Here is a 461373-nt window from a genome sequence, read left to right as displayed (position 1 = left end):
GAGTCTGCCCGGATCGGCAGAGCTAACGGAACTCTAGACGATCAATCCAGCCGGGCCCGAAAGACGGACCACCGGCAGGCACAACACCTCAACGATCAGAACGCATCAACGCCTCGCCACCGCCGGCCATCGACAACGTTGCCACGCGGTTTCGCCCCGAATGCTTGGCCTGATACAACGCCGCATCCGCCCGTTCGACAAACACGTCCATGCTGTCACGGCCCGAGGGTACGAACGAATAGCAACCCAGGCTGACCGTCACATAGCCATTTGGCGAACCGGTGTGAGTGATGTCCTTGTCGATGACGCTACGACGGATCTGCTCGGCAATCGTCATGGCGCCGTGAAGGTCGGTGTCAGGCAGCAGCACCGCAAACTCTTCGCCTCCGTAACGCACCGCCAGATCGGCCTTGCGATGGCAGCAACTCTTCAGCGCGCGCGCCACTTCGGCCAGGCAATGATCCCCCACCACATGGCCGTAGGTGTCGTTATAGCGCTTGAAGTAATCGATATCGAGCATGATCAGGCTCAAGGGGCTGGTCTGCCGGGCGCCGCGCCCGAACTCGATGTCCAGCGCCCGCTCGAACAATCGGCGGTTGGCCAGCCCGGTCAGGCTGTCATGGGTGGCGATCAGCTCCAGCGCTTCCTGGGCCCTGCGCAAATCCGACTCGACCCGCTCACCAACACGCACCTGATGAATGAACACCCAACCGAACAACCCCACGCCCAGCAACACCAGGGCAACGATGAGGCTGGAGCGAAACGCCGTGTCGTACCAGCCCGCGAGAATGGATTCGGTGGACGACGCAGCGGCGACCACCAGCGGATACCCCTCCAGCTGTCGGTAACCGTACAGGCGCGTTACACCGTCGATGATGGACGTGAACATCGCATTGCCGGAAGTGGCCAGCAGCAGGGACTTCCGGAATATCTCACTCTGGGCCAGCGACACGCCGATCTGCGCCTCGACAAAAGGTCGCCGCGCCAACAACGTGCCATCGGTCAGGCCGAGAAACATCGAGCCGTTGTCGTCGAGGTCGAAGCTTTTGAAGAACTGGTCGAAGTACGACATCTTGATGCCGGCCAGCAACACGCCCTGGAAATGCCCGTTCCTGTCGTTGATCCGCTTGGAGACCGGAATGATCCACTCGCCGTTTTCCCGGCTGCGGATGGCCGGGCCGATGTGCACCAGCGACGATGCGTTCTGCTGGTGATACTTGAAGTACTCACGGTCCGCGACCCCGGCCCCCCGGGGCAGGTTTTCAAACGAGGTCACGACCCACTGGCCCTTCTGGTCGAACAGCAGGATGCCGTGCAATTGATTCAGCGCCAGCACCCTCCGGGCAAAGGTCTGCTGCAAGCGTGGTCGTTGGGCCGGGCCGAAACCGTCGGCCTGAATCCAGTCGACCAGGCTGGTCAGCACCAGGTCGGCCTTCATGAAGGTGTCTTCGGCTTGCTGCGCCATGGCTCGCGTCAGGTTCGAAGACGCCACTTGCGCCAGGCTCAGGTCATGGCGACGGGACTGTTCCAGTTGCAGGTAGAGCAAACCGCACAGGCACAGGCACACCGTGGCAATGAACAACACCGCGGCCTTGCGCAGCGGGATGCGTTTCAATGCGACAACTGGGGTGTGGTCCGGGTGGCTAAAGCGTGTGGGCAAAAGTTAGTCCTGTCGGGGCAAGGCATGGGCAACGCCGCAAAAAGCCCTCAGTCTTTGTGGGGCGTAGTTTACGGGGTTATCCATGATAAATGGGCAGCCACTTGTCCAGCGGTATCCCACCCACCGGGCAGTGCGGCAAACATGACCCAGGGCAGCGCTGCCTGCGCGTCAACGAGCTAGGATTAAACAGACCTCAATACAGGGAATCGACATGAGCAAGGCAGACGAGCTCGCGGCAAAATTGAAACAGACCCGGCTGACCGGCACGGATCAAGCGATCGACGCCTGGCCGGGCCAGGTCTACGAGCTGTATCAACGGATCGAACAGTGGCTGTTGCCCCTGACCGAGGTTGGCCTGGTCCTGCGGCGCAATTCCACCCACGTTCACGAAAGTCACCCCGATGGCGACGCTTACGACTACGCCATCGACCAGTTGGTGATCACCGGCAACAAACACAGCCTCACCCTTGACCCGGTTGCGCGCTTCACGGCAGATGGCGAGGGGCGGGTCGAGATTCACTCCGCAGGCAACGAGTTCGCCCTGTTGCGCACCGTGGACGAACACGGCGAAACGCACTGGTGGCTACAAACGATCGAGCAGGCCACCGCGCAGCTGGATGCGGTGGCGCTGACGGAAACCGATCTGCTTGTCGTGGTGCAACAAGGGTTGGCGCTTTAAGGGATTGGCCGATCGGATGGCACACGAAACCTGTAGGAGCCAGCTTGCTGGCGATGGACTCAAGTGCGCCGCGTTTATCCAGTTAGCACGCTTTATCGTTAACGACCATCGCTGGCAAGCCAGCGCCTACAAAAGTCAGCGTTGATCTTCACCTGTAGGAGCCGGCTTGCTGGCGATGGACACAAGTGCGCCGCGTTTATCCAGTTAGCACGCTTTATCGTTAACGACCATCGCTGGCAAGCCAGCGCCTACAAAAGTCAGCGTTGATCTTCACCTGTAGGAGCCGGCTTGCTGGCGATGGACTCCAGTGCGCTGCGTTTATCCAGTTAGCACGCTTTATCGTTAACGACCATCGCTGGCAAGCCAGCGCCTACAAAAGTCAGCGTTGATCTTCACCTGTAGGAGCCGGCTTGCTGGCGATGGACACAAGTGCGCCGCGTTTATCCAGTTCACACGCGCTATCGTTAACGACCATCGCTGGCAAGCCAGCGCCTACAAAAGTCAGCGTTGATCTTCACCTGTAGGAGCCGGCTTGCTGGCGATGGACACAAGTGCGCCGCGTTTATCCAGTTAGCACGCTTTATCGTTAACGACCATCGCTGGCAAGCCAGCTCCTACAAAAGTCAGCGTTGATCTTCACCCGTAGGAGCCGGCTTGCTGGCGATGGACTCAAGTGCGCCGCGTTTATCCAGTTAGCACGCTTTATCGTTAACGACCATCGCTGGCAAGCCAGCTCCTACAAAAGTCAGCGTTGATCTTCACCTGTAGGAGCCAGCTTGCTGGCGATGGACTCCAGTGCGCTGCGTATATCCAGTTCACACGCGCTATCGTTAACGACCATCGCTGGCAAGCCAGCGCCTACAAAAGTCAGCGTTGATCTTCACCTGTAGGAGCCGGCTTGCTGGCGATGGACTCAAGTGCGCTGCGTTTATTCAGTTCACACGCGCTATCGTTAACGACCATCGCTGGCAAGCCAGCGCCTACAAAAGTCAGCGTTGATCTTCACCTGTAGGAGCCAGCTTGCTGGCGATGGACTCAAGTGCGCCGCGTTTATCCAGTTAGCACGCTTTATCGTTAACGACCATCGCTGGCAAGCCAGCGCCTACAAAAGTCAGCGTTGATCTTCACCTGTAGGAGCCGGCTTGCTGGCGATGGACACAAGTGCGCCGCGTTTATCCAGTTCACACGCGTTATCGTTAACGACCATCGCCAGCAAGCTGGCTCCTACAGGGGACCGTGTCTTTCCAAAACAGTCCCCCCAAAAAAGGGCGCTCCAGAGGCGCCCTTTTTCGGTCTTTCATTACTGTTGGTTCTGCCCCGTCACCACTAGCGGCACCTCTGCCCGACGCAAGTCCAGCGGGGGCAACTTGGTAGGCTGACTCAAGCCCTGCAGCACCTTGGCATCGTAATCGTAAATGTCGGGCTTGAACGTCACTCGCCCGTCAGTGCTCAGGTCCACGGTCCAGTAAGCCAACAGCACCGGCACTTTCACCGGCAGCAGGACGTTCTCGGTCCTGCCATTGGCCAACTGCTTCTGAATGCCGGCGCTGTTCCAGCGCACCGGGTCGTTGAACAGCAACTCGACCAGTTGCAGCGGGTTTTCCACGCGGATGCAACCTGAACTGGTGGCCCGTACCGTTTTCGCAAACAGTTCGCGGTGCGGCGTGTCATGCAGGTAAATCGCATAGTCGTTGGGGAAGCGGATCACCACCTGCCCCAGCGAACTGTCGGGCCCGGCATCCTGACGCAGGTGGATGCCTCGCGGATTGCTCCAGTCAACGTCCGACGGATTGAGCACATTGCCTTCGCGATCAAGCACGCGAATCCGGTTGGCCGCCAGATAGCCCGGATCGTTCTGGACTTTTGGAATCACGTCCTGCTTGAGGATGGTCGGCGGCACGGTCCAGGTCGGGTTGAACGTGATGTAGGTGATTTCGGCCTGGAACACCGGTGTACTGCGCACCGGCTTGCCGACCTGCACCCGCGAATGCCAGATCGGCAGGCCGTCGCGGTACATCGCCACCTTGTAGCCGGCGATATCGACGATCACGAACGTGCCCTGGAGTTTGTACAACAGCCAGCGGGCGCGCTCCATGTTGACCCGCACCTGATCGATCCGCGCCTCGACAGGCACGTTCAACGCCGCCAGCGTCGCCGCCCCGGCCACGCCATCGGTGCCCAGGTATTGCTCGACCTGATACTTCTTCACCGCGGCAATGACCTTGTCGTCGTAACCGGCCTTTTTCGACAGGTGCGCGTCCAGGTAACCGCCCGCCACCAGGCGTGCACGCAATTGTGCGACCGCCACCCCGTCCATGCCGGGCTTGAGTGATTGTCCTTCGGTGACTTTCGGCCAGCCGCCCGCATCACGGATCTGGCGCAAACGGGCCAGGCCCTCACGCAAATTGCGGTAAATCGCTTCTTGAGGAGGCGCATCGGCGAATGCTCGAGCCACGTCATGGGCATCGAGGGCGGCGAACAGGGCGCTCATGTCTTCGCGGGCAGCGCCGCCGGCCGGGTCGAAATTCCAGTGAATGTCCAGCCGCGACGGATCGACCTTGCCCCGCCGCAACTGCAGCAGTGCGGTGATGAATGTGCGGGTCGCCGCCATGTCGAACATCGCCCGCTGCGCCGTGGAAGGCATGGCGGCCACCAGCGATTCATGGGCCTGGGCCAGTTCGGAGATGCGAAAATCCGCCGGGTTCAGCCCGTCGATCCGGGTGTCTTCGAGGCTCTTGAGCAACTGGGCCACGTCACGATCATCCGTCCACGCGGCGCGATAGTTACGATGCATATAGAAATCCAGCACCACCCGGCTGACATCCACCCGTTGCTGGCGCCTGGCCGTGAGCAACGGCGGAAAGGCCGAGCGCAGCGGCTCCAGCGATGCCTGAATCGCCTGGCCGACCGCATCGTCGGGCGCCGCGGCATCTATTCCGCTGCTTGCCGCAGATACCGGCTCAATCGGCGACGTTTGCCCAACCGCCACACCGCTGATCAGAAAGCCCATAAAAAACATGCGGCTTATGACGAATGACCTTGTTAATTGCACCATGGATAATCCTTAATCCTCCGTTTCAAACGGCTAGCTTTCCGCTCACTGCTAGCTAGACTCGAAATTATCATGATGAGACCCGACTATGGCGCTAAACCGCTTTGGCCTTTTATTTGCCATTTTACTGACGTGCCTTTCAGTACCGTCAGCCTACGCCGATTCGCTTGAAAACGCGCTGGTCAAAGCAGCACCAGACGCCGATGCCAAAGTGATTGCCCTGGCCGTTCGCGCAACCCAATGCAGCCGTGCCCAAGGTATCGCCCCAGCCCAAAGACTGGCGGTGATCGATTATTCCCTGCCCTCGACCGAACAACGTCTGTGGGTCTTCGACCTTAAACGACGCAAGTTGCTGTTTCACGAACTGGTCGCCCATGGCCGCAACAGCGGCGAAAACATGGCGACGCTGTTCTCCAACCGCAACGAAAGCCACGCCACCAGCCTCGGCCTGTTCCGCACACAAGAGAGCTACAGCGGCCAGAACGGTTACTCGTTGCGCATGGAAGGCCTGGAGCCTGGCTTCAACGACAACGCCTATGACCGCGCCATCGTCATCCACGGCGCGCCCTATGTCAGCCCGGTGCTGGCCCGCGCCAATGGCCGGATCGGCCGCAGCCTGGGTTGCCCGGCGGTTCGGCCGGCGATTGCCCACCGCCTGATCGATTCGATGAAGGACGGGCAGTTGCTGTTTTCCTACTACCCGGACCAGCGCTGGTTGAAGTCGTCCTCCTACATCAACTGCGGCGGCGACACCGTGGCCTCAAGGGAAAAGTCCACTTCAAGCCAGAAAGCGACATCCAACCTGTCAAAACTGTAATCCCCGCCTCAGCCTGCTGAAAGGCACCGCCCGCTAGCCTCGTCGACACGTTCAACAGGCTGACGGCGGAACAGACGGCATGCACTCCCACACTTCAAGACGCACCTTCGTCAAAGGGCTGGCCATCGGCGGGCTCTTCGGCGGTCTCGGGTTATGGCGCACGCCGGCCTGGGCGATCAGCAGTCCCGGCGAACCGCAGGTGTTGGCCGGTAATGATTTCGACCTGTTCATCGGCCAATCCCCGGTCAACTTCACCGGCAGCCCACGCACCGCGATGACCATCAACGGCGGCATCCCCGGCCCGCTGCTGCGCTGGCGTGAAGGCGATACGGTGACGCTGCGGGTACGCAACAGACTCAAGGACAGTACCTCCATTCACTGGCACGGCATCTTGCTGCCGGCCAACATGGACGGCGTACCGGGCCTGAGCTTCAAGGGCATCGAGCCGGGCGGCCTGTACGTCTACCAGTTCACCGTGCGCCAGAACGGCACCTACTGGTATCACAGCCATTCGGGGTTCCAGGAACAATCCGGCGTGTATGGCCCGCTGATAATCGACGCCAAGGACCCGGAGCCGTTCCAGTACGACCGCGACTACGTGGTGATGCTCAGCGACTGGACCGACGAAGACCCGGTCGACCTGATGAAGACCCTGAAAAAGCAGTCCGATTACTACAACTTCAACAAACGCACCGTGGGCGACTTCATCCACGACGTCAGCGAAAAAGGCTGGGGGCCGACCGTCGCCGATCGCACGATGTGGGCCGAGATGAAGATGAACCCCACCGACCTCGCGGACGTCAGTGGCGCCACTTACACCTACCTGTTGAACGGCCAGGCGCCGGATTCGAATTGGACCGGGGTGTTCCGCCCAGGGGAAAAGCTGCGGCTGCGCTTCATCAACGGCTCGGCCATGACTTACTTCGACGTGCGCATCCCCGGCCTGAAAATGACCGTGGTCGCCGCCGACGGCCTCTACGTCAAACCGGTGAGCGTCGACGAGTTTCGCATTGCCGTGGCGGAAACCTTCGACGTGATCGTCGAGCCGAGCGAAGCGGCCTACACCCTGTTCGCCCAAGCGATGGATCGCACCGGCTACGCACGCGGCACCCTGGCGCTGAAAGCCGGGCTGGTTGCGCCGCTGCCACCACAGGACCCACGCCCCCTGGTGACCATGGACGACATGGGCATGGCCGGCATGGACCACGGCAGTATGGCGGGCATGGATCACAGCAACATGGCCATGGGCGACATGCCCGGCATGCAGTCCCACCCGGCCTCGGAAACCGACAACCCGCTGGTGGACATGCAAGCGATGTCCACCTCAGCGAAACTCGACGACCCCGGCATGGGCCTGCGCAACAACGGGCGCCGCGTGCTCACCTATTCCGACCTGCGCAGCACTTTCGAAGACCCGGACGGCCGCGAACCTGGCCGCACCCTCGAACTGCACCTGACCGGGCATATGGAAAAATTCGCCTGGTCATTCAACGGCGTGAAGTTCTCTGATGCAGAACCGCTGCGCCTCAAGTACGGCGAGCGGCTGCGGATTGTGCTGGTCAACGACACGATGATGATGCACCCCATCCACCTGCATGGAATGTGGAGCGACCTCGAAGACGAAAACGGCCAGTTCATGGTGCGCAAACACACCATCGACATGCCACCCGGTTCCCGGCGCAGCTATCGGGTCACTGCCGATGCGCTCGGCCGCTGGGCCTATCACTGCCATCTCCTGTACCACATGGAAATGGGCATGTTCCGTGAAGTTCGCGTGGAAGAATGAGGCGCACCCCATGATTCGATTCACCCCGTTTTTCTTAGCCCTCGCGACCTCGACGGCGATGGCCGCCAGCGATGACATGCAAGGCATGGATCACAGCCAGATGGACCACGGCCAGATGCAAGGCATGGACGAAGGCCAGATGCAGCCCGCCGCCCCCAGCGAAAGCCGCACGCCGATCCCGCTGCTGACCGATGCCGATCGCGCTGCGGTGTATGTCGATCCCGCCGGTCACCGCGTACATGACAGCACGCTCAATAGCTTTTTCCTCGCCGACAAACTCGAATGGCAAGACGCCGATGACGGCAGCACCCTGGCCTGGGATTTGTCCGGCTGGATCGGCGGTGACATTGATCGCCTGTGGCTGCGCTCCGAAGGCGAACGCAGCAACGGCGTGACCGAAGACGCGGAAATCCAGGCCTTGTGGGGCCACGCCATTTCCCCATGGTGGGACGTCGTCAGCGGCGTTCGCCAGGACTTCAAACCCGGAGCCCCGCAAACCTGGGCCGCGTTCGGCGTACAAGGCATGGCGCTGTACAACTTCGAGGCCGAAGCCACGGCCTTCATCGGCGAAGGCGGCCAGAGCGCCGTGCGGCTGGAGGGCGACTACGACATCCTGCTGACCAATCGGCTGATCCTGCAGCCGACCGTCGAACTCAACGCCTACGGCAAAAACGATGCGCAACGGGGCATCGGTTCGGGGCTGTCCAACACCGAAGCCGGCCTGCGCCTGCGCTACGAAATCCGCCGGGAATTCGCGCCCTACCTCGGCGTGACCTGGAACCGCACCTACGGCAACACCGCCGACTACGCCAACGACGAAGGCGAGGACCGCAGCGAAACCCGCCTGGTGCTCGGTGTCCGGCTGTGGTTCTGAACAGACTCACCTCAAACCAATAACAACCGCTTCAAGCGGTAAAGGACCGTGCATGCGCCTCATCAAACCCACCACTGCCGTCATCGTGCTGATCACTGGCCTGCTCATGAGCAGCCTCGCTCAAGCGCACCCCAAACTGCTCGCCTCCACCCCAACGGAAGGCGCGGAAGGTGCGCCTCCCGACAAGATCGAACTGCACTTTTCCGAAAACCTCGTCACCCAGTTTTCCGGGGCAAAACTGCTGATGACCGAAATGTCCGGCATGGTCCACGCCCCGATGCCGGTCAAGGCCAAAGTCGGCGGCGGCAGTGATCCGAAGACCATGTTCATCACTCCGACAGCGCCCTTGACTGCCGGCACCTACAAGGTCGAATGGCGCGCGGTGTCGTCGGACACCCACCCGATCACCGGCAACGTCACGTTCAAAGTGAAATGATCGATGAGCGACTCGGCCAACGTCGTGCTGCGGTTTGTGTTGTATGTGGATTTGATGCTGTTGTTTGGCGTGGCGCTGTTCGGGCTTTACAGTTTTAAAGGACAGGAAAGGCTATCCGGGAGGGTGTTGCCCTTGCGCCGATTGTTGACGGCAACAGCCGGCCTCGGCGCGCTGCTGTCCATCGCCGGCATGGTGCTGATGGTCCGCGCCATGAGCGGCGAATCAGACATAACCGAGCTGCGCCCTCACCTCGAGATGATGCTGTTCGAGACAGACGTCGGGATGGCCTGGGCCGTGCGGATGACTGCGTTAGCCGTCGCAGGTTTGGCGTTGATGTTTAACCCTCGCGCCCCCGGCATCAGCCTGGTGATCGCCGCCACTGCCGGCGGCATCGCCCTCGCCAGCCTGGCCTGGAGCGGGCATGGCGCCATGGACGAAGGCAGCCGTCGTTACTGGCACTTCACCGCAGACATCCTGCACTTGCTGGTGGCAGGCGCCTGGCTCGGCGCGTTGCTTGCGATTGGGTTGATGGCGCAAATCCGGGCGCTGCAAACCGAAGTGCACATTCGCTTGCTGGCCCGCGCCGTCAAGCGATTCGAACTTGTCGGTGCGCTGATCGTAGTGATCATCACCGTGACCGGGGTGGTGAACTACCTGTTCATCGTCGGGCCGCAGCTCGATGGCGTTCTACTCAGCCACTACGGAATGCTCCTGGCGATCAAAGTGCTGCTGTTTGCCGGGATGCTGGTGTTGGCGGCTTTGAACCGCTTTCAGCTTGGGCCCTTGCTGGAGCGGACATTGCGAGAGGGCCAACATCGCATGGCGGTCCATGCACTTCGGCGCAGTGTACTGGTGGAAATGGCCGCGGCGGTATTGATTGTGGCGGTGGTGGCGTGGCTGGGGACCTTGAGTCCGGAAGTGGAGTGAGCCGTTTCAGGGGGCGTTGATTTTTCACACCCATGAAAACTTCACTACACTGCCCCCTTCAAAACCACTCCAGCACAAAAGCCCGATACCAATGAAGAAAATCATAAGAGCAATGATGCTCGGCGGCTTGCTCGCACTCTCCCTTGGCGCCCAGGCAGAACCTTCGCATCTGGACAGCGTCATGCAACAGGGACAACTGCGCGTTTGCACCACCGGCGACTACAAGCCCTACACCTTCAAAGCTGAGGACGGCGAGCATTCCGGCATCGACATCGCCATGGCCCGCGCCCTGGCCGACAGCCTTGGCGTCAAGGTCGAGTGGGTGCCCACCACCTGGAAAACCCTGATGCCCGACATGCTCGCCGGCAAGTGCGACATCGCCATGGGCGGCATCTCGGTCACCCTGGAACGGCAGAAAAAAGCCTTCTTCAGCACCACCCTGGACGTCGATGGCAAAGTCCCCTTGGTGCGCTGCGAAGACCAGGCGCTGTACCAGACCCTCGAACAGATCAACCAGCCCTCGGTTCGCCTGGTCGAACCCGCCGGCGGCACCAACGAAGCGTTCGTCCACGCGTACCTGCCCCAGGCGCAATTGCAGCTGCGCGATAACCTGAGCATCTTCCAGGAACTGCTGGATAAAAAAGCTGATGTGATGATCACCGATGCGTCGGAGGCGTTGTATCAGCAGAAACTCAAACCGGGCCTGTGTGCCGTCAACCCGACGCACTACATGCAATACGGCGAAAAAGCCTACCTGCTTCCCCGCGACGACATCACCTGGAAGCTGTACGTCGATCAGTGGCTGCACCTTGCCAAAGTGACCGGCAATTACCAGAAGATTCTGCGGCAGTGGCTGGCGGTGCCTGAGGGCAAATAACGACGTGCCTGCCACTGGAATAGGTGACCGCCGTCAGGTCGTTTTCCCACAAGACCTGACGCGAGAACCGCATGCCAAGGCCCTTGGCCATACCTTGTTAATTCTCGTTACATGTTTGAAACTACTGTCGCACCGGTAGCAGGCCGGTCATTTGCAAGACGCGTTGACAAGCGCACCGAACGATCATTCGGTCGATGCCTCGACCGAGCAGAACCCTCAAAAAAGGACAGATAATGAGCAGCACGGATGAATTGCAAACCTACAACGTCAGTCCGAAATGGCAAGAACGTTTCGCTTTTTTTGATCAGTACGGCGGCCCCAAAAGCCCCGATTTCAAGTTGGGCTTCAAACAGTTGCCAGCGCGCAAGCGCCTCTTGATCAACCTGAACTTCATCGCGTTTTTTTTCGGGCCGATCTATTTTTTCGTACTTGGACTGTGGAAAAAGAACCTGGCGATCATCGCGATCATCGTTGCCCTATCCTTTGCCCTGGCATTGATTTTCACCCTGCTGGGTTATGAAGAAGCACCCAAGGCCTTCAACAGCGGCATGAACGTTGTCTTTGCACTCATGTACGGATTGAGCGCCAACTACGCCTACTACCTGAAACAGGTAAAAGGCTCGCAAGGCTGGAATCCTTTTGAAGGTTTGAGGCTCGTCTGAGTCTCGCCCAGATAGCAAAACGGTGGAAATCACTCCACCGTCTTGCGTCACCGATCAATCGTCGTGCAACAACCCCGAACCATACTCGCCAAAACTGTTGCCTAGCGCACTGCCGTGGAAATTCATCTTGCCGGCGTTGCTGTTGGTGGGCCCCGGGCCAAAGCCGGCGGGTTGTACCGAGTCGGCCGAATAATCGCGCTGAGTGCTTACACCCGAACAGGCGCTCAACAACAAAGCACCGGCAATCAGCGAGACTTTGACGAGGTTTACGATCATCTTTTTATTCCTGAGGGAGTGAGGCGCGGGGACATGACCTTTGGCTGTCATCCTATGCCTCGTCCGTGCCGGGCATCATGAAATGTTGCGCGGCGACAGCATCGGTTCAGGAACCCTGTGCGCCGGGGCTCCATAGAGCCCCGGCGATGCACCATCAGGCAATGATGTCCGTGTTAACGAGCGTCGCAACACCCACCAGGGAAATCTCGAACTCCGCCGCCGTGTCGGCATCGGTGCTGCCGAACAGGATGCCGCCAGCGAAGCGCACCTGCCCGGTCGCATTAGCGCTGAAGGCGTTCGCCCCGATAAAGCTGAAGGCATCATTGACGGCGGTGGCCACGTTGGCGTCCAGGGTCGACAGGTCGATTTTGTCGCCCTCGGCGGTTTTGAAATCCCCGATCACATCGCGCAATGTGCCCAGGCCCATTTCGCTCAAGGTGTCGAAGTCGAAACGGTCGGCTCCGATACCGCCAGTGAGCTGGTCAACCCCCGCCCCGCCGATCAGCAGGTCGTTACCGGCCCCCCCATTGAGCACATCATTGCCCGCGCCTCCGATGAGGGTGTTGGCGGTTGTATTGCCGGTCAGGGTGTCGTTGAAATTGCTGCCGGTCAGGTTTTCGAAGGCCAGCAGCGTATCGCTGCCTGAGCCACCGGTGGCCTGGGCAGTCGTTACAGCCAGACTGGCTACCACCGCACTCGCGGCAAAGGCATAAGACGCGGTGTCGACACCATCGCCGCCATTGAGGATGTTATTGCCGGCCCCGGCAAACAGCGTGTTGTTCAACGTATTGCCGGTACCGTTGGCGGCCGTTGTTGCCAGCAGGCGCAGGTTTTCCACGTTGGCGCCCAGCGTATACCCGGCCAGGGAACTGTAGACAGAATCCGTGCCGCCGGTGGCCGCGACCGCATTGGTTTCACTGACCACATCGGCGAGGTTATCGACAACATAAATGTCCGAGCCGTCGCCACCCGCCAGTGTGTCTACACCGGCACCGCCATCGAGGGTGTCATTGCCGGCACCGCCATTGAGGACATCATTGCCCGCGCCCCCACTGAGCGTATTGGCAGCCGCATTGCCGGTCAGGGTGTCGTTGAAGTTACTGCCGGTCAGGTTTTCGAAAGCCAGCAGCGTATCGCTGCCCGAGCCGCCAGTGGCCTGGGCGGTGCTGATAGCCAGACTGGCTACCACCGCACTCGCGGCAAAGGCATAGGACGCAGTGTCGATACCGTCGCCACCATTGAGGATGTTGTTGCCGGCCCCGGCAAACAGCGTGTTGTTCAAGGTATTGCCAGTGCCGTTGGCAGCGGTTGTGGCCATCAGGCGCAGGTTTTCAACGTTGGCGCCGAGGATATAGCCCGCCAGCGTGGTATAGACAGAATCCGTACCACCGGTAGCGGCAACCGCATTGCTTTCACTGACCACATCACCGACGTTATCGACAATGTAGATGTCCGAACCGTCACCACCGACCAGTGTGTCTACACCGGCGGCGCCATCAAGGGTGTCATTGCCGGCAGCGCCATTGAGGACATCGTTGCCCGCGCCGCCACTGAGGGTGTTGGCGGCGGCATTGCCGGTCAGGGTGTCATTGAGATTACTACCGGCCAGGTTTTCGAAGGCCAGCAGCGTATCGCTGCCTGAGCCGCCGGTGGCCTGGGCAGTAGTCACAGCCAGGCTGACCACCACCGCACTCGCGGCAAAGGCATAGGACGCGGTGTCGATACCGTCGCCGCCATTGAGGATGTTGTTGCCGGCCCCGGCAAAGATCGTGTTGTTCAAGGCATTGCCGGTACCGTTGGCGGCCGTGGTTGCCAGCAGGCGCAGGTTTTCCACGTTGGCGCCCAGAGTATAGGCGGCCAGGGAGCTGCTGACGGTATCCGTGCCACCAGTGGCAGCGACCGCATTGGTTTCACTGACCACATCACCGACATTATCGACAACGTAGGAGTCCGAACCATCACCACCGATCAGCGTGTCTGCGCCGGCACCGCCATTGAGGATGTCATTGCCCGCGCCCCCGTTGAGGGTGTTGGCGCCCGCATTGCCGGTCAGGACGTCGTTGAAGTTACTGCCGGTCAGGTTTTCGAAGGCCAGCAACGTATCGCTGCCGGAACCACCCGTGACCTGGGCGGTGGTGACAGCCAGGCTGACAGTCACCGCACTGGTGGCAAAGGCGTAGGACGCAGTATCGACGCCATCGCCGCCATTGAGAATATTGTTGCCGGCCCCGGCAAAGATCGTGTTGTTCAAGGCATTGCCGGTACCGTTGGCGGCCGTGGTTGCCAACAAGTGCAGGTTTTCCACGTTGGCGCCGAGGATGTTGGTCGCCAGGAGACTGTTGACCGTATCGATGCCACCGGTAGCCGCAATGGCATTGGTTTCGCTGACGACATCGAACAGGTTGTCGACGAAATAGGTGTCGGAGCCGTCGCCGCCGGTCATCCGGTCTGCGCCGCCCCCGCCGTTGAGGGTGTCGTTGCCAGCGTCGCCGTTGAGATGGTCGTTTGCACTGCCGCCGATAAGAGTGTCGTCACCCGCACCGGCATCGATGACCACGCTTCCGACACCCGCCCAGGTCAGCACGTTGGCCGCGGCATCGCCCGACAGGCCGGTCAGTTTGTTGCCGCTTGCATCGAATCGCTGGAGGTACGTGCCGAAACTTGCCCCGTCCTGGCCAATCGACTCCCAGACAACTACATAACCACCATCAGCCAGCGTGGTCATCCGCGAGATGACCTGGTCGCCCGCCACCGTCGTATTGACCCGGGTCTCCGCACCGACCGCAACGCCACTGGCATTGAAACGCTGAGTGAAAACGCCGGAGGCGTCACCTGGGCCGTTACCCACCCAAGTGACCACGTAGCCACCATCGAACATTGCCGAGACGTGAGCCTCTCCCTGAGAACCAGTGGTTGTGGTATTGACCCGGGTCTGGGCACCGATCTTGCCACCTGCGGAGTTATAGAGCTGGGAAAATACGTCTCTTTGTTCCACTCCGGTAACAGTATTAGGGTAAGACTCCCAGACGAGCAGGTAATTGCCGTTGGCCTGCACAGCAACCATATGCTCGGATTGGATTTCCGCAGAGGGTGTGTTGACCAGGGTTTCCACACCGACCTTGGCGCCAGCCGCGTTAAAGCGCTGGGTGAAGATGCCGTAGTCATCTCCCGGCCCACTCCCCTCCCACACCGCCAGGTAACCACCGTCGGGAACACCAAAAATCTGTGGAAAATCCTGAGGCCCCACGGTGGTGGTGTTGATGTGAACTTCCCCACCGACCTTCACCCCGCTGGCATTGAAGCGCTGCAGATAAGACCCGAAGTCGCCAGCGGTTTCCTCTGCCCCCCATGTCACCACATAACCACCGTCGGCCAGGGCGGTAATTTCAGGGGAATCGCGAGAGCCTGCCGTGGTTGTATTGACAACAGTTTCGCCACCGACCTTGGCCCCACTGGTGTTGTACTGCTGGGTAAAGATGCACTGCAGCCCCCCGGTATTGAGACCGGACCAGGTCACAACGTAACCGCCGTTCAACAACCCGACCACCGAAGGCTGACTCTGCTCGCCCGCAAGCGTGCTGTTGACCAGCGTCTCACCACCCACCTTGGCACCGCTGGCGTTATAGCGCTGGGTAAAGATTCCGGTGGCATCGCCAAGACCATTGCCATGCCAGGCGATGACAAAACCACCATCGATCAATCCATAGATATTCGGATCTTCCTGATCGCCTGCAGTAGTGGTGTTGATTAGAGTTTCACCAAAATTGGGCATGGCATACTCCTGCTGCGAAGGGACGAGGTGGGACGGGGAGAATTTGTCAGATGAGATTAGATGGGTGCCATCAAAACGCTAGCTCGTCTGTCGGACGTGTAGCCGTTTTATAGGCGATTCGGGGAGACGGATCACCAAAGGTGAAGGCTTCCATGCCCCCACCAGTGAAGTGCAGCAATTCAACTAGTCGTCAAACACCACAAGACGGATCAACGTTATCCAGCGCCCGATTCACCAACAACTCCCCCACCACCGCCAACTGCTGAATCGACAGCGCCAGACTGCGTGGCGAGCCTTCGAGCTTGCAGGCCAGATCGGTGGTGAGGACGTTCAGCGACGCGAGGGTTTCGCAGGCGTGGCACAGCAAAGTTTCGGTGTCGACGTCGGGGAGGATGGTAAAGACGTGACAGATGGGGTCAGCGTGATTGGGGTTGCGCAGGCGTTTACTGACGATGCGATGACTGGCTTCGGATAGCTGGGCGAGATCGAGAGAATCAGTTGCGGTTGAAGCAACCGGAGGATCAGGCGTGATTTTTTTCATGGTTGTCGTTCCTAGAATTGAATGAAGGAACTGCCAGCATCACTTCCACATGATGGGGTGGCAGCTGTGCGCAGGTGTGGAAGACCGGGGATCTAGGAACCCGGCGCACCCGAAAGTGCCCCGCGCACAGCCGCCATAATTTAACAGCAGACATGAAAAAAGCGCCTGCTTAAATTTTGGTGGCGCCTGTGCGCCTAGATCCTGTTAAGGGCTTCCACACCCTTGTCGCTGAACTGGCAGCGACGGGAAGAGGCTATCGGGACGATCTGCCGGGGACAATATGGGCGATGGGGACGCGTGTTGAGTGAAAGCTCCTACATTTTCTTACGACTTTAAACAGAGCTGATTGCCGGTATTCGGACTCCCGAGCCCCGTCATCCCAATCCTGATAAACTCCCCCTCCTCCCAGCCTCACCGATTCCAGATTCCCAATGTCCGCAGCCAACGCTACACCCGCCCCGCTCTCCCGCCGTTTTTCCGTCGCGCCGATGATGGATTGGACCGACCGCCACTGCCGCTTTTTCCTGCGCTTGCTGTCGAAAAACGCCCTGCTCTACACCGAAATGGTCACCACCGGTGCCCTGCTCAATGGTGATCACGAGCGTTTCCTGCGCCACAACGAGGCCGAGCATCCGTTGGCGTTGCAGCTTGGCGGCAGTGTGCCGCTGGACCTGGCTGCGTGCGCGCGCATGGCGCAGGAGCATGGTTACGACGAGGTGAACCTGAATGTCGGCTGCCCGAGTGATCGGGTGCAGAACAATATGATCGGCGCGTGCCTGATGGGGCATCCGCAATTGGTGGCCGATTGTGTGAAGGCGATGCGTGATGCGGTGTCGATTCCGGTGACGGTCAAGCATCGGATCGGGATCAATGGGCGGGACAGTTACGAGGAGTTGTGTGATTTCGTCGGCACGGTGCGGGATGCCGGCTGCACCAGTTTTACCGTGCATGCGCGGATTGCGATTCTGGAGGGGTTGTCGCCGAAGGAGAACCGCGACATTCCGCCCCTGCGTTATGACGTGGCGGCGCGGTTGAAGGCTGATTTTCCGGAGCTGGAGATCATTCTCAACGGCGGGATCAAGACGCTGGAGGCCTGCCACGAGCATTTGCAGACCTTCGACGGCGTGATGCTTGGCCGCGAGGCGTATCACAATCCTTATGTGATGGCCGAGGTGGATCAACAGCTGTTTGGCAGCACGGCACCGGTGATCAGCCGCGCCGAGGCGCTGGCGCAGTTGCGGCCTTATATTGCCGCGCATATCGATGCCGGTGGTTCGATGCATCACATCACGCGACATGTGTTGGGGCTGGGCACCGGGTTCCCGGGGGCGCGCAAGTTTCGGCAGTTGTTGTCGGTGGATATCCACAAGGCCAAGGAGCCCTTGGCCTTGCTGGATCAGGCAGCGCAGTTGCTTGAAGGGCGTTAAGCGCTGCAGCAAACATTCAAAGCGCTGCCGCTTCAGTCCAGTTGATCCAACCGAATCCCCATGTGGCCAGGATCAGCAAACCAAATGCAATTCGATACCAGGCGAATGCAGCGTAACTGTGGTTGGCGATGAATTTCAGCAAACCACGTACCGCGATCATGGCGAAGATGAACGCGGTCACGAAGCCCAGGGCAAACACCGGCAGATCGCTGGCCTGGAATAGATCCCGGTACTTATACCCGGAATAAACGGCGGCGCCGACCATGGTTGGCATGGCCAGAAAAAATGAAAACTCGGTTGCCGCCTTGCGCGACAGCCCAAACAACAGCCCCCCGATAATGGTCGATCCTGAGCGTGAAGTGCCGGGTATCATGGCCAGGCATTGCGCGAAACCGACCTTAAGGGCGTCGCTCCAGCGCATATCGTCAACATGGTCGACATACACTACATGTTCCCGTTTTTCGGCCCACAACATGATGATGCCGCCCACCACTAATGCCACTGCCACAGTGATCGGATTAAACAGATACTCATGGATCTTATCGGCGAACAATGCCCCCAAGACCACTGCCGGAAGAAAACCGATTAATAGATTCAAGGTGAAACGTTGTGCATTGCGTTGGGTCGGTAAGCCGGTAACGATATCGAGAATCTTGCGACGGAACTCCCAGACAACCGCCAGGATCGCGCCCAATTGAATGATGATGTTAAAGGCCATGGCTCGCTCGCCGCCGAAGCTGAGCAAGTCCGCGACAACTATCTGGTGCCCCGTACTTGATATAGGCAAAAATTCCGTCAGACCTTCGACCATCCCTAAAATCAACACTGATATGGTTGTCCAAAGATCCATCAATCCCCCCTCACCAACAAATACCAATGCGTCGACCCCGCTCTAATTCAACGCCAACACGAAAGTAAAGCGCATTAGGCCGATTAATAAAACCCAATGTTATGAAATGTCCATGACCGATACCACCAACACGAACGTTATACAACAGTTAATATTGGATAGTGCTGAGCCAAACAAAAGCAATAACTCGCATTTAAAACTACAAAGCCCTACAGCCTCATGACACCCAATCAAAAAAATCAAGTAGCGCGAACTTTAGCGACATGCACGGTCGTATTGATGCGAAAACGCGGGACCCTGAGGCAATAGATGGCATAGCGCCATGACCTGCCAGCCCACGAGATTGCCATAGACCACCAGACATCTCGAACCACAAGCGAGCAAACGATCACGTCAGAATGACCGGCAATGTTAAAAAAACGTAACGAGCGCTTGAAAAAACGGTGAAATGTTACCAATTGTCAGTCACAAACAAGAATGAGTGCTTTAACATTCAAATGCCAGCACCCATCCGAGTCAAAGCATGATGCTTACAGGGAAAATAACGACTACAGGCCACAGCGACGCGAAGGAGGAGACAGGTATTCTCACCATTGGGCGAACCCATACGCTAGCTGAGGGCTTTAGGGAATTAGTCGCAAGCCACGTAGGCAAGGATATTGCCGTCGATGCACTGTGCTATAGCAACTCATTCAAAAGAAACAACGATCCTGGTTCATACCGTGCAATTTTTATCGTAATCGACAGCCCTCAAGCGTTTGTTGAAAGCCTCACCGTCGTAGAAAATGTTCGCGCCGAAAATCTGGCGTCAATAATTTTTGTAGCCATCACCGGTAGAGGCACTTACAACAAGATGAAATATTATTTTGCCGGGGCCGACTACTGTATTAATTGCGACACTTTTGCAGACGAAAACACTGACCTACTGTCCGAGTTTTTTGACAGTCCCGAATGGCAAAAAAAGCATAATTTGTTTTTGGACCCCACTCGCATGTGCCTTATTGGCGACTATAAAAAACTGGATGTATCGTTTGCAGAAATGAAAATTCTTGAGGCTTTTTCTCAAACAAAAAACCAAATCTTGAGCCATGATGAAATCGCCAGGATCATGGGGCTGAATATAAATTTTTATGATCCAAGAGCCTTGGAAAAGTCGATCAGTCGCCTTCGCGGAAAAATAAAAGGCATATATGGCATCAACGCCATTCAAAGTATTCGTGGGCATGGATATCGTTTAATCAGGGGTCTGATCTCGACAACCTGATTCTTAGTGTAGAAGGGAGTTTCTGTATTATGAACGCAACAGGGAGCGTGCGACTCTACGGTCACGCAGAGCATTACCTGTCTCGACAATTGATCCTCACTCGGGATGACTGCCCGTTTGGCAGCGAGATCAGAATACATTTTGACGACTCCGCTTCCGCGCCCTCCGCGCCAGAGGCGCATCAGATGAGTGGGATCTACAGTGAAGTACTGATGCAAACCAGGCTGATTGCATTTTCGCTGAAAGATCACAACACCACTAACGGAAGTAAATACTTAAGCCGTAGATTTGTTTGCGTAAGACAGTCAGATCTTGCCAACTCTGCGCTCACAGAAGAGCTGATACAGTCCGGCGATGCTCTGCGCGAATATGGCCAGACACTGGTTATCGCGCTCAATGAACTCCCCCTCTCCGCAGTCAGCTTCGTAGAAAAAAAGAAAATCCTTCGCAACGTATATCTATTGAAAGACCATGGCGTAGAAATCGCGTTTGACGACTACAACATCGACAATCAAAGTATCGAAATCCTTACAACCCTGGATTTATTCGACTATATAAAAATTTCTATTTCCTCTCTAGACTTGAGCCTCAAGCTCAGTGGCAATCCAGAGTTATTCAATCGTCTCCACGAGCGTATGACCATGCTCACTCATAACACAAAAGTCGCTTTTATAGCAGACAGAGTCGAGCACGCTGCCAGTCATATACTGGCACGTGCGCTGCCCTTTGATTACTTCCAAGGGAGTTATTACTCCCCTGCCGACAACCTTTGAATCAACACCCAGACGTGCAACTCAGGAGAGAGCCATGGATAGCAGCACAAACCTCCCTAGAAAATACTTTGTCGTGGTTACTCACAACCCTGCACTAGAACTGGAGCTTGAGGCATTACTGTCCAGCAAGCGATATAACAGTTGCGGTACATCACAGGCAAAGATGTTTTTTGAAGGCGTTGCCCCACCCACTTCTGCCCCAAGGTTGATGGAGTTTATTTCCCCGCAGGTGGCCAAAATGGTTCCTCCGGTTATCAAGCATGATACTCAGCGCACCCTTTCGACATTCAAGTCCGAATGGCAAGTTGCCCAATCCGTAACGAAATTTACTCACTTCACATCAACTGCGGACAACGCCAGAGATGACACCAGGGAATACGTCTCCCAGACGGCCAAACCGCACACCCCACTGACTGAAACCTGGCGACTGAGCGATGGCGGCGGCGCGTTGACCAAGGATGGCGTGGAGATTGTCTTGACTGGCCTGGAGGCCACGCTGCTGAAAAAAATGCTGCACCATGAGGATCGCGTGGTCAGCAAGGAGGACCTTATCCGTAGCATTGGCAGAGAACCTGAACATTATCGGGGCCTCGAAATGTGTCTAAGCCGATTACAGGAAAAGTTTAAAAACGCTAGTAACGGCGAACGCCTCTTTCGTGCAGTAAGAAATCGTGGGTACTGCGTGATACAAAAAATCGTACGCGTAAAAATCTAGTCTAAGCCATTCAAATGTTCGCCGCGGCAGTGCAATACAACAATAAAAAGCACGCCATTTTATCTACCCGTATCTCCTTCACCACCCGCCCCTCTATAAAGCCGTGTTAACAAAGTTGAATCCAGACTATTTCTAACGCGCTTCTCGCCCAGACATATCAACAAGATATACAACCCACCCGTTAAAAGTCGTCAGACAGTGCTCGCGCTAATAAATTAATCTATCCATTGATGACGGCGCCGCCCTTTTTGGCGCTTCGTTCGTCAATGCAACGCCATCTAATATGAACAATAACTCTTACTGCATTGATTTTGGCTCTTGTCTGTCGAAACGCGAATGGACGTATTTTGGGGATATCGTATGGTTAACAATCTTCGTATCAATCGAAATACCACCCTCAAAGGATTGACCTTCTGGGGACAGTGGGCGCTTGGCCTAGGCTTTGTTGTTGCCCTATTATTGGTATTGGTTTATTACAAGACGGGGACGGTTGAGTTCTATTATCGAGTCTGTGCAACTCTTACTGTACTAGCATCGGTTCCAGCTTATTCCTGGTGCGGCGTTTATGCAAAGAAGGGCAATTACCTGGAGGGCCTGGTAAGACTTCTCATGGGTTGGTCAATGACACTGGCAGCGCTGGCTATTGTCGCCTTCCTCTGCAAGGCCAACGAACTGTTTTCTCGTCAAATCATTCTGGTATGGGCTATCTGCAGCTACATCGGGCAGGCGCTGTTGTACGTCCCGCTGCATGGTTTTTCGAAGTACTACCAACGGGCACTTCAGATTGAGCGCAGAACGCTGATTGTGGGTACTGGCGAGCTGGCGCTGGGGCTGGCTAATAAGCTTCGTACCCTCCATCACTTCCCATTGGTAGGCCTGGTAAGTTCCGACACCACTCCTTTGCTGGAGGCAGGTGCGCCACCGGTCGTAGGCCCGCAAGAGGAACTGCTCGAACTGATCAAGACCCATGACATCCGACGCCTGTACATCACGCTACCGCTGAGCGAAGCGGCACAAATCGAAGAAATGTATGTCGACTTGCTGGATGCCAACGTCGATGTTGTCTGGGTCCCGGACTTGAATAGCCTGACGCTGCTCAATCACTCGGTCAGTGATGTGGATGGCATGCCGGCAATCCATTTGATTGAATGCCCGCTGAGCAGCCAACCCACTGCCGCGCTGAGTAAAAGCCTGTTCGATAAAAGCGTGGCTCTGATGGCCATTGTCGCTCTAAGCCCGTTACTGCTGATCATTGGCCTGGCCGTCAAATTCACATCCCAGGGTCCGGTATTTTTCAAACAGGACCGCCACGGCTGGAACGGGAAGGTTATCAAGGTCTGGAAGTTTCGCTCGATGCGCGTGCACGACGATCATGAGGTCAAGCAAGCCAGTCGTAACGACTCGCGGATTACCCCGGTCGGGCGCTTTATCCGTCGCACTTCCATCGATGAGTTGCCGCAGTTGTTCAATGTCTTGCAAGGTCATATGGCGCTGGTCGGGCCACGCCCCCATGCCGTTGCGCACAATGACTACTACTCCGGCAAGATTCTCGCCTACATGGCGCGCCACCGAATCAAACCGGGGATCACGGGGCTGGCTCAAATCAACGGTTGCCGCGGCGAGACCGACACCATCGACAAGATGCAGAAGCGCGTCGAGATCGACCTTAAGTACATCAATAACTGGTCGTTGTGGCTGGATGTGAAAATCCTGATGAAGACGCCGTTCACCTTGCTGTCGAAAGACATTTATTGAGGGAGCACCTGCAGGCTAACCAGGAGAAGCAAGCCATTTGCGTACTGCGTTAGCCTCGTCACTCGTGGCTGGATCTTTCACCAGCCACGCCTGCAACTGCAGCGACAGGTTGTTCTGCTGTCGACTTTCCTGGCGATGTTCATCGCCAACTTCTTTTAAACCTCCGCTCGATACCGTACAGCCTGCTGAGCAGATTCAGGGCAATATCGGCATGCGCGGACTTATCATCAGGCAAGCGCAACGGCGGTAGTTGACCGCAAAAAAGTGGATATCGGGCAATCACGTGACGGCATAAATCTGTTCGCGAGCCGGAACGCCAGCTACGCCATAAAGATGCGGTCCTGACTGGGACCGCTACCTTCCAGGCGCTGCGAAAAAAGCTTAATGCCTACTGAGGGGGGAGCGAAGACGGGAGCAACTAATTTTGTTGCCAGAATGGTATCTGCTCGTTGATTGGCGGGCCGGGACCAACGCGCCGTGTCAATGCTTACTGATATTAACCAGGGGGATGCTGATTCTTTGCTCACGCTGCAGCAGCGTCATCAGGAGCAACACACGCTGCTCTCCCTCCATCGCCAGGAAGATCGCTTCCACATCGACAAAAGGCCCTTCATTGATACGTACCCGCTCGCCACAGGCAAACCGAGCCTCCACAGGGGCTCCGCTATCATGCTCATAAAGTCGGGCGATCAATTCATCACCTACGGGCAGCGGCTTGCCGCCAAAACTGACAATTCGCAATACACCGCGTGTAGAACGCAAAGGCGCCCAGCTCTCACCTGAGCCGAGCTGGATAAACAGATAACCTGGAAACAGCGATTCGCGCACAGTCCTCATGCGCCCCTGTAAATCACGCTCGCGCTGGTGTGTAGGGCGAAAACAGGTGTATCCCTGGTTAATCAGATTGATCTCTGCACGCTCGTCCTGGCTCGCCTTGCACTGAACCAAATACCATGCACTAGCGGTGAGACTCTCAGGCAAGGTCGCTTGAACAGCCGAAGCACTATGGATGGACACAATCAGCCCCTTCTGCGCCAATGCGGTCAAGTAGCTCCATGGATTTACCCCCGACCTTGCGACGGACTTCTCCCAAGGCTGGAAGCGCACCTGAAAAACGGAGTTGGACGATCATGAAAACCTGGCCCTTAAAACAACGCGAAACTTATTGGCAATAAACGAATGCCAGGGAAAGCTTTACCCAAGGCGATCGCCTACGCTTATCATCAAACTACACCTCACGGTATTTAACATAGCCAAACACTGAACAATACAAAAAAGTCGAAAAAGTTATAATTCGTCCGATAACACCAAGAAATGTTATTTAACGTGTTATTTAATATCGGGCTTTATATCTGGATATTTTTTTTACTGCATGGCATTCATTAGTGCGTGGCATTTAATGGTTGATGTTGCCGTGGGTTGCCAGTTATGATTTTTAGCGTAGCAACCCTAAAGCACGCTCCAAGTCCAGATTCCAGCAGACCCGAGTCTTCGCAGTGAAAAGTTTCACCCAGTACGGCAATTCCTCACGGAAAGAGGCACACACCCAATAGCTGCAAGCCGTCACAAAAGTGCCATTGAAGAAAAACAGAATTTCAGTCTTTCCAATTGCACCATCACCGCAAGTGTGGAATTTCCAGGGAGGTTGCCTTGTTTAACAAGATTCTCATCGTTTGCATTGGCAACATTTGCCGAAGCCCTACTGCAGAACATTTGTTGCGAGATGCACTGGGCCGGTCCGACATCGAAGTCAGCTCCGCGGGTCTTGGCGCGCTACAAGACCACCCTATAGAGCCAACCGCCCGGGTCGTACTGGAAGAGCATGGCCATCTGCCAAATGAGCACAAAGCCAATCAACTGACCCCCGCCACCATCAGCGAATCGGATCTGATCCTGGTGATGGAGCAGTCCCACATAGACCGTGTTCTCAAGATCGCGCCTGAAGCGCGAGGAAAGGTCTTCTTGCTGGGCAAGTGGCAGGACAACCGCGAAATCAGCGACCCCTACCGTCAAGGCAAACCTGCTTTTGTGCATGCATACGCGTTGATTGAAGAAGCAGTAACCGCCTGGGCACGGCGTCTCGCACGCTAAACCATTCCCCGAATACCTGTTAAAAAAGAACTCACTTATGCAGCAAACTCCAGCATTAACCTCACATGACGATGATGATATCGACTTGATGGGCCTACTCGGGACACTGGTCGATCATAAATGGTTGATTGCCGGGATCACTGTTGCCTCCATGGCCGTTGGCACGGCGTATGCCGTGTTGGCCAATCCTGTTTACCAGGCAACGGCCTTGATACAGGTGGAGGCAAAAAAAAATGACTTACTTGGCTTCTCCGACATCAACAGCATGTTGGGTAAAGAGTCACCTTCAACCACAGAAATTGAATTAATCAAATCGCGTGCCATCATCGGCAAGGTTGTCGACAATCTGTCGCTCGATATCACTGTCGAGCCGAACCGTTTTCCTATGATTGGCGACTTTATTGCTCGCCGGTTCAAGCCAGACGCTGTTAATACGGTCGCGGCGCCCTTGTTTGGCATGAACAGTTTTGCCTGGGGTGGCGAAACCCTGAAAATATTTCAGCTCGAGCTCCCACAAGAGCTTCTGAGTAAGACGCTCACGTTGGTCACCGGTGAAAACGATCACTTTACGTTGCTGGATGAAGACGACAATGTTCTGGTCCAAAGCCAAGTGGGCCAAGCCTATGACAAAGACGGCATTAAACTGCAGGTCGAAGTGTTGCAGGCGAATCCTGGTACAACGTTCAACATCGTGCGTGACCCACGCCTGACCAGTATTTTGAAGTACCAAAAGGTACTTGATGTCTCGGAGCGCGGTAAAGAATCCGGCATGATCGGACTGGCTCTTGAAAGCGAGGAACCGGCTGAAGCCATTCAAATCCTCAATGAAATCGCCAATCTCTATGTGCGGCAGAATGTCGAGCGGACATCGGCCGAAGCCGCTCAAAGCCTGGAGTTTCTAAAAGATCAACTGCCTCAGGTCCGCAAAGACCTGGAAAAAGCCGAAAACGCCCTGAACAAGTATCAAATTCGCAGTAAATCCATCGATATCAGCCTGGAAGCCAAAGCCATTCTCGACCAGATCGTGGCGCTGGATACCAGCATCTCCGAATTGAAATTGCAACAAGCGGAAATGGATCGCAAGTTTACCCGTCAGCATCCCGCCTATCGGGCCTTGCTCAGCCAATTAGGCGAGCTGACAGCCAAGCAGAATGGCTTGGCCAAAAAAGTCGAAGGCCTGCCTTCAACACAGCAAGAACTGCTTAGCCTCACCCGCGATGTAAAAGTTAGTACCGAAATTTATACCCAGCTCCTGAACAAATCCCAGGAGCTGGATGTAATGCGTGCCGGCACCGTGGGCAACGTGCGCTTGATCGATACCGCCGATGTGGATTTGCTTAAGCCGGTTAAACCCAAGAAACCCCTGATTGTTCTCATCGCCACCATGCTCGGGGCTTTCCTGGCAATTGCAGTGGTGCTTTTTCGCAAAGCCCTTAACCGCGGCGTGGAAAATCCGGATCAAATTGAACAACTGGGGTTGCCGGTGTATGCATCCATTCCTTTCAGCACGCTGCAAAAAACTGAAGAAAGCAAAACCCTCCGAAGTGGCCGAGGCCGCGCTAACAACGCCACCCCCATACTGGCCAGCAGTCACCCCACAGACCTGGCCATAGAAGGATTGCGCAGCCTGCGCACCAGTCTGCACTTCGCCATGCTCGAAGCCAGCAATAATCGCCTGATGATCTCCGGCCCGAGCCCTAAGGTTGGTAAAACATTCGTTTCTGCCAACCTCGCGGCAGTCATCGCTCAGACCGGCCAGCGTGTATTGCTGATCGACGTGGATATGCGCAAAGGCTATTTGCATAAAGTATTCGGAACCCCCGCTGAAAACGGGCTTTCAGATTTACTCGTCAAGCGCTGTGACCTGGCAACCGCGATCAATAAAACTGAATTCGAGCACCTTGACGTAATTGGCCGCGGACAAATACCGCCCAACCCTTCAGAACTGCTAATGCACGCGAACTTCAGTGACTTTCTGGACCAAGTCAGCGCCCAGTACGACCTGGTGATTCTGGATACCCCGCCGTTGCTCGCAGTGACGGATGCGGCGATTGTCGGCCGCCAGTCGGGCACCAGTCTGATTGTGACGCGCTTTGCACTAAACCCTGTTCGTGAAATTGAATTAACCATGCGTCGTTTTGCACAAAATGGCGTTGATTTGAAAGGGGCCATTTTCAATGGCGTTGAAAAACGCGCCTCGGCCAAATATGGCTATGCCGATTATGGTTATTACAACTACGAATATAAATCAGATAACGTTTAGTTAACTAACCGCTGCCGATACCACGCTACCGTCGAGCAGAAGTGCATGGCGGTAGCCATATCAACTCCACCTTGCTACCTGCAGCTGAAAAAAGATGCAGACACATTAATAAATAATGACGCTTTCAGGGACTGGCAATTAATCCTGGGGCGGTAGCGTGGTAAAAATTAAATTCGTGCTGCCCCACGTCGATGGTTATCCGTTAATTCGGCGTATTTCTTTTGGTCAACAAAGGTTGGGTCACCGTTGTTTTATACAACTTAGATCTGAAACGACATTTGTTAGTCCGTCCAAACATCCCTCTACCTTCAGCTACGAACATAGCAATGGATCGCCCTATGAAGACCCTATGCATTTTTGGTACCCGTCCCGAAGCCATTAAAATGGCTCCACTTGCGTTGGCACTGGCGGCAGATGAACGCTTTGAGGCGAAAGTCTGCGTCACCGGCCAACACCGTGAAATGCTCGATCAAGTGCTTGGGTTGTTTGCCATTGAGCCGGACTTCGACCTGAACATCATGAAACCCGGCCAGGACCTGACCGATGTGACCAGCGCGATCCTGCAAGGGCTGAAGAAAGTCCTGGCGGAATTCAAACCCGATATTGTGTTGGTTCATGGTGATACCGCCACCACTTTTGCTGCCAGCCTCGCGGCTTACTACCAGCAGATTCCGGTTGCGCACGTCGAAGCCGGTTTGCGCACGGGTAACCTCTACTCTCCGTGGCCGGAAGAAGGCAATCGTAAGCTCACTGGGGCCTTGGCCAACCTACACCTCGCGCCAACCGAAACGTCACAAGCCAATCTGCTGCGCGAAGGCGTCAATCCAGCCACGATCGTCGTCACCGGCAACACAGTGATCGATGCCCTGCTGGATGTCGTCAAACGTCTCGATCAGGACCAGGCACTGCTTGCCCAAGCTTCTGCACCGGCGGCCTTTCTGGACCCCGCTCGAAAACTGATCCTCGTTACAGGCCATCGCCGGGAAAGTTTTGGTGACGGCTTCGAACGCATTTGTCAGGCCTTGATGGAGGTTGCCCAGCAACATCCAGAGGTTGATATCGTCTATCCCGTGCACCTCAATCCCAATGTGCGCGAGCCGGTCAATCGACTCCTGACCGGCATTGACAACATCTACCTGATCGACCCCTTGGACTACCTGCCTTTCGTCCACATGATGAGCCGTGCGCACATCATCTTGACCGACTCCGGAGGCATCCAGGAGGAAGCGCCGTCACTGGGCAAACCCGTGCTGGTGATGCGCGATACCACAGAACGGCCAGAGGCTGTTGCCGCAGGCACAGTGAAACTGGTCGGCACCGAAACCGCGGATATCGCCCGCGAGTTGAACCGCTTGCTGATCGATGCGGCCGCCTACCAAACAATGAGTCGCGCCCATAACCCTTACGGCGACGGTAAAGCCTGCCAGCGCATCATCGAGGCGCTGCTCGCTCGTTAACCCCCTCCCTTGCTTAACAGCCGTGGCTTTGCCCGGCTGTTAGCTCGCTTAAACAACGTATCTACACATCACCATTCAAGGACGCACCATGCCTTTCAACACCATCTCCGTCGTTGGTCTCGGGTATATCGGCTTGCCCACTGCGGCCGTCTTCGCTTCGCGCAAAAAACAAGTGATCGGCGTCGACGTTAATCAAAATGCGGTCGATATCATCAATCGCGGGCAGATTCATATCGTTGAACCAGACCTGGACATGGTTGTGCATGCGGCCGTAACTGAAGGCTACTTGCGCGCCACCACCCGGCCGGAACCCGCCGATGCTTTTTTGATTGCCGTGCCCACACCGTTCAAGGGTGACCATGAACCGGACCTGGGCTACATCGAATCGGCCAGTAAAAGCATTGCCCCGGTGTTGAAGAAAGGCGATCTGGTCATTCTGGAGTCGACCTCCCCGGTTGGCGCCACCGAACAGATGGCCGCCTGGCTCGCCGAAGCTCGTCCAGACCTGAGTTTTCCGCAAACCCACGGTGAAAGCTCCGACATCCGCATTGCCCACTGTCCGGAACGTGTACTGCCCGGCCATGTGCTGCACGAGTTGGTACAGAACGACCGTGTTATCGGTGGCATGACACCGAAATGCTCCGCATTGGCCATCAGCCTTTACAAAATCTTCGTCCAGGGCGAATGCATCGTCACCAACGCCCGCACTGCGGAAATGTGCAAACTCACCGAGAACAGCTCTCGCGATGTGAACATCGCCTTCGCCAATGAACTCTCGATTATTTGCGACAAGCTGGATATCAACGTCTGGGAACTGATCCGCTTGGCCAACCGCCACCCAAGGGTCAATATCCTTCAACCAGGCCCCGGGGTCGGCGGACACTGCATTGCAGTCGATCCGTGGTTTATCGTTAGCAAAACCCCAGATGAAGCTCGCTTAATTCGGACTGCTCGGGAAGTGAATGACAGCAAACCAGAGTGGGTACTAGATAAAGTTAAGATTGCTGTCGCAGAGTTACTTCAGAAAAACCCATTAAAAACTGCCTACGAAGTTACAATTGCGTGTTTTGGCTTAGCCTTCAAACCCGATATTGACGACTTGCGCGAGAGTCCGGCAGTTTCAATCACACTGAATATCGCTGCTTGCCACCCTGGGCGAGTGTTGGCGGTCGAGCCGCACATTGAAAAACTCCCTGCGAAATTGACTAACCAGCTAACGTTGAGCAGCATTGATCATGCACTACCTGAAGCAGATATTATTGTCCTGCTCGTAGACCATAAATTCTTTAAAGAGATCAGTCTAGAGCAACTAGAAGGTCGCAAAATTATTGACACCCGAGGCATCTGGAACAGCTAATTCTCTCTGAATTAATTTCTTATTGACGCTGCCTTTGCATACAACAAAGGCAGCTTCCTTCCAATCCATAAAAGACAAAATAGAGCTAAGCACACCACAATGCACTACCTGAGCTTTCCACCCAACAAAAACTCTACTTTGCAAACCAGGAATGCTCTTAATGAAGGTTAGCAAAGGAACATCTTTGAGCATCATTAGCACATCTTTGCTATTTTTTATTAATGAGATGGCCCTTCTATCTATTATTGCTTCAGCCCTATACTTAAAATTCAAGAAAAAGCCATTTGAGTGCTTACTCGTAATTTGCTTTTATCTGACTTTTCAATGGACCTGGAGTGCGATCAGCGCAAACACTGGCGTAAGTAATCTCGAGCCAGCACATGTCAAAACCATAGCAGGATCAATCTTTCTAGCGATTATTCTTACCAAATATATATCTAAGCCTACAAAATTTCAAATACTATGCATTGCAGGTATCTTTCTATTACTAATGAAAGGTACATTGTTTGCCGCAAACAAAATGGTCGCAATAAAATATTTAATCAACATGTACACCCCAATGATCATCACGATTATCAGTATGGGTAACATTTCTTTCAGTAAAAACAGAGAAAAAATCTCTAGCAAAATAGAAACCTATATTGCTTTAATCTTGATTGCTTCGCTAATTGGTGCATTGGCGCATGTAGTATCAGGCTACGACACCCTAATTTCGTTAACGTCTTCTCTAGCAGACAATAGACAGGACACCGATAGCATCATGCAAGAAGTCGATGGAGAGTTTAAATATTTCACGGCTGGAGCCGCAACAAAAATAGCAGGAATTCCTGTAATTAGAAATCCCGGGTTAATTATCGACTCCATCCTCGCAGGTTATACTCTTGCCTTCGTAATTGTTTATATTATTTATTTCGTACGCCGAAACAAAGCTATACTTCTTGGCGCATCGTGCTTTTTACTATTTATCACATTTTCAAAAGGCGCCTGGGCTATACCGATCATTACAATATTCATAACCGAAGCAAACAAATTTCTTTGGAAGAAATCAGTAAAACTTAGATTCATCACTAACATACTATTAATCTCGGTTATTTCGCTCGGCACGATAATTTCCGCCTCGCGGGGAACCGGCGATAGTTCATTCATTCATTTCATGGGGCTTTCCCAAGTATTTGTGTTCTACCCATCTATTGCAGGGAATGATTTAGGTAGCGGAGGAAACTATGCTGATTCTGAATTCACAGAAAAACTAAAAACCGGAGCAGAAAGCACAATCGGCGTTATCTATTATCATACTGGCGCAGCAGGACTTGCACTATTCATAGCATTAAACGCCTCAATACTTATGTCTTTACTAAAGAAAAACAATCGGAAGCATAGTATCCTAATAGGCATGCTTGCAGCTCAGCTTATTTTGTGTTTCCTTCAAGAAAACACATACAACCTAGCATATAGCTTCCCGCGAATACTGATTTTCATCGCAATCATTTTTGAAATCAATAGAACCAATACCCATGCAAATCAAAAAAATAATTCCCTTAGCCATAATGGCGCTGGGTGCAGGATCAATCTTCCTATCCATACTATTACTTAAACACCATCTTTCACCTGAAGATTACGGACGTTATTCAGGACTTATAACGCTCACAATGATCACATCAGCAATAGGACTGCTTTCTTATGAACAATCTACGCTCAGACTAGCAAGCATCTCGGCGCGAAACACCTTACTTCTACCCTCCAACACGGTGGTGACTGCTCTGTTAATCGCAGCATCCACATCGGCGGCATCTTCTTTCTTTTACACTCATTTTTTTGATTACAACAGTTCTCCTTGGAAAATATTCATCATTTGCTTCTCTCTATCCGTGGCTTTATTCGCCTCATCACTTCATCGTTTGTGCTCAAACTTCACGAACAGCCAAGTCACATTGCACAGCTGGAAAATAATATTCCTAGCAATCATCGTGACAGTCCTTTACCTCAAAGGAAGTGTGAATTACGAATCGATTGAAACAACACTTCTACTAGCGTGCCTACTAGGACTTTCATCAGCTGCCTTTTCGATACGAGGTAGAATTGATTCTTCTGCACTGCAAATAAACACCATACCTTTTACTGCCAGCTTTTTTGGTTCAACCGCTATAATAGTGGCAATCAATAGTTTTGATAAATTTGCTGTAGGCAAGCTGATTGGCAAAGAAGAACTTGGGAATTATTTCTACACAGCTACAATTTATACCTATCCATTTTTAATTATCTCATCCTTCATAGGGCTCACACAGTTAATTTCATTTAAAGCCAAATTTAACATCAGCGATCTAAAGAAACAGATCAGACAAGTACTAATTCTGACACCTCTATCGCTATTGGCTTACTCTGGAGTATCAGCATACGTTAACTCACTTATCAGCCCAACAGAAAACCAAGACTATGCTTTAATAGCTATATTCTTAGGGATTTCAATGATCCGAATTGCTTATGCTGTGATTTCATCCGCAATGGGGGCTACAGGGTTGAGCAAGACCATATTCATTGCAAACCTTTACTTCATTATTCTCTCAACACCATTTTTAATATTACTGTCGCAGTTTCCAGCAAGCACATATACAATTGCCACAACCGTCCTCGGACTCTTACTAATCAGATCACTCCTTTACTTTATATTTTTAGCCAGGCAAGAGCATGAAAAAACTACTAGCACAATTGAGCTTCGAAGCTAAGCAATGGTTTATCTTACTTACTAAATACGCACCCGGTAAGTTTGGGTGCCACATTCGAAACTTAACATGGGGGTATAAGACTGGAAAATTTTCTACAATCTGGGACGGAACCCATATAAATCACCCAGAAAAATTGAAAGTTGGCAATAATGTTTCGATCAATAGGGGTTGTACAATTCATGCAGGCGGTGAAATTGATATAGGAGACAATGTTTTAATTGGACCTAATGTCGTCATATACTCGCAAAACCACAAATTTCGCTCTTTAAGCAAAAATATTGCTGAACAGGGCTACTCCTATAAAAAAGTCACTATCGAAGACGATGTATGGATTGCTTCTGGCGCAATTATATTGCCAGGCTCTCATATTTCGAAAGGTGCAATTATTGGTGCGGGCGCGGTTGTTCGAGGCAGCATTCCCAGCCTTGCCATCGTAACCGGCAATCCCGGCACTATCACTGGAACTCGGACACAAATGGATTAAAAATATAAATCACCGACACTATTGCAGGGACATCGATGACATTTATTTCATTTTTCCAACAATCGATTAATCTGAAACTTTTCCTTTTCTGGCCCGACATGTGTCGACTTACTCATCCTTAGTTTGTTGCGAAACTACTCCTATACCGGTACGAGCGGGCATTTGCATGCAGACGCGCGATGCAACTGCGTAGTTATTAACCCAGCTAGCGACCTACAACAGTGATTGCACAATTTCGAAAAAAAACCATCTGATTGGTAGGGCCGTTTTTTACTTCCCCCACTGACCTAGGCGTATTACTCGCTCGCCTTTACACCCCATACACCGCTGAGATTAACTATGCAAAGAATTGAAGTTTTGGACTGTCCCATGGATGTCGCTTCCATGGACAACACCGTCGAGACAATTCGTAGCGCGATTGCTGCCGGCCAGTTCACCCAGCACGTGGTAGTGAATGTCGCCAAGCTTGTAAACATGCGTGAAGACCCTCAGTTGAGCGAATCCGTTCGTTCTTGTGACATTATTAATATCGACGGTATGGGTGTGGTGTTGGGAGCCCGCTTTCTCGGCCACTCAGTCCCCGAACGCGTCGCGGGTGTCGACCTGTTTCATGAACTGCTGGAGATGAGCGCGGCCAACCACTTTTCAGTGTTCTTGTTAGGCGCCAAGGACGACGTCGTTTCCACCGCCGCGAGCAAGGTGAAGGCGCTTTACCCTGGGCTGAAAGTCGCCGGGTATCACCATGGGTATTTCTGGGACGACGAAGCCACACTGGTCGAGAAGGTTCGGGCTTCAGGTGCGCAGCTGCTTTTCGTCGCCATCACCTCGCCGATGAAAGAAAACTTTATCAACCGCTGGCGCGATCAGTTGGGGGTCACCTTTGTCATGGGGGTGGGCGGAACGTTCGATGTGGTCGCGGGAAAGGTAAAACGTGCGCCGCAATGGATGCAGAATTACGGGCTGGAATGGCTGTACCGTGTCATCCAGGAACCCGGCAGGATGTGGAAGCGCTACTTGACCACCAACAGCAAGTTCGCCTGGTTGCTCATCAAAGAAAAGTTTAAGCGGTCTTGAATATCATCGCCGTACTCGTGGCGTGGCCGAGCAATGTTATAAATAGTGAGCACGCGTTATAAAACGTCAGACCTATCAGGCGTCCTACACAGGTATTCTTAAGGCAATTATCGCAAGATAAATCTCACTGAGGAATGAGCCAGAGGTCCACGCTCATCGAGTTCGAATCAATACTATCCTTAACGTTAATGGACGCTCTGAGTTTTTGGCCTTGCACGCTCGCTTCTTAGTTTCACCGCCAATACCGACGATGCATCAAAAAGGAATCTACCATGACCAAACTACTTGCTTCAGCTCTAATGCTTTCTTTAAGTACCTCCGTTTTGGCCGCTGAGCCTCCCGCAGCGTCTTCTGCTCCAGGCACGCCTGCAAACACGTCTTTGAATCAGCCCACCCCTCTCATCGGCAACATGAGCACAGAGAGTGTTATCGGCCTCGGCGCCACGGTTGTAGCCGGCGTCGCGGCGCTGTCATCCAGTGGCGGAAGCAACAATGGCGGGGGCACGACCGGCACTACCGGCACGACCGGCACCACCGGTACACGCTAAGCGTACCGCGAGGTCGATAGCCTTCTACCACCCGGAGCAATCCGGGTGGTTCCGTTCTGATGTGTTTCCTCCACAAGTGTCCTCAATCATGATTCGTAGTTTGTCGCTCGCTGTGCTTGCGGGTATAGCCCTGCAAGGCTGTATGTTCTCACCCGGTCAACACCTGGATACCAGTCAGGTCGGCCGTGATGGCTCACCGGAAAGTAGTCGGATCGAGTTGATTCCGATAACGCCCAAACTGATTGCCCAGAACGCGGCGACAAATGTGCAAACCTCGGTGCATGCCGAGTTGTTGGCGTTCAGGCCGGGGGCTTACCGGATTGGCGCCAATGATGTGTTGTACATCACTGTGTGGGACCATCCTGAGTTGACTGCGCCATCGGGTGCGCAACAGCAAATTGATGCGAACGGTCGCCTGGTACGCCCGGACGGCACCATGTTCTACCCCTACATCGGTAATATTCATGCTGCCGGCAAAACCATTGAGGAGCTACGCGGTTTTATTGCCGAGCGCCTGACCCAATTCGTCGACAGTCCCCAGGTTGACTTGAGTGTTTTGCGGTTTGCCAGTCAAAAAGTCGTTATTTCCGGTGCTATTTTAAAAGCCGGTCAACTACCCATTACCACTTCGCCGCTCAGTGTCGTCGAAGCCATGGGCACTGCTACCGTCGATCCATTGAATGCCGACCTTGCCGGCCTGACGCTGACCCGGGACGGACGTGAGTATCCGCTGGACCTGGACTCGCTCAACAGCAAAGGCTCGCAGTTGCATAACGTCTATTTGAAAGACGGCGATCAGTTGTACCTTCCCTACAACGACCGGAAAAAGATCTACGTCATGGGTGAGGTCAACCAGCCTCGGGCGCTCACGTTCAAAATCAATCGGATGAATCTGGCGGATGCGGTCGGAACGGTCGGTGGACTGAACCAGGCCACCTCCAATGGCAATGCGCTGTATGTCATTCGAGGTGCTGAGAACCTTGAAACCGAGCCGGCAAAAGTCTTTCAACTGGACGCCGAATCGCCTACCGCTTTTGCTCTCGCCAGCCGCTTCGATCTGCACCCCCAGGACATTGTCTACGTCGGCCCTGCAGGCGTGACCCGCTGGAACCGCTTGATCAGTCAGTTGCTGCCCTCGGCTCTTGTCCTGGGTACCGGAGCAGCGGCTCAAAACAATCTCAGTGAAGCCAGCAGTCGATAAGGTTTGAGCCGCTTTGAAAACTTTGCGTAACAGCTCATGCCTGGCGGTGGGTTTACTGCTGTGTGGCTGCAATCCGTTGATGCAGGCGTCCCTAGATACCTTTAAAGCCTCCACCCTGGGCGTCCAACCGCTGGAAGTGACTGCGGCGCAAGTGGAGGCCGTGCCCTATGCGCAGATCAAGGTCACCACGCACGCCAGCGAAGGTGTGCTGGCGAAGCTTCGCCAGCAGGGTGACCTGGAGTTCTGGGTCGCCTCCGGCAAGCAAGTGTTGTTGATGCGCGATGGCCTGGTCGTTCGCACCGTCGGCCTGAGCATCAATCTCGATGGCACGCGCTTCGACGGTGAGTCGCCGTTCAAGCGTGGCTTGCAGCGATTGCCCGACGGTTACAGCAGTACCCGCTGGATTGATGTCTATCAGGGTCCGTGGGTCGGACTGGCGGTCAACAGTCGCTTCAGTCGACAGGCCATCGAAACCGTCACCATTCTGGACAAGGACTATGCGCTGCTGCGCATTGACGAACGCGTCGACATCCCCGAGCTGGGTTTCAAGGCCACTAACCATTTTTGGGTCAGGCCTGACGACGGCTTGATCCTGCAGAGTGAACAACATCTCACGCCGGAACTTTTCTTGAAGATCGTGCAATTGCGCCCTGACTGGGAGACGGCTCGGTGAGATATTCGAAAACGCTGTCGGCTTGCCTGTTGCTGGCAAGTTCTGCGATGACTCAGGCCGCTGTCACAGTCACGGGTGATGTACTGAACGCCGGATCCTTCACGCTCGTGCCAGGCACGCGCTTGCTCGATGCCGTCAGCCAGGGACACCCGAACGCCGAAAGTTACTGGCTGGCCGCCGCCTGGTTGCACCAACCACTGATGATGCAGCAAACCCGCCTTAAAGCCGGTGTGCTGTTCGATCTGAAAATGCTTCAACGTGGGGCCTTGCTTGAAGAAAAAAGCAGCCTGGCGGCCCTGGCTGCGCGCCTGTTTGAAGAGGTCAGCCGACTGCCCGTTACCGGCCGAAAAGTCGCGGTACTCGACCCCGTGGCGCTGGAGGTTGGGTTCGCCCGCAATTACTCGCTCAGTGACGGCGACCGGCTGATTTACCCTCTACGCCCGACGACGGTCACTGTCCTGGGCGCAGTTGAACAGCCCTGCACGCTGCCCTATCGCGCCCTGCAGCCAGCCCAGGAATATCTCAAAAACTGTCTGCCGGTGACCGACGCAGATGCCGATTACCTGTGGTTGATTCAGCCCGATGGCCAGGTCAGGCGAGTCGGCAACGCCGCCTGGAACCGCGAAGACGGGGTGTTTGCCGCCGCAGGCAGCACAATTCTGGTGCCCGTGCGAAACGATGATCCGGATCTGCCTACACCCGATTTGAACGAGCAGCTGGCCCAGTTTCTCGCCACCCAACCGTTGCCCGAGGTGGCCCCTTGAAGTTACGTTTTGCCGCCGTAGTGTTGTTGCCCTACAGTCTGGCTCATGGCGAGCCACGTTTTACCCAGAATGATTTCGGTGGCGTGGGTTTGTTGCAAACCCCCACCGCACGGATGGCACCCGCCGGCGAATTCAGCCTGAACGCCAACCGGACAGACCCATATTCTCGCTATAGCATTTCAATACAGCCCCTTGATTGGCTGGAAGGCAGTTTCCGTTATACCGCTATCAGCGACCGTAAATACGGGGCCGAGGCATTCAGCGGCGACCAGAGCTATAAAGACAAGGCGGTCGATGTCAAAGCCCGCCTCTGGCAAGAAAGCCACTGGTTGCCCGAAGTCGCGCTCGGTTTTCGCGATGTTGGGGGCACCGGCCTGTTTTCCAGCGAATACTTTGTGGCGAACAAACGTTACTACAATCTGGATTTCAGCTTGGGCATTGCCTGGGGCTATATCGGTAACCGGGGGGATTTCGAAAATCCGCTGGGGTACCTTGATGAGCGCTTTGATACACGCCCGGTAAACACAGGCGCGGACGCGGGCGACGTCAATACCAACTCGTATTTTCGAGGCTCGCCCGCGTTGTTTGGCGGTGTGTCCTATCAGACGCCCTGGTCGCCCTTGAGCTTGAAACTCGAGTTCGACGGTAACGACTACGAGCACGAGCCGCTGGACAATAGCCTGAAGCAGGACTCGCCCATCAACATCGGGGCGGTCTACAAGCTAAGTGACTCTGTCGATTTGACGGCAGGTTGGGAGCGCGGCAACACCGCGTTGTTCGGCATCACTTTTCATACCAATTTCGCCAGCCGCAAGGCGCCGGCCAAACGCTACGACCCCGCTGTCGAAGCGCTGCCGGCACGCGCGCCAACCACGCCGCTCGATCAGGTCGACTGGGCGGGGGTTTCCAAACGACTGGAAAATAACGCAGGTTATAAGGTCGAGCGTATTGCTCAGCGCGATTCCGAACTGATTGTGTATGGCGAGCAGTCACGCTATTTCTACTCAGCCAAAGGCGTGGGCCGGGCCAGCCGGATTCTGGACAACAGCGCGGATGACGAAATCGACTGGTTCACACTGGTGAACAAGCGTTACGACATGCCCGTGGACGAAACCAGCGTGCCGCGCGAAACCTTCCGGGCCGTGGTGAACAACCAACAAGACCTTGCAGACCTGCACCGCACCACCGAATTGAACCGGGCCACGCCACACATTGAAAACACGCTGTACACCCAGGCCCTCGAGCCTTTTACCTATGGTTTCGGCTTGGGTTACAAGCAAAACGTTGGTGGTCCTGACGGTTTGTTGTACCAGTTGACCGCTGATGTGGACGCTGAATACCGCTTTACCCGCAGCACATGGACGAGCGGGGTCATCAGCACCAACCTCCTGAACAACTTTGATAAGTTCACGTACGACGCGCCGAGCAATCTGCCCCGAGTGCGCACCGACTTGCGCAAGTACGTCATCACCTCTGATGTAACAATGCCGACATTTCAGCTCAACCATGCCAAGCAACTGGATCAAGACTTGTTCGGCATGGTGTATGGCGGTTATCTGGAGTCAATGTTCGCCGGGGTCGGAGGTGAATTGCTGTACCGCCCCATGGGCGAGCGCTGGGCCCTGGGTGCTGATTTGAACTTTGTGCGCCAGCGTGACTTTGACCAGGGTTTTGGTCTGCGCGATTACAACACCGTGACCGGTCACATCACCACCTATACCGAACTGCCGTTCGATTTGCAGGCGGCGGTCAGTGTTGGACGGTACCTGGCGCGCGATTGGGGTGCCACGTTTGATGTGTCGCATGAGTTCAGTAACGGCGTGAAGTTCGGTGGCTGGGTCACCCGCACTACGGCCTCGAAAGAAGAGTTCGGCGAGGGCAGTTTCGACAAAGGTATCTATATCTCGGTCCCCTTCGACGAGTTGATGAGCGTTTCCACGATGCGTCGCGCCAATCTGGTCTGGGCTCCGTTGACCCGCGATGGTGGCGCGCGTCTTAACCGCCAATATTCGCTGTACACCATGACCAATGGCCGCGACAAAGATGCGTTCTATAAAAACTTTGAGAAAATCACCGAATGAGTTCGTTACTCCTGGGTGTCACACAACTTTCCCAAAGGATACGCAGTCTTTTTTTCATCAGCGTTAGTGTGGTCTTGCTGGCCGCTGCTTTGCGTGCGCAACCGATTCCCGAAGCCTTTGCCCAAGAAGACAAGCTGCATCACCTGGTTGGTTTTTTCGTGTTGTCTTTTAGTTGCCGACTGGCCTTCCTGCGGGTCAAGGCGCGCTGGATCGCCTTGGGCTGTCTGCTGACGGGGATCCTGATCGAATATGCACAAGGAATGATGCCGCTGCGCACGGCATCACCTTACGACGCCTTGGCCAATGCTGTCGGTGTGTTGATCGGCTTGATTGCGTGGCGTTGGATGCAGCCAGTCAAACAGTCCGCTGAGTTCCCGGACACTTAAGACTATGACTTGATCCGTGAGCATAGCGACAACACGCGTGCAAACATCAATGCACTGAATCAACGCAACCCATTTCTATTATGCGATTTTCTATAAGAAAGGCCTGTAAACGGTATTTTTTAGCTCTTGGGTGCCGCGTTTTTTGAGCGGCCATAAACCTTTTTTAAGGCAGACCACTATGAACGCTTCCAGATCACCGATCGACTCCGTCTATAAATCGCTGGACCCTTTTGCACCGGGCAATATGGTTTTTGGACAGAAGCTCACCGAGGCCGACAGTGGATTGATTGCCTGGTTGCGGACATACGAAAGTGCCCCCTCCACTACCCCCCCACAGCCAAAGTTGTTGGTGGAGCGCATCGGGCTGTTTCCTTCCTCAGGTGATATTCGGCGCATGGTCGGCAATCCCATTGAGCTACTCGAGCACTTGCGGGCCCTGTATGCCGGTGAAGCACTGGATGTGGATGACAGTGACGGCCTGAGCCTGACGTTCACTGAATGGCGCTTCAAGATCTGCCCATCGGAGAGCGAAATTCTGTTGAAGGTTGAGAGTCGAGGCGATGTTGCGCTGATGCAGAAAAAAACTGCAGAACTGCTGGATCGGATCGAAGAAAAAAATAGTAGTCAATCCTGGTGACGCCACTTCACCAGAACTCGAATCATAACTTACAACCTTGACGATCCGCCGGGAGTGCGCCAGTGAGGCTGCATGAATGCCTTTTCTGCCCCCGAAAGAGTTACTGCGAAAGAGTTCAAGAGCCTCTCGGCTGTATATTTTGGAATGCTCGTACTCAGCATGATAATCGCGAGCCCTAGCATGAGGGCCGTCCGGGGAATTTTGCGTATTTCCTTTCTCTCCAGCCTGAAAAGAAATACGCACGCCGCCGCTGACCCCACAACCGCCCCGGCAATCGCTTCCGGCAGAGGATGAATCGTCTGACCGACATACTCGACGCTGAACCACCAGGTCGACAGCAGCCCTGCACCCAGTGCTAGCCATCGGAGCCGATGATCCAGTTGGCGCAATAGCAAACTCAGTACAACGGTTGAGACCAGGCAGGCATTCATTGCGTGGCCGCTGATGACTGCGATATCCAGGCTTTCCAAACCGATTCCCCAGCCCTTGAACAGCACTTTGCTCAAGCCAACGACAAAATAGGCTACTGACAGTACGCCTAGCCATAAGAGCGCAAGTTTTCTTGATGCTGTGCACCACAGCCAACCGCCTACGACCAGGGCTGCTGGTAACATGACAGTAATGCCGGCGTATTGAGTGATGTACAGTTTTGATTCCAATCGGCTTCTCACGCCTCATGCAGCTTTCTAGTGTTCTGGACATTGAGCGTGTGCTCAATAGATAAGATATTCAGCGGTCCAAAAAACACTTCAGGCGATTCTCTACGACAACCACCGAATAGCTCGCGATGCGCATTGCCAGTCCGTCCTCTATCAGGGCTTCCAGCAAGGCAACTTGTGCCGCGAAGCGCAGGTCGAGGTTGAGTTTTCGAGAGGCGTGCATCTGATCGATCAGAACATGCGTGACTTGATAAGGGGTGTTGACTCTCAGACGCCCCAACCAGACGGGGATTTTTTTTGCGTTTTTAGATTGTCTGATACCCCGCACGCAGGTCGCCTTGTCCGAAGCGGTGCTTTTCGAAACCTCCACGATTTCTTCAAACACGCCGGTCAATTTTTTTAGTGCGTAGCCAAGCATCAAATCATCAAACACATCCAAAAAACATATTCCTCTTCACGCAGTGAACGTTATGCTACAAACGCACATTCGCTACAAACACACATTCGCTACAAACACACATTCTTGATTATCACACTACACCTTATTCTATATATGTACTGGACGTATTCTAACGATCAAGACCTCTGCCAGATAACATCACACCTGTTAGCACCAAGACTAACTTTCCAAGGTGTTAATTGACTTTTTATAACAATTATTCAGCGCGCAATCGAACTATATAAACTTCAACATTATCGGTAGTTACACATAAGGTGCCGCGAGAGTTATCAGAGGATTCAGGAGCCAGAAGATCTGGTTGCAAGGCGTTAACCGTCAGATCAGTTGAACCTGTGAGCCCGCTTGGCATCAAATTCATCGATACCATGCCCCACCTTTCAAACACCTGTTTTCAGGTTGTTGCCGCAGGGGCCGCCGATACACGTACGCACCCTTGAGTGGCTGTCAGCGCTCGGGTAATGTCATCAGACCCATAGGACAGAGCACGCCCATGACTTCCAAGCTGGAACAACTCAAACAGATGACCACCGTGGTTGCCGACACCGGCGACTTCGAAGCAATCGCTCGCGTTAAACCGGTGGACGCCACCACCAACCCTTCCCTGCTGCTCAAGGCCGCGGCCATTCCCGCTTATGCCGAGCTGCTGAACGCCAGCGTCAACGACTGCAAGGGCGATGTGGGCCTGGCCAGCGACCGTTTTGGCGTGGCCGTGGGGCAAGAAATCCTCAAAGTGATCCCGGGCCGTATTTCCACCGAAGTGGATGCGCGCCTGTCGTTCGATACCGACGCCATGTTGAAGCGTGCGCATCGCTTGATCGAGCTGTACGACAAGGCCGGCATTGGCCGCGAGCGCGTGCTGATCAAGATCGCGTCCACCTGGGAAGGCATCCGCGCTGCCGAGATCCTGGAAAAGGAAGGCATCCAGACCAACCTGACCCTGCTGTTCTCCTTCGCCCAGGCCGCAGCCTGTGCCGAAGCCGGGGTGTTCCTGATTTCGCCGTTCGTGGGCCGTATCTACGACTGGTACAAGAAAGCCAACGGCAACGACTACATCGGCGCGGATGATCCGGGCGTGCAGTCGGTGACGCGCATCTACAACTACTACAAGGCCAATGACTACAAGACCGTGGTCATGGGGGCGAGCTTCCGCAATCTGGGCCAGATCGAGCAACTGGCCGGCTGCGACCGCCTGACCATCAGCCCGGACCTTATCGACAAACTGGCAGCGGATACCGGCAAGCTGGAGCGCAAACTGGCGCCGGGCCATGCCGGTGAAGCGCGCCTGAGCCTCAACGAATCGCAGTTCCGTTGGCAGTCCAACGAAGATGCGATGGCGACCGAGAAACTGGCTGAAGGCATTCGTCAGTTCGCCCGGGATCAGGAGAAGCTTGAGGCGTTGTTGCAGGCCAAGCTGTGATCTGAGCGGGTGTAATGCAAAAAGGGCGAACCCTGGTGGGTTCGCCCTTTTTTGTGTGCGTTTGGTGGATCTGGTTTCGCTTTGGCGGGTAATTGATTGTCAGGACGCCATCGCTGGCAAGCCAGCTCCTACAGGGGACAGGTTGCCAGTGAGGGCGTTTTACGGATCAATGCCGTTCGAGGGCATTCACCAAGTCATGGAAGGCTTCACGGTTGGTGTCGTTCAGGCCCATGAGGATCTTGTGCGCTTCGAGCACTTTGATCCGCACCACTTCTTCTGACTGATCCTGGTCTGGCAGGTCGTCCAGGCATTCCGGGCATGGCACCGGTTTGTCGACGATGTTGAAGACCTGCTCGAAGCCCATGGACTGCAGCAGCCGCGTGATGTCTTCGTGGGTGGTGACGACAGTCGGCAGCAGGCCGACCTTCTGCCGCGACAGGATCGACAGCTTGGCCAGCAGGCCGAGTGTGGTGCTGTCGATGCTGCGGGTTTCGGTCAGATCGATCACGATCGCGTTGAAATTCAACGCGCTGAAGATCCGCTCAATAGTCGCATCCAACGCCGAACACAGGGTCAGGCGAACTTCACCGACGAACTTCAGGACGAACGTGCCATCCTGCTCGGCGAACTGGATTCTACCGGTACTCATCAAAGATTCCTGCTCAACACCAACAGGGCGATATCATCCGGCATCTCCCCTAGCGTGGCCAATCCAAAAACCTGCCGCAGCCCATCCAGGGTGCCGCCCGCAGCCTTGACCCGTTGGGGCAACGCCGCTTCTTTTTCTTTGAGTGTGGGTTCTGGCAAAAGATCCAGAATGCCATCAGACATCAGCGTCAGGCTGAACGTCGGCGGCAGTTCCAGCACGTGGTCTTCGTAGGTGGCTTCGTTGAAGAGGCCCACAGGCAGACCACGCCCTTCCAGATAACGAACACTGTCTGGCGTGTACAACACTGGCAACGGCAAATGACCGCCGATGCTATAGGTCAACAAACCGGTCTCCTCGTCGATGACTCCACCGACCATTGTGACGTGTTTACCCAGCTTACAACTGATCAGGCCCCGGTTGATATGACCAAGAACCTCTGAAGGCTTGAATTCCGGCAAAGTGCCGCTGCGCTTGGATTCGAACAGCAGGCGCGTGGTCATGAACTTCAACAGCACCGTGACGAAGGCTGAAGAGGCGCCATGACCGGAAACGTCCGCCAGGTAGAACGCTACCCGACGCTCGTCGACGCGAAAGTAGTCGACGAAATCACCCGACAGGTACAGCGACGGGATGATCTGGTGAGCAAATTTGAACTCGTCGATGGTCCAGGGACTGACCGGCAGCATGTTCATCTGCACCTGGCGACCGGCGTTCTGGTCTTCCTGGAGCAGGTTCAGGCTGGCCTCGAGCTCGCGGTTGGCCTTTTCCAGCTTCTCGCGGTAGCGCTGGTTCTCCAGCAGCAGGCGCGCACGATCCAGGGCCCGGCGCACGGAGTGCTCGAGCACAGCCAGATCTTCGAGAGGCTTGATCAGGTAGTCCGCCGCGCCCAGGCGCAGGGCTTCGACCGCGTCGTTCATCACGCCCGCACCCGACACCACGATCACCGGCGTTTGCGGCGACAGCTCGGTCACCTGGCGGATGAGTTCGAGTCCGCCCATCTGCGGCATGCGCAGATCGCAGATGACCAAGTCGGGCTTGTCTTGCTCGAATACCTGAAGACCCTGCTGGCCATTGCTGGCCTGCAAGACGCTGAAACCACTGTCTTCCAAATAGGCGGCGAGGCTCGCGCGCACTACTTCGTCATCATCGATTATCAGCAGCGTGGCACTGGTTTTTGGCATGTGGGCAAACGGCGCCAGAATTAGGTTGGCGTAGCAGGCGGGGGATTTAGACCCGGCACTCACTACTGGATTCGCTTTCTAGCCTCTCTGTCGCACCGCTTTCGGGCATTTGCCCTACACACGTGTTCACCAGAGGTGCCCTTCTAAGGCGCAGACGGTACTCCCATCCGCGGGGCGTTTCAAGCTCACGCCGATGGTCGCTTGACGACTTTACTTGTCAAATCACCGAGAGTTATAAGAACAGTCAAAACCGAAACCCAATGGAAGGATCTAAGCCATGAGCCAAACCGGTCGGGACTACAGCGAAAAGCGTGATTTCATCCGCATGCGCCCCTGAAAGGCCTTGAGGCCGACACCGAAGTGGCTTGAGTGGAGGAACAGGACCGCGGCAGACAAAAAAGGCGGCCTTGATGGCCGCCTTCTCAATTTGTCGATCGACGTTAAAAATCGTCTTCAACCTGGCCGTCTTTCACCTTGAATTCACGGTTCTGCAGGTACGCATTACGGATGAAGGTGTACTTGTCGCCAGTGATCAGCTTCTCGCTCGACAGCAGGTTGGCACGGGTATCGATGATGTCCAGGGCGTAGAACGAGTTACGCACAGGCACGTCGTTTACGTAGCGATAAGCGCCGGTATAGCTGTCGACGTACTTGGAAGGCGCGTCACGCAAGGTGCTTGGACCCAGCAGTGGCAGCATCACGTAGGGGCCGCTGCCGACACCCCAGTAACCCAGCGTCTGGCCGAAGTCTTCGTCATTGCGCTGCAGACCCATTTTGGTACCGACATCAATCACGCCCAGCAAGCCGAAGGTGGTGTTGAAAATGATGCGTGCGGTATCAACGCCTGCGGCGCGAGGCTTGGCCTGCAGGATATCGTTGGCCAGGTTGCGCACATCGCCGATGTTCTGGAAAAAGTTGTGGACGCCGTCCTCGACAAACTGCGGCGCTATGTACTGGTAGCCCTGGGCCAAGGGCTTCAGCGCGTAGGTGTCGATCACGTCGTTGAACCTGTAGATCGGGCGGTTGACGCTTTCCCAAGGATCATCTTCCGAGGCTGCCTGGGCAACGAACGGAACCAGCATCACACTGGCGCATACACAAATCCTGGCTAGATGATTGCTCCAGCGCATAGAAAAAACTCCTTGGTTTGTACCGGCTCGGGCGCCTGGCCCGGGCAATAAGTAAGCAAGTATAAGACGTAAACGCCGTTTAACGCACTTTGCACGAAACCCGCGCCACAGGAAGCGTGCCAATTGTGAGCGATTCATATCCATGTCACTCAACTGTCACCGTCGCCCGCTAGCCTTAAGGCTATTTCAGGGACGTCCATATGCCGCTCGCCGAAGCCTTGCCGCAAACCGCACCCAGCCTGACTGCCGTACTGTTCGGCCTCAGTGGCTGCCTGGTGGATTTCGGCGCACACACGCACCGGCACGCCAGCCACACGGCCGAACACGCCGAGGCCACGCCCGGTGCACTGGATAGCCTGCGCAGCTTGCAGCGCCAGCAAATACCCTGCGCCTGGCTCGATGAACTGCCCCCTGCCCTCAGCCAATCCCTGGCCGCTGCGCTGCCGGAATGGATCAAACCCTCGCAACATCCAGCAACAAACAATCCATGGCCCGCCCCAAATGCCTGCTGGCAAGCCTTGATGACCCTGAACGTCGAACGACTCGACGGTTGTGTGCTGGTGAGCGGTGAGCCCCGCCTGCTGCAAGCGGGGCTCAATGCCGGGTTGTGGACCATCGGCCTGGCATCCTGCGGCTCGCTGTGCGGATTGACGCCCCGGCAATGGCAAACGTTGACCCAGCAGGAGCGCGACATCAAACGCGCGAGGGCCACGATGCAATTGTTCGGCCTGGGCGTGCATTCGGTGATCGATCACCTCGGTGAACTCGACACCTGCCTGGCCGATATCAGCTTGCGTCGGCTCAAGGGCGAAAAGCCCTGATCGAGATCATGCACGTTGTGCGCGAGTGGATTAATCTAAAGGTCAGGCATCGACCTTTGGCCTTTCGCCGTGGTCTATGCCAGTGCCTATCGATTAAAGAAGGAAGAACGCCATGCCTGCCCGCGAACTGCAAGAACAGCTCAATACCCTGCGCGAGCAATTGGAACAGAATCCTCCGCTGTCTGAAGCAGAGCGCGCCGAACTGCACGAGCTCATGCAACAGATTGAACTGAAGCTTGAGCTTGAAACCAAAACCCAGGACTCCAGCCTTGCCGATGGTGTGAACCTGGCCGTTGAGCGCTTTGAAGTCGATCACCCCGCCATCGCTGGCACCTTGCGCAACATCGTGAACGCCTTGGTCAGCATGGGTGTCTGACGCCCCTGCCCTGAATGCAAAAAAGCCCTGCTGGCGATAGCAGGGCTTTTTCGTTTCTACGACTGGCAATGCAAATCCCCCTGTGGGAGCGGGCTTGCGCGAAGGCAGTGGGTCAGTCAATGAAGTGGTCGACTGACACACTGCCTTCGCGAGCAAGCCCGCTGCCACATTGGATCTTTACTGACGGACCAGGCGATGGTTCGGTAGTTGCACCTCTTCAGTACTGCGATACGGGTTGATGTCCAGCCCGCCACGCCGCACATAACGCGCATACACCGTCAGTTTCTCCGGCTTCAACAACCGCTGCAGGTCAAGGAAGATCCGCTCCACACACTGCTCATGGAAGTCCGAATGCTGACGGAAGCTGACGATGTACTCGAGCAGGCTCGCGTGATCCAGCGCCGCACCACGGTACTCCACCGCCACGCTGCCCCAGTCCGGCTGGCTGGTGACCGGGCAGTTGGACTTGAGCAAATGGCTGTGCACGCTCTCCTCGACAATGCGCGAATCATCGCAACGTAGCAGTTCCGGCCGCGGGTGCTCGTAGTTGCTGACGCTGATATCCAGTTCATCGATGCACACGCCCGGCAAGGCCACGACGCCTTCACTCTCGACATCCTTGAGACTGCGAATGCGCACGCCCACCGGCTTGCCGGCAGCCGTCGACAAATCCTTGGCCAGCGTCGCCTCAAGGCTCGCGGTGTCGGTAAACGGCGTCTGGTTCAGGGAGTTGAGGTACAACTTGAACGACTTCGATTCGATGATGTTCGGTGAATCCGCCGGAATGCTGAATTCGCCAATCGCCACCACGGGCTTGCCCGACGGCAGCAGCCAGGACAGCTCGAAGCAGTTCCAGAAGTCCACGCCTTTGTACGGCAGGGTTTGCGCCGTCAGGCCCAGCTCCGCCCACTTCGCGGTGCGCGGGATCGGGAACAGCAAGGACGGCGTGTAGGTGGCGATGTATTCGCTGGACTTGCCCAGCGGCGAGTGTTCGGCTGCGGGATGCATGGCGGAAACCTGACTGAAGAATCAGCAGATTCTATCAGCCTTTGCTCGCGCCTTTGAGTGCTTACTGACTGACAGTCAGTTTGCCAACCATGCCGGCCTGGTAATGGCCGGGGATATTGCAGGCAAATTCCAGGTTGGTGGCCTTGCTGAAGGTCCAGGTCAACTCGCCGGTCTTGCCCGGCTCCACCAGCACGCTGTTGGGGTCGTCGTGCTTCATGCCGTGGTCCATTTTACTGTGATCCATGCCGGCCATGTTGCCGTGGTCCATGGCCTTCATGCCGGTGGGCGTCAGCATGCCGTCCTGCTGCATCTGCAACATTTCCTGCTGGTGCCTGGCGTGCATCGCCGCATCCCCCAGGTTGAACTCATGCAACAACTGGCCTTTATTGACCAGCACGAAGCGCACGGTCTCCCCGGCCTTGATATCGATGGCTTTCGGCGTGAAGGACATGTCTCCCATGACCACCTCGACACTGCGGGTCGCCTGGGCCGCCGGGGCTGGCTGGCCGAAATCGTAGGTATGCCCGGCGTCCGCCCACACCGGTGAACTCAGTGCCAGCAAACAGAGGATTTGCGTCACGGATTTGCGTAAAAACATCGTCGTACTCCAACAAGGTAAGGCTCAGCATGCGTAAAACTCTAAACTGCCAGCACTGCCCGTAACCTGACAGCCAGATTACAACTTTGTCAGGTTGACCTGTATGAACGCTGCCCACGGTATAAAGCGTTCGTACCATTTGCCCAGAGTCGCCCATGAAACTGCTGATCGTCGAAGACCAACCGAAAACCGGCCATTACCTGCGCCAGGGCCTGGCCGAGGCCGGGTTCAACACGGAACTGGTGGCCGACGGCAACACCGGTCAGCAATTGGCCCTCAGCGGCGATTATGCCCTGCTGATTCTCGATGTGATGCTGCCCGGCCGTGATGGCTGGCAGATTCTGCAAGCGGTACGCAGCGCCGGCCTGGACACGCCTGTACTGTTCCTGACCGCCCGTGACGCCGTGGAGGACAGGGTTCACGGCCTCGAACTGGGCGCCGATGACTATCTGGTCAAGCCATTTGCCTTTTCCGAACTGCTGGCCCGGGTCCGCAGCCTATTGCGTCGCGGCAGCACCACGCCCCAGGAAACCAGCCTGCAACTGGCCGATTTGCGCCTGGACCTGATCCGGCGCCGGGTCGAACGCAGTGGCCAGCGTATCGACCTGACCGCCAAGGAGTTCGCCCTGCTGGAAATGCTCCTGCGCCGCCAGGGCGAAGTCCTGCCCAAGTCGCTGATTGCATCCCAGGTCTGGGACATGAATTTCGACAGCGACACCAATGTCATCGAGGTGGCGATCCGTCGCCTGCGCCTGAAAATCGACGATGAATTCCCCAACAAGCTGATTCACACCGTGCGCGGCATGGGCTACGTCCTTGAAGAGCGCCCCGCCTGATGCGCCGACTGTCCTTGAGCAGCCGCCTGGCGCTGCTGTTTGCGGCGTGCACCGCCGTGGTGTCGTTGTTCGCCGGGGTGCTGTTCAGCCGCGCCAGCGAAGCGCACTTCGTTGAGCTCGACCAGCAACTGCTGGACGGCAAGCTGATTGGCTTGCGCCGGGCCCTGCACGACTATCAGTCGAGTGACAGCGAAACGAAGCTGGCCGAAGAACTGAGCCGGCAGGCTGACCTGTCCCTGCGCATCACTGGCAGCGACGGCCAGCGCCGGTACGACAGTTCGACCAACATTCCGCAGGCGTTACCGAGCCAGCCCGGATTGTCGACGGTGAGCCACGAAGGCACCGATTACCGCGTACTGAATGCGCTGCTTTTCGTGGACAAACCCGAGTCGCCGCAACTGACCCTGCTGCTGGATATCACTCACCACCAGCACTTCCTGCAACGCATGCAGCATTTGATCTGGCTGACCGTCGGCCTGTCCGCCCTGGCCACCGCGCTGCTGGGCGCCTGGGCGGCACGCAGCGGCTTGCGCCCGTTGCGGCGCATCAGCGCGGTGGCCAGCGGTGTTTCCGCGCAATCGCTGAACTCGCGGTTGCCTGAAGAAAACATGCCGCCGGAGCTGGCGGAAATGGCCCACAACTTCAACGCCATGCTCGGACGCCTCGACGACTCGTTTCAGCGCCTGTCCGCGTTCTCCGCTGACATTGCCCATGAACTGCGCACGCCACTGTCGAACCTGCTGACCCACACCCAGGTCACCCTCACCCGCCCTCGCCCCCTCGAGGACTATCGCGAGGCGCTGCACAGCAACCTCGAAGAGCTGCAATGGATGGCGCAACTGGTCAACGACATGCTCTATCTGGCCAAGGCTGACCACGGCTTGCTGATTCCCAAACGCGAAGCGCTGGAACTGGCGGAGGAAGCGGATCTGCTGCTGGAGTTCTTTGCGCCATTGGCCGAAGACGCGCAGGTAAAACTGAGTCGTGACGGCAATGCCCGTATCGAAGGTGACCGCAGCATGTTGCGGCGGGCGTTGTCGAACCTGCTGGACAACGCGCTGCGGTTCACGCCGACCGGGGGCGAGGTTCGGGTGCGAATCGTCGATCAGCCAAAAGAGTTGCGTCTGACCGTTGAAAATACGGGCCAACAGATTGCCGGAGATCTATTGCCGCGCCTGTTTGACCGGTTTTACCGGGCCGATCCAGCACGTCGTGAAGGCAGCAGTGAGCATGCGGGATTGGGACTGGCGATCACCCAGTCGATCATCCGAGCCCATGGCGGGCAGATTCATTGTGAATCGGAGAAGGGGTGGACCAGGTTTGTGATTGAGTTGCCAAAAGAAGATTGAGGCCAGTAGTTCCGGCCCCTTCGCGAGCAAGCCCGCTCCCACATTTGGAATGCATTCCCTTGTGGGAGCGGGCTTGCTCGCGAAAGCGGTGTAACGGCTTACGAATAGCGCAACGCATGAGCCGGCTCGATCTTCGCCGCCCGCCATGCCGGGTAAACGGTAGCCAGGAAGCTCAAGACGAAGCCCGCCGTGCAGATCAACGCCACGTCCCCGCCTTGCAGCTCGGACGGCAGGTTGCTGACGAAATACACGTCGGAACTGAAGATGTGCTGCCCGCTGACCCGCTCGATCCAGCCTACGATCTGGCTGACGTTCAGCGCGGCAATCACGCCCAACACACCGCCAATCAAGGTGCCGACGATACCGATCACCGTGCCCTGCACCACGAAGATCGCCATGATCTGCCGTGGTGTGGCGCCGATGGTGCGCAGGATCGCGATATCCGCGCCCTTGTCGTTCACCACCATGATCAGGGTCGCAATGATGTTGAACGCCGCCACTGCGACGATCATCAGCAACAGCAGGCCGATCATGGTTTTTTCCATCTTCATCGCACTGAACAGGCTGCCCTGGGTGTGGGTCCAGTCGTCAGCCTTGTAGGCGGCGCCCAGGCCCGTGGCGATGTCGCTCGACACTTGCGGCGCGGCATACAGGTCCTTCACCGCCAGGCGCACGCTCTGCACCTGGTTCGGTTCCCAGTGCTGCATCTGCGCGGCATCGGCCATGTGGATCAGCGCCATGGTGCCGTCCAGTTCGGCACCGACCTTGAACACGCCGACCACGTTCAGTCGTTGCATGCGCGGGGTAATGCCCCCCGGCGCATTGCTGACTTCCGGCACGATCAGGGTGATCTTGTCGCCGACGTTCAAGCGGAAGCGGCGTGCCGTGATCTCGCCGATCACCACGCCGAATTCGCCCGGCTTCAGGGCCTCGAGACTGCCCTGGACGATGTGCTTGGCGACGATCGACACCTGGCCTTCCAGCGCCGGGTCGACACCGCTGACCTGGATGGGCTGCATCGTGCCCTTGTAGGACAGCATGCCTTCCATCTCGGTGAATGGCACCGCCGCCGTCACTTCCGGGTTTTTCATCGCGGCATCCGCTACGGGCTTCCAGTCATCAATCGGGTTGACGCCGACGATGGTGGCGTGCGGCACCATGCCGAGGATCCGCGAGCTCATTTCGCGCTGGAAGCCGTTCATCACCGACAACACCACGATCATCGCCAGCACGCCCAGGGCGAGGCCGATCATCGAGGTCATCGAGATGAAGGAGACAAAGCGATTGCGGCGCTTGGCGCGGGTATAGCGCGTGCCGATAAAGATCGATAACGGTCTGAACATTCGCTGGTGCACCGTATAAAAATAAAAGACCCGACGCCTTTCCGGGCATCGGGTTTCAGCCAATCAGATGGGCGTGAGGCAACCTTCCTGCAGGTGCAGGACGCGATCCATCTGGCGGGCCAGGTTCATGTCGTGGGTCACCACCAGGAACGCCGTGCGCATCGAGGTGCTGAGCTCCAGCATCAAGTCCTGGATGCCCTGGGCGGTGTGGGAATCGAGGTTGCCGGTCGGTTCGTCGAGCATCACCAGGCCCGGATTGTTCACCAGGGCGCGGGCGATGGCCACGCGCTGACGCTCACCACCGGACAATTCGGCCGGTTTGTGCTCCAGGCGATGGCCCAGCCCTACCCGCTCCAGCAACGCCGTGGCACGCTGGCGTGCTTCCGGGATCGCGGTCTTGCCGATCAGCAGCGGCATGCAGACGTTTTCCAGGGCGGTGAATTCCGCCAGCAGGTGGTGGAACTGGTACACGAAGCCGAGGGCGCGATTGCGCAGCAGGCCGCGCTTCTTCTCGCTCAGCGCCGACAGCTCTTCACCGTCGAGCCAGACGCTGCCCGTGGTCGGCGTATCGAGGCCGCCCAGCAGATTGAGCAAGGTACTTTTGCCCGAGCCCGACTTGCCGACGATCGCCACACGCTCACCCGGGTGCAACTCCAGTTGCAGGCCGGCCAACACTTCCACCGATTCCGGGCCTTCCTCGTAGGATTTGCCCAAGCTGCGGCAGCTCAAGATTGCTTTATCACTCATGCCCGACTCACTCATAACGTAGCGCCTCCGCAGGCTGGGTGCGCGCGGCACGCCAGGCTGGATACAGGGTGGCGAGGAAACTCAGGACCAACGCCGCGGAGCAGACCATCACCACGTCCTGGCTCTGCACCTGCGACGGCAGGTAATCGATGAAGTACACGTCGGCGTTGAGGAACTTGTGCCCGATCAAGCCTTCGAGGGCCGAGATCGCGGCACTGACATTCAGCGCGGCGAAGATCCCGACCACGGCACCGATCGCGGTACCGACTACGCCAATGACGGTGCCTTGCACCATGAACGTGCGCATGATCGTGCCCGGCGTGGCGCCCAGCGTGCGCAGGATCGCGATGTCGCCCTTCTTGTCGTTCACCACCATCACCAGCGTGGAAATGATGTTGAATGCCGCAACGGCGACGATCAGCAGCAACAACAGGCCGATCATGGCTTTTTCCATGCGGATCGCCTGGTACAGGTTGCCGTGGGTACGGGTCCAGTCGCGGGCGTAGAAGCGGTCTTCGCCGAGATCGCGGGCGATGCTCCACGCAGTGCGTGGCGCCTGGAACAGATCGTCGAACTTCAGGCGCAGGCCCTGCACCTGATCCGGTTTCCAGCGGTGCAGCCGGGCCAGATCCTGCAGGTTGGTGACGCCCAGGTAGCCATCGAGCTCACCGGCGCCGACATGGAAGATGCCGACCACGGTAAAGCGCTTCATGCGCGGGAACATCCCGGCCGGGGTCACGGTGACTTCCGGCGCGACGAAGGTCAGCTTGTCGCCGATCGCGGCGCCGAGCTTGGCCGCGGCCTTGTCGCCGATGACGATGCCGAACTCGCCCGGCACCAGGTCGTCGAGTTTGCCCTGGGTCATGAAGTGATCAATGATCGACACCTGGCGTTCTTGCGCCGGGTCGATGGCATTGAGCAGGACTTTCGAGACCTTGCCGTTATTGGTCAGCAAACCCTGCATTTGCGTAAACGGCGCCACCGCCGTCACCTGCGGGTTCTGCTTGACCTTGGCCGCCAGGCTTTGCCAATCGCTGATCGGCTCGCCGGACTCGATGGTCGCGTGGGGCACCATGCCCAGCACGCGGGTGCGCATCTCATGATCGAAGCCGTTCATCACCGACAGCACCACGATCATCACGACCACGCCAAGGGCGAGCCCGATCATCGAAGTCAGGGAAATGAATGACACAAAATGATTGCGACGCTTTGCACGGGTGTAACGCGTGCCGATAAATACGAAGAGAGGTCTGAACATGTCGGGGCTTGTTCGGAGGGAAAAGGAACGTCCTTGTGGCGGGGGTCGATAACCAGCTTTACACTCAGACCACCGCCGCTACCATGGGTTCGCCATGTCGACATTAGATGAAGAAGATCGCCGCGAATACTACCGTATCGAGGATACGATCGCACTGGAAATTCGGCCCCTGTCCGCTACCGAAGCCTCAGGCCAGGAAGTGTTGCAGGATGCTTCCCCGCTCTTCAACTTGCTCAGCGAACTGCACCTGAGCGAATTCGAGTCGCAACACCTGTTGCGCCAGATCAGCGAACGCGACCGGAACATCGCGGCGTTCCTCAAATCCCAGAACAAACGCATCGACTTGCTGAGCCAGGTGATCGCCATCACCGTGCTCGGGCAGATCGGCGAACCGCAGCCGGTGATCATTTCCGAAGGCGGCATCGACTTTCAGCATCCCTCGCCCATTGCCACCGGCGCACGCCTGTCGGTCAAGCTGGTGCTGATGCCGCAAGCCCTGGGCCTGCTGCTGCGCGCCCGCGTCACCCATTGCGACCGCAAGGGCGATGGTTATGACGTTGGCACCGAGTTCGAACACCTGACCGATGCCCAGCGCCAACTGTTGGCCCGCCACATCTTGCAAAAGCAGGCCCAGGAACGACGCCTGGCCCGCGAACAACTCGAATCAGGCAATTAAATTAAGGAAGAACCGTGACCCTCATCTACGGCCATCGCGGCGCCAAGGGCGAAGCACCGGAAAACACCCTGACCAGCTTTCAGGAATGTCTCAAGCACGGCGTACGTCGTTGCGAACTGGACCTGCACCTGTCCAGCGACGGCGAGCTGATGGTCATCCACGACCCGACCCTCAAACGCACCACTGACCGTCGCGGCAAGGTCGTCGAGCACACGGCGGCCGAGCTTGTGACCTATGACGCACGCAAGGGCGGCCCCGGCTGGATCAAGCCCTGCCCGATCCCGACGCTGGAAGAACTGTTCGAAAAGTGCGACTTCGATCACTGGCAGCTGGAAGTCAAGAGCGCATCACGAATGCGTGCCGCGACCACCGTGCTGGCGATTCGCGAGATGGCGCAGCGCCATGGCCTGATGGACAAGGTGACCATCACCTCGAGCTCCCGTGAAGTGCTCAAGGCGGCGCTGGAGCTGGTGCCGGACGTATCCCGCGGGCTGGTGGCCGAGTACGCCTGGCTCGACCCGCTGAAGGTCGCGGCGAGCTATGGCTGTGAGATTCTGGCGCTGAACTGGACCCTGTGCACGCCGGAACGCCTGCAAAAAGCGCAGCGTCAGGGGCTGCATGTGTCGGTGTGGACCGTCAACGAGCCTGCGCTGATGCGCAGACTCGCCGACTTCGGCGTTGACAGCCTGATTACAGACTTTCCCGGTTTGGCCACTGCCACGCTCGAGAATTGCTGAAATCGGTCTCCCCGGCCGGCTCAGGCCACCGGCCGGAGCCGCTCAAAAAAGCCGGTTGAGGCCGTCGTATGCGGCTACCCGATAGGCTTCGGCCATGGTCGGGTAGTTGAACGTGGTGTTGACGAAGTACTTCAGCGTGTTCAGTTCGCCCGGCTGGTTCATGATCGCCTGACCGATGTGCACGATCTCCGACGCCTGATAACCGAAGCAGTGAACGCCCAGCACTTCCAGGGTTTCACGGTGGAACAGGATCTTCAGCATGCCTTGCGGCTCGCCGGCGATCTGCGCGCGCGCCATGCTCTTGAAGAACGCCTTGCCGACTTCGTACGGCACCTTGGCCTGGGTCAGTTCCTGCTCGTTCTTGCCGATCGAGCTGATCTCCGGAATGGTGTAGATGCCGGTCGGCACATCATTCACAAAGCGCCAGCTACCGTTATCGACGATGCTGCCAGCGGCGGAACGGCCCTGGTCGTGGGCGGCACTGGCCAGGCTCGGCCAGCCGATCACGTCACCGGCGCCGTAGATGTTCGGCACGCAGGTGCGGTACGCCTCGTCGACTTCGATCTGACCACGGCTGTTGACCTTCACGCCGATGTTTTCCAGACCCAACTGATCGGTGTTGCCGGTACGACCGTTGCACCAGAGCAAGGCGTCGGCCTTGATCTTCTTGCCGGACTTGAGGTGCAGTATCACACCGTTGTCCACGCCTTCGACGCGGTCGTAGTCTTCGTTGTGGCGAACCGTGATGTTGTTGTTGCTGAAGTGGTAACTCAGGGCCTGGGAAATTTCCGAGTCGAGGAAACTCAGCAACTGGCCACGGTTGTCCACCAGTTCGACCAGTACACCCAGACCGCTGAAGATCGAGGCGTATTCGCAACCGATCACGCCGGCGCCGTAAACGATGAGTTTGCGCGGGGTGTGGCCGAGGCTGAGGATGGTGTCGCTATCGTAGATACGCGGGTGGTGGAAATCGATGTCCGCCGGGCGATAAGGACGCGAACCGGTAGCAATGATGATGTGCTTGGCCACCAGCTTTTCGACCACGCCGTTGGCGCAGACCACTTCGATGGTTTGCTCGTCGGCGAAACTGCCGGTGCCGAAGAACACGTCGACGCGGTTACGCGCGTAGTAGCCGGTACGCGAAGCGACTTGCTTGGAGATGACTTTCTCGGCGCTTTTCAACACGTCCGGGAACGAGAACCAGCGCGGCTCACCAATGGCCCGGAACATCGGGTTGGTGTTGAACTGCATGATCTGCCGCACCGAGTGACGCAGTGCCTTGGACGGGATGGTGCCCAAGTGAGTGCAGTTGCCGCCGACCTGGCGACGGCTATCGACCATCGCGACCTTGCGCCCTGCCTTGGCGGCGTTCATTGCCGCGCCTTCCCCCGCCGGGCCGGAACCCAACACCACCACGTCGTAGTTGTAGACAGCCATGCGTACTCCTCAGAACAGGCCGCGGCACCCTCGGCACCTGCGGCTAAATCACGCCAATGTGTGGCATGAAGGAACAATTTGGGGCCAGTGCAGAACCCGGACACAGTCTATAGAAGCGTCAACGCCGCGCACATTAACCCTTGGTCGCGTCGTAGGCTACTTTTGCCAGCGCTACAACGCCAGTTTTCAATGCTCAAATCGCCGAAATCATTCGGTTTTTTTACCACTGAGGCGTTCAAAAGCGTGACTGCTGCGTGTGACGAAACCTGTATCGGCACGAATCACAAAAAATGCGCCGATATCGTGTTTTTCTGCGTAGTCCCAACCGCGCTCCGGGCCGAGAATCAGCAACAGCGTCGATAAGCCATCGGCCATCAACGCTGAAGGATGAATCACCGTGACGGACGCCAGGTCATGTGAGACCGGCGCACCGGTGCGGGCATCGAAGGTGTGGGAAAAGCGCCGACCGCCCTGCTCGAAGTAATTCCGGTAGTCGCCGGAAGTGGACAGGCCATAGCCATCGACAACAATGACGCGCTCGGCCACCTGCCGGTCATCCCGCGGTTCTTCCAGGGCGATGCGCCATGGCGACCCGTCAGGCTTCCTGCCGGCCGCCTTGAGCTCACCCGTGACTTCGGCGAGATAGTCGTGGATGCCCATCGCCTCGAGCCGTGCGGCAATCGTGTCCACCACATAACCGGCGGCAATGCTGTTGAAGTCGACCTCGACGGCAGCGTCCTTGCATAACCGGTCGCCCTCGATGCGCAAGTGCTGGTGACCGACGCGCTGGCGGACTTCGGCGAGGGCTTCGGCGCTCGGGACTTTCTCTTCCCGGGCCTGCGGACCGAACCCCCAGAGATTCAACAACGGCTCCACCGTCAGATCGTAGGAACCGTCGCTTTGCACTGACAGTTGCTCGCCCACGCGGACCAGTTCGAGGATCGACGCCGGCATTGCCTGACAGCGGTTGGCCGGCAATGCATTGAAGCGCTCGATGTCCGAGTCGCTGCGGTAGGTCGACATTTGCCGGTCAATATCAGCGAGGATCTGCTCGACCTGAACGCGGACTGCGTCCGGCGCCGCAAGGCCGGCATGGCGCACATACTTGATCGAAAAAGTGCTGCCCATGGTCGGACCGCCGAAGCTTTCGAGGGCGTCTTCGTTGCCGCAACCGGACACCAGGCCGAACAACACAAAGCACCCTATCCGCCAGATCAACAAATCCTGCATCCCCTGAAGAACACCCTGACACACCATGAAGGTTCGCCATTATGCGATAGAAACTGTGGGAGCGGGCTTGCTCGCGAAGAGGCCGGCACATTCAACAGAGATGGCGACTGATCCAGCGCTTTCGCGAGCAAGCCCGCTCCCACAATTTTGATCTTCAGTGACCGCCACAATCCCTGCGGGAACAGGCTTGCCCGCGAAGAGGCCAGCACAAACAAAAACGCCCCGACCAAGGCCGGGGCGTTTCATGTGCAGCTAAAGACTTAGCGCGGGAATGCTGGCGGGTTTACACCGGCCATGTCTTCCATCACGCGAACCACCTGGCAGCTGTAACCGAACTCGTTGTCGTACCAAACGTACAGTACAACGCGGTTATCCTGGGTGATGGTCGCTTCAGCGTCCACAACGCCTGCGTGGCGCGAGCCAACGAAGTCGGTGGAAACCACTTCCTGGGAGCTCACGTAGTCGATCTGCTTGTGCAGGTCCGAGTGCATGGCCATCTGGCGCAGGTACTCGTTGATTTCTTCGCGAGTGGTGGCCTTTTCCAGGTTCAGGTTCAGGATGGCCATCGACACGTTCGGCGTAGGAACGCGAATCGCGTTGCCGGTCAGCTTGCCCTTGAGCACTGGCAGTGCCTTGGCGGCTGCAGTGGCGGCACCGGTCTCGGTGATGACCATGTTCAGCGGCGCGGCGCGGCCACGACGGCTGCCCTTGTGGAAGTTGTCGATCAGGTTCTGGTCGTTGGTGAACGAGTGAACGGTTTCGACGTGGCCGTTGACGATGCCGTACTTGTCGTTGACTGCCTTGAGCACCGGCACGATGGCGTTGGTGGTGCAGGAAGCCGCCGAGATGATCTTGTCGTCAGGGGTGATATCGCCATGGTTGATGCCGTGCACGATGTTCTTCAGCGCGCCCTTGCCAGGTGCGGTGAGGATCACGCGGGCAGCGCCCGGGCAGGCCAGGTGCTGGCCCAGGCCGTCGGCGTCACGCCATACACCGGTGTTGTCGACGATCAGAGCGTTTTCAATGCCGTACTGGGTGTAGTCGACTTCGGCCGGGCTCTTGGCGTAGATAACCTGGATCAGGTTGCCGTTGGCGGTGATGGTGTTGTTGGCTTCATCGATGGTGATGGTGCCATCGAACGGACCATGGACCGAGTCACGACGCAGCAGGCTGGCACGCTTGACCAGGTCGTTCTCGGCGCCCTTGCGGACAACGATGGCGCGCAGGCGCAGGCCGTCGCCACCACCGGTTTTCTCGATCAGGATGCGCGCCAGCAGACGGCCGATACGACCGAAGCCGTAGAGGACAACGTCGGTGCCTTTGCGGGCGGAAGCGTTCTGCTGGCCAACCACGTCGGCCAGTTCTTCACGGACGAACTGCTCGGCAGTACGGCCATTGCCTTCGGCCTTGAATTTGGCCGCCAGCTTGCCCAGGTCCACCGAAGCGGCGCCGAGCTTGAGTTCGCTCATCGCCTTGATCAGCGGGAATGTTTCGTGGACGGACAGCTCGCTTTCGTCGGACTGACGGTGACGAGCAAAGCGGTGAGCTTTGAGAATCGCAATGACTGAACGATTGATCAGGCTGCGGCCATAGATCGAGCTCACCACGTTGTTATTGCGGTAGAGCTGACCGATAAGCGGAATCATCGCTTCTGCGAGTGCTTCACGGTCGATCCATTCACCAAGACACTGGTCGGGCTTCTGAGTCACGGGAACCTTCCACATGTAGGGGCAGAAAAAAGGGGCTACATTATGCCGCCGAGTGACAGCGGTAGCAATGCGCGCCCGTCGTGCTTTACGTAACAAATCGTCGTTCAAAAAAATTACGCCTCGCGCCAGCCCAATAAAACCGGGGCTTGCAGCGCAGTCAATTTTTTGGAGGTCGCGCCACCTTATCCGTAACCCTCCGTAACACTCGTTGTGTTTGTCACTACATATTCAGTAATTCGCGGCAAAAAACCGCCGAATTTTGTCTTTACCACTACATTTCGCCAAACCAGCGCTTTAGACGCAGTCAGCAACTGACAGGCGGCATCGTAGACCGCTACAATTACCGACTTTGTCGCAACGCTTGGAGCTCAACCTTCCGTGCCCGTTCTGCGTCTACCGCTTCTCCCTGCCGTGGCAGGTAAACAGCACTGGGGCAACCTGCCCGGTGCCGCCCTGAGCCTGGCCATCGCCGAGGCTGCCAGCGCTGCCAAGCGCTTTACCCTGCTGCTGACTGCCGACAGCCAAAGTGCCGAACGGCTGGAACAGGAGTTGGGTTTCTTCGCCCCGGATTTGCCCGTACTGCACTTTCCCGACTGGGAAACCCTGCCTTACGACCTGTTCTCACCGCACCAGGACATCATTTCCCAGCGCATCGCCAGCCTGTACCGGCTGCCGGAACTGAGTCATGGCGTGCTGGTGGTGCCGATCACCACTGCCCTGCACCGCCTCGCGCCGACCAAATTCCTGCTCGGCAGCAGCCTGGTGCTGGATATCGGCCAGAAACTCGACGTCGAGCAAATGCGCACCCGGCTTGAAGCCACGGGTTATCGCTACGTCGATACGGTGTATGAACACGGTGAGTTCACGGTTCGCGGCTCGCTGATCGACCTGTTCCCGATGGGCAGCAAGCTGCCGTATCGCATCGATCTGTTCGACGACGAAATCGAGACCCTGCGCACCTTCGACCCGGAGAACCAGCGCTCGATCGACAAGGTCGATTCGGTCAAGTTGTTGCCGGCCAAGGAGTTCCCGCTGCAGAAGGAAGCGATCACGCGTTTCAAGGCGCGCTTCCGCGAGCGCTTTGACGTCGACTTCCGCCGCTGCCCGATCTTCCAGGACTTGAGCAGCGGGATTACCCCGGCCGGCATCGAGTACTACCTGCCGCTGTTCTTCGAAGAAACCTCGACCCTGTTCGATTACTTGCCCCAGGACACACAAGTGTTTTCCCTGCCGGGCATCGAACAGGCGGCGGAAAACTTCTGGAACGACGTGCGCAATCGCTATGAAGAACGCCGCGTCGATCCGTCCCGTCCTTTATTGCCGCCCGCCGAGTTGTTCCTGCCGGTGGAAGATTGCTTTGCGCGCCTGAAGAACTGGCCGCGTGTGGTGGCCAGTCAACAGGACGTGGAAAGCGGTAGCGGTCGCGAGCGATTCCCCGCTCGGGAGCTGCCGAACCTGGCCATCGAAGCCAAGGCCACGCAACCGCTGGCGGCGCTGGCCGAGTTCCTTGACCAGTTCCCCGGCCGCGTGCTGTTTACCGCCGAATCGGCAGGCCGCCGCGAAGTGCTGCTGGAGCTGCTGGAACGCTTGAAGCTGCGACCGAAAACCGTCGACAGCTGGCCGGACTTTGTCGCCGGCAAGGAGCGCCTGGCGATCACTATCGCCCCGCTCGATGAAGGCCTTCAGCTCGACGACCCGGCCCTGGCCCTGGTTGCCGAAAGCCCGTTGTTCGGCCAGCGCGTGATGCAGCGCCGGCGCCGGGAAAAACGTGCCGATGCCAACAACGATGCCGTCATCAAGAACCTCACCGAGTTGCGCGAAGGCGCGCCGGTGGTGCACATCGACCACGGCGTCGGCCGCTACCTGGGCCTGACGATCCTCGAGATCGACAGTCAGGCCGCTGAATTCCTGACACTGGAATACGCCGAGAACGCCAAGCTCTACGTGCCGGTGGCCAACCTGCACCTGATCGCCCGCTACACCGGCAGCGACGATGCCCTGGCCCCGCTGCACCGCCTTGGTTCCGAGACCTGGCAGAAAGCCAAGCGCAAGGCCGCCGAACAGGTGCGCGACGTGGCCGCCGAGTTGCTCGACATCTATGCCCGCCGTGCCGCCCGTGAAGGCTACGCCTTTGCCGATCCGAAAGCCGACTACGCCACCTTCAGCGCCGGTTTCCCGTTCGAAGAAACCCCGGACCAGCAAACCACCATCGAAGCGGTGCGCGAAGACATGCTCGCGCCGAAGCCGATGGACCGCCTGGTGTGCGGCGACGTTGGCTTCGGCAAGACCGAAGTGGCCATGCGCGCCGCGTTCATTGCCGTGCACGGCGGTCGCCAGGTGGCGATCCTGGTGCCGACCACCCTGCTCGCCCAGCAGCATTACAACAGCTTCCGCGACCGCTTCGCCGACTGGCCGGTGACCGTGGAAGTGATGAGCCGCTTCAAGTCCGCCAAGGAAGTGAATGCGGCGGTCGCTGATCTCGCAGAGGGCAAGATCGACATCGTCATCGGCACGCACAAGCTGCTGCAGGACGACGTGAAGATCAAAAACCTCGGACTGGTGATCATCGACGAAGAACACCGCTTCGGTGTGCGTCAGAAAGAACAGCTCAAGGCCCTGCGCAGCGAAGTCGACATCCTCACCCTGACCGCCACGCCGATTCCGCGCACACTGAACATGGCGGTGTCGGGCATGCGTGATCTGTCGATCATCGCCACCCCGCCGGCCCGTCGCCTGTCGGTACGCACCTTCGTCATGGAGCAGAACAAGAGCACGGTCAAAGAGGCCCTGCTGCGTGAGCTGCTGCGTGGCGGCCAGGTCTATTACCTGCACAACGATGTGAAGACCATCGAGAAATGCGCCGCCGACCTCGCCGAGCTGGTGCCGGAAGCACGGATCGGCATCGGTCACGGGCAGATGCGCGAACGCGATCTCGAACAGGTGATGAGCGACTTCTACCACAAGCGCTTCAACGTGCTGATCGCCTCGACCATCATCGAGACCGGTATCGACGTGCCGAGCGCCAACACCATCATCATCGAGCGCGCCGACAAGTTCGGCCTGGCGCAGTTGCACCAGTTGCGCGGCCGGGTCGGACGCAGCCACCACCAGGCCTACGCCTACCTGCTGACGCCACCACGCCAGCAAATCACCCCGGACGCGGAAAAGCGCCTGGAAGCGATCGCCAATACCCAGGACCTCGGCGCGGGCTTCGTACTCGCGACCAACGACCTGGAAATCCGTGGCGCCGGTGAACTGCTTGGCGATGGCCAGAGCGGGCAGATCCAGGCGGTCGGCTTCACGCTGTACATGGAGATGCTCGAGCGCGCGGTGAAGTCGATCCGCAAGGGCGAGCAACCGAACCTCGATCAACCGCTCGGCGGCGGACCGGAAGTCAACTTGCGCGTACCGGCGTTGATTCCCGAGGACTATCTGCCGGATGTCCACGCCCGCCTGATTCTCTACAAGCGCATTGCCTCGGCCACCGATGAGGACGGCCTCAAGGATTTGCAGGTGGAGATGATCGATCGTTTCGGCCTGTTACCGGAACCGACCAAGAACCTGATCCGCATCACTGCGTTGAAATTGCAGGCCGAGCAACTGGGCATCAAGAAGGTCGATGGCGGCCCGCAAGGCGGTCGCATCGAGTTCGCCGCACAGACGCCGGTCGACCCGCTGACCCTGATCAAGCTGATCCAGAGCCAGCCAAAACGCTACAAATTCGAAGGCGCCACGATGTTCAAGTTCATGGTTCCGATGGAGCGCCCGGAAGAGCGCTTTAATACTGTAGAGGCGCTGTTCGAGCGCCTCGTTCCGAAAACTGCTTGAAGGACGCCGCATGCGCCTGTTTCGCTCCCTGACCTTGCTGACCCTGCTCATTCCAGCGCTGGTCGCACCCACGGCATTTGCCGATGACCTGTATCAGGTCGAAATGATTCTGGTCCGTCAAAATGCGGTGCCGGCGATTGTCAGCCGCGCCGCGCCGGAAGACTGGGCTGCCGGCGCCCAACCCGTCAGCCCCGATAGCCTGCGTACGCCAAGCCTGAATGGCGAAGTGGAAAAACTCACCGCCAGCGCCGACTATACGGTGTTGCTGCACAAGGCCTGGCAACAGCCCCTCGGTGAAGCCGCCAGCAAAGTGGCGGTCAGCGATGGCAAGGAACAATATGGTCAGTTCCCGATCGAGGGCACGCTGAACATGAAACTGGGACGCTTTACCGACGTTGACGCCGATTTCTGGGTCAATCAGATCGATGCCAATGGCATGGTGACCGCCAGCGAGCGCCTGAAACAGGAAAGCCACACCAAGAACGGCCAGTTGAACTTCCTCGACAACGGCCACCTCGGCCTGTTGATCAAGATCACTTCACTGACCGCCCCCGCCCCCCGAGCAGCTCCCGAAGAAATTCCGGACTGATTCCCCATGTCCGCGACCCTGAGCAAACCCCTGGCACCGTCCTGGGTCAGCCGATTCAAGGAACAGAGCCTGGAGCGTGGCCGCCGCTACGCATTGGAGAATCGTGTCAGGATCGTCGAGGCCGGCGATGCCACGATCATCGCCGCTTGCGAAGGCTCTGGCGGTAACGTTTACCGTCAGACCATTCGCCTGCGCGAGTCAGCCAAGGGCACGCTGCTGATGGTCGACGCCACATGCTCCTGCCCCGTCCACAGCAACTGCAAACATTGCGCAGCGGTGCTCCTGCAAGTGCAGGAAACCCTCGACTACCCTGCTGCCGCCAAAGACGCCGAACTCCTGGAAAAACTCCAGGCCGTCCTGGAAAACCGCAGCCCGAAAGCTCCGCCGCAAGTGCTGGTGGACAATGTGCAACCGGTACCGCGCCTGTGGCTGGCCAGCATCGAGTTCAGCGCATTCGAGCCGCGCAACGGTCGAATGCAGCGCTACATCCAGCATCGGGCGGCGCTGTCCTTCAGTTACCTGGACGAATACGTTAGCGGGCAGAAAAATTCCGACATCCTGATTCGCCAGGAAACCCAGACACTGCGGATAAAACGCCACCCTGAGGTGGAACAGTCCTACCGGGAACAGTTGCGAATCCTCGGTTTCAAAATCGCCACCCGGCAAAGCAAGGCCCTGCCGGAAAGTGCCGGCGAGCTGTTCGAAATGGTCAATGACAGCGCCTGGCTGACCTTTACCCTCAATGAACTGCCGAAGTTGCGCACCCAGGGTTGGGAATTGCAGATCGACGAGGAATTCGGTTTCGACCTGACGGCGGTCGACGACTGGTACGCCACGGTCGAACAGACTCCAGAGCGCGACTGGTTCGATCTGGAACTGGGGATTATCGTCAACGGCGAACGCCTGAGCCTGTTGCCGATCCTGCTCAACCTGATGCGCTCGCACACCGAAATCCTCAACCCGGAACGCCTCGCCCGACGCCGCGACGACGAGTTGATCCTGGTCAACATCCCCAATCGCCCGAACTCCGAGTACGGCCCGCTGCAAGTCGCCCTGCCCTTCGGCCGCTTGAAGCCGGTGCTGGCCACCCTCGGCGAGTTCTACCTGCAGGAACCCGGCGACACCACGCTGCGCCTGAGCAAGGCCGATGCCACGCGCCTGAACCCACTGGAAGACATGCCACTGCTCTGGGAGGGCGGCGAACAGATCCGCACCTTTGCCCAGCGCCTGCGCGACATCAAGGACCACACGGCCACCGCCCCGGAAGGCCTGAATGCGACGCTGCGGCCATATCAGCTCGAAGGCCTGAGCTGGATGCAATCGCTGCGGCAGCTGGAAGTGGGTGGAATTCTCGCGGACGACATGGGCCTGGGCAAAACCCTGCAGACACTGGCCCACGTACTCAGCGAGAAAAACGCCGGCCGCCTCGATCGGCCGTGCATGGTCGTGATGCCGACCAGCCTGATCCCCAACTGGCTCGACGAAGCGGCGCACTTTACGCCGCAGCTCAAGGTGCTGGCGCTATACGGTGCCGGCCGCAAAAAGCACTTCGACAAGCTGGCTGACTACGATCTGATCCTGACCACCTATGCCCTGCTGCCCAAGGATGTCGAACGCCTGGCGGCGCAGCCCTTGCACATACTGGTGCTGGATGAAGCGCAATACATCAAGAACCCGACCAGCAAGGCCGCCCAGGCTGCCCGCGAACTGAATGCCCGGCAGCGCCTGTGCCTGAGCGGCACGCCGCTGGAAAACCACCTCGGTGAGCTGTGGTCGCTGTTTCACTTCCTCCTGCCCGGCTGGCTCGGCGACGTCAAAAGCTTCAATCGCGATTACCGCGTGCCGATTGAAAAACGCACCAGCGAGGTCAGGCTCCAGCACCTCAACGGCCGGATCAAACCGTTCCTGCTGCGCCGCACCAAGGAACAGGTGGCCACCGAGTTGCCACCGAAAACCGAAATCATCCACTGGGTCGAGCTCAACGAGGCCCAGCGCGACGTGTACGAAACCATGCGCCTGGCCATGGACAAGAAGGTCCGCGACGAGATCACCCGCAAAGGCGTGGCCCGCAGCCAGATCATCATTCTCGAAGCGCTGCTCAAGCTGCGCCAGGTGTGCTGCGACTTGCGCCTGGTCAACGAGGCAACCCTGCCCAGCCGTGGCAGCACATCAGGCAAGCTCGACAGCCTGATGGAAATGCTCGAAGAGCTGTTTGAAGAAGGTCGGCGGATCCTGCTGTTCTCGCAGTTCACCTCAATGCTGTCGTTGATCGAAGACGAACTGAACAAACGCGGCGTGGCCTACGCCCTACTGACCGGCCAGACCCGCGACCGCCGCACGCCAGTGAAGGAATTCCAGAGCGGCAAGCGTCAGATATTTCTGATCAGCCTGAAGGCCGGCGGCGTTGGCCTGAACCTGACCGAAGCGGACACGGTGATTCACTACGACCCATGGTGGAACCCGGCGACGGAAAACCAGGCGACCGACCGGGCGTATCGCATCGGCCAGGAGAAGCCGGTGTTCGTTTACAAGTTGATTGCGCGCGGCACTGTGGAAGAAAAGATTCAGCACCTGCAAAAGGAAAAATCCGACCTCGCGGCCGGCGTGCTGGATGGGCGCAAGGCCGGGGACTGGAAACTGCAAAGCGATGATATCGAGGCACTGTTTGCGCCGCTGCCGGAGAACCTGGAGAAGCGCTGAAATCTTCGGCGCCTGAACCGGCCCCTTCGCGAGCAAGCCCGCTCCCACATTTGATTTGTGTTTAACCTCAACAGTGGGGGCAACACAAAACACTGTGGGAGCGGGCTTGCTCGCGAAGGGAGCGACTCGGTGCCTGGGCTAACTCAGCCCTTGAGCACCCGCGCCAACGTCGATTTCACCTTGCCCATGCCGTCATGCAACGCCTGCTCGATCTCGGCCATGGTGATCACTGCCGTCGACTTGCCCGCTGCCGGGTTCACCACCAGCGCCAGACAGGCGTAATCCAGCTCCAGCTCGCGGGCCAATGCCGCTTCCGGCATGCCGGTCATGCCAACGATGTCGCAGCCGTCGCGCTCCAGCCGGGCGATTTCCGCAACCGTCTCCAGACGCGGCCCTTGAGTGCAGGCATACACGCCATGACTGCTGTAGCCCACGCCTTCAGCCGCCAATGCCGCAATCAACTGCTGGCGCAGCGGCTCGCTGTAGGGGTAGCTGAAGTCGATATGGGTGACGTGTTCCAGGTCATCGGCAAAGTAGGTGTGCTCACGACCACTGGTGTAGTCGATCAACTGATGCGGCACGCAGAAATGGCCGGTGCCCATGGCCGCATGGATGCCGCCCACGGCGTTGACCGCCAGGATGGCTTCAGCACCTGCCTGCTTCAGCGCCCAGAGGTTGGCGCGGTAGTTGACCTGATGCGGCGGAAAACGATGCGGATGGCCGTGACGTGCGAGGAACAGCACTTCCTTGCCGGCATACTCGCCGATCTGCACTTCGGCCGAAGGTGCGCCATACGGCGTGTCCACTGCCAGTGACTGGCGAATGCTCAGGCCTTCGAGTTGAGTCAGGCCAGTGCCACCGATAATCGCGTAAACCGTCATAACGAACAGTCCTTAATCAATCAATTGAGCTTCTTTGAGCGCACCGACAGCGGCCAGCCAGCGTGGGTCCTGACGGTATTCGGTGCCGGCGGACGACTGGCCGCGCATCCGCGCGATACGCTCGGATGGCTTGACCTTCAGACGCTGGGCAGCGCTCAGGGCCAGTTCGGCGGCCGCACGGTCGTTGCACACCAGGCCCATGTCGCAACCGGCAGTCAGTGCAGCTTCAATTCGGCTGGCAGCATCGCCGACCACGTGAGCGCCCGCCATGGACAGGTCGTCACTGAAAATCACGCCATCGAACTGCAACTCGCCGCGCAGGATGTCCTGCAACCAGCGGCGGGAGAAACCGGCCGGCTGGGAATCGACCTGTGGATAAATAACGTGGGCCGGCATGACCGCAGCCAGCTGCTTGCTCAACTTGGCAAATGGCACCAGGTCGTTGGCGCGGATCTCGTCGAGGCTGCGCTCATCATTCGGGATCGCGACGTGGGAATCCGCTTCAGCCCAGCCGTGACCAGGAAAATGCTTGCCGGTGGCCGCCATGCCTGCGCTGTTCATGCCGCGGATGAATGCACCCGCGAGCAAGGCAGCACGCTCGGGATCGCCCTCGAACGAACGGGTGCCGACAACGGCGCTGCGCTGGTAATCGAGGTCGAGCACCGGGGCAAAGCTCAGGTCCAGGCCAACGGCCAGCACTTCGGTGGCCATGATCCAGCCGCACTGCTCGGCCAGGTATTCAGCGTTCGGGTTGTCGGCAATGGCGCGCATGGCGGGCAAGCGCACGAAACCCTGGCGCAGGCGTTGCACGCGGCCGCCCTCCTGGTCCACAGCCAGCAACAAATCGGGACGGATGGCGCGAATGGCCGCACTCAGCTCGCGCACCTGCCGTGGATGCTCGATATTGCGAGCAAAGATGATCAGGCCACCCACTTCGGGTTGGCGCAACAATTGTCGATCCTCAGCCGTCAGCCAGGTACCGGCGACATCCACCATCAACGAGCCTTGCAAGCCAGCAGTCATAAGAATTCCTTGATAACAGAAAACCCGGCCCACACGAATTCGCCGCCAAGGGCATGGCCCGGCAGATTGGCGAGTTCAATGGGGAACGGGTTCAGAACGAGAGTCGGCATGGGCGGCTAGCTTAACGGATGTCAGCTGCCGCGCCCACCCGTGAGCGGTCAAACCTTGGCGGCAACCGGTGTCGATTTGCTACGCGGACGCAACTGGGCCGTGGCCATCGCTGGGTCAGTCACACCGGATTCGGCACGCATGCCAGCAGCCAGGAATGGCACCATCAGACGCATGACCTGCTCGATCGAGGTGTTCACGCCGAAGTCGGTTTCAGCAATCGCGCGCAAGGCCTTGATACCGGACATGCTGAACGCCGCAGCACCGAGCATGAAGTGCACGCGCCAGAACAGCTCGATGGGCGGAATGCGCGGCGCCGCTTCGTTGACCAGCATCATGTAGCGGCGGAACACCTTGCCGTACATGTCTTCCAGATAACGACGCAAATGCCCCTGGCTCTGACTGAACGCCAGCCCCAGCAAACGCATGAAGATAGACAGGTCGTTGCCACTGCGCGGCTGCACCACCAGGGCCTGCTCGACGAGGATTTCCAGCAACTCTTCGAGTGTCGGCCTGACTTCAGGCTTGGCCTGGCGCCGCTCCAGCTCTTTATCGAGACTGAGGCAGAACGGTCCGAGGAACCGCGAGAAAACCGCCTGGATCAACGCCTTCTTCGAACCGAAGTGATAGTTCACCGCCGCCAGATTGACACCCGCCTTGCTGGTGATCAGGCGCAACGAGGTTTCGGCGAAACCTTTTTCCGCGAACAACTGCTCGGCTGCATCAAGAATGCGTTCAACGGTTTCCGACTGGGCCATGGCTACTCCGCCTGACAAACACTTGTTTGAAACATACGTTTCAGCCTGTGCCTTGTCAAGTCTGGCAGTTCGTTTCGGGAATGGTCGGTCAGACATTTAACCACACAACGGCGAAGCTTCAATCCACTGACTGATCGACCGTCCGGCGGCCACTGAAAAATGGAGCATTGCCAAGACCGCTCCACTGTATATAATCCCAGTCACTGTATAAAAAAACAGAGCGATCAATATGCTAAAGCTGACGCCACGCCAAGCCGAGATTCTGGCCTTCATCAAACGCTGCCTGGAAGACAACGGCTACCCGCCGACCCGTGCGGAAATCGCTCAGGAACTGGGTTTCAAGTCGCCCAACGCGGCGGAAGAACACCTCAAGGCCCTGGCCCGCAAGGGTGCAATCGAGATGACGCCTGGCGCCTCCCGCGGCATTCGCATCCCCGGCTTCGAAGCCAAGGCCGACGACTCCACCCTGCCGATCATTGGCCGGGTCGCAGCCGGCGCGCCGATTCTTGCGCAGCAACACATCGAAGAGTCCTGCAACATCAACCCTGCCTTCTTCCATCCGCGCGCCGACTACCTGCTGCGCGTCCACGGGATGAGCATGAAGGATGTCGGCATTTTCGACGGCGACCTGCTGGCGGTCCACACCACCCGCGAAGCCCGTAACGGCCAGATCGTGGTGGCGCGAATCGGCGACGAAGTGACCGTCAAGCGTTTCAAGCGTGACGGCAGCAAAGTCTGGCTGATCGCCGAGAACCCCGAGTTCGCCCCTATCGAAGTGAACCTTCAAGACCAGGAACTGGTGATCGAAGGCTTGAGTGTCGGCGTTATTCGCCGCTAAAGGAGGCACCATGCAGTTCCCACAGACATCACCACAGCAAACCCAACTGCCGTTGTTCGAAGCGTTCATGGCTCAGCCATTGGCGCCGATTCTGAAAGACGTAGTCGAGTCCCCCTGGAGCGCCGAACCCGACGTTTTCAGCGAGCTGTCACTGCGTGGTGCAGCCGGGAACTGCCTGAGCCTCCTGGCACCGATCCTCAGGGAATTGAGCCAGGACCAGGACGCACGCTGGCTGACACTGATCGCGCCGCCCGCCAGCCTGACCCAAGCCTGGTTGCGAGATGCCGGCCTCAACCGTGAACGCATTCTGCTGCTGCAACCAAGAGGCACCCAGAGCGCACAGCAACTGACCTGCGAAGCCTTGCGACTGGGTCGCAGCCACACGGTGGTCAGCTGGATCAACCCGCTGAGCAGCCAATCGCGGCAACAACTGATCAGCGCCGCCCGGACCGGGGACGCTCAGAGCTTGAATATTCGTTTGGGCTAACTGACAGACAGGGCGCGAGCTTCATCCCGCGAGGCTTCTCCAAGGGCAGAGAAGCCGATGTGTAGCGATACCAGGAAGCGACGAACGGGGCTCAATGAAGAACCCGTGTCCCCTCATCCTTGTCGAATTCGCCTTCAACCAGGCGACCCGCCATCTGAACACCGACGCTCAACATCGCCTTGGCGACTTCCACGTGCTGCCCTTGCAGGAACGCTTTGGCGTCCTCGGAGAAATTCAAAGTAACCAGAGAACCCTCGTCCTCGGCCCTGCGCAGCTCGATTCGGCCGTCTGGTAACTCGACAATTTCTAGAAAGGACGTTGGCATAAAGGACTGTTCTCCACGAAAGGCAGGGATTATATAGGCATCGTTCGGGCTTCGCTTGGGATCTTGACCAGATGTCATCACCCAACTGCTTGTGTCAGCACTCGTTCAACCCTTCACGAAACCGGATCGCCAATCCTTTCAGGTTCTGACGCCAACTCTCCAGTTCCTCCCGGCTCAACTCCTCCGGCGCGTCCTCTTCATCCAGATTGACAGCCTGAATCAGTGGCCGGGTCACGTCCCCTTTCGGCTTGTGCGGCGCGCGTGGCGGCTGAAACAGCGCAGCATGGGCGGCCAGCAGCTTGGCCAACCAGGTTTCCGGGTTATTGGCCAGTTCGACCAGCTCAGCCATTTCCGGAATGGCGATGGTTTCCAGCACTTCGCGCGTCAGCAACAGCTCTGCACGAGGCGCATTGGCCTGCGGCAGGCGATAGAAGCCGGCGATTTCATGGCATAGGCCCAACAATGCACCGTACAGGTGAAACAGTGCGGATTCGCGTCCGGCCTGGATCAGCGCCAGCGAATTCATCGCCCGACCCTCTTCCGTGCGAGCCAGTGCTTCCAGTGACAGGCCGGCGAAATAGATCTTCTGATTGGTACGGGTATAGAGTTCGTGGGCCATGACGGCAGCCTCCACAACGAATAAGGGCTTCATGCAGGTCATGTAGGAGCGAGCTTGCTCGCGATGGTCGTCAACGATGACGCGGGCCTTCAGAATACCCACGTTGCTCTCACGTCCTTCGCGAGCAAGCTCGCTCCTACAGGGGTCTTGCTATCTTACGCCTTCGCAGCTGGACGCTTGTCTTCGACTTTCCACTTACCGCCGTCGTAGAACGCTTTCCAGCCAGTCGGCTTACCGTCGACCTCGGTCTGCACGTACTGCTCCTTGGTCTTGCGGCTGTAACGGATCACGGCTGGCAGACCATCCGGATCTTTCTTCGGCGCTTCGCAGAGGAAGTGATACTTCGGATCGATCTCATCCTTGTGCGGGATGATTTCCAGCACCAGCGGAGCACGGGTCTCGCGGTTTTTCGGGAACTGGCTGGCCGCCAGGAACAGGCCGGATGCACCATCGCGCAGGATGTAGGTGTCGTTGACCTTTTCGCACTTCAGCTCAGGCATCTTCACCGGATCCATCTTCGGCGGTGCCGCGTCACCGCTTTTCAGCAGTTTACGAGTGTTCTTGCACGTCGCGTTGGTGCAGCCGAAGAACTTGCCGAAGCGACCAGTCTTGAGTTGCATCTCGCTGCCACACTTGTCGCATTCCAGGCTCGGACCTTCATAGCCCTTGATGCGATAAGTGCCCTCTTCGATTTCGTAGCCATCGCAATCGGGGTTGTTACCGCAGATGTGCAGTTTGCGCTTCTCATCGAGCAGGTAGGCATCCATCGCCGTGCTGCAGATCGGGCAGCGATGCTTGCCACGCAGTACCAGCGATTCCGATTCACCCTCGTCGTCCGCAGCGATTTCATCGCCCGGCACCAGGTTGACGGTGGCCTTGCAGCGCTCTTTCGGCGGCAGGCTGTAGCCCGAGCAACCGAGGAACACGCCGGTCGAGGCAGTACGGATCTGCATCGGACGGCCGCAGGTGATGCACGGGATGTCGGTCATCACCGGCTGGTTGGCACGCATGCCGTTTTCCGGGCTTTCGGCTACTTCGAGTTTCTTCTTGAAGTCGCCGTAGAACTCGTCGAGCACGTTTTTCCAGTCGCGCTCGCCCTGGGCCACGTCATCGAGATGCTCTTCCATACCGGCGGTGAAGCCGTAGTCCATCAGGTTGGAGAAGCTTTCGGCCAGACGCTCGGTGACGATGTCGCCCATCTTTTCCGAATAGAAACGACGGTTGTGCAGCGCCACGTAGCCGCGGTCCTGGATGGTCGAAATGATCGCCGCGTAGGTCGAAGGACGACCGATGCCGCGTTTTTCCATTTCCTTTACCAGGCTGGCTTCCGAGTAACGCGCCGGCGGCTTGGTGAAGTGCTGGGTCGGATCAAGCTTGATCAGCTTCATCGCGTCGCCCTGGGCCATGTCCGGTAGCACATCGTCGTCGCCTGGCTTGGCGATTTGCGGCATGACCCGGGTGTAACCGTCGAACTTCAGGATGCGGCCCTTGGCACGCAGCTCGAAGTCGCCAGCGCCCACGGTGACGGTAGTCGACAGGTATTGCGCCGGCAGCATCTGGCAAGCGAGGAACTGGCGCCAGATGAGCTCGTAGAGGCGCTCAGCGTCACGCTCCATGCCCGACAGCTTGCTTGGCTCGGTATTGGCGTCGGACGGACGAATCGCTTCGTGAGCCTCTTGTGCGCCTTCCTTGCTGCTGTAGACGTTCGGGGTTTCCGGCAGGTACTTCTTGCCGAATTCGCCTTCAATATAAGTACGCGCCATCGCCACGGCATCAACCGAGAGGTTGGTCGAGTCGGTACGCATGTAGGTGATGTAACCGGCTTCGTACAAACGCTGGGCCATCATCATGGTCTTCTTCACGCCGAAGCCCAGGCGGTTGCTCGCGGCCTGCTGCAGGGTGGAAGTGATGAACGGCGCCGACGGCTTGCTGCTGGTCGGTTTGTCTTCGCGCTTGACGATGCTGTAGCTGGAAGCCTTGAGCTTCTCCAGCGCGGCCATGGCCTGGGTTTCGTTGAGCGGCTTGAAGGCTTCGCCCTTTTCACGAGCCACGTCGAAACGCACGGTCGCGCCTTTGGCGGTACCGAGGTCGGCGTGCACTTCCCAGTACTCTTCCGGGATGAACGCGCGGATTTCACGCTCGCGCTCGACCACCAGCTTCACGGCAACTGACTGCACGCGACCGGCGGACAAACCGCGAGCGATCTTGGCCCACAACAGCGGCGAAACCATGTAGCCCACGACGCGGTCGAGGAAGCGACGCGCCTGCTGGGCGTTGACGCGATCGATATCGAGCTCGCCTGGTTTCGAGAAGGCTTCCTGAATCGCCTTCTTGGTGATTTCGTTGAACACCACGCGCTTGTAGCGGGTGTCGTCACCACCGATGGCTTCGCGCAGGTGCCAGGCAATGGCTTCCCCCTCGCGGTCCAAGTCGGTTGCGAGATAGATGGTGTCAGCATCCTTGGCGAGCCGGCGCAGCTCTTCGATGACTTTTTCCTTGCCCGGGAGGATCTCGTACTTGGCTTTCCAACCATGATCCGGATCGACACCCATGCGCGCGACCAGCTGCTTGCGCGCTTTTTCTTTCGGCGACAGTGCCGGCACTTCACCCGCAGCAGCCTTGCCGCGCTTGGCGGCTGGCTCTTTGCTGGCGCTAGCCGAACCGCTGGTGGGCAGGTCTCGGATATGGCCGATACTCGACTTCACCACGTATTCGTTGCCCAAATACTTGTTGATGGTCTTGGCCTTAGCCGGGGATTCCACAATGACCAGCGATTTGCCCATGGATCAGAAAATTCCTGAATTCGAGAAGTGAAAGGCGATTGGCGCCTGACGCGGCACCGCTATATATAGTGGCAACAAGGTGAGGTCAAGCGCAGGGTTTTGCGCGAACTCAGCTTATGGCTTGGTAAAAAGGCTTTCTTCGGCCTGCACCAAAGCAAAGCGTGGCACCTGTTCGCCGTCAACTTCGACGGACTCCAGGAACATGCTCAAGGGACGCACCCAAAAGCCGTAATCGCCATACAGGGCTTGATAGAAGACCACTTCTTCTTCGGTTTCCGAATGCCGCGCAACACTGAATACGCGGTACTGCGGACCTTTGTAATGTTGGTAGAGCCCAGGTTGTATCGGCATGCTTTGGCCCTCACTCAAATTCTTTCAAAATAAAAACAAAAATAAATCCGGAAAAACAAAAACCGGGGCACTTGGCCCCGGCTTCCATCAACGAGACGCTTAAACGCGTTCGAAGACGGTGGAGATGCCCTGGCCGAGACCAATGCACATGGTGGCCACCCCGAAGGTGCCGCCATTTTGCTTCATCACATTGAGCAAAGTGCCGGAGATACGCGCACCGGAGCAACCGAACGGGTGGCCCAGGGCGATCGCGCCGCCGTGCAGGTTAACCTTCTCGTTCATCTTGTCGAGCACTTTCAAATCTTTCAGCACTGGCAGGGCCTGTGCGGCGAAAGCTTCGTTGAGCTCGAAGAAGTCGATGTCGGAGATGCCAAGACCCGCGCGCTTCAGTGCTTTTTGTGTGGCCGGTACTGGACCATAGCCCATGATTGCCGGATCCACACCTGCCACTGCCATCGAACGAATCACCGCCATAGGCTGGATACCCAGGTCCTGTGCACGCTGCGCCGACATCACGATCATGCACGAAGCACCATCGGTGATCTGCGACGAGGTACCGGCTGTCACGGTGCCGCCCTTCGGATTGAACGCTGGCTTGAGAGCCGCCAGGCTTTCCAGGGTGGTTTCCGGACGAATGGTTTCGTCGTAGTCGAAGGTTTTCAGGAAACCGTTCTCGTCGTAGCCCTGCATCGGGATGATTTCGTCCTTGAACTTACCTTCCACGGTCGCCTTGTGGGCGAGTTGGTGGGAGCGCACGCCGAAAGCGTCCTGTTGCTCGCGAGTGATGCCGTGCATCTTGCCCAGCATTTCCGCGGTCAGGCCCATCATGCCCGAGGCTTTCGCCGCGTACAGCGACATGTGCGGGTTCGGATCGACACCGTGCATCATGCTCACGTGACCCATATGCTCGACGCCACCAACCACGAATACGTCACCGTTGCCGGTCATGATCGCTTGCGCGGCAGTGTGCAGCGCGCTCATCGACGAGCCACACAGGCGGCTGACGGTCTGGCCGGCCGACGTGTGCGGGATCTGGGTCATCAGCGACGCCATGCGCGCGATGTTCCAGCCCTGCTCCAGGGTCTGGTTGACGCAGCCCCAGATCACGTCTTCGACTTCGCTCGGGTCGACCTTGACGTTACGTTCCAGCAGTTTGCTGATCAGGTGCGCCGACATGTCTTCGGCGCGGGTGTTGCGGTGCATGCCGCCCTTGGAGCGGCCCATCGGAGTACGACCGAAGTCGACAATCACGACGTCTCTAGGATTCAAGCTCATAAGTTCACTCTCACTCTAGTTGGGGGCGCTTAACCGAAGAAGCTCTGGCCGTTCTTGGCCATTTCGCGCAGCTTCGCGGTCGGGTGGTACAGCGCGCCCAAATCAGCGTACTGGTCAGCCAGGGCAACGAACTCTGCCACACCGATCGAGTCGATGTAACGCAGCGCACCGCCACGGAATGGAGGGAAACCAATACCGTAGACCAGACCCATGTCGGCTTCGGCAGCGGTTTCGACAATGCCGTCTTCCAGGCAACGCACGGTTTCCAGGCACAGCGGGATCATCATCCAGTTGATGATGTCTTCGTCGGTGACTTCGCGCTGCTCGTAAACGATCGGCTTGAGCACTTCGAGCACCGAAGGATCGGCCACTTTCTTCTGCTTGCCTTTCTTGTCGGTTTCGTAGGCATAGAAGCCCTTGCCGTTCTTCTGGCCCAGGCGCTTGGCTTCGTAGAGCACGTCGACGGCCGAGCGACGGTCGTCCTTCATGCGGTCCGGGAAGCCTTCAGCCATCACGTCACGACCGTGGTGGCCGGTGTCGATGCCGACCACGTCCATCAGGTACGCCGGCCCCATTGGCCAGCCGAATTTTTCCATGATCTTGTCGATGCGGACGAAGTCCACACCGGCGCTGACCAGCTTGGCGAAACCGCCAAAGTACGGGAACAGCACGCGGTTGACCAGGAAGCCTGGGCAGTCGTTGACGACGATCGGGTTCTTGCCCATTTTCTTGGCGTAGGCAACGGTGGTGGCAACAGCCAGCTCGCTGGACTTCTCGCCACGGATCACTTCCACCAGCGGCATCATGTGCACCGGGTTGAAGAAGTGCATGCCGACGAAGTTTTCCGGACGCTTGAGGGCCTTGGCCAGCAAGGTGATGGAAATGGTCGAGGTATTGGACGCCAGGATGGTGTCCTCCTTGACCTTATCTTCCACTTCAGCCAGTACCGCTTGCTTGACCTTCGGGTTCTCGACGACCGCTTCCACCACCAGGTCCACGTGACCGAAGTCACCGTACGACAGGGTAGGACGAATGCCGTTGAGCACTTCAGCCATCTTCGCGGCGGTCATGCGACCTTTATCAACGCGGCCAACCAGCAGTTTGGCGGCTTCGGCCAGACCCTGCTCGATACCGTGCTCGTTGATGTCCTTCATCAGGATCGGCGTGCCTTTGGAAGCCGACTGATAGGCGATACCGCCACCCATGATGCCGGCGCCCAGTACGGCGGCCTGCTTCACGTCCTTGGCGATTTCGTCGTAGGCCTTGGCCTTTTTCTTCAGCTCCTGATCGTTCAGGAACAGACCGATCAAGCTCTGCGCGGCAGAGGTCTTGGCCAGCTTGACGAAACCGGCGGCTTCGATTTCCAGCGCCTTGTCGCGACCGAAGTTCGCAGCTTTCTGGATGGTCTTGATCGCTTCAACCGGCGCCGGGTAGTTCGGGCCGGCCTGGCCAGCCACGAAACCCTTGGCGGTTTCGAACGACATCATTTGTTCGATGGCGTTGAGCTTGAGTTTTTCCAGCTTCGGCTGACGCTTGGCCTTGTAGTCAAATTCGCCGCTGATGGCGCCCTTGATCAGGCTCAGTGCAGCTTCGGCCAGTTTGTCCGGGGCAACCACGGCGTCGACGGCACCGACTTTCAGCGCGTCTTCAGCACGGTTTTCCTTACCGGCGGCGATCCACTCGATGGCGTTGTCGGCCCCGATCAGGCGCGGCAGGCGTACGGTGCCGCCGAAACCTGGGTAGATGCCCAGCTTGACTTCTGGCAGGCCGATTTTGGCAGTGGCCGACATGACTCGGAAGTCTGCGGCCAGGCACATTTCGAAACCACCACCCAGTGCGATGCCGTTGATCGCAGCTACAGTCGGGACGTTGAGGTCTTCGAAATCGCTGAAAATCTTGTTGGCTTCGAGGTTGCCAGCAACAAGTTCTGCATCCGGCAGCTTGAAGTTGTCGACAAATTCGGTGATGTCGGCGCCGACGATGAACACGTCCTTGCCACTGCTGACGATCACGCCCTTGATCGAAGCATCTGCCTTGATGGTGTCTACGGCCTGACGCAGTTCGTTCAGGGTTAGACGGTTGAACTTGTTGACGGACTCACCCTTGAGGTCGAACTTCAGTTCGACGATGCCACTTTCAAGAGCCTTAACCGTGATGGCTTTACCTTCGTAAATCATCAACTGATCTCCACGATATGGAAGCTGAACAGTACACGTCGGACGCAGGCGAATGGCATGGCAGGGACGTTAATCGTCGATGCTACGCCTATCCACCCGGCACACCCGCCAACGCGATAGTCGGGATTCTGTAGGAGCGGTCTGAAATACAAACGCTCAATTCATACGCCCGTTTGATTTGGGTACGTCACCTTCACGGAATTTCCGACAATTGTCAATCGCCTGAAACACGGGTTGAAACGCGACTTTCCGGTCATATCCGTACTGCGAAGACCTTAAACACGCCGAAGCATGCGAGGTCATTCATAGAATCAATTATTAGAAATGTCGCCCTAAATCGCTGCAGCCCGTGTTTAACGAGCTACGCTGGCGGAACCAAGGGGAAAATTGCGAACGCTTTTGGCGAATGCCCAGCGTAAGATCAGCCCACACCGTTTTACCGGCCTGCCTGGCCATCCCGCCCGATGATCTTGTCGGGCTTTTTATTGCCTGCATGAAAACCTGTAGGAGTGAGCTTGCTCGCGATGAACCTGAGGACGCCGCGGAGTGTCAGGTTGCCAGCGTCATCGTTGACGACCATCGCGAGCAAGCTCGCTCCTACAGGGGATCGGGTTCAGGCCAGCGCCTTGAGGGTGACATCGATGTGTTGCAAAACCTCGGCCTCGCCCTTCTCGCCCCAATACAAGGCGATCATTTGCTTGTCGGCCTCAACCTTGTAGACATTGTCCGGCAATTTTTCGAAATGATTGAGCAGCACCTGATCTTCACAGATTTCCTGCCACTGGTTCACCCAGATACCCGGTGATTTTTGCCAGTAACTCCAGCACGCCGGCTGATTGCCACGTCGCGGGCGATGGTACTGGGCGCAGGGACTCGGCGGCTCCTGGCTCAGCCAGTGCGGCCATTCCTGGGGCGCCAGTTGCATGGCCAGGCCGATGCGTCGGGCCTCCATCCGCAAGGCTATGCGCCCGCTCTGAACTCGCGACGGGCGCAACCATGCCAGCGGGCTGAGTACCACCAACAGGATTGACACCACTATCCAGACCGTCATATCTGTACTCCCGATTCTTGATGAGCCCATTGTGTCACTTTGGAACCAATGCGCTTGAAACCAGCCATACTTACCAATATTGCAATCCTCAGGAGGAGCACCTCATGCCCTACAACCATATTCTGGTCGCTGTAGATCTGACCGAAGAGTGCGACCCTGTGATTCACCGCGCTCGCGAACTGTCGGTGAGCAACGGTGCGAAATTGTCGCTGGTGCACATTGTCGAGCCGATGGCGATGGCCTTCGGCGGCGACGTGCCAATGGACCTGTCACAACTGCAACAACAGCAGTTCGATCAGGCCAAGGAGCGCCTTGATCGCTTGATCCTGAAATACCCGGAGCTCTCCAAGGAATACAGCCACCTGACCTACGGCCAGCCACGCCAGGAGATCCACCACCTGGCCAAGGAGCAAACCTGCGACCTGATCGTGGTGGGCAGCCATGGCCGGCACGGCCTGGCACTGCTGCTGGGCTCTACCGCCAATGACGTGCTGCATGGTGCGCCTTGCGATGTGCTTGCGGTGCGCCTGCAAACCAAAAGCTGACATTACAAAGTCACTGTAGGAGCGAGCTTGCTCGCGATGGTCGTCAACGAAGACGATGTAAGCCTGACACCCCGCGATGCACTCAGGTTCATTGCGAGCAAGCTCGCTCCTACAGGGAATCCATTTCAACCAGCAGATCGCATTGCATACGAAAAACCCGGCGCTCATCACTGAGCGCCGGGCTTTTTTATCGCACGATCAATCAGGCATCCAGTTCGGCCCAACGCTCGACCATGACGTCGAGTTCAGCCTGCAACTGCGACAGCTGGGCGATCACCGCAGCGGTTTCGGCAGCAGGACGCAGGTAGAAACCGGCATCCGCCATCTGCGCTTCAACAGCAGCGATCTGCTGCTCCATGGCTTCAATCTGCCCCGGCAACGCTTCCAGCTCGCGCTGCAACTTGTAGCTGAGCTTTTTCTTCGCCGCCGGTGCTTCGACGACTGCCGCAACCGGCGCAGGCTCGGCCTTCACCACCGCGGAGTTCAGGTCAGCCTTGCCGGACTTGCTCTCGGTCACGCCCAGCAGGCGCGGCGAGCCGCCCTGACGCAGCCAGTCCTGATAGCCACCGACGTACTCGCGAACCTTGCCTTCACCTTCGAAGACCAGGGTGCTGGTGACCACGTTGTCGAGGAATGCCCGGTCGTGGCTGACCATCAGTACGGTGCCGTTGAAGGTCAGCAGGACCTCTTCGAGCAGTTCGAGGGTTTCGACGTCGAGGTCGTTGGTCGGTTCGTCGAGTACCAGCAGGTTCGCCGGTTTGCTGAACAGCTTGGCCAGCAACAGACGGGCACGCTCGCCACCGGACAGTGCCTTGACCGGCGTGCGCGCACGCTGCGGGCTGAACAGGAAGTCGCCGAGGTAGCTCAGCACGTGGCGGCTCTGGCCGTCGATATCGATGAAGTCGCGACCTTCGGCGACGTTGTCGATCACGGTCTTTTCCAGGTCCAGCTGATGGCGCAACTGGTCGAAGTAGGCGACATCGATCCGCGTGCCCTCTTCCACTTTGCCGCTGGTCGGCTGCAAGCCGCTGAGCATCAGCTTCAACAGCGTGGTCTTGCCGGTACCGTTGGCACCCAGCAGACCGATACGGTCGCCGCGCTGCAGCACCATGGAGAAGTCCTTGATCAGGAACGGCCCGCCCGGGTGAGCGAAACTCACGTCCTCGAGCACCATCACCTGCTTGCCGGACTTGTCGGCGGTATCCAGCTGGATATTGGCCTTGCCGGTGCGCTCGCGACGCTCGCTACGCTCGACGCGCAAGGCTTTCAGTGCGCGTACGCGGCCTTCGTTACGGGTACGGCGGGCCTTGATGCCCTGGCGAATCCACACTTCTTCCTGGGCCAGGCGTTTGTCGAACAGCGCGTTGGCAGTGGCTTCGGCAGCGAGTTCAGCTTCCTTGTGCACGAGGAAACTGGCGTAGTCGCCGTTCCAGTCGATCAGGCCGCCGCGATCCAGTTCGAGGATGCGGGTGGCCAGGTTCTGCAGGAAAGAGCGGTCGTGCGTGATGAACAGCACGGCGCCCTGGAAATCCTTCAGCGCTTCTTCAAGCCAGGCGATGGCACCGATGTCCAGGTGGTTGGTTGGTTCGTCGAGCAGCAGCAGGTCCGGCTCGGACACCAGGGCCTGGGCCAGCAGGACGCGCCGACGCCAGCCGCCGGACAATTCGGCGAGGGTCTTGTCGGCCGGCAGTTGCAGGCGGCTGAGGGTGCTGTCGACCAGGGTCTGCAAGCGCCAGCCGTCACGGGCTTCGAGGTCGTGCTGGACGTGCATCAGTTTGTCCAGGTCGGCATCGGTGACGCAGTTCTGGCTCAGGTGGTGATATTGGGCGAGCAATGCACCGACACCGTCCAGGCCTTCGGCCACTACGTCGAACACGGTCCGCTCGTCGGCTACCGGCAATTCTTGCGGCAATTCGCCGATCTTGAGCCCGGGTGCGCGCCAAACGGAGCCGTCATCGGGCTTCTGGTCGCCCTTGACGAGCTTCATCATGCTGGACTTGCCAGTGCCATTGCGGCCGATGATGCACACCCGCTCACCACGGGCGATCTGCCAGGACACCTTGTCCAACAACGGCATAGCGCCGAAAGCAAGGGACACATCGCTGAATTTGAGCAGGGTCATGAGCTTCTCCAAAAACCGGGCGCGCATTCTACCTGACTTGAGGCTTCAGAAGGCCGGCAATTTCACTGTCGTAGCACTCTGAATGACAAATGTTGCGAACTGAAGCGGGAAGACCCGCAAAGCTTTCGCCGGCTGCTGGCAAAAGGCTAAGCTACAGACAATTCAGTGCGGGCCCTGGCCCGCACTTGTCATGATTTCTCTGCACGGATGTCTCATGCGCAGTCGCCTTTTCAATCTTTTGTCTGCTTTTTTACTGTCTGCCGCTGCCGTTCAATCCGCCCAGGCGGTGGACCTGTCCACCCAACGCCAGTATTACGATGAAGCCAAACGCGCCTTGGCCAAGGGCGACAGTGGCCCGTATTTCCGTTACAGCCAGGCCCTCGCCGATTATCCGCTGGAACCTTACCTGGCTTACGACGAGCTGACCGCGCGCCTGAAAACCGCGAGCAACGCCGAAATCGAGAAATTCCTCGCCGAACACGGCGACCTGCCCCAGGCCAACTGGATGAAACTGCGCTGGTTGCGCTGGCTGGCGGATCGGGGCGACTGGGCGACCTTCGTCAAGTATTACGACCCGAAAATGAACTTCACCGAACTGGATTGCCTGAATGCGCAGTACCAGATCAGCCACAACCTCAAGTCCGAAGGTTACGCCAACACCGAAAAGCTCTGGCTGACAGGCAAATCCCAACCCGACGCCTGTGACGCCCTGTTCGGCATGTGGGCCGCCGATGGCCAGTTGACCGAGCAAAAACGCTGGGAGCGCGCCAAACTCGCCGCCCAGGCGCGCAATTACCCGCTGGCCAACAGCCTGGTCAACGGCATGACCACTCTCGCCCCTCGCGGTCGCTTGCTGGTGGACGTCGCGCAGAAACCGGAACTGCTCAACCAGCCGTCACGCTTCACCCCGGCCGATGAAGCCATGTCCGACGTGGTCAGCCTGGGCCTGCGCCGCCTGGCTCGCCAGGACCCGGACAAGGCCATGGACCTGCTCGACGGTTATGCCAACAGCATGCACTTCTCCCGGGATGAAAAAGTGGCGATCGCCCGGGAAATCGGCCTGACCCTCGCACGACGTTTCGACGGTCGCGCACTGGATGTCATGACCAAATACGACCCCGAACTGCGCGACAACACCGTTTCCGAATGGCGCTTGCGCCTGCTCCTGCGCCTGGCACGCTGGGACGATGCCTATCAGTTGACCCGCCGCCTGCCCCAGGACCTGGCCACCACCAACCGCTGGCGCTACTGGCAGGCCCGCAGCCTGGAACTGGCGCAACCGCAGAATCCGGAAGCGCAGACACTCTACAAAAGCCTCGCCCGCGAACGCGACTTCTATGGTTTCCTCGCCGCCGACCGCTCGCAGTCGCCCTACTCGCTGCTCAACAAACCGCTGGCGCTCAGCCAGGCCACCATCAACAAGGTGCGCAACACGCCCGGCGTGCGCCGCGCCCTGGAACTGCACGCCCGTGGGCAGATCGTCGATGGCCGGCGCGAGTGGTACTACGTCAGCCGCCACTTCAGCCGCGACGAAATGGTCGCCCAGGCCAAACTGGCCTACGACCTGAAATGGTACTTCCCGGCGATCCGCACCATCAGTCAGGCGCAGTATTGGGATGACCTGGACATCCGCTTCCCGATGGCTCACCGCGAGACCCTGGTCCGTGAAGCGAAGAACCGCGGCCTGCATCCGAGCTGGGCGTTCGCCATCACCCGCCAGGAAAGCGCATTCATGGACGACGCACGCTCAGGGGTCGGCGCTTCGGGCCTGATGCAACTGATGCCCGCCACCGCCAAGGAAACCGCACGCAAGTTCAGCATCCCCTATAGCTCGCCACAACAGCTGCTGGATCCGGACAAGAACATCCAGCTCGGTGCCGCCTACCTGAGCCAGGTGCACAGCCAGTTCAACGGCAACCGCGTCCTCGCCTCCGCCGCCTACAACGCCGGCCCCGGCCGCGTCCGCCAATGGCTGCGCGGCGCGGACCACCTGAGTTTCGACGTGTGGGTGGAAAGCATCCCGTTCGACGAAACCCGCCAGTACGTGCAAAACGTGCTGTCATATTCGGTGATCTACGGCCAGAAGCTCAATTCGCCACAACCGATCGTGGATTGGCATGAGCGGTACTTCGACGATCAATGATTCAAATCGATCCACAAAAAAAGCCCGCATCACAGATGCGGGCTTTTTTAATGCTCAGAATTTCTTTGCCGGCTTGAGCCGTGCGAAGACCTGTTTTCCAAGCTGGGTCAGGCGATACTTTTGTGCCGGACTGCTTGGCGATTCGGGATGGGTCATTTCTATCCATGCGACCGCTAATGCAGGCCTGAGATAGTTAGCCCGAAAGGTCGCCTTGTGCACCAATCCGATCTCAGCCATCAATTCGCTGATCTTTCGCGGACCATTAAGATGCAGTATGGAAAGCAACTTCTCTACTGGGTCGCTTACTAGGTCGGTTACTGGGTCGATTTCTGGCTCACCCCGTACTGCCTCCGATAGTGCAACGCTCATGGCTTGCAACATGAACTCTACGAAAGGCGTTGATTCGACCAAATGATCAGCCACCGACAATGCAGCGTAGTATGCCTCCTGCTGATCCCGAATCACCGCCTCAACCGGTAAGTAAGATAATACCGGGCGCCACTGACTGAGAATCAGGGTTTGCCAAAGGCGTCCCATGCGTCCGTTACCGTCAGCGAAGGGATGGATGAATTCGAATTCATAATGAAAGACGCAGCTGGTAATCAGCGGATGCCAGTCCGAGGCACCAAGCCACGCCAGCAAGTCATCAATCAAGTGCACAACGCGACTCGGTGGCGGCGCCATATGGATCAACTTGTCGCCACGATAGATACCCACACCGGCTCGACGAAACTGCCCGCATTCATCAATCAATCCGCCCATCAGCAGTTCATGGGCGCGCAGCAAATCGGTCCGGCTGCTCGGCTGCCAATCAGGCATGGCTTCGTATGCAGCAAACGCATTTCGAACTTCCTGGATTTCCCGAGGCAACCCCAGCACACGCTGCCCTGCCAGAACGGCGGTCACTTGCTCGATGCTCAGCGTATTGTTTTCGATCGCCAAAGAAGCCTGAATCGTTCGAATCCGATTGCCACGACGTAACTGAGGTGTCTGCAGGCGTTCGTCCATCGCCGTAAGCTGACCGATCTGTTCGCTGATATCGGCGATCAGCGACAACATTTTCGTCGTCAAGGTCAACGGTGGTTGATAACGGCTCATATCCTCATCCGGGCTCATGACAGTGGACGACATAATGCCCGAACCGGGCAACATTCATCATGTAGTCATTCACGCCGCTTCATTCCCATCACTGAACTGCAACGCCGCCAACCGCGCATACAACGCATTGCTGGCGATCAGTTCCTGATGCGTGCCCACCGCCACCAGCTTCCCTTGATCCATCACGGCGATCCGGTCGGCGTTTTTCACCGTGGCCAGGCGATGGGCGATGACCAGGGTGGTACGGTTTTTCATCAGGCTCGGCAGTGCCTGCTGGATCAGGTGTTCACTCTGGGCGTCGAGGGCGCTGGTGGCTTCGTCGAGGAGCAGGATCGGCGCGTCCACCAGAAGCGCCCGGGCGATGGCCAGGCGCTGGCGCTGGCCACCGGACAAACCGAGACCGCCGTCCCCCAGATGCGTCTGGTAACCGTTGGGCATGGCTTCGATGAAGTCATGGGCATAAGCGATCTTTGCCGCTTCCTGTACCTCGGCCAGGGTCGCCTGCGGATTGCCGTAGCGGATGTTTTCTTCGATGCTGCCGAAAAACAGCGCCGGTGTTTGCGAGACCAGGGCGAAGCAGCGGCGCAGGTCCAGCGGGTCGAGCTGAGTCAATGGCACGCCATCGAGCAGGATGTGCCCCTCGGCCGGGTCATAAAAACGCAGCAGCAAGTCATACACCGTCGATTTGCCGGCCCCTGATGGCCCGACCAGCGCCAGGGTCTCACCGGCATTGACGGTCAGGCTCAAGCCGTCGACGGCATAACTTTCCGGTCGCGACGGGTAGGAAAAACGCACATTTTGCAGTTGCAGGTGGCCGTCGACCCGGTCCGGCAATGTCACCGTGCCGGTCACCGGCGGCAGGATGATGTTTTCCGAACGCAGCAACTCGGCAATCCGCTCGGCCGCGCCGGCTGCCCGCTGCAATTCGCCGATCACTTCGCTCAACGTGCCGAACGCACTGCCGACGATCAGGCTGTAGAACACGAATGCCGCCAACTCGCCGGCGGAAATTCGCCCGGCGATGACGTCCATGCCGCCAACCCAGAGCATCACCCCGACCGCGCCCAATACCAGCACTATCACCAGGGTAATCAGCCAGGCCCGCTGGAAGATGCGTTTGCGCGCAGTGTTGAATGCCTCCTCCACCGTCACGGCAAACCGTTGCTCGTCCTGGGCCTGATGGTTGTAGGCCTGCACGGTCTTGATCTGCCCCAGGGTTTCCGACACATAGCTGCCGATATCGGCAATCCGGTCCTGACTCAGGCGCGAGAGGTTACGCACCCGGCGTCCGAAGATCAGGATCGGTGCGATCACCAAGGGCAAGGCCACCACCACGATACTGGTGAGCTTGGGGTTGGTGATGAACAACAGGACAATCCCGCCGATCACCATCAACAGATTGCGCAGGAACAACGACAGGGAAGATCCGATGACCGATTGCAGCAGCGTGGTATCGGCGGTCAGGCGGGACTGGATTTCCGAGCTGCGATTGTCTTCGTAAAACCCCGGGTGCAGGTAAATCAGATGATTGAACACCTGGCGCCGGATATCCGCCACGCAGCGCTCGCCGATCCACGACACCAGGTAAAACCGTGCAAACGTACCGATCGCCAGCCCCACCACCAGCAACATGAACAGCGCGATGGACTGATTGAGCAGGTGCGGTGACTGGGTCATGAACCCCTTGTCCACCAGCAGGCGGATGCCCTGCCCCATCGACAAGGTGATGCCCGCGGTGACGATCAGCGCCAGCAAGGCGCCAAAGGCCTGCCAGCGATACGGAGCGATGAAACGAATGGCCAGGCGAACAGCACGGCGGTGACGGGCAGAGAGCATCGCAATTTTCCAGGACAAAGCAGTCATTAGGGTCAGCCTATACCGCTCAATGGGGTGGCTCGCTGCAAATCACAATGAGTCAGGTTAATTATGTCCACCAACACTAGAGGCTAGACGCTATTGGTCTAAAGTTCGGGTAGCCACGCGAAGGCATTTCTGCTGGACTGGATGTGTCCCCCGGAAAGATCGCAGGGAGTTGTCATAGCCCGGTCACCTGGCGGTTCTACAGTAAGCACACAACCTGATGAGGAGACAGGCCATGTCCTTGCAACACAGCAGCGATGACAAGATTCAAGTGATCCGCACGCAACCAGACCAGTCTCTGGGTTGCTCGATTATTGACGAGCAGGGTCGCGAGGTACCGATCACTGAAGAGATGATCCAGAAAGCTTGCAGCGAACTGGAAAAGCGATTGGTCAAGCCTGCCGAACAAGAGTGATATAGCCACCGTCTTCTTGACCCGGCCCATTGTTGGCCGGGTTTTTTATGCCTGTTTTTCCAATTCGGAACCGTGGCGCGCCCTTCGCGAGCAAGCCCGCTCCCACACTGGATCTTCATGCACCACAAATCCCCTGTGGGAGCGGGCTTGCTCGCGAAGGGGCCACCAGGGTCTATCAGATGGCCGTCGCCCCCAACGCCGCCACAATCCTCTGCAACTCAGGCGCATCCCCCTCGATCCGCACCTGCAGCCCGTCGATCTCCCGGCGCGACGGATATTGCTTGCGCAGCACATCGAATGCCGCACGCTGCTCGCTGACACTGCCGACCAGGCTGCGACGGAAATCCGCATCGTCACGACGCGGGTCATACACGCCACGACACAGCATCGCCAACGCCCAGGCCGGGTCGCTTTGCGCATTGAGGGTCACGTGCGACAGCCACGGTGCCGGCAGCAAATCGCTCAGGCTGACGCGGGCCGGTTGCCCGAGGAAATCGCAATACGCCTGATAAATCTGCGCGGTCCCGCGCTGCTTGCCGTCGAGGCTGTAACCGGCAATGTGCGGCGTTGCCAGCACGCACAGCTCGGCCAGCGCTACGTCGACTTCAGGCTCGCCTTCCCAGACATCGAGCACCGCTTGCAGGTCTTCGCGCTCCAGCAGCACATCGCGCAGCGCCGCGTTGTTGACCACCGGCCCGCGACTGGCATTGATCAGCCAGGCACCGGGCTTGAGCTGATTCAGACGTTTTTCATCGAACAAATGCCAGGTCGATTGTTGACCCTGCTTGGTCAACGGCGTGTGCAGGCTGATGACGTCGCATTGCTCGACGATCTGTTCAAGGCTGACGTAGTCCCCGCCTTCAGCGGCTTGTCGTGGTGGATCGCACACCAGCACCTTCCAGCCCAGCCCTTGCAGGACCTTGATCAGCCGTCCGCCCACCTCGCCGGCGCCGACCACGCCGTAGGTACGCCGGGTCAGGTCGACACCTTCGATTTCGGCCAGGGTCAACAGGCTGCCGAGCACATAGTCGACCACGCCGCGGGCATTGCAGCCCGGTGCGCTGGACCAGGTGATGCCGACCTGCTGAAAGTAATCCAGGTCCAGATGATCGGTGCCGATGGTGCAGGTTCCGACAAAGCGCACCTTGCTGCCTTCGAGCAGCGCGCGATTGACGTTGGTCACCGAACGCACCAACAGCACATCGGCCTGCTCGACCATGGCACGGTCGATGGCGCGTCCCGGCACCCGGCGGATTTCACCGAAGCCTTCAAAGAACGCATCGAGCAGGGGGATATTTTCGTCGGCAACAATCAGCATGGCAGGCTCCTTTGGCGGATCGGCAGTGTAGGCGTAGATGGCCGTTGTGAGCCAGTAAGCATTGCGCGTCCCTTGTGGCGAGGGGGCTTGCCCCCGTTCGGCTGCGAAGCAGTCGCAAACTCAGTCTGCACGGTGCGCCTGGAAGAATGCGGTGGACGATTTGGGGCCGCTGCGCGGCCCAACGGGGGCAAGCCCCCTCGCCACAATAATGATCGGCACACAATCGGGTGGATGATTACAAATCCACAACACGGGTCTTTTCCTGACTGGCGCGTCAACGCGTAGAATGCGCGCCTGTGCTTCAACACCTTTTGGACGTTTCGCCATTGAATCCTGTAATCGAGAATACCGTCGCCACTGCTCCTGCGCGGACAACACCCGTACGCCTGGAACTCAAGGGCCTGCTCGGCCTGGCCCTGCCCATCATGATCGCGCAACTGGCCACCACGGCCATGGGCTTCGTCGATGCGGTGATGGCCGGGCGCGTCAGTCCAAGGGACCTGGCCTCGGTCGCCCTGGGCAACTCGATCTGGATTCCGGTCTACCTGTTGATGTCTGGCGTCCTGCTGGCAACCACACCCAAGGTCGCGCAACGCTTTGGCGCCGGGCAGTTTGACGAAATCGGCCCGCTGGTACGCCAGGCGCTGTGGCTGGCACTGTGTGTCGGGTTGATCGGCAGTGGCCTGCTGCTCAGCGCCGAGCCGATCCTGCACTGGATGAAAGTCGATCCGCAATTGATCGAGCCGAGCATGGGTTACCTGCACGGGATCGCCTTCGGTTTTCCGGGCATGGCTTTTTATTACGTACTGCGCTGCTATAGCGATGGCATGGGTCGAACCCGTCCGAGCATGGTCATTGGCTTGTGTGGCCTGCTGCTGAACATCCCGCTGAACTACACGTTGATCTACGGCCATTTCGGCGCACCGGCCCTGGGCGGCGTCGGTTGCGGCTGGGCCAGCGGCATCGTGATGTGGTTCATGGCGCTGAGCATGGCCGGCTGGACGTTCTGGGCCCCCTTCTATGCCCGCACCCGTGTACTGGTGCGCTTCGACCGGCCGAAATGGGCCGTGATCAAGCGTCTGGTCAGCATTGGCCTGCCGATCGGTATCGCCGTCTTCGCCGAGTCCAGCATCTTCGCGGTCATTGCCCTGCTGATCGGCAGTCTCGGCTCTACCGTGGTGGCCGGGCATCAAATCGCCCTGAATATCAGCTCGCTGCTGTTCATGATTCCTTACTCGCTGGGCATGGCGGTAACGGTGCGGGTCGGTCAGGCACTGGGGGCCGGCAATCCCTGGCAGGCGCGCTTCGCGGCGAAAGTCGGACTCGGCGCGGCACTGGTGTTCGCCGCGTTCTCGGCGAGCCTGATCCTGCTGCTGCGCGAACAAATCGCCTCGATCTACACGCCTGACCAGGCCGTGATCCAGATTGCGTCGATGCTGATTGTGTATGCCGCGCTGTATCAGTTTTCCGATGCCATCCAGGTGATCTGCGCAGGCGCGTTGCGTGGCTACCAGGACACCCGGGTGACGATGATCCTGACCTTGTTCGCCTATTGGGGCATCGGCCTGCCAGTCGGTTACTTGCTGGGACTGACCGACTGGTTCGGTCCGGCCAGTGGCCCGAGCGGGCTGTGGGAAGGGCTGATTGCCGGTTTGAGCTGTGCGGCGCTGATGCTGTCGATCCGCCTGACGCTCAGTGCGCGCCGGCGGATTCGTAACAGCCGCCCGGCGGGTTGACTGCACAAAAAAAAGACCTGCTTTTGCAGGTCTTTTTTTTGGGCGTTTACGGTTTGCAGGTCACTTCGTTTTCGACCAGGACGCGGTTTCTTGTAGGAGCTGGCTTGCCAGCGATGCTCGTTAACGATAACGCGTGTAAACCGGATAAACGCGGCGCACTTGAGTCCATCGCCGGCAAGCCGGCTCCTACAGGTATTGCGGTGTATCCCGGGGTGGGATCAGCCGGACTTCTTGCGAATCCAGTAGAGGTAGGTGCCCGCCTCTTCGTGCTGCGCCACCAGTTCGTGGTCAAGAAACACGCAGAATTTGGGAATGTCACGACGGGTCGACGGGTCGGTGGCGATCACCTTGAGCAGGCCGCCGGGCACCAGGTCACGAATGTGCTGGTGCAGCATCATCACCGGCTCCGGGCAGTTGAGGCCGGTGGCGTCGAGGGTGCCGTCTACCGGCGTATCAAGCATTTCACTCATGATTAACTCCTGAAACTGGCCGGCATTGTCGCGCATTGCCGGGTGTTCGGTCACCTGTGGCATATCGCCGCCGTTGCGGGATTGGCACTGACCTATGGGAGCGGGCTTGCTCGCGAAAGCGGTGTGTCAGCAACGTTGATGTCGACTGACAGGACGCCTTCGCGAGCAAGCCCGCTCCCACATTGGGCCGCGTGTATCAGCGGGATTTCGGCTTCTTCACGTCCAACCGACGCAAATGGCAGGTCACTTCCTCGCGGTCGTGGTACAGCTGCTTGCAGCCGATCTCGACCTTGATGCCCCGCGCCTTGAAGCCATCGGCAATGCGCTCGAGCAAACGCTTCACCTCGGCATAGCGCTGCTTCATCGGCAGCTTGAGGTTGACCACCGCCTCGCGGCAATGGCCGTCGCCGATCCACTCTTCCAGCATCGCGGCGTTGCGTGCCGGCTTTTCGACGATGTCGCAAACCATCCAGTCCACCGGTTGCTTGGGCTTGAAGGTGAAACCGTCAGCCATCAAGTGCTGCACCAGCCCCGTGTCCATCAGGCTTTCGGCCATCGGGCCGTTGTCGATGGCGGTCACCAGCATGCCGCGATTGACCAGTTGCCAGGTCCAGCCACCAGGAGCGGCTCCCAGGTCAACGCCAGTCATGTCGCCGTGCAAACGCTCGTCCCACTGGTCACGCGGGATGAAGTGGTGCCAGGCCTCTTCCAGCTTGAGGGTCGAGCGGCTCGGCGCCTCGCGGGGGAATTTCAAACGCGGAATGCCCATCGGCCACATCGCCGAGTTGTTCGACTCGGCCAGGCCCATGAACACTTCGCGACCGCTCTTGAAGGTCAGCAACAGACGCGGCTTGTGCGCATCTTCCACCAGCTTGCCGGCGGCCATCAGCGCCTTGCGCAGGTGCACTTCGAATTTCTTGCAGAAGTTCGACAGTTCCTTGCCGTCGTTGGTGTCGACCATTTCCAGCCACAGGCTGCCGCACAGCGGAAAGTCCGCCATATGATCGAGGATCACGCTGATGCGGTCGGTTTCCGGCAGATCGATGAAAATCCCCCGGGCCCACTGGCGCGGGAAGATCAGCTCGGCGAAACGCTGCCCGCGCATCAGGCGCTCGGCGCCGTCTTCTTCGGTGCAGACGAATTCGGCGCAGGCAGTTGCCGCCTTGGCCTTGGCATATCCGGCCACGTTCAAGCGCGCGGCGAGGTCGGAAATCTCGGAACAGACTTCGCCTTCGAAGCCCGGCCGGCAATGCATGAATAGGGTGTTCATTCTTACTCCTGGGCAATGGCGAGGAATTTCGGCCACTGCGCGATGCCCAGGCTTGCGTTGAAGCAAAGCCTGTCACGAAAACCCGCGCATGATAGCCGAGTTCGGAACCTGGGGTCTGTCCATAGAGTCCAGTTATTAGCCAGCTACCGAAAACAGGGCTAGGTTTAATGCTCTGCCCGTCCCCTCAGTCCGTAGCCGTGCGGACTCAAAGGAGTGATCGTAATGCCGTCCCTCGATAGCCTGAAAACGCTCAAGACCCTGCAAGTCGGTAACAAGACCTACCACTACTTCAGCCTGCCCGATGCCGCCAGGAGCCTGGGTGAGCTGGACAAGTTGCCGATGTCGTTGAAAGTCCTGCTGGAAAACCTGCTGCGCTGGGAAGATGAAAAAACCGTCACCGGCGCCGACCTCAAGGCAATTGCCGCGTGGCTCAAGGAGCGTCGCTCCGACCGCGAAATCCAGTACCGCCCCGCACGGGTGCTGATGCAGGACTTCACCGGCGTACCGGCGGTGGTCGACCTGGCTGCCATGCGCGCAGCGATGGCCAAGGCCGGCGGCGATCCGCAGCGGATCAACCCGCTGTCGCCGGTGGACCTGGTGATCGACCACTCGGTGATGGTCGACAAGTTCGCCAGCAGCAGCGCCTTCGAGCAGAACGTCGACATTGAGATGCAGCGCAATGGCGAGCGTTATGCGTTCCTGCGCTGGGGCCAGAGTGCCTTCGACAACTTCAGCGTGGTGCCGCCGGGCACCGGGATCTGCCACCAGGTGAATCTGGAATACCTCGGCCGCACGGTCTGGACCAAGGACGAGGACGGCCGCACCTATGCCTTCCCCGACACCCTGGTCGGCACCGACTCCCACACCACCATGATCAACGGCCTCGGCGTGCTCGGTTGGGGCGTCGGCGGTATCGAGGCGGAAGCGGCGATGCTCGGGCAACCGGTGTCGATGCTGATTCCGGAAGTGATCGGTTTCAAACTCACCGGCAAGCTCAGGGAAGGCATCACCGCCACCGACCTGGTGCTGACCGTGACCCAGATGCTGCGCAAGAAAGGCGTGGTGGGCAAGTTCGTCGAATTTTACGGCGACGGCCTCGCCGACCTGCCGCTGGCCGACCGCGCGACCATCGCCAACATGGCCCCGGAATACGGCGCCACCTGCGGTTTCTTCCCGGTGGACGACGTCACCCTGGAATACTTGCGCCTCTCAGGCCGGCCCCTCGAAACGGTGCAACTGGTCGAGGCCTACAGCAAGGCCCAGGGCCTGTGGCGCCTGCCCGGCCAGGAACCGGTGTTCACCGACAGCCTGGCGCTGGACATGGGCAGCGTCGAAGCCAGCCTCGCCGGACCAAAACGTCCACAGGACCGGGTTTCGCTGCCAAACGTCGCGCAAGCGTTCAGTGACTTCATCGACCTGCAGTTCAAACCCACCAGCAAGGAAGAAGGTCGCCTGGAAAGTGAAGGCGGTGGCGGTGTCGCCGTCGGCAATGCCGATATGGCCGGCGAAGCGGATTACGAATACGAAGGCCAGACCTATCGCCTGAAAAACGGCGCTGTGGTCATCGCCGCGATCACCTCCTGCACCAACACCTCCAACCCCAGCGTGATGATGGCGGCCGGGCTGGTGGCGAAGAAGGCCGTGGAAAAAGGCCTGAAACGCAAACCCTGGGTGAAGAGCTCGCTGGCCCCCGGCTCGAAAGTGGTCACCGACTACTATAAGGCGGCCGGCCTGACCCAATACCTCGACGAATTGGGGTTTGCCCTGGTCGGCTACGGCTGCACCACCTGCATCGGCAACTCCGGACCGCTGCCGGAGCCCATCGAGAAAGCCGTCCAGCAAGCCGACCTCACCGTGGCTTCGGTGCTCTCGGGCAATCGCAACTTCGAAGGCCGGGTGCATCCCCTGGTGAAAACCAATTGGCTGGCCTCCCCGCCGCTGGTGGTGGCCTACGCGCTGGCCGGCACGGTGCGCACTGATCTCAGTCGCGAGCCGTTGGGCGAGGACAAGGATGGCAAACCGGTATACCTGCGCGACATCTGGCCAAGCAGCAAGGAAATTGCCGAGGCGGTCAATCAGGTCAACACCGCCATGTTCCACAAGGAATACGCCGAAGTGTTTGCCGGTGACGAACAATGGCAGGCGATCAAGGTCCCGCAGGCGGCGACCTATGTCTGGCAGGACGATTCGACCTACATCCAGCACCCACCGTTCTTCGACGGCATCGGCGGCCCGCCGCCCGTGGTCAAGGATGTCTGCGCAGCGAACATTCTCGCGTTGCTCGGCGACTCGGTGACCACCGACCACATCTCCCCGGCCGGTAACATCAAGGCCGACAGCCCGGCCGGGCAATACCTGCGAGACAAAGGCGTGGAGCCGCGGGACTTCAACTCCTACGGTTCGCGACGGGGCAACCATGAAGTGATGATGCGCGGCACCTTCGCCAATATCCGCATACGCAACGAAATGCTCGGCGGCGAAGAAGGCGGCAACACCCGCTACATTCCCACCGGGGAGAAAATGCCGATCTACGACGCCGCCATGCGCTATCAGGCTTCGGGCACGCCGCTGGTGGTGATCGCCGGCCAGGAATACGGCACCGGATCGAGCCGCGACTGGGCGGCCAAAGGCACCAATCTGCTGGGGGTCAAAGCGGTCATCGCCGAAAGCTTCGAACGCATCCACCGCTCCAACCTGGTGGGCATGGGCGTGCTGCCGTTGCAATTCAAGCTGGATCAGAACCGCAAGAGCCTGAACCTGGGCGGCAGCGAAACCCTGGACATCCTCGGCTTGACCGGCGTCGAATTATCTCCACGGATGAACCTGACGCTGGTGATCACCCGCGAAGACGGCAGCCGCGAGAAAATCGAGGTGTTGTGCCGGATCGATACGCTCAATGAGGTGGAGTACTTCAAGGCGGGAGGGATTCTGCATTACGTGTTGCGGCAGATGATTGCCTCTTGATCTAGCGCTGAAAAAGACACCGCCTTCGGGCGGTGTTTTTGTTTGGGTCACGCTTATAATCGCAGCCCTCGGGACACCCCAATCCGTGGCGAGGGAGCTTGCTCCCGCTCGACTGCCAAGCAGTCGCCAGCCCTGCAGATGCACTTCATCTGGCACACCGGGTTGATGTTGCTGGGGCCGCTTCGCAGCCCAGCGGGAGCAAGCTCCCTCGCCACAAAAGCTATTCATCTCTAAGGACTTCACATGCTTGCCCTGCCATGGACGTTTCTGGCCCTGCTTTCCTTCGGCTACGGCCTGGCGCTGACCTACGGCCACCTTGGCTGGCTCTCGGCAATCCCGGTGTTCCTGTTGCTGGTCGCAGGTGTCGCCGTCCGCCAACACTACATCCCTTTTGCCCGCTACCTTGGCCATGGCCTGTTCATCGTCCTGGCCTTGGCCTTGGCGACGCATTGGCTACCCGGCTTCTATAACGGTCGCGTTATCGATCCCCAGCGTTTTACCGATGATGCCGTGTCATTCGCCATGCACCTGAACCTGGACAAACCGCTGATCGGCTTCTGGTTGTTGCTGGTTTGCCCGTGGATTGCCGGCCGCCGTTCACTTCGGCTATCGCTGTATGCCACCGCACTGGCACTGCCCCTGAGCACCGTGCTGGCGTTGGGCGGCGCGCTGTTGCTGGGCGTCATCGCCTGGGCGCCGAAATGGCCGGATCAAGCCTGGTTGTGGCTACTGAACAATCTGCTGCTGGTGACCCTGGTCGAGGAAGCGCTGTTCCGCGGCTACATCCAGGGTGGCCTGAGCCGTTGCCTGAAAAACCTGCGCCATGGCGAAAACCTGGCCCTGCTCCTGGCTTCGTTGATCTTCGGCCTGGCGCATGTCGGGGCAGGATGGCAATGGGTCTTGCTGGCCAGCCTGGCCGGGATCGGCTATGGCCTGGCCTACCGTTTCGGCGGACTGGCTGCTGCCGTTGCCTGCCACTTCGGCCTGAACCTGCTGCACTTCGGCCTGTTCACCTATCCGATGCTCGTCGGCTGACGCAAGGGTCATTTTGCGACGCATCGCTGATTATCGAAAAATAATCTCAACAATCCGCCGATCTTGCCGATACAGCACTTGAAAGCCTTGCGGATTAAAAAAGCCATGCGTAACAACCAGCCAATTACACAACGCGAGCGGACCTTCCCGGCTCAGCAACGGTTGATTTCCACCACCGATGCCAAGGGCATGATCACCTACTGCAACGACGCCTTCGTCGAGATCAGCGGGTTTTCCCGAGAGGAGTTGATCCGTGCACCGCACAACCTGGTCCGTCACCCCGACGTCCCGGCCGCGGTGTTCGCACACATGTGGGCCACGCTGAAACAAGGCTTGCCATGGATGGGCATTGTCAAGAATCGCTGCAAGACCGGTGATCATTACTGGGTGAACGCCTATGTGACACCGATCTTCGAAGGCAAACAGGTGACCGGTTACGAGTCGGTGCGGGTCAAGCCCACCGCCGAACAGATCCGCCGCGCCGAAGCGCTCTACCAACGCATCAACCAGGGCAAGTCGGCCATTCCCTCTTCGGATAAATGGTTGCCGATCCTGCAGGACTGGTTGCCGTTCATTCTGGTCAGCCAGTTGAGCTTCATGATCGGTGCATCGCTGAACTCCCATTGGGGTTTTGCCCTGGCGGCCGGTCTTTCGGTGCCACTGGGCCTTATGGGCCTGCGGTGGCAACAGCGTGGCCTCAAGCGCTTGCTGCGCCTGGCCGAGCAGACCACGTCCGACCCGTTGATCGCACAGATGTACACCGACAGTCGCGGCGACCAGGCGCGCCTGGAGATGTCGATCCTCAGTCAGGAAGCGCGCCTGAAAACCTGCCTGACGCGTCTGCAGGACACGGCCGAACACCTGACCGATCAGGCCCGGCAATCCGATGCCCTGGCGCACAACAGCTCCAGCGGCCTGGAACGTCAACGGGTCGAGACCGAGCAAGTGGCCACTGCGGTCAACCAGATGGCCGCGACTACCCAGGAAGTCGCCAGCCACGTACAACGCACCGCCGACGCCACCCAGGAAGCCAATCGCCTGACCGGTCGTGGTCGCGACATCGCCGGGGAAACCCGCGAAGCCATCCAGCGCCTGTCGGTGGTGGTCGGTGAAACCGGCGTGACCGTGACCCAACTGGCCAAGGACAGCAACGAAATCGGTGGTGTGGTCGACGTGATCAAAGGCATCGCCGACCAGACCAACCTGCTGGCGTTGAACGCCGCCATCGAAGCGGCCCGGGCCGGCGAGATGGGTCGTGGTTTTGCGGTGGTGGCCGACGAAGTCCGTCAGCTGGCGCAACGCACCAGCGAGTCCACCGGGCAGATCCATGCGCTGATCGCCAAGCTCCAGCAAACCGCCGGCACCGCCGTGCAGACCATGGAAGCCGGGCATCGTCAGGCCGAAGAAGGTGTAGCGCGGGTACTGGAAGCGGACCAGGCTCTGGTGGGGATCAGCGAAGCGGTGGCCAACATCACCGACATGACCACCCAGATCGCTGCCGCGACCGAAGAGCAAAGTGCCGTGGCTGAAGAAATCAGCCGCAACATCAGCAACATTTCCCAGTTGGCGGACCAGACTTCGGAACAGGCGCAGAACTCGGCGTTGCTCAGTGAAGAGCTGACCAAGACTGCCAATACCCAGTATTCGTTGGTGGAGCGGTTCAACCGCTGATAGAGGCTGGAATGACAAAAACCCGGACAGCGAAAGCTTCCGGGTTTTTATTGTCTCGTCGGAAATGATGTTGCCCGTCCTGGCCTCTTCGCGAGCAAGCCCGCTCCCACAATTGAAATGCATTCCAAATGTGGGAGCGGGCTTGCTCGCGAAGAGGGCCTGACTGGCACTGCAAATCTCATTGCAGAAATGCGGTTACCTTCCCAGCCGCAGCCGCCAAATGCTGCTCATGGCTAAACCCCGAAGCCTTCAACGGTTTCAAATCATGATCCCCCGCCGCCAGCCAGAACACCTCGATACTCGGTGACAGCACATAACCCTCGACCGCCTCACGATTACCCAGCGCATCGCGCTCGCCCTGCACAATCAACGTGCGGGTTTTCAAAGAAGCCAGATGTTCGACCCGTGGCTTCTCCGGCTTGCCCACTGCATAGAACGGATAACCCAGGCACACCAGCGCATCCGCGCCCAACTCATCAGCCAGCAGACTGGCCATGCGCCCACCCATGGACTTGCCGCCGATGGCCAGCGGCCCAGTGACATGACGTCGCACCTGGGCATACACCTCACGCCAGCATTCCAGCAGTTTCGGTGCCGGGTTCGGCGGGCGCTTGCCACCATCGATGCGCCGCTGTGCCATGTAGGGAAATTCGAAACGCAACACGTTGACGCCTTGCGCGGCGAGGCGTGCAGCCATGCCGCTCATCCAGTCGCTGTCCATCGGTGCGCCGGCGCCATGGGCGAGGATCAGCGTCGCCGCAGCCTTGCCGCTGGCGGCATTCCACAACCATCCATGATCCCGCACGCACTGCGCCCATTGATCCCCGTCAATACCGGCCTTGTGCTGTTTGTCCATGCTTGCCTCGCTTTTAGTCTGCCTATAACTCCAGGCGAAGGATGCGCTGCCGCACTCACTTCGGCTGAACCGTGGATGGGGAACCATGAACACTTCTATCAGTACCGCCTACAACTACAAGGTGGTCCGCCAATTCGCCATTATGACGGTGGTGTGGGGCATCGTCGGCATGGGGCTCGGGGTTTTTCTCGCGGCCCAGTTGGTCTGGCCCGAACTCAACTTCAATTTGCCGTGGACCAGCTTCGGTCGCTTGCGCCCGTTGCACACCAACGCGGTGATCTTCGCCTTTGGCGGCTGCGCCCTGTTCGCCAGTTCTTTCTACTCGGTGCAACGCACCTGCCAGACACAATTGTTTGCGCCAAAAATCGCCGCGTTCTGTTTCTGGGGCTGGCAACTGGTGATCCTGCTGGCGGCCATCAGCCTGCCGCTGGGCTACACCAGTTCCAAGGAATACGCCGAGCTGGAATGGCCGATCGATATCCTGATCACCATCGTCTGGGTTGCCTACGCCATCGTGTTCTTCGGCACGATCATGCAGCGCAAGACCAAGCACATCTATGTCGGTAACTGGTTCTTCGGTGCGTTCATCATCACCGTGGCGATCCTGCACATCGTCAACAACCTGGAATTGCCGGTCAGCTTCACCAAGTCCTACTCGCTGTACTCCGGTGCCACCGACGCCATGGTGCAATGGTGGTACGGGCACAACGCCGTGGGCTTTTTCCTCACCGCCGGTTTCCTCGGCATGATGTATTACTTCGTGCCGAAACAGGCCGAGCGTCCGGTCTACTCCTATCGCCTGTCGATCGTGCACTTCTGGGCGCTGATCACTTTGTACATCTGGGCCGGCCCGCACCACTTGCACTACACCGCGCTGCCGGACTGGGCGCAGTCGCTGGGCATGGTGATGTCGTTGATCCTGCTGGCGCCAAGCTGGGGCGGGATGATCAACGGCATGATGACCCTGTCGGGCGCCTGGCATAAGTTGCGCAGCGACCCGATCCTGCGCTTCCTCGTGGTGTCCCTGGCGTTCTACGGCATGTCGACCTTCGAAGGACCGATGATGGCGATCAAGACAGTCAACGCCCTCTCCCACTACACCGACTGGACCATCGGCCACGTACACGCAGGCGCCTTGGGCTGGGTGGCGATGATCTCCATCGGCGCGCTGTACCACATGATTCCGAAAGTCTTCGGACGCGAGCAGATGCACAGCATCGGCCTGATCAACGCGCACTTCTGGCTCGCCACCATCGGCACCGTTCTGTACATCGCCTCGATGTGGGTCAACGGTATCGCCCAGGGCCTGATGTGGCGTGCGGTGAACGAAGACGGCACGCTGACCTACTCCTTCGTCGAGACCCTGGTGGCCAGCCACCCTGGCTTCGTCGTGCGGCTGGTGGGTGGTGCGATCTTCCTCAGCGGCATGTTCCTGATGGCCTACAACACCTGGCGCACCGTGCGGGCCTCGCAGCCTGCCGACGTCGCCGCTGCCGCGCAGATGGCCTGAGGAGTCCGCCATGAAACACGAAACTATCGAGAAAAACGTCGGCCTGTTGCTGCTGCTGATGATCCTGGCCGTGAGCATCGGAGGCCTGACCCAGATCGTCCCGCTGTTCTTCCAGGACGTGACCAACAAACCGGTGGAAGGCATGAAGCCCTACACCGCACTGCAACTGGAAGGTCGCGACATCTATATCCGCGAAGGCTGTGTCGGGTGTCACTCGCAGATGATCCGCCCGTTCCGCGCCGAAACCGAACGTTACGGTCACTACTCTGTGGCCGGCGAAAGCGTCTGGGATCACCCGTTCCTGTGGGGCTCGAAGCGCACCGGGCCGGACCTGGCGCGGGTCGGCGCGCGCTACTCGGATGACTGGCACCGCGCGCACTTGTACAACCCGCGCAACGTCGTGCCGGAGTCGAAGATGCCGGCCTACCCGTGGCTGGTGGCCAATCAGCTCGACAGCAGTCATACCGAAACCAAGATCAAGGCCATGCGCACCCTGGGCGTGCCGTACACCGACGAAGACATCGCCGGTGCCGTCGCTTCGCTCAAGGGCAAGAGCGAGATGGACGCGCTGGTCGCCTACCTGCAAGTGCTCGGCACTGCCATCAAGAGCAAGAGGTGAGCAATGTTTGAATTGAGCACTGGAATGATCCGCGGTCTCGGCACCGTCGTGGTGTTCGTGGCCTTCGTCGGCTTGACCCTGTGGGTATTCAACAGCAAGCGCAGCCCGGAATTCGCCGAAGCGCGCCTGCTGCCCTTCGCCGACGAGCCACAACCCGACACCACCGAAGAATCAGCAACAAGGAGTACCCGGCCATGACCACCTTCTGGAGTACGTGGATCTGCGTACTGACCATCGGCAGCCTGATCGGCCTGACCTGGCTGCTGATCGGCACCCGCAAGGGCGAAACCAAAGGCAGCGTCGACCAGACCATGGGCCACAGCTTCGACGGCATCGAGGAGTACGACAACCCGCTGCCGCAATGGTGGTTCATGCTGTTCGCCGGCACGCTGGTGTTTGCCGTCGGCTACCTGATTCTTTACCCGGGCCTGGGCAACTGGAAAGGCATCCTGCCCGGCTACGAGAACGGCTGGACCGGCGTGCACGAATGGGAAAAGGAGATGGCCAAGGCTGACGCGAAGTTCGGACCGATCTTCGCCAAATTCGCAGCGATGCCAGTAGAAGAAGTGGCCAAGGACCCGCAGGCACTGAAAATGGGCGGCCGCCTGTTTGCCTCCAACTGCTCGGTGTGCCACGGCTCGGACGCCAAGGGTGCATTCGGCTTCCCCAACCTGAGCGACAGCGACTGGCGCTGGGGCGGCGCGGCCGAAACGATCAAGGCCACCATCATGGGCGGCCGGATGGCGATGATGCCAGCCTGGGGCGAAGTCCTGGGCGAAGCCGGTGTGAAGAACGTCGCCGCTTATGTGCGCCATGATCTGGCCGGCCTGCCGCTGCCTGCCGACAGCAAAGCCGACCTTCCGGCCGGACAGCAAGCGTTCAGCACTACTTGCGTCGCCTGTCACGGAGCTAATGGCCAGGGCACCGAAGCCATGGGCGCGCCGAACCTCACGCACCCGGCCGGGTTCATTTACGGCACCAGCCTGACGCAGCTTGAACAAACGATTCGCCATGGTCGCCAGGGCCATATGCCGGCGCAAAACGAACTGCTCGGCAACGACAAGGTGCAATTGCTGGCCGCGTATGTGTACAGCCTGTCCCACGGTTTGAATACCGAGCGCCTGCAGGCTGAAGACAACCGCAAGTAAATCCCGACCGCTCTGCTGCCGCATTCTCCCGGATGCGGCAGTTCCCTGCCCCTTTGCGACCCATTGTCGCACCCTCGCATAGACTTTCTTTCGGATCACCGAATTCGGGTCTAAGCTTCCCCCGATGCGGACTGGCCGGTGCCGGTTCCAGGTCGACCCTGAACGATGTGTTCGACAAATCTGCCCGATGACAGGCCGCAAAGGCTGGTAGATACCGGCTGTCGCGCCAGTTGCCTTCGGTCAGCCAAAGGTTGCGTTTGAACACACCCCGTTACATCCGACCTGACCCCCTCGCCTGATCAGTCCGCCAGGACATTTTGCCCACGGGCAAATTTGTCCTTACGCGGTGCATGGAAAGGCCGCAGAATCAGCATTTGAAAGCATTGACCCAGGTCATGGCGCGTTGCAATGACCCCTTGCTTTCTCCATACTTGCGGCCGATTTTTAATCCTAATAAAACACCCAAACCGTGGAACCTTAGAATGAGCACAGCAATCAGTCCGACTGCTTATAACTATAAGGTAGTCCGCCAGTTCGCCATCATGACGGTGGTCTGGGGGATCCTTGGCATGGGGCTCGGTGTCTTCATCGCCTCGCAACTGGTCTGGCCGGAGTTGAACTTCGGTCTGCCATGGACGAGCTTTGGACGCCTGCGCCCGCTGCACACCAACCTGGTGATTTTCGCCTTCGGTGGATGTGCACTGTTTGCCACTTCTTATTACGTCGTGCAGCGAACCTGCCAAACGCGACTGATTTCCGACAGCCTCGCCGCCTTCCACTTCTGGGGATGGCAAGCGGTGATCATCGGCGCCATCGTTACCTTGCCGCTGGGTTACACCACCACCAAGGAATACGCGGAACTGGAATGGCCCCTGGCTATTCTGCTGGCCATTGTCTGGGTCACCTACGGTCTGGTGTTCTTCGGCACCATCGTCAAGCGCAAGACCAAGCACATCTATGTGGGTAACTGGTTCTACGGCGCGTTCATCGTCGTGACCGCGATGCTGCACATCGTCAACCACATGTCGCTGCCGGTCAGCCTGTTCAAGTCCTATTCGGCCTACTCGGGTGCGACGGACGCGATGATCCAGTGGTGGTACGGCCACAACGCCGTGGGCTTCTTCCTGACCACCGGTTTCCTGGGGATGATGTACTACTTCGTGCCGAAACAGGCCGAGCGCCCGATCTACTCCTATCGCCTGTCGATCGTGCACTTCTGGGCACTGATCACCCTGTACATCTGGGCCGGTCCGCACCACCTGCACTACACCGCACTGCCGGACTGGGCTCAGTCCCTGGGCATGGCGATGTCGATCATCCTGCTGGCTCCGAGCTGGGGCGGCATGATCAACGGCATGATGACCCTGTCGGGCGCCTGGCATAAGTTGCGCACCGACCCGATCCTGCGCTTCCTGGTGGTCTCCCTGGCGTTCTACGGCATGTCGACCTTCGAAGGCCCGATGATGGCCATCAAGACCGTGAACTCCCTGTCGCACTACACCGACTGGACCATCGGCCACGTACACGCCGGCGCTCTGGGCTGGGTAGCAATGATCTCGATCGGCGCGATCTACCACATGATCCCGAAACTGTTCGGTCGTGCGCAGATGCACAGCACCGGCCTGATCAACACCCACTTCTGGCTCGCAACCATCGGTACCGTGCTCTACATCGCTTCGATGTGGGTCAACGGCATCACCCAGGGCCTGATGTGGCGTGCAATCAACGATGACGGCACCCTCACCTACTCGTTCGTCGAAGCGCTGCAAGCCAGCCACCCAGGCTTCATCGTTCGCGCCCTGGGCGGTGCGTTCTTCGCCTCCGGCATGCTGTTCATGGCCTACAACGTCTTCCGTACCGTACGCGCCTCGAACCCGGCTGAAGCCAAAGCCGCCGAACAGATCGCCGTAGTTGGAGCTCACTGATGAAGCATGAAGCAGTCGAGAAGAACATTGGCCTGCTGGCCTTCTTCATGGTCATCGCCGTCAGTGTCGGCGGCCTGACCCAGATCGTTCCGCTGTTTTTCCAGGACGTCACCAACAAGCCGGTCGAGGGCATGAAGCCCCGCACCGCCCTTGAACTGGAAGGCCGGGACGTTTATATCGCCAACGGTTGTGTCGGCTGCCACTCGCAGATGATCCGTCCGTTCCGTGCTGAAACCGAACGCTACGGCCACTACTCGGTCGCCGGTGAAAGCGTCTGGGACCACCCGTTCCTGTGGGGTTCCAAGCGTACCGGTCCGGACCTGGCCCGTGTCGGCGGTCGTTACTCCGATGACTGGCAGCGTGCGCACTTGTACAACCCGCGCAACGTAGTGCCCGAGTCGAAAATGCCGGCCTACCCGTTCCTCGTGGAAAACAAGCTCGACGGCAAGGACACTGCGAAGAAAATGGAAGTCTTGCGCACGCTCGGCGTCCCTTACACCGACGAAGACATCGCCGGTGCAAAAGACGCAGTGAAGGGCAAAACCGAAATGGACGCGCTGGTGGCCTATCTGCAAGGCCTGGGCACCATCATCAAAAGCAAACGGTGAATTAGATGGATATCGGGATGATTCGTGGCCTGGGCACCGTTGTCGTGATGGTGGCCTTCATTGGACTGGCACTGTGGGTGTTCAGCCCCAAGCGCAAGTCGGAGTTTGAAGACGCGACCTTGCTGCCTTTCGCGGATGATCCCGAAGCCATCAAGCACGTCGAGCAAGCTTCTAGGAGTAACAAAGAATGACTACATTCTGGAGTCTGTACGTCACAGTCCTCAGTCTCGGTACGATCTTCGCCCTGACCTGGCTGCTGCTGTCGACCCGCAAGGGCCAGCGCAGCGAACAGACGGACGAGACGGTCGGGCACTCCTTCGACGGGATCGAGGAGTACGACAACCCGCTGCCGAAATGGTGGTTCATGCTGTTCGTGGGCACCATCATCTTCGCACTGGGCTACCTGGCGCTGTATCCGGGCCTGGGTAACTGGAAAGGCCTGCTGCCGGGTTACGGCTACCTCGACAACGAGAAGCAGACCCCGTTCGCCAACGGCCAGACCGGCTGGACCGGCGTTCACGAGTGGGAAAAGGAAATGGCCAAGTCGGACGCCAAGTTCGGTCCGATCTTCGCCAAGTTCGCTGCCATGCCCATCGAAGAAGTGGCCAAGGACCCGCAAGCCCTGAAAATGGGTGGTCGCCTGTTCGCTTCCAACTGCTCGGTTTGCCACGGTTCCGACGCCAAGGGCGCCTATGGTTTCCCTAACCTGACCGACGCCGACTGGCGCTGGGGCGGCGAGCCGGAAACCATCAAGACCACCATCATGGGCGGCCGTCACGCGGTGATGCCGGCGTGGGCTGAAGTGATCGGCGAGCAAGGCGTGGCCGACGTGGCCGCGTTTGTCCTGACCAACCTCGATGGCCGCAAGCTGCCGGAAGGCACCAAGGCCGACCCGGTTGCCGGGCAGAAACTGTTCGCCACCAACTGCGTGGCGTGCCACGGTCCGGAAGGCAAAGGTACGCCAGCGATGGGCGCACCTAACCTGACTCACCCGGCCGCGTTCATCTACGGTTCGAGCTTTGCTCAACTGCAGCAGACCATCCGTTACGGCCGTCAGGGCCAGATGCCTGCGCAAGAGCAAATGCAGGGTAACGACAAGGTTCACCTGCTGGCCGCTTACGTCTACAGCCTGTCTCACGGCGAAAAAGCTGCGGAAGCCGAGGCTCAGTAAGACCTGCGCTTTCGGTAACAACAAAGGCCGCGCCAGTGAATCTGGCGCGGCCTTTTTGTTGGCTTTCTCTGGTTGGGAGATCATTTCATTTTCGACCAGGACTCGGCCTCTGTAGGAGCTGGCTTGCCAGCGATGGTCGTTAACGATAACGCGTGTGACCGGATAAACGCGGCGCACTTGAGTCCATCGCCGGCAAGCCGGCTCCTACAGGTATTGCGTTATCGGTGTTTCCCGGGATTGCGTGAAGAACCTTTTTCATGGGCGGCTGGCAAAAATCGATTTCACGGGCACCGTCTGGATCAACTGACGCGCCTGCCAATCGTTGTTCTTCACCAGGCTGACATGCAGTTGCTTGCGATCCTCGGAAAAACTGGCAACCAGGTAAGTCTCCTGAGAAGCGCCACCGCTGAGAAACATCGGCACACCGTTCAGGTTGGAGGCTTGGCCTCCGTCCTGATGGTAGTGACCCGCGAAGATGGCCGTGACCTCATACCTGGCGACCATTTCCCGGAAGCGTTTGACTTGCTCCCAATCCCCCATCATTCCGTCCGGCTTATGCATGTTGATGATGATCGCGTAGCCCTGAGCCCGGGCAGCCTTGAGATCTTTCTCCAACCAGTCGAGCGAACTGGTGATTTCGAATGTCGTCGGATTCAACACATGAGATATGCGGGTTCTGTAAGTCGGCTCATTATTCAACTGAACCATATGAACCTCGCCTATATTTTTTGAGTAAGCGAGACTGCCCGAATACAACCTGTAGAGCGCTTCTCCGGTTATACGCAGATCAATCTCGTCGACTTTACCCAAGTGGTGCTCCTTGAACTCCACGATACTGCCAGCAGCGCAGCTATTACTAAAACAATCATCAACATTATTCTGATAGTCGTGATTACCCAGACCATAAAGGTAATCACCTGCAAAGTATTTATTCAATGTCGACTCAAGGTAGGAGCGCTGCCATCCATGACCAAACGCTGTCATGTCGCCATTGATCATCAAGGGCACTTGTGACGGCGCGCCATGTTTCATACGGAAGTCGGCAATGCTCGCAAACTGGCTATCGAGCAGCCATCTGGAACGTTTTTCAAAGTCTGCAGCGGACTCGGGCTCGCCACTATCGGACTTCTCTGTCCATGGATATTGCGGATCAGAGGCAAAAACCATATGAAGCGGCATTCCTTCCACCGCCTGCACAACACTGGATGCCGAGAACAACAGCAGGCAGGCAAAAAACTTGATACTTGCATGAGTAAACATAGCGTCGAATTCCATCCATAGAATTAATAACACGCGAACAAAAAATCATCCGCAGTGGACTTTTAAATTATTCGACAAGAAACAAAACTTCAAAGATTCAGACGAATACAACCAAGTAAAGATATTTCCCGCGCGTCCCGCACCCTGGCAATCGCCGATCCGCCGCTCACACTAAGCGCAACCACACACTGCGCGTCCACTTGAGCGATATCGCTCGCCCTACCTGAAAACCGTCCATACTTCACAAGTCAATTGACTCAGATCACGTTTTGTTACATTCGCTACACCATCCGGGATTTTTACCCAACGCGACCAAAGGTCGCACCCGCAGGCTAGAGCGACAGGCGTATCATTGCGCCACTGCAACACCCCTTTTTGACCGCGGTCGGCATGTACTGACCGAGGCACTTTTCCACTGCCGTGGGATGCAATGATGAGCAACCAGATTCCGGTACACGACGTCACTCCACCCGCCAAGAACGCGAACAACAGCGTCGACCTCTACGCCTCCAGGGAAAAAATCTATACCCGCGCCTTCACCGGCCTGTTTCGCAACCTGCGGATGGCCGGCGGCGCCGTGCTGTTCCTGCTGTATTTCGGCACGGTGTGGCTGAACTGGGGCGGCCATCAGGCCGTGTGGTGGAACGTGCCTGAGCGCAAGTTCTTCATTTTCGGCGCCACCTTCTGGCCCCAGGACTTCATTCTGCTGTCCGGCATGTTGATCATCGCCGCGTTCGGCCTGTTCTTCATCACCGTGTACGCCGGACGGGTCTGGTGCGGCTATACCTGCCCGCAAAGCGTCTGGACCTGGATCTTCATGTGGTGCGAAAAAGTCACCGAAGGTGATCGCAACCAACGTATCAAGCTCGACAAGGCGCCGATGAGCGCCAACAAGTTCCTGCGAAAATTCAGCAAGCACAGCCTGTGGCTGTTGATCGGCTTCGTCACCGGCATGACCTTCGTCGGCTACTTCTCGCCGATCCGCGAACTGGTTTTCGACTTCTTCACCGGCCAGGCGGATGGCTGGTCGTATTTCTGGGTCGGGTTCTTCACCCTCGCCACTTACGGCAACGCCGGCTGGCTGCGTGAACAGGTGTGCATCTACATGTGCCCGTACGCACGCTTCCAGAGCGTGATGTTCGACAAGGACACCCTGATCGTTTCCTACGACCCGCGCCGTGGTGAAGGCCGTGGCCCGCGCAAGAAAGGTGTCGACTACAAGGCCCAGGGCCTGGGTGACTGCATCGACTGCACCATGTGCGTCCAGGTCTGCCCGACCGGTATCGACATCCGCGACGGCCTGCAAATCGAATGCATCGGTTGCGCCGCCTGCATCGATGCCTGCGACGCCATCATGGACAAGATGGAATACCCGCGCGGGCTGATCAGCTACACCACCGAGCACAACCTGTCGGGGCAGAAAACCCATAAACTGCGTCCGCGCCTGATCGGCTATGCGGTGGTGCTGCTGGCGATGATCAGCTTGCTGGTGACCGCGTTCTTCATGCGTTCGCTGGTGGGTTTCGATGTCAGCAAGGACCGTGTGCTGTACCGCGAGAACGCCGAAGGCCGGATCGAAAACGTCTACAGCCTGAAAATCATGAACAAGGACCAGCGCGACCATACCTACCTGCTCGAAGCCTCCGGCCTGCCGGATCTCAAATTGCAGGGTCGGCGAGAGATCAAGGTCGCGGCCGGCGAGATCGTCAGCCAGCCGGCCGAGCTGTCCGTCGCACCGGAAAAACTGCCGTCGAGCACCAACGAGGTGAAATTCATCCTCAAGGATGCAGACGACGACAGCATCCACATTGAAGCCAAGAGCCGGTTCATCGGCCCACAAAATCGTTGAGAGAACTGAACATGCCCGCTGCAAATGCCGCAAGTCCCTGGTACAAGCACCTCTGGCCGTGGATCATCATCGGGATCCTGGCTTGCTCGGTGACGCTGACCTTGTCCATGGTGACCATCGCGGTGAAGAACCCGGACAACCTGGTCAACGACAACTACTACGAAGCCGGCAAAGGCATCAACCGTTCCCTCGACCGTGAGCTGTTGGCGCAGAACCTGAAAATGCGCGCCAGCGTTCATCTCGATGACGTGACCGGCGAAGTCGACTTGCGCCTGAGCGGCGACAGCCAGCCCCAGACCCTGGAACTGAACCTGATCTCACCGACCCAGCCGGAGAAGGACCGCAAGATCACCCTGACCCGCAGCGACACCGAACAGGGCCGCTACATCGGCCAATTGAGCGACAAGATCGAAGGCCGGCGTTTTGTCGAGTTGCTCGGCACCCAGGACGAGCACATCTGGCGCATGTTCGAAGAGGAACTGGTCAGCCATGACAAGGACCTGCTGCTGGGTGACGAACCGTTGCAAGGCGCGGAAGACCTGAAAAAGTAAACATGCCATCGACTGTGGCGAGGGAGCTTGCTCCCGCTGGGGTGCGAAGCGCCCCTAAAACCTGCAACTGCGCTTCTTCAGGCACAGCGAGTCCGCAGCACTACGACTGCTTCGCAGCCGAACGGGAGCAAGCTCCCTCGCCACAAAGGCTTTCATGGCTACAGAAATGACCACCCCACTCCCCTGCTACCACTGCGCCCTGCCCGTCCCGGCCGGCAGCCGCTTCACCGCCGCCGTGCTCGGGGAGTCCCGCGAGTTCTGCTGCCCGGGTTGCCAGGCCGTGGCCGAGGCCATCGTCGCCGGCGGCCTGGAAAGCTATTACCAGCACCGCAGCGAAGCCTCGGCCAACCCCGAAGCGCTACCGGTGCAACTGGTGGACGAACTGGCGCTGTACGACCGTGCCGATGTGCAGCAATCCTTCGTTCGCCATGAAGGCGAACTCGCCGAAACCACCCTTTTGATGGAAGGCATCAGCTGCGCGGCTTGCGGCTGGTTGATCGAAAAACACCTGCGCACCTTGCCGGCGGTAGCCGAAGCTCGCCTGAACCTGTCCAACCATCGCCTGCACGTGCGCTGGAGCGACGCGCAACTCCCCCTGAGTCAGGTCCTCAGCGAACTGCGCCAGATCGGTTATGCCGCACACCCCTATCAGGCCGACCGCGCCAGCGAACAACTGGCCAGCGAAAACCGCCTGGCCCTGCGCCAGCTCGGCGTGGCCGGGCTGCTCTGGTTCCAGGCGATGATGGCAACCATGGCCACCTGGCCTGAATTCAACATCGACCTTAGCCCCGAAATGCACACCATCCTGCGCTGGGTCGCGCTGTTCCTCACCACCCCGATCGTGTTCTACAGCTGCGCGCCGTTTTTCAAAGGTGCCATGCGCGATCTGCGCACCCGCCACCTGACCATGGACGTTTCGGTATCGCTGGCCATTGGCAGCGCCTACATCGCCGGGATCTGGACGTCGATCACCGGGGTCGGCGAACTGTATTTCGATGCCGTCGGCATGTTTGCCCTGTTTCTGCTCGCCGGGCGTTATCTGGAACGGCGCGCCCGCGAGCGCACGGCTGCCGCCACCGCGCAGCTGGTAAACCTGTTGCCCGCCTCGTGCCTGCGATTGATGCCTGACGGCCAGAGTGAACGCATTTTGCTCAGCGAACTGCGTGTCGGCGATCAGGTGCTGGTTCATCCCGGCGCCATTCTTCCGGCTGACGGAAAAATTCTCGACGGTCAGTCGAGTGTCGACGAGTCACTGCTGACCGGCGAATACTTGCCGCAACCCCGCTCCCTCGGCGACGCAGTCACCGCCGGCACCCTGAACGTCGAAGGCGCGCTGACCGTCGAGGTTCAGGCCCTGGGCCAGAACACTCGCCTCTCGGCCATCGTTCGCCTGCTCGATCGTGCCCAGGCCGAAAAGCCGCGACTGGCGGAAATCGCCGACCGCGCCGCGCAATGGTTCCTGCTGTTGTCGCTGATCGCTGCCGCCGCCATTGGCCTGCTGTGGTGGGAGCTGGACTCATCGCGGGCCTTCTGGATTGTGCTGGCGATGCTCGTGGCGACCTGCCCGTGCGCGTTGTCACTGGCCACACCGACTGCCCTCACCGCCGCCACCGGTACGCTGCACAAACTTGGCCTGCTGTTGACTCGCGGCCATGTGCTCGAAGGCCTCAACCAGATCGACACGGTGATTTTCGACAAGACCGGCACCCTCACCGAAGGACGCCTGGCGCTGCGCTCGATCCGCCCTCTCGGCGCCCTCGACAGCGATCAATGCCTGGGCCTCGCCGCCGCCCTGGAAAATCGCTCCGAACACCCGATCGCCCGTGCTTTCGGACGCGCGCCGATGGCTGCCGAAGAAGTCCACAGCACCCCGGGCCTTGGCCTGGAGGGGCTGGTCGAAGGGCGTCGCCTGCGCATCGGCCAGCCAGGATTCGTTTGCGAGCTCAGCGGCGCCGTGGTGCCGTCGATGCCCGAAGAAGCCGGCCAATGGCTGCTGCTGGGTGACAGCCAGGGACCCTTGGCCTGGTTCGTCCTCGATGATCGTCTGCGTGCCGACGCGCCCGCGCTGCTGGACGCGTGCAAGGCACGTGGCTGGCGCACGCTGTTGTTGTCCGGCGACAGCTCGCCGATGGTCGCCAGCGTGGCGGCGGAGCTGGGCATCGATGAAGCCCGTGGCGGCTTGCGTCCGGACGATAAACTGCAGGTCCTGCAACAGTTGCATAAAGAAGGCCGCAAGGTGTTGATGCTGGGTGACGGGGTCAATGACGTGCCGGTGCTGGCGGCTGCCGATATCAGCGTCGCCATGGGTTCGGCCACCGACCTGGCGAAGACCAGTGCCGATGCCGTGTTACTGTCCAACCGCCTCGACGCGCTGGTGCAAGCCTTCAGCCTGGCGCGGCGCACCCGCCGGGTCATTATCGAGAACCTGTTGTGGGCAGGGTTGTACAATGGCCTCATGCTGCCCTTCGCCGCCCTCGGCTGGATCACTCCAGTCTGGGCGGCGGTGGGCATGTCGATCAGTTCGTTGACCGTGGTGTTGAACGCGCTGCGCCTGACTCGCATGCCGAGCGCGCCCGCCGCCAGCACCACGCCAGAAACCCGCCCGCTGCCGGCCTGAGCCGCGCGGGCATGGAGTCCAGATGCCAGCTCTTTACGTGATGATTCCCGCTGCGCTGCTGATCGTGGCCATCGCCGTCTATATCTTTTTCTGGGCGGTCGACAGCGGGCAGTACGACGACCTCGATGGCCCGGCCCACAGCATCCTGTTCGACGACCAGGACCCGAACCACACCGCTGCCGTCGATGAAGCCAGCGGCCAACCGGCCAAACCGCAAGACAAGGCTCCGCCCCATGTTTGAGCTGGCGCCACTGCTGGTGTCGGCAGTCATCCTCGGCTTGCTTGGCGGCGGCCATTGCCTGGGCATGTGCGGCGGCTTGATGGGCGCGCTGACCCTGGCGATTCCCAAGGAACAACGCAGCCGCCGCTTTCGCCTGCTGCTGGCTTACAACCTGGGCCGGATTCTGAGCTATGCCTGCGCCGGACTGCTGATCGGCCTGGCCGGCTGGGCCGTGGCCAGCAGCCCGGCAGCGATGTTCCTGCGCATTCTCGCCGGATTGCTGCTGATTGCCATGGGCCTGTACCTGGCCGGCTGGTGGAGCGGCCTGACCCGTATCGAAAGCCTCGGCCGAGGCCTGTGGCGGCATATCCAGCCAGTCGCCAACCGCTTGCTGCCGGTGTCGAGCGTTCCGCGTGCGCTGCTGCTGGGCGCGCTTTGGGGCTGGCTGCCGTGCGGCCTGGTCTACAGCACCTTGTTATGGTCGGCCAGTCAGGGCAATGCGCTGGACAGCGCATTGTTGATGCTCGCGTTCGGGCTCGGCACCTGGCCGGTGCTGCTCGCGACTGGCCTTGCCGCCGAGCGCATCACCGCACTGTTGCGCAAACGCAGCGTGCGGATGGCGGGCGGATTGCTGGTGATGCTGTTCGGCATCTGGACCCTGCCGGGGCCGCATCAGCATTGGTTGATGGGGCACTAGATCCTGCGGCAAGGGGGCTTGCTCCCGTTCGGCGGCGAAGCCGTCGCAAACCGGCCAATCCTTTCACACTGACTCACCGCATTCTCTGATTTTGGGGCCGCTTCGCAGCCCGACGGGGGCAAGCCCCCTCGCCACAAAAAAGCTTCAAACTCCCAGTTGATGCAAATCAAGATGCCCCGCCCCGCCCTCGCATAAAGTGGCTGACACTGCCAGCCAATCCGGGGGAATGCCCGCATGATGCTCGACGCCATTCGTTGGGACACCGATCTGATCCGCCGTTATGACCTGGCGGGACCGCGCTACACCTCGTACCCGACCGCCGTGCAATTCAACAGCCAGGTCGGCACTTTCGACCTGTTTCATGCCCTGCGCGACAGCCGCAAGGCCCAACGCCCGTTGTCGCTGTATGTGCACGTGCCGTTCTGCGCGAACATTTGCTATTACTGCGCCTGCAACAAGGTCATCACCAAGGATCGCGGCCGCGCACAGCCGTACTTGCAGCGCCTGGAACAGGAAATCCAGTTGATCGCCTGTCACCTCGACCCCGCGCAGAAAGTCGAGCAATTGCACTTCGGTGGTGGCACGCCGACCTTTCTCAGCCACGACGAACTGCGCCAGTTGATGGCGCATTTGCGCAAACACTTCAATTTGCTGGACGACGACTCCGGCGACTACGGTATCGAGATCGACCCCCGTGAGGCCGACTGGTCGACCATGGGCCTGCTGCGCGAATTGGGTTTCAATCGGGTCAGCATCGGTCTGCAAGACCTCGACCCGGCGGTGCAACGCGCGGTCAATCGCCTGCAAAGCCTGGAAGAAACCCGCGCGGTAATCGACGCCGCCCGCACCTTGCAGTTTCGCTCGATCAATATCGACCTGATCTACGGCCTGCCGAGACAGACGCCGGAGAACTTCGCCCACACGGTCGATGAAGTCATCCGCCTGCAACCGGACCGGTTATCGGTGTTCAACTACGCCCACCTGCCGGAACGCTTCATGCCGCAACGGCGCATCAACAGCAATGAGCTGCCGACGCCCGCGCAGAAGCTGGAAATGCTGCAGCGCACCATCGAGCAACTGATCAGCGCCGGCTACCGCTACATCGGCATGGATCACTTCGCCCTGCCCGACGATGAACTGGCGATTGCCCAGGAAGAGTCGACCCTGCAACGCAATTTCCAGGGCTACACCACCCACGGTCATTGCGATCTGATCGGTCTCGGCGTCTCGGCGATCAGCCAGATCGGCGACCTGTACTGCCAGAACAGTAGCGACCTGAGCGAGTATCAAAACGTCCTTGCATCCATGCAACTGGCCACCAGCCGCGGCCTGCTGTGCAATGCCGATGACCGTCTGCGGCGCGCGGTCATCCAGCAATTGATCTGCAATTTCAGCCTCGAGTTCGCTGACATCGAACAGGCCTTCAACATCGATTTCCAGGGCTACTTCGGCGATCTTTGGCCGCAACTGCAAGACATGGCCAAAGACGGGCTGATCAAGCTCGATCGCGACAGGATCACTATCCTGCCCGCCGGGCGGCTGTTGGCGCGCTCGGTGTGCATGGTCTTCGACGCGTACCTGGAACAACACAGCCGGCAACGGTTTTCACGGGTGATCTAGAGCGCTGCGACAAAAGCGCCACAGGCTGGCCTCAATGTCCTCGGGTGGGTTACCCTTACGTCTTATGTGTGATTTCCCACAAGGATTGAAGAAATGTCCGAGCCAGTAAAACTGCGCGCTCATAATCAAGCCCATTGCAAGGATTGCAGCCTGGCCCCTCTTTGCCTGCCACTTTCGCTGAATCTGGAAGACATGGATGCGCTGGACGAAATCGTCAAGCGCGGCCGGCCGCTGAAAAAAGGCGAATTCCTGTTTCGCCAGGGCGATACCTTCGATTCTGTCTACGCAGTGCGTTCTGGCGCCCTCAAGACCTTCAGCCTGAGCGACACCGGCGAAGAACAGCTCACCGGTTTCCACCTGCCGAGCGAACTGGTCGGCCTGTCGGGCATGGACACCGAAAAGCACCCGGTGTCGGCGCAAGCCCTGGAAACCACTTCGGTGTGTGAAATCCCCTTTGAACGCCTCGACGAACTGGCCCTGCAACTGCCGCAGTTGCGCCGTCAGTTGATGCGCGTGATGAGCCGCGAAATCCGTGACGATCAGCAGATGATGCTGCTGTTGTCGAAGAAGACCGCCGACGAACGCATCGCCACCTTCCTGGTCAACCTTTCGGCACGTTTCCGCGCCCGGGGTTTTTCCGCCAATCAGTTCCGCCTGAGCATGTCGCGCAACGAGATCGGCAACTACCTGGGCCTGGCGGTGGAAACCGTGTCCCGCGTGTTCACTCGCTTCCAGCAAAACGAACTGATCGCGGCGGAAGGCAAGGAAATCCGGATTATCGACCCGATCCAGCTGTGCGCCCTGGCCGGCGGTTCGCTGGAAAGCTGATACAAATCGTTGCGGCTGAGCGAAACGGTTCAGCCGCCGGTATAATGCGTCGTTTGCAGCCTTGCCAGGACACCACGACGATGGTCTTCGACTCCTTCGACATCAAATCCCTCATCCGCCCTGTCATCGACTTCCCGAAACCGGGTGTGATCTTTCGCGACATCACCCCGCTGTTCCAGTCGCCCACAGCCCTGCGCCTGGTGATGGACAGCTTCGCCCACCGTTACGTCGAGGCTGACTTCACCCATATCGGCGCGATGGACGCCCGTGGTTTCCTGATCGGTTCGGTACTGGCCTATCAGTTGAACAAGCCGCTGGTGCTGTTCCGCAAGCAAGGCAAGTTGCCGGCTGACGTGCTGGCCGAGGGCTATGCGACCGAGTACGGCGAAGCCTTCCTGGAAGTGCACGCCGACAGCCTGTGCGAGGGGGATTCGGTGGTGATGTTCGATGACCTGATCGCGACCGGCGGCACCCTGATTGCCGCCGCCAACCTGATCCGCCGCATGGGCGCCCGGGTGCATGAAGCGGCGGCGATCATCGATCTGCCTGAACTGGGCGGCTCGCAGCGCCTGGAAGACATGGGCATTCCTACGTTTTGCCTGACGCAGTTTGCCCTGACTGACAAGTAAGCGGCGCCTGTACTGACGCTTTCGCGAGCAAGCCCGCTCCCACAATGAATCGCATTCTTCCTGACAGAATGCAGTCAACTGTGGGAGCGGGCTTGCTCGCGAATGGCATCGGTCGCTACACCGCCAAACTCAAAGCCCCATCTGCTTGCTGATGATCTCGTTCATCACTTCCCGCGTCCCACCGCCAATCGACAGAATCCGGTTGTCGCGGTACAGCCGCTCCACCAGGCTTTCACGCATGTAACCCAGCCCGCCGAGTATCTGCACCGCATCGTTGACGATCCGGTCTGCGGTATCCGTCGCAAAATTCTTGGCCATGGAAATCTCCTTGATCACGCTCTGCCCCGCCGCCATTTTCGCCGCCTGGCGGTAAGTGAACTCCCGAGACACTTCCAGCGCTGTCGCCATCTCGGCGAGGCGATGCTTGATCACCTGAAACTTGCCGATCGGTTTGCCGAAGGCTTCGCGCTGGCGCGCCCACTTGAGGCTCTCCTCCAGCGCAAGTTGTGCGGTCATGTTGGCCATCAACGCCAGGGCCAGGCGTTCACTCTGGAAATTGCCCATGATGCAGGCAAAACCCATGTTCTCGGCGCCGATCAGATTGCCTGCGGGCACCCGGCAATCATCGAAGAACAGTTCGGCCGTGTCTGACGCCCACCAGCCCATTTTCTTCAGTTGCCGTCCTACGGTGAAACCCGGCGTGCCCTTTTCGATCAGTAACAGGCTGATGCCGGAGAACCCCGGCTCACCGGTACGCACAGCGACGGTATAGAAATCCGCGCGCACGCCGCTGGTAATAAAGGTCTTGCTGCCGCTGACCCGGTAAAAGTCGCCGTCGCGCACAGCTCGTGTTTGCAGGTTGGCGACGTCGGAGCCGCCACCGGGCTCGGTGACGGCCAGGGCGCTGATCTTCTCTCCCGACAGCACCTGCGGCACGACACGATCCCGTATTTCGGGACGGGCCCACTTGAGAATGGGCGGCAAGCCGATATCCAGCGAGCCCAGGCCGGCCACCAGCCCGCCTGACCCGCAGCGCATCAACTCTTCACTGGCGGCCACCTTGGCGAACAGATCCCCTTCGTGACTGCCTCCGTAAGCCTGTGGATAACCGATGCCGAGAATCCCCGCCGCGCCGGCCTTGAGGTAGAGCTCGCGAGGAAAACTTTCGGCTTCTTCCCACAACTCGATATCAGGAAGAATCTCGCGCTCGACGAAACGCCTGACGCTGTCGCGGACCAATTGGTGGTCGGGGTCGAAGTATTCCTGAAAGGCAGACATCGGCGAGCTCCACTGAAGGGGTCAGCGAAGTTAACCGAGCGCTTGCTTGGTTTTCAACAGGATTGTGTGAATCAGCGAAACCGAGGCGCGCCCTTCGCGAGCAAGCCCGCTCCCACAGGGGATTGCATTCCAAATGTGGGAGCGGGCTTGCTCGCGAAGACGTCGGCCCAGACGACACAAATTACAGAGTGATCGGCTTACGCCCGGCAAACGAATGCGCCAGTGTCCCGCCATCCACCAGTTCCAGCTCACCACCCAGCGGCACGCCGTGGGCGATGCGCGAGGCGATCAGGCCTTTGCTGCTGAGCAATTGGGCGATGTAGTGCGCCGTGGCTTCACCTTCCACGGTCGGGTTGGTGGCCAGGATGACTTCGGCGAAGGTGCCGGCCTCTTCGATCCGCGCCATCAATTGCGGGATGCCGATGGCTTCCGGCCCCAGGCCATCGAGCGGCGACAGATGCCCCTTGAGCACGAAATAGCGCCCGCGGAACCCGGTCTGCTCCACAGCATAAACGTCCATCGGGCCTTCCACCACGCAGAGCAAGGTGTCGTCGCGGCGGGTATCGGCGCATTGCGGGCACAGATCATCTTCCGTCAGCGTACGACACAAACGGCAGTGACCGACCCCTTCCATGGCCTGGCTCAGGGCCAGCGCCAGTCTCGAGCCGCCGCTGCGGTCACGCTCGAGCAACTGCAACGCCATGCGCTGGGCGGTTTTCTGACCCACGCCAGGCAAAATTCGCAGGGCGTCGATCAGTTGGCGAATCAAAGGGCTGAAGCTCATGGTGGAAAAGTCCGACAAAACAACGAGACGCGGTTTATACCCGCGCCTCGGTTGAGCGTCAAATTGCAGCGTGAATTACTCAGTCACGGGAAACCCGCACCACCAACTTGCCGAAGTTACGCCCCTCCAGCAGGCCGATGAACGCATCAGGCGCCTGTTCCAGGCCATCGACCACATCTTCGCGAAACTTCACCTTGCCATCGCGCACCCAGGGCGCCATGGCACTGAGGAATTCCGGCTGGCGATCACCATAGTCATCGAACACGATGAAGCCCTGGATGCGCACCCGCTTGGTCAACAGGGTGCGCTGCAACAGGGGCAGGCGATCCGGTCCACTCGGCGCTTCATGGGCGTTATAGGAGGCAATCAGGCCGCAGAGTGGAATCCGTGCCTTCGGATTGAGCAACGGCACCACGGTGTCGAACACCTTGCCGCCGACGTTTTCATAATAAATGTCGATGCCCTTGGGACAGGCCTGCGCCAGCTCGTCAGCAAAATCCGCGCTCTTGTGGTCGATACAGGTGTCGAAGCCCAGCTCCTCTACCACATAACGGCATTTGTCCGCGCCGCCGGCCACGCCGACCACGCGCAGCCCCTTGATCTTCGCCACCTGGCCGACTACCGAACCCACTGCGCCGGACGCGGCCGCCACCACCAGGGTTTCGCCGGCCTTGGGCTGGCCGATGTCCATCAGGCCCATGTACGCGGTCATGCCCGGCATCCCCAGGACTCCGAGGGCCATCGACGCACTGGGCAATCCCGACGGCACCGGGATGATGCTGCGCCCGTCATTGATGCTGTGGCTTTGCCAACCGGTGGCGCCGACCACCAGATCACCTTCCTGGAACTTCGGATTGAGCGACCGCTCGACTCGGCTGACCGCGCCCCCGGTCATGACTTCACCGATTTCCACCGGTGCGGCGTAGGACGGCGCATCACTCATGCGCCCGCGCATGTAGGGATCCAGCGACAGGAAAACGGTCTTGAGCAGCACCTGGCCGTCGGCCAGATCCGGCAGCGCCACCCGCTCCATGCGGAAGTTTTCCGGCGTTGGCGCGCCTACCGGGCGAGAAGCCAGGACAATGCGTTGATTGAGGGTCATGGGGTCGGACATGGCAGCGTCTCCTTTGATCGATGGGGTTCGGTGATATAGGGAGCAGACCTTTGTGGTGGTATGGCGTTCGATGTTTATTCAGTTGGACCGAGGCGACATTATCGCTGGCAAGCCAGCTCCTACAGGGTTCTATGTCGCCCGAAAACCCTCTGAAGGAGCTGGCTTGCCAGCGAAGACTATTTCACAGGCACTACATGCCTGCCTGCCAGAAACAAAAATGCCAGGCGCTATGCCTGGCTTTTTTTGTAGCTCATCTGCCGCCTGAAGGCGAATCAGAATGGCAGTTTCATGCCCGGCGGCAGTTGCATGCCGGCGGTCATGCTACCCATCTTGTCCTGGCTGTTGGCTTCGATCTTGCGCACGGCATCGTTGACGGCGGAGGCGATGACCGCTTCGAGCATTTCCTTGTCGTCTTCGCTCATGCCTTCGACCAGGCTTGGGTCGATGGTCACGCTCTTGACGTCATGACGACCGGTCATCACCACGGTGACCATATCGCCACCGGCTTTACCGGTGACTTCGGCGTTGGCCAGTTCTTCCTGCATCTTGGCCATTTTTTCCTGCATCTGCTGCGCCTGCTTCATCAGGCCGGCCATGCCACCTTTCATCATGGTAATCACCTCAAAAGTACTTGGATCAAAACAGCGCTCGGCCCATGTGGCCGAACGCCTTCAGTTATTAGCCCTGAGTGACCAGGGCGTCGACAGGTTCAATAGTATCGTTACGGACCACCGCACCGAACTGTTGCATCATTTGCTGGATGAACGGATCGCCGTGGATCGACTCCTCCGCCTCGCGCTGACGGTTGGCGCGGCGGCGTGAAGCCGCCTGTGCCGGGGTTTCCTGCTCGGGCTTGATCAGCTCGATGCTCAGGGTCAGCGTGCGCTGGTGATACTGGTTCAGCGCATCGTTGAGCCGCCGCTGCTGAGTGGCGTTGAACAAGGCACTGTGGGCCGGGTCCAGGTGCATCAGCCAATTGTCGCCATCCACCGCGATCAGCGTGCAGTTGGCGGCGATGCTGCCGGTCATGCCGGAGATCGGCAATTTCGGGAACATCTCCAGCCATTGCAGGGCCAGGCCGGTGGCCGGCATTGCCGCAGGTTCCGGCTCGGGCTCGGGCGCCGGGTCGGCGGCGTGCTCGCTGGCCAGTTCGTCGAGGTAACTGTAGGCCGAATCCATGTCCGGCTCGATGTAATCCTCGTCCAGCGGCGGCTCGTCATCCAGGTCCATGCCCGGCGTCGCGGCATCGACCTCGGCCACCGAAGGTTCCGGGATCGGCGCGGCGGCCCATTCCGGGGCGTCCGGCACCACGCTGTCCGGCGTCGGCAACGGCATCGGCGGTAACTCGGGTTGTTCGCTGGCGGTTTCCAGCACTGGCTCCACCGCCGGATGCTGAACGGGCGCGGGCTCGACCGGGTCGTTCCACGGCAGGTCGACAACGTCTTCGACCAAGACCGCTTCAACCAAAGGCGCAGGTTCTGGCACAACGACCGGCGCAACCGGTTCCGGTGCAGGCGCTGGAGCCGCTACTGGCGCAGCCGCTATCGGTGCAACGGCCGCTGCGACTACCGGCGCAACAACTGGCGCGGCAGCCACTGAGTTTGCGGAATCAACTGTGGCCTGGCTGATCCCCACTGGCTTTAGCGGTTGCCTCGGGGCATCCGCGGTGTCTGCGGGCCGGAACGCCAGCATCCGCAGCAAGACCATTTCAAAACCACCCCGGGGATCCGGCGCCAGCGGCAGGTCGCGGCGGCCGATCAGGCCCATCTGGTAGTAGAACTGCACGTCTTCGGCCGGCAAGGCCTGGGCCAGCGCCAGCACGCGATCACGGTCGCCGTGACCGTTGTCGACACCTTCCGGCAAAGCCTGGGCGATGGCAACGCGGTGCAGCACATTGAGAATTTCCGAAAGCACGCCGTTCCAGTCCGGGCCTTGTTCGGCCAGGTGGCGGACGGCTTCGAGCAACGCCTTGGCATCGCCTTCGATCAGCGCATGCAGGACGTCGTAGACCTGCCCGTGATCGAGGGTCCCGAGCATTGCCCGCACGTCGGCGGCCATGACCTTGCCTTCACCGAAGGCAATCGCCTGGTCGGTCAGGCTCATGGCGTCACGCATCGACCCGTCGGCGGCACGCCCCAGCAACCACAGTGCATCGTCTTCGAACGGCACGTTCTCGACACCCAGCACGTGGGTCAAGTGCTCGACCACGCGCTCCGGCGTCATGTTCTTCAGGGAGAACTGCAGGCACCGCGACAGAATCGTTGCAGGAAGTTTCTGCGGATCGGTGGTGGCCAGGATGAACTTGACGTAGGGTGGCGGCTCCTCGAGGGTTTTGAGCAGCGCGTTGAAGGAATGGCTGGAGAGCATGTGCACTTCGTCGATCAGGTAGACCTTGAAGCGCCCGCGGCTCGGGGCGTACTGCACGTTGTCGAGCAGCTCGCGAGTGTCTTCGACCTTGGTGCGGCTCGCGGCGTCGATCTCGATCAGGTCGACAAAGCGGCCTTCGTCGATTTCACGGCACACCGAGCACTCGCCACAGGGGGTCGAAGTGATACCTGTTTCACAGTTCAGGCATTTGGCAATGATCCGCGCGATGGTGGTCTTGCCGACCCCACGGGTACCGGTGAACAGGTAGGCGTGGTGCAGCCGCTGGCTGTCCAAGGCATTGATCAGAGCCTTGAGCACATGGGTCTGGCCGACCATTTCGCGGAACGAGCGCGGACGCCATTTACGTGCAAGAACCTGATAACTCATCGAAAACCGTCGCAGCGAAGGAAGCAGAAGCGGCTAATGCTAGCGGAGCAAGGCACAAATTGCATCCGGTGCGCTCGTGTATTGTGGCTAAGCTGCACATCGGGGGCTAATAACGGAGTGTTTATGCGGCTGGCCTTGGGGGCATTGCTGTTGATAAGCCTGGATGGCGTAGCCGCTGATGCGCCGTTGCGCTTTGCGATAACCGACAGCTGGACCATGCCCATGGTGCAACTGGAACGGGGCAAACCGACCCAGGGCATCCTGTATGACGTGATGCTCAGCCTTGCGACCCAGGTTGGCGTTCCGGCCGAATTCCATGTGCTGCCCCGCGCACGGGTGCAAAACGCCATGGAACACGGCGAGGTCGATGTCCGCTGCTATGCCGCACAATCGTGGCTGCCCCACCAGACCGGCGACTTCCTCTGGAGCATCCCGCTCTTTACCCAGCCCGACCTGCTGATCAGCCGGCATGCGCGCCCCGCTGCGATCAATCCGGCGGATTTGTCGCACCAGTCCATCGGCACCGTGCTGGGCTATAGCTACCCGACCCTGCAACCGCTGTTCGAAACCGAACAGTTGCATCGCGACGACGCACGCAATCAGGAACAGGTGCTGGAAAAACTCCTCGCCGGCCGCAACCATTACGCCGTCAGCAATCAATGGACCCTGGACTGGTTCAATCAACGCCTGCTGCCGGCGCAACAGCTGCGCAGCGTGGCGGTGCTTCAGGAACAGGATGTCGGCTGCTACGTGCGCAACGACCCGCAAGTGCCGGTACAGCGCATTCTGCGCACCCTGGCACAGATGAAAACGTCCGGGGAGATCGATGCGATTGTTCGGCTGTATATCGGTGGCGAACCTGCGGCTGCCGACAATTCGGAAACGACAAAAAACCGCCCCGGACAAAATCCTGGCAGCTAGCGAAAGTCTGTTTTCAGAAAGATAACGCGAGAGAACACCCGCGTGGCGTTAAGGTGGTAACCCTACCAGCCACACCCCGGCACACAATGTTCCCGCTGTGGCTGCTGCCTTCCGGCTCTGACCAGGTTCACGGGTAATCGTTGCGGGGGGACCGATAGGGTCACCATAACGACGCTCACCAGTCGGCGAGCCGCGCCATTGTACCTATCTGAGACGAAGTTACAACCGTTGGTTTCGGATTAAAAACATGAGGGGGTTCAAGCACTTGCTATTGCGCCTGGAGCACCTCGTCCGCCCTGCCGCCCTCCTGCTGGATCACCAGGTGAATAAAGTGCAGCCTGGCAATGACGGCTGGCGGCAGGACGAACGGATAGAAATCGGGCTGCCCCATGCTGCGTGACAGCTCATTGAGCATGCCGGCCAGTTCGATCCACGCATTGACGAACGACAGAAACGTCGCGCCACCGGGATGCTGTGGATCGTAGAGGGTATCCAACGGAAACGGCTGATAGTCGAAATCCATTTCCCGCGCACTCATGCCAAAACCCAGCGCGGTATCCACGGCGTCCATCATGTGCAGGTAATGCGCCCAGGTTTCCGCCCAGTCTTCCCACGGGTGCATGGTCGCGTAGGCGCTGACGTAATGCTGCTGCCAGTCGAGCGGTGCGCCCTGCTGATAATGCCGCTCGAGGGCTTCGGCATAGCTGGCGCGTTCATCGCCGAACAATTGGCGAAAGGGTTCCAGCCATTGGCTGTTGGCGATCAATCGGTCCCAGTAGTAATGCCCGACCTCATGACGAAAATGCCCGAGCAACGTGCGATAGGGTTCGTGCATTTGCACCCGCACCTGTTCGCGGTGCGCGTCGTCGGCTTCCTTGATATCGAGGGTGATCAGGCCATTGGCGTGGCCCGTGGTGGGCGGCTTGCCTTCGAGGTCGACGCCGATGAAATCAAACGCAAGGCCCTTATCTTCATCGACGCTTTTTGGAATCACTTGCAACCCCAGGCTGACCAGTTGCGCGACCAGACGCCGCTTGGCGGTTTCCACCTTGCGCCAGCGCTCATGGTTGTCGGCTATCGACAGATCAGGAATGGTGCGATTGAGGCTGCAGGCAATGCACAAGACGTCATGGTCGTTGGCAGGCAGTAACCAATTGCAGGCCGCCGGGGAGTCGAGGTTGGCGCAGCGTCGAAACAGGCCGGCCCCGGGATCGTCATCCAGCAACCAGGTGCCCGTTTGCACACCCGGTTGCAGCGAGGACAAGCGACTCTGCTGCGGCTGATAACCCAACGCCGCCGAACAGGCCAGGCACTGGCTGTTGCGAAAGAACAGCGACTGCCCGCAACGACAGGACCAGACCTTGCTGTTGCGCGAATTCTCATCCATGAACGGCGCGGCGATGCGCGAGCTGAGCTGTTCGAAGAAGCGGTACATGGCGATCTCTCCCTGGGGCTTGCCAAGACTAGATCATTCCCGAGAGCTGATCGTTCCCGCTTTCTGTGCTGCTTAAATCGCCTTCGCGAGCAAGCCCGCTCCCACATTCGATCGGATTCCTACAGGAAGAACTCGGTTAAATGTGGGAGCGGGCTTGCTCGCGAATGGCTTCACACCGAAATATCGTGCTTGCGCAGGAACTCGACAAACGCCTCCTCATCCAGCACTTTCAACCCCAGCTCATTGGCCTTGGTCAACTTCGAACCGGCACCCGGCCCTGCAACTACGCAATGGGTCTTGGCCGACACGGAGCCCGCCACCTTGGCACCCAGGCTTTCGAGCTTGTCCTTGGCCACATCTCGGCTCATCAGTTCCAGCGAGCCGGTCAGCACCCAGGTCTGCCCGGCCAGCGGCAAGCCTTCGACGACCTTCTTCTCGCTCTGCCAGTGCATGCCGAAATCGGCCAGTTGCTTCTCGGCCGCTTCGGCCAATTGGCGATTGGCCTCGATCGCAAAGAACTCGCGCACGGAATTGGCCTGCTTCTCCGGCAGCGCCTGACGCATGTCCAGCCAGTCAGCACCGATCACTGCCCGCAGCGAGCCGAATTTGTCCGCCAGTTTTTGCGCCCCGCCCGGCCCGACCAAGGGGATATGCAGCTTGTCGAGAAAACCACCCAGCGTGGTGCTCGCCGAAAACTCCGCGCCCAACTCGCCCTGATCCTGAATCTGCAAACCATGCCTGAGCAAATCAGCGATCACCTGCTGGTTATGCGCATCCTCGAAGAAGCTGTGGATCTCGTGCGCGACCTCCAGCCCGACATCCGGCAAGTACGTCAGCACCTGCGGCAAGGCCTGCTGCACACGCTCCAGCGAACCCAGGGAGCGCGCCAGCACCTTGGCCGTCTCCTCGCCGACATCGGGAATCCCGAGGGCGTAGATGAACCGCGCCAGTCCCGGTTTTTTGCTGTCTTCAATGGCGCCGAGCAGGTTCTTGCTCGACAGTTCGGCAAAGCCTTCAAGGTCGACGATCTGCTCGAACGTCAGGGCGTACAGATCGGCCGGCGAGCTCACCAGGCCTTCGTCGACCAGTTGCTCGACGCTCTTCTCGCCCAGGCCTTCGATGTCCATGGCGCGACGGGAAACGAAGTGGATGATTGCCTGCTTGAGCTGCGCGCCACAGGCCAGGCGGCCGACGCAGCGGTACACCGCGCCTTCGCTGACCGTCTCGCGGCCCTTGCTGCGCTTGATCAGTTGCGTGCGCTCGACATGGGACCCGCACACCGGGCACTGCTCGGGAATCTGCACCGGCCGGGCGTTTTCCGGACGACGCTCCATGACCACCTGCACCACCTGCGGAATCACGTCACCGGCACGGCGAATGATCACGGTATCGCCGATCATCAGGCCCAGGCGCGCGACTTCGTCCATGTTGTGCAGCGTGGCGTTGGCCACCGTGACACCTGCAACCTTGACCGGCTTCAGGCGCGCCACCGGCGTCACCGCACCGGTGCGGCCGACCTGGAATTCCACATCGAGCAGTTCGGTGAGCTCTTCCATCGCCGGAAACTTGTGGGCGATGGCCCAGCGCGGCTCGCGGGCGCGAAAGCCCAGCTCACGCTGGGAGGCAATACTGTTGACCTTGAACACCACGCCGTCGATTTCATACGGCAGCGCGTTGCGGCGCTCACCGATGTCGCGGTAGTAATCCAGGCACTCGGCGATACCCTGCGCCAGTTTCAGCTCGTGGCTGATCGGCATGCCCCAGGCCTTGAGTTGCTGCAAGTTGCCGATGTGCGTATCGGCAATCTCCGCCGACACCTGGCCGATGCCGTAGCAGCAGAATTCCAGAGGACGGTTGGCGGTGATCTTCGAATCCAGCTGGCGCAAACTGCCTGCCGCGGCGTTGCGCGGGTTGGCGAAGGTCTTGCCGCCGACTTCCAGTTGCGTGGCGTTGAGCCGCTCGAAACCGGCCTTGGACATGAACACTTCGCCACGCACTTCCAGGGTCGCCGGCCAACCGCTGCCGTGCAGCTTGAGCGGGATGTTGCGCACGGTGCGCACGTTGACGCTGATGTCTTCGCCAGTCGTACCGTCGCCACGGGTGGCGCCGCGCACCAGCACGCCATCCTGATACAGCAGGCTGACGGCCAGGCCATCGAGCTTGGGCTCACAGCTGTACTCGACTGTCGCGCCGCCACCGAACAGGTCGCCCGCCGGCAAATCCAGGCCTTCGGTCACCCGGCGGTCGAACTCGCGCATGTCGGTTTCTTCGAAGGCGTTGCCGAGGCTGAGCATCGGCACTTCGTGACGCACCTGGGTAAACGCCGACAGCGCCGCGCTGCCCACTCGCTGAGTCGGCGAGTCGCTGGTGATCAGTTCGGGATTGGCCGCCTCCAGCGCCTTGAGCTCGTTGAACAAGCGGTCGTATTCGGCGTCCGGAATGCTCGGCTCGTCGAGCACGTGGTAGCGATAGTTGTGCTGATCCAGCTCAGCGCGCAGCTCTAAAATGCGGTTCTTGGCGGCGGTCATGGATGTTCTCTCATAAAGCAAAAGAGCAGCCTAGGCTGCTCAATTTGTAGATGCGGCGCAGATTCATTGTAGGAGGCCGGCTTGCCGGCGATGGCGATTTCAAGTCCGCATCGCCAGCAAGCCGGCTCCTACAGTGTGTGGCAGTCATGTCCACACATTTCAAAAATCAACGCTTCTGAGTCAGGGCGCGGCGTTCGAATTCGACGATGCGCTGACGGTAATGCTCAATCGTTTGTGCGGTGAGTACGCTGCGCTGGTCGTCCTTCAGTTCGCCGTTGAGCTCCTGGGACAGTTTGCGCGCTGCCGCCACCATCACGTCGAACGCTTGCTTCGGATGGCGAGGGCCTGGCAGACCCAGGAAGAAGCTCACCGCCGGGGTGCTGAAGTGATCGATGTCGTCCAGGTCGAAAACGCCGGGCTTGACGGCGTTGGCCATGGAGAACAGCACTTCACCGTTGCCCGCCATGCTTTCGTGACGGTGGAAAATATCCATCTCGCCGAAACGCAGGCCGCTTTCCAGAATGTTCTGCAACAGCGCCGGGCCCTTGAAGCCGGCCGCGTCGCGGCAGATCACGCTGATCACCAGCACTTCTTCAGCTTGCGGCTGCTCTTTGTCGCCCAGCGATGGCGAGGACTTGGTGTCATCCGGGAAGTCGTCGTCGCGGCTGCTGAAGCTCGGGCCACCATCCAGATCCAGGCTGAGATTCATGTCGCCCTGGGAAGGCTCGCTGTGGCCACGCTTGCCGCGCTTGGAGCCCGACTCGCGAGGCTCACGGGCCGGCATGCTCACCGACGGCAGATCCTGCTCGTCCAGTTGCGGCTCTTTATGGTTGTCCAGCACTCGCGGCGGGCCCAGCAGCTCGGCGCTGCTGTCCTCGTCCGGCAGGTTGGACAGACTTCGGTCAAGACGGAACTTCAGTTTTCCCTTGCCGCCGCGCATACGGCGCCAGCCATCAAAAAGAATACCGGCAATGACAATAATGCCGATGACGATCAGCCACTCGCGCAGACCGATTTCCATGTAATCCCGTGCCTCTATAAAAAATGCTGAAAAATAAGGGGTTTACAACCTGCAAACCGCTTTAAAACGTGGCGCCAACTCTATGTTCTGACAGGCGTTTTGCCCACGTATACGAAAAATTGACATTAAACTAGCACGACCAAAGGCAACTTTACACCGTCTACCACGTTGGCTAGCGCGAATATGTCGATTGGCCAGCAAGTCGAAGTCAGCAAAAGAGTCCTACAACCCGTAAACACCCCTTCCCACGATCACGACTCAGGCATCCACCATCGCCATTGCCTCCTCCACATCCACTGCCACCAGACGTGAACAACCGGGTTCGTGCATCGTCACACCCATCAGTTGATCAGCCATTTCCATGGCGATCTTGTTGTGGGTGATATAGATGAACTGCACTGTCTGCGACATCTCTTTTACCAACCGCGCGTAGCGTCCAACGTTAGCGTCATCCAATGGCGCGTCAACTTCATCGAGCATGCAGAACGGCGCCGGATTCAACTTGAAGATCGCAAAAACCAGGGCCAATGCGGTCAGGGCTTTTTCGCCACCAGAGAGCAAATGGATGGTGCTGTTCTTCTTTCCTGGCGGCTGCGCCATGATCGTTACCCCTGTATCGAGTAGATCTTCGCCCGTCAGTTCCAAATACGCGCGGCCTCCACCGAAAACTTTTGGGAAAAGCGCCTGTAAACCGCCATTGATCTGATCAAAGGTATCCTTGAAGCGGTTACGGGTTTCCTTGTCGATCTTGCGAATCACGTTCTCGAGGGTTTCGAGCGCTTCGACCAGGTCGTCGTTCTGCGCATCCAGATAACGTTTACGCTCCGATTGTTGCTGGTACTCATCGATGGCTGCGAGGTTGATCGCGCCCAGGCGCTGAATTCGCGCGGCGATGCGCTCGAGTTCTTCCTCGGCGTCCTTCTCGTTGGCCTCGGCGGTCAACGTCGCGAGTACGCCATGGAGATCGTAGCCGTCTTCCAGCAACTGGTCCTGCAAAGTCTTGCGGCGCACGGTCAGGGCTTGCCATTCCATGCGCTGGGTTTCGAGCTGGCCGCGAATCAACTGCGATTGCTGTTCGGCCTGGCTGCGGCGCTTCTCGGCGTCGCGCAATTCGCGATCGGCATCTTCGAGGGCGATCTGCGCGGTCTTGAGCTCCTCGTCGACAGTCATACGCTTGTCGAGCAACTCTTCGAGTTTCAAACGCAGCTCTTCCAGTGGCGCTTCGCCCTCCTCCAGATTGAGGCTCAATTGCTCGCGTTTTTCGGTCAGGCGTTCGGACTGCATTTCCAGACGCTCCAGCGCCTGGCGCGTGGAATCGTGCTGCGCCTTGAGCGAGCCCAGACGCACCGCCAACTGGTGGGCGTGATCCTTGTGTTGCCGGGCTTCCTGACGCACCCGGTCCAGGCGTTCACGCAAACTGTCGCGCTGGGCCAACAGCAACTCACGCTGCTCGGTGTCCAGCGCCATGCTGTCGAGGGCTTCCTGCAATTGCAGGCGCGCTTCGCCGATGTTTTCGTGCTCCAGGGCTCGCTGTTCGTCCAGCTCGGTGAGCTCTTCGTCGAGACGGGTGCGGCGCAGGGTCAATTGCTCGGCCTTGGCTTTACCGGCGGACAACTGGGCTTTCAGTTCACCCTGCTGACGCGCTTCGTCTTGCAGCAAACGGCGCAGATGCTCACGGCCGTTTTCCTGCTGACGCTGCTGCGCCCGCAGGTTCTGTAATTGGGTTTCCAGGGTTTCGACAGCGGCTTCGCGCTCTTCGCGCTCAAGGCCCAGTTGCTGGATTTCCTGACCACGGGCGAGCACACCGCTTTCGGCTTCGCTGGCCCGACGCACACGCAAGAAGTGCCGGCCGACCCAGTAACCATCACGGCTGATCAGGCTCTGCCCGGCAGCCAATTGACTGCGCAAGGCCAGGGCCTGTTCGAGGCTGTCGACCGGTTTGACCTGCCCCAGCCATGGCGACAGATCGATCTGCGCCTCGACCTTGTCCAGCAAGCTGCCCGGCATTCGCACACCATCGCTGGCCGGGCTGAGCAAGCGCAAGTCGCCCTGGGTAAACCCGGACAAATCGAAATCGTTGAAATCGTCCACCAGCACCGCTTGCAGGTCGGCGCCGAGCACGGTTTCCACCGCCAGCTCCCAACCGGCCTCAACCTTCAGGCCTTCGGCCAGGCGCGGGCGATTCGCAAGATTCTGTTCGCGCAGCCATTCGGCGGTGCCGGTGCCCGGATCGAGCGCGGCTTGCTGCAAGGCTTCGAGCGATGCCAGGCGACCGTTGAGGCGCTGTAAATCACCCTGGGCCTGCTGTTGCGCCGTCAACGTTTGCTGCAGTTGCTGGCGCAGTTGCTCAAGCTTTTCGACCTGGGCTTCTTCGCTGGTCTGCAAGTCCTCAAGGGTCGCCTCGGATTCCGCGAGCTGCTCGCTGAGCTCCATGATCGCCGCGTCTTCCGGGTCCGCCGAGAGCAAGGCGCGTTCTTCGCCAAGACGCTTCTGGCGATCGGCCAGGCGCTCCAGGCTGGTTTCCAGCTGCTGGATCCGCGACTGCTGCACTTCGGCCTGACGGCGCGGCTCGGCGGCGGTGAGGTTGAACGTATCCCACTGCTCCTGCCAGCCGTGCATGGTGGTTTCGGATTCTTCCAGGGCGGCAGCGGCCTCTTCGGCGGCGGCGCTGGTGACTTCCTGCTCCGGGGTGAGCATGTCCAGCTCTTCGCCCAGGGTCAGCAGCAGCGTGCGGTCGTGACCCAGGTGGGATTCGGTTTCCAGGCGAGCGCGCTCGGCCTCCTTCAAATCGTCCTGCAACTGGCGCAAGCGCTGCTGGCCGTGCTGGATGCTCTGCTCGACCCGGGCGATGTCGCCGCCGACCGAGTAGAAGCGTCCTTGCACCAGGTTGAAGCGCTCCGACAGGTCGTGATGCCCGTCACGCAGGCGCTCGATGCTCGCGTCGGCGTTGCGTTGTTCAGCCACCAGGGCTTCGAAAGAAACCTCCTGGTTGCCGATGATCGCTTCACGCTGGCCGACCTGATCGTTCAGCGCCTGCCAGCGCAGGGCCGACAGCTGGGCCTTGAGCTGACGCTCCTCGCCCTTGAATTCCTGATACTTCTTGGCGGCCTCGGCCTGGCGGTGCAAGCGTTCCAGCTGACGCTCAAGCTCTTCACGCAGGTCGGTCAGGCGCTCAAGGTTTTCGTGGGTGCGGCGGATACGGTTTTCCGTCTCGCGCCGGCGCTCCTTGTACTTGGAGATGCCCGCGGCTTCTTCGATGAAGTTACGCAGGTCTTCGGGCTTGGACTCGATCAGCTTGGAGATCATCCCCTGTTCGATGATCGAGTAGCTGCGCGGGCCGAGACCGGTGCCGAGGAAGATATCGGTGATGTCGCGACGCCGGCATTTGGTGCCGTTGAGGTAATAGGTGGTCTGGCTGTCGCGGGTCACTTTGCGGCGAATGGAGATTTCCGCATAAGCAGCATATTCACCAAGCAGTGTGCCGTCGGAGTTATCGAACACCAGCTCGATACTCGCCTGGCTCACTGGCTTGCGGCTGGTCGAGCCGTTGAAGATGACGTCGGTCATCGACTCGCCACGCAGGTTCTTCGCCGAACTCTCGCCCATCACCCAGCGCACGGCGTCGATGATGTTCGATTTGCCGCAACCATTGGGCCCGACCACCGCCGCCATGTTACTGGGGAAGTTCACCGTGGTCGGGTCGACGAAGGACTTGAACCCCGCCAGCTTGATGCACTTGAGCCGCAAGATCAGGCGTCCGTCAGAGCGGAGATCACCAGATCGCAACTGCGCTGGGCGTAAGCCGTCAGCACCACGCGAATCTGCGCGAAGTCACGGGCGATCACGGCGGCAAGCAGGCGTTCGAACAGCTCCAGGTACTCGCTCATCGACGCCTTGCGCTGGTCCAGGGCAAGGAAATAGGCACGGCTCATGGCCGGCTGCAGATTCTCGACGGTTTCCTGCAAGTACGGGTTGTTGGCGAACGAGTACGTGGCGCGCATCACGCTGAAACTGTCGTCGACGAAGGCATGGATGTCCTGGCGCTCGTAGCTGGCCGCCAGGCGCTGCTGAATCTGCACGAACGGCGCCAGATCGGCCTGGACTTTCCAGCCATTGGCCACGGCATTGGCGAGCAGGATGTACATTTCGCTCATCAGCGTGCACAGGCTCTGCACCTTGTGCGGGGTGAGTTCCGTCACATGAGCGCCACGGCGCGGCAGGATCGCGATCAGGTGCCGACGCTCGAGGATCAGCAAAGCCTCGCGGACCGAACCACGGCTGACATTGAGGGCCAGCGTGACCTTCTGTTCCTGGATGCGCTCCCCGGGCTTCATTTCGCCGCGAATGATGCGTTCGGCGAGGTGGTGAGCGATTTGCTCGGCGAGGCTGTCCGGCGCCTTGAACGTCATGGTTGTCCTTCAAACTCTTCGATCTGTACAAGCGGCGCAGTGTAGCGCAATTGCCGCATCAGGGCGGAGTGCCCGCCCTGAGGTTTTTTGGCACGATTCAAGCAAATTCAAGCAAAAAGGCAGGCTAACGAACCAGCGACAATAATTAACCAACAGGTAGTTGATCGACAAAATGCATTTTCCTGACCTTTAAGTCAGAAAATCATTGACCGAAAAGTCAGACCTGCTAAATTCGGTCCTATCGGTTAACAACAATAATGAGTCTGCGAGGCCTTCCGTGATCCAGTTTTTACTAAACCAGGAACTCCGTAGCGAGCACGCCCTGGACCCGAACCTGACCGTGCTCAATTATCTGCGCGACCATGTGGGCAAGCCCGGCACCAAAGAAGGCTGCGCCAGCGGTGACTGCGGCGCCTGCACCGTGGTGGTTGGCGAATTGCAGACCGATGATGACGGTCGCGAACACATTCGTTATCGCAGCCTCAACTCGTGCCTGACCTTCGTGTCGTCCCTGCACGGCAAGCAATTGATCAGCGTTGAAGACCTCAAGCACAAAGGTGAACTGCACAGCGTGCAGAAAGCCATGGTCGAGTGCCACGGCTCGCAATGCGGCTTCTGCACTCCCGGTTTCGTGATGTCGCTGTTTGCCCTGCAAAAGAACAGCGACGCACCGGATCATGCCAAGGCCCACGAAGCACTCGCCGGCAACCTCTGCCGCTGCACTGGCTACCGGCCGATCCTGGAAGCCGCCGAGCAGTCCTGCTGTGGCAAACAACCGGATCAGTTCGATGCCCGTGAAGCCGAGACCATCGCGCGCCTGAAAGCCATTGCCCCGACCGATATCGGCGAACTCAACAGCGGCGACAAACGCTGCCTGGTGCCGCTGACCGTGGCCGACCTGGCCGACCTCTACGACGCTTATCCACAGGCCCGCCTGCTGGCCGGCGGTACCGACCTGGCGTTGGAAGTGACGCAGTTCCACCGCACCTTGCCGGTGATGATCTACGTCGGCAACGTCGCCGAGATGAAACGCATCGACCGTTTTGACGATCGCCTGGAAATCGGCGCCGCCACCTCCCTTTCCGACTGCTACGAGGCCTTGAACGCCGAGTATCCGGATTTCGGTGAATTGCTGCACCGCTTCGCCTCCTTGCAGATCCGCAACCAGGGCACCCTCGGCGGCAACATCGGCAACGCCTCGCCGATCGGTGACTCGCCGCCGCTGCTGATCGCACTGGGCGCGCAAATCGTCCTGTGCAAAGGCGAAACCCGCCGCACCATGGCCCTGGAAGATTACTTCATCGATTACCGCGTCACTGCGCGCCAGGAAAGCGAGTTCATCGAGAAGATCATCGTGCCGCGCGCCTGCGTCGAAAAACTGTTCCGCGCCTACAAGGTGTCCAAGCGCCTGGACGATGACATCTCTGCTGTCTGTGCCGCCTTCAACATTCGCCTGGAAAACGGCGTAGTGGCTGAAGCCCGCGTCGCCTTCGGTGGCATGGCGGCCATCCCGAAACGTGCCGCTGCCTGCGAAGCCGCGCTGCTCGGCTCGCCATTCAACAACGCCAGCGTTGAGCGCGCCTGCGCTGCCCTGGGCGAAGACTTCACGCCGCTCTCGGATTTCCGCGCCAGCAAGGAATATCGCCTGCTCAGCGCGCAGAACCTGCTGCGCAAATACTTCATCGAACTGCAAACACCGCACATCGAGACTCGGGTGACCGCTTATGTCTAATCATCATGCCGTAGAGAAGACCCAAGCCGAATTGGCTGAACTGTTCGCCAAGGACCTGACCACCGGTGTCGGCCGCAGCGTCAAGCACGACAGCGCCGCCAAGCATGTGGCCGGTGAAGCGCAGTACATCGACGATCGCCTGGAGTTTCCGAACCAGTTGCACGTCTATGCACGCATGTCGGACCGTGCCCACGCCCGCATCATCAGCATCGACACCGCGCCGTGCTACGCCTTCGAAGGCGTGCGCATCGCCATCACCCACGAAGACGTGCCGGGCCTGAAAGACATCGGCCCACTGATGCCCGGCGATCCGCTGCTGGCCATCGATACTGTGCAATTCGTCGGTCAACCGGTGGTCGCCGTCGCCGCGAAAGACCTGGAAACCGCACGCAAGGCCGCGATGGCCGCGATCATCGAATACGAAGACCTGGAACCTGTGCTGGACGTGGTCGAAGCGCTGCGCAAACGCCACTTCGTACTCGACAGCCATACCCATAAGCGTGGCGATTCAGTCTCGGCGCTGGCCACCGCCGAGCACCGCATACAGGGCACGCTGCACATCGGCGGCCAGGAACACTTCTACCTGGAAACCCAGATCTCTTCGGTGATGCCGACCGAAGATGGCGGCATGATCGTCTACTGCTCGACCCAGAACCCTACCGAAGTGCAGAAGCTGGTAGCCGAAGTACTGGACGTGTCGATGAACAAGATCGTCGTCGACATGCGCCGCATGGGCGGTGGTTTCGGCGGCAAGGAAACCCAGGCGGCCAGCCCGGCGTGCCTGTGCGCGGTGATCGCGCACCTCACCGGCCAGCCGACCAAGATGCGCCTGCCGCGCGTCGAAGACATGCTGATGACCGGCAAGCGTCACCCATTCTACGTCGAGTACGACGTGGGCTTCGACAGCACCGGCCGCCTGCACGGCATCAACCTGGAACTGGCCGGCAACTGCGGTTGCTCGCCTGACCTGTCGGCGTCGATCGTCGACCGGGCGATGTTCCACTCGGACAACTCGTACTACCTGGGTGACGCGACCATCAACGGTCACCGCTGCAAGACCAACACCGCGTCGAACACCGCCTACCGTGGTTTCGGCGGCCCGCAGGGCATGGTCGCCATCGAAGAAGTGATGGACGCCATCTCTCGCCACCTGGCCCTGGATCCTTTGGCGGTGCGCAAGGCCAACTACTACGGCAAGACCGAGCGCAACGTCACCCACTACTACCAGACCGTCGAGCACAACATGCTCGAAGAGATGACCGCGGAGCTTGAAGAAAGCAGCCAGTACGCCGAGCGTCGCGAAGCGATTCGTCGCTACAACGCCAACAGCCCGATCCTGAAAAAAGGCCTGGCGCTGACCCCGGTGAAATTCGGTATTTCCTTCACTGCCAGCTTCCTCAACCAGGCGGGTGCCCTGGTGCACGTCTACACCGACGGCAGCATCCACCTGAACCACGGCGGCACCGAAATGGGCCAGGGCCTGAACACCAAGGTCGCGCAGGTCGTGGCTGAAGTGTTCCAGGTGGAAATGGACCGCGTGCAGATCACCGCGACCAACACCGACAAGGTACCGAACACCTCGCCGACCGCCGCTTCCAGCGGTGCCGACCTGAACGGTAAAGCCGCGCAGAACGCCGCCGAAACCATCAAGCAACGCCTGGTGGAGTTCGCTGCCCGCCAGTACAAGGTCAGCGAAGAAGATGTGGAATTCCACAACGGCCACGTGCGGGTCCGCGATCACATCCTGACCTTCGAAGCGCTGATCCAGCAGGCGTACTTCGCCCAGGTGTCGCTGTCGAGCACCGGGTTCTACAAGACTCCGAAAATCTACTACGACCGCAGCCAGGCTCGTGGTCGTCCGTTCTACTACTTCGCCTTTGGCGCGGCGTGCTGCGAAGTGCTGGTCGACACCCTGACCGGCGAATACAAGATGCTGCGCACCGACATCCTCCACGACGTCGGCGCCTCGCTGAACCCGGCCATCGACATCGGTCAGGTCGAGGGTGGTTTCATCCAGGGCATGGGTTGGCTGACCATGGAAGAGCTGGTGTGGAACAACAAGGGCAAGCTGATGACCAACGGCCCGGCCAGCTACAAGATCCCGGCCGTGGCGGACATGCCGCTGGACCTGCGGGTGAAGCTGGTGGAAAACCGCAAGAACCCGGAAGACACAGTGTTCCACTCCAAGGCCGTGGGCGAGCCGCCGTTCATGCTCGGCATCGCCTCGTGGTGTGCGATCAAGGACGCCGTGGCGAGCCTGGGCGATTACAAACATCAACCGAAAATCGACGCACCGGCGACCCCGGAGCGCGTGTTGTGGGGCTGTGAGCAGATGCGCCAGTTGAAGGCGGCGAAAGCGGCCGAAGCTGAAGTCGAGTTGGCTCCGCTCTAGGACCGAGGTGACTGGATCGCCAGCAAGCCGGCTCCTACAGACAGGCGGTGCGTCGCGATTTTGCGACCGACACGAAACCTGTAGGAGCCGGCTTGCTGGCGAAGACGACCGAACAGACAACGACGATGTCGAGGTGAACATGTACAACTGGATCGACGCCCTCGCCGACCTGCAAAACCGCGGTGAACCCTGCGTACTGGTCACCATCATCGAAGAGCTCGGCTCGACGCCGCGCAACGCTGGCTCGAAGATGGTCATCAGCGCGAACCAGGCCTTCGACACCATCGGTGGCGGGCACCTGGAATACAAGGCCATGCAGATCGCCCGCGAGATGCTGGTTAGCGGCAAGCAGGACACCCATCTTGAGCGTTTCAGCCTCGGCGCCAGCCTCGGCCAATGCTGCGGTGGTGCAACCGTTTTGCTGTTCGAACCGATGGGCCAGGTGCAGGCGCAGATCGCCGTGTTCGGTGCCGGCCACGTAGGCCGCGCCTTGGTGCCGCTGCTGGCCAGCCTGCCTTGCCGGGTGCGCTGGATCGATTCGCGGGAAGATGAATTCCCCGAGCAGATTCCCCACGGCGTGCGCAAAATCGTTTCCGAAGAACCTGTGGATGAAATCGATGATCTGCCTGCCGGCAGCTATTGCATCGTGATGACCCACAACCACCAGCTCGACCTCGAACTCACCGCTGCGATCCTCAAGCGCAACGACTTCGCCTACTTCGGCCTGATCGGTTCGAAGACCAAACGCGTGAAGTTCGAACACCGCCTGCGCGACCGTGGTTTCGACAGCAGCGTCGTGCAACGCATGCGCTGCCCGATGGGCATCGGCGAAGTCAAAGGCAAGTTGCCTGTGGAAATCGCCATCTCCATCGCCGGCGAAATCATCGCCACCTACAACGCCAATTTCGGCCAGCAAACGTCCAGCGCCGAACCGATTGCCAAACTGCTGCCCGCTTCACGCCGCAGCCACGCTTCGAAGCAAGCCGCCTCGAACTGACAAGCCAGACATTGAGAACTCACATGCCTTTGACTCGCAAAGCCTACCGCGCCGCCATCCTGCACAGCATCGCCGACCCTGCCATCGTTGGTATCGAAGCCTCCTACGAGTATTTCGAAGACGGCTTGCTGGTTGTGGATAACGGCCAGATCAGCGCCCTCGGCCACGCCAGCGAACTGCTGCCGACCCTGCCGGCCGATATCGAAATCACCCACTACCAGGACGCGCTGATCACCCCTGGCTTCATCGACACCCACATCCACCTGCCGCAAACCGGCATGGTCGGCGCCTACGGCGAGCAATTGCTGGACTGGCTCAACACCTACACCTTTCCGTGCGAAAGCCAGTTCGCCGACAAGGCCCACGCCGACCAGGTCGCGGATATTTTCATCAAGGAACTGCTGCGCAACGGCACCACCACGGCGCTGGTATTCGGCAGCGTACACCCGCAATCGGTGAACTCGTTCTTCGAAGCGGCCGAGCAGCTCGACCTGCGCATGATCGCCGGCAAGGTGATGATGGACCGCAATGCCCCGGACTATCTGACCGACACCGCTGAATCCAGCTACGTCGACAGCAAGGCGCTGATCGAACGCTGGCACGGCAAGGGTCGCCTGCACTACGCGGTCACCCCACGCTTCGCACCGACCAGCACCCCGGAACAGCTGACCCTGGCCGGCCAGTTGCTGACCGAATACCCGGATCTGTACATGCAGACCCACATCAGCGAAAACCTCAAGGAAATCGAGTGGGTCAAGGAACTGTTCCCGGAGCGCAAGGGTTACCTGGACGTCTACGATCACTACCAGTTGCTCGGCGAGCGCTCGGTGTTCGCCCACGGCGTGCATCTGTGTGATGACGAGTGCGCGCGGCTGGCGGAAACCGGTTCGGCCATCTCGTTCTGCCCGACCTCGAACTTCTTCCTCGGCAGCGGCCTGTTCAACCTGCCGATGGCCGAGAAGCACAAGCTCAACGTCGGCATCGGCACCGACGTGGGCGGCGGCACCAGTTTCTCGCTGCTGCAAACCCTCAACGAAGCCTACAAGGTCATGCAGCTGCAAGGTGCGCGCCTGAGCCCGTTCAAGTCGCTGTACCTGGCCACCCTCGGCGGCGCCCGCGCGCTGCGTCTGGAAGACAAGATCGGCACCCTGCTACCGGGCACCGACGCCGACTTCCTGGTGCTGGACTACAACGCCACGCCGCTGCTGAGCTATCGCTTGCAGCAGGCCAACAACATTGCCGAGACGTTGTTTGTGTTGATGACGCTGGGGGATGACCGGACTGTGCTGCAGACTTATGCGGCGGGGAATCTGGTGCATCAGCGCTAAGATTTTTCCGGGCATAAAAAATCCCCCGCAATCGTTAGATTCCGGGGGATTTTTTATGCCCTGTAGGAGCGAGCTTGCTCGCGATGAACCCAAGGGCACCACTGGGTATCAGGCTTCCCGCGTAATCGTTAACGACCATCGCGAGCAAGCTCGCTCCTACAGCTTCGCGGTGGAACGCCCAGGCTTCTTGGTCTGCAACAAATGCGAGAACACCGCATGCAGATCATCCGACGCACTTTCCTCATCAAGGTTGAGCTTGCTGTCGATGTGATCCATGTGATGCATCATCAGGTTGACCGCCAGCTCAGCGTCGCGCTTCTCGATGGCGTCGATCAACTGGGTGTGCTCGTCGTAGGAGCAATGGGAACGGTTGCCGCTTTCGTACTGGGCGATGATCAGCGATGTCTGGGACACCAGGCTGCGCTGGAAGCTGATCAACGGCGCGTTTTTCGCCGCTTCGGCCAGTTTCAGGTGGAATTCGCCCGACAGGCGGATGCCGGCACCACGGTCGCCACGGGAAAAGCTGTCGCGCTCGTCGTTGACCATCTGGCGCAATTCGGCAATCTGCTCGGCGGTCGCGTGCTGAACGGCCAGTTCAGTGATCGCGCGCTCCACCAGACGGCGGGCCATGAACACCTGACGGGCTTCTTCGACGCTCGGGCTGGCGACCACGGCGCCGCGATTCGGACGCAGCAACACCACGCCTTCATGGGCCAGGCGCGACAAGGCGCGGCGAATGATGGTACGGCTGACCCCGAAAATCTCCCCCAGCGCTTCTTCGCTCAACTTGGTGCCGGGCGCCAGACGCTGCTCGAGGATGGCCTCGAAGATATGCGCGTAGACAATATCGTCCTGGGTACCGCTGCGGCCGGCTTTACCAGCTCGCGGTTGTTTCTTTAGGGGTTGCAACTGTTCGTTCATGGGCACTCGAGTCGGAAGAACTGCGGCGAATTGACCGTGACTGTAATACGGCACAGTGGGTCGCTGGCAAGTATCGCGTAAAAAACACTGCGATTGTACACAATGGAGGGTGGCAACACGACTGTACGGCTGAATGTTGCCTCGGCTGTATCGCAACGACCCATTACGTTTGAGTTTAGGCTTTAACGCAGAATCCGCAGCGTTTGCATCACTGTAGGAGCCGGCTTGCCGGCGATTCGGTCTTGAGGCTTGCGCCAGGCTCAAGGGCGCCATCGCTGGCAAGCCAGCTCCTACAGAAGGTTGTGTTGCTGCGGACATCTTCATCCGTAAAAGGAACACCACCGTCATGAACGACGCCACGCACACGCTGCTCCGCCCGTTGGCCGACACCTCGCCCTCGGCCATCGTCGCCGGGTTCATTGCCATGATGACCGGCTACACCAGTTCCCTGGTGTTGATGTTCCAGGCCGGGCAAGCGGCGGGCCTGAGCAGCGGGCAGATTTCTTCGTGGATCTGGGCGATCTCCATCGGCATGGCGGTGTGCTCCATTGGCCTGTCCCTGCGTTATCGCACGCCGATCACCATTGCCTGGTCGACCCCCGGCGCCGCGCTGCTGATCACCAGCCTGGGCGGCGTGAGCTACGGCGAAGCCATTGGCGCCTACATTACCTGCGCAGTGCTGGTGACGATTTGCGGGCTGACCGGCAGCTTCGAACGGCTGGTGAAAAAGATCCCTGCCTCCCTGGCCGCCGCCCTGCTGGCGGGGATCCTGTTCAAGATCGGCAGCGAGATTTTCGTCGCCGCGCAACACCGCACCGCCCTGGTACTGGCAATGTTCGTCACTTATCTGCTGGTCAAGCGCCTGTCGCCGCGTTATGCGGTGTTGGCGGCATTACTGATTGGCACCGCTTTGTCAGGCTTCATGGGGCTGCTGGACTTCAGCGGTTTTCACCTGGAGGTGGCTACACCGGTGTGGACCACGCCGCACTTCTCCCTGGCCGCAACCATCAGCATCGGCATCCCGCTGTTTGTCGTCGCCATGACCTCACAGAACATGCCTGGCATCGCCGTACTGCGCGCCGACGGTTACACGGTGCCCGCCTCTCCGCTGATCACCACCACCGGCATCGCCAGTTTGCTGCTGGCACCGTTCGGCTCCCACGGGATCAACCTGGCGGCGATCAGCGCGGCAATCTGCACCGGGCCGCACGCCCATGAGGATCGCAACAAACGCTACACCGCGGCGGTCTGGTGCGGGATTTTCTACGGGATCGCCGGGGTGTTCGGCGCGACGCTCGCGGCATTGTTTGCCGCGCTGCCCAAGGAACTGGTGCTGTCGATCGCGGCGCTGGCGCTGTTCGGCTCGATCATCAACGGCTTGAGCATCGCCATGAGCGAAGTGAAGGAACGTGAAGCGGCGCTGATCACCTTCATGGTCACGGCATCGGGGCTGACGCTGTTTTCCATCGGTTCGGCGTTCTGGGGGATTGTCGCGGGGGTGGTGACGCTGGTGATCCTGAACTGTGGGAGCGAGCCTGCTCGCGATGGTCGTCAACGATAACGCTGGGAACATGACACCCCGCGGTGCTCTCAGGTTCATCGCGAGCAAGCTCGCTCCTACAAAAAAAGCATAAAAAAACGGCGACCCTTGGGTCGCCGTTTTTTAGAACATCAAGCTACCGGATTGATCGGCTTTTCCGGGTACCAGACGTCCAGCAGCGGGCTGACTTCAACGCTGGTCAGCTCGGTGCGGCCTTTGAGCCAGGCTTCAACGGCAGCGCGCTGTTCAGCGCTGACCGAGCCACGCTTCTGCAGGCAAACCAGACCGTAGTCGTCGCCGCCAACATAACCCAGGCCGTTGGCTTCCATGGCTTCTTTGAGGAACGCGTCGAGGAAAGCATCAATGGCTTCATCAGCCAAATCTTCTTTGAAATCCAGGTTCAGTTCGAAACCCAGCTCTTGAAATTCATCGACGCACAGTTTTTTGCGCAGACGCTGGGAACGGTTAGTCGCCATTGGAACAATCCTCTTAAGTAATAACGGGCGGCACTTTAGCAGTTTAAGCCGCCGATTGCCTGACTCTCTGGGCCACCACGCCTACCGTCGGTAAAAAAATAGCCGTTCAGACAGCCCGCGCACGGCACAACTCGTGACACCTTGGGGCATAATGCCGACACTTTCATGACCATTGAGGGAATTTATCTCCATGCCCTCATCTTTTTTCCCCTCGGCTGTAGGGTTTTATTTCAGATGATCAAATCTTTGCGTCCATTGCTGTTGGCCGGTTTTCTTCTCCCCCTGGCCCTTCCCGTTTGCGCCGCCCCCATCAATACCGCGTTGTCGCCCAACGTTGAAAAAGCCCTGAAAGCCAGCAAGTTGCAGGACAACGCCCTGTCGCTGGTGATGATCCCGCTCACCGGTCCCGGCACCCCGACGGTGTTCAACGCCGACGTCTCGGTCAACCCGGCGTCGACCATGAAACTGGTCACCACCTACGCGGCCCTGGAAATGCTCGGCCCGAACCACCAGTGGAAAACCGAGTTCTACACCGACGGCACCTTGAGTGGCGGCATCCTCAACGGCAACCTCTACCTCAAGGGTGGCGGCGATCCGAAGCTGAACATGGAAAAACTCTGGCTGTTGATGCGCGACTTGCGTGCCAACGGCGTCACCCAGGTCACCGGCGACCTGGTGCTGGATAAAACCTTCTTCGTGCAACCGCAACTGCCGGAGTTCAATGACGACGGCAATGACGAGAACAAGCCGTTCCTGGTCAAACCCGACTCGCTGCTGGTCAACCTCAAGGCGCTGCGCTTCGTCGCGCGCAATGACTCAGGCAAGGTACTGGTCTCGGTGGAGCCGCCGATTGCGAGCATCCGCATCGACAATCAGGTCAAGGCCCTCAACTCCAAGCAATGCACCGGTGGCGTGCGCTACAACCCGGTGGCTCAGGCCGATGGCACTGTGACCGTTACCGTCGGCGGTCAACTGGGTGAAGGCTGTAGCTCGCAGACTTACCTGTCGCTGCTCGACCACGCGACCTACACCGCCGGCGCCGTCCGCGCGATCTGGAAGGAACTGGGTGGCAGCATCCAGGGCAAGGATGTGCTGGCGCCTACACCGAAAGACGCCAAGGTCCTGGCCCGGGCGTTCTCGCCGGACCTGGCGGAAATCATCCGCGACATCAACAAGTACAGTAACAACACCATGGCCCAGCAGTTGTTCCTGAGCCTCGGCCAACGCTTCCGTACCGATGCCGATGGTGACGACGCCAAGGCCGCCCAGCGTGTCGTGCGCCAGTGGCTGGCTAAAAAGGGCATCACCGCGCCGCACCTGGTGATGGAGAACGGCTCCGGCCTGTCCCGTGCCGAGCGCGTCAGCGCCCGGGAAATGGCCTCGATGCTCGAAGCGGCCTGGCACAGCCCGTATTCTGCCGAATACATCAGCTCGATGCCGATTGCCGGCACCGACGGCACCATGCGCAAACGCCTGAAGACCACTGCCATGCGCGGTGAAGCCCACGTCAAGACCGGCACCCTGAACACCGTGCGGGCGATTGCCGGTTTCAGTCGCGACGTTAACGGTAATACCTGGGCAGTGGTGGCAATCCTCAACGACAAGGCCCCGTTCGGCGCTTCTTCGGTGCTTGATCAGGTGCTGCTGGACCTGTACCGCCAACCGAAAGTGCCGCAGACGGCTTCGGTGTTGTAACCGGCCCCTGAGAACCACGGAGATCTACTGTGGGAGCGGGCTTGCTCGCGAAGACGGCAGCACATCCAACAATGATGTGACTGACAAACCGCTTTCGCGAGCAAGCCCGCTCCCACAGGGTCAGCGTACAACCCGGGTTAGATCATTTCCTCTTCGACCCGGTCCCTTCCCGCCTGTTTCGCCGCATACACCCCCGAATCCGCGCGCAACAGCAAGGCATCGGCGCCCTCTCCGATCCGCCAACTGGCAATCCCGAAACTGGCGGTGACCGTACCGACACCTTCGATGGGTGAACTGCGCAGGCCTTGCCACAATTGCTGGGCCAACACATAGGCATGTTCGCCACTGATATCCGGGCACAGCACCATGAACTCTTCACCGCCCAGGCGGCAGAACACATCGGTGCGACGCAGCCGGTGGCCGATCCGTTCGCAGACCGCCTGCAACACCCGATCACCGATGGCATGACCATGCAGGTCATTGATCCGCTTGAAGTGGTCGATATCGAGCATGATCACCGACAGATCCCCACCGCCACGCTCCACCCGGGCCATTTCGGTGGTCAGGCGTTCCTGGAAATAACGCCGGTTGTGGATGCCGGTCAGCGAATCGGTGACCGACAACGCGCGCAACTCTTCTTCCACCCGTTTCATATCGGTAATGTCCGAGATGTAGCCGTGCCACAGCACACCGCCACCGGGCAGTTCCTCCGGAGTGGCTTCGCCGCGAACCCAACGCAAACCACGTTGCGGCAGCTGCACGCGGTACTCCTCGCGCCAGGGGCTGAGGGTGTCGGCCGAGGCGCGGATCGAGGCGCGGACACGGGTGGTGTCCTGAGGGTGAATGCGGGTGAAGATCGACTCGGCATTGAGCAGCAGCACATCGGGCTCCAGCTCATAGATCTCGCGAATGCCGTCGCTGGCGTAGATCACGCTGAAACGCCCGTCGAACTCCATCTTGAACTGGTAGATGCCACCGGGCACGTGGGCGCTGAGTTTCTTCAACAGCAGGTCCCGCGCTGCGAGCGCTTCGTGGACCCGTTTGCGTTCGGTGATGTCGATGCACACCGCCAGGTGCCCGACCCACAGGCCTTGCTCGTCGAGCACCGGTGTGGCGAGCATGTTGACCATCAAATGGCTGCCATCGCCGCGCACCAGCGTCCACTCCCGCGCCTCGTGGCCGCCCTCCACGCCGCCTTCGACCAGCATCGCCTGGCAGGTCGGCACCGGTTTGCCATAACGTGCGCTCAACTCCGCCGAGCGAGCGACCAATTCCCGGGGCAGGTGCAGGTTCTCCAGGGTCATATGGCCGACCACTTCGGCACTGATATAGCCGAGCATCTGCTCGGCACCGGCATTGAAGGTGCTGATGACGCCGCGCAGGTCGGTGGCGATGATCGCGACCTGGGTGGCGGCATTGAGCACGCCTCGCAACTGACCATGGGTGCCACGCAGTTCCTGCTCTCGATCGCGCAGCTCCTGGGTGCGTTGCTCGACCAGCCTCAACGCCCGCTGCCGCTGACTGACCAACACATACAGCAAGGCACTGAGCATCACGCTGAGCAATCCACCCAACACCACCAGGCTGGTTACCGAGGAATGGTTGGCCTGCACGAACGCATCGCTGGGCTGGATATCGACCTGATAGTCATGGTCGGCCATGCGCAACAGGCGCGTGGCGGACAATTCGCTGATGGCCGGCGGGTTGGGCGACTCGAACAGCACCTCGTGCTGGTCGTCGGTCGACAAATCGAGGATGCGCACCGAGAGATAGTCATGGCTCGCTTCCGGCAGTCCGTCCGCCAGCAACTGGCGCATGCTGATCACCGCCATGACATAACCGTAGGGCTTCGCGGCTGCGTGGTCCTGACTGTTGCGCTTGGTGACCGGCGCGACCAGCAACACGCCTCGCGCATAGGCCGGCTCGATACTCACCAGGTGCATTGGTTGTGATACCGCCATGCCGCCATGCCGATCAGCCCGTTCGAGCGTGGCACGCCGCAGCGGTTGGGCCAGCAAGTCGTAACCGAGGGGAGAACCGAGTTTGCTTTGCGTCTGGCTATACAGCACCGCTACGTACTCATCTCGCTCGCCGGCCAGTTGCAATTGGCCGGCGGCATTGAGCTCTCTCAGGGTGAAAGTGCTCAAGCCTTCGTCACTCGCTCGACGCTCGAACGCCGCCCGCTCGTCACGAGTGACCCGCTGGGCATAGGAGTACGCCTGGGTACGCAGCAGCAAAGGTTGGGTATAGCCGTCGAACTCCGCCCGGGACACCGAATCGGAGTTGGCGAAAAAACGGCGCAAGCCATCGAGGCGCTGCACCTGATCTTCAAAACGCTCTTCGATACGGCTGTAACGCTCACTGGCCAGCAGTTGAAAGCGTTGCCGCAATTGATGGTGAAACAGATTCAGCGTCGACCACGCCAGCAAGCCCGTGAGCACCCCACCGACAAGCAATACCAGCAACGCGACCAGCCAGGCCGAGACATCTTCGCTGATAAAACCCAGGATCTTGGGGCGCACGGCGTGCAACGACATAGAACGCAAACTCAAAACGCCAGGTGCGGGGAACCCCTTTGGCCATGAGTTGAGTTATAGCTATTAGCCACTAATTTGACCAGCACTGTAGGAGCGAGCTTGCTCGCGATGGTCTCAAGAACGCCGCGTGCATTCAGAAAGCTCGCGTTATCGTTATCGACCATCGCGAGCAAGCTCGCTCCTACAGGTATCCACGTATCAACGGGCCGTGATTTTCCAGGCACGATGAATCTTGGCGTTACGGGCAAAATCCGGATCGATGGTCTGGGCGGTGATCTCTTCGACCGCATAGCGCTCGCCGAGATTGGCCTCCAGTTCGAACTTGCGGAAGTTGTTGGAGAAGTACAACACACCACCTGGCGCCAGACGCGCCATGGCCAGGTCGATCAGTTGCACCTGATCGCGCTGCACGTCGAACACGCCTTCCATACGCTTGGAGTTGGAGAACGTCGGCGGGTCGATGAAGATCAGGTCGTACTCGTCACGACTGGCTTCCAGCCACGCCATCACATCGCCCTGCTCCAGGCGGTTCTTGTCGGAAAAACCGTTCAGCGACAGGTTGCGACGCGCCCAGTCCAGATAGGTTTTCGACAGGTCGACACTGGTAGTGCTGCGCGCACCGCCCTTGGCCGCATGCACACTGGCCGTCGCGGTGTAGCAGTACAGATTGAGGAAGCGCTTGCCGGCCGCCTCTTTCTGGATACGCATGCGCATTGGCCGATGGTCGAGGAACAGGCCGGTGTCGAGGTAGTCGGTGAGGTTCACCAGCAGCTTGATCCCGCCTTCGTTGACCTCGACGAACTTGCCCTGCGCCGCCTGGCGCTCGTACTGCTTGGTGCCGCTCTGACGCTCGCGGCGCTTGACCACCACGCGGCTCTTGTCGATGTTCAACGCCTGCGGAATCGCCGCCAGGGCATCGAACATGCGCGCCGAGGCTTTTTCCGGGTCGATGGATTTCGGCGCGGCGTACTCCTGGACGTGGACCCAGTCGTGATACAGGTCGATGGCCATGGAGTATTCCGGCATGTCGGCATCATAGACGCGGTAGCAGTCGATGCCTTCACGCTTGACCCACTTGCCCAGGGCCTTGAGGTTCTTTTGCAGGCGGTTGGCGAACATCTGCCCGCCTTCGCTCAGGCGCGGTTGCTCGACCACCGGAGCGGGTGCCGGCGTCGGCTTGATCGGGTTGCCGTTCTTGTTGAACTTGCGTTCCTGCGGCTCGTCCGGCGTCTGATCGTAGGCGGCTTGTTCACGCTCGACCTGGCGTTGCTCCGGGGTACGGCGCTCGCCAGTGACGAACTGGTCCGGCAGCACCTTGATCAGCAACAGCTTGCACGGCAAGGCGCCGTTCCAGAACGAATACTGTTTGTGGCTGCGGATGCCCATGCGCTTGCCCAGGTCCGGCGCGCCGGTGAACACCGCCGCTTCCCAGTTCAGGCAGGCCTGACGCAGGCGTTCGCCGAGGTTCTGGTAGAGGTAGAGCAGGCTCGCCTCGTCACCCAGACGCTCGCCGTACGGAGGGTTGCAGATCACCAGGCCTTTCTGGTTCTGGTCCGGGCGCGGTTCGAACGTCGCGACTTCGCCCTGGTAGATCTTGATCCACTCGCTCAGGCCGGCACGCTCGACGTTGTTGCGGCCCGGTTGAATCAGCCGTGGATCGGCTTCGTAGCCGCGAATCCACAACGGTGGCTTGGCCAGGCCGGCCGCCGCGCGCTCAGAGGCTTCTTCGTGGAGTTTTTTCCACAGCGCCGGCACGTGACCGAGCCAGGCGGTGAAGCCCCACTGCTCGCGACGCAGGTTCGGCGCGATGTCGGCGGCGATCATTGCCGCTTCGACCAGGAAGGTCCCGACACCGCACATCGGGTCGGCCAGTGCACCGCCTTCGGCCGCGATACGTGGCCAGCCGGAACGGATCAGGATGGCGGCCGCGAGGTTTTCCTTCAGCGGTGCCGCACCTTGCTGCAGGCGATAGCCGCGCTGGTGCAGGCTGTGGCCGGAGAGGTCGAGGGACAGAATGGCTTCGCCACGGTCCAGGCGCAGGTGAATGCGCAGGTCCGGGTTGAGCTTGTCGATGGACGGACGGTCGCCTTGCGGGGTGCGCAGTTTGTCGACGATGGCGTCCTTGACCTTCAGCGCGCCGAAATGGGTGTTGTCGATGCCCGAGCCATGGCCGCTGAATTCGACGGCCAGGGTGCCGTCATTGAGCATGTGGTCTTGCCACTCGATGTCCAGCACGCCGTGGTACAGGTCTTCGGCGTCCTTCATCTGGAAACGCTTGAGCACCAGCAGCACGCGGTTGGCCAAGCGCGACCACAGGCACAGGCGATAAGCGGTTTCCATGGTGGCCATGCCGCGCACGGCAGAGGTGTGTTCCCGTGCTTCCTCAAGGCCAAGCCCGATGGCTTCCTCGATGAGCAGGCCTTCAAGGCCTTTTGGGCAAGTGAGGAAGAGTTCGAAACGATCGGACATGGGAATTCCAGAACCTTTAGCTGAGTGACCGGGCAACGCATTGCCGGTCCGGTTTTCAATCAGGCGCTTTTCTCGAAGAGCGCCCGCGTGGCACGAAAGTGTGCCGCTCCACCCCTGCTGCCCGGGTTAAATGAGCTTAGATGCAAGGACAGATAAAAAAGTTGATGCAACAAAATGTCATAAGTCGACCCTTCGTCGAATAGTGCTTCCCGGCAACGGGAGCCATTCTCAGTAAAGGATTAAGCCCATCATCCAGCGCAGGGCTGATCATACCGGGGTTTGGCCAATAAATACGCTAAAAACACGCTGTTACTTATGGCCTTAGCACATGAATAGTTACGTGCTTATGACAAAACGATCATTCCCTCGATGTGACGCATTGGTTAGAACTCAATACAGGTTGGCGCCGCAATGACGCCAACACCTTGGCTCGTCACGCCGGCAACGAGCCCCAACGGCAGAGTTTTTCTGCCAGACCTCGATAGAGGTCGACGCGATAAATACAGTCAACAAGTGAGGGCTACACCCTATGAGAAGACTTAAGCGTGATCCGTTGGAAAGAGCATTTTTGCGCGGATATCAATATGGCGTTGGTGGCAAATCCCGTGAGCTTTGCCCATTTACTCTACCGTCGGTACGTCAAGCCTGGATCAACGGCTGGCGAGAAGGACGCGGCGACAACTGGGACGGTATGACCGGCACTGCGGGAATCCACAGACTCAACGAACTTCACGCCGTCGGCTAATTACAGGGCACAACACTCCGACACGACAATTTGACTTTGTACTGAATTAACCATGCGTGTCCCATCCGGACCGCGGGCTCCGGCCCAGGGGCTCCTTCAAGGAGCCCTTTTTTATGCCTGCTCAATTTCAGCGGCAAACCTTTGTGGCGAGGGGGCTTGCCCCCGTTGGGCTGCGAAGCGGCCCCAAAACCAAACAGCTCGGTGTGTCAGGTAAAACAGTGTGCAACGATTTACGACTGCTTCGCAGCCGGACGGGGGCAAGCCCCCTCACCACAAAAGCCCCCCACAAAAGCCCCCCCACAACAGTCTTCAGCGCAGCGCTGCGATGGCGTCTACCGACTCACGAATCAGCGCCGGGCCCTTGTAGATGAAGCCCGAATAGATCTGCACCAGGCTCGCGCCTGCGGTGATTTTCTCCGCCGCGTGCTTGCCTTCGGTAATGCCGCCGGCAGCGATGATCGGCAGGCGACCACCCAGCTCCGATGCCAGTACTGTCACGGTATGGGTGCTCTTGTCGCGAACCGGTGCGCCGGACAGGCCACCGGCCTCGTCGCCATGCTCCATGCCTTCGACGCCTACGCGGCTCAGGGTGGTGTTGGTGGCGATGACCGCATCCATGCCGGTTTCGATCAGCGCTTGCGCGACCTGTGCGGTTTCTTCGTCGCTCATGTCCGGCGCGATCTTGATCGCCAGCGGTACATGCTTGCCATGACGCAAGGCCAGTTCCGCGCGGCGCTCGGCCAGATCGGCCAGCAACTGCTTGAGCGAATCACCGAATTGCAGGCTGCGCAGGCCCGGCGTGTTCGGCGAACTGACGTTGACCGTCACATAGCTGGCGTGGGCGTAGACCTTGTCCAGGCAGATCAGGTAGTCATCCACGGCGCGTTCGACCGGTGTATCGAAGTTCTTGCCGATGTTGATGCCCAGCACGCCCTTGTACTTGGCCGCCGCCACGCGGGCCAGCAGGTGATCGACGCCGAGGTTGTTGAAGCCCATGCGATTGATGATCGCCTCGGCTTCCGGCAAACGGAACAAACGTGGCTTCGGGTTGCCCGGCTGCGGACGCGGGGTGATGGTGCCGATTTCGACAAAACCGAAACCCAGTTGGGCGAAACCATCGATGGCCGCACCGTTCTTGTCCAGCCCGGCGGCCAGCCCCACCGGATTCGGGAAGTCCAGGCCCATGACATTCACCGGCACCTTCGCCGGGGCCTTGCACAGCAAGCCGTTGAGCCCAAGACGCCCACCCGCGCCGATCAGGTCCAGGGACAGATCGTGGGAGGTTTCCGGGGAGAGTTTGAACAACAGCTGACGGGCCAGGGTGTACATGGGCGGGTTTGACTCGATTGACGGCGAATTGAGCCGGCGATTATAGCCGGGCCAGTACGTTGCGGGCGAGAAACCCGGTTAATTAGAACGCATTTTTGCGGCTAACCGTCGCAGGTACCGCGCGCGAAGCGTTATTTGATAGTCCCAGCAGCGCAAGAGGCTGAATGATCGCAAGCAAGCCCCTCCGTCATACAGAGCGAAACATGCCTATATCATCAGTCGGATCAACAACCTCATTTCCAACCCAATCTGCTGCAAACGCGACCGTATCCCCCTCTCAAACCATTCGTCGGGATCACACGAGCATAGACATGGAAGGTTGCTCACAGGACATCGCCAAGGGGATCACCGAACATTCAAACGCCCCTTACGAGCGCACAGTTCCATTGCAAATGAATGACGTAGTAATCGCAATGGAGAACCTCACCCAAGAACTCAAAGTCGTTATTGCAGAAGAACTAGAGAACACCCCTGCCCAGGCTCAAGAGTTTGTGCACAACGTCGTATCGCTGATGGATGGTGACCCCGATGGTGTCAATCGGGCAAAAGGCCACATCGCCCTGCATATCGATGATTCGTCACCGTTCGAAGGCTCAATGCATCAGCAGGGGACCAGCATCGCTCTACAACGCGCCCAAACCATCGTTGACTCCCTTGGCGAATTGCTGGGCAAACTGGGTCGCAACGAATTCGAAGGAGATCTCGGACGCCTGGCCAGCAACCTGACGATTAGCGGCCTTCGAACCGGGCTCATCGTGGGTACCCTGACAACGATCCGCCAACTGATCGGATTTGCCCTGGAAAAATGCCTGCAGTCCAACGCCGCCTCCCCGCTGACACGCAACGTCATAGGCGGAGTTTCTCTGATGATCGGTCCGGCGCTGAACATCCTTGGCGCGCTTCGGGATGAATGCAACGGCACGGCAAACACGCAAACGCGACTGTCACGACTGGTCACTTTGTCGTTATCGTTGGCCGCATTCACAGTTGCACTGGTCACGCCGCAGGCGCTTCCCGCCCTCGCCTCATTCGGCCCGCAGATGGCTTTCTTCACCTTGGCCCGCGACCTCACACAGGTGTTTGTTCCTTTGAACGACAACGCGCAAATCAATCCGCCGGGCACGGCAGCCAATGCAGGCCTGTACGGAGCCTTACAGTTTCTTCTCGGTACAGCCATGGATCAGACAGCGCCCAACTCAGGCGCCGGATATGCCATGTCGGCCGGTAGCGGGCCATCTTCTGCCGATGACGGGTTCGCAGCGCAACTGATGAACTGGATGCAACACGCGAGTGACACATTAAACACAACCCCGGAGACCCGGGCAGCAGAGATCCTTGAATCCCTTGTTCCAGTTCTAGGGCACGATATTTTGCGGGGTGTCTACAATGCGGGTGTTGAAATCATAAGCGACGTGGCAGGTGGCGAAATAATGCACGGGTTCCAGGGCGAAGGAGCGCCTGATGGCTTTCGAATGACTTTCGCCCCGCGTGTCCCCTCCTTCTCACAAGTAGCCGATCAATTTCTGACTACCTCAGCAATGCGAACCTCGTTCGGCGGAGCGATCATGGCTGCGGCGATTTCTGCCGGGACTTACTTTGGCAGTCTAGGTTTGTCCGCTTCAGCGGTAAATCACGCGGTCAATGCTGTGGTAGCCGCCGTCGCCATCGCCGGCTTACCAGGTTTTTTCTACTCTCATCAGGGCAATAGTCCAGTGGACAATACAACCATTTAACCCATTCGGTGCGTTCCGTCATTTCCGGCGGGACGCACCCTGACCTCACCACTCACTCTTCTCCCAAGCCTCATCCCCCATCGGTTGAAACACATCACGCAGCACGCCCTTGACGAAGACGTCCATGCTGAACGCGAGGCCATTGGCACCTGTGATTTCCTTATAAAGCTGCGACTTTTCCAGCCCGTCGTCCTTCAATCGGAACAGCACCTGCAGCGTGATCGCCATCAACGCCTTCGCAGAGGGGTACGCGGGGGATTCGCCATCTGCACTTCGAAGCGAACGGAGAAACCCATGGATGGCCTTTTCTCCCTGCCCCTCCATGGCTGACAGCAACTCATACAAACGCTCGAATTCGGGGTCCGGGCGCTGGTTGTCAGGCACCTGCTGGCTGGCCGCAAGCACGCGTGACTCAAGCGACTCGACCGTTGCGTGCGCCCCGCTCTCAACCGTGTGCAGGCTCGAACCGCTTTCAATCTTCAAGGCGAACCTCGGTCGGGGCAGTTTCAGTGCAACCGGCCGAGCGTTCGGCAAAGGTTGAATACAGATCCGTGAGCGCCTGCATGGCAGCCCGGTCCAGAGCGCGAACCGACTCCGGCAGATTCGCGACACACGCCAGCAAGCGCGGTTCCAGTCGTTGCCGCGTCGTTTCCAGATCGAATTCCAGCAGTTGATCCGCAAGCCGCGCCACGTAGCGCTCTTGCGGGTGATAGTCGAGGACCAGTTCGCCGGACCAGAGCCTGCTCAAGCGCTCGCGCAGTTCATTGCCCTGCGCCCGGCAATGCATCGGCAGCAGCACTTGCAACACCGCGCCCGAGCCGGTCGGTTGTGCCGTCAGCCAACGCTCGAACATTTCGTCCAGCCATTCGGGACGCTGCAACGCGTCCGCGAGCAAGTCGCGAGCGGCCTGAGCAAGGTCGCTGCGCAATTGCTGCCCCAACGCCTGGGATTCAAGCAAGCCCTTGGCCAGATGCTCGGTCGCAAGCAAGATGCCCGCGGCATAGCCTTCCTGAAAGGCATGGGCATGCACCGCTTCGGCGTCACGCCGAGCCTGCTCTACACAATCACGGGCCCAGCGCTGAGCCTGTTGCTGCAAAGCTCGACGCCGACGCGCGGCGGCGATGTCTTCGCGAGACACAAGTGCATCGCTCGCCTCGGGAAGGTCAGTCAGGGTTCGGATAGAGTCGAGCATGTTGCACCGCCAAAAAGAAAAGAGCTGTATCGGGTTGCGTGACCGGCCATTGCCGGTGCAGGCGAACAACCGGTTCGGAAAATTGCAGGGTCAGGCGTTCGAGCAAGACTGGCGGCACCTGCTCGTACCAACTCCATAACGCGTTGAGGCCGGCGGCTTCGACCTGTTCTATCGAAACAGGCGAGCGCCCGACCGGCAGGGCGCATCGAACACCCAGGCTGTAACCGGCGAACCGACGCAGAGGCAATGGCAGGCAAAGCAACGTCGCGCCTCGCGCCAGATCGGGCATCAAGCGATAAGCGCCCATCAGCCTGGCGATGTAGGGCAACTGGCGCCAATGGCGAACCCATTGCTGCGCCACGGCCGTCAACGGCGTCGCAGGCGATGCCCGGCGTTTTTCCAGACCTTCGAGCAGTATTCGGTTGAGCAGACCTCGTGCCTCAGGCCCGGCAAATTCCTCCGGCAAAGGCAGGCGCTGCGGATGCAGATAACTCAGGGGCTCGGCGAGAATCTCCGATAAACCTTCAGCGCGCGACATTACGCTGCCCTGCGCTTGATTGGCGGTAGGCCCAGGCTGCGCCACCGGCCAATAGCAATCCGGTCACCGCGGACAACCACCAGATCCAGGGCGAAGGCCCTTGCGTGGCGGCCACGGACGGCGCGATATGCTGGGTCGGCGAGCGCCTGGACAGTACCACCGAGATGTTCTCGTACTCGACCGCCGCAAAACTGTTCTTGAGAAAACGCTTGATATCGGTGATCAGCAATTGCGGGTCGACGTCGAGCTCATGGATCGCCACTGCCGAGAGGTGGACAGGTGGCGTCTTGCGCCCGCCTTCGCCGGCCTCCAGGTCGTAACTGACATGCACTCGCGCCGACACCACGCCTTCGAGCACACCCAGCGACTGTTCGATTCGCTGCTCCAGCGCCGAATAAAGCCGGGCTTTTTCAGCGCGGGGCGAGGCCACCAGCGAGTCGGCGGGAAACATCTCCGCCACTTGCAGGCGCGGCCGCGAAGGCAGGGAATAGAGGTTGAGCAAATCGACCGCCGCGGAAAAATCGACCTGATTGATTTTCACCGCATAGCCGGTTTTGCCAGCATCGACTTTCACCGCCGCAATGTTGTTGCGCTGCAGCACCGAAAGCACTTCATTGGCCTGCTGCTGATCCAGCCCTTCGAGCAGATTGGGTTGGCGACACCCCGCTAGTACCAGGCACAACAGCATCAGCAAAACGCCTGGCTTCATGAGGCACGCAGCAGGGTTTCGGCAGTGCCTACCGCTTTGCGGACCAATACGTTAAGCAAGTTGATATCCACGTTGTATTGCCCGGTCAGCTCCTGCAAATGGGTCAGTACCTCGGGATTGGTGATATCCGGGCGCTGCAGCATCTGATTGATCGCTGAAACGTCCTGCTCGCTATTGACCGCGGAGCCGGCAAACGCTTCGATCAATCGGGACTCAAGGGATACGACCGGGCCTTCGTGGGGGCCGCGCAATTCCGTAAAGACTGTCCGATCGATGTCAGACAGAGAAATGTTTTGAATAGCCATGCCATGCACTCGTGAAAATGGCCATTGGCACGTACCAATGGCCGGTCAAAAAGGAAGAGTCAGCGAGCTGCCTGGATGATCGCCATGTCGATATCCTTGAAGCCCTTGATCGTGTTGGTCTGAGCGTTTCGAAATACCGTGTAGGACGAAAACGCGGCCTGATAAGCCGCCAGCAGACCAGGGTCCGATGCATCCAGCTTCAAGTCATCCAGCGCTTTGTCGAGCGCGGTCTTGAGGGAGGCGGCACCGTTTTCAAACGCTTCGGCCTGACGCCCGAGAAAGTCATCGGCAAAGTCGATGGGGATAGCAATGTCGGCCATGAGTCACCTTTTAGTGTTGTGTAGGAAAATGCCAGGATGACGAGGTCATCTTGATGTAGCCCTGCGGGCCGGTCTGGAACGACTTGTCCTTGAACAAGTCGTCCTTGAGCTCGACGGTGAAGTGCACGTAGCGATCACCCCACTGCCGGTAAAAGCTGTCGATGTAGCGGCGGGCGTTCGCCAGTTCGGAGTCCTGCAAATTGCCTGCAACGGCAAAGGTGACACTGTCCTCGTGCTCAATGCGGCTGAAGGCCAGTGACAGGCGCTGCAAACCTTCTTGCGCCAGATCGACGAGCAGGTTGTCATCCTGCGTTTGCACCGTTATGTCCCGGGCATAAGGCGCGGCCGAGAGCAGTGCATCGAGCAGTTCTGCCTGTTTTTGAGGGGTGAGCAGATTGCGTTGTGTGCTCAGCAACAGTCGCGGTACCGATGGATCCTTCAGATCAATGGAGTGCCAGGCCAGTTGTGGATCATGGTCAACCAGCAAATGCTCCAACCGACGACGCTCCTGGTCCATCACCAGCACTTTGCCGCTCAGCGTGTTGTGGCGCACCAGCACTTGCCGACTCCAGCCCGCATCGCGTTCGGAAGCCACGAACACATAGATCGCATTGTCACGACCGCTCAACACCTTGGCTTCGTGACTGGCTCCGCTGATCAACGCGCGAACATCGGTTTCAGGTGTGGGTCCAGGCACCGACCAGATGCCGACCGCGGTGACCAGGGCAGCCAGCGCCAGACCGCTGGCGCCCCATGCAGACCAAGGGGCGCGCCACCACACGACAGCGGCGGCGTCAGCGGTAGTGTCAGGTTGCAGCCCGAGAAGTTCAGGTGCCCAGGATTGGTCTCCAGGCCGCAAGGCGATTTGCAGGGCGCCGATCTGCACCCGGGTGTGGAAAGCACAGTGGCGTACTTCCGTGGACTCATCGAGCACCCGCAGCGGCAGGCCTTGCGGCGTGACTTGATCGGCCAACACCTCAAAATTACATCCCCCCGATTCCAGGGGAACGAAGATGGCATCGGCCGGGACGCTGGCAGTCAGTCCCCCCTCTCCCAGCAGATCCACTGTCCCTACCACGAACAGGGTTGTGCTTTCGCCGAGGGGGAATTCGCAACCTTGCAGCGCGCCATTGAGTATCCGTAGAACGCAAGGTTGTGGGTCGGGGGCTGACAGAACTGTCACCGTTCAAGCTCCAGGGCTATGAAATGAACGGGCATGGTAGAAAGGCTGGCTGCAGGCTTCATGATCGAATTCTGCCGATCACGCCCTGCGCAGGATCAGAATCTTGCGCCAACGCTCATCGCACCCTCATTGTCGAGCCTGGGAAAACTCCTGATAACGCTGCCAGACCTTGCGCGCATAGCGCAGGCGCGCGGCTTGCCGTTGAGGAGAATTGCCGGCGTTATAGGCACCCACTGCCGTCCAGTTGTAGCCGTAACGCGAGATAAATTCGGCAAGCACCGACGCACCGACTTCAACTGACAGACAAGGATCATCCAGCAGGCGCTGCTCAGTGATGCCCTGAGCGCTCAAACGGGGCAGATGATAGCTATTGATCTGCATTAACCCGATATCTCGCGAACCGTCCTTGTTGTAGTTAATCGCGTTCGGATTCTGTCCTGATTCGACATCGGCAATCGCTCGAAGCAGTTCGGCTTCGATCGCATGTCGGGTCCCCGCCTGGCTCCAGCACCAGGCTTGCGCCTGGCTCGCGCCAAGGCACACCAGCACCGTTAGCCACTTGATTCTGCGCGGCGTCATGCCAGATGCCGCTCGCTGACCAGCGTCGGTTGCTCGTGGTCAGGATGATCCTGCGACGATGCCTGGTAGCCCACATCAGGTTCTCGTTGCAAAGAACTCCAGAGCGGCGCGACCACTGGACTACTTGTCAAACCGGACCAACGGGTTGGCGACATGTCATCAACGGATCGCAGCCTGGCCAGAGCCAACCAGTTCGCATACAGGTCGCGGGCATTGAATGGATTGACGCCGAACAGCACATTCCAGGCAGCCAGGCCCTGTTCACCGATTGCGCTTTCGCAGAGCCCGGCCTGTTCGAGCTCACCCCAGGCTGCCGCGTGCTGGTCAAAATAAGCCAATACCACGGCATACAGAATCACCAGCAACGAATTGCCCGAGGCGCCTTGTTGCAGGGCTCGACGAGCCATCTGCAAGGCCGACTCGGGACTTGCGGCAAGCGCAATGCGCATACGCAAGACCTGCGCCCTTACGCAATCAGGATCATGGCGCAGAGCATTGTCGATGTTTTGCGCAGCCTGCTCGTTGCGCCGCCAGAACCAGTGATGCCAGGCATGCAAGTAATGAACGTCAGCCTGATCGGCATTCAGCAGACAGCGTCGGAAAAGCACCTGGGCTGCCTGTTCGCTGCCGCGCAGACTGGTGAGCAAAGCCAGGCGAGCCAATGCAGGGATGTTGCCAGGGTCCAATGCCAGGGCATTGGAAATCGCCGATTGTGCCTCATCGATTGCCCGGCCCTGATCACAGGATCCGATCATTGCCTGCCCCAGCCACGCATCCGCCAGGCCATACCAGGACAGCGTGTGCCCGGTATCGAGTTTCAGGCACTGGCGAAACTGTACCAGCGCATCGCGCAGACTCTGCGGGGTGTGCTGCTGCACGCTGCACAAACCACGTAGGTACGCCACCGCGGCCGGGTATGACGCGCAGGCATCACCGACCAGGCTCAAACCTGGAATGCGCTGCGCAACCAGGCACGTCAATGCCCCAAGCGATGCTCCGGGATCACGGGCATCCAGTGTCTGCCCATGCAGCAGAACGTGATCGCGGCCACGGATCAACTCGACCGACCATTGCTGCTGATCGCTCGGGCCGCTGCAGCGCCCGCTCAAGCAGTAGTCCGCAGACAACTGCCCGATCAGCGACCGCATATCGACCGGTTGTGCATAGGTCGCCATCAATCCCGAGGGGATGACGTGCAACACCTCGCCGAACGCCAACGTCAACTGACGGATCATCACATCCTGCAAATCCAGCGCTGCCGTCTCCTCCAGATTGCGAAACGGCAGGACAGCCAGCGAAGGCGCCACGGCCCTCGCCTGACCCGGGGTGTCGAGTTCGACAACCGCACAGGTAAATCGATAACCCTGGCCGTACACGGTCGCAATGAAATCCTTGTTTTCCCTGAGCAGCTTGCGCAATGCATAAATGCAGCGGGTCAACGATTCTTCGGCTGCATCCATCTCGGGCCATACCTGGTCCAGCAAATAATCCTTGCTGACGACCGCCCCCGCCGACTTCAGCAGCAGGCGCAGTACGTTCAACTCTTTGGGCGGGACGTGAACCCCCTCTCCATCCCGCATCAGCGTTCCATCGCCTTGCAATAACCAGTGGTCAAAAACGAATGACTTGACCGGCGATTGATCAGTTGCACTGTCCATATTCTGAAATTTCTCTATAGAAAGTTACTCAAGCGCAATCAAGCCTGTGGGTAATCAGGCTCGAGATGACAAGCCGCGTGACTATAGGAAGTTGAGAAGGAGGATTCCGTAGGACTAGTAATTCTATGACGTAGGAAAACACGACATAAGCAGTAGGCTTTATTTAAAAATTATGCATTTTCTTACCAAACAACAAATGTCACCGACCGTTCGCCACTCCGCCACATCAGCATCTGGCAGATCGATACCAAACTCGTCATTGATGGACATGACAATCTCTACAACACCCACGGAATCAACACACAAATCTTCCACCAGTCGTGAATCCGGGTTGATCGTCCGTCGATCAACCCGCAAATAGCCTGACAGCAACTTTATAATCTGATGTTCAAGATCATCACTCATGGAACCCGACATTGCTCCCTCCAACAAAAAATCGGGCACAACGCCAGGCTGAACAAGCCCGGCGCATGCCCGCATCAAGAACATTTTTTTACTTTTACTGATAAGCGGCAGCTTCGCTTCAAAAATTCAACATGGCCTTCAACATATCTGCGTACTGATTCAGATGTGAAGACAAGGTTTTATTGAAGTTATCATGATAAGAGTTGGCGTTTGAATACTTCTGGGTAAAGGACTGCAACGTGTTTTTCATGCGCTCTTCCTGGGCATTGAAGCCGGTTTGCCAGGCCTGGAATTTTGCGGTGTCCCACATAACCACTCCATTTGGCAGTTCTTTTTTCATCGACGCCAGCGGCCCGGTATCGATGATTACACAATAAGTGCCATCGGCATTTTGATGGAGACAACTTTCGGGCAGGCCCAATGCTTTGCGCCAACTCTCGGCCTCTTCCCTGCTGGCGCCACCCTTGCCGGGTTCTGGAAACAGTACGGCGGCAGGGTTGGGTGGCGAGTACTTCGCGAGCAGGGAATCCAACAGAACTCTCAATCCTATTGCATCCAGTCTGACCTCTTTACCGTCGTTCGCGCCGTTGATGTACTCGCCCATTCTCGCGAGAATTTCGGTATTGAAGTCGGAAAAGAAGTTCGAATAGGCCGCGATGATGTGTTCATAACCGGCCAGGTAACCGTTCTTGATCAGGTCAATCAGCTCGAGCAGCTTGTCAAAAAACTCATTTGAAGAATTAATTCTCAGATCGAACTCGTCAGCGATCTCATCCGGCACCGACATTTGTCTCAGCTCATCGTGAATACGATCTTTCTCATCGTAGAGTTGCTGACGCTGTTCCATTGGCAGCGTTTCGAGGCAATGATTGAACACCGTTCCACTCTGCCGCATCTGGTGTGTCCACATCAGCGATCGAATACGTTTGGCGTGGACTTGCTCGGCAAACTCAGCAGACGAGAAATATTGCGCCAAGATCTCGGCAGGCGACCCTTGAAGCTCCCTTGGAACTCCCGCCGGGCACTTGAGCATGTTTTCCAGGTTACGATTCAGCGCCTTTACCGAAACTTCGAGCAACTGTGTAAGGGAAAATCCGGCATGGACCTCGACAGGCATTTCGGCAGGTAGCGGCGCATCAACGATGGCATTGGAGTCAGCGGGCAAACTGTTTCCTGGATGTGAGGACTCTGCAATTCTCATATTGTTTTCCTCACTTAGGCCATTTTCATAACATCAGCACGCGATTGGAAAAGCTGCATCACGATGTCCATGATTTTTTGCAGGAGTGCAGCATCAGCCGAGTCTTTCTGGCCGACTTCGTCACTCAAACTCTTCTGGGTATTTTGTGCACTTTGCTGCAGGACTTCTTTCTCCCGCGCTGTGTGTTCGGCCATACGAACCAGGTTGGACACGACCTGACTCAGGTTCATCGACATGGCGCTGAGCGAGCGGCCGATTTCCAGTTTTTTCTCAATGCCCTTGCTGCCCATCTGGCTCAGCCAGTCGGAGGTTTGCCCAACCTTCTGCGCCTTGAGGATTTCCCCGTCAAACCACGCCTGCTCCTGAGGCGACAGTGTGGAACCCTTGGGTTTGATATCGACTGAAGTCGTGCGGCCGAAGTCATCGAAGGTTTTTATCTTGTAGTTGGTTTGCGGGTCCCATTCATTACGGGAACGATGCTGCTCGAGGTCGCTCTTGATATTGCTGGCATCCAGGGCGTTGCGTTTATGCAGATTGATATCCGTATGTTTAAGCCCCAGCCCCTGGAACGCCTTGAACATGGCGAAACCGGCGATTGCTCCGGACACTACGGCAGCAGTAACGGCACTGTAGAAGGCCGCATTGCCGGACTCCACAATGGCTGCGCCCTGGGACTTCGCCGCCTCCGCCGCCATGACGCCAAAATGCCCGCGCAATTGTGCGTTGACGACCCTGGCGACGTTCAGCGCAATAATCGCAGCGATCAATACGTTGGCATGTTTTTCCCAAGCGCCTGGATCGAACATCAGATCCTCGCGTACTTCATCGGGGAGCATCATCAACGCCGAGGTGAAATCCTGCCAGTCCGCTTCACTGGGCTGGTAGGCGTCGATTGCACTTTCGAGTTGCGCAGCCGCAGGGGCTGGGGAGTTTTTGCTCTGGAGTACTTGCTTTGCGGCGAGCAGATCGATTGCCGATCCAGAAAGACGCTTGCCTTTAAGATCCTTGGAAAATTGATCCTGAGCGATCAACTCGCTCAGCCCTGCATCGTTGAGCGGGTTCAACAGCGTAGGTATGGTTCTGGTCGTGGGATAAATCGTGGTCACGGCATATTCCTTTTATCAATGGGCTCAAACGTGCCGGGACATTTGCAGGCTGACGGAATGACTGCGTTGCATGTCGGCAAACACCTGTTCGATTTGTCGGGTACGGACCTGCATCGCCTGGCCGTAGTCTTCCACCAGGCGGGTGAGGTAGGCGGTGATCTCTTCGCTGATTGCCATACGTACCCGCACGTCAGCCAGGTGCACGGCGGCCTGGGCCTGGTGATCGCCGCTGGCGATCTGCAAACCGCCCTGCACGGCCACATTGCCGAACTCAGTGACGGCCTGCGCAATCTGCAGATTGGCTCCGTAACGAGCCAGGGACACGGCATCGGCGCCATTGGTGATGAAGCCGCGCAACTGGGTCAGCATCTGGGTCAGTGAGTTACCAGCCGATGAGGCCGCCTGCTTGAACACCTGCATCGCGGCAGGCGCGACACCACTGATTGCCGAGGCCAGTTTCGACGCGATGGCGCCGATCATGGGCCCGATCACCTGTGCCCCGACCACGGCCACCAACGCAACGGCAGCCAGCGTTGCCGCGATCCCCTGGATCATGCCGACGATTTGCGCGATGTCTTTGGCGGTCTCAGGGTCGACACCAAATGCCACCAGCAATTTTGTATAGAGCTCGGTGAACAGCTTGATCGCTTCCTGCATCACAGTGGTCAGTGGCTTCATGGCTTCGGCCATGAACGACATACCGGTCGCCGCCTCAACCGCGGCGTCGGAAATCATGATCGCCGCACCAATCACACCCACCGCGATCAGCACCGGGTTGGCGGTCAACACGCCGGCGACGATGGTCGCGACGGTCAAGATCGCACCGACGATTTTGCCAATGCAACCCATGGTTTTCTGCAACGCCTCGGCCTTGCGGACTTCTTCCAGATACTTTTCCGACTCGAGCTTCATGTGCTCCTGAAGCTTGGCTTGCAGCTCCAGGAACAGCTCTTGATTGATCTCTTCCTTGTTCTGCGCGGCATCACCCAGCAATTCAATGATCTTCAAGCGGTTCAGCAATGCCAGTGCGCTGCTGCTCAGCGCCTTTTCGTTGGACTCCTTCACCGAGGGTCCACCGAGCCCGGCTTCCTGTACTTTCACGGCCACCGCGGCCAGCGTTTTGGCGCAGGCGTTGGCGAGCTCGATCAGTTTCAGGTGGGCGTCGGTCGCCTTTTGCAGTGTCTGGGTATGGCCCGCCAGCTCACCTTTGAGTTTGTCGCGTAGCGCCAGCTCACTCGCATACTCTGGTGACTCCGGATCCAGCCCCGCCAGCCGTGCTTCACTCTCATCCAGCAATCCCTGGACATGCCGAACCCGTTCCTGCAACTGATCGAGGTGCTCCTGGCTGCTCCCGATCTCGCCCTCGGCAACCTCCAGCGCCTCGACGGCTGCGGCGTAATCAGCCGCCAGTTTTTCATGCCCCTGCTGCCTGGCACCGGCCATGCTTTGCAGCATCGCCAGGCGATTTTTCAGTTTGTTGACGTCGACCTCGCCGAGCATCTCGCTGATCATCGCCATCAACAGGGTGAACAGGTCACCATTGGTTTCCTGTTTGTTGCCGTCCGCGCGCGGTGGTGGCGCATGCAGCACGGGCCTGCCAGCACTGGCGACGGATGGGCCGGATTGACTTTCGTAGCTCACCGACGTCAGGCGCGCCAATGCCTCTTGGCCGGCCTTTTGAAAGTCAGCCGTCCTGGCGGCCTGGCTGGCCGCCTTGCCATATTTCTCAAAGGCCTCGTCTCGACCTGTCGAGCCCGAAAATATCGGGTTGAAGGTGCTTCTGATTTCACTCATGTTCTGTCTCCGAACAATCCTTTTCAATGTGACTCAAGGTGTCGAGATACACCTGAGCCTGCTTGTGCAGATCGTCTTCCGTGGCTTGTTCAAGCACATATTCGAAACACAACCTGGCCTTGCCGATTTTGCCCAGCGCCAGGTGGCACTGGCCGGTGTACAACATGGGCCGGTAATCGTTCTTGCCTTGGGCGAAGGCGATCGCATACAGGTCGATCGCTTTCTGGTGGTTCTGCTTGAGTTGGTGTACGGCGGCCAACCCCATCCAGTAATGGCTGTTGTTCAAGTCGTAGATGCACAGGAAGTGGAAGAACTTTTCGGCATCGTCCAGCCGCCCCTGCTCGTAAAACTGGAACGCGAAGGCATAGAGACTGCCCATGTGCTCGTCACTGATGCCTTGTACGTCTTTCAACGCCACGCCACCGAGCACTGCATCCACGACTTCGAGGGCCAGTTGTTCATCTTGTTGTTTGTCGCGACTCATCAGCCACACTCCTGAATAACGTCAGCGCTGCTGACGACTGCATTGAGCCAAAGCGCTGGTGAGCACGCTGCCAAATTGCGCTCATGCCAGCGCTCGACGCCCAGCACAGATCTCAGGTCTTGGTCTTAACTGGAAAGATAATTCCTTTCACCTTAAACCCAAATCGCACTTAACAACTCAATTCAGAATATAAAAATCTGACTAACATATTTATAGCGCAAAGGCATTACCTTCTATCCATTGGAGTTTGCCATGGCATAAGTTGCACTAAATTGTTGCTCTTCCGTCTCGAAATTCACATAACCCTCAGGCAACGTCATATGCGACTCCACCGCCTCCCAAAATACTTTATTTTCGGGATCTGCTTTTCCCCAAATAGCTTCCGCCAATGAAAAAGCATCATTACGCACCAAGTCCGCCTGTTCTTGCGCCTGATGCACAAAAGTATCGACATGATGACGTAATGCATTCGGGCCGGTCAGATCAATAGTGCTTCTGTTAGGTCGGCTAAAGTAACGGCCACCATCAAATTCGTTACCCTTTAGGCATTGATATTTTTCACCAATTTTTTGAATAAATTCCGCCAGCATTTCACTTTTAGCATGACTAGCCAGTAATGCATTGGAAAAATAAGGCATGACATTACCATCTGCATCTTTCTTATTTACCCTTAATCCAACCAACATGAGGCCGGGATGAGATTCCAAAGAGCCGGCAAGTGATTGCAAACACTCTAGATCGATATCAACATAAACCCCACCATAGTTGTACAAAATTTCATAGCGTGCGATATCTGAAGCGGCTGGGTAAGCACCATTACGACCAACAACCTCATGATTGTAGGCACTTCTGTTCTGTAACTGAATATCACTGGGATTGCTCAAATCACGAATACGAATATTTTTAGCGTCAGAAAACAAATCTTGTAATTTATTTAGCGAAGAAATGTCACGCGACTTAGTTCCAGCCAAGCAGTCCCAAGACCTTATTGTTTGATCAAGAACCAGGCGATCTGCAAGCAGAAACTTTTCATCATTATCTTGTGTAAGTCTGCGAAACGACTCCAACACCTCACTTGCATTGATAGCGGTGACTTCATTTTTATTTGACAGTAGCTTCTGCCTGAACGGCTCATTGCACTTGGCAGACAGTTCAATATTTATATCTTTAAGCGCTTGTCTTTTCGCCGATTCATTTTGAAATGTCACCGGCTTACCCAATGTGCTATTGAGTTGACTGAACAGTCCACGAAACAGCTTTTCTGCCTGATACTGCCGGGGATCAGAAAACAACCCCCCGATTTTTCCCCTTATAGCCTTGTGAGTCGAAAAAGCATCAAACTGCAAAGAGTCGACCCATAGGTTAACAGTACTCCCAGGATTTTTTTCCGCCCACTGCCGTAGATACTCCTGTTGCTGTCTGCCAGGTTGAGAACCTACCCAAACCATATGAATTTCAGAGGGGATATTTTTAAAATCACTCTTTAAATAAAGCTCTGAAAACGCTTTAGCATTACCGACTATATCAGTACAAGGCACAAATTGTTGAGAAGTCAAAGAATAGTCTACATTCACATTCATCTCTCCACACCAGATTAAAAAACACTTTTCTCGCAGTGCTGCTCAATGTGACTCAAGGTGTCGAGATACACCTGAGCCTGCTTGTGCAGATCGTCTTCCGTGGCTTGTTCAAGCACATATTCGAAACACAACCTGGCCTTGCCGATCTTGCCCAGCGCCAGGTGGCACTGGCCGGTGTACAACATGGGCCGGTAATCGTTCTTGCCTTGGGCGAAGGCGATCGCATACAGGTCGATCGCTTTCTGGTGGTTCTGCTTGAGTTGGTGTACGGCGGCCAACCCCATCCAGTAATGGCTGTTGTTCAAGTCGTAGATGCACAGGAAGTGGAAGAACTTTTCGGCATCGTCCAGCCGCCCCTGCTCGTAAAACTGGAACGCGAAGGCATAGAGACTGCCCATGTGCTCGTCACTGATGCCTTGTACGTCTTTCAACGCCACGCCACCGAGCACTGCATCCACGACTTCGAGGGCCAGTTGTTCATCTTGTTGTTTGTCGCGACTCATCAGCCACACTCCTGAATAACGTCAGCGCTGCTGACGACTGCATTGAGCCAAAGCACTGGTGAACACGCTGCCAAATTGCGCTCATGCCAACGTTTGGAGGAAAAAGAAAAAAGGGGAAATCAGGCCTGCTCGACCTGTTCGAGCCAGATCAACAGACGCAGGACTTCCTCAATTTCCTGTACTTGAAGGAAGCTGTAGCGCTGGTGGGTTTTGAATATCCGCCGGGCCAATGCGATGTCATTGATCACCGGCACCCCGACTTCCCTGGCATAGGCGCGAACGGCCAGGGCGCGTTGGTTGGTTTCCATCAGGGAGATGAACGGCAGCACAGTAATTTCCGGGCGGAAGTACACACCGATGGCAATGTGCGTCGGGTTGGCGATGATCATCCGCGAGCTGCGCACATCGGATTTGACCTGCTCGGACAGGAGTTCCCTGTGCAGGTCGCGACGACGGCCCTTGATTTCCGGATTGCCATCCTGCTCCTTGTGTTCGCGCTTGACTGCGTCCTTGTCCATCATTTGATCTTTCATGAACAAAAAGTACTCACTCAACGCATCCAGCACGACGATCAGCAGCACGCATCCCAGGAACGCCAACACCAGCACCAGCAACAAATGCCCCCAGATCGCGAACAGCTCCGGTGCCTGGGTGAACAGTTGGGCAAACAACAGTTGCCGCTGCGTGACCCAGACGATCCATAGCGCCATGGCAAAGCTGCCCAGGTACAGCAACGCCTTGACCGTGTCCTTGACGGTGCGCAGGCTGAACAGTTTTTTGAAGCCATTGATCGGGTTCAGCGCACCGAGATTGAGCTTCAAGGCCTCGCTGGCCAGCGCAAAGCCGCTTTGCAACAGCGCAGGCAATGCGCTGCTCAACACGCACACCAGCAGCAAAGGCAGCAACGCCTTGAGCCCGACCAGCACCAGCATCGCCGAGTACGCTTGCATGTCCATGTCAAAGTCACTGGCAATGATGCGTCGATAGACCTCCATGACCTCGAACAATGAGCTGTTGAACACCATGTAAGTGATGCCGCAGAGGGTCAGGCAGGTGACCACCAGATCCTTGGCCTTGAACGTCTGCCCTTTGCGTGACGCATCGCGCAGTCGCTTGGCGGTGGGTTTCTCAGTTTTCGAGGCGCTGGACGACATCGGCGGCCTCCCCGTCGTTGCCCAGATAGCGCTCCAGCCCATGGGATTTCATGCCCATGCGCAGCACTTCATCCGGCAGGTGCACGCCGAAATACAGCATCAGTACCACCAACGCCACCAGGCTCTTGACCGTCAGCGACACCGAGAATGCATTCATTTGCGGCGCGTACCGCGAGAGCAGGCCAAGCAGCGCTTCGCTGATCAACAGCGTGGCCACCACCGGCGCGCTGATCACCAGTGTCTTGCTCACTAGAGCATCGAGCAGGCTCAGGACTGATGGCAGGTACATTTCGCAACCACTGGCCGGCGCGCAAATACGGTAGCTGTGGCCAACGGTTTCGAGCATCAGCAACATGCCGCCGCCTTCGAGATAAACCACCGCGGCGAACAACTGGAGGAAATTCGCCAGCTCCGACGTATCGACGCCGTTCGCCGGGTCCACGGTGCTGCTGAGCATTGCCCCGCGCTGGTTGTCGATCAGGTTACCCATGGCGTGCAATACCCAGAACGGCCAGCACAGCAGGCATCCCAGCAGCACGCCAATACCGGCTTCACGCAACACCAGTCCAAAGAACGCCAACCCGTCGAGGTCAGGCAGCGGCACGCCGACATAAGTCCAGAAACCCAACGCCACCAACACAATGACAGTCTGGCGTGGCACGCCCGTGAGCACGCCACTGTTGAGAAACGGCATCATGAAAAAAATCGGCGCGAGGCGTGCAAACCCCAGGATGGCGGCGGCGAACCCAGTGTAAAGGTCGAAAAACAGCATCACCGACATCGCGCTAAGCCAATGCCAGACGGATGACTTCCCGACTGAAATCGAGCAAGGTTTCGCCATACCAGCCCGAAAGCAGGAACAGGCACGCGGCGACAGCCAACAGCTTGAAACCGAACGGCAGTGTCTGCTCCTGTAATTGGGTCACGGTCTGGATCAAACCGACCACCAGGCCGACCACCGTGGCGACAATGATCGGCCAGGCCACCATCAACAGGATCAGGTACAGGGTTTTATTGCCGGCATAGACCAGGTCGTTCATGAGCCCGCGCCTATGCCAGCAAGGTCAGGTATTGCTTGACCAGCCCGGTGGACAGCAGCGCCCAGCCGTCCAGTGCAACAAACAACACCAACTTGATCGGTACCGAAATGATCACCGGGCTCATCATCATCATGCCCAGCGCCAGCAGGATGCTTGAGATCACCAGATCGACGATGACGAACGGCAAATACAGGTAGAAGCCGATCTTGAAGGCGCTTTTGATTTCACTCAAAGCGTAGGCCGGCAGCAGGGAAAACAGCGACGGCGTGAGTTCTTCATCGGCGGGCAGACCGCTGTCGGACTCACTCTGCACCGCCTGCGCCCGCTCGAAGAACAGCGCCAGTTCCGGGTCGGTGTATTTGCGCAGGTAATCCTTGTATCCGCCCAAGCCGTTCTCGGCGAAATTCACGACTGACTCGATGTCGGTAAAGGCCACCTGCTCTTCCTTGTAATAGCCATAGCCTTGTTTCATCACCGGTGTCATCACGAAAATCGCCAGCATCAAGGCAATCGCATTGAGGGCCATGTTCGAGGGCACCTGCTGCAAGCCCAAGGCGTTACGCACGATGACAAAGACAATGGAAAACTTTATGTAGCAGGTGCCGGCCGCCACCAGAAACGGCAGCAGTGAAGCGAACGCCAGTAACGCGATCAGCGAGACATCATTCATCGCGGCATTCCGTCCGGTGAGCCGTCGCGATAGACCTCGAGCAACTCCACACCCAACTGCTCTTCCAGTTGCACCAGTTCGCCACGGGCCACCGGCTTGCCATTGGCGCGTACTTCGATGTGACGCGCTGCATCGTCCGCCAGCGGGATCAGTTGTCCCCCGACGATCCGCGACAGCGTGGCCAGGTCGATTTCCTGGGTCGCGAGCACGAATTGCAGGCGCACCGGCAGAGCGTCGAGGTCAAAATCGGCATCGGAATCCGTCGAGCCTTCGACGTCGGTCACGGTCGATTGCATGTGTATCCCCTGTTCAGTAAAGGTGAAAACGCCGAGGCATTGATGCCCCAGGCAGCATCGTTGCGAACGCTGAATGATTCGCAGGACATCGCCCGCCTTCAGCCGTACCCCATGCCTGAGGTGACTCGACCCCAGCATCAGCTCCAGGTGTAGCGGCAAATCGCTCAGCCATGAGTCGGCGGCCAGGGGCTGGCTGGCGGTCGGTGCCGGTGGCAATCGGGTCAGCCACAGGCGCCCACGAGACGTGTCGAGCCAAGGCAGTTCTTGCGGCGGCAATTGCCCGGGAAGGACCCCATCGACGTCGGAAATTTGCTGGTAGTGCAAGTCGTCTACCTCCAGCAGCAAGGGTTGCGGCACCGCGCGGAACAGCTCGGCGATGTTCATCAGCGAACACTCGACCGTCAGTAACGCCCGCAAACCCGGGAGTGATCGATGCAACCAGTCGTGGGCATCGATCAAACCCTGCCATTCCCCGTCCTTGCCAGATGCGCGAAAACACAGGTAGCCCGATTGCCTTGGCGGATGGCTTGAACCGGCGTCGATATCCGCGCTCCGCCAGCGTCGTATCGCTTGCGCGGCGGCATGCGCCTGGGCGTTGATCCGGCGCAACCTCAGTGCACTCATGCGCCCTGCCCGTCTTCGGTCTGCTCGTCGTCCGGCGGCTGCCGCGAGCCCTGGCGCTGCTGTTCGCCGTCGCTATCGGTCAGGCGCCAAGCGGGTTCGCGGACGTGTTCCAGCGACACCTTGAGTTGTTCGAAAACCTGGGCATTGCTCGGGCTCAGTTGCAGGTTGCGGGTGGGCTCATCGGCCACGCGGCTGATCGTCACTTGCCCGCTGACGGTGCCTTTATTGAACGGAACCTGCAGCAAACCACGGTCGGCAATCGACAAGGTTTCGATGATCGGGTCGAGGGCATGCGGCGATGGCGGCTTCACGGGCGCCGAGACCGCGGGTGATGCAACTGTCGGCACATGGCGCGCGGTCAGGAGGCTCGATAAGGCTTCGGGCCTTTGCCCTTCGAACTCAGGTATCGGCGGTGCACCTGGACTGGCGGCACGATCGACCGGGAGCGGCTCGACGATGTTTGATGGGGGTTGGATCGGCCCTGACTCAACAATGGTCGGAGTCGATAGGGGCTGGATTGGCCTTGATCCAACAATGGTCGGAGTCGCCAGGTTTACCGGTGCCGACGCGACAATTCTGTCGACAACAGGCGCAACGTCAGCCAGGGGTGACAACAACCGAGGCTGCACAGGTTTACTCAACAGCGGCTGCGCTTGTGGATGAGACACCGGTGTGAGCGGCCGTACTTCGTCGAGTTCAGCAGCGAGCTTTTCCGGGAGCGTGACCATCGCCTGCAAAGTGATTGCGCGACCCGTGTCCATCAGGGGCCGATGCCGCAGGATCAACGGCGCCATCAGCTCCAGAACACCTTGTGGCAGATCATCCTCCTGCACTGGCACCAGCCTGTCGTGCAACTCATCCATCGGCTGTTCGGTGACGGCGTCCAAGGGTTGAACCGGCAAGGGTGAAATTACAGATGCATTGCTCATCGCGAAACTCCGTTCATTTCTTCGACTTCTCTTTCATCCCGGCGCACCTGCTCCAGCCGTTGCCTGCGTAACAGCTGCTGAACAGTCCCTTCGTACTTGTCGTGCTTGCGCTGCGCGAGCCGCAGTTGCTCGCGCTGTTCCAGCAACACTTGCTCAATCTCCCGGCACTGCTGATCGACCCGGTCACGCTCGAGGCGCAACAGATTGATCTGCCGCCGAATGACCGCTTGCCTTCGCAACAGCGCCAACAGTTGCCCGTGATCGAGCACACAGTCATTGGCGCGATGGCTGGCCAACAAACTGTGTAGCGCCGCTTCTTGTCCGTCGAAAGCAGCCCGCTCCTGCACCAGCGGCTGCAGTTGTTGCCGGGTACGCGCTATCAAGAGTTCAGCGCGTTGCCGACGGAACTGGCTGAGCGCCAACAGGCGAAGACGATCGGCTAATGGATTCATGCCATGAGCCCCTGTAATTGGCCCAGGGCCTCGTCCGGTTCACAGCATTCGTCCGTGGGCTGGCGCAACCACTGGTGGAGGGCCGCGCGGCGTTGCAGCGCCTGGTCATTGGCGGGGTCCGCGCCTGGGCTGTACTCGCCCATGTCGAGAAAAACCTGCAGCTGCTCAAGCCGCGTCAGCGTATCCCGGGTCGCCGCTGCCAGTTGCTGCACCTGCGGCGGGGTGACTTGCGTCGCCACGCGACTGACGCTGCGCAACACATCGATTGCCGGGTAGTGCCCCTTGGCCGCCAAGGTTCGACTGAGGTAGATGTGTCCGTCGAGAATCGAACGAATCTCCTCGGCGATCGGGTCCGGCTCGTCGTCACTTTCCAGCAGCACCGTGTACCAGGCGGTAATGCTGCCGGAAGCGGTCACACCCGGTCGTTCCAGCAGGCGCGGCAAGGCATCGAACACCGAGGCCGGATAGCCCCGTCGCGCCGGTGCTTCACCCGCAGCCAGGGCCAGGTCGCGACGGGCCCTGGCATAGCGCGTCAATGAGTCCAGCAACAGCACCACACGCTGGCCTTGGTCACGGAAATACTCGGCGATGGCGGTGGCCTGGAGCGCCGAGTTACAGCGGTCCACCGAGGAAAAATCCGACGTGGCGTACACCACCACGCAGCGTGAGCGTATTTCAGACTGACGCAGATGCTCGATGAATTCGGTCACTTCGCGGCCGCGCTCGCCGATCAGGCCGATGACAAAAACATCCGCATCAGTGTGATTGATCAGCATATTGATCAGGGTGGTTTTGCCGGAGCCTGCGGCGGCGAAAATGCCGATGCGTTGACCGACACCACAGGTCAACAGACCATCGATCACTCGAATACCCGTGTGCAGCGGCTCCGCCACCGGGCGCCGCTGCTGGTACGACGGCGGGTCGGCATCCACCGGATAGTCCCGCAGAGCAACCGCCGTCGATGGCGCCAGACGCTCGACGATCGTGCCCTGGGGGTCGACCACGCTGCCGAGCAAGGCGTCACTGCAGGCCAGTTGCAGGGTCGAACCCGTGGGCACAATCATCGATTCCCTGGACAAGCCTTTCGCATCACCGAGCAGGCTGAGCAGAACAGCGTCGGGTTTGAAGCCGATGACCTGCGCCCGGGCCACGACCTGAGGCTGGCGCCAATGCCGCCGTACTTCACAGACCTCGCCCACTACCACATCGCCCAAAGCGGCTTCGATCAAGGGACCGCTCAAGCGCAAGGGATGGGCCGCATGCCTTTCCAGCCGGGTGTTCATCGACGTAAAAGTTCGCACAGCGTTTCGGTCGCCTGCACAAAAGCATCCAGGGCTTGCGCGAAGTGTTCAGCATCACCGAGGGCATGGGCATTGGCCATCAACCGCAGTTCGAGCCGTTCCTGAACGACGCACAGGTGCAATTGCCCGGTGCGGGAAAAAGGATTGCCCTCAAGCAAGAACTGCATCAAGTCGAAGGCACATTGGTTCATTGCACTCGGGTTCGCTTCTGCGACCGTCGACCAGACCCAGACATCGCCATCGACCATCGCCACGTTGATATCGGGCAGGTTCTTCATCTGCATTTCAATCGTGCTGTGACTGTCAAAATGCCCTATCTGGCTGTCCTTGCAGCCACTATGACGTAGTGCTTCGCGCAACAAATCGGCTAAATCCATAGACATCATTTACGGGGTTTCCTTACAGGGTTTTGATCACATTGACGGAGACGGTCTCGCAGACTTCGCCGAACGACATCACGTCCAGCTCGCGACAGCGTCCCTCGATAAGTTTCTTGATGTAGCGCCGGACATCGACCGAACACAGCAGCACCATGTCCTTTTGAGCAATGTGCACACTGTCCAGGGCGACGCTCAGGCGATCCATCAGCTCTTCGGATTCGGCCGGCTCGAGGTTGATGAAACTGCCCGCCGAGGTTTGCCGAATCCCGCGCCGCACCACCTCTTCGAACTCGGCCGACAACAGCAACACCCGCAAGTCATTACCCTGGGCAAACTTGTTGCTGATGTAGCGGGCCAGCGAGCCACGAACGTGCTCGACCAGCGCCAGCGCATCTTTTTCCCGGGACGCCCAATGGGCCAGGGACTCAAGAATGAGCTTCATGTTGCGCACGGAAATGCGCTCGCCGATCAGGCGCTGCAGCACTTCGGTGATCTTCTGCACGGTGACGTGGCGATAGACTTCCTTGAGCAGATCAGGGCAGCGGGTTTCCATTTCGTCGAGCAGTTGCTTGGTTTCCTGCACGCCGAAAAACTCCTGGATGTTGCGCGCCAGCAAGGTGACCAGGCAGCGGTAGCATTCCTCGTCCGCCGGGCGCAGGTGATAGCCCAATTGCTGCACCCGTTCCTGGTCGGTGGCGTTGACCCACACCCCGCCCAGGCGATTGCTGTCACTGCCGCGCACCAGGGCAAAGCCCATGGCTTCCAGTTCCGGCGAGTAGTCGAGCAACCGCCAGTGATCGAAATGGATATCGAATTGCTCGGCACGCACTTCGTTGATCAGCACTGCCACTTGATGCGCCGGCAAGGCTTCGCTGGCGCGCAATTGCGGCTCGGGAATGCGCAGCCCGTAATCAACGAAAAACTGGCTGCGAAAACGCGCCGCCCAACGGGCCCTGGTCAACTCGTCGAGGCGCGCGGTGGGCACCAACAACATCAGCGGGATGGTTTCGGTGGCGATATTATCGATGTCCTCGAGCAGGCCCGAGCCGGTCTGCAACGCCTCACCCTGCGTCGCCGATGGCCGGCTGTCACCCTGGCCCTCGGCCCTGGAGGCCTGGCGTCGGCGTACGAACAGCAGCAGTGCCAGGGCCGCGGCGATGGGCAGGAAGGTCAGCAGCGGAAAACCGGGTAACAGGCCGACGCCCACCGCCAGCAGCGCCGTCACCCCCAGCACGAACGGATTACCCAGCATCTGGGCGAGCATGTTGCGCCCCAGGTTGGCATCATCGCCGTTGACGCGGGTGACGATGAAGCCGGCGCCGATGGCGATCAGCAACGCCGGAATCTGCGCCACCAGACCATCGCCAATGGTCAGTAGGGTGTAGGTCGACAACGCTGTGGACAGGTCCATGCCCATCTGCCCGACGCCAATGGCCATGCCGCCGATGAAGTTGACGAAGATAATGATGATGCCGGCGATGGCGTCGCCCTTGATGAACTTCATCGCGCCGTCGAACGAGCCGTACAACTGGCTTTCGCGCTCCAGCACGCTGCGCTTTTCCTTGGCTTCCTCGGCCGTCATGGCGCCAGCCTTGAGGTCGCCGTCGATGCTCATCTGCTTGCCGGGCATGCCGTCCAGCGAGAAGCGCGCCGCAACTTCGGCCACCCGCTCCGAGCCCTTGGTGATCACGATGAACTGGACAATCGTGACAATGGAAAAGATCACGAAGCCTACCACCAGGCTTTCACCGATCACGAACTCACCGAAGGAGGCGATGATCTCCCCCGCATCAGCCTGGCTGAGGATCAGCCGGCTGGTGCTGATCGACAGCGCCAGGCGAAACAGGGTGGTCAACAGCAGCAACGCCGGAAAGGTCGAGAAACTGAGGATGCGCTCGATGTAGAACGACCCCAGGAACACCAGCAGCGAAATCACGATGTTCAGGCCGATGAGAAAATCCACCAGCGCCGTCGGTAGCGGAATGATCAGCATGGCGATGATCATCACCATCAGCGACAGGATCAGCAGCTCCGGGCGAGCGCTGACGTTGCGCAAAAACACATTGAGCATGGCGGGTCAGTTCCGGGAAAAAGTCATGAGCAGCCGCCGGGACGACGCCGCTCAATACATTCGAGGGCATAGGCAATATCAGCCAGGCGCGTGAACTGCTCTGCCAGGCGCAGCGGCGCCTGTTCATCGACAAACAGCGGTGCCGGTAATTGCAGGCTGAGCCGGCGCACCTTGTGCAGCACCGTCGAACGCTCATGGTGCGCACTCAACAGCACGCGCTCACCCAGGACGCCTAGCAACAGCTGGTCGAGATCATCGGGGTAGGTCAGCACTCCGAACAGGAACACCAGCCAGTCGGGCTCATCGGGGTTGTGCCGGCAGATCAGTGCATCCCCGAGTAGGCCACGGATAAACAGGTCGTCGGCTGAACGCAGGCGCTTGAGGTCGTTCACCCGGGCCAGCAGTTGACCGAACTCCACGTGCGAACAACTGGGATCCTGGGCGCTGATGTCGGTAAGCAATGCCGCTTCAATGAAGGCCAGCACAGCGCTGCGTTGCGCCGGACCGTACAACGCGATCCAGTCCTGATAACAACTGACCGGCCCGCTGTCGGACTCGATGAAATCCCGGTAGGTCTCGCGCAACAAGCCTGCGCGCACCGCCATGCTCGTACCGGACATTCTGGCCTTGAGGGCGGAATTGATCCCGGCACTCATGCGCTTGGGGGAGCCTTGGGCAACCACCGTCTGCAACAACATTTCAAGCCGCTGACGAGTCCGCGCCTCGAGTTTTTTCCGACGCAGCAGTTCGCGCAGCACCAATGCCAGGTCGCTATCGTCGGGAAACAGGCTACGTACCATCTGCAGCAACCAGCTGGTGGACTTGTCCGCCAGCCGCGCCAGGCTCAACACCTGCCGCGCCTTGGGCACGGTATCGTCCTCCAGGACTCTTTCGAAGGAGTCAGTCAATGCATCGGACTTGAGTTCGAACTGCCGCCGGCCACGGAACTGGGTCAAGGCTGCGGACATTTCATCGCTGATCTGCACAAAGCGCCGCGCCACGTCGACCGTTGTGCCGTCGTCAAGATCAAGCTCTGCCTCGACCTGCGGTTGCGGATGCTGGGCGGCCTTCTCGGCATTCAAGCGTGCCTGGGCCGCTCGCCCACCCGTGGAAATCGGTGGCAGGATCATTTTTCTGCCGCCCGGAAAAAGGATCGACGCACCCGTTCATGCTGCTGCGGACTCAGCAATCGTGCATCCGGCTCCACCGTGGCGGGTTCAAGGACGTCGAGAATTTCCTTGGGCTGAATCAGGAACACCCGCACCGTATTGGCCGAGCGGTTCTGCCGATAGCTGAACAATCGGCCGATCCACGGAATCGAACCCAGCAGCGGAATCCGTCCGACTTGCTCGCTGTGGTCATCGCGGGTGAAACCGCCGACCAACAGGCTCTTGCCCTGGGGCACCCGCGCCACCGTACTGATCCGTGTGCGCCCGACCGTCGGCAAACTGCCAGGTTGCTTGTCCCGGTCAAGGTTTTCTACTTCGTTGCCGTCTTCGATATTGAGTGACATTTCAATTTCGTCCGACTGGGCGAAACGAGGCAGGACGCTGACGAGCGTGCCATAGGTCACGTGCTGCAGATCGACACTGCGCTCACCCACCAGCGGGGCATAAAAGGTGCGGTTATTGTCGAAGATCGCCGGCACGTTCTCTTGTGTCAGGATCACCGGACGCGAGACCACATTCGCCCGGTTGGTGCGCTCCAGGGCCATGACCTGGGCAACGAACGAAACGCCATCGAGGGTGGTCGCCGAGCCAGCGTTGAGCGATACGGTGAATGTCCCACTGGACTTCAACGCACCCTGCCAGTTGATGCCCAGCTGATTGAGTTCATCCTTGTGCAAATCAATGATCCACAACGACAACTCCACGTGTCGTTTCGGCGTGTCCAGTGCACTCACGAGATTCTCGATAAAGCGCACCTGCTCCGGCAAACCCTTGACCAACAGGCTGTTGGTGTCCGGATAGGCCACCACGCGAATGTTTCCGGCGGCCATCTCCCGGGCAATGATCCGCGGCGCGGTCGGGTCCTGATCGGGGGATGTGCTCGCCAGGCCTTCCAGGGGAAACGCCGGCATCGCCCCCTGCGCTCGCTGTGTCGGGGCTTGCGCCACGGTCGGCTCGACCTCGCGCTTCTCGCCGCGCAACAGATCCTCGATCACGGTTGCCAGCCCGGGGATGGTCACCTTGTCATCGCGCAACTCGTATTTACGGTCGCTGACAAAGGTGTTGCGCACCTGGATAACGCCGATCTGCTGCCTGCCCAGCAACAGTTCCGAGCGCTGGTTATCCATCAGACCGGCCGCTTGCACCACCAGATCGACATACATCGGCGGCCCCGACACATGGAATGTACGCAAGCCGTCATGGCGCAATGGATAACGGCTATCGAGCAGCCCGGACCGTTCGAGAAACGCCTGAAGCCTGGCCACGGTCAGGATCTGCAGCGAAAGCATCGCGCTTTTCACTTCCGCCGCGTCATACAGATAGATCGCCTGGCCATCGCTGTACCAGATCAAACCCATCTGTGCGCTGACCCGCTCGAAGGTCCGTTGTGGCGAGCGCAGATCAAAGCTGCCGGAGATCCGCTTGGCCGAAGCGGCCTTGCTGATGATCACCGGCTTGCCCAACGGCCCGGACAACTCGGAAAAAAACGTGCGCACACTCTGTTCGCGAGCCACGTATTCGTCGGCATTCGCCCGCACAGTACAGGGTACCAGCAGCAACATGGCCGCGAGCCAAAAGGGCAAGACATACAAGGATTGAATAGCGCGATTCATCGGTTCACTTGCCTGGAAGGTAGGTAATGTCGGCCAGGCTGCTGGGGGTGAAACCCACCAGTTCGCGAACTTCCTTGGAGAAATGCGAAGAGGAGGCAAAACCGAACTCCAGCGCCAGATCCGTCAGGGAACAGTCCTGCAGACTCATGTTCAAAAGCGCCTGGGCCGTCCGCCAACCGCGCAACGCAGGCTTGGCCGCCGTACCGAGCGCCTGCCGGCACAATCGACGAAAATGCGACACCGACACCCCATAACGCTGCGCCAGATGGGTCAGTTTTTCGCTGTGGGTGCCCTGCTCCAGTAGAAAACGCACAAGCCCGTAACTTTCAGTCTGTCGCAACACACTGGCAAAGGCCTGATAGGCCGCACCGCCAGCCATCGCCTGTTCGAGGTACCAGCGCTCTAGCGCCTGTTCCGACTGAACCTGTAGAAAAGGCACTGGCAATGCCGCCCAAGGCACCTGACGGCCTCGCCGGGTGATCGGCGCATGACCAAGATCGATGAACACCTGCAGTTTCACCAACGGTGCCTGGGCAATTGGCAGGGTCGGCATACTGCCGTTGACCTCAAATCCGCTGGTCACTGCAATCAGCCCTTCCCAGCCCATCGGCAGGCAGCAGGCCGAGACGCACCGCGCCGGGGCCAGACAAACGGCGGATTGGTCGACACGCAGATGCAGCATCTGCTCGCAAGAGCGGGTATGAGTGGAACGTGTGGCGTGTAGTGATTCGATGGGCACGCCAACCTCCTTTGCGGCCTGACGATGTGGGCCGGCAGGATGTAGGACGGGGCGTGTCGAATCCTGATGCAAATATGATGAAATCCGGGCTGGCATATGCCTTGCAGCCGTTCACGTATCAGCACGCAAACCAACGGCGGAATGCGTGCCAGGACAATGGCGTCGTTACCCGGCCTTGCGCGTGCAGGATCTGGAACGACGCTTTTTTTGCAAGGTGTGAAATCGATGAACGAACCGTCTATCGGCCCTCTGGCCTGGGTCAATGGCAGCGATGCCCCGGAAAAAACCGAAATCAATCTGGGTTTCATGGCCTTGAGCGACTGCGCCTCGGTAGTGGTCGCCGCCACCCAGGGCTTCGCCCAACCCTATGGCCTGACCCTGAACCTCAAGCGTCAATCGTCCTGGGCCAATCTGCGGGACAATCTGGTCAGCGGCGAACTCGATGCCGCCCACAGCCTCTATGGCCTGATTTACGCGGTTCACCTGGGCATCGGTGGCGTCGCCGCGACCGACATGGCCGTGTTGATGGGCCTGAATCAGAACGGCCAGAGCATCAACCTGTCCCGTGGCTTGCAAGCACTGGGGGTGACCAGTCCTGAGGCACTGGATCGGCACGTGCACCAAACTCGCCCAAAACTCACCTTCGCTCAGACTTTTCCTACCGGCACCCACGCCATGTGGCTGTATTACTGGCTCGCCGCCCAGGGCATTCACCCGCTGCTGGATGTCGACAGCGTGGTGGTGCCGCCACCGCAAATGGTTGCGCACCTGCGGGCCGGGCGTATCGACGGGTTCTGCGTCGGCGAACCCTGGTCCGCCAGCGCGGTGCAGCAGGAGCTGGGTTTTACCCTGGCGACGACCCAGACCCTCTGGCCCGATCATCCGGAAAAGGTCCTCGGCTGCACCCGCGCGTTCGTCGAGCAATACCCCAATACCGCCCGGGCATTGGTGATGGCGATTCTGGAGGCCAGCCGCTTCATCGAAGAAAGCACCGAGAACCGCCGCAGCACCGCACAATTGCTCAGTGCCGTGCAGTACCTTGACGCGCCACTGGACTGCATCGAACCGCGCCTGCTGGGCGAATACGCCGACGGCCTTGGCCATCGCTGGCAAGACCCGCACGCGCTGCGCTTGCACGGGAATGGCGAGGTCAACCTGCCGTACCTGTCCGACGGCATGTGGTTCATGACCCAGTTCCGCCGTTGGGGCCTGTTGCGCGAGGACCCTGACTACCTCGCGGTGGCCCGACAGGTGCAGCAACTGGACCTCTACCGTGAGGCGGCCAGCGCCGTCGGTGTCACTTCGTCAGCGGAAGAAATGCGCAGCAGCCAGTTGATCGACGGCAAAATCTGGGACGGCTCGGACCCGGCCGGTTATGCCCGCAGCTTCAAACTGCACGCCATGAGCGACAGCTCGCACCGATCCGCCAGCCGCTGACAGGAGACGACGAACATGTTGCGAATCCTGCTGATCAACGACACCGCGAAAAAAGTCGGGCGCCTGAAGGCCGCCCTGACCGAGGCCGGATTCGAAGTGATCGATGAGTCCGGCTTGACCATCGACCTGCCCGAACGCGTCGAAACGGTGCGTCCGGATGTGATTCTGATCGATACCGAGTCACCGGGGCGCGATGTCATGGAGCAAGTGGTGCTGGTGACACGCGACCAACCACGACCGATTGTGATGTTTACCGACGAACATGACCCCGATGTGATGCGCCAGGCGATCAAGTCCGGGGTCAGTGCCTACATCGTCGAAGGCATTCACGCACAACGCCTGCAGCCGATTCTCGATGTGGCCATGGCACGCTTCGAGAGCGACCAGGCCTTGCGTGCCCAACTGCATGCCCGCGACCAGCAATTGGCCGAGCGCAAGCGCATCGAGCTGGCCAAGGGGCTGCTGATGAAAATGAAGGACTGCAACGAGGAAGAGGCCTACACCCTGATGCGCCGCCAGGCAATGAGCCGGCAACAGAAGCTGATTCAAGTGGCGGAGCAGATTATCGCCATGAGTGAGTTGCTCGGGTGAAACCCTGTGGTGAATGTTCTATCGCCTTCGCGAGCAAGCCCGCTCCCACATTTGATCGCGGTCGAATGTGGGAGCGGGCTTGCTCGCGAATGGCAGCGACTCGATTTCGAGTGTTGGCACAGATCTCGCTAAGTAATCACCACAGGTAACCAACGGCGGTTGCCCCACCTACGACAAAGACGTCGCTCACCTCATTTGCCCCTGGCGAATCGGGTAGCGGCGTTTTTTCGTTTTGGCCCCACAGCACGGGGCCGGTGGTGCGGCCGTAGCGGCGCCCCACCTGCAAGCTCATGACTCCTTCCGAGACTCTTCACAGCTGAGGTGCGCGATGAATTCAAGCTTCTGGAAATCCGGCCATACCCCCACTTTGTTCGCAGCCTTCCTCTATTTCGACCTGAGCTTCATGGTCTGGTATCTGCTCGGCCCCTTGGCGGTACAGATCGCCGCCGACCTGCACCTGACGACGCAGCAACGCGGGCTGGTGGTCGCCACGCCGATTCTCGCCGGGGCGGTGTTGCGCTTCGTGATGGGGATGCTGGCTGATCGGCTGTCGCCGAAAACCGCCGGCCTGATCGGTCAGGTCATCGTCATCTGTGCGCTATTCGGCGCCTGGAAACTCGGGATCCACAGCTACGAGCAAGCATTGCTGTTGGGTCTGTTCCTCGGCATGGCCGGCGCTTCGTTCGCCGTCGCCCTACCCCTGGCCTCGCAGTGGTATCCACCGCAGCATCAAGGCAAGGCCATGGGCATCGCCGGCGCGGGGAACTCGGGCACGGTGCTCGCCGCCTTGATCGCCCCGGTGCTGGCGGCGGCGTTTGGCTGGAGCAACGTGTTCGGCTTCGCCCTGATTCCGTTGATCCTGACCCTGGTCGTCTTCGCCTGGCTGGCCCGTAATGCCCCCGAGCGGCCAAAAGCCAAATCCATGGCCGACTACTTCAAGGCCCTGGGCGATCGTGACAGCTGGTGGTTCATGTTTTTCTACAGCGTGACGTTCGGCGGTTTCATCGGCCTGGCCAGCGCCCTGCCCGGTTACTTCAACGACCAGTACGGCTTGAGCCCGGTGACTGCCGGCTACTACACCGCCGCCTGCGTGTTCGGCGGCAGCCTGATGCGTCCCCTGGGTGGCGCCCTGGCCGACCGGTTCGGCGGCATTCGGACCCTGCTGGCGATGTACACCGTCGCGGCGATCTGCATTACCGCGGTCGGTTTCAACCTGCCGAATTCCTACGCAGCCCTGGCACTTTTCGTCTGCACCATGCTCGGTCTGGGGGCAGGCAATGGCGCGGTATTCCAATTGGTGCCGCAGCGCTTTCGCCGGGAAATCGGCGTGATGACCGGCCTGATCGGCATGGCCGGCGGCATCGGCGGGTTTGCCCTCGCGGCCGGCATGGGCGCGATCAAGCAAAGCACCGGCAACTATCAACTGGCGCTGTGGTTGTTCGCCAGCCTCGGCGTACTGGCCTGGTTCGGTCTGCACGGTGTAAAACGTCGCTGGCGGACCACCTGGGGTTCGGCCGCCGTGACGGCTGCGCGGGTCTGACGCCTCGATGAGCCTGCAACTGAGTTTCGCCGAAGCCAGCGCCATCGGTCCGCGCGAGGAAAACCAGGATGCCCTGCGCCTGGTCACGCCGGCCCCGGCGCTGGCGGCGAGCAAAGGTTATCTGTTCGCCATCGCCGACGGTGTCAGCCAGTGCGCCGATGGCGGCCTGGCGGCCCGCTCGACGCTGCAGGCCCTGGCGCTGGATTACTACGCCACGCCGGAAACCTGGGGCGTCGCGCAGGCACTCGATCGCCTGTTGCTGGCGCAGAACCGCTGGTTGCAGGCCAATGGCGGCGGCCAACCACTGCTGACCACCCTCAGTGCGCTGGTCCTGCGCGGCCGACGTTTTACCCTGGCGCATGTCGGCGATTGTCGGGTGTATCGCTGGCACGCCGATCGATTGCAGCGAATCAGCGAAGATCACGTCTGGGACCAGCCGGGCATGCAGCATGTGCTGAAACGGGCGCTGGGTCTCGATCAACATTTGGTGCTGGATTTTCTCGACGGCGAGTTGCGCCCCGATGAAAGCTTCGTCCTGCTCAGCGACGGCGTCTGGGCGGTCCTGGGCGATACCGCGATTGCCGCGATCCTGCGGGATCAACCGGACTTGCACAGCGCCGCGCAAACCCTGGTCAATGCCGCGCACCTGGCAGGCAGCCAGGACAACGCCAGTGCCTTGCTGGTGCGGGTTGATGCCCTGGGTGAAGCGAGCATTGGCGATGCGTTGATGCACTTGCAGCAATGGCCATTGCCGCCAGCCCTGAAGCCGGGTCAGGCGTTCGAAGGCTGGCAGGTCGAGGGGATCGTCACGCAGAGCCAGCAATCGCTGCTTTATCGCGTGCGCGACAGTCAGCAACAGCCCTGGCTGCTGAAAACCCTGCCGGGGCGCCTGCACGACGATCACCAGGCCGGGCAAGCGTTACTGTCGGAAGAGTGGTTTCTCAAACGCGTGGCCGGTCGACATTTTCCTGAAGTCCATGCCGCCAGTCAGCGTCAGCATTTGTACTACGTGATGCGTGAATATTCGGGCGCTACCCTGGCGCAACAGCATGAGCAAAGCGGACCGTTGCCGCTGCCCCATTGGCAAGACATCGCTGAACGCTTGCTGCGGGCGGTCGGTCTGTTGCACCGACGGCAGATCCTGCATCGCGATATCAAACCGGAGAACCTGCTGCTGGGGGACGATGGTGAGTTGCGCCTGCTGGATTTCGGCCTCGCCTACTGCCCCGGTCTCTCGCAAGACCTGCCCTGGGCACTGCCGGGCACACCGAGCTACATCGCCCCCGAAGCCTTTCGCGGAGAAATGCCGACACCACGCCAGGACTTGTACGCCGTCGGTGTGACCCTGTATTTCCTCCTCACCGGGCACTATCCCTATGGCGAAATCGAAGCGTTCCAGCGCCCGAGGTTTGGTCTCCCGGTCAACGCCAGCCGCTACCGGCCCGACCTGCCGGACTGGATCGCCCATAGCCTGGAGCGCGCCGTGGCAGCGGCCCCCGACCAGCGTTTCGAAACGGCGGAAGAATGGTTGCTGCTGATCGAACAGGGCGAACGGCGCAGCTTGAGTGTGCGCCCCAAGCCGTTGCTGGAGCGCGAGCCGCTGAAAGTCTGGCGGACCTTGGCGCTGGTTTCGTTGCTGCTCAACCTTGTGCTGCTGGTGGTTGCGCTCCATTAGCGGGCAACGCGCTTTGAATCGGTGCGTTCCCTCACGGTTCTGCCCTTGCGAACGGGATAAAAGCCAACAAACAAGGGACCTGAGCGACTTGGCACAACCGCTGCATTACCTCTTGCAACAGACATAAAGCGCGGGCTTCAACGACGAAGGCTGCACTTCCCGAGAGAACGGGACCAGGACAAAGGCGTCCTCGCTAGGCAACTAGCGGGACGCCTTTTTTTGTTTGCGCAAAATTTGTCGAGCATGGCCTGAACCCTGATGAGGCCGGCCTGAGCTCCCCGGAGAACCTGATGAAAAAATTAAAACTGGTGATGATCGGCAACGGCATGGCCGGGGTCCGGACCCTGGAAGAGCTGCTCAAGCTGAGCACAGAGCTGTACGACATCACGGTCTTCGGTGCCGAACCCCACACCAACTACAACCGCATCCTGTTGTCGCCGGTGCTGGCGGGCGAACAAACCTTCGAAGAGATCGTGCTCAACGACCTGGACTGGTACCTGGAAAACAACATCAAGCTGCTGCTCAACCGCAAAGTGGTGGAGATCGACCGGGTCAAGCGCCGGGTCATTGCCGAAGACGGCAGCGCAGCCGAATACGATCGCCTGCTGATCGCCACCGGCTCGACGCCCTTCATCCTGCCCATTCCCGGCAACACCCTTGAGGGCGTGATCGGCTACCGCGACATCGCCGACACCCAGGCCATGATCGACACCGCGAAAACCCATCGGCACGCCGTGGTGATCGGGGGCGGCCTGCTCGGCCTGGAGGCCGCCAACGGCCTGATGCTGCGGGGCATGCACGTCACCGTGGTGCATATCGGCGAGTGGTTGCTGGAGCGGCAACTGGACAAGACCAGCGGCCAGCTACTGCAAACCGCCCTGGAGTCTCGCGGCCTGCACTTTCGCCTGAGCGAGCAGACCCAGGCCTTGCACGACGCGGGCAACGGCCGGGTCGGTTCGGTGCAATTCAAGAACGGCGACATCATCCCCGCCGACCTGGTAGTGATGGCCGCTGGCATTCGCCCCAATACCGCACTGGCGGAGAAATCCGGTCTTCCGTGCAGCCGCGGGATTCTGGTCAACGACACAATGCAGACCTACGACCCACGGATCTATGCCATCGGCGAGTGCGCCAGCCATCGCGGCATTGCCTATGGCTTGGTGGCGCCGTTGTTCGAACAGGCCAAGGTCTGCGCCAACCACCTCGCCCAACTGGGTTTTGCCACCTACAAGGGCTCGGTGACCTCGACCAAGCTGAAGGTCACCGGCATCGACCTGTTTTCCGCCGGCGACTTCATGGGCGGCGAAGGTACCGAGACCATCACCCTCTCGGACCCGATTGGCGGGGTCTACAAGAAACTGGTGATCAAGGATGACGTGCTGGTCGGCGCCTGCCTGTACGGCGATACGGCAGACGGCGGCTGGTATTTCCGGCAGATCCGTGAGAATCACGCCATCGGCGAGATCCGCGATCATCTGATGTTCGGCGAAGGCGCCCTCGGAGACGTAGGACACCAAGGCCAGGACAAAGCCATGAGCATGGCCGACACGGCCGAAGTCTGCGGCTGCAACGGCGTGTGCAAGGGCACCATCGTCAAGGCCATTCAGGAACACGGGCTGTTCAGTGTCGACGACGTCAAGAAACACACCAAGGCTGCCAGCTCCTGCGGCTCCTGCGCCGGCCTCGTCGAACAGATCCTGATCAACACCGTGGGCGGTGCGGCGGACGTCAAACCGAAAAGCGAAAAGGCCATCTGCGGCTGCAGCGACCTCAACCACGGGCAAATCCGCCAGGCCATCCGCGAGCAGCACCTGCTGACCATCGCCGGCACCATGAGCTACCTGAACTGGCGCACCCCCAACGGCTGCGCCACCTGCCGCCCGGCGCTCAACTACTACCTGATTTCCACCTGGCCCGGGGAAGCCAGGGACGATCCGCAATCGCGCCTGATCAACGAAAGGGCTCACGCCAACATTCAGAAAGACGGCACCTACTCTGTAGTCCCGCGGATGTGGGGCGGCGTGACCAATCCTTCGGAACTGCGGCGCATTGCCGACGTTGCCGACAAATACAACGTGCCGATGGTCAAGGTCACCGGTGGCCAGCGCATCGACTTGCTGGGCATCCGCAAGCAAGACCTGCCGGGGGTATGGAAAGACCTGGACATGCCGTCCGGCCACGCCTACGGCAAATCCATTCGCACCGTGAAAACCTGCGTCGGCAGCGAGTTCTGCCGCTTTGGCACGCAGAACTCCACACAACTGGGCATCGAACTGGAACATGACCTGTTCAACATGTGGTCACCGCACAAGGTGAAACTGGCTGTCTCCGGTTGCCCGCGCAATTGCTCGGAAGCCGGCATCAAGGATGTGGGAATTATCGGCGTGGACTCCGGCTGGGAGATGTACATCGGTGGCAACGGCGGGATCAAGACCGAAGTCGCGGAATTCTTCGTCAAACTGAAAACCGCCGAAGAAGTCCGCGAATACAACGGTGCATTCCTGCAGCTCTATCGCGAAGAAGCCTTCTACCTCGAACGCACCGTGCACTACCTGCAACGGGTCGGCATGGAACACATCAAGAAAGCCGTGCTTGAGGACCCGGAGCGTCGCAAGGTACTCAACGATCGCCTGCAATTCTCCCTGTCGTTCGAACAGGACCCGTGGAAGGAGCGCCTGGAACAGCCCCAGCTGAAAAAAGAATTCGACGTCATCCCCGTGAAAAACCTGGAGGTGCTGGCATGAACTGGCTGGATATCTGCGCACTGGAAGAGATCAACGCCCTGGGCTCGCGGATCATCGCCGGGCCAAAGGGAGACATCGCGATTTTTCGTACCAGCGACGACGAAGTGTTCGCCCTTGACGACCGCTGCCCGCACAAGGGTGGCCCGTTGTCCCAAGGTCTGGTCTACGGCAAGCGGGTGGCCTGCCCGTTGCACAACTGGCAAATCGACCTGCAAAACGGCGAAGCCCTGGCCCCGGACATCGGCTGCGCCCACCACCATCCGGCCCGGGTGGAAAATGGCCGGGTGATGCTGGCCCTGCGGGATGCAGGATGATGGACCGCCAGATCACTGCGTCCACCTGCTGTTACTGCGGGGTCGGCTGCGGCGTGCTGATCGAGCACGACGGTTCACGCATCCTCGGCGTCAGCGGCGACCCGACGCACCCGGCCAATTTCGGCAAACTGTGCAGCAAGGGTTCGACCCTGCACCTGACCGGCGACTTGACGGCGCGGGCGCTGTACCCCGAACTGCGCCTCGGCAAAGGCCTGGCCCGCCACCGCACCGACTGGGATACCGCCCTCGATCACGCCACCAGCGTGTTTGCCGCGACCATTGCCGAACATGGGCCGGACAGCGTAGCGTTCTACATTTCCGGGCAACTGTTGACCGAGGACTACTACGCCTTCAACAAGCTGGCACGTGCCTTGGTAGGCACCAACAACATCGACAGCAATTCGCGCCTGTGCATGTCCTCGGCGGTGGTCGGCTACAAGCGCAGCCTGGGTGCCGACGCGCCGCCCTGCAGCTACGAAGACCTGGAATTGAGCGATTGCGTGATGATCGTCGGCAGCAACATGGCCTACGCCCATCCGGTGCTGTTCCGGCGGCTGGAAGAAGCCAAGTCCCATCGGCCGCAGATGAAGGTCATCGTCATTGACCCGCGTCGTACAGACACTTGCGATCTGGCTGACCTGCACCTGGCGATTTTGCCGGGCACCGATGTCGCCTTGTTCCATGGGATTTTGCATCTGCTGCTGTGGGAAGACTGGATCGATCGTGACTTCATCCGGGACCACACTCAAGGCCTGGCCGAGCTGAAAAGCCTGGTGCGTGACTACACGCCGCAAATGGTTTCGCAGCTCTGCGGCATCAGCGTCGGGCAATTGCAGCAGTGCGCCGAGTGGATCGGCACTTCACCCAGCTTTCTGTCGCTGTGGTGCATGGGCTTGAACCAGTCCACCGCCGGCAGCGCGAAAAACAGTGCCTTGATCAATCTGCACTTGGCCACCGGGCAGATCGGTCGTCCCGGTGCCGGACCTTTCTCCCTCACCGGTCAGCCAAATGCCATGGGTGGGCGGGAAACCGGCAGTTTGTCCAACCTGCTGCCCGGCCATCGCGATGCGACCAATGCGCAGCACCGTGCACAAGTGGCGTCCTACTGGGGCGTCGAACAACTGCCGGAAAATCCCGGGCTCACCGCGATCGAGCTGTTCGAGCAAGTGCGCAGCGGCAAGATCAAGGCATTGTGGATTGCCTGCACCAACCCCGCGCAATCCATGCCGGACCAGACGACAGTGCGCGAAGCGCTGCAGGCCTGCCCCTTCGTGGTGTTGCAGGAAGCCTTTCGCACCACTGAAACCGCGAAGTTCGCCGACCTACTGCTGCCCGCCGCCAGCTGGGGGGAAAAGGAAGGTTGCGTCACCAACTCCGAACGGCGCATTTCCCACGTACGCCAGGCAATCGTCGCACCGGGTGAGGCGCGGCCGGACTGGACAATTACGGTAGATTTCGCACAACGCCTGGAAAAATATCTGCGCCCCGGCCAAACCAGCCTGTTTGATTTTGATAATCCCGCCCAGGTCTTTGACGAATACAAACTGCTGACTCGCGGACGTGATCTGGACCTGTCCGGTATCAGCCATGCGTTGATCGATCGTCTCGGTCCGCAGCAGTGGCCCTTCCCTGCCGGAGCCGTAGAGGGCATGGCACGCCTTTACGTCGACGGGGTATTTGCCACTGCCAATGGTCGCGCGCAGTTCGTGGCCGACCCATACCACGCCGCCAAAGAGCAACGCGATGCACGCTTCCCGCTGACCCTGATCACCGGCCGCCTGCGCGATCAATGGCACGGCATGAGCCGCACCGGCACCGCCGCGCAGCTGTTCGGTCATGTCGGTGAAGCGCAGGTGAGCCTGCACCCGGACGAACTGCGCCGCCATCGCTTGCAGCCTGGGGATCTGGTCAGCCTGAAAAGCCGGCGCGGTGCGGTCATCGTTGCGGTCGCCAGCGATGACAGCGTGCGTCCTGGCCAGGCCTTTTTGCCGATGCATTGGGGCGATCGCTTTCTCAAGGGCGGAGTGAACAGCCTCACCTTGTCCGCATTCGATCCTTTGTCGAAACAGCCCGAACTCAAACACAGCGGCGTTCGCCTGGATCCGGTCGATTTGCCCTGGAAACTGTTCGCACTGATCGAGGGCGATGTTCAACGGCATTTCGAGACGCTACGACCGCTCTGCGAGGCGTTTTCCTACGTCAGCCTTAGCCTGGTTGGCCGTGAGCGCCCTGCTCTGCTGGTACGGGCGGCCAATGCTTCAGCACCGTCGGCAGAGCTGCTAAGCGAAATCGATAAAAGCCTGGCGCTCGATGACGGCCCGGTGCTGGCTTACGACGACCCTCGCCGAGCCATTGGCAAGCGCGTGCGGATCGAAAATGGCCGGATCACTGCCATTCGACTGGCCGGTGAAACCCTTGCCCAACACTGGTTGCAGGGGCTGTGGCTTGAAGGTCGCGCGGACCAGCAACTGCGGCGCTGGCTGCTTGCGCCGCTGAGCGCACCACCGGGCAATCTCGACGCGCCCGTCAACGCGAACAAGATCCTGTGCAATTGCAAGAACGTCGGCCAAAACGCGATCTGCGCCGGCATCAGTCGTGGCCTGGACTTGCAGGGACTCAAGCAAGAACTGGGTTGCGGCACGCAATGCGGGTCCTGCGTTCCGGAAATCAAACGCTTGCTGGCTGCCACGGCGCGGCCAATCACCGTCTTCTCGTGAGGAAAACACTATGAGTGCAAAAGTCTGGCTGGTAGGTGCGGGCCCGGGTGATCCGGAGTTGCTCACGTTGAAAGCGGTACGCGCCTTGCGCGAAGCCGATGTGGTGTTGATCGATGACCTGGTCAATGTCGCGGTACTCGAGCATTGCCCTCGGGCGCGGATCATCCCGGTGGGCAAGCGTGGTGGCTGCCGCTCCACCCCGCAAGCGTTCATCCATCGCCTGATGCTTCGTTATGCCCGCCAGGGTAAATGCGTGGCGCGGCTCAAGGGTGGCGATCCGTGCATTTTCGGCCGTGGAGGTGAAGAGGCGCAGTGGTTGCGTGAGCGTGGAGTCGAAGCCGAGTTGGTCAATGGCATCACTGCCGGACTGGCGGGGGCAACGCAATGTGATATCCCGCTGACCTTGCGCGGTGTGGCCCGCGGCGTGACCCTGGTCACCGCACACACCCAGGACGACAGCCAGTTGAACTGGCAGGCGCTGGCCCAAGGCGGAACGACGCTGGTGATTTACATGGGAGTGGCCAAGCTCGGTGAAATCCGCGAACAGCTATTGGCTGGCGGCATGGCAACGGACACACCCGTGGCCATGATTGAAAACGCGTCCTTGCCTCATCAGCGGGAATGTCGGAGTACTCTCACAGCGATGGACGAAGCTGCCTGCAGATTTCAGCTGAAAAGCCCTGCCATCCTGGTGATCGGCGCGGTAGCGGCCTGCGCAACTCAATCCCTGTGGGAGTGTGATTTGCCTGTGATGGCGGCAGATCAGTCAGCGTAGCTTCACCTGTTTCACCAAATCGCAGACAAAGAAAAGCCCGGCCTAAGCCGGGCTTTTCTCAGAGCGGCGAGCTAATTACTTAGCTTGAGCTTCAACCTGCGCTTCTACGCGACGGTTAACAGCGCGGCCAGCGTCAGTTTTGTTGTCGGCAACTGGGCGGGATTCGCCGTAGCCAACAGACTGAACGCGGGACGATTCAACACCGTACTGGTTGGTCAGAACTTGTTTAACGGCGTTTGCACGACGCTCGGACAGTTTCTGGTTGTAAGCGTCAGGACCGACGGAGTCAGTGTGACCTTCAACAGTAGTGGTGGTGGATGGGTACTGCTTCATGAAGTCAGCCAGGTTCTTGATGTCGCCGTAGCTGTTTGGCTTGACTACCGACTTGTCGAAGTCGAACTTCACGTCCAGCTCTACACGTACGACTTCAGCAACAGCTGGGCAGCCATCAGCGTCAACAGTTACGTTGGCTGGGGTGTCCGGGCACTTGTCAACGTTGTCGCAAACGCCATCGTTGTCGCTGTCGGAGCAAACTTCTGGAGCTGGAGCTGCAGCAACAGGCTTGTTGCCGCCACCGAAGTTAACACCCAGGCCTACGGACGGGATGTAGTCCCACTTGCCGTTGTCCAGCTTGTAGTCAGCTTCAACGCCAGCACGAGCGTAGACGTTTTCCAGGAAGTAGTACTTCAGGCCAGCGCCTGCAGTCAGGAAAGTCGACTGGTCACGACCGGTGTGGCCGTCAGCGGCTACGTTGGTCATGCTGCCGTGCTTAACACCACCTTGAACGTAAGGACGCAGAGCGTCGCCAGCGTTGTTGAAGTGGTACTGAGCGTTCAGACCGAACTGGTCGCCCTCGATTTTCTGATGGCCAGTACCGTTGTTCGAACGGGTGTGGTCGTCATTGTTGTAGGTCAAGTTCAACGATACGTCGTCGGTCAAGAAGTAACCGATGGAGGCGCCAGGAGTGTAGCCGTCTTCAACGTTCTTAACGCTGTCGTTGTACTTCTTCCCGTAGTTGAGCTCGCCTTCAACTGCGCCTTGGCCTTGTGCCAATGCGCCGAACGAAGTAGCGGCAATAAGAGTACCAATGGCCAAGCCCAAGGTGTTTTTCAGTTTCATCCGTTAAATCCCCATCTGGTGATTGTGAAGCAGTCCCGCAAACCGGGGGACAACTCGGCGGCAAGTCTAACAGAACTTGCCTACACGTAAGAGATATTTGCGCTGAACTAAGTTTCAGCAATGCCTGCAAATTTCTCACGCAATTTATCTAGAGCGCGTTTGTACCGCATTTTTGTTGCACTCAAACCCATATGCATGATGTCTGCGATCTCCTGAAACTCCAGCTCTGCGACAAATCGTAGCACCAGAATCTCCCGGTCGATCGGATTCACATACACCAGCCAGCGATCAAGTCCACCTTTTTCCTCAGGTTTCGGCGTCTTTTCTTCGGACGCTTCCTCGAGGGGGTCAAGACTCAATGCGTCCATCAAGCGACGCTTTCGCCGTTCCTTCCGATACTGCGTGATGCACTCGTTGTACGTGATGCTATATAGCCATGTCTTGAACTTCGATTTCCCCTCGAAGTTCTTCAGGCCATACAGCACCTTCAACATGACCTCCTGACAGACATCGTCTGCATCACGATCGTTCCCGAGATATCTTGCACACACATTAAATAATGTCCGCTGGTAACGCCGCATCAGTTCTTCATAGGCGCGTGTTACGTGAAACAGCTCGGAATGCGAGCGCGCGACCAACTCCTCATCAGAGAGCTCGCGGGGGTCGTAGCGCATGGATAGCGATTGGGCTTTATTCAAAACAAGTCGGGCCGACAGTCAGGTCAATGTCCGCCGCAGCCAGCGTCAGCAGGCGTTTTGCGGCGGCATACATTAGCAGGGTTTGCCGGGTTAGCGGCTACTCACATGCTGCTCAAGGAGGATCCGATTGGAAAGAGAGACTAGCTCACCCTCATCGGTCAGCAATGTGGTTTTAACCGTGCCGATCTCTTCGATCTGGCCTTCGACCTCGCCAACACGCACTTGTTGCCCAACCTGGTACAGCTCACGCACGTAGATTCCCGCAAGAATCTGGCCGGCAATTTCCCGGCTTCCCAAACCCATCGCCAGCGCTACCGCCAGACCAACGGTTATCAACACGATCACGATCACATGGTTCAGCAGGTCAGTCTTGACCTCCAACTGGCTGATCGCCACCGAAATACTGATGATGATCACCAGGCCCTGGGCAATTCGTCCAAGTCCCGAAGCATAGTCCAGACCTACGCCTTCTGCCGCCCCGCGCACCAGCCCATTGGCCAGTTGCGCCAGCAAAACACCCACCAGCAACACCAGCGCGGCGCCAAATACCTTCGGCAAATACAACGCAAGCATATCCAGCGTAGCTGATACTCGCTCAAGTCCAAGGGATTCTGCGGCAGAAACCAGAAAAATAAGCAGAACGAACCAATAGACGATCTTGCCGATCAGGGTCGAGATAGGAACTTGCAATCCAGCGCGGGACATCAGCTTGGTCAGGCCAGTGCCGCCCATCAAGCGGTCGAGGCCCAATTTGGCGAGCAGTTTGGAGAGCAAGGTGTCCAGCAGTTTGGCCACGACAAAACCCAACAGCAGCACAACCAGTGCGCCGAACAGGTTCGGAATGAAGTTCGCAACCTTGGTCCACAACGCAGTCATTGCAGTGACGAGGCTCTGAGTCCAGAGATCAAGTTCCATATTCAATCAGCCTTATCAGCAGTGCGGGCAGCGGATTTACGAAGACGGGATACCGGCGCGACATGGGCCGATCCGTTATTAAGGGCAATCATCAGTGCGGGCAACCAACGCCCCAGCAGGCTGAACAAATCACCTGCGCCGACCTGGCGGTTGGCGGTTTTCAGTACACGCCCCAGGCACGCATCGTCGTCCCGGGTGGACGGCGAGGCATTGAGCATATCGCGTAAAGACTGTTCAAACGGATCGTGCATACGCACCTCTCGTGATGTCTGTGGGAGACGCGGTCAGTTTTGGTCGGGTCACATGGTTGCCCTCAGACCCAGCGCAAACGTCGGAACAACCACCACTGCCCCAGCGCCACCGAGACCATCATCAGGCAGGCGATCAGAAAGCCATAAGGGCTGGCAGAGAACGGAATTCCACCGACGTTTATCCCCAAAAGCCCGGTCAGAAAACTCATCGGCAAAAATATCCCGGTGATGATCCCGAAGCGATACATCGTGCGATTCATGCGCACGCTCAAGCGACGGTCTTCAGCTTCCAGGACCAGCCCCACCCGCTCCCGGGTCAATTCCAGCTCTTCGAGATAACGGGTCAGGCTGTTGTTCAATTCGTTCCAGTAATCCCCATCGTCCTCGACGAACCAGGGCAACTTGATCCGCGTCAGCTGCCCGAAAATGTCCCGCTGCGGAGCAAGAAAGCGCTTCAACGCAGCCGCCCGGCGACGAATCTGCAAAACCGATCCGTGCTCAGGAGTATACCGTTCGTCGGCATCCAGCTTTTCTTCTTCCTCATCGACCACTTCCGAGAGACAGCTGACCAGATCCTGCACCTTGTTGGTGAGGTACTGCGCCATGCAAAGAATGAGTTCGGAGGCGGTTTTCGGCCCTTTGCCATCGGCCAGTTGCACCAGCAGTTCTTCAGTGGCGCGCAACGGACGCAAACGCAGGGAAATGACACGCTGTGCGGAACCGAAGATCCGTACCGACACCATGTCCTCAGGCTCGGCACCCGGATTAAGGTTTACCCCACGCAAAAATAGCAGCAGTTCGCTGTCCGAAAGCTGTAAAAGCCGCGGACGGGTGTTTTCTTCGAGCAGGAGGTCACAGCTGAATTCGCTCAGACCGCTGGATTTGCGTAACCAGGTGTGGGTTTGCGGATGACTGCGATCCCAGTGCAACCACAGGCTTTCATGGGCCTGCAGTTGCAAGTCGTCAAGTTCAGTCCGGGCAATCGAACGCGCGCCGCCTCTACCGTCAAGCACCAGGGCATGCACCAGCCCCCATTGCGCGTTTTCTTCCTCGAACATCCGCACTCCTTTAGTCGGCCAGCGCTTTATTCAGGCATTTTCAGCGGGCTTGGCGAGATGATCACGCCGTTGTTGTCCGCATAGATGTAATGACCCGGATGGAAGGTCACGCCAGCGAAGGTCACGGCAACGTTGAGATCGCCGATACCGCGCTTGTCGGTTTTCATCGGGTGGCTGGCCAGCGCCTGAACCCCCAGGTCGGTTTGCGCGATGACGTCGACGTCACGGATGCAACCGTAGATCACCAGGCCTTCCCAGCCATTTTTGGCCGCTTTCTCGGCGAGCATGTCACCCAGCAGCGCGCGGCGCAGGGAACCACCGCCATCGACCACCAGAACCTTGCCATCGCCCTTGAGCTCGACTTGCTCCTTGACCAGCGAGTTGTCTTCGAAGCACTTGATGGTCACGATTTCGCCACCGAAGGAATCACGGCCGCCGAAATTGCTGAACATCGGTTCCAGCACCTGCACCAGTTCCGGATAGGCATCGCACAGGTCAGGCGTGAGGTAATGGATCATCGAGAAACTCCTGTAAAGAGGAAGACAGCACGAACATCAGTGATGACTCGGTCACGCAAAATGACCGGAACAGCTCAATGCGTCATATCTTAGCCGCAAGCTGATCAGAGCGAAATGCCCTTGTTAGAGCATCAGGCTCAAACCGCCGCGGCCAAATCCCGTTGATCGCCCAACAGTGATGCCTGTTGATCCGCCAGCCAGCGGGTCACCAGCGGCCAGACTTCGGCCTGGGCAGGCTTGCTGACGAGCATTTCAACGTGACCGAAATTGTCGCCGAAGCCCTGCTCGCGCCCCAGATTGATGAATTGCTTGTGCTCGGAACCGAACTGCTCGAACAGTTTGCGGCACGCCCACGCAGGATCCTGATGATCACCCGCCGCGCTCACGGCAAGCACCGGCAACTTGACCTCGGCCAAACCGGCCCACCAGTTTTTATCGGCATCGCCAAATCGCCCGAACAGACCGAACCAGCGCATGCTTTCCAGGGCCAGGCCGATTGGCTCGTCCTCCGGGCCGCGCTTGAGCCTTGAGCCGGACAACTGGGCAAACCGCTTGAGAATGAAGCGACCGCCCCACTCCACCGGCGGAATCTTCAAAGGCCAGTAGGTGCGACTGACCTGGGTACCGAAAAACGCCGCCGAGGCCACCACCGGCTCACCGATGTACTCGCCACCCAGCGCCGCCGCCAATGTAATACCGCCCAGCGAGTGACCGATCCAGTGCGGAACCTGCCCGCTCTGCTCACGCACGAACGCGCCAATGGCCGGCAGGTCATAGCGAGCGTAGTCGGCCACGCGGTTCTTGCGGTAGTCGTGGTTACGCTGGGACAAGCCGTGACCGCGCATTTCCGGAATCCAGACATCGAACCCCAGGCGGGCCAGATAAGCGCCCAACCCCAAGCCCTTGGGAGAAAACCAGAACCGGCGATTGGAGAAGCTGCCGTGCAGCAGGATCACCGGCACGCCACGGGAAGACGACTCATCGGCCATGCCGAGACGCGTCACCGCCAACTCGACGGTGAAGTCGGGGCTGTTGCCGGGTTTCAAACGATACACATCTTCGCTCAGATCGCCGCGCCGTTCGGCGCTGATCAGGGCGACAGGAAATAGGTTGCTGCTGCTTTGCATAATCTCTTGCACAAAAAAGGGCGGCATCCAGATGGAGCCCGCCCTGCTTGAATCTCAAAAAGACCACTCCCCTGTAGGAGCGAGCTTGCTCGCGAAGCACTTCAGGACACCGCGTTTATGCAGAATAAACGCGTTATCGTTGACGTCCATCGCGAGCGGGCTCGCTCCTGCAGGGGGAGCGGTCCGTTTTTACAGGATCAGGCCGAAGCTTGACCTTCTGCCAGGAAGAACCAGGTTTCCAGTACGGAGTCCGGGTTCAACGAAACACTTTCGATACCCTGTTCCATCAGCCATTTGGCCAGGTCCGGGTGGTCCGAAGGACCCTGGCCGCAGATGCCGATGTATTTGCCGGCCTTGTTGCAGGCGGCAATGGCGTTGGCCAGCAGCTTCTTGACCGCCGGATTACGCTCATCGAACAGGTGCGCGATGATCCCGGAGTCACGGTCCAGGCCCAGGGTCAGCTGAGTCAGGTCGTTGGAGCCGATGGAGAAACCGTCGAAGAATTCCAGGAATTCTTCCGCCAGGATGGCGTTGGACGGCAGTTCGCACATCATGATCACGCGCAGGCCGTTCTGGCCACGGGCCAGGCCGTTTTCTGCCAGCAGGTCGACCACCTGGCTCGCTTCGCCCAGGGTACGGACGAACGGCACCATGATTTCAACGTTGGTCAGGCCCATCTCGTTGCGCACACGCTTGAGGGCGCGGCATTCGAGTTCGAAGCAATCACGGAACGATTCGCTGATGTAGCGCGACGCACCGCGGAAGCCCAGCATCGGGTTTTCTTCTTCCGGCTCGTAGAGCTTGCCGCCGATCAGGTTGGCGTATTCGTTGGACTTGAAGTCCGACAGACGCACGATGACCTTTTTCGGCCAGAACGCTGCAGCCAGGGTGCTGATGCCTTCGACGAGTTTCTCGACGTAGAAACCGACAGGATCGTCGTAACCGGCAATGCGCTTGTCGACGCTTTCCTTGATTTCCAGCGGCAAGCCGTCGTAGTTCAGCAGTGCCTTAGGGTGCACGCCGATCATGCGGTTGATGATGAACTCCAGGCGGGCCAGGCCCACACCGGCGTTCGGCAGTTGCGCGAAGTCAAAGGCGCGGTCCGGGTTGCCGACGTTCATCATGATCTTGAACGGCAGGTCCGGCATGGCGTCGACGGAGTTTTTCTTGATATCGAAGCCCAGTTCGCCTTCGAAGATGAAACCGGTGTCGCCTTCAGCGCAGGAAACGGTCACGCCCTGGCCGTCTTTCAACAGCTGGGTGGCGTTGCCGCAACCTACTACCGCTGGAATACCCAGTTCACGGGCGATGATCGCCGCGTGGCAGGTACGGCCGCCACGGTTGGTGACGATGGCGCTGGCGCGTTTCATGACCGGTTCCCAGTCCGGGTCGGTCATGTCGGAAACCAGTACGTCGCCTGGCTGGACCTTGTCCATCTCGGACACGTCCTTGATGATGCGCACCTTGCCGGCGCCGATGCGCTGGCCGATAGCGCGACCTTCCACCAGCACGGTGCCGGTCTCTTTCAACAGGTAACGTTCCATGACGTTGGCCTGGGTGCGGCTCTTCACGGTTTCCGGACGGGCCTGAACGATGTACAGCTTGCCGTCGTCACCGTCCTTGGCCCACTCGATGTCCATCGGGCACTTGTAGTGCTTCTCGATGATCATCGCCTGCTTGGCCAGCTCGCTGACTTCAGCGTCGGTCAGGCAGAAACGTGCGCGCTCAGCCTTGTCCACATCGACGGTCTTGACCGAACGACCGGCCTTGGCCTCGTCGCCGTAGATCATCTTGATGGCCTTGCTGCCCAGGTTGCGGCGCAGGATCGCAGGCCGACCGGCGGCCAGCGTGCCTTTGTGGACGTAGAACTCATCCGGGTTCACCGCGCCTTGTACGACGGTTTCACCCAGGCCGTAGGCGCCGGTGATGAACACCACGTCACGGAAACCCGATTCGGTATCGAGGGTGAACATCACGCCGGCAGTGCCGGTTTCCGAACGGACCATGCGCTGCACGCCAGCGGACAGGGCAACCAACTTGTGGTCGAAGCCCTGGTGCACGCGATAGGAAATGGCGCGGTCGTTGAACAGAGAGGCGAACACCTCTTTGGCCGCGCGAATGACGTTTTCGACACCACGGATGTTCAGGAAGGTTTCCTGCTGGCCGGCGAAGGAAGCGTCCGGCAAGTCTTCGGCGGTGGCGGAAGAACGCACGGCCACGGCCACGTCAGGGTTGCCGGCGGACAGCGCGGCGAACGCGGTACGGATTTCGGCATTCAATTTTTCAGGGAACTCGGCTTCCATGATCCACTGACGGATCTGGGCACCGGTCTTGGCCAGGGCATTCACGTCATCGACGTCGAGAGCATCGAGCGCGTCGTGAATCTGCTGATTCAGGCCGCTCAGTTCCAGGAAATCACGATACGCCTGAGCGGTCGTGGCGAAGCCACCGGGCACCGATACACCGGCACCTGCAAGGTTGCTGATCATCTCGCCCAGGGATGCGTTCTTGCCCCCCACGTGCTCAACGTCGTCTTTGCCGAGCTTGTCGAGGGAAACTACGTACTCTACCAAGGTGATCTCTCCACTAACTGTGTTGGATAAGCTCAGAAACCGGCTGCTTAAGTGAGCATTTGCCGGCTATATGGCCTGGACCTGGAAAATAAGTGAGAATGCGGGCCATTGGCGGCCGGCAAATCGCGCCTATCATATCCAAGATTCGTCACTAGCTTAAGGCCCAAGGTGCAAATGAAACGATCTGCTTTCTTTATCTCCGATGGTACCGGCATTACCGCCGAAACCCTGGGTCAAAGCCTTCTGGCGCAGTTCGAAAACATTACCTTCAGCAAAGTCACGCGGCCGTACATCGACAACGTGGACAAAGCGCGGGCCATGGTACAACAAATCAACAAAGCCGCCGAAACCGACGGCTTCCGTCCGATTATCTTCGACACCATCGTCAATCAGGACATTCGTGAGATTCTCGCTACCTCGAATGGTTTCATGATCGACATTTTCTCGACGTTCCTGGCACCGCTTGAACAGGAACTGACCGAGCATTCTTCCTACACCGTGGGCAAATCCCATTCCATCGGTGCCAATACCAATTACATGGAGCGTATCGAGGCCGTTAACTTCGCCCTCGACAACGACGACGGTGCCCGCACGCACTATTACGACAAGGCCGACCTGATACTAGTGGGCGTGTCGCGATGTGGTAAGACGCCGACGTGCCTGTACATGGCGATGCAATTCGGTATCCGCGCAGCCAACTACCCGCTGACCGAAGACGACATGGAGCGTCTGCAACTGCCGCCCGCCCTGCGCGCCCACCAGCACAAACTGTTCGGCCTGACCATCGACCCGGACCGCCTCACCGCGATCCGCAACGAGCGCAAGCCCAACAGCCGCTATTCGAGCTACGCCCAGTGCGAGTTCGAAGTGCGCGAGGTGGAGAACCTGTTCCGCCGCGAAAACATTCCGAACATCAATTCCACGCATTTCTCCGTGGAAGAAATCTCCGCGAAGATACTCGTGGAGAAAGGTGTGGAGCGGCGTTTCAAATAGTTCTGCGGCGTCTGACCTGGCGCCTTCGCGGGCAAGCTCGCTCCCACACTGGATTTGTGTCGCACACAAATACCGTGTTCACCGAAGATCAACTGTGGGAGCGGGCTTGCTCGCGAAGGCGGAGTGTCAGTCGACATCAAGATTGCCTGACACACCGCTTTCGCGAGCAAGCCCGCTCCCACATTGATTCAGTGCGGAGTCAGAACGAATCCCCCGGCACCCGCACAAACCCTTCCATCAACACCCGCGCACTGCGACTCATGATCGCCTTGTTCACGGTCCATTCGCCGTTGACCTGGCTGGCCTCGGCGCCGACGCGCAAGGTGCCGGACGGGTGGCCGAAGCGCACTGCGTTGCGTTCGGTGCCACCCGCTGCGAGGTTAACCAGAGTGCCGGTGATCGCTGCCGCCGTGCCGATTGCGACTGCCGCCGTGCCCATCATCGCGTGGTGCAGCTTGCCCATGGACAGCGCACGCACCAGCAGGTCGACATCGCCTGCCGCAACGGCTTTGCCGCTGGACGAAACGTAGTCCGCCGGCTTGGCCACGAAGGCGACTTTCGGCGTGTGTTGGCGCTTGGCCGCTTCGTCGACGTTGGCAATCAGGCCCATGCGCAGTGCGCCATAAGCACGAATGGTTTCGAACATCTGCAAGGCTTTCGGGTCGCCGTTGATCGCGCCCTGTAACTCGGTGCCCTTGTAGCCAATGTCTTCGGCATTGATAAAAATTGTCGGGATGCCAGCGTTGATCATGGTCGCCTTGAAGGTCCCGACGCCGGGTACTTCCAGGTCATCCACCAGGTTTCCGGTAGGGAACATCGAACCGCCGCCACCCTCTTCTTCCGCCGCCGGATCGAGAAACTCGATCTGCACCTCTGCGGCCGGGAAGGTCACGCCGTCGAGTTCGAAATCACCGGTCTCCTGCACTTCACCATTGGTGATCGGCACGTGGGCGATGATGGTCTTGCCGATATTGGCCTGCCACACGCGAACCACGGCCACGCCGTTGTGCGGGATGCGGCTGGCGTCGACCAGACCGTTGCTGACCGCGAACGAACCGACGGCCGCCGACAGGTTGCCGCAGTTGCCGCTCCAGTCCACGAATGGCTTGTCGATGGAGACTTGACCGAACAGGTAATCAACGTCGTGATCGGCCTTGATGCTTTTCGACAGGATCACGGTTTTGCTGGTGCTGGAGGTCGCGCCGCCCATGCCGTCGATTTGCTTGTCATACGGATCGGGGCTGCCGATCACGCGCAGCAGCAACGCGTCGCGGGCCGGGCCTGGGACCTGTGCGGCTTCAGGCAAATCCTTCAGGCTGAAAAACACACCTTTACTGGTGCCGCCGCGCATGTAGGTCGCGGGAATCTTGATCTGAGCTGCGTGAGCCATGGTGCTGCTTACTCCTGATCTGAAAACAGACACGGGACTCAAGGTCCCGTGTCTGCAAAGCGTGTGTTAGACGGCGACCGCCGATTCTTCGAGGAAGTCCTGGGCGAAGCGTTGCAACACGCCGCCGGCCTCGTAGATCGACACTTCTTCGGCGGTGTCGAGGCGGCAGGTCACCGGCACATCGACGCGTTCGCCGTTCTTGCGATGGATCACCAGTGTCAGCTCGGCACGCGGGGTGCGCTCGCCAATCACGTCGTAGGTTTCGCTGCCGTCGATGGCCAGGGTATGGCGGTTGGTGCCCGCTTTGAATTCCAGCGGCAACACGCCCATGCCCACCAGGTTGGTGCGGTGAATGCGCTCGAAACCTTCGGCGGCAATCGCTTCCACACCCGCCAGGCGCACGCCCTTGGCCGCCCAGTCGCGGGACGAACCCTGACCGTAATCGGCACCTGCGATGATGATCAGCGGCTGCTTGCGATCCATGTAGGTCTCGATCGCTTCCCACATGCGCATCACTTTGCCTTCCGGCTCGACACGGGCCAGCGAACCCTGCTTGACCTTGCCGTTTTCCTGAACCATTTCGTTGAACAGTTTCGGGTTGGCGAAGGTCGCGCGCTGCGCGGTCAGGTGGTCACCACGGTGCGTCGCGTAAGAGTTGAAGTCCTCTTCCGGCAGGCCCATTTTCGCCAGGTATTCGCCAGCGGCGCTGTCCATCATGATCGCGTTGGACGGCGACAGGTGATCGGTGGTGATGTTGTCCGGCAGCACGGCGAGCGGACGCATACCCTTGAGCGGACGTGCTCCGGCCAACGCACCTTCCCAGTACGGCGGACGGCGGATGTAGGTGCTCATTTCGCGCCACTCGTACAGCGGCGCGACTTTCGGACCGGTGTCTTCGTGGATGGCGAACATCGGGATGTAGACCTGACGGAATTGCTCAGGCTTCACCGAAGCTTTCACCACGGCGTCGATTTCTTCGTCGCTCGGCCAGATGTCCTTCAGGCGGATTTCCTTGCCATCGACCACGCCCAGCACGTCTTTTTCGATGTCGAAACGGATGGTGCCGGCGATGGCGTAAGCGACCACCAGTGGCGGCGATGCGAGGAAGGCCTGCTTGGCGTACGGGTGAATCCGGCCGTCGAAGTTACGGTTGCCGGACAACACCGCAGTGGCGTACAGGTCGCGGTCGATGATCTCTTGCTGGATCACCGGGTCCAGTGCGCCGGACATGCCGTTGCAGGTGGTGCAGGCGAAGGCGACGACGCCGAAACCGAGCTTGTCCAGCTCATCGGTCAAGCCGGCTTCATCGAGGTACAGCGCCACGGTTTTCGAACCTGGTGCCAGGGACGACTTGACCCATGGCTTGCGGGTCAGGCCGAGCTTGTTGGCGTTGCGCGCCAGCAGGCCGGCGGCGATCACGTTGCGCGGGTTGCTGGTGTTGGTGCAGCTGGTGATGGCGGCAATGATCACCGCGCCATCCGGCATTTGGCCCGGCACATCGTCCCATTGGCCGGAAATGCCTTTGGCTGCCAGATCGGAAACCGCTACACGGGCGTGCGGGTTGCTCGGGCCGGCCATGTTGCGCACGACCGAGGACAGGTCGAAGGTCAGGCCGCGCTCGTATTGCGCGCCTTTAAGGCTGTCAGCCCACAGGCCGACCTGCTTGGCGTAGTTCTCGACCAACTGCACCTGCTCGTCTTCACGGCCGGTGAGCTTGAGGTAGTCGATGGTCTGCTGGTCGATGTAGAACATTGCCGCGGTGGCGCCGTATTCCGGAGCCATGTTGGAAATGGTCGCGCGGTCGCCGAGGGTCAGCCTTGATGCGCCTTCGCCGAAGAACTCCAGCCATGCGCCAACCACTTTTTGCTTGCGCAGGAACTCGGTCAGCGCCAGCACCATGTCGGTGGCGGTGATGCCCGGTTGCAACTTGCCAGTCAGTTCGACGCCAACGCTTTCCGGCAGACGCATCCACGATGCGCGGCCGAGCATCACGCTTTCGGCTTCAAGGCCACCGACACCGATGGCGATCACGCCCAGTGCATCGACGTGCGGAGTGTGGCTGTCGGTGCCGACGCAAGTGTCGGGGAACGCCACGCCGTCACGCACCTGGATCACCGGAGACATTTTCTCCAGGTTGATCTGGTGCATGATGCCGTTGCCCGGCGGGATCACGTCAACGTTCTTGAACGCCTTCTTGGTCCAGTTGATGAAGTGGAAGCGATCTTCGTTGCGACGGTCTTCGATGGCGCGGTTCTTTTCGAACGCCTGCGGATCGAAGCCACCACGCTCGACAGCCAGGGAGTGGTCGACGATCAACTGCGTCGGCACCACCGGGTTGACTTGCGCAGGGTCACCGCCTTGCAGGGCGATGGCGTCACGCAGGCCGGCGAGGTCGACCAGCGCGGTCTGGCCAAGAATGTCGTGGCACACCACGCGGGCCGGGAACCACGGGAAATCGAGGTCGCGCTTGCGTTCGATGAATTGCTTGAGGGATTCGGTGAGCGTGGCCGGGTCGCAGCGACGCACAAGGTTTTCCGCCAGCACACGGGAGGTGTACGGCAGGGTGTCGTAGGCGCCAGGCTGGATCGCCTCGACCGCTGCGCGGACATCGAAGTAATCCAGGTGGCTGCCGGGCAGCGGTTTACGGAATTGTGTGTTCATCGTCAGGACTCGGTCACGGTAGTTACAAAAGGCGGGGCCTGGCACCGGTACTGAACTGGACTCGGTCAAATGTGGGAGCGGGCTTGCTCGCGAAAGCGGTGTATCAGTCAACATCAATGTTGGATGTCAGTCCGTCTTCGCGAGCAAGCCCGCTCCCACAGTAGTTCCCGGTTCAGTCAGTAACCCGTGCGGTAGCCTCCACCATTCAGCGTTGTTCGATTGGTACGAACTTGCGCTGTTCAACGCCGGTGTACTCGGCGCTTGGACGGATGATGCGGTTGTTGGCGCGCTGCTCGTACACGTGTGCAGCCCAGCCGGTCAGGCGCGAGCAAACGAAAATCGGTGTGAACAACTTGGTCGGAATGCCCATGAAGTGGTACGCCGAGGCATGGTAGAAGTCGGCGTTCGGGAACAGTTTCTTCTGTTCCCACATGGTCTTGTCGATGGCTTCGGACACTGGGAACAACACCTTGTCGCCCACTTCGTCAGCGAGTTTTTTCGACCAGCCCTTGATCACTTCATTGCGCGGATCGTTGTCCTTATAGATCGCGTGGCCGAAGCCCATGATCTTGTCCTTGCGCTCGAGCATGCCGAGGGTGCCCTTGATCGCGTCTTCCGGCGAAGAGAAACGCTCGATCATTTCCATCGCCGCTTCGTTGGCGCCGCCGTGCAGCGGGCCGCGCAGCGAGCCGATGGCCGCAGTGATGCACGAATACAGGTCGGACAGGGTCGACGCACAGACACGTGCGGTGAAGGTCGATGCGTTGAACTCGTGCTCTGCGTAGAGGATCAGCGAAACGTTCATCACCTTGACGTGCAGCTCGCTCGGTTTCTTGCCGTGCAGCAGGTGCAGGAAGTGGCCGCCGATGGACTGCTCGTCGCTCACGCAATCGATGCGCTTGCCTTCGTGGCTGAAGCGATACCAGTAGGTCATGATCGCCGGGAATGCCGCCAGCAGGCGGTCGGTCTTGTCGTGTTGCTCGGAGAAATCGTTCTCCGGCTCCAGGTTACCCAGGAACGAGCAGCCAGTGCGCATCACGTCCATCGGGTGGGCGTCGGCGGGGATGCGTTCCAGCACTTCTTTCAGCGCTTGCGGCAGGTCACGCAGCTTGCTCAGCTTGGTGATGTAGGCGTTCAGTTGCGCTTTGCTCGGCAGTTCGCCGTACAGCAGCAGGTAAGCGACTTCTTCAAACTGTGCGTCAGCCGCCAGTTCACGAACGTCATAACCACGATAGGTCAGACCGGCACCCGACTGGCCCACGGTGGACAGTGCGGTTTGCCCGGCAACCTGGCCACGGAGCCCGGCGCCACTGAGTACTTTTGCTTCGGCCATTTGTGCTGTCTCCAATTTTTCTTGAATTTGTCAGAGAAACTTATCTCGCTTCCTGTAGGAGCAAGCTTGCTCGCGATGGTGGACGCTGCACTGCGGGGCATCAGGCTACCCGCGTTATCGTTGACGTCCATCGCGAGCAGGCTCGCTCCTACAGGTACACGGTGTTTACTTCTTCGCGGCAAACAACGCATCGAGCTTCTGCTCGAAGGTGTGGTAGTCGATGCGATCGTAAAGCTCCATGCGGGTCTGCATGGTGTCGATGACGTTCGCCTGCGTGCCATCGCGGCGCAGTGCGGTGTAGACGTTTTCCGCCGCCTTGTTCATGGCGCGGAAGGCCGACAGCGGGTACAGCACCAGCGACACGTCGACAGCGGCGAGTTGCTCGGTGGTGTACAGCGGGGTCGCGCCGAACTCGGTGATGTTGGCCAGGATCGGCGCTTTCACACGACTGGCGAACAGCTTGTACATGTCCAGTTCGGTGATGGCTTCCGGGAAGATCATGTCGGCGCCCGCCTCGATGCACGCGGCGGCGCGATCCAGGGCAGATTCCAGACCTTCCACCGCCAGGGCGTCGGTACGGGCCATGATCACGAAGCTGTCGTCGGTACGGGCATCGACGGCGGCCTTGATGCGGTCGACCATTTCCTGCTGGGTCACGATCTCTTTATTAGGACGGTGGCCGCAGCGCTTGGCGCCAACCTGGTCTTCGATGTGAATCGCCGCCGCGCCGAACTTGATCATCGACTTCACGGTACGGGCCACGTTGAACGCCGAGGAACCGAAACCGGTGTCCACGTCCACCAACAGCGGCAGGTCGCAGACGTCAGTGATACGGCGCACGTCAGTCAGCACGTCATCCAGGCCGGTGATGCCCAGGTCAGGCAGGCCCAGGGAGCCGGCAGCCACCCCGCCACCCGACAGGTAGATCGCCTTGAAACCGGCGCGCTTGGCCAGCAGCGCGTGGTTGGCGTTGATCGCGCCGACCACTTGCAATGGATGCTCGCTGGCGACCGCATCGCGGAAACGCTGGCCTGGAGTGCTCTTGTTCAAACTCATGACTCACCTCGTTTGGCTGTCGGGTTAGCGCCGTCCTGGTAATGACGGGCGATGTTGCGTTTGGAGGCGCCGATGTGACGGCGCATCAACAACTCGGCCAGCTCACCGTCACGGTCGGCGATGGCATCGAGAATGCGGTGGTGCTCGGCGAACGCCTGGTGCGGGCGATTGGGCGTGGTGGAAAACTGGATGCGGTACATGCGCACCAGTTGATACAGCTCGCCACAGAGCATTTGGGTCAGCGTGCGGTTGCCGCTGCCCTGGATGATTCGGTAATGGAAGTCGAAATCGCCTTCCTGCTGGTAGTAGCCGACACCTGCCTGGAACGCCGCATCGCGCTCGTGGGTTTCCAGGACTCGACGCAGCTCATCGATTTCTTCGAGACTCATGCGCTCGGCGGCCAGGCGACAGGCCATGCCTTCCAGGGATTCGCGGATTTCGTAGAGTTCAACCAGTTCGGCGTGATTGAGCGACACCACCCGCGCGCCGACATGCGGCACGCGCACCAGCAGGCGCTGGCCTTCCAGCCGGTGGATGGCCTCGCGCAACGGGCCACGGCTGATGCCGTAGGTGCGCGCCAGTTCCGGTTCGGAGATTTTGCTGCCCGGCGCGATCTCGCCTTTGACGATAGCCGCCTGAATGCGGCGGAAGACGTTCTCGGAAAGCGTCTCCGTATCGTCTTGCGTAGAAACCGGGGGATCGAGTTGATCCAGCATATTGTCGACACCTTGTGAGCCAATGCCGCAAAAACTAACGAATACCGGCGACGCAGTCAAAGGATAAATAGATATTGTCGACAATCTTCTGATAACCGGTTGCACCATAACGAAGCAACCCGTCTATTTATAGCCACCGGCCAGCGCTGGCGCCATCAAACCACCGTGCTAGAATGCCGCCCGCATTTGTTTGTCACATCTGCACTGTCTGTCACAAAACCCTGATAGGCATACGAGGGAGCTTGCGCAGCAATGCCAGGGCCTTGAATCAAGTCGGACCGCTGCGCACCAGGATTTATGAGACTCAAGCCCTTCCCTACCTTTCTTTATTTCTTATGCCTGCCCGGCTTCGCAATGGCCGGGGAAAAGACCGTGTATGGCCTGAATGAGTACGCCTCGCTCAATGGCATCGATCTGGAAGTGGCGGCCAAACTCGACACTGGGGCGAAAACCGCTTCCCTGAGTGCACGGGATATCAAACGCTTCAAACGCAACGGCGAGTCGTGGGTGCGCTTTTACCTGGCCATCGACGCCGCCCATTCGCACCCGATCGAACGCCCACTGGCCCGTGTCAGCAAGATCAAGCGCCGGGCCGGCGACTACGACCCGGAGGAAGGCAAGAAGTACACCGCCCGCCCCGTGATCGAACTGGACATCTGCATGGGCTCGGCCCTGCGCAGCATCGAAGTGAACCTGACCGACCGCAGCGCTTTCCAATACCCGCTCCTGATTGGCTCCGAAGCACTCAAACGCTTCGATGCACTGGTTGACCCCAGCCTTAAATATGCTGCCGGCAAACCCGCCTGCACCACCGACGCTTATACCGCCGAGTAATTTAAATGCGCTCTCTTACCCTTCATCTGAAACTGCTGATCGCCATCCTGGTGGTGCTGGGCATTTCAGTTACGGCCTATCAGATCTTCGTACTGGGCATCCCGGTGACCGAAGACGCCACTGACGACCTGTGGAACATCGACGCCAAGGTCGAGTTCGTCGCCAGCGCCAAGGATCCGGTCAAGATCCAGATGTTCGTGCCGCCGCTGAGCCGCGACTTCGTCAGCCTCAACGAGAGCTTCATCTCCAATAATTACGGCGTGGCCGTGAACCGGGTCGACGGCAACCGCAAGGTCACCTGGTCGGCGCGCCGGGCCAAAGGCAATCAGACGCTTTACTACCGCCTCGTGCTGACCAAGCGTTACTCCGGCGAGAAAGCCAAGATCAAAGGCCCGACCTTCCGTGACAGCGTCGCCATCGAAGGGCCGGAAAAGATCGCCGCCGAAGCCCTGCTCGCCCCCATTCGCCAGCACTCGGCCGACGTCGAAACCTTCGTCGGCGAAGCGATCAAGCGGGTCAACAATCTCAACGACGACAACGTGAAACTGTTGCTGGCCGGTGATCCATCCACCGCGCACAAGGCGAAAATCGTCGAGTTGCTGCTGTCCATCGCCCACGTGCCGATCGAGAAGGTCCACACCATCCGCCTGGTGGCCGACCAGCCGCAAGTACCGGAACTGTGGCTGCGCAGTTTCAATGGCACCGACTGGCTGTACTTCAACCCGGAAACCGGTGAACAGGGCCTGCCGACCGACCGCCTGCTGTGGTGGACCGGCGACGAAAACCTGATCACCGTCGATGGCGGCAAGAAAGCCAACGTGACCTTCAGCCTGAACAACAGCGAAATGAACGCCATTCGCCTGGCCAAGCTGACCGACGAAAACACCGACGCCAACTTCCTCGAGTACTCGCTGTACGGCCTGCCGCTGCAAACCCAGCAGACCTTCATGATCATGGTGATGATCCCGATCGGCGTGCTGGTGATCCTGATCCTGCGCAACCTGATCGGCATCCAGACCCTCGGCACCTTCACCCCGGTGCTGATCGCCCTGGCCTTCCGCGAAACCCAGCTCGGCTTCGGCATCGTGCTGTTTACCATCATCACGGCGCTGGGCCTGTCGCTACGGTCCTACCTCGAACACCTGAAGCTGCAAATGCTGCCGAGGCTGTCGGTGGTACTGACGTTCGTGGTGGTGCTGATCGCGGCGATCAGCCTGTTCAGCCACAAACTCGGCCTGGAGCGAGGCTTGTCGGTGGCGCTGTTCCCGATGGTGATCCTGACCATGACCATCGAACGCCTGTCGATTACCTGGGAAGAGCGCGGCGGCGGCCATGCCATGAAAGTGGCCATCGGCACGCTGTTCGCCGCGTCCCTGGCGCACCTGATCATGACCGTTCCGGAACTGGTGTACTTCGTGTTCACTTTCCCGGCAATCCTGCTGATCCTGGTGGGCTTCATGCTGGCCATGGGTCGTTATCGCGGATATCGCCTGACCGAACTGGTGCGCTTCAAGGCTTTCCTGAAGAAGGCTGACGCCTGATGTTCGGCCTCTGGAAGACCTGGAAGGCCCTGGAAGCCCGGGGCATCATGGGGATCAATCGGCGCAATGCAGACTACGTGCTCAAGTACAACAAACGCAGCCTGTACCCGATCGTCGATGACAAGATCCTCACCAAGGAGCGCGCCATCGCCGCCGGCATCCATGTGCCCGAGTTGTATGGCGTGATCTCCACCGAGAAGGAAATCGACAATCTCGACGAGATCATCGGCGGACGCAACGATTTCGTGATCAAACCGGCCCAGGGCGCCGGTGGCGACGGCATCCTGGTGATTGCCGACCGTTTCGAGGGACGGTACCGCACGGTGTCCGGCAAGATCATCAGCCACGAAGAAATCGAACACCAGGTTTCCAGCATCCTGACCGGCCTGTACTCCCTGGGCGGTCACCGCGACCGCGCGCTGATTGAATACCGCGTGATTCCGGACCAGATCTTCAAGAGCATCAGTTACGAAGGCGTGCCGGACATCCGCATCATTGTCTTGATGGGCTACCCGGTCATGGCCATGTTGCGCCTGCCGACGCGCCAGTCCAACGGCAAGGCCAACCTGCACCAGGGCGCCATCGGTGTCGGTGTCGACCTGGCCACCGGCCTGACCCTGCGCGGCACCTGGCTGAACAACATCATCAACAAACACCCGGACACCACCAACGCGGTGGATGGCGTGCAACTGCCCTACTGGGACGGTTTCATGAAACTCGCCGCGGGCTGTTATGAGTTGTGCGGGTTGGGCTACATCGGTGTCGACATGGTCCTGGACCAGGAAAAAGGCCCGCTGATTCTGGAGCTCAACGCCCGGCCGGGGTTGAATATTCAGATTGCCAACGATTGCGGGCTGACGTTGCGAACGCATGCGGTGGAAGCACGACTGGAAGACCTAAAGGCTCGTGGCGTGACTGAAACGGTCGAAGAGCGCGTGGCGTTTGTGCAGGAGATGTTCGGGCATATTCCTACGGTTGAGATTTGATCCCTTGTGGCGAGGGGGCTTGCCCCCGTTCGGCGGCGCAGCCGTCGCAACCCCGGCTGACTTGGTCTACCTGACAAACCAGAGGGCCGCTGCGCAGCCCAACGGGGGCAAGCCCCCTCGCCACATGAATGTGCGGCCACATGCTTCTTTCCGACATCCCTCTAGGACCAAATCCTGCAGAGGACTACAATCGCCACCCCGCCTCGATGGCTGATTTCCCCCGCCCATGCTGACTTGTTCCGTACACCCGCTGCCCTATCGTGCCAACCCCGCCCAATACTTCGCGGCGATTCGCCATGCCCCCGGTGCCGTGCTGCTCGACAGCGGCCGCCCCAGCGCCGACCGGGGCCGTTATGACCTGCTCAGCGCCTGGCCGCTGGAACAGCTGACGGTAGCGCTCGACGAAAGTGGCGAAGATTTCCTGCAACGCTTGCGCGATAACCTGACACGCCTGGGTGAAGCCTCTCTGCCAGCACCTTATGAGTTGCCGTTTGCCGGCGGGTTGATCGGCTACCTGAGTTACGATTTCGGCCGCCATCTGGAGCGCCTGCCGAGCCAGTCCCGGGACGACCTGCAACTGCCTGACGCGCGTTTCGGCCTGTATGGCTGGGCATTGATCAGCGATCACCTTGCGCTGACCAGCCAACTGGTGTTCCACCCGGCACTGCCCGCCAGCGAACGCCAGCGCCTGATCGACCTGTTCAGCCAGCCGGTAGCGGAAGTGGTCGGCCCCTTCAAACTGCTCACCCCGATGACCGCCGACTTGAGCGCTGACGAGTATCAACAGGCCATCGAACGCATCCAGCAGTACATTCAGGCCGGCGACTGTTACCAGGTCAACTTCGCCCAACGGTTTCGCGCGCCCTGCCAGGGTGATTCGTGGGCCGCTTACTGCGCATTGCGCGCAGCGTGCCCGACGCCTTTTTCCGGTTTCCAGAGCTTGCCTGACGGCAACGCTGTACTCAGCCTCTCACCGGAACGCTTCGTCAAAGTCAGCCAAGGTCATGTGGAGACCCGCCCGATCAAGGGCACTCGACCTCGTGGCCTGACGCCCGGGCAAGACGCCGCGAACGCCGCCGAGCTGCTGGCCAGCCCCAAGGACCGCGCGGAAAACCTGATGATCGTCGACCTGCTGCGCAATGACCTCGGCCGCACCTGCCGCACAGGTTCGGTACGGGTGCCGGAATTGTTCAGCCTGGAAAGCTATCCGAACGTGCATCACCTGGTGAGCAGCGTCACCGGCGAACTCGCGGATGACCGCGACGCCCTGGACCTGATCGCCGGCAGCTTCCCCGGCGGCTCGATTACCGGCGCGCCAAAGATTCGGGCGATGCAGATCATCGACGAACTGGAGCCGACCCGACGTGGGCTGTATTGCGGTTCATTGGTGTACCTGGACGTGCGCGGCGAGATGGACAGCTCGATCGCAATTCGCAGCTTGCTGGTCAAGGATGGCCAGGTCTGTTGCTGGGGCGGCGGCGGGATTGTTGCGGATTCCGAGTGGCAGGCCGAGTATCAGGAGTCGATCACCAAAGTGAAGGTGCTGCTCGATACCCTGCAAAACCTCTGACACAGCGCTTTTGTGGCGAGGGGGCTTGCCCCCGTTCGGCTGCGCAGCAGTCGCAAACCGTTACACGCGCTCTATTTGAGGATGCGCAGTGTCAGGTTTTGGGGTCGCTTCGCGACCCAACGGGGGCAAGCCCCCTCGCCACAGGGGATCGGGTTACAGGCTCAAGGTCCGGTTCGAAGCCTTGATGAACTCCTGCTTCAGCTCCTCAAACGTGTGCACCGCCGGGAACTGCGGGAACTCGGCAATCACGTTATCCGGTGCATGGAACAGAATCCCGGCATCGGCCTCGCCCAGCATCGTGGTGTCGTTGTAGGAATCCCCCGCCGCGATCACCCGGTAGTAGAGGCTCTTGAAGGCCAGGACCGACTGACGCTTGGGATCTTTCTGACGCAGCTGGTAGCCCGTGACTCGCCCGCTGTCGTCGGTAATCAGGCGATGGCAGAGCAAAGTCGGGAAGCCCAGTTGGCGCATCAACGGCTGGGAGAACTCATAGAAAGTGTCCGACAGGATCACCACCTGGAAGCGCTCGCGCAGCCAGTCGACGAACTCGATCGCACCGTCCAGCGGCTTGAGCGTAGCGATCACTTCCTGGATGTCGGAGAGCTTCAGGCCGTGCTCGTCGAGAATCCGCAGGCGCTGCTTCATCAGCACGTCGTAGTCGGGAATGTCCCGGGTGGTGGCCCTGAGGGATTCGATCCCGGTTTTTTCAGCGAAGGCGATCCAGATTTCCGGGACCAGCACACCTTCAAGATCCAGACAGGCAATTTCCACAAGACACTCCCATTTGTATTGATTATTGAGTCGAGCGAGCAAAAAGACTGCCGAACTCTAGCGACTCGGGCCTGCCTGCGCAACGCAGAGGATGCCCCGGCCCGTGCAGCTTTTTGTTACCATCGGCCCATATAGAGCGCCCAGCGCCACCGACCTGTAGGAAGCCGCCCTGATGAGCCCAACGTTCGACGTCGTGGAACTCGCCACGACCCATGCCAACAAATCCGCCCAGGACATCCTGAAACTCGCGTTTGCCGAGTTCGGCGATGACCTGTGGATATCTTTCAGCGGCGCCGAGGATGTGGTGCTGGTGGACATGGCCTGGAAGCTGAACAAGAACGTCAAGGTGTTCAGCCTCGACACCGGCCGCCTGCACCCCGAGACCTACCGCTTTATCGATCAGGTGCGCGAGCACTACAAGATCGACATCGAACTGGTGTCGCCGGACCACACCAAGCTCGAACCCTTCGTGAAGGAAAAAGGCCTGTTCAGCTTCTACAAGGACGGCCATGGCGAATGCTGCGGCATCCGCAAGATCGAGCCGCTGCGTCGCAAGCTGTCCGGCGTAAAAGCCTGGGCCACCGGCCAGCGCCGGGACCAGAGCCCCGGCACCCGCAGCGCTGTGGCGGTGATGGAGATCGACACCGCGTTCTCCACCCCGGAACGCACCCTGTACAAGTTCAACCCGCTGGCGCAAATGACCAGCGAAGAGATCTGGGGCTACATCCGCATGCTCGAACTGCCGTACAACAGCCTGCATGAACGCGGCTTCATCAGCATCGGTTGCGAACCCTGCACCCGCCCGGTACTGCCGAACCAGCATGAGCGTGAAGGCCGCTGGTGGTGGGAAGAAGCGACGCAGAAAGAATGCGGGTTGCATGCGGGGAATATCATCAGCAAATCGAAAGCCTAAGCCCACTGTAGGAGCGAGCCTGCTCGCGATGAACCCGAGAACGCAGCGGGGTCTCTGGCACCCCGCGTTATCGTTGACGACCATCGCGAGCAGGCTCGCTCCTACAGTGTCATCTGCAGCCTCAAAAATTTTGTACACAGGAATGTCACCATCGGTGCCATTTATGTGTGCACTTTTTGTTTCTACGCCCCCAAAAGTTACATCCCTCCGACTGCCTTGCCCCCGCACTCCCTCCTGAATTCCCGCTACAAAATAAATACCTGTTCAATCGGTCAATTTATATTGTCTTTTTTTCAATAACTTGGCGCAAAGCCATAACAAAACGAAATGAGTAGCGCTTTTCATAGAACGTCCGACTGGCATGGATCTAGCTTAAGTGCATACATGTTTTGTATACAATTATCTCAAAACATACACACACTTTAGATCCGCAAGCCTGAAGCGCCCTATCCCGTACAGGCTGCAGATGCCCCGTAACCAATGATATTCGCCGCCCGCGACGAAGATTTGTCGAGCCAACGCTCATGCACAGTCATCGCGATGTCGAGCATCAGGAGCCTGCCGGAATGCGTACTAGTCTCTCCAATAACAATATCGCGCTGGATCTACCCTCCTCCCATTCCACCCACACCGCCGACAATCAGGCGCATCACGCCCCCGTGGTGCTCAGTCCCAGGTTGCACAACAAGGACCTGGCACCGACCAAGTCCGAAGGTCGGCGCTGGGGCCGCTACAGCATCTTTGCCCTGTGGACCAACGACGTTCACAACATTGCCAACTACTCGTTCGCCATCGGTCTGTACGCTTTGGGCCTGGGTGGCTGAGTACCTGACCTTCCGCCGCGCCGGGCTGATCAGCGCGACCATCGCCGTGCTGATCCTGCCGTGGAACCTCTACAACAGCCCGCTGGTGATCGTGTACTTCCTGTCCGGCCTCGGTGCGCTGCTCGGCCCGTTGTACGGCGTGATCATGGTCGACTACTGGCTGGTACGAAAAGGCCAGGTCAACGTGCCGCAGTTGTACAGCGAAGACCCCAACGGCGCGTACTACTACAGCCGCGGCGTCAATTTGCGCGCGGTGGCGGCGTTCATTCCTGCAGCGTTGATCGCCATCGTCCTGGCCCTGGTGCCAGGTTTTCACAGCGTCTCGCCGTTCTCCTGGCTGATGGGTGCCGGCATCGCCGGGATGCTCTACCTGATCATCGCCAAACGCCAACCGCACTACGCCGATGTCAGCGGCGAAGCCATCGCGGTCGACAACGTCAGTCATTAATCCTGTCGCGGCCCGGCGTTGTCGGGCCGCAGAACCCTCTGCAATAAGGACTCCCCATGCGCATTCTCGTGGTCAACGTCAACACCACCGAATCCATCACCCAGGCCATCGCCCGCTCGGCGCAGGCCGTCGCATCGCCCGGCACGGAAATCGTCGGCCTCACCCCGCACTTCGGCGCCGACTCCATCGAGGGCAATTTCGAAAGTTACCTGGCGGCGATCGCGGTCATGGACCGGGTAATGTCCTACGACCAGCCTTTCGACGCGGTGATCCAGGCCGGCTACGGCGAGCACGGCCGTGAAGGTTTGCAAGAACTGCTCAACGTGCCGGTGGTGGACATCACCGATGCCGCCGCCAGCACGGCGATGTTTCTCGGCCACGCCTATTCCGTGGTCACCACCCTCGACCGCACCGTGCCGCTGATCGAAGATCGCCTCAAGCTCTCCGGCCTCTGGGACCGTTGCGCCTCGGTACGGGCCAGTGGTTTGGCGGTGCTGGAGCTGGAGCACGAACCGCAGCGCGCACTGGAAGCCATCGTGCATCAGGCCGAACTGGCAGTGAGCCAGGACAAGGCCGAAGTGATTTGCCTGGGCTGCGGCGGCATGGCCGGGCTGGACGAGCAGATTCGCCGACGTACTGGCGTACCGGTGGTGGATGGCGTGACGGCGGCAGTGACCATTGCCGAATCGCTGGTGCGGTTGGGCCTGTCGACCTCGAAGGTGCGGACCTATGCGACGCCACGGCCGAAAAACATCATTGGCTGGCCGGCGCGGTTTGCCCGGTAGATTGCGGCGCCCCCTTCGCGAGCAAGCCCGCACACACTGGATCTCCAGTGAATACAATTTTTGCATTCGCAACAGATCAAATGTGGGAGCGGGCTTGCTCGCGAAGAAGGCAACTCGGCCTGGAGCCTGACTCAAACCGCACTGAACCTCTGCCCCAACCCCCGCTCGGCAAACTGCTCAATGACGAATTCGACAAACGCCCGGGTCTTGCCGGGCAGCAGTTTGTGTTCGGCGTAATAGATAGAGGTGTAGCCGTCGTCGATGTACCAGTCCGGCAAAACCCGCTGCAACCTGCCCGACTCCAGATAGCCCGAGGCAAACGGCATGCTCACCAGCGCAATGCCCAGCCCCTGCGCGGCCGTGACGCAGGCGGCCTCGGAATCGCTCATGGTCATCCGCGCCTTGAGCGTCAACGGGCTGTGTTGCTGATTGCGATGGGTCAACTGCCAGGAGCGCACCCGACCGGTCTGCGGCGAACGGATTAGAATCCCGTCATGGTGCTTGAGGTCGTCCGGCTCGCTGATTGCCGCATGTGTCTCCAGATAGTCCTTCGTCGCCACCAATACCCGATGCGCGGGACTCAGCCGGCGCGCCACCACGCCCTGGGGCAGTTCAAAGCCACCGCCGATTGCCGCGTCAAAACCCTGCCCGATCAGATCGACCTGGCGGTTGTCGAAGTGCCAGTCCGGGTTGATCGCCGGAAATCGCCGCAGAAACTCGCCGAGCATCGGCACAATGTACAGGCAGCCGAATACCGTCCCCATGCTGACTTTCAAGGTGCCCGCTGGCTGCCCTCCGGCACTGGCAAGATTGGCCACGGCATTCTGGATCGTGTGCAGGCTGCCGCTGACTTCGCCAAGAAACAACTGGCCGGCCTCCGTCAGCGTCAGGCTGCGCGTGCTGCGCTGGAACAGTCTGACGCCCAGCCGCGCTTCGAGCTTGGCGACGCTCTTGCCCACCGCCGCCGGTGTCAGGCTCAAGCGCCGCGCAGCTTCAGCGAAGCTGCCAACCTCGGCGCTGCGCACAAAGCATTCGATACTGCTGAAGGTTTCCATAAGCGCAACTATAAACTTTTGGTTTACACAGACTATCGCAATTATGGTCTACACAGCACTTAATCCTGAATCGATACTAGGCTCCATCAACCGGGACATCTCGCCTCGGAACTTGGAGACCGACATGACTACTCAGAACCTCAGCGGCAAAGTGGCATTGATTCAAGGTGGTTCCCGCGGTATCGGTGCAGCCATCGTCAAGCGCCTGGCCGCTGAAGGCGCGACCGTTGCCTTCACTTATGTCAGTTCGACGGCCAAGGCTGAAGAACTGCAAGACAGTATTACCGCCAAGGGCGGCAAGGCCCTGGCCATCAAGGCCGACAGCGCCGACGCCGACGCCATCCGCGGTGCCGTGTCCGCCACGGTAGAAGCCTTCGGTCGCCTGGATATCCTGGTCAACAATGCCGGCGTACTGGCGGTCGCACCGCTGGCCGAATTCAAACTCGAAGACTTCGACCAGACCCTGGCCATCAACGTGCGCAGCGTGTTCATCGCCACCCAGGCCGCCGCCAGACACATGACCGAAGGCGGTCGCATCATCAACATCGGCAGCACCAACGCCGACCGCATGCCCTTTGCCGGTGGCGGCCCGTACGCCATGAGCAAGTCGGCACTGGTCGGCCTGACCAAAGGCCTGGCCCGTGATCTCGGCCCGCAAGGCATCACCATCAACAACGTGCAACCGGGCCCGGTCGACACCGACATGAACCCGGCCCACGGTGACTTTGCGGAAAGCCTGATCCCGCTGATGGCCGTGGGCCGATACGGCAAGGCCGAAGAGATCGCCAGCTTCGTTGCCTACCTCGTCAGTCCCGAAGCCGGCTACATCACCGGGGCCAGCCTGACCATCGACGGTGGTTTCGGCGCTTGATGCCTGTCAGCCAACTGCAATAACTGTGGGAGCGGGCTTGCTCGCGAAGACGCTGTGTCAGGCAACATTGATGTCGTCTGATTCAGCGCTTTCGCGAGCAAGCCCACATTTTTTATCTGGTGTCAGGTCCATTCAAGCGCCGGCAACCCAAAAGCACCCGGCTCGAACGCCTTCAACGTACGAAGAATGCCATCAGCGTGTGCGTACCTGGCGTCGGCCATTGCCGCATCCGGAATCGCAATCGCCGTCATCCCCGCCGCTTTCGCCGCGGTGACGCCGAAGGGCGAATCCTCGAACACCAGGCAATCCTCGGGCGCGACGCCCAGGCGCCGTGCCGCCGTCAGGAAAATATCCGGTGCCGGTTTTGCCGCGCCCACCTCCGGGTCATCGGCGGTGACGATGAAGTCGAACAAGGCGAACCAGTCGCGGTGCAAGGTGGTCTTCTGGCCGAACGACTGGCTTGAAGAACTGGTGCCGACGGCAATGGGAATATTGTTGGCCTTCAGATGCCGTACCAGCTCCTGTGCGCCAGGCATCGCTTGCGCTGTCGGAAAACGCTCGCGCATCAGCGGCTCGCGGATCACCAGGAATTCTTCGGCGGTAATCGGCAGGTCCAGCGCTTCAACCACATAGCACGCCAGATCACCTGCACCGCGACCAATGATGTTCTGCTTGATACTCCAGTCGAACGTTCGGCCGTAACGCGCGGCGATGATGGACGTGACTTCGGTGTAGATGCCCTCCGTATCCAGCAACAAGCCGTCCATATCGAATATCACGGCCTTGATCGGGCCGAATGCTTTCAGTGGTGCATTCATCGCATCTGATCCGTTTTCCGAGGCATCCCGAGCGGCGCAGGTGAGGCTCGCTCCCGAATGGATTAAAGGATTCAGCAGCATAACGAGCGCTGCTGGCCTGGAGCAACGATGAAATCCCGATTCGCGCTGAATGGCTCTGCATGATTTAACGAATCGCCCTACACCAAACACCAACTTTCCCGACTGCTTTTATTGAAGATCCTCCGCACAGTCTCACGTCCTACATTCCGCCAAGCGAAAGTCTGCAGATGTTCGATCCCCAAAAGGTATTGGCATGCCCCACCTGCGGCCCCCTGAATCGGCTGCATCGGTTCGAAGTCGTCGCCAATGCCGACACCATCGAGCGCTCCGCCCCCCAACACTGCCCAGTGTCGATGGTCACCGGCGAAGTACTGCTGACCCTCACGGACGGCACCCTCGACGGGATCCTGTCATTCGACTTCACCCGCCTCTATCGCACCAGAGCCGTCGAACTCGACAACGGCCTCGGATTTGGCTGGAGCCATTCGCTGTCCCAACACCTGGAACTCCACGGCGAACAGGTGCTGTGGATCGACCCTGAAAATCGCCGCACGTCTTTTCCATGGCCGAGGGCGGCGCGCCCGGTGATCCGCCACAGCCTGTCGCGGGCGGCAATTTACCTTGGCGAGGAGCCGGACGAACTGATTCTCGTCCTGGCCGGCGACGCGGCGCGTTTTTATCATTTCCGCGATGGCCGGCTCAGTGTGATCAGCGACGCCTACGGCAACCGCCTGACGGTACAGCGCGACAGCGTTGACCGGATTCAACGCCTGGACAATGGCGCCGGCCGCGCCTTGCTGCTGCGTTATGACCTCAAGCATCTGTTGGCCGTCGACTATCAGGTGTTTCAGCGCAGCGACTGCGGGGCGAATACCTGGCACACCGAACAGACACTGGTCAGCTACCGCTACGACGCCCGCCAGCGCTTGATCGAGGTCACCAACGCCGCGGGGGAAAGCGAGCGCTATGACTACGACGAGCAGCACGTCATCCTGCAACGGCAACTGGCCGGCGGCGCGAGCTTCTTCTGGGCGTGGGAACGCTGCGGCAAGAGCGCCCGTTGCGTCCATCACTGGGCCTCGTTTGCGCAGATCGAAGCGCGCTACGCCTGGGACGATCAAGGCTGCGTGACGGTGCGCAACGCCGACGGTAGCGAAGAGGTTTACGTTCATCACGACCGCACACGGCTGGTGCGCCAGATCGGGCTGGACGGCGGTGAACGGCATAAGGCCTACGACGATCAGGGCCGTCTGATCGCCGAGCAGGACGCCCTCGGCACCGTCACCGAATATCATTATGACGAACTCGGCCAACTGATCATGCTGCTAGCGCCGGATCAGGCGCCCATGTTCTACGAGTATCGCCACGGTTTCCTGCACAGCTGCACCCGCGCTCAGGCGACGTGGCGCTACCAGCGCAATGCCCAGGGTGACATCACTGCCGTCACCGATCCCGACGGGCAGATCACCCGCTATTTCTACGATTCGCCGGGGCGCTTGCTGACGATCCGGTTCCCCGACCAAAGCGGTCACCGATTTGTCTGGAACGCCTTGGGGCAATTGCTGGAAGAGACGCTGCCGGATGCTGCTCAGCGCGTTTTTTCCTACGACGCGTTGGGGCAGCGGATTACTCGGCAGGACGAACACGGCGCCATCACCCGATATGAGTGGGATGCCCTGGGTCGACTGACCCGGACCACGCTGCCCACCGGTGCGTACCGTGCCTATCGCTACAACGCCCACGGCCGGGTCACTGCCTACACCGATGAACTGGGACGGGTAACCCGTTACGAATACGCCGACGACCTGCATTTGATCAGCCGTCGGATCAACCCCGACGGCAGCATGCTGAAGTACCGCTACGACCATGGGCAGTTATTGCTCACAGAGATCGAAAACGAGGTCGGCGACACTTACCAGCTGGACTACACCCCGGGTGGATTGATCAGACAGGAAACCGGCCTCGATGGCCGTCGTACCGCCTACAACTACAACCTCAATGGCCAGTTGCTGGAGAAAACCGAGTTTGGTGACGACGGTTCGCAACTGGTTACCGGTTATCAACGTGACAGCGCCGGGCGGTTACTGGTCAAAACCTTGCCCGACGGGATCAAGGTCGAGTACTGCTACGACGGCCTCGGACGGCTGGTCAGCGTTAACGACGGCCAGGACCACCCGCTGGCGTTCGAATACGACCGCCAGGACCGGTTGATCACCGAGCATCAAGGCTGGGCTACCCTGCGTTACGACTACGACGCCTGCGGTCGGCTCAAGCGCCTGCGCCTGCCGGACGCCTGTGTCCTCGACTACCACCATGCCAAGGGGGGCGCCCTCACTGCCATCGACCTGAACGGCACGCGCCTGACCAGCCATCGTGTTGTCGGCGGGCGCGAACAGCAACGCCAACAGGGTCTGCTGCTCAGCGATTATGCCTACGACGAGCAAGGCCGTTTACAGGCCCATATCGTCAGCCAAAAGCAACGACCTCTGTACCGTCGCCAGTATGCCTACAGCGCCAAGGGCAACCTCCTGCAGATCATCGACAGCCGCCACGGCCCAAGCCGCTATCAATACGATGCACTCGACCGCCTGACCGACGTACGTCACGCCCGTGACCAGTGCGCAGAGAACTTCGCTCACGACCCGACCGGCAACCTGCTGATCCACAATCGCCCCGGCCCGTGTGTGCTCCAGGGCAACCGCCTGCACCGCTGTGACGACAACCACTACGACTACGACGCCTTCGGCAACCTGATTCGCGAACGCCGCGGTACGCCGCCCCAGGACACCGAATACTCCTACGACAGCCAGCACCGTCTTATCGGCGTCAGCACCACGGACGGTAAAAGTGTCAGCTACCGCTACGACGCCTTCGGCAGGCGCACCAGCAAAACCGTAGACGACCACACCACGCAATTCTTCTGGCAAGGCGACCAGCTCATCGCCGAAAGCAGTCCCCGGCACTACCGCAGCTATGTCTACGAACCTGGCAGCTTTCGCCCGCTGGCGCTGCTCGATGGCAAAGGCCGGGCAGACGCCTGCCCGTTCTACTACCAACTCGACCACCTCGGCACCCCACAGGAGCTGACCAGCTACAGCGGCGCCATCGTCTGGTCGGCCAAATACAACGCCCACGGCAAACTACGCCAACTGAGCCACGGCAACGGCGAACGACTCGAACAGCCGCTACGGTTCCAAGGGCAATACTTCGACGCTGAGAGCGACCTGCACTACAACCGGCATCGCTACTACCATCCGGACATTGGTCGTTATCTGACACCAAATCCGCTCAGGTTGGCCGCTGGGCTGACCCCGTATCAGTACACCCGAAACCCGACGGGGTGGGTGAATCCATTGGGGTTGAGCGGCAGTTTCTCGCCGGCCAACGAGCCGGGATGCTCGGTGACGGATTCGCAGAGAATGGCAACAGTTGATGAAGGCGAGCCTGACGCACCCTCTCCAAAACACCGATACAAGCACTTGTAATAATGGAGGACCCTGGAAACTTCTGGAGGCGGATATGCCCCCCTTCGGATCGACTCCTTAAAGAAGTAATCGGGACTTGGGTTTTCTCACTATCGCGGCGAAATAGCCGGCTCACCCGAGTCATCACCGCCCGCATCGTCTCGATCTTCCGAGTCTGCCTCAATGTTGTCGTCGCTCGGAACCTGCTCCACGCCGGCATCATCATCGTCCGGCGGTCGTTGGTCGCGGCTCAAGGAGTCAGTAGGAGATGGCAGCGGATACTCCGGTGTTTCATCAACGTCGAAGATTTTCGGATCAGTGTTCATTTCGCACCTCCGCAGTGACCTGAAGTGCAGGCCACGGCCTATCGAGGACTGGGCGATGGACGCGCTCGATCAAGTAGACAGCCGGTCAATGCTGCAACACGGCTCGATCAGTCTTCGTCCTCTTCCTCATCTTCAAACTCAATATTCCCGACACCGCCCGCATCATCAGCATCGTTAAGCGGCACCGTCGCATCATCCATCAACGATCCCGGGTCTTCATTGCCGGGATCGTTGATATACGTCTGTCCGCCCGGGCCTTTTTCTTCCTTGCCTGCGGTTTTCATGGCATGCCTCGCTTAACTAGTGATGCTTATTGTGGTGCTTATTCGAATGTTTATGACCGCCACCGGAATGGGAATGGCCGCTGTCACTCCCCAGGTTATTGCCGACCGCACCGCCCGCCGCACCGCCAAGACCTGCGCCGATGGCCGATCCGGTCGAACCGCCAAGACTGTTGCCGACCACCGAACCACCCGCGGCGCCCAAACCACCGCCAACCGCCGCCTCGGTGCGGCTGTTTTTGGGCGCGGCAATGGCACCGCCGGCCGCTCCGCCGACGCCCGCACCGATCGCTGCGCCAGTACTGCCGCCCACCTGGCCACCGACAACGTTGCCCAGCACCCCGCCAAGACCACCGCCTACAGCGGCATCTCCGTTACCTCCGGCCAGCACCGCCTGAGAGACCAGCAATCCAAAAACAATCGCAGGCAACATCAAGCGTCGAGCACTCTGGCTTGCGTTTTTTTTGCCGTTGGTTTTCGGGTTCATGGCACGCCTCACATTCTTCTAGGGTATGGAAGATTTGAGCCGCTACGGCGTAAATCGTTCAGATACAAAAAAGCCCGGCATCAAGCCGGGCTCTTTTCAAATCAGGATCAGGATCAGTGACGCTTGTGACCATGGGCCAGGTTGCTGCCCACGCCGCCGCCCAATGCACCGCCCAGGCCTGCACCGATGGTGGCACCGGACTTGCCACCAAGGCTGTTACCGATCACCGAACCACCGGCTGCACCGACACCGCCACCGATAGCAGCGCTGGTGCGATGACCTTTTTTGGCGGCAACTGCGCTGCCCGCCGCGCCAGCCACGCCCGCACCAATCGCTGCACCAGTGCTGCCGCCCATTTTCTGGCCGACCACGTTACCCAATGCGCCACCCAGGCCACCGCCCAGTGCGGCAGTGCCGTCACCCGCCATTGCACCTTGAGCGACCATAAGCCCCAGAACCAGAGCGGGCAGTGTTAAACGCATGACAAAAACCTCAAAAATAGGGGTACACAAAAAGGGGGCGCGATTGAATGCTTTTGCGCGGACAAAGTCCAGCGCGCTGGTCCAACTTCGCGATTGGCGACGGTTGGACAGCATTTTTGGAAAAGGTTTTATCGCGGACAAAAAAAAGCCCGCAGGGGAAACGGGCCAGGTGTTGCTTTCTAACGGATGAGTCGAGACTACGTAGGGTGTTGTGAAAAGTTTGTGAACGATCACCACCTTAAAAAACTTGTCATAAATCCCTTTCAGTCATGAAAAACCCCGCTCAATGACGGGGTCTGTCGGTAGTGGATTACTTCCTGGCCGGTGCTGTCACCTTGGGCAGGAATTTGCCCTTCAGTACCCGGCACGCCCTGGTCTTGATCTTGTCGACCTCGGTCTGGTCCTCGCCGAAACTGGCCACATACTGGGTCTGGCCACACCGCACGGAATTGTTGATCGGAAACTCTGCGCCATCGTCCTCGATATACGGATCAGCCATCTCTTCACCCCCGTTCAAAAATGCGATATCGACACCGGCAAGCCCTTTGCCTGAAAGAATATCGATCGCCAAGGTTTTCTAGACTAGTCGGTCACTAATGGACCTGCCGTTCTGATTCTCCCGTGACCGACGAATGGCTTCACACCTTTCACCTCAACTTGACCGCCGTCCCGGTCACAAACACCACGACCATCCCGCCTTTGCCGGCTGGCATGCTGATCTCATAATCAAGCCCAACCACCGCATCCGCCGCAAGCGCCCGTGCCCGCTCCTTGATCTCATCGGTGGCCTGAATGCGTGCTTCCTTCAACGCTCGCTCGAGTGTCTGGGAACGCCCGCCGAAAAAGTCGCGCATACCGGCAAACACATCGCGGACAACGTTGATCCCTTGCACCGACTCGGCGCTGACGATGTCCAGGTAGGCGGTAATTTGCCGGCCTTCGATGGAGTGGGTTGTCGTTGTGATCATTGCTGTCTATTCCTGTTCAGATATTCAGCCAGCGCATCAAACGCCGGCAAAGTGACGGGATCATTGGCCGAGTTGCTGGCCACCGGATGGGATGCGTAGCGGACGATGACCATTTCGGCCCTCGGGTCGACATAGATGCGCTGCCCATGGACCCCACGCGCCATGAACGCCCCGCCCTCCTTGTCCGTCACCCACCACATCGAGCGGTAACTCCAGTCTTTGAGCAATGTGTATCCCGCGCTGGCGAACACCTGTTTATCAGCGCCGCCACGGATATCATCGACCACTGCCTGTGGCACGATCTGCTGACCATTGAACCGACCACCGTTACGCAACATCTCGCCAAACCGCGCCAGGTCCCGCAACCCCGTGTTCAGGCCACCACCGGCGAACGGCGTGCCAATGGAATCCACGGTGAAATAGGCGTCCTGTTCGGCGCCCAGGCGGCTCCAGATTTTCTCCGACAGCAGTTGCGCAACGTTGCGACCGGTGGCGCGCGCGATGACCCAGCCCAACACGTCGGTATTGACGGTTTTGTAGGCAAACGCTTTGCCGTGCTCACCTTGCGGTTGCACCGTCTGCAGAAACTCGTAGTAACTGCGAGGGCCTTCATAACCCTTGGGTTTGGGCAGCGGACTGCCTGCCCTGGCATGGGCCCAGACCTCGGCATCCGGGTCCGCGTAGTCCTCGCTGTACTTGAGGCCCGTGGTCATGTCGAGCACCTGGCGTACCGTGGCGCCACCAAACGCAGAATCCGCCAGCTCCGGTACATATTCGGCAACGCGCTTGCCAGCATCGAGCTGCCCCTGCGCCACCAACAGGGCGCCCAGCGTGCCGACCACGGACTTGGTCACCGACATCGCAGCATGCTGGCCGTCCGGTTTCAACACGCCGAAGTAGCGCTCGTAGACAACTTTTCCGCGATGCATGACCACAATGCCATCGGTGTAGGTCGCCGCGAGGGATTGCTCCCAGGTCATCGGCGCAGTGGCGCCGAGCGGGACGAAACTGATCCCGTCGATCTCTTTGCGCAGCGCCATCTCCAGTGGAGCCGGAGCACCCAGGCCGTGTGAAACGTTGATCGTCGGCATCAGCTGCCGAAAGTTCGAAACACTCCAGCGCATTGCCGGGAACCGGAAATAGCTGCCGTCTTCAAAACGCACGGTGCGATCAGCGGGGGGTGGAGAGCCGACCATCCAGCCCAGCCTGGCGGGGTCGCTGGCTTGAGCGTCGGGAAAGTTTGCGGGAGCGGATGCGAGAGCCAGTGGTGACATGGCAACAATCGACACAGCCGCGATGAACTTGGCTGCACCGCGAAAGCTGGCGCGAGGACGGAACATGAGGTCGATTCCATTCGAGGAGATTGAGCAGTCTAACAGCCGGATCGGCCTGGTCACCGCTAGCGCGGAAAGCCCCTTGTTTGCCCCACCTGAAATTCAAACCCCAATCACCAGACCAGCCGGTGCAACCGCTCCGTCCATAGCTTCGCGTTTAAAACGCCTCTGGCAGGCCCTAAAGCGCCCTCCTACCTGTAGCAATTCCTCCCCCACCCGCACCAATGCCAGAGCTGCACTTTTCCACTGCTATGCTAATAAGATCTGTTTCCTGCACTGGGGGCGAGCAGCATGGCAGCAGAAGACAAGAATTCCCCGTTCATGTTCAAGGCTATGGCCTACCTGGCTGGAGGCCTCCTTGTTGCTTGGGCTGCCACAAAACTGCTCGACACCTACTTCCACCTGACGTTACTGGCAGATACCAAGGACTGGCTGCTACGTGCCTGGAACTGGCTTTCGTTGGAAACGCCAATGCCGAACTGGTTGCTGCTGATGATTATCGCGGTGTTAATCAGCACTATGTCTATAGCGATTTACTACTTCCGCAGCACTGACGGAGCTAACACCGAGCTACATGAGATAGAGCGAAAAATCTACAAAAACAACAACCCTCAGTTTCCGCAATTGACAGATAACCAAACGCTGCTGATGGAGGCTTTGGCCTATCATGCAAACTTCAGGAAAATTGCAAATCTAGACTCAATTTGCAAGCTTGTCTCACTCAGCAAGCTGGAAGTTGAAGATGGCCTGAAACAACTCCAGGTTAAACATCTTGTGAAGCAAAACGTCACACGGGGTACGTTCGGCGCCACCACTTTTGAACTTACCTTGGCAGGCAAGGACTATGCGCAAGAGCGACTTGAGCTAACGTAGTAGAGAACCGTCAAGGCCCGGGCGACGGTACGTTGACGCACTTCAATTGGATTTCACAGGTACATCGGTAAAGTTATAGATGCCCTTAGAAAGATTCACGTGGATTTTAGAACAGGTATCCGGATTTTTTCGGATGTAGACAACGTCATTTTCCAGTGGCCCGCAGGTCGCGACCTTCGACGCGTCAGCGAGAACCGCATACCGTATTAAAGGATCAACTTGTGATGAAGCGAGCATGCCGACTCCCATCAGGGCCCCGATGAAGAAGATCTTCAGCCCTGGTACGTGCTCTTCGGAAGACTCGCATATCCGCACACCAAACAACTCTTTTATCTGCCAACAAACGAGCATGCAAATGCTGATGAAAAGCAGTGATACCGGGATAGATAAAATGAAGCCGCCGATGGTCGAGGCGTACCTGATATTTTCGACTTCAATGCCAGTGGTAGCGTTGATGGTTTTTTCTGCCACGATTTTGCAAATGTAAAAAATGAATGCGGTGAAGACCAGTGAGCTTGGCCATTTTCTTGCAAAAGCACTGATACTCTTGCGATTGCGAACAGCAAAATACCCACCACATGAAAATACAGTGGTAAAGATGAATACTGTCAGTGTTTCATGCTCAATGAACTGCGCGAGCCACACCGCAAAAATCAACAGAGCAGCTTTGATAAGGTTCTTTAGTTCAATTCTCATTCTTGCGACAAGCCCTATTCAATACTGCAGTCAGGTTCCGCAGTCACACCTAACCAGATACCGCAATCAACCAGCAATAGGAAAGCGGCGTTTTCGTGTCTGAGGTTCAGATTCTGTTCGGGGCGGGTACAAGAATATCCGGTGGCCCCTGCTGAAGTTGTAGGCAAACTCCGAGAGTTGCGTAAGACGGTACGCTTACTGCGTTTTTGGCTGGTTACCACCCTGCCAGCCTTAATTTAGGCGGGATACTTTCCAAGCGTCGCTGCACATTCAGCAACCGGGCTTGTTAAGCCGAGAAGAGCCAAAAAGTCCCCGGTATTCCCATATCGCCCTTTTTCAGACGCCAAAAACCACAAACCCCCGACTTTCTCTAGGAAAATCAGGGGTTTGTGTTTACAGAATGTGGCGGTGAAGGAGAGATTCGAACTCTCGATACAGTTTCCTGTATACACACTTTCCAGGCGTGCTCCTTAAGCCACTCGGACACTTCACCGTATCTCTTCAAACATGTTCTGTCTGTCGAGGCGCGCTAATGTAGTCGAAAGCTTTTCCGATGGCAAACATTTTTTTCAGAATTTTCATGCGGTTAACGCGATTCAGCGTTTGCCGTCGTTCCGGGCCATGGCAAACCGGCCAATCTCCGGCTTCGTGACCTCTTCTATATAGAGGGGAATGCGCGGCAGGCGCGGCGGGTTACGCCTGGCGGGCGGGCAAAGGGTGACTGGCGGGTCAGTCACGGCGCTTTACCTGGCCTACGGCGGTGGGTAACGTCTGCCCAACTTTATTGAAAGGAATAGCGTCATGAGTGAGTTGATCTCTTACCATCTCGAAGACGGTATCGCGACCCTGACCTTGAGCAATGGCAAGGTCAATGCCATCTCCCCGGATGTGATTGCCGCGTTCAACACTGCGCTGGATCAGGCCGTGGCTGATCGTGCGGTGGTGATCATTACCGGCCAGCCGGGCATTCTCTCCGGCGGTTATGACCTGAAGGTGATGACATCCGGCCCTAGAGAGGCGGTGGCGCTGGTGACTTCCGGCTCGACCCTGGCTCGTCGCCTGCTGTCGCACCCCTTCCCGGTGATTGTGGCGTGCCCGGGGCATGCGGTGGCCAAGGGTGCGTTCCTGCTGTTGTCGGCGGACTATCGCATCGGCGTAGACGGCGCGTTCAGCATTGGCCTTAACGAAGTGCAGATCGGCATGACCATGCACCACGCGGGCATCGAGATCGCACGTGATCGCCTGAACAAGGTGGCGCTGCAGCGTTCGGTGGTCAACGGCGAGATGTTCAATCCACAAGGCGCCGTGGCTGCCGGTTTCCTTGATGTGGTGGTGTCGGCCGAGGAACTGCAGGGCGCGGCCCTGGCGGCGGCCCGTCAGTTGAAGAAGATCAACATGACCGCACACAAGAACACCAAGTTGAAGGTACGCAAAGCGCTGCTGGAGGCACTGGACAACGCGATCATCCAGGACCAGGAACATCTGGGTTAAGCCCGGACCTGCTGCATCAAAAAGCCCGACCGCCGTGTCGGGCTTTTTCATACATCGGTTTGTTAAACGTCTGTAACCGCTCTAGACAGCATCTTACCGATTAGTCGGAAACATCAGCACAAACATCGGCTATCTCCCTCTTCCCGGGCAGCAATTGCCGAAAACAGTGCACATCCGTACACTGCGCCACCTTTTGTCCCGGTGGGGCCTGTAAATGCTGTTTTTGTTGCGTATGTCATTGATGGGTCTGCACTTTATCGTGGCGGGTGTGCTGGGTGTGATTCTTGGCCTGTGCCGACCATTCAACCCGGACAACAGCCGCCTGTGCGCACGCCTGTACGCATGGCCGGCCATGTGTATCTTGCGTTTGCGGGTGAAGGCCGAAGTCGGGCCGTTGATGGATAAACCTGACAGCTGCGTGATCATCGCCAATCACCAGTCCAACTACGACCTGTTTGTGTTTGGCAACGTGGTGCCCCGCCGTACCGTGTGCATCGGCAAGAAAAGCCTGAAATGGGTGCCACTGTTCGGGCAGTTGTTCTGGCTGGCCGGCAATGTGCTGATCGACCGTGGCAATGCGCAAAAGGCGCGCAAGTCGATGTTGACCACCACCCACACCCTGCAGAACAAGGACACCTCGATCTGGGTCTTCCCGGAGGGCACGCGCAACCTGGGTGAAGACTTGCTGCCGTTCAAGAAAGGCGCCTTCCAGATGGCCATCGCCGCCGGGGTGCCGATCGTTCCGGTGTGTGTCAGCAGTTACGTCAAACACATGCGATTGAACCGCTGGCGCAGCGGGAAAATTCTGATTCGCTCGTTGCCGGCGATTCCTACCGTTGGATTGAGCCTGGACGACATGCCCATGCTGATTGCCCAGTGCCGCGAGCAGATGCGTGAATGCATCGATTCGATGGACCGGCAACTGCAAGCCGCCTGAACTGGAAAACCCGCCCGATGCGGGTTTTCTTTTGCCTGCGAATCTTTACCGGCGAACTCGGCAGATTTAACTGACTCTCAAACACTTGCGAGGCTAAGCTGATCAACACTGCCATTGCATTTGTTGCCAATTGAAAGCTGCCAAAGAAGTGAACCACCATCATGGGTAGAGTTGTTGCTGCTGCGGTTTATAGCGCCGGTAAGAAAGTCACCAATATCACCCTCGACGAAGGCGCAGCCTGGGCGGCAAAGCCCGGGCACTTTGTCTGGATCGGCCTCGAGGAGCCGAACGCCGAGGAACTCTACAACCTGCAACGCCAGTTCAACCTGCACGAACTGGCCATTGAAGACGCCCTGGAAAAGCACAGCCGGCCGAAGCTGGAAACCTTCGGCGATGCGCTGTTCATCGTGACGTATTCGCCCATCAGGGAAGACGACAAGCTCAAGTTCATCGAGACCCATATTTTTGCCGGTAACGGTTACATCATTACCGCACGCAATGGTCATTCGGCGTCCTACGCCTACGTCCGCCAGCGTTGTGAGGCACGTCCGCTGTTGCTTGAGCACGGGGAAGATTTCGTACTCTATGCCATCCTCGATTTCGTCATTGAAAACTACCAGCCGATGGGCGAAGCGATCCACGCCGAGATCGATGAACTGGAACGCAACGTGATGTGCAGCGCGCTGAATGAGCGCGATATTCAAAAGCTTCACAGTCTGCGTCGCGATGTCTTGCGCTTGCGCCGGTTTGCCGCGCCGATGGTGGAAATCGGTGAAGAACTGCAAAAGTTGAGCTTCCCGTTCATCGACAAAAACATGCGCCCGTACTTTCGCGACGTGCAAATCCATGTAACGCGGCAGATGGAAGACCTGACGACCCTGGCGGATATTGCCAGCCAGACGATTGAGGTCGGCGTCCTGTTGGAGGCTTCACGCCAGAGTGTGGTGCAGCGCAAGTTTGCAGCCTGGGCGGCGATTCTGGCCTTCCCGACGGCAGTGGCGGGGATTTACGGGATGAACTTCCAGAACATGCCGGAATTGAGCTGGCACTACGGGTATTTCGGGGTGCTGGGGTTTATTACGGTGGGCTGCGTGGGGTTGTGGGCAAGTTTCAAGAAGTCGGGGTGGTTGTAGGACTGCGTTTCCACGGTGCAATCCGGTTGCCCCATTCGCGAGCAAGCCCGCTCCCACAGTGGATCTCTGCAACACCAAAGATCCACTGTGGGAGCGGGCTTGCTCGCGAAGCTTCTAGCTTTTAAACCGCTTTGGCTTCTGGCTTGTGCGCAACAAACCGCATCATCCACTCGGCAACCGTCGCGCCGTGGTGCTCGTGCTCAAGGCTCGAAATGCCTTTTGAGTAAATGTGTTCGCCCAGAGCCTCCTGACGAATCTCCAGCAGGGCGCGGGAGTAGTCGTGGATGAATTCCGGATGCCCCTGGAAGCACAGCACCTGATCATTGATGTGGTAGGCGGCATATGGGCAGAAATCGCTGGATGCGATGACCGTGGCGTTCTCCGGCAGCGACGTGACCTGATCCTGGTGGCTGATCAGCAGTGTCAGTTCCTCGCGCACCGGGTTCATCCACGGAGCCTTGGCGGCCAGCTTGTAGTTGTGGGTGCCGACACCCCAGCCCTGGGTTGCACGCTCGCTCTTGCCACCGAGCAGCAGCGCCAGCAACTGATGACCGAAGCAGACGCCCAACAGCTTGTCGCCGCGCTCGTAGCGAGTCAGCAGATATTTCCTGAGGGTTTCGATCCACGGGTCGGTGCCGAAGGAGTCGGCCTTGCTGCCCGTCACCAGGTAAGCGTCGAATGTCAGGTCGTCGCTTGGGTATTCACCCTGCACCACGTTGTAGACCGTGAACTCGGCGGCAATCGGTTGCTGCGAAAACAGGTGTTTGAACATCTGCCCGTAGCCCTGATATTGGTCAACCAATTCCGGACGCAGGTGGTCGGTTTCCAGAATGCAGATGCGTAACGACATAAAAAATACCTGACACGTGATGGGAATAATGCACACCCCAGAGCCTGCCTTGAAACACGGTGACAAGGCAAGCCCCGAAATGTGTCATCGGGCCCTTAGAACGCCTCCCCTTTGGCCGCCTTCTCCAGCAGCAATGCGGGCGGCGCGAACCGCTCGCCATACTGCTTGGCCAGATATTCGGCGCGGGCAACAAAGTCCCGCACGCCGTACTGGTTGATGAACTGCAGCGCACCGCCGGTCCAGGCGGCGAAACCGATGCCGAAGATTGAGCCAATGTTGGCATCCGCCGTCGAGGTCAACACGCCCTCTTCCACACAGCGCACGGTTTCGATGGCCTGCACGAACAGCAGGCGATCACGTACATCCCTCGGCGAAATCTGCCCGTCGACTTTTTCGAAACGCGTCTTCAACTCAGGCCACAGATGTTTCTGGGCGCCCGCCGGGTACTCGTAGAAACCGCCACCGGCAGCCTTGCCCGGACGCTTGTATTCGTTGAGCAGCAAGTCAATCACGGCGAATGCCGGATGTTCTATCAGCGGTTTGCCTTCTGCGTGCAGGTCCTTGGCGGTTTGCAGGCGGATATGGCTCATCAGGCTGAGGGAAACTTCGTCAGAGATCGCCAGCGGTCCTACAGGCATGCCGGCCTTGCGCGCTTCAGTCTCGATCATCGCCGCGTTCACGCCTTCGCCCAGCATGGCGATGCCTTCATTGGTAAAGGTACCGAACACCCTTGAGGTGAAGAAACCACGGCTGTCGTTGACCACAATCGGGGTTTTCTTGATTTGCAGGACGAAATCGAACCCGCGGGCCAGGGTTTCATCGCTGGTATTGGCGCCCTTGATGATCTCCACCAGCGGCATTTTTTCCACGGGGCTGAAGAAATGCAGGCCGATGAACTTGCTCTGGTCGGGCACGGCGCAAGCCAGGCCGCTGATCGGCAAGGTCGAGGTGTTGGAGGCGATCACCGCGTGCGCGCCGACGACTTTCTGGGCGGCCAGCGAGACCTTGGCCTTCAACTCACGATCTTCGAACACGGCCTCGATGATCAGGTCGCAACCGGCGAGATCGGCATCGCTTTCGCTGGGTTGAATGCGTGACAGCACGGTGTCGCGTTGCTCGATGCTCATTTGTCCGCGAGCGACTTTCTTGTCCAGCAGCGCCGCCGAATGCGCCTTGCCCTTCTGCGCCGCGGCGAGGTTGATGTCCTTGAGCACCACCTCGATACCGGCCGATGCGCTGACAAATGCAATACCGGCGCCCATCATCCCGGCACCGAGCACGCCGACCTTGCGGGTGACATAAGGCGCAAACCCTTTAGGCCGCGAGCCACCGGCATTGATTTCGTTGAGCTGGAACCAGAACGTGCCAATCAGGTTCTTCGAGACCTGGCCGGTGGTCAGTTCGGTGAAATAACGGGTTTCGATCAGGTGCGCCGTGTCGAAATCCACCTGGGCGCCCTCGACCGCCGCACAGAGGATTTTCTCCGGCGCGGGCATCGTGCCCTGGGTTTTGCTGCGCAGGATCGACGGCGCAATCGCCAGCATCTGCGCGACTTTCGGGCTTGACGGTGTGCCGCCCGGAATCTGGTAGCCCTTCACATCCCAGCGCTGCACCACCACCGGGTTGGCGTGAATCCACGCCCGCGCCTTGGCCAGCAGGTCTTCGTGATCGGTCGCCAATTCGTCGATCAACCCAGCCTGCAACGCCTGTTGCGGACGAACTTTCTTGCCTTCGAGCAAATACGGCAGGGCCTTTTCGATCCCGAGCATGCGCACCATGCGCACCACGCCACCGCCGCCCGGCAGCAGGCCGAGGGTGACTTCCGGCAGGCCGAGTTGCACCGATGGATTGTCCAGTGCCACGCGATGATGGCAGGCCAGGCAGATTTCCCAGCCGCCGCCGAGTGCCGCGCCGTTGATCGCCGCGACCACAGGCTTGCCGAGGGTTTCCAGGGTGCGCAACTGCCCCTTGAGGGTCAGCACCATGTCGTAGAAGGCTTTGGCTTCAGGCTTGCCGACCTTGATCAGTTCATTGAGGTCGCCGCCGGCAAAGAAGGTTTTCTTGGCCGAGGTAATGATCACCCCGGCGATGCTGTCTTTATCGGCCACCAGGCGCGCAACACAGTCAGCCATGGCCTCGCGGTACACCGCGTTCATGGTGTTGGCGCTCTGGCCCGGCATGTCGATGGTCAGGACAACGATCTGGTCCTGGCCTTTTTCGTAACGAATGGCTTCGCTCATATCTAGGTTCCTTGAAGTCCGGACTCAGAGGCGTTCGATGATGGTGGCAATACCCATGCCGCCGCCGACACACAGGGTCGCGAGACCGTAGCGCAGGTGTCGGGCCTCCAGTTCATCGAGCAGCGTGCCGAGAATGGCGCAACCGGTGGCGCCCAGCGGATGGCCCATGGCGATGGAACCGCCGTTGACATTGACCTTGTCCGGATCGATGGCCATGTCCTTGATGAATTTCAACACCACCGAAGCGAACGCCTCGTTGACCTCGAACAGATCGATGTCTTCGACCCGCAGCCCGGCCTTGGCCAACGCCTTGCGGGTCGCCGGCGCGGGGCCGGTGAGCATGATGGTCGGGTCGGTGCTGGTGACCGCCGTGGCGACAATCCGCGCCCGTGGCTGCAAGCCCAGCGCCCGCCCCTTGGCTTCGGAGCCGATGAGCATCAGCGCCGCGCCATCGACAATCCCGGAACTGTTGCCGGGTGTGTGCACATGATTGATCCGCTCCACATGGCTGTAGACCCGCAGTGCGGTGGCATCGAAGCCCATCTGCCCCATCATCTCGAAACTCGGTTTGAGCTTGCCCAGGCCTTCCAGGGTTGATTCGGCGCGGATGAACTCATCGTGATCGAGCAGGATGATGCCGTTCTGGTCCTGCACCGGCACCAGCGACTTGTTGAACGAGCCGTCGGCCCGTGCCCGCGCAGCCTTTTGCTGGGAATGCAGCGCGTAGGCATCGACATCCTGGCGGCTGAAGCCTTCAAGGGTGGCGATCAGGTCGGCGCCCACGCCCTGTGGTGTGAAGTGACTGTGCAGATTGGTCGCCGGATCCAGCGCCCAGGCACCGCCGTCGCTGCCCATCGGCACCCGGGACATCGACTCGACGCCACCGACCACCACCAGGTCTTCGAAGCCTGAGCGCACCTTCATCGCGCCGAGGTTGACTGCCTCAAGCCCCGAAGCGCAGAAACGGTTGATCTGTACGCCCGCCACACTGACATCCCAGTCGGCCACCTGAGCGGCCGTCTTGGCGATGTCAGAACCTTGATCGCCGATCGGCGTCACGCAGCCGAGCACCACGTCATCGACCTGGCTGGTGTCCAGCGCCGTGCGCTGTTGCAGCGCGGTCAGCAACCCGGCAACCAGGTTCACCGGTTTGACACTGTGCAAGGCGCCATCGGCCTTGCCTTTGCCACGGGGCGTGCGTAACGCGTCGAAAATCAATGCTTGGGTCATGACATCCTCGAACCGCAGTGCAGGTGGGTAAATACCGAGTGCCCACTGTTGGCCCGAGCCGGGTTTGATTCAATGACCGCAGCGCTCACAGACGTTGACGCACACGCTCAGACGGACGGTAGTCAGCTACCGGTTTAACCGTTTCAGGACACCAAGCTGTCTAGCCAAAGGGCGGCAAAGAAGCTGGCAATAGGCCTCATGCCTTTTTTAAAGCAAATCGCAAGGACACCATACTAAATGGATCTAAACCAAGCGCAGCGCGGGCTCTAAGGTGAACTTGTACGAAGTTGTCGTCGGGTTTTGCCGAGGCGCTCGTCACTACAGGAAGTGCAACGCGCTGCCGACATGGAGCTATGCAGGCAGGCATCAGGAAATAACAATAAAGGCGGTCAAGCCATGTTCAAACAATCGAAAGTACGTCAAGCCGGGCTCATCCTTTTTGCCACCACGCTGTTGTTGATATTGCCGAACCTGACCAAGGTCATCGGCTAGTCGCGTCTAAAAGATACGGCGTCACAGTTTTTTCAATTGCCACTATCAAAATGTGACTGGCCCGCTACCCGGGCCAGCGTGGCTGTGCCAACCTTGATGGCACTTCCACGACATGGACGGCAATCACTTGAAAATGCTCATTCTGCTCGGGGCCCTGCTGTTCGGCTCGCCCCTGTATGCCGCACAGCTGAACCTGGAGCTGGGCGCGAACAATCGCACCTGGCAGACCGAGGAATTGCTCAAGCACCCTCAGGCTCAAACCATCAGCATCAGCAACGACGTTTCCTACAAACGGGACATGAGCTACCGCGCCGTGCCGCTGTCCGCACTGCTGACCGGTATAAAGCCTGACGACCACCTGCAAGCCGTGGCCCTGGATGGCTTTGCCGCCGAAATGAGCGCTGCGCCGCTGCTCAATACCCAGGGCGCACGGGCGTGGCTGGCGATTGAAGACCCGGCCAAACCCTGGCCACCGCTGTCCGCAGACAAGCCGGGGGCCGGGCCGTTCTATCTGGTCTGGACCAACCCGCAGGCCGGCAACATCAGCCCTGAACAATGGCCGTTCCAGGTAGCGAGCATCAAGCGCCTGGCGCCCGTGGCCGAACGCTTTCCCGCCCTGCTGCCCGATCCGGCCCTGAAGGCGGATGATCCAGTGAACAAGGGTTTTGCCTTGTTCCAGAAGAATTGCCTGGCCTGTCATCGACTCAATGGCGCCGGGGACGCGCAGTTCGGGCCGGACCTGAATATTCCGTACAACCCGACCGAGTATTTCGGCGCGGACTTCCTCAAACGCTACATCCGCGACCCACAGAGTTTGCGTCAGTGGCCACAGGCGAAAATGCCCGGGTTTTCAGCCGAAGTGTTGCCAGATGGGGATCTGGGGATGCTGGTGGGGTATTTGCAGCATATGGTTGGGCGCAAGGTTAAGCCCTGAGACTTGTGCTGCATGGACTGGCCTCTTCGCGAGCAAGCCCGCTCCCACATTGGAATTGCTGTGCATGCCGCAGATCAAATGTGGGAGCGGGCTTGCTCGCGAAGCGGTATCCCCGATTCTACTGTTGCTGCACCAAGATCACCGGCGCCGGTGTCGGTGAAACCCGCACCTTGGCATGCATCTGCTCACACCCGCCGCCCCGACGCATTCCGCGCACCGGGCAGGCATCCAGGTAATCCAGGCCCACCGCCAGTTTCAGGTGACGTTCCGGCCGGGCCAGTTCGTTGGTCACGTCAAAGCTGTACCAGGCATCATCCAGCCAGGCTTCGGCCCAAGCGTGGCTGGCCAGGTGTTCGCAGTTTTCGCTGTACAGATAACCCGACACATAACGCGCGGGAATGCCCAGGCTGCGGGTGCAGGCGAGAAACGCGTGGGTGTGGTCCTGGCACACGCCGGAACGTCCGGCAAAGGCCTGGGCCGCGCTGGTGTCCACTTCCGTGGAGCCCGGCGTATAGGTCATGTGCTGGTTGAGACCATGCATCAGATCGATCAGCGCCGTGCGGTCGCGGCGTTGCTTGCACGCCTTCTCGGCGAATGCACGCAGGCCGGCGTCTGCTTCGGTCAGGCGAGTGAAACGCAGAAACGGCAGTGCCGACTGGCTCTCGTGTTCGGCCTCGCGCAATTCGTCGATATCCACCTGGCCACGGGCGCCGATGATGATTGCTTCGTGCGGCTCGTCCATGGTCAGCACGTGCAGGATGTTGCCAAACGGATCGAGTTGCGCGCGCACCGGGCGCGGCAAGTCGAGCTGCCAGCTGAGCACGTGCTGGCGCTCGCTGTCGTGAGGAGTCAGTCGCAGGTACTGGATGCTCGCCCGCACCTTGTCTTCGTAGTGATAGGTGGTTTCGTGGCTAATGGAAAGTCTCATGCGGCCTCCAGATAAGAACTGTGAATCGCGTTACCCAACTGACGCACCAGCGGGATGAACTCGGTCAGCCAGGCGTGCAGGCCTTCTTCGAGAATTTCATGGATGCCGGTGTAGCGCAGGCGCGCGTCCATTTCTGCCGCCAGGCGCTGTGCGGGACGACCGTTGGCTCCCGGCAATTGCGCGAGAATCTGGTCGATCTCTTCGGTGCAGGCACGCAAGGATCGCGGTACATCGGCCCGCAACAACAGCAATTCGGCGACATGCCGGGCACCAGGGGCATCGCGGTAGATTTCCGTGTAGGCCTCGAACGACGACAACGCCCGCAACAACGCGCTCCATTGGTAATACGCGTGAGCGGTGCCATCGCTGACCGCCTCGGCCTGATCGCCGGCCATTTCGTAGCGGGCATCGAGCAAACGCAAAGTGTTGTCCGCCCGCTCGATAAAGGTCCCCAGACGAATGAAGCGAAACGCATCGTTACGCATGATGGTGCCGTAGGACGCGCCCCGGAACAGGTGGGAACGTTCCTTGATCCACTCGCAGAAACGGCTCATGCCGTAGCGACTCAAGCCCTGTTCGGCAATGCCGCGAATCTCCAGCCAGGTGGCATTGATGTTTTCCCACATGTCGGCGGTGATGCGCCCACGCACCGCATGGGCGCTGGCCCGCGCGGCCCCGAGGCAGCTGTAGATGCTCGCCGGGTTGGCCGCATCCAGGGCGAAGAAATGCAGTAGCCGTTCGGCATGCAACTCGCCGTGGCGCTCCAGGTAATCGTCGAGGGTGCCGGTGATCAACAGCGGCATGGCCAGCTCGTGCAAACCGTCGCCACGGCCATCCTGCGGCATCAACGACAGCGAATAACTGATGTCGAGCATCCGTGCGAGGTTTTCCGCCCGCTCCAGGTAACGCGACATCCAATACAAATCCGAGGCAGTTCTACTTAACATGGCAGGCTTCCTTTAATCCTCGACCACCCAGGTGTCCTTGGTTCCGCCACCCTGGGAGGAGTTGACCACCAGGGAGCCTTCGCGCAGGGCGACACGGGTCAAACCGCCGGGCACAACCCGGGTTTCACGACCCGACAGGACAAACGGCCGCAAGTCGATGTGGCGTGGCGCGATGCCGTTTTCGACAAAAGTCGGACAAGTCGACAGCGACAGCGTCGGTTGCGCGATATACGCATGGGGCTTGGCGATGATGCGCGCGCGAAAGGCTTCGATTTCCGCCGCCGTCGCCGCCGGCCCCACCAGCATTCCGTACCCGCCGGAGCCTTGGGTTTCCTTGACCACCAGTTCGGGAAGATTGGCCAGCACGTGGGAAAGTTCAGACGGATTACGGCACTGCCAGGTCGGCACGTTCTTCAGGATTGGTTCTTCATCGAGGTAGAAACGGATCATGTCGGTAACGAACGGGTACACCGACTTGTCGTCCGCCACCCCTGTGCCGATCGCATTGGCCAGCACCACGTTGCCGGAACGGTAGGACGACAGCAGCCCCGGCACGCCGAGCAGCGATTCCGGATTGAACGCCAGCGGATCGAGGAAGGCGTCGTCGAGGCGACGATAAATCACGTCGACCGCTTTTGGCCCGTCAGTGGTGCGCATGTAGACCTTGTCGTCACGCACGAACAAGTCCGCGCCTTCCACCAGTTCCACACCCATTTCCCGTGCGAGAAACGCATGCTCGAAGAACGCACTGTTGAATCGGCCAGGCGTCAGCACCACCACGCTCGGGTTATCGATCGGGCTGGAGCTTTTCAGGGTGTCGAGCAGCAGGTTCGGGTAATGGTCGATAGGCGCAATGCGTTGCGCCGCGAACAGTTCGGGGAACAGGCGCATCATCATCTTGCGGTCTTCGAGCATGTAGCTGACGCCGCTGGGCGTACGCAGATTGTCTTCGAGCACGTAATAGGTGCCATCGCCGTCACGCACCAGATCGACGCCGGAGATGTGCGAATAGATATCGCGGTGCAGATCCAGCCCTTGCATCGCCAACTGATACTGCTCGTTGGCCAGCACCTGTTCGGCCGGAATGATGCCGGCCTTGATGATGCGCTGCTCATGGTAGAGGTCGGCGAGGAACATGTTCAACGCCTTGACCCGCTGGATGCAGCCGCGCTCGACAATCCGCCATTCGCTGGCGGGGATGCTGCGGGGGATGGTGTCGAAGGGAATCAGGCGCTCTGTGCCCTGCTCGTCCCCGTAGAGCGTGAAGGTAATCCCGGCGCGATGAAACAACAGATCGGCCTCGCGTCGCCGTTGTGCCAGAAGCTCGTCAGGCGTCTCGGCCAGCCAACGGGCAAACTCCCGATAATGCGGGCGGACCTGGCCGCCGGCATCGTACATCTCATCAAAACAGGTGCGGATCATGCCGTACTCCTTGTCACTCGGACGTCCAGACCTTCGCAAGGCCCGTGCCATCGGCATAAACGCTTATATTTCAATCGGTTGGATAATCAATGCGCAGGCGCCGCACCAATCCTGTGCGACAAATGCCCCAACCTGATTGCCCCCGCTTCATTGCAAGGCGTGATAGACGCCTGTCACCAGCATAGTCCGTAGGAGCCGGCTTGCTGGCGAAGGGCCGTTAAGTCATGTGTTGTTCTTCGAGGACGCCATCGCTGGCAAGCCAGCTCCTACCAGGTCGTGTTGAATTAATTGGCGGTAATAATGAAAACGGCCAACCCGAGGGTCAGCCGTCAACGCTGTTTGTCACTGATCATAATGTTATGCGAGTCGCCCTCGTACCTCCTGTTTCACACCCCAGCCTTCGATGATTCCGCCCAGCGGCTCAACGACAGCCTCGAAACCCTGTTCGAAATCGCCGATGTCGTCGTAGGTGGCATACATGACTTTGCATAATTCCAGCGCCCAGGCACCGTCGTCACGCACACTGACTTGGGCATCCAGGGATTCACCACGGTGGAAATGACCTGCCGCCCTGCGCGCCCGCTCCTCGTCCGGGAAAATGGCGTAGAACTCGATGGGATGAAAACGTGAAAAGTCAAAACCGCCTTCTTTCATGCGGCGCAGAACGCTGCTGCTGATGTCTTCTTGATAGGCTGTGCTCATGAAACGTCCTCCTCAAAACGATGGATAGACTTTCCGTACTCCCTCACCCGCAACCGAACAGCGCGAGCGACGGCAACCGATGTGCCGGCGGGAAACAAGCATGGAGCTGACAAGACCAGACCTTAGCGATCCATTCGCTGATCTCGCTTGCAGAGTAGCCCCAAGATAGAGCCTCTGCCAAGGTCTGGATGTGAATGCGACAGCTGTCGTTCAGATTGGAGTAATGCCGAGGATTTGAATGCTGTTCTGGGACTTGAGTTCTTTGACGCTCGCGTCGCTGGTCCGCCCCTCCAAATCGTTCAGATCCAGTTCGGCGGCGACAGGAAGAAGCCGGGCCTTGATGAGCTTGGCAGCCTGCTCTTTATCTGGGCACTCGTCGCACTCAAAGACTTCGTTGATGGTCTCGCCATGATCATCCACGAAAGTGATTCTCCACTTTTGCATTGGTGCCTCCTCGATAAAACCCATGGATGGGCTTACCTCTATCTCGACCTTGTTAGCTGGCTAATTGTTCCGCCTGTTCCGCCACAATTCATGTGGGAGCGGGCTTGCTCGCGAAGAGGGTGTGTCAGTTGACAGAATTACTGACTGATACACCGCTTTCGCGAGCAAGCCCGCTCCCACAGGTTTTGTGTTTCAACCCATCAGTCGTTGCTTGGCTTGTTCACTGCCTGCAACACGTATTGCGGCAAGGCGAACGCACCGATGTGGATTTCTGGATTGTAGTAGCGGGTGATGATGCCGCTGCCCGTGAAACGCTGTTGCAGGGTTTCGCGGGACAACTTGCGATAAGCGGTATTGGTCGCGCCCCAGGCAAAGGTCATCGAGCCGCCGATGTAGGTCGGCACGGCGGCCTGGTAGAAGTGCCAGTCCGGGAACAGGCTGCGCAGGCGACCGGCGGTGGTCTTCACTTCTTCGATCTGCATGAACGGCGTGCCGTTCTGGGTCACCAGGATGCCGCCTTCGTTCAGGCAGCGGCGGCAGGCCTGGTAGAAGTTTTCCGAGAACAGCACTTCGCCCGGCCCGATCGGGTCGGTGGAGTCGGAAATGATCACGTCGAATTTTTCAGTGGTGGTGGCGACGAAACGCATGCCGTCGTCGATCACCAGGTTCAGGCGTGGATCATCGAATGCGCCCTTGGAGTGGTTCGGCAGGAATTCCTTGCACATGTCGACCACGGTGCCGTCGATTTCGACCATGGTGATGTGCTCGACACTGCGGTGCTTGGCCACTTCACGCAACATGCCGCCGTCACCGCCGCCGATGATCAACACGCGCTTGGCGGTGCCATGGGCGAGGATCGGCACGTGGGTGAGCATTTCGTGATAGATGAATTCGTCGGCTTCGGTGGTCTGGATCACGCCGTCCAGCGCCATCACCCGGCCCATGCGCGGGTTTTCGAAGATCACCAGGTGCTGGTGTTCGGTGCGCACTTCGTGCAGCAGTTTTTCCATGCGAAAACGCTGGCCATAGCCTTCGTAGAGGGTTTCCAGGTAGTCGCTGGCGGGGATGTTGCTCATGGGAAGTGCTCCGATGAATGCGGGTGGCAACGGACGGTTACCCGCCCATGATGGCCATTCGAATGTCTCGATTGACCGGGAAAGGCGCGCATTCTACGTCGCGGAACATGACAGGTCGAATGTGGGAGCGGGCTTGCTCGCGAAGGCGTGGTGTCAGTCGCTATCAAGGTTGACTGATCCACCGCTTTCGCGAGCAAGCCCGCTCCCACAGGGTCAGGGTTGTTAGTGGGAAATCCGTCAGAGTTTGACATTGCCCCGCGGCCCGGCGATGGCCCAGATGATCAGTCCCAGCACTGGCAACAGCGCGATCAACAGTACCCAGAGGACTTTGGCCCCGGTCCCGACGCTGCTTTTGAATACGTTGATGATGGCCCAGATATCCAGGGCAAAAATGATCAAGGCAACCAGACTGTTGAACGTGGAACCCATGGTGACGCTCCTGAAGAGTGATTTGCCCTCTTAGGATAGACGGTCGTCGCGAGGGTTCCCTTTTATTGACAGTATTTGGCTATCAGACGTGGATCGCTACTTTCAGGGCTTCCAGGGATGGCGCGGCGGCGATGCCGACTTCTGCGCACAATTGCAGCACGCGTGGCACGTCATTGCCGTAGACCAGGACCACCTGCAACTCGTCATCGAGCAACTGGCTGAAGTTCATCAGCGTGTAGCCGCCGTTTTCCTTGCTCAGGCTGCTCATCTGCACCTGGATGCGGTTGAGCGCGGTCAGGGCTTCGGTCTTGGCCAGTTGCTTGGGCTTGAGATTGAACTCCACGCCCGGGCCGAACGAGGCAACGACCTGAGCGAACAGGTCCATGTAGGTGTCAGCCTGGAACAGTACCGTTTCCGGCAGGCTGCCGACTACCACCCACTCCCCGAGCGGGATCGGGAAAGTGTCATCGTAGTTGATGTCCGCGTTGGCGCTCAGAAAAGCCTGCGGATCGGCGTAGGCCTGGGCTGCTTCATCCGCGACCTTGAGGATTTCGTCATCGCCCATGCACCCGGAGCTGATTTTGCTGATGAGTTCGACGAGTGCGGCTTTCATGGGGCGGATCCTGTAGCGAGGGGAGTTTTGAGGGCGCGAAGGATAGCGCATTACTGAGTGAAATGCGGACCTGTGGCGAGGGGGCTTGCCCCCGTTCGGCTGCGCAGCAGTCGTAAACCCGGCAGACGCGGTTTATCTGAATTCCGCCATTGGGGCCGCTTCGCGACCCAACGGGGGCAAGCCCCCTCGCCACAAAAGCACCCACACCACAGGATGACGCATCAGCCCAGCAGTTTTTCCAGCTGCGCAACGGTATCGGAAGCCCCCATGGTCTTGGCCGCGTCCAGCGCGGTGATGCCATTGGCGTCCTTGGCTTTCGGGTCGGCGCCCTTGCTGATCAGGTAATCGACCACTTCGACGCGGTTGAACATCGCCGCCATCATCAGCGCCGTGCGGCCATCGAAGGACGAACCTTCAACCTGCGCGCCACCCTCGACCAAGGCCTTGATCACCGCCAGGTCGCCCTTGAAGGCGGCGCCGGCAATCGGGCTCTGACCGTTGTCGTTGCGGATCTCCGGGTCGGCCTTGTGCTCCAGCAGGACTTTTACCGTGTCCACATGACCGTGGTACGCGGCCAGCATCAACAAGGTATCGCCCTTGTGGTTACGCAGGTTCGGCGGCAAACCCTTGGTCAGCAGCGCGGCCATCATTGCCGCATCGCCCTCCCGTGCCTTGTTGAATACCTGTTCGGCAAATTCGGCGGCTTCTTCGGGGGTCATCTGGCGGCTTTTGTCTGACATTGGGCACTCCCTTTTCTGTCATTCGTAAAAGCCGACAGTTTCCCGAGCGCCCCCCGCACTGTCACTTGTTTTTTCTCATGGGCCGCCATAGCCAGATTCAATAGCGGTACTTGCCACCGTGAATATCAGTCAACAATTGTTCCGTGACCTGCACGTAAGTCTGGGTCCCCGGCAGCCAGGCATAGATCGGGTCATCTCCCGTTCTACCCGGGTCGAAAGCTTCGTCCTTGAGTCGGGTCTTCTGATATTTGAACGTCCCGGTGGTTTCCATTTTCACTTTCACCCGCAGGAACAACGGCACCGCATAGGCCGGCATTTGCTCACGGGCGAAGGCCAGCAGTTCGCTGAAATCCAGGGTGGCCAAGGACTCGGCGGGGGTGATCGCCGCCATGCCGGCGCGGCCATTGGTATTGCGGATTTCAACGCCATAGGCCACGGCTTCGGAAATATGCGGGTGTTGCAGGAGGATGTTTTCGACCTCGGTGGTCGAGACGTTTTCGCCTTTCCAGCGGTAGGTGTCACCCAGGCGGTCGACAAATTGCGCATGCCCAAAGCCGATGTTGCGCAACAGGTCGCCGGTGTTGAAGTAACGGTCACCTTTCTGGAAGACATCGTGGAGCACGACCTTGGCGGTTTTCTGCGGATCGGTGTAGCCGTCCAGCGGTGCCTTGTCGTCGATTTTTGCCAGCAACAACCCCTGCTCGCCCTTGGCGACCTTGCGCATTAGGCCATTGGCCTCGCGGATCGGTGCACCGCTGTCGTGGTCGTACGCCACCAGCTCCCAGGACATCAGGGAAAAACCGATGGTGTTGTTGAAATTCAGAATGTTGGTGAACCCGATATTGCCGTCGCTGGCGGCGTACAGCTCACAGATGTGATTCACCGCAAAGCGGGTCTTGAACTCGTTCCAGGCACCGGGACGCAGGCCATTGCCGATCATCTTCTTCACGTCGTGCTGGCTGTCATCGGCGCTCGGCGATTGATCGACCAGGTAGCGGCACAGTTCGCCGACATAACCGATGGTGGTCGCCCGGTACTTGCGCACGTCGTTCCAAAATTGACTGGCGCTGAATTTGCGGCGGATGGCGAACCCGCTGGCACCACTGACGGCCGAACCCCAGCACACGCACAGGCCCGTGGCGTGGTACAGCGGCAAGGTGCAATAGACGACATCGTCCGGGCGCATGTCCAGGGCGATCATGCCGAAACTCGCAGAGCTGCGCATCCAGCGGCCATGCTTGAACACACCCGCCTTGGGCAGCCCGGTGGTGCCTGAGGTGTAAATATAGAAGCAGGGATCATCGAAGAAAATCTGCTGGCTGCTGGCCGGGTTGTCAGTGGCGTCGTCAAGACTGACAGTCATCAGGTTGATAAAACCTTCAGGCGCGATACCCGGTTGGCGCGAAGTGTCCTGATCGGCGACGAACCAGGTGCGCGCAGTCTTGATTGCCACTCGGTCACACACCTCCAGGTACGCCGGGACCAACTCCTCACCGACAATGATCGCCACCGGCGCCACCAGATTCACGCTGTGCACCAGGGTGTCGCGGGTCTGCGAGGTATTGAGCAACGCACTGATCGCACCGACCTTGGCCACTGCCAGAATCGTCACCAGCAGTTCGGGGCGGTTCTCGATGAAGACCGCTACCACGTCACCCTTGCCGATGCCTTGGTCGATCAGGTGATGGGCGATGCGGTTGGCCCATTGGTTGACCTCGGAGTAACTGAGCGTTACGTCACCTTGCAACAGCGCCGGGCCATCCGGATTGCGCAATGTGGCTTGCTCGAAACTCCAGCCCAAACCACACGGTTGGGTCGGGTCCTTGACGTTGGCGACCTTCATGCCCTTCACCACCCGGGGGATGGCTTTGGCGATGGAAGGCAGCTTGCGGAGCATCATGCCCCAGGTAATCGTGTCGTGCGACGTGCGGCTCATGATGATCCCGTTCGATCTTTTTTTATTGTCGGGCGGCGGTGACTGAACCCGAAAATACGTCAACGGTTCTTGAGCTGTACACGCGGTTTTTGAAATGTTTTGTATCCGCGATCTTGATCCGCGGCAGCGTTGCGCGAAGGTGATCCCGTGCACGCCCATTGGTTCCATCGAGTCGCCAACCTACCTGCAAAATGCAGGATGCACGATGGCCATTCATGCAGATTGCACGAAAGCAAAAATCACCAATAATCGTAACTTATTGATTTTAATAAATATTATTTAACCAACAATACTGGCACAAAGGCTGCAACCGTCTCTCCATGCTTGCCATTCAAGTCATCACGGAGCCGAACGACATGAGCCTCATTCAGGAAAAATTTTCGTCCTTGTTCTCCAACTTCGCAGTCACTACCCGGGACCGTCCTGATGGCGGGATTCTGCTGACCTTGCACAGCGCCGACGGCAGAGAATTCAAACGCTCGATCTCTTACCAGCAATTGCACAATGGCGACCAACTGACGTGGGTCATCAGTGCGATTCGCCGCGACCTTGCCGAACAAGCCAGTGAATTGCCGCAGATTTCCCTGCTGCAAAGCCAGCAACGGTTCGCGCTGCCGACCTATCATTCGCTGTAAAAAAATGTGGGAGCGGGCTTGCTCGCGAAGAGGGAGTGTCAGTCAACATCAACGTTGAATGACACTCCCTCTTCGCGAGCAAGCCCGCTCCCACCGTTTGTATGGTGTTTAGAATGTAGAGGGTTCTATCCGCGCAAAGCTGTCCACGGTGACATGCCCCGCCAATTCGCCGCCTTCACGGGCCAGGCCGCACGTGGCCATCCCTGCTGCACGCGCAGCATCCAGCTCTTCGACAATGTCAGACAGAAACAGAATCTGCCCCGCCTTGATGTTGATCGCTTGCGTGATGTTGGCGTAGGACTGCGCTTCCCGTTTGGGCCCCGACGTCGTGTCGAAGTAACCGCTGAACAACGGCGTCAAATCCCCCGCTTCCGAGCAACCGAAGATCAACTGCTGCGCCTGGATCGAGCCCGAGGAATAAACGAACAGTTGATAGCCGCTCTGGTGCCAGCGCTTGAGCGCTTCAACGGCGTCCGGGTACACATGCCCCTTCAACTGCCCGGCCTGATAGCCCTGCTCCCAAACCATTCCCTGCAACGCTTTCAACGGCGTGGCCTTGCGGTCTTCGGCAATCCAGCCCAGCAGGATCTCGACAACGCGCTCGACGTCCGCACCCGGCTCGTTGCTGTCCCGGCGCACGGCGTCCAGCTGTGCGGCCACGTCTGCGCGCCCGGCCTGTTCACGAACGAAGTCCGGCAGATGCCTGGCCGCGTAAGGAAACAGCACGTCGAAGACAAAACTCACCGCGCTGGTGGTGCCTTCGATGTCGGTGAGAATCGCTTTGATCGGCATCGACTCAGTCCTCAAGACACGGGAATTGGCTGGCGATGTCTTCGCCGGTGAAATTGGCCACCCAGCCTTCCGGGTTATTGAACAGGCGGATCGCGACAAAATGCGGGTGCTCGCCCATGTCGAACCAGTGTTTGGTACCGGCCGGCACCGAGATCAGATCGTTCTTCTCGCAGAGCACCGCGTAGACGTAATCGTCGATGTGCAGGGTGAACAAACCACGCCCGGCGACGAAAAATCGTACTTCATCTTCGCCGTGGCGGTGTTCGTTGAGGAACTTGGCGCGCAGCTCGGCTTTTTGCGGGTGATCGCTGTTGAGGCTGATCACGTCGACGGTGATGTAACCGCGCTCGGTCATCAACTGGTCGATTTGCGCCTGGTAGGCGCCAATCACTTCTTCCTGAGTGGCACCCGGCTGGATTTTCGCCGCCGCTTGCCAGCGGTCGAAACGCACGCCCTGCTCGGCCAGGGTCGAGGCGATGTCTTCGAAATGGGTCAGCACCTTGTTGGGAATCTCAGGGCTGGAGACGTGATAAACGGACAGGCTGCTCATCAGGGCAACTCCTTAACGGTTCATGCTTTAAAGAGCGAGCGCATCTTCAACTCGCACTCGAACAAAAATTCAAAGGCCTCGATCTGCCGCAGGGCATCACTCATGCGCGCGCCCCAGGTGTACAGGCCATGGCCGCGGATCAGGTAGCCGACGCAATCGGGATGGGCGTCAAGCCAAGGCTGCACCTTGGCGGCCAGGCGCGCAATGTCCTGGTCGTTGTCGAAAATCGGCACGCGCACCCGGGATTCGTGGGTCGTCACACCGCTGAAGGCCTTTTGCAGTTCGTAGTCTTCGAACTCGATGAAGTCTTGCGGCGTCAGGCGCGACAGCACGGTGGCATTCACCGAATGGGTGTGCAGCACCGCGCCGATCTCGGGGCGCCAGCTGTAGAGCTGAGTGTGCAACAGGGTTTCGGCGGACGGTTTCTTGCCCGGCTCCAGGCTGTTGCCTGACAGGTCGGTGGCCAGCACGTCGTCCAGGCCCAGTTGCCCCTTGTGCTTGCCGGACACGGTCAGCAAGGCTTCGGTCGGCGACAGGCGGGTCGAGTAATTGCTGCTGGTGGCCGGCGACCAACCGCGGCCGTACAGAAAACGCCCGGCGTCGATGATTTCCTGGGCGAGTTGTTCACGGGTAAGGCTCATGGCCTGTCCTCTTGCATACATGTGGCAATGATAACGGCAGCCGCGACGGCTGCGAGGCTGGCAATACTAAAGGTCAAGGCGGCGCCGAGGGCATTCCAGCTGTAGCCGGAATACAACGCGCCCAACGCACCGCCGGTGCCGGCCAATGCGGCATACAGCGCCTGGCCCTGGCCTTGCTGGCGCGCACCGAAACTACGTTGCACGAATGAAATGGCAGCGGCGTGAAAGCTGCCGAATGTCGCCGCGTGCAGCACCTGGGCAAACAACAAGACCCAAAGGAATTCGGCCAACGACCCGAGCAGCAACCAGCGTAGCGCCGCCAACAGAAAACTCGCCATCAGCACCCGGCGCAGGGAAAACCGCGCGAGGATCTTGCTCATGGCCAAAAACATCAAGACTTCAGCGACCACGCCAACCGCCCAGAGCATGCCGATCACGCCACGGCTGTAACCCAGACGCTCAAGATGCAGGGTCAAGAACGTGTAGTAAGGCCCATGGCTCATCTGCATCAGCGCCACGCACGCGTAAAACGCCAATACGCCGGGGTTGCGCAATTGCTTGAAAAATCCCTCCCCCGCCACCCGGTTGCCCGGCGCCGGTTGGGCGTTGGGCACCCACAGGCTGCTGAGCACGATACCGGCCAGGATCAGCACCAGCGCCACCGGGTAGATATCCAGGCTCAGCCATTCGAACAGCCGACCCAGCGCGACCACGGTGATGATGAAACCGATCGAGCCCCACAGGCGGATTTGGCTGTAGCGCGAGGTCTGGCCCTGCAAGTGCGCCAGGGTGATGACTTCGAACTGCGGCAACACTGCGTGCCAGAAGAACGCATGCAAGGCCATGACCATCGCCAGCCAGGCGTAGGTCTTGCTGACGAAGATCAGCGAAAAGGTCAGCAGCGTGCACACCGCGCCGAAGCGCACGATGGCCAGGCGGCGGCCGGTGTAATCGCCCAGCCAGCCCCAGATATTCGGCGCCACGCAGCGCATCAGCATCGGGATCGCCACCAGTTCGCCGATGCGCGCGGGACTAAAGCCCAGGTGATCGAAGTACAGCGCCAGAAAAGGCGCTGTCGAACCGAGCAAGGCGAAATAGAACAGATAGAAACTGGAGAGCCGCCAGTACGGGAGCGCCGCAACCGCCATCAGACGGCTGCGACCAGTAAGTCAGCCATTTACAGCTGACCCAGCACCGGCGTGCTCACACGCACATCGGCGTTCTGCCCACGGTGACGCAGCAGGTGATCCATCAGCACGATGGCCATCATTGCCTCGGCAATCGGCGTGGCGCGGATGCCGACGCACGGATCGTGACGGCCCTTGGTGATCACTTCCACCGGGTTGCCATGAATATCGATGGAACGGCCCGGCGTGGTGATGCTCGACGTCGGCTTCAGCGCCAGGTGCGCAACGATGGGTTGACCGGAGGAGATACCGCCGAGAATGCCGCCGGCGTTGTTGCTGAGGAAACCTTGCGGGGTCATTTCATCGCGATGCTCGGTACCGCGCTGGGCAACGCTGGCGAAACCGGCGCCGATTTCCACGCCCTTGACCGCGTTGATGCTCATCAGCGCATGGGCCAACTCGGCGTCGAGTCGGTCGAAAATCGGCTCGCCCAGGCCCGGCATCACGCCTTCGGCGACCACGGTGATTTTCGCGCCGACCGAATCCTGGTCGCGGCGCAACTGATCCATATAGGCTTCCAGTTCCGGCACTTTGTCCGGGTCCGGGCTGAAGAAGGCGTTCTGCTCCACCGACTCCCAAGTCTTGAACGGGATTTCAATCGGCCCCAGCTGGCTCATGTAGCCGCGAATCACGATGCCCTGGCTGGCCAGGTATTTTTTCGCAATCGCACCGGCCGCGACGCGCATCGCGGTTTCGCGGGCCGAGCTGCGACCGCCGCCACGGTAGTCGCGCTCGCCGTACTTGTGGTGGTAGGTGTAGTCGGCGTGGGCCGGGCGGAACAGATCCTTGATCGCCGAGTAGTCCTTGGACTTCTGGTCGGTGTTGCGGATCAGCAGGCCGATGGCGCAACCGGTGGTGCGGCCTTCGAACACGCCGGAGAGGATTTCGACTTCGTCGGCTTCCTGGCGCTGGGTGGTGTGGCGGCTGGTGCCGGGCTTGCGGCGGTCCAGGTCACGCTGCAGATCCTCCAGGGATATCTCCAGCCCCGGCGGGCAGCCATCGACAATGGCGACCAACGCCGGACCATGGCTTTCGCCCGCGGTGGTGACAGTGAACAGCTTGCCGTAGGTATTGCCGGACATGCAGGGCGCTCCGTGAAATCGAACCTGAATACGTAATGCGCGCCAGTATACGCAGGCTACCCAAGTAGTTCATCCTCGAACCTTATGGGTGCCTGTGAGTCCAACCGGCATCTTCTTGATAATGGCGCGATGATGCTGCGAGTTCTAGCCTTGAGCCTTACCCTGATTTCCGGCTTCGCCCAGGCGACTGTCCTGCAACGGCCGATGACGCTGGACACCGGCACTGGCGAGCTTTTCGGCTCGCTGTTACTGCCAAAATCCGACAATCCGGTGCCGGTTGTCCTGATCATTTCCGGCTCCGGCCCTACGGATCGCGACGGCAACAATACCGATGGCGGGCGCAATGACAGCCTCAAGCGCCTCGCCTGGGTGCTGGCCAAACACAACATCGCCAGCGTGCGTTACGACAAACGTGGCGTGGCCGCGAGCCTGGCCGCGACCCCGGACGAGCGCAACCTGACGGTAGACGCCTATGTGTCCGATGCGCAAGCCTGGGGCCGCAAGCTCAAGACCGATCCGCGTTTCGGCAAGCTGATTGTGCTGGGTCACAGCGAAGGCGCCTTGATCGCCAGTCTCGCGGCGCCGGGCATCGATGCCGACGCGGTGATTTCTGTCTCCGGCAGCGCCAGGCCGGTCGATCAGGTCATCCGCCAGCAACTGGGCAATCGCCTGCCGCCACCGCTGATGCTGCGCAGCAATGAATTGCTCGACAGCCTCAAGGCCGGGAAACCCGACGATAATGTGCCGCCACCCTTGCAGGCGATTTTCCGCCCGAGCGTGCAGCCTTACCTGATTTCCCTGTTCCGCCAGGACCCGGCCGCGGCGTTCGCCAAGCTGAAGATGCCGGCGCTGATCATCCAGGGCAGCAACGACATCCAGGTCGGCGTCAATGACGCAAGATTGCTCAAGGCGGCCAAACCGGACGCCGAACTGGCGCTGATCGAGGGCATGAACCACGTCATGCGCATCGTGCCCAACGACGTCAAGCGCCAGTTGGCTTCCTATAAAGACCCGCAATTGCCCCTGGCGGCGGAACTGGGCACGCGGATCCTCGGGTTTATTGACGGACTTCGCACCAGTTAAGCGCTGTTTGCCCTCCAGTCTTGAAGAAAACGGCCGATAAGCCTTTGTCGCCAACACATTGGTTGGCGACAAGTTGAGCTTGGACAGGATCTCGCCGTTATGACTGACACCCAGACTTCACCCGACACCACCGCTGAAACAGACGCACCGCCAGCGGTCGAGCTGCCCTGGGCGGACGTCCACGTCGAGCACCACAAGATGCTCCGTCTGGCGCCGCTGAAGACTGACCGCAATACCGGCGGCCGCCCGTTGCGCTTTGTCGAATTGGGCTATGCCGAACGCAACGACAAGGCGCGCAGCCTGATGCGCATGAGCATCACCCTGCCCGGCCAGCGCGTACGCAAGGAACAGAATTTTCTGGATGTATGGGTCGATCACGCCGAAAAACGCGTGCATTTCGAACCGGAAAGCGGTCTGCAGATTGAACCGCTGAACCGTGGTATCGGCCGCTACCTGGCTGCCCAGGGCATCAACTGGGCGAAGAAACGCTGGCCGACCTACACCGTCGACGGCTTTGACCTGAACAACAAGGATGCACTGAACGAAGACACCCGCCTGCGCCGCGATCATTTTTTGCGCGTGCACGGTTTCGACGTGGTGTACGCCGATGCCCAGCATTTGAAAGGCAGCGTCAAGCCGGTCAAGGTCGGCGACCTCTTGGGTGACTGGAACAGCGAAAAACTGCAGGTCGTGGAAATTCTCGAGGCCGCACAAATGCTCCAGCAAGCCGAGCAGAACCTGGCCGAGCAGGAAGTCAAACTCAAGAACCACGAAGAAAAAGTCAGCAAATACAAACGCGAAGATGCCGGGTTGCGCTTCACCATTACGTGTCTGGTGGCGTTTGCGGTGTTTCAGGCAGGGTTGCTGATCTGGATTGCCACGCACCGGTGATGTGTAGGTAGTGACTCATCTGTGGCGAGGGAGCTTGCTCCCGCTGGGGTGCGAAGCAGCCCCTTTCGGCGACCGCTTCGCGCTCGAGCGGGAGCAAGCTCCCTCGCCACAATGATTGGGGTCAGACGCGGGAAGCGAACAGCGCCTGGTGCTCCTGGCACTGCTGTGCGCTGAGCATGAACACGCCATGCCCGCCACGCTCGAACTCCAGCCAGGCGAAGTCGACTTCCGGGTACAACGCCTGGACGTGCACCTGGCTGTTGCCTACCTCGACAATCAGCAAGCCCTTCTCGGTCAGATGATCCGCCGCTTCGGCAAGCATGCGCCGCACCAGGTTCAAACCGTCATCACCGCAGGCCAGGCCCAGTTCCGGTTCGTGCTGGTACTCGTCCGGCATGTCGGCGAAATCTTCCGCATCGACGTAGGGCGGGTTCGACACGATCAGGTCGAAACGCTGGCCAGGCAAACCATCGAAACCATCACCCTGCACCGTGTAGACGCGCTCATCGACACCGTGACGCTCAATGTTCTGGTTGGCCACTTCCAACGCTTCGAACGACAGATCGGCCAATACCACTTCGGCGTTCTGGAACTCGTAGGCGCAGGCGATACCGATGCAACCGGAGCCGGTGCACAGGTCGAGAATCCGCGCCGGCTCGTTAGCCAGCCACGGGGTAAAACGATTTTCGATCAGCTCGCCAATCGGCGAACGCGGGATCAGCACACGTTCATCGACGATGAACGACATACCGCAGAACCAGGCTTCACCCAGCAGGTAAGCGGTCGGCACGCGCTCTTCGATGCGGCGCTTGAGCAGCAGCTGCACGTGGACCAGCTCGTCTTCTTCCAGATTGCAGTCGAGGTAGCTGTCGGCAATTTCCCACGGCAGGTGCAGCGCACCCAACACCAGTTGACGGGCTTCGTCCCAGGCATTGTCCGTCCCATGGCCGAAAAACAGATCCTCCCCATGGAAGCGGCTGACGGCCCAACGGATATGGTCACGCAGGGTACGAAGGCGGGAAGTGATCACGACGGCAAACTCCAGAAAAATCGACGGACGATTCTACCAGTCAAACAGCGTCACGACGACGCGGGAAAACTTCCGAATCGAATGTAGGAGTTATCCATTTTTTCGCAACGCTATTGAACAAAACGCGACTATTGACAAGGCTACAGGCCAGCAACGGCGGCACCTACGATCGTAGCGATTCACAGAACCGCTCAGCCAGAGGACAATGTCGCAAAAGCCCCACTCCAAGGAGCCCCAGAATGTCCGTTCCAAAAACGATGTTTCAACTCAGCGGCCGCGGTTATCCGGCAGCCAAACTGAGCCACGCGACCCTTATCATCATCGATGCCCAGAAAGAATACCTGAGCGGGCCACTGGCCCTCAGCGGCATGGATGAGGCCGTCGCGAACATCAAGCAATTGCTCGCCGCTGCCCGTGCCGCCGGCCGGCCGATCGTGCATGTCCGCCATCTCGGCACCCTCGGCGGCATGTTCAACCCGCAAGGCGTCGGCGGTGAGTTCATTCCGGGCCTGGAACCGCAGAGCGACGAAACCATCATCGGTAAATTGCTGCCAAGCGCGTTCCACGGCACCGAACTGGCCAAACGCCTGGAGGACCTCGGCGCCCTCGACCTGATCGTCTGCGGCTTCATGAGTCACTCCAGCGTCAGCACCACCGTGCGCGCAGCGAAGAACCTTGGCTTTCGCTGCACACTCATTGAAGACGCCTGCGCCACTCGCGATTTGCCTTACAAGGGTGGCGTCCTGAGCGCCGAGCATGTTCATCAGACCGAAATGGCGATCATGGGCGACAACTTCGCCACCCTCGCCTTGACCCACGAACTGGTCTGATCGGCGCCCATGAGCGGTCAAAAACGCCGCTCATCCGCAAAAGCCTCTCATTAGCCGTAATTGTCTTAGCCTCAGGAACATCCCGGTCAACTCCCGGTCGAAGGGCCGATACCCATTGAGGAAGGTCGGAATGAAGTTATCCGATGGTTTTGACGCTCGCCGCTTGCGGCCCAAAGGCCAACGCAACTGGCGTTTTAGAATCGGCGCAGCGTTCGCTGCGTTGCTGGCAATGAGTGGAGTGCTGCTCGCCATGGCCGGTGCCGCTGCCCTGTTCGGCCATGCACCTGCCCTGGGCGAGTTGAACACCAACCGGGCCGGGGCGGCAGTGATCCTGGCGATTGGCCTGTTCGTGCTGTACCTGGGCGTGTGGCTGTGGCGTCGTTGCCGGCGCCGCTCGCGGCAATCGCGGGAGCTGGCCATGTCCCCGCACTTGATGAAAAAACACGACTGAGAGCAAGGTCGAGACCGAGCGCCGTGCGTTTTGTCGCGCCCGATTCGCTTCGAGTTGGGTAAACTGGCCGCCCTTCGCGGAGGCTGACATGCAAGACGACGATTTTTCCCTGTTCAAAAGCGCGATCCAAGGCGTCAAGCCGATCAAGCACGATCGCGCCGAAACCGGCAAACCCAAGGCAGACCGCGCGCAGATTGCCAAGCTGCGCCAGGCTGCCACTGTGCGCACCGAATCCACCACGGTCGACGGGCTGTCCGATCAGTTCGTCATCGACGTCGGCCCTGAAGACGAGCTGATGTGGGCGCGTGACGGCGTGCAGGAAAGCCAGATGCGCAAGCTCAAGATCGGACAGATTCCGTTCGAAGGCAGCCTCGACCTGCACGGCATGAGCGTGGAAAAAGCCCGGGAAACCCTCTGGGCTTTCCTGGCCGAAGCGACCAAATTCGAAATCCGCTGCGTGCGCGTCACCCATGGCAAGGCTGTTCGCCTGGACGGCAAGCGGCCGATGATCAAAAGCCACGTCAACACCTGGCTGCGCCAGCATCCACAGGTGCTCGGCTTCACCTCGTGCCAGGCGAAACATGGCGGTGCCGGCGCGGTTTATGTGATGCTCAAACGCACCATGATGGAAGGTCGCGACGAGTAAAGCTGACGCGCCACGCTTGCAGCGTCGTGTCCGCCACCGTACCCTTGCCCTTTGCGTAAAATCCCACAGGTAGTTTCATGTCCCTGGAACAGAATTACACCGCGATCCTTGGCCAACTGGGCGAGGACGTCTCCCGCGAGGGCCTGCTCGACACGCCCAAGCGTGCCGCCAAAGCCATGCAGTACCTCTGCCGCGGCTATGAACAGACACTGGAAGAGGTCACCAACGGTGCCCTGTTCAGCTCCGACAACAGCGAAATGGTGCTGGTCAAGGACATCGAGTTGTACTCGCTGTGCGAACACCACCTGCTGCCGTTCATCGGCAAGGCGCATGTTGCCTACATCCCGAGCGGCAAGGTCCTGGGCCTGTCGAAGGTGGCGCGGATCGTCGACATGTACGCCCGCCGCCTGCAGATCCAGGAAAACCTCAGCCGCCAGATCGCCGATGCGGTCCAGCAGGTCACTGGCGCCCTGGGCGTTGCAGTGGTGATCGAGGCCAAGCACATGTGCATGATGATGCGCGGTGTGGAAAAGCAGAATTCTTCGATGATCACCTCGGTGATGCTCGGTGAGTTCCGCGAGAACGCCGCCACTCGCAGCGAATTCCTCAGCCTCATCAAGTAATTCGCGGCACGAAGAAAACCGGCGTTCATCGCCGGTTTTTTTTCGTCCGTAAAAAATCAGGTAAGCTGCGCGCCTTTCTTCTTGCACCGTGAGGCTTTCAACGTGTTCGTAAAAGCGCTTCGTGTCGGCCTTGGCCAACTGATCATCTTCATCGACTTCATCACCCGCCCAGGCAAAAAGAAGCGCCCCGCCGCTGCTCAGGCCCAGGTCGAATCCGCCGCCAAGGGCCTGACCCTGTATCAATTCCACGCCTGCCCGTTCTGCGTGAAGACTCGCCGTACCCTGCGCCGCCTGAATGTGCCGGTGGCCTTGCGCGATGCGAAAAACAACGAACAGGATCGCCAGACCTTGCTGGAGCAAGGCGGCAAGATCAAGGTGCCGTGCCTGCGTATTGAAGAGAATGGCCAGACCACCTGGATGTATGAGTCCAAGGTGATCATTGATTATCTGGATAAGCGTTTCGCTGCAGCCTGAGGTTTTGTGGTGTCCTTGCGGACGCCATCGCCAGCAAGCCGACTCCTACAAAGTGGCGGCGTACACAAGATTCGTGACCGCCGCCCCACCCCTGTAGGAGCCGGCTTGCTGGCGATCAGGCCGCCACCGCAGTCTGCGCCTTACGCACCACCCCCGCCAATCGCTTCAAACCTTCATCCAATCGCGCCGGATCGATGTGGCTGAAATTCAGCCGCAGATAGCCCGGATGATTATCCGGCTCAGGGAAAAACGGCTCGCCCGGCATGAACGCCACGTCGTTGGCCAAAGCAGCATCGAGCAAGGTGCGGGTGTCCTGCGGTTGCTTGAGTTTCAGCCAGAAAAACAGCCCGCCCTGCGGCATGTTCCAGTCAGCCAGATCTGAAAAGTGTGTTTCCAGTGCAACTTGAAACGCATTACGCCGCTCCCGATAGAACCCGCGCAACTCACTCAAGTGCTGCTGATATTTCTCACTGCCAATCCATTGCAATGCCTGCCACTGACCAACCCGATTGGTGTGCAGATCCGCCGACTGCTTGAGTTTCAACAGATGAGGAAACAGGTCCGGGCTGGCGATCAGATAGCCAACGCGCAAACCCGGCAACAGGGTTTTCGACACGGTCCCGGTGTAGATCCAGCTGGCTTTTTTCAAGCGTCCGGCAATCGGCGTGGCGCTGCCGCCATCGAAGCTCAGTTCGCGATAAGGCTCGTCCTCGATCAGGGTGACGCCGAACTCGTCGAGCAGCGCTGCCACCGCGTCGCGCTTGGCTTCGCTGTAACGCACCGCCGAAGGATTCTGGAAAGTCGGGATCAGGTAGATGAACGCCGGGCGGTGTTGTTCCAGGCGAGCGCGCAACTGCACCAGGTTCGGACCGTCAGCCTCCAGCGGCACGGTCAGGCAATCGGCCCCAAACAGCTGGAATATTTGCAGTGCCGCCAGATAAGTCGGCGCCTCAAGCAGGATCTCGGTGCCTTTGTCGATGTACAGCTTGGCAGCCAGGTCCAGGGTTTGTTGGGATCCGCTGACCACCAGCACCTGACTGGCCTCACAGGCCACTCCCAACGCCCGCGCTTCGGCGGCCAGCGCTTCACGCAGCGCCGGCTCGCCTTCGCTCATGCCGTATTGGCCGATGGACACCGGCATGTCGGCCCAATCGACCTTGGGCAGCATGGCTTCAGCCGGCAGACCTCCGGCGAACGACATCACTTGCGGACGCTGCGCCGCAGCGAGGATTTCACGGATCAAAGAACTTTTAAGGCGTGAGACACGTTCGGAAAAAGCCATGGGGATCACCGGTAGCGAGGCATGAGGAAAATGAGTCAAACTTATTGACCGAAATTACGCTTCCTCGAATGGATACGTCAATATGCTTGACCTTAAAAACCCGCTATCCCAGCAACAAGCCATGGAAGCGTTTTTCTTCGGCTACCAGGCCTTCACCGCCAAGGCCGATGAAATGCTCGAACGTCGCGGCCTGAGCCGGGTCCATCAACGCATCGTGTTTTTCATCGCCCGCTATCCGAACCTGAGTGTCAAGGAACTGCTGGCCTTGCTCGGCGTGAGCAAGCAGGCGCTGAACATGCCGCTGCGGCAATTGTTGGAGATGCACCTGGTCGAGAGCGTCGCGTCCGAAACTGACAAGCGCAAGCGGTTGCTGGAATTGACTGCCGAAGGTGCCCGGTTTGAACAAGCGTTGCGGCGCGAGCAGGTGAAATTGCTCGAGCGGGTGTTTGGCGAGGCTGGGGAACAGGCCGTGAATGGGTGGTTGGCGGTGAATCTGGCATTGGGGAAAAATCATTCAGCGGCTGAATGAATGTTTTCCTTTTAGACATGCGTCGGTGATCTGGCCCCTTCGCGAGCAAGCCCGCTCCCACATTTGAAACCCGTTCGAAGGTGGGAGCGGGCTTGCTCGCGAAGGCGTCGGAACAGGCGATATATCCCTAAAGCCAAATATTTCGTCGACAAAACCAAAAACATTATTTGCTTTCTTTGTATACAAAAGCATAATCCACTTCGTGCGAGTTCCTGACCAAGCGGTCAACAAATTCGCAAGCACCTCAAAGGGCCGCTGCCACCCCTCTCGGATCCGGCCCTGGAAATAAAAATAAAACTCTTGAGGAGTACTCGCTGTGGAAAGCCGCAAATCCGAAGCATCGACGCTGGATCTCTCGCCGCCACTACGCAATGGCTTGCTGGAGCGTCTGTTCAAACTCAGCTTGCATGGCACCACGGTGAAGACCGAGTTGATTGCCGGTCTGACTACCTTCATCACGATGGCCTACATCATCTTCGTCAACCCCAACATCATGGCTGACGCCGGGATCGATCATGGCGCGGCATTCGTCGCTACCTGTATCGCTGCGGCCTTGGGTTGCCTATTGATGGGCCTGTACGCCAACTGGCCGGTCGGCCTGGCACCGGGCATGGGGCTGAACGCCTTCTTCACCTACACCGTGGTCGGCACCATGGGCTACAACTGGGAAACCGCCCTCGGCGCGGTGTTCGTTTCCGGTGTGCTGTTCATGATCCTGACCTTCTCGCGAATCCGCGAATGGTTGCTCAACAGCATCCCGGTCAGCCTGCGCTTCGCCATGGGCGCCGGCGTGGGTCTGTTCCTGGGGCTGATTGGCCTGAAAACCGCGGGTATCGTCGTCGATAGCCCGGCCACCCTGATCAAGCTCGGTTCCCTGCGCGAGCCTGGCCCACTGCTCGCCGCCGTGTGTTTCCTGATGATCGCCATCCTCAGCTACCACAAGGTCTTCGGCGCAATCCTCATCAGCATCATCACCGTGACCCTCGCCGGTTGGGGCTTGGGCCTGGTGCATTACGAAGGGATCATGTCGGCCCCGCCAAGCCTGGCTCCGACCTGGATGGCCATGAACGTCGCCGGCGTGTTCAACGTCAGCATGATCAGCGTGGTCCTGGCGTTCCTTTTCGTGCACATGTTCGACACCGCCGGCACCCTGATGGGCGTTGCCCAGCGCGCCAACCTGGTCGGCGCTGACGGCAAGATCGAAAACCTCTCCCGCGCGATGAAAGCCGACAGTGCTTCCAGCGTATTCGGTGCGGTGGTGGGTGTTCCGCCAGTGACAAGCTATGTGGAAAGTGCTGCCGGTGTGGCCGCTGGTGGTCGGACTGGTCTTACCGCAGTCACCGTTGGTGTGCTATTTATAGCCGCAATGTTTTTCGCACCACTGGCCGGCATGATTCCCGCCTATGCCACCGCTGGCGCACTGATTTATGTGGCAATGCTGATGATGGGCGGCATGGCCCACATCGAATGGGACGAAGCCACCGACAGTATTCCGGCCATCGTTACCGCGATCATGATGCCGTTGACCTTCTCGGTCGCTGACGGCATCGCGCTGGGCTTCATCACCTACGTGGCGTTGAAGGCCGGCACCGGCAAGTACAAGGAAATTTCCGTGAGTCTGTGGGTGCTCTGCGCGATCTTCATCGCCAAGTTCATCTTCTTGTAAACCTTACGCGGGACCCGCTTGAAAACAGCCTCACCCCGTCGGGTGGGGCTTTTGTGCAAATGGAGGAAAGTGATGAGTCTGGAAACCTGGCTGCTGTTCAGCGGCGCTGCGCTGATTGTGATCCTGATCCCGGGGCCACTGTCTTTGTTGATGATCAGCAACAGTCTGAATTACGGCCTGCGCCGCTCATACCCGGCTTTTCTTGGCGGCGTATCGGCCTCGATCTGCCTGCTGAGTGCTTCGGCGCTGGGCCTGGGTGCGTTGTTGCTGGCTTCCGAACAGCTGTTCAGCGCCTTGAAGATCCTTGGCGCGCTGTACCTGTTCTACCTCGCCTGGCAAAGCTGGCAGCAATCGCGCCTGCCATCCCACGGCGCTGAAGTGCCACAGGCTGCGCCGGTGCCGCGCTTTCGTGCGCTGTTTGGTCGAGCGTTCATGCTCGGCGCGAGCAACCCGAAAGACATTCTGTTCTTTGCCGCGTTCCTGCCGCAGTTCTTGAGTGCCGAACAGCCGTTCCTGCCGCAACTGCTGGTGATGATTGCGACCTGGACCGTGCTCGACCTACTGTGCAAATTGGCCTATGGCCTCGGCGCCCATGGTGCGGCGCGGTATCTGCGCAGCGGCAAGGGCCAGAGCTGGTTTAACCGGATCAGTGCCGGGTTGTTTGGTGGTGCGGGTGCAGCGTCCCTGCTGAGCCGCTAACAGTTGTAGGAGCGAGCTTGCTCGCGATGGACATCAACGATGACGCGGGACATCTGAATGCCCGCGTTGTCTGGGCCTCCATCGCGAGCAAGCTCACTCCTACAGGCGAAAAAAAGCCCGCAGTGTGAGCGGGCGAAAGACCAAAGAAGCTATATGCGCAGTCGCTTCCAGGGTGCTGCAGCTGCTTGGGGGATCAGCTGCCGCGGTACGTGGAATAGCTGTAAGGCGAAATCAACAACGGCACATGGTAGTGATCCTGCTCGGCGGAGATGCCAAAACGCAGCACCACGACATCGAGGAAAGCAGGCTCCGGCAGCTTGACGCCACGAGCGCGGTAGTAATCGCCGGCATGAAACTGAACCTGATAGACCCCGGTGCGGTAGTCATCGCCTTGCAGCAGCGGTGCATCGACACGGCCATCGCTGTTGGTGACTGCAGTGGCGACCAATTCCAGCTGCGAACCTTCAACGCGGTACAACTCGACCTTGATCGAGCTGCCCGGGCAACCGTGTGCTGCGTCCAAAACGTGAGTAGTCAAACGTCCCATTGATTCTGCGCGCCTGCCTGCGTGGAGCAGTCAGACTTCGCGCCTCCCGAAGTCAGTTGAAAAGGAGACCGCACCGATTCGGAGCACGAAAAGCTGCGGCGAGCGACTGATTAAGACATTTTTCAAAAAAATTGTACACAATAAAAACGACATTTTTCGCATTGCCCTCGCCATCCGCATATTTACCGTCGATTTCCCGCCAAACCGCACAGCCCATGAACCCTTCAGCGAATTACTGACCAGTCAGGCAGATTTCTTGCAGGCTCACGCCAATAGCAGTAAAAGATGACAGTCGGTGAAAAATGCGAAAATTCAGGCTTACAAAGTGAATATAAAGTTGTATACAATCAGCCCATCGCTGTGACGCCAGCCTGCCAACCAATCTTCGGCTGCGTCACACCAACCGTCATCATCGAACAAGAAGGAAGCCTGCAGTGAGCGCTGACTACCCACGCGACCTGGTCGGTTACGGCAGTAACCCTCCGCACCCACACTGGCCGGGCAATGCCCGAATCGCCCTGTCGTTCGTACTCAATTACGAAGAAGGCGGCGAGCGCAACATCCTGCACGGCGACAAAGAGTCCGAAGCCTTCCTCTCGGAAATGGTTTCCGCCCAGCCGCTGCAAGGCGCGCGTAACATGAGCATGGAATCCCTTTACGAGTATGGCAGCCGTGCCGGCGTGTGGCGGATCCTCAAGCTGTTCAAGGAATTCGACATTCCGCTGACCATCTTCGCCGTGGCCATGGCCGCCCAGCGTCACCCGGACGTGATCCGCGCCATGGTCGATGCCGGCCACGAGATCTGCAGCCACGGCTATCGCTGGATCGACTACCAGTACATGGACGAAGCCCAGGAACGCGAGCACATGCTCGAAGCGATCCGCATCCTCACCGAAATCACCGGCGAACGCCCGCTGGGCTGGTACACCGGCCGCACCGGCCCGAACACCCGTCGCCTGGTGATGGAAGAAGGCGGTTTCCTCTACGACTGCGATACCTACGACGACGACCTGCCCTACTGGGAACCGAACAACCCGACCGGCAAGCCGCACCTGGTGATCCCGTACACCCTGGACACCAACGACATGCGCTTCACCCAGGTCCAGGGTTTCAACAAGGGCGACGACTTCTTCGAATACCTCAAGGATGCGTTCGACGTGCTCTACGCCGAGGGCGCCGAAGCACCGAAGATGCTGTCGATCGGCCTGCATTGCCGCCTGATCGGCCGTCCGGCGCGTCTGGCTTCGCTCAAGCGCTTTATCGAATACGCTAAAAGTCATGAACAGGTGTGGTTCAGCCGTCGCGTCGACATCGCGCGCCACTGGCAAGAAACCCACCCGTACACAGGGGCTGCCAAATGAGCACCTTTCAAACCGTCAAGCCATCGAGCCTGAGCCGCGACGCCTTCGTCGCCGCTTTCGCCGACATCTACGAACATTCGCCATGGGTGGCCGAGAAGGCCTTCGACCTGGGCCAGGACGCTTCGATCGACGAGATCGAAACCCTGCACCAGCGCATGAGCGACATCCTGTTGAGCGCCGATCACGAAAGCCAGCTGGCTTTGATCAATGCTCACCCGGACCTGGCCGGCAAAGCCGCCGTCCAGGGCCAGTTGACCGAAGCCAGCACCAATGAACAGGCTGGCGCCGGTATTCACCAATGCACGGCCGAAGAGTTCCAGCGCTTCACCGAGCTGAACGACGCTTACAAAGCCAAGTTCAAGTTTCCCTTCATCATGGCGGTAAAAGGCAGCAACCGGCATCAGATCCTCGCAGCGTTCGAAACGCGCATCCACAACTCGGTCGACACCGAATTCAAGTGCGCGCTGGCGGAGATCAACAAGATCGCCCTGTTCCGATTACTGACCCTATAGCGATCCTGGCCCGAGCACGTTCAAGAACGCCGAACCCGCCCAGGGCCCCGAGAGCATCCCAAGCCACTTATTTAAAGGCAGACAAGAAGAATGAAAGCTTACGCCGTACCTTTCGAGAAGTTCGTCAACCTGGCCGATGCCCGCCTGGGCACCAAAATCATCTCGGTCACCGATGACTGGTTCGCAGACGCCAATCGTCTGTTCCAACCGACCCCGGCCGTATGGAAGGAGGGCGTGTTCGATGACAACGGCAAGTGGATGGACGGCTGGGAATCGCGCCGCAAGCGCTTCGAAGGCTTCGACAGCGCCGTGATCCGCCTGGGCGTACCGGGTTCGATCAAGGGCGTCGACATCGACACTTCATTCTTCACCGGCAACTTCCCGCCGTCGGCATCCCTGGAAGCCTGCTTCCTGGCCGAAGGCGAGCCGACCGAAAACACCCAGTGGGTTGAAGTACTGTCCGCCGTCGAGCTGCAAGGCAACAGCCACCACTACCACGAAATCAACAACGACCAGGCCTTCAGCCACCTGCGCTTCAACATCTACCCGGATGGCGGCGTGGCCCGTCTGCGCGTGTACGGTGTGCCGTTCCGCGACTGGTCGGCTACCGGCGACAACGAGCAAGTCGACCTGGCCTCCGCCCTCAACGGTGGCCGCGCCCTTGCCTGCTCCGACGAACACTTCGGCCGCATGAGCAACATCCTCAACCCGGGCCGTGGCATCAACATGGGCGACGGTTGGGAAACCGCGCGTCGTCGTACCCCGGGCAATGACTGGGTGATCGTCGCGCTGGGTCATGCCGGCGAAGTCGAGAAAGTCATCGTCGACACCCTGCACTTCAAGGGCAACTACCCGGACACTTGCTCGATCCAGGGCGCGTTCGTGAAGGGCGGTACCGACAGCCAGATCGAAACCCAGTCGCTGTTCTGGCGCGAACTGCTGCCAGCACAAAAACTGGAAATGCACGCCGAACACACCTTCGCCGAGCAGATCAAGGCACTGGGCCCGATCACCCACATCCGCCTGAACGTGTTCCCGGATGGTGGTGTGAGCCGCCTGCGCGTTTTGGGCAAGGTCGCTAAATAAGCACCGATGAAAACCCTGTAGGAGCCGGCTTGCTGGCGATGGCGTCAGCGAGGTCGCTATCGCCAGCAAGCCGGCTCCTACAAGAGCAACACCCCAACACATTTGAGATTAAGAAGAACAGCATGCGCACACTGACGATTGAACCGCTGACCAAAGAAGCCTTCGCCCCTTTCGGTGACGTGATCGAAACCGACGGCAGCGATCACTTCATGATCAACAACGGTTCGACCATGCGCTTCCACAAACTGGCTGCGGTCGAAACTGCAACGCCAGAGGACAACGCGATCATCAGCATCTTCCGCGCCGACGCGCAGGACATGCCGCTGACCGTCAGCATGCTGGAGCGCCATCCGCTGGGCAGCCAGGCTTTCATTCCGCTGCTCGGCAACCCCTTTCTGATCGTGGTCGCGCCACTTGGCGATGAACCTGTATCAGGCTTGGTCCGCGCCTTCGTCACCAACGGCAGGCAGGGCATTAATTACCATCGCGGCGTTTGGCACCACCCGGTGCTGACGATCGAAAAGCGGGATGACTTCCTGGTGGTTGATCGCAGTGGCACAGGCAATAACTGCGATGAGCATTTTTTCAAAGAGGATGAGCGTTTGATCCTCGCCCCCCACCAATAAGAGAAGGTCTGATCACTCGACAACAGAGTGACAGGCGAGAGGTAAAGACTGTGGAAGCACATCTGTTGGAATGGCTGAACCTGAGCGTGCGCTGGGTTCATATGATTACTGGCGTGGCCTGGATCGGTGCGTCGTTCTATTTCGTCTGGCTGGAAAACAACCTCAATCGGGTCAACCCGAAAAGCGGTCTGGCCGGTGATTTGTGGGCGATCCACGGCGGCGGTATCTACCACCTGGAAAAATACAAACTGGCTCCACCGACCATGCCGGACAACCTGCACTGGTTCAAATGGGAAGCCTACTTCACCTGGATGTCGGGTATCGCGCTGCTGTGCGTGGTGTTCTACTCCAACCCGACGCTCTACCTGCTGGCTCCGGGCAGCACCCTGAGCGGTCCTGAAGGCGTGGCCATCGGTATTGGCTCGCTGTTCATCGGCTGGTTCGTCTACTCCTTCCTGTGTGACTCAGCCCTGGGCAAACGCCCTGCCCTGCTCGGCGGCATCCTGTTCGTCCTGATCATCGGCGCGGCGTATGGCTTCAGCAAGGTGTTCAGCGGTCGGGGTGCGTACCTGCACGTCGGCGCGATCATCGGCACCATCATGGTCGGCAACGTGTTCCGCATCATCATGCCGGCGCAACGCGCACTGGTGGCGGCGATCGCCGAGAACCGCACGCCGGACCCGGCACTGCCGGCCAAGGGCCTGCTGCGTTCGCGTCACAACAACTACTTCACCTTGCCAGTGCTGTTCATCATGATCAGCAACCACTTCCCTAGCACCTACGGCAGCCAGTACAACTGGTTGATCCTGGCCGGGATCGCGGTACTGGCGGTGTTGGTGCGTCACTACTTCAACACCCGTCACGACAGCCACAAGTTTGCCTGGACGCTTCCAGTCGCAGCCGTCGGCATGATCAGCCTGGCCTACGTCACCGGCCCTGCGCCGCTGAACAGCCCGGAAGTGGCCAAGGCCCCCGCGAAGATCGAATACCAGCCGCTGCCGGAAACAGCAGTGGGCGGTGGTCTGAAACCGGCTGAAGCCAAACCTGCAGAAACGCCAGCCGCCGCTCCGGCGCAAGCGTCCAACGCAGGCCCTGGCTTTGACAAAGTGCACAGCGTGATTCAGGAGCGTTGCGCGGTTTGCCACTCGGCCAAGCCAACCAGCCCGCTGTTCAGTGCGGCCCCTGCCGGTGTGATGTTCGACACCCCCGAGCAGATCCGCCAGAACGCACCGCGGATTCAGGCACAAGCCGTCACCAGCCAGATCATGCCACTGGGCAACATCACACAGATGACCCAGCAGGAACGTGACCTGATCGGTGCCTGGATTGTGCAGGGAGCCCAGACCAATTAATCGTTGAAAAGAATCGCCAGCAAGCCGGCTCCTACGGATTTATGTCGTTCACAAATGATGCGACCGACCCAAAACCTGTAGGAGCCGGCTTGCTGGCGATCAACCGCGCAGCGGTTGCCTGATACGAAAAATCACAAGAATAAAAAGATCCGAGGTGTTGCATGTCCGAGCTCTCCAAAGCGCGCATCCCCGACGCACCCGCCATTCAGCGTTTACCCCTCTTGCAACTGATCCTGGTCGGTTTGCAACATGTTCTGCTGATGTACGGTGGTGCCATCGCGGTACCGCTGATCATCGGACAGGCCGCTGGCCTGAGTCGTGAAGAAATCGCCTTCCTGATTAACGCCGACCTGCTGGTCGCCGGCATCGCCACCATCGTCCAGTCACTCGGCATCGGCCCCATGGGCATTCGCATGCCGGTGATGATGGGTGCCAGTTTCGCTGCCGTCGGCAGCATGGTCGCCATGGCCGGCATGCCCGGTATCGGCCTGCAAGGGATCTTCGGCGCGACCATCGCCGCCGGGTTCTTCGGCATGCTCATCGCCCCGTTCATGTCCAAGGTCGTGCGCTTCTTCCCACCTCTGGTGACCGGCACGGTCATCACCTCGATCGGTTTGTCGCTGTTCCCCGTGGCCGTCAACTGGGCCGGCGGCGGTGCTGGCGCCACTCAATTCGGTTCACCGATCTACCTGACCATCGCCGCACTGGTATTGGGCACCATCTTGCTGGTGCACCGCTTCATGCGCGGCTTCTGGGTCAATATTTCCGTGCTGATCGGCATGTGCCTGGGCTACGTGCTCTGCGGCCTGCTCGGCATGGTCGACCTCAGCGGCATGGCTCAGGCGCCATGGCTGCAATTCGTCACCCCGCTGCACTTCGGCATGCCGAAATTCGAACTCGCGCCAATCCTGTCGATGTGCCTGGTGGTGGTGATCATTTTCGTCGAGTCCACCGGGATGTTCCTCGCCCTGGGCAAGATCACCGGTCAGGAAGTCTGCCCACGGATGCTGCGTCGCGGCTTGCTGTGCGACGCCGGCGCCTCGTTCTTCGCCGGGTTCTTCAACACCTTCACCCACTCCTCCTTCGCCCAGAACATCGGCCTGGTGCAGATGACCGGCGTGCGCTGCCGCTCGGTGACCATCGTTGCCGGCGGCTTGCTGATCGTCCTGAGCCTGCTGCCCAAGGCCGCGTTCCTGGTGGCCTCGATTCCGCCAGCGGTACTGGGCGGCGCGGCCATCGCGATGTTCGGCATGGTCGCCGCCACCGGGATCAAGATTCTCCAGGAAGCCGACATCGGTGACCGTCGCAACCAGTTACTGGTGGCGGTGAGCATTGGTATGGGCCTGATCCCGGTGGTGCGCCCGGAGTTTTTCGCCCACCTGCCCGTGTGGATGAGCCCGATCACCCACAGCGGCATCGCCATGGCCACCCTCAGCGCGCTGACGCTGAACCTGCTGTTCAACATCCTTGGCGGCGCTGAACGCGCGGCCATCAACGACTGCCAGGCTCACACGCATTGATGGACCTGTGAAAGGGCTTTTGTGGCGAGGGGGCTTGCCCCCGTTCGGCTGCGAAGCAGCCGTAAATTCAATCAATTCGATCTGTCTGAAGGGACGTCAGGGGCCGCTCCGCGCCCCAACGGGGGCAAGCCCCCTCGCCACAGAAAAATAAAAACAAGAGGGAGCAACAGATGATTCGGACACAAACCAACTTGCTGTTGAGTGGCGGCCTGCTGGCCGCAAGTCAAGCCATGGCCGGCGATTTACTGCTGTGGCAGACCAACAGCCTGAGTTACCTGTACGGCAAGGATTTCGTGGTCAACCCGCACATCCAGCAGACGATCACCTTCGAACACGCCGACCGCTGGAAGTACGGCGACAATTTCATGTTCATCGACAGCACCTACTACAACGGCGAGAAAGACCGCAACAAAGGCGTCCACGCCTACTACGGCGAGTTCAGCCCACGCCTCTCCCTCGGCAAGATCCTCGACCGCCGTTTCGAATTCGGCCCGATCAAGGACGTGCTGCTGGCCATGACCTACGAGAACGGCGAGGACGACACCGAGGCCTACCTGATCGGCCCCGGTTTCGATCTCTCGGTGCCAGGCTTCAACTTTTTCACCTTGAACTTCTATTACCGCCAGACCGAAGGCTCGCGTCCTGGCGATGATGTCTGGCAGATCACGCCGGCCTGGTCCTACACCCTGCCATTGGGCAACTCGAACCTGTTGATCGACGGCTACATCGACTGGGTGGTGGATAACGACCAGAACGCCCATGGCACCTATCACGCCAACCTGCACTTCAACCCGCAGGTCAAATACGACTTGGGCAAGGCCCTGGGCTGGCGGGAGAAACAGGTGTACGCCGGCATCGAATACAGCTACTGGAAAGACAAGTACGGCATCGAAAACAGCGGCAAGTTCGACACCAATGAAAACACCACCAGCCTGCTGGTGAAGGTGCATTTCTGATGCTGCCCCGCAACCGTGCCCCACACCTGTCGTCGGTGCGCCGTTGCGGAGCACTTGAGACCTGGCCGAGGAGTCAGTATTCTCCGCGGCCGCCCGAATCCGGTTTAAAAAAAAGCCCGGATGTAAAACCTGACCAGCAGGCCAACTTATCCCGGCTCTGGCAGGCACCAAGGCACTCCAAAACCCCTCTCAATCGACCGCTCTTGAGCTGCCGAACGGGAGTTTTTTTGCTTTTTGAAAGCCTTGGCCCAGCTATTGCTAACAGCACTAAAGCTGACCGAATGGATGATTTTTTACCGCTTCAGAAACAGGCGCCACACCAGAGCGCCGATCTTAAAAAAATAACGTGGAACCACCTACTTTTTGGGAGCAACCGAATGAAACGTACGTGCACTAGCCTGATGCTGGCGGGATCGATGCTGGCCGGGGGCCAGGCCATGGCTGGCGATTTGCTGCAGTGGCAGAACAACAGCCTGAGCTACCTGTATGGCAAGGACTTCCAGGTCAACCCGCGCATCCAGCAGACGGTGACCTTCGAACACGCCGATGGCTGGAAGTACGGCGACAACTTCTTCTTCATCGACAAGATCTTCTACAACGGCAAGGAAGACGCCTTCGCGGGCAAGAACAGCCACTACGGCGAGCTCAGCCCGCGCCTGTCGTTCAACAAGATCTTCGACCAGAAGTTCGAATTAGGCCCGATCAAGGACGTCCTGCTGGCCATGACCTACGAGTTCGGTGAAGACGACACCGAGTCGTACCTGATCGGCCCAGGCTTCGACCTGGCCATCCCGGGCTTCGACTACTTCCAGTTGAACTTCTATAACCGCCACACCGAAGGCGACCGCCCGGGCGACAACATCTGGCAGGTCACGCCGGTCTGGTCCTACACCATCCCGGTGGGCGGCTCGGATGTGCTGATCGACGGCTTCATGGACTGGGTCGTCGACAACGACGTGAACAAAAAAGGCGAATACCACGCCAACCTGCACTTCAATCCGCAGGTCAAATACGACCTGGGCAAGGCGCTGAACCTGGGTGCCAAGCAGCTGTACGTCGGTGTCGAGTATGACTACTGGAAAAACAAGTACGGCATTGAAGACAGCCAGGGCTTTAAAACTGATCAGAGCGTGACCAGTTTCCTGGTCAAGGTTCACTTCTGATCATGTAGGAGCGAGCTTGCTCGCGATGGACCAGAGAGCGCCACGGGGTGTCAGGCTCCCAGCGTCATCGTTAACGTCCATCGCGAGCAAGCTCGCTCCTACAGACCGCCTATCTCAAGCCGAAACCACAGGTTCCTCCAACCCGAGAAACCGGCACAACTCCCCGCGCTTGGCCAACGCATCGCGTCGCCCCAACTCGATCAATTCGCTGCAATACCCCGACTCGAACAGCAGATAGCTCAACACCCCCGCCCCGCTGGTCTTGGTCGCACCCGGCCCGCGCAAAAACAGGCGCAATGCCGCCGGCAGCTCCTGGCGATGGCGCGCGGCAATCTCGTCGATCGGCTGGCTTGGTGAAATCACCAGTACATCCACTGGCGCCACGCCCAATGCCCGGGTCGGCGTGCCGTCGGGCATCAGGTGACTGAACTGGTTCAGGCGCTGCAACAGTTCGATGTCGCTTTCCAGGCTGTCAATGAACGTACTGTTGAGCATGTGCCCGCCGATCTGCGCCAGGGTCGGCTGCTGACCGGTGTAGCTGCGCTGCAAGGGTTGTTGCGGGTCGAATCCACGGGGGTTGCCGCTGACGCCCACCACCAGCACCCGACTGGCGCCCAGATGCAGCGCCGGACTGATCGGAGCCGATTGGCGCACCGCGCCATCACCGAAATACTCTTCGCCGATTTTCACCGGGGCGAACAGCAGCGGAATCGCCGAACTGGCGAGCAAATGTTCAACGGACAAACGGGCGGGAACGCCGATGCGGCGATGGCGCAACCAGGCGTCGATCTTGCCGCCGCCCTGATAGAAGGTGACCGCCTGGCCGGACTCATAGCCGAATGCCGTGACCGCCACCGCATGCAATTGCTTCTGTGCGATCGCTTCGGCGATGCCACCCATGTGCAGCTTGTCGTTGAGCAAATCGCGCAATGGAGAACTGTTGAGCAGCGCCACCGGCATGTGCCTGCCGATGCCGAGCAGACTGTGGCTGACAAAGCGGCTGGCCTGGCGGATCACCCCGGGCCAGTCGCTGCGCAACACCAGATGACTGCGAAAGCCCTGCCAGAAGGCCGTCAGGCGTTCGATGGCGTTACGAAAGTCCATTGCCCCGCTGGCGAGGCTGACGGCGTTGATCGCGCCCGCCGAAGTGCCGACGATCACCGGAAACGGATTGCTCGCCCCCGGCGGCAGCAATTCGGCAATCGCCGCCAAAACCCCGACCTGATAGGCCGCCCGAGCCCCGCCACCGGAAAGAATCAACCCTGTAACCGGTTCGCTTGGATTCATTCGCAACTCTCCATGGTGCTTGACGGGATTTCGTTGTTTCGCCCCATTCCCCTGTATCGGGATTCAACGACGTTTGGCGTACAGCTTCGGCTCGCCCGGCGGGCGGCTCTTGAAGCGGCGGTGGGCCCACAGGTATTGCTCGGGATACTCGCGCAGCACGCTTTCGATCCATTGGTTGATGCGAATGCAGTCGTCTTCCTCGGTTTCACCGGGGAAGCCTTCGAGCGGCGCATGGATTACCAGGCGATACCCGCTGCCGTCCGCCAGACGCTCCTGGGTGAACGGCACCACCAGCGCCTTGCCCAGCCGTGCAAACTTGCTCGTGGCGGTGACGGTCGCGGCCTGGATGCCGAACAGCGGCACGAAAATACTCTGCTTGGCGCCGTAGTCCTGATCCGGTGCGTACCAGATCGCCCGGCCCGAACGCAGCAACTTGAGCATGCCGCGCACGTCTTCGCGCTCTACCGCCAGCGAGTCGAGGTTATGTCGCTCGCGGCCCTGGCGCTGGATGTAGTCGAACAGCGGATTCTTGTGCTCGCGGTACATGCCGTCGATGGTGTGCTGCTGGCCGAGCAATGCCGCACCGATTTCCAGTGTCGTGAAATGCAGCGCCATCAGGATCACGCCCTTGCCTTCACGCTGGGCCTGCTGCAGATATTCCAGCCCTTCAACGTGAGCGAGAGTTGCCAGGCGTTTGCGCGACCACCACCAGCTCATCGCCATCTCGAAAAACGCGATGCCGGTGGAGGCGAAGTTTTCCTTGAGCAGGCGTTTGCGTTCGGCGGCGGTCTTTTCAGGAAAACACAGCTCCAGGTTGCGCTTGGCAATGCGCCGTCTGTCGCCGGCCACACGATACATCAAAGAACCCAGGACACGACCGATCCACAGCAGGGCCGGATACGGCAACTGGACGATCAGCCACAACAGCCCCAGACCACACCACAGCGGCCAGAAACGTGGAGATAGAAATGCTTTTCGAAAACGCGGGCGGTCCATTAATGCTTCCGGAATGACAATGGCCGCGCATTCTACATCGTTCGACCCGGCTTGCGGCCTGCGGGCGTTCTCGTTATAAGTCTCGGCACTTTTAGTGACAAGTCGTTGTATGCCGACCATGAGCCAAACCGAACCGCTAGACCAAGATCCCGTGTTCCAGTTGAAGGGCAGCATGCTGGCCATTACGGTGCTGGAACTGGCCCGTAACGACCTCGAAAGCCTTGATCGGCAACTGGCCGCCAAGGTCGCCCAGGCGCCCAACTTCTTCAGCAACGCGCCGCTGGTACTGGCCCTGGACAAACTCCCGGCCAACGAAGGCGCGGTCGATCTGCCCGGCCTGATGCGCGTGTGCCGCCAGCACGGCCTGCGCACCCTGGCGATCCGCGCCAGCCGCATCGAAGACATCGCCGCCGCCATTGCGGTCGACTTGCCGGTGCTGCCACCGTCCGGTGCCCGCGAGCGTCCACTGGACCTGACCGAAGGCGAACCGAAGAAAAAACCGGAAAAACCGCCCGAGCCAACCATCAAGCCGACGAAAATCATCACTTCGCCAGTACGCGGTGGCCAGCAGATTTATGCCCAGGGCTGCGATCTGGTGGTGATCTCCTCGGTCAGCCCGGGGGCGGAACTTCTCGCCGATGGCAACATCCATGTATACGGCCCGATGCGTGGTCGCGTGTTGGCCGGCGTCAAGGGCGACACCAAGGCGCGGATTTTCTGTCAGCAAATGAGTGCTGAACTGATTTCCATCGCCGGACATTACAAGGTTTCCGAAGATCTGCGCCGCGACCCGCTATGGGGTTCGGGTGTGCAGGTCAGCCTGTCCGGCGACGTGTTGAACATCATTCGGCTTTAACGGATACTGCCGCATTTTCCAAGCATCTCTAAAACGTAGCGAAAACGGCTCAAACGAAGTAGGAAAAAGGCCGAGAGCAGTGTTTACCTGGGGTAAACGCCGCTCAAAACCGAATTCCAGCCAAGGCTGTCCGACTGCAGTAGTTTTCAGGAGATGTTTTTCAGGGGCTGGAAAGTCCTTCTTCCTTAGGGGTGAAACACCTTGGCCAAGATTCTCGTGGTTACATCCGGCAAGGGTGGTGTGGGTAAGACCACCACCAGCGCCGCTATCGGTACCGGCCTCGCTCTGCGCGGCCACAAAACAGTGATCGTCGACTTCGACGTGGGCTTGCGTAACCTCGACCTGATCATGGGTTGCGAGCGCCGCGTGGTGTATGACTTCGTCAACGTGGTCAACGGCGAAGCCAACCTGCAACAGGCCCTGATCAAAGACAAGCGCCTGGAAAACCTCTACGTACTGGCCGCCAGCCAGACCCGCGACAAAGACGCGCTCACCGTCGAAGGCGTGGAAAAAGTCCTGATGCAACTCAAGGAAGACTTTGAGTTCGTGGTTTGCGACTCTCCGGCAGGTATCGAGAAAGGCGCCCACCTGGCCATGTACTTCGCCGATGAAGCGATCGTCGTGACCAACCCGGAAGTCTCCTCGGTACGTGACTCCGATCGCATGCTCGGCCTTCTGGCCAGCAAGTCCCGTCGTGCCGAACGCGGCGAAGACCCGATCAAGGAACACCTGCTGATTACCCGTTATCACCCGGAACGTGTGAGCAAAGGCGAAATGCTCGGCGTAGAAGACGTCAAGGAAATCCTTTCGGTGGCCCTGCTCGGCGTGATCCCTGAATCCCAGGCGGTGCTCAAGGCATCCAACCAGGGTGTTCCGGTGATTCTCGACGACCAGAGCGATGCCGGCCAGGCCTACAGCGATACCGTTGACCGCCTGCTGGGCAAGACCGTGGATCATCGATTCCTCGATGTACAGAAGAAGGGATTCTTCGAGCGCCTGTTTGGAGGCAACTAAGCAATGAACCTTTTTGACTTCTTTCGTGCCAACAAAAAGCAAAGCACCGCGTCGGTAGCGAAAGAGCGTCTACAGATCATCGTGGCGCACGAACGCGGCCAACGCAGCACCCCGGACTACCTGCCAGCCTTGCAGAAGGAACTGGTCGAGGTGATCCGCAAGTACGTCAATATCGGGTCCGATGACGTGCATGTCGCACTGGAAAGCCAGGGCAGCTGCTCGATTCTGGAACTCAATATCACCCTGCCTGATCGCTGAGTCGATCCGCCAGGAGCCACGGCGGCTCGATCATTCGAAACGCACTCCCTGTAGGAGCTGGCTTGCCAGCGATAGCTTCAACGCGTTGTAACAGTCAGACCGCGTTGCCTGCATCGCCAGCAAGCCGGCCCCTGCAATGAGGGGCGTGAGAATGATCGAGCCGCCGTTGGCGTTTGTTACGAGGCTGTTTTAATGCCGTTGTCCAACATCCACATCATCCATCAGGATGCCGCCGTACTGGTGGTGAACAAACCGACCCTGTTGCTCTCCGTCCCTGGCCGGGCCGATGACAACAAGGACTGCCTGATTACCCGCCTGCAGGAAAACGGCTACCCGGAAGCGCGAATCGTCCACCGCCTGGACTGGGAAACTTCCGGCATCATCCTGCTGGCCCGCGATCCGGACACTCATCGCGAGCTGTCCCGGCAATTTCACGACCGGGAAACCGAAAAGGCCTACACCGCCCTGTGCTGGGGCCAGCCGGAACTGGACAGCGGCAGCATCGACCTGCCCTTGCGCTACGACCCGCCGACCAAGCCACGGCATGTGGTCGATCACGAATTCGGCAAGCACGCGCTGACCTTCTGGCAAGTGCTCGAACGTTGCGGCGACTGGTGCCGTGTGGAACTGACACCGATCACCGGCCGTTCCCACCAGTTGCGCGTGCACATGCTCTCGATTGGTCATCCATTGTTGGGCGACGGGCTCTACGCTCACGAGCAGGCGCTGGCCGCCTGGCCGCGCCTGTGCCTGCACGCGAGCATGCTCAGCTTTACCCATCCGCAGACCGGCGAACGCCTGCGCTTCGAGTGCCCGGCACCGTTCTGAGGTCCCTACATCCCCCTGTAGGAGCTGGCTTGCCAGCGATGAGCCCGAGAACGCCGCGGGGCGCCAGGCTCCCCGCGTTATCGTTGACGACCATCGCGAGCAGGCTCGCTCCTACAGGTTCGATACCGGGGCCTCCCCACCAGCAGTCCCACGCCAATTCCCGGGCCAATACGTTAAACTGGCGCCATTGCTGTCTGGAGCTACTTTATGCGCGAAGAGTTGAACCAAGGCCTGATCGATTTCCTCAAGGCCTCCCCTACCCCGTTCCATGCCACCGCCAGCCTCGTTCAGCGCCTGGAAGCGGCGGGCTATCAGCGCCTCGACGAGCGCGAGCCGTGGAATACCGAAGCCAACGGTCGCTACTACGTCACCCGCAACGACTCTTCGATTGTCGCGATCAAGATGGGTCGCCATTCACCGTTGCATGGCGGCATTCGCCTGGTCGGCGCCCACACCGACAGCCCGTGCTTGCGGGTCAAGCCGCAACCGGAACTGCAACGCCAGGGTTTCTGGCAACTGGGCGTCGAAGTCTATGGCGGCGCGCTGCTGGCGCCGTGGTTCGACCGTGACCTGTCCCTGGCGGGCCGCGTAACCTTCCGTCGTGATGGTAAGGTCGAGAGCCAGTTGATTGACTTCAAGGCACCGGTCGCGATCATTCCGAACCTGGCGATTCACCTCAACCGTGAAGCCAACATGGGCTGGGCCATCAACGCCCAGACCGAACTGCCGCCGATCCTCGCGCAATTTGCCGGTGACGAGCGCGTGGACTTCCGCGCCGTACTCACCGACCAATTGGCCCGCGAACACGGCCTGAACGCCGACGTGGTGCTCGATTACGAGCTGAGTTTCTACGACACCCAAAGCGCTGCGGTCATCGGCCTGCATGGCGACTTCATCGCCGGCGCGCGCCTGGACAACCTGCTGTCGTGCTATGCCGGCCTGCAAGCGCTGCTGACGGCCGACACCGACGAAACCTGCGTGCTGGTCTGCAACGACCACGAAGAAGTCGGTTCCTGCTCGGCTTGCGGTGCTGACGGCCCGATGCTTGAGCAAACCTTGCGCCGTCTGTTGCCTGAAGGTGATGAATTCGTACGCACCATTCAGAAATCCCTGCTGGTTTCGGCGGACAACGCCCACGGCGTGCATCCGAACTACGCCGACAAGCACGACGCCAACCACGGTCCGAAACTCAACGCCGGCCCGGTGATCAAGGTCAACAGCAACCAGCGCTACGCCACCAACAGCGAAACCGCCGGGTTCTTCCGTCACCTGTGCATGGCTGAAGAGGTGCCGGTGCAGAGTTTCGTGGTGCGCAGCGACATGGGCTGTGGTTCGACCATCGGCCCGATCACCGCCAGCCACCTGGGCGTACGCACCGTGGACATCGGCTTGCCGACGTTCGCCATGCACTCGATCCGCGAACTGTGCGGCAGCCATGACCTGGCGCACCTGGTCAAGGTGTTGAGCGCGTTCTACGCCTGCCGCGAGTTGCCGTAAATCCGATGCAATGAGGGACATGTGGCGAGGGGGCTTGCCCCCGTAAGACCGCGAAGCGGTCGCAAATTCTGCTGATGCAGTCCGTCTGACAGAAATGCTTGGGGCTGCTGCGCAGCCCAACGGGGGCAAGCCCCCTCGCCACAAAAGCTCGTTGCCCATACAGCATTGATACACATCACACCGGCCGCATCAAAAGCGACCTAGACTTCAAGTACCCCTCGACAAGGCTGTCTCCATGATTTCGATGTCTACCTTTCACGCCATGCTGATCCCGATTCTCGCCGGGATGCTCCTGCTGGCCGTCGGCTTCAACTTTCGCGATAAAAATGCCGGTGTGTTCGCCATGTGGATCGGCATGCTGACCATTCTCGCGACCGTGGTGATCAAGATCCTCGCCAAACTCAACGAATAATTCATCACCCTTGGCTCGCATTGATTTTGACGGGCTCGTACACTCGGTCGATCCGCTCCTTGTGAGGTTGACCGCCTAGTGCTCGCTCGTCTTTTTGCCCTCCCGTGTATTTTCCTGGTCTGCCTGATGATGCTCCTGTCAGTGGCGCCTGCCCAGGCGGCCGGCCTGCCAGGCCTTCTCAGTGGCCAGACCAAGGCGCAACCCGAAGCACAGGAACCGCTGGGGCAATCCCTGGACGAAGTGATCAAGTCACTGGAGAACGATCAGCAACGCACCAAGCTGCTGGCCGACCTGAAAAAGCTCCGCGACGCCACCAAAAAGGCCCAGCCAATTACCGAAGAAGGCGTGCTGGGCTTGATTGGTGGAACCCTGGCCACCCTCGAGAAGAAATTTTCCGGCGACGACAGTCCGCTCACGCGCTGGTCCAGCGAGTTCGATCAGGCCCAGGAAGAGTTAACGGCCCTGGCGCTGCCGGCCAATGAATGGCTGCCCATGCTGTTCGCCTTCGCCATGATCCTGATGGTCTGGAGCCTCCTGGCCGCCGCCCTGATCTGGATCAGCCACCGCGTGCGGATGCGTTTCGGCCTGACCGAAGAACTGCCGCAGCACCCTCGGGCCCTGGACATGTTGCGCTTTGCCTTGCGCAAGCTCGGGCCATGGCTGATCGCCCTGGTGATCACGGTCTACATGAGTTACGCCCTGCCCTCGTCCCTGGGCAAAAGCCTGGCCATGGTGCTGGCCTATGCACTGGTGGTCGGCACCTGCTTCTCGGCCATCTGCGTGATTGCCTTTTCCCTACTCGACGGCCCACACCGCCACCGCGCCTTGTACATCCTGCGGCACCAGGCGTTTCGGCCACTGTGGCTGATCGGTAGCTTCGCCGCGTTTGGCGAAGCGCTGAGCGATCCGCAATTGGTCAACAGCCTCGGCAGCCATCTGGCCCATACCGCCGCGACCGTCGCCAATGTCCTGGCAGCGCTCTCAACGGGGCGGTTCATCCTGCGTTTCCGCCGGCCGATCGCCCACCTGATCCGCAATCAACCGCTGTCCCGGCGCCTGACCCGCCGCGCCCTCAACGACACCCTGTCGATTCTCGGCACCTTCTGGTACGTGCCGGCGCTGGTGCTGGTGGCTATTTCCCTGTTCGCGACGTTCATTTCCGCCGGCGACACCAGCACCGCCCTGCGCCAGTCGCTGATCTGTACCGTCTTGCTGGTGTTGTGCATGGTCATCAACGGCCTGGTACGCCGCCACGCCCTCAAACCCCAGCGCGGCATCCGGCGTTATGCCGTGTATTCGGAACGACTGAAAAACTTCTTCTACACCATCGTCCACTTGATGGTGTGGCTGGCTTTCATCGAGCTTGGCTTGCGTGTCTGGGGCATGTCGTTGATCCGCTTTACCGAAGGCGACGGCCACGAAGTCAGCGTCAAGCTGTTCAGCCTTGCCGGCACGCTGCTGTTCGCCTGGCTGATCTGGATTCTCAGCGATACCGCCGTGCACCACGCCCTGACCCGCTCGCGCAAAGGCCTGGCCAATGCCCGCGCACAGACGATGATGCCGCTGATCCGCAATGTGCTGTTCATCGCGATTTTTATCATCGCGCTCATTGTCGCCCTGGCGAACATGGGCATGAACGTCACGCCACTGCTGGCCGGTGCCGGCGTGATCGGCCTGGCCATCGGCTTTGGTGCGCAGTCATTGGTCGCCGACCTGATTACCGGGCTGTTCATCATCATCGAAGACTCCCTGGCCATCGACGACTACGTGGATGTCGGCGGCCACCTCGGTACGGTCGAGGGCTTGACCATCCGTACCGTGCGCCTGCGGGACATCGACGGCATCGTCCACACCATCCCGTTCAGCGAAATCAAGAGCATCAAGAACTACTCCCGGGAATTCGGCTACGCGATCTTCCGGGTCGCGGTGCCCGCCAGCATGGACATCGACAACGCCATCAAACTGATGCGCGAAGTTGCCCAGAAAATGCGCACCGATCCGCTGCAACGGCGCAATATCTGGTCACCGCTGGAGTTCCAGGGAGTGGAAAGTTTCGAGTCGGGCAACGCAATCCTTCGCGCCCGCTTCAAGACCGCGCCAATCAAGCAGTGGGAAGTGTCGCGAGCGTTCAACCTGTCGCTCAAGCGGCACATGGATGAAGCCGGACTGGATCTGGCGACACCGCGGATGAGTATCCAGGTGATCACCGCTGGTGGTGGCCCACAGAATGAGGGGCCCGTGTAGGAGCGAGCTTGCTCGCGAAGGTCATGAACGATAACGCGTAAATTCAGATGCCCAGCGGTGCATATGGGTTTTTCGCGAGCAAGCTCGCTCCTACAGGAAGGTCGGACGCTAGACCACATCCACACTCACATGAATCGCATCATGCCGCCAGAACTCCAGGTCGCAGTCGATCAACCGTTCATGCTGGTCATAGTTGACCCGGGCAATCCGCAAGCCCGGGCTGCCCACCGACACCTTCAACGCCGCCGCCGCATCCACCGACAACGCCGTGGGCACAATCTCGAAACGCACCCGCCCGTAGTGCAAATCGTAATGCCGCGCATACAGCTCGGTGATCGACTGATTCAAATCGAAATCAAGGATCCCTGGAAAGTACTGCGGGTTCAGATAGTGCTCCACATACAGCACCAGTCGCCCGTCGATGCGCCGTGAGCGGCAGATCTGGATCACGCTCGACAACGCCGGCAATTGCAGCCAGGCACAGACCGCCGCCGATGCCGGTTGCAATCGCGCCGAAATCACCTCGGTGGACGGCTCCCGCCCCTGGGCGCTGACCATCGCGTGAAAGTGGCTGCGCTGCATCAAGTTGTAGGCCAGGCGTGGCGGCGAGACGAACCAGCCGCGACGCTCCTCGCGGTAGATCTGCCCCTGTGACTCCAGCTGCAACAACGCCTCACGCAAAGTGATTCGTGTGGTGCCGAACAACTCACTGAGCTTGCGCTCGGCCGGCAATTTGCTGCCGGGAGCCAACAGTCCGTGATCGATCTGTTCCTGAAGCACCTGGCCGATGGCGGTCACCGCTTTTGTTGCCTCGTCACGCATCAATGTTTCCTATCTGGACTAGACCAGCACCAATTCAGGGCGGAACCGCAGCGTAAACCGGTTCACTCAATAGCCTGCAAGCGTAGGCAGTGCAGATGACCGAGGTGTGACAAAGGCGCCCAACGGTCGCCGCTCTCGCCCTCCAACGACTTGCAATTCATCGGCCATCTCCCTTGCCAGCTGGGGCCTTGACCATGGTCTACGCTTAGCAGGCCACTGGCGATACCGCCGAACAATTAGTCATTCCGGGCGACGAACGACATCAAAGTGTCATCCAGCCCCCTTAAATTGGCTCAGGTATTGCTGACCTAGACCAACACAAACCGCAATCGCAGCGTTGAACACGACCCAAGGAGCTTCGGAATGAAACAGTTTTTCCTGGCATCACTGTTAGGCTCGACCATTGCAATGTGCACCGCCGCCATGGCGGCCGACACCGATCTGAAAACCCTGGAAGCCGCTGCGAAAGCGGAAGGCGCCGTCAACAGCGTCGGCATGCCCGATGACTGGGCCAACTGGGCCGGCACCTGGAAAGACCTGAGCGACAAGTACGGCCTCAAGCACATCGACACCGACATGAGCTCGGCCCAGGAGATCGCCAAGTTCGCCGCGGAAAAAGACAACGCCAGCGCCGACATCGGCGACGTCGGTGCCGCTTTCGGCCCGATCGCGGTCAAGCAAGGCGTGGTCCAGCCTTACAAGCCCTCCACCTGGGACCAGGTTCCAGCCTGGGCCAAGGACAAGGACGGCAACTGGGCGCTGGCCTACACCGGCACCATCGCTTTCATCGTCAACAAGAAGTTGCTGCACGGTTCCGAAGTGCCGACCAAATGGGCTGACCTCAAGACCGGCAAGTACAAGGTTTCCATCGGTGACGTAAGCACTGCTGCCCAGGCTGCGAACGGCGTACTGGCCGCGGCACTGGCCAATGGTGGCGACGAGAAGAACCTCAAGCCTGCTCTGGATCTGTTCGCCGACATCGCCAAGCAGGGCCGCCTGTCGATGTCCAACCCGGTCATTGGTGCCATGGAAAAAGGCGAGATCGAAGTCGGCGTGGTCTGGGACTTCAACGGCCTGAGCTACAAGGCCAAGATGGCCAATCCGGATGACTACGTGGTGCTGATCCCGTCCGACGGCTCGGTAATTTCCGGCTACACCACCATCATCAACAAGTACGCGAAAAACCCGAACGCCGCCAAGCTGACCCGCGAATACATCTTCAGCGACGCCGGCCAGATCAACCTGGCCAAGGGCAACGCCCGTCCGATCCGCGCCGAACACCTGACCCTGCCGGCCGAGGTGCAGGCCAAGCTGCTGCCTAATGAGCAGTACAAGAAAGTGACGCCGATCAAGGACGCGGATGCGTGGGAAAAAACCTCCAAGGCCCTTCCTCAGAAGTGGCAGGAAGAAGTCATCATCAATATGCAGTAATGCTGCATCCGTAGGAGCCGGCTTGCCGGCGATCCGGGCCACCGCGGTCTGTTTGACCACAGCGGTGATCCAATCGCCAGCAAGCCGGCTCCTACAGGACTGAGAGAACCCACGGAGTTTGCCCCTATGAAGCACAACGTCATCCTTGTCGTGCTCGACGGCCTCAACTACGAGGTTGCCCGCCACGCCATGGGGCACCTTCAGGCTTACGTCGGTGCAGGACGTGCCGCACTCTACAAACTGGAGTGCGAGTTGCCGGCCCTGTCCCGTCCGCTGTACGAATGCATCCTGACCGGCGTCGCGCCCATCGACAGCGGGATTGTCCACAACAACGTCTCGCGCCTGTCCAACCAGCGCAGCATCTATCACTACGCCACCGACGCAGGTCTTGTCACTGCGGCGGCGGCCTATCACTGGGTCAGCGAGCTGTACAACCGCTCACCCTTCGTGGCGGCCCGGGATCGTCACACCGATGACCCGCAACTGCCGATCCAGCACGGGCATTTCTACTGGAACGACCACTATCCGGATTCGCATCTGTTCGCCGACGCCGAAAACCTGCGTTTGCGCCATGCGCCGAACTTCCTGTTGATCCACCCGATGAACATCGACGACGCCGGGCACAAGCACGGCCTCGACACCCCGCAATACCGCAACAGCGCCCGCTCGGCCGACATCATCCTGGCCGACTACCTGCAAGGCTGGCTCGATGCCGGTTATCAGGTGCTGGTCACCGCCGACCACGGCATGAACAACGACCGCTCCCACAACGGCCTGCTGCAAGAAGAACGCGAAGTGCCGTTGTTCGTTCTCGGTGACGCATTCAGCTTCGACGCCGACGCCGCGCCGAAACAGACCGAGATCTGCGGCACCGTCTGCGCGTTGCTGGGCGTGCCCCACGACAAACCGGTCTGCCGGGAGTTGCTCAAGTGAATGCCATGACCCGCAGTAAATGGCTCGCTGCCCTGTGCCTGGTCCCGTTCGCGCTGTTCTTCATCGTGTTCGAAATCGCACCGCTGACCTGGGTGATGATCAACAGCCTGCAATCGGAAGAGTTCGGCTGGGGCCTGGCCAATTTCAGCAAGATCTTCAGCTCGAAGTTTTACCTGCAAGCGATCCAGTACAGCCTCGAGATCAGTTTCTGGTCCAGCGTGTTCGGCATCGTCATCGCGGTACTCGGCGCTTACTCCCTGCGTCAGGTCGATTCGAAGCTGCGCAACTTCGTCAACGCCTTCGCCAACATGACCAGCAACTTTTCCGGCGTGCCTTTGGCCTTTGCCTTCATCATTTTGCTGGGTTTCAACGGCAGCTTCACCATCATGCTCAAGCAGGCCGGGATCATTCAGGACTTCAACCTGTATTCGAAAACCGGGCTGATCATTCTCTACACCTACTTCCAGATTCCCCTCGGCGTGCTGCTGCTGTACCCGGCCTTCGATGCCTTGCGCGAAGACTGGCGCGAGTCCGCCGAGCTGCTCGGCGCCAATGGTTGGCAGTTCTGGCGGCACATCGGTCTGCCGGTACTGACCCCGGCGCTGCTCGGCACCTTCGTGATCCTGCTGGCCAACGCCCTCGGCGCCTACGCCACGGTGTACGCCCTGACCACCGGCAACTTCAACGTGCTGACGATCCGGATCGCAGCGATGGTCTCGGGCGACATTTCCCTGGACCCGAATCTGGCCAGTGCCCTGGCCGTGGTACTGGTGGCGTTGATGACGCTGGTGACCATCGTGCATCAACTGCTGTTGAAGAGGAGCTACCATGTCTCGCGCTGAACTGGGGCCCGCTGGCATCTACCATCGTGTGGTGGTTTACCTGCTGTTTGCCATAATGTTGCTGCCGCTGCTCGGCACCTTTATCTACTCGATTTCCAGCAGTTGGTCGGCAACCATTCTGCCCAGCGGTTTCAGTATCAAATGGTACGCGCAGCTGTGGAGCGATCCGCGCTTCCTGAGCGCTTTCGGCCAATCGCTGTTGGTGTGTGTCGGCGCATTGATCCTGGCGGTGGTGCTGATTCTGCCGCTGCTGTTCGTGGTGCATTACCACTTCCCGAAACTCGACGCGTTGATGAACATCCTGATCCTGCTGCCCTTCGCCGTGCCACCGGTGGTGTCGTCGGTGGGGCTGCTGCAGCTCTATGGTTCCGGACCGTTCGCCATGGTCGGTACGCCGTGGATCCTGATCGGTTGCTACTTCACCGTGGCGCTGCCGTTCATGTACCGGGCGATCACCAACAACCTGCAAGCGATCAACCTGCGCGACCTGATGGACGCCGCCCAGTTGCTCGGCGCCAGCACCTTTCAAGCCGCCTTCCTGGTGGTGCTGCCGAACCTGCGCAAGGGCCTGATGGTGGCATTGCTGCTGTCGTTCTCGTTCCTGTTCGGTGAGTTCGTGTTCGCCAACATCCTGGTCGGCACCCGCTACGAAACCCTGCAGGTCTACCTCAACAACATGCGCAACAGCAGCGGTCATTTCACCAGTGCGCTGGTGATTTCCTACTTCTTGTTTGTGCTGGTCCTGACCTGGGCTGCCAACATCTTGAACAAGGACAAAAGCCAATGAGCTTCGTCAGCGTCCAACACCTTAAAAAAGACTATGCGGGCACCACGGTGTTCACGGACATCAATTGCGAAATCCAGAAGGGTGAGTTCGTCACCCTGCTCGGCCCGTCCGGTTGCGGCAAATCGACCCTGCTGCGCTGCATCGCCGGCCTGACCTCGGTGGATGGCGGCAAGATCCTCCTCGACGGCCAGGACATCGTGCCCCTGAGCCCGCAGAAACGTCGAATCGGCATGGTGTTCCAGAGCTATGCCCTGTTCCCCAACATGAGCGTGGAACAGAACGTCGCCTTCGGCTTGCGCATGCAGAAAGTCAACGCCGACGACAGCCAGAAGCGTGTCGCCGAAGTGCTGAAACTGGTGGAGCTGCAAGACTTCGCCGCCCGTTATCCACATCAGCTGTCCGGTGGCCAATGCCAACGCGTCGCCCTCGCCCGCTCCCTGGTCACGCGGCCACGCCTGTTGCTGCTGGATGAACCGCTGTCGGCGCTGGACGCGCGGATCCGCAAGCATCTGCGCGAGCAGATCCGTCAGATCCAGCGCGAACTGGGCTTGACCACGATTTTCGTCACACACGATCAGGAAGAAGCCCTGACCATGTCTGACCGGATTTTCCTCATGAATCAGGGAAAAATCGTACAAAGCGGCGACGCCGAAACCCTCTACACTGCGCCGGTGGATGTGTTCGCTGCCGGGTTCATCGGCAACTACAACCTGCTGGACGCCGACAGCGCCTCGAAGCTGCTGCAGCGGCCCATCAGCAAGCGCATCGCCATTCGCCCCGAGGCCATCGAGCTGAGCCTCAACGGCGAACTGGACGCGCAGGTACGCAGCCACAGCCTGTTAGGCAACGTAATCCGCTACCGGGTCGAAGCCCGGGGCGTGGAATTGGTGGTGGATGTGCTGAACCGCTCGGCGGCCGACCTGCATCCCGATGGGCAGCGCCTGGCGCTTTCCATCGATCCGACGGCCCTGTGTGAGGTAGCCTGATGCCTTTGCTTATGCTGAAGAGAGAACTGCACTGATGGCCCTGGCAATTTTTGATCTGGACGAAACCCTGATCCACGGCGACTGCGCCACCCTTTGGAGCGAGCAGATGGGCCGCCTGGGCTGGGTCGACGCCGAGTCGTTCATGCGGCAGAACAATGAACTGATGGACGCCTACAGCCACGGCAAGCTGCGCATGGAGGACTACATGACCTTCAGCCTCGAGCCGATGATCGGCCGTACGCCAGAAGAGGTCGACCATCTGGTCGGACCGTGGGTGGAAGACCACATCGAGCCAATCATTTTCAGTGACGCCACCCAAACCATCGCGGCTCATCGCAAGGCTGGCGACCGGATTCTGGTGATCTCTGCCTCGGGCACCCATTTGGTCGGCCCCATCGCCGCGCGCCTGGGCATCGACGAAATTCTGGGCATCGAACTGGAAGTGGCGCACGGTGTTTACACCGGCCATACCGTCGGCACCCTGACCTACCGCGAAGGCAAGATCACCCGCTTGTTGGAGTGGCTGGATGCAGAGGAGGAAAACCTCGAAGGCGCGAGCTTCTATTCCGACTCACGCAACGATCTGCCGCTGTTGCTCAAGGTGGATTTCCCGCATGTGGTGAACCCGGATCCGGTGTTGCTTGAGCACGCCGAAAAGGCAGGCTGGCCGATCCATCTCTGGAAGTAATCGAAGTCCCCTGTGGGAGCGGGCTTGCTCGCGAAAGCGGTGTGTCATTCAACGATGTATTGACAGACACGACGCCTTCGCGAGCAAGCCCGCTCCCACAGGTGCCGTGTTGTCAGCTCAGACTCTCGTCAATCACCAACACCACCTTCCCCGCCACGGTATTGCTCGCCAGCTCGGCAAACGCGGCCTCCGCATCCTTGATCGGGAATGTCCTGGCCAGTTGCGGGCTCAAGCGCCCCTCGGCAAACAACGGCCACACGTGCTGGCTTAGATCACTGAACAGATCGGCCTTGAACTGATCATCACGGCTGCGCAGGGTCGAGCCCAGCAACTGCACGCGCTTGGCCAGTACCTGGGCCAGATCGAGCTTGGCCTCGCGGCCGCCCATCAGGCCGATCAGCACCCAGCGGCCATCCTGGGCCAGCAGCTTGAGGTTCAATGCCGAGTAATTGCCGCCCACCGGATCGAGAATCACGTCGAACGGCCCCAGGTCCCGCAAGCTTTCCAGATTACCGTCACGCACCACGCCGCCCTGGGCACCCAGCGCTTCGCAGTACGCCAGCCGCTCGGCGGAACCGACACTGACCCAGCACGGATTGCCGAAGGCCTTGCACAGCTGAATGGCCGCTGAACCGATTCCACTTGCTCCCGCGTGCAGCAGAACCTTCTGACCCGGCTTGAGCGCAGCCAGTTGAAACAAATTCAACCAGACTGTTGCATAAACTTCGGGCAATGCCGCCGCTTCGACCAGTGACACTCCGTCGGGAACCGGCAGCACATGCCGCCCGTCGACAACCACCTCTTCGGCCATCCCGCCCCCGGCCAGCAAGGCGCAAACCCGATCGCCAACCTGCCAGGAGGACCCGGCGCCGACCTCGCTGATCACCCCCGAGCACTCTAGACCGAGCACTTGGCTGGCCCCTGGTGGTGGCGGGTATAGACCGGCTTTCTGCAACAAATCGGCGCGATTGAGGCCCGATGCCGCCACTCGTATACGAACTTGTCCTACATCGCACGCAGGACTCGGTTCATCAACCCACACCACTTGACCGTCAACGCCTTGCAATGCTTTCACAGTGCCTCCATAGTGAGTCTGGACTGAGCCCGAAGCTATAGCGTCGGGCTTTTTGCATTATGCGACCGGTTCCCAAAGATCCGGCGACTTCAAAGACGGCCTAATATGCGTTATCAATTGTCCCCGCGTCGAATCAGCATGAAGCATCTGTTCCCCAGCACTGCCCTCGCCCTATTCATCGGTATCGGCTTGCTGCCGATGTCGAGCAATACATTCGCAGCCAATAGCTGGGACAAGCTTCAACCCGATCGTGACGAAGTGATCGCCAGCCTGAACGTCGTGGAGTTGCTCAAGCGCCACCACTACAGCAAGCCGCCACTCGATGACGCGCGCTCGGTGATCATCTACGACAGCTACCTCAAGCTGCTGGATCCGTCGCGCAGCTACTTCATGGCCAGCGACATTGCCGAATTCGACAAGTGGAAGACGCAGTTCGACGACTTCCTCAAGAGCGGCGACCTGAACGCCGGGTTCACCATCTACAAACGCTACCTGGATCGCGTCAAGGCGCGCCTGGACTTCGCCCTTGCCGAACTGAACAAAGGCGTCGACAAGATCGACTTCACCACCAAGGAAACCTTGCTGATCGACCGCAAGGACGCCCCTTGGCTCAAGTCCACTGCAGAACTCGACGACCTGTGGCGCAAACGCGTCAAGGATGAAGTGCTGCGGATGAAGATCGCCGGCAAAGAACCCAAGCAGATCCAGGAAACCCTGACCAAGCGCTACAAGAACCAGTTGGCGCGCCTGGACCAGACCCGCGCGGAAGACATCTTCCAGGCGTACATCAACACCTTCGCCATGTCCTACGACCCGCACACAAACTATCTGTCGCCGGATAACGCGGAGAACTTCGACATCAACATGAGCCTGTCCCTCGAGGGCATCGGTGCCGTGTTGCAGAGCGATAACGACCAGGTGAAAGTCGTGCGCCTGGTGCCGGCAGGTCCGGCGGACAAGACCAAGCAGGTTGCTCCGGCCGACAAGATCATCGGCGTTGCCCAGGGCAACAAAGAGATGGTCGACGTGGTGGGCTGGCGCCTGGACGAAGTGGTCAAGCTGATTCGTGGTCCGAAGGGCACCGTGGTGCGCCTGGAAGTCATCCCGGCCAGCAATGCGCCGAACGACCAGACCACCAAGATCGTGCCGATCACCCGTGAAGCGGTGAAGCTCGAAGACCAGGCCGTGAAGAAGTCGGTCTTGAACCTGAAGCAGGACGGCAAGGACTACAAACTCGGCGTCATCGAGATCCCGGCGTTCTATCTGGACTTCAAGGCCTTCCGTGCCGGCGACCCGGATTACAAGAGCACCACCCGCGACGTCAAGAAACTGCTGACTGAACTGCAGAAAGAGAAAGTCGACGGCGTGGTCATCGACCTGCGCAACAACGGCGGCGGCTCCTTGCAGGAAGCCACCGAGCTGACCAGCCTGTTCATCGACAAAGGCCCGACCGTGCTTGTGCGTAACGCCGATGGCCGGGTCGATGTCCTGGAAGATGAAAACCCGGGCGCGTTCTACAAAGGCCCGATGGCGTTGCTGGTCAACCGCTTGTCCGCCTCGGCTTCGGAGATTTTTGCCGGCGCCATGCAGGACTACCACCGCGCACTGATCATTGGCGGCCAGACCTTCGGCAAAGGCACCGTGCAGACCATTCAGCCGCTCAACCATGGCGAACTGAAACTGACCCTGGCCAAGTTCTACCGGGTTTCCGGGCAGAGCACCCAGCATCAGGGCGTCCTGCCGGACATCGACTACCCGTCGATCATCGACACCAAGGAAATCGGTGAAAGCGCCCTGCCGGAAGCCATGCCGTGGGACACCATCAAGGCGGCAATCAAGCCTGCGGTGGATCCGTTCAAGCCGTACATCTCGCAGCTCAAGTCCGAGCATGACCTGCGCACGGCCAAGGATGCGGAGTTCGTGTTCATCCGCGACAAGCTGGCCCTGGCGCAGAAACTGATGGCCGAGAAAACCGTCAGCCTCAACGAAGCCGAACGTCGCGCACAACACGCCGACATCGAAGCCAAGCAGCTGACAATGGAAAACATCCGTCGCAAGGCCAAGGGCGAAGAACCGCTCAAAGAGCTGAAGAAAGAAGACGAGGACGCCATTGCCGCCGAGGATGACAAGACCAAACCGGAAGACGATGCCTACCTGAGCGAAACCGGACGGATTCTGCTGGACTACCTGAAACTCAACACGGCCGTGGCCAAGCACTGAGTTTTCACACGCAACTGATGGCAATTTAATACTGACGCTCCCCGGAGCGTCATCAAACAGTCATCATTCTGTCGTGAAATAAAGGACCGGGCGTGCTCTTTTACCAAGGGCACGCCCGGTCCTTTTTTTATCGCCAGAGATCGCCATGACCACAACCGAACAGCTGAGTGCCTTGAGCTCAATCCTGACTCAAAGCGGTTTACACAGCCTGTTCCAACCCATCATCAGTCTCTCTGAACGGCGAATTCTCGGCTACGAAGCCCTCAGCCGTGGCCCCTCCAACAGCCCACTGCACTCCCCTGTCGCCCTGTTCGCCGTCGCCCGCCAGGCCGGACGCCTGAGCGAGCTGGAAATTGCCTGCCGCGAAAGCGCTTGCCGACGCTTCAAGGAGCAACAACTGCCTGGGCTGTTGTTCCTTAACGTATCTCCGGAATCCCTGCTCGAAGCGGCGCATCAACCGGGGCGCACCCTGCAATTGCTGCAAGACTTCGGCATTGCGCCGAGTCAGGTCGTCATCGAACTCACGGAACAAACGCCGACGGATGATTTCCAACTGCTGCAAACCGCCCTGCATCACTATCGGGCGATGGGGTTTTCGATTGCGCTGGACGATCTGGGCGCGGGCTATTCGAGTTTGCGCTTGTGGTCGGAACTGCGGCCGGACTATGTGAAAATCGACCGGCATTTCATTGATGGCATTCATCAGGATGCGCTCAAGCGCGAGTTCGTCGGCTCGATCCTGCAAATCGCCAAGGCATCGCGGGCACAAGTCATCGCCGAAGGCATCGAGCTAGCCGAAGAACTCACGGTGCTGACCGATATGGGCGTGGACCTGGTGCAGGGCTACCTGCTTTGCCGCCCCCACGAACACCCGCCACGGGATGCCCGGGCATTGATGCCCCGACACGACAGCACCGCCGTTGTACTGAGCGAAGACGGCAGCGACCTCAGCGCCCTGCTCAACGAGCAACCCGCAGTGAACCGGGACACCCCGACCGCCACGGTGCTCGAGGCCTTTCGCCGCCAGGCCAACCTGAATTCGCTGGCGGTCCTGGATGGACAGGGTCAGCCCTGCGGCATTGTCCATCGGCACTCGCTCTCCGACGCCCTGCTCAAGCCCTTTGCCACCGACCTGTTCGCCCGCAAGCCCATCAGCCGCTTGATGAACGATGACTTCCTCGCCGTCGAGCTGAGCCAGTCGCTGCAACAGGTCAGCCGCCTGATCACCAGCCGTGCCCGCCAGCGCATCGAAGAAGATTTCATCATCACCCTCAATGGCGGCTACCTCGGGCTGGGCCGGGTGATAGACGTGCTCAAACTGATAACCGAACTGAAGATACAGCAGGCCCGCTACGCCAACCCGCTCACCTTGCTGCCAGGCAACGTACCCATTCAGCAATGCCTGACGCGGCTGCTGCAACAGCAACGGGAATCGGTGATCTGCTACGTCGACATCGATAGCTTCAAACCCTTCAACGACATCTACGGCTACGGCCGCGGCGACGAAGTCCTGTTGTGCCTGGCGCAATGCCTGAACGACCGCGTCGACCCGGCCCGCGACTTCGTCGGCCATATCGGCGGTGATGATTTCCTGCTGGTACTCGGCCCGGAAGATTGGCGCAAACGTTTGAACCAGTTGCTCGACGACTTCCAGAGCCAGTGTCGACGCTTCTACCGCAGCGAGCACCTGGAAGCCGGCTACTTCATCGCACCGAACCGCCAGGGTGTACGGCAGGAGTTTGCACTGTTGTCGCTGTCGATCGGCGTGGTGCATTTGCATCCACAGGCCTGTGGACAACTCGATGCGAGCCAGTTGGCCGAGATGGCCTCACAGGCCAAGCACCATGCGAAGAGTGTGCAAGGGTATAGCGTGCATGTGATTGATAGCCTGGTGGTGCCGGAGCCCGAAGCGGTTTGGCTGACAGGGCAGCGTTGATTGACAGGACGCCATCGCAGGCAATCACGACCAGGCACAAATCCCGGGAGCATCCAATAAACCTGTGGGAGCGGGCTTGCTCGCGAAGAGGCCGGCACAGCCAACATTTACTTCGCCTGACACACCGCCATCACTGGCAAGCCAGCTCCTACAGGGATTCAAGAGGCCTGGTCCGCAACCGTCGCCCAATCACGTCGAGCATCTCACAACCATCACCCTGCAGCCTTGGGGTTACAGGTCAGGCTCGCGAGACATCAGCTCTTGCAACTTGATCGGTGCCAACGGATGCCCGGCCTTCGCTGCGATCCCCCAGAATCGCGCCGCTTCAACCGGATCCGGTGCCTTGCTCGCCGTCCCTGCCAGGCTGATCACGCCCACTTGATACGCCGCCTTGCCATCGCCTGCCAAGGCCGCCAGGCGCAACAAACGCACGCCCTCCTCACGAGCACCAAGGCCGACGCCGCGAAACGTCAGGATGTGCCCATAGAAGCTCTGGGCGCCGACATCGCCCAGGTTGGCCATGCGCGCGAACTGGCCTTCGAGCCAGTGCCAGCCACGTGGCTGACGGACAAACCACGACCAGTGAAACAGCCGGCGCGCGAGCCAGTAGCCGGCCCGCGCCTTGAGTTGTAAAAACACTCAGGCCTCGGCCGATTCCGGGTATTCGTATTCGAACACCCGCACCACTTCCGAGGCGTGCCAGGACGCGGCGGCGACGCCATCCGAAGGCCCCGAGAAACGCCCCAGGCGCTCGACACACTCAAAGAATCCGGTGCGCGGCAAACGGCTGGCGCCCTGGCTGATCACCAATGAACTGCGCAATGGCTGCTCCGCCTTGGCATCCAGTGCGGCCAGATGCTCAAGGGCCGCCGTCAGGGTCAGCATGGCCGGGGTCGGCAACTGCAAACGCTCCAGCAATGCCCGATACGTCAACAGATGGCGCTGGCGGCGCGCCTGATCCAGTTCGCCCAACAATCCGTCCCAATGTTGACGACTGATGCGTACGCTCACGATTCTTCCCTCCACCCAGGCACCGTCAATTCCCACGCCAGGCTGCGGCGAATCGCGGCGTCGGGCAGACGCTCGCCACTTTCGATCATGGCCAGGTAAGACGGGCTGATGCCTACCGTGCGGGCCAGCGCCTCGATGGCGATGCCCTTCCCTTCGCGCAAACTGCGTAGTTGATCCAGACCAGGAAGAATCGCGTCTGGTGTTGCGGCTTGAAGCTTCGTGGCCTGCGGCGACGCTTGCTCCTTGATGCCTGCTGCTTTGAGTAACGCCTGATACTGAGCCCATGGCAGAACCGCGTATTCGGGCTCGCCTTCGCGTGTAATTATCTGAATATCCATGACTACCCCGTAGGACAACAACACTTAGCGAGTCGGCACTTTTCCCTAGAAGTGTAATCCTAACAGCGGCCAAGGTCGCGGGGGGCATCTATCTGTGAACAGGTCGAAATCGACTCAGTGTTTTTTCGGGCCTTGAAGTTGAAGTTGCTCGGGGCTATCAGGCAGACGCTCGACCACCGCGAGCTTCTCCGGTACTTGCCGTTTTCGCCAGGCGCGGAAGGCATTGAGTTCGTCGTCTAGCACTTTCATCAGCCACGCCAGTACCGCGATGTCATCGAACATGCCGAAAACCGGAATGAAATCCGGGATCGCATCCACCGGGCTGAGGAAATACATCAGGCCCGCGACAACCGAAATCAGCGCCTTGGGGCTGATGGCTCGATACTCACCACGCCAGTACGCCAGGCAAAGTGCCTGCAACAGCTTCAAGTCATCCTTGATCTTGCCCAGTCGATAGCCCTGGCTCGCGCCTTTGCTGGCGACCGCGAACAACAGGGTCGGCAATCGACCGCGTGCCAGCAGGCGTCCGGCCAGTGGCAGGAAACGAGCGAAATTCCAGGGTACTTTCATCAATTCCTCCCGTTGAAATGTTATCCACACAAATTGTGGATAACCTTGTGAACAGAGCTGCTTTTCACCGCTGAAAGCCCCGTTTTACAAGGCCTGCGTTCAGATCGGGCGTTTTTTACTCATCAAAAAAAACCCATAATTTCATTGACTTGGCGGCCTTGTGCGTCTACCGCCGAGGCTACTATGGCTAAGACTGCGGGCCAGAGCGTCTGTTCGTTTTGTTTACCCGTACCGCACGCCAGATGCAACAACGCCCCGCATGAGCGAGGCGTTGTTATCGAAGCAGGCGCTGATTACTTGGCAGCGGCGTCTTCTTTTGCCGGATCCTTGATGGCCAGCAGTTCCAGGTCGAATACCAGCACCGAGTTGGCTGGAATCGCCGGGCTCGGGCTTTGAGCGCCGTAAGCCAGGTCAGCAGGGATGTACAGCTTGTACTTCTCGCCAACGTGCATCAGTTGCAGGCCTTCGACCCAACCCGGGATCACACCGCTGACCGGCAGATCGATCGGGCTACCGCGCTCGACGGAGCTGTCGAATACGGTGCCATTGGTGAGCTTGCCGGTGTAGTGAACGGTCACTACGTCAGACGGCTTTGGCTGAGGGCCATCGGCCTTCTGTACAACTTCGTACTGCAAGCCCGAAGCGGTGGTAGTCACGCCGGCTTTCTTGGCGTTTTCCTCGAGGAACTTCTTGCCGGCAGCGGCCGACTCTTCGCTCATCTTGGCCATGCGCTCTTCGGCACGCTTTTGCAGTGCGGCGAACGCTTCAACCAACTCTTCGTCCTTGAGCTTCTGTTCTTTCTTGCCGACGGCGTCTTCGATGCCCTGGGCTACAGCTTTGGAATCCAGGTCATCCATGCCTTCTTGAGCCAGGCTCTTGCCCATGTTCAGGCCAATGCCGTAGGAAGCTTTTTGCGCCGGAGTTTTCAGCTCTACGCTGGTCTGCGAATCACAACCCGCGAGTACCAGGCTAACCAGGGCCACCGCCGCCGCCAACCGATGCTGTTTCATGCTATTTCCTTGTTCATGCGCCTAAAGGGCAATCGAGTAAAGCCGCGAGCTTATCAGGCCGCCACGACCAATGGCTACCGGCATGAGAGCCGGAATCAATTGATAAGTTCAGGTGTTTAAACGCATTTCACAATTCGGCTGATGAAGCTTCTTTCATCTTGTTCCGATGCAGACTGATTCCTGAACCTACAATATCTGGCGTAATGGCCTCTTGCCGCACCTCGGGCACTCGGGCATAACGGAATGATAATTCGACAAGGATGTTTATCTTGCGCCTCTTCATTCGCTTGCTGGTTCTCATCGCAGTACTGCTCGGGCTGGTCATGGCCGTGGTGCTTTACTACGTCGCCAACCCGAAATTGCCGGTCTGGGCGCCGGCACAACAGGTGCATTACCTGGAGCAATGGAGCGCGGCCGACCGCGAAACCTACTACTTCACCCCTCAGGGCACTCAAGTCAAAGGCTTGCGTTACGACTGGTTCACCGCCCTTGAACTGCCCTTCTCGCAGCAACGCTTCGCCGCCCCCGAATACCTCGCCCGCTTCGGTTTTCTGGTGGACCCTGGCCAGAAACCGACAGCGAACAACCCCGGCAACCTTCCGGTCGGCTTCACCCGGCATCAGAATGCGGGAAGCCCGGATATGTTTCTGGATATCACCTGCGCGGCCTGCCACACCGGCGAACTTCGCTTCAAGGGCCAGGCCGTGCGCATCGACGGCGGCTCGGCGCAGCATGTCCTGCCGTCCAGTGTTCCTACACTCAAAGGGGGCAGTTTCGGACAAGCGCTGGTAGCCAGCCTGGCCTCGACCTACTACAACCCGTGGAAGTTCGAACGTTTCGCACGCAATGTGCTGGGCAAGGACTACGACGCCCGTCACCAACAGCTACGCAAAGAACTCAAGTCTTCACTGGATACGTTCATCAAGGTGGCCTGGAACGACACCCATCGCGGGCTTTATCCGACCGAGGAAGGCCCGGGGCGCACAGATGCCTTCGGGCGCATTGCCAACGCCAGCTTCGGTGACGCGATCTCCCCCGACAACTACCGCGTGGCCAATGCCCCGGTCGATTATCCGCAGCTGTGGGACATGTGGACGTTCGAATGGGTGCAGTGGAATGGCTCGGCGAAACAACCGATGGCGCGCAACATCGGCGAGGCCCTTGGTGTCGGTGCCACGCTGAACTTCTTCGACAAGAACGGCCAGCCGCTGATGGGCGATGCCCGTTACCCCTCCAGCGTCCGTGTGCGCGACCTGCACCTGATCGAAGAAACCCTGCAACGCCTCGCGCCTCCGGCCTGGCCGGAAGATCTGTTGGGCGCGGTCGACAAGACGCTGGCAGCAAAGGGTCGCGTCTTGTTCGCGGAAAACTGCGCGGGATGTCATGTACCGCGCACCACCCAGGGCGAGGGGCGGTATGTCCAGCACTTGAAAATGATTCCGGTGGAATACATTGGCACCGACCCCGGCGCGGCCAACAACATCGCCGACCACCGCTTCGACCTGACAGCGCTGCAATGGAAGCAGGCGGAACTGGAAAAACTTGATGTAGAACCAAAACCAACCGAACCACTGGACCTGAGCAAAATGTCCGTGGCCAAGGGGCTGGCCTATGTCACCGCCTATGTCCAGGACCGCGCCTATCAAGACGCCAAGGTCACCCCTGCCGAGCGTCCGCAAATGGACGGTTTCGGCCTGCCAATCGGTGTGCGTGAGTTACGGGCATACAAGGCCAGGCCATTGGCGGGTGTATGGGCGACGGCACCGTTTCTGCACAACGGTTCGGTTCCGAGCATCTATCAATTGCTGTCGCCTCAGGATGAGCGTGCGACCACATTCTACAAAGGCACTTTCGAATACGACCCGGGACACCTGGGTTATCGCACCGAAGCCTTCGACAATGCCTTTGTGTTCGACACGCGAATCACCGGCAACCACAACAGCGGTCATGAATTCCGTGCCGGCAAACTCGGCGATGGCGTGATCGGCCGCTGGTTGCAGCCGCAAGAACGCTGGGCACTGCTGGAATACCTGAAAGTGCTGGGCGGCCCGCTGGAAGCGCAATTGCCATGATCACAGACCCAGTCAAAAGGACTCTCCCATGCTGATTACACTCTGGCTACGACTGGGCGCCTTCCTCGGCACGTTATTGCTGTGGTTACTCGGTCTCGGCGTGCTTGGCTGGGCATTGGCCACCGCCTGGTTTGCCTGGCAGCAGCGCGGACCGGTCTCGGCACAGGAGCTGATTCCCGACGGTGAAGCCGCGATGACCCAGGACATCATCCAGACCGCCGTGCGCATCGTCGATCAGCACCGCGAAAGCACCCGCTACCTGCGCGATGCCCACGCCAAGGCCCACGGCTGCGTGAAGGCCGAGGTTCAGGTGCTGCCGGAACTCGCCAGCGAACTGCGCCAGGGGGTGTTCAGCGAGCCGGGCAAAACCTGGCAAGCGACGATGCGCCTGTCCAATGGCAATGCCTACCCGCAGTTCGACAGCATTCGAGACGCCCGGGGCATGGCGATCAAACTGTTCGATGTGCCGGGCAAGCAGTTGTTGAGTGATCAACAGGCGCGAGGCGAACAGGACTTTGTGATGTTCAGCCATCCGAACTTCTTTGTAAGCAATGTCGCCGAGTACCGTCAGAACGTCGCCGCTCAAGCCGACGGTAAAAAGATGATGGCCTTCTTCCCCAGCTGGGATCCGCGCGCCTGGCAGGTTCGCCACTTGTTTATCGCCCTGGCGACACTGTCCCCTGCCCCGCCAAGCCCAACCCGGACGACCTACTTTTCGGTTTCGCCCTACAAATTCGGTGCAGCCAATGCGAAGTTCCGGGTCGCCCCTGACCCGGACAGTTGCCCGGCCTACAACCTGCCGGAACAAAATCGCAAGTTGCCGAACTTTCTGCGCAATGCGCTGAACCAGCAGCTTTCGACCGATCGGGTGCCCGCGTGCTTCGTCTTGCAAATCCAGCGACAGGACGTCAACAAGTACATGCCGATTGAAGACACCAGTATTGAGTGGCGCGAAAGCGATGCGCCCTTCGAGACGGTGGCGCGAATCAAGATTGCGGCGCAGGACTTCGATACACCGGCGCTGAACCTGCAATGCGACAACCAGTCGTTCAATCCCTGGTTCGGCATTGAGGCGCACCGCCCCATCGGCGGGATCAATCGCCTGCGCAAAGCCGTGTACGAAGCCGTCAGCGACTACCGTCACAGCCGCAATGCCGGACTGTAGGAGCGAGCCTGCTCGCGAAAAACCATAGGCGCCGCTGGGTATCTGAAGTCACGCGTTATCGTTCACGACCTGCGCGAGCCAGCTCGCTCCTGCAGAGAGCGGGGAAAGCCAAATCCCAGACAGCAAAAAGCCCGCACTAGGCGGGCTTTCTGTGGAATCTGACGTTCAGTGTTCCAGATTCCGAATATGGCGCAGCGGACGGGACTCGAACCCGCGACCCCCGGCGTGACAGGCCGGTATTCTAACCGACTGAACTACCGCTGCGCGAAACGCTTGAAACGAATGGTGGGTGATGACGGGATCGAACCGCCGACATTCTGCTTGTAAGGCAGACGCTCTCCCAGCTGAGCTAATCACCCTTCGCTTCGTTACGGGACGCATTATGCCACAAGTTTTCGTAAAGTGTTGATTTAATTGAAGTTTTTTCAAATAAATCCGAAAACCGGTAAAACGACACATCCCGCGGGTACAACCGTACAAACTTTGAGGCAGAAAAAAACCCGCGTTTGCGGGTTCTTCCGTGGTGACCTGGCGTTCAGTGATCCAGGTTACCGAATATGGCGCAGCGGACGGGACTCGAACCCGCGACCCCCGGCGTGACAGGCCGGTATTCTAACCGACTGAACTACCGCTGCGCTAAACACTTGAAACGAATGGTGGGTGATGACGGGATCGAACCGCCGACATTCTGCTTGTAAGGCAGACGCTCTCCCAGCTGAGCTAATCACCCTTCGCTTCGGTGTGGCGCGCATTCTACGGAGCGACCTAACCTCTGGCAAGCACTTTTTAAAATAATTTTCTCAGCCCTTCCAAAGGCTTAGAGAAAGGTTGGCCTATGGCACGGCGAAGACAATAATGCCCCCCTTTGTATAAAGGAGAGACTCACCCCATGTGGTTCAAAAACCTGCTTATCTATCGCCTGACCCAAGATCTGCCTGTTGATGCCGAGGCGTTGGAAACTGCACTGGCCACCAAACTGGCGCGCCCATGTGCAAGCCAGGAGTTGACCACCTACGGTTTCGTCGCGCCGTTCGGCAAAGGCGAAGATGCGCCACTGGTACACGTCAGCGGTGACTTCCTGCTGGTGTCCGCCCGCAAGGAAGAACGCATTCTGCCGGGCAGCGTCGTACGTGACGCGGTCAAGGAAAAGGTCGAAGAGATCGAAGCCGAGCAAATGCGCAAGGTCTATAAGAAGGAACGCGATCAGATCAAGGATGAAATCATCCAGGCCTTCCTGCCCCGCGCCTTTATCCGCCGCTCGTCGACCTTCGCCGCCATCGCGCCGAAACAGGGCCTGATCCTGGTCAACTCGGCCAGCCCGAAACGCGCCGAAGACCTGCTGTCGACCTTGCGCGAAGTGATCGGCACCCTGCCGGTGCGTCCACTGACCGTGAAGATGTCCCCGACCGCGACCATGACCGAGTGGGTCACCACCCAGAAAGCCGCGGACGATTTCTTTGTGCTGGACGAGTGCGAACTGCGCGACACCCACGAAGACGGCGGCATCGTGCGTTGCAAGCGCCAGGACCTGACCAGCGAAGAAATCCAGCTGCACCTGAGCACCGGCAAGGTGGTCACGCAACTGTCCCTGGCCTGGCAGGACAAACTGTCGTTCGTCCTCGACGACAAGATGGTGGTCAAGCGCCTGAAGTTCGAAGACCTGCTGCAGGACCAGGCGGAACAGGACGGCGGCGAAGAAGCCCTGGGCCAACTGGACGCCAGCTTCACCCTGATGATGCTGACCTTCGGCGACTTCCTGCCGGCGCTGGTTGAAGCGCTGGGTGGCGAAGAGACGCCGCAGGGGATTTAAAAGCGTGTGATCTCAAACTGTGGGAGCGGGCTTGCTCGCGAAGGCGGAGTGTCAGTCGACATATGAACTGACTGATACTCCGCCTTCGCGAGCAAGCCCGCTCCCACATTTGGTTTTGTGGTGCTACTTAATAAAAAGGATCAAGCCATGCGCGCACTGGCTGCATTGAGTCGTTTTGTCGGCAACACCTTCGCCTACTGGGTACTGATTTTCGCTGTCGTGGCGTTTCTGCAGCCGGCATGGTTCCTCGGCCTCAAAGGCGCCATCGTGCCCCTGCTGGGGCTGGTGATGTTCGGTATGGGCCTGACCCTCAAACTCGAAGACTTCGCCGAAGTCGCTCGCCATCCATGGCGCGTGGCCCTGGGCGTGGTTGCACATTTCGTGATCATGCCGGGCGTGGCGTGGTTGCTCTGCCAGGCATTTCACTTGCCGCCGGAAATTGCCGTCGGCGTGATTCTGGTCGGTTGCTGCCCAAGCGGCACCTCGTCGAACGTGATGACCTGGCTGGCCCGCGGCGACCTGGCGCTGTCGGTGGCCATCGCCGCCGTCACCACCCTCCTCGCCCCGCTGCTGACGCCGGCGCTGATCTGGCTGCTGGCCTCGGCCTGGTTGCCGGTGTCGTTCATGGAGCTGTTCTGGTCGATCCTGCAAGTGGTGCTGTTGCCGATCGTGCTGGGCGTGGTTGCCCAACGGGTGCTCGGCGACAAGGTTCGCCACGCCGTGGACGTGTTGCCGCTGGTCTCGGTAGTGAGCATCGTGATCATCGTCACCGCCGTGGTTGCCGCCAGCCAGGCGAAGATTGCCGAATCCGGCCTGTTGATCATGGCCGTGGTCATGCTGCACAACAGCTTCGGCTACCTGCTGGGGTACTTCACCGGGCGCCTGTTCAAGCTCCCTTTGGCCCAGCGCAAGTCCCTGGCCCTGGAAGTTGGCATGCAGAACTCCGGATTGGGCGCGGCCCTGGCCAGCGCGCACTTCTCGCCACTGGCGGCGGTGCCCAGCGCGCTGTTCAGCGTCTGGCACAACATTTCCGGGGCATTGCTTTCGACGTATTTCCGTCGCATGAGCGAGAAACAGGATCGGGAAATGGCGGCCCAGCAAGTCAGCGACTGATTCGAAACTTGATCCCCAGGTTAATGCTGGGCACTATATTGCGCATCGCGAGGACGACCTCGCGGCTCGATCGAGTCATTAATCAGGGGACGACCCCGTCAGACGATGGAGGTCTTCATGTCCTGGATCATTCTGTTTTTCGCCGGCCTGTTCGAAGTGGGCTGGGCCGTCGGCCTCAAGTACACCGACGGCTTCACCCGCCCGCTCCCCACTGTCTTGACCGTTGCGGCCATGGCGATCAGCCTTGGCCTGCTCGGCCTTGCCATGAAGGAATTGCCGCTGGGTACGGCCTATGCGATCTGGACCGGTGTCGGCGCCGTTGGCACGGTGATCGCCGGGATCATTCTGTTCGGCGAGTCCATGGCGCTGGTGCGGTTGGCGAGTGTGGCGTTGATCATTTTCGGGCTCGTTGGCCTGAAGGTCAGCGCTTAGGCCGCTGACGCCATCGCTGGCAAGCCAGCTCCTACAGGTTTCGTGCACTCCCACACATGTGGAGTACACCATCAATTCCTGTGGGAGCGGGCTTGCTCGCGAAGAGGCCAGCACAGCCTCCGGCTATCTGACTGCCCCGCGCAACTCCCCCACCAACGCCTGCAACTTCGCCGGCTCCGCCACCTCAACCGCCACCGCCGGCCCCGCCACCAGGGTCACCCGCGACCACAACCGGCGAAACAGCCCCTTGCCCGGATCGCGACTGAAGAAACTCCCCCACAACCCTTGCAAGGCCAGCGGGATCACCGGCACCGGCGTCTCTTCGAGAATCCGCGTCAAGCCGCCCTTGAACTCATTCATCTCGCCATCGGCGGTCAACTTACCCTCGGGGAAGATGCACACCAGCTCACCCTCCTTCAGATACCGGGCAATGCGTGTGAAGGCCTTTTCGTAGATCTGGATATCTTCATGACGCCCCGCGATAGGAATCGTCCCCGCGGTACGGAAGATGAAGTTCAGCACCGGCAGATTGTAGATCTTGTAATACATCACAAAGCGAATCGGCCTACGCACCGCGCCGCCAATCAGCAAGGCGTCGACGAACGATACGTGGTTGCACACCAGCAGCGCCGCGCCTTCATCGGGGATCAGATCCAGGTTGCGGTGCTCGACGCGGTACATGGAATGGCTGAGCAGCCAGATCATGAAACGCATGGTGAACTCGGGGACGATCTTGAAGATGTAGGCGTTGACGCCGATGTTCAGCAACGACACCACCAGGAACAGCTGCGGGATCGACAGCTTGGCCACGCTCAGCAAGACGATCGAGACAATCGCCGATACCACCATGAACAACGCGTTGAGGATGTTGTTGGCGGCAATCACCCGCGCCCGTTCGTTCTCCGCGGTTCGTGACTGGATCAGCGCGTACAGCGGCACGATGTAGAAACCGCCGAAGACGCCCAGGCCGAGGATGTCGAACAACACCAGCCAGGTATGGCCGAAACCGAGAATCTCAATCCAGCCATGGCCGGCGGCGCTGTCCGGAATACCGCCGGAATGCCACCACAGCAGCAGGCCGAAAACGGTCAGGCCAAACGAGCCGAACGGCACCAGGCCAATCTCGACCTTGCGTCCGGAGAGCTTCTCGCAAAGCATCGAACCCAACGCGATGCCGACCGAGAACACCGTCAGAATCAGCGTCACCACGGTTTCGTCGCCGTGCATCCATTCCTTGGCATAGGCCGGGATCTGCGTCAGGTAAATCGCCCCGACAAACCAGAACCACGAGTTGCCGACAATCGAGCGCGACACCGCCGGCGTTTGCCCCAGGCCCAGTTTCAACGTGGCCCAGGACTGGCTGAAGATGTTCCAGTTCAGGCGCATTTGCGGCGTGGCGGCCGCTGCGCGAGGAATGCTGCGGCTGGCCAGGTAGCCGAGTACGGCAATGCCGATGATTGCCGTGGACACCACCGGCGCGTAATGCGCCGAAGACATCATGACCCCGGCGCCAATGGTGCCGGCGAGGATCGCCAGGAACGTGCCCATTTCCACCAGGCCGTTGCCGCCCACCAGCTCATCTTCATGCAGCGCTTGCGGCATGATCGAGTACTTCACCGGCCCCAACAGCGCCGAATGGGTGCCCATGGCGAACAGCGCCACCAGCATCAACGAGAGGTGATCGAACATGAAGCCGACGGCGCCGATCGCCATGATGGCGATTTCCCCCAGCTTGATCAGGCGGATCAACGCGTCCTTGGCGAACTTTTCCCCGAATTGCCCGGCCAGCGCCGAGAACAGGAAAAACGGCAGGATGAACAGCAGCGCGCACAGGTTGACCCAGATCGAGCGGTCACCTTCGATGCTCAGCTTGTACAGAATGGCGAGGATCAACGACTGCTTGAATACGTTGTCGTTGAACGCCCCGAGGGACTGGGTGATGAAGAACGGCAGGAAGCGCCGGGTGCGCAGCAAGGTGAACTGTGAGGGGTGACTCATCTTCCATGTTTCCCTGAATGAGGTAACGAGTGGCCGGGATTCCTTTATTGGAATATCAAAAATCGATCCAGGCCACACATTACCCAATCTTTGCCGGTTATTTCTTCAATCCGGCAATGCACGGCGAGACAAACAGCTCACCACGCCAGGCGCCCAGCACCGTGCGCTTGCCGACGATCAGCCACATCGCGGCCAGCAACGCCACCAGCACGCAGCCAAACACGCTGAAAAACGTCAGGTTCAAGGTACTGGCCAGTTTCAACGTCGCCAGGGAATAGACGCCCAACGGGAAGGTGAAGCCCCACCAGCCGAGGTTGAAGGGAATGCCGGCACGCAGGTAGCGCCCGGTGATCAGCAGCGCCATCAGCATCCACCACAGGCCGAAGCCCCACAGGGTGATGCCGGCCACCAGGCCCAATCCCGCAGCGATCTCACCGACTCCCGGCATACCGTTGGCCGCGAAAATGAGTGGTGCATCGCCGCCGAGCACCAGCATGCCCAATGCACCTGTGCCGATCGGGCCAAGAGCCAGCCAGCTTGAGGCGGCCATGTTTTCGTGGGGCAGCTTATGCAGGGCCATGCGCAACAAGAGAATGGTCAGGATGCTGAAAGCCACCGGCAGGGAAAAGGCCCAGAGCACGTAGCTGGTCACCAGCACCACCAGTTGCGAGTGGGCGTCGGCCAGGTGCGGCGCCAGCAAACCACCGCTGGCTGCCGCGACTTCTGCCGCGACCACCGGCAACAGCCAGACGGCGGTCATCTGGTCGATGCTGTGCTCCTGACGGGTGAACATCATGTAGGGAATCAGCACGCCGCAGGCCAGCGACATGGCCACATCCAGCCACCACAACATCTCGGCGATGTGGATCATACCGTCGCCCCAGCGCGGCAGACCGAACACCAGGAAGCCGTTGATGATGGTCGCCAGGCCCATGGGGATGGTGCCGAAAAACATCGAGACCGTGGAGTGGCCGAAGATCCGTCGTGCCTCGTCGAAAAACAGCAGCCAACGCGCCGCGTACAGCGCCGTAAACAGCAGAAACAGGGCGATGTTGAACAGCCAAAGGGCTTCGGCGAACGCGTGCAACGCGGGCATGGCGACCGGCAATTGTGCCAGCGCCAACGCCAGCACGCCGGTGCCCATGGTGGCCGCGAACCAGTTGGGGGTGAACTGGCGGATCACCTCGCGGGGATGCTGCAAGTGACTGAAAGGTTTGATTCCGGGCTTGATGCTATTGGCGCATGTCATGGCGAACTCCTGTCCTCTCGTGAGGTGGAGCCCATGTTAGATCCGAATCGAATATCTATATAACGGGTAATATCTCTATATCTTATCGATATAACCTATATAGAGTCAGACACTGCCTTCCGATTCGACCACCAATATCCGCGCCGGCCCTACAGGATGCGCCACATGCTCGGTGCCCACCGAGGCATAAAAAATGTCGCCGACCTCCAGCAAGACATCCCGCTCCACCCCCAATTCGCGATAACGCATCTGCACCTGGCCATCCAGTACGACAAACACTTCTTCGCCATCGTTTGTGTGCCATTTGTAGGGTTGATCGGTCCAGTGCAGCCGCGTGGTGATGCCGTTCATGTTGGCGATGTCCAGCGCGGCCCAGGCACGCTCGCCCGTGAACGACTTACTGCGGATGATCTTCATGGTCCGGTCCTTCGATTGAGCAGAGTGAGCGCCAAGGCTAACTCAATTTTACAAGTTGGCCTCGCAGGCCTTGGCCGAACGTGATCGCAATAAACTCGCCATTGCGCTGAGGGCCAGCACAATCAATACCGCGCCATAACCATCGGTCGTTGCCACCAGACCAAAATTCCGCGCCAGATTGCCGGCCAGCAGTGCCGGCAGGCAGAACGCCAGGTAACTGAGCACGTAATACGCCGACATCAGACCCGCGCGCTCATGGGGCAAAGCCAGCGGCACCAGACTGCGCACCGCCCCGAGGAAACCGGCGCCGAAGCCGCAACCGGCGACCAGCGTGCCGAGGAAAAACAACGGCAAACTGGCGCTATGCACGCCCAGTAAAATCAGGACGACTCCCACCGGCAGCGCACAGGCGCCCAGTTGCAGCGCCTTGGTCGCAGCCTGATTGCGCAGCGTGTAAATCATCAGGGCACCGGTCACCGTCAATGCGGCGACGGTCGCCCCGCCAATCAGGTTCGACGTTGAACCGGTCGCCGTGCGCACCAATGAAGGTGCCAGCGACGCGTAAAATCCGCCCAGCGCCCAAGTCGCCGTGTTGAGCGGCAACACCCGCCATAACGTCACCCGCGCCTGGACCGGCACATGCAGGGTGGGTCGCAATGATGCCCAGGCCCCAGACTGGCGCGTGACGCTCTCCGGTAGACGCCAGACCCATACGGCCTGCATCGCGAACAGCACAAGTAACAACCAATAGGTCAAGTGCAACGGCGCCGGAGCAAACTCGGCCAGCAAACCACAGCCCAGTCCACCCAGGGCCATGCCGAGCAACGGCGCGACGCTATTGACCAACGGCCCTTGCTGTCGGTCGGTGTCGAGCAGCGTTGCACTCAAGACCGCAGTCGCCATGCCCGTCGCGAAGCCTTGCAGTACCCGGGCACTGATCAACCAGGCGACGCTATCGGCGTAGATAAACAGCAGCATCGCCAGGATGTTCAGCACCACCGCGGTAAAAATCACCGGCTTGCGCCCCAGGTAATCCGACAGCGAGCCGACCGTCAGCAACGCGGCCAGCAGGCTGAGGGCGTATACGGCGAAAATCAGGGTCAGCATCGCTGCCGAAAACTGCATCTGCTCCTGGTACAGGTGATACAGCGGCGTCGGCGCAGTGGAGGCGGCGAGGAAACTGAGCAGCGTAATCGCCAGAAACCACAGGCTGGCACGGTTTGAATGAGAACTGGACATGGGCACACTCCGCAAAAGCTAACTTTTTGCTTTTGCGGAGTGTGCTGCTGGATTTCTCTTAAAGCAAATTCTTTGTGTTAAGGTCCAAAGCATGGCTTTTACAGGAATCACAGGATGACAGCTCCGACCTTACGCCCAGGCGGGCGCAGTGCGCGGGTACAAGAGTCGATTCATGCGGCCGTGCGCCAGCTCCTCGAGGAGCAGGACCGCGCCAGCGTGACCGTGCCGCAAATCGCTGCGCGCGCGGGCGTCACGCCGTCAACCATCTATCGACGCTGGGGTGATGTGTCGGCGCTGCTGGCCGACGTCGCCCTCGCCCGCATGCAGCCCGACAACCAGCCGATCAATACCGGTAGCCTGCACGGCGATATTCGGGCCTGGGCGGAACAGTACCTGGACGAAATGAGCTCCGAGCCTGGCCGCAACATGCTGTACGACGTGCAGGCGGCGTTGAAGCCGAGTTACTGCGCGACCATCATTGGCGGGCAGTTGCAGACAATCCTCGACCGTTATCCCAACGAACCCGTACGGGGTGTCGATCGAATGATCAACCTGATCGCGGCGCCCATCGTGTTCCGCATCCTGTTTTCCGAGGCGCCGCTTGAGGTTGAAGAGCTGCATCGGTTGATCGAGATTGCATTGAGTCAGTAATACCGCCATTCGCGAGCAAGCCCGCTCCCACATTCGACTGTGTTCCTACAGATAAACACGGTCGAATGTGGGAGCGGGCTTGCTCGCGAAAGGTCCCTCCCAAACACTGAAGATCCATCTGACATCTCCCTGCGACACCCCGCCACGCCACGACCTTGGTCGACACTGACTAACGCTGGCGGTCGTGCGAGACTGTCTGTCCGGGCGGGAGGCTCGGATGTCTTTTGTCTGGAGTCCCCATGTCGCTGTCCACCGGGCTGATCGCCGCCGTCGCCCTGGCCTATATGGCCATCATGTTCGCCATCGCCTTCTATGGCGACCGTCGCAGTGCGCCCTTGCCGCCGCGAGTGCGAGCCTGGGTGTACAGCCTGTCGCTGGCGGTCTATTGCACCAGCTGGACCTTCTTCGGCGCCGTGGGCCAGGCCGCCGAACAGCTCTGGTCGTTTCTGCCGATCTACCTCGGGCCGATCCTGTTGCTGGTTGGCGCACCGTGGGTCCTGCAAAAAATGGTGATGATCAGTAAACAGGAGAACATCACCTCGATCGCCGACTTCATCGCCGCACGCTATGGCAAATCCCAGTCACTGGCGGTGGTGGTGGCGCTGATCTGCCTGGTCGGCGTGCTGCCCTATATCGCATTGCAGCTCAAAGGCATCGTGCTCGGCGTGAACCTGCTGATCGGCGCCGGCGCCGACGCCATGGGCACCCGCGCCCAGGACACCGCGCTGATCGTGTCGCTGGTGCTGGCGCTGTTCACCATTGTCTTCGGTACCCGCAACCTCGACGCCACGGAGCACCACCGTGGCATGGTGCTGGCGATTGCCTTCGAATCACTGGTCAAACTGTTCGCGTTTCTCGCCGTCGGCGCTTTCGTGACCTACGGCCTGTACGACGGTTTCGACGACCTGTTCGACCAGGCCATGCTGGCGCCGCGGCTCGAACAGTACTGGAAGGAAACCATCAACTGGCCGTCGATGGTGGTACAGACCGGTGTGGCGATGATGGCGATCATTTGCTTGCCGCGGCAGTTCCACGTGACCGTTGTCGAGAACATCGATCCCCAGGATCTGCGCCTGGCCAAATGGGTTTTCCCGGCCTACCTCGCCCTCGCGGCATTGTTTGTCGTGCCGATCGCCCTGGCCGGCCAGATGCTGCTGCCCAGTTCGGTGTTGCCTGACTCGTTCGTCATCAGCCTGCCCCTGGCCCAGGCGCATCCGGCGCTGGCCCTGCTGGCGTTTATCGGTGGCGCATCGGCGGCCACCGGCATGGTGATCGTGGCCAGCGTGGCGCTGTCGACCATGGTCTCCAACGATATGCTGTTGCCCTGGTTGCTGCGTCGCAACAACGCCGAGCGCCCGTTCGAAGTGTTCCGCCAGTGGATGCTGTCGGTGCGCCGCGTCAGCATCGTGGTCATTCTGCTGCTGGCCTATGTCAGCTATCGCCTGCTGGGCTCGACCGCCAGCCTGGCGACCATCGGCCAGATTGCCTTCGCCGCCGTGACCCAACTGGCCCCCGCCATGCTCGGGGCGCTGTACTGGAAGCAGGCCAACCGTCGCGGCGTTTTCGCAGGCCTCGCCGCGGGCACGTTCCTGTGGTTCTACACCTTGATCCTGCCGATTGCCGCCCTGAGCCTCGGCCTGTCCTTGAGCACATTCCCGGGCCTGGCCTGGCTGCACAGCAATCCACTGAACCTGCCGATCACCCCGCTGACCCAAGGCGTGGTGCTGTCGCTGGCCGGCAACTTCACGCTGTTCGCCTGGGTCTCGGTGCTGTCGCGTACCCGGGTTTCCGAGCACTGGCAGGCGGGCCGCTTCATCGGCCAGGAAATCAGTGCCCGCCCCAGCGCACGCTCGATGCTTTCAGTGCAGATCGACGACCTGCTGCAACTGGCAGCGCGCTTCGTCGGCGAAGAACGCGCCCGTCAAAGCTTCATCCGCTTTGCCTATCGCCAGGGCAAAGGCTTCAATCCGAACCAGAACGCCGACAGTGAATGGATCGCCCATACCGAACGCTTGCTGGCGGGTGTGCTCGGTGCCTCTTCAACCCGCGCGGTGGTAAAAGCCGCCATTGAAGGCCGGGAGATGCAACTGGAGGACGTCGTGCGCATCGCCGACGAAGCCTCGGAGGTGTTGCAGTTCAACCGTGCCTTGCTGCAAGGCGCCATCGAGAACATCACCCAGGGCATCAGCGTGGTCGACCAGTCGCTGAAACTGGTGGCCTGGAACCGTCGCTATCTGGATTTGTTCAACTACCCGGATGACCTGATCAGAGTCGGCCGGCCCATCGCCGACATCATTCGCCACAATGCCGAGCGCGGCCTGTGCGGTCCCGGCGAAGCCGAAGTGCACGTTGCGCGCCGCCTGCACTGGATGCGCCAGGGCCGCGCACATACCTCCGAGCGCCTGTTCCCCAATGGCCGGGTGATCGAGCTGATCGGCAACCCGATGCCGGGCGGTGGCTTCGTCATGAGTTTCACCGACATTACCGCCTTCCGCGAAGCCGAGCAGGCGCTGACCGAGGCCAACGAAGGCCTGGAGCAACGGGTCACCGAACGCACCCACGAATTGTCGCAGCTCAACGTCGCCCTGACTGAAGCCAAGGGCACTGCCGAGGCGGCCAACCAGTCCAAGACCCGTTTCCTCGCGGCCGTCAGCCATGACTTGATGCAACCTTTGAATGCGGCGCGGCTGTTCTCCGCCGCCCTCTCCCATCAGGACGATGGTTTGTCCGGCGAAGCGCAGAAACTGGTCGGGCACCTGGACAGCTCGCTGCGCTCTGCCGAGGATTTGATCAGCGACCTGCTGGACATTTCCCGCCTGGAGAACGGCAAGATCAACCCGAATCGCCAGCCGTTCGCGATCAACGAACTGTTCGACACCCTCGGCACCGAGTTCAAGGTGTTGGCGCAAGAACAAAAACTGGAGTTCCGCGTGCGTGGCAGCGCGCTGCGGGTCGACAGCGACGTCAAACTGCTGCGACGGATTTTGCAGAACTTCCTGACCAATGCTTTCCGCTACGGCAAAGGGCCGGTGCTACTGGGGGTTCGCCGGCACAAGGAACAACTGAGCCTGGAAGTCTGGGATCGCGGGCCGGGTATTCCGGAAGATAAACAGCAGGTGATTTTCGAAGAGTTCAAGCGCCTCGACAGCCACCAGACACGGGCCGAAAAAGGCCTCGGCCTGGGACTGGCTATTGCCGACGGACTTTGTCGCGTGCTCGGTCATACCTTGCGTGTACGCTCCTGGCCGGGGCGCGGTAGTGTATTCAGCGTCAGCGTGCCGCTGGCCCGGGCGCAAACAGCAGCGCCGGTCAAAGTCGCCGAGCTCAATGGCAAATTGCTCAATGGCGCGCAGGTGCTGTGTATCGACAACGAGGACAGCATCCTGATCGGCATGAACAGCCTGCTCAGCCGCTGGGGTTGCCAGGTCTGGACCGCGCGCAATCGCGAGGAATGTGCCGCATTGCTTGGCGAAGGCATGCGCCCACAATTGGCGCTGGTGGATTACCACCTCGATCATGGCGAGACTGGAACCGATTTGATGGCCTGGTTGCGCACGCAAATGGGCGAGCCGGTTCCCGGGGTGGTGATCAGCGCCGATGGCCGGCCGGAGACGGTTGACCTGGTGCACGCCGCGGGGCTGGACTATCTGGCCAAACCGGTGAAACCGGCGGCGTTGCGGGCGTTGTTGAGCCGATATTTGCCGTTGTAACGCAGCCTCCTGTGGCGAGGGGGCTTGCCCCCGTTCGGCTGCGCAGCAGTCGTCACATCGACAACGTGCTCTACCTGAAGAGACTCGTTGAATGATTTGGGGCCGCTGCGCGACCCAACGGGGGCAAGCCCCCTCGCCACAGGGTCCGCGCTACTCCGGCAACTCGACCAACCCATCCACATCGGTCATCGCCCGCTCCAGCAAGTCCGCCGGCAGGCTCTTGCTCGCCCGCGCGCCCAGCAGCTTGAGTTGTTCACTGCGACTGACCAGGTTGCCGCGGCCCTCTGTCAGCTTGTTGCGTGCCGAGCTGTAGGCCTTGTCCAGTTGCTGCAGGCGATTGCCGACCTCGTCCAGATCCTGAATGAACAGCACGAACTTGTCGTACAGCCACCCGGCCCGCTCGGCGATTTCCCGGGCATTCTGGCTCTGGCGCTCCTGCTTCCACAGGCTGTCGATGACGCGCAGGGTCGCCAACAACGTGGTGGGGCTGACAATCACGATGTTGCGGTCGAATGCCTCCTGGAACAGCGTCGGTTCAGCCTGCAACGCGGCAGAAAACGCTGCCTCGATCGGCACGAAAAGCAACACGAAATCCAGGCTGTGCAAACCATCGAGGCGTTTGTAATCCTTGCCCGCCAGGCCCTTGACGTGATTGCGCAACGACAGCACGTGCTGCTTGATGGCGATCTGGCCGATGGCCTCGTCCTCAGCCGCCACGTACTGCTGATAGGCCGTCAGGCTGACCTTGGAATCGACCACCACCTGCTTGTCACCCGGCAGGTAAATGATCACGTCCGGCTGGAAGCGTTCGCCATCGGGCCCCTTGAGATTGACCTGAGTCTGGTATTCGCGGCCCTTCTCCAGCCCCGCATGCTCAAGCACGCGCTCAAGAATCAGTTCGCCCCAATTGCCCTGGGTCTTCTGCCCTTTCAAGGCACGGGTCAGGTTGGTGGCTTCATCGCTCAAGCGCAAATTCAGCTGTTGCAGGCGCTCCAGCTCCTTGGCCAGGGAGAAACGTTCGCGAGCCTCGTTTTGATAGCTTTCCTCGACACGTTTTTCGAAAGACTGGATGCGTTCCTTGAGTGGATCGAGCAACTGCCCCAGGCGCTGCTGACTGGTTTCGGCAAAACGCTGCTCGCGCTCATCGAAAATTTTCCCCGCCAGCTCGGCAAACTGCGCGCGCAACTCGTCCCGCGAACCTTGCAGGTCGCTGAGTCTCTGCTGATGACTGTCCTGTTGCTCGCGCAATTCGGCGTTGAGCGAGGCGGCCTGGGCATCCAGGCGGCGCAGTTCGGCTTCTTTGCCGGCGCGTTCGATATTCCAGGCATGGGCGGCGTCCCGGGCGTCGTCGCGCTCGATCTGCAACAGTTCGACTTCACGACGCAGCGCAGCCAGATCAGCCTGTTTCGCGGCGTTGGCCAGAGACAGGTCAGCGATTTCGTCGCGGCTGGATTCGAGCTGTGCGTTCAATCCGTCCTGCGCCAGTTGCGCCGTGGCCAGGCGCTCTTGCAGCAGCGCGACATCGGCTTGCGTGCTGCTGGCCCGACGCTGAAGTTGCCAGGCCAACACCAGCAGAGGCAACGCAGCCGCTGCCAGACCCAGCAATACGCTGGTCAAGTCCATTGCCATAGCCACTCCTGCCATTCGGATAAAGCCTGAAGGTTAACCAAGGCGTCCGGTCTTGGACAGCTCAGTCTTCGATCAGCCCCAGTTCCTGTTGAGCACGGCGATCGCCTGCCCGGGCGGCCTGACGCAGCAGGTCCTGGCCGATCCGGCGGTCCCGGGCATTCCCGCATTCGCGACACATCAACTGGCCAAGGCGGCTTTGCGCAGCCACCACGCCTTCACGGGCCGGTTGCTTGAGCAGGCGTCCAGCGATGTGTTTGACGTTACGGTTTTCACCCAGATGCGGACTGTCCAACAGCCACTCCGCCACGCGCATGGAAAAGCGCTTGGTAGGGGCAACAGAAGGCGGTGTGGAGGAAGAGGAAACGGGGGCTGAGCGAAACTTCATAAAGCACTGTGGGGCAGATCGGAAGGCGCGCAACTTTACTCTCTTTTTCTTACAGGTAAAGCTGAAAATATCTCGGCACGCCCGTCCTAGAGCAAGCGCTCGGGACAATCCACAGAAGCTGTGGATAACTCAGTGGACAACCGCCCCTGAACTCGCTCAAAGCCCTGTGGAATGGGGCTCGCAGTCAAACTGACGATTTTTTCACCAGTAAAAAAAAGCGATGTTTTTCATTGACTTAAATTTTGGTTACAGGCAGCCACTGAGCTTGAACGGGAGATGACAGCAGGGTGACAGGCTCTGCAACTAATGTGCACAAGTGCCTTCCCGGCGGTTATATCGATGCGCTTTTTCGGCGCATTTTTTGCTCTGCCTGGGGATAAACGCTGGCAAAGCCGGCATTTAGACCGATGCGCGGCTGAAAATCTCCATGACCAATGGTCGGATTCAGACCGGACACAGGGGCAAATCAATCCGTTTTGGAAATCTTTTCGCTAGCACACTTCCATTCGCCAGTTCAATCCGTTATTATCCGCGGCGTTAGTACCAAGCTGAAAGTCAATTCTGGTCGAACAAATCCCCCCGGGTCAGCCTTCCCAACGGAAGCCTCCACCGAACAAGCGGGATCGACCACCTCGATGGTTTCCAGGTAAATCTTGCGCCGACACAACCTTTGAATCGAAAACAAAGGCTGTTGCTCCGCCTGCTTACTCTGCTCGAACCAACCTGCAAATTGATCAGGATCTTCACCCCGGGCCCAGAACCTTTGCCCTTGATGTGTTGCCTGCCCTCCTAAGTACCTACCTGCCAGCCCAAGCGCGCCAACTTATCAGCGCTTCAAACTGGCTGCTTTGTTCCAGTCGGGTTCTTCGTACGATCAATGGTGATCGACGTTACTGGAACGTTTTAACGTTGCACGGTTCTTATCCGTGTCATTTGTAGGAACACCCAATAATGTCTACTCAAATCCACACTCAGGATGCCATTCGCACCCTAACCAACGCTTTTGCACCAATGAACTGCCTGATCATGGCCGCTCGCAAAGGCTGCTTCAGCTTCACCCTGGTCAACGAACACGGCATCGCTCGTCACAGCGAACGCCTGTACCCCGATCAATACTCCAGCGCCGAGCCGCTGCAGGCCGTGATCGAGCGTACCCGTCAGGCACTGGTTGCCTGAGACGCCAGAAAGGCTGAAAAACCAAAAGCCCCGCCCGAAAAGCGGGGCTTTTTATTGCCCGATGTTTCCCTTTCCTCGAATCACGACTAAGCACGATCCGATATAACGGTTATAACTGGTCGCTGGAAATATTTTAAAAACAGTCCTTTACAGCGCGAATATGACACTACACTTCAACTCAAGCGGCTTGACCCGCTTGCGGCGAGCCTGAGTCGATTCACAGCTGCCAAGCCCCCCCTTTCAGGTATCGCCGTCCAATTCAGGTTTTTCGAGGGTTATATGGGTATCGCTGCCAGCGAACTGTGCCGCTACGTGATTCGTCCGACATTGATCTACCTCGGACGCCATAGCGCTACTGCCGAATCCCTGCTGCTGGGCATTGCCGCCAGCCAGTCGGCCCTTGGTTCCGCCCTGCATGACCGCCGTGGGCACGGCCTGTACCGCATCGCCGAGCCCCGCCACCAGGCCCTTTGGGACCATTACCTGGCCCTTGATCCGGAACGTGCGAGCCTGGTCCGCGGCCTGGCCAGCCAGCATGCGTTTCTCAGCGGCCCGCACCTCGAATTGACCGTCAACCTGCGTTACGCCACAGCCATCGCCTGGCTGCTGGTTGAAGAACAGAACACCCCCCTCCCCGCTCCGGATGATTTGTTGGGCATGGCCAGAATCTGGCGCCAGACATTTCAGCCACAGGGGCGTCTGCGTGATTTCACTTGCGCCTGGCAAACCTGTGTTTCACCGCTGAATCAGGTAGCCTGCTGACACTTCTGGATCCAAAGATCGCGCAACACGCAGCGATTCTGGTCGGATTGTCCTACAAAACCGCTCTAACTCAAGCCATACAGCCTATGGCGCTGGGACGAAAATGTTGGTAATTTTCGCCCCGGTGATCACCAGGAGTTCTAATAATGAAAAAAGTAATGCTCAAATCCACCATTAGCCTCGCCGTTGCCATGGCATCCACCCAGATCTTTGCAGCTGGCTTTGCCATCAACGAACACAGCATCAGCGGGATGGGGACTGGGTACGCCGGGCGATCTTCTTCTGCCGATGACGCAAGTACTGTTTATGGCAACCCTGCCGGCATGTCGCGCATCAAGCGCGAACAGGTTACCGGTGGCGTTGCATTCCTCGATGCAAAAACCGATATCAGCCACGCCAGCTCCAGCCCTAACAGCGGTAGCAACGATGGCGACATGGTGCCCTTCACCACCGTACCTATGGGCTTCTACGTCAAGCCAATCGACGAGCATTGGGCATTCGGTGTAGGCGTGTACGTGCCATTCGGCCTGATTACCGACTACGAAAACGGCTTTGCCGGTCGCTATTTCGGCAGCAAGTCCGAAGTGCAAATCGTCACCCTGCAGCCAACCGTCAGCTACGCCTTCAACGACAAGGTGTCGATCGGTTTCGGCCCGACCATCAACCGCATCGATGGCACGCTGGAATCCAACCTGTCGATCACTCAGGCGGCGCCGGACGGCAAGGTCAAGATCAAGGGTGATGACACCGCGCTGGGCTACAACATCGGCGTGCTGGTGCAAGCGACCGATACCACCCGCCTGGGTCTGACTTACCACTCGAAAGTCGACTACAAGCTCGAAGGCGATACCAAGGTCAACTACGGCGTGCTGGGCGCAATCGGTCTGGGTGCCAACCAGAAGTACGATGCATCGCTGAAGATCACCACGCCTGAATCCGTGGACTTCTCGGTCACCCAGGTGCTGAACGACAGGTGGACCGCTTACGCGGGTACCACCTGGACCCGCTGGAGCCAGCTGGAAAAAATCACCGTCAAGAACGATGGCGTACAACCGGTGCTGGCTGGTCAGTTCGGTGAAATTACCGAAGAGCAAAACTGGCACGACACCTGGGCTTACGCCATTGGTACTTCCTACCAGCTGAACAAGGAATGGGTCCTGCGTACCGGTCTGTCTTTCGATCAGTCGCCGACCAACAACGTCGACCGCTCGCCACGCATCCCTACTGGCGACCGGACCATCTTCAGCATCGGTGCCGGCTGGAGCCCGACCGAAGACCTGACCATCGACGTCGCCTACTCGTACCTGAAGGAAGAGTCGGTCAATATCAGAAACGAAAACGATCGTGGCCAGACCTACGATTCCAAGTATGAAAACTCGGCAAACGGTTTCGGTGTTGGCGCAACCTACCGCTTCTGATGCTGCATGGCGGGGTTGACCCCTCGCCCACAAAAAAGCCCCGTTCGGGTGACCGACACGGGGCTTTTTTGTGGCTTTCGATCAGGGTTTCAGCGGCGCGGAAGCAATGGCCTTTTCCACTGCGGCCAGAAACTCGGGGTCGTTCGGTTTGGTCAGGCTGGAAAAGCTGGCTATCACGTTACCCTGGCGGTCGATCACATACTTGTAGAAATTCCACTTCGGTGCGCTGCTCTGCCTGGCCAGTACCTGAAACAGATGGGTGGCGCCGTCGCCACGTACCTTCTGCGGCTCAGACATGGTGAACGTCACACCATAGTTGGCATAGCAGACTTTCGCGGTCTCGGCGCTGTCCCTGGACTCCTGCTTGAAGTCGTTGGACGGCACACCCAACATTTCCAGGCCTTGCCCCTTGTAGCGCTGATTGAGCGCTTCAAGGCCCTCGAACTGCGGCGCGAAACCGCAGAAGCTCGCGGTGTTGATCACCACCAGCGGTTTGTCGGCATAACGCTGGCACAGGTCGATGGACTCCTTGGCCCGCAGTTTCGGCAGCGAGCCCTGCAGCACCTCAGGGCAATCTGCGGCCCAGGTCAGTCCTGACAACGCCATCAGCAACGCGGGAACGGCACACCAGCGTTTGAGCATCTCGAGCATCCTTGAACAATCGTCAAAGCTCGACGTTACTCGCCATCCCCGCATGCTAGCAAGCCTGCTGCTAGCAGATGCTCATGCCCAACTGCATAAGCGCCAACCCGCCCTGATGCCAGCCCCACCACGCCAGGGCGAGCAGCAACGCGCCGACGGCAAGCACCGTGATTCGTGGCCAAAGACTGTTCATGTCGCACTCAATTGTGTTTGCAGGCGCGCCACCGGCCGTTCACGCACTGGCCAGTTCAGGGCGGCAGCCATCAGGCTCAGCAGAATCGCGACCTGCCAGATCAAGTCATAGCTGCCGGTACGGTCGTACACCACGCCACCCAGCCAGCCGCCCAGGAACGAACCGAGCTGGTGAAACAGGAAAACTATCCCACCGAGCATGGACAGGTTTCGTACACCAAACAAGGTCGCCACCGTACCGTTGGTCAATGGCACCGTCGACAGCCACAGGAAGCCCATCGCCATGCCGAACAGATAAGCCGTGGTGGTCGTCACCGGCGCCCACAGGAACAACGCAATGACCACCGCCCGCAGCAAGTACAGACCGGTAAGCAAACGCGGCTTGGACATGCGCCCGCCGAGCCATCCAGCCGTATAAGTGCCGAAGATATTGAACAGGCCGATCAGCGCCAGCACCGTGGTGCCGACCGTCGCCGGAAGGTGTTGATCCACCAGATAGGCCGGCAGGTGCACGCCGATGAACACCACCTGGAATCCGCACACAAAAAAGCCGAACGCCAGCAGCCAGAATCCGGAGTGGGAACAGGCTTCACGCAGGGCTTCGCCAAGGGTTTGTTCGTGACCCAGGACGGGCAGCGGCTTGTCCTTGAGCATGCTCACCAGCGGCACGATCAACGCCACCAGCAAACCCAGCGCCATCAGCGCCGCGGACCAGCCAAGCCATCCGATCAGACCGAGCGTGCCGGGCAGCATCGCGAACTGGCCGAACGAACCGGCCGCACTGGCGATCCCCATGCCCATGCTGCGTTTTTCCGCCGGTACTGCGCGGCCGACCACCCCCAGAATCACCGAGAACGAGGTACCGGACAGTCCGATGCCGATCAGCAGGCCGGCGCTCAGGGACAGGGTCACCGCCGAGTCGGAGAGCCCCATGCAAATCAGTCCGACTGCGTACAGGACGCCACCGATCAGCACCACTTTCGCCGCGCCGAAGCGGTCAGCCAGGGCGCCGGTAAACGGCTGGGCGAGGCCCCAGATCAGGTTCTGCAAGGCGATGGCGAAGGCAAAGACTTCACGACCCCAGCCGAACTCGGCGCTCATTGGTGCCAGAAACAGCCCGAAGCCATGTCGAACCCCAAGAGACAACGCAAGGATCAGCGCACTCCCCAACAGAACCCAGCCGCATGTACGCCACATCGATGTCATTGTTGTACTCCGGTAGCGGGTATATACCCGCGTATAATTGGAAAAACCGGCGTCATGCCAGTTCGTCCAGCAACTTCAATAAGATTTCGCGCTTCTCGACACCCAGGCGATCGATCAAGCGCTGCTGAGCGGCTTCCCAGGCCGGCAAGGCAGCCTTCAGGCGCTCCGCCCCGGCCTCGGTCAGCAGGACGATGCGATTACGCATGTCCTCACCCTCGACCAGCGTCACCAGGCCTTCACCCTCCAGCACCCGCAAATTGCGCCCAAGAGTGCTGCGATCCAGCCCCATGGCCTCGGCCAGGGTCGAGATGCTCGGCTGATCCAGACGCTGCAGATTGCACAGCAAAGAATACTGCGCAACGTTGATCCCGAAGCCATCGAGAGCGCCGTCGTAATGCCTGCTGACGCCACGGGCGGCGCGACGCAGGTTGATGCATAAACATTGGGAATCGAGCATGGTGCGTGTATATACCCGCGAGTCGGTTAAATCAAGTTACATGAGGGTTAGCAGTGTTCTGCAGAAAGTCTTCGCGAGCAAGCCCGCTCCCACAATTGACCGCGTTCTAATGTGGGAGCGGGCTTGCTCGCGAAGAGGCCAGCACATTCACCACCACCCTCAAGCCAACGCCAAACCAACCAGCACCCCGACCTCGATCAACTCCAGCATCGCCCCTGCCGTATCCCCCGTCATGCCGCCCAGGCGCCGCAGCATCACCTGCCGCAACCAGGCAAATCCAAGAACGGCCAGCACCACCGCCAACACGCCACTCAAACCGGCGATCAACACACAAGCCAGTGCACTGACCGCCAACACCTGCCTGCCCACCGAGCGCGGAAGATGATCGGCCAATGCCTGACCCAGCCCACCCGCACGCACATAGGGTGTAGTCAGGAACAAACCGAGCAAGGCGCTGCGACCGATCAACGGCACGATGATCAAGGCAAGCGAGTGCTGTTGCTCGATCAGCGCCAGCAGCGCGGTGAACTTGAGCAACAACACCAGCACCAGCGTCACCACGGCGATCGGCCCGCTGCGCGGGTCTTTCATGATGGTCAGCGTGCGCTCGCGGTCGCCAAAACCGCCGAGCCATGCATCGGCGCTGTCCGCCAGGCCATCGAGATGCAAGCCGCCGCTGAGCAGTACCCAGACACTCAGCAGCAACGCCGCGTGCAACAACGTTGGCGTACCCAGCAGCAGCCAGTTGCATGCCCACAGAATGGCGCCAAAGAGCAATCCCACCAGCGGATAAAACAGCAGTGACCGCCCCAGCTCCCGAGGCTCAGGCATACCAGGCAGGCGAATCGGCAGGCTGCTGAGAAATTGCAGGGCGATCCAGAATGGCAGCATGGTCAGGACACTTCCTTCAACAAGCCAGCGGGCTCCAGCGTCAGCGTAAACAGTGCGCCATGCCCGACCTCAACGTTGAGCAGTTGCTCTCGCGGCAGCCCCCGGGCTTGCGCCAGCAACAGACGCATCACACCACCATGGCTGATCAGCAGAATGCGCTCACCGGCACAGGTCGCATGCAACCGCTCCAGTGCTGCCAGCACCCGCGCCGAAAAGTCTACAACCGGCTCCCCCTGAGGCGGCGTGAACGAATAAGGATCGGCCCAGAACAAACCCAGAGCCTGCGCGTCGGTTTCCATCAAGGCCGCCGCGCTCTGTCCTTCCCAGGCGCCGAAATGCAACTCTTGCAGGTCTTTGTCCAGTTGTACCGGCACACCCGATTGCGCACCGAGCTCCTCGGCAAACCGCGCACAACGCTGCAAGGGTGAACTGACCAGCCGATCCCACGGCCCCTGTCCGACCACGGCGGCGCGCATCTGCGCCCAGCCCGTGTCGGTCAACGCATCATCGATACTGCCGCGCAGGCCGCCACCGAGTTCGGTTTCACCGTGACGCAACAGGTCCAGGCGCAAGGTCATGCCGGACGATCTGCCACGGCAGCTTCGGCGAAGGTCGCCATCTGCCCGTGCAGGTCGCACGCCAGGCGCAGCAGCGGTAACGCCAATGCCGCGCCACTGCCTTCGCCAAGCCGCAGGCCGAGGTCGAGCAACGGCTGCGCGTTCAGGGTTTCCAGCACATGACGATGCCCCGGCTCGGCGCCGCGATGACCGAACAACAGCCACTGACGACACTCAGGATTCAAGCGCACCGCCACCAGCGCCGCGACGCTGCAAATGAAGCCGTCCACCAGCACCGCGACACCTTCCTGGGCACAGGCAAGATAGGCACCGACCAGCGCGGCGATCTCGAAACCGCCGAGGTTGAACAGGGTCTGCAAGGCATCGCCACGCTGCGCGCCATGCAAGGCCAGGGCGCGCTCGATGACCCGGGCTTTGTGGCTGACTCCTTCGGCGTTGAGTCCGGTGCCAGGTCCGGTCAAATGGCCCACCGGGCAATCGAGCAGCGCACACGCCAGGGCGCTGGCGGCGGTGGTGTTGCCGATGCCCATTTCGCCACCGATAAACAACTGCGCCCCACTGGCAATTGCCCGCTGCACGCTGTCACGGCCGGCCTGCAAGGCGAGTTGCCCCTGGGCCTCGGTCATGGCCGATCCCTGGACAAAATTCGCCGTGCCCGGGCCAACGTTCAAGTGACGCACGCCCCGCAGATTCAGCGACGGCGTGACCGTGCCGAGATCGACCACCTCAAGGGAAGCGCCCAGTTGCCGCGCCAGCACACTGATCGCTGCGCCTCCGCTGACGAAGTTGTGCAGCATCTGCCCGGTGACTTCCTGGGGAAACGCCGACACGCCCTCCGCGACGACACCATGGTCGCCGGCAAAAATCGCGATCCACACCTGCTCCAGACTCGGCTTGACCCGCCCCTGCAATCCCGCCAGTTGCACCGCCACCGCTTCCAGCTGGCCGAGGGAACCGGCCGGCTTGGTCAGTTGCTGCTGCCGCGCCCGGGCCTGTTCGAGCGTTTGGGTATCGACCGGCTTGCACGGGTTCAGCCACCAGGATTGAGTCATAACGCAGTTCCTTTCAAGGTCAGGGGCAGGCCGGCGACGGTCAGGACGACACGCTGACAACGCTCGGCCAGAGCTTGATGCAGCCAACCGGCTGCATCGACATAGCGGCGAGTCAATTCGCCCAGCGGCACGACACCCATTCCGGTCTCGTTGCTGACAAAAATGATTTCACCCGGCAGCGACGCCAGGCAGTCCAGCAAGGCATCACGTTCGGCTTGCAAGCGCTCGGCATCGTCGAGCATCAGCAGATTGGTCAGCCACAGGGTCAGGCAATCCACCAGCAGGCAGTGGTCGGCACGGGCGTTTTCACGCAGTACGCGGGCCAGTTCCAGTGGTTCTTCGATCAGTGCCCATTCGGCAGGGCGACGGGCGCGGTGATGAGCGACCCGCTCGTTCATTTCTCCATCCAGTGGCTGGCTGGTGGCGATGTAGGTCACGGCCAGCGCGCTGTCGATGGCGAGCTTTTCAGCCAGGCGACTCTTGCCGGAGCGGGCGCCGCCGAGGATCAGTTGGAGCATGGTTACATCCTTTCAAATGAGCGGTGTGGCCAGTTCAGTCTTCGCGAGCAAGCCCGCACATTAGAACGCGGTCAACTGTGGGAGCGGGCTTGCTCGCGAAGAGGCCAGAGTGTTCACCTCAGATCCCGCAGAGCTGCCGCAACAGCCCGGTATCCAGATGCTTCTCCACCAGATCCGCCAGCCGCTCGATATCACGCTCGCGCAAGGCGTGGTAATCCACGGCTTGCACATCCTGCAACCCGGCCCAGCGCAGCAGCGCACTGCACGCCGCCGGCGATTCGAACAGCCCGTGCAGGTAGGTACCGAAAATCTGTCCGTCAGCACTTTGCGCACCATCGCAGCGGCCGTCATCCAGTTGCACGGCCGCATTTTCCAGGGCCGGCCCGGTGGTCACGCCTGCGTGAATCTCATAACCCGCCACCGGCGCATCTTCCAGCGCCAGGCGACCACGCACATTGCGTAACTGCTTCTCTTGTTCGAGCTGGGTCTGGAGCGCCAGCAGCCCCAAACCGGCGCTGGAACCCGGCGCGCCTTCGAGGCCCAGCGGGTCATGCACTTGCTCACCGAGCATCTGCAGGCCGCCACAGATCCCCAGCAGTTTCCCGCCGTAACGAAGATGCCGGGCAATGGCGGTGGCCCAACCGTTGGCCCGCAGATACGCGAGGTCGCTGCGCACACTTTTCGAACCGGGAAGAATGATCAGGTCGGCGGGTGGAATCGCCTGGCCGGGGCCGATGAATTGCAGGTCCACTTGCGGATGCAGGCGCAGCGGATCGAAATCGGTGTGATTGCTGATGCGCGGCAGCACCGGCACCACCACCTTCAGCACCTGTTCGGCTTTGACAGTCTGGCGTTGATCGATGCCGTCCTCGGCCTCCAGGTGCAGGTCCATCACGTACGGCAGCACGCCGATCACCGGTTTGCCGGTGCGCTCTTCGAGCCAGTCGAGACCGGGTTGCAGCAACGCGATGTCGCCGCGAAAACGATTGATCACGAACCCTTTGACCCGTGCCTGTTCGCTCGCTGACAGCAACTCCAGTGTACCGAGCAAATGCGCGAAAACCCCGCCGCGATTGATATCGGCGATCAGCAGCACCGGGCAATCCACCGCTTCGGCGAAGCCCATGTTGGCAATGTCGCCGGCGCGCAGATTGATTTCCGCCGGCGAGCCCGCGCCCTCGACCATCACCAGCGGATACGCCGCACTCAAGCGTTCGTGGGAGGCCAGCACCGCTTGCATGGCGATGGTTTTGTAGTCGTGATAGGCAACGGCGTTCATGGTGGTGACGGCGCGGCCATGGATGATCACCTGGGCACCGGTGTCACTGTTGGGCTTGAGCAACACCGGATTCATGTCGGTGTGCGGTTCAAGGTTCGCGGCCTGGGCCTGTACCGCCTGGGCGCGGCCGATCTCGCCACCATCGGCGGTCACCGCACTGTTGAGGGCCATGTTCTGCGGCTTGAACGGCACCACCCGGGTGCCTTGGCGCGTGGCCCAACGGCACAGCGCGGTCACCAGCGTGCTTTTACCGGCATCCGATGTGGTGCCCTGCACCATCAGCGTGGTCATTGGTTTTCCTTGGCGAAATCTTCGAATGCCTGCGCCAGTCGTGCCCAGGCGCTGTCGTCACCAGGCAAGCCGAAGCGCAGGCTGCTGTTGTGCGTGAACAACCGCAGGAGAATGCCGCGCTGGGCCATGAATTCATGCAGCTCTTCGGCGCGCTCGGTGATCAGCCACTGGAACAGCGCACAACCGCCCTGGGGCTGGAACCCGTGTTGTTCCAGCAGCGTCGCCAGGCGTTCGCCGGCCTCGTCGGTGCGTGCCCGTTGCCGCGCCTGCCCCTGGGTATCGCGCAAGCAGGCCTGGCCCACGACCCGGGTTGCCCCGCTCACAGCCCACGGCCCGACTTGTTCTGCCAGCAACTTGAGCAACTTGCGCTCGGCCAGCACAAACCCCAGGCGCACACCGGCCAGGCCAAAAAACTTGCCGAAGGAGCGCAAGACGATCAACCCGACTTGATGGGCAAACGGCGCCAGGCTCAGTTGCGGCGAGTTATCCATGAACGCTTCGTCCACCACCAGCCAGCCACCGCGCTGGGCCAGTCGCGCGTGCCAGTCGAGCAGGCGAGCGGGCGTCAGGCTCAGGCCTGTGGGATTATTCGGATTGACCACCACCAGCACGTCGAGACTGTCGACAAAGAAATCGACTTCGTGCTCCAGCACTTCACGCACGATGTAGCCGTTGCGACGCCACGCTTCGGCGTGCTCGGCGTAACACGGCGACAACACACCCACCTTGCCCGCCCGACGCAAACGCGGCAGCAGCTGGATCGCCATTTGCGAGCCGGCCACCGGCAATGCCTGCAAGGTGCCGTAGTAATCACAGGCGGCCTGTTCCAGACCATCGTCCGCCTCCGGCAAACGAGCCCAGGCCCGCAGCGGAATATCCGGCACCGGGAACGGCCAGGGCGCAAGGCCCGTCGACAGGTCCAGCCAGTCGGCCTCCTCTATGCCGTATTCGAGCGCTGCCTTGCGCAATCGTCCACCGTGCTCAAGCATAAAATTCGGCCCCTATGCAGAGAATCAGCAGCCATAACCATACCCCGCGCTTCACCAGTTGCCAGCCCCGCTCAATGGCGTCGGCATCCGCCGGCACGCCTTCGCCCAACTGCGGACGCTGATGCAATTCGCCGTGATAAATCGCCGCCCCGCCCAACTCGACGCCCAGGGCACCCGCCCCTGCCGCCATCACCGGGCCGGCGTTCGGACTGTCCCAGGTCGGCCCCTGGGTGCGCCAGCATTTCAGCGCCAGCCGGGTTTTGCCCAGCAGCGCGTAAGTCAGTGCCACCAGGCGCGCGGGGACGTAATTGAGTACGTCGTCGATCTTCGCCGCCGCCCAGCCGAACCGCTCGAAGCGCTCGTTGCGATAACCCCACATCGCATCCAGCGTGTTGCTCAGGCGGTAAAGAACCACGCCCGGCACACCGGCCACGGCAAACCAGAACAATGCGGCGAACACCGCGTCGCTGCCATTTTCCAGCACCGACTCGGTGGCGGCACGGGCGACTTCGGTTTTATCCAGATCACTGGTTTTACGGCTGACCAGATAACTCACGCGTTTGCGTGCCTCATCAAGATCATCGCCGCGCAAAGCCTGGGCCACAGGCGTGACGTGTTCACCGAGGCTGCGCATGCCGAGGGCGCAATAGAGCGCGAGAATCTCGACGATCCAGCCGACGTAAGGTGCCCAGGAGAATGCCGTGGCCAACAGCACCAGCGGCAACACGGCGATCACCCACGCGGTGACGCCATGGCTGCGCCAGCCGCGACCGCCGCCGTTGAAACGTTGCTCGATGCGGTCGGCAAATCGGCCGAACGCCACCAGCGGATGCCAGCGTTTGGGCTCACCCAGCAGCGCATCCAGCGCAACCGCGGCGACACTCAACAACGCCACACTCATTGACTCACTCCCCAATAATTTTCGTACAGCAATTCATGTAGCGGACGCGCCTGCGCCCAGCCTTCAAGCACCAGCATCGGCGCCGGATAAAACTCCTTGACCGGCCCCAGGCACAGCACCGCGAGCGGTTTGGCGCCTGCTGGCAACCTCAACAGATCGGCCAGGGCTTGCGGCTCGAACAGCGACACCCAGCCCATGCCCAACCCTTCGGCGCGCGATGCCAGCCACAGGTTCTGGATCGCACAGGACAGCGAGGCCATGTCCATTTCCGGCAAGGTGCGGCGACCGAAGATATGCTGTTCACGATCGTCCATCAGTGCGGCGACCAGTACCTCGGCGCAATCGTTGATGCCTTCGACCTTGAGCTTCATGAACTCATCGCTGCGCTCGCCGAGGGCTTCGGCGGTGCGGATGCGCTCTTCTTCCACCAGGGCCTGGATTTGCCCGCGCAAGGCGCGATCACTGATGCGGATGAAGCGCCAGGGCTGCATCAGGCCGACACTGGGCGCCTGATGCGCGGCCTCGAGCAGGCGCCGCAGCAACTCGGGTTCGACCGTGCCGCCGCTGAAGTGGCGCATGTCGCGGCGTTCGGCGATGACGCGGTAGACCGCTTGGCGTTCGGCTTCAGAGAATGCGTTGTCGCTCATGGCCTCTTCGCGAGCAAGCCCGCTCCCACAGGGTTTAGGTGATCCTTCGTAGGCGCTGGCTTGCCAGCGAAGGCGGCCTCAAGGTGCGGCGCAAACAGCGCGGCAATCGCCGAGGGATTGGACGGAAAATAAAAGTGCACATAAGAGGCAGTCATGCGCCCTTCACGGTAAACCGCCTCCGCTCCGCGCCCGCCATTCGGGCTCAAGCCCCGGGCAATCGGTTCCAGCCCAGTGGTTGTCAGCGAATGGTGATAGGTGTGCCCGCGCAGCGAACCTTCCGGCAATTCCACCGCTTGCAATGCCAGCGCCGCCAGACGTTTTTGCATGACCGCGTCACCGGCCAGCAAGCCCACCAGTTCGGCGCGCGTGCCCTCGACATCGGTCAGGGAATCGAGCAGATACAGCATGCCGCCACACTCGGCGAGCAAGGGTTTGCCTGCCTGGTGGTGGGCGCGGATCGCGTCGAGCATCGCGGTGTTTTGCGCCAGCGCGACATGGTGCAGTTCCGGGTAACCACCCGGCAGATACAGGCTGTCCGCCTCCGGCAACGCACGGTCGCGAATAGGCGAGAAGAACGACAACTCGGCGCCCATCGCCCGCAGCAAATCCAGGCTCGCGCCGTAGGTGAACGCAAAGGCTTCATCACGGGCCACGGCAATGCGCACACCGGCCAGCAACGGTTCGGCAACGATGACATCCGGGGCGGCGAACTCGACTGCCGGCGGCAACGCGACCTCGCAACTGCTGGCCAAGGCATCGGCTGCCGCATCGAGGCGCAGGTCGAGATCGTTCAACTCACTGGCCTGCACCAGGCCAAGGTGGCGGCTCGGCAATTCGATCCCGGTTTCCCGGGACAGCGCGCCGTACCAGCGCAAACCTTCGGTCAGGCTGCCTTCGAGCAGTTGCGCGTGGCGCAGCGTGCCGACACGATTGGCCAACACCCCGGCGAACGGCAAGTCCGGCTGATAACGCGCCAGCCCCAAGGCGAGTGCGCCAAAGGTCTGGGCCATGGCCGTGCCATCGATCACACCCAACACCGGCACACCGAAATGCCGCGCCAGATCAGCGCTCGACGGCGTACCGTCGAACAGCCCCATGACGCCTTCGATCAGGATCAGATCGGCTTCAGCGGCGGCTTCCCACAGCAACCGGCGACTCTCCTGCTCGCCGACCATCCACATGTCCAACTGATACACCGGCGCACCGCTGGCGCGTTCGAGGATCATCGGATCGAGAAAGTCGGGGCCGCACTTGAACACGCGAACCTTGCGTCCCTGATTGCGATGCAATCGGGCCAGCGCCGCGGTGACGGTGGTCTTGCCCTGGCCGGAAGCCGGCGCGGCAATCAGTACCGCCGGACAGTGCCGAGGCTGACTCACAATTCGACGCCTTTCTGCGCTTTGATCCCGGCCTGGAAGGCGTGTTTGATCACACCCATTTCGGTGACGGTGTCAGCCATCTCGATCATTTCCGGCTTGGCGGCACGCCCGGTGACTACCACGTGTTGCATCGGCGGTCGAGCCTGCAAGTCGCTGAGTACCTGATCGAGATCGAGGTAGCCGTGCTTGAGGGCGATGTTCAGCTCATCCAGCACCACCAGACCGATGGACGGGTCGCGCAGCAGTTCCCGGGACACCGCCCAGGCGGCTTCGGCGGCGGCGATGTCGCGCTGGCGGTCCTGGGTTTCCCAGGTAAAGCCTTCGCCCATCACATGAAAACGCACCTGCTCGGGAAAGCGCCGGAAGAACAACTCTTCGCCCGTGCTGTTGCGGCCCTTGATGAACTGCACCACGCCGCATTGCATGCCGTGCCCCATGGCGCGGGCGAGCATGCCGAAGGCTGAACTGCTCTTGCCCTTGCCGTTGCCGGTCAGCACCAGTAGCAGGCCACACTCGTTCGGGGAATTGGCGATGCGCTCGTCGATCACCGCTTTTTTGCGCTGCATGCGCGCCAGGTGGCGTTCGTCACGATCGGGGGTATCAGTCATGGGGGAGCTCTCCGTTGAGGCAGGAATAACGGCGGGCAGGCACAAGAATAGAAGGCAACAAGCCTGGCATCGCCCACCGTGATGCCGCTGGATGAATCAGGCCGGTCTCCGGGCTCATGAGTGGCCGAGGGGCCAGACTGTGCGCCTTCCCGCATCGAATCGACACAGTGGCATCACACACAGTTTTCACTCATTTACCGTTGCGGGGGCAGCGCCGGAATCGCGGGTCTTCGACCAACAGAAGAACTCACTCACCGGCTTCCCTGTTTCACTCTGTCGACCCAAGTCACAGAGCACCTGAAACAAGCCGCGAAGGTTAGAGGGTTGGGGATGGAGCGTCAATTAAAGCCGGGAGGCGAGTGGCCGAATAACTGTCCTCAATCAATAAACCGACGTCAATCTTGTGTCACGCCCTCAGCGATGATATCAAAGAGCCATAACCCCACAACACAATAACAAGGGTGAGCCCATGCAAGGCATGATCATCAGCAATCCAAAGCTGGAATTCCTGCGCCCGGTGCTCGAACGCTGGTTCGAATGCATCGACCGCTACAACGCCGTCCGCGGCGATGGCGACACACCGTACTGGCACGACGAAAAAGCCAATCTCGGCCTGCTGTCTGCCGCCGCCTGGATGGCCGACATGGTCACACTGCAACAGACGCCCACTCGCAAACAGACCGAAGAAGGCGAACGCAACAGTCGCGCCGACCTGCTCCTCGCCTCGGCCGAAACCCGTGCTTATCTCCAGACCAGCCAGCGCTGGCCACGCGTCAACAGCCTCAACCTGACCCAGGCCCTGCTCGACATCGCCAGCGATGCGAAGCGCGTGAGCCATGCCAGCGACCTGAAACTCGGCTGCCTGTTCGTCGCCCCGCAAAAAGCCCAGCAAGGCGCCACACCGGAAGAACTCCAGGACATGGTCGACGACCTGCAAAAGGAACACACCTGCGCGGTCGCCTGGTATTTCCCCTACGCCTATCGCAAGTTGCGCAACGAAGCCGGTAACTATCACCCCGGTATTGCCGTGCTGTTCAAGGAGGCTCGCGGTTGAGGGTTGAACCATCGCACGTCAACGCTTCTCTATGATTAGAACAAGGCATTCATAGGGAACATCAGCATGCGCAAGATCCCGCTCGTTCTCGTTATCGCACTCTGCGGAGGGCTCACCGCTTGTGGCGAGACCTCCACACTGCAAGTCTCCGATGGCACCGGTCCGTCACCCCAACTACCAAACCCCAACAAAACCCTGATCCCGACCCTGAACATCGCCCCGGCCATCGGCTGGCCGCAGGGTGCGAAACCCGTCGCTGCCGCGGGCACTCAAGTGGCCGCATTTGCCGAAGACCTGGACCACCCGCGCTGGCTTTATGTGCTGCCCAATGGCGACGTACTGGTGGCGGAAACCAGCGCGCCCCCCAAACCCGAAGACGGCAAAGGCATTCGCGGCTGGGTGATGAAGAAAGTCATGGGGCGTGCCGGATCTACCGTGCCCAGCCCGAACCGCATCACGTTGCTACGGGACAAGGACCACGACGGCATCGCGGAAACCCGCACGGTGTTTGTGCAAAACCTCAACTCGCCCTTCGGCATGACGCTGGTCGGCAACGACCTGTATGTGGCCGACACTGACAGCCTGCTGCGCTTTCACTATGAAAGTGGCGATACGCAGATCAAGTCACCGCCAATCAAGGTGATCGACCTGCCGGGTGGCCCGCTTAACCACCACTGGACCAAAAACGTCATCGCCAGCAAGGACGGCAGCAAGCTCTACGTCACCGTGGGCTCCAACAGTAACGTCGCCGAAAACGGCATGGACAAGGAAGAAGGTCGCGCCGCGATCTGGGAAGTGGACCGCGCCACCGGCCAGCACCGGATCTTCGCCTCCGGCCTGCGCAACCCCAACGGCATGGCCTGGGAATCCCACTCGGGCGCGCTGTGGACTGCCGTCAATGAACGGGATGAAATCGGTAGCGACCTGGTGCCGGACTACATCACCTCGGTCAAGGATGGCGGTTTCTATGGCTGGCCCTTCAGTTACTACGGCCAGCATGTCGATATTCGCGTCGAGCCACAAAACCCGGATCTGGTGGCCAAGGCTATCGCTCCGGACTACGCCGTCGGCCCGCATACCGCATCACTGGGCCTGACCTTTGCCGACAACAGCAAGCTACCGGCACCGTTCACCCAAGGGGCATTCATCGGTCAGCACGGCTCGTGGAACCGCAAGCCCCACAGTGGCTACAAAGTGATTTTCGTACCGTTCAGCGCAGGCAAACCTTCGGGTAAACCGGTTGAAGTGCTCACTGGTTTCCTCAACGACAAGGAACAAGCCATGGGCCGGCCGGTGGGCGTAGTAATCGACCAGCTGGGTGATCTGTTGGTGGCCGATGATGTGGGGAACAAGGTATGGCGGGTGTCGGCAGTCAAGTAAATTTCCAACCGCCAACCTACACCCAATGTGGGAGCGGGCTTGCTCGCGAATGCGGTTTGCCAGCCAACATTAATAGCGACTGACACGACGCCTTCGCGAGCAAGCCCGCTCCCACAGGGTTCAGCTCATGACCATCAACTGCGGACCTTACGGATTGCGCGCCAGATGCTCAGGCTGCAGAACACGCTTGGCGCTCAGATAGGCTTTTTGCCAATAGGTCTTGGACAGACTGTCGAGCTTCACGGTGCCGCCAGTGGCCGGTGCGTGGACGAAGCGCCCTTCTCCCACGTAGATACCGGCATGACTGACCTGGGAACCGCCATTGGTGGCGAAGAAAAGCAGGTCACCGGTTTGCAGGCCTTCCTTGCCCACATTCGCCGCCTGCATGGAGATCATCTCGCGAGTGGTGCGCGGCAAGGCAATGCCAGCGACATCGCGGTACACGTAGGCGATCAGGCCGCTGCAATCAAAGCCGGAATCCGGCGTGTTGCCACCCCAGCGATAAGGCGTGCCCACCAGGCCGAGCGCGCGAAACAGCACGTCTTCCGCCTCGGGCGAAAAAGCTTGCGGGGAGCCGAATACGATGGGAGCGCGAACCACCGGCGCAGGAGGCGGTGTGCGGCTGGCGCAGGCACTGAGCAGCGCTGCGAAGAACATGATTGCGAGGCGGGCCGACGTCGTCATAAGCAGAGCATCCTGATCTGGCTGCGGCTTTTTCTGCCGGGAGTGCAGAAAAGAAAACCGCCTGCGCGGGACGCAGGCGGTTTGCCATCATTCATACATCAGGATTCTAGCGCTTATATGGCAAACTTCAAGTAAGACTTTAAGTTTGCCTTACAAACTGTGCGCTTATTTGCGAGCAGTGACGATTGGCGACGCGTTAGGTGCCATTGCCAGGGCGCGCTTGGCTTCGATGAAGGTCTTGTTCCAGTAGCTGTCGCCCAGGCTATCGATTCGCACACCACCGCTGCGGCGGCTGCTGGAGTGGATGAACTGGTTGTCACCCAGGTAGATCCCGGCATGACTGACGCGACCGCGACGGCCGTTGGTTGCGAAGAACAGCAGGTCACCCGGCTCGAGCTTGCTGCGCGAGACCAATGGAGCGTCCACGTTGATCATTTCGCGGGTGGAGCGTGGCAGGTTCATGCCCGCTTCTTCGCGGAACAGGTAGCCGATGAAACCACTGCAATCGAAGCCGGCTTCAGAAGTACCGCCGAAACGGTAACGGGTACCGATCAGGGACATGCCACGTTCGAGGATGCTGTCGGCCAGAACCGGAAGCTGGTAGGACTTGCCGCCAGCGAAGTCTGCGAGTTCTTTTTCGGTAGCCAGCTCTTCCTGGAAGAGAGCGGAAGACTGGGCAGTAGCCGATTGTTGAACCTGCGGTTGCGGAGCTTGCTGGGCCACTGGAGTGTGGGCAGCGCAACCGAACAGCAGGGTGACGAGTGCGAGAGGCACGAGGGGTGCGAAGCGATTTAGCATGGGCACGACCGTGGCTGAAGTTGTAAAGAAGTCGAGACTATGCCCGCTATCGACCTCATTTGCAAATTCAATCAATCTTTTTGTGACTTCTTGGTTTCCCGTTTACATCTAAGCGCTTAAGCCCATTTTAAACGTGCACGCGGCCTGCAACCTTGCAGGAAAGCGCGATTTCTGGCGCCTGAAATATGCCAAAAACGCTGAAAGCCCCGGTTTCAGCGGGCTTACCAGCCGAGGGTTTCTTTCAAAAACGGGATCGTCAGCTTACGCTGAGCCTGGAGGGAGGCCTGGTCGAGACGCTCGAGCAGCTCGAAAAGCGCACTCATGCTGCGGGTACCGCGCGTCAAAATGAAATGCCCGACTTCATCGGTCAGATGCAGGCCGCGACGGGATGCGCGCAATTGCAGGGCACGCAATTTGTCCTCGTCGGACAACGGACGCATCTGGAAGATCAAGGCCAGGGTCAGGCGCGACTTGAGATCCGCCAGCTTCACCGGCAGCTCGCGCGGGGATGTCGACGCGGCAATCAGCAACCGTCGACCGCTGTCGCGCAAGCGATTGAACAGATGGAACAACGCCTCTTCCCAGTCCGCTCGCCCGGCAACCACTTGCAAATCATCCAGGCAGACCAGTTCGTACTGTTCCAGGTTGTCGAGGATTTCGATACCGCGATCGAGCAACTCGGCCAACGGCAGATAGACCGCCGGCTCCCCCAGTTGTTCGAAGCGCAAGCAGGCTGCCTGCAACAGGTGCGTGCGCCCTACTCCGTCCTTGCCCCAGAGGTAGATCAGGCTTTCGGTCCACCCGGCGTCGGCTTCGCACAGCCGCTCGACATAGCCGAGTGCAGCGGCATTGGCGCCTGGGTAGTAGTTGATAAAGGTGGCGTCGTCACGCAGACGCACACCTAGGGGCAGCTGAATCGGTTTCATGCTGACTGAACAGTTCCAAAGGAACCGTTAGTGGCCTCTGTGTAAAGTTTGCGAAGTTTATACCCGTGAGCCGGGTCGGCACAATGCGACAGACCACAAGCAAAATCAAAGGTTTGCGTTATTGCACCGGTTTTATGACAGATTCTTTGGCGGTGCATGTGACAGTTGCGCGATGCAGGCAGGCTGACCCGGCTCGAACCCGGGCAACCCGCGACCGCCCATCGACGCCCCTTACAGCTCCGGTTCGTCGACTCCGCCGTAGATTTCAGAATCCTTATACAAATCATGCACATGACGCACCAGCACCATGATCACCGCCGCGACCGGCAATGCCAGTAGCACACCGGTAAAGCCAAACAGCTCACCACCGGCCAGAATCGAGAAAATCACCGCCACCGGGTGCAGGCCAATCCGGTCACCGACCAGCAACGGCGTCAGCACCATACCCTCCAGCGCCTGGCCGACCATGAACACCGCGACAATACCGAGCATCGGGTAAAGATCGCCGCCGAACTGGAACAGGCCCGCAACCAGCGCTGCGCCAATGCCAATGATAAACCCCATGTACGGCACGATCGCCGCCAGACCGGCAATCAGGCCAATCAACAAACCCAGCTCCAGCCCGACCAGCATCAGCCCTGCCGCGTAGATCACGCCCAAGGCCACCATCACCAGCAACTGCCCGCGAACGAACGCCCCGAGCACTTCATGGCACTCACCCGCCAGCGACACCGCACGCTCTTCACGCTCACGGGGCAGCAGGCCGCGGATCTTGGCCATCATCAGGTCCCAATCGCGCAGCAAGTAGAAGCTCACCACCGGAATCAACACCAGATTCGCCAGCCAGCCGATCAACGCCAGGCCCGAGGCAGTGGCATGGCTCAGCACCACGCCGACGACATCGGTGGTCTGACTCATGTGCTCGCTGATGGCTGCCTTCAGCTTGTCGAACTTCCAGAAACCGTCCGACAGGCCGAACTTCGATTGCGCCCAGGGCAACGCCGTGTGCTGTATCCAGTCGAGCATCTGCGGGGCCAGCTCATACAAACGAAACAGCTGCCTGGCGAGCAGCGGCACCAACACCAACAGCAGCGCGGTGAAGATCAAGGTAAACAGGGTAAACACCGCCACTACACCCCAGGTTCGAGACAAACCCGCCTTCTCCAGTCGATCCACCAGCGGGTCGAACAGGTAGGCCAACAGCAGCGCCACCAGAAACGGTGTCAGGATCGGATGCAACAACCAGACAAACACACAAAGCAGGACCACCCCACCGAGCCAGAACCAACGCCGCGTATCGGCCATGAACCACTCCATTGCTTCTATATAAAGAAAGAAAAACTACCAGCGAAAACGCAACTGCGGTGTCGGGGCTGGCACCGGGGCTGCTACGGCAGCACCACCGGCGGCGGGCTGAACCGGCGCTGCCGGAGCCGGTGCCTGACCTGCTGGCGTTTCCTGCAACCTCGCCAGCGACAGTTGTGCACGTAGCTGGTCGACGCTGCCATTGACCCGATAGACGATCCGGTCGCCGTCGACACTTTGCACGCGCCCGCCAAAGGGTTCCAGCAAGCGCCCAAGGGACGCATAGTGCTCAAGATTCATGCCTTGCACTTCCAGCAACTGCGCACTCGAAGCACCAGGCTTGGCGACGAACCGCGGCGCCAGGGTCTCGTTGACCGCCAGCATCACCGCATCGGCCACGGCAGCCTGATCGGCGCCCTGCACACTGCCGGTCTCTTTTTTATCCCCCAGCCACAATTGCCACTTGGCTTGCCATTGGCCACCCTCTTCCTTGGCGTGTACCGCAAGCAGAGCATCGGCGTTGTAGCGCTCCGAGGCCGCATGCAATGGCGCCGGATCTGCGCCCTCCAGATTCGGCGCAGTCGCGACGATCTGCTCGTTCAGGTCCGCCAATGGCAAGCGCAATGGCAAGCCACGGTGTTGAGCAGCCCGCCGCAGCGGCACCGCGCTGGCCTGGCCGTCGCCGATCAGGCTGGATCCCTCGGTGGAATCGTTCAGCCACCAGCCGAGGATCGACGGCCGATTCGCCCCCCACAAGGCCAGGCCGGCGCGGCGCATGGCCTGCTCGGTGGTGCCAGGATCGAAATCGACTTTAAGGACTTCCGGCGGCCCGGCTTCAAAGCCATATTGGCTGATGATCTGTTGCGGATCTTTGCGAATCGCTGCCAGCCCCGGACTTTGAGCGGCCTTGGGATCACCGGTCAGGCGCAACACCAAGGTATCCAACGCACGCTGGGTCGCCTGATCGCGTTCCTCGGGCGACTGGCCATTCACCGGCTCGCGCACCTGATAAAGGCCTTTGACGGTTTCGGCATGACTGACCAGGCTGACCACGGACAAACAACTCACAAGCAAGAATTTACAAAAACGCATGGAAGATTCCTGACGACAAGAGCGGCTGGAACAGACCGCATGAAGACGATCGAGCAAGGCTGTGACCATTGCCCGACGCAAAACATTCACACGTCCCGGGTAAGTTTTCGCACTGTCATAACGATAGACGGTTAATCGCGATACCTTATACAGCCATGCAGGATGCCACCAACACCGCGCCTCAACGGTTTTTTTTGAGCAGATATGGCCCTGCTGTCGGCCTGAGGATGGCCGCTGCGGCTCAAGCCTGATAAAATCGCGCGCCTTCGCAGACCGGCAACAGCCGGGCACCCTCGAAATTCGCGTGAGGCAATCGCCTTCGTCGATTTCGGCGGCCCCGCTGAACTCGGTCGTTACCCCTGAATCCCCCCTAAAGGCCTGGATCATGAGCAAGCAACCCTCCCTGAGCTACAAGGACGCCGGTGTAGACATCGACGCCGGTGAAGCATTGGTCGAACGCATCAAGAGCGTCGCCAAGCGCACTGCGCGCCCGGAAGTCATGGGCGGCCTGGGCGGTTTCGGCGCCCTCTGCGAAATCCCGGCCGGCTACAAGCAGCCTGTGCTGGTTTCCGGTACTGACGGCGTCGGCACCAAGCTGCGCCTGGCACTGAACCTGAACAAGCACGACAGCATCGGCATCGACCTGGTTGCCATGTGCGTCAACGACCTGGTGGTGTGCGGCGCCGAGCCGCTGTTCTTCCTCGACTACTACGCTACCGGCAAACTCAACGTCGAAACCGCGACCCAGGTCGTGACCGGCATCGGCGCTGGCTGCGAACTGTCGGGTTGCTCCCTGGTTGGCGGCGAAACCGCTGAAATGCCAGGCATGTACGAAGGCGAAGACTACGACCTGGCCGGCTTCTGCGTCGGCGTCGTGGAAAAATCCGAAATCATCGACGGTTCCAAGGTTGCTGCCGGCGATGCCCTGCTCGCCTTGCCGTCTTCCGGCCCGCACTCCAACGGCTACTCGCTGATCCGCAAGATCATCGAAGTGTCCGGCGCGGACATCGAAAACACCCAGCTCGACGGCAAGCCGCTGACCGACCTGCTGATGGCCCCGACCCGCATCTACGTGAAGCCGCTGCTCAAGCTGATCAAGGAAACCGGCGCTGTCAAAGCCATGGCCCACATCACCGGTGGCGGCCTGCTGGACAACATCCCGCGCGTTCTGCCAAAAGGCGCACAAGCCGTGGTTGACGTCGCGAGCTGGACCCGTCCTGCCGTGTTCGACTGGCTGCAAGAGAAAGGCAACGTCGACGAAAACGAAATGCACCGCGTGCTGAACTGCGGCGTCGGCATGGTCATCTGCGTCGCTCAAGAGCACGTTGAAACCGCGCTGAATGTACTGCGTGAAGCCGGCGAGCAGCCTTGGGTCATCGGCCAGATCTCCACCGCTGCCGAAGGCGCGGCTCAGGTTGAACTGAAGAACCTCAAGGCTCATTGATGTCTCAGACCTGTGATGTGGTGGTGCTGTTGTCCGGCACCGGCAGTAACTTGCAGGCCCTGATCGACAGCACGCGGACCGGCGACAGCCCGGTCCGCATCGCCGCGGTGATTTCCAACCGCGCCGACGCCTACGGCCTGCAACGCGCCAGGGACGCGGGTATCGACACCCGCACCCTGGATCATAAGGCTTTCGAAGGCCGCGAGGCCTTCGACGCCGCGCTGATCGAACTGATCGACGCCTTCAACCCCAAACTCGTGGTACTGGCCGGATTCATGCGCATTCTCAGCGCTGGCTTCGTACGCCACTACCAGGGTCGCCTGCTCAATATCCATCCCTCGCTGCTACCCAAATACAAAGGGTTACACACTCATCAGCGCGCGCTGGAGGCCGGCGACACCGAGCACGGCTGCTCCGTGCATTTCGTCACCGAGGAACTCGATGGCGGACCACTGGTCGTACAGGCTGTAATACCGGTAGAGTTACAGGATTCGCCGCAGAGTCTGGCGCAGCGGGTCCATGTTCAGGAACACCTGATCTACCCGTTGGCCGTACGCTGGTTTGCCGAAGGTCGTCTAGCCCTCGGCGAGCAAGGTGCTTTACTGGATGGACAGATACTCGCGGCCAGCGGCCACTTGATTCGAAACTAGGAGATTTTATGCGTCGCGCCCTGCTCTTCGCTTGCGCTCTGCTCGCCTTGCCCTTCGCCCAGGCGGCAGACCTTCAACCCTTCTCCGCCAGCTACACCGCCGACTGGAAACAGCTGCCCATGAGCGGCACCGCCGAGCGCAGCCTGGAAAAAACCAGCGACGGTAAATGGAAACTGAGTTTCAAGGCGTCGATGATGATCGCCAGCCTGTCCGAGGAAAGCACCCTGACCCTGGACAAGGACACGCTGCTTCCAGAGTCCTACCACTTTGAACGTGGCGGCTTGGGCAAGGCAAAGAAATCGGACCTGGATTTCGACTGGAACACCAAGATGATCACCGGCACCGATCGCGGTGACGCCGTCAAGCTCCCCCTCAACCGTGGCATGGTCGACAAATCAACCTACCAGTTGGCGCTGCAACACGATGTCGCCGCTGGCAAGAAGACCATGAGCTATCAAGTGGTCGACGGCGGCGAAGTCGACACTTATGACTTCCGCGTATTGGGTTCGGAAAAAGTCGACACCAAGGCTGGCCAGATCGATGCGATCAAGGTTGAGCGCGTGCGCGACCCAACGCAAAGCAAACGCATCACCGTGATGTGGTTCGCCAAGGACTGGGATTACCTGCTGGTCCGCCTGCAACAGGTCGAAAACGACGGCAAGGAGTACAACATCATGCTCCTGGACGGCACGGTCAACGGTAAGGCTGTCAAAGGCAGCTGATCCGGATCGATACGAAAAAGCCCCGCCATCGCGGCAACGTAGTTTGCGTAAGCAATTAAACCCCTGCGAGCTTCTCCGAAAATCCGATGCCAGACCTCTGGCATCGGATTTTTTACTGCTGAACAGGAACCGCTCGCCCTCGGCAACTCTTTAGCCCATACGACATTAATACCCGCACTTCATACATCCCCGCTGAAAAACCTTCGAACACAAGAATATAGATACTTTAAGAAACCAGATTTAAGTACCGGGAATTTTTTAGCACCCAAACTCTTAGATCTTCCCTGACGCCTTAACCCTACAAGCCACGTCGTAATTCCCCACAGCAATTTCTTAATCTAAAAAAAACGGGTGAAATATTGCATTTTCAGAAACAGCCTACAGCCAGGATCAACACTTCTCCTATAATCTGGCGCTCCCAATAAATTAAGGAGCGACCTTAATGGCGAGCCATAGCTACATGAGTATTACCGGTAAGCATCAAGGGAAGATTTCTGCCGGCTGCTCAGGCCAAAGTTCTATCGGCAATAAGTGCCAATTCGGTCATCAGGACGAAATCATGGTGCTGGCTTTTTCGCATGATATGGTTGCAGGCAATGACGGAAGCATTACCGGTGGTCGCGGTAAACACATGCCTATCATGATAACCAAAGCCATCGACAAATCATCACCACTGCTGGCGAGCGCACTGCATGGTGGTGAAGAATTGGACTGCACCATCAATTTATACAGGACTGCCTCGACTGGAGGGCAAGAACGGTATTATTCCATTCGCCTCACAGGGGCGCGTATTGCACATATCAGTCAGCAGGTACCCCATGCAATTCGCATGAATGATGCCGAGCCGCAAGAGTTGGTATCTATTCGATATAGAGATATTGTTTGGGCGCACATTCCGGGAGCAACAAGCGCTTACAGTAGCTGGATGAATGATAATGAATGAAACTTCCTGTGATATTCATGACGTGACCAGAGCGGCGTCAGATTTAGTTGCAGCTGGCTGCAGCATAGGCATGACGCACATCCCTGATGGCATGGAGCGGCTACGATTTGGATCGATTGTATCTGCCTATGCTGATGAAATTATTCAGGCCGTTGATGAGGGCGTGATAAGCGCATGGGAAGGGCTGCAGCAGATCGGGGCTGAACATGCGGAGCTAATATCCAAGTCACTTTTTTATACTCAAAACGGCATCAATATTCTAGCAGGAGGCGCACAGATTAAAGCAGGGGTAGTGGTTACAGGTGCATCTTGGGGAGTCGGAATTATACCTGGCACACTTCTAGTCAGTCATGGGGCTAACAATATCGCCGAAGGTGCGGCCAATATTTATAACGGCCCAGACATGCCTGCCACTCAAGGACCTATTCGGCGCGGCTATCAGGCGTTATTTAGGGATAGCTACAGCGGCAATATGGCGTACTACACAACAGACTTGATCTTGTCGGGTTACGGAATGTTCAGAGTTGTGCGAAAACCAGGCTCTGTACAGTTTTTTCGATTTGACCCTATTAGTAATGAGCGGAGCTATCAGCAAACTGGGAGGCTGGCTTTGCTCTTTGAAGGATTAGTTGACTCGATCACATTGAGCGCCATTTACGAAGAAAACCAATCAACACTTAATAATCCATAATACTGGATGATGCGCTGCTATTTTATGTCATGCCGCGCATTCTTGGAATGTAAAAGCGCAAGCCAAGCAATACTATAAACACATAGGTTGTTAAATAAGCAATTTTCAAGGCTCGACCTTCAAGCGGGATTATCTCAGTAATTACCCAGACCACCATTCCCATGACCGGAATTGAACACCCTAAAACCAAGAGAGTGACTGCGATATGGTATCGAATATTTTCAAGATTCATTAGCCATCATATCCAACCGATGTGAGCATCGAGATTAATACGGCCTTGCAAAACAAATCAACACTTCTTCGGACGGCACCAGAAAAGCATTTGTAATTGAATTTGACTGGCGGCGATGACTGAACTGATTGGCTGTCCGAAGAAAAACACCCTGACCGTCGACAAGGGCACCGGTAGTGGCGACGCGGTCAATATTGCCCTCAACCGCGGCATGCTCGACAAATCCACCTACCAGCTGGCGCTGCAGCATGACGTGGCCGCCGGCAAGAAAAGCATGAGCTATCAGGTCGTCGATGATGGCGAAGTCGATACCTACGACTTCCGCGTGCTGGGTTCGGAAAAAGTCGAAACCAAGGCTGGCCAGATCGATGCGATCAAGGTCGAGCGCGTGCGCGACCCAACACAAAGCAAGCGCATCACCGTGCTGTGGTTCGCCAAGAATTGGGATTACCTGCTGGTTCGCCTGCAACAGGTCGAGACCGATGGCAGGGAGTACAACATCATGCTCCTGGACGGTGCGGTGAACGGCAACTCGGTTAAGGGCAGTTGAACGAAGCCCCGCGAATGCGGTAATGCTGTTCACTTTACGTTGGAGGGCTCCAGGTGGATATTTGGATTAGGTGTATATCCATTCCTGCGGTAACGGCCACCTATGGTTTTGCTCTTACAGCGAGTCACTTGGAAAAGCCTGCGCAGAACCTCCACTCGGCCTCTCGATATAGGGCAAGAAAATCAAAAAGCCAAAGCCAAAGCCAAAGCGAGGCGGCCTGACAGCCGACCTGATTGCAGGTCTGTGCGCGATCCAATTGTAGGAGCGCGCCTGCTCCGGGCGGCGTTCCGACGATGGACTTCCAGACAACGCAGTCATCCAGACAGGGCGCTTTATCGTTGGCGACCATCGCGAGCAAGCTCGCTCCTACAGGGAAACGTGTTCACTAGAAACAGGTCGGCTGTCAGGCCGCCTCGCTTTGCTTTTGATCGTGGCGCCCCATTAAACCACGATGGCCGAACGCAGGCATTGCGTAGTGGGTAAACCGGCAGGACGCCGGTTTAGCCGCGCTGGGCCATGGATGGCCCATCGCGGCGACCCACGGAGCAATGCCGGAGAGAGGGCATGCCGAGCCTAGGCGAGGCACCGAGTGGTGGGGCAAGAGCCTTTTGGTTCCTTTTTGGCGTTTGAAAAAGGGACTCGCCGTAAGGGCGAAACCATAAGTGGCCGTTACCGCAGCAATGGATATCCCCCCAATCCAGTTTTTAACAACCCCATGCTTAAGTGAACAGCATTGCGCGAATGCGGGGCTTTTTTTTGAAGATCAAAAGATCGCAGCCTGCGGCAGCTCCTACAGAAGGAATGCGGAACGCACGCGCGGTGTAATGCTCTATACCTTCAAGGTCTTTCTTGATCGAATGACTTTTCCTGCTGCCTGCGAGGTTTCCCATGACTGTCACCGTCAACACTGTCTCCGCCGAAGGTTTGCGCCACAGCGTCCAAATCGATGAACACGAACTCTTCGCCGACGCGCCCGTCACGGCCGGCGGTGAAGGCTCGGCGCCGGAGCCTCACGATTATTTCGATGCCGCGCTGGGTGCCTGCAAAGCCCTGACCCTGAAAATGTATGCGAGGAAGAAAGACATCCCGTTGACCGGAGTCGGCGTCGAGGTCAAGCGCGACAACAGCCTGGAGCAGAAAGGCCAGTACGTGCTTCACGTCAAACTGACCCTCAAGGGCGTACTCACCGACGCCCAGCGCGAAGAACTGCACCGCGTGGCCGATCGTTGCCCGATCCACAAGCTGATGACCACGTCTGAAGTCAGCATCGAAACGCATTTGTCCGAAGGACCGTTCAGCCAATAGCGGCACGGGCTGAAAAGGCGGGTTATGCTCGAACGCATCTCCCGCTCAGCCTGGAACGCACCATGAACACTCCGCTCGTGATCCGCCCCCGCACCGAAGATGTCGAAGGCCAACCGATTCTGCGCCCGTTGCCATCCGCCAAGTGCCGCAGCGTCGGGCCATTCGTGTTTTTCGACCACATGCTGGAAACCCGTTACCCACCGGGCAAGGGTATGAACATTCGCCAGCATCCACACATTGGCCTGTCCACCCTCACCTACCTGTTCCAGGGGCAAATCCAGCACAAGGACAGCCTCGGCTCCGATCAAGTGGTCGGGACTGGCGACGTCAGCTGGATGACGGCCGGCAGCGCCATCGCCCACGTCGAACGCACGCCCGCGGCCCTGAAAGAAAGCGGTTTCACGATGCACGGCTTGCAGATCTGGCTGGCATCGCCCAAGGACAAAGAACAAGGTCCCGGGCATTACAGCCACCATCCAGCGGCCACCTTGCCGGTCAGCGAAAACCTGGGGGTGAAGATTCGCATGATCGCCGGGTCAGGCTTTTGCCTGGAATCACCAGTACCTGTGCTGTCTCCTACGCTGTACGCGGAACTGCACCTGCAAACGGCGACGACATTGCTCATCCCCACCGAGCATGAAGAACGGGCGCTGTATGTGTTGAGCGGTGACGTGCAACTGGATGGCGAGCCGCTTCAGCCGCATTCGCTGGTGGTGCTGCCTGCCGGGGAAGAAATGACTCTGTTTGCTGAAAGCGACAGTCACGCCGTGCTGTTTGGCGGCGCTGCGCTGGACGGACCACGGCGGATCAACTGGAATTTTGTCGCGAGCGATCCGGCGGCGATTGATGAAGCACGCCGGCGCTGGGCGGCCGGGGATTGGCCGACGGTGCCGGGGGAAGTTGAGAGGATCGAATTGCCCTGAGGTTTTGGTTGCCTATGGAACCGCCTTCGCGAGCAAGCCCGCTCCCACATTGGAACGCGATCAAATGTGGGAGCGGGCTTGCTCGCGAAGAGACCGGCTCAGGCACCGGCAAAGTCGATGCCTGACACCAGATCAACCCTTGAACACTTCATCCAGCAGGTTATGCATCGACGTGAATGCCCGGGCAGCGACCTTGGCGTCGTACATCATCATCCCCGGCACATTCGCATGCGGGTCGGTGAACGAGTGGAACGCACCGCCGTAACTCAGCAACTGCCAGTCGACACCGGCCGCGTTCATTTCATCCTCGAACGCTGGCAACTGCTCCTTCGGCACCAGTGGATCGGAAGCGCCGTGCAGTACCAGCACCTTACCCTTGATGTTTTTCGCATCAGCCGGGTTCGGCGTATCCAGCGTGCCGTGGAACGACACCGCGGCCTTCACTGGCGCGCCGGTACGGGAGAACTCCAGGGCACAGCAACCGCCGAAGCAGAAACCGTAGGTCGCCAGCTTCGACGTATCCACTGCCGCCTCGCCCTGACCCTGCAACTGCTCGAATGCCACCTGCATGCGCTTGCGCAGCAACGCACGGTCATTCTTCAACGGCATCATTGCCGCGCCCGCCTCGTCATTGTTCGTCGGGCGAACCGCTTGACCATAAAGGTCCGCGATCAGCACCACATAGCCTTTGGCTGCCACGGACTTGGCGATCTCCTCGGCACCGGCGCTGACGCCCATCCAGTTCGGCGCCATCAACAAACCCGGACGCGGGCCTTTATGGTCGGCGTCGAAGGCCAGACGGCTTTCGTAAGCCTGGCCATCAATCTGATAGGCAACGGAACGTACAGTGATTTGGCTCATTTCTGACTCCTGATTTTTAAACACCAGAATGAAAAAACCCGCCGAAGCGGGTTTTTCTACAACACAGTTAAGCCGACAACTCGATCAACAGCTTGTTCAGACGGCGCACATAGGCCGCCGGGTCCTTCAAGCTGTCACCGGCCGCCAGGGCCGCCTGATCGAAGAGGATGTGCGACAGGTCGCCGAAGCGCTCGTCGCTCTGCTCGTTGTCGAGCTTCTCGATCAGCGGGTGAGCCGGGTTGAATTCGAAGATCGGCTTCGAATCAGGAACCTTCTGACCGCTGGCTTCCAGGATCTGACGCATCTGCAAGCCAAGGTCCTGCTCGCCGATGGCCAGGATCGCCGGGGAATCGGTCAGGCGATGGGACACCCGGACTTCCGCAACGGATTCGCCCAGCGCGGCCTTCAGACGCTCGACCAGACCTTCTTTGGCCTTGGCGACTTCTTCCGCGGCTTTCTTGTCCTCTTCCGAGTCCAGGTTGCCCAGGTCCAGGTCACCGCGCGCCACGTCGACGAAGCTCTTGCCGTCGAAATCGCTGAGGTAGCTCATCAGCCACTCGTCGATGCGGTCGGTCAGCAGCAGCACTTCGATGCCTTTCTTGCGGAAGACTTCCAGGTGCGGGCTGTTTTTGACTTGGGCGTAGGTTTCGCCGGTCAGGTAGTAGATCTTGTCCTGACCTTCCTTGGCGCGCGTCAGGTACTCGGTCAGGCCGACAACCTGCTCGCCATCGTCGCCGTTGGTCGATGCGAAACGCAGCAGACCGGCGATTTTTTCCTTGTTGGCGAAATCTTCTGCCGGGCCTTCTTTCATGACCTGACCGAAGTTTTTCCAGAAGCCCTTGTATTGCTCTGGCTCGTTCTTCGCCAGTTTTTCCAGCATGTCCAGAACGCGCTTGGTCAGCGCCGATTTCATCGAGTCGATAATCGGGTCTTTCTGCAGGATTTCCCGCGACACGTTCAGCGACAGGTCATTGGAGTCGACCACGCCTTTGATGAAGCGCAGGTACAGCGGCAGGAAGGACTCGGCCTGATCCATGACGAACACACGCTGTACGTACAGCTTCAGGCCTTTCGGCGCTTCACGCTGGTACAGGTCGAACGGAGCGCGGGTCGGCACGTACAGCAGCGAGCTGTATTCGAGCTTGCCTTCGACCTTGTTGTGGCTCCAGCTCAGCGGGTTTTCGAAATCGTGAGCGATGTGCTTGTAGAACTCCTGGTATTCCTCGTCCTTGATCTCGGTACGCGGACGGGTCCACAGGGCGCTGGCGCGGTTGACGGTTTCCCACTCAACGGCCGGCTTCTCTTCACCTTCGGCAGCAGCCACTTCTTTCGGCAGCTCGATCGGCAAGGCGATGTGGTCGGAGTACTTCTTGATGATGTTGCGCAGGCGCCAGCCATCGGCAAATTCGTCTTCGCCGGATTTCAGGTGCAGGACGATGCGAGTGCCGCGGTCGGCCTTGTCGACGGTCGCAACTTCGAAATCACCTTCGCCCTTGGACGACCAGTGCACGCCTTCGCTGGCTGAGGCGCCGGCACGACGGCTGTACACGTCGACTTTATCGGCGACGATGAACGCGGAGTAGAAACCGACACCGAACTGGCCGATCAGGTGCGAGTCTTTCTTCTGGTCGCCGCTCAGGTGTTTCATGAAATCGGCGGTGCCGGACTTGGCGATGGTACCCAGGTGGGTGATCGCGTCTTCGCGGCTCATGCCGATACCGTTGTCTTCGAGGGTGACGGTTTTAGCGTCCTTGTCGAAGCTCACGCGGATTTTCAGTTCGGCGCCACCTTCCAGCAGCTCTGGCTTGGCCAGGGCTTCGAAACGTAACTTGTCGACAGCGTCAGAGGCGTTCGAGATCAATTCGCGAAGGAAAATTTCCTTGTTGGAATACAGCGAATGGATCATGAGGTGCAGCAGTTGCTTCACCTCGGTCTGGAAGCCCAGGGTTTCCTTTTGAGTTTCCACACTCATGGTCATCAAACTCCAATCAGATGGCATTGGCCGTGACCTTGAGCGGTCGGCGGCGGGTTGTCATCTGAGTTTGGGGCTGAGTTCAGGATTTCAAGGGCTCTTCGAGTTTGAAATGGGCACGGGCAGTGGCAATGGGCTCGGCTTCGGTGCTTTGCCAGGCGGTAATCGCCACGTTGGCGACCCGGCGACCCTGGCGCCAGACCTGGCATCGGGCCCAGGTATCGCGAAACTGCCCGGCACGCAGGTAGTCCAGAGAGAAGTCGATAATCTTCGGCACCCCGGGCGACCCGGTAAACACCAACAGGTGCAACGCGGCGGCCAATTCCATGAAACCGGCGATCACACCGCCATGAATAGCCGGTAACAAAGGGTTTCCAATGTTGTCCTTGTTCGCTGGCAGCTTGAACAGCAACTCATCTCCCACCCGTGAACATTCGACGCCGATCAGCCGGGCATAGGGAATCAAATCCAGCAGCGAGGCGTAATCGCCCTGCTCGTGGGCCTTTTGCAGTTGGTCCTTCAAAGACTCGCTCATTGCGCCCCTCCGGCTACCACCCCACCAAAGCCCTTGGTGCCTTTGATGCCCTTGCCCATGCGCATGAAAGTGCCCATGACATGGGCAATGGGTTGCCCGGGGTCGTCCTGATAGGCGAAGCCACGGGCAAAAATCACGTCGGTGGTGACCCGATAGCACTGGGCAAAACCATAGACATCCTTATGTGGCTCGGCGGCGTGCATGTAGTCGATGCGCAGGTCGAGGGTCGGGCAGACTTCAAACTCAGGGAGTACGCAGAGCGTCGCCATGCCACAGGCGGTGTCCATCAGCGAGGTCAGCGCCCCGCCATGAATCACGCCGGTTTCGGGATTGCCGACGATCTGCGGGCTATACGGCAGCACGACCGTCAGTCCTTCGCTGCTGGCGCTGTGAACGCTTAGTCCAAGTACCTGACAATGTCGCAGCGCCGACAGAAAGCGCGTCGCACGCTCAAAAATGGGGTTTTCAGCCATTTGATAAACACTCTTGTTTATACCCATACCGTACGTTGGCGGATCGGGTAAAAGTTCCGCATTAGAATAAAACTTATATATCTGAAAGAATTAAGGAACTTAACCCTGATGCGTGGGTTCTTAAGGCCAGTAGATGCTTTTCATCAGGAGAAACACCCCATGCGTAAGACTTTAGCTATTGCCTTGATGTTGACCGCTTCCCTCGGTCTCGCTGCCTGCGATAAAAAATCCGAGGACAAAGCTCAAGATGCTGCCAAACATGCTGAGCAAGCTCAGCAAGACATGAGCAAAGCTCAGGATAAAGTGAACGACGCCGCGAAAGAAAACGCCGAAGCCGCCAAAGATCAGGCTGAATCGAACGCGGAAGCGGCAAAAGAGGCCGCACCGGCCGCTCCAACTGCTCCGGAAGCACCTAAGAACTAATACGGTTTTTAGAGTGGCAAAAGAAAACCCGCCAAGTGCGGGTTTTCTTTTGTCCTTAAAAAACGGTTAGAGCAAAATCGTTCTAAAAGTCGGACTAATCATCAGCAACAGCGAACAGATAAATCCCACCAGCCAAACCAGGCTGCGTTGCCAGGTCAAGTCTTTCCAGTAACACAACAGATAAATGATCCGCGAGATCACAAAGATGATCGCGAGCAAATCGATGAGCCAACCGGCCGTCTGCGTGGTGTGCGCCATCAACACACCCACCGCAAACAGGATGAATGCTTCGAAACTATTCTGATGCGCCGCCAGAGCCCGGGCACCCAGGCCCGTGAGTTGCGTCTGCTGTTGGCGCGGCAAGTGGTTATCGTAGCCGCCCAACTCTTTCATGGCGGTGGTCACGGGCATGCGCGCCAGGTAAATCAATACCGCACTGATAAACACGCACCAGAATGGAATACTCATCAAGCAGCCTCTTTGATCGACTCCGGCAACGGCGCCTCTGTAGGGGTATAGACCATCACGTCGAGAACGTCGGAATGAAACTCGCGGCGGTACAACACAAATACGACGCCGGCACTCATCAACATGAATAACCATGGGCTGACAAACCAGGCCAGCATGGTCATGCCGAAATAGTAGGAACGCAGCCCGAAGTTGAACTGGTTGGCGGCCATGGAGATGACACGGGCTGCGCGGGCAGCAAACGCCTTGCGCTCTTGCTCCGACACAAGACGCTCACCGACCATTGGCGCCGAACCCACCAACACCGCCGCAAAGTTGTACTGGCGCATGCACCAGCTGAACGTGAAGAACGCATAGACAAACACCAGCGCCAGGCACAGCAACTTGATTTCCGACATGCCCTGGGAGGCCTGTTGCACCATCGGGATATCCGCCAGCAACGATACCGCCCGCTCCGACGCCCCGAGCACCGTGAGAATACCGGCCAGGATAATCAATGTACTGGAGGCGAAGAACGAGGCATTGCGTTCCAGATTGCCGATCACGCTGGCATCGGCGATGCGGTTGTCGCGCAACAGCATGCGGCGCATCCAGTCTTCGCGGTAAAGGTGCAGAACGCTGGCCAGGCACGCAGTGTCACGGCCTTTCCAGGTGGCATAGCGGGTGTACCCGCCCCAGCAGATGACGAACCAGATAGCGGCAAGAATGTGGATCAGGTTGGCTTGGATGAACGACATGCAGGTCCTTGTGATGTATTTGCGGAGTACATGAATCCTGTGGGAGCGAGCTTGCTCGCGAAGGCCGTGAACCATGGCGCGCGATTTCTGGATAAACGCGGTGCTCTCAAGTTCTTCGCGAGCAAGCTCGCTCCTACAAGGGGATTGCGCAGTCTTTCGACGTTAGCGCAGAAGAAAAGACACCGCACCACCCCATAAAAAAATGCCCCGTATCGATTGATACGGGGCATTTCTGTTTCTGCTTGTCCGACCCGCTTATGGCAGGTCGAAAGCTTTAAGCCAGCGCTTCTTCGCGCTTGCCCAGCATACGGTCGCAGATAACCGCAACCACCAGCGTCATCACCGACGGCACCAGCCAGGCCAGGCCCTGCTCGCTCAGCGGCAGGTGCGCCATTTGTGTCGGCATCCAGTCCGCCAGACCGGCACCCTTCAAGGCATCGATCAGGCCGAAGATGAACGACACCAGCATGACCGGGCCGACGATGCGGCCCTGTTCATGCCAGAAGTCCTTGCAGAAGCTCAGGGCCACCAAGGCGATGCACGGCGGGTAGATCGCGGTCAGTACAGGGATCGAGAACGCAATCAGCTTGGTCAGGCCCAGGTTGGACACCAGCAGGGAGAATGCCGCAAGGATGATCACCAGCGTCTTGTAGGACAGTGGCAGCACTCGGCTGAAGTACTCGGCGCAGGCGCAGGTCAGGCCGACCGCGGTCACCAGGCACGCCAGCGAAATCAGCACGGCGAGGAAACCGCTGCCCAGCGAACCGAAGGTGTGCTGCACGTAAGCATGCAATACCGCCGCGCCATTGGTAGCGCCTGCGGCCACTTCATGGCTGCCCGAACCGAGACGGAACAGGCTGACATAGACCAGTGCCAGGCCCACACCGGCAATCAGGCCGGCGATGATCGCATAGCGGGTGATCAGTGCTGGCGACTCGACGCCGCGGGAACGGATGGCGTTGACGATGACGATGCCGAACACCAGGGCGCCCAGGGTATCCATGGTCAGGTAACCATTGATGAAGCCCTGGGAAAACGGTGCCGCCAGGTATTCAGGGGTTGCTTGACCAATGTCACCGGCCGGCAAGGCGAATGCGGCGATGCCGAGAGCGGCCAGGGCAATGATCTTCAGCGGCGCGAGGAAGCGCCCTACGGTATCCAGCAGACGACCCGGATACAGCGAGATGAAAAACACCAGCAGGAAGTAAACCGAGCTGTACAGGAACAGCGCCAGCGGGCTCTCACCGGTCAACGGCGCCAGGCCCACTTCGAACGAAACCGTCGCGGTACGCGGCGTCGCGAACAGGGGCCCCACGGCCAGATAGCAGGCCGCCGCCAACAGGCCGCCTGCCACTTTACCGATCGGGCTGCTCAATGCATCCATTGCACCACCGACCTTGGCCAGGGCTACAACGGTGATCACGGGCAGACCGACTGCGGTGACCAGGAAGCCCAGCGCCGCCATCCAGACATTAGGCCCGGACTGCAAACCGACGATAGGCGGGAAGATGATGTTGCCAGCCCCGACGAACAGGGCAAACGTCATAAAACCAAGTGCCAGGATGTCCTGGCCTTTCAACACTTTCATTAAGGAAATACCACACTACTGAATCGGAATTTAGAGAGGGATTTCCCTATGGGTGAGGGAAATGCTGTCGGTCCGTATAAAACCAACCCTTTTAGCGCGTTGCCGCCTTGTGGGCAGCGGACGCAAAAATGGCGCGTAGCCTAACGAATTTGAACCAGAAACGCACTGTTAGAGGGCGAACATTCCGATCTACGACATTTTCGTGTCGCGTTTACGTATCAAATTTATCTACACGGACCTCTGTGGCGAGGGGGCTTGCCCCCGTTGGGTTGCGAAGCGACCCCGAAAAACCTGCATTCGGATAATGTCAGGCGCACTGCATCGTCCTGAATGACGGCTGCTGCGCAGCCGAACGGGGGCAAACCCCCTCGCCACAAAAGCCCTGCGGACAACACAAATGCCGGAAACGACAAAGGCCACCCGAGGGTGGCCTTTGTTTGGTGAAGCGTCAGCTAAGCGCGAGGCTTACTTGACAGCCCAACCAGTCAGCTCAGCCAGGGCTTTGCCGATGTCTGCCAGCGAACGCACGGTTTTAACGCCTGCGTCTTGCAGAGCAGCGAATTTCTCGTCTGCAGTGCCTTTGCCGCCAGAGATGATTGCGCCAGCATGGCCCATGCGCTTGCCCGGAGGAGCAGTCACACCAGCGATGTAGGAAACAACTGGCTTGGTCACGTGTGCCTTGATGTAGGCAGCCGCTTCTTCTTCAGCCGAACCGCCGATCTCACCGATCATCACGATCGCTTCGGTCTTCGGGTCTTCCTGGAACAGCTTCAGGATGTCGATGAAGTTCGAACCCGGGATCGGGTCACCACCGATGCCGACGCAAGTCGACTGACCGAAACCGGCGTCAGTAGTCTGCTTGACAGCTTCGTAGGTCAGGGTGCCGGAACGGGAAACGATACCGACCTTGCCTGGCAAGTGAATGTGACCTGGCATGATGCCGATCTTGCATTCGCCTGGGGTGATCACGCCTGGGCAGTTAGGGCCGATCAGGGTGATACCCAGCTCGTCGCACTTAACTTTAGCGTCCAGCATGTCCAGGGTAGGAATGCCTTCGGTGATGCAGACGATCAGCTTGATGCCGCCGAAAGCCGCTTCCAGGATCGAATCTTTGCAGAAAGGAGCCGGAACGTAGATCACGCTGGCGGTAGCGCCAGTGGCAGCTACTGCGTCTTTAACGGTGTTGAACACTGGCAGGCCCAGGTGTTCGGTGCCGCCTTTGCCTGGAGTTACACCACCAACCATCTTGGTGCCGTACTCGATGGCTTGCTGGGTGTGGAAACTACCTTGCGAACCGGTAATACCCTGGCAGATAACTTTGGTGTCTTTATTGATCAGGACGCTCATTATTTGCCCTCCGCAGCTTTGACAACTTGTTGAGCAGCGTCGGTCAGGCTGGTAGCAGCGATGATGTTCAAACCGCTTTCTGCCAGTACTTTAGCGCCCAGTTCAGCGTTGTTGCCTTCCAGGCGAACAACAACCGGGATTTTCACGCCGACTTCTTTCACAGCGCCGATGATGCCTTCGGCAATCATGTCGCAACGAACGATGCCGCCGAAGATGTTGACCAGTACTGCAGCGACGTTAGTGTCGGACAGGATGATCTTGAACGCTTCGGTAACGCGTTCCTTGGTAGCACCGCCGCCCACGTCGAGGAAGTTGGCTGGTTTACCGCCATGCAGGTTGACGATGTCCATGGTACCCATGGCCAGGCCAGCACCGTTGACCATGCAACCGATGTTGCCTTCCAGCGCTACGTAGTTCAGTTCGAACTTGGCAGCGTGCGCTTCGCGCGGATCGTCTTGCGACGGATCGTGGAAAGTCTTCAGCTTAGGCTGACGGTACATGGCGTTGGCGTCGATGTTGATCTTGGCATCGAGGCAGTGCAGATCGCCGTCAGCCTTGATCACCAGCGGGTTCACTTCCAGCAGGGCCAGGTCGTGATCCTTGAACAGTTTGGCCAGACCTACGAAGATCTTGGCGAACTGAGCAACCTGCTTGCCTTCCAGGCCCAGCTGGAATGCCAGCTCGCGACCCTGGAATGGCTGAGCGCCAACCAGTGGATCGATAGTGGCTTTCAGAATTTTTTCTGGAGTGTCGTGAGCGATTTTCTCGATGTCCACGCCACCTTCGGTGGAAGCCATGAACACGATGCGACGGCTCGAACGGTCAACGACAGCGCCCAGGTACAGCTCTTTAGCGATATCAGTGCACGATTCAACCAGGATCTTGGTGACTGGCTGACCATTGGCGTCAGTCTGGTAAGTCACCAGACGCTTGCCCAGCCACTGCTGTGCGAAGGCTTTGGCGTCTTCTTTGCTGCGAACCAGCTTTACGCCGCCCGCTTTACCGCGACCACCGGCGTGGACCTGGGCTTTGACAACCCACTCGCTGCCGCCGATTTTGTCGCAAGCTTCTGCTGCTGCTTCCGGGGTGTCTACCGCGTAACCGGTGGAAACTGGCAGGCCGTACTCAGCGAACAGCTGCTTACCCTGATACTCGTGAAGATTCATGCTTATTACCGTCTTCGTTAGGTACTGCGCATTCGGTGCTGCACTCATTCAAGTGCCGCACCACCTGTGACTGCTGCTTGCATAGCCTTTCCGGATATCCGGTGCAGCTATGCAAGACTGCGTCCAGCGGATATTCCGCGGTGAGTCTTGCATGCAAGGCTCACGACGGGCCAAACCGCCGTGGTTTCTTATTATGTCTTAACGCTTCTTGCGGTTGGCGATGTGAATGGCGCCGCCATTCACTGCCAGAGCAGCTTCGTGCAAGGCTTCAGACAGGGTCGGATGGGAGAAAACCATCATGCCCAGGTCTTCAGCGCTGGTGCCGAATTCCATACCGATCGCGCCCTGCTGAACCAGTTCGGCAGCGCTTGGGCCAATCACGTGGACGCCCAGTACGCGGTCTGTCTTGGCATCAGCGATGACCTTGACGAAACCACCGGTGTCGTTGGCAGCCATGGCACGGCCAGAGGCTGCGAACGGGAAGGTGCCGACGTTAACTTCAACGCCTTCAGCTTTCAAGGCCTGCTCGGTTTTACCCACCCACGCGATTTCCGGGTGAGTATAAATAACCGAAGGGATCAAATCATAGTTCATCTGGGCCTTGTGGCCCTTGATGCGCTCGACAACCATGATGCCCTCTTCCGAGGCCTTGTGCGCCAGCATCATGCCGCGAACCACGTCGCCGATGGCGTAGACGCCCGGTACGGTGGTGGCGCAGTGATCATCAACGTGCACAAAACCGCGCTCGTCCAGGGTCACGCCGCAGTCGGCAGCCAACAGATCAGTGGTCACCGGACGGCGACCAACGGCTACGATCAGCTTGTCGAAAGTGATGTTCTGTTCGCCCTTGGCATCGGTGTAGTTCACCACGACTTCGTCGCCGTTCACTTTGGAACCGGTCACGCGAGCGCCCAGCTTGATGTCCAGGCCCTGTTTGGTCAGGGTTTTCAGCGCTTCCTTGGAAACAGCTGCGTCAGCGGCCATCAGGAAGGTGTCCAGGGCTTCCAGGACAGTCACTTCTGCACCCAGACGCGACCAGACCGAACCCAGTTCCAGACCGATCACACCAGCGCCGATCACGCCCAGACGCTTAGGCACGGTCTGGAATTCCAGGGCGCCAGTCGAATCAACGATCACATTCTGGTCGACCGGAGCCGGTGGAATGTCGATCGGACGCGAACCTGGAGCCAGGATGACGTTCTCGGCCTGGATGATTTCTACCGAGCCGTCTGGCTTGGTGACTTCAACCTGCTTGCCGGCCAGCAGCTTGCCGTGACCTTCAATGGAGGTCACACCGTTGGCTTTGAACAGGGTCGCAACGCCAGAGGTCAGGCCTTTGACGATGGTGGCCTTGCGGCCGACCATTGCTGGCACGTCCATGGTCACGCCAGCGTGGTTGATACCGTGGATCGCGAAGCCTTCTTTGGCTTCCTTGTACTTCCAGGAGCTATCCAGCAGCGCCTTGGATGGAATGCAGCCGACGTTCAGGCAAGTACCGCCCAGAGCCAGTTTGCCTTCCTTGTCGGTGTACTTCTCGATGCAGGCAGTCGAAAGACCAAGCTGAGCGGCCTTGATGGCAGCCACGTAACCGCCAGGGCCCGCGCCGATCACTACTACGTCAAATTTCTGCGACATTCAAAAAATCCTCTTTAGCGAAAAGCTTCAAGCCGCAAGCTGCAAGCCAGGCTTCGGGTTTTCCGAAAGCTCGAGCTTGCAGTTCATGGCTGCTTCTATCAGATATCCAGCAACAGACGAGCCGGATCTTCCAGCAGGTTCTTGATGGTCACCAGGAAGGTCACAGCTTCTTTGCCATCGATCAGGCGGTGATCGTAGGACAGTGCCAGGTACATCATCGGACGGATAACGACCTGACCGTTGATGGCCATAGGACGCTGGATGATGTTGTGCATGCCCAGGATGGCTGCTTGTGGCGGGTTGACGATCGGGGTCGACATCATCGAACCGAAAGTACCACCGTTGGTGATGGTGAAAGTACCGCCGGTCATTTCGTCCATCGACAGTTTGCCGTCGCGGGCTTTCTTGCCGAAGGTGGCGATGCCGCCTTCGATTTCAGCCAGGCTCATCAGTTCGGCGTTACGCAGAACCGGTACAACCAGGCCGCGATCGCTGGAAACTGCAACGCCGACGTCAGCGTAGCCGTGGTAAACGATGTCGCCGCCATCGATCGAGGCGTTGACAGCCGGGAAGCGCTTCAGCGCTTCGGTGGCCGCTTTCACGAAGAACGACATGAAGCCCAGGCGCACGCCGTTGTGGGACTTCTCGAACAGATCCTTGTACTTCGAACGCAGTGCCATGACTTCGGTCATGTCGACTTCGTTGAAAGTAGTCAGCATCGCCATGTTCGACTGAGCTTCAACCAGACGCTTGGCAACAGTTGCACGTACGCGAGTCATCGGTACACGCTTCTCGATGCGGTCGCCAGCAGCGAACACAGGAGCAGCGGCAGCCGGAGCAGCAGCCTTGGCAGGCGCGGCAGCCGGAGCGGCTTTCTTGGCAGCAACGGCTGCAACCACGTCTTCCTTGGTCACACGACCGCCTTTGCCGGTGCCGGCAACGGAAGCGATGTTGATGCCGTTTTCTTCAGCCAGCTTGCGAGCGGCAGGTGCAGCGATCGGGTCGTCTTCGCCGTCAGCAGCTGGAGCAGCGGCAGCGGCCGGAGCAGCAGCGGCAGCAGGAGCGGCGGCAGCAGCGCCGCCTTCAACGATGGAGCCCAGGACTTCGTCGGACAGGACGGTTTCGCCCTCGCCCTTGACGATTGCGCCCAGCACGCCGTCAGCAGTCGCCAGAACTTCCAGCACGACTTTGTCGGTTTCGATGTCGACGATCAGTTCGTCGCGCTTGACCGCATCGCCCGGTTGTTTGTGCCAGGTGGCAACGGTGCCATCGGCAACCGATTCCGGGAAAGTGGGGGCTTTGATTTCGATAGCCATTATCTGTGGGTCCTTAAATTCGGTTTCAGGTGCGCGAAGGCGTTAAACAGTAAAGGCGTCTTGCAGCAGTTTTTCCTGCTGCTCAGCGTGCATCGATGCGTAACCACATGCCGGTGCAGCAGAAGCCTCACGGCCCGCGTACTCAAGTACGAGAGACTTGTTGAGGTTGCTGATGCTGCGACGCAAGTGGTGTTGGCTGCAGTACCAGGCACCCTGGTTCATCGGCTCTTCCTGACACCAAACGGCAGCTTTGGCGTTGGTGTAAGGAGCCAGGACTTCTTTCAAGTCGTCCTCAGGGAATGGATACAGCTGCTCGATACGCACGATGGCGATATCTTCACGGCCTTCGGCACGGCGTTTTTCCAGCAAGTCGTAGTAGACCTTGCCGCTACACAGAACAACGCGCTCGACCTTTTTCGGGTCCAGGGCATCGATTTCCGGGATCACGGTCTGGAACGAACCTTCGGCCAGATCTTCCAGCGTCGAGATGGCCAGCTTGTGGCGCAGCAGCGACTTCGGCGTCAGCACGATCAACGGCTTGCGTAGCGGACGAATCACCTGACGACGCAGCAAGTGGTAGATCTGTGCTGGCGTGGTCGGTACGGCTACCTGAATGTTGTGCTCGGCGCACAGTTGCAGGTAACGCTCAAGACGTGCCGAGCTGTGCTCAGGGCCCTGACCTTCGTAACCGTGTGGCAGCAACATGGTCAGACCGCACAGACGGCCCCACTTGTGCTCGCCGCTGGTGATGAACTGGTCGATTACAACCTGTGCACCGTTGGCGAAGTCGCCGAACTGGGCTTCCCAGATCACCAGCGCATCCGGCGTGGTGGTCGAGTAGCCGTATTCGAACGCCAGTACCGCTTCTTCGGACAGGAACGAGTCGTACAGGTCGAAGCGTGGCTGACCGTCGTACAGGTTCTGCAACGGGATGTAGGTGCCCGCGTCTTTCTGGTTGTGCAGCACAGCGTGACGGTGCGAGAACGTACCGCGGCCGATGTCCTGACCGGTCATGCGAATCGGGTGACCTTCGAACGCCAGGGTCGCGTACGCCATGGTTTCGGCGTAACCCCAGTTGATCGGCAGGCCGCCGGCTTGCATCTTCTGACGGTCTTCGTAGATCTTCGCAACCTGGCGTTGAACCACGAAGCCTTCCGGAATTTCCAGCAGCTTGGCGGACAGTTCCTGCAAGGTCTTGAGATCGAAGCGAGTGTCGTGACGCGCGGTCCAGGCGTGGCCCAGATACGGACGCCAGTCCACGAACAGCTCTTTGTTCGGCTCTTTGACCAGGCTTTTCACTACGTGCAGGCCGTTGTCCAGCGCGTTGCGGTATTCGTCGACTTTCGCCTGAACACGCTCTGCGTCGAGCACACCGCCCTGGGTCAGACGATCGGCATACAGCTCACGGGTGGTGCGCTGCTTGGTGATCTGCTGATACATGATCGGCTGGGTGCCACTTGGCTCGTCGGCCTCGTTGTGGCCGCGACGACGGTAGCAGACCAGGTCGATCACCACGTCACGCTTGAACTGCATGCGGTAGTCGATAGCCAGCTGGGTCACGAACAATACGGCTTCCGGATCATCACCATTCACATGGAGGATCGGCGCCTGGATCATTTTCGCAACGTCGGTCGCGTACTCGGTGGAACGCGAGTCCAGCGGGTTGCTGATGGTGAAACCGACCTGGTTGTTGATCACGATGTGCACGGTACCGCCGGTCTTGAAACCGCGGGTCTGCGACATCTGGAAGGTTTCCATGACCACACCTTGACCGGCGAATGCCGCGTCACCGTGGATGGAGATCGGCAGAACCTTCTCACCAGTAGGATCGTTACGACGGTCCTGACGGGCGCGAACCGAACCCTCGACCACCGGGGAAACGATTTCCAGGTGGGACGGGTTGAACGCCATGGCCAGGTGAACTTCACCGCCGGTGGTCATCACGTTGGACGAGAAGCCCTGGTGGTATTTAACGTCACCGGAACCCAGCTCGACCTTTTTCTTGCCTTCGAACTCGTCGAACAGCTCGCGCGGGTTCTTGCCGAAGGTGTTGACCAGCACGTTCAGACGGCCACGGTGGGCCATGCCGATGACGATTTCCTTGGTGCCGTAGGAACCGGAACGCTGGATCAGCTCGTCGAGCATCGGAATCAGGCTTTCGCCGCCTTCCAGACCGAAACGCTTGGTACCCGGGTATTTGGTGCCCAGGTATTTTTCCAGGCCTTCACCGGCGGTCACGCGCTCAAGCAGGTGGCTCTTGATGTCAGCGGAGTACGTCGGACGACCACGCACGCTTTCCAGACGCTGCTGGAACCACTGGCGCTGCTCGGAATCGGTGATATGCGTGAATTCAGCGCCGATGGTGCGGCAATATGTCTGCTGCAACGCTTCGTGAATTTCGCGTAGGCTCGCTTCCTCTTTGCCGATGAACAGGTCGCCGGCACGGAAGGTCGTATCAAGATCGGCATTGGTCAAGCCGTAATGATTGATCGACAGGTCTGCAGGTGCAGGACGCTGCCACAGCCCCAGCGGGTCAAGCTGGGCTGCCTGGTGGCCACGCATACGGTAGGCCTGGATCAATCGCAGCACTTCAACTTGCTTCTTCTCGTGCTCACTGCTCACGCTGCCGGCGGAAACCGGTTGGGCGCGGCGCTGGTTCTTTGCCAGCAAGACGAAATGATCGCGAATTGTGGAGTGCGAAACATCGGTGGCAGTGTTGCCGTCAGCAGGCAACTTCTGGAAGTAGGTGCGCCACTCTTCTGGCACAGCGTTAGGGTCGTGCAGGTAGAGCTCGTAAAGCTCTTCCACATAGGCAGCGTTACTACCGGATAGGTAGGCACTGTTCCACATGCGCTGCATCACGCTTTCTTGCATGCTTGGTCACCCTCGGTTAGGGGAACACCATCGGTGTCGACACCGAGCAAACTTGCAGAAGTCCGAATGCAGCGACCAAAACAAGCCACTAGGATCACACTGATAGTCCGGGTACCAGCCCGGATGCCCCTGCTTGTCTCATTTCTTCAAAATAAGAGCCGCAGCCTTTTAAGCTGCTGCTCAGGTTAAAACTACGGCGCCGGTTGAAGCCTGCGCCGTAGCATCTACGGGTACAACGGTTACAGCTGCTGAATCACACGCCGCTCGAGAGCAACATGTTACGGATGTGACCAATGGCCTTAGTCGGGTTCAGGCCTTTCGGACATACGTTGACGCAGTTCATGATCCCGCGGCAGCGGAATACGCTGAACGGGTCATCCAGCGAAGCCAGACGCTCGGACGTCTTGGTATCACGGCTGTCTGCCAGGAAGCGGTACGCTTGCAGCAGGGCAGCTGGACCCAGGAACTTGTCCGGGTTCCACCAGAAGGACGGGCAGGAAGTCGAGCAGCAAGCGCACAGGATGCACTCGTACAGACCGTCCAGCTTTTCACGTTCTTCAGGGGACTGCAGACGCTCGATGGCCGGAGCCGGCGTGTCGTTCTGCAGGTATGGCTTAACCTTTTCGTATTGCTTGTAGAAGATGCTCATATCGACGACCAGGTCACGGATAACCGGCAAACCTGGCAGAGGACGAACGATCAACTTGTTACCTTTTACGACGGCAGACAGCGGCGTGACGCACGCCAGGCCGTTTTTGCCGTTGATGTTCATGCCGTCGGAACCGCAAACACCTTCACGGCAAGAGCGACGATAGGAGAACCCCTCGTCCTGCTCTTTGATCAGGGCCAACACGTCCAGCACCATCAGGTCTTTACCACCGGTATCGACCTGGAATTCCTGCATGAACGGCGCGGCGTCCTGATCAGGGTTGTAACGATAAACGCTGACTTGCAACATGGCTGCCACCCTTAATAAGTCCGAATCTTAGGTTCAAAAGTCGGAACAGTCTTCGGCGAGAAGTTCACGGCACGCTTGGTTACGCGCTTGTCACCCGGGAAGTACAGGGTGTGGCACAGCCAGTTTTCGTCGTCACGGTCTTCGAAGTCTTCACGGGCGTGAGCACCGCGGGACTCTTTACGCACTTCGGCAGCGATGGCGGTGGCTTCGGCCACTTCCAGCAGGTTCTGCAGTTCCAGCGCTTCGATACGTGCAGTGTTGAACGCCTGCGACTTATCGTTGATCTTCACGTTGGCGATACGCTTGCGCAGGTCAGCCAGCTGGGCGATACCCTTCTGCATGTATTCGCCAGTACGGAATACACCGAAGTAGTTCTGCATGCAGTTTTGCAGCTCGCGACGCAGGGTAGCCACGTCTTCGCCTTCGGTACGCTCGTTCAGAGCGGACAGACGCGCCAGGGCAGTTTCGATGTTGGCGTCGGTGGCGTCGTCGTATTCGATACCGTCGGTCAGTGCTTTTTCCAGGTGCAGGCCGGCAGCGCGGCCGAATACCACCAGGTCGAGCAGCGAGTTACCGCCCAGACGGTTGGCACCGTGAACCGATACGCAAGCCACTTCACCTACAGCGAACAGACCAGGAATGATCTGATCCACGCCTTCGGCGTCCTGGGTGATCGCCTGGCCATGAATGTTGGTGGCAACGCCGCCCATCATGTAGTGGCAGGTCGGAACAACCGGAACCGGAGCGACAACCGGGTCAACGTGGGCGAAAGTCTTCGACAGTTCGCAGATGCCCGGCAGACGGCTGTGCAGCACTTCCTCGCCCAAGTGGTCGAGTTTGAGCATTACGTGGTCGCCGTTCGGACCGCAACCGTTGCCGGCGATGATCTCTTTAACCATCGAACGTGCAACAACGTCACGACCTGCAAGGTCTTTGGCGTTCGGAGCATAACGTTCCATGAAACGCTCGCCGTGCTTGTTGATCAGGTATCCACCTTCACCACGGCAACCTTCGGTAACCAGTACACCGGCGCCGGCGATGCCGGTCGGGTGGAACTGCCACATTTCGATGTCTTGTACCGGCACGCCGGCACGCAGCGCCATGCCAACGCCGTCACCGGTGTTGATCAGGGCGTTGGTGGTCGAAGCGTAGATACGACCTGCACCGCCGGTCGCCAATACGGTGGCCTTGGCGCGGATGTAGGTGGTTTCGCCGGTTTCGATGCAGATGGCGATCACGCCGACGAACTCGCCTTCGCTGTTCTTCACCAGATCGACAGCGTAGTACTCGTTCAGGAACACGGTACCGGCTTTCAGGTTGCCCTGATAAAGGGTGTGCAGCAGTGCGTGACCAGTACGGTCGGAAGCAGCGCAAGTACGCGCAGCCTGGCCGCCTTTACCGTAGTCCTTGGACTGACCGCCGAATGGACGCTGGTAGATACGACCTTGCTCGGTACGCGAGAATGGCATACCCATGTGGTCCAGCTCGTAAACGGCAGCCGGGCCTTCCTGACACATGTATTCGATAGCGTCCTGGTCACCGATGTAGTCGGAACCCTTGACGGTATCGTACATGTGCCAGCGCCAGTCATCGTTCGGGTCAGCGGACGCGATTGCGCAGGTGATGCCGCCTTGAGCGGATACAGTGTGCGAACGGGTCGGGAAAACCTTGGTGATCACGGCAGTCTTGTGACCGCCTTGCGCCAGTTGCAGCGCTGCGCGCATGCCGGCACCGCCACCACCAATAATGATGGCGTCGAAAGAAATCGTTGGAATGTTAGCCATGACTCAGATACCCCAGAGAATCTGCACACCCCAGACGAAGTAAGCGAACATCGCAACGCCGCATACTGCCTGGAAAAGGAAACGTATAGCAGTCGCGGACTTGCCGAACGCCATTGGCGTCAGGTAGTCGGTCGCGATGGTCCACATGCCGACCCAGGCGTGAGCGCCGAGGGCAACGAGGGCCAGGAGGCTGAAAATACGCATTCCGTTGTGGGCGAACAGTTCATGCCACTGGGCGTAGTCGAGGCCTGGGTTGGCCACGATGTATCCGATCAGGAAGATGAAGTAAGCCGCGAGAACGACCGCAGACACACGTTGCGCCATCCAGTCATAGAGGCCCGAACGCGACAGGTTCGTGACGTTAGTTACCATATCCAAACTCCTGCCAGAACGATTACCACCACGGAAACGGCGATAACGATTTTCGAGCCCAGCTTGCCGCCTTCCAGCGTCTCACCGATGCCCATGTCCATGATCAAATGGCGCACACCGGCTACCAGGTGATACAGCAGAGCGGACAGGATGCCCCATGTCACTAGCTTGGCTAGCGGACTGGTCAGACACGCTTTCACCTGACCGAAGCCTTCCTCGGAGCTCAGCGACTTGTCCAATGCGTAAAGCATGATGGCAAGGCACACGAAGAGGATGACACCGGAAATACGGTGAAGGATGGACGTGTAAGCAGTGACTGGGAGTTTGATGGTCCTTAGGTCTAGGTTTACAGGTCGTTGGCTTTTCACGGCTTTTTTTTCACACTGAAGAGCCCCTAACAATCAGGGCAAAGTTGTTGGGGAGTGCACTGGTCAGGTAACCACCACCCAGGGATGCGACCCCCAATGAAAGCAAGCCCAAAAGCCCTTGGCGGTCGGTGGCCGAGTATAGACAGTTAGGCTACTAATGACAACGCAAACACCTAACCCAAACAGCTGATTGCGCAACTGACATAAAAGGCGTAAATGGCAGCCAATTTCGAGAAAAAAGTCCGGTTAAAGCCTTCTGGAGCAAGACTTTAGGCAAATTGACATTCAAATTTATCTCACTATAGTGGTGCGGGCCCTGCGTGGGGGGTCTGTCTGATGATTTCAAGCATAAATAGGAGGCCACATGGCTGACAAAAAAGCGCAGTTGATCATCGAGGGCGCAGCCCCCGTCGAGCTGCCCATTTTAACCGGCACCGTTGGTCCCGATGTTATCGATGTTCGGGGCCTGACGGCCACGGGCCGTTTCACCTTTGACCCAGGCTTCATGTCGACCGCCTCGTGCGAGTCGAAGATCACCTATATCGACGGCGACAACGGCATTCTGCTGCACCGCGGCTACCCGATCGAACAGCTGGCTGAAAAGTCGGACTACCTGGAAACCTGCTATCTGCTGCTCAACGGCGAACTGCCGACCGCAGAACAGAAGGCCCAGTTCGTCAGCACCGTGAAGAACCACACCATGGTTCACGAGCAGCTGAAGACCTTCTTCAACGGCTTCCGTCGCGACGCCCACCCGATGGCCGTCATGTGCGGCGTAGTCGGCGCCCTTTCGGCGTTCTACCACGACTCCCTGGACATCAATAACCCGCAGCATCGCGAAATCTCCGCGATCCGCCTGGTTGCCAAGATGCCGACCCTGGCCGCGATGGTTTACAAGTACTCCATGGGCCAACCCATGATGTACCCGCGCAACGACCTGTCGTACGCGGAAAACTTCCTGCACATGATGTTCAACACCCCGTGCGAGATCAAACCGATCAGCCCGGTACTCGCCAAGGCCATGGACCGGATCTTCATCCTCCATGCCGACCACGAGCAGAACGCCTCGACGTCCACCGTGCGCCTGGCCGGCTCCTCGGGTGCCAACCCGTTCGCCTGTATCGCCGCCGGTATCGCTGCACTGTGGGGCCCTGCCCACGGCGGTGCAAACGAAGCTGTACTGACCATGCTCGATGAAATCGGCGATGTTTCGAACATCGACAAGTTCATCGCCAAGGCCAAGGACAAGAACGATCCGTTCAAACTGATGGGCTTCGGTCACCGCGTTTACAAAAACCGCGACCCACGCGCCACGGTAATGAAGCAGACCTGCGACGAAGTGTTGAAGGAACTGGGCATCCAGAACGATCCGCAACTCGAACTGGCCATGCGCCTGGAAGAGATCGCCCTGACTGACCCGTACTTCATCGAGCGCTCGCTGTACCCGAACGTCGACTTCTACTCGGGGATCATCCTCAAGGCGATCGGCATTCCAACCAGCATGTTCACCGTGATCTTCGCCCTGGCGCGGACCGTCGGCTGGATCTCCCACTGGAAGGAAATGCTCTCCAGCCCGTACAAGATCGGCCGTCCGCGCCAGCTGTACACCGGCTACGAGTCGCGTGACATCACCAAGCTGGAAGACCGCAAGTAAGATTTTTCTTGCTGTAGCGTGTTGAGATGTATCGGGAACGGCCTCTATTTATATAGGGGCCGTTTTTGTTTGTGCCTCGTTTTTTGATCGCGGGCATATTCGTTGTTTAGGTAACGGCGGCTTATGGTTCCGCTCTTACAGCGGGTTACTTTGAAAAGCGCAAAGTAACCAAACGCTCTTGCCCCTTTCGTTCGGTGCCTCGCTGTGGCTCGGCATGCCCTCGTTCCGGTCCTGCTCCGTGGGCCCGCCGCCATCGGCCATCCATGGCCGGGGGCGGCTAACCCGGCATCCATGCCGGGTTGCCCACTGCGCAGAACCTCCTCTCGGCCTCTCGAGGGGGCGTGTACCGCAACAGCGCCCGAGGCGGCCTACCGGCCGGCCTGTTTGCTGACGTGATGCTCTGCAAAGTTTCGGTTAGCCGGCAGACCAACTTCACGAGCAGGTTCGCTCCCACAGTATTTGCGTCGAACACAATTTTTTATACGACATCAAACCTGTGGGAGCGGGCTTGCCCGCGAAGAGGCCGGTACATCCAATATTGATGTTGGCTGACAGACCGCCATCGCTGGCAAGCCAGCTCCTACAGGGATTGAGTACATCTGAAAGAAATTGGTCGGCTAGCAGGCCGCCATCGCTGGCAAGCCAGCTCCTACAGAAGAGCAACGGCAGATCGGCGTACACCCATGCTCCTCACCACTCAACAGGCCGAGCGTTAGCTCGCCTGCAGCTCTTGATCTTGATCCACCCGCCCCCTCGGAAGGCTGAGTGGAGGTGTTCATCCGGGGATTGGCGCGTAGCGCCGTTCGACGCAGTCGAACTCATTGCATGTAGGTCGAAGCGAAGCCGACCGGAGGGCAATGCCCCCGGATGGAGACCGGAGCGAAGGAACGCCGAGCCTCAGCGAGGGGCCGTACGCCAGGGGCGAGACCTTTTGGTTCCTTTTGGGGCGTTTGCCAAAAGGGACTCGCCGTAAGGGCGAAACCATAAGCCGTCGTTACCGCAGAAACGGATATGTACTCAATCACCCAAGAACCTGGCCGGCCCGAAGGCCGCCATCGCCGGCAAGCCAGCTCCTACAGTAAATCGAACACAGCCAAGAAATTCAGGTCGATTACCGCCCAACAAAAATGCCCCGATCTCTCGACCGGGGCATTCAATGTCAGTGCGAAGCGCTGAAGCCTTAGTGCGAAACAGCCCCACTCGCCCCCAACCCAGTCTGCGAACGAACAAACTGCGGGAAGAACAGCGCCCGCTCTTTGTCAGCCGCAGTCGACTTGTCAGTAACCGAGAAGAACCAGATCCCGACAAAGGCAATCAACATCGAGAACAACGCCGGATACTCATACGGGAAGATCGCCTTCTCGTGATGCAGGATCTGCACCCAGATGGTCGGGCCAAGGATCATCAAGCCAACGGCACTGATCAAGCCCATCCAGCCGCCAATCATCGCACCGCGAGTGGTCAGTTTCTTCCAGTACATGGAAAGCAGCAGCACCGGGAAGTTGCAGCTCGCCGCGATGGAGAACGCCAGGCCTACCATGAACGCAATGTTCTGGCTCTCGAACAGGATGCCCAGACCAATTGCCAGCACCGCCAAGGCGATAGTGGTGATTTTCGAGACGCGAATTTCATCCTTCTCGTTGGCCTTGCCCTTCTTGATCACGCTGGCATACAGGTCGTGGGACACCGCCGAAGCACCGGCCAGGGTCAAACCGGCAACCACTGCCAGAATGGTCGCGAACGCCACCGCCGAGATGAAGCCCAGGAAGATACTGCCACCCACCGCGTTGGCCAGGTGCACCGCCGCCATGTTGTTACCGCCCAACAGTGCGCCAGCCGCATCCTTGAAGGCCGGGTTGGTGCTGACCAGCAGGATCGCACCGAAGCCGATGATGAAGGTCAGGATGTAGAAGTAACCAATGAAGCCGGTTGCGTACAGCACGCTCTTGCGCGCTTCTTTTGCGTCACTCACGGTGAAGAAGCGCATCAGGATGTGCGGCAGGCCAGCAGTACCGAACATCAGCGCCAGGCCGAGGGAGAACGCCGAGATTGGATCTTTCACCAGGCCGCCCGGGCTCATGATCGCCTCACCCTTAGGGTGAACCTTGATCGCCTCGGAGAACAGTGCGTTGAAGTCGAAGTTGACGTGTTTCATCACCATCAGCGCCATGAAAGAAGCGCCGGACAGCAGCAGCACAGCCTTGATGATCTGCACCCAGGTGGTCGCCAGCATGCCGCCGAACAACACGTACATGCACATCAGGATACCGACCAGGATCACCGCAACGTGGTAATCGAGACCGAACAGCAGCTGGATCAGCTTGCCGGCACCCACCATTTGCGCGATCAGGTAGAACGCCACTACCACCAGCGAACCGCAAGCGGACAGCGAGCGGATCTGGGTTTGCCCGAGGCGATAGGACGCCACGTCGGCAAAGGTATATTTACCCAGGTTCCGCAGGCGCTCGGCGATCAGGAACAGGATGATCGGCCAGCCCACCAGGAAGCCGATCGAGTAGATCAGGCCGTCGTAGCCGGAGGTGAACACCAACGCGGAAATACCCAGGAAGGACGCCGCCGACATGTAGTCACCGGCAATCGCCAGACCGTTCTGGAAACCGGTGATCTTGCCGCCCGCCGCGTAGTAGTCGGAGGCCGACTTGTTTTTCTTGGACGCCCAGTAGGTGATGCACAGGGTCGCGCCGACGAAGGCGACGAACATCAGGATCGCGGACACGTTGAGGGGTTGCTTCTGCACGGCGCCGGTCAGGGCGTCAGCGGCCCAGGCGCCAGGCGCGAATGCTGCGATGCTCAAAAGAGCCATTAGACGCCGGATCATTGCTGAGCCTCCTTGAGAATCGCATTGTTCAGGTCGTCGAATTCGCCGTTGGCGCGTCGTACGTAGATGCCGGTCAGAATGAAGGCCGAAACAATCAGCCCGACACCAATCGGGATGCCCCAGGTAATCGAGGACTCAGGGCTGATCTTCGCCCCCAGTACATGCGGCCCGTAAGCAATCAAAAGGATGAATCCGGAGTAAAGCCCTAGCATGATCGCCGATAGAATCCAGGCGAATCGTTCCCTCTTGCTAACCAGCTCCTTGAAGCGCGGGCTGTTTTGAATCGAGAGGTAAATGCTGTCGTTCATTGTTTTTATCCTCGCAGCACAGATTTAGTTGGAACGGTATCCACTCTATGCGGCTGCGGGGTAGGTTCCAGACGACCTTAGTCTTAGAACCACATGACAGATTCGCCAATTTCCAGCACACCATAAACAACTGTGGGAGCGGGCTTGCTCGCGAAGGGGCCATAACAGTCAACATTACTGTTGTCTGTTACACCGCCTTCGCGAGCAAGCCCGCTCCCACAAGTTAAAACGAGGCGACTGTTATTTAGTCCAGTCAGCCACACGCTCAGGGTGTTTGGCCACCCAATCCTTCGCCGCGGCTTCAGGCTTGGCACCGTCCTGAATCGCCAGCATCACCTGGCCGATTTCATCCTTGGATTCCCACTGGAAGTTCTTCAGGAACTTGGCCACTTCCGGTGCCTTGGCCTCCAGGCCTTTGCTGCCGATGCTGTTCACGGTCTCAGCCGCGCCGTATACGCCTTTCGGGTCTTCGAGGAAGCGCAGTTTCCACTTGGCGAACATCCAGTGCGGCACCCAGCCGGTCACTGCGATGGATTCGTTTTTCTTCTCGGCACGGGTCAGCTCGGCAATCATGCCGGCACCGGAACTGGCCTTGAGTTGATAACCGGTCAGGTCGTAATCCTTGATGGCCTGATCAGTCTTGAGCATCACACCTGAACCGGCGTCGATGCCGACGATGCGATTCTTGAAGCTGTCGTCGGTTTTCAGATCGTCGATGGACTTGGCTTTAACGTACTCCGGCACGATCAGGCCGATTTTCGCGTCCTTGAAGTTCGGGCCGTAATCGACGACCTGATCCTTGTTCTTCGCCCAGTAATCACCGTGGGTCACTGGCAGCCAGGCCGACAGCATGGCGTCGAGTTTGCCGGTGGCCACGCCTTGCCACATGATCCCGGTAGCGACCGCTTGCAGCTTCACGTCATAACCGAGTTTCTGTCTGATCACTTCTGCGGCCACGTTGGTCGTGGCGACACTGTCCGACCAGCCGTCGACATAACCGAGAGTCACTTCCTTTCCGGCGGCACTGGCCACGGTAGCACTGATCGCCAGCACCAAAGCGGCACCTGCGCCCAAGAGTCGTCGCATCTTCATCGTTACTTCCCCGAAAGTGCTGCGCTCGACGGATGCCGAGTCGCTTAAACGTATTGTTATGGTGCACAGCGCCCCCATCACGCCTTACCGCAAACTCGTGCGAACATCAGCGGAGTACTGACACGCCGATCATCAACCTGACGCTCTTGGCGACCTGCTCTGCCAGCGACCTCAAGCCATCGAGAAACGACATCAGAAAGCCATTAATCTTAAGCGCGACCAACGTACCGGAAATTCCGCCCGAACTTTGCATGTCAAAATCATGCAGGCCACCAAGCACAGGGTAAATGCAGGTAACATGCGCCGCTTTGCTCCCACACGGCCTGACCATGTCCGCGACATCCCGCTTCCCTTTTGCTGCTTATCTTTTCGCGTGCCTGCTGGGGCTGTTTGCCCTTGGCGGCTTCTGGTACGGCCTCGGTAAACCGGTGATTCTGCCGGATGTCGCCAGCGCCACGCACAAGCTGCAATGCGCCTCCTACACCCCATTCGATAAAGACCAATCGCCGTTCGATGTGCCATTCAACCTGCGTCCCGAGCGCATGGACGCCGACCTCGCGCTGCTGTCAAAAAGCTTCGAATGCATCCGCACCTATTCCATGACCGGCCTCGAAGCCTTGCCGGATCTGGCGCGCAAGCATGGCTTGAAGCTGATGATCGGCGCCTGGGTCAACAGCAACCCGGTGGACACGGAAAAAGAAGTCGACCTGCTGATTGCCTCGGCCAATGCCAACCCGGATGTGGTGAGTGCGGTAATCGTCGGCAACGAAACCCTATTGCGCAAGGAAGTCACCGGCACGCAATTGGCCAGGCTGATCAACAAGGTCAAGAGCCAGGTCAAGCAGCCTGTCACCTATGCCGACGTCTGGGAATTCTGGCTCAAGCATCCGGAAATCGCCCCCGCCGTGGATTTCCTGACCATTCACTTGCTGCCGTACTGGGAAGATGATCCGTCGAACATCGACGCCGCCCTGCAACATGTCGCCGAAGTACGCCAGGTGTTCGGCAACAAGTTCGCACCCAAGGACGTACTGATCGGCGAAACCGGCTGGCCCAGCGAAGGCCGCCAGCGCGAGACCGCCCTGCCGAGCCGGGTCAATGAAGCCAGGTTCATTCGCGGTTTTGTCGCCATGGCCGAGCAACATGGCTGGCACTACAACCTGATCGAAGCCTTCGACCAGCCCTGGAAACGCGCCAGTGAAGGTGCGGTCGGTGGTTACTGGGGACTGTTCGATGCCGATCGCCAGGACAAGGGCGTGCTGGCCGGGCCCGTGACAAACGTACCGTACTGGTCGCAATGGCTGGCGGTGGGTGGCCTGATCTTTATCGGCACCCTGCTGCTTGGCGGCCGGGTTCGCACGACGCGCGCGGCGCTGGTGCTGCCGCTGCTCGGCGCACTGGCGGCCTGCTCGATGGGTGCCTGGGGCGACTTGGCACGGGTCACCACACGCTTTACCAGTGAATGGCTATGGGTCGGGTTGCTGACCGCGTTGAATCTGCTGGTGCTGGCCCATGCAGCACTGACGTTGAGTCCGCGTAGTGGATGGCGTGGAAGGATTTTCAACTGGCTGGAACAGCGTGCGGGCTGGCTGGTTGCCACGGCAGGTTTCGCGGCGGCAGTGATGATGCTGGAACTGGTGTTCGATCCGCGTTATCGCAGCTTCCCGAGTGTCGCGTTCATCGTGCCGGCGCTGGTTTATCTGTGCCGCCCGGTGAATGTGCCGCGCCGCGAGATTGCCCTGCTGACCTTCATCATCGGTGCCGGCATTGCGCCGCAGTTGTTCCGTGAAGGTTTGCAGAACCAGCAGGCCTGGGGCTGGGCGCTGGTGAGCGGGTTGATGGTGGCGGCGTTGTGGCGTTGCCTGCGGGTTCGCAAGGCTTGATTTTGCATTGACCTGACTGGCCTCTTCGCGAGCAAGCCCGCTCCCACAGTAGATCTTCAGTGAACACAAAGTTTGTGTGCGACAAGGATCAAATGTGGGAGCGGGCTTGCTCGCGAAGACGGACTTTTAAACGCCGCGAGCCCCCCTGACCAACCGCAACCCCGCAATCACCACCGCAAACACCGCCAGCGTCGTGTTGTACAACGCCAACGCCGGAAACCCGAACACCAACGCCAACACCGCCAGCCACCACCCTGCCCGTCCCGGCACCACGAAGCCGAGGATTGCGGCCGCCAACGCAGCCCAGCCCAAAACCGCGAAGTGAATCATCAAGCCCAGGTTCGAACGCACCTGGCATTCCCAACGATTTGCCTCATCCACGCAAATGCCGACCCACTGCGCGTCCTCCATGAAGCCATAACGCGCGCCATAACTGGCGGCCAGCCATACAGGCAGCAAAACAAGCAGCAAAATCACGGGCAGGCGGCGAGACATGAAACACTCCAATTGGCGAAAAACGGCGGCCAGCTTAATCGCCAGAAAGCGTTTCGCAAGTGATAACAACTGTTAGCTGGTCATTCAATCGCCGCAAAGTGTATCGTCCAGCTACTATTACTTCGAAATCAAGCCTGTTTGGTGCCGTAGGTTGGCACTTAGGCGCATATCCGGTGGTCATAGCCTGCGAAATTCATCCGGCACCTTCTTCTAAGGGATTTAGTCATGCTCCGTTCCTTGCGCTTCGCCGCCCTGTTTGGCGGCCTTATATTGAGTGCGTCCGCACTGGCGGCCGACATTGACGCCGCCAGTTATGGCTACCCCCTGACCAACCCGTTCGAGGCGACCATCGCGACCACGCCGCCGGACCTGCGTCCGGAGTTGCCACTGGACGATGACATCGATCAGTCAGTGCGCAGCGTCACCTTGCGTCCGGAACGGGCGTTCGAGCTGCCGGACAATTTCTGGGCGGTGAAGAAACTCAATTACCTCATTGCCACGCAGGATCACGCCGCGCCGCTGATTTTCCTGATCGCCGGTACCGGTGCGCGCTACGACAGCACCCTGAACGAATACCTGAAGAAGCTCTATTACAAGGCCGGCTACCACGTGGTGCAGCTGTCATCGCCCACCAGCTATGACTTCATCAGCGCCGCATCACGCTTCGCCACGCCGGGCGTGTCCAAGGAAGACGCCGAAGACCTGTATCGGGTAATGCAGGCCGTGCGGGCACAAAACCCGAAATTGCCGGTCACCGATTACTACCTGACCGGGTACAGCCTGGGTGCACTGGATGCCGCTTTCGTCGCGCACCTGGACGAAACCCGCCGCAGCTTCAACTTCAAGAAAGTCCTGCTGCTCAACCCGCCGGTCAATCTGTACACCTCGATCAGCAACCTCGACAAGCTGGTCCAGACCGAGGTCAAGGGCATCAACAACAGCACCACCTTCTATGAACTGGTGTTGAACAAACTGACCCGTTACTTCCAGCAGAAAGGTTATATCGACCTCAACGACGCCCTGCTCTACGACTTCCAGCAGTCCAAACAGCACCTGACCAACGAGCAGATGGCGATGCTGATCGGCACGTCGTTCCGCTTTTCGGCGGCCGACATTGCCTTCACCTCGGACCTGATCAACCGTCGCGGCCTGATCACCCCTCCAAAATTCCCGATCACCGAGGGCACCAGCCTCACGCCATTCCTCAAGCGTGCGCTGCAATGCGACTTCGATTGCTACATCACCGAACAGGTCATCCCGATGTGGCGCGCCCGCACCGACGGCGGCAGCCTGCTGCAACTGATCGACCAGGTGAGCCTGTATGCACTGAAGGACTACCTGCACGAAAGCCCGAAAATCGCGGTCATGCACAACGCCGACGACGTCATCCTCGGCCCTGGTGACCTGGGCTTCCTGCGCAAGACCTTCGGTGATCGCCTGACCGTTTACCCGCACGGTGGCCACTGCGGCAACATTAACTACCGCGTCAACAGCGACGCCATGCTGGAGTTCTTCCGTGGCTAAATATCTCCTGCTTTTCGCAGCGTTACTCTGTGCAGGCGTCGCCCATGCCGACAACAGCAAAGCCAACGCCCCCGTGGTGGTCGACAGTGACGGCTTCAAGGAACCACTGAGCAAGCTCAAGTTCAACCCGGGCCTGGACCAGCGCGAGTTCGAGCGTTCGACCCTCAGCGCACTGGCCGTCTACGATCCGCTGGAAGAGTGGAACCGGCGCGTCTATCACTTCAACTACCGCTTCGACCAATGGGTGTTCCTGCCGGTGGTCAATGGCTATCGCTACGTCACCCCGAGCTTCCTGCGCACCGGTGTCAGCAACTTCTTCAACAACCTCGGCGACGTGCCGAACCTGTTGAACAGCCTGCTGCAACTCAAGGGCCAGCGCTCGCTGGAAACCACCGGCCGCCTGCTGCTCAACACCACCATCGGCATCGCCGGCCTGTGGGACCCGGCCACCGCCATGGGCCTGCCACGCCAGAGCGAAGACTTCGGCCAGACCCTGGGTTTCTACGGCGTGCCGGGCGGCGCTTACTTCGTCCTGCCGATCCTCGGTCCGTCGAACCTGCGTGACACCGGCGGCCTGTTGGTGGATTACACGGCCGAGAATGCGATCAACTTCCTCAACGTGGCCGAAGTCAGCTCCAACCATCCGGAAGTCTGGATCCTGCGCGGCATCGACAAGCGCAACCAGACCAGCTTCCGCTATGGCCAGATGAACTCGCCGTTCGAGTACGAGAAAGTGCGCTACGTGTACACCGAAGCGCGCAAGTTGCAGATAGCCGAGTAATTTCGGCTACGCAAAAAACATGTAGGAGTGAGCCTGCTCGCGAAAGCGGTGTGCCAGACAACCTTTTTGGTGACTGACACGACCTCTTCGCGAGCAAGCCCGCTCCCACATTTGTTATGTGTTGCCTTCAGCCTTTCAGGGCTTTCCAGATCTTGCTGGCCGCCATGACGCCCACCAACACCACCGCGCCTGCGACAATCCCCGCCACGCCATTGAGCAACACCGGCACGATAAATCCGCCACTGCCGGCCGCCGCGCCAACACTTTCGATCCAGTGATGCACCACCGGCACGCCGTGGGTCAGGATGCCGCCGCCGACCAGAAACATCGCCGCCGTGCCAATCACCGACAGGCTTTTCATCATGTACGGCGCAGCACGCAGGATGGCGCCACCGATGCTTTTCGCCATCTGCCCGGGTTTCTGCGTCAGCCAGAGCCCAAGGTCATCCAGCTTGACGATACCCGCTACCAGGCCATAGACGCCGACAGTCATGACGATTGCGATCCCCGACAGCACAATGACTTGCTGGCTCAATGGCGCACCGGCCACGGTACCGAGGGTGATGGCGATGATTTCTGCCGAAAGAATGAAGTCAGTGCGGATCGCGCCTTTGATCTTGTCCTTTTCAAACGCCACCAGATCAGTGGCAGGGTCAGCCACAGCCTCGACCAACTGCGCATGCTCGGCGGCGTCCTCAGCCTTGCTGTGCAGGAACTTGTGGGCGAGCTTTTCAAAGCCTTCGAAGCACAGATAGGCACCGCCGACCATCAACAGCGGCGTGACCAGCCACGGAACGAACGCACTGATCGCCAGCGCCGACGGCACCAGGATCAATTTATTGATGAACGAACCCTTGGCAACCGCCCAGACCACCGGGATTTCCCGCTCGGCCCGCACGCCGCTGACTTGCTGGGCATTGAGTGCCAGATCGTCACCGAGTACGCCGGCGGTTTTCTTGGCGGCCATTTTGGTCATCAACGACACGTCGTCCAGTACGGCGGCAATGTCGTCAATCAGCACCAGCAAACTGCTTCCTGCCATGAATCGGTTTTCCTTCTGCAATGAATGCGCAGCAGCATAGCGCGCCATCACGGGCTGCGGTGCATTCTTGAGCGCCGCGCGAGGCCGGTGATACCATGCGCAACCGCCAGAACAGGCAAGGAATCACCGGGTTTATGAGCACTATCCGCGAGCGCAACAAACAATTGATCCTGCGTGCCGCCAGTGAGGAGTTCGCCGACAAGGGCTTCGCTGCGACCAAAACCAGTGATATCGCAGCCAAGGCGGGATTGCCCAAGCCCAACGTCTACTACTACTTCAAATCCAAGGAAAACCTCTACCGCGAGGTCCTGGAAAGCATCATCGAGCCAATCCTGCAGGCTTCGACGCCATTCAATCCGGACGGCGAGCCCGGTGAAGTGCTCAGCGGCTACATTCGCTCGAAAATCCGCATCTCCCGCGACCTGCCCTTCGCCTCCAAGGTGTTCGCCAGCGAAATCATGCACGGCGCGCCCCACCTGAGCCGCGACCTGGTCGAACAGCTCAATGGCCAGGCCAAGCACAACATCGAGTGCATCCAGACCTGGATCGACCGCGGGCAAATCGCCCCTATCGACCCCAACCACCTGATGTTCAGCATCTGGGCCGCGACCCAGACCTACGCCGACTTCGACTGGCAGATCACGGCCATCACCGGCAAGGCCAAGCTGGATGAAGAGGATTATGAAGCGGCGGCGCAGACGATTATCCGGTTGGTGCTCAAGGGGTGTGAGGCGGGTTGATGGACCGCATCAAGGCCATTCGCGAGCAAGCCCGCTCCCACATTTGACCGGGTTTCGCCAGGAAGATAGAGATCAAATGTGGGAGCGGGCTTGCTCGCGAATGGGGCAACTCGATTCATTGATCAAACCCAGATCGCATCCCACAACGGATAGTCACCAAGCTTCTCGACCAGCCCTGCCCGCAATGGGTTAGCTACGACATATCGAGCCAGCTTCACCAGATCTTCATCTTTTCTCAGCGCACGGTCATGAAAACTCTGCTGCCAGAGACTCCCCGTTCTGCCAATTGCCCTGTTGATTGCACGAGTACTCAATGACTTGGTCTGACACATGAGTTGCGCCAGCGATCCTCTTTGCAATTGAATCAGCCAGTGAAAGTGATCCGGCATGACAACCCAAGCCAAGGTGTCAGCGAAACCTTCTTTCTGTGCTTGCATGAATTGATGAACGACCAGTCTGCCAAGGGTGCAATCCTTGAAAACAGGTTCCCGTTTCAGGGTATTGGCAGTCAGTAGGTAGATGCGGTTTTGTTCGGCATAGCGACCGATGCGCAGACGGTGTGAAGCGGACAACCCTGGCATTCCTTTGCCCTCTCTCATGTCGAAGTCATGGAAAGGCTAGCTCAGCGACTACAGGGTTATTGGGTAGACCTTTAGCTGGATGTGTCTGGGAGATCGCCTTCGCGAGCAAGCCCGCTCCCACATTGGATTCTTTGCGTACACAAATTTTGTGAACAACAGCGATCAACTGTGGGAGCGGGCTTGCTCGCGAAAGCGGTGGTTCAGTCAGCGCAAATCAAGCCGCTACCCCCGCATCCGCCACCAACCCCAACGCCTCGATGGCATTGATCGCGCACTGCTCATCAACATCCGACAGATCGCCGCTGATCCCCACCGCCCCCAGCACATTCCCGTCCTGATCGCGAACCAGCACACCACCCGGTGCCGGCACGACGCTGCCCTGCCCCAGGCTGTTCAATGCGGCGATGAACGCCGGGCGTTGCTGGGCGTCCAGTGCCAGCAGGCGTGAACCCTTGCCCAGCGCAATGGCGCCCCAGGCTTTGCCGATGGCGACGTGCGGGCGCAGCAGGCTGGCGCCGTCTTCGCGTTGCAGGGTGATCAGATGCCCGCCGGCATCCAGTACCGCAATGGTCAAGGGCGCCGCGGAAATTGCCCGCCCTGCGCTGATGGCCTCGTCGACCAGGTTGACTGCGACTTTCAAGGTTAAAGCGCTCATGGTGCCGTCCTCATTTTGTTTTTCGGAAAGTCGTTGGGCTGCGCCGTTGTGCCGCAGCCCGATGCAACAAATAGAACACAATGAATTATTTTTTTGTATACAATAATTCTCGAAAGGCGCCACATGCGACGAAAAGCCACAGTAGAACGGGCTTCCGACGAATGAAACAAGCGCTTGAGAAAATGGATTGACCTGCGCCGTCCGCCGTGAATACACTCTGCGCAAAGCCACTTGTATACAATTACAAAACGTAAAGAGGCACAAAACCATGAGCAAAATGAGAGCAATCGAAGCCGCCGTTCTGGTGATGCGCCGTGAAGGGGTTGATACCGCTTTTGGCATCCCGGGTGCAGCCATCAACCCGCTGTACAACGCCCTGCAAAAAGTCGGCGGCATCGATCACGTACTCGCTCGCCACGTTGAAGGCGCCTCGCACATGGCCGAGGGCTACACCCGCACCAAGGCCGGCAACATCGGCGTGTGCATCGGGACTTCCGGCCCTGCCGGCACCGACATGGTCACCGGGCTCTACAGCGCCTCGGCCGACTCGATTCCAATCCTCTGCATTACCGGCCAGGCACCCCGCGCCCGTATGCACAAGGAAGACTTCCAGGCTGTCGACATCACCAGCATCGTCAAGCCCGTCACCAAGTGGGCAACCACTGTCCTGGAGCCGGGCCAAGTGCCTTACGCGTTCCAGAAAGCTTTCTTTGAAATGCGCTCCGGTCGTCCAGGTCCAGTGCTGATCGACCTGCCGTTCGACGTGCAGATGGCCGAGATCGAATTCGACATCGACGCCTACCAGCCGCTGCCGTTGGCCAAGCCGACCGCTAGCCGCATCCAGGTCGAGAAGGCCCTGGCCTTGCTGGATCAGGCTGAGCGCCCATTGCTGGTAGCCGGTGGCGGCATCATCAATGCCGACGCCAGCGATCTGTTGGTGGAGTTCGCCGAGCTGACCGGCATTCCGGTTATCCCGACCCTGATGGGCTGGGGCACCATCCCGGACGATCACCCACTGATGGTGGGCATGGTTGGCTTGCAGACGTCGCACCGCTACGGCAACGCGACCATGCTGAAATCCGACGTGGTACTGGGCATCGGTAACCGTTGGGCCAACCGTCACACCGGTTCCGTTGACGTGTACACCGAAGGCCGCAAATTCATTCACGTCGACATCGAAGGCACTCAGATCGGCCGCGTGTTCACCCCGGACCTGGGCATCGTTTCCGACGCCGCTGCCGCGCTGACCGTGTTCATCGAAGTCGCTCGCGAATGGCAGGCCGCCGGCAAGCTGAAGAACCGCAGCGCCTGGCTGCAAGACTGCCAGCAGCGTAAAGCCAGCCTGCAGCGCAAGACTCACTTCGACAACGTGCCGGTCAAACCGCAACGCGTTTACGAAGAAATGAACCAGGTGTTCGGCAAAGACACCTGCTACGTCAGCACCATCGGTCTGTCGCAGATTGCCGGCGCGCAGTTCCTGCACGTCTACAAGCCGCGTCACTGGATCAACTGCGGCCAGGCCGGCCCGTTGGGTTGGACCATTCCGGCAGCGCTGGGCGTGGTCAAGGCTGATCCGGATCGTAAAGTCGTGGCCCTGTCGGGGGACTATGACTTCCAGTTCATGATCGAGGAATTGGCGGTGGGCGCGCAGTTCAAGCTGCCGTACATCCACGTCGTGGTGAACAACTCGTACCTGGGTCTGATCCGTCAGGCACAGCGCGGTTTCGACATGGACTACTGCGTACAGCTGTCCTTCGACAACCTCAACGCGCCGGAACTCAACGGTTACGGTGTCGACCACGTTGCAGTGGCCGAAGGCCTCGGTTGCAAGGCGCTGCGTGTGTTTGAACCGAGTCAGATCCAGCCTGCCCTGCGCAAGGCCCAGGAACTGATCGAAGAGTTCAAGGTGCCGGTGATCGTCGAGATCATCCTGGAGCGCGTGACCAACATTTCCATGGGCACCGAGATCAACGCCGTCAACGAATTCGAAGACCTGGCGCTGGTCGGCAACGACGCACCGACCGCGATTTCGTTGCTCGATTAACTGCTGACCGCGTCCCTTGCAGGAGCCGGCTTGCTGGCGATAGCGGTGTATCAATCGACATTGATGCGACTGACACAACGCCATCGCCAGCAAGCCGGCTCCTACAGGGGGCCTCACAAATTCACGGGAGACCACCATGCCGCGTTTCGCAGCCAACCTGTCCATGCTGTTCACCGAACAGGACTTTCTCGCCCGTTTCGAAGCGGCCGCCAAGGCCGGCTTCAGTGGTGTCGAATACCTGTTCCCGTACGACTTCAGCTCCGCCGAAATCAAGGCCACGCTCGACGCCAACGGTCTGACCCAAGTGCTGTTCAACCTGCCGGCCGGTGACTGGGCCAAGGGCGAGCGCGGTATCGCGTGCCTGCCGGACCGGGTCGAAGAGTTCCGTGCCGGTGTCGACCTGGCTATCGCTTACGCGCAAGTACTGGGCAACACCCAGGTCAACTGCCTGGCCGGTATTCGTCCGCAGGGCTTTGACGATGCCACCGTGGAGAAAACCTTCGTCGCCAACCTCAAGTACGCGGCCGACAAGCTGCAAGCGGCGGGCATCAAGCTGGTGATGGAAGCGATCAACACCCGTGACATTCCGGGCTTCTACCTGAACAACACGGCGCAAGCCCTGTCGATTCGCGAGCAGGTCGGCAGCGCCAACCTGTTCCTGCAATACGACATCTACCACATGCAAATCATGGAAGGCGATCTGGCCCGCACCCTGCAATCGCACCTGGGCGAGATCAACCATGTGCAGCTCGCGGACAACCCGGGGCGCAACGAACCAGGTACCGGTGAAATCAACTACCGCTTCCTGTTCGAACACCTGGACCGCATCGGTTACCAGGGCTGGGTCGGTTGCGAATACAAGCCGCTGACCACCACCGAAGCGGGCCTGGGCTGGTTGAAAACCCATAACGCGATCTAACACAAATCCCTGTGTAGGAGCCGGCTTGCTGGCGATGGAATCACCACGGTGTATCAGACAGTCCACATCGCCTGGATCGCCAGCAAGCCGGCTCCTACAAAAACAAATAAAACGAGGATTTTCTCATGGCTAAAATCGGATTTATCGGCACCGGCATCATGGGCCACCCAATGGCGTTGAACCTGCAGAAAGCCGGTCACAGCCTGTTCCTGTCGGCGCACCACGACGCCGCCCCTGCCGACCTGGTGGCCGGTGGCGCCGTCGCCCTGGCGAACCCGAAAGAAGTCGCCCAGGAAGCCGAATTCATCATCGTCATGGTGCCGGATACCCCGCAGGTCGATGACGTGCTGTTCCGTGCCGATGGCATTGCTGCCGGTGTTGGCAAAGGCAAAGTAGTGATCGACATGAGCTCGATCTCGCCGACCGCCACCAAGGCTTTCGCGGCAAAAATCAACGAAAAAGGCGCGCAGTACCTCGACGCCCCGGTATCCGGCGGTGAAGTCGGCGCCAAGGCCGCGACCCTGAGCATCATGGTCGGCGGCGATGCCGACGCATTCGAACGCGCCCTGCCGCTGTTCCAGGCCATGGGCAAGAACATCACCCTGGTCGGTGGCAACGGCGACGGTCAGACCGCCAAGGTGGCCAACCAGATCATCGTGGCCCTGAACATCCAGGCCGTGGCCGAAGCCCTGCTGTTCGCTTCGAAAAACGGTGCCGATCCAGCCAAGGTGCGTGAAGCACTGATGGGCGGCTTCGCGTCCTCGAAGATCCTCGAAGTGCACGGCGAGCGCATGATCAAGGGCACCTTCGATCCAGGTTTCCGCATCAGCCTGCACCAGAAGGACCTGAACCTGGCCCTGCAAGGCGCCAAGGAGCTGAACATCAACCTGCCGAACACCGCCAACACCCAACAAGTGTTCAGCACCTGCGCGGCCATCGGTGGCAGCAACTGGGACCACTCGGCGCTGATCAAGGGCCTGGAACACATGGCGAACTTCTCGATTCGCGACAAGAAGTAAGCCCTGCCCCACCCGCATCAAACCTGTGGGAGCAAGACTGTGGCGAGGGGGCTTGCCCCCGCTGGGCTGCGAAGCGGCCCCAAAATCTCTTGAACACCAAAGATTTTGTGAGTGCTGCGCACTCAAACGGGGGCAAGCCCCCTCGCCACACAACCCCGCTCCCACAGGAACCCGAGTTGCCCTTCAAATAACAAGAATTCCGGGAGCCCGCCATGTCGGTCGATCCGCAACAATTGCTGCGCGAGCTGTTTGCCACAGCCATCGACGCGGCGCATCCGCAACAAGTCCTCGAAGCCCATCTGCCTGCCGACCGCAGCGGTCGCGTGATCGTCATCGGTGCCGGCAAAGCCGCCGCCGCCATGGCCCAGGTGGTCGAGCGTTGCTGGCAGGGTGAAGTCACAGGCCTCGTGGTGACCCGTTACGGTCACGGCGCACCTTGCGAAAAAATCGAAGTGGTCGAAGCCGCGCATCCGGTACCGGACGCCGCCGGCCTGGCCGTGGCCAAGCGTGTGCTGGAGCTGGTCAGCGACCTCAGCGAAAACGACCGCGTGATCTTCCTGCTCTCCGGCGGCGGCTCTGCCCTGCTCGCACTGCCGGCCGAAGGCATCACCCTGGCCGACAAACAGTCGATCAACAAAGCCCTGCTCAAGTCTGGCGCAACCATTGGCGAGATGAACTGCGTGCGCAAGCACCTCTCGGCAATTAAGGGCGGTCGCCTGGGCAAAGCCTGCTGGCCGGCCACTGTCTACACCTATGCGATTTCCGATGTGCCGGGCGACCTCGCCACGGTCATCGCCTCCGGCCCTACCGTGGCCGACCCGAGCACCTCGGCCGAAGCCCTGGCGATCCTCAAGCGCTACGCCATCGAAGTTCCGGTCTCGGTGCGCAACTGGCTGCAAAGCCCCGAGTCGGAGACCGTCAAACCCGGTGATCCGAGCCTGGCCCGCAGTCATTTCCAGTTGATCGCCCGCCCGCAGCAATCCCTTGAAGCGGCGGCGGTGAAATGCCGTCAGGCCGGGTTCAGTCCGCTGATCCTCGGTGACCTGGAAGGCGAATCCCGCGAGGTGGCGAAAGTCCACGCCGGCATCGCACGACAAATCGTCCTGCACGGCCAGCCACTGGCGGCCCCCTGCGTGATCCTCTCGGGTGGTGAAACCACCGTGACCGTACGCGGCAATGGCCGTGGCGGGCGCAACGCCGAGTTCCTGCTGAGCTTGACCGACAGCCTCAAGGGCCTGCCTGGCGTCTACGCGCTGGCCGGCGACACCGATGGCATCGACGGCTCCGAAGACAACGCCGGCGCGATCATGACCCCGGACAGCTACGCCCGCGCCGCCGCGCTGGGTTTGAGCGCCAGCGACGAGTTGGACAACAACAATGGCTACGGCTACTTCGAGGCGCTCGACGCGCTGATCGTCACCGAGCCGACCCGTACCAACGTCAACGACTTCCGCGCCATTCTGATCCTTGAGAGCACTAAACATGACGCCTGATAAAAAGGTCAAAATCCTCGCCACCCTGGGTCCTGCCATCGACGGCATCGACGACATCCGTGAGCTGGTGCTGGCCGGGGTCAACATCTTCCGACTGAACTTCAGCCATGGCGATCACGCCGACCACGCCCAGCGTTTTCAGTGGATCCGTGAAGTCGAGCGCCAGCTCAATTATCCATTGGGCATTCTGATGGACCTGCAAGGCCCGAAACTGCGGGTTGGCAAGTTCGCCGAAGGCAAAGTGCAACTGGTCCGCGGCCAGGCCTTGCGCCTGGACCTGGATGCGACGCCGGGCGATGAGCGCCGGGTCAACCTGCCGCATCCGGAAATCATCGCCGCCCTGGAGCCGGGCATGGACCTGCTGCTGGACGACGGCAAATTGCGCCTGCGGGTAGTGACCAAGTACGCCGACGCCATCGACACCACCGTGCTCAATGGCGGCGAACTGTCGGACCGCAAAGGCGTGAACGTGCCGCAAGCGGTGCTCGACCTGAGCCCGCTGACCGCCAAGGATCGCCGCGACCTGACCTTCGGCCTGGAGCTGGGTGTGGACTGGGTGGCGCTGTCGTTCGTGCAACGTCCGGATGACATCCGCGAAGCCCGCACCCTGATCGGTGACAAGGCGTTCCTGATGGCCAAGATCGAGAAGCCGTCGGCCGTTGAGCAACTGCGCGAGATCGCCGAATTGAGCGACGCGATCATGGTCGCCCGTGGTGACCTGGGCGTGGAAGTGCCGGCCGAAAGCGTGCCGCAGATTCAGAAGAACATCATTAGCACCTGCCGCCAGCTCGGTAAGCCGGTGGTGGTGGCGACGCAGATGCTCGAGTCGATGCGCTTCTCACCGGCGCCAACCCGCGCCGAGGTAACCGATGTCGCCAACGCGGTGGCCGAAGGTGCGGACGCGGTGATGCTGTCGGCGGAAACCGCGTCCGGCGAGTACCCGCTCGAAGCCGTGCAGATGATGAGCAAGATCATCCGCCAGGTGGAAAACGGTCCGGACTACCAGACTCAACTCGACGTCAGCCGGCCGAAGGCCGAGGCGACTGTTTCCGATGCGATCAGCTGCGCCATTCGCCGCATCAGCAACGTGCTGCCGGTGGCGGTGCTGGTGAACTACAGCGAGTCGGGCACGTCGAGCCTGCGGGCTGCGCGAGAACGGCCGACCGTGCCAATCCTAAACCTGACGCCGAACCTGCAGACCGCTCGTCGCCTGACCGTGGCCTGGGGCGTGCACTCGGTGGTCAACGACCGCCTGCGCCAGGTCGACGAAGTCTGCTCCACGGCGCTGGAGATCGCCCAGGCCCAGGGCATGGCGCAGCGTGGCGACACGTTATTGATCACCGCCGGTGTGCCCTTTGGGCAGCCGGGATCGACTAACTCTTTGCGTATCGAGACGCTGATATAAAGAACAGCTTTTGTGGCGAGGGGGCTTGCCCCCGTTCGACTGCGTAGCAGTCGTCTTTCGGCATGACGGGTTCCACAGAGAAACCGCATTCACCGGATTTGGGGCCGCTTCGCGACCCAACGGGGGCAAGCCCCCTCGCCACAGACTTTTGCAAGACCATGGCTTTTCCTACTGCCCCCAGACCTCATCATGCCTGCCAACCATTTCAACACCCACTGCCCCGACTGGGCCGAAGCGATGCTCAACGGCTTCAGCCAGATCTTTCTCCAGCGCAATCCGCTGTGCGGCCTGCTGTGCCTGCTGGCCATTTTGTTCACCGCGCCCGCCCTGCTCGGCGGCGCCTTGCTCGGCGGTGTCGCCGGGTTGCTCACCGCGCAACGTCGCAACTATGCCAAGGCTGATCGTCAGGCCGGTCTATACAGCTACAACGGCGTGCTGCTCGGTCTGCTGCTGAGCCTGTACTTCCCTTGGTCGGCGATGATGCCGCCACTGATTCTGGCCGCCGGTGGCCTGAGCGCGATGATCACCCAGCAGTGGCTCAAGCGCGTCCGGTTCAGCCAATACCTGCCCGCCTACACCGCCCCCTTCGTTGGACTGGGCTGGTTGCTGCTGTGCTTCGCCACGCCCTCGACAGAGGCGCACTTGATCGAAGTCAGCACGCTGAACATGCTCGCCGCCCCCCTCAAAGGCATTGGCCAGGTGATGTTCCTGGGTCACCCACTGGCCGGTGCAATGATTGCCGCCGGTTTGCTGATTGCCGATCGCCGCGCCTTCTGCTGGGCAATGCTGGCGTCTGTCGCGGGCATGGGCTGGAGCCTGCTGCACCACGATTTCTACACCGCACTGCTGGGCCTCGGTGGCTACAACGCCGTACTGGCCGCCCTCGCCTTCAGTTCGCAGCGCCGCCAACCGTGGCTGCCGCTGGTTGGCATCGGCCTGGCATTGCTGCTGACGCCGGTGTTTGCCGCCATCGGCCTGCCCACGCTGACCGCACCGTTCATACTTGCCGGCTGGCTGATCCGCTGCGTTGTGCAAATGCTCGGCAAGGCTGCAGTCGAAAGCGCGCCTTGCGCTACCGGGGAGAATCAACCTAGGCTGCGCTGATCATTGAGTCAGGCGTTACCCATGGACAGCAGCAAACACTGGCGTGAAGACCTTTACGTCATGATTTTCCAGACCGACACCCAGGCGGGTCGGCGCTTCGACGGCATCCTGCTGTTGATCATCCTCGCCAGCCTGGTGATCGTGATGCTCGATAGCATCGACAGCATTCACCGCAACTACGCCGATGTACTCGCCTATATCGAGTGGGGTTTCACGGTGATCTTCCTCGGCGAGTACATCCTGCGCCTGTACTGCTCGCCCAAGCCCCTGCGCTATGCCTTCAGTTTCTATGGGCTGGTGGACCTGCTGGCCATCGTGCCCGGCATCCTCGCGCTGTATTACGCCGATGCGCAGTACCTGTTGATCATCCGCATCATCCGGATGCTGCGGATTTTCCGCGTACTCAAGCTCAGCCCGTACCTCAAGCAAGCCAATTACCTGATGTCGGCGTTGCGCGGCAGCAAGCAGAAGATCGTGGTATTCCTGGTCAGCGTCTGCACCCTGGTAACGGTGTTCGGCACGCTCATGTATGTGATCGAAGGCCCGGAACACGGCTTCACCAGCATTCCCAAGGGCATCTATTGGGCAATCGTGACCCTGACTACCGTAGGCTTCGGCGACATCGTGCCGAAAACGCCGCTGGGCCAGGTGGTTTCGTCGCTGGTGATGATCACCGGTTACTCGATCATCGCCGTGCCAACCGGGATTTTCACCGCTGAACTGGCCAACGCCATGCGCGGCGATCAGCTTCAACACGACTGCCCGGTGTGCAAGAAAAACAGCCACGAACACGGCGCCGCGTTCTGCTCCCGTTGCGGCAACGCGCTGTTCAAAAAACTGGAATAAGCAAAGAGCTTTTTAATCTTTAAAGGACTATGCGAGCCCAGTTATAGTCGCTGGCAAAATGCCCCATCTTTTAAATAGAACAAGGATTGCGCAGTGAAAAAACTCTTTGGCGCCTCTTTTCTGGCCGCTGGCCTGGCACTGACCAGCATGGCTCAAGCCGCACCGACCCTGCTCAACGTTTCCTACGACGTGATGCGCGATTTCTACAAGGACTACAACACTGCGTTCCAGAAACACTGGCAAGCCGAGCACAACGAAAACATCACCCTGCAGATGTCCTTCGGCGGCTCCAGCAAACAGGCGCGCTCGGTGATCGACGGCCTGCCGGCTGACGTGATCACCATGAACATGGCCACCGACATCAACGCCCTGGCGGACAATGGCAAACTGGTGCCGGACAACTGGGTCACGCGCCTGCCGAACAACAGCGCGCCGTTCACTTCGGCCACGGTGTTCATCGTGCGCAAGGGCAACCCGAAAGCCCTGAAAGACTGGCCGGACCTGCTCAAGGACGGCGTCCAGGTCATCGTCCCGAACCCGAAGACCTCCGGTAACGGCCGCTACACCTACCTCTCGGCCTGGGGCTACGTGCTGAAAAACGGCGGTGACGAGAACAAAGCGAAGGAATTCGTCGGCAAGCTGTTCAAGCAAGCGCCGGTACTCGACACCGGTGGCCGTGCCGCGACCACCACCTTCATGACCAACCAGATCGGTGACGTGCTGGTGACCTTCGAGAACGAAGCGGAAATGATCGCCCGCGAGTTCGGCCGTGATCAGTTCGAAGTCATCTACCCAAGCGTTTCCGCCGAAGCCGAGCCACCGGTATCGGTGGTCGACAAGACCGTCGACAAGAAAGGCACCCGCGCCGCCGCCGAGGAATACCTGAAGTACCTGTGGTCGCCGGAAGGCCAGGAGATTGCCGCGGCGAACTACCTGCGCCCGCGTGACCCGGCCGTGCTGGCCAAGTACACCGACCGCTTCCCGAAAGTGGACTTCCTGTCGGTCGAAAAGACCTTCGGTGACTGGCGCACCGTGCAGAAGACCCACTTCAATGATGGTGGGGTTTTCGACCAGATCTACAGCGGTCAGTAATCGCCTGAACACTGCAACTCCTGTGGGAGCGGGCTTGCTCGCGAAAGCGGCGTAACAGTCGACATAAATGTTGAATGTGATGCCCTCTTCGCGAGCAAGCCCGCTCCCACAGTTTTTTCGCCTGCTGTTTCAGCTCAGATTTCCGCAGAAAATGGCCTGGTGACCGTCAGCCGGGCTCTCACGCACCACCAAGGCGTAGCCGCCGGCTCGAAGGGTCTCGACGGCGACTGGTGCGCTCTTCCAGAAATACTGGTGCGAGGCCGCAGAATAGAACCGCGCATTGGGTCCGTCGTTCATGTCATAGGCCGGTTTCGCACCCAGGTTCTCGCAGCTGCCCGGATAGATGTAAGCCATCAAGCGGCCCGGCAGCGCGCTGCCCATGGGCTCGCCACTGAGCGCAAACCAGAACACGGTGTCATGCCCACTGGGCATCATGATCGGCCGGCCAATATTTCCGGCATTGATCGAGGTGCCATTCAGGGGAACGTTGGTGACTTGGCTGTCAGGCACTGTCGAGCAGCCACAGAGCCCGCCGACCGCTACGACTAACGCCAGCGACGATACGATTTTCATCGTGATACTCCCGCTTGTAAGGACACATTGAAGTGATCCCCCCTGTAGATTCTAGCTGTCGGGGCCATGCGGGTTTTTCTTCGGATGGCCGGTTGCCACATGCCGGCTACATCGGCGGCGTCACGCCATCCTTGCCCGCCGAGATGGACTGGGCGGTGAGCGTGCCGTCAGCACTCTGCGTCACAAAGGTGACGATCTTCACGCCGACCTTCAACAGGCTGCGATCGGCCGGCACCAGATTGACGATGGGGACGTCTTCGGGCACCAGGATCTTCTGTTGGCCGCCCTTGTAGTTGACGGTCAGCACCCGACCATTGCTCACCACCAGGTCGCCGACGCTGCCGTTGGTCATGCTGCTGCCCTTGACCAGGTCAAACGGCCGATGACCGTCGCCACTGCCGGCCAGTTCCGGCGGAAAAACGTGGACCTCCAGGGCCTTGAGGGTGCCATCTTCCTGGGGAATGGCCGCGGAGCCAATGTAGCTGCCGGGTTTGATGTCTTCGATGTTGGCCAGGGTCACGGCACGGACCTTGGTGTCCCGGGTCAGGTTGATCACCAGGTTGTCACCGCTGTTGGCATGGACTTTCAGAACGTCCGCATTGACCCCGGTGATCTCGCCGCGCACGCCAATGCGCATACCCGGTGCATCCTCGGCCTGGACCAGCCCGGCGTTGAATACACTGATCAAGGTGGCGACTGAAACCCAGCGAATCAGCTGACGGAACTTCACATTCATGGAGCAGCCCTCCGGTTATGAGACATGGAGAGAGAACATAAGCACGCTATCGAAGCAGATGTAAGTGAATGTATCATTGACCCTTGATGTTCTGACGCAAGGCAGTTCGGCGGACGACACACGCGTCCGTCAATCATTCCGCAATGGAATGATCACTATCACTCCAATCCCGCTTCCGCCGATTCAGCCGGCCCATTAGCCTGCGCGCATTCCTTTCCGTACAGCGAGACCCGTTATGAACCCAGCAACCCAGGTGCCCCACGGCACCGCGACAATGACCCGAGGCATGGTGCTGCTGTTCGCCTTCTGCTGTGGCGCCATTGTCGCCAACATCTACTACGCCCAGCCGATCATCGGCCTGATCGCTCCGGATATCGGCCTGACCAACACCATGGCCAGCCTGATCGTGTCCCTGACCCAGATCGGCTATGCGCTGGGGCTGTTCTTCCTGGTGCCGCTGGGGGATCTGCTGGAAAACCGCCGGTTGATGATCATCACCACGCTGGTGGCAATCGCCAGCCTGCTGGGTGCGGCGTTTACCGATCAGCCGAACGTGTTTTTGCTGATTTCGCTGTTGGTGGGGTTCAGTTCGGTTTCGGTGCAGATCCTGATTCCGCTGGCCGCGCACCTGGCGCCGGAAGAGACCCGTGGCCGTGTGGTGGGCGGGATCATGGGCGGTTTGCTGCTCGGTATTCTGCTGGCTCGTCCGGTGTCCAGCGTGGTAGCCGACCACTTCGGCTGGCGGGCGATGTTCATGATTGCCGCCGTGTTGATGGCAGCCATCAGCATTGTGCTGGCCGTGACCATACCCAAGCGCGAGCCTGATCACAGTGCCTCCTATGGCCAGTTGCTGGGCTCGTTGTGGACGCTGTTGCGCCAACAACCGGTGCTGCGCCAGCGTGCCTTTTACCAAGGCTGCATGTTTGCCACTTTCAGCCTGTTCTGGACTGCCGTACCGCTGGAACTGGCGCGCAATCACGGTTTGTCGCAAAGCGAGATTGCGATCTTCGCGCTGGTGGGCGCCATCGGCGCCATTGCCGCGCCCATCGCCGGACGCCTGGCCGATGCCGGCCATACCCGCATCGCTTCGTTGCTGGCGCTGCTGTTCGCCAGCCTGAGTTTTTTGCCGGCATTTATCCATCCGGTGTACAGCGTCATCGGCCTGGCGGTGACCGGCGTGGTGCTCGACTTCTGCGTGCAGATGAACATGGTCCTCGGCCAGCGCGCGGTCTACGCCCTCGATGGCAAAAGCCGCAGCCGCCTGAATGCGCTGTACATGACCAGCATCTTCATCGGCGGTGCCTTCGGCTCTTCGGTGGCCAGCGCTGTGTACGAACACGGCGGCTGGTTGTGGATCGTGATCGTCGGCAGCGCGTTTCCGCTGCTGGCGTTGCTGCGGTTCCTGAGTGTTTCGCAGAAGGGTTCGCTGGCGACGGCTTAGTTCAATCGCCGCCCGCAGATGGCGTGATCTGTTACGCCGGGGTCAACCCCGATTACACTCGATGCCCAGAGCCTGAAGCGATGCTGGATACGATTCGCGGCTGACCCGATCAAGTGCCGCCCGGCCGGCGGCATGCCTTTACAAGGAGTAGCCATGACCCGACGCACCTTTCTCATCACCGGTGCCAGCAAAGGCATTGGCCGGGCGGTGGCCGAGCATCTGGACCGGGCCGGTCATCGCGTGGTGGGCATTGCCCGCAAGCCCGACCTGACATTTCCCGGCATTCTGTTTCCGCTGGACCTGAGCGACCGGACACTGGCCAGGGAAGTGCTGGCGGATCTGGCCCAAACGTACGAGTTCGATGGATTGGTGAACAACGTCGGCCTGGTGCGCCCGCAAGCGCTCGGCGAAATCGATCTGGATACCTTCGACGACGTCATGCGGGTCAATTTGCATTCGGCCTTGCAGGCCACCCAGACGCTGTTGCCGAACATGCGCGCCAAGGGCTGGGGCCGGATAGTAAACATCTCCAGCCTGACGGTACTCGGGATTACCCAGCGCACGGCTTATGCGGCGGCCAAGGCGGCGCTGGTCAGCTTCACCCGCTCGTGGGCGCTGGAACTGGCGCAAAGTGGCATCACGGTAAACGCCGTGGCACCGGGGCCGACCGAAACCGAACTGTTCCGCGCCAACAACCCGCCGGGCAGTGAAGGTGAAGCGCGGTATCTGGCCAGCGTGCCCATGGGGCGCCTGGGGCAGCCACAGGAAATTGCCTCGGCGATTACGTTTCTGTTGTCGGAGCAGAGCGGCTTCATCACCGGGCAGACGCTGTTTGTCGATGGCGGTGCTTCCGTGGGGAAAGCCGCGTTCTGATCAACGCCACCTGACAAATGTGGGAGCGGGCTTGCTCGCGAAGGCGGACTGACATTCAACATCAATGTCGACCGATACAACGCATTCGCGAGCAAGCCCACACACACTGGATCTTCACAGCCATTCGACCTGCACAAGGACCTCCAATGGACCGCCTCGTCGCAATGGAAACCTTCGTCTACGTGGTGGAGACCGGCTCGTTTTCCGCGGCGGCCCGTTTCCGGGCAATGTTCTGAAAATCACCACACCTGATCACTACAACACACACCCATCAAACCCGACCCTGACATTCGCCGGCAATTCACCCCGGTGCTGCATCAACCAGGCATCCAGGGTATGCCCGACATGGGTCAACACCGCCGACTTCGGCTGCAACTCGTCGATGCACTGCAAGGCCAGGTTCAAATCATTGTGATTGCGCGGGGCCTGGGGTTGCGGCGGCATGGAGCAGTCCAGCACCAGCACATCCAGCGGTTCACGCCGCAGCCAGTTCAAAGTGTCCGGCGGCAGGCCTACGGTGTCGGTCAGGTAGGCGATTCGCCGCCCTTCTCCTTCCAGCAAATAACCGAGGGTCGGTTTCGAGTGTTGCAGCGGCAGCGCAGTGACGCTGAGCGCGCCGAACTGCCGGGTTTCGAAGCCTTCGAACGGTTGGCTGAAATCGAGAATGCCGGGGTGTTTGTAGAGGTCGGCCAGGCCTTCCGGGTCCACGGGACCGTGGACTGGAATCACCAGGCCCTGGCCCCAGCGCAGATGCAACAGGCCCTGGGCGTGATCGGCGTGGTAATGGGTCTGGAAAATGCCGTTGAAACTGTGCGGCGGGAACCGTTCGCACAGGTCAGGCAAGCCGCTGTCGATCAACCAGCGCTGATCACCGCACTCGATCAGCGCGCTGCACGGTCGACGCTGCAAGCGCTCATCCTTGCGGGCCGCATCGCAAGCCACACACTCACAGCCGTAGACCGGGACTTGCCGGGCATCGCCGGTGCCCAGCAACGTCAAACGCATGGGGTTTGCTCGTCAATACAGGCCAACAAGCGTTCGACTGTAGACTCCAGCTGCCCGGAGTTGTCGAGCAGGTGCACGGCCGAGTCCTGCGCCAGCAGCTGCTCGTTGAATCGGGCATTGCGCGCCAAACGCTGATCGATCTCGATCAGCGACTCACGTCCACGCTCCAGCAGTCGTTGACGCAACACGGCCTGATCCACGGTCAGCAACAGCACCAGCACATTCGGATAACGCAGCCGGGTGTTCTGCAAATGCCCCCGCGAGCCATTGACCAGTACGTCCTGGCCGCCGGCCAGCCAATCGTCGATTTCCCGCCCGATGCCATAGGACAATCCATTGGCGTGCCAGCTCAGGGCAAAGGCGCCCCGGGCTTCCATGTCGGCAAATTGCTGCGCGCTGACGCCCAGCGCCGCCTCGCCCACGGCTTCGGCCGAGCGGGTAATGACCCGCCGCACGATACGGCAACCGCGTTCGGCCAACCGCGCTCGCGCCGCATCCAGCAGGCTGTCCTTGCCCGAACCTGAAGGCCCGATGAGATAGATCAACCTGCCCGACATCAAAACACCCTCTTCGCTTGTCGCCATACTTGCTGGACCACTGGCAGACCGTCCTGACTACGCGTTTGCAGCAGATCAGCCCGCAAGCCCGGGGCAATCTCGCCACGATCGTTCAACCCGGCGGCCCGGGCCGGATTCAGGCTGACCATGCGCACCGCTTCGGCCAGACCAATCCGCTCACTCTGCGCCGCCAGCGCGAACGCCGATTGCAGCAGGCTTGCCGGGTAGTAGTCGCTGGACAGAATATCCAGCAAGCCTTCGGCGGCAAGCTCCGCGGCGGCCACGTTACCCGAGTGCGACCCGCCGCGCACGATGTTCGGTGCGCCCATCAACACATTCATGCCGTGCTCCCGGCAACCGCGCGCGGCCTCGACGGTGGTCGGGAACTCGGCGATGGTCATGCCGTAGCGCGCCGACTCCTCGACATGGGCCAGGGTCGCGTCGTCATGGCTGGCCACCGACAGGCCAAGGGCCAGGCAATGCTCGACAATCGCCGCGCGGTAGCGGTCGCTATAGGTGCGCGAGTTGGCCATTTGCAGCGCGATGAACTCGTCCATCTGCGTGGTGGTCAAGTGGTACTTGCCCATGTAGTACTCACGGTACTTGGATTCCAGCACGAACTGGCGCTGACCCGGCGAGTGGTCCATAACAGACACCAATTGCACCAGCGGGTTCTCCACCAGATCGCGGAACACGCTGAGGGTGTCCGGGTGGCACAGCTCGCAGCGCAAGTGCAGACGGTGTTCGGCACGGGTCAGCCCGGCGTCGGAGGCTTTGGCGATGGCGTCGAGCATCGCCGGCAGTTTCTGCATGCGATTGCCCTTGGGATTCACATCGCCGATGGACACCGCGTCGAACACCGTGGTGATGCCTGCCGCGATGATCTGTGCATCGTGACTGAGCACCGCCGGCACCGACGGCCAGTCCACACCGGGACGCGGGGTCATGTGGCGCTCCAGGTTGTCGGTGTGCAACTCCACCAGGCCCGGCAGCAGGTAATCGCCATTGAGGTCCAGGGCCTGGGGCAAACGACTTGGGCCTTCGGCAACCTCGGCGATCAAGCCGTCGCGCAGCAACACGGTGCCGTAGAACACACGGTCGGCGGTGACCAGTTGGGCATTGCTGAGGATCTGCTCAACGGACATCGGCGTATTCCTTTTCAGTCACAGCGGCTGGAGTCATGTCGAGATGGCGGTCGGCAACCGCCTCGCGGGCGACGCGGTCGTGGAAGATGCCGATCAGCGCGGCACCGGCGTTCTTGGCTTCGTTCATCAGTTCCAGCACCACCTGGCGATTGCTGTCGTCGAGTGATGCAGTCGGTTCGTCGAGCAACATCACCGGCCAGGCCACCATGAAGCCGCGGGCGATGTTGACTCGCTGCTGCTCACCTCCGGAGAAGGTGCCGGGCGCCAGCTGCCAGAGGCGTTGCGGGATGTTCAGGCGAGTGAGCAAGGATTCGGCACGTGCTTTCGCCTGCTCTTTCGACCAGCCACGGGCCAGGGCCGGCTCCATCACCACATCCAGGCACGCCACTCGCGGGATCACCCGCAGGAACTGACTGACATAACCCAGGGTGCGCTGGCGCACTTGCAGAATGTCCCGGGGCTCGGCACCGACCAGCTCCCGCCATTGGCCGTCGTGCTGCACGCAGATACTGCCGCCCGCCGGCAGGTAGTTGCCGTACAAGGTGCGCAGCAAGGTGCTCTTGCCCGCGCCGGACTGGCCGTGCAGCACCAGGCATTCACCGGCCGCCACACTGAAATCCACCCCGCGCAGCACATTGAGGACTACGCCGTTCTGCTGATGCAGGGTGAAGGTTTTCGAGAGGTCACGGACCTCGATCAAGGTATTCATCGCAGGGTTTCCACTATTGAACGGGGCTTCACGGCTGCAACACCGAGGACACCAGCAGTTGCGAGTAAGGGTGCTGCGGATCGTCGAGGATCTGATCGGTCAGCCCGGTTTCCACCACCCGCGAGCGGCGCATCACCATCAAGCGGTCAGCCAGCAGACGCGCCACCGCCAGGTCGTGGGTGACGATCACCACGGCCAGGTCCAGCTCACGCACCAGCCCACGAAGGAGGTCGAGCAAGCGCGCCTGCACCGACACATCGAGGCCACCGGTCGGCTCGTCCATGAACACCAGGCGCGGACTGGACACCAGGTTGCGGGCGATTTGCAGGCGCTGCTGCATGCCGCCAGAGAAGGTCCGGGGCAAATCGTCGATGCGCTGCGGATCGATTTCCACCTGGCTCAGCCAATCCAGTCCAGCCCCGCGCAGCTGCTGGTAATTGCGCACGCCCTGGGCCATCAACCGCTCGCCGATGTTGGCCCCGGCGGACACCCCCATGCGCAGACCATCGCGGGGGTTTTGCTCGACAAAACCCCATTCGGTGCGTAGCAAGGTGCGCCGCTCGGCTTCGCTGGCGCTGTACAGGTCCAGCCATTGGCCCTGTTTGTCGCGGTAACCGATGTTGCCGTGCTGGGGCGTAAGGCGGCCGCTGAGCAAGGACAGCAAGGTCGACTTGCCCGAGCCGGATTCGCCGACAATTCCCAACACTTCGCCGGGGTACAAATCGAAGCTGACGTCCTGGCAACCCTTCTCCGGCCCGTACAACAGGGACAGGTCGCGCACTCGTAGCAGGGGTTCGGTGGACACGGACAGATCGTTTTTCAGCGCCTGGTTCATTGGCCCTGCTCCTGCTGGCTGACGCGCTGGGCGCAGTAATAGGTGTCGGAACAGACGAAGCTCTGGGTGCCGGCGTCGTCGAGGATCAGCTCGTCGAGGAACGATTCACGGCTGCCGCAGATGGCGCAGCACTCTTCCCACTTCTGCGCTTCGAAGGGGTGATCCTCGAAGTCGAGGCTGGTGACCCGGGTGTACGGCGGCACCGCGTACAAACGCTTCTCCCGGCCGGCGCCGAACAGCATCAACGCCGGGCTCATATCGAGTTTCGGGTTGTCGAACTTGGGGATCGGCGACGGGTCCATCACGTAGCGCTCGTCGACCATCACCGGGTAGGCATAGGCTGTGGCGATGTGACCGAAGGTGGCGATGTCCTCATAGAGCTTGACGTGCATGACCCCGTAATCGTTGAGGGCGTGCATGGTCCGGGTCTCGGTTTCCGACGGTTCGATAAAACGCAGCGGCTCGGGAATCGGCACCTGATAGACCATGATCTGGTCGGCATGCAGCGGCGTTTCCGGGATGCGGTGACGGGTCTGGATTACCGTGGCATCGGGCGTACTTTCAGTGGTTGCGACGCCAGCGGTGCGGGCGAAGAAGCGGCGAATCGATACGGCGTTGGTGGTGTCGTCCGCACCCTGGTCGATGACCTTGAGCACGTCATCGTCGCCGAGAATCGCGGCGGTCAACTGCATGCCGCCAGTGCCCCAGCCATAAGGCAGCGGCATCTCGCGACCACCGAACGGCACCTGATAACCGGGGATCGCCACGGCCTTGAGCAAGGCGCGGCGGATCATGCGTTTGGTCTGCTCATCGAGGTAGGCGAAGTTGTACGCGGTATCGCGTACCGGTGCCTGGGTCAGGTCATTCATGGTTGCTGCCCTCGACAGGTTTACGGAGTTTGCGGATCAGTTCCAGTTCGGCCTGGAAGTCGACGTAGTGAGGCAGCTTGAGGTGCGAGACGAAGCCTGCGGCCTCGACGTTGTCGCAGTGCATCAGCACGAACTCTTCCTGCTGCGCCGGGGACACGATCTCTTCGTTGTATTCATCAGCGCGCAGCGCTCGATCGACCAGCGCCATGCCCATGGCCTTGCGCTCGGCGTGTCCGAAGGCCAGACCGTAGCCACGGGTAAACTGCGCCAGCTCCGTGGCCGAGCCGACAAACTGGTTGACCATCTCGCACTCGGTGACTTCGATGCAGCCCAGGTTAATCGGGAAGCCCAGCTCTTCCGGGTCGATCCACACCTCGACTTCACCGATGCGAATTTCCCCGGCGAACGGGTGATTGCGGCCATAACCACGCTGGGTCGAATAGCCCAGCGCCAGGAGGAAACCTTCGTCGCCACGGGCCAAGGCTTGCAGACGCTGGGCACGATTGGCGGGCAGCTCCAGCGGATCGCGGGTGATGTCCGCCACGCTTTCGCCGTTGTCGGATTCGGTCTTGATCAAGCCTTCCTGTGCGAGCAAACCGAGGACGCGCGGGCAAGCTTCGAGGCTGGAATCTGGATTGACCTGCGGCCCCGGATGCTCGCCTTCGGCCAACAGCGCGAAGTCCAGCAGACGATGGGTGTAATCGAAGGTCGGGCCCAGCAGTTGGCCGCCCGGCACATCCTTGAAGGTGGCGGACAAACGCCGGCTGAGTAGCATGTTCGCGGTATCGATCGGCAGGCTCGGGCTGAAACGCGGCAACGTGGTGCGGTAGGCACGCAACAGGAAGATCGCTTCCACCAGATCCCCCGCGGCCTGCTTGATCGCCAGCGCAGCAAGTTCTTCGTCGTACAGCGAGCCTTCACTCATCACCCGCGCCACCGCCAGCGGCAGTTGCTGACGGATCTGCTCGACGCCGAGCTCAGCGACCGAAGTATCGCCCCGGCGCTTTTTCGCCAGCAGTCGGTGGGCATTGTCGATGGCCTGTTCGCCACCCTTGACGGCTACGTACATCAGGCGCGCTCCTCTGCGATGCGGGTGCTGCGGGGCAGGCCGATCAGGTCATGGCCGGCAGTGAAAAACAGGTCAAGGCCACGGGGGAATTCGTTGCGCTGTTCACGTTCGCACCAGAAGCCATCGGCCAGCGGCAGCGCGACGCCGTGTTCGCTTTCGATCCCCGGCCCGCGCCACTTCAGCCCTGCCCCGCCGTCGAGGCTCGGCAGTTGAACCAGCAAGGTGCAGGACTGATCGGGGTAACGGTTGTTGCCTGTATCGAAGCCGCTCAGATCGAGCAGATCGTCAGCGGCAAGCAAGGCAAACCGCGCGTCTTCACGCTGGGCGGTCAACGGGCAACCACAATGGAACGCCAGGTTGGCGCGGATCAGTGGGGTGTCGAAGGACGGCGCCAGCCACAGCGGCGTGTCGACATCCAGCAGCGCCAGGCACAGCGCGTAAGTCGCAGGCTCCAGCCCATCCAGGCGCGGCGTGGCTTGCAAGGTCTGGATCACACCGGGGCCGGCCAAGGCTTTAAGGGCTGCGCGAAATCCGCGCTGGGCATCCAGCACCGGGTCGGCGAACGCCGGTTGCAACAGCTGTGCGCTCATCAGTTTTCTCCTCGTACGAGGGTGAAGAATTCGACTTTGGTGGCGGCGGTTTCCGCCTCTTTTTGCGCCCGGCGTTCGGCCTGGACAGTCGCCAGCGACGTGATCATTTCCGCCAGCCAGTGGCGCTGTTGCGCGCCCTGCAAATGCGCATCGGCCAAGGCGGCCAGTTCGGCGTGGACCTTGTCGCGACCCGCCAGGTAGCTGTAACCGGTACGGCCATCGGCCAGGCGCACCACGCAGCGGGTCACGCTCATTTCACCGACGTTGAACGGCGCGCCATTACCGCCCATACGGCCACGGACCAGGGTCATGCCGATTTCCGGAGCACGGATCAGTTGGTACTCGACATCGCGCAATGCGTCTTCGAAGGGCTCCAATTCGCTGCGTCGGGCGCGGGCCAGCACGCCGATCCAGTGCTGCCGTTCAGTTTGAGGAACCGGGTTTTGCATTGAGTTCTCCATCAGGTGACGACCTGGTACTGGAAGCGATCCGAACGGCTGGTGGACTGGGCCAGCTCCACGGCACGGCCGTCGCGATCGCGGGAAAGGGTGAACACGCTCAGGGCCGGCAGATGCCGGGGCATCAGCAGCAGCGCGGCCTCTTCGCGGTTGGGCAAACGGGCGCCGATCAGGCTCTGGGTACGGGTCAGCGGCAAGTCCCGTTCGCGCAAGTACTGGCGCAGGGAGCCGCCGGTGTAGTCGGCCAACAGCGGCGCGTGGCTGGCGCAGTAGCGATGGCGGATCAGGCTGACCGGTTGGTTGTCGAGCTTGCGCAAGGTCTGCAACTCGATCATCGGTGCCATCTCGGCAAGCCCTAAATGCTGCGCCTCCTCACGGCTGGCGAAGCAGTAGCGGCGCTTGAGCAACAGCGCTTCGACGCCATGCCCCTGGGCCGACAGCGACTGGCTGTAGGCACTGTCGGCAGTCATCGAGTAAATCAGCGGCCGCTCCAGCACCTGGGTGCCCTTGCCCTGGCGACGCAACAGGCTGCCTTCAAACACCAGTTCATCAATGGCGCGGCGCAAGGTATGGCGGTTGACCCCGAAGCGTTCGGCCAACATCACCTCCCCCGGCAGGAAATCCCCGGCGCGGTAATCCGCCAGCTCCCGACGCAGGATGTCGGCCAATTCGCGGTACACCGGCTCATCTTGTCTAGACAAGTTCATGCGTTAAAAAAAGCGCCCGCGGGCACCCCTCCGAAAAATCAGATGAACTGCTTGCGCAGGCGTTGCGAGAGGATGTCGATCAGGCTGACGACGACGATGATCACCAGCAGTACCGCGCAGGTTTGAACGAACTGGAAAGCGCGGATGTTCTCCCAGAGAATCACCCCGATCCCGCCCGCCCCGACCATCCCCACCACCGTCGCCGAGCGTACGTTGGCCTCGAAGCGATACAGCGCGTAGGACACCCACAGCGGCATCACTTGCGGGATCACCCCGTAGATCACTTCTTGCAAGGCACTGGCGCCGGTGGCCCGAACGCCTTCGACCGGTCCCGGATCAATTGCCTCGACGGCTTCGGCGAACAGCTTGGCGAGTACCCCGGTGGTGCTGATCCACAGCGCCAGCACGCCGGCAAAAGGCCCCAGGCCGACGGCCACCACGAACAACATGGCAAACACCATTTCGTTGATCGAACGAAAGGCGTCCATCACCCGGCGCAGCGGCTGGTGAATCCACCACGGCGTAATGTTCTCCGAGCAGAGAATGCCCAGCGGCACCGAGCAGACAATCGCCAACACCGTGCCCCACAGGGCGATTTGCACGGTGACGAGCATTTCCTTTAGGTACATGCGCCATTCATGGAAGTCCGGCGGAAAGAAATCCGCGGCGAAGGTCGCCATGTTTCCCGAGTCGCGGTACAGCGCCATCGGATTCATCTCGGCGCCGTGCCAGGCCCAGGTCAGCATGACCAGGAACAGGCCCCAACCGACGTACTGCGGCCAGGTGCGCTTGCCAACAGCTTCAGCGTGCAGAGTGGTCATGAGGTTTCTCTAAATTGCGTAATGCAGAACCTGTAGGAGCGAGCCTGCTCGCGATGGTCGTCAACGATGACGCGGGAAACCGGGAGAAACGCGGTGTCCTTACGTTCATCGCGAGCAGGCTCGCTCCTACAGGGGTTAGCCGTTGGCTGCGGATTTTTTGTCGGCGGTTTTGTCGAGCAAGGTCAGACGCTCTTGCAGCTTGGCCAGCTCGGCATCGATGTCGGCCAGTTTCTTGGCCTTGTCGACCGCTTCCAGCTTGTCGTCGGCGCTGATCGTGGTGCGCTGCTTGAACAGCTCGAGCTGACGGATCGGCAACAACTGGTCGTCGCTGGATTTCAGGAACTTGCCCAGTTGCATGCCCTTGAGCACGGCCTTCTCTTCGTCGGTGTCGCCATAGCTGAAGATGAAATCGCAGATCTTGGTCTTCTCGCTGTCGCTCAGCGCTTTGCTCCACACCAGCGGGTCGGCCGGAATCAGCGGCGACTTCCAGATCACCTTGAGCTGTGCCGCCTTGTCCGGCTGGGTGACTTCCAGGCGATCCCAGCTTTCGGTGTTGAAGGTCGCCACATCCACTTGCCCCTTGGCCACGCTCAGCGCGTTGACTTCATGGCTGGAGTTCAGGGTGCGCTTGAACGCGGTGGCAGCATCGACGTGGTTCTTGGCGAACACGTAATAGCCCGGCACCAGGTAGCCCGAGGTGGAGTTCGGGTCACCGTTGCCGAAAGTCAGGTTCTTGGCGTTCTTGAGCATGTCGTCGACGGAGTTGATCGGGCTGTCCTTGCGCACGATCAGCACGCTCCAGTAACCGGCGGCGCCGCTGGCGGCTGCGGTCTGGGCGAAGATCTCGCCGTTGGAGCGGTCCACCGCCTCGATGGCGGCCTTGTTACCCAGCCAGGCCACATCGACCTTGTTGAAGCGCATGCCCTGGATCAGGCCGGCATAGTCAGAGGCAAACGTGGCGTTGATCTTCAGGCCGGTCTGCTTCTGCATGTCATCCAGGAACGGTTGCCAGATGCTCTTGAGGTTCTGCGAAGACTCGGTGGACATGATGCCGAAGTTGATGGCTTTTTCTTCAGCGTGGGCGGTGCCCAATACACAGCTGGCGAGCAGCGCTGCACCAGCAAAAACGCGACCGATACGGTTCAACATGGAAAGGTTTCCTGAGGGTGAACGGTTGGGGAGTTCGAGGTTGATCACGCGCGCGCCAGCGCCAGTCGCGGCGCCGCTTCGCTGTGACGGGAAGACTCGGAACACATGAGGCTGGTGTCGATGTCGGCACCGTACAAATCGTTGAGGAACTGGCCGCTCAACTCAGAGCCGGGGCCATCGAAATGAATCCGCCCGGCCTTGAGCGCCACGGCGCGCGGGCAATAGCGGGTGGCGTAGTCGACTTGATGCAGGGTCACCACCACCGTCTTGCCGTCGCGGCGATTGATGTCGGCGAGGATCTCCATGACCTTGCGTGCCGACTCCGGGTCGAGGGAGGCAATCGGCTCGTCCGCCAGAATCACCTCGGCCCGCTGGGTCAACGCACGGGCAATCGCCACGCGCTGTTGCTGACCACCGGACAGGGTCGAGGCCCGTTGCGCCGCCAGGTCAGCCAGGCCGACACGGTCCAGGGACTCCATGGCGAACTGCTTTTCCTCGGCATTGAACAGACTCAAGTTACCGCGCCAGCGCGGCATGCGCCCCAGGCAGCCGAGCAGCACGTTGTCGAGCACACTCAAGCGGTTGACCAGGTTGAACTGCTGGAAGATGTAGCCGATGTCGGCGCGCAGGCGGCGCACCTTGCCATTCAATCGGCCGGATGCCTGCACCTCGCGTCCCAGCACCCTGACACTGCCGCCGTTGTTGCGATCGCAGCAGGCCAGGCCCGCGAGATGGCGCAGCAAGGTGGACTTGCCGGAGCCGGACGCGCCGATCAGCGCGACCATCTCACCGGCCGCGATGGTCAGTTCGAGGTCGACCAGTGCGGTTTTACGCGCAAAGGTCTTGTTCAGATGATCGACATGGATAGCTGCGTTCATGGGCTTCTCTGTCTGGTTGAACAGCCATCCATGGCTGCATTTGGGTTCAACAGACTTTAGGCACCGGGCATGTCAGCCCTATGACTTGCACATGTCACTGGATGGGCTATTTGATGAAGGTTTTGTGAAAGGTTGAGCTGGAGGTTTCCGCATTTGATCGCGGTTGTAGCCATTGTTTGTGGGAGCGGGCTTGCTCGCGAAGGCTTTGTGTCAGGCGATGAGGATTTTGTTGGTGTACATATCCGTTGCTGCGGTCACGGCCACTTAGGGTTCCGCCCTTACGGCGGGTCACTTTGGAAAAGCCCCAAAGTAACCAAAGGGCTCTTGCCCCTTTCGTTCGGTGCCTCGCCTAGGCTCGGCATGCCCTCGCTCCGGTCCTGCTCCGTGGGCCCGCCGCCATCGGCCATCCATGGCCGGGGGCGACTAACCCGGCATCCATGCCGGGTTGCCCACTGCGCAGAACCTCCTCTCGGCCTCTCGAGGGGGCGTGCACCGCAAAAGCCAAAGCGAGGCGGCCTACCGGCCGGCCTGATCGTGAGGTTGTACACGCCTCCCCCGTAGGAGCTGGCTTGCCGGCGATGGCGCCACTTCAGCCAACCCCGCTGTACCTGACACACCGCCATCGCCGGCAAGCCAGCTCCTACAGGGATTGAGTACATCTGGGAGAGATTGGTCGGCTGTCAGGCCGTCTTCGCGAGCAAGCCCACCCTCAAAGTATTTGCGTCAAACACAATTTTTTGAACGACATCAAACCTGTGGGAGCGGGCTTGCCCGCGAAGAGGCCGGCACATCCAATATTGATGTGGGCTGACACACCGCCATCGCTGGCAAGCCAGCTCCTACAGGGATTGAGTACATCTGGGAGAGATTGGTCGGCTGTCAGGCCGTCTTCGCGAGCAAGCCCACCCTCACAGGATTTGCGTCAAACACAATTTTTTGAACGACATCAAAACCTGTGGGAGCGGGTTTGCCCGCGAAGAGGCCGGCACATCCAATATTGATGTGGGCTGACACACCGCCATCGCTGGCAAGCCAGCTCCTACAGGGATTGAGTACATCTGGGAGAGATTGGTCGGCTGTCAGGCCGTCTTCGCGAGCAAGCCCACCCTCACAGTATTTGCGTCAAACACAATTTTTTGAACGACATCAAACCTGTGGGAGCGGGTTTGCCCGCGAAGAGGCCGGCACACCCAATATTGATGTGGGCTGACACACCGCCATCGCCCGCAAGCCAGCTCCTACAGGGATTGAGTACATCTGGGAGAGATTGGTCGGCTGTCAGGCCGTCTTCGCGAGCAAGCCCACTCCCACAGAAGAGCAAAGGCAAATCGGCGTACACCCACGCTCCTCACCACTCATCAGGCCGAGCGTTAGCTCGCCTGCAGCTCTTGATCTTGATCCACCCGCCCCCTCGGAAGGCTGAGTGGAGGTGTTCATCCGGGGATTGGCGCGCAGCGCCGTTCGACGCAGTCGAACTCATCGCATGTAGGTGCCAGCGAAGCCAACCGGAGGGCGATGCCCCCGGATGAATACCGGAGCGAAGGAACCCCGAGCCTAAGCGAGGGGCCGTACGCCAGGGGCGTGACCTTTTGGTTCCTTTTGGGGCGTTTGCCAAAAGGGACTCGCCGTAAGGGCGAAACCATAAGCCGCCGTTACCGCAGAAACGGATATGTACTCAATCACCCAAGAACCTGGCCGGCCCGAAGGCCGCCATCGCTGGCAAGCCAACTCCTACAGGAATTGCGGCTGAGCCAAATTATTCAGCAGGCACAAAAAAGGCGACCCGAAAGTCGCCTTGTTACCTCACTGCCCGAATTGCCGCCCCAGCCCCCCCGGCACTCCGTGAATATCAGTATCTTCCCACGGCCCGTTAGGACTGATCGACCGGCTCCAGCCGTTATCCCAGCGGTAATAGGTACGCTGGCGATAAAAGGTATTGGGCTGGTCATCCAACACATACACCCCAAGCTTCTGGTCCCAATGGCTATTCCCCCCAGGTGGCGGCGCGAAGCTGGCTGAGGTGCGTGGCAACGGCTTGGAGGGTTTGGCCGGAATGCTCGGTTTACTTGGCACAGGCGACGTCGATGGCGTGGGACTCGGCTGCGACGGCGGAAACGGTGGCGGTGCCTGATGCTCCGTCGGCTGCTGGACCGCACAAGCACTTAACCCCATAACGACGCTGAGCAGGGTGATACGAGCGAATGCGGTCATGATTGCGTTTTCCTGTTATTTGTCCGGGCTGTCGATGATCAGTGTTTGCGGCGCGGTGGTGCTGCTGGCCAGGGGCTGGCTGCGACCGATCCACTCGCCGGCGGTCGGTTTGCCAGCACGGGAAATGCGCGCAACCAGTTGGACTTCAGGGAAGTTCGACAGTTTCAATTGCGGCATCATCGCGTCGGCATCGCCCAGTTCGACAGTCACCGGCAAGTCCGCCACTGTCATGCGCTTGACCGCCAGCGGGGCCGGCGGGCCGGACATCGCACGGGCGAAAATGAACACGCTATCACCCGGCTGAACCTTGGCTTTCAAATCCGCAGCCAGATCGACGTTGACCTTGAGGACGGCCGAGGCCTTGGCCGCCGGTGCTTGCGCAACCTTGCCGCCACTGGCCACCAGCTTCTCCGTGGCCCGGGTGATCCCGCCTTGCAACGCCTCACGGGACTGGTCGTCCGGCGGCAGTTGCGCCAGCAGGCGATTCCAATAGTCGATAGCGTCCTGATAGCGTTCGCCTTCAAACGCGGCGATGCCGAGCAGGCCGAGGCTGGTGACTTCCTTCGGATCGGCCTTGAGCGCTTCGTCGGTCAGGGCCTGGACCTTGTCCGACCACTTCTTGCCATCAGCGAAGTACTGGGCCTGGGCCCATTGACCGAGCAACTCGGGCTGACGACCGGCCAGGTTCACCGTGCGTTCGAACATCTTCGCCGCATCCGCCGGGCGATCCTGAGCCATGTAGGTGCGACCGAGGAAGTACATGCCTTCGGCGGAATCCGGTTGAGCGGCGACCACACGCTCCAGGCGCTGGGTCATCTCTTCCATCGACTTGGGTGCCTGGGAGAACTCACGGGTCAGTTCGACCTTGTCGCTGGCGCCGTAATGCATGTACAGCCCCAGGCCCAGCACCGGCACCAGAACGGCCGCCAGCAACGGCAAGGGTTTGCCCAGACGCGACACCCGCGGCGCTTCGACGCCCTCGGTGTCAGCCAGCAACTCACGAGCGGCTTCGGCACGACCGGCGTCCATTTGCGTCGCATCGAGCACGCCCTCTTCCTGCTGAGTCTGCAACTCAGCCACACGCTCCTGATAAAGCGCGACGTTCAGGGCGGTACGATCCTCTTCGCGCTGGGCGCGGCGGCTGCGCAGAACCGGGATCAACAGAAAACTCAGGGCAACCAGAAGCAGCAGACCTGCAGCGAGCCAGAAATCAATCATTCTTGGTTTTATCCAACAGTTGGTCGAGGCGCGAGCGCTCCTCGGCAGACAGCGAGCCCGGGGTGTCGGCGCGTTGCACGCGACGACGGCGGACGATCACCGCGATGATCACGACACCACCCAGCAGCAGGCCGGCGGGGCCGAACCAGAGCAAGGCGGTCTTGGCGTTCAGGGCCGGTTTGTAGCGGACGAAATCACCGTAGCGGTCGACCATGAAATCGATGATCTGCTGGTTGTCCTTGCCCTCGCCGAGCATGCGGAAAATCTCTTTGCGCAGGTCGGCGGCAATCGGTGCGTTGGAATCGGCGATGTCCTGATTCTGACACTTGGGGCAGCGCAGTTCCTTGGTCAGCTCGCGAAAGCGTTCGCGATCACCTTCCTTGGCGAACTCGTAAGTGTCGATCGCGGCGTGGGCCACGCCCGCCAGGCTCAAGCCCAGAACAGCGGCAGCTATCCAGCGCTTCATGGCTTGGCCTCATCGACCAGCGCCTGGTACTTGCCCGCCAGTTTTTCGCGCCAGACCTGCTCATCGATCACGCCGACGAACTTGTCGCGGATGATGCCCTTGGCGTCGATGAAGAAGGTTTCCGGCGCGCCGTACACACCGAGGTTGAGGCCCAGCGAGCCTTCGTCGTCACGAATGTCCAGTACATACGGGTTGTGGAAGTCCGTCAGCCACTTCAAGGCATCGGCGTTGGTGTCCTTGTAGTTGATGCCGTAGATCACCACGCCTTCCTGGGCCAGCTTGTTCAGCACCGGGTGCTCGACCCGGCAGGAAATGCACCAGGTGCCCCAGACGTTGACCAGCGCCGGTTTGCCGAGGATGTCCGCGCGGGTCAGGGTCTTGTCGCCCTGCACCGACGACAGGGAAAACTCCGGGAACGGCTTGTTGATCATGGCCGAAGGCAGCTCAGCCGGATCCAGGTACAACCCACGGTAAAGGAATACAGCGACCACCAGAAAAATCGCCAGTGGCAACAACATCAACCAACGCTTCATGCAGTGGCTCCCGACATGCCCAGTGCTTCACGCACCTTGGATTTCACCTTGACCCGATAACGTCGATCCAGTGCTGCCAGCAGCCCACCGAGACCGGTCAACAGCCCGCCGAACCAGATCCAGCGCACGAACGGCTTGACGTGCACGCGCACGGCCCAGGCGCCATTGCCCAACGGTTCACCGAGGGCGACATAGAGGTCGCGGGTGAAACCGGCGTCGATACCCGCTTCGGTCATCACCGAGTTCTGCACGGTGTACAGGCGTTTTTCCGGGTGCAGCACGCTGACTTCCTTGCCGTTGCGGATCACTCGGACGGTGCCCTTGTCGGACGTGAAGTTCGGACCTTCGAAGTGCTTGGCGCCTTCGAAGATGAAGTGGTAGCCGGCCAGGTCCATGGACTCGCCCGGCGCCAGGCGCAGGTCGCGCTCGGCACTGTTCTGGCTCGACAGCACCACGCCCAGCGCACACACGGCAATGCCCAGGTGCGCAACCTGCATGCCCCAGTAGCTGCGGGTCAGGGTCGGCAAACCTTTGATCAGGCCCTTGTGGCGGGTCTTGTCGAAGATGTCACGCACACCGGCCAGCAACACCCAGGCGGCGAGCATGAAGGTCGCGAGCACGGCCCAGTTGAAATCGCCGTAGGCGACGCCGGCCACTACGGCCATCGCGGCGCTGCCAAGCAATACCGGGGTGAGCATGCTCACCAGCCATTTCACCGGGGTGTCTTTCCAGCGCACGATCATGCCGACTGCCATCACCACCATCAGCAATGCCATCAACGGAATGAACAGCGCGTTGAAGTACGGCGGGCCGACCGACAGCTTGGCGCCGGTCATGGCGTCCAGAATCAGCGGATACAGGGTGCCGAGCAGGATCATCGACGCGGCCACCACCAGCACCAGGTTGTTGCCCAGCAGCAGGGTTTCCCGGGACCAGAGGTTGAAGCCGACCTGACTCTTGACCACTGGAGCGCGCAGGGCGAACAGCGTCAGCGAACCACCGACCACGAACAACAGGAAAATCAGGATGAACACCCCGCGCTCCGGGTCGGACGCAAAGGCGTGCACCGAGGTCAGCACGCCGGAACGCACGAGGAAGGTGCCCAGCAGGCTCAAGGAGAACGCGGCGATGGCCAGCAACACGGTCCAGCTCTTGAACACGCCACGTTTTTCCGTGACCGCCAACGAGTGAATCAGTGCGGTGCCCACCAGCCATGGCATGAACGAGGCGTTTTCCACCGGGTCCCAGAACCACCAGCCACCCCAGCCGAGTTCGTAGTAGGCCCACCACGAACCCAGGGTGATGCCAATGCCGAGGAACGCCCAGGCGACGATAGTCCATGGACGCGACCAGCGCGCCCACGCGGCATCCAGGCGACCGCCCATCAGCGCGGCGATGGCGAAGGCGAAGGCCACCGAGAATCCGACGTAGCCCATATACAGCATCGGCGGGTGCACGATCAGGCCGATGTCTTGCAGCAGCGGGTTGAGGTCGGCACCGTCGCTGGGCATTTGCGGCAGGATGCGCTTGAACGGGTTGGACGTCATGATCAGGAACAGCAGAAAACCGGTGCTGATCATGCCCATCACCGCCAGAACGCGGGCCAGCATGACCTGCGGCAACTGCCGGGAGAACACCGACACCGCGAAGGTCCAGCCGCCGAGGATCAAGGCCCATAACAGCAGGGAACCTTCGTGGGCCCCCCACACGGCGCTGAACTTGTAGTACCACGGCAAGGCACTGTTGGAGTTGTTGGCCACATAGGCCACGGAGAAGTCATCGACCATGAAGGCGTAGGTCAGGCAACCGAAGGCAAACACCAGGAAGGTGAACTGCCCCCACGCGGCCGGCTGGGCCAGGCTCATCCACAGGCGGTCACCGCGCCAGGCGCCGAGCAATGGCACCACGGCCTGGGCCAGGGCGAAGCACAGGGCCAGGATCATCGCCAGATGACCCAACTCGGGAATAAAGATGCCGGATGTCATGGATCAACCCTCCTTCGCGGGCGTTGGAGCCGATTGACCGCTGTCTTTCAACGCCTTGGTCACTTCCGGCGGCATGTACTTCTCGTCGTGCTTGGCCAGCACTTCATCGGCCACCACCACGCCATCGGCATTGATCTTGCCAAGGGCGACGATGCCCTGCCCTTCGCGGAACAGGTCCGGAAGGATGCCGCGATAGGTGATGGTCACGGATTTGTTGAAGTCGGTGACGACGAACTTCACGTCCAGGGAGTCGCCGGAACGCTCCAGCGAGCCCTTCTCGACCATGCCGCCAGCACGAATGCGCGTGTCTTGTGGCGCTTCACCGTTGGCGATCTGCGTTGGTGTGTAAAACAGATTGATGTTCTGCTGCAGGGCGCTCAGGGCCAGGCCGACGGCAGCACCGACCCCGACCAGGATTGCGAGAATGATGATAAGACGCTTTTTGCGCAGCGGATTCACTTGCCGTTCTCCCGGCGCAAACGACGCGCCTCTTGTTGCAGATACCGCTTGCGGGCCAGGATCGGCGCCGCCACGTTGAGGGCCAATACCGCCAGGCAGATGCCATAGGCTGACCAGACATACAGGCCATGATGACCCATGGCGAGGAAGTCGCCGAATGAAGCAAAACTCATCGAGCAACCTCCAGGCTGTTTTCCACTTCGGCCTTGACCCAACTGGCCCGGGCTTCGCGCTTGAGCACTTCAAGACGCATGCGCAGCAGCAGGACCGCGCCGAAGAAACAGTAGAACCCCAACGCCGTCAGCAGCAGTGGCAGCCACATTTCGGCGGGCATCGCCGGTTTTTCGGTGAGGGTGAAGGTCGCGCCCTGGTGCAGGGTGTTCCACCACTCCACCGAGTACTTGATGATCGGGATGTTGATCACGCCGACGATCGCCAGCACCGCGCAAGCCTTGGCCGCGCTGTCACGATTGCTGATGGCGTTGCCCAGCGCAATGAGACCGAAGTACAGGAATAGCAGAATCAACATGGACGTAAGGCGTGCATCCCAGACCCACCACGAGCCCCAGGTCGGCTTGCCCCAGATCGCGCCGGTGACCAACGCCACGGCGGTCATCCAGGCACCAATGGGCGCCGCGCATTGCAGGGCGACGTCGGCCAGTTTCATCTTCCATACCAGCCCGACGATGCCGCACACCGCCAGCATCACGTAGATGGACTGCGCCAGCATCGCGGCCGGGACGTGGATGTAGATGATGCGAAAACTGTTGCCCTGCTGGTAGTCCGGCGGCGCGAAGGCCAGGCCCCAGACCACGCCAACGCTGATCAGCAGCAACGCCGCGACGCTCAGCCAGGGCAGCATTTTGCCGCTGATGCCGTAAAACCATTTGGGCGAGCCAAGCTTGTGAAACCACGTCCAGTTCATACTCTGTTTCCGTCACGGTTGCTCTTTACTGTGAAGAGCCAGGGCCTGCTTTTTTTCAAAAAGAGTGGTTAATTTTTAACCAGGCCTCATTATTATTCGCCGACGCTGATCTTCAGGCCAGCAGCTATTGCAAAAGGTGTCAGGGTTATCGCCAGGGCGGTCAGGCTACCAAGCCACAGGAGATAACCGGTCGCCGGCATGCCCTGCAAGGCAGCCTGCAAGGCGCCACTGCCAAGGATCAACACCGGGATGTACAGCGGCAGAATCAGCAGTGCCAGTAACAGGCCACCGCGCTTCAAGCCCACGGTCAGTGCCGCACCCACCGCACCGAGCAAGCTCAGTACCGGTGTACCGAGCAGCAACGAAAGCAGCAACACCGGCAGACAGGCGGCAGGCAGGCCGAGCATCAACGCCAGTAAAGGCGCGAGCAAAACCAGTGCCAGGCCGGAAAAAGCCCAGTGTGCCAGCACTTTGGCCAATACCAGAAGAGCCAGGGGGTGCGGCGAAAGGACCCACTGTTCAAGCGAACCGTCTTCGAAATCACTGCGGAAAAGCCCGTCCAGCGAGAGCAGAACCGATAAAAGTGCCGCGACCCAGACCAGTCCCGGAGACAAGGTTTGCAACAATTGAGACTCGGGGCCGACCGCCAGCGGGAACAGGGATACCACGATGGCGAAGAATACGAGTGGATTGGCCAACTCCGCCGGACGACGGAACAGCAGACGAGCCTCGCGGGCGACCAGCAGGCCGAAAACACTCATACGGCCCAGCTCCCCAGATCGATGTCGCGATAACCGGCCGGCATCCGGCTCAGCGTGTGATGAGTGGTCAACACCACCATGCCACCGCGCTCACAGTGGCCAGCCAGGTGTTCTTCGAGTTGAGCCACGCCCTGCTTGTCGAGGGCGGTAAAGGGCTCATCGAGGATCCACAGCGGCGGGCTGTCCAGATACAGTCGCGCGAGTGCGACGCGGCGCTGCTGACCAGCGGACAACGTATGACAAGGAACATCCTCGAACCCGCGCAGCCCGACCGCGGCCAGCGCCTGCCAGATCGCCTCATGGGTCGCCGGATGATGCAAGGCACATAGCCAGCTCAGGTTCTCTTCCGGTGTCAGCAAATCCTTGATCCCGGCCGCGTGGCCGATCCACAGCAGGTTGCGCGCCAGCTCAAAGCGTTGTTCGTTCAGCGGCTGGCCGTTGAGCAGCACCTGACCGGCGGTCGGCTGCATCAGCCCCGAGAGCAGGCGCAGCAGGCTGGTCTTGCCACTGCCGTTGGGACCACTGATTTGCACCATTTCGCCACTGGCCAGTCTCAAATCGAGATTTTCGAAGAGCAGCCGAAGGTCTCGCTCACAGGCAAGGGCAACGGTTTGCAGGACAGGACTGGTCAAGGGTTCATGGGCCTTATACGGTTCAAGTCGGCACTGACGCGGCCGTTAAAGAGATGCAGCATAGATGCAATGACGTCTTGTTCTAGAGAGCTGCGTCAAACATTTGCAAAGTTTTCGCCATTTTTGGATACAACGGCGCGGCATTATACATGCCAGGCCTTACTCTAAAGAGTGCATTTTCCTCAGGTTGTGACCGCGTATGACAGGCGAAATGAACATCCTCCCGCTACCGCAAACCATCCCGGCGACGTCACGCCCGCAGGTGGTCAGCGGTGAGTTGCTCAAATTGCTGACACCGGTGGAGGGGCTGATCAGCGTCGGTCAAACCGCCCAGGCCGAAGTGTTGTCGCTCAAGCAGGCGGATCAGACTTTCCAGATGCTGCTCAAGGTCACCCTCGACAGCGGCCGCCAGACCACGGTGCAGACCACCAGCAATCAACCGCTGGCCCAGGGCACGACGCTGCTCGTCAGCCAACCCTCGGCCGGCAACCTGGCCGTGACGGTGCAGCAGGCTATCGCCTCCAGCGTCGCCACCCTCACTAGAATCGACACCGCGCAACTGCCCGTGGGCTCCCTGCTGCAGGGCAAAGTGCTGACCTCGCAAGTGCTGCCGCAGGTACCCGGCCAACCCATGGTGTTTCGCTCGATGGTGGGCCTGCTCAATACCGCACTGAGCGGCAGCACCCTGAGCATCGACAGTCCGCAGCCATTGCGTATCGGCACCTTGCTGAGCGCCCAGGTGCAGGACACCCAGACCGTGAAGTTCGTGCCCCTGAGCAGCCGCCAGGAACAATTGGCGGTGACCCAGCAACTGGTCGACCAGCAAAGCCGCCAAGGCTCGCTGGATGGCTTGCTCAAGCTCCTGCAGAACCTTCCGGCCTCGGACCAGACCTCCGCCGAACTGCGTAGCGTCGCTGCCCGCCTGCTCGCCGGCCTGCCGGATGTCCAGCAACTGAGCACCCCCAAGGGCCTGGCATTGGCCCTGGCCAGCAGCGGTGCGTTCCTCGAAAGCAAACTGCTGAGCGGGCAGAACCCGGCGCTCGCACCGGACATGAAAGGCAATTTGCTCAAGCTGGTCGCGCAATTGAGCCAGGGCTTGCCGGCCCACACCAGCCTCGGCGCGATCATCGCCGCCAATACCCTGGCCCAGGCCATGCCGAATTTTGTCCGCAATGCCCTGGGCATGCTCGGCCAGGTCAGTGCCAAACCGTCGCCGAGCAGTTTCCCGCTGCCCGAACGCCAGCTGCAAAGCGCCGAGGGTGAAGGCGACCTCGAACACCTGCTGCGCCTGGCCGCCGCCGCGGTTTCACGCCTGCAAAGCCATCAGCTGTCGAGCCTGGAACAAACCGGCGTTACTGCCGACGGACGGCTGATGAGCACCTGGCAGCTGGAAATCCCGATGCGCAATCTGCAAGACATCGTGCCACTGCAGGTCAAGTTCCAGCGTGAGGACGCCCCCGAAAAACAACCGCCAAAGGAGCGTCGCGAAGAACGCGAACCCAAGCAGCAGTTGTGGCGCGTGGAACTGGCCTTCGCCATGGAGCCTTTGGGACCGCTGCAAATTCAGGCGCAACTGATCAAGGGCAGCCTCTCCAGCCAGCTCTGGGCCGAGCGGCCGTACACCGCCAGCCTGATCGAAAGCAATCTGGCCGGCCTGCGTAACCGCCTGCTGACCGCCGGCCTCAACGTCGGCGACCTGGACTGCCACCTCGGCACACCACCCCAAGGCCCGCAAACCCGCCTCGAACAACGCTGGGTCGACGAAACCGCATGAAAAACCCCAACGCCCCACGCCAGGCCATCGCCCTCAAATACGACGGCACCCACGCCCCCACCCTCACCGCCAAGGGCGACGAAGAGCTGGCGGAAGAAATCCTGCGCATCGCCCGCGACTGCGAAGTGCCGATCTACGAAAATGCCGAACTGGTGAGGTTGTTGGCGAGGATGGAGCTGGGGGACAGCATTCCGCAGGAGCTCTATCTGACGATTGCGGAGATCATTGCGTTTGCGTGGAGTTTGAAGGGGAAGTTTCCGGCGGGGATGGGGCCGGATGCGTTGATGGTGGAGAAGGACGTCACCGAACGCGGGGATGACTACTGAAATTTCAAGGGCGCCATCGCGAGCAAGCTCGCTCCCACAGGTGTCTGCAGTGATTTTGTGCCCGGCATAGAACCACTGTAGGAGCGAGCCTGCTCGCGATGGAGGTATGAGCACCGCGTTTCTTCAGGAAACCCGCGTCATCGTTAACGTCCATCGCGAGCAGGCTCGCTCCTACAGGTTTCTAGCTGCTCTTGTGAAGCTTGCTCATCAACTCCGCCTCAGCCTGGGTCAAGTCGCAGGACTGGGTCAGCCCATCCCGACCATCACGTGCAGTTATTGCAGGAACAGCATTAATTAGAGGTTCCCGGCGGTTTTTGGCAGCGGCAAACCCGTGGCGGGATCAAGTCCCTTTTCGGCGCTGAGTTTCTCGATCAGCTCTGCTGATGGAACGATGGGAACAGCCGAGTCACGCTCTCGTTTCCATTGGAAGGTACCGTCCCACTCGGGGAGGGTCGCAGGTGGGAGTGGGACGATGTCATCCAGATCGGGCATTTTTGCCCCGAGATGTTCGTGTCGCGTCAGGAAGTCGCTGATTTTATTGTATCGATCAACGCGCTCGCCATCTTGCTTAACAGCCAGGTAGTACAGTTCATCGGACGCTGGCGGCCCTTCGAAGGCACTCGCCAGTTGACTAGCACTGCTGTCATCGCCATTGCGAATTGCTATTTGAAAGCCTTGTAGAGCTTCTTGGTATAGCTCTGAACCTTGCGAATAAATTGCGTAATTTCTTCCCGCCGAGTGATTACCTTGTTCCATCGCACACTTGTACATCGCCAGCATGGTTTCGGCCGTATTGGGTACATAGGATAGAAGCCTGCCTATGTAGTATTGGGCGTCCGGATTCCCCAAATCGGCCGCTCGCCGAAAATAGGCTCTGGAGGCCGCGACATCCTGTTTGACTCCATAACCCAACTCCAGGTAATGCGCCATATCGTAATAAGCCCCCGGGATACCTTGAGCAATATAAAATTCGGCCAGATCGATGACCTCTTTACTCGCGTCAGGAGAGCGGGCTTGTCCGGTTGACAGCAGGAATTGCAGATTGGTCGCGGCCTTATAATGATCGTGTGCAGCCGCGATACGATAGTAGCGGGCTATTTCGTCGTAATCCTTCTGCCCTTTACTCTTTTCCAGGTAAAGACCATACCGGTATAGGACGTCCGCATCCTGATTCAATACAGGCAACGAATCGCGCTCATATGCGCACTTAAACTCGAGTCTACTGTAGGCAAAGTCCACCGATGCGGCATCAGGCATCTGCTCTTCTTCTTTTGAGCAGGCCGTGATCATCAAGAGACCGAACAATGCCAGCAGCGGCCTACTCGCCCCCATCCGTTTGCTTATTAAATATCCCGGCATAATTTCACTCGATAATTAATGAATCCCCCCATCTATTCACGTCCTCCGAACTGCCCAACTCGCTCCCCCGACGATAACGGTCAGGTATTCCCGGTGGGTTTTGGCAGCGGCAAGCCCGTGGCGGGATCAAGTCCCTTTTCAACGCTTAGTTTTTCGATCAGCTCTACTGATGGAACGATGGGAACAGCCGAATCACGCTCTCGTTTCCATTGGAAGGTACCGTCCCACTCAGGGAGGGTCGCAGGTGGGAGCGGGACGATGTCATCCAGGTCGGGCATTTTTGCCCCGAGGTGTTCGTGTCGCGTCAGGAAGTCGCTGATTTTATTGTATCGATCGACGCGCTCGTCATCTTGCTGTAAAGCCAGATAGTTTAGTTCATTGGAAGCAGGTGGTCCTTTGAATGCATTAGCGAGACTATACGCACTCAGATCGTCGCCATTTCGGGTAGCTGTCTGGTAGCCGCGTAGCGCCTCTTGATAATTCCCGGTGACTTTCGAGTAGCTTGAATAATATCTTCCCGCCAATCTATTACCTTGTTCCATCGCACACTTGTACATCGCCTGTATAATATCGGCCGTATTTGGTACATATGACAGTAGTCTGCCTATGTAATACTGAGCGTCCGGATTCCCCAAGTCAGCCGACCGACGAAAGTAAGCCCTAGAGGCCGCGACATCCTGTTTGACGCCATAGCCCAACTCTAGGTAATGCGCCATATCGTAATAAGCCCCAGGAATGCCTTGAGCAACGTAGTATTCGGCTAGATCGATGACCTCTTTACTGGCGTCAGGAGAGCGGGATTGTCCGGTTGACAGCATAAATTGCAAATTGGTCGCGGCCTTGTAGTGGTCGTGGGCTGCCGCGATACGATAGTAGCGGGCTATCTCGTCGTAATCCTTTTGTCCTTTTCGCTTTTCCAGGTAAAGGCCATACCTATAGAGAATGTCCGCATCCTGATTCAACGCCGGTAACGAATCACGCTCATATACGCACTTAAATTTCAATCTGCTGTAGGCAAAGTCTGTTTGCGAAGATTCGGGCATCCTTTCTTCCTTTTTTGAACAAGCCAACACAAAAAAACACAACAATGAAACGAGAACTATTTTTTTCATTACTTAGTCCAAATTCTTCCTGACAGGACTCTCTTGTAGAAACTCAACCAATGATGCAACCGGCGACGTTGAAGTCATCACAGTTTCTCTTTGCAGACCTTGCAATCTTCGGGCGTTATTTTCTACAAGAATCTCATTCCATTTTTTAAATATCTCAGCCATGTCAGCGCCAATGGTTTTGTCCCCCGTATGCACCCCAAACAAATGCTCCCTCAACGGCCTCGTCACCGCAGGATCCTCAATACAAATATTCAACTCACTGTCCACCTGCATACTGCGCGTATTGATGTTCGCGGAACCCAGCGTGGTGAACACGTCATCGACGATCATCAACTTGCTGTGCACATACACATCCATCCAGTTTTCAGGCGGGGAATCAGGTGCCACCAGGGTACAAATGTGCACTTTCAGGCCGGGAATTTCCGTGGGTGATATGACGGCCTGGTCTTGCTGGGGAAACTCTTTTTCAAGCTGCGCAACCCTGGCGCGTGCGCGTTCCCGCTTGTCTTTCAAGGTTTCGTAGTACCGAGCCGCCGCCGGGTCATGCTCGGTATCGCGTTGATCCTTGAAAATGCGCGCATTGATGGAAGCCAGGCGCTCGGCCAGCTTGGCTTGGTCAAGTTCGGCCTGTAGACCGTCACGCCGTTCGGCCCTGGCGACACCCGGCATCAACTCCGGGCGGCCCAACTGCTTCAACATGCGGAAAGTATTGACCGAGCCATCGCCCATGGCTTCGCTGGAGGAGTTGGTCACGACGAACAGGTACAGCGGCCCGTCTTTTTCAAGATCGCGCCCGCCTTTGAGAAGGTTTTGCACGACGCTCTTGATCTTGTCCGCCAGCGGTGGCCAGCGAAAGTACTGGTTCTCGATGTAGATGAATCGGGTCGTGTTGTTGACGGCCTTCAGGTAGACCTTCTCGATGTCACGGATGTTTTCCTGGCTTTGGGTCCTGAGTATCTGCGCCATGACGGGAGGGCCGTAGCCTGGGCGCAGGCGCAGTTGTCCGGCGAGGTGTTGACGAGGGCCGAGCAGGTCGACGCGGGTTTCTTTTTTCCAGGCGGCGCAGAAGTTGTCGTTCAAGAACTCAAGCACCGGACCGCTCACTCGGCTGGAAATATCCTGCCGGGGCGTTTCGCCGTTGCGTCCGAACTGCGCATGGTGTCGCACATGGCTGTGATCATCATTGTCCCAATAGGCATCCAGCGTGTTGTGCCCCATCACGAACCCGACGGCGACCTCCGGTTGCTCGTAGTCCACCAGCACCATTTTCTGGTGGTGGCTCGGCTCGGCAACCATGGCCACCGAACTCATGACTTTGTTGGTCGTGTCGCGATCCTTGTCCAGTGCCTTCAAGGTCAGGCGCCAGGCAATTTCTGCACGATCCAGCAGGCCGAAGTCGCGAGTGACGAATTCGATGTTCTTGATGCTCAGAGAGGGGTCATTGCCCCATCGCATCAGGCGAAAGAAACGCTGGCCCAGCTCGATGGGGCCGGTTTCGGCGCCCGTGTAGGCCAGCCGGATCTGGCGATACCACATCTTGTCATATTCGATTTGTACGTCGTTGCGGTTCTGCTTGTACTTGCCGAACCAGTTGGTGACGTTGTCACCGGGCGTCGGGTTTTCCGAGGTCTGGGCGAGGCGCAACGTGTCGTACCAACACAGGATTCGGACTTGAACGCCTTCAAGGGCTTTCTTGATCAACAGATCGCCGATGCACAGCGAACCGGTATCGCCGCGCTTGAAGTACATCGACGGCTGAAACCCCCAACAGATGATTTCCACGCTGGTTTTGGCGGCCGAGATGGCGTCATACACCGAGCTGAAGGCGCGCTCGCCATTCACCAGCGGCTCGAAGGTGGCGGGCGCCGGGACGTATTCGGTGCACTGTACGAACCACGGCAGGTTGAGCTGGCAGGAGGTGGTCTTGCTCGTGGCGATCGGGACTGTGATCGTGGGTGTGGTCATCTTCAAGCCTCCGGTTCTGCAGTGTTCAATTGGGCATAGGTCTGGCGGAACCCGCTGGAGCTGTCTGGCGGCGTATCGCCCGGTCGAGGTTGTTGCTCATGACGGTGGAAACCCTGGTTGGCCCGTTGGGCATTGCCCGGCTCTCCCAGGTAAGCGCCGCCCACCGGCACCTCGTAGCTGACGCCGTTGGCCAGTTCGATGTGATAACGGCGGGTGGTGACGTGGTGGTCGACGGCAATCCGGCCACTGGTATCCATGACACCTTTTGCGGCCTGAACCCCATCGGCAAAGAGTGTGTAAGGCATGCCCGCCCACGGCTGAAAACCTGCGGCGCTGCTTTGCCCGACCGCCAATGCCAGCGTCTGACTGACCGAGCCCGTTGGCCACGCCGGGTTGTCGCGGTTGAGTTGTGCCGGGCCCCTGAAGGACTTTTTCACGCCCCTTACATCAACGGTGCCAGGCGCATGGATGTCGATGTTGCCGTCCTTGATGCGAATGTAAGCGCCGCCGCTGGTCAGCAGAATTTCATCCTGAGCGGCAATTTCGACGGAACGCCCGGTCGAAGTGATACGCACGCTGTCCTGGGCGGTGAGCTCGATGGCATCGCTCTGTGCCTGTATTTCAATCTTGCCTTTGGCCGCGAACAGCTTGGCGCCCGCTGCCTTGGCGAACAGGCTGATGCTTTGAGCAACACTGGCCAGCAATGACTGGCCGCTGGCAAGGTTGATGTCTTCTCCGCTCGACAAGGTCAACTGCTTGCCGCTATGAATGTGGGTATTTTGCGGCGTCGCGGTGACGATGTCGGCAGGCGCTGAGGCGATCAATAGCGGCTTGTGAAAGCCCGCCGTGCGGCCACGGCCACCACTGCTGATCGCCGCATCGGTGTCACCGCCATTGCGTGGTTGTCGTTGATTGCCGGTGAGGTGTTTGCCTTCACTGCCATAGTCCAGCCGAGTATCGACATCAAGTTGACCGAGGCTGTCGACACTTCCCTGCATCGGCAGGGCATTGTGCTGGCGAGCGGCCTCGGACAATGCCTTGACCCGCTCCTGGGCGTTTATCAGTTGCGTGCGGGCTTCCTCGACATCGACCTGGCCGCCTTGCGCTTTGGTGCGTGGCCAGGTGCTGAGATACAAACCCTGCTGCGCGCGCAAGGCACCGTAGGCATCGGTGCGCAACTCAAAACCTGTACCCCGCAGGGCGCCACGCTGATTGCCCTGCTGGTCGATTAGATAACCGAGGTTCAACTGGCTGTGGCCATGGCTGCTGTGGATCTGGGTCCGTATCTGGCCGGTGGAGTCGTCCATCACCCACTGGTTGTAACCAAGTCCTTTGATCTCCTGGCTCTTGTAACCGCTCATCAACCCGCTTGAGTGCCAGGCGGGCTTGTGTCCGCCATAGACCTGCCCCATCACCAGGGGGCGGTCGATGTCGTTGTCGAGGAACGTCACCACGACCTCTTCCCCCGAGCGAGGCACGTTCACGCTGCCCCAGCCCTCGCCACTGCTGGCCTGCATCATGCGCAGCCAGCATGAGCCCAGTTCGCCATCCTTGAGCAGACGGTCCCAATGAAAACGTACGCAGATACGGTTGAGCTGGTCGGTAAAGACCTCGCGACCGCTCGGGGCCACGACGACGGCGGTCTGCGGGCCGGGGTTGGCCGGTTTGGCATGAACGAAAGGGCTGCGATAAGCAATGTCCAGTCGCTGGGTCTCGAAGCGGTTCAGGTAAAAGCCTTCGCTATCCACTTCGTGCATCGACTGACGCTGCTCGGATTCGAAAAGCGCTTTCAGGCTACCGGGCGGGCTTGCTCGCTGCGTGCCGACCGGCAGGTTGCTCTGGGCAAAAAACTCGACCGCGATGATCAGGAACTGGCGTTCCTTGGGCGTCCTGGATTCATACAACGGATGTTGGGTCAGCTCGAAACCATGACCCGGTTGCATCTGGCGCACGCCACCTTGCCCATGGATGCGTCTGGCAGCCGATTCGTCCTGCTCAATCTGCACGCGGCTCAGCCAGTCGCCACGGTCCGGGTTTTGCCAGGCATATTGCCCACGGTATTGATAACGCTCGAGGTCTGGTGGCGCCGAAGATGCTGGCAGCGCCGGGGTTCGGGTGATTTGTGATCGGGCATGACAGAGGTAGTCGCTGCTGCTTGATTGCACCAGGCCATTGAGCAATCGGGCTCCGGGGCTCCATTGAGTAATGCTGTCTTGCCGGTCAGCGGCCTGTTGCGTATGAAAACGCAAGGCAGATGGGTTCAAGGTCGGTAAAAGCATGGCGCTGTCAGTGAAGACGATGCAGTGGCTATCAAGCGCGTGTTCCACGTACCAGAACAAACCTTCCTGTTCGCACCAGCGCTGCACGAAATGGGCATCGGTCTCGTTGAACTGGGTGACGTAGGACAGCAGCGGATATTCCCGTGACAGTTCGAAGCGGTACGCGCCACGCGCCTGGCTGTAGTGCTGGAACACCTGGGCGAGGATGTCGGGAAGGCTCACCTCCTGCCAGATCCTGCAATCCACACGGTATTCCAGCAGGCTGAACCAGGGAGCGAAGACCAGTTGCCAATCGTCCAGACCGCCGTCACTTCCCAGGTAGCGCACGCTTTCCACCCAGCCATGCCTTGGGCTCAAACTGCCGTCGTCCAGCTTGATGCTCAGTTGGACCGCCTGACCAATCAGTTGTTCGGGGTCGAACACCGTCGCCTGGTTGATCACGTCAACCGTGTAGCGAGGCACCCGGCCCAGCCGCTCCCGGGCATGGGCTCGCAGCGCGAACAGCTCCTGCCCTTGGGGCGTCGTCAGTTGCAACAGGCGTCCGGCCTGGCTCAATGGCTGGACAAACGAAGCCAATGCCGTGTCTGTGATTGAATTCACCGTTCAAACTCCCTGTTTCACAAATGCATGAGGCTTCAGCCGATCAGCCAGCCCCGGGTCTGGTCGGACAACCTGCGATCCAGTATCCATACTGCGCAGCCAGGTTTAGCGGTTGCAGTCAGCCAGGCGAGGCCGATTTGCACCCATTGCTCGGTCACAGGCCCGAACCGGGCGCTGAGTGTGTTGAGGCGAACCTGATGATCGAGGTCCAGCCCAGGCAAGAATTTCCGGGCATATTCGCCGAGCTGAGTGAGACGGTTGTCACCGAGTGCGCCCTCTCCGATCAGCACGCTGACTCGCGCCGGATCGATGGCCGTGAGCTTGCACAGTTTTGCCATCAACAGCTCGAGGGTTTGCGTGTCGGTACGCGCCTGGGAAGTGCGCGCCGGGTGATCCAGCTGGATCGGCGCAAACAGTTTCAGAGCGTTGGCGGTCTGCGGGTCCGTCAGCTTTGGCTGACGACGCAGCAACACCGCGCTGACCGCTTCGCCAGCCATCTCATCAGGTGCGCAACACGACGCCTGCTCCTTGCAGACCCATGTGTCCAGACTCAGGCACAACAGGTACTGCGGCCCGGCACTGCGACCAAGGACCTCGAGCAACCACTGCCCCGGGGCTTGGGTCTGCAGGTCAAAACCATGTAGCGGCATCAGCTCCCGAGGCCACAGGCCCTCGGCTCGATCAATCCAGTCCATCGCGCCGACAGCATCTGGAACAAACAACACAACCTGGGTGTTCGACCAGTCGATTGAGTCCCGCATTGTCGACGCCCATTTTTTCAGGGCGCCCTGCAGGATTTCACTGGAACGCCCAAGCGCCTCGACTGCTGGCCATCCCGCGGCGGGAGTGGCGAGACGGCGAATGGGCCGCCGCAGTCCGCGCGCATCAAGCAGGCGTGGGTCATGAGAGAAGTTGCTACGCATCCTTGCCAGTTCGCTCACTGGCAACGGTGCGTCATAGGGGCCGCAAGGTAGCCAGACCCAGGCCCGTGCAATGCTGACGCAGCTGGAGGCGAAATCCCCCGTGGAAAATAACGCGTCCGCCAGACGTTGCGCCTCCTGCGCCGCCAACCGTCGTTCGGAGATCCGATCGTAGATACTTGTTCGATATTCCATCTCTGTTCCTTAGAGAAGGCCAGTGTCCTTTTGCGTAGCGATCAGCCTTGCACCGCAGGAAGTCAGGTCACCGTCACGAGCAACCGCCCTGTCATCGACCAGCAGTGTTTCATCACCACTTTCGATCATGCATTCCCCGTGCGGACACAAGACTCGATCTCCGACTCTCGCAACCGCGAGACCGTTGATATCCGTCCAGGGCGATCCTTCACACACCCGCCCTCCATCAGAGGTCGGGTCGTCGATTACGATGATGGGGCGCATGGTGAATTTCCGTGTTTGAACATGTGCAGGACATCAGCCCAAAACCAAGAGCAAATACAGGCACCGCACGGTACGGACGGAAGCCGACCGTCTCAAGTCAGCCCTTTCCTCAAATCAAGTAGTCCAATTCCTAGGACCACGTAGGTCGTATCCCAGGGGCGACCCTGCCCGAGATCTCGAAGCGCCTGTTCGCGAAAATGGATGTACTGGGATTGCGGACGTGGATGGGGGCTTTATCTCTCGATCGCCGAGATCATTACGTGTGTGTGTCGAAGGTGAAGGGGAAGTTTCCGGCTGGGCAGGATCCGGATGCGTTGATGGTGGAGAAGGATGTTACCGAGCGCGGGGATGATTACTGAGCTTTTGAGGACGCCTTCGCGAGCAAGCCCGCTCCCACATTTGGGCCTTCGCGAACACAAATTTTGTGTGCGACATTGATCCAGTGTGGGAGCGGGCTTGCTCGCGAAGGCAATCTCAAAAAACCGCAAAAACTCAGTTCTTGCGCAACTTGCTCATCAACTCCGGCGCGTGACGTGTTCAAACTTGAAAAAATGCAATAGCTTGAAACTGCGACCGACAATCAGGCCATTGATGAGCCCCGCCCCGAGCGCCGCTCCGGCAACCGTCGACATTTCATTGGCCAGTTCCGGATACATGGCCGCCTGGTAACCTTCGTAATAACGCCAGGCAAAAAAGCCCCAATACACAATCAGTATCTTGATCGTACCGGGTAGAACCAGATATTTCCCTTCGCACTGCAGATTGTTGTACGAGAAAAAACGCTGTGCCAGCAACCACCCCGCGAGTAATCCCGACGCATAGGTTGAAAGCTGGATTGCAATGTCCTGGGAGGGATTGAGCGATGCGAGGGACAGAGCCACGAATATCACCGGGGATATCTGCAATGACCTTTTCGATACGTGGTTCCTGAAACAGGCGATGACACCGTAGTAACTCAGAATAAAAAACACCGCATAAACCCACAGCGGTGTACCACGCAAAATGTCGATCATAAGCCTTCCTGGCACTGTATAGGTTTGAGTGGTTCAAACTACTGATCGCTGGCTGCGAGCTCAAGACGGTGGAGTCTGAGAGTGTTATAGGCTGGAGACTACGAAGGCGTAGTCCCGGTCTGAGGATAGAGAGGAATGCGTCGGATCGCGAGGAAGATTGCTGCGCATTCGAGGACGCCTTCGCGAGCAAGCCCGCTCCCACACTGGATCAATGTCGTACACAAAATTTGTGTTCACAGAGGACCCAATGTGGGAGCGGGCTTGCTCCGGGCGGCGTTCCGACGAAGGCGATTTCAGCCGGATAGCAACACTCAGTTCTTGTGCAACTTGCTCATCAACTCCGCCTCAGCCTGGGTCAAGCCACAGGACTGGGTCAGTTCGTTGACGCTGGCGCCCATCCCGACCAGTCGCGCCGCCTGGGCGAACGACAGGCTCGAGGGGTCGCGTTGTTCCAGCTGAGCGAGTTTGTCCGGCAATGGCGCAACGATCGCCCGCAATTCATGCAGGTCTTCGCCCATGCGCACGTTGCCGTTCTGGTAGTCGTCGACGCGTTTGCCCAGGTCCTTGATGCGCTGGTCACGCAGCGCATCACCCTTGGCCTGTTGCACGGCGATCTGCTTCTGGGCGCGAATGTACGCCAGGAACATTGCCAGCGTACCTGCCCAAAACAGGAACAGGACAATGACCGCAACCTCGAGAATCAATCAGATACTCTCCAGTTCCGACCATTCTTCTTCGCTCATCATCTTGTCCAGCTCGACCAGGATGAGCAATTCGTTGTTCTTGTTGCACACGCCTTGAATGAACTTGGCGGACTCTTCATTACCCACGTTCGGCGCGGTTTCGATTTCCGACTGACGCAGGTAAACCACTTCGGCCACGCTGTCGACCATGATCCCGACCACTTGCTTGTCGGCTTCGATGATGACGATACGGGTGTTGTCGCTGATCTCGGCATTCATCAGGCCGAAGCGCTGGCGGGTGTCGATCACGGTGACGACGTTGCCGCGCAGGTTGATGATGCCCAGCACGTAACTCGGCGCACCCGGGACCGGGGCGATTTCGGTGTAGCGCAGGACTTCCTGGACGCGCATCACGTTGATGCCGTAGGTCTCGTTGTCCAGCTTGAAGGTGACCCATTGCAGGATCGGATCTTCGGAACCCTTTGCCGTCGTCGCCTTATCATTCATACCCTGACCCCTCAAGAAACCGCCCTAGCGGTGTGTGTTCCGTGCAACGCCATCGAGTGCCGTCGCCTGTTGTTTATTTAACGTTTGTCGGTTTGTGGTTCAGCTTGCTGCCGGACATGTGCTTTGCCCCGCCACTGGCGATCAACTCCGCCAACGAGGCGACGTCGAGCAAGGCGCACATGTGCTCAATCACCGTGCCGGCGAGCCATGGCCGCTGACCTCGATGACTTCTCCATTTGATTTCATTCGGGTCCAGGCGCAACGAGCGGCTGACCTGATGCACCGCCAGCCCCCACTCGTAGCCTTGCACCGAAATCACGTATTGCAGGCCCTGCTTGAAATCGTCGCGGTAGCGATCGGGCATGACCCAACGCGCGGTATCGAGCACCTTGAGGTTGCCGGCCTGGCTCGGCAGGATGCCCAGGAACCATTCGGGTTGGCCGAACAGCGGCGTCAGCTCGTGACCGGCCAGGGAATAGATCGACCCCAGGCACACCAGTGGCACTGCCAGGGTCAAACCGGCGACATCGAACAGCAGGCACTCGAACGGTTCGGCAGCCCAGGATGGACGACCGTCGGACTCCACCGGTGGCGGCGTGTTGCTCGGTGGCAGGTGCACTTCGACGACGGGCGGAACCAGCGTCTGCTGTACCTCGACGACGGCGGGCTGTACCTCGACCGGGGGCGGCACCAGGGCCTGCAGCAACGGCGCGATGGTCGAGACCGGCGCCATGACGGGTGCCGGCGCTTCGATAACCGCCTTGACCACTGGCGTAACCGATGCCCGTGCCGGGGCGGCCGTTACAGTCGCGGCGGCATCCCGGGCCTGTTCTTCGAGCACCGCTGCCTGGAACTCGTCCAGCACGGTTTCGGCGGTGATCTCCTCGGCCACTGCCTCCAGGGGCAGCGTCAACTCTTCAGTCACTTCCTGCAGCAGGCTGTCCAGGTAGGACTGCAACGCCAGTTGCGGGCGCGAGGAGGTCTTCAATGGGCGGTTCATGCGCACGCACCTGTAGGAGCGAGCCTGCTCGCGATGAGCCTGAGCGCGCCATGGGGTGTCAGGTTTCCCGCGTCATCGTTGACGACCATCGCGAGCAGGCTCGCTCCTACAAGGATCGGGGTCATGTCAGGTTTCCCGCGTCATCGTTGACGACCATCGCGAGCAAGCTCGCTCCTACAGGGATCGGGGTCATGTCAGGTTTCCCGCGTCTTCGTTGACGACCATCGCGAGCAAGCTCGCTCCTACAGGGATCGGGGTCATGTCAGGCCACCTGCGGAACGAGTTGTGCCGCCAGCAGATGCTTGAGCAATGCACGGTAGGCGAGAACGCCACGGCTCTTGCCGTCGAACTGCGAAGGTGTCAACCCGGCACGGCTGGCATCGCGCAGGCGCGTGTCCACCGGGATATAGCCTTGCCAGATTTCGTCGGGGAATTTGTCGCGCAGCACGCGCAATGTGCTGAGGGACGCCTGGGTGCGCCGGTCAAACAAGGTCGGCACGATGGTGAATGGCAATGCCTGTTTGCGTGAGCGGTTGATCATCGCCAGGGTGTTGACCATGCGCTCGAGGCCCTTGACCGCCAGGTGTTCGGTCTGCACCGGAATCACCAGTTGCTGGCTCGCCGCCAAGGCATTGACCATCAGCACGCCGAGCAATGGCGGGCTGTCGATCACCGCGTAATCGAAGTCCTGCCACAGTTGCGCCAGGCTCTTGGCAATCACCAGGCCCAAACCGCTCTGCCCCGGCGACTGGCGCTCAAGGGTGGCCAGCGCGGTGCTGGAGGGCAACAGGGAGATGCGTTCGTCGCTGGTCGACAGCAGCAGTTGACCCGGCAGGCCTTGGGGCACGTTGCCCTTGTGCAGGAACAGATCGTAGTTGCTGTGTTCCAGGGTGTCGGGGTCGTAACCGAAGTAGCTGGTCATGGAGCCATGAGGGTCGAGATCGACCACGACCACGCGCTTGCCCGCCTCGGCCAGCAACCCGGCTAAAGCGATGGAGGAAGTGGTTTTACCGACACCACCCTTTTGATTGGCGACTGCCCAGACTCTCATTCGGATTGTTCCTCCCGGCCGAACGGATCGTCCGAGAAATAGCTCAACGTGTTAATACGGGTGACGGAGAATTGACGGCGTTCTCTCGTACCGGCGACTTGACCGGGGTCGGTGCAGTTTGTGTGCCAGCACGCTTCAAGGCGGCATCCGGTTGCGCATTAGCGGTTCCGGTGCCGGTCAGACTGCGGCGCACATCGAGGTTGCGCGACACCACCAGCACCACGCGACGGTTGCGCGCGCGGCCTTCGGCGGTGGCGTTGTTGGCCACTGGCTGAAACTCGCCATAACCGACCGAAGCCAGGCGACCGGGGTTCACCCCCTGCATCGCCAACATGCGCACGATGCTGGCCGAGCGGGCCGAGGACAGCTCCCAGTTGGTCGGGTACTGCGCGGTGCGGATCGGTTGATCGTCAGTGAAACCTTCGACATGAATCGGGTTGTCGAACGGCTTGAGGATCGCCGCGACCTTGTCGATGATGTTGAACGCGATGTCGCTGGGCATGGCATCGCCACTGCCGAACAACAGACTTGAATTGAGCTCGATCTCGACCCACAACTCGTTGCCACGCACGGTCATCTGGTTGGAGCTGATCAGGTCACCGAACGCCGCGCTGATGTCGTCGGCGATGCTTTTGAGCGGGTCGCTGGCGCCGGAGACACCGGCATCGACCTGGTCACTGTCCTTGACCAGCGGCTTGGCCGGGGTCACGGTCTTCGGCCGCTCGTCACCGATGGGGATCGGCTTGAGCGAGCGATCGGAGTCGGTAAAGACCCCGACCAGCGCTTCGGAAATGACCTTGTACTTGCCTTCATTGATCGACGAGATCGAGTACATCACCACGAAAAAAGCAAACAGCAAGGTGATGAAGTCGGCATAGGAAACCAGCCAACGTTCATGGTTTACATGTTCATCATGTTGACGACGACGAGCCATAGTCCATTACCCCCATCAATCCATGAAGCCCTGGAGCTTCAACTCAATTGAGCGTGGGTTTTCACCTTCGGCGATCGACAGCAGTCCTTCCAGCAACATTTCGCGATAACGCGACTGGCGCAGCGCGATGGATTTGAGTTTGGCGGCAATCGGCAGCAGCACCAGGTTGGCACTGGCCACGCCGTAGATGGTGGCGACGAAGGCCACGGCGATGCCGTTACCCAGTTGCGACGGATCACCGAGGTTGCCCATCACGTGAATCAGGCCCATCACCGCACCGATGATGCCGATGGTCGGCGCGTAACCACCCATGCTTTCGAAGACCTTGGCCGCTTCGACATCGCGGCTTTCCTGGGTGTAGAAATCCACTTCCAGAATGCTGCGGATCGCTTCCGGCTCGGCTCCGTCGACCAGCAGTTGCAAGCCTTTGCGCGCGTAGTTGTCGGGCTCGGCGTCGGCGATTCCTTCAAGGCCCAACAGGCCTTCCTTGCGCGCGGTCAGGCTCCAGTTCACTACCCGGTCGATGCCACCGGCGAGGTCAACGCGCGGCGGGAACAGGATCCAGGCAAGGATCTGCATGGCGCGCTTGAAGGCGCTCATCGGCGATTGCAGCAGCGCGGCGCCAATGGTGCCGCCGAGCACGATCAGCGCTGCCGGGCCGTTGGCCAGGGCGCCGAGGTGACCGCCTTCAAGGTAGTTGCCGCCAATGATGGCGACGAAGGCCATGATGATGCCGATCAGGCTTAGAACATCCATCAGATACAAGCCTCGACCAGGTGCTTGCCAATGTCGTCGAGGCTGTACACCGCGTCGGCGAGTTCAGCTTTGACGATGGCCATCGGCATGCCGTAGATCACACAACTGGCTTCGTCCTGTGCCCAGATCGAACTGCCGCCCTGCTTGAGCAGGCGCGCGCCTTCACGACCGTCGGCGCCCATGCCGGTCAGGACGACCGCCAGAACTTTGTCGCCGTAGGTCTTGGCGGCCGAGCCGAACGTGATATCCACGCACGGCTTGTAGTTCAGACGCTCGTCACCCGGGAGGATTTTCACCGCGCCACGGCCGTCGATCATCATCTGCTTGCCACCCGGTGCCAGCAGCGCCAGGCCCGGACGCAGGATGTCGCCATCCTCGGCTTCCTTGACGCTGATGCGGCAGAGCTTGTCCAGGCGTTCGGCGAAGGCCTTGGTGAAGGCCGCCGGCATGTGTTGAACCAGCACGATCGGCGCCGGGAAATTGGCCGGCAACTGAGTCAGGACCCGCTGCAGGGCGACCGGTCCGCCGGTGGAGGTGCCGATGGCAACCAGCTTGTAGTTTTTGCGTTTTGGCGCAGGTGACGACGGGCTGGCCGCATGCGTACGCGCAGGGATCGGTGCCGGAGCCGGACGCACGGGCGCGCTGCTGCCAAAACTGCCCACGCTCGAAGGCGCGGGCATCGGGGCTGGCGCAGCGACAGGTGCTGGAGCGCTGTAGTGACTGACACGACGATTACTGCGCGAGATGCTCAGGATCTTCTCGCACAGCAGTTGCTTGACCTTCTCGGGGTTGCGCGAGATGTCTTCGAAGTTCTTCGGCAGGAAGTCCACCGCGCCGGCATCCAGCGCATCCAGGGTGACCCGGGCGCCTTCGTGGGTCAGCGAGGAGAACATCAGGACCGGGGTCGGGCAGCGTTGCATGATGTGCCGCACGGCGGTGATGCCGTCCATCATCGGCATCTCGTAGTCCATGGTGATCACGTCTGGCTTGAGCGCCAGTGCCTGATCGATCGCCTCTTTGCCGTTGGTCGCCGTGCCGACGACCTGGATGTTGGAATCCGCTGAAAGAATTTCCGAGACGCGGCGGCGGAAAAACCCCGAATCGTCCACCACCAGGACCTTGACTGCCATAAACACTCCATTAGATGGAGCGAGGCCAGGCGCCCCGCTCCACCAGAATCAAATACGCCGTGTGGCGTAACGCTTGAGCATGCTCGGAACATCGAGAATCAGCGCGATGCGGCCGTCACCGGTGATGGTGGCGCCGGACATGCCCGGAGTCCCCTGGAGCATTTTGCCCAATGGCTTGATGACCACTTCTTCCTGGCCCACCAGTTGATCGACGACAAAGCCGATCCGCTGCGTGCCCACCGAAAGGATCACCACGTGGCCCTCGCGCTGCTCTTCGTGAGCGGCGGAGCTGACCAGCCAGCGTTTGAGATAGAACAATGGCAGCGCCTTGTCCCGCACGATTACCACTTCCTGGCCGTCCACGACGTTGGTGGTCGACAGGTCGAGGTGGAAGATCTCGTTGACGTTCACCAGCGGGAACGCAAACGCCTGGTTGCCGAGCATGACCATCAGCGTCGGCATGATCGCCAGGGTCAGCGGCACTTTGATGACGATCTTCGAACCCTGGCCCTTGGCCGAGTAGATGTTGATCGAGCCATTGAGCTGGGAAATCTTGGTTTTCACCACGTCCATGCCCACGCCGCGACCCGATACGTCGGAAATCTCGGTCTTGGTCGAGAAACCCGGGGCGAAGATCAGGTTGTAGCATTCGGTATCGCTCAGGCGATCGGCGGCATCCTTGTCCATCACACCGCGTTTTACCGCGATGGAACGCAGGACATTCGGGTCCATGCCTTTGCCGTCGTCGGAGATCGACAGCAGGATGTGATCGCCTTCCTGCTCGGCCGCCAGGATCACCTTACCGCCACGGGCCTTGCCCGAGGCTTCGCGCTCTTCCGGCGACTCGATGCCGTGGTCGACCGCGTTGCGCACCAAGTGGACCAGCGGGTCGGCCAGGGCCTCGACGAGGTTCTTGTCGAGGTCGGTTTCTTCGCCGACCAGTTCCAGGTTGATCTCTTTCTTGAGCTGGCGCGCCAGGTCGCGAACCAGGCGCGGGAAGCGCCCGAAGACTTTCTTGATCGGTTGCATCCGGGTCTTCATGACCGCGGTCTGCAGGTCGGCCGTGACCACGTCGAGGTTCGACACGGCCTTGGACATGGCTTCGTCGCCGCTGTTGAGGCCCAGGCGGACCAGGCGGTTACGCACCAGCACCAATTCGCCGACCATGTTCATGATCTCATCGAGGCGCGCAGTGTCGACGCGTACGGTGGTCTCGGCTTCGCTCGCCGGTTTTTCCGCCGGTGGCGCGGCCGGAGCGCGGGACGATGCCGGTGCAGCAGCCGGGGCGGCAGCGGCTGCCGGGGCTTCGGCTTTTGGCTCCGGGGCCTTGGCGACCGGTTTCGGCGCCGCGGCCTTGGCTGCCGGTGCCGCAACAGCCGCATTCGAACCATTGGCCACAGTCGCGGTGCCGACTTCGCTGAACTTGCCCTTGCCGTGCAGTTCGTCAAGCAGCGCTTCGAACTCGTGATCGGAAATCAGATCGCTGCCGGCCGCCGCGGCGGTAGGTGCTGCAGGTGCAGGCACCGAAGCAATGGCCGATTCCAGCGCCTCGACGGCGAAGTTGCCCTTGCCGTGCAACTGGTCGAGCAGTGCTTCAAATTCGTCGTCAGTAATATCGGAACTGTCGCCCGCCGCTTTCGGTGCTTCTGGCGCAGCCGGAGCCGGCGCAACCGCATCGACGGCGAACTGGCCTTTGCCGTGCAACTGATCGAGCAACGACTCGAACTCGGCATCGGTGATTTCATCGCTGGCAGCGGTATCGCTGACCGGCGCAGACACAGCCGCCGGCGCCTCGGCCTGGGCCTTGACGGCATTCAGCGAGTCCAGCAACTGTTCAAATTCATTATCGGTAATGTCGCCCGAATCGGCTTCAGCCACCGGCGCTTCGACCACGGCGGCAACAGGCGCAGAGGCCACCTCGTCAGCCGACTGCGGCTCGGCCAGACGGGCCAATGCCGCCAGCAGTTCAGGCGTTGCAGCCGTGATCGGGCCACGCTCGCGGACTTCGCTGAACATGCCGTTCACCGCGTCCAGCGCTTCGAGAACCACGTCCATCAGTTCCGAATCGACGCGACGCTCACCCTTGCGCAGGATGTCGAACACGTTCTCGGCGATGTGGCAGCACTCCACCAGCTCGTTGAGCTGGAGGAAGCCGGCGCCCCCTTTTACAGTGTGAAAACCGCGAAAAATTGCATTGAGCAGATCCGCATCATCCGGACGGCTTTCCAGCTCGACCAGTTGCTCGGACAGTTGCTCTAGAATCTCGCCGGCCTCAACCAGGAAATCCTGAAGGATCTCTTCATCGGCGCCGAAGCTCATTAAGGGGGTGCTCCTACAGGTCTAAAAACCCAAAAAACCTAAAATGCTAAAACTCTAGAATCCCAGGCTGGATAACAAATCGTCCACATCGTCCTGACCGGACACAACGTCTTCTCTTTTATCGGCATGAATCTGCGGACCTTCACCCTGAGAGAGATGTTTTTGTGGATCTTTTTCAGCAAGCATCGCTTCACGGTCATGTTCGATGCCCGCAAAGCGGTCCACCTGGCTGGCCATGAGCACGAGCTTGAGCAGGTTGCTTTCAACTTCGGTGACCAACTGGGTCACGCGCTTGATCACTTGCCCCGTGAGGTCCTGGTAATCCTGGGCGAGCAGGATGTCGTTGAGGTTGCCCGACACCGCGCGATTGTCCGTGCCGCTGCGTGCCAGGAAGCCGTCGACCCGCCGGGCCAATTCACGGAACTCCTCGGCGCCGACTTCACGACGCATGAAGCGTCCCCAGTCCGTACTCAAGGCCTGGGCCTCATCCGCCAGGCTGTTGACCAGAGGCGTGGCACTTTCCACCAGATCCATGGTGCGATTGGCTGCGGCCTCGGTCAGCTTGACCACATACCCCAGGCGCTCGGCGGCATCGGTGATCTGCGACACTTCTTCGGCTTGCGGCATGTGCGGGTCAATCTGGAAATTGACGATCGCGCTGTGCAGCTCGCGGGTGAGCTTGCCCACCTCCTGATACAGGCCGCGGTCACGGGTCTGGTTGAGCTCATGGATCAATTGCACCGCGTCGCCGAACTTGCCTTTTTCAAGGCTCGCGACCAATTCGACGGCGTGTTTTTTCAGGGTCGACTCGAAATCGCCCAATGAAGATTCGTTATTGCCCATAGCTCCCCCGTGGCGCACTCATCAACCGATGCGTTCGAAAATCTTCTCGATTTTTTCTTTCAACGCCTGGGCCGTGAAGGGTTTGACCACATAGCCGTTAACGCCGGCCTGGGCCGCTTCGATGATCTGCTCACGCTTGGCTTCAGCGGTCACCATCAGCACCGGCAGGTGCTTGAGCTTCTCATCGGCACGCACGTGGCGCAGCAGATCGATACCGGTCATGCCAGGCATGTTCCAGTCCGTTACCAGAAAGTCGATGCTTCCGCTGTTGAGCACCGGAATGGCGGTAGTGCCATCGTCGGCCTCGACGGTGTTGGTGAACCCAAGGTCACGCAGCAGGTTCTTGATGATCCGCCGCATCGTTGAGAAGTCATCAACGATGAGGATTTTCATGTTCTTGTCCAATTCGACCTCCAAGCAGTCTTAAACGCGCCCAGCACCTGGACGCGCCATTTCAATCAATCCGGCAAAGCACTCAATGACTGTATGGAGCACAACAGATCGAGACCGGGGTAGTTCAACACCACACCAGCCTCGTTCGCAGTGTCCCCACACTGCCTTCAGCGCGCTCGCCACTCCCCCAAACGCCCCCGCAAACGGGCCGCGCACTGGCTGTGTAACTGGCTGACCCGCGATTCGCTGACCCCCAGGACCTCACCGATTTCCTTGAGGTTCAACTCTTCGTCGTAGTACAGCGCCAACACCAGTCGCTCACGCTCCGGCAAATTGGCAATCGCATCCGCCAGCGCAGCCTGGAAGCGTTCATCTTCCAGATCGCGTGACGGCTCGAGATGAGCACTCGCGCCATCCTCGTGCAGCCCTTCGTGTTCGCCGTCCTGCAACAGGTCGTCGAAACTGAATAAGCGGCTGCCCAGCGTGTCGTTCAAAATTCCGTAGTAATCGTCGAGACTCAATTGGAGTTCGGCCGCAACTTCGTGATCTTTAGCGTCACGGCCGGTTTTCGCTTCAATCGAGCGAATAGCGTCGCTGACCATGCGCGTATTGCGGTGAACCGAACGAGGCGCCCAGTCCCCCTTGCGCACTTCATCGAGCATGGCGCCGCGGATTCGAATGCCCGCGTACGTCTCGAAACTGGCGCCTTTGCTGGCGTCATATTTGGTAGACACTTCAAGCAGGCCGATCATCCCGGCCTGGATCAGGTCTTCGACCTGGACACTGGCCGGCAAGCGCGCCAGCAAGTGGTAAGCAATGCGTTTAACCAGCGGCGCGTAACGCTCGATCAGCTCGTACTGCGCATCACGAGCTGATTTTTTGTAGAGGTTGTAACCGCTGGCTGTCATAGCACAGGTCCTGCTGTCTGCTGCACGAGACGCTCGACGAAAAACTCCAGGTGCCCGCGCGGGTTGGCCGGCAGCGGCCAGGTATCGACCTTCTGCGCGATGGCCTTGAACGCCAGCGAGCACTTGGAGCGCGGGAACGCCTCGTAGACAGCGCGCTGCTTCTGCACGGCCTTGCGCACGCTTTCGTCGTAAGGCACCGCGCCGACGTATTGTAGGGCGACGTCGAGGAAGCGATCCGTGACCTTGGTCAACTTGGCGAACAGGTTGCGCCCTTCCTGCGGGCTCTGGGCCATGTTGGCCAGGACGCGGAAGCGGTTCATGCCGTAGTCGCGATTGAGCAACTTGATCAAGGCGTAGGCATCGGTAATCGAGGTCGGCTCGTCGCACACCACCAGCAGTACTTCCTGGGCTGCGCGAACGAAGCTGACGACCGACTCACCAATGCCCGCGGCGGTGTCGATCACCAGGACGTCGAGGTTGTCGCCGATATCACTGAAGGCCTGGATCAGGCCAGCGTGTTGCGCAGGGCTCAGATGAACCATGCTTTGTGTGCCGGATGCGGCCGGAACGATACGAATGCCGCCTGGTCCCTGCAGCAGTACATCGCGCAGTTCGCAGCGGCCCTCGATCACGTCGGCCAGGGTACGTTTGGGTGTCAGGCCCAGCAGAACGTCGACGTTCGCCAGTCCCAGGTCGGCGTCCAGCAGCATGACGCGCCGGCCAAGCTCGGCCAAAGCCAGGGACAAGTTCACTGACACGTTAGTTTTCCCGACGCCACCTTTGCCGCCGGTCACCGCGATCACCTGTACGGGATGCATGCTGCCCATGTTATTTCTTTACCTTGTCTTGCATAGACGGAGGCCACATTACTGGCTGCGCGTTCACAAACGGAACAATGCATGGCAGACCATCGATGTAGGTACAAAAACGATTCATTATTACCTCAGCCAACCTGCTTGGTCGGGCTGTGGTAGATGTCAGCGAACATGTCAGCCATGGCTTCCTCGCTGGGTTCTTCCTGCATTTGCACGCTGACGGCGCGACTGACCAACTGATGACGGCGCGGCAGATGAAGATCATCCGGAATCCGCGGACCATCGGTCAGGTACGCCACCGGCAGCTCATGACTGATGGCCAGGCTCAACACCTCGCCCAGGCTTGCCGTTTCATCCAGTTTAGTCAGGATGCAGCCAGCGAGCCCGCAACGCTTGTAACTATGATAAGCGGCGGTTAGAACCTGTTTCTGGCTGGTGGTTGCCAGGACCAGATAATTTTTCGCGCGGATGCCACGACCGGCCAGACTCTCAAGCTGCATGCGCAGGGCCGGATCGCTGGCCTGCAGGCCGGCGGTATCGATCAGCACCACGCGCTTGCGCAGCAATGGCTCCAGCGCCTGCACCAGGGACTGGCCCGGATCGACGTGGGTCACCGACACATTGAGAATGCGCCCCAGGGTCTTGAGCTGCTCCTGGGCACCGATGCGGAAGCTGTCCATGCTCACCAGCGCAATGTTCTGCGCGCCATACTTGAGCACGTAACGGGCCGCCAGCTTGGCCAGGGTGGTGGTCTTGCCCATGCCGGCAGGACCGACCATGGCGATCACACCGCCCTCTTCCAGTGGCTCGACTTCCGGGGTAACGATCATGCGCGCCAGGTGCGCCAGCAGCATGCGCCAGGCCTGACGGGGCTCCTGGATTTCAGTGGTCAGCGCCAGCAAATCGCGCGACAGCGGGCCAGACAGGCCAATACGTTGCAGGCGACGCCAGAGATTGGCCTGGTCCGGACGGCTGCCTTGCAGCTGATTCCAGGCCAGGGACCCGAGCTGGACTTCCATGAGTTCGCGCAGGCTGTTGAGCTCGAAACGCATCGAGTCGAACGCGCGCGGGTCCACGCCAGCGGATGCCGGTGCAGCGGCCGGTGCGGGACGACGAGGTTCGGCGTACGTTGGTTCGATCAATGGTTCGGCGGCGGTCAACGGCAGGCCGGCGAACAACTGACGGTTGGTGCTGTTGTCGCTCTCGCCCTCGCCACGCAGGCTCAATTCGGCCTGGGCGGTGACGATCCGCGACTGCGTCTTGCGCAGCTCGTCTTCGAGTTCCATGTTCGGAACACGCGGCGCCAGCGCCGACAATTTGTAGTCCAGCGCAGCCGTCAGCTCGACCCCGCCGGCGATCCGGCGGTTGCCGATAATGGCGGCATCAGCGCCCAGCTCATCGCGAACCAGCTTCATGGCCTGACGCATATCGGCGGCGAAAAAACGCTTAACTTGCATAAACCACTACCTCAGCCGTTGGGCCCTACTGTCGCAACGATGGTCACTTGCTTGTTGTCAGGGATTTCCTGATAAGCCAACACGTGCAATCCCGGGACTGCGAGCCGGCCAAATCGCGAGAGCATCGCGCGAACCGGACCGGCCACCAGCAGAATCACCGGTTGACCTTGCATCTCCTGGCGCTGCGCCGCGTCGATCAGCGAGCGCTGCAGCTTCTCAGCCATGCTTGGCTCCAGCAGAACACCCTCTTCCGAGCCTTGCCCTGCCTTCTGCAGACTATTGAGCAATATCTGTTCCAACCTTGGCTCCAGCGTGATAACTGGCAGCTCCGACTCAGTGCCTACAATGCTTTGCACGATTGCGCGGGATACGCCAACCCGCACGGCAGCCACCAACGCGGCGGTATCTTGACTCTTGGCGGCATTGTTGGCGATGGCCTCGGCAATGCTGCGGATGTCACGCACAGGCACTTGTTCGGCCAGCAGCGCTTGCAGGACCTTGAGCAGCTGCGACAGCGAAACCACGCCCGGCACCAGCTCCTCGGCCAGTTTCGGCGAGCTTTTGGCCAGCAATTGCATGAGTTGCTGCACTTCTTCGTGACCGATCAGTTCACTGGAATGCTTGTAGAGTATCTGGTTCAGGTGGGTTGCCACTACTGTACTGGCATCGACCACCGTATAACCGAGGGATTGCGCCTGGGCGCGCTGGCTGATTTCGATCCAGACCGCCTCCAGGCCGAAAGCCGGATCTTTGGCGGTAATGCCGTTGAGCGTGCCGTAGACCTGCCCCGGGTTGATCGCCAGCTCGCGATCCGGGTAAATCTCTGCCTCGGCCAGGATCACCCCCATGAGGGTCAGGCGATAGGCGCTTGGCGCCAGGTCGAGGTTGTCGCGGATATGCACCGTCGGCATCAGGAAGCCCAGATCCTGGGACAGCTTCTTGCGCACCCCCTTGATCCGCGCCAGCAACTGGCCGCCCTGGTTGCGGTCCACCAGCGGAATCAGGCGATATCCCACTTCCAGGCCGATCATGTCGATGGGTGTCACGTCATCCCAGCCAAGCTCCTTGGTTTCCGCGGCGCGGGCCGGCGACGGCAGCAACTCCTGCTGGCGCTTGACCTCTTGCAGGGCCTGCACCTTGGCGACGTTCTGCTTTTTCCAGAACAGGTAGGCGCCACCGGCCGCCAGGGCCGCCATGCTCAGGAACGAGAAGTGCGGCATGCCGGGCACCAGGCCCATGACCGCCATCAAACCGGCTGCTACCGCCAGCGCCTTGGGCGAAGCGAACATCTGCCGATTGATCTGCTTGCCCATGTCTTCCGAACCGGAAGCACGGGTCACCATGATCGCCGCCGCTGTCGATAACAACAGTGATGGCAATTGCGCCACCAAACCGTCACCGATGGTCAGCAGCGCATACACCTTGCCGGCGTCGCCGAAGGTCATGCCGTGCTGGAAGATACCGACCGCCATGCCGCCGATCAGGTTGATGAACAGGATCAGCAGGCCGGCGATGGCATCACCACGGACGAATTTGCTGGCACCGTCCATCGAACCGTAGAACTCGGCTTCCTGAGCGACTTCCATCCGGCGCAGCTTGGCCTGGTTCTGATCGATGAGGCCGGCGTTGAGGTCGGCGTCGATCGCCATTTGCTTGCCGGGCATCGCATCGAGGGTGAAACGCGCGCTCACCTCGGAAATCCGCCCCGCGCCCTTGGTGACCACGACGAAGTTGATGATCATCAAGATCGCGAAGACCACGATACCGACCACGTAGTTACCGCCGATCACCACCTCGCCGAAGGCCTGGATCACCTTGCCGGCGGCCGCGTGGCCGTCCTGGCCGTGGAGCATCACCACTCGCGTGGAGGCCACGTTCAACGCCAGGCGCAACAGCGTCGCCACCAGCAGAATGGTCGGGAACACCGCAAAATCCAGCGGCCGCAAGGCGTAGACGCACACCAGCAGCACGACGATGGACAGGGCAATGTTGAAGGTGAAGAACACGTCGAGCAGGAACGGCGGCACCGGCAGCATCATCATCGCCAGCATGACCAGCAGCAACAGCGGCACGCCCAGATTGCCTCGACTGAGGTCGGCAATGTTGCTGCGGGCACTGTTGATTAACTGAGAGCGATCCACCGGTATTCCCCGTTCCTTTAAAGCAAACTTTTGACGCCTGAAGCAGGCTCGGGGCGGCTACTGCAAGAAGCTTTCCAACTTTTGCGAAGGGGCGAAACAGAGGGCTTTCGCTGGCCGCGACCGCTTGAATTTGCGCCGGCCTAATAGTCGGTTAATGCACCCCCTCCAACATCGCGCGCCACGATGCAAATCGACAAGACCTTGAATAGGAGGAAGGCAACGATGCCGAAGGCAAAAACCACGGAATACACCAACACCGCCAAGTGGCTGCACTGGGGCATGGCACTTGTCTGGATGAGCAGTTGGACGCTGGGGATCCTGGCCACGCACTGGCGAGATGAACTGAACCCCCACCACGAACTCACTTTTTTGCACAAGGCATTGGCTAGCACGCTGCTTTTCATGATTGTCGCGCGAGTTGCCTGGCGCCTGAAGCATCGGCCTCCAGCGCTGCCAGAGCATATGAGCGGACTGATGAAGCAAGGCGCGATGATGGGGCACATCCTGCTTTACGCCATTGCGCTGATTGGCTTGCCTCTTTCAGGCTGGTACTGGAGCTCTGTTGCAGACAAACCGATTCTTGTGGCGGGACTGTTTCTTTTACCGCCTCTGGTTGCCCCTGATCCAGACCTCTACGACCTGGCCAAGTACATTCATACCTGGACATCGTGGTTCTGTGGCGCACTGGTCGGCGGACATCTGCTGGTGGCCATAAAACACCACTTTATCGACAAGGACGACGTCCTCGCCGGAATGCTACTCAAAATCAGGCGCTGAGCTGAAAAGGCCGGCGCAGGCCAGTGCGGCTTGCGCAGAACCCAGTGGGAGCGGGCTTGCCCGCGAAGGAGCCAGCAGCGACAGCGCGAAACTCAGGAATCGCGGCGCAAATCCGGCGGAATCGGCAGGTCATCCTTGAGCGGATCCGGTCGCTTGCCCTTGCCCGCGCGGTACTGACGAATCTGGTAGACGTAAGCCAGCACCTGCGCGACCGCCAGATACAGCCCGCCGGGAATTTCCTGCTCAAGCTCGGTGGAGTAGTAGATCGAGCGTGCCAGCGCCGGAGATTCCAGCAGCAAAATCTCGTTGGCCGCCGCGATCTCGCGGATTTTCAACGCCAGGAAGTCACTACCCTTGGCGATCAGCATCGGCGCCCCGCCTTTGTCCGGGTCGTACTTGAGGGCCACGGCGTAGTGCGTCGGGTTGGTGATGACCACGTCGGCATCGGGAATCGCCGCCATCATCCGCCGCTGCGACATCTCGCGCTGCAACTGACGAATCCGCTGCTTGACCTCCGGACGACCTTCCTGGTCCTTGTGCTCGTCGCGCACTTCCTGCTTGGTCATCTTGAGTTTCTTGATGCTTTCCCAGAGCTGTATCGGCACATCGACGGCGGCGATGATGATCAGCCCGCAAGCCATCCACAGGGTGCTCCAGCCGACCACTTGCAGGCTGTGGATGATCGCCCGGTCCAGCGGTTCGTGAGCGATGCGCAGCAGGTCATCGATGTCCGCCGACAACACCAGCAAGGCCACGAACAACACGATGAAAAACTTCGCCAGAGCCTTGAGCAGTTCGGCCACGGCCTTGGCCGAGAACATGCGCTTGAGGCCTGCACCGGGGTTCATACGGCTGAATTTTGGGGCCATGGAGCCGGCTGCGAACAACCAGCCGCCGAGGGATATCGGACCGATCAAGGCGGCGAGCAACAAGGTGATCATCACCGGCTGAATCGCCAGCAGGGCAATCTGCCCCGAGTGCAGCAGATAGGTGCCCATCGCGCGCTGATCCAGCACCACCTCCCGCGACAGGGAAAAATTCAGGCGCATCAACTCCATCATGTCCTGGGCCAGCGCTCCGCCGAACACCAGCAGGGCACCGGCACCGGCGAGCATGATCGCCAGGGTATTGAGCTCCTTGGAACGGGCGATCTCACCCTTCTCCCGGGCGTCCTTTTTCTTTTTCTCAGTGGCGTCTTCTGTCTTGTCCTGACCGCTTTCGCTCTCAGCCATGTCTCAGCGCGCCTTTGCCAGTTCGCGTAAAAACTGCAGGGCCTCGGTGGCCAGCGGTTGATACTGGTTGAGAATGTCCGCCAGCCCGACCCAGACGATAAACAGGCCGAGCACCAGGGTCAGTGGGAAACCGATGGAAAAGATGTTCAGTTGCGGCGCAGCCCGGGTCATCACGCCAAAGGCGATGTTGACCACCAGCAGCGCGGTGATGGCCGGCAGCACCAGCAACAGTGCCGCACCGAGCACCCAGCCGAGCTTGCCGGCCAGTTCCCAGTAATGATTGACCATCAACCCACTGCCGACCGGCAGCGTGGTGAAGCTTTCGCTGAGCACCTCGAACACCACCAGATGGCCATTCATCGCCAGGAACATCAGCGTCACCAGCATGGTGAAGAACTGCCCGATCACCGCCACCGACACGCCGTTGGTGGGGTCGACCATCGAGGCGAAACCCATGCCCATCTGGATCGCGACGATCTGCCCGGCAACCACGAACGCCTGGAAGAACAACTGCAGCGAGAACCCCAGGATCGCGCCGACCAGGATCTGCTCGGCAATCAGCAACAACCCGCTCAAGTCCAGCGCATTCACCGCCGGCATCGGTGGCAGGCTGGGCGCGATGACTACGGTGATGGCCAGGGCGAAATACAGGCGGACGCGCTTGGGCACCAGGGACGTGCCGAACACCGGCATGACCATCAGCAAGGCGCCGACGCGAAACAACGGCAACATGAACGCCGCCACCCAGGTACTGATCTGGGTATCCGTCAGTTGCAGCAGCGAGGACATGGTTTAACCGATGACCTGCGGAATGCTGCCGTACAACTGCAGGATGTACTCCATGAAAGTCTGCACCAGCCACGGTCCGGCGACGATCAGGGTCACCAGCATCACCAGCAGGCGCGGCAGGAAGCTCAAGGTCTGTTCGTTGATCTGGGTGGCGGCCTGGAACATCGCCACCAGCAGGCCCACCAGCAGACTCGGAATCACCAGCACCGCCACCATCATGGTGGTCAGCCACAGCGCTTCACGGAAGATGTCGACCGCAACTTCTGGTGTCATGGCGAGACACCGCCAAAACTGCTGGCCAGCGTGCCAATGATCAGCGCCCAGCCATCCACCAGCACGAACAACATGATCTTGAACGGCAGGGAAATGATCAGCGGCGAGAGCATCATCATACCCATGGCCATCAACACACTGGCCACGACCAGGTCGATGATCAGGAACGGAATGAAGATCATGAAGCCGATCTGGAACGCCGTTTTCAACTCGGAGGTCACGAAGGCCGGCACCAGGATGGTCAAAGGCGCCTGATCCGGCGTCGCGATGTCAGTGCGCTTGGACAGGCGCATGAACAGCTCCAGATCGCTGGTGCGGGTCTGGGCGAGCATGAAATCCTTGATCGGCACCTGCGCCTTGGCGACCGCATCCTGGGCCGTCAGCTTTTCCGCCAGGTACGGCTGCAAGGCGTCCTGGTTCACCCGGTCGAACACCGGTGCCATGATGAACAGGGTCAGGAACAGCGCCATGCCGGTAAGGATCTGGTTCGACGGTGTCTGCTGCAGGCCCAGGGCCTGGCGCAGGATCGAGAAGACAATGATGATCCGGGTAAAGCTGGTCATCAGCATGACAAACGCCGGGATGAAGCTCAGCGCGGTCATGATCAGCAGGATTTGCAGGCTGACCGAGTATTCCTGCGCACCCTGCGCATTGGTACCCAGGGTGATGGCCGGGATCGACAGCGGATCGGCGGCGAATGCCAACGGCGCGGCCAGGATCAGGGCCAGCGTCAAGACGATGCGTAGCGCACCCATTACTTCTTATCCTTCTGATCTTTACCCAGCATCTCCAGCAGTCGCTGCGCAAACTCCGGTGTCGGCTTGTCGGTAGCCGGCACTTGCACCGGCTCCTTGAGGACGTGCAGCGCCGTGATGCTGCCAGGGCTCAAGCCCAACAGAATCTGCTCGTTGCCGACCTGTACCAGCATCAGGCGATCACGCGGCCCCAGCGCACGGGAGCCGACAATCTCGATCACCTGCCCCTTGCCCGCAGGACCCGCCTGCTGGACCCGACGCAGCAACCAGGCGAGGAGGAAGATCAGCCCCAGCACCAGCAGCAAGCCGAACACCAGTTGTGTCAGCTGGCCAGCCACACCGCTGCTCACTGCTGGCGCAGCAGCCGTGGTCGCCGTTGCGACAGGCTCAGCCGCCAGCACGCTGAACGGCATCGCCAACACAAATCCGAGAACCTTTTTCACTCAGCGCAGCTTCTTGATGCGTTCGCTTGGGCTGATCACATCCGTCAGGCGGATGCCGAACTTCTCGTTGACCACCACCACTTCGCCGTGGGCGATGAGCGTGCCGTTGACCAGCACGTCCAGCGGCTCGCCGGCCAGGCGATCGAGCTCGATCACCGAACCCTGGTTCAGTTGCAACAGGTTGCGGATGTTGATATCGGTGCTGCCCACTTCCATGGAAATCGACACCGGGATATCGAGGATCACGTCCAGGTTCGGGCCTTCGAGGCTGACCGGGTCGTTGTTTTTCGGCACGCTGCCGAACTCTTCCATTGGCAGGCGGTTGGACGCGGAATTGCCGGAATCGGCCGCCAGCAAGGCGTCGATATCAGCCTGTCCGGCATCACCGGTTTCTTCCAGGGCCGCAGCCCACTCATCGGCCAGAGCCTGATCGTCTTGCGTACTCATAGTGTCAGTGTCCTCGGCGAGCAAAAATTCAGAATTCGGTTAATTGCGAATGGGTACGAGCGCCGGTCAGCGGCGCTCGATCGGCTCGATCACTTGCAACGCCAGGTTGCCCTTGTGCGAACCCATCTTGACCTTGAAGGCCGGCACGCCGTTGGCGCGCATGATCATTTCTTCCGGCATGTCGACCGGAATCACATCCCCCGGCTGCATGTGCAGGATGTCGCGCAGGCGCAGCTGACGACGGGCGACTGTCGCACCGATTGGCACGTCGACGTCCAGCACGTCCTGGCGCAGGGCGTTGACCCAGCGCTCGTCCTGGTCGTCGAGGTCCGACTGGAAGCCGGCGTCGAGCATTTCGCGCACCGGCTCGATCATCGAGTACGGCATGGTCACGTGCAGGTCACCGCCACCGCCATCGAGTTCGATGTGGAAGGTCGACACCACAATAGCTTCGCTCGGGCCGACGATGTTGGCCATGGCCGGGTTCACTTCCGAGTTGATGTACTCGAAGTTGACTTCCATGATCGCCTGCCAGGCCTCTTTCAAATCGACGAACGCCTGCTCCAGCACCATGCGCACCACACGCAGCTCGGTCGGGGTGAACTCACGCCCTTCGATCTTGGCGTGCCGGCCGTCGCCACCGAAAAAGTTGTCCACCAGCTTGAACACCAGTTTGGCGTCGAGGATGAACAGCGCGGTGCCGCGCAGGGGCTTGATCTTGACCAGGTTGAGACTGGTCGGCACGTACAGCGAGTGCACGTATTCGCCGAACTTCATCACCTGCACGCCGCCAACCGCCACGTCTGCCGAGCGACGCAGCATGTTGAACATGCTGATGCGGGTATAGCGGGCGAAACGCTCGTTGATCATTTCCAGGGTCGGCATCCGTCCGCGGACGATGCGATCCTGGCTGGTCAGGTCGTAGCTTTTGACGGTGCCGGGTTCGGCAGCGTTTTCGGTCTGTACCAGACCATCGTCGACGCCATGCAACAGCGCGTCGATCTCATCCTGGGACAGCAGGTCCTGCACGGCCATGTCGTGTTCCTACTGCAGTACGAAATTAGTGAAAAGCAACTGTTCGATTACCACTTTGCCGAGCTCTTTCTGCGCCACTTCCTGCACGCTGGCGGTGGCTTTCTGCCGCAGCATTTCCTGGCCGACCGGCGAGGCGAGCGTGGCGAAGTCCTGCCCGGAGAACAGCATGACCAGGTTATTGCGGATCACCGGCATGTGGACCTTGAGCGCATCCAGGTCCACCTGGTTGCGCGCGAGCATGGTGATGCTCACTTGCATGTAGCGCTGGCGACCGTTCTGGTTGAAGTTGGCCACGAAAGCCGGTGCCATCGGCTCGAAAATCGCTGGCTGTTTACCGACGAGAGCGGTCTGCGCATCGGCGGCGGCAGGCTTGCTCTGAGCGCTGTGCATGAAGTACCAGGTCGCGCCCACGGACACACCGATCGCCAGCAGCAGGGCCACCACGATCAGGATAATCAGCTTGAGTTTGCCTTTGGTTGCGGGGTCTTTTACTGCTGCGTCGCTCTTCGCCATGCCAATAATCCGTCACTAATCGGGTTTTCACAGTCGCACGGCAAGGCAAGAGCAAGTGTTATGCCATGTAGGAGCGAGCTTGCTCGCGATGGACGTTAACGATGACGAGGGTCATCTGGATAAACGCGGCGCTCTCACGTTTTTCGCGAGCAAGCTCGCTCCTACAGGGGGTTTTGCGTTTGGTCAGGCGTAGTAATCGACCGCGCTGGAGCCGATCACGCTGGTGGTGTTGGCAGCCACTTCAGCCACCCCGGGAGTCAGGTCGTCATCCATTGAATCGAGACGGCCGCCGTTGGCGCTGGTCCGCCCGGCCTGGCTTTGCCGGGCTTGTTCCTGCCCTTGCTGCGAACCACGGGACTGGTCCGAAACGTTGACATCGACCTGCCCCATGCCCTGCTGGGCGAACATGTCGCGCAAGCGATGAACCTGGCCATCCAGCGCTTCACGCACGCCCGGGTGCGCGCTCATGAACGTAACCTGGGTCTGTTGATCGGGCACCATGTTCACCCGAATGTCCAGGCGTCCGAGCTCAGCGGGCTGCAACTGGATGTCCGCCGCCTTGAGATTGGCGCTGGACAGGTACATGACCCGGTTCACCACCTCTTCGGTCCATCCGCTCTGGTGCATGGCGATCGGCTGGTTCACCGGCAAGGCGTTGGCAGTCTTCGGGGTAGCCGCCTGGGTCAGCGCGGCCAGGCGGTTGGCGAAATCATCGACACGGGTATCGCTGCTGGCGGACTTGAGGTCCTTCAGGCCGTCATCGATCAAGCCGCTGAAAGCCTTGTCGTCGCCCTGACCGGTGCTGTCTTTGTCGGCCTGAACATCCAGCAGGGTCGCCATGCCGGCGGCAAAGTGTTGCGCCGACGTCACCTCGCCATCAACCTGGGCTTGCGCCTGGGTCGGTGCAGCCTTGGACTGCGCCTGGCTGGAAGCCGACACGTGACCGCTCTGCTCCATCGCCAGGCGTAGTGCCGGCAGGGCGTCGAGAGGATCAGCCTCTGGATCGAAACTGTCGTCTGTAGCGGTCTGTGCCGACGTGATTGTCGTGGTGATGGCTGCGGCAACCGACGCGTCAACCGCTGGCGGCACAGTGTCGGCTACGGCGGGAGTTGTCGGTACTGGCGCAGGTGTCACTGGCTGTACGGCTTGCTGCAATGAGGGATCAAGCGCCGGATCGACAGGCGCGGCATCGACGACCGGAGCCTGGTCGGCATCCGCCGCATCATCGTCGGCCGTCTTGCCGTCAGCCCGCACCACCGTGTCGGCAGGCAAGGATTTGCCGCCATCGGCAACCACCGGCTCGCCGGCGGCAGACGTGTCGTTGCCAGCGTCTTTTTTTCCGGCAGCATCAGAGCTTTTGTCACGACCCGGCTTGACCGAGGCATCCGCCAACGCATCGGGCTTGCTCTGGGCCTGGCTGGCGTAGACATGAGCGAAGCTTGCGGCCTTGTCCCCGGGCTCAGCGGTCAGCGCCGGGGGATTGGCGGACGCAGCCAGAGTCTTGGCCTGCCTGGAGGCCTGAAGCAAAATATCGGGGGTAACGGGCATGAAACGGTCTCCGCTGCACGGGGCTCTAAGTACAGTTGAATGAGTTGACTGCAAAGGTCGAGCCAGTTTCACTCGAAGGAGGCCCAATACAGCTTATGCTCAGATTTTCGCCGGGCAACGCTGTCGCTCAGCTTCGTACAGAGGCCGGATACCGGCAAACTCGTTATCGATTTTGCCGACCAGCTCCTGAATGGCCGCGCACGGCAAACTGGCGGCCTGCTGCTCAAGCTGGTGGCAGAGCCTGGTCAGCCTGACGGCGCCCATATTGCTGCTGCTGCCCTTGAAGCTATGGGCCGTTTCAACCAGCAGTGCGGCACTGTCAGCTGTTCTCAAGACTTTCAGGCGCTCTTCGGAGTCCGCAAGAAAGATTTCCAGCAGACCCGGATAGCCCTCTTCCATCACTTCGCGCAATGCACTCAGCACGCCGCGATCCACATGTGTCTCGTCCACTTGCTCACTCCTTGATCAAGAATGCGCGGATTATGCCAGAGCCTCCCAGGTAAACTCCACGCGTGCACTTCGACCCTCGTCGGTCCAGCGGGCATTGCGCCCCAACTGGCGGATCAGACTGACCCCTCGTCCCGACAGGCGGATGTCATCCAACGGCCTTGCCATCACTCGCTCGACATCGAATCCCTTGCCGCTGTCTTCGATATGAATGGTCAGGCAACCGCCGCCATCTGTCGGCGCCACCTGCAAATGTACCCGTACAAAACCATCCTGCAGTTCGCCGAGCCGGGTATTGCGCTCGTGATAATACCGCGCAAACCCCGACGCATCGCGCTTGAGACTCGAATCCAGCCCCAGCACGCCATGCTCCAGCGCATTGGAATAGAGTTCCGCCAGCACACTGTAGAGCGCACCGCTCTGAGCCCGAAGGCCATGGACCTCAAGCAGCAACTGCAACAGATAGGGCAACGGATTGAAACGCTTGAGCGTGGCGGCGCGAAATTCGAAACTCACCGACCAGTCCAGCGGGCAGGACTGCCCACTGTCGGAGTAGACCAACGCCGGCGGAGTGATCTGGGCCGTCTGCAGCAGGCTGATTTCGACCATGCTGACATCGTCACGCGCCTCTCCGCCAAACTGTCGCAACGCTTGTTCAATCTCTTCAAACAGTGCATCTGGCTGACGATTGGCGGCAAACACCTGCTGTAACCGCTGCACGCCGAACAACTGATCGTTGGTGTCGCAGGTATCGATCACGCCATCGGACAGGAGAAACACCCGATCCCCGAGGGCCATGGGGTACACGTCGGTACGGTCATCGAAGGATTCCGTACTCAGCACCCCCAAAGGCAAGTGCCGCGCCGGCAGAGGCGTTCGCTCCCCGCTGGCAATGCGATGCAGGTAACCGTCGGGCATGCCGCCGTTCCAGACTTCCACCGAACGGCGCTGTGAACTCAGGCACAGCAACGTGGCACAGCAGAACATGTCCACCGGCAGGATGCGCTTGAGCTTGGCATTCATCTCGCGCAGGGTTTCCGCCAGGCCATAGCCCTTGGCGGTCATCCCGTAGAAGACTTCGGCCAAGGGCATGGCGCCCACCGCCGCCGGCAGACCGTGGCCGGTGAAGTCGCCCAGCAGCACGTGCATGTCTCCGGCCGGGGTGAACGCGGCCAGCAACAGGTCGCCGTTGAACAGCGCATAGGGCGATTGCAGATAACGGATATTCGCAGCGGCATTCAGGCAGCCGGAGTGCGCCACCTTGTCGAAAACGGCCTTGGCCACGCGCTGTTCGTTCAGCAGGTAGTCGTGGTGCCGGGCGATCTGGTCACGCTGTTGCAGCACCGTGTCCTGCAAGCGCCGCAAGCGATCCATCGCCTTGATCTTGGCCGCGAGAATCACCTGGTTGTAGGGCTTTGCCAGAAAGTCGTCACCGCCGACTTCCAGGCAGCGGGCCAGGGCTTCGCTTTCGGACAATGACGTGAGGAAGATGATCGGCACCAGGGTTTCCCCGGCCAGGGCCTTGATCTGTCGGGCCGCCTCGAAGCCATCCATGACCGGCATCAGCGCATCCATCAACACCAGGTGCGGTTGTTGCTGGCCAAACACCTCGACCGCTTCGGCACCGTTGGCCGCCGTCAGCACTTCGTGCCCCTGGCGGCGCAAGATGCTCGACAACAGCAGGCGATCGGCGGCGCTGTCCTCGGCAATCAGGATCGTCAGCGGCTCCAGTGGCTGCATGGCAATCAACTGATGTCGAACAGCTTGTCGAAGTTGGAGATGGCGAGGATTTTACGCACGTCGGTACTGCTGTTGACGACGCGCACATCGGAGTCGTCGCCACCGGCGTGATCGCGCAGCAAAAGCAGCATGCCCAGGGCCGAGCTGTCGAGGTAAGTGGCCTCCTTCAGGTCGACCACAACCGCCGATAGCTGTTTATCTTCGTAGGACTGACGAAATTCCTGATGCTTGGCGAAGTCGAAACGACCCTTGATCGAGATCGTCAGCTTTTGCCCGTCCTGGGACACTTCTGAAACGACTGACATTTAATGGCTTCCTTGTCTTTGGAACACGTCTAGAAGGTTTAGCATCAGGAGGGGATGGCGGCAAGCCAGCCGGTTTTTTGAAAGCACGCTCAATAGGGGTTCTCACGCGGCAAACGCTGGGACAATTCATCCAGCAATTTCTGTTCACGCCGGTCTTCAAGCGCCCGGGCCTCGTCGGCATAGCGCTGAACCAGCTTGCGCAAACCTTCGACCCGGGCAAACGCCTGCTGCCAGGTTTCCCGAGCCTTGTTCAGGTTGTTCTGGTGCCAGGCCAGGCTTTGCCGCTGCTGGTCAATGGCCGTGCCCAGTTGCGCGAGAAAGCCCTGATAGCCCAGCAACCATTGGCCCGAGACGCCGCCGCTGCCGCGCACGATCCATTGTTCCTGATAGTCAAGGCGGAAGGCTTCAAGGTCGGCGAGCTTGCTTTCCGCCAGGCGAACCTGCCCTTGAAAGTGCCCCAGGCGCTGGACTGCGGTTTTTTCGGCCTTTTCGGCCATTTCCACCACCGGCGCCAGCCGCCCTGCCCGAGTCTGCGCCATGAGCGCTTAACCGCCCGTCGCGGGCGCGAAGATCGAGGCGAGATACGCTTCGCTTTCGCCCAGGCTGATGCTGTCGTTGAGGCCCTGGCGCAGGTATTTGACCAGTTGCGGTTGCAGGGAAATCGCCAGGTCGGTTTCGCGATCGCCGCCGGCGACATAGGCGCCAACGCTGATCAGGTCGCGGCTCTGCTGATATCGCGACCACAACTGCTTGAAGTACTGCGCACGGACCATGTGTTCCGGCGACACCACCGCCGGCATCACCCGGCTGATGGACGCTTCGATATCGATGGCCGGGTAATGCCCCTCTTCGGCCAGGCGCCGGGACAGCACGATGTGCCCGTCGAGCACGCCTCGCGCCGAGTCGGCAATCGGGTCCTGCTGGTCATCGCCTTCGGACAGCACGGTGTAGAACGCGGTGATCGAACCACCGCCCTTCTCCGCGTTACCAGCCCGCTCCACCAGTTTCGGCAGCTTGGCGAACACCGACGGCGGATAACCCTTGGTCGCCGGCGGCTCGCCGATGGCCAGGGCGATTTCCCGCTGAGCCTGGGCGAAACGGGTCAGCGAATCCATCAGCAACAGGACGTTCTTGCCCTTGTCGCGGAAATACTCGGCGATGCGCGTGCAATACATGGCCGCACGCAGACGCATCAGCGGTGCATCGTCCGCCGGGGACGCCACGACCACTGAGCGCTTGAGCCCTTCTTCACCGAGGATGTGCTCGATGAACTCTTTAACTTCACGACCCCGCTCACCGATCAGCCCGACGACGATGATGTCGGCCTCGGTGAAGCGGGTCATCATGCCCAACAGCACGGATTTACCGACACCGGTACCGGCAAACAGCCCGAGCCGCTGGCCACGGCCGACCGTCAACATGCCGTTGATGCAACGGATGCCCACGTCCAGCGGCTCGCTGATCGGTTCGCGCTTGAGCGGGTTGATGGTCGGGCCGTCCATCGGCACCCAGTCTTCGGCTTTCATCCCGCCCTTGCCATCCAGGGCACGACCGGCACCATCGAGCACCCGCCCGAGCATGCTCATGCCCATGGGCAGGCGACCGGTATCGGCCAAGGGCACCACGCGGGCGCCGGGGGCGATGCCGGCGACGCTGCCGACGGGCATCAGAAAGACCTTGCTGCCAGAGAAGCCCATCACTTCGGCTTCAACTTGCACCGGGTGATAGCTGTCGTCGTTGATGACCATGCAGCGGCTGCCCATGGCGGCGCGCAGGCCTTCGGCTTCGAGGGTCAGGCCGACCATGCGTAGCAGGCGGCCTTCAAGGATCGGCGCGCCGGCAAGCTCCGTGGCCTCGGCATAGCTGCCCAGGCGCTTGGCGAAGCTGGTGCGTTCAAGGCGCATCAGGTGCATCCGGTTCCGGCGCGGTCGCAGGCTTGCTCTCGATCGGCAGTTCCAGGCTCAGGTCCGGCGCGGCCGGGTGCAAGGCCTGCTCGTGCAACTGGTCGAACAGCTTGTCCATGACCCGCGCGACGCGGGTTTCGACCGTGGCATCGATGCGACTGTGTTCGGTCTCGACCCGGCAACCACCCGGCAACAACGCTTCGTCCTCGACGATACGCCAGGTTTCTTCATGGCGTTCGCGCAGGGCTTTGACCTGTTCGAAGTCCTGCGGATTGATGTACAGCCGCACATTGCCCACGCCCAACGGCAGGAGCTTGAGGGCATCGCGCATGACATGTTCGATCTGCGTCGAGTCGATGGCCAGTTCGCGCTGGATCACCTGCCTGGTGATGTGTTGCACGAGGTCGACCAGGGACTTTTCGATCAGGGTGTCCTGCTCGGCGATAGGCTCGAACAGGTGGCCCATCAATTGCTCCAGCGCCCCGATCTTGGCCGTCAGGGCTACTTCGGCTTCCTGGCGGACCTTGAGCGTGGTGCTGTGGAAACCTTCCTTCTCGCCCACCGCGAAACCTTCGTTGTAGGCTTCCTGGCGAATGCTTTCGAGTTCTTCGAGCGTCAGTGGCTGGACTTCTTCCAGCGGCACTTCCTGCATTTCCGGCGGTTCGGGTTCCGGCTCAGGTTCAGGCTCGGGTGCCGGCGGATCGAAGCTGGGCAGCGCCCAGGACTCGAAGCCACTGACATCCCTGGCCCGGATCAGGTCAGTGGGTGCATCATCATTGTTGACCATGGTGTTAGATCATTTCCTCGCCGCCCTTGCCGCCGAGAACGATTTCTCCGGCTTCGGCCATACGGCGGGCAATGGTGAGGATTTCCTTCTGCGCGGTTTCCACGTCGCTGACGCGCACCGGGCCCTTGGCTTCCAGGTCGTCGCGCAACAGTTCGGCCGCACGCTTGGACATGTTCTTGAAGATCTTCTCCTTGACGCCTTCGTCCGACCCCTTGAGGGCCAGCACCAATACATCGGAGGACACTTCGCGCAACAGGGCCTGGATCCCGCGGTCGTCGACATCGGCCAGGTTGTTGAACACGAACATGAGGTCTTCGATCTGACCGGACAGGTCTTCGTCGACTTCGCGGATCGAGTCCATGAGCTGGCCTTCGATCGAGCTGTCGAGGAAGTTCATGATGTCCGCCGCGCGCTTGATGCCACCCAGGGTGGTGCGCGAGGCATTCGAGTTGCCGGAGAACTGCTTCTCGAGAATCTGGTTGAGCTCTTTCAGGGCCGCTGGCTGTACAGTGTTCAGCGAGGACACGCGCAGGATGATGTCCAGTCGCACCTTGTGGTCGAAGTTGCCAAGCACTTCACCGGCCTGGTCCGGATCGAGGTACGCCACCACGATCGCCTGGATCTGCGGGTGCTCGTAACGGATCACGTCGGCAACGGCGCGCGGCTCCATCCACTTCAGGCTGTCGAGGCCGCTGGTGTTGCCACCGAGCAGGATGCGGTCGATAAGGCCATTGGCCTTGTCCTCGCCCAGGGCCTGGGTGAGCATCTTGCGCACATAGTCGTCGGAGCCGACGCCCAGGCTGGTCTGGTCGCCGACGATGTCGACGAACTCGCTCATCACCTGCTCGACCTGCTCGCGGTGCACATTACCCATCTGGGCCATGGCCACACCCACGCGCTGAACCTCTTTGGGGCCCATGTGACGCAGCACTTGGGCAGCGTCGGTGGAGCCCAGGGACAACAGCAGGATTGCGGCTTTGTCGACCTTGGACAGTTTGGCGGCAACGGCTCGGTTATCACTCATCTGCGTTAATCCACTCTTTCACGACCTGGGCCACACGACCCGGATCTTCGGCCACCAGACTCTTGATTGCGTTCAACTGTGCGTCATAGCCTTCGCTCGGGCTCGGCAACAGGATGCTGGTCGGGCCGCCGAGGCTGACGCGGTCGTTGGCCAACTCGCCATCCAGGCCGCCCATGCCACCCAACTCGACGTCGCTGCCAATACCGGCCAGCTGCTTGCCCTTGCCGCCACCGGTGATGTTGTTGAGCACCGGACGCAGCACACCGAACACCAGCACCAGGATGAACAGCACCCCCAGCACTTGCTTGACGACGTCCCAGAACCACGGCTGGGAGTAGAACGGAATATCGGCAATCACTTCGCCGCGCTCGGCGGAGAACGGCATGTTGATCACGCTGACACTGTCGCCACGGCTGGCGTCGAAGCCGACCGCGTCCTGTACCAGGCGCGTGAAGCGCGCCAGTTCATCTGCGCTCCATGGCGCACGGGTGGTTTCGCCGTTGGCCGGGTTGATCTTGACCTGATCATCGACCACGACCGACACCGACAGGCGATTCAAACGACCCTGCTGCTGCTTGGTATGGCTGATGGAACGGTCGAGCTCGAAGTTCTTGGTCGACTGTTGACGCTTGTCCGCCGGATACGGCGCGAGCATCGGCTGGCCGGTGGCCGGGTCCATGATTTGCTGGCCGTTGGCATCGATCAGCGGCTGGCCTGGCTGCACCATGCCCGCCGACGCGGTGGCGCCACCAGTGGTCTGCGGCGCGGAGGCCGGCGACGGCGGCTGGTTGCTCAACGCACCCGGCACACCTTGCGGGCCATTGCTGGCGGTACGTTGTTCGTTGACCGACTGTTCGCTGCGCAACGCCGGCTGATCCGGGTTGAATTGCTCGGAAGTCGACTCGACCGCACTGAAATCCACATCGGCCGAGACTTCGGCCTTGTAACGGTCGTTGCCCAGTACCGGCTGCAGGATGTTGTGCACGCGCTGGGTGAGCATGCTTTCCATGCGACGGCTGTAGTCGAACTGCTTGCCGGCCATGGTCAGTTCGGAGTTTTCCGCCTGATCCGAGAGCAGGTTGCCTTTCTGGTCGACGACGGTGATCTGCGACTTGCTGAGTTCGGGAACGCTGGTCGCCACCAGGTTGATGATGGCCACGACCTGGCCTGGCTCGAGGGAGCGGCCGGAATAGAGTTCAACCAGAACCGAAGCGCTCGGCTTGCGCTCGTCGCGCACGAACACCGAACTCTTCGGGATCGCCAGGTGCACGCGGGCACCCTTGACGTTGTTCAGGCTGGAAATGGTGCGGGCCAGTTCGCCTTCGAGGCCGCGACGATAGCGGGTCGCTTCCATGAACTGGCTGGTGCCGAGCCCCTGTTCCTTGTCGAGGATTTCAAAACCGATGTTGCCGTCGCTGGGAGTGACACCAGCGCCCGCGAGCTTGAGCCGCGCACGGGACAAATCTTCAGCCTTGACCAGCAAGGCACCGGAGTTCGGCTCAACGGTGTAAGCAATATCGGCGGCGGCCAGGGTATCCATGACCTGCTTGGCGTCCATGCCGGCAAGGCTGCCGTACAGAGGCCGGTAGTCCGGCTGTTGGGACCACAACACCACGGCAAAACCAATCGCCACGCTCGCAGCCAGGCCGACCAACAGGCCCACCTGACGCAACATGGTCATCTCGGAGAGGTTTTCCAGAAAGGACAACCCGAACAACGGCGGTTTACCGTCTACCGGGGTGGCCTTGGCCGGAACATTATCGGCGACTGCTTCTGCCATGACTCAATCTCGTCCTTTAAACCGGCATCTGCATGATGTCTTGGTAGGCCTGAACCAGCTTGTTGCGCACCTGGGTCAATGCCTGGAACGACACGCTGGCCTTCTGCGAGGAGATCATCACGTCCGTGAGGTCGACACCGCTCTTGCCGATTTCGAAGGCGCTGGCCAACTGAGTGGAAGCCTGTTGGGTGTCGTTCACTTTATTGACGGCCTGGCCGAGCATGTCAGAAAAGCTGCTGCCCGCCACTTCAGGGACGGCAGTCGATTTCGGCGCAGACATGGCATCCATTTGCATGGCGCGCATATCCAGCATCAACCGATTGAATTCAATACCTTGGCTCATGATCTACTCTCGTTGGCGGCCCGCAATTTTTTGACGCTCACTCGGCGGGTAATGAGGTGTTAGCAACAAGGGTGCCAGCTCCGTGGCTGCTCCAAACAAAAGCCAATTCCGGGCTTTGCTCAATCGTGAACCACCGCCAAACAAATGTGGGAGCGGGCTTGCTCGCGAAAGCTGTAGACCAGCCAGCATCTCTGTTGAATGGAAAACCGTATTCGCGAGCAAGCCCGCTCCCACATTTAGATCGGTGTTGATTCCGTCAACTTTCAGGTGGCGAACAGATACGCTTCCACATCCATGCCGGCGTCGCGCATCTGCGCCAGCTTGTAGCGCAGGGTTCGCGGGCTGATCCCCAGGCGCTCGGCCGCCTCTTTGCGGCGACCGCGCTCGGCGCGCAGGGTATCGACGATCATCTGGAACTCACGGCGACGCAGGTCATCACCCAGCGCACCGGCCGATTCGGACTCGATTTCCACAGCACGCACTGGCGCCACAGCCAACGCAGGCAATGGAGCGCAGGCCACCGGCCCGGCCAGGCAGAAGTCCTGCGGCTGGATCAAGCCACCCTGTTGCAGAATCAGCGCACGCTGGATTGCGTTGTCCAGCTCACGCACGTTGCCTGGCCACGGGTAACCGATCAGGCACGCCTGGGCCTCGGGCGACAGCCTGGCAGCCGAATGCTTCATTTTATTGACGTACTTGGCCAGCAGACGCTCGGCCAGCGGCAGGATGTCGGCGGTGCGCTCGCGCAGCGGACGCCAGGCCAGGGGAAACACCGACAGGCGATAATACAGATCCTCGCGGAAGCGCCCCGCCGCCACCTCACCCGCCAGGTCGCGATTGGTGGTCGCGACCACACGAATATCCAGGGTGATCGGTTTGCGCGCCCCAACCCTTTCGACCTCGCGCTCTTGCAGCACGCGCAGCAGTTTGGCCTGGAGCCCTAAAGGCATTTCGGAAATTTCATCGAGCAGAATGGTGCCGCCGTCGGCCTGCTCGAACTTGCCGGCTTGCGCGGCAATGGCGCCGGTGAAGGAGCCCTTCTCGTGACCAAACAAGGTCGCTTCGAGCATGTTGTCCGGGATCGCCGCGCAGTTGATCGCAATGAACGGCTGACTGGCGCGATGAGAATACTGATGGATGTAACGTGCCAGCACTTCCTTGCCCGTGCCCGACTCGCCCGAAATCAGCACCGTGGAATCGCTGCGCGCGACCCGCGCCGCCAATTCGAGCAGCTGCGCGCTCGCTGGCTCGAACGCAACCGGCCCCTCGCTCTCGGTCGGGCCGAGATTGCCCTGGGCATGACGTGCCACCAGATCAAGCAACGCCTTGGGCTCGAATGGCTTGACCAGGTAATCCGCCGCCCCTTGGCGCATCGCATCGACCGCACGCTCGACCGCACCGTGAGCCGTCATCAGCAACACCGGCAATTGCGGCTGCCGCGCTCGCAACAGCCCCAGCAACTGGTGGCCGTCCATGCCCGGCATGTTGACGTCGCTGATCACCAGGCTGAAGGCCTCGCCACCGACAGCAGCCAGGGCCTCCTCCGCTGAACCCACCGCCGCGTAATCGTGCCCCGCGAGCAACAGCGTATCCGCCAGTGCCTCGCGCAACGCGCGGTCATCCTCGACCAATAAAACCTTGATACCCATTTGTCTCACTCCGTTCCCTGAGCGCTGCTGAACAGCGGCAGGATCACCTGCGCGCAAGTGCCGCGACCGAGCCGCGAACGCAGGTGCAATTCTCCCTGATGAGCACGCGCCACGGCTTTGACCACGGTCAAACCAAGACCGGTGCCGGTGGTCTTGGTGGTGAAAAAGGGCTCGCCCAATCGCGCCAGGACGGCGGCACCGATACCCGAGCCACTGTCACTGACGCACAGGCGCAGGTCGTTGCCGCGGGTATAGAGGTGAATCTTCAGACGCAATTGACCGGCACTGGCCTGAATGGCGTTTTCGATCAGGTTGAGGATCGCGCCCACCAGGGTGTCGCGATTGCACAGCAACTCCCCCGAATGACTGTCGCACTGCCAGCGGATCGGCAGATCCTGCACGTGGGTCAGCGCGGCTGCCTGCAGCGATTGCATCAGTTGGCCCGGGGTTACGCGGTCGGTCAGCGGCAACTCGCCACGAGCAAATACCAGCATGTCGCGAACCTGGTGTTCGAGCTCGTGCAGGCGCTCCTTGAGGCGCCCGGCAAAGCGCTGCTGGGTAGCGACTGGCAGCTCTTGCTCGGTCAGATGACTGGCGTACAGCAACGCGGCGGACAACGGCGTGCGTATCTGATGAGCCAACGAAGCGACCATGCGCCCCAGCGACGACAGACGCTCATGCCGAGCCAGCTGATCCTGCAGATGGCGGGTTTCAGTCAGGTCATTGAGCAACACCAACTGGCCGGGCTCGGCGTCCAGCGAGCGCGTGGCGATCGACAGACGCCGGCCATCCTTGAGGGAGACTTCATGACCATCGTCTTCGCGCGGGGCAAAACTGCGGGCAATGACGCGACGCCACAACTCACCTTCCAGCGGCAGCCCCAGCAACTCGCACGCCGCCGGATTGGCTTCGCGCACGATGCCCTGGGCATCAATGACGATGACACCGCCAGGTAACAGATCGAGGAGGTTTTGCAGACGGTTGGCCAGGCGTTCTTTTTCCGCCAGCTCCTGCATGCGCTGGGCGCTGACCACCGCCAGTTCACCCTTGAGCTCGGTCACCCGGGCTTCAAGCATGCTGTAGGAGTCGGTCAACTGACTGGACATCTGATTGAACAGCGCGAATGCCTGCTCAAGACCCAGCCGACTCGCCTGTTCTACGGACGACGGTTGTCCGCTTGCATCAGGGACAGGTGACATCTGGGCGGCTTGGGGCATTGTGCTCTCTCGCTTGGCTGACCGTCAGTGAAACGGAACGTTGCGAGGGATGTAGCAATACCCGTGCCTAAAAAAAACTTGTTATAAATGAATGGATTGAAAAACAGGCGTCAATCATCCGCCTGTTCATCCCCATCACGACGGCTCATGCCGTACTTGCGCATCTTCTCCACCAGCGTGGTACGACGAATGCGCAGGCGCTCGGCCGCGCGCGCCACAATGCCATTGGCATCATCCAGCGCCTGCTGAATCAACCCTTGCTCCAGACCACCGAGGTAGTCCTTCAGGTCCAGGCCCTCCGGCGGCAACATGGCGTTGGCCGTGAAGTCCTGCGTATGTCCGTTGATGGCCACGCGTTCTTCCAGATCGCTGCGCAGGCTGTCGACCAGTTGCTCGTCTTCATCGTCGACGTAGCGGAATTTCTTCGGCAGTTCGATCACGCCGATCACCCCGTATGGATGCATGATCGCCATGCGCTCCACCAGGTTGGCCAGTTCGCGGACGTTGCCTGGCCAGCCATGCCGGCACAGCGACATGATCGCCGCCGAGTTGAAACGGATCGAACCGCGCTTCTCGTGCTCCATGCGCGAGATCAGCTCGTTCATCAGCAGCGGAATGTCCTCGACACGCTCACGCAGCGGCGCCATTTCGATCGGGAACACATTCAGGCGGTAGTACAGGTCTTCGCGGAAGGTGCCGATCTCGATCATGCTTTCGAGATTCTTGTGGGTCGCCGCAATGATGCGCACGTCGACGCTCTGGGTCTTGTTGCTGCCCACGCGCTCGAAGGTGCGCTCCTGCAACACGCGCAGCAACTTGACCTGCATTGGCAGCGGCATGTCGCCGATTTCATCAAGGAACAGGGTGCCGCCATTGGCCAGCTCGAATCGACCGGCACGGCTGGTGATCGCCCCGGTGAAGGCGCCCTTCTCATGACCGAACAATTCACTTTCCAGCAACTCGGCCGGGATCGCCCCGCAGTTGACCGGCACGAACGGCGCTTCGCGGCGCTTGGAATGGTAATGCAGGTTGCGCGCAACCACTTCCTTGCCGGTGCCGGACTCACCGAGAATCAGCACGCTGGCATCGGTGTCGGCGACTTGCTGCATCATCTGGCGGACGTGTTGGATCGCCCGGCTGGTGCCGACAAGACTGCGGAAAAGATTGGGTTCGCGATGACGACCGCGCTCGCGGGCCTGGTCGTACATCTCGCGATAGACCTGGGCACGGTGCAGCGAATCGAGCAACTTGCTGTAGCTGGGCGGCATTTCGAGGGTCGAAAGTACCCGACGACGCTGGTCTTCCGGCAGGTCAATGGAAGAATTATCGCCCATTAACAAAACCGGAAGGAACTCATCCCAGGTCGAGAGTGTCTTTAGCAAGCCCAGAAGTGCACCAGGAGCATTGACCGTCCCGATGAGGACGCAGATTACTTCACGACTTGACGACAAAGAGCCGACAGCCTGCTGCCAGTCATGGCTACCGCAGGGTAAATTTTCTTCACCGAGAAAATTTAAAATCACCGCCAGGTCGCGGCGGCGGACGCTATCGTCATCAATCAGCAGAATTTTGGTTTCACGCCACATGCAATAGCAACTTCCCTAGTCAACTCAATGCCCAAAATGCTGGGGCAAGCTAGACGCTTGCAGACACGTTATGCCTGAAGACGACTGAAATCTGGAACCAGCCACTAGTTAAGTCAAAAAACCGTGCACAGTCAAATTTATGGCGCACATGTCTGGATTAACTTAGGGTTAATTAACCAAACAGATGGTAAACCTTTGCCGCGTTGCGCGCTTGATTGATCTGCGACATCTCATCGACTATCGCCTGACGCTCGACCGTGGTTGCGCTCAACAGCTCTTTGTAAACGGCCAGCAACCCTTCCAGATTAGCCCGCAGCGCCTCTTCGTCGATCGGCACTTCGCTGAGCACTTCGTCGACACATTCGCGACAGGCTGCGTCCAACTCGCCAATGGCCTCCCAGTTTCTCTCCGCCAAGGCATCGACCAAAGCTTCGCGCGTTTCTTCAATCCGCTGCAGTGCTTGACTCATGACGTCATCCTCAGACCCGCAGGCCTATTGATTGGCAATTGCGTCCCAACCGCTTTTCAGGGTTTCGAGCAAACCCGATACTTCGTCGATGATCGCGGTATCGTTACTTGTGTTCGCTTCCATCAAGCGATTCGTCATGTAGGCATACAAGCTATCAAGCTGCTGGACAGATGCGGGATCCTCGGTTTTCTCCGGATTCAGACCGTCGCGGAGCCCGATGAGGATGTCTGTGGCCTTGCCCAGCATCAACCCCTTATGCGCAATATCGCCACGCTCTAGAGCGCCCTTGGCTTGAGCCATCCGGTCCAGGCCACCCTCCATCAGCATTTGCACCAGCCGATGTGGGCTGGCTTCAGAGATCTGGGCATGGGAATTGACCTTCTGATATTGGCGAAGGGCTCTCATGGGGTTCATGGTTCTACCTCGTGACAGACAACTACTGAAAAAGGGAAGGCTCTGGTCTTTATGTCGACTGATCGACACATAACTTTAATGCAGCCCATCACCAATGAAAAAACCCAGACACCGTCATTGCAGACTGCCTGGGCTTTTTATGCCTGAACCGAGTCAGTTATCGGACTTCGGATTGTTCAAGGCATTGAGCGTGGTCATGATGCTGTCGCTTTGGGCGCGAAGCTTGGCTACCAGGGAGTCCATGGCATTGTATTTGGCCGAAAGACTGGACTGCAGAAGCGTCATGCGCTCATCCAGAGTGTCTTGCTGTTTCTTCAGATCGTTCAGGCTTTCGGTCAAGGATTTGGAACGCTCAGCCAGCGCGCCGGTAGTGGCTTTTGCAATGCCATCCGTAGCGGTGGTCATGCGCGCCAGCAATCCTTTGTCACCATTGAAAATACTGGTGATGTCCGCCGCATTGGTCGCGACCGCTTTGTCCCACTTCTTATCGTCTATGACCAGCAGACCCGTGGTCGAATCCGTACTGATACCGAATTGAGCGATTGATTTGAATGTGCCCGTGCCGGACATCGAGTTCAACTCATTGCGCAACGAACTCATCAGGGTGCGCATCGAGGCATCACCGGTCAATGCACCAGCAACCGGATTACCGTCTGCCCCTATCGTGACTTTGGTCTCGGCACTTATTGCCTTCACCAAAGCATTGTAGGTATCGACAAAACCTTTGACACCCGACTTCAATGCCGAGTTGCTGGTAGCCACTGAAATGGTGGTCGGTGTCGGTTTGGGTGCGCCGGTAGCTGTCGGTGAAACCGACAACAACTTGATGCTCACACCACTGACCGCTTCGGCAATCGTGTTGGTCTTGGACTGCATATCAATGCCATCAATGCTGTACAAGGCGTTTTTCGGCTGATCGATAACTGTTGCACCAACGTCAAGACCAGAGCTACCCGATAGCGTCAGATCCGAGCCCACCCCCATGGTCGTAGAGGTCAGCACCAGCCGCGAACCCGTAGCATCCGTCAGGATGTTTGCACTCAATCCGGACGTGGAAAATTGCGAATTGATTGAGTCCCGCACTTGTTGCAGCGTTGCCCCTGCCGGAACACTCAAGTCATAGTTTTTACCCGACTGCGTAATCGTCAAGGTTGTCGGCGTCGAACCACTGTTCACCACCGACGAAGTACCGCCCGCAAAAGTACTGGTCGACAGCTTCGAGGCGCTCGCCAACTGCGTCACTACCAACGCAAAACTGCCCGTAGAGGCACCATTGCCCGCCGTCATGGTGGCGACCTTTTCATCCGAGGATGAGGTAATCATGCCGCGGAAACTGTTATCCGCACCCATGTTTGCCAAAGCGCCGCGGAAGGCATCCAGAGCCGCCTGGATCTTGCCGAGGGACGACAGCGTGGTAGTTGCTTTCAACGTCTGAGTGTTGATCTGCGTCTGCTTGGGCACTTTTTCCGCGTCAACCAGAGACTTAACAATCGCCTGGGTATCGATATTCGAGCCGATACCACTAACCGTTGAACCCGCCATCGTCTTTCTCCTTATGCAGTGGCCGCCGCTTTCTTGGCGAATGGCGCCTCAAACGCAGACAGCAACAAAATTCATGCCAGCTTAAACTTTGTCATCAAACAACAAGTGGCTGGCTTGGCTCAGGCTTTGCGCCAGTTTTAATGCAGTTTCCGAAGGGATCTGGCGAATCACATCACCACTTTCGGTGGCGATGACTTTGACCACAACCCGTCCAGTAGAATCATCAATGGAAAAATCCAGCTTGCGCTGACTCGCTTGTACAAATTCGCGAATATCAGTAACAGCCTTTTCCAGCTCATCACGCTTCGGTTCCGTTGCCACCGGCGCAATAGCCTCAACTTTGGTTCGGCTGGCCGGCTCAATGGCTGCTGGCGGGTTTTGCGGCACAACCGATGGATAAGACTGGTTCAACTTGATGCTCATATCCATGTCCAACCTCCTCATTACGGAAAAGACAAAAGGGCACGTAAACGCGCCCTTCCGTCAATTACCAAACGCTGAAATTACTGAAGCAGCTTCAGCACAGCGGATGGCAGTTGGTTAGCTTGCGACAGGATGGCAGTCGAAGCCGATTGCAGAGTTTGTTGCTTGGTCAGCTCTGCAGTTTCAGCAGCGAAGTCCACGTCCTGCACGGTCGAACGAGCAGCGGTGGAGTTCTTCTGGATGTTCTGCAGGTTGTCGGCTGTGGTGGTCAGACGGTTTTGGGTAGCACCCAGACCCGAGCGAACGCCGTCGATGGTGCCGATAGCCTTGTCGATAACTGCCAGAGCGTTTTGCGCGTTGGTAGCGTCGGTGACGTCGGTGTCGGAAATAGCGGTTTTGGTCGACGACACAGTTGCAGCACCGAACAGTTGAGTAACACCGTCCGCAGCACCAGCACCCAGGGAGTAACCTTTGGCGGAATCCAGAGAGATCTGACCGGTTACAACCATTGTGTCGAGGATTGGAGTAGAGGTACCGGCATAGGCACCAGCACCATCTTTAACATCAACACCAATTGCGGCCTGTGCACCAGCATCGGTACCCGAGAACACCAGGTTTTCGCCCGAGTCGGACTTCACTTCCAGAGTGCCGTTGACTTCGTCATAGTTGACGCTGATGCCCAGCTTGGCGGAGTTGGACTTCAACTGATCGGCCAGGCTGGCGGTGTCTGTCACGCCGACAAACTTGACGGCGCTACCGTTGCCCACAGCCAGGGAGAAGTTTGCCGGAGTGGTTGCTGCTGCAGCAGCGACAGAGAATTTAACCTCAGTGCTCGCAGTGGCAGTCAGGCCACCCACTGCACCGTTCAACTGGGCAGCGATGTCTTTGGCAGAGGCGCCAGCAAGGTAAGAAACACTTTTGGTCTGGCCGTTACCAGTAACGGTGATGTCACCGGCAGCAAGACCCAAAGCAGCTGGAGTTACCGCAGAGCTCTTGATTTGCTGCGAACCAATCTTGTTGGCCGCTACGTTTTCCAGGCTGATGTTGATGGTTTCGTTGGCGTTCGCACCAACTTGAATAGCCTTGGTACCGTACGAACCGTCCAGCAGTTTCTGGCCGCCGAAAGTAGTGGTTTGCGAAATACGGGTCAGTTCCGAAGTCAGAGCCTGGTATTCGTCGTTGTTCGACTTACGGTCGTCGGCGCTCAGGGAGCCGGTAGCCGAGGACAGGGCCAGGGTACGCATTTTCTGCAGGATGTCGGTCGAAGCCTGCATTGCGCCTTCAGCGGTTTGAGCGATGGAGATACCGTCGTTCACGTTCTTGACAGCTTGGCCCAGACCGTTGATTTGGCTGGTCAGGCGGTTAGCGATTTGCAGGCCGGCAGCGTCGTCTTTAGCGCTGTTGATACGCAGGCCGGAAGACAGGCGCTGCATGGAGGTAGCCAGGGCGCCGCCAGCTTTGTTCAGGTTGCCCTGGGTAGTGATCGACGCAATGTTGGTGTTTACGGTTAAAGCCATGACGAAATCCTCGTTGGATGGATACTGCGGCTTCCGGCCCTGGCAACCGCCTGGTGTGGCCTAGAGAACCTACGTAATAGTTATCGTCGTGAAGAGGCTTTGCTTGAGCGGTTTTTTCGAATTTTTTAGTGGCAGCTTGCCAGCCCCTTTATTTTCAAGGCTTTAGAGCCAGAAAGTCGGCGTCATAAAAACGCAAAACGCCCGGAAGTCTAAATTTCCGGGCGTTGTTTTTTTGTAGCGTCGAGTCAGTCAATCAACCGCGATAAAGAATCGCCGAACCCCACGAGAGGCCCACGCCAAAGCCGCTGATGGCAACTCGGGTCCACTTGGAGTCGAAAACATGATTCTGCAGCAGCAGTGGAATACTCGAGGAGACCGTATTGCCGGTCTCGAGCATATCCTTGACAAACTTCTCCGGCTCACCTTCTTCGAAGCGGCGCGCTACAGCATCAACGATGGCCGCACTGCCCTGGTGAATGCAGAAGGCATCGATATCGGCTGCCTGCAAATTGGACTCGTCCAGCAGCTCATGCAAATGCGCAGGGACTTTCAACAGCGCAAAGTTGAACACCTGGCGACCGTTCATGAAGAACACACCGTCGCTGACCTTCAGGTGCGGTGCGCCGGAACCGTCGGTGCCGAACTTCGATTTGCCCAACTGCCAGACAGCATTCTCGCCCATCCAGGTGGCGGTAGCGGCATCGCCGAACAGCATGGTGGTATTGCGGTCTTCCGGATCGACAATCTTGGAATAAGGGTCAGCGGTGATCAGCAGGCCGTTTTTCAGCCCTGCCGCTTCCATGAAGCCTTTGATCGCATAGATGCCATAGACATAACCGGAACAGCCCAGAGAAATATCGAACGCGGCGACATGGGTCGGCAAGCCCAGCTTGTCCTGAACGATCGCGGCGGTGTGCGGCAAGCCTTCCTCATCACCATTCTGGGTGACGACGATCAAGCAATCGATGGACTCGCGCTTGAGTTCGGGGCTGGCGGCGAACAGCGCATTGGCTGCTTCGACACACAGGTCGGAAGTTTCCTGATCGGCATCCATGCGCGGCAAAAACGCAGAACCGATCTTGCCAAGAATAAAGGTTTCGTCCTTGTCGAACTTTGCACCCTGGGCGTAATTATCAATCCCGGCTGCCGGCACGTAACTCGCTATATTTTTTATGCCAATCATTATGGCTTCCCAATAATAAACAGCTGAACATCGCCGCTCGCTGAATCGAGGGCGTCTACAGTCGGGGCCCACCCCACAGAGGAGGCATTGTCGGGGCTCAAACAGCCCGCCACCGTCACCGCCCGCAGACAGGATACAGTGAAGATGCCCGTTTTGACCGACGGGTCACTCATAGATCGCTGCTTTATTTGAATTAATGGTCGGGATCGCGCCCGCCCTGTGCCGTATACGCCTGAAAAAAAAACAAAAAAAAGCCAGCCCCCGATAACAGGGGCTGGCTCCAGACGGCCAAGACCGACTTAAAGCTTGTTGAACAGGCTCAACTGGGAAACCTTGGCGAATGCCAATTGCGCGGCCTGCAGCATGGTTTGCTGCATGGTCAGCCGGGTCAGCACTTCCGCA

At 59.6% G+C, this 461373-nt stretch carries 427 protein-coding genes, 5 tRNA genes, 1 other RNA gene, 5 pseudogenes and 1 riboswitch (1 of these 439 running past the window's edge); of the genes and pseudogenes, 170 read left to right on the top strand and 268 right to left on the bottom strand.

Annotated elements, in window-relative coordinates:
• Positions 1-88 precede the first annotated feature (88 nt).
• Positions 89-1660: a diguanylate cyclase gene (locus tag QMK54_RS09995; RefSeq protein WP_320402434.1), complete on the bottom strand. Its 1572-nt coding sequence runs from the start codon at positions 1658-1660 to the stop codon at positions 89-91.
• Positions 1661-1871: 211 nt separating this feature from the next.
• Here QMK54_RS09995 and QMK54_RS09990 point away from each other — a divergent pair, with 211 nt between their 5' ends.
• On the top strand, positions 1872-2339 hold the full coding sequence (locus QMK54_RS09990) for a hypothetical protein (RefSeq protein ID WP_110663317.1): 468 nt from the start codon (positions 1872-1874) through the stop codon (positions 2337-2339).
• Positions 2340-3639: 1300 nt separating this feature from the next.
• Here QMK54_RS09990 and QMK54_RS09985 read toward each other — a convergent pair.
• Positions 3640-5394 carry a L,D-transpeptidase family protein gene (locus tag QMK54_RS09985; RefSeq protein ID WP_320402433.1) on the bottom strand — a complete coding sequence of 585 codons (1755 nt, stop codon included), beginning with the start codon at positions 5392-5394 and terminating at the stop codon, positions 3640-3642.
• Positions 5395-5479: 85 nt separating this feature from the next.
• Between QMK54_RS09985 and QMK54_RS09980 the strand changes: the two genes are divergently transcribed.
• The 7 genes from QMK54_RS09980 to QMK54_RS09950 all read left to right on the top strand — a co-directional run bounded on the left by QMK54_RS09980 (position 5480) and on the right by QMK54_RS09950 (position 11770).
• Complete coding sequence (locus QMK54_RS09980; protein ID WP_110660635.1) at positions 5480-6208, top strand: murein L,D-transpeptidase catalytic domain family protein; 729 nt, start codon at positions 5480-5482, stop codon at positions 6206-6208.
• A gap of 79 nt (positions 6209-6287) precedes the next feature.
• Positions 6288-7994 (top strand): copper resistance system multicopper oxidase, encoded by a 1707-nt coding sequence (locus QMK54_RS09975; RefSeq protein ID WP_320402432.1) that lies wholly within the window; start codon positions 6288-6290, stop codon positions 7992-7994.
• 10 nt (positions 7995-8004) lie between these two features.
• Positions 8005-8868 (top strand): copper resistance protein B, encoded by an 864-nt coding sequence (locus QMK54_RS09970; RefSeq protein ID WP_223588092.1) that lies wholly within the window; start codon positions 8005-8007, stop codon positions 8866-8868.
• 52 nt (positions 8869-8920) lie between these two features.
• Positions 8921-9304: a copper homeostasis periplasmic binding protein CopC gene (copC, locus tag QMK54_RS09965; RefSeq protein WP_320402431.1), complete on the top strand. Its 384-nt coding sequence runs from the start codon at positions 8921-8923 to the stop codon at positions 9302-9304.
• Between the two features lie 3 nt (positions 9305-9307).
• Positions 9308-10231 carry a copper homeostasis membrane protein CopD gene (gene copD, locus QMK54_RS09960; RefSeq protein WP_320402430.1) on the top strand — a complete coding sequence of 308 codons (924 nt, stop codon included), beginning with the start codon at positions 9308-9310 and terminating at the stop codon, positions 10229-10231.
• 91 nt (positions 10232-10322) lie between these two features.
• Positions 10323-11108, top strand: coding sequence for a transporter substrate-binding domain-containing protein (locus QMK54_RS09955; RefSeq protein ID WP_413787359.1), 786 nt, complete (start codon positions 10323-10325; stop codon positions 11106-11108).
• Between the two features lie 233 nt (positions 11109-11341).
• Positions 11342-11770, top strand: coding sequence for a DUF2628 domain-containing protein (locus QMK54_RS09950; protein WP_320402429.1), 429 nt, complete (start codon positions 11342-11344; stop codon positions 11768-11770).
• Positions 11771-11824: 54 nt separating this feature from the next.
• Here the strand turns inward: QMK54_RS09950 and QMK54_RS09945 are convergent, their stop codons facing one another.
• From QMK54_RS09945 to QMK54_RS09935, 3 genes are all read right to left on the bottom strand, one after another.
• Positions 11825-12046 carry a hypothetical protein gene (locus QMK54_RS09945; protein WP_110660628.1) on the bottom strand — a complete coding sequence of 74 codons (222 nt, stop codon included), beginning with the start codon at positions 12044-12046 and terminating at the stop codon, positions 11825-11827.
• A 154-nt stretch (positions 12047-12200) separates the two neighbouring features.
• Entirely contained in the window at positions 12201-15818 is a 3618-nt protein-coding gene (locus QMK54_RS09940; protein ID WP_320402428.1) for a calcium-binding protein, read from the bottom strand.
• 190 nt (positions 15819-16008) lie between these two features.
• On the bottom strand, positions 16009-16359 hold the full coding sequence (locus QMK54_RS09935; protein ID WP_320402427.1) for a DUF6124 family protein: 351 nt from the start codon (positions 16357-16359) through the stop codon (positions 16009-16011).
• A gap of 431 nt (positions 16360-16790) precedes the next feature.
• Between QMK54_RS09935 and dusA the strand changes: the two genes are divergently transcribed.
• Complete coding sequence (dusA, locus tag QMK54_RS09930; protein WP_320402426.1) at positions 16791-17786, top strand: tRNA dihydrouridine(20/20a) synthase DusA; 996 nt, start codon at positions 16791-16793, stop codon at positions 17784-17786.
• A gap of 16 nt (positions 17787-17802) precedes the next feature.
• Here dusA and QMK54_RS09925 read toward each other — a convergent pair whose 3' ends face one another.
• Positions 17803-18636 (bottom strand): undecaprenyl-diphosphate phosphatase, encoded by an 834-nt coding sequence (locus QMK54_RS09925; protein ID WP_320402425.1) that lies wholly within the window; start codon positions 18634-18636, stop codon positions 17803-17805.
• 523 nt (positions 18637-19159) lie between these two features.
• Here QMK54_RS09925 and QMK54_RS09920 point away from each other — a divergent pair.
• The 4 genes from QMK54_RS09920 (at position 19160) to QMK54_RS09905 (ending at position 23143) form a co-directional block, all read left to right on the top strand.
• Positions 19160-19900 carry a winged helix-turn-helix domain-containing protein gene (locus tag QMK54_RS09920; RefSeq protein ID WP_240628999.1) on the top strand — a complete coding sequence of 247 codons (741 nt, stop codon included), beginning with the start codon at positions 19160-19162 and terminating at the stop codon, positions 19898-19900.
• A 29-nt stretch (positions 19901-19929) separates the two neighbouring features.
• Positions 19930-20673 carry an EAL domain-containing protein gene (locus QMK54_RS09915; RefSeq protein ID WP_320402424.1) on the top strand — a complete coding sequence of 248 codons (744 nt, stop codon included), beginning with the start codon at positions 19930-19932 and terminating at the stop codon, positions 20671-20673.
• 34 nt (positions 20674-20707) lie between these two features.
• Positions 20708-21388 carry a winged helix-turn-helix domain-containing protein gene (locus tag QMK54_RS09910; RefSeq protein WP_320402423.1) on the top strand — a complete coding sequence of 227 codons (681 nt, stop codon included), beginning with the start codon at positions 20708-20710 and terminating at the stop codon, positions 21386-21388.
• Positions 21389-21748: 360 nt separating this feature from the next.
• Positions 21749-23143, top strand: coding sequence for an undecaprenyl-phosphate glucose phosphotransferase (locus tag QMK54_RS09905; RefSeq protein WP_320402422.1), 1395 nt, complete (start codon positions 21749-21751; stop codon positions 23141-23143).
• 480 nt (positions 23144-23623) lie between these two features.
• On the opposite strand, the gene rfaH is transcribed toward QMK54_RS09905, so the two are convergent.
• Positions 23624-24154, bottom strand: a complete 531-nt coding sequence (rfaH, locus tag QMK54_RS09900) for a transcription/translation regulatory transformer protein RfaH (protein WP_320402903.1) — start codon at positions 24152-24154, stop codon at positions 23624-23626.
• A gap of 639 nt (positions 24155-24793) precedes the next feature.
• Between rfaH and QMK54_RS09895 the strand changes: the two genes are divergently transcribed.
• The 15 genes from QMK54_RS09895 to QMK54_RS09825 all read left to right on the top strand — a co-directional run bounded on the left by QMK54_RS09895 (position 24794) and on the right by QMK54_RS09825 (position 40882).
• Entirely contained in the window at positions 24794-25234 is a 441-nt protein-coding gene (locus QMK54_RS09895; protein ID WP_320402421.1) for a low molecular weight protein-tyrosine-phosphatase, read from the top strand.
• Positions 25235-25271: 37 nt separating this feature from the next.
• Positions 25272-27497 (top strand): polysaccharide biosynthesis tyrosine autokinase, encoded by a 2226-nt coding sequence (locus tag QMK54_RS09890; RefSeq protein ID WP_320402420.1) that lies wholly within the window; start codon positions 25272-25274, stop codon positions 27495-27497.
• 338 nt (positions 27498-27835) lie between these two features.
• Entirely contained in the window at positions 27836-28954 is a 1119-nt protein-coding gene (gene wecB / locus QMK54_RS09885) for a non-hydrolyzing UDP-N-acetylglucosamine 2-epimerase (protein WP_320402419.1), read from the top strand.
• Between the two features lie 88 nt (positions 28955-29042).
• Positions 29043-30311 (top strand): UDP-N-acetyl-D-mannosamine dehydrogenase, encoded by a 1269-nt coding sequence (gene wecC / locus QMK54_RS09880; RefSeq protein ID WP_320402418.1) that lies wholly within the window; start codon positions 29043-29045, stop codon positions 30309-30311.
• Positions 30312-30471: 160 nt separating this feature from the next.
• The gene (locus QMK54_RS09875; RefSeq protein WP_320402417.1) at positions 30472-31905 is read left to right on the top strand and encodes a hypothetical protein; all 1434 of its coding nucleotides are present in this window, start codon (positions 30472-30474) and stop codon (positions 31903-31905) included.
• Positions 31826-33034: a hypothetical protein gene (locus QMK54_RS09870; RefSeq protein ID WP_320402416.1), complete on the top strand. Its 1209-nt coding sequence runs from the start codon at positions 31826-31828 to the stop codon at positions 33032-33034. Before QMK54_RS09875 ends, QMK54_RS09870 begins: the two co-directional genes overlap by 80 nt.
• Complete coding sequence (locus QMK54_RS09865; RefSeq protein ID WP_320402415.1) at positions 32997-33518, top strand: acyltransferase; 522 nt, start codon at positions 32997-32999, stop codon at positions 33516-33518. Before QMK54_RS09870 ends, QMK54_RS09865 begins: the two co-directional genes overlap by 38 nt.
• A gap of 384 nt (positions 33519-33902) precedes the next feature.
• Positions 33903-34592 carry a WecB/TagA/CpsF family glycosyltransferase gene (locus QMK54_RS09860; RefSeq protein ID WP_320402414.1) on the top strand — a complete coding sequence of 230 codons (690 nt, stop codon included), beginning with the start codon at positions 33903-33905 and terminating at the stop codon, positions 34590-34592.
• A 272-nt stretch (positions 34593-34864) separates the two neighbouring features.
• Positions 34865-35140 carry a hypothetical protein gene (locus QMK54_RS09855; RefSeq protein WP_320402413.1) on the top strand — a complete coding sequence of 92 codons (276 nt, stop codon included), beginning with the start codon at positions 34865-34867 and terminating at the stop codon, positions 35138-35140.
• 88 nt (positions 35141-35228) lie between these two features.
• Positions 35229-36341 carry a polysaccharide biosynthesis/export family protein gene (locus QMK54_RS09850; protein ID WP_320402412.1) on the top strand — a complete coding sequence of 371 codons (1113 nt, stop codon included), beginning with the start codon at positions 35229-35231 and terminating at the stop codon, positions 36339-36341.
• 13 nt (positions 36342-36354) lie between these two features.
• The gene (locus QMK54_RS09845; RefSeq protein WP_320402411.1) at positions 36355-37014 is read left to right on the top strand and encodes a YjbF family lipoprotein; all 660 of its coding nucleotides are present in this window, start codon (positions 36355-36357) and stop codon (positions 37012-37014) included.
• Positions 37011-37778: a capsule biosynthesis GfcC family protein gene (locus QMK54_RS09840; RefSeq protein WP_413787358.1), complete on the top strand. Its 768-nt coding sequence runs from the start codon at positions 37011-37013 to the stop codon at positions 37776-37778. The genes QMK54_RS09845 and QMK54_RS09840 overlap by 4 nt, the downstream gene beginning before the upstream one ends.
• Positions 37775-39859: a YjbH domain-containing protein gene (locus QMK54_RS09835; protein ID WP_320402409.1), complete on the top strand. Its 2085-nt coding sequence runs from the start codon at positions 37775-37777 to the stop codon at positions 39857-39859. The genes QMK54_RS09840 and QMK54_RS09835 overlap by 4 nt, the downstream gene beginning before the upstream one ends.
• Positions 39856-40245, top strand: a complete 390-nt coding sequence (locus QMK54_RS09830) for a VanZ family protein (protein WP_320402408.1) — start codon at positions 39856-39858, stop codon at positions 40243-40245. Before QMK54_RS09835 ends, QMK54_RS09830 begins: the two co-directional genes overlap by 4 nt.
• A gap of 178 nt (positions 40246-40423) precedes the next feature.
• Positions 40424-40882: a mannose-1-phosphate guanylyltransferase gene (locus QMK54_RS09825; RefSeq protein ID WP_320402407.1), complete on the top strand. Its 459-nt coding sequence runs from the start codon at positions 40424-40426 to the stop codon at positions 40880-40882.
• Positions 40883-40911: 29 nt separating this feature from the next.
• Here QMK54_RS09825 and QMK54_RS09820 read toward each other — a convergent pair whose 3' ends face one another.
• On the bottom strand, positions 40912-41541 hold the full coding sequence (locus tag QMK54_RS09820; protein WP_413787357.1) for a hypothetical protein: 630 nt from the start codon (positions 41539-41541) through the stop codon (positions 40912-40914).
• 70 nt (positions 41542-41611) lie between these two features.
• Entirely contained in the window at positions 41612-41974 is a 363-nt protein-coding gene (locus QMK54_RS09815; RefSeq protein ID WP_223593725.1) for a hypothetical protein, read from the bottom strand.
• Between the two features lie 517 nt (positions 41975-42491).
• On the opposite strand from QMK54_RS09815, the gene tal reads away from it, so the two are divergent.
• Positions 42492-43418, top strand: a complete 927-nt coding sequence (gene tal / locus QMK54_RS09810) for a transaldolase (RefSeq protein WP_110656711.1) — start codon at positions 42492-42494, stop codon at positions 43416-43418.
• A gap of 166 nt (positions 43419-43584) precedes the next feature.
• Here tal and rssC read toward each other — a convergent pair whose 3' ends face one another.
• The 3 genes from rssC to QMK54_RS09795 all read right to left on the bottom strand — a co-directional run bounded on the left by rssC (position 43585) and on the right by QMK54_RS09795 (position 46378).
• Entirely contained in the window at positions 43585-44067 is a 483-nt protein-coding gene (gene rssC, locus QMK54_RS09805; RefSeq protein WP_007978612.1) for an anti-sigma factor antagonist RssC, read from the bottom strand.
• The gene (rssB, locus tag QMK54_RS09800) at positions 44067-45248 is read right to left on the bottom strand and encodes a two-component system response regulator RssB (RefSeq protein WP_032829882.1); all 1182 of its coding nucleotides are present in this window, start codon (positions 45246-45248) and stop codon (positions 44067-44069) included. Before rssB ends, rssC begins: the two co-directional genes overlap by 1 nt.
• Positions 45249-45688: 440 nt before the next feature.
• The gene (locus tag QMK54_RS09795; protein ID WP_110656708.1) at positions 45689-46378 is read right to left on the bottom strand and encodes a VacJ family lipoprotein; all 690 of its coding nucleotides are present in this window, start codon (positions 46376-46378) and stop codon (positions 45689-45691) included.
• A 200-nt stretch (positions 46379-46578) separates the two neighbouring features.
• On the opposite strand from QMK54_RS09795, the gene QMK54_RS09790 reads away from it, so the two are divergent.
• Positions 46579-47199: an HAD family phosphatase gene (locus QMK54_RS09790; RefSeq protein WP_110656706.1), complete on the top strand. Its 621-nt coding sequence runs from the start codon at positions 46579-46581 to the stop codon at positions 47197-47199.
• A 112-nt stretch (positions 47200-47311) separates the two neighbouring features.
• A complete protein-coding gene (locus QMK54_RS09785) occupies positions 47312-47575 on the top strand; it encodes a DUF4404 family protein (protein WP_110656704.1) in 264 nt (87 codons plus the stop codon).
• Positions 47576-47752: 177 nt separating this feature from the next.
• On the opposite strand, the gene queF is transcribed toward QMK54_RS09785, so the two are convergent.
• Positions 47753-48583, bottom strand: coding sequence for an NADPH-dependent 7-cyano-7-deazaguanine reductase QueF (queF, locus tag QMK54_RS09780; protein ID WP_110656702.1), 831 nt, complete (start codon positions 48581-48583; stop codon positions 47753-47755).
• 61 nt (positions 48584-48644) lie between these two features.
• The gene (locus QMK54_RS09775) at positions 48645-49181 is read right to left on the bottom strand and encodes a plastocyanin/azurin family copper-binding protein (RefSeq protein WP_110656700.1); all 537 of its coding nucleotides are present in this window, start codon (positions 49179-49181) and stop codon (positions 48645-48647) included.
• Positions 49182-49336: 155 nt separating this feature from the next.
• Here QMK54_RS09775 and QMK54_RS09770 point away from each other — a divergent pair, with 155 nt between their 5' ends.
• Both QMK54_RS09770 and QMK54_RS09765 read left to right on the top strand, forming a co-directional pair.
• A complete protein-coding gene (locus QMK54_RS09770) occupies positions 49337-50017 on the top strand; it encodes a heavy metal response regulator transcription factor (protein ID WP_110656698.1) in 681 nt (226 codons plus the stop codon).
• Positions 50017-51366 carry a heavy metal sensor histidine kinase gene (locus QMK54_RS09765; protein WP_320402406.1) on the top strand — a complete coding sequence of 450 codons (1350 nt, stop codon included), beginning with the start codon at positions 50017-50019 and terminating at the stop codon, positions 51364-51366. The genes QMK54_RS09770 and QMK54_RS09765 overlap by 1 nt, the downstream gene beginning before the upstream one ends.
• Before the next feature lie 98 nt (positions 51367-51464).
• On the opposite strand, the gene QMK54_RS09760 is transcribed toward QMK54_RS09765, so the two are convergent.
• The 3 genes from QMK54_RS09760 to QMK54_RS09750 all read right to left on the bottom strand — a co-directional run bounded on the left by QMK54_RS09760 (position 51465) and on the right by QMK54_RS09750 (position 54714).
• Complete coding sequence (locus QMK54_RS09760; RefSeq protein WP_110662190.1) at positions 51465-52709, bottom strand: lipoprotein-releasing ABC transporter permease subunit; 1245 nt, start codon at positions 52707-52709, stop codon at positions 51465-51467.
• A 63-nt stretch (positions 52710-52772) separates the two neighbouring features.
• Positions 52773-53456 (bottom strand): lipoprotein-releasing ABC transporter ATP-binding protein LolD, encoded by a 684-nt coding sequence (lolD, locus tag QMK54_RS09755; RefSeq protein WP_178120709.1) that lies wholly within the window; start codon positions 53454-53456, stop codon positions 52773-52775.
• Positions 53457-53463: 7 nt separating this feature from the next.
• On the bottom strand, positions 53464-54714 hold the full coding sequence (locus QMK54_RS09750) for a lipoprotein-releasing ABC transporter permease subunit (protein ID WP_007995293.1): 1251 nt from the start codon (positions 54712-54714) through the stop codon (positions 53464-53466).
• 94 nt (positions 54715-54808) lie between these two features.
• Here QMK54_RS09750 and QMK54_RS09745 point away from each other — a divergent pair, with 94 nt between their 5' ends.
• Both QMK54_RS09745 and QMK54_RS09740 read left to right on the top strand, forming a co-directional pair.
• Positions 54809-55390 (top strand): PilZ domain-containing protein, encoded by a 582-nt coding sequence (locus tag QMK54_RS09745; RefSeq protein ID WP_223594228.1) that lies wholly within the window; start codon positions 54809-54811, stop codon positions 55388-55390.
• 14 nt (positions 55391-55404) lie between these two features.
• Positions 55405-56127 (top strand): glycerophosphodiester phosphodiesterase, encoded by a 723-nt coding sequence (locus QMK54_RS09740; RefSeq protein WP_110659754.1) that lies wholly within the window; start codon positions 55405-55407, stop codon positions 56125-56127.
• 42 nt (positions 56128-56169) lie between these two features.
• Here QMK54_RS09740 and sthA read toward each other — a convergent pair whose 3' ends face one another.
• From sthA to QMK54_RS09725, 3 genes are all read right to left on the bottom strand, one after another.
• Positions 56170-57564: a Si-specific NAD(P)(+) transhydrogenase gene (gene sthA, locus QMK54_RS09735; RefSeq protein ID WP_007984277.1), complete on the bottom strand. Its 1395-nt coding sequence runs from the start codon at positions 57562-57564 to the stop codon at positions 56170-56172.
• A 207-nt stretch (positions 57565-57771) separates the two neighbouring features.
• Positions 57772-58794, bottom strand: coding sequence for an FAD:protein FMN transferase (locus QMK54_RS09730; protein ID WP_223594227.1), 1023 nt, complete (start codon positions 58792-58794; stop codon positions 57772-57774).
• Positions 58795-59054: 260 nt separating this feature from the next.
• The gene (locus tag QMK54_RS09725) at positions 59055-60518 is read right to left on the bottom strand and encodes a glyceraldehyde-3-phosphate dehydrogenase (RefSeq protein WP_007974029.1); all 1464 of its coding nucleotides are present in this window, start codon (positions 60516-60518) and stop codon (positions 59055-59057) included.
• Positions 60519-60881: 363 nt separating this feature from the next.
• Here QMK54_RS09725 and mfd point away from each other — a divergent pair, with 363 nt between their 5' ends.
• The 3 genes from mfd to QMK54_RS09710 are packed head-to-tail and all read left to right on the top strand — an operon-like array spanning position 60882 to position 67620.
• Complete coding sequence (mfd, locus tag QMK54_RS09720; protein WP_320402405.1) at positions 60882-64331, top strand: transcription-repair coupling factor; 3450 nt, start codon at positions 60882-60884, stop codon at positions 64329-64331.
• A gap of 10 nt (positions 64332-64341) precedes the next feature.
• The gene (locus QMK54_RS09715) at positions 64342-64920 is read left to right on the top strand and encodes a CsiV family protein (RefSeq protein ID WP_110659758.1); all 579 of its coding nucleotides are present in this window, start codon (positions 64342-64344) and stop codon (positions 64918-64920) included.
• 6 nt (positions 64921-64926) lie between these two features.
• Positions 64927-67620: a DEAD/DEAH box helicase gene (locus tag QMK54_RS09710; RefSeq protein ID WP_320402404.1), complete on the top strand. Its 2694-nt coding sequence runs from the start codon at positions 64927-64929 to the stop codon at positions 67618-67620.
• Between the two features lie 143 nt (positions 67621-67763).
• On the opposite strand, the gene QMK54_RS09705 is transcribed toward QMK54_RS09710, so the two are convergent.
• The 3 genes from QMK54_RS09705 to QMK54_RS09695 form a co-directional block, all read right to left on the bottom strand.
• Complete coding sequence (locus tag QMK54_RS09705; protein ID WP_007991412.1) at positions 67764-68501, bottom strand: S-methyl-5'-thioinosine phosphorylase; 738 nt, start codon at positions 68499-68501, stop codon at positions 67764-67766.
• Positions 68502-68513: 12 nt separating this feature from the next.
• Positions 68514-69524, bottom strand: a complete 1011-nt coding sequence (gene nagZ / locus QMK54_RS09700) for a beta-N-acetylhexosaminidase (RefSeq protein ID WP_223594224.1) — start codon at positions 69522-69524, stop codon at positions 68514-68516.
• A gap of 158 nt (positions 69525-69682) precedes the next feature.
• The gene (locus tag QMK54_RS09695) at positions 69683-70390 is read right to left on the bottom strand and encodes a TetR/AcrR family transcriptional regulator (protein WP_110658446.1); all 708 of its coding nucleotides are present in this window, start codon (positions 70388-70390) and stop codon (positions 69683-69685) included.
• A gap of 229 nt (positions 70391-70619) precedes the next feature.
• Between QMK54_RS09695 and lexA the strand changes: the two genes are divergently transcribed.
• On the top strand, positions 70620-71228 hold the full coding sequence (lexA, locus tag QMK54_RS09690) for a transcriptional repressor LexA (protein ID WP_007974043.1): 609 nt from the start codon (positions 70620-70622) through the stop codon (positions 71226-71228).
• 10 nt (positions 71229-71238) lie between these two features.
• Positions 71239-71715 (top strand): SOS-induced cell division inhibitor SulA, encoded by a 477-nt coding sequence (gene sulA, locus QMK54_RS09685; RefSeq protein ID WP_056721998.1) that lies wholly within the window; start codon positions 71239-71241, stop codon positions 71713-71715.
• A 91-nt stretch (positions 71716-71806) separates the two neighbouring features.
• Here sulA and QMK54_RS09680 read toward each other — a convergent pair whose 3' ends face one another.
• From QMK54_RS09680 to QMK54_RS09645, 8 genes are all read right to left on the bottom strand, one after another.
• Complete coding sequence (locus tag QMK54_RS09680; protein ID WP_110658444.1) at positions 71807-72040, bottom strand: hypothetical protein; 234 nt, start codon at positions 72038-72040, stop codon at positions 71807-71809.
• Positions 72041-72134: 94 nt separating this feature from the next.
• Entirely contained in the window at positions 72135-72659 is a 525-nt protein-coding gene (locus QMK54_RS09675; protein ID WP_320402901.1) for a DUF6586 family protein, read from the bottom strand.
• A 155-nt stretch (positions 72660-72814) separates the two neighbouring features.
• Positions 72815-75442: a type I DNA topoisomerase gene (gene topA / locus QMK54_RS09670; protein ID WP_110658442.1), complete on the bottom strand. Its 2628-nt coding sequence runs from the start codon at positions 75440-75442 to the stop codon at positions 72815-72817.
• Positions 75443-75556: 114 nt separating this feature from the next.
• Positions 75557-75793, bottom strand: a complete 237-nt coding sequence (locus QMK54_RS09665) for a DUF1653 domain-containing protein (RefSeq protein WP_007986363.1) — start codon at positions 75791-75793, stop codon at positions 75557-75559.
• Positions 75794-75892: 99 nt separating this feature from the next.
• The gene (fadA, locus tag QMK54_RS09660; RefSeq protein ID WP_007974051.1) at positions 75893-77068 is read right to left on the bottom strand and encodes an acetyl-CoA C-acyltransferase FadA; all 1176 of its coding nucleotides are present in this window, start codon (positions 77066-77068) and stop codon (positions 75893-75895) included.
• Positions 77069-77097: 29 nt separating this feature from the next.
• Entirely contained in the window at positions 77098-79245 is a 2148-nt protein-coding gene (gene fadB / locus QMK54_RS09655) for a fatty acid oxidation complex subunit alpha FadB (RefSeq protein ID WP_110658441.1), read from the bottom strand.
• A 436-nt stretch (positions 79246-79681) separates the two neighbouring features.
• On the bottom strand, positions 79682-79834 hold the full coding sequence (locus QMK54_RS31180) for a hypothetical protein (protein ID WP_413787356.1): 153 nt from the start codon (positions 79832-79834) through the stop codon (positions 79682-79684).
• Between the two features lie 24 nt (positions 79835-79858).
• Complete coding sequence (locus QMK54_RS09645; protein WP_110658440.1) at positions 79859-80296, bottom strand: hypothetical protein; 438 nt, start codon at positions 80294-80296, stop codon at positions 79859-79861.
• A gap of 104 nt (positions 80297-80400) precedes the next feature.
• Between QMK54_RS09645 and QMK54_RS09640 the strand changes: the two genes are divergently transcribed.
• Positions 80401-80841, top strand: coding sequence for a universal stress protein (locus QMK54_RS09640; RefSeq protein ID WP_015095958.1), 441 nt, complete (start codon positions 80401-80403; stop codon positions 80839-80841).
• Between the two features lie 202 nt (positions 80842-81043).
• Here the strand turns inward: QMK54_RS09640 and QMK54_RS09630 are convergent, their stop codons facing one another.
• A complete protein-coding gene (locus QMK54_RS09630; RefSeq protein ID WP_223594220.1) occupies positions 81044-82963 on the bottom strand; it encodes an ATP-binding cassette domain-containing protein in 1920 nt (639 codons plus the stop codon).
• A gap of 214 nt (positions 82964-83177) precedes the next feature.
• On the opposite strand from QMK54_RS09630, the gene QMK54_RS09625 reads away from it, so the two are divergent.
• Entirely contained in the window at positions 83178-85106 is a 1929-nt protein-coding gene (locus QMK54_RS09625; RefSeq protein WP_223594218.1) for a transglycosylase SLT domain-containing protein, read from the top strand.
• A 54-nt stretch (positions 85107-85160) separates the two neighbouring features.
• Here QMK54_RS09625 and QMK54_RS09620 read toward each other — a convergent pair whose 3' ends face one another.
• Positions 85161-86204 (bottom strand): Fic family protein, encoded by a 1044-nt coding sequence (locus QMK54_RS09620; RefSeq protein ID WP_320402403.1) that lies wholly within the window; start codon positions 86202-86204, stop codon positions 85161-85163.
• Between the two features lie 69 nt (positions 86205-86273).
• Positions 86274-88067, bottom strand: a complete 1794-nt coding sequence (locus tag QMK54_RS09615) for an ABC transporter transmembrane domain-containing protein (protein ID WP_223594214.1) — start codon at positions 88065-88067, stop codon at positions 86274-86276.
• A gap of 232 nt (positions 88068-88299) precedes the next feature.
• Here QMK54_RS09615 and QMK54_RS09610 point away from each other — a divergent pair, with 232 nt between their 5' ends.
• Complete coding sequence (locus QMK54_RS09610; protein ID WP_007974065.1) at positions 88300-88479, top strand: PA1571 family protein; 180 nt, start codon at positions 88300-88302, stop codon at positions 88477-88479.
• A gap of 175 nt (positions 88480-88654) precedes the next feature.
• Here QMK54_RS09610 and pdxB read toward each other — a convergent pair whose 3' ends face one another.
• Positions 88655-89797, bottom strand: coding sequence for a 4-phosphoerythronate dehydrogenase PdxB (pdxB, locus tag QMK54_RS09605; protein WP_223594213.1), 1143 nt, complete (start codon positions 89795-89797; stop codon positions 88655-88657).
• Positions 89798-90123: 326 nt separating this feature from the next.
• Here pdxB and QMK54_RS09600 point away from each other — a divergent pair, with 326 nt between their 5' ends.
• Positions 90124-91533: an MATE family efflux transporter gene (locus QMK54_RS09600; protein ID WP_223594212.1), complete on the top strand. Its 1410-nt coding sequence runs from the start codon at positions 90124-90126 to the stop codon at positions 91531-91533.
• Between the two features lie 218 nt (positions 91534-91751).
• Here QMK54_RS09600 and tusA read toward each other — a convergent pair whose 3' ends face one another.
• Both tusA and rlmM read right to left on the bottom strand, forming a co-directional pair.
• Entirely contained in the window at positions 91752-92003 is a 252-nt protein-coding gene (tusA, locus tag QMK54_RS09595) for a sulfurtransferase TusA (RefSeq protein ID WP_007987255.1), read from the bottom strand.
• A 196-nt stretch (positions 92004-92199) separates the two neighbouring features.
• The gene (rlmM, locus tag QMK54_RS09590) at positions 92200-93273 is read right to left on the bottom strand and encodes a 23S rRNA (cytidine(2498)-2'-O)-methyltransferase RlmM (RefSeq protein ID WP_008001592.1); all 1074 of its coding nucleotides are present in this window, start codon (positions 93271-93273) and stop codon (positions 92200-92202) included.
• 222 nt (positions 93274-93495) lie between these two features.
• On the opposite strand from rlmM, the gene acnA reads away from it, so the two are divergent.
• The 3 genes from acnA to QMK54_RS09575 all read left to right on the top strand — a co-directional run bounded on the left by acnA (position 93496) and on the right by QMK54_RS09575 (position 98943).
• Positions 93496-96237 carry an aconitate hydratase AcnA gene (acnA, locus tag QMK54_RS09585; protein ID WP_320402402.1) on the top strand — a complete coding sequence of 914 codons (2742 nt, stop codon included), beginning with the start codon at positions 93496-93498 and terminating at the stop codon, positions 96235-96237.
• A gap of 243 nt (positions 96238-96480) precedes the next feature.
• Positions 96481-97272 carry a CPBP family intramembrane glutamic endopeptidase gene (locus QMK54_RS09580; protein WP_320402401.1) on the top strand — a complete coding sequence of 264 codons (792 nt, stop codon included), beginning with the start codon at positions 96481-96483 and terminating at the stop codon, positions 97270-97272.
• Positions 97273-97377: 105 nt separating this feature from the next.
• Entirely contained in the window at positions 97378-98943 is a 1566-nt protein-coding gene (locus tag QMK54_RS09575) for a methyl-accepting chemotaxis protein (protein ID WP_223593557.1), read from the top strand.
• Between the two features lie 178 nt (positions 98944-99121).
• Here the strand turns inward: QMK54_RS09575 and QMK54_RS09570 are convergent, their stop codons facing one another.
• Positions 99122-99799 carry an alpha/beta family hydrolase gene (locus QMK54_RS09570; RefSeq protein ID WP_110659707.1) on the bottom strand — a complete coding sequence of 226 codons (678 nt, stop codon included), beginning with the start codon at positions 99797-99799 and terminating at the stop codon, positions 99122-99124.
• 85 nt (positions 99800-99884) lie between these two features.
• Between QMK54_RS09570 and ccoN (QMK54_RS09565) the strand changes: the two genes are divergently transcribed.
• The 8 genes from ccoN (QMK54_RS09565) (at position 99885) to ccoP (QMK54_RS09530) (ending at position 106780) form a co-directional block, all read left to right on the top strand.
• Entirely contained in the window at positions 99885-101309 is a 1425-nt protein-coding gene (ccoN, locus tag QMK54_RS09565) for a cytochrome-c oxidase, cbb3-type subunit I (RefSeq protein WP_110659708.1), read from the top strand.
• A 10-nt stretch (positions 101310-101319) separates the two neighbouring features.
• Positions 101320-101928: a cytochrome-c oxidase, cbb3-type subunit II gene (gene ccoO / locus QMK54_RS09560; RefSeq protein WP_102698752.1), complete on the top strand. Its 609-nt coding sequence runs from the start codon at positions 101320-101322 to the stop codon at positions 101926-101928.
• 3 nt (positions 101929-101931) lie between these two features.
• On the top strand, positions 101932-102126 hold the full coding sequence (locus tag QMK54_RS09555) for a cbb3-type cytochrome oxidase subunit 3 (RefSeq protein ID WP_110659709.1): 195 nt from the start codon (positions 101932-101934) through the stop codon (positions 102124-102126).
• Positions 102123-103076 (top strand): cytochrome-c oxidase, cbb3-type subunit III, encoded by a 954-nt coding sequence (ccoP, locus tag QMK54_RS09550; RefSeq protein WP_110659710.1) that lies wholly within the window; start codon positions 102123-102125, stop codon positions 103074-103076. Before QMK54_RS09555 ends, ccoP (QMK54_RS09550) begins: the two co-directional genes overlap by 4 nt.
• 482 nt (positions 103077-103558) lie before the next feature.
• Positions 103559-105001 carry a cytochrome-c oxidase, cbb3-type subunit I gene (gene ccoN / locus QMK54_RS09545; protein ID WP_110659711.1) on the top strand — a complete coding sequence of 481 codons (1443 nt, stop codon included), beginning with the start codon at positions 103559-103561 and terminating at the stop codon, positions 104999-105001.
• A complete protein-coding gene (gene ccoO / locus QMK54_RS09540) occupies positions 105001-105609 on the top strand; it encodes a cytochrome-c oxidase, cbb3-type subunit II (protein WP_007905434.1) in 609 nt (202 codons plus the stop codon). Before ccoN (QMK54_RS09545) ends, ccoO (QMK54_RS09540) begins: the two co-directional genes overlap by 1 nt.
• Positions 105610-105614: 5 nt before the next feature.
• Positions 105615-105800: a CcoQ/FixQ family Cbb3-type cytochrome c oxidase assembly chaperone gene (locus QMK54_RS09535; protein ID WP_003175465.1), complete on the top strand. Its 186-nt coding sequence runs from the start codon at positions 105615-105617 to the stop codon at positions 105798-105800.
• A complete protein-coding gene (gene ccoP / locus QMK54_RS09530) occupies positions 105797-106780 on the top strand; it encodes a cytochrome-c oxidase, cbb3-type subunit III (protein WP_110659712.1) in 984 nt (327 codons plus the stop codon). Before QMK54_RS09535 ends, ccoP (QMK54_RS09530) begins: the two co-directional genes overlap by 4 nt.
• A 255-nt stretch (positions 106781-107035) precedes the next feature.
• Here ccoP (QMK54_RS09530) and QMK54_RS09525 read toward each other — a convergent pair whose 3' ends face one another.
• Positions 107036-108040 (bottom strand): metallophosphoesterase family protein, encoded by a 1005-nt coding sequence (locus QMK54_RS09525; protein WP_320402400.1) that lies wholly within the window; start codon positions 108038-108040, stop codon positions 107036-107038.
• Positions 108041-108473: 433 nt separating this feature from the next.
• On the opposite strand from QMK54_RS09525, the gene ccoG reads away from it, so the two are divergent.
• The 8 genes from ccoG (at position 108474) to QMK54_RS09485 (ending at position 117051) form a co-directional block, all read left to right on the top strand.
• A complete protein-coding gene (gene ccoG, locus QMK54_RS09520; RefSeq protein ID WP_110659714.1) occupies positions 108474-109889 on the top strand; it encodes a cytochrome c oxidase accessory protein CcoG in 1416 nt (471 codons plus the stop codon).
• Positions 109890-109900: 11 nt separating this feature from the next.
• Positions 109901-110440 (top strand): FixH family protein, encoded by a 540-nt coding sequence (locus tag QMK54_RS09515; RefSeq protein ID WP_110659715.1) that lies wholly within the window; start codon positions 109901-109903, stop codon positions 110438-110440.
• Between the two features lie 166 nt (positions 110441-110606).
• Complete coding sequence (locus QMK54_RS09510) at positions 110607-113057, top strand: heavy metal translocating P-type ATPase (protein WP_110662432.1); 2451 nt, start codon at positions 110607-110609, stop codon at positions 113055-113057.
• 22 nt (positions 113058-113079) lie between these two features.
• Positions 113080-113298 carry a cbb3-type cytochrome oxidase assembly protein CcoS gene (gene ccoS, locus QMK54_RS09505; protein ID WP_110662431.1) on the top strand — a complete coding sequence of 73 codons (219 nt, stop codon included), beginning with the start codon at positions 113080-113082 and terminating at the stop codon, positions 113296-113298.
• Positions 113291-113974 (top strand): sulfite exporter TauE/SafE family protein, encoded by a 684-nt coding sequence (locus QMK54_RS09500; protein WP_110662430.1) that lies wholly within the window; start codon positions 113291-113293, stop codon positions 113972-113974. The genes ccoS and QMK54_RS09500 overlap by 8 nt, the downstream gene beginning before the upstream one ends.
• A 237-nt stretch (positions 113975-114211) precedes the next feature.
• Positions 114212-115594, top strand: coding sequence for an oxygen-independent coproporphyrinogen III oxidase (hemN, locus tag QMK54_RS09495; protein WP_223593561.1), 1383 nt, complete (start codon positions 114212-114214; stop codon positions 115592-115594).
• A gap of 93 nt (positions 115595-115687) precedes the next feature.
• Positions 115688-116422: a fumarate/nitrate reduction transcriptional regulator Fnr gene (gene fnr, locus QMK54_RS09490; RefSeq protein ID WP_007995802.1), complete on the top strand. Its 735-nt coding sequence runs from the start codon at positions 115688-115690 to the stop codon at positions 116420-116422.
• Positions 116423-116502: 80 nt separating this feature from the next.
• Positions 116503-117051 (top strand): adenine phosphoribosyltransferase, encoded by a 549-nt coding sequence (locus QMK54_RS09485; protein WP_027921719.1) that lies wholly within the window; start codon positions 116503-116505, stop codon positions 117049-117051.
• A 129-nt stretch (positions 117052-117180) separates the two neighbouring features.
• Here the strand turns inward: QMK54_RS09485 and QMK54_RS09480 are convergent, their stop codons facing one another.
• From QMK54_RS09480 to dnaX, 5 genes are all read right to left on the bottom strand, one after another.
• Positions 117181-118329: an acyl-CoA dehydrogenase family protein gene (locus QMK54_RS09480; protein ID WP_320402399.1), complete on the bottom strand. Its 1149-nt coding sequence runs from the start codon at positions 118327-118329 to the stop codon at positions 117181-117183.
• Positions 118330-118510: 181 nt separating this feature from the next.
• The gene (gene recR / locus QMK54_RS09475) at positions 118511-119113 is read right to left on the bottom strand and encodes a recombination mediator RecR (protein WP_046041325.1); all 603 of its coding nucleotides are present in this window, start codon (positions 119111-119113) and stop codon (positions 118511-118513) included.
• A 79-nt stretch (positions 119114-119192) separates the two neighbouring features.
• A complete protein-coding gene (locus QMK54_RS09470; RefSeq protein WP_110659233.1) occupies positions 119193-120227 on the bottom strand; it encodes an NADP-dependent oxidoreductase in 1035 nt (344 codons plus the stop codon).
• 272 nt (positions 120228-120499) lie between these two features.
• Positions 120500-120838 carry a YbaB/EbfC family nucleoid-associated protein gene (locus QMK54_RS09465; RefSeq protein ID WP_007971455.1) on the bottom strand — a complete coding sequence of 113 codons (339 nt, stop codon included), beginning with the start codon at positions 120836-120838 and terminating at the stop codon, positions 120500-120502.
• Between the two features lie 67 nt (positions 120839-120905).
• The gene (dnaX, locus tag QMK54_RS09460; RefSeq protein ID WP_320402398.1) at positions 120906-122981 is read right to left on the bottom strand and encodes a DNA polymerase III subunit gamma/tau; all 2076 of its coding nucleotides are present in this window, start codon (positions 122979-122981) and stop codon (positions 120906-120908) included.
• A 123-nt stretch (positions 122982-123104) separates the two neighbouring features.
• Between dnaX and QMK54_RS09455 the strand changes: the two genes are divergently transcribed.
• Positions 123105-123902, top strand: coding sequence for a substrate-binding periplasmic protein (locus QMK54_RS09455; protein ID WP_110659235.1), 798 nt, complete (start codon positions 123105-123107; stop codon positions 123900-123902).
• 60 nt (positions 123903-123962) lie between these two features.
• Here the strand turns inward: QMK54_RS09455 and ffs are convergent.
• From ffs to QMK54_RS09425, 6 genes are all read right to left on the bottom strand, one after another.
• Positions 123963-124059: signal recognition particle sRNA small type (ffs, locus tag QMK54_RS09450), an RNA gene on the bottom strand.
• 111 nt (positions 124060-124170) lie between these two features.
• Entirely contained in the window at positions 124171-125337 is a 1167-nt protein-coding gene (locus QMK54_RS09445) for a putative zinc-binding metallopeptidase (RefSeq protein ID WP_223593540.1), read from the bottom strand.
• A gap of 170 nt (positions 125338-125507) precedes the next feature.
• Positions 125508-127865 (bottom strand): NAD-dependent DNA ligase LigA, encoded by a 2358-nt coding sequence (gene ligA / locus QMK54_RS09440; protein WP_320402397.1) that lies wholly within the window; start codon positions 127863-127865, stop codon positions 125508-125510.
• A 166-nt stretch (positions 127866-128031) separates the two neighbouring features.
• Entirely contained in the window at positions 128032-128886 is an 855-nt protein-coding gene (zipA, locus tag QMK54_RS09435) for a cell division protein ZipA (RefSeq protein ID WP_223593538.1), read from the bottom strand.
• A 258-nt stretch (positions 128887-129144) separates the two neighbouring features.
• The gene (gene smc / locus QMK54_RS09430) at positions 129145-132633 is read right to left on the bottom strand and encodes a chromosome segregation protein SMC (protein WP_223593536.1); all 3489 of its coding nucleotides are present in this window, start codon (positions 132631-132633) and stop codon (positions 129145-129147) included.
• 2 nt (positions 132634-132635) lie between these two features.
• Complete coding sequence (locus QMK54_RS09425) at positions 132636-133295, bottom strand: GntR family transcriptional regulator (RefSeq protein WP_110660871.1); 660 nt, start codon at positions 133293-133295, stop codon at positions 132636-132638.
• 277 nt (positions 133296-133572) lie between these two features.
• On the opposite strand from QMK54_RS09425, the gene xdhA reads away from it, so the two are divergent.
• The 4 genes from xdhA to guaD all read left to right on the top strand — a co-directional run bounded on the left by xdhA (position 133573) and on the right by guaD (position 139744).
• Complete coding sequence (xdhA, locus tag QMK54_RS09420; protein WP_223593534.1) at positions 133573-135027, top strand: xanthine dehydrogenase small subunit; 1455 nt, start codon at positions 133573-133575, stop codon at positions 135025-135027.
• Positions 135020-137419: a xanthine dehydrogenase molybdopterin binding subunit gene (xdhB, locus tag QMK54_RS09415; RefSeq protein ID WP_320402396.1), complete on the top strand. Its 2400-nt coding sequence runs from the start codon at positions 135020-135022 to the stop codon at positions 137417-137419. Before xdhA ends, xdhB begins: the two co-directional genes overlap by 8 nt.
• Positions 137420-137558: 139 nt before the next feature.
• Positions 137559-138416 carry a xanthine dehydrogenase accessory protein XdhC gene (gene xdhC, locus QMK54_RS09410; protein WP_110660868.1) on the top strand — a complete coding sequence of 286 codons (858 nt, stop codon included), beginning with the start codon at positions 137559-137561 and terminating at the stop codon, positions 138414-138416.
• Between the two features lie 23 nt (positions 138417-138439).
• On the top strand, positions 138440-139744 hold the full coding sequence (guaD, locus tag QMK54_RS09405) for a guanine deaminase (protein WP_110660867.1): 1305 nt from the start codon (positions 138440-138442) through the stop codon (positions 139742-139744).
• 156 nt (positions 139745-139900) lie between these two features.
• Here guaD and QMK54_RS09400 read toward each other — a convergent pair whose 3' ends face one another.
• Complete coding sequence (locus QMK54_RS09400) at positions 139901-140665, bottom strand: GntR family transcriptional regulator (protein ID WP_008050187.1); 765 nt, start codon at positions 140663-140665, stop codon at positions 139901-139903.
• Between the two features lie 346 nt (positions 140666-141011).
• Here QMK54_RS09400 and QMK54_RS09395 point away from each other — a divergent pair, with 346 nt between their 5' ends.
• On the top strand, positions 141012-142226 hold the full coding sequence (locus QMK54_RS09395; RefSeq protein WP_110663096.1) for a benzoate/H(+) symporter BenE family transporter: 1215 nt from the start codon (positions 141012-141014) through the stop codon (positions 142224-142226).
• A gap of 110 nt (positions 142227-142336) precedes the next feature.
• On the opposite strand, the gene QMK54_RS09385 is transcribed toward QMK54_RS09395, so the two are convergent.
• Complete coding sequence (locus tag QMK54_RS09385; protein ID WP_007971486.1) at positions 142337-142681, bottom strand: YggL family protein; 345 nt, start codon at positions 142679-142681, stop codon at positions 142337-142339.
• 234 nt (positions 142682-142915) lie between these two features.
• On the opposite strand from QMK54_RS09385, the gene dacB reads away from it, so the two are divergent.
• The gene (dacB, locus tag QMK54_RS09380; protein ID WP_110662780.1) at positions 142916-144376 is read left to right on the top strand and encodes a D-alanyl-D-alanine carboxypeptidase/D-alanyl-D-alanine-endopeptidase; all 1461 of its coding nucleotides are present in this window, start codon (positions 142916-142918) and stop codon (positions 144374-144376) included.
• Positions 144377-144513: 137 nt separating this feature from the next.
• On the opposite strand, the gene QMK54_RS09375 is transcribed toward dacB, so the two are convergent.
• Both QMK54_RS09375 and rlmKL read right to left on the bottom strand, forming a co-directional pair.
• Positions 144514-146913 carry a diguanylate cyclase gene (locus tag QMK54_RS09375; protein WP_320402395.1) on the bottom strand — a complete coding sequence of 800 codons (2400 nt, stop codon included), beginning with the start codon at positions 146911-146913 and terminating at the stop codon, positions 144514-144516.
• Between the two features lie 198 nt (positions 146914-147111).
• Positions 147112-149382: a bifunctional 23S rRNA (guanine(2069)-N(7))-methyltransferase RlmK/23S rRNA (guanine(2445)-N(2))-methyltransferase RlmL gene (gene rlmKL / locus QMK54_RS09370; protein ID WP_223593528.1), complete on the bottom strand. Its 2271-nt coding sequence runs from the start codon at positions 149380-149382 to the stop codon at positions 147112-147114.
• A gap of 529 nt (positions 149383-149911) precedes the next feature.
• Here rlmKL and rmf point away from each other — a divergent pair.
• Positions 149912-150127 carry a ribosome modulation factor gene (rmf, locus tag QMK54_RS09365; protein ID WP_003223300.1) on the top strand — a complete coding sequence of 72 codons (216 nt, stop codon included), beginning with the start codon at positions 149912-149914 and terminating at the stop codon, positions 150125-150127.
• A 309-nt stretch (positions 150128-150436) separates the two neighbouring features.
• On the opposite strand, the gene QMK54_RS09360 is transcribed toward rmf, so the two are convergent.
• The gene (locus QMK54_RS09360) at positions 150437-151456 is read right to left on the bottom strand and encodes a quinone-dependent dihydroorotate dehydrogenase (protein WP_223588281.1); all 1020 of its coding nucleotides are present in this window, start codon (positions 151454-151456) and stop codon (positions 150437-150439) included.
• A gap of 311 nt (positions 151457-151767) precedes the next feature.
• Here QMK54_RS09360 and QMK54_RS09355 point away from each other — a divergent pair, with 311 nt between their 5' ends.
• Positions 151768-153189, top strand: a complete 1422-nt coding sequence (locus tag QMK54_RS09355) for a hypothetical protein (RefSeq protein WP_320402394.1) — start codon at positions 151768-151770, stop codon at positions 153187-153189.
• A 45-nt stretch (positions 153190-153234) separates the two neighbouring features.
• Here the strand turns inward: QMK54_RS09355 and QMK54_RS09350 are convergent, their stop codons facing one another.
• The 29 genes from QMK54_RS09350 to QMK54_RS09210 all read right to left on the bottom strand — a co-directional run bounded on the left by QMK54_RS09350 (position 153235) and on the right by QMK54_RS09210 (position 179184).
• Entirely contained in the window at positions 153235-153672 is a 438-nt protein-coding gene (locus tag QMK54_RS09350; protein WP_223588276.1) for a hypothetical protein, read from the bottom strand.
• Positions 153662-154381, bottom strand: a complete 720-nt coding sequence (locus QMK54_RS09345) for an oxygen-regulated invasion protein OrgB (RefSeq protein WP_110659775.1) — start codon at positions 154379-154381, stop codon at positions 153662-153664. The genes QMK54_RS09350 and QMK54_RS09345 overlap by 11 nt, the downstream gene beginning before the upstream one ends.
• The gene (locus tag QMK54_RS09340) at positions 154353-154919 is read right to left on the bottom strand and encodes a secretion system protein (RefSeq protein ID WP_320402393.1); all 567 of its coding nucleotides are present in this window, start codon (positions 154917-154919) and stop codon (positions 154353-154355) included. Before QMK54_RS09340 ends, QMK54_RS09345 begins: the two co-directional genes overlap by 29 nt.
• The gene (locus tag QMK54_RS09335; RefSeq protein WP_110659777.1) at positions 154906-155628 is read right to left on the bottom strand and encodes an EscJ/YscJ/HrcJ family type III secretion inner membrane ring protein; all 723 of its coding nucleotides are present in this window, start codon (positions 155626-155628) and stop codon (positions 154906-154908) included. Before QMK54_RS09335 ends, QMK54_RS09340 begins: the two co-directional genes overlap by 14 nt.
• Entirely contained in the window at positions 155625-155933 is a 309-nt protein-coding gene (gene sctI, locus QMK54_RS09330; RefSeq protein WP_320402392.1) for a type III secretion system inner rod subunit SctI, read from the bottom strand. Before sctI ends, QMK54_RS09335 begins: the two co-directional genes overlap by 4 nt.
• Before the next feature lie 59 nt (positions 155934-155992).
• The gene (gene sctF, locus QMK54_RS09325) at positions 155993-156253 is read right to left on the bottom strand and encodes a type III secretion system needle filament subunit SctF (RefSeq protein ID WP_110659779.1); all 261 of its coding nucleotides are present in this window, start codon (positions 156251-156253) and stop codon (positions 155993-155995) included.
• A gap of 10 nt (positions 156254-156263) precedes the next feature.
• Positions 156264-157436 carry a PrgH/EprH family type III secretion apparatus protein gene (locus QMK54_RS09320; RefSeq protein WP_320402391.1) on the bottom strand — a complete coding sequence of 391 codons (1173 nt, stop codon included), beginning with the start codon at positions 157434-157436 and terminating at the stop codon, positions 156264-156266.
• 126 nt (positions 157437-157562) lie between these two features.
• A complete protein-coding gene (locus QMK54_RS09315; RefSeq protein ID WP_223588270.1) occupies positions 157563-158015 on the bottom strand; it encodes a transglycosylase SLT domain-containing protein in 453 nt (150 codons plus the stop codon).
• Positions 158012-159673, bottom strand: a complete 1662-nt coding sequence (locus tag QMK54_RS09310; RefSeq protein ID WP_320402390.1) for a winged helix-turn-helix domain-containing protein — start codon at positions 159671-159673, stop codon at positions 158012-158014. The genes QMK54_RS09315 and QMK54_RS09310 overlap by 4 nt, the downstream gene beginning before the upstream one ends.
• Before the next feature lie 159 nt (positions 159674-159832).
• Positions 159833-160090 (bottom strand): acyl carrier protein, encoded by a 258-nt coding sequence (locus QMK54_RS09305; RefSeq protein ID WP_320402389.1) that lies wholly within the window; start codon positions 160088-160090, stop codon positions 159833-159835.
• A gap of 106 nt (positions 160091-160196) precedes the next feature.
• Positions 160197-161279, bottom strand: coding sequence for an IpaD/SipD/SspD family type III secretion system needle tip protein (locus tag QMK54_RS09300; RefSeq protein WP_320402388.1), 1083 nt, complete (start codon positions 161277-161279; stop codon positions 160197-160199).
• Between the two features lie 14 nt (positions 161280-161293).
• The gene (locus tag QMK54_RS09295) at positions 161294-162385 is read right to left on the bottom strand and encodes a cell invasion protein (RefSeq protein WP_320402387.1); all 1092 of its coding nucleotides are present in this window, start codon (positions 162383-162385) and stop codon (positions 161294-161296) included.
• A 24-nt stretch (positions 162386-162409) separates the two neighbouring features.
• Entirely contained in the window at positions 162410-164179 is a 1770-nt protein-coding gene (gene sctE, locus QMK54_RS09290) for a type III secretion system translocon subunit SctE (RefSeq protein WP_320402386.1), read from the bottom strand.
• On the bottom strand, positions 164172-164663 hold the full coding sequence (gene sicA, locus QMK54_RS09285; RefSeq protein ID WP_110659786.1) for a type III secretion system translocator chaperone SicA: 492 nt from the start codon (positions 164661-164663) through the stop codon (positions 164172-164174). Before sicA (QMK54_RS09285) ends, sctE begins: the two co-directional genes overlap by 8 nt.
• 233 nt (positions 164664-164896) lie before the next feature.
• Complete coding sequence (locus QMK54_RS09280) at positions 164897-166237, bottom strand: TcdA/TcdB catalytic glycosyltransferase domain-containing protein (RefSeq protein WP_320402385.1); 1341 nt, start codon at positions 166235-166237, stop codon at positions 164897-164899.
• Between the two features lie 20 nt (positions 166238-166257).
• A complete protein-coding gene (gene sicA / locus QMK54_RS09275) occupies positions 166258-166746 on the bottom strand; it encodes a type III secretion system translocator chaperone SicA (protein ID WP_223588256.1) in 489 nt (162 codons plus the stop codon).
• A gap of 119 nt (positions 166747-166865) precedes the next feature.
• Entirely contained in the window at positions 166866-167900 is a 1035-nt protein-coding gene (locus QMK54_RS09270; protein ID WP_110659787.1) for an EscU/YscU/HrcU family type III secretion system export apparatus switch protein, read from the bottom strand.
• On the bottom strand, positions 167875-168681 hold the full coding sequence (gene sctT / locus QMK54_RS09265; RefSeq protein ID WP_223588254.1) for a type III secretion system export apparatus subunit SctT: 807 nt from the start codon (positions 168679-168681) through the stop codon (positions 167875-167877). Before sctT ends, QMK54_RS09270 begins: the two co-directional genes overlap by 26 nt.
• Positions 168682-168685: 4 nt before the next feature.
• Positions 168686-168940 (bottom strand): EscS/YscS/HrcS family type III secretion system export apparatus protein, encoded by a 255-nt coding sequence (locus tag QMK54_RS09260; protein WP_007993424.1) that lies wholly within the window; start codon positions 168938-168940, stop codon positions 168686-168688.
• 10 nt (positions 168941-168950) lie between these two features.
• Positions 168951-169610 (bottom strand): EscR/YscR/HrcR family type III secretion system export apparatus protein, encoded by a 660-nt coding sequence (locus QMK54_RS09255; RefSeq protein WP_320402384.1) that lies wholly within the window; start codon positions 169608-169610, stop codon positions 168951-168953.
• Complete coding sequence (locus tag QMK54_RS09250) at positions 169607-170530, bottom strand: FliM/FliN family flagellar motor switch protein (protein ID WP_223588250.1); 924 nt, start codon at positions 170528-170530, stop codon at positions 169607-169609. Before QMK54_RS09250 ends, QMK54_RS09255 begins: the two co-directional genes overlap by 4 nt.
• Positions 170527-171459 (bottom strand): invasion protein, encoded by a 933-nt coding sequence (locus QMK54_RS09245; RefSeq protein ID WP_320402383.1) that lies wholly within the window; start codon positions 171457-171459, stop codon positions 170527-170529. Before QMK54_RS09245 ends, QMK54_RS09250 begins: the two co-directional genes overlap by 4 nt.
• The gene (locus QMK54_RS09240; RefSeq protein WP_320402382.1) at positions 171456-171911 is read right to left on the bottom strand and encodes a type III secretion protein; all 456 of its coding nucleotides are present in this window, start codon (positions 171909-171911) and stop codon (positions 171456-171458) included. Before QMK54_RS09240 ends, QMK54_RS09245 begins: the two co-directional genes overlap by 4 nt.
• On the bottom strand, positions 171908-173194 hold the full coding sequence (gene sctN, locus QMK54_RS09235; protein WP_320402900.1) for a type III secretion system ATPase SctN: 1287 nt from the start codon (positions 173192-173194) through the stop codon (positions 171908-171910). The genes QMK54_RS09240 and sctN overlap by 4 nt, the downstream gene beginning before the upstream one ends.
• Positions 173191-173598: a CesT family type III secretion system chaperone gene (locus QMK54_RS09230; protein ID WP_110660175.1), complete on the bottom strand. Its 408-nt coding sequence runs from the start codon at positions 173596-173598 to the stop codon at positions 173191-173193. Before QMK54_RS09230 ends, sctN begins: the two co-directional genes overlap by 4 nt.
• A 13-nt stretch (positions 173599-173611) precedes the next feature.
• On the bottom strand, positions 173612-175663 hold the full coding sequence (locus QMK54_RS09225) for an EscV/YscV/HrcV family type III secretion system export apparatus protein (protein WP_110660176.1): 2052 nt from the start codon (positions 175661-175663) through the stop codon (positions 173612-173614).
• Between the two features lie 23 nt (positions 175664-175686).
• Entirely contained in the window at positions 175687-176793 is a 1107-nt protein-coding gene (gene sctW / locus QMK54_RS09220) for a type III secretion system gatekeeper subunit SctW (RefSeq protein ID WP_110660177.1), read from the bottom strand.
• On the bottom strand, positions 176790-178445 hold the full coding sequence (sctC, locus tag QMK54_RS09215; protein ID WP_320402381.1) for a type III secretion system outer membrane ring subunit SctC: 1656 nt from the start codon (positions 178443-178445) through the stop codon (positions 176790-176792). The genes sctW and sctC overlap by 4 nt, the downstream gene beginning before the upstream one ends.
• A gap of 4 nt (positions 178446-178449) precedes the next feature.
• The gene (locus QMK54_RS09210) at positions 178450-179184 is read right to left on the bottom strand and encodes a helix-turn-helix domain-containing protein (protein WP_223588238.1); all 735 of its coding nucleotides are present in this window, start codon (positions 179182-179184) and stop codon (positions 178450-178452) included.
• A 225-nt stretch (positions 179185-179409) separates the two neighbouring features.
• On the opposite strand from QMK54_RS09210, the gene QMK54_RS09205 reads away from it, so the two are divergent.
• From QMK54_RS09205 to cobA, 8 genes are all read left to right on the top strand, one after another.
• Positions 179410-180621 (top strand): CmpA/NrtA family ABC transporter substrate-binding protein, encoded by a 1212-nt coding sequence (locus QMK54_RS09205; protein WP_320402380.1) that lies wholly within the window; start codon positions 179410-179412, stop codon positions 180619-180621.
• Positions 180622-180636: 15 nt separating this feature from the next.
• Positions 180637-181212, top strand: coding sequence for an ANTAR domain-containing response regulator (locus QMK54_RS09200; RefSeq protein WP_008048624.1), 576 nt, complete (start codon positions 180637-180639; stop codon positions 181210-181212).
• Between the two features lie 328 nt (positions 181213-181540).
• Positions 181541-182752: a nitrate/nitrite transporter gene (locus tag QMK54_RS09195; RefSeq protein ID WP_110662960.1), complete on the top strand. Its 1212-nt coding sequence runs from the start codon at positions 181541-181543 to the stop codon at positions 182750-182752.
• Between the two features lie 7 nt (positions 182753-182759).
• Positions 182760-184427, top strand: coding sequence for a bifunctional protein-serine/threonine kinase/phosphatase (locus tag QMK54_RS09190; protein ID WP_223588236.1), 1668 nt, complete (start codon positions 182760-182762; stop codon positions 184425-184427).
• 290 nt (positions 184428-184717) lie between these two features.
• On the top strand, positions 184718-187171 hold the full coding sequence (nirB, locus tag QMK54_RS09185; RefSeq protein WP_320402379.1) for a nitrite reductase large subunit NirB: 2454 nt from the start codon (positions 184718-184720) through the stop codon (positions 187169-187171).
• Complete coding sequence (gene nirD / locus QMK54_RS09180; protein ID WP_110658879.1) at positions 187168-187485, top strand: nitrite reductase small subunit NirD; 318 nt, start codon at positions 187168-187170, stop codon at positions 187483-187485. Before nirB ends, nirD begins: the two co-directional genes overlap by 4 nt.
• On the top strand, positions 187485-190202 hold the full coding sequence (locus QMK54_RS09175) for a molybdopterin-dependent oxidoreductase (RefSeq protein WP_320402899.1): 2718 nt from the start codon (positions 187485-187487) through the stop codon (positions 190200-190202). The genes nirD and QMK54_RS09175 overlap by 1 nt, the downstream gene beginning before the upstream one ends.
• Positions 190203-190212: 10 nt before the next feature.
• Entirely contained in the window at positions 190213-190977 is a 765-nt protein-coding gene (cobA, locus tag QMK54_RS09170; RefSeq protein WP_110658875.1) for a uroporphyrinogen-III C-methyltransferase, read from the top strand.
• A gap of 75 nt (positions 190978-191052) precedes the next feature.
• Here cobA and QMK54_RS09165 read toward each other — a convergent pair whose 3' ends face one another.
• The 8 genes from QMK54_RS09165 to ppsA form a co-directional block, all read right to left on the bottom strand.
• On the bottom strand, positions 191053-192096 hold the full coding sequence (locus tag QMK54_RS09165) for an OmpA family protein (protein ID WP_110658873.1): 1044 nt from the start codon (positions 192094-192096) through the stop codon (positions 191053-191055).
• A 107-nt stretch (positions 192097-192203) separates the two neighbouring features.
• Positions 192204-192794 (bottom strand): RNA polymerase sigma factor SigX, encoded by a 591-nt coding sequence (gene sigX / locus QMK54_RS09160; RefSeq protein ID WP_095945166.1) that lies wholly within the window; start codon positions 192792-192794, stop codon positions 192204-192206.
• Positions 192795-192884: 90 nt separating this feature from the next.
• Positions 192885-193709 carry a mechanosensitive ion channel family protein gene (locus QMK54_RS09155; protein ID WP_007916401.1) on the bottom strand — a complete coding sequence of 275 codons (825 nt, stop codon included), beginning with the start codon at positions 193707-193709 and terminating at the stop codon, positions 192885-192887.
• Positions 193710-193711: 2 nt separating this feature from the next.
• The gene (locus QMK54_RS09150; RefSeq protein WP_103394917.1) at positions 193712-193960 is read right to left on the bottom strand and encodes a CrfX protein; all 249 of its coding nucleotides are present in this window, start codon (positions 193958-193960) and stop codon (positions 193712-193714) included.
• 62 nt (positions 193961-194022) lie between these two features.
• Positions 194023-195018 (bottom strand): zinc transporter ZntB, encoded by a 996-nt coding sequence (locus tag QMK54_RS09145; RefSeq protein ID WP_110658871.1) that lies wholly within the window; start codon positions 195016-195018, stop codon positions 194023-194025.
• Between the two features lie 26 nt (positions 195019-195044).
• Entirely contained in the window at positions 195045-195533 is a 489-nt protein-coding gene (gene rraA / locus QMK54_RS09140; protein ID WP_172435379.1) for a ribonuclease E activity regulator RraA, read from the bottom strand.
• A gap of 140 nt (positions 195534-195673) precedes the next feature.
• Positions 195674-196663: an alpha/beta fold hydrolase gene (locus QMK54_RS09135; RefSeq protein WP_110658869.1), complete on the bottom strand. Its 990-nt coding sequence runs from the start codon at positions 196661-196663 to the stop codon at positions 195674-195676.
• A gap of 197 nt (positions 196664-196860) precedes the next feature.
• The gene (ppsA, locus tag QMK54_RS09130; RefSeq protein WP_110658868.1) at positions 196861-199236 is read right to left on the bottom strand and encodes a phosphoenolpyruvate synthase; all 2376 of its coding nucleotides are present in this window, start codon (positions 199234-199236) and stop codon (positions 196861-196863) included.
• A gap of 174 nt (positions 199237-199410) precedes the next feature.
• Between ppsA and QMK54_RS09125 the strand changes: the two genes are divergently transcribed.
• Positions 199411-200229: a pyruvate, water dikinase regulatory protein gene (locus tag QMK54_RS09125; protein WP_223588231.1), complete on the top strand. Its 819-nt coding sequence runs from the start codon at positions 199411-199413 to the stop codon at positions 200227-200229.
• A 199-nt stretch (positions 200230-200428) separates the two neighbouring features.
• On the opposite strand, the gene prpF is transcribed toward QMK54_RS09125, so the two are convergent.
• The 5 genes from prpF to QMK54_RS09100 form a co-directional block, all read right to left on the bottom strand.
• The gene (prpF, locus tag QMK54_RS09120) at positions 200429-201619 is read right to left on the bottom strand and encodes a 2-methylaconitate cis-trans isomerase PrpF (RefSeq protein ID WP_110658866.1); all 1191 of its coding nucleotides are present in this window, start codon (positions 201617-201619) and stop codon (positions 200429-200431) included.
• Positions 201620-201685: 66 nt separating this feature from the next.
• A complete protein-coding gene (gene acnD / locus QMK54_RS09115) occupies positions 201686-204280 on the bottom strand; it encodes a Fe/S-dependent 2-methylisocitrate dehydratase AcnD (RefSeq protein WP_110658864.1) in 2595 nt (864 codons plus the stop codon).
• 205 nt (positions 204281-204485) lie between these two features.
• Positions 204486-205613 (bottom strand): 2-methylcitrate synthase, encoded by a 1128-nt coding sequence (prpC, locus tag QMK54_RS09110; RefSeq protein ID WP_320402378.1) that lies wholly within the window; start codon positions 205611-205613, stop codon positions 204486-204488.
• A 165-nt stretch (positions 205614-205778) separates the two neighbouring features.
• Positions 205779-206669, bottom strand: coding sequence for a methylisocitrate lyase (prpB, locus tag QMK54_RS09105; protein ID WP_007971535.1), 891 nt, complete (start codon positions 206667-206669; stop codon positions 205779-205781).
• Positions 206666-207385, bottom strand: a complete 720-nt coding sequence (locus QMK54_RS09100; RefSeq protein ID WP_320402377.1) for a GntR family transcriptional regulator — start codon at positions 207383-207385, stop codon at positions 206666-206668. The genes prpB and QMK54_RS09100 overlap by 4 nt, the downstream gene beginning before the upstream one ends.
• A 297-nt stretch (positions 207386-207682) precedes the next feature.
• Between QMK54_RS09100 and QMK54_RS09095 the strand changes: the two genes are divergently transcribed.
• From QMK54_RS09095 to pabB, 4 genes are all read left to right on the top strand, one after another.
• The gene (locus QMK54_RS09095) at positions 207683-208219 is read left to right on the top strand and encodes an ATP-dependent zinc protease (protein WP_110661527.1); all 537 of its coding nucleotides are present in this window, start codon (positions 207683-207685) and stop codon (positions 208217-208219) included.
• Positions 208220-208224: 5 nt separating this feature from the next.
• On the top strand, positions 208225-209760 hold the full coding sequence (locus QMK54_RS09090; protein ID WP_110661525.1) for an inactive transglutaminase family protein: 1536 nt from the start codon (positions 208225-208227) through the stop codon (positions 209758-209760).
• On the top strand, positions 209760-210746 hold the full coding sequence (locus tag QMK54_RS09085; RefSeq protein WP_110661523.1) for an alpha-L-glutamate ligase-like protein: 987 nt from the start codon (positions 209760-209762) through the stop codon (positions 210744-210746). Before QMK54_RS09090 ends, QMK54_RS09085 begins: the two co-directional genes overlap by 1 nt.
• Before the next feature lie 226 nt (positions 210747-210972).
• Positions 210973-212316: an aminodeoxychorismate synthase component I gene (pabB, locus tag QMK54_RS09080; protein ID WP_223588225.1), complete on the top strand. Its 1344-nt coding sequence runs from the start codon at positions 210973-210975 to the stop codon at positions 212314-212316.
• A 153-nt stretch (positions 212317-212469) separates the two neighbouring features.
• Here the strand turns inward: pabB and thrH are convergent, their stop codons facing one another.
• Positions 212470-213087, bottom strand: coding sequence for a bifunctional phosphoserine phosphatase/homoserine phosphotransferase ThrH (gene thrH, locus QMK54_RS09075; RefSeq protein WP_102702772.1), 618 nt, complete (start codon positions 213085-213087; stop codon positions 212470-212472).
• A gap of 172 nt (positions 213088-213259) precedes the next feature.
• On the opposite strand from thrH, the gene QMK54_RS09070 reads away from it, so the two are divergent.
• The 3 genes and pseudogenes from QMK54_RS09070 to QMK54_RS09060 all read left to right on the top strand — a co-directional run bounded on the left by QMK54_RS09070 (position 213260) and on the right by QMK54_RS09060 (position 216057).
• A complete protein-coding gene (locus tag QMK54_RS09070) occupies positions 213260-214000 on the top strand; it encodes a phosphoadenylyl-sulfate reductase (RefSeq protein WP_110662055.1) in 741 nt (246 codons plus the stop codon).
• Positions 214001-214566: 566 nt separating this feature from the next.
• Positions 214567-215272, top strand: a pseudogene (locus QMK54_RS09065) (cytosine permease).
• Between the two features lie 56 nt (positions 215273-215328).
• On the top strand, positions 215329-216057 hold the full coding sequence (locus tag QMK54_RS09060) for an aspartate/glutamate racemase family protein (RefSeq protein WP_110662053.1): 729 nt from the start codon (positions 215329-215331) through the stop codon (positions 216055-216057).
• Positions 216058-216188: 131 nt separating this feature from the next.
• Here the strand turns inward: QMK54_RS09060 and QMK54_RS09055 are convergent, their stop codons facing one another.
• On the bottom strand, positions 216189-217112 hold the full coding sequence (locus QMK54_RS09055; RefSeq protein ID WP_110659478.1) for a LysR family transcriptional regulator: 924 nt from the start codon (positions 217110-217112) through the stop codon (positions 216189-216191).
• 124 nt (positions 217113-217236) lie between these two features.
• Between QMK54_RS09055 and QMK54_RS09050 the strand changes: the two genes are divergently transcribed.
• Positions 217237-217983, top strand: a complete 747-nt coding sequence (locus QMK54_RS09050; protein WP_110659479.1) for a 3-oxoacyl-ACP reductase family protein — start codon at positions 217237-217239, stop codon at positions 217981-217983.
• Positions 217984-218105: 122 nt separating this feature from the next.
• Here QMK54_RS09050 and QMK54_RS09045 read toward each other — a convergent pair whose 3' ends face one another.
• Positions 218106-218801, bottom strand: coding sequence for an HAD-IA family hydrolase (locus QMK54_RS09045; RefSeq protein WP_110659480.1), 696 nt, complete (start codon positions 218799-218801; stop codon positions 218106-218108).
• A 248-nt stretch (positions 218802-219049) separates the two neighbouring features.
• Here QMK54_RS09045 and QMK54_RS09040 point away from each other — a divergent pair, with 248 nt between their 5' ends.
• Positions 219050-222307, top strand: a complete 3258-nt coding sequence (locus tag QMK54_RS09040; RefSeq protein ID WP_320402376.1) for an RHS repeat-associated core domain-containing protein — start codon at positions 219050-219052, stop codon at positions 222305-222307.
• 89 nt (positions 222308-222396) lie between these two features.
• On the opposite strand, the gene QMK54_RS09035 is transcribed toward QMK54_RS09040, so the two are convergent.
• The 7 genes from QMK54_RS09035 to QMK54_RS09005 form a co-directional block, all read right to left on the bottom strand.
• Positions 222397-222612 carry a hypothetical protein gene (locus tag QMK54_RS09035; protein ID WP_110659482.1) on the bottom strand — a complete coding sequence of 72 codons (216 nt, stop codon included), beginning with the start codon at positions 222610-222612 and terminating at the stop codon, positions 222397-222399.
• 107 nt (positions 222613-222719) lie between these two features.
• The gene (locus tag QMK54_RS09030) at positions 222720-222896 is read right to left on the bottom strand and encodes a hypothetical protein (protein ID WP_320402375.1); all 177 of its coding nucleotides are present in this window, start codon (positions 222894-222896) and stop codon (positions 222720-222722) included.
• Between the two features lie 16 nt (positions 222897-222912).
• Complete coding sequence (locus QMK54_RS09025; RefSeq protein ID WP_110659483.1) at positions 222913-223380, bottom strand: glycine zipper domain-containing protein; 468 nt, start codon at positions 223378-223380, stop codon at positions 222913-222915.
• A gap of 113 nt (positions 223381-223493) precedes the next feature.
• On the bottom strand, positions 223494-223862 hold the full coding sequence (locus QMK54_RS09020; protein WP_110659484.1) for a bacteriocin: 369 nt from the start codon (positions 223860-223862) through the stop codon (positions 223494-223496).
• Positions 223863-224172: 310 nt separating this feature from the next.
• The gene (locus QMK54_RS09015) at positions 224173-224361 is read right to left on the bottom strand and encodes a hypothetical protein (protein WP_110659496.1); all 189 of its coding nucleotides are present in this window, start codon (positions 224359-224361) and stop codon (positions 224173-224175) included.
• 148 nt (positions 224362-224509) lie between these two features.
• Complete coding sequence (locus QMK54_RS09010) at positions 224510-224830, bottom strand: YbjQ family protein (protein WP_085723181.1); 321 nt, start codon at positions 224828-224830, stop codon at positions 224510-224512.
• Positions 224827-226104, bottom strand: a complete 1278-nt coding sequence (locus QMK54_RS09005) for a serine hydrolase domain-containing protein (RefSeq protein ID WP_413787367.1) — start codon at positions 226102-226104, stop codon at positions 224827-224829. Before QMK54_RS09005 ends, QMK54_RS09010 begins: the two co-directional genes overlap by 4 nt.
• A 351-nt stretch (positions 226105-226455) precedes the next feature.
• Between QMK54_RS09005 and QMK54_RS09000 the strand changes: the two genes are divergently transcribed.
• The gene (locus tag QMK54_RS09000) at positions 226456-227037 is read left to right on the top strand and encodes a hypothetical protein (RefSeq protein ID WP_320402374.1); all 582 of its coding nucleotides are present in this window, start codon (positions 226456-226458) and stop codon (positions 227035-227037) included.
• A 42-nt stretch (positions 227038-227079) separates the two neighbouring features.
• Here the strand turns inward: QMK54_RS09000 and QMK54_RS08995 are convergent, their stop codons facing one another.
• Positions 227080-227733, bottom strand: a complete 654-nt coding sequence (locus tag QMK54_RS08995) for a hypothetical protein (protein ID WP_320402373.1) — start codon at positions 227731-227733, stop codon at positions 227080-227082.
• Positions 227734-228136: 403 nt separating this feature from the next.
• Positions 228137-228226 (bottom strand) — tRNA-Ser (locus QMK54_RS08990).
• 308 nt (positions 228227-228534) lie between these two features.
• Between QMK54_RS08990 and QMK54_RS08985 the strand changes: the two genes are divergently transcribed.
• From QMK54_RS08985 to QMK54_RS08975, 3 genes are all read left to right on the top strand, one after another.
• On the top strand, positions 228535-229224 hold the full coding sequence (locus QMK54_RS08985) for a crotonase/enoyl-CoA hydratase family protein (RefSeq protein WP_110659488.1): 690 nt from the start codon (positions 228535-228537) through the stop codon (positions 229222-229224).
• Between the two features lie 214 nt (positions 229225-229438).
• Positions 229439-230161 (top strand): 1-acylglycerol-3-phosphate O-acyltransferase, encoded by a 723-nt coding sequence (locus tag QMK54_RS08980; RefSeq protein WP_320402372.1) that lies wholly within the window; start codon positions 229439-229441, stop codon positions 230159-230161.
• Positions 230162-230322: 161 nt separating this feature from the next.
• The gene (locus tag QMK54_RS08975) at positions 230323-231294 is read left to right on the top strand and encodes a magnesium and cobalt transport protein CorA (RefSeq protein ID WP_110659490.1); all 972 of its coding nucleotides are present in this window, start codon (positions 230323-230325) and stop codon (positions 231292-231294) included.
• A 121-nt stretch (positions 231295-231415) separates the two neighbouring features.
• Here QMK54_RS08975 and QMK54_RS08970 read toward each other — a convergent pair whose 3' ends face one another.
• The 3 genes from QMK54_RS08970 to QMK54_RS08960 form a co-directional block, all read right to left on the bottom strand.
• Positions 231416-232144 (bottom strand): amidotransferase, encoded by a 729-nt coding sequence (locus tag QMK54_RS08970; protein WP_110659492.1) that lies wholly within the window; start codon positions 232142-232144, stop codon positions 231416-231418.
• Between the two features lie 95 nt (positions 232145-232239).
• Positions 232240-234384, bottom strand: a complete 2145-nt coding sequence (locus tag QMK54_RS08965; RefSeq protein ID WP_320402371.1) for a 3-hydroxyacyl-CoA dehydrogenase NAD-binding domain-containing protein — start codon at positions 234382-234384, stop codon at positions 232240-232242.
• Positions 234385-234408: 24 nt separating this feature from the next.
• Positions 234409-235614 carry an acetyl-CoA C-acetyltransferase gene (locus QMK54_RS08960; protein ID WP_320402370.1) on the bottom strand — a complete coding sequence of 402 codons (1206 nt, stop codon included), beginning with the start codon at positions 235612-235614 and terminating at the stop codon, positions 234409-234411.
• Between the two features lie 604 nt (positions 235615-236218).
• On the opposite strand from QMK54_RS08960, the gene QMK54_RS08955 reads away from it, so the two are divergent.
• Positions 236219-237040: a c-type cytochrome gene (locus QMK54_RS08955; protein WP_223588202.1), complete on the top strand. Its 822-nt coding sequence runs from the start codon at positions 236219-236221 to the stop codon at positions 237038-237040.
• 118 nt (positions 237041-237158) lie between these two features.
• On the opposite strand, the gene QMK54_RS08950 is transcribed toward QMK54_RS08955, so the two are convergent.
• The 10 genes from QMK54_RS08950 to QMK54_RS08905 form a co-directional block, all read right to left on the bottom strand.
• The gene (locus tag QMK54_RS08950) at positions 237159-237968 is read right to left on the bottom strand and encodes a transglutaminase family protein (RefSeq protein ID WP_223588199.1); all 810 of its coding nucleotides are present in this window, start codon (positions 237966-237968) and stop codon (positions 237159-237161) included.
• Positions 237965-238915, bottom strand: a complete 951-nt coding sequence (locus QMK54_RS08945; protein ID WP_007971901.1) for an alpha-E domain-containing protein — start codon at positions 238913-238915, stop codon at positions 237965-237967. The genes QMK54_RS08950 and QMK54_RS08945 overlap by 4 nt, the downstream gene beginning before the upstream one ends.
• 12 nt (positions 238916-238927) lie before the next feature.
• Positions 238928-240337: a circularly permuted type 2 ATP-grasp protein gene (locus QMK54_RS08940; RefSeq protein WP_320402369.1), complete on the bottom strand. Its 1410-nt coding sequence runs from the start codon at positions 240335-240337 to the stop codon at positions 238928-238930.
• Between the two features lie 357 nt (positions 240338-240694).
• The gene (locus QMK54_RS08935) at positions 240695-241039 is read right to left on the bottom strand and encodes a ribonuclease E inhibitor RraB (RefSeq protein ID WP_007971898.1); all 345 of its coding nucleotides are present in this window, start codon (positions 241037-241039) and stop codon (positions 240695-240697) included.
• A 210-nt stretch (positions 241040-241249) separates the two neighbouring features.
• Positions 241250-241483, bottom strand: coding sequence for a hypothetical protein (locus tag QMK54_RS08930; RefSeq protein ID WP_110659516.1), 234 nt, complete (start codon positions 241481-241483; stop codon positions 241250-241252).
• Between the two features lie 200 nt (positions 241484-241683).
• Complete coding sequence (gene speE / locus QMK54_RS08925; protein ID WP_110659515.1) at positions 241684-242559, bottom strand: polyamine aminopropyltransferase; 876 nt, start codon at positions 242557-242559, stop codon at positions 241684-241686.
• A gap of 237 nt (positions 242560-242796) precedes the next feature.
• On the bottom strand, positions 242797-242988 hold the full coding sequence (locus QMK54_RS08920; RefSeq protein ID WP_103394878.1) for a PLDc N-terminal domain-containing protein: 192 nt from the start codon (positions 242986-242988) through the stop codon (positions 242797-242799).
• A gap of 82 nt (positions 242989-243070) precedes the next feature.
• Positions 243071-243601 carry a hypothetical protein gene (locus QMK54_RS08915; RefSeq protein ID WP_223588194.1) on the bottom strand — a complete coding sequence of 177 codons (531 nt, stop codon included), beginning with the start codon at positions 243599-243601 and terminating at the stop codon, positions 243071-243073.
• Between the two features lie 221 nt (positions 243602-243822).
• Positions 243823-244341, bottom strand: a complete 519-nt coding sequence (locus QMK54_RS08910) for an ankyrin repeat domain-containing protein (RefSeq protein ID WP_110659513.1) — start codon at positions 244339-244341, stop codon at positions 243823-243825.
• Positions 244342-244438: 97 nt separating this feature from the next.
• Complete coding sequence (locus tag QMK54_RS08905; RefSeq protein WP_320402368.1) at positions 244439-246277, bottom strand: long-chain-acyl-CoA synthetase; 1839 nt, start codon at positions 246275-246277, stop codon at positions 244439-244441.
• A 356-nt stretch (positions 246278-246633) separates the two neighbouring features.
• Here QMK54_RS08905 and QMK54_RS08900 point away from each other — a divergent pair, with 356 nt between their 5' ends.
• Positions 246634-246912, top strand: a complete 279-nt coding sequence (locus QMK54_RS08900) for a DUF3509 domain-containing protein (protein ID WP_110659519.1) — start codon at positions 246634-246636, stop codon at positions 246910-246912.
• 108 nt (positions 246913-247020) lie between these two features.
• Here QMK54_RS08900 and mtnC read toward each other — a convergent pair whose 3' ends face one another.
• From mtnC to aroC, 5 genes are read right to left on the bottom strand one after another with little or no spacing between them, the layout of a single operon-like run.
• On the bottom strand, positions 247021-247704 hold the full coding sequence (mtnC, locus tag QMK54_RS08895) for an acireductone synthase (RefSeq protein ID WP_320402367.1): 684 nt from the start codon (positions 247702-247704) through the stop codon (positions 247021-247023).
• 4 nt (positions 247705-247708) lie between these two features.
• The gene (locus tag QMK54_RS08890) at positions 247709-248254 is read right to left on the bottom strand and encodes a 1,2-dihydroxy-3-keto-5-methylthiopentene dioxygenase (RefSeq protein WP_110659510.1); all 546 of its coding nucleotides are present in this window, start codon (positions 248252-248254) and stop codon (positions 247709-247711) included.
• A 20-nt stretch (positions 248255-248274) separates the two neighbouring features.
• A complete protein-coding gene (locus QMK54_RS08885; protein ID WP_110659509.1) occupies positions 248275-248895 on the bottom strand; it encodes a methylthioribulose 1-phosphate dehydratase in 621 nt (206 codons plus the stop codon).
• A complete protein-coding gene (locus tag QMK54_RS08880) occupies positions 248892-250043 on the bottom strand; it encodes an MFS transporter (RefSeq protein WP_320402366.1) in 1152 nt (383 codons plus the stop codon). The genes QMK54_RS08885 and QMK54_RS08880 overlap by 4 nt, the downstream gene beginning before the upstream one ends.
• A 29-nt stretch (positions 250044-250072) precedes the next feature.
• Positions 250073-251164 (bottom strand): chorismate synthase, encoded by a 1092-nt coding sequence (gene aroC, locus QMK54_RS08875; protein WP_085716874.1) that lies wholly within the window; start codon positions 251162-251164, stop codon positions 250073-250075.
• An 84-nt stretch (positions 251165-251248) separates the two neighbouring features.
• Between aroC and QMK54_RS08870 the strand changes: the two genes are divergently transcribed.
• Together QMK54_RS08870 and QMK54_RS08865 are read left to right on the top strand one after the other, a co-directional pair.
• The gene (locus tag QMK54_RS08870; RefSeq protein ID WP_110659506.1) at positions 251249-252247 is read left to right on the top strand and encodes an alpha/beta hydrolase; all 999 of its coding nucleotides are present in this window, start codon (positions 251249-251251) and stop codon (positions 252245-252247) included.
• Between the two features lie 99 nt (positions 252248-252346).
• Positions 252347-253138 carry a hypothetical protein gene (locus QMK54_RS08865; RefSeq protein WP_110659505.1) on the top strand — a complete coding sequence of 264 codons (792 nt, stop codon included), beginning with the start codon at positions 252347-252349 and terminating at the stop codon, positions 253136-253138.
• A 121-nt stretch (positions 253139-253259) separates the two neighbouring features.
• Here the strand turns inward: QMK54_RS08865 and prmB are convergent, their stop codons facing one another.
• Positions 253260-254168, bottom strand: coding sequence for a 50S ribosomal protein L3 N(5)-glutamine methyltransferase (gene prmB, locus QMK54_RS08860; RefSeq protein ID WP_110659504.1), 909 nt, complete (start codon positions 254166-254168; stop codon positions 253260-253262).
• Positions 254169-254407: 239 nt separating this feature from the next.
• Between prmB and QMK54_RS08855 the strand changes: the two genes are divergently transcribed.
• The 5 genes from QMK54_RS08855 to QMK54_RS08835 all read left to right on the top strand — a co-directional run bounded on the left by QMK54_RS08855 (position 254408) and on the right by QMK54_RS08835 (position 257192).
• A complete protein-coding gene (locus QMK54_RS08855; protein ID WP_223588184.1) occupies positions 254408-254998 on the top strand; it encodes a cysteine hydrolase family protein in 591 nt (196 codons plus the stop codon).
• A gap of 130 nt (positions 254999-255128) precedes the next feature.
• Entirely contained in the window at positions 255129-255449 is a 321-nt protein-coding gene (locus QMK54_RS08850; protein ID WP_103394865.1) for a hypothetical protein, read from the top strand.
• Positions 255450-255537: 88 nt separating this feature from the next.
• On the top strand, positions 255538-256095 hold the full coding sequence (locus QMK54_RS08845; RefSeq protein ID WP_110659502.1) for a Smr/MutS family protein: 558 nt from the start codon (positions 255538-255540) through the stop codon (positions 256093-256095).
• A gap of 77 nt (positions 256096-256172) precedes the next feature.
• Positions 256173-256718, top strand: coding sequence for a GTP cyclohydrolase I FolE (gene folE / locus QMK54_RS08840; protein ID WP_003204506.1), 546 nt, complete (start codon positions 256173-256175; stop codon positions 256716-256718).
• Positions 256719-256820: 102 nt separating this feature from the next.
• A complete protein-coding gene (locus QMK54_RS08835) occupies positions 256821-257192 on the top strand; it encodes a glutathione S-transferase N-terminal domain-containing protein (RefSeq protein WP_110659518.1) in 372 nt (123 codons plus the stop codon).
• Positions 257193-257307: 115 nt separating this feature from the next.
• Here the strand turns inward: QMK54_RS08835 and QMK54_RS08830 are convergent, their stop codons facing one another.
• Complete coding sequence (locus QMK54_RS08830) at positions 257308-258474, bottom strand: PLP-dependent aminotransferase family protein (RefSeq protein ID WP_320402365.1); 1167 nt, start codon at positions 258472-258474, stop codon at positions 257308-257310.
• Between the two features lie 82 nt (positions 258475-258556).
• Here QMK54_RS08830 and QMK54_RS08825 point away from each other — a divergent pair, with 82 nt between their 5' ends.
• The 3 genes from QMK54_RS08825 to QMK54_RS08815 all read left to right on the top strand — a co-directional run bounded on the left by QMK54_RS08825 (position 258557) and on the right by QMK54_RS08815 (position 261368).
• Entirely contained in the window at positions 258557-259003 is a 447-nt protein-coding gene (locus QMK54_RS08825; protein ID WP_110660466.1) for a MarR family winged helix-turn-helix transcriptional regulator, read from the top strand.
• 316 nt (positions 259004-259319) lie between these two features.
• Entirely contained in the window at positions 259320-260669 is a 1350-nt protein-coding gene (locus tag QMK54_RS08820; RefSeq protein WP_015096117.1) for an NCS2 family permease, read from the top strand.
• A 72-nt stretch (positions 260670-260741) separates the two neighbouring features.
• A complete protein-coding gene (locus QMK54_RS08815; RefSeq protein WP_223588180.1) occupies positions 260742-261368 on the top strand; it encodes a LysE family translocator in 627 nt (208 codons plus the stop codon).
• 193 nt (positions 261369-261561) lie between these two features.
• Here QMK54_RS08815 and uraH read toward each other — a convergent pair whose 3' ends face one another.
• The gene (gene uraH, locus QMK54_RS08810; protein WP_008017679.1) at positions 261562-261915 is read right to left on the bottom strand and encodes a hydroxyisourate hydrolase; all 354 of its coding nucleotides are present in this window, start codon (positions 261913-261915) and stop codon (positions 261562-261564) included.
• A 434-nt stretch (positions 261916-262349) separates the two neighbouring features.
• On the opposite strand from uraH, the gene puuE reads away from it, so the two are divergent.
• From puuE to QMK54_RS08770, 8 genes are all read left to right on the top strand, one after another.
• Positions 262350-263276 (top strand): allantoinase PuuE, encoded by a 927-nt coding sequence (gene puuE, locus QMK54_RS08805; protein ID WP_108218982.1) that lies wholly within the window; start codon positions 262350-262352, stop codon positions 263274-263276.
• The gene (gene uraD / locus QMK54_RS08800) at positions 263273-263788 is read left to right on the top strand and encodes a 2-oxo-4-hydroxy-4-carboxy-5-ureidoimidazoline decarboxylase (RefSeq protein ID WP_320402364.1); all 516 of its coding nucleotides are present in this window, start codon (positions 263273-263275) and stop codon (positions 263786-263788) included. Before puuE ends, uraD begins: the two co-directional genes overlap by 4 nt.
• Before the next feature lie 90 nt (positions 263789-263878).
• Positions 263879-264874, top strand: coding sequence for an allantoicase (gene alc, locus QMK54_RS08795; RefSeq protein WP_110660462.1), 996 nt, complete (start codon positions 263879-263881; stop codon positions 264872-264874).
• A gap of 122 nt (positions 264875-264996) precedes the next feature.
• Entirely contained in the window at positions 264997-265500 is a 504-nt protein-coding gene (locus QMK54_RS08790) for an ureidoglycolate lyase (protein WP_320402898.1), read from the top strand.
• A gap of 50 nt (positions 265501-265550) precedes the next feature.
• A complete protein-coding gene (locus QMK54_RS08785; protein ID WP_320402363.1) occupies positions 265551-266852 on the top strand; it encodes a urate hydroxylase PuuD in 1302 nt (433 codons plus the stop codon).
• 161 nt (positions 266853-267013) lie between these two features.
• A complete protein-coding gene (locus tag QMK54_RS08780; protein WP_223588173.1) occupies positions 267014-268372 on the top strand; it encodes a nucleobase:cation symporter-2 family protein in 1359 nt (452 codons plus the stop codon).
• 170 nt (positions 268373-268542) lie between these two features.
• The gene (locus tag QMK54_RS08775; RefSeq protein ID WP_223588171.1) at positions 268543-269328 is read left to right on the top strand and encodes an outer membrane protein OmpK; all 786 of its coding nucleotides are present in this window, start codon (positions 268543-268545) and stop codon (positions 269326-269328) included.
• Positions 269329-269705: 377 nt separating this feature from the next.
• A complete protein-coding gene (locus QMK54_RS08770; protein ID WP_110661893.1) occupies positions 269706-270491 on the top strand; it encodes an outer membrane protein OmpK in 786 nt (261 codons plus the stop codon).
• A gap of 114 nt (positions 270492-270605) precedes the next feature.
• Here the strand turns inward: QMK54_RS08770 and QMK54_RS08760 are convergent, their stop codons facing one another.
• Positions 270606-271778, bottom strand: coding sequence for a patatin-like phospholipase family protein (locus tag QMK54_RS08760; protein ID WP_320402362.1), 1173 nt, complete (start codon positions 271776-271778; stop codon positions 270606-270608).
• Positions 271779-271841: 63 nt separating this feature from the next.
• On the bottom strand, positions 271842-272774 hold the full coding sequence (locus QMK54_RS08755) for a lipid A biosynthesis lauroyl acyltransferase (RefSeq protein ID WP_320402361.1): 933 nt from the start codon (positions 272772-272774) through the stop codon (positions 271842-271844).
• A 118-nt stretch (positions 272775-272892) separates the two neighbouring features.
• On the opposite strand from QMK54_RS08755, the gene minC reads away from it, so the two are divergent.
• The 7 genes from minC (at position 272893) to QMK54_RS08720 (ending at position 279883) form a co-directional block, all read left to right on the top strand.
• Positions 272893-273630, top strand: coding sequence for a septum site-determining protein MinC (gene minC, locus QMK54_RS08750; protein WP_046037759.1), 738 nt, complete (start codon positions 272893-272895; stop codon positions 273628-273630).
• A 201-nt stretch (positions 273631-273831) separates the two neighbouring features.
• Positions 273832-274644, top strand: coding sequence for a septum site-determining protein MinD (gene minD / locus QMK54_RS08745; protein ID WP_060541535.1), 813 nt, complete (start codon positions 273832-273834; stop codon positions 274642-274644).
• A 3-nt stretch (positions 274645-274647) separates the two neighbouring features.
• Positions 274648-274902: a cell division topological specificity factor MinE gene (minE, locus tag QMK54_RS08740; RefSeq protein ID WP_007974947.1), complete on the top strand. Its 255-nt coding sequence runs from the start codon at positions 274648-274650 to the stop codon at positions 274900-274902.
• A gap of 192 nt (positions 274903-275094) precedes the next feature.
• The gene (locus tag QMK54_RS08735; protein ID WP_223588161.1) at positions 275095-275730 is read left to right on the top strand and encodes an RluA family pseudouridine synthase; all 636 of its coding nucleotides are present in this window, start codon (positions 275095-275097) and stop codon (positions 275728-275730) included.
• A 207-nt stretch (positions 275731-275937) separates the two neighbouring features.
• Positions 275938-277227 carry a M18 family aminopeptidase gene (locus tag QMK54_RS08730; RefSeq protein WP_007974949.1) on the top strand — a complete coding sequence of 430 codons (1290 nt, stop codon included), beginning with the start codon at positions 275938-275940 and terminating at the stop codon, positions 277225-277227.
• A gap of 235 nt (positions 277228-277462) precedes the next feature.
• The gene (locus QMK54_RS08725) at positions 277463-277639 is read left to right on the top strand and encodes a hypothetical protein (protein WP_008048365.1); all 177 of its coding nucleotides are present in this window, start codon (positions 277463-277465) and stop codon (positions 277637-277639) included.
• 78 nt (positions 277640-277717) lie between these two features.
• A complete protein-coding gene (locus QMK54_RS08720; RefSeq protein WP_320402360.1) occupies positions 277718-279883 on the top strand; it encodes a mechanosensitive ion channel domain-containing protein in 2166 nt (721 codons plus the stop codon).
• A gap of 108 nt (positions 279884-279991) precedes the next feature.
• Here QMK54_RS08720 and phnR read toward each other — a convergent pair whose 3' ends face one another.
• On the bottom strand, positions 279992-280705 hold the full coding sequence (phnR, locus tag QMK54_RS08715; RefSeq protein WP_110662182.1) for a phosphonate utilization transcriptional regulator PhnR: 714 nt from the start codon (positions 280703-280705) through the stop codon (positions 279992-279994).
• A 363-nt stretch (positions 280706-281068) separates the two neighbouring features.
• Here phnR and QMK54_RS08710 point away from each other — a divergent pair, with 363 nt between their 5' ends.
• The 6 genes from QMK54_RS08710 to QMK54_RS08685 all read left to right on the top strand — a co-directional run bounded on the left by QMK54_RS08710 (position 281069) and on the right by QMK54_RS08685 (position 286372).
• A complete protein-coding gene (locus QMK54_RS08710) occupies positions 281069-282136 on the top strand; it encodes an ABC transporter substrate-binding protein (protein ID WP_110662181.1) in 1068 nt (355 codons plus the stop codon).
• Between the two features lie 126 nt (positions 282137-282262).
• Entirely contained in the window at positions 282263-283069 is an 807-nt protein-coding gene (locus tag QMK54_RS08705) for an alkaline phosphatase family protein (protein WP_320402359.1), read from the top strand.
• Positions 283070-283074: 5 nt separating this feature from the next.
• Positions 283075-283911 (top strand): ABC transporter permease subunit, encoded by an 837-nt coding sequence (locus QMK54_RS08700; protein ID WP_320402358.1) that lies wholly within the window; start codon positions 283075-283077, stop codon positions 283909-283911.
• Positions 283898-284698: an ABC transporter permease gene (locus QMK54_RS08695; RefSeq protein WP_160390138.1), complete on the top strand. Its 801-nt coding sequence runs from the start codon at positions 283898-283900 to the stop codon at positions 284696-284698. The genes QMK54_RS08700 and QMK54_RS08695 overlap by 14 nt, the downstream gene beginning before the upstream one ends.
• Positions 284695-285684, top strand: a complete 990-nt coding sequence (locus QMK54_RS08690; RefSeq protein ID WP_320402357.1) for an ABC transporter ATP-binding protein — start codon at positions 284695-284697, stop codon at positions 285682-285684. The genes QMK54_RS08695 and QMK54_RS08690 overlap by 4 nt, the downstream gene beginning before the upstream one ends.
• Before the next feature lie 34 nt (positions 285685-285718).
• A complete protein-coding gene (locus QMK54_RS08685) occupies positions 285719-286372 on the top strand; it encodes an HAD family hydrolase (protein WP_320402356.1) in 654 nt (217 codons plus the stop codon).
• A gap of 112 nt (positions 286373-286484) precedes the next feature.
• Here the strand turns inward: QMK54_RS08685 and QMK54_RS08680 are convergent, their stop codons facing one another.
• Positions 286485-287447: a zinc-binding dehydrogenase gene (locus QMK54_RS08680; protein WP_110659349.1), complete on the bottom strand. Its 963-nt coding sequence runs from the start codon at positions 287445-287447 to the stop codon at positions 286485-286487.
• 138 nt (positions 287448-287585) lie between these two features.
• Between QMK54_RS08680 and QMK54_RS08675 the strand changes: the two genes are divergently transcribed.
• Positions 287586-289667: a carboxy terminal-processing peptidase gene (locus QMK54_RS08675; RefSeq protein WP_181432027.1), complete on the top strand. Its 2082-nt coding sequence runs from the start codon at positions 287586-287588 to the stop codon at positions 289665-289667.
• Between the two features lie 145 nt (positions 289668-289812).
• The gene (locus QMK54_RS08670; protein WP_320402355.1) at positions 289813-291603 is read left to right on the top strand and encodes a bifunctional diguanylate cyclase/phosphodiesterase; all 1791 of its coding nucleotides are present in this window, start codon (positions 289813-289815) and stop codon (positions 291601-291603) included.
• Between the two features lie 231 nt (positions 291604-291834).
• Here QMK54_RS08670 and QMK54_RS08665 read toward each other — a convergent pair whose 3' ends face one another.
• From QMK54_RS08665 to QMK54_RS08645, 5 genes are all read right to left on the bottom strand, one after another.
• Positions 291835-292242 (bottom strand): sel1 repeat family protein, encoded by a 408-nt coding sequence (locus tag QMK54_RS08665; RefSeq protein ID WP_110659345.1) that lies wholly within the window; start codon positions 292240-292242, stop codon positions 291835-291837.
• Positions 292243-292614, bottom strand: a complete 372-nt coding sequence (locus QMK54_RS08660) for a hypothetical protein (RefSeq protein WP_046049139.1) — start codon at positions 292612-292614, stop codon at positions 292243-292245.
• Positions 292611-292952 (bottom strand): helix-turn-helix domain-containing protein, encoded by a 342-nt coding sequence (locus QMK54_RS08655; protein ID WP_110659356.1) that lies wholly within the window; start codon positions 292950-292952, stop codon positions 292611-292613. The genes QMK54_RS08660 and QMK54_RS08655 overlap by 4 nt, the downstream gene beginning before the upstream one ends.
• Positions 292953-293066: 114 nt before the next feature.
• Positions 293067-293522 carry a YkvA family protein gene (locus tag QMK54_RS08650; RefSeq protein ID WP_320402354.1) on the bottom strand — a complete coding sequence of 152 codons (456 nt, stop codon included), beginning with the start codon at positions 293520-293522 and terminating at the stop codon, positions 293067-293069.
• Between the two features lie 293 nt (positions 293523-293815).
• Positions 293816-294532 (bottom strand): FKBP-type peptidyl-prolyl cis-trans isomerase, encoded by a 717-nt coding sequence (locus tag QMK54_RS08645; RefSeq protein WP_103394837.1) that lies wholly within the window; start codon positions 294530-294532, stop codon positions 293816-293818.
• Between the two features lie 269 nt (positions 294533-294801).
• Here QMK54_RS08645 and QMK54_RS08640 point away from each other — a divergent pair, with 269 nt between their 5' ends.
• Both QMK54_RS08640 and QMK54_RS08635 read left to right on the top strand, forming a co-directional pair.
• Complete coding sequence (locus QMK54_RS08640) at positions 294802-296604, top strand: di-heme-cytochrome C peroxidase (RefSeq protein WP_320402353.1); 1803 nt, start codon at positions 294802-294804, stop codon at positions 296602-296604.
• 28 nt (positions 296605-296632) lie between these two features.
• Positions 296633-297769: a catalase family protein gene (locus tag QMK54_RS08635; RefSeq protein ID WP_320402352.1), complete on the top strand. Its 1137-nt coding sequence runs from the start codon at positions 296633-296635 to the stop codon at positions 297767-297769.
• Positions 297770-297956: 187 nt separating this feature from the next.
• Here QMK54_RS08635 and QMK54_RS08630 read toward each other — a convergent pair.
• The 4 genes from QMK54_RS08630 to QMK54_RS08615 form a co-directional block, all read right to left on the bottom strand.
• Positions 297957-298033 (bottom strand) — tRNA-Asp (locus QMK54_RS08630).
• 19 nt (positions 298034-298052) lie between these two features.
• Positions 298053-298128: transfer RNA gene (locus QMK54_RS08625), tRNA-Val, on the bottom strand.
• A gap of 199 nt (positions 298129-298327) precedes the next feature.
• Positions 298328-298404 (bottom strand) — tRNA-Asp (locus tag QMK54_RS08620).
• A gap of 19 nt (positions 298405-298423) precedes the next feature.
• Positions 298424-298499 (bottom strand) — tRNA-Val (locus QMK54_RS08615).
• Between the two features lie 159 nt (positions 298500-298658).
• Here QMK54_RS08615 and rdgC point away from each other — a divergent pair.
• From rdgC to sugE, 3 genes are all read left to right on the top strand, one after another.
• The gene (gene rdgC / locus QMK54_RS08610) at positions 298659-299579 is read left to right on the top strand and encodes a recombination-associated protein RdgC (protein ID WP_110662726.1); all 921 of its coding nucleotides are present in this window, start codon (positions 298659-298661) and stop codon (positions 299577-299579) included.
• Positions 299580-299726: 147 nt separating this feature from the next.
• A complete protein-coding gene (locus tag QMK54_RS08605) occupies positions 299727-300692 on the top strand; it encodes a bile acid:sodium symporter family protein (protein ID WP_007977600.1) in 966 nt (321 codons plus the stop codon).
• Positions 300693-300809: 117 nt separating this feature from the next.
• Positions 300810-301124, top strand: coding sequence for a quaternary ammonium compound efflux SMR transporter SugE (gene sugE / locus QMK54_RS08600; protein ID WP_110660101.1), 315 nt, complete (start codon positions 300810-300812; stop codon positions 301122-301124).
• A gap of 123 nt (positions 301125-301247) precedes the next feature.
• Here sugE and QMK54_RS08595 read toward each other — a convergent pair whose 3' ends face one another.
• The 4 genes from QMK54_RS08595 to QMK54_RS08580 form a co-directional block, all read right to left on the bottom strand.
• Positions 301248-303122 (bottom strand): MFS transporter, encoded by a 1875-nt coding sequence (locus QMK54_RS08595; RefSeq protein ID WP_320402351.1) that lies wholly within the window; start codon positions 303120-303122, stop codon positions 301248-301250.
• Between the two features lie 97 nt (positions 303123-303219).
• Positions 303220-304371 carry a TDT family transporter gene (locus QMK54_RS08590; protein ID WP_320402350.1) on the bottom strand — a complete coding sequence of 384 codons (1152 nt, stop codon included), beginning with the start codon at positions 304369-304371 and terminating at the stop codon, positions 303220-303222.
• Positions 304372-304476: 105 nt separating this feature from the next.
• Positions 304477-304788, bottom strand: a complete 312-nt coding sequence (locus QMK54_RS08585) for a cupin domain-containing protein (protein ID WP_110660104.1) — start codon at positions 304786-304788, stop codon at positions 304477-304479.
• 48 nt (positions 304789-304836) lie between these two features.
• Complete coding sequence (locus tag QMK54_RS08580) at positions 304837-306027, bottom strand: MFS transporter (protein WP_320402349.1); 1191 nt, start codon at positions 306025-306027, stop codon at positions 304837-304839.
• Between the two features lie 114 nt (positions 306028-306141).
• On the opposite strand from QMK54_RS08580, the gene QMK54_RS08575 reads away from it, so the two are divergent.
• Both QMK54_RS08575 and QMK54_RS08570 read left to right on the top strand, forming a co-directional pair.
• Complete coding sequence (locus QMK54_RS08575) at positions 306142-306678, top strand: TetR/AcrR family transcriptional regulator (RefSeq protein WP_110660106.1); 537 nt, start codon at positions 306142-306144, stop codon at positions 306676-306678.
• A gap of 239 nt (positions 306679-306917) precedes the next feature.
• The gene (locus QMK54_RS08570) at positions 306918-310388 is read left to right on the top strand and encodes a NahK/ErcS family hybrid sensor histidine kinase/response regulator (protein WP_320402348.1); all 3471 of its coding nucleotides are present in this window, start codon (positions 306918-306920) and stop codon (positions 310386-310388) included.
• A 150-nt stretch (positions 310389-310538) separates the two neighbouring features.
• On the opposite strand, the gene rmuC is transcribed toward QMK54_RS08570, so the two are convergent.
• Together rmuC and QMK54_RS08560 are read right to left on the bottom strand one after the other, a co-directional pair.
• On the bottom strand, positions 310539-311903 hold the full coding sequence (rmuC, locus tag QMK54_RS08565) for a DNA recombination protein RmuC (RefSeq protein WP_320402897.1): 1365 nt from the start codon (positions 311901-311903) through the stop codon (positions 310539-310541).
• 175 nt (positions 311904-312078) lie between these two features.
• Complete coding sequence (locus QMK54_RS08560) at positions 312079-312402, bottom strand: sel1 repeat family protein (protein ID WP_110660957.1); 324 nt, start codon at positions 312400-312402, stop codon at positions 312079-312081.
• 951 nt (positions 312403-313353) lie between these two features.
• On the opposite strand from QMK54_RS08560, the gene QMK54_RS08555 reads away from it, so the two are divergent.
• From QMK54_RS08555 to QMK54_RS08545, 3 genes are all read left to right on the top strand, one after another.
• On the top strand, positions 313354-313578 hold the full coding sequence (locus QMK54_RS08555; protein ID WP_007898912.1) for a hypothetical protein: 225 nt from the start codon (positions 313354-313356) through the stop codon (positions 313576-313578).
• Positions 313579-313857: 279 nt separating this feature from the next.
• Entirely contained in the window at positions 313858-314340 is a 483-nt protein-coding gene (locus QMK54_RS08550; protein WP_007984504.1) for a hypothetical protein, read from the top strand.
• Between the two features lie 146 nt (positions 314341-314486).
• Positions 314487-315758 (top strand): OmpP1/FadL family transporter, encoded by a 1272-nt coding sequence (locus tag QMK54_RS08545; protein WP_320402347.1) that lies wholly within the window; start codon positions 314487-314489, stop codon positions 315756-315758.
• Positions 315759-315839: 81 nt separating this feature from the next.
• Here QMK54_RS08545 and QMK54_RS08540 read toward each other — a convergent pair whose 3' ends face one another.
• The 14 genes from QMK54_RS08540 to cobO all read right to left on the bottom strand — a co-directional run bounded on the left by QMK54_RS08540 (position 315840) and on the right by cobO (position 327388).
• Positions 315840-316400: a glutathione peroxidase gene (locus QMK54_RS08540; protein WP_223593326.1), complete on the bottom strand. Its 561-nt coding sequence runs from the start codon at positions 316398-316400 to the stop codon at positions 315840-315842.
• 70 nt (positions 316401-316470) lie between these two features.
• Positions 316471-316593, bottom strand: a complete 123-nt coding sequence (locus tag QMK54_RS08535; RefSeq protein ID WP_263296180.1) for a hypothetical protein — start codon at positions 316591-316593, stop codon at positions 316471-316473.
• Positions 316590-317798 carry an MFS transporter gene (locus tag QMK54_RS08530; RefSeq protein ID WP_223593336.1) on the bottom strand — a complete coding sequence of 403 codons (1209 nt, stop codon included), beginning with the start codon at positions 317796-317798 and terminating at the stop codon, positions 316590-316592. Before QMK54_RS08530 ends, QMK54_RS08535 begins: the two co-directional genes overlap by 4 nt.
• Before the next feature lie 52 nt (positions 317799-317850).
• Positions 317851-318255 carry a MarR family winged helix-turn-helix transcriptional regulator gene (locus QMK54_RS08525; protein WP_110660961.1) on the bottom strand — a complete coding sequence of 135 codons (405 nt, stop codon included), beginning with the start codon at positions 318253-318255 and terminating at the stop codon, positions 317851-317853.
• A 159-nt stretch (positions 318256-318414) separates the two neighbouring features.
• Entirely contained in the window at positions 318415-319146 is a 732-nt protein-coding gene (locus QMK54_RS08520) for an adenosylcobinamide-GDP ribazoletransferase (RefSeq protein ID WP_320402346.1), read from the bottom strand.
• Positions 319147-319148: 2 nt separating this feature from the next.
• A complete protein-coding gene (gene cobC / locus QMK54_RS08515; protein ID WP_320402345.1) occupies positions 319149-319724 on the bottom strand; it encodes an alpha-ribazole phosphatase family protein in 576 nt (191 codons plus the stop codon).
• A complete protein-coding gene (gene cobT / locus QMK54_RS08510; RefSeq protein ID WP_320402344.1) occupies positions 319721-320776 on the bottom strand; it encodes a nicotinate-nucleotide--dimethylbenzimidazole phosphoribosyltransferase in 1056 nt (351 codons plus the stop codon). Before cobT ends, cobC begins: the two co-directional genes overlap by 4 nt.
• A complete protein-coding gene (cobU, locus tag QMK54_RS08505) occupies positions 320773-321294 on the bottom strand; it encodes a bifunctional adenosylcobinamide kinase/adenosylcobinamide-phosphate guanylyltransferase (protein ID WP_110661458.1) in 522 nt (173 codons plus the stop codon). The genes cobT and cobU overlap by 4 nt, the downstream gene beginning before the upstream one ends.
• 118 nt (positions 321295-321412) lie before the next feature.
• Positions 321413-322864, bottom strand: a complete 1452-nt coding sequence (locus tag QMK54_RS08500) for a cobyric acid synthase (RefSeq protein WP_320402343.1) — start codon at positions 322862-322864, stop codon at positions 321413-321415.
• Positions 322861-323853 (bottom strand): threonine-phosphate decarboxylase CobD, encoded by a 993-nt coding sequence (gene cobD, locus QMK54_RS08495; protein WP_320402342.1) that lies wholly within the window; start codon positions 323851-323853, stop codon positions 322861-322863. The genes QMK54_RS08500 and cobD overlap by 4 nt, the downstream gene beginning before the upstream one ends.
• Entirely contained in the window at positions 323846-324754 is a 909-nt protein-coding gene (gene cbiB / locus QMK54_RS08490) for an adenosylcobinamide-phosphate synthase CbiB (protein ID WP_320402341.1), read from the bottom strand. The genes cobD and cbiB overlap by 8 nt, the downstream gene beginning before the upstream one ends.
• The gene (bluB, locus tag QMK54_RS08485) at positions 324751-325401 is read right to left on the bottom strand and encodes a 5,6-dimethylbenzimidazole synthase (protein ID WP_223593350.1); all 651 of its coding nucleotides are present in this window, start codon (positions 325399-325401) and stop codon (positions 324751-324753) included. Before bluB ends, cbiB begins: the two co-directional genes overlap by 4 nt.
• Complete coding sequence (locus tag QMK54_RS08480) at positions 325398-326780, bottom strand: cobyrinate a,c-diamide synthase (RefSeq protein ID WP_110661988.1); 1383 nt, start codon at positions 326778-326780, stop codon at positions 325398-325400. Before QMK54_RS08480 ends, bluB begins: the two co-directional genes overlap by 4 nt.
• Positions 326777-327388 carry a cob(I)yrinic acid a,c-diamide adenosyltransferase gene (gene cobO / locus QMK54_RS08475; RefSeq protein ID WP_008049722.1) on the bottom strand — a complete coding sequence of 204 codons (612 nt, stop codon included), beginning with the start codon at positions 327386-327388 and terminating at the stop codon, positions 326777-326779. Before cobO ends, QMK54_RS08480 begins: the two co-directional genes overlap by 4 nt.
• 81 nt (positions 327389-327469) lie before the next feature.
• Positions 327470-327704, bottom strand: a riboswitch (cobalamin riboswitch).
• 153 nt (positions 327705-327857) lie between these two features.
• On the opposite strand from cobO, the gene QMK54_RS08470 reads away from it, so the two are divergent.
• Entirely contained in the window at positions 327858-328442 is a 585-nt protein-coding gene (locus QMK54_RS08470; protein WP_110661989.1) for a hypothetical protein, read from the top strand.
• A 66-nt stretch (positions 328443-328508) separates the two neighbouring features.
• Positions 328509-329822, top strand: a complete 1314-nt coding sequence (locus tag QMK54_RS08465) for a sorbosone dehydrogenase family protein (protein ID WP_320402340.1) — start codon at positions 328509-328511, stop codon at positions 329820-329822.
• Positions 329823-329969: 147 nt separating this feature from the next.
• Here QMK54_RS08465 and QMK54_RS08460 read toward each other — a convergent pair whose 3' ends face one another.
• The 5 genes from QMK54_RS08460 to QMK54_RS08440 all read right to left on the bottom strand — a co-directional run bounded on the left by QMK54_RS08460 (position 329970) and on the right by QMK54_RS08440 (position 334627).
• Positions 329970-330506, bottom strand: a complete 537-nt coding sequence (locus QMK54_RS08460; RefSeq protein WP_110662246.1) for a C40 family peptidase — start codon at positions 330504-330506, stop codon at positions 329970-329972.
• A 165-nt stretch (positions 330507-330671) separates the two neighbouring features.
• The gene (locus QMK54_RS08455) at positions 330672-331304 is read right to left on the bottom strand and encodes a C40 family peptidase (RefSeq protein WP_110662247.1); all 633 of its coding nucleotides are present in this window, start codon (positions 331302-331304) and stop codon (positions 330672-330674) included.
• A gap of 221 nt (positions 331305-331525) precedes the next feature.
• Positions 331526-332230, bottom strand: a complete 705-nt coding sequence (hda, locus tag QMK54_RS08450) for a DnaA regulatory inactivator Hda (RefSeq protein WP_007984552.1) — start codon at positions 332228-332230, stop codon at positions 331526-331528.
• Positions 332231-332461: 231 nt separating this feature from the next.
• Positions 332462-333535 carry an AI-2E family transporter gene (locus QMK54_RS08445; RefSeq protein ID WP_110662248.1) on the bottom strand — a complete coding sequence of 358 codons (1074 nt, stop codon included), beginning with the start codon at positions 333533-333535 and terminating at the stop codon, positions 332462-332464.
• 36 nt (positions 333536-333571) lie between these two features.
• Positions 333572-334627, bottom strand: a complete 1056-nt coding sequence (locus QMK54_RS08440; protein WP_223593354.1) for a DUF2066 domain-containing protein — start codon at positions 334625-334627, stop codon at positions 333572-333574.
• A 385-nt stretch (positions 334628-335012) separates the two neighbouring features.
• On the opposite strand from QMK54_RS08440, the gene purM reads away from it, so the two are divergent.
• From purM to QMK54_RS08415, 5 genes are all read left to right on the top strand, one after another.
• On the top strand, positions 335013-336071 hold the full coding sequence (purM, locus tag QMK54_RS08435) for a phosphoribosylformylglycinamidine cyclo-ligase (RefSeq protein ID WP_053156858.1): 1059 nt from the start codon (positions 335013-335015) through the stop codon (positions 336069-336071).
• Entirely contained in the window at positions 336071-336721 is a 651-nt protein-coding gene (gene purN / locus QMK54_RS08430; protein ID WP_110659459.1) for a phosphoribosylglycinamide formyltransferase, read from the top strand. Before purM ends, purN begins: the two co-directional genes overlap by 1 nt.
• Positions 336722-336729: 8 nt before the next feature.
• Positions 336730-337443, top strand: coding sequence for a DUF3108 domain-containing protein (locus QMK54_RS08425; RefSeq protein WP_110659458.1), 714 nt, complete (start codon positions 336730-336732; stop codon positions 337441-337443).
• A gap of 442 nt (positions 337444-337885) precedes the next feature.
• Positions 337886-338386, top strand: a complete 501-nt coding sequence (locus tag QMK54_RS08420) for an Hcp family type VI secretion system effector (RefSeq protein ID WP_320402339.1) — start codon at positions 337886-337888, stop codon at positions 338384-338386.
• Complete coding sequence (locus QMK54_RS08415) at positions 338379-339077, top strand: DUF4225 domain-containing protein (RefSeq protein WP_320402338.1); 699 nt, start codon at positions 338379-338381, stop codon at positions 339075-339077. Before QMK54_RS08420 ends, QMK54_RS08415 begins: the two co-directional genes overlap by 8 nt.
• Positions 339078-339099: 22 nt before the next feature.
• Here QMK54_RS08415 and QMK54_RS08410 read toward each other — a convergent pair whose 3' ends face one another.
• Complete coding sequence (locus tag QMK54_RS08410; protein WP_320402337.1) at positions 339100-339309, bottom strand: hypothetical protein; 210 nt, start codon at positions 339307-339309, stop codon at positions 339100-339102.
• A 127-nt stretch (positions 339310-339436) separates the two neighbouring features.
• Here QMK54_RS08410 and QMK54_RS08405 point away from each other — a divergent pair.
• Positions 339437-339859 (top strand): annotated as a pseudogene (locus QMK54_RS08405) (DUF3108 domain-containing protein); the annotation flags it as partial.
• Between the two features lie 719 nt (positions 339860-340578).
• Here the strand turns inward: QMK54_RS08405 and QMK54_RS08400 are convergent.
• Positions 340579-340749 carry a hypothetical protein gene (locus tag QMK54_RS08400; RefSeq protein ID WP_320402336.1) on the bottom strand — a complete coding sequence of 57 codons (171 nt, stop codon included), beginning with the start codon at positions 340747-340749 and terminating at the stop codon, positions 340579-340581.
• Between QMK54_RS08400 and QMK54_RS08395 the strand changes: the two genes are divergently transcribed.
• Positions 340748-341164, top strand: coding sequence for an OsmC family protein (locus QMK54_RS08395; protein WP_320402335.1), 417 nt, complete (start codon positions 340748-340750; stop codon positions 341162-341164). The two genes, QMK54_RS08400 and QMK54_RS08395, sit on opposite strands and share 2 nt — an antisense overlap.
• A 62-nt stretch (positions 341165-341226) precedes the next feature.
• Positions 341227-342087 carry a pirin family protein gene (locus tag QMK54_RS08390; protein ID WP_223593357.1) on the top strand — a complete coding sequence of 287 codons (861 nt, stop codon included), beginning with the start codon at positions 341227-341229 and terminating at the stop codon, positions 342085-342087.
• A gap of 132 nt (positions 342088-342219) precedes the next feature.
• On the opposite strand, the gene QMK54_RS08385 is transcribed toward QMK54_RS08390, so the two are convergent.
• From QMK54_RS08385 to QMK54_RS08370, 4 genes are all read right to left on the bottom strand, one after another.
• The gene (locus QMK54_RS08385) at positions 342220-342948 is read right to left on the bottom strand and encodes a dienelactone hydrolase family protein (protein ID WP_320402334.1); all 729 of its coding nucleotides are present in this window, start codon (positions 342946-342948) and stop codon (positions 342220-342222) included.
• Between the two features lie 67 nt (positions 342949-343015).
• The gene (gene htpG / locus QMK54_RS08380) at positions 343016-344920 is read right to left on the bottom strand and encodes a molecular chaperone HtpG (RefSeq protein WP_320402333.1); all 1905 of its coding nucleotides are present in this window, start codon (positions 344918-344920) and stop codon (positions 343016-343018) included.
• Between the two features lie 82 nt (positions 344921-345002).
• Positions 345003-345455 (bottom strand): PaaI family thioesterase, encoded by a 453-nt coding sequence (locus tag QMK54_RS08375; protein ID WP_110659453.1) that lies wholly within the window; start codon positions 345453-345455, stop codon positions 345003-345005.
• A complete protein-coding gene (locus QMK54_RS08370) occupies positions 345452-345928 on the bottom strand; it encodes a PaaI family thioesterase (RefSeq protein ID WP_110659452.1) in 477 nt (158 codons plus the stop codon). The genes QMK54_RS08375 and QMK54_RS08370 overlap by 4 nt, the downstream gene beginning before the upstream one ends.
• A 159-nt stretch (positions 345929-346087) precedes the next feature.
• Between QMK54_RS08370 and QMK54_RS08365 the strand changes: the two genes are divergently transcribed.
• Complete coding sequence (locus QMK54_RS08365; RefSeq protein WP_110659451.1) at positions 346088-346351, top strand: hypothetical protein; 264 nt, start codon at positions 346088-346090, stop codon at positions 346349-346351.
• 66 nt (positions 346352-346417) lie between these two features.
• Here the strand turns inward: QMK54_RS08365 and QMK54_RS08360 are convergent, their stop codons facing one another.
• Both QMK54_RS08360 and QMK54_RS08355 read right to left on the bottom strand, forming a co-directional pair.
• Positions 346418-346819 (bottom strand): MAPEG family protein, encoded by a 402-nt coding sequence (locus QMK54_RS08360; protein WP_110659450.1) that lies wholly within the window; start codon positions 346817-346819, stop codon positions 346418-346420.
• Complete coding sequence (locus tag QMK54_RS08355; protein ID WP_110659449.1) at positions 346819-347556, bottom strand: DUF599 domain-containing protein; 738 nt, start codon at positions 347554-347556, stop codon at positions 346819-346821. Before QMK54_RS08355 ends, QMK54_RS08360 begins: the two co-directional genes overlap by 1 nt.
• Positions 347557-347586: 30 nt before the next feature.
• Between QMK54_RS08355 and QMK54_RS08350 the strand changes: the two are divergent.
• Positions 347587-347694 (top strand): annotated as a pseudogene (locus QMK54_RS08350) (outer membrane lipoprotein carrier protein LolA); the annotation flags it as partial.
• 136 nt (positions 347695-347830) lie between these two features.
• On the opposite strand, the gene brnQ reads toward QMK54_RS08350, so the two are convergent.
• The 10 genes from brnQ to sdhC all read right to left on the bottom strand — a co-directional run bounded on the left by brnQ (position 347831) and on the right by sdhC (position 360964).
• Positions 347831-349144: a branched-chain amino acid transport system II carrier protein gene (gene brnQ, locus QMK54_RS08345; protein ID WP_110659448.1), complete on the bottom strand. Its 1314-nt coding sequence runs from the start codon at positions 349142-349144 to the stop codon at positions 347831-347833.
• Between the two features lie 465 nt (positions 349145-349609).
• A complete protein-coding gene (gene sucD, locus QMK54_RS08340) occupies positions 349610-350491 on the bottom strand; it encodes a succinate--CoA ligase subunit alpha (RefSeq protein ID WP_008032672.1) in 882 nt (293 codons plus the stop codon).
• Entirely contained in the window at positions 350491-351657 is a 1167-nt protein-coding gene (gene sucC / locus QMK54_RS08335; RefSeq protein ID WP_007919879.1) for an ADP-forming succinate--CoA ligase subunit beta, read from the bottom strand. Before sucC ends, sucD begins: the two co-directional genes overlap by 1 nt.
• A 198-nt stretch (positions 351658-351855) precedes the next feature.
• Positions 351856-353292, bottom strand: coding sequence for a dihydrolipoyl dehydrogenase (gene lpdA / locus QMK54_RS08330; protein WP_046819379.1), 1437 nt, complete (start codon positions 353290-353292; stop codon positions 351856-351858).
• 98 nt (positions 353293-353390) lie between these two features.
• Entirely contained in the window at positions 353391-354608 is a 1218-nt protein-coding gene (gene odhB, locus QMK54_RS08325) for a 2-oxoglutarate dehydrogenase complex dihydrolipoyllysine-residue succinyltransferase (protein ID WP_320402332.1), read from the bottom strand.
• A 42-nt stretch (positions 354609-354650) separates the two neighbouring features.
• Positions 354651-357482, bottom strand: a complete 2832-nt coding sequence (locus QMK54_RS08320; RefSeq protein WP_110659602.1) for a 2-oxoglutarate dehydrogenase E1 component — start codon at positions 357480-357482, stop codon at positions 354651-354653.
• Between the two features lie 253 nt (positions 357483-357735).
• Positions 357736-358440 (bottom strand): succinate dehydrogenase iron-sulfur subunit, encoded by a 705-nt coding sequence (locus tag QMK54_RS08315; RefSeq protein WP_008063297.1) that lies wholly within the window; start codon positions 358438-358440, stop codon positions 357736-357738.
• Positions 358441-358451: 11 nt separating this feature from the next.
• Complete coding sequence (gene sdhA / locus QMK54_RS08310) at positions 358452-360224, bottom strand: succinate dehydrogenase flavoprotein subunit (protein WP_110659601.1); 1773 nt, start codon at positions 360222-360224, stop codon at positions 358452-358454.
• Between the two features lie 3 nt (positions 360225-360227).
• The gene (gene sdhD / locus QMK54_RS08305; protein WP_056721678.1) at positions 360228-360596 is read right to left on the bottom strand and encodes a succinate dehydrogenase, hydrophobic membrane anchor protein; all 369 of its coding nucleotides are present in this window, start codon (positions 360594-360596) and stop codon (positions 360228-360230) included.
• Positions 360590-360964: a succinate dehydrogenase, cytochrome b556 subunit gene (gene sdhC, locus QMK54_RS08300; protein WP_032829628.1), complete on the bottom strand. Its 375-nt coding sequence runs from the start codon at positions 360962-360964 to the stop codon at positions 360590-360592. Before sdhC ends, sdhD begins: the two co-directional genes overlap by 7 nt.
• Before the next feature lie 364 nt (positions 360965-361328).
• Here sdhC and gltA point away from each other — a divergent pair, with 364 nt between their 5' ends.
• Positions 361329-362618 carry a citrate synthase gene (gene gltA, locus QMK54_RS08295; protein ID WP_007977501.1) on the top strand — a complete coding sequence of 430 codons (1290 nt, stop codon included), beginning with the start codon at positions 361329-361331 and terminating at the stop codon, positions 362616-362618.
• 1180 nt (positions 362619-363798) lie between these two features.
• On the opposite strand, the gene QMK54_RS08290 is transcribed toward gltA, so the two are convergent.
• The 3 genes from QMK54_RS08290 to QMK54_RS08280 all read right to left on the bottom strand — a co-directional run bounded on the left by QMK54_RS08290 (position 363799) and on the right by QMK54_RS08280 (position 366857).
• Complete coding sequence (locus tag QMK54_RS08290; RefSeq protein WP_320402331.1) at positions 363799-365457, bottom strand: cation acetate symporter; 1659 nt, start codon at positions 365455-365457, stop codon at positions 363799-363801.
• Positions 365454-365765, bottom strand: a complete 312-nt coding sequence (locus tag QMK54_RS08285; RefSeq protein WP_008061165.1) for a DUF485 domain-containing protein — start codon at positions 365763-365765, stop codon at positions 365454-365456. Before QMK54_RS08285 ends, QMK54_RS08290 begins: the two co-directional genes overlap by 4 nt.
• Before the next feature lie 240 nt (positions 365766-366005).
• The gene (locus QMK54_RS08280) at positions 366006-366857 is read right to left on the bottom strand and encodes a glycine betaine ABC transporter substrate-binding protein (RefSeq protein ID WP_110662591.1); all 852 of its coding nucleotides are present in this window, start codon (positions 366855-366857) and stop codon (positions 366006-366008) included.
• Between the two features lie 287 nt (positions 366858-367144).
• Here QMK54_RS08280 and QMK54_RS08275 point away from each other — a divergent pair, with 287 nt between their 5' ends.
• Entirely contained in the window at positions 367145-368740 is a 1596-nt protein-coding gene (locus QMK54_RS08275) for a beta (1-6) glucans synthase (RefSeq protein ID WP_223595112.1), read from the top strand.
• 126 nt (positions 368741-368866) lie between these two features.
• Here the strand turns inward: QMK54_RS08275 and QMK54_RS08270 are convergent, their stop codons facing one another.
• Positions 368867-369235, bottom strand: a complete 369-nt coding sequence (locus QMK54_RS08270) for a hypothetical protein (protein ID WP_320402330.1) — start codon at positions 369233-369235, stop codon at positions 368867-368869.
• Between the two features lie 225 nt (positions 369236-369460).
• Here QMK54_RS08270 and QMK54_RS08265 point away from each other — a divergent pair, with 225 nt between their 5' ends.
• Both QMK54_RS08265 and QMK54_RS08260 read left to right on the top strand, forming a co-directional pair.
• A complete protein-coding gene (locus QMK54_RS08265) occupies positions 369461-370759 on the top strand; it encodes a serine/threonine protein kinase (RefSeq protein WP_110662764.1) in 1299 nt (432 codons plus the stop codon).
• Positions 370752-371540 (top strand): VacJ family lipoprotein, encoded by a 789-nt coding sequence (locus QMK54_RS08260; protein ID WP_223595117.1) that lies wholly within the window; start codon positions 370752-370754, stop codon positions 371538-371540. The genes QMK54_RS08265 and QMK54_RS08260 overlap by 8 nt, the downstream gene beginning before the upstream one ends.
• Before the next feature lie 127 nt (positions 371541-371667).
• Here QMK54_RS08260 and QMK54_RS08255 read toward each other — a convergent pair whose 3' ends face one another.
• The gene (locus tag QMK54_RS08255) at positions 371668-372582 is read right to left on the bottom strand and encodes a DUF808 domain-containing protein (protein WP_223595120.1); all 915 of its coding nucleotides are present in this window, start codon (positions 372580-372582) and stop codon (positions 371668-371670) included.
• A 134-nt stretch (positions 372583-372716) separates the two neighbouring features.
• On the opposite strand from QMK54_RS08255, the gene QMK54_RS08250 reads away from it, so the two are divergent.
• Positions 372717-373322, top strand: coding sequence for a TetR/AcrR family transcriptional regulator (locus QMK54_RS08250; RefSeq protein ID WP_110661304.1), 606 nt, complete (start codon positions 372717-372719; stop codon positions 373320-373322).
• A 122-nt stretch (positions 373323-373444) separates the two neighbouring features.
• Here QMK54_RS08250 and QMK54_RS08245 read toward each other — a convergent pair whose 3' ends face one another.
• Both QMK54_RS08245 and QMK54_RS08240 read right to left on the bottom strand, forming a co-directional pair.
• A complete protein-coding gene (locus QMK54_RS08245; RefSeq protein WP_320402896.1) occupies positions 373445-373903 on the bottom strand; it encodes an REP-associated tyrosine transposase in 459 nt (152 codons plus the stop codon).
• A gap of 214 nt (positions 373904-374117) precedes the next feature.
• Complete coding sequence (locus tag QMK54_RS08240; RefSeq protein WP_110661306.1) at positions 374118-374558, bottom strand: GlcG/HbpS family heme-binding protein; 441 nt, start codon at positions 374556-374558, stop codon at positions 374118-374120.
• A gap of 268 nt (positions 374559-374826) precedes the next feature.
• Between QMK54_RS08240 and gcl the strand changes: the two genes are divergently transcribed.
• The 8 genes from gcl to QMK54_RS08200 all read left to right on the top strand — a co-directional run bounded on the left by gcl (position 374827) and on the right by QMK54_RS08200 (position 384480).
• Complete coding sequence (gene gcl / locus QMK54_RS08235; RefSeq protein ID WP_223595122.1) at positions 374827-376602, top strand: glyoxylate carboligase; 1776 nt, start codon at positions 374827-374829, stop codon at positions 376600-376602.
• A gap of 136 nt (positions 376603-376738) precedes the next feature.
• On the top strand, positions 376739-377521 hold the full coding sequence (gene hyi, locus QMK54_RS08230; protein WP_160388288.1) for a hydroxypyruvate isomerase: 783 nt from the start codon (positions 376739-376741) through the stop codon (positions 377519-377521).
• A gap of 125 nt (positions 377522-377646) precedes the next feature.
• On the top strand, positions 377647-378540 hold the full coding sequence (locus QMK54_RS08225) for a 2-hydroxy-3-oxopropionate reductase (protein ID WP_320402329.1): 894 nt from the start codon (positions 377647-377649) through the stop codon (positions 378538-378540).
• Between the two features lie 212 nt (positions 378541-378752).
• Positions 378753-380033 carry a glycerate kinase gene (locus QMK54_RS08220; RefSeq protein WP_223595134.1) on the top strand — a complete coding sequence of 427 codons (1281 nt, stop codon included), beginning with the start codon at positions 378753-378755 and terminating at the stop codon, positions 380031-380033.
• Positions 380023-381438, top strand: a complete 1416-nt coding sequence (gene pyk, locus QMK54_RS08215) for a pyruvate kinase (protein WP_110662678.1) — start codon at positions 380023-380025, stop codon at positions 381436-381438. Before QMK54_RS08220 ends, pyk begins: the two co-directional genes overlap by 11 nt.
• Before the next feature lie 189 nt (positions 381439-381627).
• Positions 381628-382542 carry an urea transporter gene (locus QMK54_RS08210; protein WP_110661792.1) on the top strand — a complete coding sequence of 305 codons (915 nt, stop codon included), beginning with the start codon at positions 381628-381630 and terminating at the stop codon, positions 382540-382542.
• 21 nt (positions 382543-382563) lie between these two features.
• Entirely contained in the window at positions 382564-383388 is an 825-nt protein-coding gene (locus QMK54_RS08205) for an ion transporter (RefSeq protein WP_320402328.1), read from the top strand.
• Between the two features lie 93 nt (positions 383389-383481).
• A complete protein-coding gene (locus tag QMK54_RS08200; RefSeq protein WP_320402327.1) occupies positions 383482-384480 on the top strand; it encodes a sulfate ABC transporter substrate-binding protein in 999 nt (332 codons plus the stop codon).
• A gap of 129 nt (positions 384481-384609) precedes the next feature.
• Here QMK54_RS08200 and QMK54_RS08195 read toward each other — a convergent pair whose 3' ends face one another.
• Both QMK54_RS08195 and QMK54_RS08190 read right to left on the bottom strand, forming a co-directional pair.
• Positions 384610-385053: a hypothetical protein gene (locus QMK54_RS08195; protein WP_320402326.1), complete on the bottom strand. Its 444-nt coding sequence runs from the start codon at positions 385051-385053 to the stop codon at positions 384610-384612.
• Positions 385054-385159: 106 nt separating this feature from the next.
• Positions 385160-385789 carry a hypothetical protein gene (locus tag QMK54_RS08190; protein ID WP_110661796.1) on the bottom strand — a complete coding sequence of 210 codons (630 nt, stop codon included), beginning with the start codon at positions 385787-385789 and terminating at the stop codon, positions 385160-385162.
• Positions 385790-386024: 235 nt separating this feature from the next.
• Here QMK54_RS08190 and QMK54_RS08185 point away from each other — a divergent pair, with 235 nt between their 5' ends.
• Both QMK54_RS08185 and QMK54_RS08180 read left to right on the top strand, forming a co-directional pair.
• Positions 386025-387230 carry an MFS transporter gene (locus tag QMK54_RS08185; protein WP_223595140.1) on the top strand — a complete coding sequence of 402 codons (1206 nt, stop codon included), beginning with the start codon at positions 386025-386027 and terminating at the stop codon, positions 387228-387230.
• A gap of 153 nt (positions 387231-387383) precedes the next feature.
• A complete protein-coding gene (locus QMK54_RS08180; RefSeq protein ID WP_320402325.1) occupies positions 387384-388103 on the top strand; it encodes an SDR family oxidoreductase in 720 nt (239 codons plus the stop codon).
• A gap of 255 nt (positions 388104-388358) precedes the next feature.
• Here the strand turns inward: QMK54_RS08180 and phnP are convergent, their stop codons facing one another.
• The 23 genes from phnP to ccmA form a co-directional block, all read right to left on the bottom strand.
• Complete coding sequence (gene phnP / locus QMK54_RS08175) at positions 388359-389108, bottom strand: phosphonate metabolism protein PhnP (protein WP_320402324.1); 750 nt, start codon at positions 389106-389108, stop codon at positions 388359-388361.
• Positions 389099-389665, bottom strand: a complete 567-nt coding sequence (phnN, locus tag QMK54_RS08170; protein WP_110661741.1) for a phosphonate metabolism protein/1,5-bisphosphokinase (PRPP-forming) PhnN — start codon at positions 389663-389665, stop codon at positions 389099-389101. Before phnN ends, phnP begins: the two co-directional genes overlap by 10 nt.
• A complete protein-coding gene (locus QMK54_RS08165; RefSeq protein ID WP_320402323.1) occupies positions 389665-390810 on the bottom strand; it encodes an alpha-D-ribose 1-methylphosphonate 5-triphosphate diphosphatase in 1146 nt (381 codons plus the stop codon). The genes phnN and QMK54_RS08165 overlap by 1 nt, the downstream gene beginning before the upstream one ends.
• Positions 390800-391519, bottom strand: a complete 720-nt coding sequence (phnL, locus tag QMK54_RS08160) for a phosphonate C-P lyase system protein PhnL (RefSeq protein WP_110661739.1) — start codon at positions 391517-391519, stop codon at positions 390800-390802. Before phnL ends, QMK54_RS08165 begins: the two co-directional genes overlap by 11 nt.
• A gap of 28 nt (positions 391520-391547) precedes the next feature.
• Entirely contained in the window at positions 391548-392354 is an 807-nt protein-coding gene (gene phnK, locus QMK54_RS08155) for a phosphonate C-P lyase system protein PhnK (protein ID WP_110661738.1), read from the bottom strand.
• Complete coding sequence (locus tag QMK54_RS08150; RefSeq protein WP_320402322.1) at positions 392351-393223, bottom strand: alpha-D-ribose 1-methylphosphonate 5-phosphate C-P-lyase PhnJ; 873 nt, start codon at positions 393221-393223, stop codon at positions 392351-392353. Before QMK54_RS08150 ends, phnK begins: the two co-directional genes overlap by 4 nt.
• Positions 393216-394292 (bottom strand): carbon-phosphorus lyase complex subunit PhnI, encoded by a 1077-nt coding sequence (locus tag QMK54_RS08145; RefSeq protein ID WP_320402321.1) that lies wholly within the window; start codon positions 394290-394292, stop codon positions 393216-393218. Before QMK54_RS08145 ends, QMK54_RS08150 begins: the two co-directional genes overlap by 8 nt.
• Positions 394292-394882 carry a phosphonate C-P lyase system protein PhnH gene (gene phnH / locus QMK54_RS08140; protein WP_320402320.1) on the bottom strand — a complete coding sequence of 197 codons (591 nt, stop codon included), beginning with the start codon at positions 394880-394882 and terminating at the stop codon, positions 394292-394294. Before phnH ends, QMK54_RS08145 begins: the two co-directional genes overlap by 1 nt.
• Positions 394882-395331, bottom strand: a complete 450-nt coding sequence (phnG, locus tag QMK54_RS08135) for a phosphonate C-P lyase system protein PhnG (RefSeq protein ID WP_110663017.1) — start codon at positions 395329-395331, stop codon at positions 394882-394884. Before phnG ends, phnH begins: the two co-directional genes overlap by 1 nt.
• 11 nt (positions 395332-395342) lie before the next feature.
• Complete coding sequence (phnF, locus tag QMK54_RS08130) at positions 395343-396047, bottom strand: phosphonate metabolism transcriptional regulator PhnF (protein WP_181432175.1); 705 nt, start codon at positions 396045-396047, stop codon at positions 395343-395345.
• Between the two features lie 38 nt (positions 396048-396085).
• A complete protein-coding gene (phnE, locus tag QMK54_RS08125) occupies positions 396086-396868 on the bottom strand; it encodes a phosphonate ABC transporter, permease protein PhnE (RefSeq protein WP_320402319.1) in 783 nt (260 codons plus the stop codon).
• 135 nt (positions 396869-397003) lie between these two features.
• Positions 397004-398017, bottom strand: coding sequence for a phosphonate ABC transporter substrate-binding protein (phnD, locus tag QMK54_RS08120; protein WP_320402318.1), 1014 nt, complete (start codon positions 398015-398017; stop codon positions 397004-397006).
• Positions 398018-398061: 44 nt separating this feature from the next.
• Positions 398062-398895 carry a phosphonate ABC transporter ATP-binding protein gene (gene phnC, locus QMK54_RS08115; protein WP_110662784.1) on the bottom strand — a complete coding sequence of 278 codons (834 nt, stop codon included), beginning with the start codon at positions 398893-398895 and terminating at the stop codon, positions 398062-398064.
• 1803 nt (positions 398896-400698) lie between these two features.
• A complete protein-coding gene (locus QMK54_RS08110; protein WP_110659696.1) occupies positions 400699-401106 on the bottom strand; it encodes a hypothetical protein in 408 nt (135 codons plus the stop codon).
• A 15-nt stretch (positions 401107-401121) separates the two neighbouring features.
• Positions 401122-402324 carry a c-type cytochrome biogenesis protein CcmI gene (gene ccmI, locus QMK54_RS08105; protein ID WP_320402317.1) on the bottom strand — a complete coding sequence of 401 codons (1203 nt, stop codon included), beginning with the start codon at positions 402322-402324 and terminating at the stop codon, positions 401122-401124.
• Positions 402317-402790, bottom strand: coding sequence for a cytochrome c-type biogenesis protein (locus QMK54_RS08100; protein ID WP_223591182.1), 474 nt, complete (start codon positions 402788-402790; stop codon positions 402317-402319). The genes ccmI and QMK54_RS08100 overlap by 8 nt, the downstream gene beginning before the upstream one ends.
• Entirely contained in the window at positions 402787-403323 is a 537-nt protein-coding gene (locus QMK54_RS08095) for a DsbE family thiol:disulfide interchange protein (protein ID WP_320402316.1), read from the bottom strand. Before QMK54_RS08095 ends, QMK54_RS08100 begins: the two co-directional genes overlap by 4 nt.
• On the bottom strand, positions 403320-405308 hold the full coding sequence (locus tag QMK54_RS08090; protein WP_223591186.1) for a heme lyase CcmF/NrfE family subunit: 1989 nt from the start codon (positions 405306-405308) through the stop codon (positions 403320-403322). Before QMK54_RS08090 ends, QMK54_RS08095 begins: the two co-directional genes overlap by 4 nt.
• A 3-nt stretch (positions 405309-405311) precedes the next feature.
• Entirely contained in the window at positions 405312-405767 is a 456-nt protein-coding gene (gene ccmE / locus QMK54_RS08085) for a cytochrome c maturation protein CcmE (protein ID WP_110659692.1), read from the bottom strand.
• Positions 405764-405940, bottom strand: coding sequence for a heme exporter protein CcmD (gene ccmD, locus QMK54_RS08080; protein WP_008055370.1), 177 nt, complete (start codon positions 405938-405940; stop codon positions 405764-405766). Before ccmD ends, ccmE begins: the two co-directional genes overlap by 4 nt.
• Positions 405937-406692: a heme ABC transporter permease gene (locus QMK54_RS08075; protein ID WP_007980756.1), complete on the bottom strand. Its 756-nt coding sequence runs from the start codon at positions 406690-406692 to the stop codon at positions 405937-405939. Before QMK54_RS08075 ends, ccmD begins: the two co-directional genes overlap by 4 nt.
• 92 nt (positions 406693-406784) lie before the next feature.
• Entirely contained in the window at positions 406785-407453 is a 669-nt protein-coding gene (gene ccmB, locus QMK54_RS08070; RefSeq protein ID WP_007980754.1) for a heme exporter protein CcmB, read from the bottom strand.
• Entirely contained in the window at positions 407450-408085 is a 636-nt protein-coding gene (gene ccmA, locus QMK54_RS08065) for a cytochrome c biogenesis heme-transporting ATPase CcmA (protein WP_110659691.1), read from the bottom strand. Before ccmA ends, ccmB begins: the two co-directional genes overlap by 4 nt.
• 199 nt (positions 408086-408284) lie before the next feature.
• Here ccmA and QMK54_RS08060 point away from each other — a divergent pair, with 199 nt between their 5' ends.
• On the top strand, positions 408285-409859 hold the full coding sequence (locus tag QMK54_RS08060) for a flagellar hook-length control protein FliK (RefSeq protein ID WP_320402315.1): 1575 nt from the start codon (positions 408285-408287) through the stop codon (positions 409857-409859).
• On the top strand, positions 409856-410185 hold the full coding sequence (locus QMK54_RS08055; protein WP_150716477.1) for an EscU/YscU/HrcU family type III secretion system export apparatus switch protein: 330 nt from the start codon (positions 409856-409858) through the stop codon (positions 410183-410185). Before QMK54_RS08060 ends, QMK54_RS08055 begins: the two co-directional genes overlap by 4 nt.
• A 181-nt stretch (positions 410186-410366) precedes the next feature.
• Here QMK54_RS08055 and QMK54_RS08050 read toward each other — a convergent pair.
• The 7 genes and pseudogenes from QMK54_RS08050 to QMK54_RS08020 form a co-directional block, all read right to left on the bottom strand.
• Positions 410367-410441, bottom strand: a pseudogene (locus tag QMK54_RS08050) (DUF2802 domain-containing protein); the annotation flags it as partial.
• A gap of 38 nt (positions 410442-410479) precedes the next feature.
• Positions 410480-411544 (bottom strand): DUF6396 domain-containing protein, encoded by a 1065-nt coding sequence (locus QMK54_RS08045; protein ID WP_320402314.1) that lies wholly within the window; start codon positions 411542-411544, stop codon positions 410480-410482.
• Between the two features lie 80 nt (positions 411545-411624).
• Positions 411625-412656 carry a DUF6396 domain-containing protein gene (locus tag QMK54_RS08040; protein ID WP_320402313.1) on the bottom strand — a complete coding sequence of 344 codons (1032 nt, stop codon included), beginning with the start codon at positions 412654-412656 and terminating at the stop codon, positions 411625-411627.
• Between the two features lie 3 nt (positions 412657-412659).
• The gene (locus QMK54_RS08035; RefSeq protein ID WP_320402312.1) at positions 412660-414621 is read right to left on the bottom strand and encodes a phospholipase D-like domain-containing protein; all 1962 of its coding nucleotides are present in this window, start codon (positions 414619-414621) and stop codon (positions 412660-412662) included.
• A 2-nt stretch (positions 414622-414623) separates the two neighbouring features.
• Entirely contained in the window at positions 414624-417500 is a 2877-nt protein-coding gene (locus QMK54_RS08030; protein WP_320402311.1) for a type VI secretion system Vgr family protein, read from the bottom strand.
• Between the two features lie 35 nt (positions 417501-417535).
• Positions 417536-418615, bottom strand: coding sequence for a hypothetical protein (locus QMK54_RS08025; protein ID WP_320402310.1), 1080 nt, complete (start codon positions 418613-418615; stop codon positions 417536-417538).
• Between the two features lie 9 nt (positions 418616-418624).
• Positions 418625-418879, bottom strand: coding sequence for a PAAR domain-containing protein (locus QMK54_RS08020; protein ID WP_150673909.1), 255 nt, complete (start codon positions 418877-418879; stop codon positions 418625-418627).
• A gap of 231 nt (positions 418880-419110) precedes the next feature.
• On the opposite strand from QMK54_RS08020, the pseudogene QMK54_RS08015 reads away from it, so the two are divergent.
• Positions 419111-419238 (top strand): annotated as a pseudogene (locus QMK54_RS08015) (flagellar biosynthesis protein FlhB); the annotation flags it as partial.
• A 156-nt stretch (positions 419239-419394) separates the two neighbouring features.
• Here QMK54_RS08015 and QMK54_RS08010 read toward each other — a convergent pair.
• The 15 genes from QMK54_RS08010 to flhA form a co-directional block, all read right to left on the bottom strand.
• The gene (locus QMK54_RS08010; protein WP_320402309.1) at positions 419395-419892 is read right to left on the bottom strand and encodes a hypothetical protein; all 498 of its coding nucleotides are present in this window, start codon (positions 419890-419892) and stop codon (positions 419395-419397) included.
• A 311-nt stretch (positions 419893-420203) separates the two neighbouring features.
• A complete protein-coding gene (locus QMK54_RS08005) occupies positions 420204-420596 on the bottom strand; it encodes a DUF2802 domain-containing protein (protein ID WP_110663368.1) in 393 nt (130 codons plus the stop codon).
• On the bottom strand, positions 420597-421082 hold the full coding sequence (locus tag QMK54_RS08000; protein ID WP_320402308.1) for a chemotaxis protein CheW: 486 nt from the start codon (positions 421080-421082) through the stop codon (positions 420597-420599).
• A 73-nt stretch (positions 421083-421155) separates the two neighbouring features.
• Complete coding sequence (locus QMK54_RS07995; RefSeq protein WP_320402307.1) at positions 421156-422082, bottom strand: CheW domain-containing protein; 927 nt, start codon at positions 422080-422082, stop codon at positions 421156-421158.
• Between the two features lie 262 nt (positions 422083-422344).
• Positions 422345-423133: a ParA family protein gene (locus QMK54_RS07990; RefSeq protein WP_223591211.1), complete on the bottom strand. Its 789-nt coding sequence runs from the start codon at positions 423131-423133 to the stop codon at positions 422345-422347.
• A 43-nt stretch (positions 423134-423176) separates the two neighbouring features.
• Complete coding sequence (motD, locus tag QMK54_RS07985) at positions 423177-424067, bottom strand: flagellar motor protein MotD (protein WP_110661497.1); 891 nt, start codon at positions 424065-424067, stop codon at positions 423177-423179.
• A gap of 15 nt (positions 424068-424082) precedes the next feature.
• A complete protein-coding gene (locus tag QMK54_RS07980; protein ID WP_085716992.1) occupies positions 424083-424823 on the bottom strand; it encodes a flagellar motor protein in 741 nt (246 codons plus the stop codon).
• Positions 424823-425953: a protein-glutamate methylesterase/protein-glutamine glutaminase gene (locus QMK54_RS07975; protein ID WP_110661499.1), complete on the bottom strand. Its 1131-nt coding sequence runs from the start codon at positions 425951-425953 to the stop codon at positions 424823-424825. Before QMK54_RS07975 ends, QMK54_RS07980 begins: the two co-directional genes overlap by 1 nt.
• A gap of 48 nt (positions 425954-426001) precedes the next feature.
• Positions 426002-428272, bottom strand: coding sequence for a chemotaxis protein CheA (locus QMK54_RS07970; RefSeq protein ID WP_320402306.1), 2271 nt, complete (start codon positions 428270-428272; stop codon positions 426002-426004).
• A 54-nt stretch (positions 428273-428326) separates the two neighbouring features.
• Positions 428327-429115: a protein phosphatase CheZ gene (locus QMK54_RS07965; protein WP_110661503.1), complete on the bottom strand. Its 789-nt coding sequence runs from the start codon at positions 429113-429115 to the stop codon at positions 428327-428329.
• A 21-nt stretch (positions 429116-429136) separates the two neighbouring features.
• On the bottom strand, positions 429137-429508 hold the full coding sequence (locus QMK54_RS07960; RefSeq protein ID WP_003183998.1) for a chemotaxis response regulator CheY: 372 nt from the start codon (positions 429506-429508) through the stop codon (positions 429137-429139).
• Between the two features lie 167 nt (positions 429509-429675).
• A complete protein-coding gene (gene fliA / locus QMK54_RS07955; protein ID WP_007894214.1) occupies positions 429676-430416 on the bottom strand; it encodes an RNA polymerase sigma factor FliA in 741 nt (246 codons plus the stop codon).
• Positions 430413-431243, bottom strand: a complete 831-nt coding sequence (fleN, locus tag QMK54_RS07950) for a flagellar synthesis regulator FleN (RefSeq protein WP_007975361.1) — start codon at positions 431241-431243, stop codon at positions 430413-430415. The genes fliA and fleN overlap by 4 nt, the downstream gene beginning before the upstream one ends.
• Positions 431244-431359: 116 nt before the next feature.
• Entirely contained in the window at positions 431360-432688 is a 1329-nt protein-coding gene (flhF, locus tag QMK54_RS07945; protein ID WP_110661505.1) for a flagellar biosynthesis protein FlhF, read from the bottom strand.
• A gap of 11 nt (positions 432689-432699) precedes the next feature.
• Positions 432700-434829 carry a flagellar biosynthesis protein FlhA gene (flhA, locus tag QMK54_RS07940; protein WP_110661507.1) on the bottom strand — a complete coding sequence of 710 codons (2130 nt, stop codon included), beginning with the start codon at positions 434827-434829 and terminating at the stop codon, positions 432700-432702.
• Positions 434830-435051: 222 nt separating this feature from the next.
• On the opposite strand from flhA, the gene QMK54_RS07935 reads away from it, so the two are divergent.
• Positions 435052-435606, top strand: a complete 555-nt coding sequence (locus tag QMK54_RS07935) for a cytochrome b (RefSeq protein WP_223591220.1) — start codon at positions 435052-435054, stop codon at positions 435604-435606.
• A gap of 92 nt (positions 435607-435698) precedes the next feature.
• On the opposite strand, the gene flhB is transcribed toward QMK54_RS07935, so the two are convergent.
• The 28 genes from flhB to QMK54_RS07795 all read right to left on the bottom strand — a co-directional run.
• Positions 435699-436838, bottom strand: coding sequence for a flagellar biosynthesis protein FlhB (gene flhB, locus QMK54_RS07930; protein ID WP_320402305.1), 1140 nt, complete (start codon positions 436836-436838; stop codon positions 435699-435701).
• 3 nt (positions 436839-436841) lie between these two features.
• On the bottom strand, positions 436842-437627 hold the full coding sequence (gene fliR, locus QMK54_RS07925; protein ID WP_320402304.1) for a flagellar biosynthetic protein FliR: 786 nt from the start codon (positions 437625-437627) through the stop codon (positions 436842-436844).
• Between the two features lie 3 nt (positions 437628-437630).
• Positions 437631-437900 (bottom strand): flagellar biosynthesis protein FliQ, encoded by a 270-nt coding sequence (fliQ, locus tag QMK54_RS07920; RefSeq protein ID WP_007948918.1) that lies wholly within the window; start codon positions 437898-437900, stop codon positions 437631-437633.
• Positions 437897-438655 (bottom strand): flagellar type III secretion system pore protein FliP, encoded by a 759-nt coding sequence (gene fliP / locus QMK54_RS07915; protein ID WP_110659566.1) that lies wholly within the window; start codon positions 438653-438655, stop codon positions 437897-437899. Before fliP ends, fliQ begins: the two co-directional genes overlap by 4 nt.
• Positions 438655-439068, bottom strand: a complete 414-nt coding sequence (fliO, locus tag QMK54_RS07910) for a flagellar biosynthetic protein FliO (protein WP_263296104.1) — start codon at positions 439066-439068, stop codon at positions 438655-438657. The genes fliP and fliO overlap by 1 nt, the downstream gene beginning before the upstream one ends.
• Before the next feature lie 30 nt (positions 439069-439098).
• A complete protein-coding gene (gene fliN, locus QMK54_RS07905) occupies positions 439099-439545 on the bottom strand; it encodes a flagellar motor switch protein FliN (protein ID WP_095944071.1) in 447 nt (148 codons plus the stop codon).
• A gap of 66 nt (positions 439546-439611) precedes the next feature.
• Entirely contained in the window at positions 439612-440580 is a 969-nt protein-coding gene (gene fliM, locus QMK54_RS07900; RefSeq protein ID WP_103394738.1) for a flagellar motor switch protein FliM, read from the bottom strand.
• Positions 440581-440589: 9 nt separating this feature from the next.
• Positions 440590-441093: a flagellar basal body-associated protein FliL gene (gene fliL / locus QMK54_RS07895; protein ID WP_110659564.1), complete on the bottom strand. Its 504-nt coding sequence runs from the start codon at positions 441091-441093 to the stop codon at positions 440590-440592.
• Positions 441094-441276: 183 nt separating this feature from the next.
• Positions 441277-442641 (bottom strand): flagellar hook-length control protein FliK, encoded by a 1365-nt coding sequence (locus QMK54_RS07890; RefSeq protein WP_320402303.1) that lies wholly within the window; start codon positions 442639-442641, stop codon positions 441277-441279.
• 99 nt (positions 442642-442740) lie between these two features.
• Positions 442741-443091: an Hpt domain-containing protein gene (locus QMK54_RS07885; RefSeq protein ID WP_320402302.1), complete on the bottom strand. Its 351-nt coding sequence runs from the start codon at positions 443089-443091 to the stop codon at positions 442741-442743.
• Between the two features lie 30 nt (positions 443092-443121).
• A complete protein-coding gene (locus tag QMK54_RS07880; RefSeq protein ID WP_320402301.1) occupies positions 443122-444828 on the bottom strand; it encodes a fused response regulator/phosphatase in 1707 nt (568 codons plus the stop codon).
• Between the two features lie 5 nt (positions 444829-444833).
• Entirely contained in the window at positions 444834-445133 is a 300-nt protein-coding gene (locus QMK54_RS07875) for an STAS domain-containing protein (protein ID WP_110659560.1), read from the bottom strand.
• Between the two features lie 89 nt (positions 445134-445222).
• Positions 445223-445672: a flagellar export protein FliJ gene (gene fliJ, locus QMK54_RS07870; protein ID WP_110659559.1), complete on the bottom strand. Its 450-nt coding sequence runs from the start codon at positions 445670-445672 to the stop codon at positions 445223-445225.
• A 6-nt stretch (positions 445673-445678) separates the two neighbouring features.
• Positions 445679-447037: a flagellar protein export ATPase FliI gene (gene fliI, locus QMK54_RS07865; RefSeq protein ID WP_110659558.1), complete on the bottom strand. Its 1359-nt coding sequence runs from the start codon at positions 447035-447037 to the stop codon at positions 445679-445681.
• Positions 447027-447824: a flagellar assembly protein FliH gene (fliH, locus tag QMK54_RS07860; RefSeq protein ID WP_223591242.1), complete on the bottom strand. Its 798-nt coding sequence runs from the start codon at positions 447822-447824 to the stop codon at positions 447027-447029. Before fliH ends, fliI begins: the two co-directional genes overlap by 11 nt.
• A gap of 4 nt (positions 447825-447828) precedes the next feature.
• On the bottom strand, positions 447829-448848 hold the full coding sequence (gene fliG, locus QMK54_RS07855; RefSeq protein ID WP_007983391.1) for a flagellar motor switch protein FliG: 1020 nt from the start codon (positions 448846-448848) through the stop codon (positions 447829-447831).
• Complete coding sequence (gene fliF, locus QMK54_RS07850) at positions 448841-450628, bottom strand: flagellar basal-body MS-ring/collar protein FliF (RefSeq protein ID WP_110659556.1); 1788 nt, start codon at positions 450626-450628, stop codon at positions 448841-448843. Before fliF ends, fliG begins: the two co-directional genes overlap by 8 nt.
• 16 nt (positions 450629-450644) lie before the next feature.
• Positions 450645-450971 carry a flagellar hook-basal body complex protein FliE gene (gene fliE, locus QMK54_RS07845; RefSeq protein WP_008021337.1) on the bottom strand — a complete coding sequence of 109 codons (327 nt, stop codon included), beginning with the start codon at positions 450969-450971 and terminating at the stop codon, positions 450645-450647.
• A gap of 263 nt (positions 450972-451234) precedes the next feature.
• Positions 451235-452620 carry a sigma-54 dependent transcriptional regulator gene (locus tag QMK54_RS07840; protein ID WP_320402300.1) on the bottom strand — a complete coding sequence of 462 codons (1386 nt, stop codon included), beginning with the start codon at positions 452618-452620 and terminating at the stop codon, positions 451235-451237.
• Between the two features lie 5 nt (positions 452621-452625).
• A complete protein-coding gene (locus QMK54_RS07835) occupies positions 452626-453819 on the bottom strand; it encodes a sensor histidine kinase (protein ID WP_320402895.1) in 1194 nt (397 codons plus the stop codon).
• Between the two features lie 128 nt (positions 453820-453947).
• Complete coding sequence (locus tag QMK54_RS07830; protein ID WP_110659843.1) at positions 453948-455423, bottom strand: sigma-54 dependent transcriptional regulator; 1476 nt, start codon at positions 455421-455423, stop codon at positions 453948-453950.
• A gap of 172 nt (positions 455424-455595) precedes the next feature.
• Entirely contained in the window at positions 455596-455892 is a 297-nt protein-coding gene (gene fliT, locus QMK54_RS07825) for a flagellar protein FliT (RefSeq protein WP_110659842.1), read from the bottom strand.
• A gap of 24 nt (positions 455893-455916) precedes the next feature.
• The gene (gene fliS, locus QMK54_RS07820; RefSeq protein WP_110659841.1) at positions 455917-456306 is read right to left on the bottom strand and encodes a flagellar export chaperone FliS; all 390 of its coding nucleotides are present in this window, start codon (positions 456304-456306) and stop codon (positions 455917-455919) included.
• Between the two features lie 153 nt (positions 456307-456459).
• On the bottom strand, positions 456460-457848 hold the full coding sequence (fliD, locus tag QMK54_RS07815; RefSeq protein WP_110659840.1) for a flagellar filament capping protein FliD: 1389 nt from the start codon (positions 457846-457848) through the stop codon (positions 456460-456462).
• Between the two features lie 81 nt (positions 457849-457929).
• A complete protein-coding gene (locus QMK54_RS07810) occupies positions 457930-458277 on the bottom strand; it encodes a flagellar protein FlaG (protein ID WP_110659839.1) in 348 nt (115 codons plus the stop codon).
• Between the two features lie 74 nt (positions 458278-458351).
• On the bottom strand, positions 458352-459788 hold the full coding sequence (locus QMK54_RS07805) for a flagellin (RefSeq protein ID WP_110659838.1): 1437 nt from the start codon (positions 459786-459788) through the stop codon (positions 458352-458354).
• Positions 459789-460041: 253 nt separating this feature from the next.
• A complete protein-coding gene (locus QMK54_RS07800) occupies positions 460042-460971 on the bottom strand; it encodes a ketoacyl-ACP synthase III (protein WP_110659837.1) in 930 nt (309 codons plus the stop codon).
• 299 nt (positions 460972-461270) lie between these two features.
• Positions 461271-461373, bottom strand: the 3' portion of a protein-coding gene (locus tag QMK54_RS07795) for a flagellar hook-associated protein 3 (RefSeq protein ID WP_110659836.1). The gene runs 1487 nt beyond the window's last position; 103 of the gene's 1590 nt are visible here — the last part of the coding sequence; its start codon lies off the right edge, out of view; its stop codon occupies positions 461271-461273.

The organism is Pseudomonas sp. P5_109, assembly GCF_034009455.1.
Lineage (GTDB): Bacteria > Pseudomonadota > Gammaproteobacteria > Pseudomonadales > Pseudomonadaceae > Aquipseudomonas.
The sequence above is the reverse complement of the archived record's forward strand: the minus strand, read 5'-3'. Positions and strand labels throughout refer to the sequence as shown.

Coding starts and splice junctions, on each gene's coding strand:
- QMK54_RS09990 (WP_110663317.1), top strand. CDS start 1,872: ATGAGCAAGGCAGACGAGCTCGCGGCAAAATTGAAACAGACCCGGCTG.
- QMK54_RS09985 (WP_320402433.1), bottom strand. CDS start 5,394: ATGGTGCAATTAACAAGGTCATTCGTCATAAGCCGCATGTTTTTTATG.
- QMK54_RS09980 (WP_110660635.1), top strand. CDS start 5,480: ATGGCGCTAAACCGCTTTGGCCTTTTATTTGCCATTTTACTGACGTGC.
- QMK54_RS09975 (WP_320402432.1), top strand. CDS start 6,288: ATGCACTCCCACACTTCAAGACGCACCTTCGTCAAAGGGCTGGCCATC.
- QMK54_RS09970 (WP_223588092.1), top strand. CDS start 8,005: ATGATTCGATTCACCCCGTTTTTCTTAGCCCTCGCGACCTCGACGGCG.
- copC (WP_320402431.1), top strand. CDS start 8,921: ATGCGCCTCATCAAACCCACCACTGCCGTCATCGTGCTGATCACTGGC.
- copD (WP_320402430.1), top strand. CDS start 9,308: ATGAGCGACTCGGCCAACGTCGTGCTGCGGTTTGTGTTGTATGTGGAT.
- QMK54_RS09955 (WP_413787359.1), top strand. CDS start 10,323: ATGAAGAAAATCATAAGAGCAATGATGCTCGGCGGCTTGCTCGCACTC.
- QMK54_RS09950 (WP_320402429.1), top strand. CDS start 11,342: ATGAGCAGCACGGATGAATTGCAAACCTACAACGTCAGTCCGAAATGG.
- QMK54_RS09945 (WP_110660628.1), bottom strand. CDS start 12,046: ATGATCGTAAACCTCGTCAAAGTCTCGCTGATTGCCGGTGCTTTGTTG.
- QMK54_RS09940 (WP_320402428.1), bottom strand. CDS start 15,818: ATGCCCAATTTTGGTGAAACTCTAATCAACACCACTACTGCAGGCGAT.
- QMK54_RS09935 (WP_320402427.1), bottom strand. CDS start 16,359: ATGAAAAAAATCACGCCTGATCCTCCGGTTGCTTCAACCGCAACTGAT.
- dusA (WP_320402426.1), top strand. CDS start 16,791: ATGTCCGCAGCCAACGCTACACCCGCCCCGCTCTCCCGCCGTTTTTCC.
- QMK54_RS09925 (WP_320402425.1), bottom strand. CDS start 18,636: ATGGATCTTTGGACAACCATATCAGTGTTGATTTTAGGGATGGTCGAA.
- QMK54_RS09920 (WP_240628999.1), top strand. CDS start 19,160: ATGATGCTTACAGGGAAAATAACGACTACAGGCCACAGCGACGCGAAG.
- QMK54_RS09915 (WP_320402424.1), top strand. CDS start 19,930: ATGAACGCAACAGGGAGCGTGCGACTCTACGGTCACGCAGAGCATTAC.
- QMK54_RS09910 (WP_320402423.1), top strand. CDS start 20,708: ATGGATAGCAGCACAAACCTCCCTAGAAAATACTTTGTCGTGGTTACT.
- QMK54_RS09905 (WP_320402422.1), top strand. CDS start 21,749: ATGGTTAACAATCTTCGTATCAATCGAAATACCACCCTCAAAGGATTG.
- QMK54_RS09890 (WP_320402420.1), top strand. CDS start 25,272: ATGCAGCAAACTCCAGCATTAACCTCACATGACGATGATGATATCGAC.
- wecB (WP_320402419.1), top strand. CDS start 27,836: ATGAAGACCCTATGCATTTTTGGTACCCGTCCCGAAGCCATTAAAATG.
- wecC (WP_320402418.1), top strand. CDS start 29,043: ATGCCTTTCAACACCATCTCCGTCGTTGGTCTCGGGTATATCGGCTTG.
- QMK54_RS09875 (WP_320402417.1), top strand. CDS start 30,472: ATGAAGGTTAGCAAAGGAACATCTTTGAGCATCATTAGCACATCTTTG.
- QMK54_RS09870 (WP_320402416.1), top strand. CDS start 31,826: ATGCAAATCAAAAAAATAATTCCCTTAGCCATAATGGCGCTGGGTGCA.
- QMK54_RS09865 (WP_320402415.1), top strand. CDS start 32,997: ATGAAAAAACTACTAGCACAATTGAGCTTCGAAGCTAAGCAATGGTTT.
- QMK54_RS09860 (WP_320402414.1), top strand. CDS start 33,903: ATGGACAACACCGTCGAGACAATTCGTAGCGCGATTGCTGCCGGCCAG.
- QMK54_RS09855 (WP_320402413.1), top strand. CDS start 34,865: ATGACCAAACTACTTGCTTCAGCTCTAATGCTTTCTTTAAGTACCTCC.
- QMK54_RS09850 (WP_320402412.1), top strand. CDS start 35,229: ATGATTCGTAGTTTGTCGCTCGCTGTGCTTGCGGGTATAGCCCTGCAA.
- QMK54_RS09830 (WP_320402408.1), top strand. CDS start 39,856: ATGAGTTCGTTACTCCTGGGTGTCACACAACTTTCCCAAAGGATACGC.
- QMK54_RS09825 (WP_320402407.1), top strand. CDS start 40,424: ATGAACGCTTCCAGATCACCGATCGACTCCGTCTATAAATCGCTGGAC.
- tal (WP_110656711.1), top strand. CDS start 42,492: ATGACTTCCAAGCTGGAACAACTCAAACAGATGACCACCGTGGTTGCC.
- rssC (WP_007978612.1), bottom strand. CDS start 44,067: ATGAGTACCGGTAGAATCCAGTTCGCCGAGCAGGATGGCACGTTCGTC.
- rssB (WP_032829882.1), bottom strand. CDS start 45,248: ATGCCAAAAACCAGTGCCACGCTGCTGATAATCGATGATGACGAAGTA.
- QMK54_RS09795 (WP_110656708.1), bottom strand. CDS start 46,378: ATGCGCTGGAGCAATCATCTAGCCAGGATTTGTGTATGCGCCAGTGTG.
- QMK54_RS09790 (WP_110656706.1), top strand. CDS start 46,579: ATGCCGCTCGCCGAAGCCTTGCCGCAAACCGCACCCAGCCTGACTGCC.
- QMK54_RS09785 (WP_110656704.1), top strand. CDS start 47,312: ATGCCTGCCCGCGAACTGCAAGAACAGCTCAATACCCTGCGCGAGCAA.
- queF (WP_110656702.1), bottom strand. CDS start 48,583: ATGCATCCCGCAGCCGAACACTCGCCGCTGGGCAAGTCCAGCGAATAC.
- QMK54_RS09775 (WP_110656700.1), bottom strand. CDS start 49,181: ATGTTTTTACGCAAATCCGTGACGCAAATCCTCTGTTTGCTGGCACTG.
- QMK54_RS09770 (WP_110656698.1), top strand. CDS start 49,337: ATGAAACTGCTGATCGTCGAAGACCAACCGAAAACCGGCCATTACCTG.
- QMK54_RS09765 (WP_320402406.1), top strand. CDS start 50,017: ATGCGCCGACTGTCCTTGAGCAGCCGCCTGGCGCTGCTGTTTGCGGCG.
- QMK54_RS09760 (WP_110662190.1), bottom strand. CDS start 52,709: ATGTTCAGACCGTTATCGATCTTTATCGGCACGCGCTATACCCGCGCC.
- lolD (WP_178120709.1), bottom strand. CDS start 53,456: ATGAGTGATAAAGCAATCTTGAGCTGCCGCAGCTTGGGCAAATCCTAC.
- QMK54_RS09750 (WP_007995293.1), bottom strand. CDS start 54,714: ATGTTCAGACCTCTCTTCGTATTTATCGGCACGCGTTACACCCGTGCA.
- QMK54_RS09745 (WP_223594228.1), top strand. CDS start 54,809: ATGTCGACATTAGATGAAGAAGATCGCCGCGAATACTACCGTATCGAG.
- sthA (WP_007984277.1), bottom strand. CDS start 57,564: ATGGCTGTCTACAACTACGACGTGGTGGTGTTGGGTTCCGGCCCGGCG.
- QMK54_RS09730 (WP_223594227.1), bottom strand. CDS start 58,794: ATGCAGGATTTGTTGATCTGGCGGATAGGGTGCTTTGTGTTGTTCGGC.
- QMK54_RS09725 (WP_007974029.1), bottom strand. CDS start 60,518: ATGTGGAAGGTTCCCGTGACTCAGAAGCCCGACCAGTGTCTTGGTGAA.
- QMK54_RS09715 (WP_110659758.1), top strand. CDS start 64,342: ATGCGCCTGTTTCGCTCCCTGACCTTGCTGACCCTGCTCATTCCAGCG.
- QMK54_RS09710 (WP_320402404.1), top strand. CDS start 64,927: ATGTCCGCGACCCTGAGCAAACCCCTGGCACCGTCCTGGGTCAGCCGA.
- QMK54_RS09705 (WP_007991412.1), bottom strand. CDS start 68,501: ATGACGGTTTACGCGATTATCGGTGGCACTGGCCTGACTCAACTCGAA.
- nagZ (WP_223594224.1), bottom strand. CDS start 69,524: ATGACTGCTGGCTTGCAAGGCTCGTTGATGGTGGATGTCGCCGGTACC.
- QMK54_RS09695 (WP_110658446.1), bottom strand. CDS start 70,390: ATGGCCCAGTCGGAAACCGTTGAACGCATTCTTGATGCAGCCGAGCAG.
- lexA (WP_007974043.1), top strand. CDS start 70,620: ATGCTAAAGCTGACGCCACGCCAAGCCGAGATTCTGGCCTTCATCAAA.
- sulA (WP_056721998.1), top strand. CDS start 71,239: ATGCAGTTCCCACAGACATCACCACAGCAAACCCAACTGCCGTTGTTC.
- QMK54_RS09680 (WP_110658444.1), bottom strand. CDS start 72,040: ATGCCAACGTCCTTTCTAGAAATTGTCGAGTTACCAGACGGCCGAATC.
- QMK54_RS09675 (WP_320402901.1), bottom strand. CDS start 72,659: ATGGCCCACGAACTCTATACCCGTACCAATCAGAAGATCTATTTCGCC.
- topA (WP_110658442.1), bottom strand. CDS start 75,442: ATGGGCAAATCGCTGGTCATTGTGGAATCCCCGGCTAAGGCCAAGACC.
- QMK54_RS09665 (WP_007986363.1), bottom strand. CDS start 75,793: ATGCCGATACAACCTGGGCTCTACCAACATTACAAAGGTCCGCAGTAC.
- fadA (WP_007974051.1), bottom strand. CDS start 77,068: ATGAGCTTGAATCCTAGAGACGTCGTGATTGTCGACTTCGGTCGTACT.
- fadB (WP_110658441.1), bottom strand. CDS start 79,245: ATGATTTACGAAGGTAAAGCCATCACGGTTAAGGCTCTTGAAAGTGGC.
- QMK54_RS09645 (WP_110658440.1), bottom strand. CDS start 80,296: ATGACGGTCTGGATAGTGGTGTCAATCCTGTTGGTGGTACTCAGCCCG.
- QMK54_RS09640 (WP_015095958.1), top strand. CDS start 80,401: ATGCCCTACAACCATATTCTGGTCGCTGTAGATCTGACCGAAGAGTGC.
- QMK54_RS09630 (WP_223594220.1), bottom strand. CDS start 82,963: ATGACCCTGCTCAAATTCAGCGATGTGTCCCTTGCTTTCGGCGCTATG.
- QMK54_RS09625 (WP_223594218.1), top strand. CDS start 83,178: ATGCGCAGTCGCCTTTTCAATCTTTTGTCTGCTTTTTTACTGTCTGCC.
- QMK54_RS09620 (WP_320402403.1), bottom strand. CDS start 86,204: ATGAGCCGTTATCAACCACCGTTGACCTTGACGACGAAAATGTTGTCG.
- QMK54_RS09615 (WP_223594214.1), bottom strand. CDS start 88,067: ATGACTGCTTTGTCCTGGAAAATTGCGATGCTCTCTGCCCGTCACCGC.
- QMK54_RS09610 (WP_007974065.1), top strand. CDS start 88,300: ATGTCCTTGCAACACAGCAGCGATGACAAGATTCAAGTGATCCGCACG.
- pdxB (WP_223594213.1), bottom strand. CDS start 89,797: ATGCTGATTGTTGCCGACGAAAATATCCCCCTGCTCGATGCGTTCTTT.
- tusA (WP_007987255.1), bottom strand. CDS start 92,003: ATGAGTGAAATGCTTGATACGCCGGTAGACGGCACCCTCGACGCCACC.
- rlmM (WP_008001592.1), bottom strand. CDS start 93,273: ATGAACACCCTATTCATGCATTGCCGGCCGGGCTTCGAAGGCGAAGTC.
- acnA (WP_320402402.1), top strand. CDS start 93,496: ATGCCGTCCCTCGATAGCCTGAAAACGCTCAAGACCCTGCAAGTCGGT.
- QMK54_RS09580 (WP_320402401.1), top strand. CDS start 96,481: ATGCTTGCCCTGCCATGGACGTTTCTGGCCCTGCTTTCCTTCGGCTAC.
- QMK54_RS09575 (WP_223593557.1), top strand. CDS start 97,378: ATGCGTAACAACCAGCCAATTACACAACGCGAGCGGACCTTCCCGGCT.
- QMK54_RS09570 (WP_110659707.1), bottom strand. CDS start 99,799: ATGGACAAACAGCACAAGGCCGGTATTGACGGGGATCAATGGGCGCAG.
- ccoN (WP_110659708.1), top strand. CDS start 99,885: ATGAACACTTCTATCAGTACCGCCTACAACTACAAGGTGGTCCGCCAA.
- ccoO (WP_102698752.1), top strand. CDS start 101,320: ATGAAACACGAAACTATCGAGAAAAACGTCGGCCTGTTGCTGCTGCTG.
- QMK54_RS09555 (WP_110659709.1), top strand. CDS start 101,932: ATGTTTGAATTGAGCACTGGAATGATCCGCGGTCTCGGCACCGTCGTG.
- ccoP (WP_110659710.1), top strand. CDS start 102,123: ATGACCACCTTCTGGAGTACGTGGATCTGCGTACTGACCATCGGCAGC.
- ccoN (WP_110659711.1), top strand. CDS start 103,559: ATGAGCACAGCAATCAGTCCGACTGCTTATAACTATAAGGTAGTCCGC.
- ccoO (WP_007905434.1), top strand. CDS start 105,001: ATGAAGCATGAAGCAGTCGAGAAGAACATTGGCCTGCTGGCCTTCTTC.
- QMK54_RS09535 (WP_003175465.1), top strand. CDS start 105,615: ATGGATATCGGGATGATTCGTGGCCTGGGCACCGTTGTCGTGATGGTG.
- ccoP (WP_110659712.1), top strand. CDS start 105,797: ATGACTACATTCTGGAGTCTGTACGTCACAGTCCTCAGTCTCGGTACG.
- QMK54_RS09525 (WP_320402400.1), bottom strand. CDS start 108,040: ATGTTTACTCATGCAAGTATCAAGTTTTTTGCCTGCCTGCTGTTGTTC.
- ccoG (WP_110659714.1), top strand. CDS start 108,474: ATGAGCAACCAGATTCCGGTACACGACGTCACTCCACCCGCCAAGAAC.
- QMK54_RS09515 (WP_110659715.1), top strand. CDS start 109,901: ATGCCCGCTGCAAATGCCGCAAGTCCCTGGTACAAGCACCTCTGGCCG.
- QMK54_RS09510 (WP_110662432.1), top strand. CDS start 110,607: ATGACCACCCCACTCCCCTGCTACCACTGCGCCCTGCCCGTCCCGGCC.
- ccoS (WP_110662431.1), top strand. CDS start 113,080: ATGCCAGCTCTTTACGTGATGATTCCCGCTGCGCTGCTGATCGTGGCC.
- QMK54_RS09500 (WP_110662430.1), top strand. CDS start 113,291: ATGTTTGAGCTGGCGCCACTGCTGGTGTCGGCAGTCATCCTCGGCTTG.
- hemN (WP_223593561.1), top strand. CDS start 114,212: ATGCTCGACGCCATTCGTTGGGACACCGATCTGATCCGCCGTTATGAC.
- fnr (WP_007995802.1), top strand. CDS start 115,688: ATGTCCGAGCCAGTAAAACTGCGCGCTCATAATCAAGCCCATTGCAAG.
- QMK54_RS09485 (WP_027921719.1), top strand. CDS start 116,503: ATGGTCTTCGACTCCTTCGACATCAAATCCCTCATCCGCCCTGTCATC.
- QMK54_RS09480 (WP_320402399.1), bottom strand. CDS start 118,329: ATGTCTGCCTTTCAGGAATACTTCGACCCCGACCACCAATTGGTCCGC.
- recR (WP_046041325.1), bottom strand. CDS start 119,113: ATGAGCTTCAGCCCTTTGATTCGCCAACTGATCGACGCCCTGCGAATT.
- QMK54_RS09470 (WP_110659233.1), bottom strand. CDS start 120,227: ATGTCCGACCCCATGACCCTCAATCAACGCATTGTCCTGGCTTCTCGC.
- QMK54_RS09465 (WP_007971455.1), bottom strand. CDS start 120,838: ATGATGAAAGGTGGCATGGCCGGCCTGATGAAGCAGGCGCAGCAGATG.
- dnaX (WP_320402398.1), bottom strand. CDS start 122,981: ATGAGTTATCAGGTTCTTGCACGTAAATGGCGTCCGCGCTCGTTCCGC.
- QMK54_RS09455 (WP_110659235.1), top strand. CDS start 123,105: ATGCGGCTGGCCTTGGGGGCATTGCTGTTGATAAGCCTGGATGGCGTA.
- QMK54_RS09445 (WP_223593540.1), bottom strand. CDS start 125,337: ATGTACCGCTTCTTCGAACAGCTCAGCTCGCGCATCGCCGCGCCGTTC.
- ligA (WP_320402397.1), bottom strand. CDS start 127,865: ATGACCGCCGCCAAGAACCGCATTTTAGAGCTGCGCGCTGAGCTGGAT.
- zipA (WP_223593538.1), bottom strand. CDS start 128,886: ATGGAAATCGGTCTGCGCGAGTGGCTGATCGTCATCGGCATTATTGTC.
- QMK54_RS09425 (WP_110660871.1), bottom strand. CDS start 133,295: ATGACGTTCAAGGCGCCGGACAGCCTCGCCGAGCAAATCGCTCACCAC.
- xdhB (WP_320402396.1), top strand. CDS start 135,020: ATGTCTAATCATCATGCCGTAGAGAAGACCCAAGCCGAATTGGCTGAA.
- xdhC (WP_110660868.1), top strand. CDS start 137,559: ATGTACAACTGGATCGACGCCCTCGCCGACCTGCAAAACCGCGGTGAA.
- guaD (WP_110660867.1), top strand. CDS start 138,440: ATGCCTTTGACTCGCAAAGCCTACCGCGCCGCCATCCTGCACAGCATC.
- QMK54_RS09400 (WP_008050187.1), bottom strand. CDS start 140,665: ATGAACGAACAGTTGCAACCCCTAAAGAAACAACCGCGAGCTGGTAAA.
- QMK54_RS09395 (WP_110663096.1), top strand. CDS start 141,012: ATGAACGACGCCACGCACACGCTGCTCCGCCCGTTGGCCGACACCTCG.
- QMK54_RS09385 (WP_007971486.1), bottom strand. CDS start 142,681: ATGGCGACTAACCGTTCCCAGCGTCTGCGCAAAAAACTGTGCGTCGAT.
- dacB (WP_110662780.1), top strand. CDS start 142,916: ATGATCAAATCTTTGCGTCCATTGCTGTTGGCCGGTTTTCTTCTCCCC.
- QMK54_RS09375 (WP_320402395.1), bottom strand. CDS start 146,913: ATGTCGTTGCACGCCGTGCGCCCCAAGATCCTGGGTTTTATCAGCGAA.
- rlmKL (WP_223593528.1), bottom strand. CDS start 149,382: ATGTCCGATCGTTTCGAACTCTTCCTCACTTGCCCAAAAGGCCTTGAA.
- rmf (WP_003223300.1), top strand. CDS start 149,912: ATGAGAAGACTTAAGCGTGATCCGTTGGAAAGAGCATTTTTGCGCGGA.
- QMK54_RS09360 (WP_223588281.1), bottom strand. CDS start 151,456: ATGTACACCCTGGCCCGTCAGCTGTTGTTCAAACTCTCCCCGGAAACC.
- QMK54_RS09355 (WP_320402394.1), top strand. CDS start 151,768: ATGGAAGGTTGCTCACAGGACATCGCCAAGGGGATCACCGAACATTCA.
- QMK54_RS09345 (WP_110659775.1), bottom strand. CDS start 154,381: ATGCTCGACTCTATCCGAACCCTGACTGACCTTCCCGAGGCGAGCGAT.
- QMK54_RS09340 (WP_320402393.1), bottom strand. CDS start 154,919: ATGTCGCGCGCTGAAGGTTTATCGGAGATTCTCGCCGAGCCCCTGAGT.
- QMK54_RS09335 (WP_110659777.1), bottom strand. CDS start 155,628: ATGAAGCCAGGCGTTTTGCTGATGCTGTTGTGCCTGGTACTAGCGGGG.
- sctI (WP_320402392.1), bottom strand. CDS start 155,933: ATGGCTATTCAAAACATTTCTCTGTCTGACATCGATCGGACAGTCTTT.
- sctF (WP_110659779.1), bottom strand. CDS start 156,253: ATGGCCGACATTGCTATCCCCATCGACTTTGCCGATGACTTTCTCGGG.
- QMK54_RS09315 (WP_223588270.1), bottom strand. CDS start 158,015: ATGACGCCGCGCAGAATCAAGTGGCTAACGGTGCTGGTGTGCCTTGGC.
- QMK54_RS09310 (WP_320402390.1), bottom strand. CDS start 159,673: ATGGACAGTGCAACTGATCAATCGCCGGTCAAGTCATTCGTTTTTGAC.
- QMK54_RS09305 (WP_320402389.1), bottom strand. CDS start 160,090: ATGTCGGGTTCCATGAGTGATGATCTTGAACATCAGATTATAAAGTTG.
- QMK54_RS09300 (WP_320402388.1), bottom strand. CDS start 161,279: ATGAGAATTGCAGAGTCCTCACATCCAGGAAACAGTTTGCCCGCTGAC.
- sctE (WP_320402386.1), bottom strand. CDS start 164,179: ATGAGTGAAATCAGAAGCACCTTCAACCCGATATTTTCGGGCTCGACA.
- sicA (WP_110659786.1), bottom strand. CDS start 164,663: ATGAGTCGCGACAAACAACAAGATGAACAACTGGCCCTCGAAGTCGTG.
- sicA (WP_223588256.1), bottom strand. CDS start 166,746: ATGAGTCGCGACAAACAACAAGATGAACAACTGGCCCTCGAAGTCGTG.
- QMK54_RS09270 (WP_110659787.1), bottom strand. CDS start 167,900: ATGTCGTCCAGCGCCTCGAAAACTGAGAAACCCACCGCCAAGCGACTG.
- sctT (WP_223588254.1), bottom strand. CDS start 168,681: ATGTCGGTGATGCTGTTTTTCGACCTTTACACTGGGTTCGCCGCCGCC.
- QMK54_RS09260 (WP_007993424.1), bottom strand. CDS start 168,940: ATGAACGACCTGGTCTATGCCGGCAATAAAACCCTGTACCTGATCCTG.
- QMK54_RS09255 (WP_320402384.1), bottom strand. CDS start 169,610: ATGAATGATGTCTCGCTGATCGCGTTACTGGCGTTCGCTTCACTGCTG.
- QMK54_RS09250 (WP_223588250.1), bottom strand. CDS start 170,530: ATGAGTGCACTGAGGTTGCGCCGGATCAACGCCCAGGCGCATGCCGCC.
- QMK54_RS09245 (WP_320402383.1), bottom strand. CDS start 171,459: ATGAGCAATGCATCTGTAATTTCACCCTTGCCGGTTCAACCCTTGGAC.
- QMK54_RS09240 (WP_320402382.1), bottom strand. CDS start 171,911: ATGAATCCATTAGCCGATCGTCTTCGCCTGTTGGCGCTCAGCCAGTTC.
- sctN (WP_320402900.1), bottom strand. CDS start 173,194: ATGAACACCCGGCTGGAAAGGCATGCGGCCCATCCCTTGCGCTTGAGC.
- QMK54_RS09230 (WP_110660175.1), bottom strand. CDS start 173,598: ATGATGTCTATGGATTTAGCCGATTTGTTGCGCGAAGCACTACGTCAT.
- QMK54_RS09225 (WP_110660176.1), bottom strand. CDS start 175,663: ATGCTCAATGTGTTTTTGCGCAACGTCAGCGCTCGCCCGGAGCTGCTG.
- sctW (WP_110660177.1), bottom strand. CDS start 176,793: ATGATCCTGCCACCGATTTCCACGGGTGGGCGAGCGGCCCAGGCACGC.
- sctC (WP_320402381.1), bottom strand. CDS start 178,445: ATGAATCGCGCTATTCAATCCTTGTATGTCTTGCCCTTTTGGCTCGCG.
- QMK54_RS09205 (WP_320402380.1), top strand. CDS start 179,410: ATGAACGAACCGTCTATCGGCCCTCTGGCCTGGGTCAATGGCAGCGAT.
- QMK54_RS09200 (WP_008048624.1), top strand. CDS start 180,637: ATGTTGCGAATCCTGCTGATCAACGACACCGCGAAAAAAGTCGGGCGC.
- QMK54_RS09195 (WP_110662960.1), top strand. CDS start 181,541: ATGAATTCAAGCTTCTGGAAATCCGGCCATACCCCCACTTTGTTCGCA.
- QMK54_RS09190 (WP_223588236.1), top strand. CDS start 182,760: ATGAGCCTGCAACTGAGTTTCGCCGAAGCCAGCGCCATCGGTCCGCGC.
- nirB (WP_320402379.1), top strand. CDS start 184,718: ATGAAAAAATTAAAACTGGTGATGATCGGCAACGGCATGGCCGGGGTC.
- nirD (WP_110658879.1), top strand. CDS start 187,168: ATGAACTGGCTGGATATCTGCGCACTGGAAGAGATCAACGCCCTGGGC.
- QMK54_RS09175 (WP_320402899.1), top strand. CDS start 187,485: ATGGACCGCCAGATCACTGCGTCCACCTGCTGTTACTGCGGGGTCGGC.
- cobA (WP_110658875.1), top strand. CDS start 190,213: ATGAGTGCAAAAGTCTGGCTGGTAGGTGCGGGCCCGGGTGATCCGGAG.
- QMK54_RS09165 (WP_110658873.1), bottom strand. CDS start 192,096: ATGAAACTGAAAAACACCTTGGGCTTGGCCATTGGTACTCTTATTGCC.
- QMK54_RS09155 (WP_007916401.1), bottom strand. CDS start 193,709: ATGGAACTTGATCTCTGGACTCAGAGCCTCGTCACTGCAATGACTGCG.
- QMK54_RS09150 (WP_103394917.1), bottom strand. CDS start 193,960: ATGCACGATCCGTTTGAACAGTCTTTACGCGATATGCTCAATGCCTCG.
- QMK54_RS09145 (WP_110658871.1), bottom strand. CDS start 195,018: ATGTTCGAGGAAGAAAACGCGCAATGGGGGCTGGTGCATGCCCTGGTG.
- QMK54_RS09135 (WP_110658869.1), bottom strand. CDS start 196,663: ATGCAAAGCAGCAGCAACCTATTTCCTGTCGCCCTGATCAGCGCCGAA.
- QMK54_RS09125 (WP_223588231.1), top strand. CDS start 199,411: ATGAAACGATCTGCTTTCTTTATCTCCGATGGTACCGGCATTACCGCC.
- prpF (WP_110658866.1), bottom strand. CDS start 201,619: ATGGCTCACGCAGCTCAGATCAAGATTCCCGCGACCTACATGCGCGGC.
- acnD (WP_110658864.1), bottom strand. CDS start 204,280: ATGAACACACAATTCCGTAAACCGCTGCCCGGCAGCCACCTGGATTAC.
- prpC (WP_320402378.1), bottom strand. CDS start 205,613: ATGGCCGAAGCAAAAGTACTCAGTGGCGCCGGGCTCCGTGGCCAGGTT.
- prpB (WP_007971535.1), bottom strand. CDS start 206,669: ATGAGTTTGAACAAGAGCACTCCAGGCCAGCGTTTCCGCGATGCGGTC.
- QMK54_RS09100 (WP_320402377.1), bottom strand. CDS start 207,385: ATGCTGGATCAACTCGATCCCCCGGTTTCTACGCAAGACGATACGGAG.
- QMK54_RS09095 (WP_110661527.1), top strand. CDS start 207,683: ATGAGACTCAAGCCCTTCCCTACCTTTCTTTATTTCTTATGCCTGCCC.
- QMK54_RS09090 (WP_110661525.1), top strand. CDS start 208,225: ATGCGCTCTCTTACCCTTCATCTGAAACTGCTGATCGCCATCCTGGTG.
- QMK54_RS09085 (WP_110661523.1), top strand. CDS start 209,760: ATGTTCGGCCTCTGGAAGACCTGGAAGGCCCTGGAAGCCCGGGGCATC.
- pabB (WP_223588225.1), top strand. CDS start 210,973: ATGCTGACTTGTTCCGTACACCCGCTGCCCTATCGTGCCAACCCCGCC.
- QMK54_RS09070 (WP_110662055.1), top strand. CDS start 213,260: ATGAGCCCAACGTTCGACGTCGTGGAACTCGCCACGACCCATGCCAAC.
- QMK54_RS09060 (WP_110662053.1), top strand. CDS start 215,329: ATGCGCATTCTCGTGGTCAACGTCAACACCACCGAATCCATCACCCAG.
- QMK54_RS09055 (WP_110659478.1), bottom strand. CDS start 217,112: ATGGAAACCTTCAGCAGTATCGAATGCTTTGTGCGCAGCGCCGAGGTT.
- QMK54_RS09050 (WP_110659479.1), top strand. CDS start 217,237: ATGACTACTCAGAACCTCAGCGGCAAAGTGGCATTGATTCAAGGTGGT.
- QMK54_RS09045 (WP_110659480.1), bottom strand. CDS start 218,801: ATGAATGCACCACTGAAAGCATTCGGCCCGATCAAGGCCGTGATATTC.
- QMK54_RS09040 (WP_320402376.1), top strand. CDS start 219,050: ATGTTCGATCCCCAAAAGGTATTGGCATGCCCCACCTGCGGCCCCCTG.
- QMK54_RS09035 (WP_110659482.1), bottom strand. CDS start 222,612: ATGAACACTGATCCGAAAATCTTCGACGTTGATGAAACACCGGAGTAT.
- QMK54_RS09030 (WP_320402375.1), bottom strand. CDS start 222,896: ATGAAAACCGCAGGCAAGGAAGAAAAAGGCCCGGGCGGACAGACGTAT.
- QMK54_RS09025 (WP_110659483.1), bottom strand. CDS start 223,380: ATGAACCCGAAAACCAACGGCAAAAAAAACGCAAGCCAGAGTGCTCGA.
- QMK54_RS09020 (WP_110659484.1), bottom strand. CDS start 223,862: ATGCGTTTAACACTGCCCGCTCTGGTTCTGGGGCTTATGGTCGCTCAA.
- QMK54_RS09015 (WP_110659496.1), bottom strand. CDS start 224,361: ATGGCTGATCCGTATATCGAGGACGATGGCGCAGAGTTTCCGATCAAC.
- QMK54_RS09010 (WP_085723181.1), bottom strand. CDS start 224,830: ATGATCACAACGACAACCCACTCCATCGAAGGCCGGCAAATTACCGCC.
- QMK54_RS09005 (WP_413787367.1), bottom strand. CDS start 226,104: ATGTCACCACTGGCTCTCGCATCCGCTCCCGCAAACTTTCCCGACGCT.
- QMK54_RS09000 (WP_320402374.1), top strand. CDS start 226,456: ATGGCAGCAGAAGACAAGAATTCCCCGTTCATGTTCAAGGCTATGGCC.
- QMK54_RS08995 (WP_320402373.1), bottom strand. CDS start 227,733: ATGAGAATTGAACTAAAGAACCTTATCAAAGCTGCTCTGTTGATTTTT.
- QMK54_RS08985 (WP_110659488.1), top strand. CDS start 228,535: ATGAGTGAGTTGATCTCTTACCATCTCGAAGACGGTATCGCGACCCTG.
- QMK54_RS08980 (WP_320402372.1), top strand. CDS start 229,439: ATGCTGTTTTTGTTGCGTATGTCATTGATGGGTCTGCACTTTATCGTG.
- QMK54_RS08975 (WP_110659490.1), top strand. CDS start 230,323: ATGGGTAGAGTTGTTGCTGCTGCGGTTTATAGCGCCGGTAAGAAAGTC.
- QMK54_RS08970 (WP_110659492.1), bottom strand. CDS start 232,144: ATGTCGTTACGCATCTGCATTCTGGAAACCGACCACCTGCGTCCGGAA.
- QMK54_RS08965 (WP_320402371.1), bottom strand. CDS start 234,384: ATGAGCGAAGCCATTCGTTACGAAAAAGGCCAGGACCAGATCGTTGTC.
- QMK54_RS08960 (WP_320402370.1), bottom strand. CDS start 235,614: ATGACCCAAGCATTGATTTTCGACGCGTTACGCACGCCCCGTGGCAAA.
- QMK54_RS08955 (WP_223588202.1), top strand. CDS start 236,219: ATGGACGGCAATCACTTGAAAATGCTCATTCTGCTCGGGGCCCTGCTG.
- QMK54_RS08950 (WP_223588199.1), bottom strand. CDS start 237,968: ATGAGACTTTCCATTAGCCACGAAACCACCTATCACTACGAAGACAAG.
- QMK54_RS08945 (WP_007971901.1), bottom strand. CDS start 238,915: ATGTTAAGTAGAACTGCCTCGGATTTGTATTGGATGTCGCGTTACCTG.
- QMK54_RS08940 (WP_320402369.1), bottom strand. CDS start 240,337: ATGATCCGCACCTGTTTTGATGAGATGTACGATGCCGGCGGCCAGGTC.
- QMK54_RS08935 (WP_007971898.1), bottom strand. CDS start 241,039: ATGAGCACAGCCTATCAAGAAGACATCAGCAGCAGCGTTCTGCGCCGC.
- QMK54_RS08930 (WP_110659516.1), bottom strand. CDS start 241,483: ATGCAAAAGTGGAGAATCACTTTCGTGGATGATCATGGCGAGACCATC.
- speE (WP_110659515.1), bottom strand. CDS start 242,559: ATGAGCAACATCCCCGCCAGCGACTACCTGGAAACCCTCTACGAAGGC.
- QMK54_RS08920 (WP_103394878.1), bottom strand. CDS start 242,988: ATGGGTTCCACGTTCAACAGTCTGGTTGCCTTGATCATTTTTGCCCTG.
- QMK54_RS08915 (WP_223588194.1), bottom strand. CDS start 243,601: ATGAAAGCCGCACTCGTCGAACTCATCAGCAAAATCAGCTCCGGGTGC.
- QMK54_RS08910 (WP_110659513.1), bottom strand. CDS start 244,341: ATGTCAGACAAAAGCCGCCAGATGACCCCCGAAGAAGCCGCCGAATTT.
- QMK54_RS08905 (WP_320402368.1), bottom strand. CDS start 246,277: ATGAGCCGCACGTCGCACGACACGATTACCTGGGGCATGATGCTCCGC.
- QMK54_RS08900 (WP_110659519.1), top strand. CDS start 246,634: ATGAGCCTCATTCAGGAAAAATTTTCGTCCTTGTTCTCCAACTTCGCA.
- mtnC (WP_320402367.1), bottom strand. CDS start 247,704: ATGCCGATCAAAGCGATTCTCACCGACATCGAAGGCACCACCAGCGCG.
- QMK54_RS08890 (WP_110659510.1), bottom strand. CDS start 248,254: ATGAGCAGCCTGTCCGTTTATCACGTCTCCAGCCCTGAGATTCCCAAC.
- QMK54_RS08885 (WP_110659509.1), bottom strand. CDS start 248,895: ATGAGCCTTACCCGTGAACAACTCGCCCAGGAAATCATCGACGCCGGG.
- QMK54_RS08880 (WP_320402366.1), bottom strand. CDS start 250,043: ATGGCGGTTGCGGCGCTCCCGTACTGGCGGCTCTCCAGTTTCTATCTG.
- aroC (WP_085716874.1), bottom strand. CDS start 251,164: ATGTCCGGCAATACCTACGGCAAGCTGTTCACTGTCACCACCGCGGGC.
- QMK54_RS08870 (WP_110659506.1), top strand. CDS start 251,249: ATGGGTGCCTGTGAGTCCAACCGGCATCTTCTTGATAATGGCGCGATG.
- QMK54_RS08865 (WP_110659505.1), top strand. CDS start 252,347: ATGACTGACACCCAGACTTCACCCGACACCACCGCTGAAACAGACGCA.
- QMK54_RS08855 (WP_223588184.1), top strand. CDS start 254,408: ATGTCCGTTCCAAAAACGATGTTTCAACTCAGCGGCCGCGGTTATCCG.
- QMK54_RS08850 (WP_103394865.1), top strand. CDS start 255,129: ATGAAGTTATCCGATGGTTTTGACGCTCGCCGCTTGCGGCCCAAAGGC.
- QMK54_RS08845 (WP_110659502.1), top strand. CDS start 255,538: ATGCAAGACGACGATTTTTCCCTGTTCAAAAGCGCGATCCAAGGCGTC.
- folE (WP_003204506.1), top strand. CDS start 256,173: ATGTCCCTGGAACAGAATTACACCGCGATCCTTGGCCAACTGGGCGAG.
- QMK54_RS08830 (WP_320402365.1), bottom strand. CDS start 258,474: ATGGCTTTTTCCGAACGTGTCTCACGCCTTAAAAGTTCTTTGATCCGT.
- QMK54_RS08825 (WP_110660466.1), top strand. CDS start 258,557: ATGCTTGACCTTAAAAACCCGCTATCCCAGCAACAAGCCATGGAAGCG.
- QMK54_RS08815 (WP_223588180.1), top strand. CDS start 260,742: ATGAGTCTGGAAACCTGGCTGCTGTTCAGCGGCGCTGCGCTGATTGTG.
- uraH (WP_008017679.1), bottom strand. CDS start 261,915: ATGGGACGTTTGACTACTCACGTTTTGGACGCAGCACACGGTTGCCCG.
- uraD (WP_320402364.1), top strand. CDS start 263,273: ATGAGCACCTTTCAAACCGTCAAGCCATCGAGCCTGAGCCGCGACGCC.
- alc (WP_110660462.1), top strand. CDS start 263,879: ATGAAAGCTTACGCCGTACCTTTCGAGAAGTTCGTCAACCTGGCCGAT.
- QMK54_RS08790 (WP_320402898.1), top strand. CDS start 264,997: ATGCGCACACTGACGATTGAACCGCTGACCAAAGAAGCCTTCGCCCCT.
- QMK54_RS08780 (WP_223588173.1), top strand. CDS start 267,014: ATGTCCGAGCTCTCCAAAGCGCGCATCCCCGACGCACCCGCCATTCAG.
- QMK54_RS08775 (WP_223588171.1), top strand. CDS start 268,543: ATGATTCGGACACAAACCAACTTGCTGTTGAGTGGCGGCCTGCTGGCC.
- QMK54_RS08770 (WP_110661893.1), top strand. CDS start 269,706: ATGAAACGTACGTGCACTAGCCTGATGCTGGCGGGATCGATGCTGGCC.
- QMK54_RS08760 (WP_320402362.1), bottom strand. CDS start 271,778: ATGAATCCAAGCGAACCGGTTACAGGGTTGATTCTTTCCGGTGGCGGG.
- QMK54_RS08755 (WP_320402361.1), bottom strand. CDS start 272,774: ATGGACCGCCCGCGTTTTCGAAAAGCATTTCTATCTCCACGTTTCTGG.
- minC (WP_046037759.1), top strand. CDS start 272,893: ATGAGCCAAACCGAACCGCTAGACCAAGATCCCGTGTTCCAGTTGAAG.
- minE (WP_007974947.1), top strand. CDS start 274,648: ATGAACCTTTTTGACTTCTTTCGTGCCAACAAAAAGCAAAGCACCGCG.
- QMK54_RS08735 (WP_223588161.1), top strand. CDS start 275,095: ATGCCGTTGTCCAACATCCACATCATCCATCAGGATGCCGCCGTACTG.
- QMK54_RS08730 (WP_007974949.1), top strand. CDS start 275,938: ATGCGCGAAGAGTTGAACCAAGGCCTGATCGATTTCCTCAAGGCCTCC.
- QMK54_RS08725 (WP_008048365.1), top strand. CDS start 277,463: ATGATTTCGATGTCTACCTTTCACGCCATGCTGATCCCGATTCTCGCC.
- phnR (WP_110662182.1), bottom strand. CDS start 280,705: ATGCGTGACGAGGCAACAAAAGCGGTGACCGCCATCGGCCAGGTGCTT.
- QMK54_RS08710 (WP_110662181.1), top strand. CDS start 281,069: ATGAAACAGTTTTTCCTGGCATCACTGTTAGGCTCGACCATTGCAATG.
- QMK54_RS08705 (WP_320402359.1), top strand. CDS start 282,263: ATGAAGCACAACGTCATCCTTGTCGTGCTCGACGGCCTCAACTACGAG.
- QMK54_RS08700 (WP_320402358.1), top strand. CDS start 283,075: ATGACCCGCAGTAAATGGCTCGCTGCCCTGTGCCTGGTCCCGTTCGCG.
- QMK54_RS08695 (WP_160390138.1), top strand. CDS start 283,898: ATGTCTCGCGCTGAACTGGGGCCCGCTGGCATCTACCATCGTGTGGTG.
- QMK54_RS08690 (WP_320402357.1), top strand. CDS start 284,695: ATGAGCTTCGTCAGCGTCCAACACCTTAAAAAAGACTATGCGGGCACC.
- QMK54_RS08685 (WP_320402356.1), top strand. CDS start 285,719: ATGGCCCTGGCAATTTTTGATCTGGACGAAACCCTGATCCACGGCGAC.
- QMK54_RS08675 (WP_181432027.1), top strand. CDS start 287,586: ATGAAGCATCTGTTCCCCAGCACTGCCCTCGCCCTATTCATCGGTATC.
- QMK54_RS08670 (WP_320402355.1), top strand. CDS start 289,813: ATGACCACAACCGAACAGCTGAGTGCCTTGAGCTCAATCCTGACTCAA.
- QMK54_RS08655 (WP_110659356.1), bottom strand. CDS start 292,952: ATGGATATTCAGATAATTACACGCGAAGGCGAGCCCGAATACGCGGTT.
- QMK54_RS08650 (WP_320402354.1), bottom strand. CDS start 293,522: ATGAAAGTACCCTGGAATTTCGCTCGTTTCCTGCCACTGGCCGGACGC.
- QMK54_RS08645 (WP_103394837.1), bottom strand. CDS start 294,532: ATGAAACAGCATCGGTTGGCGGCGGCGGTGGCCCTGGTTAGCCTGGTA.
- QMK54_RS08635 (WP_320402352.1), top strand. CDS start 296,633: ATGCTGATTACACTCTGGCTACGACTGGGCGCCTTCCTCGGCACGTTA.
- rdgC (WP_110662726.1), top strand. CDS start 298,659: ATGTGGTTCAAAAACCTGCTTATCTATCGCCTGACCCAAGATCTGCCT.
- QMK54_RS08605 (WP_007977600.1), top strand. CDS start 299,727: ATGCGCGCACTGGCTGCATTGAGTCGTTTTGTCGGCAACACCTTCGCC.
- sugE (WP_110660101.1), top strand. CDS start 300,810: ATGTCCTGGATCATTCTGTTTTTCGCCGGCCTGTTCGAAGTGGGCTGG.
- QMK54_RS08595 (WP_320402351.1), bottom strand. CDS start 303,122: ATGAGTCACCCCTCACAGTTCACCTTGCTGCGCACCCGGCGCTTCCTG.
- QMK54_RS08590 (WP_320402350.1), bottom strand. CDS start 304,371: ATGACATGCGCCAATAGCATCAAGCCCGGAATCAAACCTTTCAGTCAC.
- QMK54_RS08585 (WP_110660104.1), bottom strand. CDS start 304,788: ATGAAGATCATCCGCAGTAAGTCGTTCACGGGCGAGCGTGCCTGGGCC.
- QMK54_RS08580 (WP_320402349.1), bottom strand. CDS start 306,027: ATGTCCAGTTCTCATTCAAACCGTGCCAGCCTGTGGTTTCTGGCGATT.
- QMK54_RS08575 (WP_110660106.1), top strand. CDS start 306,142: ATGACAGCTCCGACCTTACGCCCAGGCGGGCGCAGTGCGCGGGTACAA.
- QMK54_RS08570 (WP_320402348.1), top strand. CDS start 306,918: ATGTCGCTGTCCACCGGGCTGATCGCCGCCGTCGCCCTGGCCTATATG.
- QMK54_RS08560 (WP_110660957.1), bottom strand. CDS start 312,402: ATGAAGTTTCGCTCAGCCCCCGTTTCCTCTTCCTCCACACCGCCTTCT.
- QMK54_RS08555 (WP_007898912.1), top strand. CDS start 313,354: ATGTCTACTCAAATCCACACTCAGGATGCCATTCGCACCCTAACCAAC.
- QMK54_RS08550 (WP_007984504.1), top strand. CDS start 313,858: ATGGGTATCGCTGCCAGCGAACTGTGCCGCTACGTGATTCGTCCGACA.
- QMK54_RS08545 (WP_320402347.1), top strand. CDS start 314,487: ATGAAAAAAGTAATGCTCAAATCCACCATTAGCCTCGCCGTTGCCATG.
- QMK54_RS08540 (WP_223593326.1), bottom strand. CDS start 316,400: ATGCTCAAACGCTGGTGTGCCGTTCCCGCGTTGCTGATGGCGTTGTCA.
- QMK54_RS08535 (WP_263296180.1), bottom strand. CDS start 316,593: ATGAACAGTCTTTGGCCACGAATCACGGTGCTTGCCGTCGGCGCGTTG.
- QMK54_RS08530 (WP_223593336.1), bottom strand. CDS start 317,798: ATGACATCGATGTGGCGTACATGCGGCTGGGTTCTGTTGGGGAGTGCG.
- QMK54_RS08525 (WP_110660961.1), bottom strand. CDS start 318,255: ATGCTCGATTCCCAATGTTTATGCATCAACCTGCGTCGCGCCGCCCGT.
- QMK54_RS08520 (WP_320402346.1), bottom strand. CDS start 319,146: ATGCTGCCATTCTGGATCGCCCTGCAATTTCTCAGCAGCCTGCCGATT.
- cobC (WP_320402345.1), bottom strand. CDS start 319,724: ATGACCTTGCGCCTGGACCTGTTGCGTCACGGTGAAACCGAACTCGGT.
- cobT (WP_320402344.1), bottom strand. CDS start 320,776: ATGACTCAATCCTGGTGGCTGAACCCGTGCAAGCCGGTCGATACCCAA.
- cobU (WP_110661458.1), bottom strand. CDS start 321,294: ATGCTCCAACTGATCCTCGGCGGCGCCCGCTCCGGCAAGAGTCGCCTG.
- QMK54_RS08500 (WP_320402343.1), bottom strand. CDS start 322,864: ATGACCACGCTGATGGTGCAGGGCACCACATCGGATGCCGGTAAAAGC.
- cobD (WP_320402342.1), bottom strand. CDS start 323,853: ATGCTTGAGCACGGTGGACGATTGCGCAAGGCAGCGCTCGAATACGGC.
- cbiB (WP_320402341.1), bottom strand. CDS start 324,754: ATGAGTGTGGCGTTGTTGAGTGTCGCCGCGGTTGCGCTGGATGCGCTG.
- bluB (WP_223593350.1), bottom strand. CDS start 325,401: ATGAGCGACAACGCATTCTCTGAAGCCGAACGCCAAGCGGTCTACCGC.
- cobO (WP_008049722.1), bottom strand. CDS start 327,388: ATGACTGATACCCCCGATCGTGACGAACGCCACCTGGCGCGCATGCAG.
- QMK54_RS08470 (WP_110661989.1), top strand. CDS start 327,858: ATGCAAGGCATGATCATCAGCAATCCAAAGCTGGAATTCCTGCGCCCG.
- QMK54_RS08465 (WP_320402340.1), top strand. CDS start 328,509: ATGCGCAAGATCCCGCTCGTTCTCGTTATCGCACTCTGCGGAGGGCTC.
- QMK54_RS08460 (WP_110662246.1), bottom strand. CDS start 330,506: ATGACGACGTCGGCCCGCCTCGCAATCATGTTCTTCGCAGCGCTGCTC.
- QMK54_RS08455 (WP_110662247.1), bottom strand. CDS start 331,304: ATGCTAAATCGCTTCGCACCCCTCGTGCCTCTCGCACTCGTCACCCTG.
- hda (WP_007984552.1), bottom strand. CDS start 332,230: ATGAAACCGATTCAGCTGCCCCTAGGTGTGCGTCTGCGTGACGACGCC.
- QMK54_RS08445 (WP_110662248.1), bottom strand. CDS start 333,535: ATGGCCGATACGCGGCGTTGGTTCTGGCTCGGTGGGGTGGTCCTGCTT.
- QMK54_RS08440 (WP_223593354.1), bottom strand. CDS start 334,627: ATGCGTTTTTGTAAATTCTTGCTTGTGAGTTGTTTGTCCGTGGTCAGC.
- purM (WP_053156858.1), top strand. CDS start 335,013: ATGAGCAAGCAACCCTCCCTGAGCTACAAGGACGCCGGTGTAGACATC.
- purN (WP_110659459.1), top strand. CDS start 336,071: ATGTCTCAGACCTGTGATGTGGTGGTGCTGTTGTCCGGCACCGGCAGT.
- QMK54_RS08425 (WP_110659458.1), top strand. CDS start 336,730: ATGCGTCGCGCCCTGCTCTTCGCTTGCGCTCTGCTCGCCTTGCCCTTC.
- QMK54_RS08420 (WP_320402339.1), top strand. CDS start 337,886: ATGGCGAGCCATAGCTACATGAGTATTACCGGTAAGCATCAAGGGAAG.
- QMK54_RS08415 (WP_320402338.1), top strand. CDS start 338,379: ATGAATGAAACTTCCTGTGATATTCATGACGTGACCAGAGCGGCGTCA.
- QMK54_RS08410 (WP_320402337.1), bottom strand. CDS start 339,309: ATGAATCTTGAAAATATTCGATACCATATCGCAGTCACTCTCTTGGTT.
- QMK54_RS08395 (WP_320402335.1), top strand. CDS start 340,748: ATGACTGTCACCGTCAACACTGTCTCCGCCGAAGGTTTGCGCCACAGC.
- QMK54_RS08400 (WP_320402336.1), bottom strand. CDS start 340,749: ATGGGAAACCTCGCAGGCAGCAGGAAAAGTCATTCGATCAAGAAAGAC.
- QMK54_RS08390 (WP_223593357.1), top strand. CDS start 341,227: ATGAACACTCCGCTCGTGATCCGCCCCCGCACCGAAGATGTCGAAGGC.
- QMK54_RS08385 (WP_320402334.1), bottom strand. CDS start 342,948: ATGAGCCAAATCACTGTACGTTCCGTTGCCTATCAGATTGATGGCCAG.
- htpG (WP_320402333.1), bottom strand. CDS start 344,920: ATGAGTGTGGAAACTCAAAAGGAAACCCTGGGCTTCCAGACCGAGGTG.
- QMK54_RS08375 (WP_110659453.1), bottom strand. CDS start 345,455: ATGAGCGAGTCTTTGAAGGACCAACTGCAAAAGGCCCACGAGCAGGGC.
- QMK54_RS08370 (WP_110659452.1), bottom strand. CDS start 345,928: ATGGCTGAAAACCCCATTTTTGAGCGTGCGACGCGCTTTCTGTCGGCG.
- QMK54_RS08365 (WP_110659451.1), top strand. CDS start 346,088: ATGCGTAAGACTTTAGCTATTGCCTTGATGTTGACCGCTTCCCTCGGT.
- QMK54_RS08360 (WP_110659450.1), bottom strand. CDS start 346,819: ATGAGTATTCCATTCTGGTGCGTGTTTATCAGTGCGGTATTGATTTAC.
- QMK54_RS08355 (WP_110659449.1), bottom strand. CDS start 347,556: ATGTCGTTCATCCAAGCCAACCTGATCCACATTCTTGCCGCTATCTGG.
- brnQ (WP_110659448.1), bottom strand. CDS start 349,144: ATGAAAGTGTTGAAAGGCCAGGACATCCTGGCACTTGGTTTTATGACG.
- sucD (WP_008032672.1), bottom strand. CDS start 350,491: ATGAGCGTCCTGATCAATAAAGACACCAAAGTTATCTGCCAGGGTATT.
- sucC (WP_007919879.1), bottom strand. CDS start 351,657: ATGAATCTTCACGAGTATCAGGGTAAGCAGCTGTTCGCTGAGTACGGC.
- lpdA (WP_046819379.1), bottom strand. CDS start 353,292: ATGTCGCAGAAATTTGACGTAGTAGTGATCGGCGCGGGCCCTGGCGGT.
- odhB (WP_320402332.1), bottom strand. CDS start 354,608: ATGGCTATCGAAATCAAAGCCCCCACTTTCCCGGAATCGGTTGCCGAT.
- QMK54_RS08320 (WP_110659602.1), bottom strand. CDS start 357,482: ATGCAAGAAAGCGTGATGCAGCGCATGTGGAACAGTGCCTACCTATCC.
- QMK54_RS08315 (WP_008063297.1), bottom strand. CDS start 358,440: ATGTTGCAAGTCAGCGTTTATCGTTACAACCCTGATCAGGACGCCGCG.
- sdhA (WP_110659601.1), bottom strand. CDS start 360,224: ATGGCTAACATTCCAACGATTTCTTTCGACGCCATCATTATTGGTGGT.
- sdhD (WP_056721678.1), bottom strand. CDS start 360,596: ATGGTAACTAACGTCACGAACCTGTCGCGTTCGGGCCTCTATGACTGG.
- gltA (WP_007977501.1), top strand. CDS start 361,329: ATGGCTGACAAAAAAGCGCAGTTGATCATCGAGGGCGCAGCCCCCGTC.
- QMK54_RS08290 (WP_320402331.1), bottom strand. CDS start 365,457: ATGATCCGGCGTCTAATGGCTCTTTTGAGCATCGCAGCATTCGCGCCT.
- QMK54_RS08285 (WP_008061165.1), bottom strand. CDS start 365,765: ATGAACGACAGCATTTACCTCTCGATTCAAAACAGCCCGCGCTTCAAG.
- QMK54_RS08280 (WP_110662591.1), bottom strand. CDS start 366,857: ATGAAGATGCGACGACTCTTGGGCGCAGGTGCCGCTTTGGTGCTGGCG.
- QMK54_RS08275 (WP_223595112.1), top strand. CDS start 367,145: ATGCAGGTAACATGCGCCGCTTTGCTCCCACACGGCCTGACCATGTCC.
- QMK54_RS08270 (WP_320402330.1), bottom strand. CDS start 369,235: ATGTCTCGCCGCCTGCCCGTGATTTTGCTGCTTGTTTTGCTGCCTGTA.
- QMK54_RS08265 (WP_110662764.1), top strand. CDS start 369,461: ATGCTCCGTTCCTTGCGCTTCGCCGCCCTGTTTGGCGGCCTTATATTG.
- QMK54_RS08255 (WP_223595120.1), bottom strand. CDS start 372,582: ATGGCAGGAAGCAGTTTGCTGGTGCTGATTGACGACATTGCCGCCGTA.
- QMK54_RS08250 (WP_110661304.1), top strand. CDS start 372,717: ATGAGCACTATCCGCGAGCGCAACAAACAATTGATCCTGCGTGCCGCC.
- QMK54_RS08245 (WP_320402896.1), bottom strand. CDS start 373,903: ATGCCAGGGTTGTCCGCTTCACACCGTCTGCGCATCGGTCGCTATGCC.
- QMK54_RS08240 (WP_110661306.1), bottom strand. CDS start 374,558: ATGAGCGCTTTAACCTTGAAAGTCGCAGTCAACCTGGTCGACGAGGCC.
- gcl (WP_223595122.1), top strand. CDS start 374,827: ATGAGCAAAATGAGAGCAATCGAAGCCGCCGTTCTGGTGATGCGCCGT.
- hyi (WP_160388288.1), top strand. CDS start 376,739: ATGCCGCGTTTCGCAGCCAACCTGTCCATGCTGTTCACCGAACAGGAC.
- QMK54_RS08225 (WP_320402329.1), top strand. CDS start 377,647: ATGGCTAAAATCGGATTTATCGGCACCGGCATCATGGGCCACCCAATG.
- QMK54_RS08220 (WP_223595134.1), top strand. CDS start 378,753: ATGTCGGTCGATCCGCAACAATTGCTGCGCGAGCTGTTTGCCACAGCC.
- pyk (WP_110662678.1), top strand. CDS start 380,023: ATGACGCCTGATAAAAAGGTCAAAATCCTCGCCACCCTGGGTCCTGCC.
- QMK54_RS08210 (WP_110661792.1), top strand. CDS start 381,628: ATGCCTGCCAACCATTTCAACACCCACTGCCCCGACTGGGCCGAAGCG.
- QMK54_RS08205 (WP_320402328.1), top strand. CDS start 382,564: ATGGACAGCAGCAAACACTGGCGTGAAGACCTTTACGTCATGATTTTC.
- QMK54_RS08195 (WP_320402326.1), bottom strand. CDS start 385,053: ATGAAAATCGTATCGTCGCTGGCGTTAGTCGTAGCGGTCGGCGGGCTC.
- QMK54_RS08190 (WP_110661796.1), bottom strand. CDS start 385,789: ATGAATGTGAAGTTCCGTCAGCTGATTCGCTGGGTTTCAGTCGCCACC.
- QMK54_RS08185 (WP_223595140.1), top strand. CDS start 386,025: ATGAACCCAGCAACCCAGGTGCCCCACGGCACCGCGACAATGACCCGA.
- QMK54_RS08180 (WP_320402325.1), top strand. CDS start 387,384: ATGACCCGACGCACCTTTCTCATCACCGGTGCCAGCAAAGGCATTGGC.
- phnP (WP_320402324.1), bottom strand. CDS start 389,108: ATGCGTTTGACGTTGCTGGGCACCGGCGATGCCCGGCAAGTCCCGGTC.
- phnN (WP_110661741.1), bottom strand. CDS start 389,665: ATGTCGGGCAGGTTGATCTATCTCATCGGGCCTTCAGGTTCGGGCAAG.
- QMK54_RS08165 (WP_320402323.1), bottom strand. CDS start 390,810: ATGTCCGTTGAGCAGATCCTCAGCAATGCCCAACTGGTCACCGCCGAC.
- phnL (WP_110661739.1), bottom strand. CDS start 391,519: ATGAATACCTTGATCGAGGTCCGTGACCTCTCGAAAACCTTCACCCTG.
- phnK (WP_110661738.1), bottom strand. CDS start 392,354: ATGAACCAGGCGCTGAAAAACGATCTGTCCGTGTCCACCGAACCCCTG.
- QMK54_RS08150 (WP_320402322.1), bottom strand. CDS start 393,223: ATGAATGACCTGACCCAGGCACCGGTACGCGATACCGCGTACAACTTC.
- QMK54_RS08145 (WP_320402321.1), bottom strand. CDS start 394,292: ATGTACGTAGCCGTCAAGGGTGGCGAACAGGCCATCGACAATGCCCAC.
- phnH (WP_320402320.1), bottom strand. CDS start 394,882: ATGAGCGCACAGCTGTTGCAACCGGCGTTCGCCGACCCGGTGCTGGAT.
- phnG (WP_110663017.1), bottom strand. CDS start 395,331: ATGCAAAACCCGGTTCCTCAAACTGAACGGCAGCACTGGATCGGCGTG.
- phnF (WP_181432175.1), bottom strand. CDS start 396,047: ATGAACTTGTCTAGACAAGATGAGCCGGTGTACCGCGAATTGGCCGAC.
- phnE (WP_320402319.1), bottom strand. CDS start 396,868: ATGACCACTCTGCACGCTGAAGCTGTTGGCAAGCGCACCTGGCCGCAG.
- phnD (WP_320402318.1), bottom strand. CDS start 398,017: ATGTTGAACCGTATCGGTCGCGTTTTTGCTGGTGCAGCGCTGCTCGCC.
- phnC (WP_110662784.1), bottom strand. CDS start 398,895: ATGAACGCAGCTATCCATGTCGATCATCTGAACAAGACCTTTGCGCGT.
- QMK54_RS08110 (WP_110659696.1), bottom strand. CDS start 401,106: ATGACCGCATTCGCTCGTATCACCCTGCTCAGCGTCGTTATGGGGTTA.
- ccmI (WP_320402317.1), bottom strand. CDS start 402,324: ATGATTGATTTCTGGCTCGCTGCAGGTCTGCTGCTTCTGGTTGCCCTG.
- QMK54_RS08100 (WP_223591182.1), bottom strand. CDS start 402,790: ATGAAGCGCTGGATAGCTGCCGCTGTTCTGGGCTTGAGCCTGGCGGGC.
- QMK54_RS08095 (WP_320402316.1), bottom strand. CDS start 403,323: ATGAAGCGTTGGTTGATGTTGTTGCCACTGGCGATTTTTCTGGTGGTC.
- QMK54_RS08090 (WP_223591186.1), bottom strand. CDS start 405,308: ATGACATCCGGCATCTTTATTCCCGAGTTGGGTCATCTGGCGATGATC.
- ccmD (WP_008055370.1), bottom strand. CDS start 405,940: ATGAGTTTTGCTTCATTCGGCGACTTCCTCGCCATGGGTCATCATGGC.
- QMK54_RS08075 (WP_007980756.1), bottom strand. CDS start 406,692: ATGAACTGGACGTGGTTTCACAAGCTTGGCTCGCCCAAATGGTTTTAC.
- ccmB (WP_007980754.1), bottom strand. CDS start 407,453: ATGAGTGTTTTCGGCCTGCTGGTCGCCCGCGAGGCTCGTCTGCTGTTC.
- QMK54_RS08060 (WP_320402315.1), top strand. CDS start 408,285: ATGACAGGCGAAATGAACATCCTCCCGCTACCGCAAACCATCCCGGCG.
- QMK54_RS08055 (WP_150716477.1), top strand. CDS start 409,856: ATGAAAAACCCCAACGCCCCACGCCAGGCCATCGCCCTCAAATACGAC.
- QMK54_RS08045 (WP_320402314.1), bottom strand. CDS start 411,544: ATGCCGGGATATTTAATAAGCAAACGGATGGGGGCGAGTAGGCCGCTG.
- QMK54_RS08040 (WP_320402313.1), bottom strand. CDS start 412,656: ATGAAAAAAATAGTTCTCGTTTCATTGTTGTGTTTTTTTGTGTTGGCT.
- QMK54_RS08035 (WP_320402312.1), bottom strand. CDS start 414,621: ATGACCACACCCACGATCACAGTCCCGATCGCCACGAGCAAGACCACC.
- QMK54_RS08025 (WP_320402310.1), bottom strand. CDS start 418,615: ATGGAATATCGAACAAGTATCTACGATCGGATCTCCGAACGACGGTTG.
- QMK54_RS08020 (WP_150673909.1), bottom strand. CDS start 418,879: ATGCGCCCCATCATCGTAATCGACGACCCGACCTCTGATGGAGGGCGG.
- QMK54_RS08010 (WP_320402309.1), bottom strand. CDS start 419,892: ATGATCGACATTTTGCGTGGTACACCGCTGTGGGTTTATGCGGTGTTT.
- QMK54_RS08000 (WP_320402308.1), bottom strand. CDS start 421,082: ATGAATGATAAGGCGACGACGGCAAAGGGTTCCGAAGATCCGATCCTG.
- QMK54_RS07995 (WP_320402307.1), bottom strand. CDS start 422,082: ATGAACCGCCCATTGAAGACCTCCTCGCGCCCGCAACTGGCGTTGCAG.
- QMK54_RS07990 (WP_223591211.1), bottom strand. CDS start 423,133: ATGAGAGTCTGGGCAGTCGCCAATCAAAAGGGTGGTGTCGGTAAAACC.
- motD (WP_110661497.1), bottom strand. CDS start 424,067: ATGGCTCGTCGTCGTCAACATGATGAACATGTAAACCATGAACGTTGG.
- QMK54_RS07980 (WP_085716992.1), bottom strand. CDS start 424,823: ATGGATGTTCTAAGCCTGATCGGCATCATCATGGCCTTCGTCGCCATC.
- QMK54_RS07975 (WP_110661499.1), bottom strand. CDS start 425,953: ATGGCAGTCAAGGTCCTGGTGGTGGACGATTCGGGGTTTTTCCGCCGC.
- QMK54_RS07970 (WP_320402306.1), bottom strand. CDS start 428,272: ATGAGCTTCGGCGCCGATGAAGAGATCCTTCAGGATTTCCTGGTTGAG.
- QMK54_RS07965 (WP_110661503.1), bottom strand. CDS start 429,115: ATGGGCAATAACGAATCTTCATTGGGCGATTTCGAGTCGACCCTGAAA.
- QMK54_RS07960 (WP_003183998.1), bottom strand. CDS start 429,508: ATGAAAATCCTCATCGTTGATGACTTCTCAACGATGCGGCGGATCATC.
- fliA (WP_007894214.1), bottom strand. CDS start 430,416: ATGACAGCCAGCGGTTACAACCTCTACAAAAAATCAGCTCGTGATGCG.
- fleN (WP_007975361.1), bottom strand. CDS start 431,243: ATGGGCAGCATGCATCCCGTACAGGTGATCGCGGTGACCGGCGGCAAA.
- flhF (WP_110661505.1), bottom strand. CDS start 432,688: ATGCAAGTTAAGCGTTTTTTCGCCGCCGATATGCGTCAGGCCATGAAG.
- QMK54_RS07935 (WP_223591220.1), top strand. CDS start 435,052: ATGCCGAAGGCAAAAACCACGGAATACACCAACACCGCCAAGTGGCTG.
- flhB (WP_320402305.1), bottom strand. CDS start 436,838: ATGGCTGAGAGCGAAAGCGGTCAGGACAAGACAGAAGACGCCACTGAG.
- fliR (WP_320402304.1), bottom strand. CDS start 437,627: ATGTCCTCGCTGCTGCAACTGACGGATACCCAGATCAGTACCTGGGTG.
- fliQ (WP_007948918.1), bottom strand. CDS start 437,900: ATGACACCAGAAGTTGCGGTCGACATCTTCCGTGAAGCGCTGTGGCTG.
- fliP (WP_110659566.1), bottom strand. CDS start 438,655: ATGGGTGCGCTACGCATCGTCTTGACGCTGGCCCTGATCCTGGCCGCG.
- fliO (WP_263296104.1), bottom strand. CDS start 439,068: ATGCCGTTCAGCGTGCTGGCGGCTGAGCCTGTCGCAACGGCGACCACG.
- fliN (WP_095944071.1), bottom strand. CDS start 439,545: ATGAGTACGCAAGACGATCAGGCTCTGGCCGATGAGTGGGCTGCGGCC.
- fliM (WP_103394738.1), bottom strand. CDS start 440,580: ATGGCCGTGCAGGACCTGCTGTCCCAGGATGAGATCGACGCGCTGTTG.
- fliL (WP_110659564.1), bottom strand. CDS start 441,093: ATGGCGAAGAGCGACGCAGCAGTAAAAGACCCCGCAACCAAAGGCAAA.
- QMK54_RS07890 (WP_320402303.1), bottom strand. CDS start 442,641: ATGCCCGTTACCCCCGATATTTTGCTTCAGGCCTCCAGGCAGGCCAAG.
- QMK54_RS07880 (WP_320402301.1), bottom strand. CDS start 444,828: ATGCAGCCACTGGAGCCGCTGACGATCCTGATTGCCGAGGACAGCGCC.
- QMK54_RS07875 (WP_110659560.1), bottom strand. CDS start 445,133: ATGTCAGTCGTTTCAGAAGTGTCCCAGGACGGGCAAAAGCTGACGATC.
- fliJ (WP_110659559.1), bottom strand. CDS start 445,672: ATGGCGCAGACTCGGGCAGGGCGGCTGGCGCCGGTGGTGGAAATGGCC.
- fliI (WP_110659558.1), bottom strand. CDS start 447,037: ATGCGCCTTGAACGCACCAGCTTCGCCAAGCGCCTGGGCAGCTATGCC.
- fliH (WP_223591242.1), bottom strand. CDS start 447,824: ATGGTCAACAATGATGATGCACCCACTGACCTGATCCGGGCCAGGGAT.
- fliG (WP_007983391.1), bottom strand. CDS start 448,848: ATGAGTGATAACCGAGCCGTTGCCGCCAAACTGTCCAAGGTCGACAAA.
- fliF (WP_110659556.1), bottom strand. CDS start 450,628: ATGGCAGAAGCAGTCGCCGATAATGTTCCGGCCAAGGCCACCCCGGTA.
- fliE (WP_008021337.1), bottom strand. CDS start 450,971: ATGAGCCAAGGTATTGAATTCAATCGGTTGATGCTGGATATGCGCGCC.
- QMK54_RS07840 (WP_320402300.1), bottom strand. CDS start 452,620: ATGGGTATCAAGGTTTTATTGGTCGAGGATGACCGCGCGTTGCGCGAG.
- QMK54_RS07835 (WP_320402895.1), bottom strand. CDS start 453,819: ATGTCACCTGTCCCTGATGCAAGCGGACAACCGTCGTCCGTAGAACAG.
- QMK54_RS07830 (WP_110659843.1), bottom strand. CDS start 455,423: ATGTGGCGTGAAACCAAAATTCTGCTGATTGATGACGATAGCGTCCGC.
- fliT (WP_110659842.1), bottom strand. CDS start 455,892: ATGAGTCAAGCACTGCAGCGGATTGAAGAAACGCGCGAAGCTTTGGTC.
- fliS (WP_110659841.1), bottom strand. CDS start 456,306: ATGAACCCCATGAGAGCCCTTCGCCAATATCAGAAGGTCAATTCCCAT.
- fliD (WP_110659840.1), bottom strand. CDS start 457,848: ATGGCGGGTTCAACGGTTAGTGGTATCGGCTCGAATATCGATACCCAG.
- QMK54_RS07810 (WP_110659839.1), bottom strand. CDS start 458,277: ATGGATATGAGCATCAAGTTGAACCAGTCTTATCCATCGGTTGTGCCG.
- QMK54_RS07805 (WP_110659838.1), bottom strand. CDS start 459,788: ATGGCTTTAACCGTAAACACCAACATTGCGTCGATCACTACCCAGGGC.
- QMK54_RS07800 (WP_110659837.1), bottom strand. CDS start 460,971: ATGATTGGCATAAAAAATATAGCGAGTTACGTGCCGGCAGCCGGGATT.